Origin of the sequence: Leifsonia sp. 2MCAF36 (assembly GCF_052115525.1) — a bacterium.
GTDB lineage: Bacteria > Actinomycetota > Actinomycetes > Actinomycetales > Microbacteriaceae > Leifsonia.
On record NZ_JBFRGV010000004.1, the window covers coordinates 1 to 328,661 of the forward strand.

At 68.7% G+C, this 328,661-nt stretch carries 332 protein-coding genes, 4 tRNA genes and 3 pseudogenes; 120 read left to right on the plus strand and 219 right to left on the minus strand.

Annotated features, from left to right (window positions below; all coding sequences use genetic code 11):
• Window positions 1-100: 100 nt before the first annotated feature.
• The 4 genes from AB4079_RS07200 to AB4079_RS07215 form a co-directional block, all read right to left on the minus strand.
• Window positions 101-1,534 carry a glutamate decarboxylase gene (locus AB4079_RS07200; RefSeq protein WP_441786607.1) on the minus strand — a complete coding sequence of 478 codons (1,434 nt, stop codon included), beginning with the start codon at window positions 1,532-1,534 and terminating at the stop codon, window positions 101-103.
• 113 nt (window positions 1,535-1,647) lie between these two features.
• Window positions 1,648-2,025, minus strand: coding sequence for an META domain-containing protein (locus AB4079_RS07205; protein WP_441786608.1), 378 nt, complete (start codon window positions 2,023-2,025; stop codon window positions 1,648-1,650).
• Window positions 2,026-2,634: 609 nt separating this feature from the next.
• A complete protein-coding gene (locus AB4079_RS07210; protein ID WP_441786609.1) occupies window positions 2,635-3,321 on the minus strand; it encodes an esterase/lipase family protein in 687 nt (228 codons plus the stop codon).
• Window positions 3,318-4,082, minus strand: coding sequence for an alpha/beta fold hydrolase (locus tag AB4079_RS07215; RefSeq protein WP_441786610.1), 765 nt, complete (start codon window positions 4,080-4,082; stop codon window positions 3,318-3,320). The genes AB4079_RS07210 and AB4079_RS07215 overlap by 4 nt, the downstream gene beginning before the upstream one ends.
• 137 nt (window positions 4,083-4,219) lie before the next feature.
• Between AB4079_RS07215 and AB4079_RS07220 the strand changes: the two genes are divergently transcribed.
• From AB4079_RS07220 to AB4079_RS07235, 4 genes are read left to right on the plus strand one after another with little or no spacing between them, the layout of a single operon-like run.
• Window positions 4,220-4,621: a ChaB family protein gene (locus tag AB4079_RS07220; RefSeq protein ID WP_441786611.1), complete on the plus strand. Its 402-nt coding sequence runs from the start codon at window positions 4,220-4,222 to the stop codon at window positions 4,619-4,621.
• A 2-nt stretch (window positions 4,622-4,623) separates the two neighbouring features.
• Window positions 4,624-4,797, plus strand: coding sequence for a hypothetical protein (locus tag AB4079_RS07225; RefSeq protein ID WP_441786612.1), 174 nt, complete (start codon window positions 4,624-4,626; stop codon window positions 4,795-4,797).
• Between the two features lie 51 nt (window positions 4,798-4,848).
• Window positions 4,849-5,790, plus strand: coding sequence for a helix-turn-helix transcriptional regulator (locus tag AB4079_RS07230; protein WP_441786613.1), 942 nt, complete (start codon window positions 4,849-4,851; stop codon window positions 5,788-5,790).
• Between the two features lie 45 nt (window positions 5,791-5,835).
• The gene (locus AB4079_RS07235; RefSeq protein WP_441786614.1) at window positions 5,836-7,308 is read left to right on the plus strand and encodes an aminotransferase class I/II-fold pyridoxal phosphate-dependent enzyme; all 1,473 of its coding nucleotides are present in this window, start codon (window positions 5,836-5,838) and stop codon (window positions 7,306-7,308) included.
• Between the two features lie 161 nt (window positions 7,309-7,469).
• Here the strand turns inward: AB4079_RS07235 and AB4079_RS07240 are convergent, their stop codons facing one another.
• Window positions 7,470-8,039 carry a carboxymuconolactone decarboxylase family protein gene (locus tag AB4079_RS07240; protein ID WP_441786615.1) on the minus strand — a complete coding sequence of 190 codons (570 nt, stop codon included), beginning with the start codon at window positions 8,037-8,039 and terminating at the stop codon, window positions 7,470-7,472.
• 122 nt (window positions 8,040-8,161) lie between these two features.
• Here AB4079_RS07240 and AB4079_RS07245 point away from each other — a divergent pair, with 122 nt between their 5' ends.
• The 3 genes from AB4079_RS07245 (at window position 8,162) to AB4079_RS07255 (ending at window position 12,393) form a co-directional block, all read left to right on the plus strand.
• Window positions 8,162-9,154 (plus strand): LacI family DNA-binding transcriptional regulator, encoded by a 993-nt coding sequence (locus tag AB4079_RS07245; protein WP_441786616.1) that lies wholly within the window; start codon window positions 8,162-8,164, stop codon window positions 9,152-9,154.
• Window positions 9,155-9,283: 129 nt separating this feature from the next.
• Window positions 9,284-10,753: an APC family permease gene (locus tag AB4079_RS07250; protein WP_441786617.1), complete on the plus strand. Its 1,470-nt coding sequence runs from the start codon at window positions 9,284-9,286 to the stop codon at window positions 10,751-10,753.
• The gene (locus AB4079_RS07255) at window positions 10,750-12,393 is read left to right on the plus strand and encodes an amidohydrolase (RefSeq protein ID WP_441786618.1); all 1,644 of its coding nucleotides are present in this window, start codon (window positions 10,750-10,752) and stop codon (window positions 12,391-12,393) included. The genes AB4079_RS07250 and AB4079_RS07255 overlap by 4 nt, the downstream gene beginning before the upstream one ends.
• A 130-nt stretch (window positions 12,394-12,523) precedes the next feature.
• On the opposite strand, the gene AB4079_RS07260 is transcribed toward AB4079_RS07255, so the two are convergent.
• The 6 genes from AB4079_RS07260 to AB4079_RS07285 form a co-directional block, all read right to left on the minus strand.
• The gene (locus AB4079_RS07260) at window positions 12,524-13,360 is read right to left on the minus strand and encodes a carbohydrate ABC transporter permease (RefSeq protein ID WP_441786619.1); all 837 of its coding nucleotides are present in this window, start codon (window positions 13,358-13,360) and stop codon (window positions 12,524-12,526) included.
• Window positions 13,354-14,334, minus strand: coding sequence for a carbohydrate ABC transporter permease (locus tag AB4079_RS07265; protein ID WP_441786620.1), 981 nt, complete (start codon window positions 14,332-14,334; stop codon window positions 13,354-13,356). Before AB4079_RS07265 ends, AB4079_RS07260 begins: the two co-directional genes overlap by 7 nt.
• Complete coding sequence (locus tag AB4079_RS07270) at window positions 14,331-15,653, minus strand: ABC transporter substrate-binding protein (RefSeq protein WP_441786621.1); 1,323 nt, start codon at window positions 15,651-15,653, stop codon at window positions 14,331-14,333. The genes AB4079_RS07265 and AB4079_RS07270 overlap by 4 nt, the downstream gene beginning before the upstream one ends.
• A 342-nt stretch (window positions 15,654-15,995) precedes the next feature.
• Window positions 15,996-17,093 carry a LacI family DNA-binding transcriptional regulator gene (locus AB4079_RS07275; protein WP_441786622.1) on the minus strand — a complete coding sequence of 366 codons (1,098 nt, stop codon included), beginning with the start codon at window positions 17,091-17,093 and terminating at the stop codon, window positions 15,996-15,998.
• A 34-nt stretch (window positions 17,094-17,127) separates the two neighbouring features.
• On the minus strand, window positions 17,128-18,048 hold the full coding sequence (locus tag AB4079_RS07280) for a PfkB family carbohydrate kinase (RefSeq protein ID WP_441786623.1): 921 nt from the start codon (window positions 18,046-18,048) through the stop codon (window positions 17,128-17,130).
• A 10-nt stretch (window positions 18,049-18,058) separates the two neighbouring features.
• On the minus strand, window positions 18,059-19,060 hold the full coding sequence (locus tag AB4079_RS07285; protein ID WP_441786624.1) for an SIS domain-containing protein: 1,002 nt from the start codon (window positions 19,058-19,060) through the stop codon (window positions 18,059-18,061).
• Between the two features lie 241 nt (window positions 19,061-19,301).
• Here AB4079_RS07285 and AB4079_RS07290 point away from each other — a divergent pair.
• A pseudogene (locus AB4079_RS07290) lies at window positions 19,302-19,925 on the plus strand (SDR family NAD(P)-dependent oxidoreductase); the annotation flags it as partial.
• 252 nt (window positions 19,926-20,177) lie between these two features.
• On the opposite strand, the gene AB4079_RS07295 reads toward AB4079_RS07290, so the two are convergent.
• The 17 genes from AB4079_RS07295 to AB4079_RS07375 form a co-directional block, all read right to left on the minus strand.
• Window positions 20,178-20,414, minus strand: coding sequence for a DUF6457 domain-containing protein (locus tag AB4079_RS07295; RefSeq protein ID WP_441786625.1), 237 nt, complete (start codon window positions 20,412-20,414; stop codon window positions 20,178-20,180).
• On the minus strand, window positions 20,401-21,039 hold the full coding sequence (mobA, locus tag AB4079_RS07300; protein WP_441786626.1) for a molybdenum cofactor guanylyltransferase: 639 nt from the start codon (window positions 21,037-21,039) through the stop codon (window positions 20,401-20,403). The genes AB4079_RS07295 and mobA overlap by 14 nt, the downstream gene beginning before the upstream one ends.
• On the minus strand, window positions 21,036-21,572 hold the full coding sequence (locus tag AB4079_RS07305; protein ID WP_441786627.1) for an HPP family protein: 537 nt from the start codon (window positions 21,570-21,572) through the stop codon (window positions 21,036-21,038). Before AB4079_RS07305 ends, mobA begins: the two co-directional genes overlap by 4 nt.
• Window positions 21,573-21,582: 10 nt before the next feature.
• Window positions 21,583-22,044 (minus strand): hypothetical protein, encoded by a 462-nt coding sequence (locus AB4079_RS07310; RefSeq protein ID WP_441786628.1) that lies wholly within the window; start codon window positions 22,042-22,044, stop codon window positions 21,583-21,585.
• Window positions 22,041-24,410 carry a molybdopterin oxidoreductase family protein gene (locus tag AB4079_RS07315; protein WP_441786629.1) on the minus strand — a complete coding sequence of 790 codons (2,370 nt, stop codon included), beginning with the start codon at window positions 24,408-24,410 and terminating at the stop codon, window positions 22,041-22,043. The genes AB4079_RS07310 and AB4079_RS07315 overlap by 4 nt, the downstream gene beginning before the upstream one ends.
• Window positions 24,411-24,484: 74 nt before the next feature.
• Window positions 24,485-24,991 carry a DUF6328 family protein gene (locus AB4079_RS07320; protein ID WP_441786630.1) on the minus strand — a complete coding sequence of 169 codons (507 nt, stop codon included), beginning with the start codon at window positions 24,989-24,991 and terminating at the stop codon, window positions 24,485-24,487.
• A 166-nt stretch (window positions 24,992-25,157) separates the two neighbouring features.
• Window positions 25,158-25,364, minus strand: a complete 207-nt coding sequence (locus AB4079_RS07325; protein WP_441786631.1) for a CDGSH iron-sulfur domain-containing protein — start codon at window positions 25,362-25,364, stop codon at window positions 25,158-25,160.
• The gene (locus AB4079_RS07330; protein ID WP_441786632.1) at window positions 25,361-26,398 is read right to left on the minus strand and encodes an iron-containing redox enzyme family protein; all 1,038 of its coding nucleotides are present in this window, start codon (window positions 26,396-26,398) and stop codon (window positions 25,361-25,363) included. Before AB4079_RS07330 ends, AB4079_RS07325 begins: the two co-directional genes overlap by 4 nt.
• A 120-nt stretch (window positions 26,399-26,518) precedes the next feature.
• Window positions 26,519-27,532: a glycosyltransferase gene (locus AB4079_RS07335; RefSeq protein WP_441786633.1), complete on the minus strand. Its 1,014-nt coding sequence runs from the start codon at window positions 27,530-27,532 to the stop codon at window positions 26,519-26,521.
• Between the two features lie 7 nt (window positions 27,533-27,539).
• The gene (locus AB4079_RS07340) at window positions 27,540-28,034 is read right to left on the minus strand and encodes a DUF4383 domain-containing protein (protein ID WP_441786634.1); all 495 of its coding nucleotides are present in this window, start codon (window positions 28,032-28,034) and stop codon (window positions 27,540-27,542) included.
• A gap of 92 nt (window positions 28,035-28,126) precedes the next feature.
• Entirely contained in the window at window positions 28,127-28,471 is a 345-nt protein-coding gene (locus tag AB4079_RS07345; RefSeq protein ID WP_441786635.1) for a PRC-barrel domain-containing protein, read from the minus strand.
• Window positions 28,458-28,862 (minus strand): hypothetical protein, encoded by a 405-nt coding sequence (locus AB4079_RS07350; RefSeq protein ID WP_441786636.1) that lies wholly within the window; start codon window positions 28,860-28,862, stop codon window positions 28,458-28,460. The genes AB4079_RS07345 and AB4079_RS07350 overlap by 14 nt, the downstream gene beginning before the upstream one ends.
• Window positions 28,859-30,091 carry an NRAMP family divalent metal transporter gene (locus AB4079_RS07355; RefSeq protein WP_441786637.1) on the minus strand — a complete coding sequence of 411 codons (1,233 nt, stop codon included), beginning with the start codon at window positions 30,089-30,091 and terminating at the stop codon, window positions 28,859-28,861. Before AB4079_RS07355 ends, AB4079_RS07350 begins: the two co-directional genes overlap by 4 nt.
• A complete protein-coding gene (locus AB4079_RS07360; RefSeq protein WP_441786638.1) occupies window positions 30,088-30,561 on the minus strand; it encodes a hypothetical protein in 474 nt (157 codons plus the stop codon). The genes AB4079_RS07355 and AB4079_RS07360 overlap by 4 nt, the downstream gene beginning before the upstream one ends.
• A 74-nt stretch (window positions 30,562-30,635) precedes the next feature.
• The gene (locus AB4079_RS07365; protein WP_441786639.1) at window positions 30,636-30,941 is read right to left on the minus strand and encodes a hypothetical protein; all 306 of its coding nucleotides are present in this window, start codon (window positions 30,939-30,941) and stop codon (window positions 30,636-30,638) included.
• 170 nt (window positions 30,942-31,111) lie between these two features.
• Complete coding sequence (locus tag AB4079_RS07370; protein WP_441786640.1) at window positions 31,112-31,462, minus strand: hypothetical protein; 351 nt, start codon at window positions 31,460-31,462, stop codon at window positions 31,112-31,114.
• Complete coding sequence (locus AB4079_RS07375; protein WP_441786641.1) at window positions 31,459-34,077, minus strand: PAS domain-containing hybrid sensor histidine kinase/response regulator; 2,619 nt, start codon at window positions 34,075-34,077, stop codon at window positions 31,459-31,461. Before AB4079_RS07375 ends, AB4079_RS07370 begins: the two co-directional genes overlap by 4 nt.
• A 67-nt stretch (window positions 34,078-34,144) precedes the next feature.
• On the opposite strand from AB4079_RS07375, the gene AB4079_RS07380 reads away from it, so the two are divergent.
• The 4 genes and pseudogenes from AB4079_RS07380 to AB4079_RS07395 all read left to right on the plus strand — a co-directional run bounded on the left by AB4079_RS07380 (window position 34,145) and on the right by AB4079_RS07395 (window position 36,442).
• Complete coding sequence (locus AB4079_RS07380) at window positions 34,145-34,528, plus strand: response regulator (protein WP_441786642.1); 384 nt, start codon at window positions 34,145-34,147, stop codon at window positions 34,526-34,528.
• A gap of 21 nt (window positions 34,529-34,549) precedes the next feature.
• Window positions 34,550-35,197, plus strand: coding sequence for a response regulator (locus tag AB4079_RS07385; RefSeq protein WP_441786643.1), 648 nt, complete (start codon window positions 34,550-34,552; stop codon window positions 35,195-35,197).
• Window positions 35,198-35,294: 97 nt separating this feature from the next.
• Window positions 35,295-35,840, plus strand: a pseudogene (locus AB4079_RS07390) (AAA family ATPase); the annotation flags it as partial.
• Between the two features lie 71 nt (window positions 35,841-35,911).
• A complete protein-coding gene (locus tag AB4079_RS07395) occupies window positions 35,912-36,442 on the plus strand; it encodes a hypothetical protein (RefSeq protein WP_441786931.1) in 531 nt (176 codons plus the stop codon).
• Between the two features lie 13 nt (window positions 36,443-36,455).
• Here AB4079_RS07395 and AB4079_RS07400 read toward each other — a convergent pair whose 3' ends face one another.
• From AB4079_RS07400 to AB4079_RS07410, 3 genes are all read right to left on the minus strand, one after another.
• Window positions 36,456-36,677, minus strand: coding sequence for a hypothetical protein (locus AB4079_RS07400; protein WP_441786644.1), 222 nt, complete (start codon window positions 36,675-36,677; stop codon window positions 36,456-36,458).
• 233 nt (window positions 36,678-36,910) lie between these two features.
• On the minus strand, window positions 36,911-38,125 hold the full coding sequence (locus AB4079_RS07405; protein ID WP_441786645.1) for an alpha/beta hydrolase family protein: 1,215 nt from the start codon (window positions 38,123-38,125) through the stop codon (window positions 36,911-36,913).
• Window positions 38,126-38,194: 69 nt separating this feature from the next.
• Window positions 38,195-38,599, minus strand: a complete 405-nt coding sequence (locus AB4079_RS07410) for an NUDIX domain-containing protein (protein WP_441786646.1) — start codon at window positions 38,597-38,599, stop codon at window positions 38,195-38,197.
• 92 nt (window positions 38,600-38,691) lie between these two features.
• Between AB4079_RS07410 and AB4079_RS07415 the strand changes: the two genes are divergently transcribed.
• Window positions 38,692-39,615: a 5'-3' exonuclease gene (locus tag AB4079_RS07415; protein ID WP_441786647.1), complete on the plus strand. Its 924-nt coding sequence runs from the start codon at window positions 38,692-38,694 to the stop codon at window positions 39,613-39,615.
• Between the two features lie 27 nt (window positions 39,616-39,642).
• Here the strand turns inward: AB4079_RS07415 and AB4079_RS07420 are convergent, their stop codons facing one another.
• Together AB4079_RS07420 and AB4079_RS07425 are read right to left on the minus strand one after the other, a co-directional pair.
• Window positions 39,643-40,845, minus strand: a complete 1,203-nt coding sequence (locus AB4079_RS07420; RefSeq protein ID WP_441786648.1) for a GDSL-type esterase/lipase family protein — start codon at window positions 40,843-40,845, stop codon at window positions 39,643-39,645.
• A 354-nt stretch (window positions 40,846-41,199) separates the two neighbouring features.
• Window positions 41,200-42,129 carry an aldo/keto reductase gene (locus tag AB4079_RS07425; protein ID WP_441786649.1) on the minus strand — a complete coding sequence of 310 codons (930 nt, stop codon included), beginning with the start codon at window positions 42,127-42,129 and terminating at the stop codon, window positions 41,200-41,202.
• 83 nt (window positions 42,130-42,212) lie between these two features.
• Between AB4079_RS07425 and AB4079_RS07430 the strand changes: the two genes are divergently transcribed.
• Together AB4079_RS07430 and AB4079_RS07435 are read left to right on the plus strand one after the other, a co-directional pair.
• Complete coding sequence (locus AB4079_RS07430) at window positions 42,213-42,491, plus strand: TetR family transcriptional regulator (protein WP_441786650.1); 279 nt, start codon at window positions 42,213-42,215, stop codon at window positions 42,489-42,491.
• Between the two features lie 9 nt (window positions 42,492-42,500).
• A complete protein-coding gene (locus AB4079_RS07435; protein WP_441786651.1) occupies window positions 42,501-43,034 on the plus strand; it encodes a hypothetical protein in 534 nt (177 codons plus the stop codon).
• A 98-nt stretch (window positions 43,035-43,132) separates the two neighbouring features.
• Here AB4079_RS07435 and AB4079_RS07440 read toward each other — a convergent pair whose 3' ends face one another.
• On the minus strand, window positions 43,133-43,444 hold the full coding sequence (locus tag AB4079_RS07440) for a hypothetical protein (protein WP_441786652.1): 312 nt from the start codon (window positions 43,442-43,444) through the stop codon (window positions 43,133-43,135).
• A gap of 69 nt (window positions 43,445-43,513) precedes the next feature.
• Between AB4079_RS07440 and AB4079_RS07445 the strand changes: the two genes are divergently transcribed.
• Together AB4079_RS07445 and AB4079_RS07450 are read left to right on the plus strand one after the other, a co-directional pair.
• Window positions 43,514-44,050 carry a TOPRIM nucleotidyl transferase/hydrolase domain-containing protein gene (locus AB4079_RS07445; RefSeq protein ID WP_441786653.1) on the plus strand — a complete coding sequence of 179 codons (537 nt, stop codon included), beginning with the start codon at window positions 43,514-43,516 and terminating at the stop codon, window positions 44,048-44,050.
• A 9-nt stretch (window positions 44,051-44,059) separates the two neighbouring features.
• Complete coding sequence (locus AB4079_RS07450) at window positions 44,060-44,572, plus strand: tetratricopeptide repeat protein (protein WP_441786654.1); 513 nt, start codon at window positions 44,060-44,062, stop codon at window positions 44,570-44,572.
• Window positions 44,573-44,596: 24 nt separating this feature from the next.
• On the opposite strand, the gene AB4079_RS07455 is transcribed toward AB4079_RS07450, so the two are convergent.
• Genes AB4079_RS07455 through AB4079_RS07470 form a run of 4 tightly spaced genes read right to left on the minus strand, consistent with a single transcriptional unit; the run spans window position 44,597 to window position 47,838 of the window.
• Entirely contained in the window at window positions 44,597-45,520 is a 924-nt protein-coding gene (locus AB4079_RS07455) for an AEC family transporter (protein WP_441786655.1), read from the minus strand.
• A 29-nt stretch (window positions 45,521-45,549) separates the two neighbouring features.
• Window positions 45,550-46,365 carry a tryptophan-rich sensory protein gene (locus tag AB4079_RS07460; protein ID WP_441786656.1) on the minus strand — a complete coding sequence of 272 codons (816 nt, stop codon included), beginning with the start codon at window positions 46,363-46,365 and terminating at the stop codon, window positions 45,550-45,552.
• Between the two features lie 46 nt (window positions 46,366-46,411).
• A complete protein-coding gene (locus AB4079_RS07465) occupies window positions 46,412-47,200 on the minus strand; it encodes a putative protein N(5)-glutamine methyltransferase (protein ID WP_441786657.1) in 789 nt (262 codons plus the stop codon).
• Window positions 47,201-47,226: 26 nt separating this feature from the next.
• Window positions 47,227-47,838, minus strand: a complete 612-nt coding sequence (locus AB4079_RS07470; protein WP_441786658.1) for a flavodoxin family protein — start codon at window positions 47,836-47,838, stop codon at window positions 47,227-47,229.
• Window positions 47,839-47,925: 87 nt separating this feature from the next.
• Here AB4079_RS07470 and AB4079_RS07475 point away from each other — a divergent pair, with 87 nt between their 5' ends.
• From AB4079_RS07475 to AB4079_RS07495, 5 genes are all read left to right on the plus strand, one after another.
• On the plus strand, window positions 47,926-48,264 hold the full coding sequence (locus AB4079_RS07475; protein WP_441786659.1) for a hypothetical protein: 339 nt from the start codon (window positions 47,926-47,928) through the stop codon (window positions 48,262-48,264).
• 80 nt (window positions 48,265-48,344) lie between these two features.
• Window positions 48,345-48,626 carry a hypothetical protein gene (locus AB4079_RS07480; protein ID WP_441786660.1) on the plus strand — a complete coding sequence of 94 codons (282 nt, stop codon included), beginning with the start codon at window positions 48,345-48,347 and terminating at the stop codon, window positions 48,624-48,626.
• Between the two features lie 58 nt (window positions 48,627-48,684).
• Window positions 48,685-50,205: an FAD-dependent oxidoreductase gene (locus AB4079_RS07485; RefSeq protein WP_441786661.1), complete on the plus strand. Its 1,521-nt coding sequence runs from the start codon at window positions 48,685-48,687 to the stop codon at window positions 50,203-50,205.
• 81 nt (window positions 50,206-50,286) lie between these two features.
• Window positions 50,287-50,961 (plus strand): hypothetical protein, encoded by a 675-nt coding sequence (locus tag AB4079_RS07490; RefSeq protein ID WP_441786662.1) that lies wholly within the window; start codon window positions 50,287-50,289, stop codon window positions 50,959-50,961.
• Between the two features lie 92 nt (window positions 50,962-51,053).
• Window positions 51,054-51,929: a hypothetical protein gene (locus tag AB4079_RS07495; RefSeq protein ID WP_441786663.1), complete on the plus strand. Its 876-nt coding sequence runs from the start codon at window positions 51,054-51,056 to the stop codon at window positions 51,927-51,929.
• Between the two features lie 12 nt (window positions 51,930-51,941).
• On the opposite strand, the gene AB4079_RS07500 is transcribed toward AB4079_RS07495, so the two are convergent.
• From AB4079_RS07500 to AB4079_RS07530, 7 genes are all read right to left on the minus strand, one after another.
• Entirely contained in the window at window positions 51,942-52,907 is a 966-nt protein-coding gene (locus AB4079_RS07500) for a glycosyltransferase (protein WP_441786664.1), read from the minus strand.
• Entirely contained in the window at window positions 52,904-53,569 is a 666-nt protein-coding gene (locus tag AB4079_RS07505; RefSeq protein WP_441786665.1) for a hypothetical protein, read from the minus strand. The genes AB4079_RS07500 and AB4079_RS07505 overlap by 4 nt, the downstream gene beginning before the upstream one ends.
• Window positions 53,562-54,011 (minus strand): DUF6098 family protein, encoded by a 450-nt coding sequence (locus tag AB4079_RS07510; RefSeq protein ID WP_441786666.1) that lies wholly within the window; start codon window positions 54,009-54,011, stop codon window positions 53,562-53,564. Before AB4079_RS07510 ends, AB4079_RS07505 begins: the two co-directional genes overlap by 8 nt.
• Window positions 53,992-54,483 (minus strand): hypothetical protein, encoded by a 492-nt coding sequence (locus tag AB4079_RS07515; RefSeq protein ID WP_441786667.1) that lies wholly within the window; start codon window positions 54,481-54,483, stop codon window positions 53,992-53,994. Before AB4079_RS07515 ends, AB4079_RS07510 begins: the two co-directional genes overlap by 20 nt.
• Before the next feature lie 70 nt (window positions 54,484-54,553).
• On the minus strand, window positions 54,554-54,868 hold the full coding sequence (locus tag AB4079_RS07520) for a DUF7882 family protein (RefSeq protein WP_441786668.1): 315 nt from the start codon (window positions 54,866-54,868) through the stop codon (window positions 54,554-54,556).
• Between the two features lie 73 nt (window positions 54,869-54,941).
• Entirely contained in the window at window positions 54,942-56,495 is a 1,554-nt protein-coding gene (locus AB4079_RS07525) for an FAD-dependent oxidoreductase (RefSeq protein ID WP_441786669.1), read from the minus strand.
• 217 nt (window positions 56,496-56,712) lie between these two features.
• A complete protein-coding gene (locus AB4079_RS07530; RefSeq protein WP_441786670.1) occupies window positions 56,713-57,747 on the minus strand; it encodes a LacI family DNA-binding transcriptional regulator in 1,035 nt (344 codons plus the stop codon).
• Window positions 57,748-58,148: 401 nt separating this feature from the next.
• On the opposite strand from AB4079_RS07530, the gene AB4079_RS07535 reads away from it, so the two are divergent.
• The 3 genes from AB4079_RS07535 (at window position 58,149) to AB4079_RS07545 (ending at window position 61,497) form a co-directional block, all read left to right on the plus strand.
• Window positions 58,149-59,114: a carbohydrate ABC transporter permease gene (locus AB4079_RS07535; protein ID WP_441786671.1), complete on the plus strand. Its 966-nt coding sequence runs from the start codon at window positions 58,149-58,151 to the stop codon at window positions 59,112-59,114.
• On the plus strand, window positions 59,114-60,091 hold the full coding sequence (locus tag AB4079_RS07540) for a carbohydrate ABC transporter permease (protein WP_441786672.1): 978 nt from the start codon (window positions 59,114-59,116) through the stop codon (window positions 60,089-60,091). The genes AB4079_RS07535 and AB4079_RS07540 overlap by 1 nt, the downstream gene beginning before the upstream one ends.
• Before the next feature lie 131 nt (window positions 60,092-60,222).
• Window positions 60,223-61,497, plus strand: coding sequence for an MFS transporter (locus AB4079_RS07545; protein WP_441786673.1), 1,275 nt, complete (start codon window positions 60,223-60,225; stop codon window positions 61,495-61,497).
• Window positions 61,498-61,656: 159 nt separating this feature from the next.
• On the opposite strand, the gene AB4079_RS07550 is transcribed toward AB4079_RS07545, so the two are convergent.
• The gene (locus AB4079_RS07550) at window positions 61,657-63,027 is read right to left on the minus strand and encodes an ABC transporter substrate-binding protein (protein ID WP_441786674.1); all 1,371 of its coding nucleotides are present in this window, start codon (window positions 63,025-63,027) and stop codon (window positions 61,657-61,659) included.
• Between the two features lie 443 nt (window positions 63,028-63,470).
• Between AB4079_RS07550 and AB4079_RS07555 the strand changes: the two genes are divergently transcribed.
• The 3 genes from AB4079_RS07555 (at window position 63,471) to AB4079_RS07565 (ending at window position 66,507) form a co-directional block, all read left to right on the plus strand.
• The gene (locus AB4079_RS07555) at window positions 63,471-64,289 is read left to right on the plus strand and encodes an ABC transporter ATP-binding protein (protein WP_441786675.1); all 819 of its coding nucleotides are present in this window, start codon (window positions 63,471-63,473) and stop codon (window positions 64,287-64,289) included.
• A complete protein-coding gene (locus tag AB4079_RS07560) occupies window positions 64,271-65,842 on the plus strand; it encodes a transporter (protein ID WP_441786676.1) in 1,572 nt (523 codons plus the stop codon). The genes AB4079_RS07555 and AB4079_RS07560 overlap by 19 nt, the downstream gene beginning before the upstream one ends.
• Before the next feature lie 122 nt (window positions 65,843-65,964).
• Entirely contained in the window at window positions 65,965-66,507 is a 543-nt protein-coding gene (locus AB4079_RS07565; protein WP_441786677.1) for a DUF2087 domain-containing protein, read from the plus strand.
• Window positions 66,508-66,580: 73 nt separating this feature from the next.
• Here AB4079_RS07565 and AB4079_RS07570 read toward each other — a convergent pair whose 3' ends face one another.
• From AB4079_RS07570 to AB4079_RS07585, 4 genes are read right to left on the minus strand one after another with little or no spacing between them, the layout of a single operon-like run.
• Window positions 66,581-68,434 carry a hypothetical protein gene (locus AB4079_RS07570; RefSeq protein WP_441786678.1) on the minus strand — a complete coding sequence of 618 codons (1,854 nt, stop codon included), beginning with the start codon at window positions 68,432-68,434 and terminating at the stop codon, window positions 66,581-66,583.
• Complete coding sequence (locus AB4079_RS07575) at window positions 68,431-71,034, minus strand: alpha-mannosidase (protein WP_441786679.1); 2,604 nt, start codon at window positions 71,032-71,034, stop codon at window positions 68,431-68,433. The genes AB4079_RS07570 and AB4079_RS07575 overlap by 4 nt, the downstream gene beginning before the upstream one ends.
• Window positions 71,031-71,615: a D-sedoheptulose-7-phosphate isomerase gene (locus AB4079_RS07580; RefSeq protein ID WP_441786680.1), complete on the minus strand. Its 585-nt coding sequence runs from the start codon at window positions 71,613-71,615 to the stop codon at window positions 71,031-71,033. The genes AB4079_RS07575 and AB4079_RS07580 overlap by 4 nt, the downstream gene beginning before the upstream one ends.
• Window positions 71,608-72,645, minus strand: a complete 1,038-nt coding sequence (locus AB4079_RS07585; RefSeq protein WP_441786681.1) for an ROK family protein — start codon at window positions 72,643-72,645, stop codon at window positions 71,608-71,610. Before AB4079_RS07585 ends, AB4079_RS07580 begins: the two co-directional genes overlap by 8 nt.
• Before the next feature lie 235 nt (window positions 72,646-72,880).
• Between AB4079_RS07585 and AB4079_RS07590 the strand changes: the two genes are divergently transcribed.
• Both AB4079_RS07590 and AB4079_RS07595 read left to right on the plus strand, forming a co-directional pair.
• Complete coding sequence (locus tag AB4079_RS07590) at window positions 72,881-73,246, plus strand: ArsR/SmtB family transcription factor (RefSeq protein WP_441786682.1); 366 nt, start codon at window positions 72,881-72,883, stop codon at window positions 73,244-73,246.
• On the plus strand, window positions 73,243-73,737 hold the full coding sequence (locus tag AB4079_RS07595) for an SRPBCC family protein (protein ID WP_441786683.1): 495 nt from the start codon (window positions 73,243-73,245) through the stop codon (window positions 73,735-73,737). The genes AB4079_RS07590 and AB4079_RS07595 overlap by 4 nt, the downstream gene beginning before the upstream one ends.
• Before the next feature lie 113 nt (window positions 73,738-73,850).
• On the opposite strand, the gene AB4079_RS07600 is transcribed toward AB4079_RS07595, so the two are convergent.
• From AB4079_RS07600 to AB4079_RS07630, 7 genes are all read right to left on the minus strand, one after another.
• On the minus strand, window positions 73,851-74,612 hold the full coding sequence (locus AB4079_RS07600) for an alpha/beta fold hydrolase (protein WP_441786684.1): 762 nt from the start codon (window positions 74,610-74,612) through the stop codon (window positions 73,851-73,853).
• 103 nt (window positions 74,613-74,715) lie between these two features.
• Window positions 74,716-76,569, minus strand: coding sequence for an MBL fold metallo-hydrolase (locus AB4079_RS07605; protein ID WP_441786685.1), 1,854 nt, complete (start codon window positions 76,567-76,569; stop codon window positions 74,716-74,718).
• Entirely contained in the window at window positions 76,566-78,455 is a 1,890-nt protein-coding gene (locus AB4079_RS07610; protein WP_441786686.1) for a hypothetical protein, read from the minus strand. Before AB4079_RS07610 ends, AB4079_RS07605 begins: the two co-directional genes overlap by 4 nt.
• Before the next feature lie 44 nt (window positions 78,456-78,499).
• A complete protein-coding gene (gene gtfA / locus AB4079_RS07615) occupies window positions 78,500-79,972 on the minus strand; it encodes a sucrose phosphorylase (protein ID WP_441786687.1) in 1,473 nt (490 codons plus the stop codon).
• A complete protein-coding gene (locus AB4079_RS07620; protein WP_441786688.1) occupies window positions 79,969-80,739 on the minus strand; it encodes an aspartate/glutamate racemase family protein in 771 nt (256 codons plus the stop codon). The genes gtfA and AB4079_RS07620 overlap by 4 nt, the downstream gene beginning before the upstream one ends.
• Window positions 80,736-81,638, minus strand: coding sequence for a hypothetical protein (locus AB4079_RS07625; protein ID WP_441786689.1), 903 nt, complete (start codon window positions 81,636-81,638; stop codon window positions 80,736-80,738). Before AB4079_RS07625 ends, AB4079_RS07620 begins: the two co-directional genes overlap by 4 nt.
• Window positions 81,635-83,137, minus strand: coding sequence for an FGGY-family carbohydrate kinase (locus AB4079_RS07630; protein ID WP_441786690.1), 1,503 nt, complete (start codon window positions 83,135-83,137; stop codon window positions 81,635-81,637). Before AB4079_RS07630 ends, AB4079_RS07625 begins: the two co-directional genes overlap by 4 nt.
• A 70-nt stretch (window positions 83,138-83,207) precedes the next feature.
• On the opposite strand from AB4079_RS07630, the gene AB4079_RS07635 reads away from it, so the two are divergent.
• The 5 genes from AB4079_RS07635 to AB4079_RS07655 are packed head-to-tail and all read left to right on the plus strand — an operon-like array spanning window position 83,208 to window position 89,495.
• Complete coding sequence (locus AB4079_RS07635) at window positions 83,208-84,065, plus strand: DeoR/GlpR family DNA-binding transcription regulator (protein WP_441786691.1); 858 nt, start codon at window positions 83,208-83,210, stop codon at window positions 84,063-84,065.
• Complete coding sequence (gene otnK / locus AB4079_RS07640) at window positions 84,065-85,360, plus strand: 3-oxo-tetronate kinase (RefSeq protein WP_441786692.1); 1,296 nt, start codon at window positions 84,065-84,067, stop codon at window positions 85,358-85,360. Before AB4079_RS07635 ends, otnK begins: the two co-directional genes overlap by 1 nt.
• On the plus strand, window positions 85,357-86,007 hold the full coding sequence (locus tag AB4079_RS07645) for a class II aldolase/adducin family protein (protein ID WP_441786693.1): 651 nt from the start codon (window positions 85,357-85,359) through the stop codon (window positions 86,005-86,007). The genes otnK and AB4079_RS07645 overlap by 4 nt, the downstream gene beginning before the upstream one ends.
• Before the next feature lie 2 nt (window positions 86,008-86,009).
• Window positions 86,010-87,881 (plus strand): protein O-GlcNAcase, encoded by a 1,872-nt coding sequence (locus AB4079_RS07650; RefSeq protein WP_441786694.1) that lies wholly within the window; start codon window positions 86,010-86,012, stop codon window positions 87,879-87,881.
• A gap of 12 nt (window positions 87,882-87,893) precedes the next feature.
• A complete protein-coding gene (locus AB4079_RS07655) occupies window positions 87,894-89,495 on the plus strand; it encodes a stealth family protein (RefSeq protein WP_441786695.1) in 1,602 nt (533 codons plus the stop codon).
• A gap of 101 nt (window positions 89,496-89,596) precedes the next feature.
• Here the strand turns inward: AB4079_RS07655 and AB4079_RS07660 are convergent, their stop codons facing one another.
• Together AB4079_RS07660 and AB4079_RS07665 are read right to left on the minus strand one after the other, a co-directional pair.
• The gene (locus AB4079_RS07660) at window positions 89,597-90,520 is read right to left on the minus strand and encodes a phosphodiesterase (protein WP_441786696.1); all 924 of its coding nucleotides are present in this window, start codon (window positions 90,518-90,520) and stop codon (window positions 89,597-89,599) included.
• Between the two features lie 156 nt (window positions 90,521-90,676).
• Window positions 90,677-93,316 carry a glycosyl hydrolase 2 galactose-binding domain-containing protein gene (locus tag AB4079_RS07665; RefSeq protein WP_441786697.1) on the minus strand — a complete coding sequence of 880 codons (2,640 nt, stop codon included), beginning with the start codon at window positions 93,314-93,316 and terminating at the stop codon, window positions 90,677-90,679.
• 131 nt (window positions 93,317-93,447) lie between these two features.
• Here AB4079_RS07665 and AB4079_RS07670 point away from each other — a divergent pair, with 131 nt between their 5' ends.
• The 4 genes from AB4079_RS07670 to AB4079_RS07685 all read left to right on the plus strand — a co-directional run bounded on the left by AB4079_RS07670 (window position 93,448) and on the right by AB4079_RS07685 (window position 96,683).
• A complete protein-coding gene (locus tag AB4079_RS07670; protein WP_441786698.1) occupies window positions 93,448-94,452 on the plus strand; it encodes a Gfo/Idh/MocA family protein in 1,005 nt (334 codons plus the stop codon).
• A gap of 74 nt (window positions 94,453-94,526) precedes the next feature.
• Window positions 94,527-95,564 carry a Gfo/Idh/MocA family protein gene (locus AB4079_RS07675; protein ID WP_441786699.1) on the plus strand — a complete coding sequence of 346 codons (1,038 nt, stop codon included), beginning with the start codon at window positions 94,527-94,529 and terminating at the stop codon, window positions 95,562-95,564.
• Window positions 95,565-95,638: 74 nt separating this feature from the next.
• Window positions 95,639-95,887 (plus strand): hypothetical protein, encoded by a 249-nt coding sequence (locus AB4079_RS07680; RefSeq protein ID WP_441786700.1) that lies wholly within the window; start codon window positions 95,639-95,641, stop codon window positions 95,885-95,887.
• Between the two features lie 100 nt (window positions 95,888-95,987).
• Window positions 95,988-96,683: a hypothetical protein gene (locus AB4079_RS07685; RefSeq protein WP_441786701.1), complete on the plus strand. Its 696-nt coding sequence runs from the start codon at window positions 95,988-95,990 to the stop codon at window positions 96,681-96,683.
• A gap of 12 nt (window positions 96,684-96,695) precedes the next feature.
• On the opposite strand, the gene AB4079_RS07690 is transcribed toward AB4079_RS07685, so the two are convergent.
• The 5 genes from AB4079_RS07690 to AB4079_RS07710 all read right to left on the minus strand — a co-directional run bounded on the left by AB4079_RS07690 (window position 96,696) and on the right by AB4079_RS07710 (window position 101,950).
• The gene (locus tag AB4079_RS07690; protein WP_441786702.1) at window positions 96,696-97,049 is read right to left on the minus strand and encodes a hypothetical protein; all 354 of its coding nucleotides are present in this window, start codon (window positions 97,047-97,049) and stop codon (window positions 96,696-96,698) included.
• Entirely contained in the window at window positions 97,037-98,281 is a 1,245-nt protein-coding gene (lepB, locus tag AB4079_RS07695; RefSeq protein ID WP_441786703.1) for a signal peptidase I, read from the minus strand. Before lepB ends, AB4079_RS07690 begins: the two co-directional genes overlap by 13 nt.
• A gap of 77 nt (window positions 98,282-98,358) precedes the next feature.
• Window positions 98,359-99,210 carry a class C sortase gene (locus AB4079_RS07700; RefSeq protein ID WP_441786704.1) on the minus strand — a complete coding sequence of 284 codons (852 nt, stop codon included), beginning with the start codon at window positions 99,208-99,210 and terminating at the stop codon, window positions 98,359-98,361.
• Between the two features lie 160 nt (window positions 99,211-99,370).
• The gene (locus AB4079_RS07705) at window positions 99,371-100,960 is read right to left on the minus strand and encodes a SpaH/EbpB family LPXTG-anchored major pilin (RefSeq protein WP_441786705.1); all 1,590 of its coding nucleotides are present in this window, start codon (window positions 100,958-100,960) and stop codon (window positions 99,371-99,373) included.
• Window positions 100,961-101,131: 171 nt separating this feature from the next.
• Window positions 101,132-101,950 (minus strand): SDR family oxidoreductase, encoded by an 819-nt coding sequence (locus tag AB4079_RS07710; protein WP_441786706.1) that lies wholly within the window; start codon window positions 101,948-101,950, stop codon window positions 101,132-101,134.
• A gap of 56 nt (window positions 101,951-102,006) precedes the next feature.
• Between AB4079_RS07710 and AB4079_RS07715 the strand changes: the two genes are divergently transcribed.
• From AB4079_RS07715 to AB4079_RS07730, 4 genes are all read left to right on the plus strand, one after another.
• Window positions 102,007-102,675 carry an HAD family hydrolase gene (locus AB4079_RS07715; protein ID WP_441786707.1) on the plus strand — a complete coding sequence of 223 codons (669 nt, stop codon included), beginning with the start codon at window positions 102,007-102,009 and terminating at the stop codon, window positions 102,673-102,675.
• Between the two features lie 82 nt (window positions 102,676-102,757).
• A complete protein-coding gene (locus tag AB4079_RS07720) occupies window positions 102,758-103,057 on the plus strand; it encodes a hypothetical protein (RefSeq protein WP_441786708.1) in 300 nt (99 codons plus the stop codon).
• Entirely contained in the window at window positions 103,054-103,401 is a 348-nt protein-coding gene (locus tag AB4079_RS07725) for a hypothetical protein (protein ID WP_441786709.1), read from the plus strand. Before AB4079_RS07720 ends, AB4079_RS07725 begins: the two co-directional genes overlap by 4 nt.
• Window positions 103,402-103,423: 22 nt before the next feature.
• Entirely contained in the window at window positions 103,424-103,615 is a 192-nt protein-coding gene (locus AB4079_RS07730; protein ID WP_441786710.1) for a hypothetical protein, read from the plus strand.
• A gap of 90 nt (window positions 103,616-103,705) precedes the next feature.
• Here the strand turns inward: AB4079_RS07730 and AB4079_RS07735 are convergent, their stop codons facing one another.
• Both AB4079_RS07735 and AB4079_RS07740 read right to left on the minus strand, forming a co-directional pair.
• A complete protein-coding gene (locus AB4079_RS07735; RefSeq protein ID WP_441786711.1) occupies window positions 103,706-103,999 on the minus strand; it encodes a hypothetical protein in 294 nt (97 codons plus the stop codon).
• A 22-nt stretch (window positions 104,000-104,021) separates the two neighbouring features.
• Window positions 104,022-104,234, minus strand: a complete 213-nt coding sequence (locus AB4079_RS07740; protein WP_441786712.1) for a hypothetical protein — start codon at window positions 104,232-104,234, stop codon at window positions 104,022-104,024.
• Window positions 104,235-104,356: 122 nt separating this feature from the next.
• On the opposite strand from AB4079_RS07740, the gene AB4079_RS07745 reads away from it, so the two are divergent.
• Window positions 104,357-105,259, plus strand: a complete 903-nt coding sequence (locus AB4079_RS07745; RefSeq protein ID WP_441786713.1) for a DUF5996 family protein — start codon at window positions 104,357-104,359, stop codon at window positions 105,257-105,259.
• Window positions 105,256-105,963, plus strand: a complete 708-nt coding sequence (locus AB4079_RS07750; protein ID WP_441786714.1) for a hypothetical protein — start codon at window positions 105,256-105,258, stop codon at window positions 105,961-105,963. Before AB4079_RS07745 ends, AB4079_RS07750 begins: the two co-directional genes overlap by 4 nt.
• On the opposite strand, the gene AB4079_RS07755 is transcribed toward AB4079_RS07750, so the two are convergent.
• Complete coding sequence (locus AB4079_RS07755; protein ID WP_441786715.1) at window positions 105,933-108,803, minus strand: hypothetical protein; 2,871 nt, start codon at window positions 108,801-108,803, stop codon at window positions 105,933-105,935. The two genes, AB4079_RS07750 and AB4079_RS07755, sit on opposite strands and share 31 nt — an antisense overlap.
• 111 nt (window positions 108,804-108,914) lie before the next feature.
• Here AB4079_RS07755 and AB4079_RS07760 point away from each other — a divergent pair, with 111 nt between their 5' ends.
• Entirely contained in the window at window positions 108,915-109,157 is a 243-nt protein-coding gene (locus AB4079_RS07760) for a hypothetical protein (protein WP_441786716.1), read from the plus strand.
• A gap of 27 nt (window positions 109,158-109,184) precedes the next feature.
• Here the strand turns inward: AB4079_RS07760 and AB4079_RS07765 are convergent, their stop codons facing one another.
• From AB4079_RS07765 to fliO, 14 genes are all read right to left on the minus strand, one after another.
• Window positions 109,185-109,373 carry a hypothetical protein gene (locus AB4079_RS07765; RefSeq protein WP_441786717.1) on the minus strand — a complete coding sequence of 63 codons (189 nt, stop codon included), beginning with the start codon at window positions 109,371-109,373 and terminating at the stop codon, window positions 109,185-109,187.
• A gap of 16 nt (window positions 109,374-109,389) precedes the next feature.
• Window positions 109,390-110,019: a TMEM175 family protein gene (locus AB4079_RS07770; protein ID WP_441786718.1), complete on the minus strand. Its 630-nt coding sequence runs from the start codon at window positions 110,017-110,019 to the stop codon at window positions 109,390-109,392.
• 21 nt (window positions 110,020-110,040) lie between these two features.
• On the minus strand, window positions 110,041-110,664 hold the full coding sequence (locus tag AB4079_RS07775) for a response regulator (RefSeq protein ID WP_441786719.1): 624 nt from the start codon (window positions 110,662-110,664) through the stop codon (window positions 110,041-110,043).
• Complete coding sequence (locus AB4079_RS07780) at window positions 110,661-111,866, minus strand: sensor histidine kinase (protein WP_441786720.1); 1,206 nt, start codon at window positions 111,864-111,866, stop codon at window positions 110,661-110,663. Before AB4079_RS07780 ends, AB4079_RS07775 begins: the two co-directional genes overlap by 4 nt.
• Window positions 111,867-111,868: 2 nt before the next feature.
• A complete protein-coding gene (locus AB4079_RS07785; RefSeq protein WP_441786721.1) occupies window positions 111,869-113,458 on the minus strand; it encodes an MFS transporter in 1,590 nt (529 codons plus the stop codon).
• Window positions 113,459-113,586: 128 nt separating this feature from the next.
• Window positions 113,587-114,162 carry a cysteine hydrolase family protein gene (locus tag AB4079_RS07790; RefSeq protein ID WP_441786722.1) on the minus strand — a complete coding sequence of 192 codons (576 nt, stop codon included), beginning with the start codon at window positions 114,160-114,162 and terminating at the stop codon, window positions 113,587-113,589.
• A 34-nt stretch (window positions 114,163-114,196) separates the two neighbouring features.
• Window positions 114,197-114,433, minus strand: a complete 237-nt coding sequence (gene csrA / locus AB4079_RS07795) for a carbon storage regulator CsrA (protein WP_410783516.1) — start codon at window positions 114,431-114,433, stop codon at window positions 114,197-114,199.
• Window positions 114,434-114,442: 9 nt separating this feature from the next.
• The gene (locus AB4079_RS07800) at window positions 114,443-115,237 is read right to left on the minus strand and encodes a hypothetical protein (RefSeq protein WP_441786723.1); all 795 of its coding nucleotides are present in this window, start codon (window positions 115,235-115,237) and stop codon (window positions 114,443-114,445) included.
• Window positions 115,215-117,272, minus strand: a complete 2,058-nt coding sequence (gene flhA, locus AB4079_RS07805; protein WP_441786724.1) for a flagellar biosynthesis protein FlhA — start codon at window positions 117,270-117,272, stop codon at window positions 115,215-115,217. The genes AB4079_RS07800 and flhA overlap by 23 nt, the downstream gene beginning before the upstream one ends.
• The gene (locus tag AB4079_RS07810; protein ID WP_441786725.1) at window positions 117,269-118,363 is read right to left on the minus strand and encodes an EscU/YscU/HrcU family type III secretion system export apparatus switch protein; all 1,095 of its coding nucleotides are present in this window, start codon (window positions 118,361-118,363) and stop codon (window positions 117,269-117,271) included. Before AB4079_RS07810 ends, flhA begins: the two co-directional genes overlap by 4 nt.
• The gene (locus AB4079_RS07815; protein ID WP_441786726.1) at window positions 118,360-119,121 is read right to left on the minus strand and encodes a flagellar biosynthetic protein FliR; all 762 of its coding nucleotides are present in this window, start codon (window positions 119,119-119,121) and stop codon (window positions 118,360-118,362) included. The genes AB4079_RS07810 and AB4079_RS07815 overlap by 4 nt, the downstream gene beginning before the upstream one ends.
• Complete coding sequence (gene fliQ / locus AB4079_RS07820) at window positions 119,121-119,396, minus strand: flagellar biosynthesis protein FliQ (RefSeq protein ID WP_441786727.1); 276 nt, start codon at window positions 119,394-119,396, stop codon at window positions 119,121-119,123. The genes AB4079_RS07815 and fliQ overlap by 1 nt, the downstream gene beginning before the upstream one ends.
• Entirely contained in the window at window positions 119,393-120,229 is an 837-nt protein-coding gene (gene fliP / locus AB4079_RS07825; RefSeq protein WP_441786728.1) for a flagellar type III secretion system pore protein FliP, read from the minus strand. The genes fliQ and fliP overlap by 4 nt, the downstream gene beginning before the upstream one ends.
• Window positions 120,226-120,711, minus strand: coding sequence for a flagellar biosynthetic protein FliO (gene fliO, locus AB4079_RS07830; protein WP_441786729.1), 486 nt, complete (start codon window positions 120,709-120,711; stop codon window positions 120,226-120,228). The genes fliP and fliO overlap by 4 nt, the downstream gene beginning before the upstream one ends.
• 84 nt (window positions 120,712-120,795) lie before the next feature.
• Between fliO and AB4079_RS07835 the strand changes: the two genes are divergently transcribed.
• Complete coding sequence (locus AB4079_RS07835; RefSeq protein WP_441786730.1) at window positions 120,796-121,374, plus strand: formylglycine-generating enzyme family protein; 579 nt, start codon at window positions 120,796-120,798, stop codon at window positions 121,372-121,374.
• 115 nt (window positions 121,375-121,489) lie between these two features.
• The gene (locus AB4079_RS07840; RefSeq protein WP_441786731.1) at window positions 121,490-122,644 is read left to right on the plus strand and encodes a hypothetical protein; all 1,155 of its coding nucleotides are present in this window, start codon (window positions 121,490-121,492) and stop codon (window positions 122,642-122,644) included.
• 58 nt (window positions 122,645-122,702) lie between these two features.
• Here AB4079_RS07840 and fliN read toward each other — a convergent pair whose 3' ends face one another.
• Both fliN and AB4079_RS07850 read right to left on the minus strand, forming a co-directional pair.
• Window positions 122,703-123,413, minus strand: a complete 711-nt coding sequence (gene fliN / locus AB4079_RS07845; RefSeq protein ID WP_441786923.1) for a flagellar motor switch protein FliN — start codon at window positions 123,411-123,413, stop codon at window positions 122,703-122,705.
• 9 nt (window positions 123,414-123,422) lie between these two features.
• The gene (locus AB4079_RS07850) at window positions 123,423-124,307 is read right to left on the minus strand and encodes a flagellar motor switch protein FliM (protein ID WP_441786732.1); all 885 of its coding nucleotides are present in this window, start codon (window positions 124,305-124,307) and stop codon (window positions 123,423-123,425) included.
• A 136-nt stretch (window positions 124,308-124,443) separates the two neighbouring features.
• Between AB4079_RS07850 and AB4079_RS07855 the strand changes: the two genes are divergently transcribed.
• Genes AB4079_RS07855 through AB4079_RS07865 form a run of 3 tightly spaced genes read left to right on the plus strand, consistent with a single transcriptional unit; the run spans window position 124,444 to window position 126,408 of the window.
• A complete protein-coding gene (locus AB4079_RS07855) occupies window positions 124,444-124,770 on the plus strand; it encodes a flagellar FlbD family protein (RefSeq protein WP_441786733.1) in 327 nt (108 codons plus the stop codon).
• Complete coding sequence (locus AB4079_RS07860) at window positions 124,770-125,588, plus strand: motility protein A (RefSeq protein ID WP_441786734.1); 819 nt, start codon at window positions 124,770-124,772, stop codon at window positions 125,586-125,588. The genes AB4079_RS07855 and AB4079_RS07860 overlap by 1 nt, the downstream gene beginning before the upstream one ends.
• A 1-nt stretch (window position 125,589) precedes the next feature.
• On the plus strand, window positions 125,590-126,408 hold the full coding sequence (locus tag AB4079_RS07865) for a flagellar motor protein MotB (protein ID WP_441786735.1): 819 nt from the start codon (window positions 125,590-125,592) through the stop codon (window positions 126,406-126,408).
• Between the two features lie 11 nt (window positions 126,409-126,419).
• Here AB4079_RS07865 and AB4079_RS07870 read toward each other — a convergent pair whose 3' ends face one another.
• From AB4079_RS07870 to AB4079_RS07955, 18 genes are all read right to left on the minus strand, one after another.
• Window positions 126,420-127,169, minus strand: coding sequence for an ABC transporter permease (locus AB4079_RS07870; RefSeq protein WP_441786736.1), 750 nt, complete (start codon window positions 127,167-127,169; stop codon window positions 126,420-126,422).
• A gap of 122 nt (window positions 127,170-127,291) precedes the next feature.
• Window positions 127,292-128,464 (minus strand): flagellar hook protein FlgE, encoded by a 1,173-nt coding sequence (locus AB4079_RS07875; RefSeq protein WP_441786737.1) that lies wholly within the window; start codon window positions 128,462-128,464, stop codon window positions 127,292-127,294.
• A gap of 35 nt (window positions 128,465-128,499) precedes the next feature.
• Entirely contained in the window at window positions 128,500-128,973 is a 474-nt protein-coding gene (locus tag AB4079_RS07880) for a flagellar hook assembly protein FlgD (protein WP_441786738.1), read from the minus strand.
• A 12-nt stretch (window positions 128,974-128,985) separates the two neighbouring features.
• Window positions 128,986-130,476 (minus strand): flagellar hook-length control protein FliK, encoded by a 1,491-nt coding sequence (locus AB4079_RS07885; RefSeq protein ID WP_441786739.1) that lies wholly within the window; start codon window positions 130,474-130,476, stop codon window positions 128,986-128,988.
• The gene (locus AB4079_RS07890; protein ID WP_441786740.1) at window positions 130,473-131,168 is read right to left on the minus strand and encodes a C40 family peptidase; all 696 of its coding nucleotides are present in this window, start codon (window positions 131,166-131,168) and stop codon (window positions 130,473-130,475) included. The genes AB4079_RS07885 and AB4079_RS07890 overlap by 4 nt, the downstream gene beginning before the upstream one ends.
• Window positions 131,165-131,599, minus strand: a complete 435-nt coding sequence (locus AB4079_RS07895; RefSeq protein ID WP_441786741.1) for a hypothetical protein — start codon at window positions 131,597-131,599, stop codon at window positions 131,165-131,167. The genes AB4079_RS07890 and AB4079_RS07895 overlap by 4 nt, the downstream gene beginning before the upstream one ends.
• Complete coding sequence (locus AB4079_RS07900; protein WP_441786742.1) at window positions 131,599-132,912, minus strand: FliI/YscN family ATPase; 1,314 nt, start codon at window positions 132,910-132,912, stop codon at window positions 131,599-131,601. The genes AB4079_RS07895 and AB4079_RS07900 overlap by 1 nt, the downstream gene beginning before the upstream one ends.
• Window positions 132,909-133,514 carry a FliH/SctL family protein gene (locus AB4079_RS07905; protein WP_441786743.1) on the minus strand — a complete coding sequence of 202 codons (606 nt, stop codon included), beginning with the start codon at window positions 133,512-133,514 and terminating at the stop codon, window positions 132,909-132,911. Before AB4079_RS07905 ends, AB4079_RS07900 begins: the two co-directional genes overlap by 4 nt.
• A complete protein-coding gene (fliG, locus tag AB4079_RS07910; RefSeq protein WP_441786744.1) occupies window positions 133,504-134,514 on the minus strand; it encodes a flagellar motor switch protein FliG in 1,011 nt (336 codons plus the stop codon). Before fliG ends, AB4079_RS07905 begins: the two co-directional genes overlap by 11 nt.
• Window positions 134,511-136,115: a flagellar basal-body MS-ring/collar protein FliF gene (fliF, locus tag AB4079_RS07915; protein ID WP_441786745.1), complete on the minus strand. Its 1,605-nt coding sequence runs from the start codon at window positions 136,113-136,115 to the stop codon at window positions 134,511-134,513. The genes fliG and fliF overlap by 4 nt, the downstream gene beginning before the upstream one ends.
• Window positions 136,115-136,420: a flagellar hook-basal body complex protein FliE gene (gene fliE, locus AB4079_RS07920; RefSeq protein WP_441786746.1), complete on the minus strand. Its 306-nt coding sequence runs from the start codon at window positions 136,418-136,420 to the stop codon at window positions 136,115-136,117. Before fliE ends, fliF begins: the two co-directional genes overlap by 1 nt.
• Entirely contained in the window at window positions 136,420-136,812 is a 393-nt protein-coding gene (locus AB4079_RS07925; protein WP_441786747.1) for a flagellar basal body rod protein FlgC, read from the minus strand. Before AB4079_RS07925 ends, fliE begins: the two co-directional genes overlap by 1 nt.
• Window positions 136,813-136,841: 29 nt before the next feature.
• Complete coding sequence (locus AB4079_RS07930) at window positions 136,842-137,183, minus strand: flagellar basal body rod protein FlgB (RefSeq protein ID WP_441786748.1); 342 nt, start codon at window positions 137,181-137,183, stop codon at window positions 136,842-136,844.
• A 356-nt stretch (window positions 137,184-137,539) separates the two neighbouring features.
• A complete protein-coding gene (locus tag AB4079_RS07935) occupies window positions 137,540-137,842 on the minus strand; it encodes a hypothetical protein (protein WP_441786749.1) in 303 nt (100 codons plus the stop codon).
• A gap of 4 nt (window positions 137,843-137,846) precedes the next feature.
• Window positions 137,847-138,278: a flagellar export chaperone FliS gene (locus AB4079_RS07940; protein WP_441786750.1), complete on the minus strand. Its 432-nt coding sequence runs from the start codon at window positions 138,276-138,278 to the stop codon at window positions 137,847-137,849.
• Window positions 138,278-139,663, minus strand: coding sequence for a flagellar filament capping protein FliD (gene fliD / locus AB4079_RS07945; RefSeq protein WP_441786751.1), 1,386 nt, complete (start codon window positions 139,661-139,663; stop codon window positions 138,278-138,280). Before fliD ends, AB4079_RS07940 begins: the two co-directional genes overlap by 1 nt.
• Before the next feature lie 113 nt (window positions 139,664-139,776).
• Complete coding sequence (locus AB4079_RS07950) at window positions 139,777-140,613, minus strand: flagellin N-terminal helical domain-containing protein (RefSeq protein WP_441786752.1); 837 nt, start codon at window positions 140,611-140,613, stop codon at window positions 139,777-139,779.
• A 96-nt stretch (window positions 140,614-140,709) separates the two neighbouring features.
• A complete protein-coding gene (locus AB4079_RS07955; protein WP_441786753.1) occupies window positions 140,710-141,522 on the minus strand; it encodes a sigma-70 family RNA polymerase sigma factor in 813 nt (270 codons plus the stop codon).
• Window positions 141,523-141,911: 389 nt separating this feature from the next.
• Here AB4079_RS07955 and AB4079_RS07960 point away from each other — a divergent pair, with 389 nt between their 5' ends.
• From AB4079_RS07960 to AB4079_RS07985, 6 genes are all read left to right on the plus strand, one after another.
• Complete coding sequence (locus AB4079_RS07960) at window positions 141,912-142,403, plus strand: flagellar protein FlgN (RefSeq protein WP_441786924.1); 492 nt, start codon at window positions 141,912-141,914, stop codon at window positions 142,401-142,403.
• A gap of 4 nt (window positions 142,404-142,407) precedes the next feature.
• The gene (gene flgK, locus AB4079_RS07965; RefSeq protein ID WP_441786754.1) at window positions 142,408-143,832 is read left to right on the plus strand and encodes a flagellar hook-associated protein FlgK; all 1,425 of its coding nucleotides are present in this window, start codon (window positions 142,408-142,410) and stop codon (window positions 143,830-143,832) included.
• Window positions 143,833-143,846: 14 nt separating this feature from the next.
• Window positions 143,847-144,719 carry a flagellar hook-associated protein FlgL gene (flgL, locus tag AB4079_RS07970; RefSeq protein WP_441786755.1) on the plus strand — a complete coding sequence of 291 codons (873 nt, stop codon included), beginning with the start codon at window positions 143,847-143,849 and terminating at the stop codon, window positions 144,717-144,719.
• Window positions 144,716-145,099, plus strand: a complete 384-nt coding sequence (locus tag AB4079_RS07975; protein ID WP_441786756.1) for a flagellar assembly protein FliW — start codon at window positions 144,716-144,718, stop codon at window positions 145,097-145,099. The genes flgL and AB4079_RS07975 overlap by 4 nt, the downstream gene beginning before the upstream one ends.
• 71 nt (window positions 145,100-145,170) lie before the next feature.
• On the plus strand, window positions 145,171-146,034 hold the full coding sequence (locus AB4079_RS07980; RefSeq protein WP_441786925.1) for a recombinase family protein: 864 nt from the start codon (window positions 145,171-145,173) through the stop codon (window positions 146,032-146,034).
• Complete coding sequence (locus AB4079_RS07985) at window positions 146,034-146,144, plus strand: hypothetical protein (protein WP_441786757.1); 111 nt, start codon at window positions 146,034-146,036, stop codon at window positions 146,142-146,144. Before AB4079_RS07980 ends, AB4079_RS07985 begins: the two co-directional genes overlap by 1 nt.
• Window positions 146,145-146,739: 595 nt before the next feature.
• Here the strand turns inward: AB4079_RS07985 and AB4079_RS07990 are convergent.
• A complete protein-coding gene (locus AB4079_RS07990; protein ID WP_441786758.1) occupies window positions 146,740-147,156 on the minus strand; it encodes a hypothetical protein in 417 nt (138 codons plus the stop codon).
• A 722-nt stretch (window positions 147,157-147,878) separates the two neighbouring features.
• A complete protein-coding gene (locus AB4079_RS07995; protein WP_441786759.1) occupies window positions 147,879-148,307 on the minus strand; it encodes a hypothetical protein in 429 nt (142 codons plus the stop codon).
• Between the two features lie 265 nt (window positions 148,308-148,572).
• Here AB4079_RS07995 and AB4079_RS08000 point away from each other — a divergent pair, with 265 nt between their 5' ends.
• On the plus strand, window positions 148,573-149,157 hold the full coding sequence (locus AB4079_RS08000) for a hypothetical protein (RefSeq protein ID WP_441786760.1): 585 nt from the start codon (window positions 148,573-148,575) through the stop codon (window positions 149,155-149,157).
• Here the strand turns inward: AB4079_RS08000 and AB4079_RS08005 are convergent.
• The 5 genes from AB4079_RS08005 to AB4079_RS08025 all read right to left on the minus strand — a co-directional run bounded on the left by AB4079_RS08005 (window position 149,154) and on the right by AB4079_RS08025 (window position 153,277).
• The gene (locus AB4079_RS08005; protein ID WP_441786761.1) at window positions 149,154-149,885 is read right to left on the minus strand and encodes a TIGR02391 family protein; all 732 of its coding nucleotides are present in this window, start codon (window positions 149,883-149,885) and stop codon (window positions 149,154-149,156) included. The genes AB4079_RS08000 and AB4079_RS08005 overlap by 4 nt on opposite strands.
• A 48-nt stretch (window positions 149,886-149,933) precedes the next feature.
• The gene (locus tag AB4079_RS08010; RefSeq protein WP_441786762.1) at window positions 149,934-150,170 is read right to left on the minus strand and encodes a hypothetical protein; all 237 of its coding nucleotides are present in this window, start codon (window positions 150,168-150,170) and stop codon (window positions 149,934-149,936) included.
• Entirely contained in the window at window positions 150,170-150,397 is a 228-nt protein-coding gene (locus AB4079_RS08015; RefSeq protein ID WP_441786763.1) for a DUF2283 domain-containing protein, read from the minus strand. Before AB4079_RS08015 ends, AB4079_RS08010 begins: the two co-directional genes overlap by 1 nt.
• 771 nt (window positions 150,398-151,168) lie before the next feature.
• Window positions 151,169-151,615 carry a hypothetical protein gene (locus tag AB4079_RS08020; RefSeq protein WP_441786764.1) on the minus strand — a complete coding sequence of 149 codons (447 nt, stop codon included), beginning with the start codon at window positions 151,613-151,615 and terminating at the stop codon, window positions 151,169-151,171.
• Window positions 151,616-152,005: 390 nt separating this feature from the next.
• Window positions 152,006-153,277 carry a serine hydrolase domain-containing protein gene (locus AB4079_RS08025; protein ID WP_441786765.1) on the minus strand — a complete coding sequence of 424 codons (1,272 nt, stop codon included), beginning with the start codon at window positions 153,275-153,277 and terminating at the stop codon, window positions 152,006-152,008.
• 162 nt (window positions 153,278-153,439) lie between these two features.
• Here AB4079_RS08025 and AB4079_RS08030 point away from each other — a divergent pair, with 162 nt between their 5' ends.
• Window positions 153,440-153,853, plus strand: coding sequence for a DUF4383 domain-containing protein (locus AB4079_RS08030; RefSeq protein WP_441786766.1), 414 nt, complete (start codon window positions 153,440-153,442; stop codon window positions 153,851-153,853).
• 29 nt (window positions 153,854-153,882) lie between these two features.
• The gene (locus AB4079_RS08035) at window positions 153,883-154,428 is read left to right on the plus strand and encodes a hypothetical protein (RefSeq protein WP_441786767.1); all 546 of its coding nucleotides are present in this window, start codon (window positions 153,883-153,885) and stop codon (window positions 154,426-154,428) included.
• 35 nt (window positions 154,429-154,463) lie between these two features.
• Here the strand turns inward: AB4079_RS08035 and AB4079_RS08040 are convergent, their stop codons facing one another.
• Both AB4079_RS08040 and AB4079_RS08045 read right to left on the minus strand, forming a co-directional pair.
• Window positions 154,464-154,817: an FHA domain-containing protein gene (locus tag AB4079_RS08040; protein WP_441786768.1), complete on the minus strand. Its 354-nt coding sequence runs from the start codon at window positions 154,815-154,817 to the stop codon at window positions 154,464-154,466.
• 25 nt (window positions 154,818-154,842) lie between these two features.
• Window positions 154,843-156,156, minus strand: coding sequence for an ATP-dependent DNA helicase (locus tag AB4079_RS08045; protein ID WP_441786769.1), 1,314 nt, complete (start codon window positions 156,154-156,156; stop codon window positions 154,843-154,845).
• Window positions 156,157-156,249: 93 nt separating this feature from the next.
• Between AB4079_RS08045 and AB4079_RS08050 the strand changes: the two genes are divergently transcribed.
• The gene (locus tag AB4079_RS08050; RefSeq protein WP_441786770.1) at window positions 156,250-157,296 is read left to right on the plus strand and encodes a hypothetical protein; all 1,047 of its coding nucleotides are present in this window, start codon (window positions 156,250-156,252) and stop codon (window positions 157,294-157,296) included.
• On the opposite strand, the gene AB4079_RS08055 is transcribed toward AB4079_RS08050, so the two are convergent.
• The 14 genes from AB4079_RS08055 to AB4079_RS08120 all read right to left on the minus strand — a co-directional run bounded on the left by AB4079_RS08055 (window position 157,293) and on the right by AB4079_RS08120 (window position 170,208).
• Window positions 157,293-159,203, minus strand: a complete 1,911-nt coding sequence (locus tag AB4079_RS08055) for a cytochrome c oxidase assembly protein (protein WP_441786926.1) — start codon at window positions 159,201-159,203, stop codon at window positions 157,293-157,295. The genes AB4079_RS08050 and AB4079_RS08055 overlap by 4 nt on opposite strands.
• A 158-nt stretch (window positions 159,204-159,361) precedes the next feature.
• Window positions 159,362-159,646 carry an HU family DNA-binding protein gene (locus tag AB4079_RS08060; RefSeq protein WP_441786771.1) on the minus strand — a complete coding sequence of 95 codons (285 nt, stop codon included), beginning with the start codon at window positions 159,644-159,646 and terminating at the stop codon, window positions 159,362-159,364.
• A gap of 210 nt (window positions 159,647-159,856) precedes the next feature.
• Window positions 159,857-160,162, minus strand: coding sequence for a 30S ribosomal protein S14 (gene rpsN / locus AB4079_RS08065; protein WP_285114819.1), 306 nt, complete (start codon window positions 160,160-160,162; stop codon window positions 159,857-159,859).
• A gap of 2 nt (window positions 160,163-160,164) precedes the next feature.
• A complete protein-coding gene (gene rpmG / locus AB4079_RS08070; RefSeq protein ID WP_085367414.1) occupies window positions 160,165-160,332 on the minus strand; it encodes a 50S ribosomal protein L33 in 168 nt (55 codons plus the stop codon).
• Window positions 160,332-160,568 carry a 50S ribosomal protein L28 gene (rpmB, locus tag AB4079_RS08075; protein ID WP_018188988.1) on the minus strand — a complete coding sequence of 79 codons (237 nt, stop codon included), beginning with the start codon at window positions 160,566-160,568 and terminating at the stop codon, window positions 160,332-160,334. Before rpmB ends, rpmG begins: the two co-directional genes overlap by 1 nt.
• Window positions 160,569-160,705: 137 nt before the next feature.
• On the minus strand, window positions 160,706-161,122 hold the full coding sequence (locus AB4079_RS08080) for a Fur family transcriptional regulator (protein WP_441786772.1): 417 nt from the start codon (window positions 161,120-161,122) through the stop codon (window positions 160,706-160,708).
• A gap of 6 nt (window positions 161,123-161,128) precedes the next feature.
• Window positions 161,129-162,016 (minus strand): metal ABC transporter permease, encoded by an 888-nt coding sequence (locus tag AB4079_RS08085; protein ID WP_441786773.1) that lies wholly within the window; start codon window positions 162,014-162,016, stop codon window positions 161,129-161,131.
• On the minus strand, window positions 162,013-162,873 hold the full coding sequence (locus tag AB4079_RS08090) for a metal ABC transporter ATP-binding protein (protein WP_441786774.1): 861 nt from the start codon (window positions 162,871-162,873) through the stop codon (window positions 162,013-162,015). The genes AB4079_RS08085 and AB4079_RS08090 overlap by 4 nt, the downstream gene beginning before the upstream one ends.
• A complete protein-coding gene (locus tag AB4079_RS08095) occupies window positions 162,870-163,775 on the minus strand; it encodes a metal ABC transporter solute-binding protein, Zn/Mn family (RefSeq protein ID WP_441786775.1) in 906 nt (301 codons plus the stop codon). Before AB4079_RS08095 ends, AB4079_RS08090 begins: the two co-directional genes overlap by 4 nt.
• 95 nt (window positions 163,776-163,870) lie before the next feature.
• Window positions 163,871-165,067, minus strand: a complete 1,197-nt coding sequence (locus AB4079_RS08100; protein WP_441786776.1) for an MFS transporter — start codon at window positions 165,065-165,067, stop codon at window positions 163,871-163,873.
• Window positions 165,068-165,132: 65 nt separating this feature from the next.
• Complete coding sequence (locus AB4079_RS08105; protein WP_441786777.1) at window positions 165,133-166,560, minus strand: dihydrolipoamide acetyltransferase family protein; 1,428 nt, start codon at window positions 166,558-166,560, stop codon at window positions 165,133-165,135.
• Window positions 166,561-166,620: 60 nt separating this feature from the next.
• Window positions 166,621-167,580, minus strand: a complete 960-nt coding sequence (locus AB4079_RS08110; RefSeq protein ID WP_441786927.1) for an alpha-ketoacid dehydrogenase subunit beta — start codon at window positions 167,578-167,580, stop codon at window positions 166,621-166,623.
• Window positions 167,581-167,954: 374 nt separating this feature from the next.
• Window positions 167,955-169,094 carry a thiamine pyrophosphate-dependent dehydrogenase E1 component subunit alpha gene (locus AB4079_RS08115; RefSeq protein ID WP_441786778.1) on the minus strand — a complete coding sequence of 380 codons (1,140 nt, stop codon included), beginning with the start codon at window positions 169,092-169,094 and terminating at the stop codon, window positions 167,955-167,957.
• Between the two features lie 4 nt (window positions 169,095-169,098).
• Window positions 169,099-170,208 (minus strand): pyridoxal phosphate-dependent aminotransferase, encoded by a 1,110-nt coding sequence (locus AB4079_RS08120; RefSeq protein ID WP_441786779.1) that lies wholly within the window; start codon window positions 170,206-170,208, stop codon window positions 169,099-169,101.
• A 117-nt stretch (window positions 170,209-170,325) separates the two neighbouring features.
• On the opposite strand from AB4079_RS08120, the gene AB4079_RS08125 reads away from it, so the two are divergent.
• Both AB4079_RS08125 and purB read left to right on the plus strand, forming a co-directional pair.
• Window positions 170,326-170,712: a phage holin family protein gene (locus AB4079_RS08125; RefSeq protein ID WP_441786780.1), complete on the plus strand. Its 387-nt coding sequence runs from the start codon at window positions 170,326-170,328 to the stop codon at window positions 170,710-170,712.
• 99 nt (window positions 170,713-170,811) lie between these two features.
• Window positions 170,812-172,191: an adenylosuccinate lyase gene (gene purB, locus AB4079_RS08130; protein ID WP_441786781.1), complete on the plus strand. Its 1,380-nt coding sequence runs from the start codon at window positions 170,812-170,814 to the stop codon at window positions 172,189-172,191.
• Window positions 172,192-172,239: 48 nt separating this feature from the next.
• On the opposite strand, the gene AB4079_RS08135 is transcribed toward purB, so the two are convergent.
• The 4 genes from AB4079_RS08135 to AB4079_RS08150 form a co-directional block, all read right to left on the minus strand.
• On the minus strand, window positions 172,240-172,542 hold the full coding sequence (locus tag AB4079_RS08135) for a hypothetical protein (protein WP_441786782.1): 303 nt from the start codon (window positions 172,540-172,542) through the stop codon (window positions 172,240-172,242).
• Window positions 172,543-172,568: 26 nt separating this feature from the next.
• A complete protein-coding gene (locus AB4079_RS08140) occupies window positions 172,569-173,171 on the minus strand; it encodes an HdeD family acid-resistance protein (protein WP_441786783.1) in 603 nt (200 codons plus the stop codon).
• Window positions 173,172-173,235: 64 nt separating this feature from the next.
• Window positions 173,236-173,763 (minus strand): hypothetical protein, encoded by a 528-nt coding sequence (locus tag AB4079_RS08145; protein ID WP_441786784.1) that lies wholly within the window; start codon window positions 173,761-173,763, stop codon window positions 173,236-173,238.
• Between the two features lie 69 nt (window positions 173,764-173,832).
• Window positions 173,833-175,707, minus strand: a complete 1,875-nt coding sequence (locus AB4079_RS08150; RefSeq protein ID WP_441786785.1) for an adenylyl cyclase — start codon at window positions 175,705-175,707, stop codon at window positions 173,833-173,835.
• 204 nt (window positions 175,708-175,911) lie between these two features.
• Between AB4079_RS08150 and AB4079_RS08155 the strand changes: the two genes are divergently transcribed.
• Both AB4079_RS08155 and AB4079_RS08160 read left to right on the plus strand, forming a co-directional pair.
• Window positions 175,912-176,352: a MerR family transcriptional regulator gene (locus AB4079_RS08155; RefSeq protein WP_441786786.1), complete on the plus strand. Its 441-nt coding sequence runs from the start codon at window positions 175,912-175,914 to the stop codon at window positions 176,350-176,352.
• Entirely contained in the window at window positions 176,349-177,329 is a 981-nt protein-coding gene (locus AB4079_RS08160) for an NAD-dependent epimerase/dehydratase family protein (RefSeq protein ID WP_441786787.1), read from the plus strand. Before AB4079_RS08155 ends, AB4079_RS08160 begins: the two co-directional genes overlap by 4 nt.
• A 134-nt stretch (window positions 177,330-177,463) precedes the next feature.
• Here AB4079_RS08160 and AB4079_RS08165 read toward each other — a convergent pair whose 3' ends face one another.
• The 8 genes from AB4079_RS08165 to AB4079_RS08200 all read right to left on the minus strand — a co-directional run bounded on the left by AB4079_RS08165 (window position 177,464) and on the right by AB4079_RS08200 (window position 183,598).
• The gene (locus tag AB4079_RS08165) at window positions 177,464-178,189 is read right to left on the minus strand and encodes a Type 1 glutamine amidotransferase-like domain-containing protein (RefSeq protein ID WP_441786788.1); all 726 of its coding nucleotides are present in this window, start codon (window positions 178,187-178,189) and stop codon (window positions 177,464-177,466) included.
• On the minus strand, window positions 178,186-178,308 hold the full coding sequence (locus tag AB4079_RS08170; RefSeq protein WP_441786789.1) for a hypothetical protein: 123 nt from the start codon (window positions 178,306-178,308) through the stop codon (window positions 178,186-178,188). Before AB4079_RS08170 ends, AB4079_RS08165 begins: the two co-directional genes overlap by 4 nt.
• A 90-nt stretch (window positions 178,309-178,398) precedes the next feature.
• Entirely contained in the window at window positions 178,399-179,772 is a 1,374-nt protein-coding gene (dnaB, locus tag AB4079_RS08175) for a replicative DNA helicase (protein ID WP_441786790.1), read from the minus strand.
• A 463-nt stretch (window positions 179,773-180,235) separates the two neighbouring features.
• Window positions 180,236-180,688, minus strand: a complete 453-nt coding sequence (rplI, locus tag AB4079_RS08180) for a 50S ribosomal protein L9 (RefSeq protein WP_441786791.1) — start codon at window positions 180,686-180,688, stop codon at window positions 180,236-180,238.
• An 11-nt stretch (window positions 180,689-180,699) separates the two neighbouring features.
• Window positions 180,700-180,963 (minus strand): 30S ribosomal protein S18, encoded by a 264-nt coding sequence (gene rpsR / locus AB4079_RS08185; RefSeq protein ID WP_018189012.1) that lies wholly within the window; start codon window positions 180,961-180,963, stop codon window positions 180,700-180,702.
• Window positions 180,964-181,042: 79 nt separating this feature from the next.
• The gene (locus AB4079_RS08190; protein ID WP_441786792.1) at window positions 181,043-181,555 is read right to left on the minus strand and encodes a single-stranded DNA-binding protein; all 513 of its coding nucleotides are present in this window, start codon (window positions 181,553-181,555) and stop codon (window positions 181,043-181,045) included.
• Window positions 181,556-181,559: 4 nt separating this feature from the next.
• Window positions 181,560-181,931, minus strand: coding sequence for a 30S ribosomal protein S6 (rpsF, locus tag AB4079_RS08195; protein ID WP_441786793.1), 372 nt, complete (start codon window positions 181,929-181,931; stop codon window positions 181,560-181,562).
• Between the two features lie 242 nt (window positions 181,932-182,173).
• Window positions 182,174-183,598, minus strand: coding sequence for a CCA tRNA nucleotidyltransferase (locus AB4079_RS08200; protein WP_441786794.1), 1,425 nt, complete (start codon window positions 183,596-183,598; stop codon window positions 182,174-182,176).
• Window positions 183,599-183,693: 95 nt separating this feature from the next.
• Between AB4079_RS08200 and AB4079_RS08205 the strand changes: the two genes are divergently transcribed.
• The 6 genes from AB4079_RS08205 to AB4079_RS08230 all read left to right on the plus strand — a co-directional run bounded on the left by AB4079_RS08205 (window position 183,694) and on the right by AB4079_RS08230 (window position 191,437).
• Window positions 183,694-185,991: a DUF6049 family protein gene (locus AB4079_RS08205; protein WP_441786795.1), complete on the plus strand. Its 2,298-nt coding sequence runs from the start codon at window positions 183,694-183,696 to the stop codon at window positions 185,989-185,991.
• Window positions 185,984-187,591 carry a murein biosynthesis integral membrane protein MurJ gene (gene murJ, locus AB4079_RS08210; RefSeq protein ID WP_441786796.1) on the plus strand — a complete coding sequence of 536 codons (1,608 nt, stop codon included), beginning with the start codon at window positions 185,984-185,986 and terminating at the stop codon, window positions 187,589-187,591. Before AB4079_RS08205 ends, murJ begins: the two co-directional genes overlap by 8 nt.
• A gap of 83 nt (window positions 187,592-187,674) precedes the next feature.
• Entirely contained in the window at window positions 187,675-188,661 is a 987-nt protein-coding gene (trxB, locus tag AB4079_RS08215) for a thioredoxin-disulfide reductase (RefSeq protein WP_441786797.1), read from the plus strand.
• A gap of 14 nt (window positions 188,662-188,675) precedes the next feature.
• Window positions 188,676-189,002, plus strand: a complete 327-nt coding sequence (gene trxA, locus AB4079_RS08220; RefSeq protein WP_020076187.1) for a thioredoxin — start codon at window positions 188,676-188,678, stop codon at window positions 189,000-189,002.
• Window positions 189,003-189,140: 138 nt separating this feature from the next.
• Entirely contained in the window at window positions 189,141-190,463 is a 1,323-nt protein-coding gene (locus tag AB4079_RS08225) for an aminotransferase-like domain-containing protein (protein WP_441786798.1), read from the plus strand.
• 17 nt (window positions 190,464-190,480) lie between these two features.
• Window positions 190,481-191,437 carry a D-alanine--D-alanine ligase family protein gene (locus AB4079_RS08230; protein ID WP_441786799.1) on the plus strand — a complete coding sequence of 319 codons (957 nt, stop codon included), beginning with the start codon at window positions 190,481-190,483 and terminating at the stop codon, window positions 191,435-191,437.
• A gap of 42 nt (window positions 191,438-191,479) precedes the next feature.
• Here AB4079_RS08230 and AB4079_RS08235 read toward each other — a convergent pair whose 3' ends face one another.
• The 8 genes from AB4079_RS08235 to rpmH form a co-directional block, all read right to left on the minus strand.
• Window positions 191,480-192,445, minus strand: coding sequence for a ParB/RepB/Spo0J family partition protein (locus AB4079_RS08235; RefSeq protein ID WP_441786800.1), 966 nt, complete (start codon window positions 192,443-192,445; stop codon window positions 191,480-191,482).
• The gene (locus AB4079_RS08240) at window positions 192,445-193,341 is read right to left on the minus strand and encodes a ParA family protein (RefSeq protein WP_441786928.1); all 897 of its coding nucleotides are present in this window, start codon (window positions 193,339-193,341) and stop codon (window positions 192,445-192,447) included. Before AB4079_RS08240 ends, AB4079_RS08235 begins: the two co-directional genes overlap by 1 nt.
• Before the next feature lie 2,615 nt (window positions 193,342-195,956).
• On the minus strand, window positions 195,957-196,583 hold the full coding sequence (gene rsmG, locus AB4079_RS08245; RefSeq protein ID WP_441786801.1) for a 16S rRNA (guanine(527)-N(7))-methyltransferase RsmG: 627 nt from the start codon (window positions 196,581-196,583) through the stop codon (window positions 195,957-195,959).
• A 16-nt stretch (window positions 196,584-196,599) separates the two neighbouring features.
• Window positions 196,600-197,208 (minus strand): Jag family protein, encoded by a 609-nt coding sequence (locus tag AB4079_RS08250; protein WP_441786802.1) that lies wholly within the window; start codon window positions 197,206-197,208, stop codon window positions 196,600-196,602.
• Window positions 197,209-197,224: 16 nt separating this feature from the next.
• Complete coding sequence (gene yidC / locus AB4079_RS08255; RefSeq protein ID WP_441786803.1) at window positions 197,225-198,196, minus strand: membrane protein insertase YidC; 972 nt, start codon at window positions 198,194-198,196, stop codon at window positions 197,225-197,227.
• A gap of 9 nt (window positions 198,197-198,205) precedes the next feature.
• Complete coding sequence (yidD, locus tag AB4079_RS08260; protein WP_441786804.1) at window positions 198,206-198,553, minus strand: membrane protein insertion efficiency factor YidD; 348 nt, start codon at window positions 198,551-198,553, stop codon at window positions 198,206-198,208.
• The gene (gene rnpA, locus AB4079_RS08265) at window positions 198,550-198,945 is read right to left on the minus strand and encodes a ribonuclease P protein component (RefSeq protein ID WP_441786805.1); all 396 of its coding nucleotides are present in this window, start codon (window positions 198,943-198,945) and stop codon (window positions 198,550-198,552) included. The genes yidD and rnpA overlap by 4 nt, the downstream gene beginning before the upstream one ends.
• Window positions 198,946-198,970: 25 nt before the next feature.
• The gene (gene rpmH / locus AB4079_RS08270) at window positions 198,971-199,108 is read right to left on the minus strand and encodes a 50S ribosomal protein L34 (protein ID WP_064110460.1); all 138 of its coding nucleotides are present in this window, start codon (window positions 199,106-199,108) and stop codon (window positions 198,971-198,973) included.
• 459 nt (window positions 199,109-199,567) lie between these two features.
• On the opposite strand from rpmH, the gene dnaA reads away from it, so the two are divergent.
• The 10 genes from dnaA to AB4079_RS08320 all read left to right on the plus strand — a co-directional run bounded on the left by dnaA (window position 199,568) and on the right by AB4079_RS08320 (window position 210,496).
• Window positions 199,568-201,001, plus strand: a complete 1,434-nt coding sequence (gene dnaA, locus AB4079_RS08275; RefSeq protein WP_441786806.1) for a chromosomal replication initiator protein DnaA — start codon at window positions 199,568-199,570, stop codon at window positions 200,999-201,001.
• Window positions 201,002-201,413: 412 nt separating this feature from the next.
• The gene (gene dnaN, locus AB4079_RS08280; protein WP_441786807.1) at window positions 201,414-202,559 is read left to right on the plus strand and encodes a DNA polymerase III subunit beta; all 1,146 of its coding nucleotides are present in this window, start codon (window positions 201,414-201,416) and stop codon (window positions 202,557-202,559) included.
• 40 nt (window positions 202,560-202,599) lie between these two features.
• Entirely contained in the window at window positions 202,600-203,487 is an 888-nt protein-coding gene (gnd, locus tag AB4079_RS08285) for a phosphogluconate dehydrogenase (NAD(+)-dependent, decarboxylating) (protein WP_441786808.1), read from the plus strand.
• A gap of 22 nt (window positions 203,488-203,509) precedes the next feature.
• Window positions 203,510-204,676 (plus strand): DNA replication/repair protein RecF, encoded by a 1,167-nt coding sequence (recF, locus tag AB4079_RS08290; protein WP_441786809.1) that lies wholly within the window; start codon window positions 203,510-203,512, stop codon window positions 204,674-204,676.
• A complete protein-coding gene (locus AB4079_RS08295) occupies window positions 204,669-205,157 on the plus strand; it encodes a DUF721 domain-containing protein (RefSeq protein WP_441786810.1) in 489 nt (162 codons plus the stop codon). The genes recF and AB4079_RS08295 overlap by 8 nt, the downstream gene beginning before the upstream one ends.
• Before the next feature lie 123 nt (window positions 205,158-205,280).
• Window positions 205,281-207,284, plus strand: coding sequence for a DNA topoisomerase (ATP-hydrolyzing) subunit B (gene gyrB / locus AB4079_RS08300; RefSeq protein ID WP_441786811.1), 2,004 nt, complete (start codon window positions 205,281-205,283; stop codon window positions 207,282-207,284).
• Window positions 207,285-207,332: 48 nt separating this feature from the next.
• Window positions 207,333-209,882, plus strand: coding sequence for a DNA gyrase subunit A (gyrA, locus tag AB4079_RS08305; RefSeq protein WP_441786812.1), 2,550 nt, complete (start codon window positions 207,333-207,335; stop codon window positions 209,880-209,882).
• Window positions 209,872-210,285 (plus strand): DUF3566 domain-containing protein, encoded by a 414-nt coding sequence (locus AB4079_RS08310; protein ID WP_441786813.1) that lies wholly within the window; start codon window positions 209,872-209,874, stop codon window positions 210,283-210,285. The genes gyrA and AB4079_RS08310 overlap by 11 nt, the downstream gene beginning before the upstream one ends.
• Window positions 210,286-210,335: 50 nt before the next feature.
• A tRNA-Ile gene (locus AB4079_RS08315) sits at window positions 210,336-210,412 on the plus strand.
• Between the two features lie 11 nt (window positions 210,413-210,423).
• Window positions 210,424-210,496: transfer RNA gene (locus AB4079_RS08320), tRNA-Ala, on the plus strand.
• Window positions 210,497-210,523: 27 nt separating this feature from the next.
• Here the strand turns inward: AB4079_RS08320 and AB4079_RS08325 are convergent.
• Window positions 210,524-210,988: an Lrp/AsnC family transcriptional regulator gene (locus AB4079_RS08325; RefSeq protein WP_441786814.1), complete on the minus strand. Its 465-nt coding sequence runs from the start codon at window positions 210,986-210,988 to the stop codon at window positions 210,524-210,526.
• Between the two features lie 93 nt (window positions 210,989-211,081).
• On the opposite strand from AB4079_RS08325, the gene AB4079_RS08330 reads away from it, so the two are divergent.
• Window positions 211,082-211,516 (plus strand): rhodanese-like domain-containing protein, encoded by a 435-nt coding sequence (locus AB4079_RS08330; RefSeq protein WP_441786815.1) that lies wholly within the window; start codon window positions 211,082-211,084, stop codon window positions 211,514-211,516.
• A gap of 61 nt (window positions 211,517-211,577) precedes the next feature.
• On the opposite strand, the gene AB4079_RS08335 is transcribed toward AB4079_RS08330, so the two are convergent.
• Together AB4079_RS08335 and AB4079_RS08340 are read right to left on the minus strand one after the other, a co-directional pair.
• A complete protein-coding gene (locus tag AB4079_RS08335; RefSeq protein ID WP_441786816.1) occupies window positions 211,578-212,339 on the minus strand; it encodes a DUF3800 domain-containing protein in 762 nt (253 codons plus the stop codon).
• Window positions 212,340-212,388: 49 nt separating this feature from the next.
• Window positions 212,389-213,252 carry an Fpg/Nei family DNA glycosylase gene (locus tag AB4079_RS08340; protein WP_441786817.1) on the minus strand — a complete coding sequence of 288 codons (864 nt, stop codon included), beginning with the start codon at window positions 213,250-213,252 and terminating at the stop codon, window positions 212,389-212,391.
• Window positions 213,253-213,299: 47 nt separating this feature from the next.
• Here AB4079_RS08340 and AB4079_RS08345 point away from each other — a divergent pair, with 47 nt between their 5' ends.
• Window positions 213,300-213,725: an NUDIX hydrolase gene (locus AB4079_RS08345; protein WP_441786818.1), complete on the plus strand. Its 426-nt coding sequence runs from the start codon at window positions 213,300-213,302 to the stop codon at window positions 213,723-213,725.
• Here AB4079_RS08345 and AB4079_RS08350 read toward each other — a convergent pair.
• Window positions 213,722-214,063: a PspC domain-containing protein gene (locus AB4079_RS08350; RefSeq protein ID WP_441786819.1), complete on the minus strand. Its 342-nt coding sequence runs from the start codon at window positions 214,061-214,063 to the stop codon at window positions 213,722-213,724. The genes AB4079_RS08345 and AB4079_RS08350 overlap by 4 nt on opposite strands.
• Window positions 214,002-214,565 (minus strand): hypothetical protein, encoded by a 564-nt coding sequence (locus AB4079_RS08355; RefSeq protein WP_441786820.1) that lies wholly within the window; start codon window positions 214,563-214,565, stop codon window positions 214,002-214,004. Before AB4079_RS08355 ends, AB4079_RS08350 begins: the two co-directional genes overlap by 62 nt.
• 122 nt (window positions 214,566-214,687) lie before the next feature.
• Between AB4079_RS08355 and AB4079_RS08360 the strand changes: the two genes are divergently transcribed.
• Both AB4079_RS08360 and AB4079_RS08365 read left to right on the plus strand, forming a co-directional pair.
• Window positions 214,688-215,227, plus strand: a complete 540-nt coding sequence (locus tag AB4079_RS08360) for a peptidylprolyl isomerase (RefSeq protein ID WP_441786821.1) — start codon at window positions 214,688-214,690, stop codon at window positions 215,225-215,227.
• A 37-nt stretch (window positions 215,228-215,264) separates the two neighbouring features.
• On the plus strand, window positions 215,265-216,119 hold the full coding sequence (locus tag AB4079_RS08365; RefSeq protein WP_441786822.1) for a rhomboid family intramembrane serine protease: 855 nt from the start codon (window positions 215,265-215,267) through the stop codon (window positions 216,117-216,119).
• A gap of 220 nt (window positions 216,120-216,339) precedes the next feature.
• Here the strand turns inward: AB4079_RS08365 and AB4079_RS08370 are convergent, their stop codons facing one another.
• Window positions 216,340-216,600 carry a cell division protein CrgA gene (locus tag AB4079_RS08370; protein ID WP_441786823.1) on the minus strand — a complete coding sequence of 87 codons (261 nt, stop codon included), beginning with the start codon at window positions 216,598-216,600 and terminating at the stop codon, window positions 216,340-216,342.
• Window positions 216,601-216,710: 110 nt separating this feature from the next.
• Between AB4079_RS08370 and AB4079_RS08375 the strand changes: the two genes are divergently transcribed.
• Window positions 216,711-217,478: a class E sortase gene (locus tag AB4079_RS08375; RefSeq protein WP_441786824.1), complete on the plus strand. Its 768-nt coding sequence runs from the start codon at window positions 216,711-216,713 to the stop codon at window positions 217,476-217,478.
• Window positions 217,479-217,635: 157 nt separating this feature from the next.
• Window positions 217,636-218,274, plus strand: coding sequence for an anthranilate synthase component II (locus AB4079_RS08380; protein ID WP_441786825.1), 639 nt, complete (start codon window positions 217,636-217,638; stop codon window positions 218,272-218,274).
• Window positions 218,275-218,294: 20 nt separating this feature from the next.
• On the opposite strand, the gene pknB is transcribed toward AB4079_RS08380, so the two are convergent.
• The 7 genes from pknB to AB4079_RS08415 form a co-directional block, all read right to left on the minus strand.
• Complete coding sequence (pknB, locus tag AB4079_RS08385; RefSeq protein WP_441786826.1) at window positions 218,295-219,989, minus strand: Stk1 family PASTA domain-containing Ser/Thr kinase; 1,695 nt, start codon at window positions 219,987-219,989, stop codon at window positions 218,295-218,297.
• Between the two features lie 79 nt (window positions 219,990-220,068).
• The gene (locus tag AB4079_RS08390) at window positions 220,069-221,805 is read right to left on the minus strand and encodes a protein kinase domain-containing protein (RefSeq protein WP_441786827.1); all 1,737 of its coding nucleotides are present in this window, start codon (window positions 221,803-221,805) and stop codon (window positions 220,069-220,071) included.
• Complete coding sequence (locus AB4079_RS08395; protein WP_441786828.1) at window positions 221,802-223,256, minus strand: peptidoglycan D,D-transpeptidase FtsI family protein; 1,455 nt, start codon at window positions 223,254-223,256, stop codon at window positions 221,802-221,804. The genes AB4079_RS08390 and AB4079_RS08395 overlap by 4 nt, the downstream gene beginning before the upstream one ends.
• A gap of 1 nt (window position 223,257) precedes the next feature.
• Window positions 223,258-224,664, minus strand: coding sequence for an FtsW/RodA/SpoVE family cell cycle protein (locus AB4079_RS08400; protein ID WP_441786829.1), 1,407 nt, complete (start codon window positions 224,662-224,664; stop codon window positions 223,258-223,260).
• Entirely contained in the window at window positions 224,648-225,898 is a 1,251-nt protein-coding gene (locus AB4079_RS08405; RefSeq protein WP_441786830.1) for a PP2C family protein-serine/threonine phosphatase, read from the minus strand. Before AB4079_RS08405 ends, AB4079_RS08400 begins: the two co-directional genes overlap by 17 nt.
• A 3-nt stretch (window positions 225,899-225,901) precedes the next feature.
• The gene (locus AB4079_RS08410) at window positions 225,902-226,480 is read right to left on the minus strand and encodes an FHA domain-containing protein FhaB/FipA (protein ID WP_441786831.1); all 579 of its coding nucleotides are present in this window, start codon (window positions 226,478-226,480) and stop codon (window positions 225,902-225,904) included.
• Window positions 226,477-227,190, minus strand: a complete 714-nt coding sequence (locus AB4079_RS08415) for an FhaA domain-containing protein (RefSeq protein ID WP_441786832.1) — start codon at window positions 227,188-227,190, stop codon at window positions 226,477-226,479. The genes AB4079_RS08410 and AB4079_RS08415 overlap by 4 nt, the downstream gene beginning before the upstream one ends.
• A gap of 142 nt (window positions 227,191-227,332) precedes the next feature.
• Here AB4079_RS08415 and AB4079_RS08420 point away from each other — a divergent pair.
• Window positions 227,333-227,416: transfer RNA gene (locus tag AB4079_RS08420), tRNA-Leu, on the plus strand.
• 221 nt (window positions 227,417-227,637) lie between these two features.
• Here AB4079_RS08420 and AB4079_RS08425 read toward each other — a convergent pair.
• From AB4079_RS08425 to AB4079_RS08435, 3 genes are all read right to left on the minus strand, one after another.
• Window positions 227,638-229,350, minus strand: a complete 1,713-nt coding sequence (locus AB4079_RS08425) for a hypothetical protein (protein WP_441786833.1) — start codon at window positions 229,348-229,350, stop codon at window positions 227,638-227,640.
• A 41-nt stretch (window positions 229,351-229,391) separates the two neighbouring features.
• Complete coding sequence (locus AB4079_RS08430) at window positions 229,392-230,285, minus strand: site-specific integrase (RefSeq protein WP_441786834.1); 894 nt, start codon at window positions 230,283-230,285, stop codon at window positions 229,392-229,394.
• A 321-nt stretch (window positions 230,286-230,606) separates the two neighbouring features.
• Window positions 230,607-231,023, minus strand: a complete 417-nt coding sequence (locus tag AB4079_RS08435; RefSeq protein ID WP_441786835.1) for a hypothetical protein — start codon at window positions 231,021-231,023, stop codon at window positions 230,607-230,609.
• A 122-nt stretch (window positions 231,024-231,145) separates the two neighbouring features.
• On the opposite strand from AB4079_RS08435, the gene AB4079_RS08440 reads away from it, so the two are divergent.
• Complete coding sequence (locus AB4079_RS08440; RefSeq protein WP_441786836.1) at window positions 231,146-231,424, plus strand: helix-turn-helix domain-containing protein; 279 nt, start codon at window positions 231,146-231,148, stop codon at window positions 231,422-231,424.
• A gap of 2 nt (window positions 231,425-231,426) precedes the next feature.
• On the opposite strand, the gene AB4079_RS08445 is transcribed toward AB4079_RS08440, so the two are convergent.
• From AB4079_RS08445 to AB4079_RS08455, 3 genes are all read right to left on the minus strand, one after another.
• Window positions 231,427-231,717, minus strand: coding sequence for a hypothetical protein (locus AB4079_RS08445; RefSeq protein ID WP_441786837.1), 291 nt, complete (start codon window positions 231,715-231,717; stop codon window positions 231,427-231,429).
• 187 nt (window positions 231,718-231,904) lie between these two features.
• Window positions 231,905-232,609 (minus strand): hypothetical protein, encoded by a 705-nt coding sequence (locus AB4079_RS08450; protein WP_441786838.1) that lies wholly within the window; start codon window positions 232,607-232,609, stop codon window positions 231,905-231,907.
• A gap of 715 nt (window positions 232,610-233,324) precedes the next feature.
• The gene (locus tag AB4079_RS08455; protein WP_441786839.1) at window positions 233,325-233,564 is read right to left on the minus strand and encodes a hypothetical protein; all 240 of its coding nucleotides are present in this window, start codon (window positions 233,562-233,564) and stop codon (window positions 233,325-233,327) included.
• Between the two features lie 278 nt (window positions 233,565-233,842).
• On the opposite strand from AB4079_RS08455, the gene rmuC reads away from it, so the two are divergent.
• Window positions 233,843-235,426, plus strand: a complete 1,584-nt coding sequence (rmuC, locus tag AB4079_RS08460; protein ID WP_441786840.1) for a DNA recombination protein RmuC — start codon at window positions 233,843-233,845, stop codon at window positions 235,424-235,426.
• A gap of 41 nt (window positions 235,427-235,467) precedes the next feature.
• On the opposite strand, the gene AB4079_RS08465 is transcribed toward rmuC, so the two are convergent.
• The 5 genes from AB4079_RS08465 to AB4079_RS08485 form a co-directional block, all read right to left on the minus strand.
• Window positions 235,468-238,845 (minus strand): DEAD/DEAH box helicase family protein, encoded by a 3,378-nt coding sequence (locus tag AB4079_RS08465; protein WP_441786841.1) that lies wholly within the window; start codon window positions 238,843-238,845, stop codon window positions 235,468-235,470.
• Between the two features lie 2 nt (window positions 238,846-238,847).
• Window positions 238,848-240,014 carry a restriction endonuclease subunit S gene (locus AB4079_RS08470; protein ID WP_441786842.1) on the minus strand — a complete coding sequence of 389 codons (1,167 nt, stop codon included), beginning with the start codon at window positions 240,012-240,014 and terminating at the stop codon, window positions 238,848-238,850.
• Window positions 240,011-241,462 (minus strand): type I restriction-modification system subunit M, encoded by a 1,452-nt coding sequence (locus AB4079_RS08475; RefSeq protein ID WP_441786843.1) that lies wholly within the window; start codon window positions 241,460-241,462, stop codon window positions 240,011-240,013. Before AB4079_RS08475 ends, AB4079_RS08470 begins: the two co-directional genes overlap by 4 nt.
• Window positions 241,459-242,568, minus strand: a complete 1,110-nt coding sequence (locus AB4079_RS08480) for a GTPase (RefSeq protein WP_441786844.1) — start codon at window positions 242,566-242,568, stop codon at window positions 241,459-241,461. Before AB4079_RS08480 ends, AB4079_RS08475 begins: the two co-directional genes overlap by 4 nt.
• A 102-nt stretch (window positions 242,569-242,670) precedes the next feature.
• On the minus strand, window positions 242,671-243,399 hold the full coding sequence (locus AB4079_RS08485) for a TY-Chap2 family putative peptide chaperone (RefSeq protein ID WP_441786845.1): 729 nt from the start codon (window positions 243,397-243,399) through the stop codon (window positions 242,671-242,673).
• Window positions 243,400-243,556: 157 nt separating this feature from the next.
• On the opposite strand from AB4079_RS08485, the gene AB4079_RS08490 reads away from it, so the two are divergent.
• The gene (locus tag AB4079_RS08490; protein ID WP_441786846.1) at window positions 243,557-243,958 is read left to right on the plus strand and encodes a hypothetical protein; all 402 of its coding nucleotides are present in this window, start codon (window positions 243,557-243,559) and stop codon (window positions 243,956-243,958) included.
• An 18-nt stretch (window positions 243,959-243,976) separates the two neighbouring features.
• On the opposite strand, the gene AB4079_RS08495 is transcribed toward AB4079_RS08490, so the two are convergent.
• A complete protein-coding gene (locus AB4079_RS08495) occupies window positions 243,977-250,405 on the minus strand; it encodes a DUF3320 domain-containing protein (protein ID WP_441786847.1) in 6,429 nt (2,142 codons plus the stop codon).
• A gap of 229 nt (window positions 250,406-250,634) precedes the next feature.
• On the opposite strand from AB4079_RS08495, the gene AB4079_RS08500 reads away from it, so the two are divergent.
• A complete protein-coding gene (locus AB4079_RS08500; protein WP_441786848.1) occupies window positions 250,635-252,455 on the plus strand; it encodes a DUF262 domain-containing protein in 1,821 nt (606 codons plus the stop codon).
• A 171-nt stretch (window positions 252,456-252,626) separates the two neighbouring features.
• On the opposite strand, the gene AB4079_RS08505 is transcribed toward AB4079_RS08500, so the two are convergent.
• Window positions 252,627-253,070: a hypothetical protein gene (locus tag AB4079_RS08505; RefSeq protein ID WP_441786849.1), complete on the minus strand. Its 444-nt coding sequence runs from the start codon at window positions 253,068-253,070 to the stop codon at window positions 252,627-252,629.
• Between the two features lie 503 nt (window positions 253,071-253,573).
• Here AB4079_RS08505 and AB4079_RS08510 point away from each other — a divergent pair.
• Window positions 253,574-254,659: a tyrosine-type recombinase/integrase gene (locus AB4079_RS08510; RefSeq protein WP_441786850.1), complete on the plus strand. Its 1,086-nt coding sequence runs from the start codon at window positions 253,574-253,576 to the stop codon at window positions 254,657-254,659.
• Window positions 254,650-254,721 (plus strand) — tRNA-Arg (locus tag AB4079_RS08515). Before AB4079_RS08510 ends, AB4079_RS08515 begins: the two co-directional genes overlap by 10 nt.
• A gap of 53 nt (window positions 254,722-254,774) precedes the next feature.
• Here the strand turns inward: AB4079_RS08515 and AB4079_RS08520 are convergent.
• The gene (locus AB4079_RS08520) at window positions 254,775-258,158 is read right to left on the minus strand and encodes a hypothetical protein (protein WP_441786851.1); all 3,384 of its coding nucleotides are present in this window, start codon (window positions 258,156-258,158) and stop codon (window positions 254,775-254,777) included.
• Between the two features lie 1,606 nt (window positions 258,159-259,764).
• Between AB4079_RS08520 and AB4079_RS08525 the strand changes: the two genes are divergently transcribed.
• Together AB4079_RS08525 and AB4079_RS08530 are read left to right on the plus strand one after the other, a co-directional pair.
• Entirely contained in the window at window positions 259,765-260,052 is a 288-nt protein-coding gene (locus AB4079_RS08525) for a hypothetical protein (protein WP_441786852.1), read from the plus strand.
• A gap of 136 nt (window positions 260,053-260,188) precedes the next feature.
• Window positions 260,189-261,529, plus strand: a complete 1,341-nt coding sequence (locus AB4079_RS08530) for a hypothetical protein (protein WP_441786853.1) — start codon at window positions 260,189-260,191, stop codon at window positions 261,527-261,529.
• 232 nt (window positions 261,530-261,761) lie between these two features.
• On the opposite strand, the gene AB4079_RS08535 is transcribed toward AB4079_RS08530, so the two are convergent.
• Both AB4079_RS08535 and AB4079_RS08540 read right to left on the minus strand, forming a co-directional pair.
• A complete protein-coding gene (locus tag AB4079_RS08535) occupies window positions 261,762-263,672 on the minus strand; it encodes a S53 family peptidase (RefSeq protein WP_441786854.1) in 1,911 nt (636 codons plus the stop codon).
• Window positions 263,673-263,788: 116 nt separating this feature from the next.
• Window positions 263,789-267,406: a galactose oxidase-like domain-containing protein gene (locus AB4079_RS08540; protein WP_441786855.1), complete on the minus strand. Its 3,618-nt coding sequence runs from the start codon at window positions 267,404-267,406 to the stop codon at window positions 263,789-263,791.
• 119 nt (window positions 267,407-267,525) lie between these two features.
• On the opposite strand from AB4079_RS08540, the gene AB4079_RS08545 reads away from it, so the two are divergent.
• Entirely contained in the window at window positions 267,526-268,572 is a 1,047-nt protein-coding gene (locus AB4079_RS08545; protein WP_441786856.1) for a DNA topoisomerase IB, read from the plus strand.
• A gap of 89 nt (window positions 268,573-268,661) precedes the next feature.
• On the plus strand, window positions 268,662-270,935 hold the full coding sequence (locus AB4079_RS08550) for an FUSC family protein (RefSeq protein ID WP_441786857.1): 2,274 nt from the start codon (window positions 268,662-268,664) through the stop codon (window positions 270,933-270,935).
• 27 nt (window positions 270,936-270,962) lie between these two features.
• Here the strand turns inward: AB4079_RS08550 and AB4079_RS08555 are convergent, their stop codons facing one another.
• From AB4079_RS08555 to AB4079_RS08580, 6 genes are all read right to left on the minus strand, one after another.
• On the minus strand, window positions 270,963-272,177 hold the full coding sequence (locus AB4079_RS08555; RefSeq protein ID WP_441786858.1) for a sensor histidine kinase: 1,215 nt from the start codon (window positions 272,175-272,177) through the stop codon (window positions 270,963-270,965).
• Complete coding sequence (locus AB4079_RS08560) at window positions 272,174-272,842, minus strand: response regulator transcription factor (protein WP_441786859.1); 669 nt, start codon at window positions 272,840-272,842, stop codon at window positions 272,174-272,176. Before AB4079_RS08560 ends, AB4079_RS08555 begins: the two co-directional genes overlap by 4 nt.
• 50 nt (window positions 272,843-272,892) lie before the next feature.
• Window positions 272,893-273,642 carry an FAD:protein FMN transferase gene (locus tag AB4079_RS08565; RefSeq protein WP_441786860.1) on the minus strand — a complete coding sequence of 250 codons (750 nt, stop codon included), beginning with the start codon at window positions 273,640-273,642 and terminating at the stop codon, window positions 272,893-272,895.
• Window positions 273,639-274,169: an FMN-binding protein gene (locus tag AB4079_RS08570; protein WP_441786861.1), complete on the minus strand. Its 531-nt coding sequence runs from the start codon at window positions 274,167-274,169 to the stop codon at window positions 273,639-273,641. Before AB4079_RS08570 ends, AB4079_RS08565 begins: the two co-directional genes overlap by 4 nt.
• A complete protein-coding gene (locus AB4079_RS08575; protein ID WP_441786929.1) occupies window positions 274,166-275,545 on the minus strand; it encodes a ferredoxin reductase family protein in 1,380 nt (459 codons plus the stop codon). Before AB4079_RS08575 ends, AB4079_RS08570 begins: the two co-directional genes overlap by 4 nt.
• An 86-nt stretch (window positions 275,546-275,631) precedes the next feature.
• Window positions 275,632-276,321: an aspartate/glutamate racemase family protein gene (locus AB4079_RS08580; protein ID WP_441786862.1), complete on the minus strand. Its 690-nt coding sequence runs from the start codon at window positions 276,319-276,321 to the stop codon at window positions 275,632-275,634.
• Between the two features lie 155 nt (window positions 276,322-276,476).
• Here AB4079_RS08580 and AB4079_RS08585 point away from each other — a divergent pair, with 155 nt between their 5' ends.
• The 3 genes from AB4079_RS08585 (at window position 276,477) to AB4079_RS08595 (ending at window position 279,447) form a co-directional block, all read left to right on the plus strand.
• Entirely contained in the window at window positions 276,477-277,169 is a 693-nt protein-coding gene (locus tag AB4079_RS08585; protein ID WP_441786863.1) for a hypothetical protein, read from the plus strand.
• A 146-nt stretch (window positions 277,170-277,315) separates the two neighbouring features.
• Window positions 277,316-278,077 carry an EAL domain-containing protein gene (locus AB4079_RS08590; RefSeq protein ID WP_441786864.1) on the plus strand — a complete coding sequence of 254 codons (762 nt, stop codon included), beginning with the start codon at window positions 277,316-277,318 and terminating at the stop codon, window positions 278,075-278,077.
• A 53-nt stretch (window positions 278,078-278,130) separates the two neighbouring features.
• Entirely contained in the window at window positions 278,131-279,447 is a 1,317-nt protein-coding gene (locus tag AB4079_RS08595) for a diguanylate cyclase domain-containing protein (RefSeq protein ID WP_441786865.1), read from the plus strand.
• Window positions 279,448-279,465: 18 nt separating this feature from the next.
• Here AB4079_RS08595 and AB4079_RS08600 read toward each other — a convergent pair whose 3' ends face one another.
• The 4 genes from AB4079_RS08600 to AB4079_RS08615 form a co-directional block, all read right to left on the minus strand.
• Window positions 279,466-280,512: a YihY/virulence factor BrkB family protein gene (locus AB4079_RS08600; protein ID WP_441786866.1), complete on the minus strand. Its 1,047-nt coding sequence runs from the start codon at window positions 280,510-280,512 to the stop codon at window positions 279,466-279,468.
• A 108-nt stretch (window positions 280,513-280,620) separates the two neighbouring features.
• Window positions 280,621-281,199, minus strand: coding sequence for a DUF3618 domain-containing protein (locus tag AB4079_RS08605; protein ID WP_441786867.1), 579 nt, complete (start codon window positions 281,197-281,199; stop codon window positions 280,621-280,623).
• Window positions 281,196-281,612: a phage holin family protein gene (locus AB4079_RS08610; protein ID WP_441786868.1), complete on the minus strand. Its 417-nt coding sequence runs from the start codon at window positions 281,610-281,612 to the stop codon at window positions 281,196-281,198. Before AB4079_RS08610 ends, AB4079_RS08605 begins: the two co-directional genes overlap by 4 nt.
• Window positions 281,612-282,457: a hypothetical protein gene (locus AB4079_RS08615; protein WP_441786869.1), complete on the minus strand. Its 846-nt coding sequence runs from the start codon at window positions 282,455-282,457 to the stop codon at window positions 281,612-281,614. Before AB4079_RS08615 ends, AB4079_RS08610 begins: the two co-directional genes overlap by 1 nt.
• 157 nt (window positions 282,458-282,614) lie before the next feature.
• On the opposite strand from AB4079_RS08615, the gene AB4079_RS08620 reads away from it, so the two are divergent.
• The gene (locus AB4079_RS08620) at window positions 282,615-283,547 is read left to right on the plus strand and encodes a hypothetical protein (protein ID WP_441786870.1); all 933 of its coding nucleotides are present in this window, start codon (window positions 282,615-282,617) and stop codon (window positions 283,545-283,547) included.
• Between the two features lie 6 nt (window positions 283,548-283,553).
• Here the strand turns inward: AB4079_RS08620 and AB4079_RS08625 are convergent, their stop codons facing one another.
• The 6 genes from AB4079_RS08625 to AB4079_RS08650 all read right to left on the minus strand — a co-directional run bounded on the left by AB4079_RS08625 (window position 283,554) and on the right by AB4079_RS08650 (window position 286,918).
• Window positions 283,554-284,111: a dihydrofolate reductase family protein gene (locus AB4079_RS08625; protein WP_441786871.1), complete on the minus strand. Its 558-nt coding sequence runs from the start codon at window positions 284,109-284,111 to the stop codon at window positions 283,554-283,556.
• A 74-nt stretch (window positions 284,112-284,185) separates the two neighbouring features.
• Window positions 284,186-284,443, minus strand: coding sequence for a hypothetical protein (locus AB4079_RS08630; RefSeq protein ID WP_441786872.1), 258 nt, complete (start codon window positions 284,441-284,443; stop codon window positions 284,186-284,188).
• A 143-nt stretch (window positions 284,444-284,586) separates the two neighbouring features.
• Complete coding sequence (locus tag AB4079_RS08635; RefSeq protein ID WP_441786873.1) at window positions 284,587-285,009, minus strand: MerR family transcriptional regulator; 423 nt, start codon at window positions 285,007-285,009, stop codon at window positions 284,587-284,589.
• A 295-nt stretch (window positions 285,010-285,304) separates the two neighbouring features.
• Window positions 285,305-285,742: a MarR family winged helix-turn-helix transcriptional regulator gene (locus AB4079_RS08640; RefSeq protein ID WP_441786930.1), complete on the minus strand. Its 438-nt coding sequence runs from the start codon at window positions 285,740-285,742 to the stop codon at window positions 285,305-285,307.
• A gap of 22 nt (window positions 285,743-285,764) precedes the next feature.
• Entirely contained in the window at window positions 285,765-286,007 is a 243-nt protein-coding gene (locus AB4079_RS08645) for a DUF6458 family protein (RefSeq protein ID WP_441786874.1), read from the minus strand.
• A gap of 95 nt (window positions 286,008-286,102) precedes the next feature.
• On the minus strand, window positions 286,103-286,918 hold the full coding sequence (locus AB4079_RS08650) for a shikimate 5-dehydrogenase (RefSeq protein WP_441786875.1): 816 nt from the start codon (window positions 286,916-286,918) through the stop codon (window positions 286,103-286,105).
• A gap of 111 nt (window positions 286,919-287,029) precedes the next feature.
• On the opposite strand from AB4079_RS08650, the gene AB4079_RS08655 reads away from it, so the two are divergent.
• From AB4079_RS08655 to AB4079_RS08670, 4 genes are all read left to right on the plus strand, one after another.
• A complete protein-coding gene (locus AB4079_RS08655; RefSeq protein ID WP_441786876.1) occupies window positions 287,030-288,220 on the plus strand; it encodes an ROK family transcriptional regulator in 1,191 nt (396 codons plus the stop codon).
• A 97-nt stretch (window positions 288,221-288,317) separates the two neighbouring features.
• The gene (mmsA, locus tag AB4079_RS08660) at window positions 288,318-289,865 is read left to right on the plus strand and encodes a multiple monosaccharide ABC transporter ATP-binding protein (protein ID WP_441786877.1); all 1,548 of its coding nucleotides are present in this window, start codon (window positions 288,318-288,320) and stop codon (window positions 289,863-289,865) included.
• Between the two features lie 2 nt (window positions 289,866-289,867).
• On the plus strand, window positions 289,868-291,211 hold the full coding sequence (gene mmsB, locus AB4079_RS08665) for a multiple monosaccharide ABC transporter permease (RefSeq protein ID WP_441786878.1): 1,344 nt from the start codon (window positions 289,868-289,870) through the stop codon (window positions 291,209-291,211).
• A 52-nt stretch (window positions 291,212-291,263) separates the two neighbouring features.
• Window positions 291,264-292,358: a substrate-binding domain-containing protein gene (locus AB4079_RS08670; RefSeq protein WP_441786879.1), complete on the plus strand. Its 1,095-nt coding sequence runs from the start codon at window positions 291,264-291,266 to the stop codon at window positions 292,356-292,358.
• A 223-nt stretch (window positions 292,359-292,581) separates the two neighbouring features.
• Here AB4079_RS08670 and AB4079_RS08675 read toward each other — a convergent pair whose 3' ends face one another.
• The 3 genes from AB4079_RS08675 to AB4079_RS08685 are packed head-to-tail and all read right to left on the minus strand — an operon-like array spanning window position 292,582 to window position 294,201.
• Entirely contained in the window at window positions 292,582-292,887 is a 306-nt protein-coding gene (locus tag AB4079_RS08675) for an AzlD domain-containing protein (RefSeq protein ID WP_441786880.1), read from the minus strand.
• Window positions 292,884-293,624 carry an AzlC family ABC transporter permease gene (locus AB4079_RS08680; protein ID WP_441786881.1) on the minus strand — a complete coding sequence of 247 codons (741 nt, stop codon included), beginning with the start codon at window positions 293,622-293,624 and terminating at the stop codon, window positions 292,884-292,886. The genes AB4079_RS08675 and AB4079_RS08680 overlap by 4 nt, the downstream gene beginning before the upstream one ends.
• 31 nt (window positions 293,625-293,655) lie before the next feature.
• Complete coding sequence (locus AB4079_RS08685) at window positions 293,656-294,201, minus strand: TetR/AcrR family transcriptional regulator (RefSeq protein WP_441786882.1); 546 nt, start codon at window positions 294,199-294,201, stop codon at window positions 293,656-293,658.
• 88 nt (window positions 294,202-294,289) lie between these two features.
• Here AB4079_RS08685 and AB4079_RS08690 point away from each other — a divergent pair, with 88 nt between their 5' ends.
• Window positions 294,290-295,543 (plus strand): MFS transporter, encoded by a 1,254-nt coding sequence (locus AB4079_RS08690; RefSeq protein WP_441786883.1) that lies wholly within the window; start codon window positions 294,290-294,292, stop codon window positions 295,541-295,543.
• On the opposite strand, the gene AB4079_RS08695 is transcribed toward AB4079_RS08690, so the two are convergent.
• Window positions 295,527-296,546, minus strand: a complete 1,020-nt coding sequence (locus AB4079_RS08695) for an NADPH:quinone reductase (protein ID WP_441786884.1) — start codon at window positions 296,544-296,546, stop codon at window positions 295,527-295,529. The genes AB4079_RS08690 and AB4079_RS08695 overlap by 17 nt on opposite strands.
• A gap of 49 nt (window positions 296,547-296,595) precedes the next feature.
• Window positions 296,596-297,783 carry a MarP family serine protease gene (locus AB4079_RS08700; RefSeq protein WP_441786885.1) on the minus strand — a complete coding sequence of 396 codons (1,188 nt, stop codon included), beginning with the start codon at window positions 297,781-297,783 and terminating at the stop codon, window positions 296,596-296,598.
• A 154-nt stretch (window positions 297,784-297,937) separates the two neighbouring features.
• Between AB4079_RS08700 and AB4079_RS08705 the strand changes: the two genes are divergently transcribed.
• Window positions 297,938-298,093 (plus strand): hypothetical protein, encoded by a 156-nt coding sequence (locus AB4079_RS08705; protein ID WP_441786886.1) that lies wholly within the window; start codon window positions 297,938-297,940, stop codon window positions 298,091-298,093.
• Here AB4079_RS08705 and AB4079_RS08710 read toward each other — a convergent pair.
• From AB4079_RS08710 to AB4079_RS08725, 4 genes are all read right to left on the minus strand, one after another.
• On the minus strand, window positions 298,090-298,233 hold the full coding sequence (locus tag AB4079_RS08710; protein ID WP_441786887.1) for a hypothetical protein: 144 nt from the start codon (window positions 298,231-298,233) through the stop codon (window positions 298,090-298,092). The two genes, AB4079_RS08705 and AB4079_RS08710, sit on opposite strands and share 4 nt — an antisense overlap.
• 62 nt (window positions 298,234-298,295) lie before the next feature.
• Window positions 298,296-298,988 carry a copper resistance CopC family protein gene (locus AB4079_RS08715; RefSeq protein WP_441786888.1) on the minus strand — a complete coding sequence of 231 codons (693 nt, stop codon included), beginning with the start codon at window positions 298,986-298,988 and terminating at the stop codon, window positions 298,296-298,298.
• The gene (locus AB4079_RS08720) at window positions 298,985-299,722 is read right to left on the minus strand and encodes a YcnI family copper-binding membrane protein (protein ID WP_441786889.1); all 738 of its coding nucleotides are present in this window, start codon (window positions 299,720-299,722) and stop codon (window positions 298,985-298,987) included. Before AB4079_RS08720 ends, AB4079_RS08715 begins: the two co-directional genes overlap by 4 nt.
• A gap of 79 nt (window positions 299,723-299,801) precedes the next feature.
• Entirely contained in the window at window positions 299,802-300,434 is a 633-nt protein-coding gene (locus AB4079_RS08725; RefSeq protein WP_441786890.1) for a hypothetical protein, read from the minus strand.
• Window positions 300,435-300,572: 138 nt separating this feature from the next.
• On the opposite strand from AB4079_RS08725, the gene AB4079_RS08730 reads away from it, so the two are divergent.
• The 3 genes from AB4079_RS08730 to AB4079_RS08740 all read left to right on the plus strand — a co-directional run bounded on the left by AB4079_RS08730 (window position 300,573) and on the right by AB4079_RS08740 (window position 304,256).
• On the plus strand, window positions 300,573-301,232 hold the full coding sequence (locus tag AB4079_RS08730) for a response regulator (RefSeq protein WP_441786891.1): 660 nt from the start codon (window positions 300,573-300,575) through the stop codon (window positions 301,230-301,232).
• A gap of 3 nt (window positions 301,233-301,235) precedes the next feature.
• On the plus strand, window positions 301,236-302,915 hold the full coding sequence (locus AB4079_RS08735) for a hypothetical protein (protein WP_441786892.1): 1,680 nt from the start codon (window positions 301,236-301,238) through the stop codon (window positions 302,913-302,915).
• Window positions 302,916-303,239: 324 nt separating this feature from the next.
• Window positions 303,240-304,256, plus strand: a complete 1,017-nt coding sequence (locus AB4079_RS08740; protein WP_441786893.1) for a hypothetical protein — start codon at window positions 303,240-303,242, stop codon at window positions 304,254-304,256.
• A gap of 109 nt (window positions 304,257-304,365) precedes the next feature.
• Here AB4079_RS08740 and AB4079_RS08745 read toward each other — a convergent pair whose 3' ends face one another.
• The 4 genes from AB4079_RS08745 to AB4079_RS08760 are packed head-to-tail and all read right to left on the minus strand — an operon-like array spanning window position 304,366 to window position 306,780.
• Window positions 304,366-305,022, minus strand: coding sequence for an NUDIX domain-containing protein (locus AB4079_RS08745; RefSeq protein WP_441786894.1), 657 nt, complete (start codon window positions 305,020-305,022; stop codon window positions 304,366-304,368).
• A 9-nt stretch (window positions 305,023-305,031) separates the two neighbouring features.
• Window positions 305,032-306,087: a YihY/virulence factor BrkB family protein gene (locus AB4079_RS08750; RefSeq protein ID WP_441786895.1), complete on the minus strand. Its 1,056-nt coding sequence runs from the start codon at window positions 306,085-306,087 to the stop codon at window positions 305,032-305,034.
• The gene (locus tag AB4079_RS08755) at window positions 306,077-306,355 is read right to left on the minus strand and encodes a hypothetical protein (RefSeq protein WP_441786896.1); all 279 of its coding nucleotides are present in this window, start codon (window positions 306,353-306,355) and stop codon (window positions 306,077-306,079) included. Before AB4079_RS08755 ends, AB4079_RS08750 begins: the two co-directional genes overlap by 11 nt.
• The gene (locus tag AB4079_RS08760; RefSeq protein WP_441786897.1) at window positions 306,352-306,780 is read right to left on the minus strand and encodes a phage holin family protein; all 429 of its coding nucleotides are present in this window, start codon (window positions 306,778-306,780) and stop codon (window positions 306,352-306,354) included. Before AB4079_RS08760 ends, AB4079_RS08755 begins: the two co-directional genes overlap by 4 nt.
• Window positions 306,781-306,867: 87 nt before the next feature.
• Here AB4079_RS08760 and AB4079_RS08765 point away from each other — a divergent pair, with 87 nt between their 5' ends.
• The 3 genes from AB4079_RS08765 to crcB are packed head-to-tail and all read left to right on the plus strand — an operon-like array spanning window position 306,868 to window position 308,212.
• Window positions 306,868-307,392, plus strand: a complete 525-nt coding sequence (locus tag AB4079_RS08765; RefSeq protein ID WP_441786898.1) for a universal stress protein — start codon at window positions 306,868-306,870, stop codon at window positions 307,390-307,392.
• A gap of 50 nt (window positions 307,393-307,442) precedes the next feature.
• A complete protein-coding gene (locus AB4079_RS08770) occupies window positions 307,443-307,838 on the plus strand; it encodes a fluoride efflux transporter FluC (protein ID WP_441786899.1) in 396 nt (131 codons plus the stop codon).
• On the plus strand, window positions 307,835-308,212 hold the full coding sequence (gene crcB / locus AB4079_RS08775) for a fluoride efflux transporter CrcB (RefSeq protein WP_441786900.1): 378 nt from the start codon (window positions 307,835-307,837) through the stop codon (window positions 308,210-308,212). Before AB4079_RS08770 ends, crcB begins: the two co-directional genes overlap by 4 nt.
• A 9-nt stretch (window positions 308,213-308,221) precedes the next feature.
• Here the strand turns inward: crcB and AB4079_RS08780 are convergent, their stop codons facing one another.
• Window positions 308,222-308,584 carry a nuclear transport factor 2 family protein gene (locus AB4079_RS08780; RefSeq protein WP_441786901.1) on the minus strand — a complete coding sequence of 121 codons (363 nt, stop codon included), beginning with the start codon at window positions 308,582-308,584 and terminating at the stop codon, window positions 308,222-308,224.
• A gap of 47 nt (window positions 308,585-308,631) precedes the next feature.
• Here AB4079_RS08780 and AB4079_RS08785 point away from each other — a divergent pair, with 47 nt between their 5' ends.
• Window positions 308,632-309,135 (plus strand): hypothetical protein, encoded by a 504-nt coding sequence (locus AB4079_RS08785; RefSeq protein WP_441786902.1) that lies wholly within the window; start codon window positions 308,632-308,634, stop codon window positions 309,133-309,135.
• 17 nt (window positions 309,136-309,152) lie between these two features.
• Here the strand turns inward: AB4079_RS08785 and AB4079_RS08790 are convergent, their stop codons facing one another.
• Window positions 309,153-309,614, minus strand: a complete 462-nt coding sequence (locus tag AB4079_RS08790) for a MarR family winged helix-turn-helix transcriptional regulator (RefSeq protein ID WP_441786903.1) — start codon at window positions 309,612-309,614, stop codon at window positions 309,153-309,155.
• 138 nt (window positions 309,615-309,752) lie between these two features.
• On the opposite strand from AB4079_RS08790, the gene AB4079_RS08795 reads away from it, so the two are divergent.
• From AB4079_RS08795 to AB4079_RS08805, 3 genes are all read left to right on the plus strand, one after another.
• Window positions 309,753-310,955 (plus strand): MFS transporter, encoded by a 1,203-nt coding sequence (locus AB4079_RS08795; RefSeq protein WP_441786904.1) that lies wholly within the window; start codon window positions 309,753-309,755, stop codon window positions 310,953-310,955.
• A gap of 51 nt (window positions 310,956-311,006) precedes the next feature.
• Window positions 311,007-311,936 carry a hypothetical protein gene (locus AB4079_RS08800; RefSeq protein WP_441786905.1) on the plus strand — a complete coding sequence of 310 codons (930 nt, stop codon included), beginning with the start codon at window positions 311,007-311,009 and terminating at the stop codon, window positions 311,934-311,936.
• 89 nt (window positions 311,937-312,025) lie between these two features.
• Complete coding sequence (locus AB4079_RS08805) at window positions 312,026-313,831, plus strand: chaplin family protein (RefSeq protein ID WP_441786906.1); 1,806 nt, start codon at window positions 312,026-312,028, stop codon at window positions 313,829-313,831.
• Between the two features lie 110 nt (window positions 313,832-313,941).
• Here AB4079_RS08805 and AB4079_RS08810 read toward each other — a convergent pair whose 3' ends face one another.
• The 10 genes from AB4079_RS08810 to AB4079_RS08855 all read right to left on the minus strand — a co-directional run bounded on the left by AB4079_RS08810 (window position 313,942) and on the right by AB4079_RS08855 (window position 322,730).
• Complete coding sequence (locus tag AB4079_RS08810; protein ID WP_441786907.1) at window positions 313,942-314,271, minus strand: ParB family protein; 330 nt, start codon at window positions 314,269-314,271, stop codon at window positions 313,942-313,944.
• Window positions 314,272-314,414: 143 nt separating this feature from the next.
• On the minus strand, window positions 314,415-315,455 hold the full coding sequence (locus AB4079_RS08815) for an NAD(P)/FAD-dependent oxidoreductase (RefSeq protein ID WP_441786908.1): 1,041 nt from the start codon (window positions 315,453-315,455) through the stop codon (window positions 314,415-314,417).
• On the minus strand, window positions 315,452-315,979 hold the full coding sequence (locus AB4079_RS08820; protein WP_441786909.1) for an isoprenylcysteine carboxyl methyltransferase family protein: 528 nt from the start codon (window positions 315,977-315,979) through the stop codon (window positions 315,452-315,454). The genes AB4079_RS08815 and AB4079_RS08820 overlap by 4 nt, the downstream gene beginning before the upstream one ends.
• Before the next feature lie 46 nt (window positions 315,980-316,025).
• Window positions 316,026-317,138 (minus strand): type III polyketide synthase, encoded by a 1,113-nt coding sequence (locus tag AB4079_RS08825; RefSeq protein ID WP_441786910.1) that lies wholly within the window; start codon window positions 317,136-317,138, stop codon window positions 316,026-316,028.
• Window positions 317,139-317,248: 110 nt separating this feature from the next.
• Window positions 317,249-318,421, minus strand: coding sequence for a mannitol-1-phosphate 5-dehydrogenase (locus tag AB4079_RS08830; RefSeq protein ID WP_441786911.1), 1,173 nt, complete (start codon window positions 318,419-318,421; stop codon window positions 317,249-317,251).
• 10 nt (window positions 318,422-318,431) lie between these two features.
• Window positions 318,432-318,869, minus strand: coding sequence for a PTS sugar transporter subunit IIA (locus tag AB4079_RS08835; RefSeq protein WP_441786912.1), 438 nt, complete (start codon window positions 318,867-318,869; stop codon window positions 318,432-318,434).
• On the minus strand, window positions 318,866-320,383 hold the full coding sequence (locus AB4079_RS08840) for a PTS mannitol transporter subunit IICB (RefSeq protein WP_441786913.1): 1,518 nt from the start codon (window positions 320,381-320,383) through the stop codon (window positions 318,866-318,868). Before AB4079_RS08840 ends, AB4079_RS08835 begins: the two co-directional genes overlap by 4 nt.
• A complete protein-coding gene (gene ptsP, locus AB4079_RS08845; RefSeq protein ID WP_441786914.1) occupies window positions 320,380-322,104 on the minus strand; it encodes a phosphoenolpyruvate--protein phosphotransferase in 1,725 nt (574 codons plus the stop codon). Before ptsP ends, AB4079_RS08840 begins: the two co-directional genes overlap by 4 nt.
• Window positions 322,105-322,106: 2 nt before the next feature.
• Entirely contained in the window at window positions 322,107-322,373 is a 267-nt protein-coding gene (locus tag AB4079_RS08850; RefSeq protein WP_441786915.1) for an HPr family phosphocarrier protein, read from the minus strand.
• A gap of 48 nt (window positions 322,374-322,421) precedes the next feature.
• The gene (locus AB4079_RS08855) at window positions 322,422-322,730 is read right to left on the minus strand and encodes a PTS sugar transporter subunit IIB (protein WP_441786916.1); all 309 of its coding nucleotides are present in this window, start codon (window positions 322,728-322,730) and stop codon (window positions 322,422-322,424) included.
• A 169-nt stretch (window positions 322,731-322,899) separates the two neighbouring features.
• Between AB4079_RS08855 and AB4079_RS08860 the strand changes: the two genes are divergently transcribed.
• Window positions 322,900-324,804 carry a BglG family transcription antiterminator gene (locus tag AB4079_RS08860; protein ID WP_441786917.1) on the plus strand — a complete coding sequence of 635 codons (1,905 nt, stop codon included), beginning with the start codon at window positions 322,900-322,902 and terminating at the stop codon, window positions 324,802-324,804.
• A 146-nt stretch (window positions 324,805-324,950) separates the two neighbouring features.
• On the opposite strand, the gene AB4079_RS08865 is transcribed toward AB4079_RS08860, so the two are convergent.
• From AB4079_RS08865 to nucS, 4 genes are all read right to left on the minus strand, one after another.
• Entirely contained in the window at window positions 324,951-325,403 is a 453-nt protein-coding gene (locus AB4079_RS08865; protein WP_441786918.1) for a hypothetical protein, read from the minus strand.
• Between the two features lie 94 nt (window positions 325,404-325,497).
• The gene (locus AB4079_RS08870) at window positions 325,498-326,193 is read right to left on the minus strand and encodes an HAD hydrolase-like protein (RefSeq protein ID WP_441786919.1); all 696 of its coding nucleotides are present in this window, start codon (window positions 326,191-326,193) and stop codon (window positions 325,498-325,500) included.
• Window positions 326,194-326,231: 38 nt separating this feature from the next.
• The gene (locus tag AB4079_RS08875) at window positions 326,232-326,675 is read right to left on the minus strand and encodes an SseB family protein (RefSeq protein WP_441786920.1); all 444 of its coding nucleotides are present in this window, start codon (window positions 326,673-326,675) and stop codon (window positions 326,232-326,234) included.
• Window positions 326,675-327,370 (minus strand): endonuclease NucS, encoded by a 696-nt coding sequence (gene nucS / locus AB4079_RS08880; protein ID WP_441786921.1) that lies wholly within the window; start codon window positions 327,368-327,370, stop codon window positions 326,675-326,677. Before nucS ends, AB4079_RS08875 begins: the two co-directional genes overlap by 1 nt.
• Before the next feature lie 58 nt (window positions 327,371-327,428).
• On the opposite strand from nucS, the gene AB4079_RS08885 reads away from it, so the two are divergent.
• Complete coding sequence (locus AB4079_RS08885) at window positions 327,429-328,475, plus strand: lactonase family protein (RefSeq protein ID WP_441786922.1); 1,047 nt, start codon at window positions 327,429-327,431, stop codon at window positions 328,473-328,475.
• A 51-nt stretch (window positions 328,476-328,526) separates the two neighbouring features.
• Here AB4079_RS08885 and AB4079_RS08890 read toward each other — a convergent pair.
• Window positions 328,527-328,661: pseudogene (locus AB4079_RS08890) on the minus strand (IS30 family transposase); the annotation flags it as partial.

Here is a 328,661-nt window from a genome sequence, read left to right on the forward strand (position 1 = left end):
CAGCGGCAGCGGACCGGACGCGCCGCGCGGAGGGCGGGCGCGGCGGGCGGCGGGCGGAGGGCGGGCGCGGCGGGCGGCGAGCGGCGCGGCGCGCCGGGCGTCAGTGGGTGAACGAGCTGGCCTGCACCTCTCCCGGCATCGGGCTCTCCAGCCGGTCGAGGTAGTCGACGGCCTCCCGGATGTCCACCACGAGCGACTCGGCCAGGTTGCGGCTGAGGCCGTTGCGCACGACGATCCGTTGCACGGTCAGGTCGGCAAGGTTGTCCGGCATCGGGTACGCCGGGATGAGCCAGCCCTTGAGGCGGAGACGCTCGGACAGGTGGTACAGCGTCCAGTTGTCGGTGTGCCCCTTCTTCAGCTGCCAGGCGAAGACGGGGATGTCGGAGCCGTCGTTCCACAGTTCGAAAGCGGGCATCTTGGCGATCTCACTCGAGAGGTACAGCGCCACATCCTGAGACGCCTTCTGCACGCGGTAGTAGCCGTCCCATCCCAGCCGGAGGAACAGGTAGTATTGCAGCAGCACCTGGGCTCCGGGACGCGAGAAGTTGAGGGCGAAGCTCGGCATGTGGCCCCCGAGGTAGGTGACGTCGAAGACGAGGTCTGCCGGGAGGTCGGCCGCCGTCCGCCAGACCACCCAGCCGAGGCCGGGGTACACCAGGCCGTACTTGTGGGCAGAGGTGCTGATCGAGACGACGCGGTCGACCCGGAAGTCCCAGGCGAGGCTCTTCTGCAGGAAGGGCGCGATCATCCCACCTGAAGCGCCGTCGACGTGGATCTTCACGTCCAGCCCGGAGTCCGCCTGAATGCGGTCCAGCGCAGCGGAGATCTGCTCGACCGGCTCGTACATGCCGGTGTAGGTGACGCCCATGATCGCGACGACACCGATCGTGTTCTCGTCCACATACTTCTCGAGGTCGTGCCCGTCGAGCACCTTGTGCTCGTCACTGATGGGAACGTAGCGAGCCTCCACATCCCAGTAGTTGCAGAACTTCTCCCAGCACACCTGGACGGCGCTCGACATCACCAGGTTAGGCTTGTCGGTCGGCTTGCCCGCGGCCCGGCGGGCCTGCTGCCACCGGCGCTTCAGCGCGAGGCCGCCGAGCATGCACGCCTCCGAGGAGCCGATCGTCGAGGTGCCGATCGCGAGCTCCGGGTCGGGTGCGTTCCAGAGGCCGGCGACGATCTTCCAGCATCGTGTCTCGATCGCGGCGGTCTGCGGGTACTCGTCCTTGTCGACCATGTTCTTGTCGGCCGACTCGGCGTACAGGCGGGCGGCGTGGTCGTCCATCCAGGTGCCGACGAAGGTCGCCAGGTTGAGGCGCGCGTTCCCGTCGAGCATCGACTCGTCGTGCACGATCTGATACGCCGTCTCCGGAAGGGACTCGCCGTCCGGGATGCGGTCGATCGGAAAGTCGCTGTCCTCCCCCGGGCGGGCGAAGATCGGGTTGAGCTGGGTCCGGTCGCTGATTCCGGTGTATGCGTTGGTGGGCGGCTGGGCGGCCGACGACCGCTCCTTCGACTCTGCAGTGGTCATTGCTTCACTCCTCCGACGGCACGCGAATCCGCCGCGCCGGCCGTGCCGTGGCAGGGCGTGGCACGGCACACGCTAATGAGGCGACGATGCGCCGCACAAGACACCGAACCGGGTCAGGAGCCGGAGCGCTTCAGTGTCCCGATGGTGCTGCCCGCCTTGTCGAGGATGGTCATCGTGCTCCCGGAGGCCTTCCCCGTCGCGGCCTTGCTCAGCCACGTGTCCACGCCCTCGCACGCCATCAGGGTGGATGCGATCGCACCGAACGTGATCTGGTCGCCGTCGATCTGGCCCTGGCCGCTGAGGCGGTTGCAGCCGTCTGTGCCGGAGAACGTGCCGTCGTTCTGGATGTCGAGGTTCGGCTGGCCGGACGACGTGGAGCCCCAGCGGCCGACGACGGCCGCGCCGCTCGGGGTGCCCGCGCAGCCGGCGAGCAGAAGGGTCGCCGCCACGATGGCGACGGCGGCCAGGTGGATTCGGCGGTGCTGCAGCATGTGCCCTCCCGGTTGTTGGCTCGAAGGGTAGCGCCCGAGCGTGGCGCCGCGACAGAGGGTGCTTGCGTCGGAGATGCGGCCGCGCGGTCGGCGGGTGCTTGCGTCGGAGATGCGGCCGCGCGGTCGGCGGGTGCTTGCGTCGGAGATGCGGCCGCTCCGCGCGGAGAATCGGTCGCGAGAGGGACGGAATCTCCGACGTACCGCGGCGCGTCGGAAATTTGGAGCGCTCTCCGCCGACGCAAGCCCCTCCGCGCGCCGGCGGGTGCCTGCGCCGGAGATGCGGCCGCTCCCGGCGGAGAATCGGGCACGACGCGGGCGGAAACTCCGACGCACCGCGGTGCGTCGGAGTTAGGAGCGCTCTCCACCTACGCAGTGCTTGGGCAGGCAGCGGGACGCGCGGGAAACGGACGCGCGGTGGGCGGCAGCCGCCTCCACATGCCCCGCAATCGCAGGCACCGCCGTCACGGGCCCGCGGTCACAAGCCCCGCCGTCCACAGCCCCCGCAGTCACCGCGCCGCCGTCCACAGCCCCCGCAGTCACCGCGCCGCCGTCCACAGCCCCCGCAGTCACCGCGCCGCCGTCACCAGCCCCGCCGTCACACCACCGGCGTCACTCCGCCGGCGCCAGCACCTCGTCCACGATCGCCAGCAGCTCCGGCCGGGCCAGGATGCGGAAGTGACCGCCGACGTCGAGCTCGATGTTGCGCGCACCCTCGAGACGGCTGCCTTCCGGGATGTGCGGGTCGAACCATCCCCACACCGACACGATCTGCGCGTTGACGGCGCGGTTCAGCGCCAGGCGCACCAGCCCCGGCGTGTTCGGCACCAGTGGCCGGAGGCTCGGCAGCGGGACCAGCCTCGCCAGCGACGAACCCGCGTACGGCGTGCTCACCGTGACCGCGCTCCGGATGCGCGCGCCCGAGTCCGGCAGGCCCATCAGGTACTTGGCGACCAGGCCGCCCTTGCTGTGCGCGACGATGACCACACCGGTGAGGTCGTGCTCGTCGAGGTGCCGGGTGACGAGCCCAGCGGCCTCCGCCACTGACATCCGGTTGCGCTCCAGCGCCGTGACGACGTGCACCGGGTGACCGGACCCGTGGATGTGCTGGGCCAGCGGGCGGAGGAAACGCCAGGTCTCGAAGATTCCGGGGATCAGGACGACCGGCGCGCGGTCGCCTCCGCCGTCGACGAGCGTCTCCGGCGTGCTGCGGTCGAACGCCGCGCGCAGCTGGTGGCGGCCCGCGTAGAGGTAGTCGAGCACGACGACGCCGGCCCGCCTCAGCAGCGTCCGCCTCACCGACGGACCCTCGCCACGTCGGCGATCAGAGCGGCGGTCCGCCACGGCGCTCCGTGCATCACCAGGTGGGCGGCGCCGGGCACGACGGCCGCCTGGCCGCTGGAGCGTTCGCCGAGCTGCGCCACCCAGTCGTCGCGGGCGATCGGGTCGCGGCCGCCACGGACCACGACGACCGGGACGCGCGTCTCTTCGAGCTCCCGTTCGGTGCGGAAGGTCAGCATCGCGGGCAGCGTCGCCAGGTACCAGCGGACCCCACAGTGCAGGTAGTCGCCGATGACCAGGCGGTTGCCGCGCGCATCCTCGCGGAAGATGTCGATGCCGAGCAGGACACCGGCTTTGAGCGCGTTGCGGTCCTGCGGGGCCATGACCGGACCGAGCAGCGCGAGCCCGCGGACCAGGTCCGGCCGGCGAGCAGCGAGGCAGACGGCGATCTGGGTGCCCATCGAGTGGCCGACGATGACGGCGTCCGCGATGCCGAGCCGATCCAGCGTCCTGGCCACGGAGTCGGCGAACTCCTCGATCGAGAGGCCCAGCCGCGGCCGAATCGGCTTGGCGGTGCCGAAGCCGGGCAGGTCGACGGCGACCACGCGGCCCTCCTCGGCGAGCGCCGGCACCAGCCGCTCGAAGTACCGGGAGCTGACGCCGATGCCGTGCACCAGGACGAACACCGGCCGGGAGCCGGAGCCCGCTCCTGCGTCCGCTCCCGTGTCGACCGTCACGACGGCATCCAGCAGCGGCGAGGGCCTTCGGTCGTCGGTCACGCCCCCACGGTATCCCGGTTCACACCGAACCATCGAAGTCGGCCGCATCGACCGCCGGCCGGTTGAAAACGCGTCGGTAAGGGGTAGCTGTGGAGAAGTACTAGCCCCACCGGCAGCGGAAGGAGTACCACAGGATCATGCCCGCATCACAGGAGCTCCCCTCCACCCTCGAGCGGTCGGAGAAGCACGCACAGGCCCTCTGGTCGAAAGCCCACGATTCCGCGGTCAAAGAGTACGGCGAAGGCGAACGTGCCCACCGGACCGCGTTCTCGGCACTCAAGAACGAGTACGAGAAGGTCGGCGACCACTGGGAGCGCAAGGCGAAGAACGGCCCGTCGGACCGCAAGGCCGCGGGCGGCCGGGACACCGACGCGCCGACGGAGGAGGGGGTCGACGCGAACGCCTCGAAGGCGCACCTGCTCGACATCGCCAAGCGGCTCGACATCTCCGGCCGCACCCGCATGACCAAGGACGAACTGGTCGACGAGATCAAGCGTGCGAACCGCCGGGAGACGGCCGCCAAACGAAAGAAGAGCTGACCATGGGCGATGTGATCGCGTTCATCCTGTGCTTCCTGCTGTTCCTGGTCGGGATCTTCCTACTGGGCCTCGCCGATACGCTGCCGGCATTCCAGGGCCTGGTCTTCTTCGGCGGGATCCTCTGCATCGCGCTGTCGTTCGGCATCCCGGTCCACGTGCTGGGGCACGCGGAGTGACCCCAGCGCAGCGCACCGCCGATTGTCAGCAGCCCCGGATAGCGTGACGTGATGGCCGATTTCACGAGGCTGCGCAGTCGCACCTCCGATCCGGCTGAAGCAGATGCACTGCTCGCCGCTTCCGGCGGGCGTTTCGCGTTCGCGTCCGAACCGGACGCCGGCTTCGTGTTCGACGTCGATCAGATCGGCGACCCCTCGTTCTCGGTGGGACGCTATTCGATCGGCGGCGAGTGGGAGACCTCGGGCGAGTTCGACGACCTGTGCATCGTCAACGTCGTCAGCGGCTCCTACGGCTGGGAGATCGACGGCGAGCGCGGCAACGGCACCCGGGCGCCGTTCCTCATCCGGCCCGGCCACGACTTCGCCTGCGAGGCCGAGGGAACGGTCATCGTCAACGTGTTCCTCTCGCCGAGGGCGCTTCAGGATGTTGCGCGCATCACCTACGGGGACGAAGACCTGGCCGTGGTGTTCGATTCCCCCACCCCGATCGGCAAGCGCCACTCGGAGTACATGCTGACCGCGGCCACGGTGGCGGCGGAGTACATGGAGTCGGGCACGTTCCGGCATCCGCTGGTCCGGGCCAGCCTGTTCCACACGCTGTCGCTGGCCGCGTTGCAGTGCTTCCCGCTCTCCGCGGACCCGCAGGAGCGACGGCTCACCCCGGCGGGCCAGCTGGACCGGTTCCGGCGCGGCGTGCGCTTCATCGAAGACCACGCCTCGCTCGCCATCACCGTCGCGGACATCGTCGAGGCGGCGGGGGCAACGGCTGCACAGCTCGACGCGGCCTTCCGCACGCACGCGTCGACGACCGCGGGCGGGTACCTCCAGCGGGTGCGGCTGGCGGCCGCCCACACCGACCTCGCCGTCTCGGACCCCGCGACGACCGACCTCGCCGAGCTCGCTGCACGCTGGGGCTTCGCCGACCTCGACCGGTTCTCGCGCCGCTACCTCGACGCGTACGGAGAGTCGCCGGCCCGCACGCTGGCGCGCTGAGGCAACCCCTCCACGACATCCCGAAGCCGGTGTACCGCTGGGGGCATGGATCACAACGAAGCCCCCGTGCTGGATGCGTTGGCCGACTACCACCGCCTCGACCGTTACGGGTTCACGCCGCCGGGCCACCGCCAGGGGCGGGGCGCCGACGAGCGCGTCAACGCGGTGCTGGGCGGCGCTCTGCGGGAGGACGTACTCGCCACGGCCGGGCTGGACGACCGGAAGTCGTCCAATGGTTACCTGTCGAAGGCGGAGGCGCTGCTGGCGGATGCGGTCGGCGCCGACCGGGCCTTCTTCTCCACTTGCGGCAGCTCGCTATCCGTCAAGGCCGCCATTCTGGCCGTCACCCGCGGCAACGGCGATCTGATCATCGGTCGCGATGCGCACAAGTCCACCGTCGCCGGCCTCGTGCTGTCCGGCCTCCAGCCGCGCTGGGTGCCGCCGCGCTACGACGAGGACCAGCACATCGCTCACCCGCCGGGACCGGAGGAGTACGAGCGGATGTGGCAGCGCTATCCCGACGCCTCGGCCGCTGTTGTCACCAGTCCGACGCCGTACGGCACCTGCGCCGACCTGCAGGCCATCGTGGAGGTGTGCCATTCGCGCGGCAAGCCGATCATCGTGGACGAGGCCTGGGGCGCCCACCTGCCGTTCCACAACGACCTGCCGACCTGGGCGATGGATGCGGGCGCCGACATCTGCGTGGTCAGCGTCCACAAGATGGGGATCGGCTTCGAGCAGGGGTCGGTCTACCACCTGCAGGGCTCGCTGGTCGATCCGGTCCGCCTCACGCAGTGCGCCGACGTGCTGGCGACGACGAGCTCCAACGTGCTGCTCTACGCGGCGATCGACGGCTGGCGCCGGCAGATGGTGCAGAACGGCACGCAGCTGCTGGGGGATGCGCTGGCCCTGACCCAGCGCACCCGCGACGCGATCGAGGAGATCTCGGGGCTGCACGTGCTGAAGGACGAACTGATCTCCGAAGAGGCATCGCACGAACTCGACCCGATGCACATCCTGATCGACGTGAATGAGCTGGGCATCTCCGGTTACCAGGTCGCCGATTGGCTGCGCGCGGAGCACCGCCTCGACGTCGGGATCAACGACCACCGGCGCATCGAGGCGGTCATCTCGATCGCCGACGACGACGAGACGACCGCCCGGCTGCTGACGGCGCTGAAGAAGCTGCCCGCCGCGGCGAAGGGGATGCCGGAACCGACGCCGGTGTCGCTGCCGTCGAGTGCGGACCTCGAGCCGGTGATGGCCATGCTCCCGCGGGATGGGTTCTTCGGTCCGGTCGAGACGGTGCCCGCCGCCGAGGCCGCCGGCCGAGTCGCCGCCGAGCAGGTCACGCCCTACCCGCCCGGGATCCCGGCGCTGCTGCCCGGCGAGGTCATCAACGACGCGATCGTCGACTACCTGCGCAGCGGTCTCGCGGCCGGGATGGTCATCCCCGACGCGGCAGACCCGAGCCTCGAGACGTTCCGAGTGGCCCGCAGTCTGCCGCACGAGGGGTGACCGTCACTCCTTGTTGAGCGGGAGCTGCACGGATATGGATCGTCCTACGACTCTTGTTCGACCTGCTCGTGGATGGCTCGGAGGGCTTCAGCCGCATGCCGAGGGCGTCGCCCAGCGCCAGACCTGCGATGCGGCGAGTGACCTGATCCGTGCGGTGTCCCTCACAGCGGCGCCAGGAGCGCTCCGCGGAGGCGCTCGCTCAGGTCTGGCGGTACCTCCACGGCGACCGCCAGGGCCTGGATGGCGCGGCTGAAGTAGTTGCGAACCGCGGCGGCGAGCGTGATGTCCACGATCTCGCGGTCGCTGAACCCGAGCTCGCGGAGGCGCATGCTGTCGGCGTCGCTCATGTGCACGGAGTCCAGGCTCACCCGCTCGGCGTACTCCATCATCGCAACTTCCGCCTCGCTCAACTGGGCGTGATGGTAGTCGCGCGCGATGCGCTCCAGCTCGGTCTCGTCCATGAGTGCGAGGGTTTTGTGTCCGTGCGCCAGGCGGCAGTGCTCGGAGTGGAGCGCCTGGGCGGCCGCGAGCGTCACGAGCTCGTAGCGGCGCTTGCCGAGCTGCGCGACGATGGCCTTCACGAGGGCCTCGAATGCGCGGTACGCCTCCGGGTTCACGCTCATCACGCGCGTGTATTCGGCCGCGTAGCCGAGGTCGGCGATGTCCTTTGCGTAGATGTCGGCGATGTCGCCGGTCGCTTCGGACGGGTCAGGGGTCTGGATGATGGACACGGTTGTCTCCTCGCGTGCGGTGCTCCCCATTCTCGCGCTGCCTACGCTCCGCGGCCACGGGACCGTGGTCTCACGCGTCTCGACAGGGAGGGGAAGCAGTACCAGGACATAGGCTGGCTGGCATGGGACCTGAGCGCGCGACCACGCTTCAGGATGTCGCCGACCGCGCCGGTGTATCCCGCGCCACTGCCTCCCAGGCCCTCGCCGGGAAGGGCCGGATGTCGCCGGAGACCCGCCAGCGGGTGCGGGACGCCGCGGAGGAGCTCGCCTACACGGTCAACCGCGTCGCCCGAGGTCTGCGCACCTCACGCACGGGCGTCGTCGGGCTGTGCCTGCCGGACCAGACGCTGAGCTTCCGGTACTACATGGACGTCGCGTACGGCGCGGTCGAGCGGGCCCAGGAGTCGGGGATGCTCGTCACGCTGCTGCCGCCGGCCTTCGACGGCCCGGTCGCGACCGAACAGCTGGACGGCTACCTCACCATCGACCCGGTCGACGGCGACCCACTGGTGAGTCGGCTGCTGGCGGGCCGCAAGCCCGTCATCAGCGGCGAGCATGCGCCCGAAGGCCTGCCCGCGCCCTGGGCGGTCGTGCACGGCGACCACAACAGGGCGATGCGGTTGCTCCTCGACCACGTCCGGGAGCGCGGCAGCCGCCGGCCCGCGGTCATGCTGCCCGACCCGTCGATGGCTTGGGGGCGGGAGATGGCCGCCGGCTACCACGAGTGGTGCGCCGAGCACGGGGTCGAGCCGCAGGAACTGCTGGGCTGGTTCGACACATCCATCGATCGGGTGCGTGAGCTGCTCGACGAGCTCTTCGCGCAGCCGGAGCACCCGGACTCCGTCATCACGGCGCCCGAGGGGATGGCCATCGTCGCCATGGACGCGATCCGCGGAGCAGGACTGGTGCCGGGGGTGGATGTGCTGGTCGCCAGCTACGTGGACTCGGACGCGCTCGCCGTGCACCAGCCGACCGTGACCTCCCTCGACCTCCACCCGCGCGAGATGGGCCGCCGCTGCATGGACGAGCTGGTGCGTGCGCTGGACGGCGGCGCGGCCGGTCGCAGTGTCGAGGTCCCGATCGACCTCATCGTGCGGAGTTCGACCGCAGGCTGAGGGCGGACCGGTCCCATGAAAAAATCGATTAGGCATCTTGCTTTTCGCGTGCCTAATCGATTAGCCTCCCTCCAAGCAATCGTCCCGCCGGTCGGCAAGACGATGCGTTCTGCGAAGGAGCCGAGCACGATGGATGTCACGACCGACGACAAGAGTCAGCTACCACCGCGAGCGCCCGCAGACCGCGAGGCCTCGGCCACCGGCCTGCGCAAGAACGCCCTCGGCACGGGCAGCATCGTGTTCGTCGTCATCTCCGCGGCCGCACCGCTGACGATCGTGGCCGGGATCGCGCCGCTCGCCATCCTGATCGGCGGGATCGGCGCTCCGCTGATCTACACACTCGCGGGCGTGGTGCTCGGCATTTTCGCCATCGCCTTCATGGCGATGACCCGCTACGTCAAGGCGCTCGGCGGCTTCTACACCTACATCAGCGAGTCGCTGGGCAAGGCGGTGGGCCTCGGCTCCTCCTTCGTGGCGCTGTTCTCCTACAACGCTCTGCAGATCGGACTGTACGGACTGCTGGGCGCTCAAGGTCACGACCTGCTGAAGAACGAGTTCGGGATCGATGTGCCCTGGTGGGTCATCGCACTGGTCGGCATCCTCGCCGTCTTCGCCGTCGCGTACCGCGGCGTCGACGTGGGCGCGAAGGTGCTCGGCGTGCTGCTCTCCCTCGAAGCGCTGATCCTCGTCATCTTCGCCATCGCGGTGCTCGTGCGCGGCGGAGCGCAGGGCATCACCTTCGGAACGTTCAGCCCGGACGCCCTCCTCAACCCCGGCCTGTTCGCCGTCGTCGGTATCGGATTCGCCGCCTTCATGGGCTTCGAGTCGACCGCGCTGTACCGCGAGGAGGCCCGGCAGCCCGAGAAGACCATCCCGCGCGCCACCTACATCTCGGTCGCCTTCATGGCCGTGTTCTACGGCTTCATCGTCTGGGCCATCGTCGTGGCCCTCGGCGAGTCGCACGCGCAGGAGGCCGCGGCGAAGAACACGGCCGGGTTGGTGTTCCAGCTGGCCGGCCGCTACCTGGGGCCGTGGGCGGAGCTGACGATGTACCTGCTGATCATCACCAGCGTGTACGCCAGCCAGCTGGCCTTCCACAACGCGATCAACCGCTACACGTTCTCGCTCGCACGCGACGGCGTGCTCCCCGCCCGCCTGCACCGGGTCAACCGGTTCGGTTCGCCGGCGGTCTCCGGGGCGGTGCAGACGCTGCTCGCGCTCGTCGTCGTCGGGTTCTTCGCCGCGATCGGAGGCGACCCGTACCTGCAACTGCTGCTGTGGGTGAACAGCCCCGGTGTGCTCGGGATCATCGGCCTCCAGGTCATCACCTGCGCGGCTGTCGTCGTGTTCTTCGTGCGCAACCGGAGCCTGCCGCGACACTGGTACACCATCCCCGCGGCGGTCCTGTCGGGCCTCCTCATGCTCGGTGCCCTCTACCTCCTCTGCGTGAACCTCGACCTGCTCACCTCGGGCGGTCCGGTGGTGAACGCGCTGGTGCTCGCGTCGGTGTCCCTCGTCTTCGTCCTCGGTGTGGTGCTCGCCATCGTCTGGAAGCGCACCCGACCGTCCGTCTACCGCCGCATCGGAGGCGCAGAATGACCATCGACCTGCTGCTGGCCGCGGGCACCGTCCTGACACCGGAGGCGATCGCCGCAGGCGGATCCTCCGGACCGACTGCCGTCGCCATACGCGACGGCCGGATCGCGGGCGTCGCGCCCGCCGACAGCGCGACGGCGTCCGCATGGCAGGACGAAGCCGCCCTGGTGCTCGACCTGGGCGACGCCACGATCACCGCCGGATTCGTCGACGCGCACATCCACCCGGTCATGGGGCTGATCTTGACGCGGGGCCTCGACCTGTCCGGGATCACCACGGCGAGCGGGGTTCGGGATGCGCTCACCGAATACCTCACGACACGTCCGGACGACGAAGAGTGGACGCTCGCCTGGGGACTCGACCCGGTCGTCTTCGGCGACGGCGTCGTCGGCAACCACCTGCTCGACGGTGTGACCGGCGGACGCAAGGTGTTCATCACCCTGTTCGACGGGCACTCGGCTGTGGCTTCCCGTGCGGCGCTCGAGGCGGCAGGGGTGCGGGGCGACGAGACGTTCCCGGCCGGTTCGGCTGTCGGCGTGGATGCCGGCGGACGCCCGACGGGTCTGCTCAATGAGTTCGCCGCCCAGCAGCTCGTGCTCGCGCACATCCCGGACCCGACGTTCGACGACCGCGTCGAGCAGCTGGGCGCGCTGCTCGACGGGATGGCGGCCACCGGGATCGTCGCCGGCCAGATGCTCGACCTGATGGCGACCGACTCGTTCGACCTGCTGGACGAGCTGGAGAGGCGGCGGGACCTCCCCATCCGGCTCCGCATTTCGCCGTCGGTCTTCCCCGGGTTCACCGACGACGACCTGGAGCGGCAGCTGGCGTACCAGGAGCTCGCCGGGCGCCGCTGGTATGTCCGAGGCGTGAAGCTCATGATCGACGGGACCATCGACAACGGCACGGCCTGGCTGTTCGAGCCGGACAGCCACGGCGACTCCACGAAGTCGGTCTGGCTGAACACGGACGAGTACCGCCGGGCGGTGCGGTTCTTCCACGAGCACGGCATCCCGACGACCACGCACGCCATCGGCGACAAGGGCATCGCGTTCGTCGCGGAGACGCTCGGGGCCCTCGATCCCGGTCCGCAGCCGGTTCAGCACCGGATCGAGCACATCGAGACGCTGCCCGACGAGGTGCTCGACGCCATCGTCTCCGCAGGCGCGGCGGCCAGCATGCAGCCCACCCACTGCACGCTCTACACGCGCGCCGACCACACCGACAACTGGTCCCGGCGCCTCGGCGATGAGCGGGCCGACCGTGGATGGCGCACCCGCGACCTGAAAGACCGGGGCGTCATCCTCACCCTCGGCTCCGACTGGCCGATCGCCCCCTACGACCCTCGGGAGATCGTCGCGGCCGCACAGCTCCGGCGGCCGGCCGGCCAGGAGGCCGTCGAGCCGGTGCAGCCGCACCAGGGGCTCAGCGCCGTCGAGACCCTCCAGGGCTACACCACGGAGTACTGGCGCAGCGTCGGGGAGACGGGCGGGACGATCGAGGCAGGCGAGCCCGCGGACCTGACCGTCTGGTCGCTCAACCCCCTGAAAGCCGACCCGGACCGCTTCGCGACGGCGGACGTCGTGCTCACGGTCGTCGAGGGTCGCGTGCAGGCGGCCATCGGGGTCCCCGTCCGCTCCTGACGCCTCACGCCGTACCCCGGGTCGTGAGCCGTGAGTAGACGCTCCTATCCGCGCCGAGTCGCGACAAGATGTCGCTACTGGCGGCTTCCGGCGCCGGGGAGGCGGGGACGCTGCCGGGTCAGGGCGCTCGCTACTTGCCGACGCCGCCGGCAAGACCGCGCACGAAGTAGCGCTGGCACACGAAGAAGAGGATCACCATCGGCAGCGCCGCCATCACCATCCCGGCGAAGACGACCGGATACTGCGTGCCGTTCTTCGACATCATGTCGGCGAGGCCGACGGGGAGCGTCTGCACGCCCGAGCCGCTGGTGAAGATCATTGCGAACAGGTACTCGTTCCAGTTCTGCAGCACGTTCAGCACGATCGTGGTCGCGACGATCGGCATGCTCATCGGCAGGATGATCCGCCAGAACGTCGCGGCGCGGGAGGCGCCGTCGATCGAGGCCGCCTCATCCACCTCCCGCGGCAGGTCGAGCATGTACGCGCGCATCAGGAAGACCGTGAACGGGATGCGGAACGCCGTATACAGAATGAGCAGCCCGAAGAAGGTGTCGTACAGCCCCCACGCCTGTAAGAGCTTCACCAGCGGGATCAGCGCGACGGTCGGCGCCAGCATCAGGCCGGCCAGCACGATCACAGTGAAGGTGCGATTCAGCGGGATGTCGACCCTGGTCAGCCCGTAGGCCGCCCAGGCGCTGATCAGCTCCGTGATCAGGGTGGCGAGGACGGTCAGCGACACGCTCGTCAAGACGAAGTCGCCGACGCCCTGGTTCCAGGCCTTGCCGAAGTTCTGCCACAACCACTGGCTGGGCAGCGCGAAGGGGTTGCCGAACAGTTCGGCATTCGTCTTCAGGGCGTTGGTCACCATCCACAGCAGCGGATAGAGGACCAGGACCGCGAGCGCGAGCAGCAGTGCCCAGATGAGGGCGACGCGGATGCCTTGGCCGAGACGGGCGAGGATCACCATTCCACTCTCCTCTTGCGCGAGTAGCCCAGCTGGGCCGCGGCGAGCAGCAGGGTGATGACGAAGATGGCGACGCCGATCGCAGCCGCCGAGCCGAAGTCGTTGGTCACGAAGCCGGAGTGGTACAGCCACGTGCCGAGCACCTGACTGGAGTTGTTGGGTCCACCGCTCGTCATGACCATGACCTCGTTGAAGACCTGGAAGGCGCCCGAGATCGTGACGATCATCATGAGGCCGGTCATCTCGCGGACCAGCGGCAGCGAAACGCTGAAGAACCGACGGATCGGGCCGACGCCGTCCAGGTTCGCGGCCTCGTACAGCTCCTGCGGGATGCGTTGCAGCGCCACCGAGAACAGCAGCACGCTGTAGCCGAAGCCCTGCCACTGGCTCATCGCGATGATCGCGAAAATCGCGGTGCCCTCGTGGCCGAGCCATGCCTGCGAGAACTGTCCGAGGCCGAGGTTGTCGAGGAAGACGTTCAGCAGGCCGGTCTGAGGCTGGTAGATGAAGTAGAACAGCAGGCCGGCAACGGTCAGCGAGATCGCAGAGGGGATGAAGTAGATCGCCCGGAATGCCTTCCGCCAGCGGTCGTTGCGCAGGCTCTCCACGATCGCGGCCAGCACGAGGGCGCCGAAGACCTGGAACAGGATGGAGATGGCGGCGTACCAGGTGTTGTTGCCGAGGGCTCGCCAGAAGGTCGGGTCCTGGGCGAGCTGGGTGTAGTTGTCCACACCGACGAAGGTCTGCTCACCGCTGTAGATGTTCCACTTCAGGAAGCTGAAGACCAGGTTCTGGAGCAGCGGCCAGTAGACGAACACGGCCAGCACCGCGAGCGCCGGGATGAGCCAGACCAGCCCCGGCCAGCGCGCGGTGCCGCGCTTCACCGCCTTCGGGTCGACGTCGCCCGGGGTCGGGGCCGTACGGCCGCGGTCGAGCCGCGGCCGTACGGGAGCCTGAGGCGCCTGGGTGGTGGTCATTTCGCCTTCTCGGACGCCTGTCGCACGGCCTTCAGTGCAGCCTCGGGGGTGAGGCTGCCGGAGACGAGACCCTCGGAGGCGGAGACCCACGCGTCGCCGACGCTCGGGACGTTGGCCATGTCCAGCCAGACCACGGTCGACTTTGCGTCGTTCACCAGCTTGGTGCCCTCGGCGACCGCGGGCGTGGCGATCTGGTCGGTGACCACATCCTTCACCGCGCTCGGCTGACCGTAGGGCGGGGAGGACAACGTGGTCGCGTTCTTCGTGTTCATGACGAACTTCATGAAGTCGAGGGCGAGCGCGGCGTTCTTGCTCTTCTTGTTGATCATGTAGCCCTCGGGGGCCGCCTCGAGCGTCGAGGTGTCGCCCTTCGCATCCTGAGCCGCGGGCAGCGGGAAGATGCCGAAGCCGTCCTTGCTGAGCTGGCTGTCCTTGGTGTTCACCGAGTCGAACTCGATGAGCTCCTGGTAGTACATGGCCGCCTTGCCGGTCGCCTGCTGCTGCTGGGCGGTGGTGTACGTGACGCCGTTGGAGTTGCCCGCGTCGCCGGTGCACTGGGTGACCAGCTGCTGGAACTGCTTCATGCCCTGCAGGTACCCCGGATCGGTGTACTTCGCGGTCTTCGGGAGCAGGTCGGCGGTGAGCGTCTTCTGCGGCACGTCGTAGGCGAACAGCTGGCCCAGGTAGTGCAAGCCCGGCCAGCCGTCCTTGTTGCCGAAGGCGACAGGCACGTAGCCGGCGGACTTGATCGTCGAGCAGTCCGAGATCAGTTCATCGAGCGACTTCGGGACGCTGAGCCCCAGGTCGGAGAAGATCTTCTTGTTGTAGCCTATGAACTTGCCGTCGACGTACTGCGGGATTCCGTAGTACTTGCCGTCGTACTTGAAGGCGTTCAACGATCCCTCGCCGAAGGTGTCGCCCCACGTAGTGCCTGGCGCGATCACCGAGCTCAGGTCGACGGCGAGTCCGTTGGCGGCGAAGTTCTCGCCCCAGTTGCCGGCGTAGCTGAAGTAGATGTCGGGAAGCGACTGCGACCCGATCAGGACCTTCTCCTTGTCCTTGATCGCGTTGTCGTCGGTCTCCTGCGCCAGCGTGATCTTCACGCCGGGGTGGAGCTTCTTGTAGTCGTTCACCAGAGTCTCGAAGTACGAGCCCAGTGGGTCGCCTGGGGCAGCGGTCAGGATGCTGATGCTGCCCGAGTAGTCCGGCTTGGCCGTGATGTCGGCGGATGCTCCGCCTCCGGACGAGCATGCGGTGAGCGCGAGCGCCATGACACCCGCCGCCGCTGCCGTGATGGTCCTGCTCTTCTTCACGCTCATCTCCCGTCGTGCGGGTCGTGCGGTCGGGTTCGTCCGCTGACCCGTCTTTGGATCGTCTTCCGGCCATCCAGCGACCGGTTGCGATGACTATACGTGATTTTGGTACCGGTATCAACACTGTCCAATGTGCGATGTTCGCGGCACCGTTTTCGCGAGGTGCTCGCAGGTGCGGGGCCGGACGGCGTGTCGGGTGCGACTATGAGCACCTCGAGGGCGCGCCGGGAGCGGGAAGCGGTGAGGTGCTCGCAGGCGCGCAGGGCGGCCGGGGGGGGTCGCGAGGTGCTCGCAGGTGCGGGGCCGGACGGCGTGTCGAGTGCGACTACGAGCACCTCGGGCGAGGTACTAGCGCGCGGGCGGCGGGGCGACGGAGTCGCGCTCGATGAGGTCCGCCTCCAGGACGTGGGTCGCGACCGGTGCGTCGCTGCCGGCGACGCGCGCCAGCAGGCACTCCGCTGTCAGTTCGCCCAGCTGGTGCATCGGCTGGGCGACCACCGACATGGGCGGCGTCATGACGCTCGCCCAGGAGCTGTCGTCGAAGCCGATCAGCGAGACGTTCTCCGGGCAGTGCAGCCCGCGCTGCCGCAGGGCGCGCAGCGACCCGGTGAGCGCATCCGTCTCGGTCGCGAAGATCGCGGTCGGGGGGTCGGAGAGCGACAGCATCCCGAGCACCGCCCGGGTCGCTTGGGACTCGTTCTTCAGCACGTGCGTCACGAGGGACGTGTCGAAGGGGATGCCGGCGAGCTCGAGGGCCTCCAGGTACCCGAGCAGACGCTCGCCGTCGCTCCAGAGCGCGTGGTCGAGGATGCGGCGCAGATCGTCGGCGTCAGCGGCCGGCTCGTTCGTGACCGGCCCCCAGACGAACGCGATCCGGGTGTGGCCCTTCTCGATCAGCGACAGCACCGCCTGCCGGGACGACTCCCGGTTGTTGATGACGACCGCGTCGGCCTCGACGGTGTCCACCAGGCGGTCGAGGAGCACCAGCGGGATCTCCCGCTTCGCGACGATGTCGAGGTGCGACAGTTCGGCGCTGCGCCCGGCAGCCGGCGCCAGTGCGATCCCGTCGACCTGCTTGTCGACCAGCACCTCGATGGCGGCGGCCTCGCGCTGCAGATCCTCGTCGGTGCTCAGCACGAGCACGTCGTAGTCGGCCTTCCGGGCGGCGTCGCTGATCCCCCGCAGGACGCCCGCGAAGAACGGGTTGCCCACGTCCGCGAGCACCACCCCGAGGGTCCGCGTCTCGCCCGTCGTCATGCTCCGGGCGATGGAGTTGGGACGGTAGCCCAGCTCCTTGGCGACGGCGAGGATCCGATCGCGCGTCTTCGCGCTCACCGAGCCGTAGCCGCCGAGCGTCCGGGCGACGGTCGCTCGGCCGACGCCGGCGGCTGCCGCCACCTCGGAGATCGTCGGCGAGGGGATGCGGTGGTCCCGCTCCGTGGACATCGCAACCCCTTCCTGATCCGGGGCGGCCTCCGCCCTAGCTCGCGTCGCCCGCTGCCACCGGCGGCAGCGTGCCGACCCGCACCGACTCGTCGAGCGTGCGCCCGTGACCGAACGCGCCCTCGACCGTGCACTGCCGCGCGGCGAACTGTGCCGCCCGTCGCATCGACCGATGCAGTGCGGCGCCGCCGGCCCGCGCATTCCTGCGCCAGCCGGATCGGAGCAATTCAACCACGAACGCGCTCACGTACGCGTCGCCGCATCCCATCGTGTCGACGAACGGTCCGGGCACCGGCGCCGCGTCGGAGTAGTAGTACGCGTCGCCGTCGAACAGCACGGCTCCCTCATCCCCCAGTGTCCCCAGAACCAGCGAGGGGCCGTGAATGGCGACGCGGCGCAGTTCCGCCCAGGTGTCCGTGCGGGAGAGCCCGCCCAGCGAGACCAGCGCCAGGTCGATCCACGGGCCGACCGAGTCCAGGTACTCAGGGGTGCGGTACTCCGGCTCGGACGAGAAATCGTACGAGCGCAGCGCCCGTGTGGATGCCAGCTTCGGCAGCTCCGGGATGATGCCGGAGTACGCGCTGGAGTGCACCAGCGAGAAGCCGGAGGCGTAGCGCAGGTCCTCAGCGCTCAGCCGGACCGGATCGCTGAGGGTGACGCCGCCCTGGTTCCAGCCCAGGAAGCGGCGCTCCCCGTCCACCGTCTCGATCTCGGTCACCCCATTGGGGCCAGGGCGCACCGAGGACCGCGAGGTGTCGACCCCGCAGTCCTCGATGGCCTGCCGCACGAAGCGCCCCTGCTCATCGTCGCCGAAGACCCCCAGGTACGCCGCCTCGGCGCCAAGCTGCCGGGCGAACACCGCGACGTTCACGGCGTTCCCTCCCGGGTACTCGACCCCGCGGTCGACGAACCGGTCGACGATGTTGTCCCCGAGACCGAGGACGCGCACCGTGCTCATCGGTGGCCGCTCAGTACGCCACGACGCGGTAGTAGCGACGCAGGTCCAGCGAGTGGTCGCGCACCTGGGCCAGGTGCTTGCTGAAGCGGTCGACGACGGCATCCACGACGATCGGCGCCAGCACGCCGCGGAACTCGTCGCTCACGCCCGGGAGCGCGTAATCCTTGGTGTCGATGACCGTGACGTCCTCGCTGTACTCCTTGGAGAACGCGATGACGCGGTCGGTGAGCGGGCGGGTCTCATCCTCACCGGCGAACACGATGATGCTGGTGTCCTTCTCGATGAGCTCGAGCGAGCCGTGGAAGAACTCGGCGGCGTGCACGCGGGTGGTCTTCAGCCACTGCATCTCTTCCAGGATGCACATCGAGTACAGGTAGGTGAAGCCCCACAGCTGACCGGCTCCGGTGAGGAAGTGGTAGTCGTTGTCGGCGTGCTTCTCGGCGAAGGCCTTGCCGATCGGGTCGGCCTGCTCGGAGACCGCGATGAGCGCCTCCGGGAGCGCCTCGAGGTCCTTCACCAGGCGGTCGTAGCCCTCGAACTCGCCGCGCAGCGACAGGAACTTGGCCGCGAACGTGAGGAACTGCACGTCGAACGGCCACGCCTTCGGTGCCGAGAGCAGCACCTCCTCGACGGCGGACGCGATCGGGCTCTCCGGGTAGCCGGTGAAGCCGACGGTCAGTGCGCCCTTCTCGCGGGCGAACTCGACGCACTCCAGGATGTCCTCGGTCGTGCCCGAGACGGACGCGAAGATCGCGACCGAGTCCGGACCGAACTGCGGGTCGGGCGCGAGCAGGAACTCCTTGCCGATGACGGCGCGCACCGGGAACGCGGAATGCGTCTGGAAGAAGCGCTCGTACGGCAGCGCGGCGGCGTAGGTGCCGCCCGCTCCGATGAAGTAGATGTTCTTCCAGCGGCCGGCGCTGACGCGCTCCGCCAACTCCTCGATCTGCGGTCGGAGCGCGACGGTGCTCCGCACCTGCTCCAGGTATTCCTCTTCGTTGAAGCCCAGCATGTGTCTCCCTCCACCGATCCGTTTTGGTACCGGTATCAATTCGTCTCAATGCTGACACATGGTGCGGCCGGACGCAACATCGAGTCGCGAGTCGTTGCTCCTAATCGAGCCGAGTGGTGACGAGATGTCGCCACTCGGCGAGGGGTCGGCCTGGGGCGCGATGGGGGCGTGGCCGCCTACCCCGGGAGGGCGCGGGATGCATCCCCCTGGACGGGTCCGCGTGCGGTGATTGCGTGGAGGCATGCCAGAGAACCAGTTCACCTTCGACAACCCTGTCGACCGCTATCCGACCATCACGCCCGACGAGAAGCAGGTGCCCGAGCCTGGGCTCGAGAGCGACCTGCGGCCGGGCGCTGACCTCGGCGAGGAGAGCTACGTCGGCTCCGGCCGCCTCACCGGACGCAAGGCGATCGTGACCGGAGGCGACTCCGGCATCGGTGCGGCCACCGCGATCGCGTTCGCGCGCGAGGGCGCCGACGTCGCGATCGTCTACCTGCCCGACGAGGAGGAGGACGCCCAGCGCATCGCCGGCCTGATCCGCGCTGCGGGACGCACGGCCGTCACGATCCCCGGCGACCTGAAAGAGCGGGCCTTCAGCGACGAGATCATCAGGCGCGCCGTCGACGAGCTCGGCGGGATCGACATCCTCGTCAACAACGCCGGCAAGCAGATCGCCCAGGAGAGCCTGACCGACATCAACGACGAGCAGTTCGACCACACCATGAAGACGAACATCTACGCGATGTTCTGGCTGACGCGTGCGGCGCTGCCGCACCTGCCTGCCGGTGCGACGATCATCAACACCACGTCCATCCAGGCGTACCAGCCGGGCGAGCAGCTGGTCGACTACGCGACGACGAAGGCGCGGTAGGTCGGAGATTCGGACGCACACATGGCTAAATCTCCGACGGAGGCGTGCGCCAGCCTGCGGCCTCACTGGCCGGATCTCCGACGGAGGCGGGCGGCAGGCCGAGCCCTCGCCGGCCGGGGGAGACGGAGGAGAAGTGGGAGGAAAGTCGCTCGTGTGGGCAGGGGCGGAGGATGTCCGGGCAACTCAGGCGGGGGATCTCCTCCGTTAGCCGCCGGGCGCGCGGGCCTCGCGGCGGGCTGTGCCCGGCTACTGCGTCCGTCTCTCGATCGCCGCCGTGAGGGCGGCGGCGGCCTCGGCGAGCGACTGCCCACGGCCGACGGCGATGCCGGCGATGAACGTCGTCAGCGGCGCCGCCGGACGCGTGATGCCGTGCGCCGCATCCCGGGCCAGGTCCAGCACCGCGGCGACGTCACCCGGCTGGATGCTCACCCCCACCGCGGCGGCCGCCTCGGCGGCCCAGTCGTCGAGTTCAGACGGTTCCATGAGAGGACTCCTTCGCGTTCGCGGCGGATGAGGACGCCTCCAGGCGGGGCAGGTCGCCCGGGGTGTCGATGTCGGCGCACACGCTGTCGTCGACAGGATGCCGGCCCTCGACCACGGACAGTAGCGCGGAGGCGGACAGGCCGTCCAGCCCGGGGCGTTCTCGTCGCAGTTCTGCGATCCGAGAACGGAGCGCTTCGAGCGGCGCCCGCGCCAGCAGCCACTGCGGGTGACCGGTGCGGTCGACCAGCACACCGCTGTCGACCGCGAGCAGGGCGGATAGCGCGGCGACGGGATCGGCGAGGTCGGCGGGCAGGACCAGGATGTCCGTGCTCGCGGCATCGTCCCGGGCCAGCGCGTCCAGCCCCGCCACCGCATCCACCCCCGCGGCAATGGCCGCGCACGGGCCGCCCCACCGCGGGCTCTCGGATACCGCGGCGGCGAGCGCGGCCCCCGCCTCCGCCGGCACCTCGGCCCCCGTGACCAGCACCACCGGCCCGCAGCCGCGCACCGCATCCACCGTGCGCTCGAGCAGTGTGCGTCCGTCCACCCGGTGTGCGAGCTTGTCGGAGCCGAAGCGGCTCGACCGTCCGCCGGCGACGACGATCACGGCGGCCGGCGGCCTCATCGAACCGCTCCCGGCGGCCGCTCACCGAGGGCCCAGTTGATGCCCCAGCCGACGATGATCGTGAAGGCGAGGGCGGCCGCCATCGCCAGGATCCCTGGCGGGCTGGCGATGACGCCGAGGCTGACGATGAGCGTGGTCGCCCCGGCCGGTGGATGCTGCAGCTTCAGCAGGTGCAGCACGAGCGCGGTGAGGGCCACCGAAAGGGCGCCGGCGAGCACGTAGCCCGGCGTCAGCCCCGCGGACGGCGCGGACGGCTTGCCGTTCATGCCGAACAGGAACAGGCAGGCGACGCCCGCGACGAGGGCGACGGCGTGCCCCACCGCAGCGTTGACGGGACGGGCGGCGGGCTGGTCCGGGGTGCCGAAGATCATCATGACCGTCGGCCCGAGGCTCGGGAACAGCCACGGCGTGCTGAGAGCGAGCCCGATGGCACCCGAGGCGGCCAGCAGGACGAGGGACAGCACGCCGGTGTAGACGCCGGCACCCGCCTCCCCCGCCCGCGAGGTGACGCGCGACAGCAGCGACGGGTTCACGAGGGCGGCCTCACTTCGCCGCGATCAGGGCCTGCGGCGCGGCCTGCTTCATCCGGGTGAGCAGCCAGCGCAGCTGCACGGACGTCTCCTTCTGGCAGGCTTCGATGATCTCCAGCAGGTGCGCATCCATCAGGGCCTGAGCAGCCTGCTTGACCACCGTCCAGGTCACGTCGGTGAGGCTGGCCAGCAGGTAGAGGTCCTGCAGGTCGCGCAGCACGCCGAGCGGTCCCGTCCGCGGCTCCTCGATCGCGTCTGCGTGCAGTCGCTCGGGCTCGTCGTCGGCCGGTGCGCGTCCGATCCGCTCGATCACCTCGTCGAGCCGCTCACGGTGCTTCTCGCACTGCTGCGCCAGGGTCGTGCAGATGACGTGGATGTCCGGCTCGTCGCCGTGCGCGTCGGCCACCTGGCGGAAGGAGCGGGCGAGAGTGGACTCGGACTCGGCGAGCAGCGTCACGTACACCGGGAGTTTCACGACGCGACCCCTTCCTCGAGGCGCCGCACCTGCACGGCGCCGGACTTGAACAACGGCTGCTTGGAGACCGGGTCCCACTCTGTCACGGTCAGCTCGTTCGCCGCGGTCGGGCGGCGCTCCTCCGAGCCGGGGGGCGCATCCCAGTACCCGTAGTGGAACGGCGCGAACACGGTGCCCGGCCGGATGTCGCTCAGCCGCACCGGGGCGACGATGCGCCCGCGACGGGACACCACCTCGACCACGTCGCCCTCGGCGATGCCGCGCGACTCGGCGTCGGTGGTGGCCAGCTCGAGCCACACCTCAGGGGCCGCGGCGACCAGCTCGGGCGTGCGGCCGGTCTTGGTGCGGGTGTGGAAATGGTAGACGCTCCGGCCGGTGGTCAGCCGCAGCGGGTACTCGTCGTCCGGCGGCTCGTGCGGGCCGGTGAACGGCGCCGACTTCAGCATCGCGCGGCCGTCCGGCCGCATGGCCTTGTACGACTCCTGGCCGACGCTGGCTCCGGTGAGGTGGTCGTGGCCGTAGCTCTCGCAGTACTCCGGGTCGGACGGGAACTCGAAGTCGGTGTAGAGCCGCAGCTGACTCTCCGTCTCGCCCTCCCGGCGCGGCCAGTGGATGCCGGACTCGCGCCGCAGGTCGTCGTACGAGATCCCGGTGTAGTCGCACGGCCGTCCGCGCGACGCGTCCTGCCAGGCGCGGTACGCGTCCTCCGGGCCGGTCCACTCGAGGAGCGGCCGGCCATCGTTCCGGCGGAAGTCCATCCGCTTCGCATAGTCGAGGAAGATGTCGAGGTCGGCGCGCGCCTCCCCCGGCGGCTCGACCGCCTTCTCGGAGAGGTGGACGGTGCGGGTCGCGTTGGTGAAGGTGCCGGTCTTCTCGCCCCAGCCGGCGGCCGGCAGCACGACGTCGGCGAGCTCGGCGGTCTCGGTCAGGTAGAGGTCCTGCACGACCAGGAACAGATCCTCCTTGGCGAGCACCTCGCGGATGCGCGGCAGCTGCGGCAGCGACACCGCCGGGTTGGTGGCGGACACCCAGAGGAACGAGATGGAGCCCTGCTCCGCGTAGCGGAACAGCTGCATCGCGTGCGTCGGCGGCGCCCAGTGCGGGATCTTCAGCGAGTCGACGCCCCACAGGTCGGCCAGCTGCTGCACGTGGTCCGGGTTCTCCCAGTTGCGGAAACCGGGGAGGTCGCCGTCCGCGCCGCACTCCCGGTTGTTCTGGGCAGTCGGCTGCCCGTTCATCTGCAGGATGCCGCCGCCGGGCTTGCCGATCATCCCGCGCAGCAGGTGCAGGTTGTTGACCTGACAGGAGGACGCGGTGGCCTGGGGCGCCTGGTAGAAGCCCTGCAGCACGGTGGAGAGCACGCGCGGCGACTCGCCGAAGATCCGGGCGGCACGGCGGATGTCGTCAGCCTCGACGCCGCAGACCTCGGCGGCGTGCTCGGGCGTCCACTGGTCGACCTGGGCGCGCAGCTCCTCCAGGCCGATGGTGTGGGCTTCGACGAACGCATCGTCCACCCAGCCGTTGACCATCAACTCCCGCTCCAGGCACAGCAGAAGTGCGAGGTTCGTTCCCGGGCGGATCGCCAGGTGTACCTCCGCCTTCTGCGCGGTCGGTGTCGAGCGGGGGTCCACCACGACCAGCCGCGGCGGGTTGGGGCCCGCCAGCCGGTCGAGTACGCGCGACCAGGTCACGGTCTGCGTGGCCGCGAGGTTGTGTCCCCACAGGAACATAGCGTCGCACTCGTCGATGTCCTCGTAGCAGCCGGGCTGGCCGTCCGCGCCGAACGTCTCCTTCAGCGCGGTGGCAGCCGTCGCCGTGCAGAGCCGGGTGTTGCCGTCCATGTGGGGAGTCCCGACGCCGGCTTTGCCCAGGACGGCGAGCGCGTAGTACTCCTCGATGAACAGCTGGCCGGACGTGTAGAAGCCGTGACTGAGCGGCCCCACCTCGTCGAGGAGCTGCGTGCTGCGCCGGACGATCGCCTCCATCGCCTCGTCCCAGGTCGCCCGCACCAGCTCACCGTCGCGGCGGATGAGCGGATGCGTCAGGCGGTCGCGTCCGCGCATCCCCTGCCAGCTCGCGTACAGCCCCTTCGGCCCGAGCCGCCCCCGGTTGATCGGGTCGTCGGTGCGGCCGCGGATGCCGACCATCCGGCCGTCCTTGACCGCGATGTCGCAGCCGCAGCCGTTGCTGCACAGCACGCACGCGCTGCGCACCCAGGTGTCGACGTCGGCCTCGGTCAGGTCGGCCTCGAGGGCGTGATCGGCTCGTTCCGGCCAGTGCTCGCCGCGCGCGAAGGGGGTGCGCACTCCCCACACGTCCTCGATCCGGGAGGGGTCCCCGGCGGACGTCGTCGTTCGCTGATCCATACAGCAGAGACTGCGCCAGGAAGAGGCGCTGCTCAACCCCTTGCGTCGGTGCAAGGACAGGCGTTGTGGTCCGGTCAGCCGGCGACGACGTGCCGCCGGCGCTGGCTGCGGATGAACAGCGGCAGGACCACCCAGATCACCAGGAGCACCACGAAGACGCAGCCCGCCGCGACCATGCCGGCGGGCGGCGCGAGCAGGAAGTCGATGATGAACAGCACGATGCCGGTGAACAGCAGGGATGCGGCCGCCAGGCAGATGATCAAGAGCGTGCTGCTCAGCCCCACCAGCTCCGCCTTGGCGTGCTGCCGGAACAGGAGCCGATGCAGGCTCACCGGCGACAGGGCCAGCAGAGTCACCGTGACGGCCAGGAACACGAGCACCAGGTAGACGCCGACGTCGAAGGGGTCGAGTTTGGTGAACCGCTGCTGGAACGGCAGCGTCAGCAGGAACGCCGCGAGGATCTGCGTCCCCGTCTGGAGCACACGGAACTCCTGCAACAGCTCGTTCCAGTTGCGGTCAGCGCGCTGTGTGGGGGACTCGTTGCGGCCGTCGCCCGGGTCCACGTCGAGAGCATCCGTCATGCGGGAACTTTACCCGGCGTCGGAGTCGCCCTCGTCGCCTTCCGCCTGCGAGGGCTTGTCGATGATCTGCTGCTCGGCCGCGGTGTCGTCGTCGTGGCGGTCGCCTTCGGTGTTCTTGGGGTCGGACATGTGCGCTCCTTCGGTTGTCGGTGGCTCAGGCGTGTTCTCAGGTGTCGGTGCGGAAGTGGATCGCCTTGTGGCTGCCGTCGCAGAACGGCTTGATCGTCGAGATCCCGCACCGGCAGAGCGCGACCGTACGGCGGTGCTGCTCGATCGGGGTGCCATCCGGCGTGGTCAGGTCGATGTGCCCGCGCACCAGCAGGGGCCCGTCGGGGCAGGCGACGATCACCGGCTGCTCCTCGTGCCCGGTCATGCGGGCACCGCCGCGCGGTGACGCAACGAGCTGCGGCCCGCCTCGAAGCTCTCCAGCAGGTGCAGGGAGGCGAGGCCGTCCACGTAGAGGCAGGCGGCCGCGCCGAAGACGATGTCCGGGAGGAGCTCGGGATGCTCCTCGGCGAGCCCGCCGGCCAGGTCGCGCCCGGCGATCTGCTCGTGCACCGCATCCGCCTCGACGTGCTCGTCGTAGTACCAGGTGACGTCCTCGCCGTGGCCGAGCCGGCGGAAGGCGTTGCCATAAAAGCGGTTCGGGATGGACGATGTCATCTCGAATGCCGCGAGGTGCCCGGTGATGGCGCCGCGGAGGCTGCGGTTCAGGCCGAACATCGACATCATCGTGAACGACGCCAGCGTGATCGCCGGAACGTCGTCCGCGTAGGCGCCGTAGCTGTCGTCGAGGCCGAGGTTGCGCATCGTCCGGCCGAAGATCTCGGCGTGGATGCGCTCGGGCCGGCCGCCGCCGTACTCGTCGGCCTGGACCTCCACCAGCGCGGCCTTGGCGCGCCCGGTGAGTCGTGGGATGGCCCAGGAGTGCGGGTCGGCCTCTTTGCGCGTGTAGATGGAGCGGTGGATGACGAACTCGACCGACTGCTCCTCGGTCGCCTTCTTCGCGAGGAAGCGGGAGAGGCTCGGGCCGCCGTCCTCCGAGGTGAGGTCGAACAGGTACGCCGCGACAGCATCCGCGGTCGGCTCGGGCAGCTCGCCCACCGGGACCCGTTCGCGCAACTGCCGCTCGAAGACGCGCTCGATGCTGCGCCGGGTGCGCAGGAGGTCCGGGTTCCACTCCCACTCGTCGTCGGCGTCGACGGTGTCGCCGTAGTGGAGTCCGTAGAGCAGGAACAGGGTCAGCTGGAGGTCCTCGTCGGTGAGGAGGTCGGGCTCGGACCGGAGGCCTTCGTCAGCCCGGTCGGAGAAACGGTCGACGTGGTCGGAGGCGGCGGTCGGATCGGTCCGCAGCGCCTCCAGCAGCGCCTCGCTCACCGGCCCCCGCGGGGTGATGCGTGGTGTCATACCTCGACAGAACCGGCGTCTTTCCCCCCGGTCAAGTGGTTGCCACCGCGCCCGTTCGGTGCTCTCGGTGACCCGAGATGAGAGTGGATGTCGCTATCGCCGTCCAGTGGTGACGTGATGTCACGACTCGGCGGGCGGCTCGGCGGGCGGCTCGGCGGGCGGCTCGGCGCGCGGGACGCGACGGCGCAGGTCGCGGAGCGGCGTGGCGGCGCGCAGCAGGCGGCCGTCGGAGTAGCGCACCCCGCCGCGCAGTCGCACGCCGACGGCGAACCACACGCAGACGGCGCGTTCCGCCAGCCAGGCGGGCGCCCACAGCGCGGCCGTCGGCGGGAACAGGCGACGGCCGCCGCCTCGCCGACGTCCGACCTCGGCGAGCGCCACGACCGCGACCGCACCGGCGAGGACGCGCACCGGCCGGCGCAGTGACAGCAGGACGAGCGGAAGCACCGCCAGCTCGGCGACGAGGCGCACCGGCTGGGCGAAGTCGTCATACGCCTGCCGCACCCGCTGGCGCAGGAAGTGCCGGACGTCCGGCGGCTGACGGGCCACACCGATGCCATCCGCGGTGATCACCGTCCCGCCGGCGGCCTGCACCGTCCGGATGAGCTCCAGGTTCTCGAACAGCACGTCGCCGTCGTAGCCGCCCGCGTCGACCACCACTCGCCGCCGCACCGCGAGGGTGCCCGGATAGTCGTGCCCGAGTGCCCGGTTCAGGAGGCTGCGGCCGGTATCCCAGCGCGCATGCCACGGCGCCGGGACGAAGACGTTCTGCGGGCGCACCAGGTCGGCCGCGTCGAGCATCCCGAGCACCGCCCGCAGAGCGCCCTCGTCGTAGCGCACGTCGTCGTCCGCGATCACCACCCGCTCGTGGCGCGCGGTGTGGATGCCGGTCATGACGCCGGCGACCTTGCCGTTGCGGCCGGGCCGCGGCTGGACCGGCAGGTGCCGCACGCCGGCGGGGAGGGCACGTGCGTGCGCCGCGAAGAGGCCGGGCTCCGAACCGTCCACCACCGTGATGTCGACCAGACCACGTAAGCCGGTGAGGTAGTCGACCAGCTCGTCGAGCCCTGCGTCGTCGGCCCAGCGCAGCGGGAGGACGTACTCGGCGTCCACCGTGCGTAGGTCCCGCGCCATGCCTGGCTCAGGCCCGCGTCGCCGGCCGGTCGACGCCGGGGCTGCGCGGGCTCAGGAAGATGCCCAGCAGGATCATCGCAACGGCCAGGAACAGGTGCAGCCAGTTGTCCGCGCTGTTCACCGGCACGAAGTTCGCCGGGTGGTCACCGCTGAAGAACAGGCCGTACGCCCAGATGACGGCGTAGACGACGCCTCCGATGACGAGGTAGTTGCGCGAACCCGGGCGCGACCTGGCGAAGGCGATCCCGGCGACGCCGTACAGCAGATGCACCAGATTGTGCAGCACCGAGACCTGGAAGATGCCCAGCAGCATCGCCATCGAGCCGTGCCCGGCGAAGGACAAGTCGCCGTAGTTCGTCGTCAGCCCCGGGATGAAGCCGGCGAGCCCCACGACGAGGAAGACGATGCCGGCGATCAGCGCGGCCTTCTGGACTGCAGCTCCCGCATAGCGGTTATCGTCGCGGTCGGCGAACCTCCGGTCGGAGGGGTTTGCTGTGGTCATGATGGATCCTTTCGGTCACCCTGAACGCAACCAGCGCCAAGCGGATGGGGGCAGGGCTTGACAATTCGCCCGATCACAGCTGGAAACCAGGATCACACGTCGGCCCCTGCGAGCCGGGGCGAGTAGAGCGTTGCGCCGGCGCGCAGACGGATCACATCGTCGGTGAACGACTCGAGGTCGGTCCACAGCACCAGGAAGGAGCCGCGCGCCCGTCGACGCAGGAAGCGCGCGATCAGGGCCGGCGCATCTACGCCGGTCCGCTCGTAGCCGGCGAACGAGCTGTGCGCATGCGGGCTCACCACGAGACCGTGCAGCCGCGCCGCGGCGAGCATCCCGTCGGGCGGCCCGTCGAGGACGAACCGGGCGTCCACGACCTGACCCAGGCGCTGACCTGACGCGTCGAGCACCGGACTGCCGAGCAGATCACTCAGGATCATGACGGCCTCCCGGGATGCGGGCGATGACGTGGTCGCGCATCCAGCGCTCGGTCCAGCTGGCGTCGAGCGAGTCCGCGTCCACACCGAGTTTCACGACGACGCCGGGGTCGGCGACCACCCTCCAGGGGATGCGGATGAACCGCGAGTCGGGCAGCCGACCGCCGAAGACGCGGGTCATCAGGATCGGCCCGGTGAGCAGCGCCGAGATCACGGGCGGCTGCGCGGGGTCGAGGTGGGCCAGGTCGTCCGGCGTCGTCAGCTCGATGTCGTCGACGGTGCTGACCGGGACGCCCTCGGGGTCGAGCATCTGCCGGTCGAGGAGGTCGAGGCCGGCGTCGAGGACGAGCCCGGCGACCGTGGGCGGGGCGGGGAGGTCGCGGCGATCGGTCATGCTCCCGCTCCCGTCACGATCATGAGGGGGATGGCGGCGAGGGACGCCACCAGGATGATCCCGAGGTAGATGAGGCCGAAGAAGTTGGTCACCTTCCCGTTGACCCGGTCGCCCATGTACTTCGGATCGTTGGCGACGATCAGGATCGGCAGGTAGGTGAGGGGCAGGGCGATCGCCGAGAACACGACGGAGAACTCGGTCACCTGCACCGGATCGACACCGGTGAACAGGATGCCGAGCGCGACCACCAGCGACAGGATCATCACCACGTGGAACCGCGACGCCGACGCCGGACGCCGGAACTTGCCCCACGGCCAGCCGAAGAACTGGGCGAGCGTGTACCCGCTCGACAGCGTCACCTCGAGTGCCGCCCCGAACGTGGCCGCGACGAATCCGAGGATGGCGACGATCAGCCCGATCTTGCCGAGCGCCTGCGCCACCGGAAGGGCCGTCTCGAACAACGACGACACCGCGATCCCTTTCGGCAGCAGCACGACCGCTGCGCAGGCCGCGATCGACAGTGTCAGCAGGCCGCCGAGCGGGAACCCGACCAGCACGTTGATGCGCGACTGCGCGAGGTCCTTCGTCTTCCACTTCTCCTCGATCGCGCCCGAGGAGAAGAAGAACACCTCGTACGGCGTCATCGCGGCGCCGAACAGCGCCACCGCGTAGTACCAGTACGTCCCGGCCGACTCGTCGGTGTGCGGCGACGGCTGGAGCAGCACCTGCGAACCGAGCGACGACCAGTCCGGGTGCAGCAGGAACAGCGCGACGGCGAAGACGACGAGGGCGAGACCCAGCAGGCCGGTGACGTTCTCCATGATCGAGAACTTCAGGCGCCAGATCACGAGCCAGACAGCGAAGGCCGCGACCGGGAACCACAGCGCAGGCGCGATGCTCGAGGCGAGCTGGAGCGAGAGCGCGATGCCGCCGACCTCGGCTGCGAGGGTCAGCAGGTTGATCAGGAATGAAGCGGACAGGTTGGCGAGAGCCATCCGCGCCCCCAGCCGTTCGCGGATGATCTCGAAGGTCGCGCGCCCGCTCACGGCGGCGACCCGGCCGGACATCTGCGCGAACAGGCAGATGCCGATCACGCCGACCACGACCACCCAGGTCAGCGTCAGCCCGAACCGAGAACCGACCACACTGCTGGTGACGAGGTCGCCGATATCGACGAATCCGCCGATCGCGGTGAGGACGCCGAGGGCAACCGCAGCGATCGCCTTCATCCGCCCTCCAGCCGCTTCGACGTCGCATCGAGCTGTGTTGCCAGCCGGTCGAGCTGGCGACGTTGCCGGTCGAGCGCGTTGCCCGAGTCGCGGCCGGCCGCCACCGCCTTCTGCGCCGACGCCACCGCATCCTGCGCCGACCGGATGTCGGCGAGCACGCTGTCACGACGGGCTCCGATGCCTCCGAGAGCGGTCATGGTGGTGACGGTCTGCGCCTCCTGCGCGAGGCTGTCGGCGGCGTCGGAGAGCCCGGTGTCGAGGACGGGCCCCAGCAGCCGGTCATTCTCGTTCAGGCCCAGCACCAGCCCGGCGGAGCGAGCGGTGGCTGCCGCCGTCCCCGCCGACTGCGACAGGCTGCCACGCGCCGCGTCGTCGGCGGAGCAGCCGGCGAGCGCGCTGACGAGGCCACCGGCAAGAACCCCGGCGAGCAGCAGCGCCGCGCCGCGTTGCACCGGCGGTCTCTGGATCACGCCCGTGACTGTACGCCCGCTGGGAGTACGTCGAAAGTGCTGCTCCCGCCGAGGCCGGGTCGTTCCCAGGCGGCCTACAGGTGTGGGGCGGCGCCTGCCGGTTGGTCGCGGCTGAAGCCCGCTGTGGCCTCTTCGTAGCTGGTGTGCCGGCGAGCGGGATGCGAATCCGCCGGCGGGGGAACGTCCGTCTTGCTCAGGGCGTGCAGGACGAGTTGCTCGATGAGCGCTGCGGCGGTGGTCTCGCGCGAGCGGGCGATGCGCACCAGGGCAGCGTACTCGCGCTCCCCCAGACGGATGGTGAGGGGCATCCCGGCCGGTGCGCGGCCCGGCCCATGAACGGACGCCGGCTCCGCGATTTCGGGACCGTGAGATTCCTTCATGTCTGAAGCTTCGCACATGAGAGCGCTCTCGTCAGGTTTTTTCTTTGTTCGCATAGCGCACATGCACGAAACGACGCCGTTGCACACGGAATGAGGCGGCTTGGAAGATGAACCGTCGCCTGCCCAGCGCCGCCCGTTCCCCCCGGCCCCGGCCGCGCCTGGCGCGACATCTACTCGGCGGGATCCTGGTCTTCGGGTGATCGGGATCCCGCCGACAACAGCTGGCGGCCCTTGCGTAGTCTCCCGAGCACATCGGCCAGGGGCACGACGTCGTCGCCCAGCGACAGGGCCATCGCGGACGAGGCGGCGGAGCCGACGATGAGGTGGATGCGCGGGTCGCGCGCATGCTCGCCCAGCTCTCGCTGTGCCGCCTCCGCCGCGTCGGCGAGCAAGGAGGCCAGCCGCTCGCGCTCGTGCGCGTCCGGCGGACCGGCTTCGAGCACTCCGATCGCCTCGCGAAACGCGGGCCCGAGCAGACGCATCAGCGTCGCGTCCGGATCGACGCTTCCGGGGTCGGTCACTCGGGCTCCTCGGCGTCCTGTTCGGCGGCCGCCTGCGAGCGCCCGACGAGCGCGGAGTCCAACGTGGCCAGCAGTGCGGCCGGCGTGAACGGCTTCGCCAGGAAGTGCGCTCCGTTCCGCTCCACTGCCGCCCGCGGGCCCGGCCCCGGCAGCATCCCGCTCATCAACACGACCGCCGCGTGCGGCTGCTCCTCGGCCAGACGGCGGGCGATGGCGTCGCCCTGAACCCCCGGCATCATCACGTCGGTGAGCACCGCGTCGAAGCGGCGGCCCTGCGTGAGCAACTCCAGCGCCTCCCGTCCCTGTGCCACCTCGGTCACGAAGCCGCGCTGATCGAGTGTCTGCCGGACGAGCTCGCAGATCGCGGCTTCGTCGTCGACCACCAGCACACGCCGGCCGCGGCCGGGGCCCGGCGTTGGCGCGTCCTCCTGGTGCGGCCAGGCATCGGTCACCGTGACCGACGGGAGGTCGAACCCGATGGTCGTCCCGCCGCCGACAGCCGTCGCTACTTCCAGCTCTCCGCCGTGCGCTTTGACGATCGCAGCGGACGTCGGCAGGCCGAGCCCGGTGCCACTCTCCTTTGTGGTGAAGAACGGCTCGAGGATGTGCGCCGCCGTCGCCTCGTCCATCCCGCAGCCGGAGTCCCGCACCTCCAGCCGCACCGCGCCGTCCCGCTCCGACGCGCTGAGGCGGAGGACACCGCCCTCCGGCATGGCGTCACGGGCGTTGGTGACCAGGTTCACGAGCACCTGGAACAGCTCCGTCTCATCCCCCGACACCGACGGCAGGGTCTCCGGCGACTCGACCAGGAGCTCGATCGACCTCGGCAGGGTCTCGTGGCAGAATCGCCCGACCTCTCCGAGCAGAGCGACGACATCCAATGGTCCGCGAGTCCCCTGCGAGCCGCGCGCGAAGGAGAGCACCTGGCGGATCATCGCGGCACCGCGCTGGGCGGCCGCGTCGAGCGCGTCGAGCATGCCGCGGCGGCGCGCATCCTGCTCGTCCTCCCGGAGAAGCTGCACCGACATCAGGATGGGCGTCAGCACGTTGTTGAGGTCGTGGGCGATGCCGCCCGCGAGCGTCCCCAGGCTCTCCAGGCGCTGAGCGCGGATCCGCCGCTCCTCCTCCAGCCGGTGCTCGGTGATGTCCGAGTTGACCGCGAACACGGTCACCTGCCCATCCTCCCCACGGGACAGCTGCCAGCGGCAGTCCGCGACGATCAGCGAGCCGTCGGCGCGGCGCTGCCTCAGCTCGCCCACCCAGAAGCCGTCGCGCAGCAGTGCCGCCGCGGCGGCGTCGAACTCCTGCGGGTCGTCGTACACCAGATCACGCACCGAATGCCCGACCGCCTCCTCGGCCGGGATGCCGTAGATGGTCTCCGCACCGCCGTTCCAGTAGCGGACCACGCCCTGCAGGTCGCGGACGACGATCGCGTCGCGAGCGGCGTCGAGCAGCGCCGCCTGGGAGGCCACCCGACGGGTGTACTCCTCGAGCTTCTCCCGCGCCCGCTGGTCCTCCGTGACATCGCGGACGATGATCGCGATGCCCTCCTCCGTGGGATGCGCGTCCACCTCGAACCAGCAGCCCCAGTCGGGGACGAACGCGCGCGCCGTCCCGGCGACCCCGCGATCCATCGCGTCCCGGTAGATCGGCTCGAACGGACTGCCGAGCGTGGTGGGGAGCATCTCCCAGAGGGTGTGGTCGCGCAACCGCGCCTCATCGATGCCCGCCAACTGCAGCGCCCACGAGTTGGCGAACGTGAACCGCCACTCCCGATCGACGAAGCCGATCGCGTCGTGCACCTGGTCGAGGCTGCTGCGCAGCAGCCGCGCCATCGCCCGCTGCTCCTCGCGGTGCCGCACCAGCGCCGAGACGTCGTGGAAGGCGCCGTGGACGCGGACGATGCTGCCGTTCTCGTCCCGCTCCGCCTCGCCCACCAGGTGGGCGTGCATCCTGCGGCCGGAGACGTCGACGATGGTCGCGTGCAGGTCGAGCGGGTCGCCGTGCACGATCGTCCGCTCGAAGGCGTGCGATACCGCACTGCGGTCCTGCGGCTCGAACAGCGCAAGCGCCTCGGCGTCCACCGGGACGCGGCCCGGCTCCATGCCGAGCAGACGGAAGAGCCCCTCGCTCCACTCGATCCGGCCGGTCTCGACGTCGACGAACCAGCCGGCGAATCCGGCGATCCGGGCGGCCATACGCACCAGTGCCTCGTTGCCCGCCGCAGCGGCCGCCGAGCGCTCCACGTCGCCGATGTCGCGGGCGATGGCGAGCACCGCCGCCACCTCCGCGTGCTCGCCGCGCAGCGGGATGATTGTCACGTCGAGCACCCGGACCTCGCCGTCGGGGGTCACGATGCGGGTCACGTACCGCCGGGTCTCGCCGGCGACCGCCTCCCGGAATCGGGCCATGGTGGACTCGACGGCGTCGGGATGCAGGAGCCGGGAGAACGGCATGCCGTCCAGCTGGTCGGCCGGATACCCGGTCAGCGCGACCAGCGCGGTGTTGCACTCGACGAAGACGCCCGACACGTCGACCACGCAGACACCGTCCGGGTGCCCATGGAACAGCGCGTCAAGGCCGTTCAGGCGCAGCGCTTCGGAGGGGCTGGTCATGGCAGCATTCGTGTCGGGTGGGGCATGCAGGGATTGTAGGCGGACAGGGCGGCCTACACTGACCGCCATGAGCACGGGCGAGCGCGACATCAGCATCCTCGTCGTCGACGACGACCCGCTGATCCGTCTCACCCTGGACGCGGCGCTGACCCGACACGGCTACCGGGTGACGACGAGCGGCGACCCGCACGCTGCGGCCCGCGAGCAGGATCCGGACGCCGTTCTGCTGGATGCGATCATCCCCGGATGTTCGCTGAACGAATGCATCGAGCTCCTCGGTCGCCGGGGCGACGGGAACCGCCGACCGATACTGGTCATGAGCGGCTCCCTGACCCGACCGGACGAGCTCGCCGGAACCGGGATCGGCTACCTCACCAAGCCCATCCCCCTCACCGAACTCCTCGACGCCGTCGAGGGTCTCGTGGCGTCCACATCCGGGACGATGACCTAAGGGACAATGAGCCAGACACAAATGACCGACACTTCCGCGCGAACACGGACGTTGCGAGCCGTGGTGGCCGACGACGACGTCTTCACGGCCTCGATGGTCGCGTCCGCTCTTCGCTCCACCGGCATCGAGGCGTCGCAGGCAACCACCGCCGCCGAGGCCTGGAGCACGATCCTCCAGGTGGAGCCCAACGCCGTCGTCACCGACCTGGACTTCGGCGGCGGCGACTCCGGGGCGGAACTGCTGTGGCGCGTCCACCGTGAACTTCCCTGGGTCGGGCTCGTCGTCCTCACCTCGCACCTCTCCCCGCAGCTGGCGGTCGGCGACGATGCACTTCCACCCCCGGTCGTGTACCTGGTCAAGTCGCAGGTGAAGGATGTCGACGTACTCGTCGCAGCGGTCGACGCGGCGATCGTCGGCGGCGAGCACCACACGACCGAGCCCTCCGGGGATGTGCGCACGGTCACCCGCGCGCAGGCTGAGGTGCTCCGCCTGGTCGCGTCCGGCGCCTCCACCCGGCGGATCGCCGTCGAGCGCGGCACATCGGTGCGCGCGGTCGAGACGATGCTCGCGCGCCTCTACTCGGCGCTCGGCGTGGATGCGGACGAGCAGGCGAACCCGCGCGTGACGGCGGCGCGGATGTGGCAGCAGGGGCGCGTGCGGATCCGGTAGGGGCAGCCCCAGGCGCCATTGCGGTCACCCGTCGAATTCCTCGATATCGAGATGTATAGAGTCGCAAGACTATAAAGAACGATAAGGGGATGAAAAGGTGCAGCCGTCCCCGTACACGCCGGGTGAAACCGCGCGCCGAGTTCCCGGACGCACCCACCAATTGGCAGAGTTCGAGGAGCGGCTGTCCTACCTGGTGGACTTGCGCCGCTTCGTGGGGCGGATACACGTCGACCATGCGCCCCGGGGGTTCGGCAAGACGTCGCTGCTGCGCGAGTACGAGCGACGAGCCCGCGCGCGTGGCGTGACGACGGTCTGGGTGACGACCGGCGAGGGAAGGCTGATCGAGCAAATCGCGGAGCAGATCGCGAGCGCCACGGAGGCCTGGCGGAAAGACGCCCGATCCAGGGTGGGAACACATCTGGAATCGCTCACGGTTCGTGTCGGCGTCCCGGGTGTTCTCGGCGTGGATGTAACGGTTCGACCTGGGAACAGCGATACGGCGTCAGCCGCACTGAGCCGGGATCTCGAGAGAGTCGTTCGCGCCACCGCGTCCGGAGACGGGCACGCAGGGCTGCTGATCCTGATCGATGAGATCCAGTCGGCAGACGGCGACGGCTTGCGGACCCTCGCCTACGCGGTGCAGCACCTGCAAGCGGAGGGCGCTGATGTACCCGCCGCGGTGTTGCGGCGGGGCTGCCGAACGCTGCGGACACGGTGGCCCAAGCGGTCACGTTCAGTGAGCACTTCGCTTACCGGCGGCTTCTGCCGTTGCAGCCAGCCGATGAAGAACTTGCCCTCGCCGTCCCGGCACGGGAGCTCGGCGTCGAGTGGGAGCCCGATGCCCTGCACGAAGCAGTCTCCATCGCGCGCGGCTACCCCTACATCGTCCAGCTGATCGGTGAAGCCTCCTGGGTTGCCGCCGGAAGGCCGAACCCGGGCTCCCGCATTGCCGTCGCGCACGTTCGCGCAGGCGAGATCGCAATGGAAGCCGACCTCGATGCGCTGTTTCGATCACGGTGGGCGGTCGCCACGGATAAGGAGCGCCAGTTCATGGCTACCATGGCTCAGCTTGGCGACGGGCCCGTCCGTCGCGCCGACATCGCCGCCCGCCTGCGAGTGACGAGCGAAAGTCTTTCTATGCCCAGAGCTCGTCTCATCGACCGCGGATTCATCCAGCCCAGCGGCCGAGGCGCCCTCGAGTTCACGATCCCCGGCTTCAGCGAGTTCATCCGCGACTCGAACTGAGGCGGCGTGCAGCTCAGCGGCCGGTGAGGTGCCTGAGGACGCGTTGGAGCAGACCCTCGTCGGGGGCCGTTCGGTCCTGGGCGGCAGCATCCTGCTGCGAGTTCTCGGCGAAGCCCGCGAATCCGCATGCCTCGCACACCAGCAGGTCGGCGTGCACGGCCAGGCCGGCGCCGTAGTAGGGGTTGCGCACCAGCCGGGCGACGCCGCGGCACTGCGGGCAGGAAGCCTCGCGCATCGCACCCCCCTTCGACACCTCCATCATCCGCCCGCTGCGCCGGAAGCCCCGCCACGCCTGTTCGCGGCGCGAACGGCAGCGAACAGGGCGCTTCGGTCGGTGAATCGGGCCCAGATCTCCGACAGGCCGCTTCGGGTCGGAGGATTGAGCGCGTCCGGAGGGGAATCTCCTAAGCTGAGGGACAGATCTCCGACCGAAGCGCGGTGCGTACCGCAGCGCGGCAGCGCCAGCGGTCAGCGGTCGAGGCGCTCGTCGAGCCAGTCGAACATCCGCTGCTCGGTCAGTGCCCGCGCCAGCGGCTGGACATGGAAGTCCGCACCCTCCTCCTCGGTGAACCGCACGAGCGTCGAGACGCCGGGCGTGAGCGCCGCCAGCCGCTCGGACTGACCGCGCCAGAACTGTTCGTGCTCCGGGTCGGTGATGAGCAGCGGCGTCGTGATCTGGCCCGCCACCTTCTCGACGGTGTACTGCAGCACCGCGCGCATGGTCTCCGCGTACCCGGTGGTGCCGTAGGGGCGCGCGCGGAACTGCCAGGTGTAGGCCAGCTCGTGCGAGAACTTCGCGCCCATCGCCATGTCTCGATCGAACTTCTCGTCGTCGCCTTGGCTCAGCAGCTTCTTCATGTTCGACGGGAGGTGGTCGGTCCACGAGGTGGAGACGTCGACGACGCCCGGGTCCACGATCGCCGCGGCGAACCGGTGCTCGAAAGCGAGGGCTCGTGGCACCCAGTAGCCGGCCTGACTGATGCCGTAGACGGCGACGCGGTCCGCATCCACCCCCGGCCGCTCGAGCACGAAGTCGAGCACCGGAGTCAGCACAGCCTCCCAGTCCGGCCGGAACGGCACGCCGCGCTCGAAGAGCATCGACTGCTGCCCGGGGCCGTCGAAGACCAGGGCGTCGTAGCCGCGACGCAGAGCGCCGTGGACGGCGGAGGACCAGAGGCTCGTCAGCGCGCCGTCGCTGCCGTTCGCGACGACCAGCAGCGGGCGGGATGCGGCTGCCGCCCGCGGCGCACGGAACAGGTAACCCGGCATGGAGGTGTCTTGATACGGGATCTCGATCCGCTCGATGTCGAGGTCGACGAGGTCTACCCAGCGGTCCCAGGCCGCGCGATGCGTGCGGAAGGTCGGCAGCAACTCGTCGTCCGACGGCAAGGCGGCGGCGGCGTTCAGCGCTGTCGCGTAGTACGACGCCGCGCGCAGGAACGCACTCGCGGCACTGACGGAATGTCCGCTGGAGGCTGACTTTTCGCCCTGCGCTGCGATGCGGTCGCCGAGCCCCAGCCAGGCGCGGAACCACCCCTCATGGTCCTTGTCACCCACGCCCTGGACGGCCGCCAGCACCTCGCCGATGTCGGCGGCGCCGCTGAACGCCTGACCGATGGTGGCGCGGATCTCGAAGTCGACGTCAGGATTTCCGGAGAACGTGAACTCGTGCGTGCGTGCCATGGCGACAGCCTGCCGGGTCGACCCGGCAGGCGCTATCCCTCGTGCGGGGCAGACCTACGGCGGAGTGGCTCAGTCGATCAGGTCGAGATCGACGAGGCGGCGCAGCACCTCCACGCCGGCCGGCGGGCAGCGGACGGCATCCGCGCTGGTCGTCCAGTGCACCGCGCCGACCTCGCCGGACGGCACGGGGTTGTCGTCCGTCCACCCGCGGAAGACCCGCATGTGCACCTGGCGTCCCTCCGGCTCGCCGTGCGCCTGCGTCCGCACCTCGAACAGGTCCTCCAGGTCGTCCGGGGCGAACCGGAGCGCTACCTCTTCGAGCGCCTCCCTGGCGGCGGCCTCTGCGGCCGTCTCGCCCGGGTCGACCTTGCCGCCGGGCAGGTAGTAGACCTCGCGTTCGCGGGCCGTCACCATCAGCACCGTGCGGTCGCGCACAAGGGCTACGGCGGAGACGATCAGCGGAGCGGCGGTCACGACTCCACGCTAGTGCGCGACGCCGGACCTCTCCGCGCCGCGCCGCGCGGAGGGCGTTCCCGCACGGACTCCACAGTGGCAGGATCGGGGGCGTGACCCGCCGAACGATGCTGCTCGACAGCGCCTCCCTCTACTTCCGCGCGTTCTACGGCGTGCCCGACACGGTCAAGGCGCCCGACGGCTCCCCGATCAACGCGGTGCGCGGGTTCCTGGACATCATCGCCAAGCTGGTGACCGACTACGACCCGGACTCGCTGGTCGCCTGCTGGGACGACGACTGGCGGCCGCGGTGGCGGGTCGATCTCATCCCCAGCTACAAGGCCCACCGCGTCGCCAGGGTCATTCCGGGCGGGGTGGATGTGGAGGAGACGCCCGAGGCGCTGGTCGCGCAGGTCCCGGTGATCCGCGACGTGCTGGATGCGGTCGGCATTCCGATCGTCGGTGCGGCGGCGGCCGAGGCCGACGACGTGATCGGAACGCTGGCCACCCACATCGACGGACCGGTGGATGTGGTGACCGGCGACCGCGATCTGTTCCAGCTGGTCGACGACGAGCGAGACGTGCGCATCATCTATACCGCTCGCGGCATGAGCAACCTCGAGCTGGTCACCGGCGAGGTCGTGCTGCAGAAGTACGGCGTCCGCGGGGACCAGTACGCCGACTTCGCGGCGATGCGCGGGGACAGCTCCGACGGCCTCCCCGGCGTCGCCGGCATCGGCGAGAAGACCGCTGCGGCGCTGCTGGCCGACTACGGCGACCTGGGCGGGATCATCGCAGCCGCGGAAGATTCCGGTAGCGGCATGAAGCCTGCGGCTCGCGCGCGCTTCGCCGCCGCGCGCGACTACCTCGCCGTCGCGCCGCAGGTCATCGAGGTCCTCCGCGACCTCCCGCTGCCCGAGGTGGATGCCCGGCTCGCGGCGCCGACCGCCGAGCAGCGGGCCACGCTGCAGACCCTCTCCGAGCGCTGGGGCCTGGGCGGCTCGCTCGACCGGCTGCTCACCGCGCTCGACCGCTGATCGCCGACGGCAACCGGGCGCCGGCGTTCAGCCCTCGGGAGCCCAGCGCCACAGTTCGCGCTGTGCCAGGAGGGCGAGCTCGCGCAGGACGTCCAGGTCCGCTTCGCCGTCGGCGCGGTCCCGTGGCGAGCGGCCGAAAACGCAGAGGGCGCCGATGCGAGTGCCGTCTGGCGCTTCCACGGGAAACCCGGCGTAGTAGCGCAGGCCCGCCGGACCGGTCACCAGCACATTCGTCGCGAAGCGGTCATCCTCGGCGGCATCCGGCACGACCATCCCGTCCGGCGTCTGGATGGTGTGGATGCACGCGGACTGTTCGATCGGGATCCGCATGTCCGCGGCGGCCGTCGAGGAGAGCGGCCACTCGTTGCGGTCGTCGAGGACCGTGAACATGGCGATCTCCGTGCCGAGGGTGCGCTTCGCGGTCGCGACGATGCCGTCGAGGCGGGGGTCGCCGCCCCGTTGACTGAGCTTCAACCGCTCGATGGCACCCACCCGCCTGGCGCCGTCATCCGTGGTTGCGGGCTGCTGTGCGTTGCGCTCCTGGAGGGCCGGGGCGAGCGCGTCGCTGATCTGGCGCGCCCAGAACAGGTAGTCGGCGGGCGTCCGGTGCCGATGCGACTCCCTGCCGGAGAGCGCGCCGAGCCCGACGTAGACGGCGCCGGCCTCATGACACACCTGACGTGCGACGGCGTTCAGCCGGCGTGCATGAGCGTCGGCGACGCGCCCGGACGCCGAATTGTAGGGCTGGATCGAGCTGACCGGCTGCGCGCCGAGCCAGACGACCGGCCCGGCGCAGTGCGACTGAGCCTCCGCCAGCAACCGGCGCAGCTGTGCGGCCCACGCCTCCGGTCTCGCCAGGCGAATCGCATCCGCGACCGCGCCGCTGAGGACGACGGCGTCGTATCGTCCGGGTCCGGCGGAGGGAAGCAGCCTGCGGAGGCGCCGCACGCCCGCTGAAGGATGCGCCACCACGTCGACGACCGCGCCCCGGCCTGTGTCGGCTGCGAGCGCGCGGGCGACAGCCCCTGGCAGGGCGAGATCGTGGCTGCCGACGCCCCAGCCGACGGCCGGACCCGAGCCCACGATCAGCACATGCAGGGCGCGGCGACCGGCGGCGTAGGCCTGGCGTTCGCCGACCGGACGCACCAGGCGGGAGCGGATGCCCGACACGTGCGCGCGCCACGCCACCATCGCCACACGGCGAGGTATCGACAGCCGCTCGTCGTCCACCTTCCGACGGTATCCCGCCGATGGGGCCGTCTCGACCTCAGACGCGCCCGCGTGTTCGCTGGCGGAAGCGCTGCGGGAAGGGAGGAACCGCCACCGCATCTGGCGCGGTACTCCTCCGTTCCCCGGCATCCCGGGCGTCCCGCCGTCGAATCTCCTCCCTCTCCCAGGCCGGACACCGACGTGGAAATGGGAGGAGAACCCGGCCAGAGGACAACCGAAAGACGGCAAACGGAGGAGGGTGGGGCCGCTGGTGCCGCGTCCTCCTCCGATTGCCGAGCGCGGCGACGGCTACGGCTACGGCGACGGCTACGGCTACGGCTACGGCTACGGCGACGGCTACGGCTACGGCTACGGCTACGGGAGGGTGTGGCCTGCCGCCGTGAACAGGCCGTACCACTCCGGCCGGGTCAGCGGGATGTCGGAGCCGGCAGCGGAGTCGCGCACCCGCTGGTCGTTGGTGGTGCCGAGCACGACCTGCATCCCGGCCGGGTGGCGGGTGATCCACGCGACCGCGATGGCGGTCGGTGTCACGTCGTACTTCTCGGCGAGCTCATCCAGCCGATCGTTGAGGTCCGCATAGTTCTCTCTGTCGCCCAGGAAGACGCCGTCGAAGAACCCCTTCTGGAACGGCGACCAGGCCTGCAGCACGATGTCGTGGAGCCGGGCGTAGTCGAGGATGCCGTTGTCCCGCGAAATGGACTGGTCGAGCCCGGCCATGTTCGCCGCGACACCCTGGGCGATCAGCGGAGCGTGCGTGATGCTCAGCTGCACCTGGTTGGCGACCAGCGGCTGCGACAGCGACCGTTGGAGCAGCTCGATCTGACCCGGCGTCTGGTTGGACACGCCGAACGCGCGCACCTTGCCCGCGCTCTGCAGCTCGTCGAAGGCGAGGGCCACCTCGTCCGGCTCCACGAGGGTGTCCGGGCGGTGCAGCAGGAGGATGTCGAGGTAGTCGGTCCTGAGGGCGGCGAGGGACTCATCCACCGACCGCAGGATGTGCTCCCGCGAGAAGTCGAAGTAGCCGTCGCGGATTCCGACCTTGGACTGGATGACCACCTGGTCGCGCTCGGCGGCGGGGACGGCGCCGGCATCGCCGAAGCGGCGCTCGCAGCCGTGGGTCTCGTCGCCGTAGATGTCGGCATGGTCGAACATCGTGATGCCTTCGTCGCGGGCGGTGCGGACCAGGGTGCGGATCTGCTCGTCGTCGAGCGAGGAGATGCGCATCAGGCCGAGGACGATGTTGGATGCGGCGATGTCGGTCCTGGGGAAGGTGAAGGTCTTCATGTCGTCCATCTAACCCCGCGTCAACCCCCTGGCGGCGCGAGATTCCGCGACTACTGTCCGTGATGCTGAAGAAGGAGCACCGGATGACCATGACACCTGATTTTCATGTCGCTGTCGAAGACTTCGCGGAGGAGACGGGCCTCCGGGGTCGTCCGCCGGTGCTCTCGGGTTATGTCGTGAACGCTCTGGGTCGCGACTTCCGCGTCACGGACGAAATGGCCCGTATCTTCCTCAACCAGGTGGAGCGCGTCGCTTCGACCGACCCGTCCGCGCTGGTGGTGCTCCGCCACGAGACCGGCCTCGAACTCCTGCTGGTCACCGACGACAACTCGTTCTCGATCCGGACGGCAACCGCCTCGTAAGCTCGTCCCGTGGGCAGCGGGACGGATGAGGATGCGATCGCACTCATCGATGCGGCGCTGCGGGATGCGGTGAGCTGGTTGACCGCCGCCGGGGCGCGCCAGGAGGCGCTGGCCGAGTTCGTTCCGGCCCGGCGGACCTTCCTGATCCGGCGCGAACCCTTGCTGCGCCGCATCGGGACCGTGTGGCGACTGGGAGTCTTCCTGCTCGACGCCGAGGGGACGCTCCGCGCCACGGGGACCCTGGTCCGGGCGACGCCGCCCGGACGCCCGCAGGAACTGTCGTCGTCCGTCGAGTACCGCCGCTCGCTTCGTGCGGCGGCTCAGCGCGGGGGATTCCGGGACGGCGAGGCGGTGAACTTCGACGCGCCGCGCATCCACCTCGACGCTGCGGCTCTGCGCGAGAGCACAGGGCCGCTGTTCGTTCGGGACGGCACGCCACTGGTCCGCTGGAGCGCTACGGCCGCGGACTCGGACGCCCGCGACTTCGTCGGCTACATGGCGGAGCGGGTCGACCTCGTCGCCCACCCGCCCGAGGGCGCCTGACCAAACGCGTCGTCCACCGCTCGGCCGTCGTGCACGCCGACCATGAATGCGGGCCCAGCACGTGGGTGCCGGGCCCGCAGTACGGGTGAGTCGTCGGGTCAGACAGCGGGGGACGGGGTGGCGCTTCCCGTGTCGGAGACGCCGGTGTCGGAGCCGCCCTTGCCGGTGACCTGGTCGACCTTCGCTGAGGCCTTGCCGGTCACCTTGCTGACGGTCTCGCTGACCTTGCCCCCGACGTCGGACGCGGTGCGCCCGGCGAGGTCCTTCACATCGCCCTTCACGTGCTGCACGGTGTCGGACTCGGCGAAACCGCGCCACTTGCGGCGCAGATCCTCGTAAGCGCCGCGCCCTGCGCGCGTCCCGATGACGTACCCGACGGCCACTCCTGCGGCAAAGATGATGATCTTCATGGCGTGCACGGTACGCGTCGGGGCGCGACCGCGACAGTCCTCGCCTGCTGCTCGGAGCACAATGTCTTCGTGAGCGGACAGCGCAGAGGCGGCGGGGCGGCCATCCTCGTGGAGGGGGCCAGCGATCGCGCGGCCGTGCTCGCCGCCGCCGGGCTGCTCGGCGTGGACCTGGCGGGCGACGGGGTCGACGTCGTGCCGATGGGCGGGGCGATGAGCGTCCGCCGCTTCGTCGCCGAACTCGGCCCGCGGGGCGCGGGCCTGCGCCTGCGCGGGCTGTGCGACGCAGGCGAAGTCCGATTCTTCGAGCGGGCCGGCCTTCCGGTCGGCGCGGTGTTCGTCTGCCGGCCGGACCTCGAGGCCGAGCTGATCGGCGCCCTCGGCCACGCTCGAACGCAGGCGGTGCTGGAGGAGGAGGGCGACCTGCGCCTGTTCCGGATGTTCCAGCAGCAACCGGCCCAGCGGAACCGCACCCTGGACCAGCAGTTGCACCGCTTCCTCGGCACGACCTCGGGCCGGAAGGAGCACTACGGCGCCGCCCTCGCCTCCGCTCTGCCTGCGGACGAGTTGCCCGCGCCGCTCCGGGACGTCGTCCGGGCCCCGAACTAGGGTGAAGGGATGCCGACCACCGACCCTGCCCTGCTCGAACGCCTCGGCGCGCTGTTCGCCGCCCGCGACCGCAACGACATGGGCCCGACCGTCCGGGCGCTCCTCGCGGTGCTCGCCGAGCATCCCGACGACCCGCATGTGCTGTACGAGGTCGGTGGCGCCTACGACACCGCGGGTGAGGAGCAGACGGCAGCCGGATACTACGAGCGCGCTCTGCAGACCGGGCTCGAGGGCGACACGCTGCGCCGGTGCCTGCTGCAGTACGGCAGCACGCTCCGCAACCTGGCGCGGTTCGACGAGTCGCTGGCCGCACTCGACCGGGCGCTCGACCTCTTCCCTTCGTCCGAATCCGTCCGGGTCTGGCACGCGCTCTCGCTGCACGCCGCCGGGCGCAGCGATGCGGCTGTGGCGGAGCTGATGGAGGTCGCGGCCGACGGCATCCGTACACCCGACCTGCAGCGCTACGAAGCGGCGGTCCGAGCGAACGCCGAGTACCTGCGCTCGCTCGACGACGGCCGGTGACCACGGCCGGTCCGTGACATCCGGTCAGGGCGCCAGGAGCGCGGCGATGACCAGCAACGCCGGGACGGCGAACGCGGTCGTCAGCAGCACCACATCCCGTGCCAGCGGCATGCCGCGCTCGTAACGGGCGGCGAAGTTGAAGACGTTCTGCGCCGTCGGCAGGGCCGCCAGCGCGACCGCTGCGAACAGAGCCTGACCGCCCAGGCCGAACACGAAGCGCGCGACGAGGAAGGCGACCACCGGCATAACGGCGGACTTCAGGATCACGGCCGCCACGATCGGGGCGCGGCCTGTGCCTGCCCGCAGCGGCCGCGAGCCGACCAGCGACATCCCGAACGCCATCAGCACCAGCGGCACTGCAGCTCCGCCGAGCAGTTCGAAGGGCTTGAGGACGGCGGCCGGGAGCTTCAGCCCGCTCACGTCGACGAGGATGCCGATGACGGAGGCGATGATCATCGGGTTCCGGAACGGTTGGGTGAGGATCGATCGGACGGAGACCGCACCGCGGCTGGTGGTGTCGAGAACGGTGAGGGCGATCGGCGCGAAGACGATGAGCTGGAGGAGCAGCACCGGCGCGACGTAGGACGCGCTGCCGAGCACATACACCGCGACGGGAAGTCCGATGTTGTTGGCGTTGACGTACCCGGAACCCAGCGCCCCGAGCGTGGTCTCCGGCGCGGGCAGGCGGAAGAACGCACGCGACAACGCCACGAAGACCCCGGCCGACACGACCGCCGCGATCGCCGCGACGATCAGCTGCGTGGAGAAGACCACCCGCAGGTCGGCGCGGGCGAGCGTGACGAACAGCAGCGCCGGGTTGGTCACGAAGAAGGCGATCCGATTCAGCACGAATGGAGCGGTCGGCCCGCCGATTCCCAGCCGGCCCGCGAGGTAGCCCACCAGGATGACGAAGGCGATGATCCCGAACCCGGTCAGCACACCGCCCATCGCACCAGCCTACGGGCGCGGGCGAGACGCTAACGACGGCGTGGCCGGGACGGCCGCGCGACGCGCACGGCGAGCGCCACCAGCAGGATGAGCGCGGCCGCCGCGAACGCCGCGATCGCGACCGGCGCCGACGGGAGCGAACCGGTCAGCCGTGAGACGCCGATCCAGGCGAGGCCCCACGCCGAGGCGACCGCCGGGGCGAATCGGCCGCGATCCCAGACGGCGAGTGCGCAGCCGATCGCCGCGAACAGCGCGAGCATCCCGATCGCCCAGGCGTGCGGGCTCGCACCGAGCCCGTCGAATCCGGCCGCCGTGAGCCAGGACGCCACATTCGCGACCGTGGCGACCATCACCCAGCCGAGGTACAGCCCCACCACGCCGTCGAGCAGCACCGCGTCGGCGGTCGACTCCGCCGGGTGACGGCTGAGGACGACGAAGGCCACGATCAGGACGACCAGCAGAGCCACGATCGCCACGACGGACACGGCGAGCTGTCCGGCCTGCACCGAGAGGATCCACGCGGCGTTCAGCAGCAGCGAGCCGAGCACCCAGAAGCCGACCCGGCGCTGCCGGTCGCGGGCAGCCTGCGACGGAAGGGCCTGCCAGATCGCGTAGACCACCAGGCCCGCGTAGATGACGGACCAGATGGCGAACGCGGGGCCGGCCGGCGCCAGGAGGGTCGCATCCGCACTCAGAGCACCACCCGCGACCCGCGGAATGGGCGTGCCGCCCGCGAAGCCGGAACCCACGACCGCCCCGACCAGGGCGATCACCGCTCCGGCGACGACGAGGCTCTGGCGGACGCGGTCGGCCGGCATGGGCCGCGCGGCGGCGAGCGTGCTCATGGCGTGCAGGGTAGCCCTGCGCGCGCCCGCAGTGAAGGGTTGCCGCTCAGCCCGGGACGACCGCCAGCACGACCGTCGCGCCGATCTCGTCGTCCGATTCGATGCCCGTCGCCAGGCCGGCGGCGGCGAACAGGGCCGCGGAGGTCTGCGCCTGCTGTGCGCCGGCCTCTATCAGCAGCGTCCCTCCCGGGGCCAGCCAGGCGGCCGCCTCGGCAGCGATCCTGCGGTGGATGTCGAGGCCGTCGGCTCCGCCGTCGAGGGCGACACCGGGCTCGTGGTCGCGCGCTTCCGGCGGCATCAGGGAGATGGCGTCGGTCGGCACATACGGAGCGTTCACCGCGAGAACGTCCACCTGCCCCCGAAGGTCGGTCGGCAGCGCGGCGAAGAGATCACCCTCGAAGACGCGGCCCGAGGGGAGGTTGCTGCGAGCGCACCGGACGGCGACCGGATCGACGTCCGCGGCGTAGACGACGGCGTCCGGCACCGCATCCGCCACCACCGCTCCGATCGCCCCGACGCCGCAGCAGAGGTCGAGCACGACAGCCGTACCGGCGCGGTCGACCGCCGCATGGGCGAACCCGGCGGCGCGCCGGGCGAGCAGCTCGGTGCGGCGGCGCGGGACGAACACCCCCGGCTCGACCGTCAGCCGGAGTCCCCCGAACTCCGCCCAGCCGAGCAGCGGCTCCAACGGCTCGCCTGCGACGCGGCGGGAGAGAAGCTCCTCCAGCTGCGCCGGGGAGCCCGCCGCCTCGGTCAGCAGCCGCGCTTCGTCCTCGGCGAAGACGCATCCCGCAGCCCGCAGTCGCGCGACTATCTCGGGATGCTGTTCGGGCACGCTCGCAATGCTAGCCGGGCAACGGATCAGTACGGCTGTGCCGTCAGCAGCCGCGCGAGGTGCGCCGCGTTGTTCGCGACCGTCGCGTTCTGCGCTGCGACCGCCTCCGGCGTCTCCTCCAGGTCCTTGTAGTCGACCGAACCCATCGCCTCGCCGTTCCAATACGTCGAGCCCTGCGATGGGATGCTGAAGCCCACGTCGTTGAGGCCCTGGAAGAGATCGGCGATGATCGCGTGCGCACCGTCCTCGTTGCCCACGACGCCCACGATCGCGACCTTGCCCTCGACCAGCGGACGACCGTCCTCATCGGTCTCCGACAGCTCCGCGTCGAGGCGCTCCAGCGCGCGCTGAGCGACCGACGAGAGATGCCCCATCCACGTCGGCGTGACGATGACGAGGATGTTGGACGCGATGATCTGCTCGCGGATGTGCGGCCACTGGTCGCCGTCGCCCTCGTCGAGTTCGACCCCCGGCTTGATGTCGTAGTCGGCCAGTCGCACGGCCGTTCCCGTCACGTCGTGCATCGACAGCTCGTCGAGGAGCTGCCGCGCGAGAAGCTGACTGCTCGACTCGCCAGGGGACGGTTTCAGCGTGCAGACGAGGGCGAGCGCAGTCAGAGGACGGGTCGAATCGGTCATGCCGCGAGTGAACGCGTGGCACACCGGGACCGCAAGGGTTTCGCAGACGACCTTGACCTCTCGCCCAGGTGATCGTATGGATGGGGGATGAAGCGTATCCACTATGCAAGCGGGTCTCTCCTCACCGGGGACGACATCGCCGACGTCCTGGTGCGCTACGCGGCCGCCCTCGCGCACAACAACGACTCGGCCGAGGTCCACGCCCCGGCCATCATCGAGGGCGGTCTGACGGGCGAGGTGCTGATGCTTCTCGGGCCGGCCAGCCAGATCCTCGCCGAGAACGAGCCCTTCGTCGGCGAGGAACTCCGCGACGAGGCGTTCGTCGAGGAGCTCGAGGGCAGGATCGCCGTACTGGGCCCGCAACGGGCCACCTTCGTCGAGCACGGCACCGAGGAGCTGCCGGACGTCGACTTCGACCTGCTGTGACATCCATCGATACCCGGCTGCACTGGTGCAACCGCGTCCGCCGCGTACTATCAGGCGAGTAACGGGAAGCGGGAGAGGTAATGCAGGTGTTCCACGTCTATATCGACGACTTGAGGTTCACCTTCGTCGACCGCGCCCCGGTCGAGGAGTTGAAGAGCAACGTCGTTCGAGCGAGCCGGGACGACGGCGACTTCGTCTCGATCGCACAGTCGAGCCGGCCTCCCAGCGAGATCTTCGTGACCAGCCAGACGCGCGTGCGGATCGAGACGGCAACCATTCCGCGCGACCCGGTCTCCACCGGCACGGCGTCCGGCGAGGACGACGACGACGCCTTCTGGTTCGACTTCGATTCGCTCGCCTGACGAACGGAAGCCGACCCGACCGCTTCCCCCGATGAGCCCGGCGGGGGATGCTCGTCTCATGCCGACGACGTCCCTCTGGCTCGAGACCGCCCCGCCGATCGCCACCGACACGTTCGAGTGGGACGGACACTACGACACGATCGTCGTCGGCGCCGGCCTGACCGGACTCGCGACCGCCCTCATGCTGGCCCGCTCCGGGATGCGCGTGCTGGTGCTCGAGGCTCGCACCGTCGGCGCGGTCACCACCGGCAACACGACCGGAAAGGTGAGCCTGCTGCAGGGGACGACGTTGTCGTCCATCCGCCGCCACGCCTCCGACGCGGTGCTGTGCGCCTACGTCGACGGCAACACCGCCGGGCAGGGCTGGCTGCTCGACTTCCTCGAAGAGCAGCGGGTGCCGTTCCAGGTCCGCGACGCGGTCACGTATGCCACCACGCTCGACGGACTGGACAAGCTGGATGCGGAACTCGCCGCCGCCCGCACCGCCGGCCTCGACGCGGTCGAGGAGCGCACGACGGAGCTGCCCTTCGCCGTCGAAGGCGCTCTGACCCTCGCCGGCCAGGCCCAGGTGCACCCGCTGAAGGTGCTCGCAGCGCTCGCCGACGAGATCCGGCGTCTCGGCGGACGCATCGTCGAGGGCGAGCGGGTGACCGACGTCTCGGCCGCGAAGCCCGCGGTCGTGACGAGCACGTCCGGGACGTCCCGCGCCGACCAGGTCGTCCTCGCGACGGGTACGCCCATCCTCGACCGCGGGCTCTACTTCGCCAAGGTCGAGCCCACGCGGTCCTATGTCACCGCTTACCGGGTGCCGCGCGGCATCCCGCGCGGAATGCACCTGTCGGCCGACTCGCCCACCCGGTCGCTGCGCACGGCGACGGCAGCGGACGGCAGCGAGCTGCTCCTGGTGGGCGGCAACGGTCACCCGGCCGGGCGTGCGGACTCCCCCGCCGAGAAACTCGCCGACCTGACCGCCTGGGCGGAGCGGATGTTCCCGGGCGCCGAGCGCACCCACTGGTGGGCGGCGCAGGACTACCGCTCGGCGAACCGGGTGCCCTTCGTCGGCTGGCTGCCGCGCGGGCGCGGCCGTGTCTACCTGGCGACCGGCTACGACAAGTGGGGGATGACGAACGCGGTCGCCTCCGCCCTGAGCCTCACGGCCGACCTGACCGGCGAGACCCTGGAGTGGGCGCGCGTGCTGCACCACCGGGTCACCCGGCCGCGCGACATCGCATCCGGGGTCGCCCTCAACGCGGCCGTCGGCAAGGCGGCCCTGAGTAAATGGGCGGCCGCGCAGAACGCTCCCGAAATCGGCGACGACCCGGTCGCCGAAGGGACCGGAACGGTGGGACGCCGCGGTCGCGCGCCCGTCGCCGTCTCGACCGTCGACGGGACGACCTGTGCCCTCACCGCGGTGTGCAGCCACCTCGGCGGGGTGGTCCGCTGGAACGACGCGGAACTGTCCTGGGACTGTCCACTGCATGGCTCGCGGTTCGCCCCCGACGGGACGGTGCTGGAGGGGCCCGCGACGCAGCCGTTGGCGCCGGCGCCGCCGCTGCGGTCGGGGGACGCGCCCGGTTAGAGGCCGGCGGGATAGGGTCGCCGCCGGTGGCCCAGCCGTCGACCCTAGTCAGGGCGTTCCGCGCGGGAGTATCGTCGCGGCATGACGAACCCTGACGACGAGAGCACGCCGCGCCCCGCCGGACCCACCGAACCCGCGGGGGCGGGCGAGCCGGTCACCCCGCCGCCTGTGCCCTCCGCGCAGCCCGCGCAGCCCGCGCCGCCCGCATCGCCGGGCCCCGACCAGGGCTTCCCCGCCGCACCGCCGCCGCCGCCCGCCTACCCGGCGTACGGAGCGACGGACGCGACACCTGCGGTCGCGCCGAGCGCCCCGCCGCGGACCGTCGAGATCGCGTTCTGGCTCTTCGTCGCCGGCGCCGTGCTCAGCGTCATCAGCGGCATCATCACCCTCGCCACTATCGGTAACCAGCGCAACCAGATCGCCGATGCGCTGAAGAACTCCAGCCAGAGCGCCAAGATCGACGTGCAGAGCGCCACGGACGCGATCATCGCCGGTGCGACCGTCTGGGCCATCATCACGCTGATCTTCTGGGCTGTCACGTTCGTCCTCTTCGCCGTCTTCATGCGGCGCGGAGCGAACTGGGCCCGGATCGTGCTGACCGTCCTCACGGTGCTGTCGCTGCTCAACATCATCAACGGCTTCGGGACCGGGTTCCTCCAGTTCGCCGCGGCCGTCGTCGCCGTCGTCCTGATCTGGCTGCGGCCATCGAGCGAGTACTTCGCCGCCGTGAAGGCATCCAAGGCGCCGCGCGCCTGACAGCAGGCGACACGAGCCCACCGACAGCGGCCCGCGGACTCCGGTCCGTGGGCCGCTCCCATGATCCACATGCCCACGCGTACACTCGCGGCATGGACCTGCGGGATGTGGCCGGCGAGCTCTACGCCGCCGCTCCGGGCGACTTCATCGCCAGGCGGAACGCCGCAGCCGCCGAAGCGGACAAGCCGACGGCCAAGCAGATCAAGGCGCTGAGAAAACCGTCCGCCTCAGCCGCCGCCATCAACGCTCTCATGCGCGACCACCCGGACCTCGTCGGCGATGTCCTCGAAATCGGCACCAGGATGCGCGACGCGTTCGCCGCCAGGGACCGGGCCGAGATCCGCTCGCTCACCCAGGAGCGGCAGCGGCTGCTCCAGCGCGCCACGGAGGGACTCGACCTGAGCCCTGCCGTGCAGCGCGAGGTGGAGGAGACCCTCCAGGCGGCCGTGATCGACCCGGCGGCCGCCGCCGCGGTGCGCAGCGGGATGCTCCTCCGCGCCCTCGAGTCCACCGGGCTGGAGCAGGTCGACGTGTCTGAGGCGGTAGCCCTGCCCGTCGAGATCGAGGAATTCGCGGCGCCTGCGCCTCGGCGGCGGAAGGCGGCCGCCGCGGGTGGAGAGGCCGACGCGGCCACAGCGGCGGCCACGGGAGAGGCGGAGACACCCGCCGAGCCGGTCGAGTCGCCCAGCGAGCGCCGGGAACGGGAGCGCCGCATCCGCGCCGCCGAGAAGGCGCTGGAACGTGCGCGCGGCGACGCCGAAACGGTCGACGACGAGCTCGACGAGACGGTCGACCGCCGCGGCGACCTGGAGGCCGAACGCGAACGTCTGCAGCGCCGGCTGCAGCGCGTGATGGACGACCTTACGGAGGCGCGGTCGGCGGAACGCGATCTCCGGCACAGGCTCTCCGACGCGCAGCGGGCCGTCCGTGAAGCCGAGCGGGACGTCCGCGACGCACGCGACGGCTGACGCGCGCTCCGGTCAGCCCACCCAGCGGGCGAGCAGCTCGTCCCAGTCCGCCTGGTACCGGCCCAGCCCGAACCGTTCGAGCGCCCACTCGCGGGCCCGCTCCCCGGCCTCCGCTCCGCGTCCCGGGTCGTCGACGAAGGCACGGACCGCGTCGTGCAGCTCCCTCACGTCGGTCGAGACCACGCCGACACCCGGGACGACCGCGCGCCGCGCATCCGTCGCATCCAGAGCGACCACCGGCACGCCTGCGGTCATCGACTCGAGCAGGGACAACCCGAGAGAGGTCCAGCGGTTCGGGTGCACGTACACGCGCCGCCGGCCGATCTCCGAGAACAACCGCGGGGCCGCGATGTCGCCGGCGGCGACGACCCGGTCCGCGCCCACACCCAGTGCCTGTGCCAGCCCGTCCACCCGCATCCCGAAGACGTCGACCGGCGCCACGGCGCTGAAGCCGCCGAGCAGGTCGGACCCGGTCACCCGCCAGCGGCGCACCGGCTCGTTGATGACCGCGGCCGCCCGCGGAAGCTCGCCCGTGTAGAAGGTTCCGTAGTCGACGACACCGTGCTCGATCACCACCGTGCGAGTGGATCCGGTGTCCCAGTACAGCGCGTTGAAATGCGTGACGTGGGCGATGACGACGTCGTCGCGATCGGCGAGCGGATGCCGTGAGCTCGGGACGCCCTCCTGCGGCGTGTTGTGCTCGACGAACACCACGGGGACGTCGACGCCGGGCGTGCGCCCGGTCAGCCGTTCGACCAGGTCGAACTCCTCCAGCCGTTGCAGCACGACCGCATCGAACGGTGTGGCGGCGAGCTCCGCCTCCGGCACATCGACCACGTTCGCCGGCCAGTCGCGCGCGCCGACGCCTCCTTCGCCCGCCGAGTCCAGCGGCAGGAGGTAGGTGTGCCGTCCGCGGACGAAGGCGTCCATCCAGCCGCCGTGGACCTGCCAGACGAGCAGGCGCAGGGCACGGCTCACAGCTGCGACCCGGAACCGGGGTGGCCCAGCTCCAGTGGGCCGGTCAACGGCGGCGGCTCCTGCTCCTGCCCGGCGGCGACGCCGGCGTGGGTGTGCCCGGCGACGCCGTGCGCAGCGGTGTGCGGCTCCTTCTGCGCGCACAGCCTGCCGCAGTACGAGCAGATGTAGCCGTCGCCGAAGCGCGCCTCGCCGTGCAGGCGGTACTCCAAGACGTCTCCGTCGGACTCGAGGGCGAACTCCACGAACGCCGGGCGCTCCAGCGACGGGATGGGGATCCGCATCCGTTCGAACGGCCGGCGGTCGTCATCAAGCGGCACCCAGAGCTTCTCCGGTGAGGGGCCGAAGATCGATCCCGCCCTGTCCACGCGGGCGGGCCGGTGGTCATCGCGGACATGCAGGATGTGCCCGGCGCGGATCATGTCGCGCGGCAGCGCCTGGTACGACTCGGGCACCCCGTAGGCGATCGTGCCGCGGCGCAACCGGGAGAACCCCTCCTCGGAGTCGTCGCCCATGACCACGAAGGGCGGCGCCTCCGGTCGGCGCAGCACGATCGCGGTGCCGCCCGAGGGGCTGTCCGAGATGAGCTGAAGCACCGCCGTCGCATCCACTGTCGTCGCATCCACCCCGGGTGTCGCGGACCGGGCGTCGAAGCCGTCAGGCATGCGCCACCGACACCAGTTCCGTCTCGCGACGCCCGAGCTCCGCGTCGAACCGGGCACCCCAGACGCGGTCGGCCTGGTCGATCAGGCACTCCGCGAGGCGGCCCACCACCTCCACCTCGGCGACCAGCACCTCGCCGTCCGGAGCGTGGCCGACGCCGCGCCCGCGCAGCAGCCACGCGAAGCGCTCGGGCCGCGAGCCGTCCTGCGGCGCATGCCGTGGGGCGGGCAGGCGACTGAGCTGTCGGGCCACCCACTCGACGCGGGGCAGCGTCCACCACGCCTCCGGGTCGAGCGGATGCGCCGGCAGGCCGGGAAGGGCGAGGCCGGACTCGGCGTCGAACGAGCCCTCCTCCAGATCGGACGCGAAACCGGCCGAGTAGCGCACGAACAGACCGGCGCCCTCATCGAGCAGGTGATCCACCTCAGAGAGCTGATAGAGCACGGGAACCTCCGCTCGGGACGGCGTCGCTCGGGGTGGCGACGCGGTAGCGGCACTCCATGCGGGTGCGCGAAACCAGCTCGAACCGGTGCCACGACGGCCGGTCGAGCGACGGGATGGGGATGCTGACGCGCGGCGGCGCCTCGCCGTCGTCATCGAGCGGGACGAACACGACCACATCGGAGGCCCCGAACACCGAGGCGGAGCAGGCGAAGCGTCCCTGGGCGAAGCGGTCGGAGGTCACCACGACGGCGGGGTCGGACTCCACCGGGAAGTCGTCGCGCGACTGCTCCCGGTACGGCTCGCTCACCCCGTGCACGCCCGGCCCCCGGCGCATCCGTACGAACAGGTCGTGGCCGCCGAAGACATCCAGCCGGAGCGACGAGGGGACCGGCCCGTCCACCAGCACCGCGACGGGCGTCCTCGCACGACGCGGCAGCATCATCAACACAGCCGTCGCTGCCATATTGCCCATGCAAGCAAAGCTAAAGTCGATGCGCTCCGAAGTCAGGGGATTGACGAACCGCGGGGACGGTGCGGGGCGGTTACGGGATGTGCCGGCTGATCTCGTCCTCCGGCATGATCACCATGCCGCCGGTGCGCTGCGAGGTGTGCATCAGCGCCTCCAGCCACTGCGTGTTGATCGCGGGCGGACGGCTGCCACTGAACTGGAAGGCGAGCGGCACCTCGCGGCTGATCCACAACGAGACGCGCCCGGAGCCCTGCTCGACCGGCACATCCCAGTTCAGGAGGAAGCTCTCGTGACGGCGTAGCTTGGCGACGATGGCGAGCTTGACGTGGCTGAGGACGCGATCGTCGAGGTCGTACTCCTGTCCGGCGCCGTAGACGAGTTTTCCCATTCCTTCATAGTGCCTGAACACGGCACCGAAATCCTGTCGTGTCAGGGGGATTGACACGAGTGTCGCGCCGTGCTCAGGCCGGACTCAGTCGTTGGCCGCCGTCGCGCAGACGTTCGGTGAGCACGTCGAACGGAATATCGTGCACCGCGCGCCGGGTGGTCACAGCGAGCGCCGCCGCCGCACCCGCCGCCTGGCCGGTCATCAGGTACTGGGGCTCCATCCGCACGGACGCGAACGCCACCGCCGACGCGGACAGGCAGACGGGGACCAGGAGGTTCGACGCATCCTCGCGCCGCGGCAGCAGCGTGGCGTAGGGGATGCCGTACACCGGCACCGGAACCGACAGGTAGCCCTCCGTGAACACGGAGCCGATCGGCTCCGGATGCTCGTACACCCAGCGCCAGACGCGCTGCACCTCCCGGATGTCGATGTGGTACGAACCGAGTGCGATGGTGTCGGCCGGAATGGCGCCCGCGACCAGGTCGTGCTCGGTGAGCACACGCTCGCCGACCATCCGACGCGCCTCGCGCACGTACAGCTGGTGCGGGAGGTGGCCGGTGTCGGCGAACTCGCCGCGCGGAAGGCCCCAACACGACAGCTCCTGCCCGATCGCCGACGGGACGGCGTCGTCGTGCGACAGGAAGTAGAGGAAGCCGCGGGTGTGCGCGATGTGGTGGCGCCTCAACTCCTCCCGCCGCTCCGGCGCTGCGTCCGGGTACTCCCACGCGGAGCCGTCGAGCACACTCAACGAGAACGGACCGAGCGAATTGCCGTCGGCCATCCCGCCCGGGAGGTTCGGCTCCAGCCCCAGCATGCGTCCAGCGCTGCGTTCAACACCCTCCCGACGATCCCGCGCGAACAGGCGCCGCCCGAGCTCCCAGTACTCGTCGTCGTAGTCCGCCGGCCGGTCGAACGGGATGCGGTCCGCAGCCGTCGTCAGGCACACCCGGTAGCCGTACGACATCACACCGCCGTCGCCCTCGCCGAGCGCGGCGAGGGGGCGGTCGTGCAGCTGCGGCAGGATGCGTCCCTCCACCCGACCGGTCGGGTCGCCCGCGAAGGGAGAGACCCACGGCGGCATGTTGTGCATGCCCGGCAGGAGCTCCTGACGTCCGGCGAACCGTTCGCCGTAGAGGGAGCGGTCCTCGCGGCCCACCCGGTACGGGACGCCCGCCGCCGCCAGGAGGTCGCCCTCGTAGCTCGCGTCGATGAATGCGGCCGCCTCGATCCGCTCGCCGCTGGTCGTGATCAGCGCGCGCAGTTCACGGCCGTCGCGTCCCTCCGCCGTCTCCACTGCACGGACCCCGACCTCGAACTCCACCTCGACGCCGGCCCGGTCGAGCCAGCTGCGGAAGATCGCCTCCGCGACGTGCGGCTCCGGTCCCGCGTAGCGACCCGGTGCGGTGCCGTAGTGCTGGGCGATATCGGCTCGGAGGCGCGCGGCCGCACCGCCCAGTGCCCGCACGTCGCCGACGTCGGTGTATCCGAGGCCGCCGGACGTCATCCCGCCCAGGTGCCGGCCCGGCTCCAGCAGCAGCACGCGAGCGCCCCCTTCGGCGGCGGCGACCGCGGCCGCCACTCCCGCGGACGTGGCCGAGAAGACGAGAACGTCGACGGAGCGGGTCATGCGCCCCATCCTGCCGCAACTGTGGGATCGTTTCCACTCCGGCAGGCCCCCGAGGTGCTCGTAGTCGTCGTCGACACGCCGCGAGACACCGCAACTGCGAGCACCTCGCCTGCCGCAGGCGCCCGAGGCGCGAGTACTTGTCCCTATTCGTGGCGAGTTGCCGCATCATGTCGCAACTCGACCGCGTCGGCGGGGAGAGGTGCGCGGGGGGCGGCGGCTAGAGCGCGCGGGGCGCTGCGGTCGAGCCGCGCGGGAGCACCTGCGCCTCGAGGACCGTGGTCTGCGGCTCGCCACCGGGGTCCTTCAGTCGCTCCAGCAGGCGCCCCAGGGCCGTCTCGCCGAGTGAGACCGCGTCCTGGGCGACGGCCGTGATGCCGGGGCTGACCATGCTCATCCACTGGGAGTCGTCGAACGAGACGACGCTGACATCTTCCGGGATGCGCAGCCCGAGGTCGTTCGTCGCCCGCCAGACACCCTCGGCGAGGAGGTTGTTGGCCGCGAAGATGGCCGTCGGGTGGTCCCTGCGGGCGAGGATGTCGATCGCCGACTTGCGGGCGCCGTCGGCGTCCCAGCCGGTCGAGATCACGAGCGACGGGTCGGCGGCGATGCCGGAGCCCTGCAGAGAGTTGCGGTAGCCGGCGGCGCGCTCGCCTCCGGTGGTCCAGGTGGTCTCGTCGATGAACAGCGCGATGCGGCGGTGGCCGAGGTCGATCAGGTGGTCGGTCATCCGCTTGGCGACGCCCGCATTGTCGATGATGACGGCATCGCAGCGACCCGCCGAGAACTGGCGGTCCGCCTCGATGACGGGGATGTGCTGGCGCACCAGGTAGTCGGAGACGTCGCCCGACAGCGGGGTCACGATCACACCCGCGACCCGGGTTGCGACGAAGGCGCGGGCCGCATCCATCTCCGCCTCGGTGGAACCCTGGTCGTCGACCAGCATCATCGTGTAGCCCTCGCGGCGTGCCCGCGCGGCGATGCCCGCGGCAAGGTCGGCGTAGAAGGCGTTGCGCAGGTCGGAGACCAGCACGCCGATCGTCCTGCTGTCCTGCTTCCGTAGACTGCGGGCCATGGCGTGCGGCACATACCCGAGGGATTCCGCGGCCGCGACGACCCGCTCCCGGACGCCCGCTGCGACGTAGCCCTCGCCGCTCAGCGCACGGGATGTGGTCGACTGCGACACACCGGCCGCAAGCGCGACATCCTTCAGCGTGGCGCGGCGCGGGGCCCCCTCCGCGTCGTTCTCGATCATGGCACCCTTCCCACGGGCGCCGGAGCGCCGGACGCCCGGCGAAGTCCAGACTAATGGTCAGCGTCCGCCGCCACCGCCATCGTGGGCTGCAACGCTCACGGCCCACGCCTCATCCACCGCCCGCAAGGCCCCCTGACGACAGGGAAGCGCGGGTGTACCGTGCGCGTCACACAGGCAGTTCCCCCGCCGGCACCGCCCACATACTGGAGACGGGTTCGTATCCGCGCAGGCCGGTCCCCTCCCGGGAAACGGCTGGGCGCGGTTGCATGGCCCGCTCGCGAAGACTTATAGTCGCAGCTATGTGGTAACGATGCCACAACCGCCGATGGAGGCGAGGGACGGATCGAAAGGGTGGCGATGAGGATCACCGAACTCGAGGACGCGACGCAGGGAGGCCTGTGATGGCCGTCCTCGATACGCCACGCAACAAGACCCGGACCGGCGACCGCAAGCCGACCAAGAAGCGCGCGAGCAAGTACAACCGGCGCGAGACGCTCGCCGGCTACCTCTTCATCAGCCCGTGGATCGTCGGGTTCCTCGTGTTCACCCTCGGCGCGATGCTCTACAGCCTGTACATCTCGTTCAGCAACTACAACCTGGCTACCAACAGCGCCAGCCCGGCGGGATTCGACAACTACACCGAGCTGTTCAACGACCCGAAGGTCGGCCTGTCGCTCGGCAACACGCTGTTCTACGCGATCATGGCCGTTCCGCTCGAGATCATCTTCGCGCTAGGCCTCGCGCTCCTGCTGAACTGGATCGGACGGGGAGCCGGCGCGTTCCGCACCATCTACTACCTGCCGAAGATGACGCCGGCGGTCGCGACCGCATCCATCTTCCTGCTGCTGCTGAACGGCAACACGGGCGCGATCAACCGCTTCCTCGCGATCTTCGGCATCGAAGGCCCGCAGTGGCTCATCGACCCGAACTGGGTGAAGCCCTCGATCGTCCTGATGACGTTGTGGGGAGTCAGCGGCACGATGGTCATCTTCCTGGCGGCCCTCAAGAACGTGCCGCAGGAGCTCTACGAGGTGGCGTCGCTGGATGGCGCCGGACCTGTCCGGAAGTTCTTCCAGATCACCGTCCCGATGATCTCGCCGGCGATCTTCTTCAACGTGGTCGTGCTCACGATCGCCGCCCTGCAGGTCTTCGACCAGGCGTACCTGCTGTTCTGGCGAGATCAGACGAACGCGTCGCCCGACTCGTCCCTGTTCTACGGGGTCTACCTCTTCCAGCAGGCGTTCCGCCAGTTCAACTTCGGCTTTGCCGCGGCCATGGCCTGGCTGCTGTTCGTGATCATCCTCGCGATCACCCTCGTGCAGGTGAAGGTCAGCAACCGCCTCGTCTACTACGAAGGAGACAAGTGATGTCGTCCGCGACCCAGTCCACTGCTGCCGCGGCCCTCGCCCCGCTCGCCTCCGAGCTGGAGGGCGCTCAGATCGACACCGGCAGGGCCCCCAAGGGGCGAGGCGACCGGCCCGTCGGGAACCGCTGGTACAAGCCCAAGACGGTCATCGGCAAGACCGTGATGTGGATCGTCTCCATCGCCTTCGCGCTGCTCTTCCTCTACCCGTTCGCCTGGCTGCTGGCGGCGAGTCTGAAGCCGCGCGAGGAAGTCTTCGACAACTCCCTGTGGCCCAAGACGTTCACGCCGCAGAACTATGTCGAGGTCTGGCATCAGCTGCCGCTGCTGTCGTGGATCGGGAACAGCGTCGTCATCGCGATCCTCGCCGCCGGCCTGGTCGCGATCTCGAGCTCGGTCGTCGCTTTCGGTTTCGCCTACTTCAAGTTCCCGGGCCGCACGCTGCTGTTCGGCCTCGTGCTGGCCACGATGATGCTGCCGGGTGCAGTGACGATGGTGCCGCAGTACCTGATCTGGAAGAACCTCGGCCTGGTCGGCACGTGGATCCCGATGTTCGGCATGAACCTGTTCGGGTCGGCGTTCTACATCTTCCTGCAACGGCAGTTCTTCATGGCTCTCCCGCGCGAGCTCTTCGAGGCCGCACGCCTCGACGGCGCCAGCTACTGGAAGCTGTTCACCAAGATCGCGATGCCGCTCAGCATCCCCTCGTTCATCATCATCTTCCTGTTCGAGTTCCAGGCCAGCTGGAACAACCTGCAGGCGGCGCTGATCTACCTGAATGCGGGAGGCGTCGACGGCTTCACGGTCCCGCTCGGCATCTCGTATGCGATGACGACGTTCAGCCCGACCAACGGCGGGCACGGGGACTACCAGTTCGTGATGGTCGCTGCGCTGATCGTGACGCTGCCCATGCTGCTGCTGTTCGGCTTCGGCCAGCGGTACTTCATCGAAGGCGTAGCGACGCAGGGTCGCAAGGGCTGATCCTCACCCCGGATTCCGGGCGCGGTTGGACACCGTCCACCGCGCCCGGTAAAGTTTAACCCCCCTAGCGACGATTTCCGGATCGAGCCGGCGGGTGGGAGGTCCACCTGTTCCGGATTCGAAAGGCCGTCGTGACACCCTCTTCCCCCTCTCTGTTCGCCTCGCGCGACTTCCGTCTGCTCCTCGCCGGCCAGACCACCAGCCAGCTCGGCGCGCAGATCTCCGGCGTCGCTCTCCCCCTGCTCGCCGTCGTGACGCTGCAGGCGACCCCGTTCGAGGTTGGGATGCTGGGCGCGGCATCCACCATCGCTTTCGCCGTGCTGGGGCTGCCCGCCGGCGCCTGGGTCGACCGGGTACGGCGGCGGCCGGTGCTCATCGCGAGCGACCTGGTGCGTGCGCTCCTGCTGGCGACGATCCCGGCCGCGGCACTGCTCGGAGCCCTGACGATGTGGCAGCTGCTGCTGGTCTCACTGCTGGCGGGTGTCGCCCGCGTGTTCTTCGATGTCGGCTATCGCAGCTACCTCCCGTCCGTGATCGGGAGGGATCGGGTGCTCGCCGGAAACTCGTCGCTCGAGTTCGTCCGTGCCTCCGGGCAGGTGGCGGGTCCGGCGCTCGGGGGCATCCTGGTGTCGCTGATCGGCGCTGCGTCCGTCATCCTCGTGCAGGCCGGGTCGTTCGCGGTGTCGGCGCTGTGCCTCCTGGGCATCCGGGCGCCCGAGGCGGCGCCTCACGACACCTCGACGCGCCCCCGCCGGATGCGCACCGAGGTCGCCGAGGGCCTCGCCTTCGTCTTCGGTTCCCGCGTGCTGCGCGCGACCGCGCTGGCGAGCGCGCTCGGCAACTTCTCGTTCGCGATCGCATCGGCGGTCAACATGGTGTTCCTGTCGCGGACGCTTGGACTGCCACCCGCGTTGATCGGGCTCGCCATCGCCGCCGGCTCGATCACGGTGATGATCGGCGCGGCCTTCACCACCCGCCTGTCACGCGCTGTCGGCTCCGTGCGGATCGTGTGGCTGTCTCTCGCAGTGACCGCGCCGCTGTCGCTGCTGGGCGCGTTCGCCCAGCCGGGATGGTGGACGTTGCTCATCGTCGTCGGGATCGCCGCAGGCGAGTTCGGCCAGATCGTGTACGCGATCACCCAGGTGAGCGTGCGGCAGCAGGTCTGCCCGGACCGCATCCTGGGCCGCGTCAACGCCACCATGCAGGTGATCGTGATGGGGCTGTTCCCGCTCGGCGCCCTGATCGGCGGAGTGTTGGGCGATGCGATCGGCGCACGCTGGACGCTCATCGTCGCGGGAGGGCTGCTGCTGGTGTGCCCGGCGGTGCTGTGGACGGCGCTGCGTGGGGTGCGGGAGGTGTCCGACCTCCCCGAGGCGGCCGCGGTGACCCCTCCGGCGCCTGCCTGACCGGCGCGCCGCCGGCCGGCTGTCGCCCGACTCGTGAGTACACGCGCCTATTTCGCTCGAGTGGCGACATGAAGTCACCACTCGGGGCATGCCTTGGAGCCACATTGAACGCAGAAGGGGCGGTCTCCCGGAGGAGACCGCCCCTGCCTGCGAGCCGCGTTACTTGCTGCTCTTGGTGGACTGGTCGTAGGCCTTCATGGCCGAGGCCTGCGCAGCCTTCAGGGCCTCGCTGGCCGACGCATTGCCCAGCAGGAACTTCTGGACCGCGTTCTGCAGTTCGGTCTGGATCTGCTGACCGGCAGGGGACGCACCGAACGACTTGCCGCTTCCGACCACGTCGTAGTAGGTCGAGATGGCCTTGTCGAAGCCGGCGTTGCCCGACGGCTTGATGTACTTCGCGCGCAGCGTCTTGTCCGCTTCCGGGGACCCGGTGAAGAGACCGGTGTTGATGGCGCCCGGCGTCTTCGCCAGCGTCTTCGCACGTGCCGCGCCCGCAGCCTCCCACGCCTGCTCGCTGGTCAGGTCGAGGGCCCACGCACACGCGGCGTCCTTGTTCTTGGCGCCGGCGGGGATGACGAACGACGTACCAGAGGCGACGGCGAACGGCTGGCCCTGAGCGTTCTTGAACGGGACGGCTCCGATGTCGACCTTGTCGACGAACGGGGTCAGCACGTTCACGTACCACTGGGCGTCGACCTGGGCACCGACCTGGTCCTTGACGAACTGGTTGTTCTCGCCGAAGAAGTCGAAGGAGTCGGTGAAGCTCTTCATCTTGGCGTAGCCGCCCTGGGCGTCGGCGATCTGCTTGAGGACCTCCAGACCCTTCTCGTTCTTGGGATCGTCGAGCGTGGGCTTGCCGTCGGAGCCGATGATCTGGCCACCGTTGGCGAGGAGCCAGAGGCCCGCCTGACCGCTCGCCTGCGGGTCGAAGCCGAGGACGGACGGGTTGCTGCCGGATGCCTTGTACATCTTCTTGATCGCGGCGACGAGCGTGTCGGGCTTGGAGGTGTCGATCTCCGCGTCGGTCACGCCGGCCGCCTTCATCACGCGCTCGTTGGTGATGATCGCCGGCGGCTGATAGAACTGCGGAACCGCGTAGATCTTGCTCTTGTAGGTGATGTCGTCGACGACCGAGGAGTAGTACTGCTTCTTCGGGTCGACGTTGTGCACCGAGTAGCACTGGTCGAGCGGCTGAATGAGACCCTGCGCCGCGTAGGTACCCACGAACTGGCGGTCCATCTGCACGACATCGGGCACGTTGCCGCCGGCGACGCGGGTGGTGAACTTCTGCGCGTCGAACGGCGTCTGGTCGATCTTGATCGTGACGCCCTTGAGCTGGTCCTTCGCGTATGCAAGGCGGGAGGTGCCGACGTCGTCGGCGTTGTCGAAGCCCCAGGCGCTCAGGCTGCCCTTGGCGTCTTTCGTGAAGTTGCCGCCGGACGAGCTGCCGCCGCTGGAGCTGCAACCGGCGAGGAGCGCCACCGACGCGGTGACTGCCAGCGCGGCGAGGGCGGTGTGCCTCTTGTTCATCTGATTTCCCTTCAGTGGTGTCGCAGCGGGCGTCCTCGCCCGAGCGAAAGAGGTGCAGGCCCACTACTGCCGGGGTTGAGGGCGACAGTATGGAATCCTTCCCACATCGAACGCTAATGCAGCGGTTGACTCTTCACAAGGGGACCGCGTCTATGGAGCCGATTTTCGTTACTTGATCGTTTCTTACGCTCGATCCCGACGCTTCTCAAGCCCTCTCGCGCTATGGTAACGATGCCATACGTCAAGGAAATGCGAAGTCGGAGCTCTCTCCCCAATCCGGTTCGCCTCCGCCTCCGAATGACCTCTGTGGCGGGCTTCCCTCCCCCGCCGACCGAAGATGCGGCACGCTGACGGCGACAGGGGCGTCCGGCGTGCCGCATCCGACCGGGGACCCGCTGCCGCGCGACACCACGGCCCAGCGTCCGAGGCCGCCGATAGGGTGGATGCCAGGGGCCGCCCGAAGGACGAGCGCCCCGAGACGTGAGGGGGTGCGCGTGGCCGAGGACGACGGACTTGCGATCAGGATCCGTGGACTGCGTAAGCGGTTCGGCGAGAAGATCGCGGTCGATGGGATCGACCTGGACGTGCCGTCCGGCAGCTTCTACGGGCTCGTCGGTCCCAACGGAGCGGGCAAGACGACGACGCTCAGCATGGCGACCGGCCTGCTGCGTCCCGACGCCGGTCAGGTTTTCATCCACGGCGTCGACCTGTGGCAGCAGCCGCTGGTCGCAAAGGCCATGGTCGGCGTCCTCTCCGACGGCGTCCGCCTGTTCGACCGGCTGACCGGCCAGCAGTTGGTCGAGTACGCGGGTCTGCTCAGCGGGATGGACCGCCCGACGGCGCAGCAGCGTACGGCCGACCTCCTTCAGCTCCTCGACCTGGAGTCCGCCGGCGGCACGCTCGTCGTCGACTACTCGGCCGGCATGACGAAGAAGATCGCCCTGGCCGCCGCCATGGTGCACGCGCCGCGCGTGCTGGTGCTGGACGAGCCGTTCGAGTCGGTCGACCCGGTGTCGGCGGCGAATATCCGCGACATCCTGCGCACCTACGTCGATGGCGGCGGGACGGTCATCGTGTCGTCGCACGTCATGGACCTGGTCGAACGGATGTGCGACCACGTCGCCGTCATCACCGCCGGCCGCGTCGTGGCCGCCGGCTCGGTGGACGACGTCCGCGCGGGCTCCACACTGGAGGACCGGTTCGTCGAGCTCGTCGGCGGCCGTCGTGTCGGGGAGGGGCCGGAGTGGTTGCGACACTCGTAAGGCTGCGGCTGCTGGTTCTGCGCAACTCGTTCCGTCGCAGCACCAGCCAGCTCGTCGCCGTGATCATCGGCGCCCTCTACGGCACCGTTGGCCTGCTGGTCGTGCTGGGCGCCCTCGTCGGCCTGTCGTTCGCGCCCGCGGAGGTGGCGACGACCGCGGTCGTACTGGCCGGATCCGCCGCGGTGCTCGGCTGGGCCGTCTTCCCGCTGCTGCTGTCGGGCGTCGAGCAGACCCTCGACCCGGGACATCTGGCCGTCTATCCGATCGCCCTGCGCCCACTGATGATGGGGATGCTGCTCAGCGGCGCCGTCGGAGTCGCGGGTGCCGCGACCACCATCGCGTCGCTCGGGACGGCCCTGCCGTGGCTCCGCTCTCCGGGCATCGCTGCGATCGGCCTGGTGACCGGAGCGCTCGGCGCGGCAACGTGCATCGTGATCTCGCGGGCGGTGACGTCGATCGCCAGCGGGCTGGCGTCGGGGCGACGGTTCCGCGAGGCGAGCGGTCTGCTGATTCTGATCCCGCTCATCCTGGCCGGGCCCATCGTCATCGGCATCACCTCCGGTCTGCGCCGCTCGGCGGATGCCCTCCCGTCCGTGGCGTCCGGCCTCGGCTGGTCGCCGCTCGGAGCGGTGTGGGCCGTGCCGGGCGCCTTCGCCGCAGGGGACGTGGGCGGCGGTCTGCTCCGGCTGCTGATCGCGGTTGCGACGTTCGCGGTGCTGTGGGCGGTGTGGCGCTGGGGGCTGGCGCGGTCCCTCGTCACACCGGTTCGCGCCGCCTCGCGCGTGCGCGCCCCGGGCAAATCGGGCCTCTTCGGAGTGTTCCCGGGAACGGCCGCCGGCGCGATCGCGGCACGGTGCCTGACCTATTGGTTCCGCGACCCGCGCTACCTGCGGCAGCTGCTCGTCATCCCGCTGCTGCCGGCCGTCATGTGGTTCTACGCGAGCATCAACGACTCGATCGGCTACCTCTTCGCGGCTGCACCGGTCGTCGCGTTCTCTCTCGGCATCGGGATGATCGCCGACGTCTCGTACGACTCCACTGCGTTCGCGCTGCACGTGTCCAAAGCCGTTCCCGGCCGCGCCGATCGCTGGGGGCGCGCCGCCGCATTGCTGTGCTTCGCCCTCCCCGCCGTGGTGATCATCTCGGTGGGCACCGCGGCACTGGAAGGCGACTGGCTGCCCGCTCCGGGCATCCTCGGACTGTCGCTCGGGATGCTGCTGAGCGGCGTCGCGGTGTGCTCGGTGACCTCGGCGCGGTTCGTCTTCCCGGTGCCGGAGCCGGGCGACAACCCGTTCCGTTCGCGCCCTGGTTCCAACATCTCGCTGCTCGGTCCGACCTTCGCCGCTTGGGGTGTCATCGCGGTGCTGTGCCTGCCCGAGATCCTGCTGCTCGTCGTCTCGCTGGTGACCCGGGAGGCGGTGTGGGGTTGGCTTGGACTGCTGGCCGCGGTCGTCCTCGGCGCGATCCTCGTCGTCGTCGGGGTGCGGATCGGCGGCCGGGTGCTCGACTCCCGTGCGCCGGAGCTGCTGCTTCAGTTGCGCAAGGACGGCTGACCCGCCGCGTCCGCTCGCCTGCGATGCAGTTGACGAGACACGCCGCCGCTGCCGCCGGTGAGACGGCGTGTCGGGTCAGGTAGCGCGCGGCGTCTCGGCGGCGGTCGGCGCAGACTGGGAGCATGAGTGAGGCAGCGGACGCGTCCGGCCCAGCGGACGACTCGGCCGGCGGTGACTGGCGGCCCGTCGTCGCTGCGCTCGCGAACGCGGACGCACGCAGCGTCTGGGCGCAGCTCGTCGTGGGCGGGACACCCGCCGGAGCAGGGCTCGCCCCGGCGCGGAAGGCTCGGGCGCTGGCGCTGCTCGAGAGCGCGGGACTGGTCCGATCCGTCGACGGCTCGGACCAACCGGAGGAGGCGGTGTTCCGCCGCCTCCTCGCAGCGGCGTCCGCTGAACAACCGCGGCGACAGGGCGTGCAGCGCTTCCTGCGCGTCGACGGCCGGATCGACCGCTATCCGGCGGGCGCCGACGATCGGCGGGAGCTGCTCGCGCACGTGGCCGCGTCCATCCTGGAACCGGGCGAGACCGTCGCCGAGCGGGACCTCACCGAGCGGCTGGCGCGCTTCGGCGACGACCCTGTCGCGTTGCGGCGGTATCTGGTGGATGCGGGGCTGGTCCTCCGCACGCGCTCCGGATCCGAGTACGGACTCGCCGACGCGGACTAGTGGTCCCGACGTGCCGTCACGTGCGGGTCCGGTACGGCGTGTTGGAGCTATGGATGCGCCCGGCACACCGCCGTCAGTCGGCGAGCGTCTGCTCGCACGCGAGCAGCGTCACGCCGACGCTCCAGGCGTGCGACAGCGTCAGCAGCATCCCCTTCGGCTGGAAGCAGGCCGTCTGGTAGTAGCGCTCGCTGACCATCCCCCGGTACGCGTTGAAGTCGCCGTCCTCTCGGGCGATGAACTGCCGGAAGCAGGCGAGCGTCTCGTCGGCGCGCTCCGCGTAGTGCGGGTCGCCGAGCGCGGCGGAGAGCTCGCGGAGCTCCGCCGTGCAGACCAGGCCGTAGGCGTGCAGGTGCTGGTTCGAGGGGGATGCGTTGTCCGCGCCCCGGGTGCGGAAGTCGTACGCGCCCAGCAGCGTGCGCGCGGGGAACGAGACGTCGTAGCTGTACCGGAAGGTCAGCATCCAGTCGGCCGCGCGCCGTGCCACGTCGAGCCAGTGGGCGTCGCCCGTCGCCCGGTGCAGGGCGACGTAGGCCATCACTGCCGCGTAGCCGTCCTCCGAGGTCGGAGCGAGGTCGACGTCTTCCGGGGCGCCGTGGATGAACTCGCGGTCGACGAACCGCTCGTAGTAGCGTCCCGCCGCGAGAGCTGCCGGCAGGTACCGCTCGTCCCGGTCGGCGGCCTCGACGAGTGCGGCGATCCACGTCAGCCCGGACGCGCCGGACCAGGACAGCACCTCGCCGGTATCCGCATGGTGCACGGAGCCGAGGTTGCCGTCTGCCCGCTGCCGGCCGGTCACCACGTCCAGGTTGGAGCGGATGGCGTGCTCCCACTGGCCATGCGGGTCGAGCGCCTGGGCGCGCACCAGGAACAGCGTGGCCTCCGCGAGCGTCCGGGAGTGGAGGCCCCGCTTCAGCTCGGTCCAGCTCTGCGTCCAGCCGTGGTCGCGGTACCAGACTCCCCAGAACGTTCCCGACGGTGAGAGGGACGCGGTGATGAAGTCCACGACGCGGCGTGCCGCCTCCACCTGGTCCGGCCGGTCGGTCCGCAGGCCGTGCGCGAGCAGGGCGTACGCCCACGGGATGCCGCTCACCCAGCCCACATGCATCGCCTGGCGGTCGACGGTGAGGCCGTCCCGGCCGGTCAGCTCGCGGTCGAAGCCGACGGTCTCGAGCAGCACGCCGGGGTCCGGGTCGTAGTGCCAGGTCAGGAGGCCGTCGGCCGTCAGATCGGCGGCCGTGGCCACATCCACCCACGGGTTCTGCGGCGCACGCGGAGCGGCCTCGGCGCGCAGGGCCCGCAGGATGGGGGCATAGGCGTGGCGGGAGGGGTCGAGTGAGAACACCCGCAGGTCCACGACGACCGTCTCACCGGGGGTGAAGCGGTACGTCGCGACGTCGGCGGGCCGCGGACGCGCGTCGCCGTAGTACGTGACAGGGAACTCGCGATACGGGAAGCGGAGGCTGACCGTCGCATCACCCCACTCCGCATCGTGCGCGAGCCCGAGGCCGGTGAGTCCGAGCGCAGACGTCTCGCCCGCGGCAAGCGCCACCCCGCCCCGCCGGGGGCCTGCCCACGCGAAGACCGCCGGCGTCGCCGCCCGGTCGGCGCGGAACTCCCACGCGTCGCTGACCAGGGCGGCGTGCTGCTCCGGCGTGCCGGCGCCGATCTCGAACCGCGGGAAGGCGCGCGCGTTCCCGGCGGGACGGTTCTCGCCGTAGAAGGCGCCGGGGATGAGCCACCACGGGTCGTCGGCGCCGCGGACGTGCGCCTCCACCAGCACGGAGCCGTCGGCCGCTTCCTCGCCGGTGAACGTCACGTGGAGCGCGAGGCGCCAGCCGGGTTCGGCTTCGCTCCACTCCTCCCGCACCTCGACCGCAGCGGCGGCCGCGCCGACGACGCTGACGCGGACTTCGGGCCGCGCGCTCACGGCAGCGGGCGCTCGATCAGGTCGACCTCGCGCACGGGCTGCGCCGGGTCGGCCGGCACCACGAAAGTGCGCAGTTGCGACGGGCCGAAGTCCTCTGCGATCGTTCGTCCGAGCAGCGGGAGTTCGATGCGCGACCGACCGAACTCGCCACGCGTCTCCACCGCCCGCACCACCACGTCCGCTCCACCGGCCGCATCCGTCGCATCCTCGGTCCCCTTGAGCGCCGTCACCATGACGGCGTCGCCGCCGTCGCCGGCGAACGAGTTGACGGGAGGGAGCGGGCCGTCGTGGAACGACTCCTGCATCGCCCGCACCGGGTTGCCCAGCACGAGTGCGCGGCGGATCGGGTCGGCACTGCGCCAGTCACCGGCATGCGGGACGAGCTCGAAGCTGAACCGCTGGATGCCCTGATCCTGGAACGAGTAGATGCCCTCAGGGTCGAGCAGGCGCGGATCGTGCCACGAATAGACCGGGCTGCGGACCGCCGTGACGCCGATGCTCGGCTGCTCGCCGTTCTCCTCGGATGCAGGCGAGACGTCGTAGCCGTGCTTGTTCGTGGTGATGACGGTCAGACCGGCGGCCTCGCCGTCGACCGTTCCGGTCAGATCCACCCACGACTGCGCGGGCTCCTCTGCGCCGTCGACCGGCCGCTCCAGATGCCCGAACGGGATCTCGTAGGTCGCCGTCGGGTCCTCCAGCACGGTCGGGAAGCGCAGCTTGAGCAGGTGCGCCTGCTCGCGCCAGTCGAGCGTGACGTTGACGCGCAGGATGGGCGAGTCGTGGTCCAGGATGAGCTCCTCCACCAGAGTGGATGCGCCCCACTCGCGCTCCACCCGCACCCGCGAGCGCAGCGGACCGGCCTCGCGGACGACGATCCGCGTGACCGCCATCGTCGCACCGGGCCACGCGTAGGAGATGACGCGGTGACCCCAGGTGTCGGTCGGGTCGTCGTTGATCTGGGTGTGCTGGGTTCCGTCGACGCCGGCCATCACATCCACCCCGGTCGCTTTGACCAGGTAGGACGAGATCCAGCCGGTCTGCGGGTCGATGCGGATGCGGACGTGCTCGTTCTCGAGAGTGTCGGCGGTGACGGTCAGCGCCTGGGACGCGGCTCCGGGGCCCGCTCCCGGCCGCAGCCGGTACAGGCGGTAGCCCAGCGCGGGGACCTCGGCGCGGAAGACGACCGCGCCCCGCGAGACGTCGTCCGTCGTCGCGGTGGACTGCGAGTTCTGGAAGACGACCGGCTCGCCGTTCTCGTCGACCACATGCACGCCGGCGCGCTGCGCGCCGTACTGGAAGTCCACATCCACCGCCACCGGCCACGGGTGCGGGTTGAAGACCAGGACGGGTTGCGTGCCGTCCTCGCGGTCGATCTGCACCTGACGGGCGATCACGTTGTGGGAGCGGGTGATGATCCGCTTCGAGATGGAGACCGCCTCGCCGAGCTGGTCGCGCGCGTCGTCGTACGACGGCTCGATGGCGGAGCCGGGCAGGATGTCGTGGAACTGGTTGAACAGCACCTGCTTCCAGGCCGTCTCCAGCTGCTCCCGCGGGTAGGCCACGCCGTCAGTCGCCGCGACGACGGCGGCCCAGCGCTCGGCGTTCAGCACGGCGAACTGCGCACGGCGCTGCCAGGACTTGATGCCCGAATGCGCCGAGTAGCATCCCGGTGCATGGTGCTGCAGGTCGTCGCGGCGCACCGCGAGGCCGTCGAGGAACGCCTCCCCGCGGCCGAGCACCTCGTCGAAGTACGTGCGCGGTGAGGACATCGTCATCCTTCCGAAGGAACCCATCCGGTCGTAGCGGTGGATCGACTCGATGTTCGCGATGGTCGGGCCGCCGCCGTGGTTGCCGACGCCGTAGAAGACCATGGCAGCGGGGTTCTCGCTCGAACCGACGCTGCGGTCGAGTGCGGCAAGCGACTTCTCGGTCTGGCCGTCGACCGCGCCGGGCGGGCTCCCGTACTCGAACGGGATGCGGTAGGCGAGCACGCGGGAGCCGTCGGGCGCCTCCCACCAGAACAGGGACTGCCCGATGTCGGACTCGTGCGGGCCGGGACGCAGGAAGGTGTACGAGTCGAGACCCTGCCCCTTCAGGATCTGCGGAAGCATCGCGTTGTGGCCGAACGGGTCCACGTTCATCCCCACCGTCGCAGGGATGCCGAAGCGGGACTCGAGGTAGCGCTGACCGTACAGACCCTGCCGGACGAAGCTCTCGCCCATCGGCATGTTGTTGTCCGGCTCCACCCACCAGCCGCCGACGTTCACCCAGCGGCCCTCGGCGACGCGGCCCCTGATCTGCTCGAACAGCTCGGGGTCGGACTCCTCGACCCAGCTCAGCAGCACGATCTGGTCGCAGGTGAAGACGAAGTCGGGGTACTCCTCCATCCGGTGGATGGCCGACCAGAAGGTCGCGCGCGCCTCCTGGTAGCCCTCCTGCCACGGCCACAGCCACACCGGGTCGAGGTGGGCGTTGCCGATCATGTGGAGGGTGCGCTGCGGCGTCGCTGCCGGGCGCTTCGCGGGCGCGAGGTCCCGCGGCTGGGTTCCTGCGGGGGCGTTCGCGACGGGGGCGGTGCCGGTCGGGTCTGGCCTGGTCACAGTGCGTACTCCTCGTCGCCGTCGGCCCACGCATCCACGATCTCAGAAAGGACGTGAAGCATGAAGGTATGGAACTCCTGGATTCTCGGGGTGGACGTCGACGGGCTGAGCAGCGCGTAGTCCGCGAAGGCGCGCGCCGGGCCGCCGTCACCACCGCCGAACAGCACCGTCGTCGCGCCGGCCGACTTCGCGGCCTCGAGCGCTGAGACGATGTTCGCACTCCGCCCGCTCGTCGTGAAGGCGGCGACCACGTCGCCGGGACGGACGAGGCCGAGCACCTGGCGCGAGAAGACGTCGTCGTACGAGTAGTCGTTGGCGATGCAGGTCATCGTCGTCGGGTCGGTGCTCAGCGTCACCGCTCCCAGCGGCCGCCGGTCGCGCTTGTAATGGCCGATGATCTCGCCCGTGAAGTGCTGCGCGTCTGCGGCGCTGCCCCCGTTGCCGAAGGTGTACAGGATGCCCCGCTCGGCGAACGCGTCGCACAGCACCTTCCCGACCTCCCGAAGCGCCGGCAGCAGCTTCTCGCCCTGCTCGGCGACCTGGATGTGGGCCTCCAGCTGCTCGCGCATCCACTCAGACACGGTGAGCTCCCTTCGCGGGCGGTGCGGTCGGTGCAGTCGGTGCGGGCGCTGCGGTCGCTGCGCCCGTCGCGGCGAGCTGGTCGAGACGGTCGAACGCGACGGCGCCCGCGCCCACGACGCAGACGGCGTCGCCGAGGCCGGCCAGCACGACGGTGGACGCGGCGGCCGCGGGGGGCAGTGCGTCGGCGGCCACACGCTCGCGGACAGGCACCAGGAGGGCGTCCCCGGACCGGGTGACGCCGCCGCCGAGTACGACCAGGTCGGGCTCGAAGACGTTGACGAGGTCGGTCAGGGCGGTGGACAGGACGTCGAGCGTCTCGTCCCAGAGGTCGGCGGCGAGCGCGTCGCCGGCGGCGGCCGCGGCCACCACATCCTCGGCGCGGACCGTCGGAAGCTGCGCGAGCGACGACCCCTCGCCGCGCTCGGCCACGGCCTCGCGGGCGCGCAGCGCGATCGATGTGCCCGACGCGTAACCCTCCAGGCAGCCCCGACGTCCGCAGAGGCAGGGGCGTCCGCCGGTGCGGACCATGACGTGGCCGAACTCGCCGCCGTTGCCCGCCGCGCCGCGATGCAGCCGGCCGTCGATGACGGCGCCGCCGCCGATGCCCGTCGAGATGGTCAGGTAGACCATGGTGGCGGCGTCGCGGGCGGCGCCGTAGCGGAACTCGCCCAGCGCGCCAGCGGTCGCGTCGTTCGCGAGCACGGCGGGGACGCCGAACGCGCGCTCGGCGAGGTCGACGATCGGCAGGTCGACCCAGCCCGGGAGGTGGAGCGGGCCGGTGAGCACGCCGGTGGTCGCGTCCAGGGGGCCGCCGCAGGAGATACCGACCGCCTCGACGGCGAGACCCGATTCGGCGATCGCGCGCTGACCCATCCCGAACAGTCTGGGAACGATTACACCCGGACCCTCCTCGCGGCGGGTCGGCTCGACGCTGAGCGCGTGGGTTCGGCCATCCTCGGTCACAACACCGACGGCGAGCTTGGTGCCGCCGATGTCGAGAGAGAGGACGGCGCGGGGACCGTTTGCCATCATGTCCTTCCGGTGAACACGATCGCGCCTCACTCGACGGGATCATGTGGAATCGTTCCCACAAATCCTAAAGCCCTCTGGGCGGGCGGGTCAACATCGGAGGGTGCGCTGAGCGCGTCTCCGGTCGCCCGTGGGGTGCTCGTAGCGGCAGGGGACGACGGCGTGTTGGGTGCAACTACGAGCACCTCGACGAGGGGGTTGTACGGGAGCGCGCGCGGCAGTAACGTACAACCTAATGGTTGTAGATGAGATGACACAGGCAGAGGTCGACCGCGTGTTTCAGGCGCTGGCCGATCCGACGCGGCGAGACATCGTGGCGCGCTCGCTCCGCGCTGAGCACTCGGTGAGCGAGCTCGCGCAGCGGTACGAGATGAGCTTCGCCGCAGTACAGAAGCACGTGGCCGTGCTGGAGCGCGCGGGGCTGGTCCGCAAGCGGGCGCGTGGACGCGAGCGGGTCGTGTCCGGCGATCCCGAGACCATCCGCCGCGCATCCCGGCTGCTCGACGAGTACGAGCAGATCTGGCGGCTCCGCGTGGCCGCCATCGACGGACTCCTCGCCGAGGAGGCCGAGAGCACCGACGGAGAGAGGAACGATCGATGACCTTCATCGAGTCGAGCAAGGATGTGGACGCGCTGACGCTCACCATCGTCAGCGAGTACGACGCGCCGCTTGAGCGGATCTGGCAGCTGTTGTCCGACCCGCGGCAGCTGGAGCGCTGGTGGGGGCCTCCCGGATACCCGGCGACGTTCGAGGTGTTCGAGTTCGAGCCGGGCGGACGGGCGACGTACTACATGACTACGCCCGAGGGCACGAAGGCCTGGGGCTGGTGGCGGTTCGTCGAGATCGAGCCTCCGGTCAGGCTCGCCCTCGACGACGGCTTCGCCGAGGAGGGCGGAGCACCGGCACCGGGCGAGCCCGGACGTTTCATCACGACGCTCGAGGAGCACGACGGCCGCACGCGCATGACGCAGCTCAGCCGCTTCGCGAGCATCGGTCAGCTCGAGGAGCTGCTCGCCATGGGCCAGGAGCAGGGCATGATCGAGGCCCTCAGCCAGATCGAAGGCATCCTCTCGGCGGACGTCGCCCGCTGACTCTTTCCTCGCTCATCCATCGCGCCCCACCGTCGAGTACACAAAAACTGCACGCTCGAGCGGCCGAAAACGTGCAGTTTGTGTGTACTCGACGGTGGGGGGCGGGGCGCGGGTCAGGGGGCGTCGAGGAAGGCCAGGAGGTGAGGGAGGGTGCGGCGGAGAGCGGCGGGGTCTCCGGCGGCGGCGAGGCGCTCGCCCAGGTAGTCGCCGTGGGTGCCGGGGACGATGAGAAGGCGCGCGTCGGGGAGGAGCGCAGCGAGCTCCACGAAGTGCGAGGCGCGCACCACGTCGCGGTCGGCGCCCACGACGAGCGTGGGCGCGGCGATCGACGCGAGGAGTGCGTCCGGGAAGTCCTCGAAGCCGAGCATGAGTTCGCGGTCGAGGTCGAACATCCGCCGCGCGTGCTCCGGGTCGCGGCTGACGGCGAGGTCTGCGGCGCGGTACGGCTCGGGCAGGTCGCCGAACGTCCCGGCGGCCAGGCCGTCCCAGAAGCCGTCGATCATCGCCGAGCGGTGCACCGGGGCGGATGCGGCGATCAGACGGCGGACGGCGGAGGGATGTCGTGCCGCCAACTGCAACGCGACCTGGCCGCCGTTGCTGAAGCCGAGCACATCCACCGGCCCGACACCGAGAGCGGCCAGCACCGCGGCGACGTCGTCAGCGGAGCCCTCGAAGCTCGCCGGACGATCTCCCGGCACGGTCCGTCCGTGCCCCTGCAATTCGACGGCGAGCACGGAACGGGTCGGCGCGACGAGCGGGAGCAGCAGCCCCCAGTTCGTCTCGATCGTCGACCCGCCGCCGTGGATGAGCAGCAGCGGCGGGCGCGGCGAGTCCGGGTCGCCGTGCCATTCTCGGTGAAGCGGGATGCGGTCCACGCCCGCAGGCTACCCGACTCGACCCCTCCAACGCTTCCCCGATTAATCCGCTGACACGCCGACCGACCCCGGATTAAGTGAGGACGCGATGGAGGGGATGGGGTCAGTGGGTGTCGGCGACGGCGTCGCCGGCCTGGCCGAGGCGGGTCGGGCCGAGGGTCACGTCGGCGGCCAGGCGCTGCCGCTTGGCGGGCGTGGCGGAGGCGCGGACCGCGAACGGCAGGCGCACGGTCTCGCCCGCGGCTGCAACCACCGACGACGGCTCGGGATCGGTCCAGCCGTCCGGAGTCACCAGGCGGGCGACCACCTCCCGCGGCTCGTCGTACGGGTTGACGACGACGACCTCGTAGTCGAGAGCTTCGCCGGTCGCAACGCGCTGGTAGAACGGCTCGATGAGCACCAGGTTTCCGTCGGCCGGCGGCAGCATCCCGTCATCCGGCAGCAGTCCGTCGTGGATGGCCGCCAGCTCGTCGCCCTGTTCGGTGAGCAGCTGCAGGTAGTCCTCGTCGACTTCGCGGCCCTGCCAGTGGCCGGTGATCATCAGACCAGGGGCGACCCGGCGGTAGAGCGCCGCGCTCTGGATGAAGTCGTCGCGCCGGAACCGGTTGCGGTACTGGTAGTTGAGGATCTCCCGCTGCACGCCGAGCCGGCCTTCGGCGGTCTGCTGGTCGCCCGTCGCGAGCACGCGCACACCGTCCACCTCGAACTCGAAGGCCGCCGCATACAGGGTGTGCCCCGGCAGTTCGTGGGTCACGATGTCGTACTCCTGCCAGCGCACCGTCGAACCGAGCGGCAGCACCCGGTCGGCCGGGATGGGCTCGAACCACTGGCACGGAAGGTCGGTGCGCATCGGGTCGGCCATGATCGGCGCGACGTTCTCGGGCAGCCACACCTCGGTGCCCTCGACGTCGCGCAACAGGTTGAAGCCGGCGATGTGGTCGTCGTGGTAATGCGTGCCGAGAACGACCTCGACCGAGGTGACGCCGAAGTCGCGCTTCAGCGCGGGCAGCGAGGCGAGCCAGGGCCGGCGCGCGGCCCGGTCGGTACCGGCCGGCCAGCCGGTCGACATGTCGTAGCCGTAGTCGATGAAGAGCGCGGCACCGGAGTCGCTGAGCAGCACGTACACGCACGAGTTGGCGCTGCGGTTGAGCAGCAGGTGGTCGGTGAGCCGGACGAAGGGACGCTCCAGCCAGTCGCGCAGGTCCCACGGGTGGGTGCGCCGCGAGTCAACGTAGCCGCTCATCCGGTCGGCCAGCTGTTCGAGCGCGCCGACCGCATCCGGCATCGGCTCACCGTGCGACGGCAGCAGGATGCTCGGCTCCTCCTCCTGCAGCATCAGGCAGGAGAGCACGTTCATCGCCGGGCCCTCGTTCTCGGTGTAGGACCACTGGGTGGCGGCGAGCGACCACACCTTGCCGGGCGCGTAGATGAGGTCGCCGGTGAATGCGACCCGCGCACCCCCGCGGTCGACGAGGTAGCTGACCGAGCCCATCGTGTGTCCGGGCGTCGGGATCGTCTTCACCTCGATCCGGCCGAAGCGCGCAGTGCGGTACTCCGGCACGGTTCCGGCGACGGGCACGGGGTCGAGCAGGGAGAAGCGGTCCTGGCGGAGGTTGTAGTCGTTGTACAGCACACGCGCCGACCACATCTCGTCGACCCGTGTGAAGAGGTCCTGCTCCACCGGCGGCACGAAGATCGGGATGCCCGCGGCGACAGCGCGGGGGAGGCCCTGCCCCTGGTCGCGGTGGTGGTGGGTCATCAGGATCGCGTCCAGCGTCTCGAGGCCGAGCTCGGCGAGGTGGTCGAGCACGTCGCCCGATCCGAAGTCGATCGCGATGGCGCCGCGGCCGGTGCCGGTGCGGCCGTCGCCAGCCTCGTCCGCAGCTGTCACGACGTAGACGTTGCACGTGTCCGAGAACCGGTGGACGCCCGGGGCGACCTCGGTGAACGCGCTCATACCGCGGTCGGCTCCTTCTCGGTCCGTTCGGCGCGCGCCGCACGGTACGCCCGCCACAGGCCGGCGATCTCGTCGAGGTCCGCGTCGGTCACCTCCTCGCGGCTGTTGTCGATGGACTCGACGTAGTAGAGCGCCGGCACGCCGAGTTCCGGCTGGAGGCGCGAGTAGGCGAGCCATTCCTCACGGTTCGGCATCGGCCACTGGTCGGTGTCGATGGGGTGGCCGGGCAGCGCGGCCGCGGCGATGTCGTGCCGGAATCGCAGCTGGTCGCCGACGGGCACCGGTTCACCGTGGACCGAGTCCTCCAGCACGTCGTTGAGGCGGACCATGTCGGTGGCGTCCGAGAACGAGGGATGCACGGTGTGCGTGACGACCAGCGCATCCGGCTTCGCAGCCTTGGCCGCGTCGTGGATGGTGCGCACGATCGCGTGCAGGGCGCTGAGCCCCCACACGTCGTCGCCGTGCGTCCGGAGCGTCACGCCGGACGGTGCACGCTGGGTGAAGTCGACCTTGAAGCCGTCGGCGTCCAGTCCGTCGGGCGAGATCATCCGCGTCACTTGCTCGGCGAGGGCGGTCAGGTACGCGGGGTTGGACGGGTCGACGGCGACGGGACGCCCGCCCGCGTCGCGCACCGTCAGCTCCGGCGGCAGCCCGGCCGGGTCCCACGCCTTGAACCAGAGCAGGACGCGCTGGCCGGCGGCGTGGCGCTCGGCGATCCAGCCGCGCAGGTCCGGCCACTTCTCGGTGTCGACGGTGTTCGTGCCGTAGTCCCCCTGCCAGCGGTCGTCGATGACGACGGTGCCCGGGTGGATGTCGCGCTCGGCCAGGCGGCGCAGCCACCGGTCGTAGAGGTACTGGCGCGCGAGGTCCGGCGCGAAGGCGGCACCGGCCGGGAGGACGAAGCCCTCCGCGTTGTCGGTGGCGAGCGCCTCCCCCTCGTGGCTCATCCGCACGGCGAGCGCGCACTGTGCTCCCCAGCCGCAGAAGATGGGCTCCTGCCACCACGCGGCGGCCTCGGGTGCTGGCGCGGCCCAGCCGCGGGCGGCGAGGTCGTCGCGGTAGTCCCGGATGGCCGTGAGCGGCGCGCCGGCGGGCCGAAGGACGAACTCGGGGGACACCCATCCACCCGGCTGAACCCGCGTGTGGCCCTCGTAGGTGAGCCGGAACAGGAAGCCGCCGTCGATCGCGTCGTAGCGGAAGGTGGTGAAGCCGAGCTGGGCGATCGGGGCGACGACCGAGACGGCGAGCCAGTCGCCGACCGGCATGTCGGTCGGGCCGTGCGGCGCGGCGGGGGCGATGGAGGGGCGGCCGAGCGCGAAGACGAGCGGTGGCGGAGAGAAGATGCCGTGCAGTCGCCCGCGCTCCGCGTCCCCGACCACTCCGAGCTGCGCCTGGGTGTTGGAGGGCCGGACGACCTGGATGGGCTCGGTCGGCGTCGGCACGAAGACGGTCGGGAAGCGGATGCCCGAGCGGAACGTTCCTGCCGCGCCGGTCGGCAGGGCGGCCTGACCGCCGAACATGGTCAGGTCGGTGATCCGGGCATCGTCCTCCTCGGTGGTCACTTCGACCCGCGCGCGGACTTCACCCGGTGTGCAGCGCAACACGACGGCCTTGGTCGCCCAGGCGCTGGAGTCGGTGAGCACGGTGATCGTCACCGTGCCGTCCGGCTCCTCCTCGACCGTGACGGCGGTCGGCCCGCAGGACTCGTCGGGAACGCCGAGGCGGTCGACCGACGCCAGGAGGGAGAGGTCGCTCCAGATCTCGCCGTCCGGGCCGGCGAGGGTCGCGCGCGGCCGGGCGAGCGCGACGCCGAGCGTGTAGGCGGGGGCGACGAGCACGACCTCGGTCGCACGGCGGGTGACGGTGATGTCCTGGGTGGTCTGCATGATCCTCGGGGTCGGGAGGTTTCGGGGAGTGGAGGCGCTGATGATCAGCGCGCGGCGAGCGCTTCGACGGAGTCGGCGGTGAGGGAACCACCGGCGCCGGCGGTGCGGATGCGGAAGACGGGTTCGGACACGAACGACACGGCGAGTGCGGCGCGCTCCTCTCCGAGCGCCCATTCCAGCTCGAGCGTGCCGTCTGCCTCCACACGGTAGCGGAACTCGCCCGCGAAGGCCGGGTGCTGTGACCGCAAGCGGACCAGGGCGAGCTGCGCCCGCGTCACGTCGCTCGCGAGCGCCGCCTCCACCTCGTCGGGCGTGTAGACGTGCCGGTTGACGTCGCGGCCCTGGCCGGTGCGCTCGAACAGGGCCACGTCGTCCAGGCCGCCGAACAGCCCGACGTAGTAGAGCTGCGGTCGGCCGGGCAGCCACAGCTGCACGGCGCGGGCCAGCAGGTACCGCCGGGCGTCCGCGCCGAGGGCGGACAAGAAGGTCGCGTTGATCTGGTGCGGCAGGCTCATCCAGGCCGGGATGACGGACGCCCGGGTGGAATGACCGTGCGTGGCCTCCGCCGCGCGCGCGAAGATGGCGGCCATCTCCTCCTGATCGATGAGCCCGGGCCGGTCACCGGAGGGGCCCGCGTCGATGATGCCGATACCGTCGTGCGTGTCGAGCACCGTGATGGCGTTTTGGGGACGGATGCGCAGCCACTCGGCGAGGCGGTCGGAGGTCCCGGTGCCCAGGCTGTGCAGAAGGAGCGGCGCCAGCGCGAAGTCGTAGACGCAGTCGACCAGTGGAGCGATGGCGAGCTGCTGCGTGTAGTGCGCGTGCACCTCGACGAGCACCCGCAGGCCCTCGTCGCGGGCGATGGCGACGATCTCGCGGACGAACTCGAGCGTCTCCGGCGTCATGAAGCTGTCGGAGCCCGGCGTCTTGACGGCGTAGCCGACCGCATCCAGGCGGACGGTGGTCATGCCGCCCGAGCGCAGCGTCGCGAGGATGCGGCGGAGGTACGCGCGGGCACGCTCGTCGGCCACGTCGAGGTCGATCTGACTGGGCAGGAAGGTGGTCCAGACCAGGCGGCGACGGCCGTCGGCCATCCGGTAGGCCGTGAACGGCAGGCCGGGGCGCGGGCGGTAGAAGGCCGTGATGTCGGCTTCCGATGCGCCGTCGGGGAACACGGTGTCGAAGGTGAGGAACATGCCGTCGTGGACGGACTCCTCACCGCGCGCCAGCCAGTCCGCGAACTCGGCGGAGTCGCTGGAGACGTGGTTGACGATGAGGTCGGCGGTCACCTCGCGCCGTTCCGCGATCGCGCGGACGTCGTCCCAGGTGCCGAGGCGCGGGTCCACCGTTCCGTGGTCGACGGGGTCGAAGCCGGCGTCGGCGCCGTCGAAGGGCACGAAGAACGGCAGGATGTGCACCCCGGCGAAGTCGCGGAGCGGGCCGTCGAGCAGCGCACGGAGCCCCGGCAGGTCCCCGCCGAGGCGGTCCGCGTAGGCCAGGAGGTCGACGCCGGTCACGAGGTCGGGGCCTTCCCGCGGGAGGTTCCGTCGGACCCGGGAGACGCCCGCCGGTCCGCGCTGGCGGCAGGGGTTCCCGGGTCCGACGGGGTCAGGGCCTCCACGAGGCGGGCGACGCCGCCGGCCGGAGAGGTGAGCACGGGGATGTCGACGCCGGCCGACTCGGCCGCGTGGGCCATCGAGGCCTGCGCCAGGACGAGGACGACGGCGGGCTCTTCACCGCCGGAAGCTACCGCGGCCTTGCGCACCGCCTCCGCGATGAGCCGGTCGTGCGTGTCCTGGTCGCCTACGGCCCGTGCGCGTGCCGCCCCCTCGACGACGGTGGCTGTCACCACGGCGTCGACGCCCTGTGCGGCGGCCTCACGCTGAATCAGTCGCGTGGTCGGCCCGAGGGTCGCCGTGTTCGTGGCCAGAACCGCGATGCGGGCACGGTCCGTCCCCGCGCGGCCGGCCGCCCGTGCGGCCTCGGCGGCCATCGGCGCATCCACGCGGATGACCGGGATGTCGAGATCGGCGGCGGCGTCCTCGGCGGCCTCCCCGATGGACGAGCACGTCACCAGCACGGCGTCGGCGCCCGACTCGGCGAGGTGGCGGAGATGGGATGCGACCCGCTCGCGCACCGCGGAGGTGACACCTTCGGCGATGGCCGTCTCCAGCATCCAGGCATCCACGACGTGCTCGCGCTGGGCACTCGGGACGGCCTCGGCGACCAACGCGTCGAAGGTCGGCGCGAGGGCCGGGACGGTGTGCAGCAGCCCGGCGATCATCGGGCGTCCCGCCAGGGCCGCGCCTCGCGGTCGACAACCTCGATCAGGGCCCGCAGCCGTGGCACCGAGAGCTGGCGCAGCGCCGAGGCGACGTCGTCGCGGCCGACCACGTCGCTCCACAGGGCGCGTCCGGCGAGGAACCCGCTCGCTCCCGCCCGGCAGGCCGCCTCGACGGCGGGGAGGAACGCCGCGCGGTCGACGCCCTGCGACAGCACCACCCACGGGCCCGTGATGGACGCGTTCAGCCGCTCGCTCGCCTCCCGCTGCTCGGCAGCGTCGCCGGTGCCGGACATCGGCACCTGCACCTTGTAGAGGCTCTGGCCGGAGGGGGACAGCTCGGCCGCGGCCTCCCGGATGGCGACGTCGAGGTCCCACGTTCCCGCGTCCAGCTCCTGAGGCGTCGCGCGAACCACCGGCTCCAGCACCGAGAGGACGCCGCGGGCGCGGCACTCGGCGACGAACCGTTCGACGAGTCGGACGCGCTGCTCGCGCTTGGCGTCGCGGCGCCAGATGATGAGCAGCTTGAGGGCCGAGACGCCGGCGAGGTCGGTCTGCGTCAGCACGACCTCGTCCAGCGCCGTCTCCTCGACCGGACCGCCCGCCTCCTGTGTCAGGTCGTCGGCGGCGAGGATGAGCCCCGTTCGTGCGGGCAGCATGTCGCGGACCGCCTCGAAGCCGAAGTGCCGATCGATCAGGAAGCCGGACGCCAGCGGGCCGAGCGCCTGCGCGACGTCGACCTTGAACCGGATCAGGACGTCGTCTGCGGGGCGGCCGGCGCCGGCCAGGTCGAACATGTGGCGGAGGCTCTCGCGCTGGTCCATCGCGACCATCGCCAGACCGCCCAAAGGGCGGGCGATAGCGTCGAGGTCCAGCACGGGGCGGGAGGACGTGTCGGTCATGCGGATTCCTTGCTCTGGAGGGTCGCCGCCCGCACGAAGGCGTCCAGCAGCGCTGGATCGCCCACGGAGGCGACGCGGTCGGCGCTGCGCAGCGGCAGCGAGGTCGTCAGGCCGGCCACCCGCTGTGCGGCCAGCATGGCGGCGCCGGTCGCGACCGGTTCCGCGGCGTCGACACGGCGGAGGGCGCCCGGCATCAGGCGCTGCTTGAGTCGCCACCAGGCGCCGTTGGCGGCTCCGGGGCCGCCGAGGACGGCGAGTTCGTCGCGGCGCGGGCCGACCAGGGCGGTCTGGGCGGCGTCCATCCAGGCGAGGTGGAGGGTGAGACCGACCAGGACGGCGGTGAGCGTCGCGGCGGGGTCGGCCAGGCCGGCGGTGGCAGCCGACGCGGCGGAGCGCGCTCCGCTCCGGTCGTCTCCGTGGATGAGACGCAGGGCCTGCTCCGGATCGGGGTCCGGGCACTGCCGCCCGCGCAGGTACGGCAGGAGGAACGCCTCGACCGGGCCGTCTGCCAACGCCCGCGCTTGCTCGAGAGCGTCGCGCGGGTCGGCTCCGGGGAGCAGTTCGGCGAACGCCCACTCGACGAGTGCGCCGGCGGTCGGGTTGCCGGCCAGCAGCGTCTCGTAGCGGCCGTCGATGCTGCGGCCGAGGCTCATGCCCTGCCGCCGCGCGCCGTCACGGGGGACGTGCTCGGCGATGCGCAGCAGCGCCTCGGCGGTGCCGACCGAGTCGGCCGCGTCGCCCGGCTCGCGCACGCCGGCCGCCCAGGCACCGACGGCATGGTCGTGGCCGGCCGCGACGATCGGGAGGCCCGCCGGAAGTCCGACGGCAGCCCCGACAGCCGGGGTCAGCGTTCCGGCGGTCGCTCCCGGGAGGGCGACCCGCGGGAAGCGGTCCGGGGTGAGGCCGATCAGCCCGAGCAGTTCCGCGTCGAAGCGGTCGGCGAGCTGTTCGTCCGGCGCGGGCAGGCGGTACGCCATTGTGCGAGCCGCGAGCGTGTGGTCGGTGACCGCCTCGTCGGTGAGGCAGGCGATCAGGAGCGCGTCGACGCCGAGCCAACGCGAGTCGGCGAGGCGCGCATCCCCCTCATCGGCCAGCCGGAGCCAGTGCGCGAGCGGCGACTTGCGGGGCACGGGCACGCCGGTCGCCTCGTAGAGGGCTTCGGCGCCCGCCGCCGCGACCAGGCGGTCCGCGACCGCGGCGTCGCCGTCCGCCCAGCGCAGCAAGTCACCGCGGGGCTCGCCGTCCGGGCTGGCGAGCGCTCCGGTTTCCCCCATGGAAGCCACGCCGATGGCGGCGATCGGGTGCGGGCTGTCGGCGGCGACCTCCCGCATGGCACCGAGCACGACCGCCTGCAATGAAGAAGCGCCGGCCGGAGTCGGCACGGTCAGCGTGCGCTCCTCGCGTACGGCGTCGCCGAGCACGGCCAGGACCACCTTGGTGTTGGTGGTGCCGACGTCCACGCCGAGGGCGGCGAGAGGAGCGGAGGTCACATCCCCCATTCTGTTCACTTCTGAACATTCACGTCAAGATTTGTCCGGTTGTTGACAAGCGCGCTGAGATGCCGGTTGGATGGACGCCGTGCGCTACACCGACGCCCCCGCCCGCCGCGAGGAACTGCTCCGCCGGCTCTCCGCCGAGGGCTACGTGTCGTCGTCGCGCGTCGCGGAGGAGCTCGGCGTCTCGGAGATGACCATCCGGCGCGACCTCCGGCAGCTCGAGGCGGACGGCCTCGCCCGACGGGTGGTCGGCGGCGCGAGCCTGCCGAACCTGGGGCACGGGCGCCCGTTCGACGAGCGTGCCGTCACCGGCAGCGGCGAGAAGCGGTCCATCGCGGAGGCGTGCCTCGACCTGCTCGACGGCGCCGTCACCGTCGCCCTCGACGCCGGAACCACGGTCGCGCCGCTGGCCGGGATGCTGCACCCGGGCAGCACGATCATCAGCCACTCCGCTCCGGTCATCCAGGCCGCCATCGAGCGCGACGACGTCGAACTGGTCGCCGTCGGCGGCGTCTACCAGAGCGAGACGCGCAGCTTCGCGGGGGCGACCGCCCGGCGGACGATCGCCGACTACTCCGTGGATGTCGCCGTGCTCTCGGCGACCGCCGTCGACACCCGGGGCATCCTCTGCGCCAATGCGCTCGACGCCGAACTGAAGCAGGAGCTCGCCCGCGCCGCCCGCGTGACGGTCCTGCTGGTGGACCACTCCAAGCTGGGCGCGCGCGCCCCGATCCGGGTGGGCGGCCTCGACCTGGTGGATGTCATCCTCACCGACACCGGCGCCGACCCGGAAGACCTGCGTGCACTGCGCGAGGCGGGAGCGACGGTCGTCGTCGCCGGGGAGCATGCGAAGGCTCTGCCCACTCGTGGCGCCGCTCCCGCGGCTGTGGACGAGTCGATCGCCCGCGATCCGGGTGTCGGCGTCTCGTGATGCGACTCGGCGCCGTCGCCGACGACGTCACCGGCGCGTGCGACCTGGCGGGCCGGGTCGCCGAGGCGGGACTCCCCGCGAGCGTGCTGCTCGGGACCCCGGCTGCCGACGCGGCGGAGTCGGCAGCCGTCGACGCGTTCCCCGCAAACGGTTCGGGATGCGCGGTCGTCGCCCTCACCGTGCGCACCGCCCCGGTCGCCCAGGCCGTCGCAGAGTCCACCGCGGCCGCCCGCTTCCTCGTCGCCGCCGGTGCGACCCAGCTCTACCAGAAGTACTGCTCGACCTTCGACTCGACAGCGTCCGGCAACATCGGCCCGATCGCCGACGCGCTGGCGTCCGTCATCGGCGCGGCCGCGACCGTCGGCACCCCGGCGACCCCGGCTGCAGGGCGGGCGCAGTACCAGGGCGTGCTCTTCGTCGACGGCGTCCCGCTCGCCGAGTCCCCGATGCGCGACCACCCGCTCACCCCGATGCGGGACTCGAACCTGGCGCGCGTGCTCGCACCGCAGACTCCCGCACCTGTCGGGCTGGTCCGCTGGGAGGACGTGCGCTTGGGACCGGATGCCGTCGCTGCCCGCGTCCGCGACGGCCACACGCTCGTGGATGCGCTCAGCGAGGACGACCTCGACGTCATCGCCGGCGCCATCCTCCGCCTGGCGGCCGAAGGGCCCGTCCTCGCCGGTGGCGGGGCGGGCGTCGCGACGGCACTGGCTCGCGCGGAGGTGCGCGAGTCCGGCGCGGTCCGGACCGACGACACGGCCCTGCCGCCGGTCCCGGTGACCGGTCGGCTCATCCTCGCGGGCAGCGCCTCCGCCGCCACGCGCGGTCAGCTGGCGGCGTTCGGCGGTGAGCGCCACATCCTCGACCCCCGCTCACTCGGTCGCGACCCTCGCGCCCTCGACCGGATCCGGGATGCGCTCACGGTCCGCGAGGACCCCCGGGCGCCGGTCGTGGTGCACGCCTCGGCCGACGTCGCGGCGGCCCAGCGCGAACTCGGGGCCGACCGGGCAGCGGCCCTGCTCGACGAGGCCTTCGGCGACCTCGCCGCGTTCGCCGTCCACGAGCTCGGCTACAGCCACCTGCTGGTCGCCGGCGGGGAGACCTCCGGCGCGGTCACCCGCCGGCTGGGCATCAGGCGGTTGCAGGTCGGCGCGCAGGCCGCCCCGGGCGTGCCGTGGGCCGTCGCCGACAGCCGTGACGACACGGGCTCGCTGAGCAGGATCGCCGTGCTTCTGAAGTCGGGCAACTTCGGCGGCCCGGGCCTGTTCACCGACGCGTGGGAGGTGGCGCCATGACGCGCATCCGGATCGACGCCGAGGCGGAGGCGAGGGCCCGCAGTGCCATCGTCGGCGCCTGCCGGCACCTCTCGGCGGCAGGACTCTCGCCCGGAAGCTCCGGAAACGTGAGCATCCGCGTCGGCGCACGCATCATCGCCACACCCACGGGATCGTCGCTGCGAGCCGTCACGGAGGAGGAGCTGGCGGCCACCCCCGCCGACCAGGAGGGCGCCTCCCGGCCCACCAAAGAGCTCCCGCTGCACGCGGCGATGTACGCCGCGCATCCCGACGCCACCGCCGTCGTGCACCTGCACTCGCCGTACGCGACAGCGATCGCCTGCCTGCCGCCCGGCGACAGCGGGTACGCGCGGCTTCCGCCCCTCACGCCCTACCGGGTGATGCGACTGGGTGACGTGCCGGTGGTCCCGTATGCCTCGCCAGGCAGCGAAGAGCTGGCGGCCGGCGTCGCGTCAGCTGCACCCGGGCATCCCGTGCTGCTGCTGGCCAACCACGGGCCGATCGTCGCCGCCGCGAGCCTCGATGCCGCCATCGATCTCGTCGAAGAGCTGGAGACGGCGGCGCAGCTGACCCTCCTGCTGAAGCAGGCTCCGGCGGTCGCGCTCGACGCCGCAGCTGTCGCTGCGCTGACGCAGCCCGGGCGGTGAGGATGAAGGGCCTCGCATGGCGCGGCGTCGTCGAGGGCTTCTACGGCGAACCGTGGTCGCACAACGACCGGCTGGCCTGGTTCGAGCGCGGCGGCGCGCTCGGCCTCGACCGCTATCTGTACGCGCCGAAGGACGACCCGTGGCACCGAGACAGCTGGCGGGAGCCCTATCCCGAGCAGCGCCTCGCCGAACTCGCGGGCCTGAACGCCGCAGCCGCCGAACGAGGGGTGCGCTTCGTCTACGCGATCGCGCCGGGACTCTCGATGCGCTACGACGAGGATGCGGAGCACGAGGCGCTCGCGGCGAAGTGCCGCCAGCTGCTGGAGGCGGGCATCCGCTCGTTCGCGCTGCTGTTCGACGACGTCCCGATGGACGACCCCGAGCCGCTGGGGCGGGCGCACGGGGAGGTCGCGGCGCGGTTCCAGCGGTCGTTCCTGCTGCCCGCCGGCATCGACGAACCGCTCCTGCTGTGCCCGACCGACTACGCCGGGCTCGAGCGGACGCCGTACCGCGTCGGCCTCGACCAGACACTGCCCGCGGAAGCGTGCGTGCTGTGGACCGGCGCCGACATCGTGGTCGGGGAGGTCACTGCCGACGACATCGCCCAGGCGACGCGCGCCTTCGGGCGGGATCTGGTGCTCTGGGACAACTTCCCGGTCAACGACTTCGACCGCTCGCGCGTGTTCCTGGGGCCGCTCAGCGGTCGCTCGGCGGCGCCGGGACTCGTCGGCATCGCAGCCAATCCCATGGTCGAGGCCGCGCCGTCGCGGTTCGCGCTGACCACCGTCGCGGAGTGGGCCGCCGACCCCTCCGGGTACGACGCCGAGGCGGCCGCCGAACGGGCATACGTCGCGGTCGCCGGTGCCGACGACGGCCTGCGGGCCCTCGTGGAGGCGTGCAGCGCGTGGCCGCCCGCGGCGCCGCGCTGGCCGCAGCTCGATTCGCTGGTCGAAGCCGGCCGATGGGATGCGGTGGAGGCGCTGCTCGCCCGCCTCGCCGACACCGCGACCGCGCCCTCCACGCCGGCCGACCTCGCCGAGCAGCTGCGGCCCTGGATCGCCGCCGCCCGGGCGGCGGGGACCGCCGGTGTGCTCGCCAGCCGCGTGCTGCAGGGTGACGACAGCCGCACCGGGCTCGACGCCCTCCTCGACGCGCGCCGCGCCCTGGAAGCCGAGTTCGCCGACGTCGCCCGCACCGCTGTGCTCGCCGTGGTCGACGCAGCCCTCGAACGACTGGGAGTAACCCCCGCCCGCAGCCACGGCGACGGCGCTGTGGTCGCGGTCCTCAGCGGCGGCAACCCGGCGCCCGGCGACCGCGAGCTCGTCGAGTTCCTGGGCGGCGCCGGGATGCGCGCGCGACTCGGCGACACTGCCGACGCCGACCTGCTCATCGTCACACGCACCGCTCCCGAGGAGACCGCGCGGACGGCCGCGGCCCGTCCGGTCCCGCTGCTGGCGTGGGGCCACCTCGTGCCGCTCGGGATGGCGTCGGCTTCGGCCGTCCCGCTGTCGCTTGACCGCATCCACATCTCCGCCCCTGGCCACCCGGCCGCGGCGGGCCGGGAGGGCGAAGTGGTGGTCTATCGCGGCCGGTCAAAGCTCACCGTGGCCGACCTGCCGGCGCAGGCGACGGTCGTGGCGCACGACGCGGAGTCCGGCCGGGCGGTCATCGGCGTGACGCCCGCGGGCTCGCGCCTTGCCGACGGCAGCATCGCACCGGCGGCGCGGGCCACGTTCTTCTTGTCGACCGACGGGTTCGCGCCGTGGCTGGTGACGCCGGATGCGCGCGCCGTGCTGCTGGCAACCGTCCGGGAACTCCTCGCCGCCCCGCAGGGAGGAGTCGGCGCGGGAACCGCGGTCACAGGAGCGGCATAGAGTAATGAGGGTATGGCTGAGCTTCCACCCGCATCCCTCTCCGACCAGCCTGAGCCCGTCGTCGTCACCAGCGACACCGGCCTCGGCGTGCGCCGGTTCATCCGCGACGACATCGTGCAGCGCAAAGGCCTGTACACCCTGGTCTCCGGCCCGTTCACACCCCGGGAGTCGATGATCGAAGACCTCCTTGCGGTGCGCGACGCGCTCGACGACGCCGGACTGGAATACCTGCTCGTCCGCGACGACGACAACCGCCTAGTCGTGGCGCTCGACCGCCGCAAGCGCCAAGAGGTCCGTACGGCGCTGGCCGCCGCGTTCGCCGACGAGCCGTTCTACGCCCGCAGCATCGACCCCGGCGGGGACGCGTACGGCAACGACCTGCTCATCGCCGACGCCGGACTTTCCCGCCGCAAGGCCGACATCCTGCGCGTGTACCGCCCACGCCTCGAACCGATCGGACGGCTCCGGTACGGCGCCGACACCGCCTTCCAGCTCGAGTTCTGGAGGTTCGGCGACGACGAGATCACAGCGCCGCGCGAGAATGCGCTGATGCGACCGCGCCTCCCGCGCAGCGAGGCCGTCGAGGCCGAGGTGGAGCTGTACGGGCGGCGCTGGCGGACGCTGCAGCACATGTTCGACCCGCTGGCCAGCGACGTCGCGTTCGACGTCGACATCGTCTTCTCGTGGGTCGACGGCTCCGACGCCGAATACCAGCGGCAGCGGGCCGCGCGGATGTCGACGTACGTGGTCGGTGAGGGGGACGACAACGAAGCGCGCTACCGGCAGATCGACGAACTCAAGTACGCGATGCGCAGCATCCACATGTTCGCGCCGTGGATCCGCAACATCTACATCGCGACCGACTCGCCGGTGCCGTCGTGGCTGGATGCCGAGCATCCGCGCATCCACGTCATGCGGAGCGAGGGCTTCTTCCCCGACACCTCGGGGCTGCCCACCCACAACTCGCACGCTGTCGAGAGCCAGCTGCACCACATCCCTGGGCTGTCGGAGCACTTCCTCTACTCGAACGACGACATGTTCATCGGCCGACCGCTGTCGCCCGACATCTTCTTCTCGCCGGGAGGCGTCACGAAGTTCGTCGAGGCCGGCACGCGCATCGGCCTCGGCGAGACCAACGCTGCCCGCAGTGGCTTCGAGAACGCAGCGCGCGTGAACCGTCGGCTGCTCTGGGAGCGGTTCGGCACCGTCACCACCCGGCACCTGGAGCACTGCGCTGCGCCGCTGCGCGTCAGCGTGCTGCGGGAGATGGAGCGCGAGTTCGCGGAGGACTTCCGTCGCACCGCGGCCAGCCCGTTCCGGTCGGCGACCGACATCTCCGTGACCAATTCGCTGTACCACTACTACGCGCTGATGACCGGGCGCGCGGTCGCCCAGACCCAGGCGAAGGTGCTCTACGTCGAGACGACGCTCCGCCAGGCGCCCGACATGATGCGGCGCCTGCTGAAGAAGCGCGACCAGGACATGTTCTGCCTCAACGACGGCTCGAAGCCCGAGATCGACCCGGCCACGCGCACGCGCATCGTGACCGACTTCCTCGAGCGCTACTTCCCCTTCCCCGCCCCCTGGGAGCGCCCGCTCCCTCCCACCGCCTGACCCCGCGTCGCCCCACGCCCACGCCCCACAGTCGAGTCCACACTTTTTGCACGCCCGCGCGGCGTGTCGCGTGTAGGAAGTGTGGACTCGACGGTGGGGGGTCAGGCGAGGGTGCGGATGGGCTCGGTGGGGAGCTCGCGGCGGGGGGCCGGAGGGATGCGGATGCCGTCCGCGGCGAGGCGGCGCGCCGACTCCTCGGCGTCCACGTAGTCGAGGGTGGGGTAGTGACCGAGCGGCACGACGGAGTGCAGCACCGTGTTCGGGTAGACGTGCACCATGTTGAACGACAGTGCGCCGTCACGGCCGCGCGTCCCGCCGACGGGCACGTTGAGGTCCTGCGTGTAGCAGCTCGCCGACGCCACCGAGACGGGGATGCCGGCGAACGTCGCGGTCGACGAGTAGTGCAGATGCCCCGCGAGGATGCTGCGGACGTCGCTCCCGTCGAGCACCTCGCGCAGCTGCGACTGATCTCGCAGCTCGACCGACACGGCCAGGTCGAGCACGCTCGGGATGGGCGGGTGGTGCATCGCGAGCACGGTGCCCTCCGGCGCCGCGGTCGCCAGCTCCGCCGCCAGCCAGTCCAGCTGCGACTCGCTCACGTCGCCGTAGTGGTGGCCGGGAACCGTCGAGTCGAGCACGATCACCCGCAGGCCGCCGATCCAGTAGACGTCGTCGATCGGCGAGATGTCGCCCAGCTCGTCTCGGAGTCCCTGACGGAACGACGCCCGGTCGTCGTGGTTGCCCATGACCCAGATGACCTTCGCGCCCATCCGCTCGGCCGCCGGGTCGACGAGGGCACGCAGCCGGGCGTAGGCGTCGGGCTGGCCGCGGTCGGCGAGGTCGCCGGTGAAGACGATGGCGTCCGGCCGACCGCCGGACGCCTCCACCTCCTGCAGCAGGGCGCGGAGGTGCTGCTCGCTGTCGACGGAGCCGTACAGCCGCTCACCTCCGGCCAGCAGGTGCGTGTCGCTGATGTGGAGGAGGAAGTGGTCCGGCCGCGGATACTCCGCGATTCGCGTCTTCACGGGGCTATCACACCACCCCGAACTGAACACGCCGTGAACGTGCGCGGTGCGCCGCCTGCATCCGTTCGCCTTCGCATGGCGTCATGATCGACCCGCCGCACTGCTCCTGGCACCAGCGGAAAGCGGCGGAGAGCGGCGGAGGCGGCGGTACTGCGGTCACGGGAGGTCGACGGCTGCGCCGTTCCACACCTCGACCCGCACCGGCAGGCCGGGCGTCGACGCGAGGGTTCGCTCCTCCCCGGGCAGGAGGAGGCGCGGGTCGCCGCCGACGGAGAGGACGCCGGGATCGCCGACCGGTCGCCGGTCCACCAGTCGCACGGTCACCGCCGCGACGTCGCCGGTGTTGCGCAATCGGACGGAGCCGTCGTCCGCGCGCGACACCTCGAGGCCCGGTGCGGGCACGTCGAAGAGCGCGGCGAAGTCGGCGGTGCTCGTCGCGAGCATCCGCTCACGATCGATGACGCCGCCCGCGTCCCGCCACTCCGCCTCCCAGAGGAATACGCCCGGCAGGCCTGCGACCGGGAAGGTCAGCGACCCGATCGGCTCGGGATGCCCGACCTCCGGGGCGACGAACCCGCGCTCGGCCAGAACGGAGCCGTCGAGCGCCAGCGCGCGCAGCGTGACGGTGGACCCGTCCGCGACCGGATCCTCTGCCCAGAGCCACGCCTCGACGGATGCTGTCGCCTGGCCGCCCCACACCGCGCGATCCACCCGCAGCGTCGCCCGACGCCGCTCGAACGCGCGTGCCACCGCGAAGTACGCCGGCTTCGGGTCGCCGCGGAAGTCGACGGCGGCGGTGCACCAGGCATTCGGGAAGCTCTCGTTCAGCTGCCACGGCAGCACCATGCTGCACCGCGGGAACCGCCGCCGGTCCGCCTCCACCGCGTACTGCAGCCCGGTTGCCTGGAGCAGCTGGGATGCGCGGTTCAGGGTCTCCAGCGCGTCCGGCCGGCCGCCGAACAGCTCGACGACCTGGTCGGCGTTGTTCCACCACTCGCCGAGGTGCCGGTACACCGGGTTGGTCCGGTCGGCGGGCCACCGCTCGGCCTCGGGGATGAGCGCCTCCAGCGAGCGCAGGTTCGTCATCCCCTCGACGCCGAATTCGGTGTGCGCGAGGTTCGTACCGGCGTTGGCCAGCGTGTAGTGAGCGACCAGGCCCTGGTGCTCCCACGGGCCGTGGACGTCGTGCTGCCCGTCCGGGTCGGCCTGGATGCGGTCGAGCCGGTTGTGGAACTCCGGCCCGGTCGGCGAGGTCGGCAGCCATCCGCGGTCGGGGTCCAGGCGGGCGACCGTCTCGGAGAGCGCGGCCAGCACCGGCGACCGATCATCCGAGAGGGGCACACCGCCCTCGTCGAGCTCGTTGCCGCCACCCCACAGCAGCAGCGACGGATGGTGGACGCGCGTCGGCACCAGCGCCTCCGCCTCCGCCCGCATCAGCGCCACGAACTCCGGGTCGGTGCTCGGCGCGCTCTGCATCCCCGAACTCGACTGGGAGAACTCCTGCCACACCAGCAGGCCGAGGCGGTCACACGTCGCGTAGAAGTGCTCGGTCTCGATCAGGCCGCCACCCCACACGCGGACGAGTCGCGCGCCGGAATCCGCGGCCAGGCCGAGCAGGTGCTCGACCCGCGCCTCCTCGATGGAACCGAAGAGGGAGTCGGCCGGGGTCCAGTTCCAGCCGAGCAGCGGTACGGTCACGCCGTTCACCAGGGCGGTATAGGAGAGTGCTCCGTCGGGCGCGCCGACGTTGGGGACCAGCTGAGCGGTGCGGAAGCCGACCTCGCGTGCCACGCGGTCGGCTTCGCCGGTCGCATCGGCGAGAACGACGGTCACGTCGTACAGCGGCTGCAGCCCGACCGTGTTCGGCCACCACAGCTCGGGCTCCGGGAGGCGCACCTCGGCCGCACCGTCCGACGCGGCGACGGTGACCATGGCGAGTGGATGTCCCCCACGCGCGACGCTGACCGTGACGGTGAGCGCAGCGTCGCCCTCCCGCGCCGGCGCATCCCACGCCACCGCCACCACTCCGACGGCCTCCGCGAGTTGCGACGTGATGTCACCATTCGGCGCGGATTCACGCATCGACTCACGGCTCGGCGCCGACGCGAGGGCTGGCACGAGGGCCGGCACGAGGGCCGGCGCGAGTTGGGCGCGCACGACCACGTCGCCGAGGAGGGCCCGGCCGTACCGGATGCGCACCCCCTTCCACACCCCCTGGTGGCGGAGGCGCGGGGAGAAGTCCCAGCCGTAACCCAGCCGGGGCGTGTGGACCCGCACCCGCTCCGTGCGGCCGACCTGCGGTTCCGAGGCGGGCGCCGGATGCACGCGCAGCGCGAGCTTGTGCCGTCCGGCCGACCGCTGAGCGGCGCTGAGCGTCAACCGCGCCCGGTAGTAGAGGCCGCGGACCGAGCCCAGCAGTTCGCCGTCCCAGTACACGTCCGCACCCGGGTCCACGCCGTCGAGTTCGAGCACCGCAGGTCCGTCCGCCGCCGACGCGTCGAGGTCGACGCCGCGCCGGTACACCCACGACCGCTCCGCGACCCACTCGGCGGCGCGGCTGTTGCGCCCGACACGCGGGTCGGGCACCTCCCCGGACCGGCGCAGATCGTCGATCATCGCCCCCGGGACCCGCGCCGGGAGCCACCCGGGGGCCGCCGCGATCGCCGCTGACGCCTCGGCCACGTTGTTGCCGGCCTCGGGCAGCGGAGCGCCGAGGTACCACTCGGTCGTGTCGCCGAGGGCCTCGCGGATGGTCCAGTCGTCGCCATCGAGGCTGATCGTCGTCGCGGTGCTCATCCTCCGATCATGCCGAACATGGGAACGATTCCAGAAATCTTCGCCGAAAGGGTATCGACGGCCCCGGAGCAGAAGGTACGCTTTCGTGGTTCGCGCGCACCGAATCCACTGGCAAGGAGGCCTTCACAGGCATGTCCCACCCCCTCACCGTTGCAGCGATCGGCTTCTGGCACGTGCACGCGGGCGATTACGCGCGCAACGTCCAGCAGCATCCCGACACCACCCTCGTTGCCGTCTGGGACGACGACGCCGAGCGCGGCCGCGCGGCCGCCGACGAATTCGGCGTGGAGTTCGTCGCCGACCTGGACGAACTGCTCGCCCGCCCCGGACTCGACGCCGTCACCATCACCACGGCGACCGACCAGCACCGCGACGTGATCGGCCGCGCCATCACGGCCGGCAAGCACGTCTTCACGGAGAAGATCCTGGCCCCCACCGTCGCCGAAGCAGAAGAGCTGGTCGAACTCGCCCGCGAGGCACACGTCGCACTCGTCGTCTCGCTTCCCCGGCTGTACGACGACTACACCGGTGCGATCGAGCGCATCCTCGACGACGGGATGCTGGGTGAACTCACCTACTCTCGCGTGCGCCTGGCGCATGACGGCTGGGTGGCCGGCTGGCTGCCGGAGCAGTTCGCGGACCCCGCCGCGGCGATCGGCGGCGCCCTCACCGACCTGGGATGCCACCCCGCCTACCTCACCCGCCTCTTCCAGCGCTCGGAGCCTCTGGCGATCTCGGCGACCTACGGAAGCGTCACCGGACGCGCGGTCGAGGACAACGCGGTCGTCACGGCCGCGTTCCCCGGCGGACGCGTCGGCGTTTTCGAGGCCAGCGTCGTCACGACGCCCGGAGCCTTCACCATCGAGCTGCGCGGCACCGACGCATCACTGATGTTCGGCTTCGGTGGGGAACGACTCCTTGCCAAGGGCGGCGCATTCGGCGACGAGTGGCAGGAGCTGCCGCTGCCCGAACGCCGACCCGGCGCCTTCGCCCAGTGGGTGCAGCACATCCACGACGGGACGACGGCCGACGACAACCTGCGTCACGCCGTCGAGCTGACCCGGATGGTCATCGCTGCCAATGAGTCCGCCGCCACCGGGCGCACTGTCGCACTGGCAACGGCGCCCGTCGGCTGACCCGCTTCTCACCTACTTCTCACCGACTTCTCGGTGCGCGAGCACCGCATCCACTTCTGAAGGAGCACTTCCTCATGCCCAGCACCACCGTTCGCATCGGCCTCATCGGAGCCGGCGACATCGCCGGCGCTCACGTCGCCGGCTACCTGCGCAACCCCGAAACGGTCACCTTCGCGGCCGTCGCCGACCCGGTCCGCGAGTCGGCCGAGCGCCGGGCAGCCGACACCGGCGCGGCCATCTACAGCGACTATGCGAGCATGCTCGCCGAGGCCGACATCGACGCGGTCGACATCTGCCTCCCCCACCACCTGCACAAGGACGCGATCATCGCGGCCGCCCGCGCCGGCAAGCACATCCTCTGCGAGAAGCCGCTGTGCCTCACGCGCGAAGAAGCCGCCGAGGTGGATGCCGCGGTCGCCGAGGCCGGGGTGACGCTGATGTGCGCGCACAACCAGCTGTTCCTGCCCGCGGTCGCCCAGGCGAAGAAGCTCATCGAGTCGGGCGCCCTGGGACGCGTGTACGAGGTGCGGACCACCGACAGTTTCTACAACGACTTCGACCCGTCGAACATGGGATGGCGGGCTCACGCCGCAACGAGCGGCGGCGGCGAACTCATCGACACGGGTTACCACCCCACCTACCTGCTGCTGCACCTGGCGGGCGGCTCACCGGTCGAGGTGACCGCGATGCTGGCCACCCACCGGCTGTCCTTCATGGAGGGCGAGGACTCGGCGCAGCTGCTGGTCCGCTTCGACAACGGGGTCATCGGCAGCCTCGTCACCAGCTGGGCGTACCAGCCCGCAGACGGGACCGAGAAGTTCTCCGCCGTCGGCGAGCTCGGCAGCCTGACCAGCGACGGAACCTCCCTCACCTTCCGCGGCCGCGGGGACGCCGAGGCGACGGTGTACGAGCTCGAGCCGGTCGACGAGTTCGGCGCGGAAATCGGCCACTTCGCGCGCAGCGTCCTGGACGGGACACGCCCGCTCCACACGCAGAAGGAGGGGATCGAGGTCCTCGGCATCATCCTGGCCGCGTACGAGTCGGCGGCGCACCGGACGATCGCACCGGTCCAGCCGATCGGGGAGCTGACCGCGACGACACCCCGGGATTAACACCCTGGGGTGACTTCCCTCCCGGTGTTATTCGGGGTATATCCAGCGGACCGGCGGCGGAGTTACAGTGCAGCATGAGCACGCAGCGGACGGGGGCCCGCCACACCGTTCCGGAGCCCCATCGTCAGGATGATTTCGTCGCCGTCCCGTACCTGCGCCAGGGTCAGCTCGTTTCGCTGATCCGCTGGTCGCTGGTCGCCGGTGAGTGGAAGTACACGACGATCCTCGCGGAGTATCTTCATCGCGACGAAACGTCGTGGTATCTCGTGATCAACGGGAATCGCGCCTGCCTCGACCGCTCGGAGTGGGCGATCTTCAACTGAGGGATGCGGGCCGGGACCTCAGTCGCAGGCTCCTTCGGCGCTGGGGTCGCGGCACCGCTCCGCGCTGCCCCCAAGCTCCACCGCGGGTACTGTGCCCGGTGTGACCGACACCTCGAAGGATGCACGCCGCGCTCGGGCTGAGCACCGCTGGCCCGCCGTCATCGCCACCCTGATCGCGCTCGGCGCGTACGCGTTCCTGCCGAGCGTGGTTCCGGCGTTCGTGCGGTACGCCGTGGTGGGTGTCTGCCTGCTGATGGTGGTGGCCCTGGTCGCCTACAACCCGCACCACCTGACACGGGAGTCCGCCTGGTCGCGGCGTGCCGAGATCGCGCTCGCCCTGATCATCCTGGTGGCGAACCAGATCGCGTTCGCCGAGACGATCGTCCGGCTGCTGAACAAGCACGGCAACGGGTCGGAGCTGCTGCTGGCGTCGCTCCAGGTGTGGCTGACGAACGTCATCGCCTTCGCGCTGGTGTTCTGGGTGCTGGACCGGGGCGGCCCGGTCGCGCGGGCCCTGGTCCCGCGGCCGAAGCTCGAACTGGCTGACTTCCGGTTCCCGCAGGATGAGGACCACGATGCCGTTGATGAGGTCGCCCGCGGTTCCAGCCGGCAGGCGGACTGGGTCCCGAACTACATCGACTACTTCTACTTCTCCCTGTCGAACTCCATGGCGTTCAGCCCCACCGACACCATGCCGCTGAGCCACCGGGCGAAGCTCCTGATGTCGCTGGAGTCGTTCGCCGGTTTCGCGCTGCTCGCCCTCGTCATCGCGCGCGCGGTGTCCCTGATCGGGTGACTGCGGTTGTGCTCATCTCGCGTGAAGGAAGGCCGCGGCGGCGACGTTCAAACCGATGAGTGCGAGCAACAGGATGTTGAGGTAGCCCATCACGATGGCGGCGTGCGCAAGCGCCCCGCCTCGGCCGCCCTCGTGCTGGAGCGTGCGCGTGACCCTGTGCGCCAAGGGGATCGCGAGGAAGGGCATGAGGAATGCGAGGAGCGCAGCGACGACCGCAAGCGGGTGAACGCGTTTCGGTAGGACCGTGGGGAGTGCGTAGTCGGACGTGAACTCGACGGCCGTGTTCGGCGCGGGAACCCCGACGGCGGGCTCATCCAGCCCGTCGACTTCGTCCTCCTCCTGATCCCGGGCACTCAGATCGGGCATGTTTCATCGCGGATCGAGGCGAACGTTTCCCGCGCGGTCCCGATCGGTGCGGCCTCGGTCAGCGGCCAGAGCTTGAAGACGGCCTGCCCGACGACGTTCGCGATCGGGACGAAGCCCCGCCCGGCCATCACCTGGGTCTGGCTCGAGTCACGGGAGTTGTACCGATTGTCACCGAGGACCCAGAGATCTCCTGCCGGCACCGTCACATCGAACGGCGTTGCGGTCGACGGACTGCCGACCGGGATCACCGCGAACTGCTCGTCGAGCTCTGTTCCGTTCACCGTGACGCGGCCCGCTGTGCTGCAGCATGAGACGTGGTCGCCCGGTATGCCGATGACGCGCTTGACGAGGTAGTGATCGTTACCCGCTGCCTGACCGCTCTGCCTGTCCAGCCAGCCGCCGGGGTCGGTGAAGACGACGACGTCACCGCGATGAATCGGCGACGCCCCGTACGCGAACTTGTTCACCAGGATGCGGTCCCCGGAATGGAGCGTGTTCTCCATGGAGGCGGAGGGGACGTTGAACGGCGTGAAGATCGCGCCCTGGATGAGGACCGTTGCCCCGAACGCGACGATGACCAGGATCGCTCCGAGGATGACGCGTCGCCGGGTGCGCCGTCGGCGTAGCATCGCCCGCCGCGGATGGCTCGAAATGGTCGGCCGTGCGCGGGCGCTGCGGGTTGGGACCAGGGCGACGTGGCGGGATCGCCGTGCATGCCGTTTGTGCTCGGACTCGTCGGGCTCCCCAGGACGCCGCGCCTGCACGGGTGGTGCGAGGACCTCAGGAGCCGACCCGCCGAGTGTCCACACTGTCGGCTGGTCGAGCGGCGCCGACGGCGACGACGGCCACGACGGCGCGAGCGAGACGTGGTCGGAGATGGACGCCGGCACGAAGCTCGTCTGGATCGTGCCGTCGTCGTCGTCTTCTTCGCGGAAGGAACGTCTGTCCCACCAGACGACCCCGAGGTGCTGATTCCGGGCGGCCACGCCACCGAGCGGTTCGGCGGTCGCGAGGTCGATGAGTCCGTAGGGGCCGGCATCGATGACCATCCGGTCGAGCTGAGTGCGGCTTGCAGCGCTCCAGGCGGCCGGGCCCTTGGGCGCTGATGCGTTGTCGAGCTGCTGCCGCCAGGAGAGGGCGTCGGGAACAGCGTGGGTCCGCGTTACGGGAGCCACGAAAGACGATCGGCGCGGCTTGGGCTTCCGGGACGGGATGCGTGGCATCACGGTCATCTCGCCTGCCTTCCTCGTGCGACGCGCATAGGGGTACATGTACTTAGACGGGTGGGTGGGCGGATCGTGACGCGATTTCAGAACTTCCTTCGCGTTCTCCGTCTTGCGGCGACGTGAGCGGCCCTGGTCGGGTAGGTGAGCCCGGCCCGCCACACGTAGACGATGACAGCGACGAGCGCGCTGCCGTAGAGCACCGCCCACCACGGGAACTGCAGGGTCGCCGTGGCGTTCTTGGCCGCGTCGAGGTCTTCGGGCGGGGTGGGCAGGATGCGTCGGCCGGTGACCAGGATGCGGTGCGTGTTGATCCCGAGCGGCGTGCATGTCACGAGAGTGACCAGGTCGCGCCCGGCCTCCTGCCTGAGAGTGGCGGTGTCTCCCGGCTCGACGACGCGTGTGTCGAAGATCCGGTACGTGAACACCTGGCCGAATGTGGTCAGGATGAACGTGTCGCCCTGTGTGACCTTGTCGAGGTCGGTGAACATGGTCGCGTCGGCCAGGCCGCGATGCGCTGTGATGACGGAGTGGGTGCTGTGGCCGCCGACGGGGAGGGAGGTCCCTTGCAGGTGCCCGGCGCCCTCGAGCAGTGCCGCGTCACTGGTGCCGTGGTAGATGGGGAGGTCGACGCCGATTGCCGGGATCTGGATCCGGGACATCGCGCGGTTGGGCGTGTCGAGCAGTTTCCAGTAGTCGTAGGTCTTGTGGTCGCTCGTGCCGCTGCCGGTGGGGACGTGGCTGTTGGCTTCCAGGACGGCACCGGCGGAGAGGTCCTTGTTGTAGCGGTGGGCCTCGGCGAGTTGCTCGGACGCGGAGGGTTCGACCTTCTTGATGGCTTCGCTGTATCGACTGATCACCAAGGATTGGTTGTACGCCGAGAGCCAGCTCGCCGCCGACGAGTAGGTGAGCGTGGACGAGCCGAGCACGGCCAGCATCGCAATGAGGATCAGCAGGAAGCTAGGCCGCCACCGGCGTCGTGGCCGAGCGTGCCGAGAGGTCTCTCGTGGCATGGTGTCCAGGTTTCGGGTGGGAGGAACGCTCGGAGGAGAACCGGAGTGCCGGCCCTCCTCCGAGCGTCGTGCGAGGAGTCGCTTGTCAGGAGTTCTCCCGGCGAGCCGCCCGGCGACGGACGACCAGCACACCGCCGAGGGCGATGATCAGCAGCGCGATGCCGCCGATGGTCAGCGCAAGCTGAACGCTCGATCCCGTGAACGGCAGCTGGGGAACACCTTGTTGGGTGTTGTTGATCGTGACGAGCGGCACGACGCCGTTGGTGCCGGCTTTGACCATGACTGCGGTCAGGGCCGCAACACCGGTCGGGAGGACGAAGCCGTTCGGGGCGGCGATCTCCTTGAGGACGTAGCAGCGCTGCACCAGGTCGTGGCCGGCCACCGTCGTGTTGGAGACCGTACCGTCTGCGGCGACCGTCTTCTCGGTGTCACCGATCCAGAGGCCGGCGATTGTGATGGTGCCGGTCGCGCTGGAGGTGGCGACGAACGGGGCCCCTGAGCCGGGCACGGTGATCTGCTGCAGCCCCGTGATGTCGGCCGTGCAACCGGGGCTCTGATCGGTGGTGCCCATGTAGACCTCGAACGTGGCGCCGGAGAGCCCGTCGGCCATGTTGGCGGCGTTGACCTTCTGCACGGTCAGGTCGCCCCATCGCGTCGTGGCGGTGGTGGACGGCGAGCCGTCCGTGCCGTTCGGCGTGCCCGGCGTGAGAGTGAGGTCGTTGAGGTTCACGAAAACCTGGTTGTCGATCGATCCCGGCGCGTTCGCCGTGGCCTGGAAGCCGATCACGACGTTCTCGCCCCCCTGGAGCTTGCCGAGACCGGCCGGCGTGAGTGTGACCGTGAGGGACTGTCCGGACCACGTGGCGGTATACTCGGCGCCCGAGGTGAGAGTGGTCGAACCGGCCTTCACCGTCACGGGAGCGGTACCCGGCGTGAGCTTCGCGTCGAGCGTCTCCGTCATGATGAATTTCGTATAGGGCTGACCTGTCGCGAGGGCCGGGACGAGCTGCGTGACCTCGTACTGGACAGGGGCGCCGAGCAGGCCGCCGTTCGCCTCTTGCTTGACGACGTTCTTGACAGGGCCCTGAGCCGTGGTGTTCTTCGGGTAGACGTTCACGTCGTAGACCCAGTCGCCGGTGAGGCTCTTGGCATCCTGTGGGGTCGGCAGGGTGACGATGAACGGAGCGGCGAGGGTCGCCACGTTGGCCGGAGCGGAGATCTCACGGACGAAGTAGGCGCCCAATGGAAGCTTCGCCGTGGTTGACGTGCCGGCAGCGTCCGTCGCCGGCATGCTGGTGCACCCGGTCAGGGTGTGGCTGCCGAGCTGGGTCGTGCCCTGTGCCGCGGCGGCCTGCTTCGCCGTGGGCGTGATCGCGTTGACCGCGTCCCAGCCCGTATTGGTGTTGTCGAGCAGGTCGATGCCGGCGATGGCGCAGTACTCGAAGACGACGCCCGCGATCGGGGCCGTGTTCGGCTCCGTTCCCGTGCCCGACGCGTTCTGGTCGCCGTTGCCGGGGTTCGTGTACTTGTGGATGATGATCGAACCCTGCTGTGCGGTGTCGATCGAGGCGGCGTTCGCTGCCGTATTGGTCGCCAGAGTTCCCAGCACACCCAGCGACAGCATGGTTCCGACAGCGAGGGCAGTGCGCCCGCGCTGCCGTGTGTTCTTCGTCATTACGATGGTTTTCCTTTCCGTTCCACCGCGTGGTGCGATGCGAGGTCTCATAGATAGAGACGGAACGGTTGAGGAAAGGTGTTGGACGTTTGCTCTTTACCGGGACGGTATGACCTCTACGCATGCAATGACGGCATGGCAAGGCTGCGGCAAGCGCGGGAACGACTGCTCCTAGAGCCGGCGCCAGGCGTCCGACGTCAAGTGCGACCCGGCCTGCGGCCCCATCTGCAGCATCCCGCCGTCGACCGCCCAGGAGGCACCGGTGACGTACGAGGCCGCGGGTGAGGCGAGGAACGCGATGACCGCAGCGATCTCGCGGGCGTCGCCCGGCCGCCCGAGCGGAACCCCTGGGCGGTGCACCTCGCGCGGGTCCTCATCCTCGGCATTGTTCATCGGCGTCGAGATCTCGCCGGGCGCGACCGCGTTCGCCGTGATCCCGTACTCGCCGAGCTCCAGAGCGAGGGTCTTAAGGAGGCCGCCGAGCCCGTGCTTGGCGGCGTCATAGGCGGCGGAGCCGACCCGCGGCTGGTGCTCGTGGACGCTGGTGACGCCGATGATTCGGCCGCCGCGTCCCGCATCCACCATCCTCCGCGCCATGCGCTGGATGCACAGGAAGGCGCCGTCGAGGTCGGCACACACCGTCGCGCGCCACGTCTCCCAATCCGTCTCGAAGAAGGGCGTGCCGCCGTTCAGTCCGGCGTTGTTGACGAAGACGTCGCAGCCGCCGAGCTCGTCGGCGATGCGGTCGACGACGTCGCCGCAGGCGGGTGCGTCCGTCGTGTCGAGTTGCGCGACCACGGCACGGCGACCGGCCTCGCGGACGAGACGGGCGGTCTCCTCCGCACCCTCCTCGTCGGAGTGCCAGGTGATGCCGACGTCCATGCCGGCCCGCGCGAGCGCGACGGCGGTGGCGCGCCCGATGCCGGAGTCGGATCCGGTGACGATGGCGGTGCGCGGGTTCCGGAGTTCCGGGTAGGGGTGATCGGCCATGCCCGGCACGGTGCACCCCATCCCGGACCGACGCAAGGGGTGGTAGTCGTGGAGCCATGACCATTTCCGCTGTGCTCTTCGACGTCGACGGGACCCTCGTCGACTCCAACTTCCTGCACGTCGACGCGTGGAGCCGCTCCTTCGCCGAGCTGGGGTCGCCGGTGGACTCCTGGCGCATCCACCGCTCGATCGGTCAGGACTCGGCGCGCCTCCTGGAGGAGCTCGTGGGCGACCGGGAGGAGGACTGGATCCAGCGCGCAAAGGACCTGCACTCGCAGTACTACCGCGAGCAGTCCCACCGGTTGCGCGCGTTCGATCAGGCGGCGGACCTGCTGCGGGAGCTGTCGTCTCGCGGCATCCGGGTCGTGCTGGCCACCTCTGCACCCGAGGACGAGCTGAAGCTGCTCATGGAGACCCTGGATGCCGGGGATGCCATCCATGCGACGACGAACGCCGACGACGTGGAGACCGCCAAGCCGGAGCCCGGCCTCATCGAGGTCGCCCTGGAGCGTGCGGGAGCCGACCCGTCGGACGCGCTCTTCGTCGGCGACTCGGTGTGGGACATGATGGCGGCCGCGCGCGCCCACGTCCGCGCCGCCGCTGTGCTGTCCGGTGGCGTCGGTCCGTCCGAACTGCTGGAGGCGGGCGCCGTCTCGGTGTTCGACGATCCGGCCGATCTGCTCGCCCGGATCGAGGGCGTGCTGAGCGGCCGTCGATCGGCCTGAGCCGCCCGCAGCCAAGAAGCCTCTTGCCAAGCGGACGCGCGCAGCGTTCCATAGGGGACGACGGCCCAGGAGAGGAGTCGCCATGTCGGCGAGCGAACTCGAGATGTCCAGCGTGCGGTACCCGTACCGCGACCGCATCTTCCACGTGGAGAAGAAGTCACCGGGGGTGTGGGTGGTGCTGGACGCGTCGCACGCCGAGCTCGGGACGCTGGTCCGCATCGCGGTGGAGGGCGAGGAGCACGAGCCGGTGTTCGGCGCGGTTCCGCCCGGATACTCGGAGACCCTGCACGAGGGTTCGGACTGGCGGATGCTGGTCGCTTCGCTGATCAACGAGTCGCTGGACGCGGAGACTGCCGCGACCGGCAACCAGGGCGAGGCATGAGCATCCACCTGAACAAGAAGGCGCTCGAGCACGCGAGGAAGCTGGTCGAGCAGGGCAAGGTCGTGCGCGACCAGCGTGACGACTGGAGCGAGCACGCTCCGACCGCCGACGACGAGAATGACTTCATCGAGCAGAACGGCTGGGACGACTACGCGCTCTGGCACCTCGGTGAGGATCCGGACAAGAGCGAGCAGACCAAGGGCCGCTTCAGCTTCCCGTTCGGCGACTTCGCGAAGGTGCACCGCTGTGCGGTCATCTCGCTGGAGAGCCGCGCCTCCCAGAATGACCACGACGACATCGCCCGCGAGACGAAGCGCCTGCTCGAACTGATCGACGGTGAGTAGCCGCGGGGCTACGATACCCGGGATGAACTCGACGCTCCGCACGGCGCTCGGCTGGGTCGCCGCCGTGCTGCTGAACGTCGGCGCATTCCTCGTGGTGGTGGGGCTGCTCCTCCCCCGTTCCGGTGGCGATGTCCCTGTGCTGGGCGTCGGCGCCGGCGTGTGCCTGGTCGGCCTGGCGGCCGGCGCGGGGTGGCTCGCCGGGCGCCCGCGCTAACCGTTTGCGGACGGAGAACGGCCCCGCCCTGGGATGAGGAGAGCGGGGCCGTCCGGTACCGGCGCGCGGCCGGTGGTCGGTGAGAACCGATCAGTCCGGAGGCTCGCTGTGGCCGACGAGGTCGGGGTTCGACGGCTGGTCGGCCGGGTCGAAGTCCGCGGGGGGCGGGGCCGCCTGGTCGCCGCCGTTCTCGGCCTCCGTCACATCCTCTGCACCCTCCGGCGCGACGCCCGTCTCGTGCGGCTCCGAGACGCTTCCCTGTTGGCCTTTCTCCGTCACGGCCGGCTCGGCTGACTGGGCGTCCCGGTCCTCGAAACGCTCCGGCTCGTCCTCCGCGGGCACGCCCTCGGAGTCCGTGTTCGGCAGTCCGCTGGTGTCGCTCATGCTTCGCTCCTTCCCGGGCGCCTCACGGCTTGCCCTCTTCGCTGTAGGAGGTCGCGGAGTCCGCATCCTCGTTCCTGTCGCGGGCATCGTCGAGGTCCGGGATCACATCCTGGATCACGTTCTCGCCCGCTGTGGGCTGTGCGGCACCGCCGTCGTCGCCCTCGAGGTCGCCGGCCAGCCCGTTGGTCGGGTCGTTGCCGGTGACCGGCTCTTGTTCGTCACGCGAATCGGTCATGATGACCACGTAACGCCACCTGGCCGGGCAGCCCAAGGGGGTCGATTCTGTGGAGGGAGCGGGGTAGCGCACGGCCGGCGGTAGCCTGAAGTCGCCCCCCCACCCTGACCGGAAGGACCCTCATGCGGCCTGAGCTCCTCGTCGACTCCTGGCAGCCCACGCGTGACACCGTCCACATGTGGACGCAGATCGTGGGCAAGATCCGGATGGCCCTCACTCCTCCGATCAACCATTGGTGGCACGTGACGCTCTCGCTGAGCGCCCGCGGGCTCGCCACCGGGCCGATCCCCATCCCGATGGGTGTCCTCGACATCGAGTTCGACTTCGTCGAGCACCAACTCGTAGTTCGGACCAGCGACGGCGGGCGGCGCGCCTTCCCGCTGGCAGGTCAGTCGGTCGCGTCGTTCTACGAGCAGACGTTCCGCGCCCTGGGAGAGCTCGGTATCGCTGTCGAGATCCATCCCGTTCCGAATGAGGTCGCCGTCGCGATCCCGTTCGCCGACGACACCACGCACTGCACGTACGATCCCGAGCAGGCCGAGGCCTTCTGGCGCCAGCTGATCGACGCCGATCGGCAGCTCCGGGAGTTCCGGTCCGGCTTCGTCGGCAAGGCCAGCCCGGTGCACTACTTCTGGGGCGCGATGGATCTGGCGGTCACCCGGTTCTCGGGGCGCACGGCTCCGCGGCATCCGGGCGGAGCGCCGAACTGCCCGGACAGCGTGATGCTGGAGGGGTACTCGCACGAGCTGAGCAGTGCGGGCTTCTGGCCGGGCGGGGGCGCTGAGGGGGCGTACTACTCGTACGCCTACCCCGCGCCGGAGGGTTTCGCAGCGGCGGCGGTGCCGGAAGGAGCTTTCTTCAGCGAGGAGCTCGGCGAGTTCCTCCTGCCCTACGAGACGGTCCGCCGCTCCGCGGACCCCGACGCCCTCGTGCAGGAGTTCCTCCAGGCGACGTACCGGGCGGCGGCGGATCTCGGGGGCTGGCCCGGGTTGCTGGCGGCACCGGACACGGAAGCTGCGCGGTGACCAGCCCGGACCCGGGAGTCGGCGACCCCGCGGCAGGCGACCCCGCAGCTGGCGACCCCGCAGTCCTGCCGGATGCCGCAGACTCGGCGTCCGCGCTGGGCGACCGCCCGATGGCGTTCTACAACGCGCTGCTGACCGAGCACTTCGTGCTGGAGTCGGCTCGCGGCATCACTGTCAGCGAGTCGAGCAGCCGCGCATCCCTCTATCTGATGACCCTCTCCAGCGCGCTGGTCGCGTTCGGCTTCCTCGCGTCCACCCCGTTCGCCTTCGGCTTCCTCGGTGTCATCATCCCGGTCGTCGTCATCCTGGGCGTCTTCACCTACGAGCGGCTGGTGCAGACCTCGCTCGAGGATGTGGCCGCGCTCGCGTCCATCCAGCGCATCCGCCGCTACTACGGCACTCTGCTGCCGGGTGCCGAGTCGTTCTTCCCGGTCCCGGGAGGCAAGGCGCCAAACGAGCTGCTGGAGATCGGGCAGCGCGGCTACCGGCGGGGCGTGTTCTTCACCATCTCGTCCGCCATCGCGATCGTGAACTCGATGGTGGCGGGCGTGGGGGTCTCGTTGCTTCTCTATCTCGCCAGTCACAGCCTCCCCCTCTCCATCGCGGGCGGGGTGGCGGCGGCCGTCGTGTTCGTCCTGCTGCACGGCGCCTACCAGGAGACGCGGTACGGGCGTCAGCGCCGACTGCTCCCGCCGTCCGCCTGACCGGCCCGGATGCGCTCGATCACGTCGAGCAGTGCCACTCGGTATTGCGGCGCCGATTGGTAGTCGGGATGCGTCGCCACTTTCACCAGGTAGCGTGGCGGCCCGAATTCGTCGGCCCCGCGGTCGAGGTCGTCGGGGCGTCGGTCGTCGAGCCGGTAGCTGTTGATCGGGAAGCCCAGGTAGTCGGTACGGCGCCAGAGGTTGACCCAGGCCACGGAGCCGTCCGGCTGCGTGAGCAGTTGCACCAGGGACGGGTCGTCGGCATCCGAGCGGGCGACGACGACCGGGTCGCCGTCCTGGTCCTGCTCCACCTGGGTGAACCAGGGGTCGCCCTTGACGAGCAGGGGACGCCGCGCGCCGAGGGTGCCCAGCGCGTCCGGACCGAACAGTTCGGGGAAGAACCGCCCGAAGTAGACGCGCAGCTGTGCGCCGTAGGTGAGCAGGCCGACGTTGCGGAGCCGGTCGGTGTCGCCCGGGCGGAGGGTGAACAGCGTCGAGACCGCCAGCATGGCGCCGAGACTGTGGGCTGACAGCACCACGCTGAAGGGGCGATCCTCGGTGAGCGCCACCTCCTCCTGCTGGTCGTGCCAGCGCAGTCGTGCGGCGAGGTCGAGCCCCTCCGGCGGTTGCAGGTCGTGGGTGAGCCAGTCGGTGACGCGGTCGCGCAGCTCGGGGACGACGCGCTCCGCGTAGCACGGCGGACCGAAGGGGTGGCCCGCGCGGGGGAGGAAGCACATCAGGTCCCACAGCATGCTGATGGGCCGCTCCGTCGCCGTGAGGGCGTTCTCGGCGATCACGACGAGGATCGCCGCGGCGATGACGGCGAGCGCAGGGCCGATGAGGGCGTCGATCGCCCGGAACGCCGCCGAGTACGAGACCGCGAGGGCCACGACGAAGCCCACGGCGAGCAGTGCGGCCAGGATGCCGAAGATCGGTTCCCCGCGGTGGACGAGGGCGGCAAGCCGCCTCGCACGGAGGATCTTGAGCGCCAGCCGGTCGGCCGTCGTGCTGGCGGCGATGCGCCCGTCGCGGTACGCATCCACCTCCTCCAGCAGCGGGCGGCGGCCGTCGCGGGTCCGGGGAGTGGTGAGCATCGGCATCCACCGGAGGAGGGACAGCGCGATGCCGGCGACGACGACCCCGAGGATGAGGGCGACGAACGGGAGGACGTCGCCGAAGTTGTGGTAGACGATCGGTGCCCGGAGGACGCCGTGGGGAGGGGCGGCGCAGCCGCACGGGGCCGAGCCGCTCACCAGCCAACCCTGGACTCCGAGCACGAGCAGGGTCGAGAGGATCATCGCGGCGCCGAGCGCGAGCAGCATCATCACGCCCGGCCCCATCCCGGCCCAGCCTTCCGCGCGGAAGCGTTCCGGCGGTCCGGCACGGCGGCCGCTCCGGGATCGGGGCCACCACCAGACGAAGAACAGCTGCACGACGGTAAGGACGGCGGCGACAGCGAAGAGGGGCAGCCGCAGCGGCCCGGGGTCGCCGTCCTGCGTCGGAGGGTTCTGCGCGACGCCGGCCAGGAACGCGAGCCCCGCTCCCGTCATGAGCACGATCGAGAGCACGTGCGGCACGCCCCGCCGCCACCCCAGTGCGGAGACGCAGATCGCGAGCAGCACACCCAGTACGATGGATGGCGCGGTCGCCAGACCCAGGAACGCGCCGGTCCCCGGCGCTTCGTACTGACCGCCGAACCAGAGCGAGGCGCCGACGAAGACGTAGACGACCACGGCGCCGACCAGCACCCACGCCGTGACTGTGCCGGTGCGGCGGAGCCGGTCGCGCAGGAACTCGTCGACCGCCACCCGGCCGGGGTTCGTCGTCTCCGCGAGCACGCCCACCAGCGCGATCGCGACCACCAGGCCCGCCGCGGCGACGATCCCGCCGATCAGGATGGGCACATCGCCACCGCGCGCGGCGGCGCCGAGGCATTCGCCCGAGACGAACGTCTGCAGCTTCGCGCACGCCTCGGCGGCCGAGAACATCCGGTCCCAGGCCAGCAGCAGCGCGACCAGCAGGAACGCGGCCGCCAGGTGCAGGCGCTCGGTCGGCGAGCCCACGCGCGCGGTCCGCCAGAACCCCTCCGAGGCGAGCGGGCGAAGCCTGCCGGTGCGCAGGACGCCGCGTCCGCCCATCCGGTCGGCTGCGTCGAAGATGGCGGCCTCGTACCGGACGCGAGCCCGCCGCGAGACCAGGAACAGCAACAGCACACCGGCGATCGGGACCAGCGACAAGATGGCCAGCTGCGGCCCGCGCCAGCTGAGCGGCGCCGTGCTGAAGAACCCGGTGAACCCGCTCGGCAGTGCGGTGCAGGCGGTTCCGCTGACGCACTGGACGCCGAGGTCCAGGCTCACCGACCCCAGCGCGCACACGTAGAGCAGGGTCAGGCCGAGCGCGAAGATGCGAAGGGAGGCGCCGCCCACCCCCGACTCCCACTCGCCGCCCGGGCGCTGGGTCGGGATGCGGCGCGTCCAGTACGCCGCGTTCGCCAGTCCGAAGGGGGCGAGCAGCAGCCACGCGAGTTGCACGAAGAGCTGCCCGACGAAGAGCAGCGGACCGGAGCCGAATCGGGCGAGCTTGCCCCAGGAGTAGGCCTCGGTGCGGACGCCCGTCGGCGGCACCGCGGGGTCGACGGTACCGAGGACGTCATCCGGGTCGCGGTCAGGGTCGTCCTGCCTCGGCGCCCACCAGAATCCGCCGTTCTCGTCGCCCTGGGTCTGCCGCAACTCGGCCTGCTCGCGGCCGAGGATCTCCGTCGGCGGCGTGTTTTTGATGCCGTGGATGCGCAACTCGAGGACGCGATGGGGCCAGTCGCCCCCCGCTGCGTCATCGCTCATCGGTCCGCCGATCGTCCGTTCGACGGACGCAGACTACCGTGACGGGTGGGCGTGCGGCTACAGCGCTCCCACCTGTAGCAGTGGGGGGCCGCACGGCGTAATGTCCCTCGTATGAGCAACCCAGAGCAGCCGTTCAATGCAGAACAGCCGACCGGCGACGCACACGAGAACGTCGAGGGCAGCTACACCGAGGTCGACGGCGAGGCGCCGCACGAGCGCACCGTGCACGGTCAGTACACCGAGACCGACGGCGTCGGCCCGGAGGCCGTCACCGAGGGCACGTACACCGACGCCGAGGAGCCGGTCGACGCGCCGGAGGGCGAGTACACCGAAGGCGACTACAACGAGCCGTAGGCCCAGCGCACCCGCGGAGAGCGGGCGTCAGGCGTAGCGCTTACGCGCCTTCTCGGCCTGCGCCTTGGCCTTCTTGCGCGCCTTCTTCACGTCCGGCGCGTTCCAGAACGACGTGAAAGAGCTCGTGAGCTGCTCGTAGCGCTCGCGACCTGCGCGAGCGCCGAGGAGGTACGCGGCGGCGAGGACGACCAGGATGAGAAGAGTCTTTGGGCGCATGCCCCGACGCTAGCCCTCAGGCCGCCTTCTGTGAAGCGCCGTACACCAGGCGGCGCAGCAGCCCGTGCAGCGGGGCGGCGAGGAACAGCAGGAACAGCCACCACAGGTTGATGTCGGGGAAGACGATCGCGAGCACGAGTGCCAGCGCCATGAGCATGACCTCGGCCAGGCCGCGGGTACGGTCGACGTCCCGACGCGACTCGACCGTCGTCAGTTCGGGATTGCGGTACAGCACCTCGCCGATCAGTCGGGTCGCGAGGCTGGCGACCAACATGTCGCCGATGTACAGCGCGTAGACCTCCGGGCGCTGTCCGGCACCGGTCGACAGCAGGTTCGCGGTGAACGGGATGACGACGATGGCGAGCAGCCAGAGGAAGTTGAACCACACGACCCACTGGTTGTAATCGCGGACGGTCTCGAAGATGGCGTGGTGCACCACCCAGAACCGGGCGATCACGGCGAACGAGATGAGAAACGCGAACAGCTCCCAGAAGTTCGCATCGAGGAACTCGCCGAACGATTCGTGGCCGATGTGCGAGGCGGCGTCGACCAGCGGCAGGATCAGCAGTGTGATCGCGATCGCGACCGTCGCGTCGGAGAAGTTCACGAGCCGGTCGAGCCCGCGCTCCGTCCTGATCGGCGCCATGCGGTCATTCTGCCGTACCGATCAGTCCAACAGGCCGAGCTCCAGGGCGCGGCGGACGGCGGAGGTGCGGTCGGAGACGCCGAGCTTCTCGTACGCCCGGCTCAGATACGTCTTCACGGTCGCCTCGCCGATGAACAGCTGCGATCCGATCGCCGCGTTCGTCAGTCCGTCGGAGGCCAGCCGGAGCACTTTGACCTCCTGCGCGGAGAGCGCAGGAGCCGCCTGCTTTCCCTGCACCCGACCGAGCAGCGCGGTCGCGGCCGACGTCGCCAGCACCGTCTCGCCGGCCGCCGCCGAACGCACGGAGCGAGCCAGTTCCGCCGGAGCGATGTCCTTCAGCAGGTAGCCGCTCGCGCCGGCCTCGATCGCACGCAGGATGTCCTGGTCGGTCTCGTAGGTCGTCAGCACGACCACCCGGGTGGCGGGATGCGCGGCGGAGATCGTCCGCGTCGCCTCCACGCCGTCACCGCCGGGCATGCGTAGATCCATCAGTACCAGGTCCGGGTGCAGCTCCGCGACCAGCGCGACCGCCTCGGGTCCGCTTCCCGCCTGCCCGACGACTTCGATGTCGTCGTAGCCCTGCAGCATGCCGCGGATGCCCTCACGCACCACCGGGTGGTCGTCGGCCAACAGGATGCGGATCACGCGGTCACCTCGCTTGGGAGGTCGGGCGCCGCCGCCGGCAGGATGACGCTGAGCCGCGTCCCGTCGCCCGGCGAGGTCGCCAGATCGAAGGTGCCGCCCGCTTCCCGCACGCGCGCCTGCATGCCGTCGAGTCCGAATCCGTCGCGCGGTGCGGTGGGGTCGAAGCCGTGCCCGTCGTCGCGCACCGTGAGCGCGACCGCGTCCGGCCGGTAGTCGAGCACCGCCTCCACCGTCGCCGCTTCGGCATGCTTCCGAACGTTGGCCAGCGCCTCCTGGAACACCCGCAACGCCACGACTTCCACGGCAGGCGCTGCGGGACGCGGCTCTCCGGTGACGGCGAATGCCACCGGGACCCGAGTCTCCTCCTCGAAGCGCCCGGCGACCCGGCCCAGCGCCTGCTCCAGCGTCGACTCGGCCAGCCGGCCCGGGGTCAGCGCCGCGATGATGCGCCGCGACTCCTGGAGGTTCTCCTGCGCGGTCTCGGTCATCAGTTCGACGTGACGGCGGGCGGTCACCGGGTCGGTCTCCAGCTCGCCCTGCACCGCGTGACCGAGCGTGACGATGCTCGTGAACCCCTGCGCCAGCGTGTCGTGCATCTCGCGGGCGATCCGTTCGCGCTCGGCCGCTGCGCCCTGCTGCTCCGACAGCTCAGCGATCTCGCGCTGCTGCTCGCGCAGCCGGTCGATCAGCAGTCCGCGCTCCCGGCTCTGCTTGGTCACAGCGGTGATGCGGTTGCTGAAGTAGATGGAGACGGCGATGACCAGGACGGTCAGCCCGAGGGTCCCGGCGACATCCCCCTGATCGAGGTCGCCGACCGCCCAACGCACCGTCAGGCCGCCGAAATTGATCACGACGATCGCCAGAGCGGCCGGGACGGCGGACAGCACCAGGAAGAACTGCGGCGACAGGATGAACAGCGCGATGTTCGCCCAGTTGTTCAGCCCGTACGCCACGAAGTAGACGCCGGTCGCGATCCCGACGTACAGCCACGCGCGCCAGCTGTTGCCGCGGATGCCTGCCCGGCTGGGACGGGCGAGGAACCAGTAGATCGGGAAGAGCGCGAGGACGAGGCCGGCGGACGTGAGGGTCCGCGGGTACCCGCTGATCGGGTTGGCGAGGATGAGCACCACCGACGCGAAGGTCGCGGCGGCGGAGTACCCGATCCAGTCCCCGAACCAGCGGTCGTCCACGCGCTCTGCCACGGTCAGACTGTAGCGGGGTCGGTGGTCGGTTCGGCGGTCGCCCCGGTGGTCGGCTCATCGCGCTCGGGGAGCGACGTGCGGCCGGCCGGGTAGAAGACGCCGACCACCGCGACGATCGCCATCGCCGCGGCCATGCCCCAGAAGGCCCACTGCACAGCGCCGGCGTAGTCGGCGCGGACCGCGTGCATGATCTGCTCCTGGATCGCCGTCGGGAGGGCGGACAGCCCGCTGCCACTGCCGGAAGCGCCGCTGATGCGGTCCACCGCGCCCTGCGCATCCGCGGCCGAGCCCCCGAACTTCGCGAACGAGTCCGTGAGCAGGTCGGTCAGGCGCGACGTGACGATCGTGGTGAACACCGCCAGGCCGAGGGCGCCGCCAAAGTTCTTCATAGTCTGCGAGATGGCGCTCACCTCGCCGTAGCTGGCGCCGATCGCGCGGTTGACGGCGTCGGTCGAGACCGGGCTGAACATGAGCCCGATGCCTGCGCCGGCGACGACGATGGGCCACGTCTGCGGGTTGAAGAACGCATCGGCGTGAATGGACAGGTCGGTCGCCGTGCTCGCGAGCCAGCCGAAGCCGACCGCCCCGATGACGCCGCCGAACAGCACGACCGTCCGCGCTCCGTGCTTGTCGAAGCGCACGGATCCGATCCGGCTGGCGACGACGAAACCGATGAAGAACTTCAGGAACAGCAGCCCGGTCTCGGCCGCCGACAATTGCAGCGATACCTGCCCGTAGACGCTCAGGAAGAAGAACATGCTGATGAACGCGATCGATGCGAACAGGGTCGCCAGGGTGGACAGGGTGAATCCGCGGTCACGGAAGGCGGCGATGCGGATCAGCGGCTGACGGGAACGACGCTGCAGCATGACGAAGACCACCAGAAGGCCTGCGCCGACGACGAGGGATGCGATGACCGCCGGGCTGCCCCATCCCCACGGGCTCGCCTGCTGCAGACCGAAGACGACCAGGCCCATCCCGGCCGCCACCACGGCCGCGCCGAGCCAGTCGATGCGCTCGTGGCGGCGCTTCGAGGGCCTCGCGGCGAACAGGACGATGAGGAACGCCGCGACCGCGATCGGCACGTTGACCCAGAAGATGGCCCGCCAGGTCCAGATCGTGAGATAGCCCCCGGCGATCGGGCCAATGGCCGTCATCGCACCGGTGATAGCGAAGAAGATCGCCATCGCGCGGCCGCGGCTCTCGCGGGCGAAGCCCTCCACCACGATGCCGATGGCAGCGGGGAACATGATCGCGCCGCTGACCCCCTGCAACGCGCGGGCCGCGACCAGCCACGGCTCGGCGAGGTCACCGGTGGGCGCGAGCCCGCACAGCAGCGAGGTGAGGCCGAAGCCCGCGATGCCGACCAGCGCCATGGGCTTGTGGCCGATGACGTCGGCGACGCGGCCGCCGAGCAGGAAGAACGCGGCGGTGGTGAGCAGGTAGACGTTGACCGCCCACTGCATCCCATCGTGCGAGAGGCCGAGGTTCTGCTGGATGCTCGGCGCGGACAGAGCGACGATCGTCTGGTCGATGGTCGTCATCGAAACGGCGAGGATGAGGCCGCTCAGGGCCAGGTTGGACGACTTCATACCCACAGCCTGGCGGACGGCCGCAGCCCGCGGCACCGGCGTGCGGCTGTCATCCGTGTCCGCCGATCGGTGGACGCGGGGCTGAATGCGTGCGGTTCGGACGCGGACGGGTCACACCCGACCCACCGTCACACCAGCGACGCGATGAACTCGTCGATCGTCGCGACCGTCGCGCCGCTGCGCGGAAAGACCTTCTCGGTCAGGACGCGGTGCACCTCGGCGTCGGAGTCCCAGCAGCCGTCCTCGAGCACCACGAGCCGGTAGTCGCGGTCGGCCGCGTCACGGATCGTGGAGAGGACGACGCCCGCGGTGGCGATGCCGGTGAGGACGAGGGTGTCGATCCCGCGCTGGTCCAGCCGGGCTCCGAGGTCGGTGGTGCTGAAGGCGCCGACCCGCTGCTTGCGGACGACGATCTCGCCCAGGTCGGCCGTCAGGCGCTCGTCGAACTGCGTTGCCGGACCGTCGGCGTCGAGGCGCGCGGCCGAGCCGGCGAAGCGGGAGGTCGGCGGGATGCGCTCGGCCTCCTCCGCGGTGAGGGCGACGCGGACGTAGCCGACGGTCAGGCCCGCAGCGCGGGCGGCGGCGCGGGCGCCGACCAGTCCGGCGACGAACGCATCCCCGTCCGGGTGCCGGGCGAGGATGCCCTGCTGCACATCCATGATCAGCAGAGCGGTGCGAGCGGGGTCGAGGCTCAGATCGTTCACATACGTAAAGTATCGGCCCTTGCCGAGAGCCGGCTCAGAGACCGAGCGACTTCTTGATGAGCGCCTCAGCGTCCTCCGTGCCGGCGGCGCGCTCTGTGGCCTCCTGGTTGGCCTCGGTGACGGCCTTGACCACCTCGTCGCGCTGGATGCGGATACCGCGCGGCGCATCGATGCCGATCCGGACGCCGTCGCCGCGCGCGTCGAGGATCGTCACGACGATGTCGTCGCCGATGAGCACCCGCTCCCCCGCCTTGCGCGTCAATACCAGCATCGCCCCAGCCTATCCGCCGGGTGGTGCGTCCAGCCACAGCACGGGCAGCCCGAGCCGGTGGACGGACTCCGGCGAGGCGGTGAGGGATGCGCCGGTCGCGACCACCGCGTCCACCGCGAGCACCGCATCCACGGCCCGCACCCACTCCTCGGTGTCATCGTGCTTGCGCGTGACGTCGACGGCCACCCACACCTGATCGGGCGCGATGCCCGCCAGCTCCGCTGCGACCGCCGGGACGGCGCAGGGGCCGTCCAGCGCGAAGGCCGCGACGAGCGGGATCTCGCGGCGGACGCCGTCGGCGCGGGCCGCCAGTGCGTCGCGGCGGTCCGCGATGCGCTGCACCTCCGCGGCCGCGTCGGCGGAGGCGGCGAGCACGCGAGCGGCCTCCTGCGGCTGGTCGCCCAAGCCGACCACCAGGGTGAGGTCGCCGCGGCCGCGGAGCCGCGCAGGCGGCGGCCCGACCCCCGCGAGTCGCGACAAGACGTCGCCACTCGCCCCGAATTCGAGCAACGACTCACCCCTCGCCGCCGCACTGGACCCGGCGCTGGACCCGGCGCTGGACCCGGCGCTGGGCGGGGAGGGGCCGTCGAGTTGCGACGTCATGTCGCCACTCGCGACGGATTCGAGCAACGACTCACGAGTCGGCGCAGAGGCATGCGCGGGGGTGGGGACGGCGAGCTCGGGGGCGTCGACGGCGCGGACGAGGTCGTCGAGCACCGCCTGGAACGCGAGCGACGAGGTGGACACGGCGGGCAGCACGTCCTCCTCGCCGCCGACCCACTCAGGCCGCGATCGACTCCGCACCGCGGACCACCCCCACCGTCTCGATGGCGGCCTGGACGGCCGTCACTTCCTGGTACGACAGCACGGCCAGCCCCGAGATCTGCCCGGCGACCAGCCGCCGGATCGCCGGTCGCAGCGCTGGCGAGCACACCAGCACCGCCGAGATACCGGCGTCGTCCAGCCGGCCGGCCGTGTCCCGGAGAGAAGCGAGCACCGCCTCCAGCCGCACCGGGTCGAGCACGATCTGCATCCCGGATTCGGACGGACGCAGACCCTCCAGCATCGACTGCTCGAGCCCTGGGTCGATCATGATGACGCGCAAGGTCCCGCCGTCGATGTGCGGGGCGACGACCGCCGGTCCGAGCGCCGCGCGGGCCGCCTCCACCAGCCCTTCCGGGTCGTTCGACAGCTTGGCGCGCAGCGTGAGCGCCTCCAGGATGCGGGGCAGGTCGTTGATCGGGACCTGCTCCGCCAGCAACCCCTGCAGCACCCGCTGCACCTCGGCGAGGGACAGCAGCGCCGGGATGAGCTCCTCCACCGCCGGCGGGTTCACCTGCTTGACGCCCTCGGTGAGCAGGCGGACGTCCTCCCGGGTGAGCAGCCGCCCCGCGTTCGCCGTGATGATGGAGGACAGGTGCGTGATGAGCACCGACACACGGTCGATCACGGTCGCGCCGCCGAGTTCGGCGCTGTGCCGCATCTCGGACGGAATCCACTTCGCCGGCAGGCCGAACACCGGCTCCACCGTCGGGGTGCCCGGCAGGTTGTCGAGGGCGTCGCCCAGCGCGAGCACGCGGCCGGACGGCGCCTGCCCGCGCCCTGCCTCCACGCCGGCGATCTTGATGACGTACGTCGATGGCGGCAGCTCGGCGCTGTCGCGCGTCCGCACCGGCGGCACGATCACCCCGAGTTCGAGCGCGATCTTGCGCCGCAGGGCACGGACCCTGGCGAGGAGGTCGTCGGATGCTCCACTGACGATGTCGACCAGGTCGGGCGCAAGGGTGATCTCCAGCGCGTGCACCCGCATCTGCTCGATCAGGTCTTCGGTCGTCTCGGTCTTCGTCGCCGTGGCCACCGCGTTCTGCGCCGCCTGCGCCTTCTTCTGGGCGGCCTGCGACGTCTTGATCCGCTGCGACGCGAAGATCAGGAACGCCCCGACCAGCACGAAGGGGATCGGCGGCATCCCGGGGATCAGGGCCATCACGATGGCGGCGCATCCGGCGATCATCAGGGCGTTCCGCGACTGGCTGAGCTGGTTGCTGGCGGTCGTGCCCATGTCGGACTCGGCGTTCGACCGGGTCACGATCATGCCGGTGGACACGGCCATCAGCAGCGCGGGGATCTGCGAGACCAGCCCGTCCCCGATGGTCAGCAGCGTGTACGAGTTGACCGCGTCACCCAGCTGCATGCCGCGCTGGACCATGCCGATGGCGATGCCGCCGACCACATTGATGATGATGATCAGGATGCCCGCGATCGCGTCGCCCTTCACGAACTTCGAGGCGCCGTCCATCGCGCCGTAGAAGTCCGCCTCGGCCGAGACCTCCGCACGCCTGGCGCGGGCCTGCTCCTCGGTGATCAGTCCGGCGTTCAGGTCGGCGTCGATCGCCATCTGCTTGCCCGGCATCGCGTCGAGGGTGAAGCGCGCCCCGACCTCGGCCACGCGCTCTGCACCCTTCGTGACGACGATGAACTGGATGACGACGAGGATGAGGAACACCACCGCCCCGATGATGATCGACCCGCCGACCGCCACATGCCCGAAGGCCTGGATGACCTGCCCGGCGAACCCGTCGCCCAGCACCAGGCGGGTGGAGGCCACATTGAGCCCCAGCCGGAACAGCGTCGCGACGAGCAGCAGTGACGGGAAGACGGAGAAGTCGAGCGGCTTCTTGACGAACATCGTGGTGAGCAGCACCACCAGCGCCAGCATGATGTTGACGATGATGAGCAGGTCGAGCAGCCACGACGGCACCGGCACGACCAGCAGCATGATGATGCCGACCACGCCGATCGGCACGGCCACCTTCGCGGCGAGTCCCTTGTTCGGCTTCATGACAGCCCTCCCTGCAGTTGGGGTCGCATCGTGTGGATTCCGGACGCCGAGCCGCGCTGCTTCAGCGACATGACGAAGGCGAGGACGCGGGCGACCGCGTTGTACAGCTCGACGGGGATCTCGTCGCCGACCTGGCAGCCCGCGTGCAGCGCCCGGGCGAGCGGGATGTCCTTGACGATGGGCACGCGCTCCTCCTCGGCCTTCTCGCGGATGCGCAGCGCGATCTCTCCCGCGCCTTTGGCCACGATGCGGGGGGCGGATCTGCCCGGCTCGTACTTCACGGCGACGGCGATGTGCGTCGGGTTCACGAGCACCACATCCGCCCCTCCGATCGCCGCGATCATGCGGTTGCGGCTCATCGCCAGCTGACGGGAGCGCCGCTGCGAGCGCACAAGCGGGTCGCCTTCGCTGTTCTTGTTCTCGTCGCGGACTTCCTGCTTGCTCATGCGCGTGTGCTTGCGGTTGCGGCGCATCACCACGAGCACGTCCAGCCCGGCGAGGACGAGACCGGCGCCGACGGCCGCCTGGAGAAGCCCGGCCGTGCCGCCGGACGCCGCGGACAGCAGGGAGGCGAGCGGCATGGACCCGGAGCCGAGCAGCACCGGCATCAGCCCCTGCACGACGAGGAACAGCCCGATGGCGACCACCGCCGACTTCAGCAGGGTCTTCGCGCCCTCCCAGAGGGCGCGCATCCCGAACACCCGGCCGAGGCCCTGCACCACGTTGAACTGCTCGTACTTGCCCTGGAGCTTCTTGAAGTGGATGCCGCCCTGTACCGCCGCGGCGCCCACCACGGCGAGCGCCCCGACGGTCAGCAGCGGACCGATGGTCGCCATGATGCTGCCGAGCCCGGCGCCCAGGGCCGCGACGGCCCTGGCCGGATCGGGGCTCTCGATCACCGAGCGGACGGAGAACAGCTGGTCGATGGCGGCGGTCGTCCCGGTCTGCAGCGTGAACGGCAGCATCACCGCTGCGGCGCCGACACCGACCCACGCGGTCAGGTCCGTGGACTTGCTGAGGCGGCCCTTGGAGCGCGCCTCCTTCATCCGCTTGTCGGTCGCCTTCTCGGTGCGTTCCTGCGCGTCGCTCACCGGGCCACCCCCAGCATGGTCTTGACCGCCGTGTCGGTGAGGCCGGAGACGACGCCGGGCAGCGCGACGAAGACGATGGCCGACAGCACGACGGTCAGCATGATCTTCAGCGGGAAACCGAGCGAGAAGGCGTTGAGCGCGGGCGCGACGCGGGTGAGCAGCCCCAGGCCGACGTCGGCCAGGAACAGCACGACGATCAGCGGACCGGCGATCTGGAGGGCCGCGAGGAACATCTGGGTGACGCCGTTGACCATCTCCTTCGCCGGGTCCGCCATGTTCAGCCCGCCGGCGAGCGGGATGGCGTCGAACGAACGCACCAGGCCCCCGATGATGAGCTGGTAGCCGCCCGAAGCGAACAGCAGCGCCAGCGCGGTCAGCTGGAACATCCGGGTGAACTGCGCTCCGTTGATCATCGCCTGCGGGTCGAACGCCTGGGCCAACTGGAAACCGCCGAACAGGTCGATCAGGCTGCCCGCCGACTGGATGGCCGAGAAGACCAGGAAGACCAGGAACCCGAGCGTGGCCCCGACGGCCAGCTCGCGGACCATGTCGAGCAGGAAGGCACCGGTGTCACCCGAGCTGTAGCCGGCGCCCGCGCGCGGCGCCACGGCAACGGCGAGCCCGATCGCGAGCATCCCCTTCACCTGGGCCGGGAAGCCGTTGTACGAGAAGGGCGGGGCGATCACCAGGAACGCGACCATGCGCAGCGAGGCCAGTGCGATCGCCTCGATGGAGGCCAGGTCGATAGGGATGTTCATCAGCCGCCGCCCAGCAGCTGGGGAATCTTGTCGAACAGCACGTGGGTGAACGACACCAGCTCGGCGATCATCCACTGCCCGCAGATGATCAGCGCGATCGCGACCGCCGCCGCCTTCGGCACGAACGAGAGGGTGACCTCCTGGATCTGGGTGATCGACTGCACCAGCGAGATCGCGAAGCCGACGACGAGCGCCGTGATGACGATCGGGGCTGCCAGCTTCGCCGTCACCAGGAGGCCCTGCATGGCGATGTCCAGAACGGCGCTCGGGTTCATCCGCCGCCTCCGTAGCTCGTGATGAGGCTCGAGATGACGAGCCCCCAGCCGTCGACCAGGACGAACAGCAGGATCTTGAACGGCAGCGAGATCATCACCGGCGGAAGCATCATCATGCCCATCGACATGAGCGCGGCCGAGACGACCATGTCGATGACCAGGAACGGCACGAAGATGACGAAGCCGATGATGAACGCGGCCCGCAGCTCGGAGATCATGAAGGCCGGGATCAGCGTGAGCAGCGGGACCGAACCGATGTGCTCGGGGTTCGGGCGTCCGGCAGCGCGCGTCATCAGCGCGATGTCCTCCTCGCGGGTGTGCGCCGCCATGAAGCCGCGCAGGGGCGCCTCGGCGGCGTGCGCGGCGGCCGTGAAGTCGATGTGCCCGGCGAGGTAGGGCTGAACGGCGGAGTTGTTGATGTCGACCAGCACCGGGCTCATGATGAACAGGCTCAGGAAGAGTGCCAGTCCGGCCAGCACCTGGTTCGGCGGGATGGACGGCAGCGCGAGAGCGTTCCGGGTGATCGCCAGCACCACGAAGATCTTGGTGAACGACGACATCATCAGCAGCAGGGCGGGAGCCACCGAGAGCACGGTGATGCCGACGAGGGTCAGGATGGCCGCGTTCGGTGTGCCGTTCGGTCCGTTGATGTCGAGGGTGATGCCACCCGTGCCGCCGGAGCCAGCGGGTCCACCCGGGCCGGTCGGCGTGGGGACGGGCGTGGGGACGGCGTGCGCCGCGTTGGCGGTGAGCAGCACGATGGCGACGGCGACCAGCGCGACCAGGACGCCGGCCAGGGCGAGGCGAGGGAGTCGCCCGGCGCGCGCCGTCACTTCCTAGGCCGCACCGCCGAACTCGCCTGACGCCACGTTGCCGGGGACAGGATCGAGCCTTTGAGTGCCTCGTCGAAGAGCGAGGCGCGTCCCTGCGCCGTGAGGAAGTCGGCATCCTGCCTGGTGGTGCTAGAGGTGGTGCTAGTGGTGGTGCCGCTTCTGTCGGTGGTGCCGGTCGCGGCCTGCGCCTCGCGGACGGGTTTCAGGGGCGTGACGTCCGCATCCTGCGGACGGTCGGCGGTGTGGAGCACGGACACCTGACGCTCGGTCACACCGAGCACGAAACGGTTGCCGTCCACATCCACGACGACGACCGACGCCTTCGGCCCGATGCCCTGCCGCCCGACGACCGTGACCGCGTTGCCGCGACGCCGGCGGGCGGAGCTGCGACCCTTCGTCACGCGGCGCTGGACGAACCACAGCAGCGTCACGATCACGCCCAGCACGACGAGCACGCGCAGGGCGATGAACAGGGTCTCCACGGTGCGCACTATCGGCCGTCGGGCGCTCCCCGTTAGGTCGAGACGGTGAGGTGCTCGCAGTTGCGGCCAACACGCTGTTCCGAGGTGCAACTACGAGCACCTCGTCGACCGGGCTTCGAACTCGGCGTCTTCGCCGTGACGGAGGAGTGGGAGGGCCTCGACCCCGCGTACACGTTCGACGGTGAAGACGTCACCTGGCACGTGGATGCGGACGGCTACCGCCTCCCCACCGAAGCCGAGTGGGAGTTCGCCTGCCGTGCCGGCTCCGCCGCACCGCACTACGGTCCACTGCACGAGGTGGCCTGGACGAGCGCCGACGGGTTGTCCGCGCCCGCCGACGCCGGCCTACGCCTCCCCAACCTCGACGGCGTGTTCGACACGCTCGGCAACGTGTGGGAGTGGTGCTGGGATCTGCTCGACCCCGGACGCTACCGGGACTACCGGGTGTTCCGGGGAGGCGGCTTCGCCGACGACGCCTGGAGCGTACGGGCGTCGGTGCGCCGTGGCGGTCCGCCGCGCACGCAGCACGAGGACGTCGGGTTCCGGTTCGCACGCGGTGGCTTCGACGCGGCGGCCGCTGCTCAGGGCTGGTCCGCGGCCCAGGATGCGGAACGCGCGGGCCTCGACGGACCGCTCCCGCCGGGCTGGACTCCGCTCGGCTGACCGACGCATCCGGTTGCTCTGGTTGCACGCCTCTTATCTATAGGATCGGTTCGCGCCGACGTATGCGACCGCTCTGCGGTCGTGACCGGCGTGCGGGACCGATAGGGGACGAGCGGTGAGCGATACGCGGAAGCGGACGTGGCGACTCTGGGTGACGATTACGGCGTTCGTCGTGCTGGCAACGGGCGCCGGGATCGGCGCGGGCTGGGGCTGGCGTGCTCTCGCCGCCGACGCCGCCACGACAGCGGACCGACAGCTGGCCACCGCATCCCGGTCCCTGTCCGACGTGAGCGATCAGCGCGGCGAGGCGATCGACAAAGCACGCGCTTCGATCACGTCACTGGACGCGTTCACCGAGCACAATCGCCCGGACTACCTGTCCGAGGCGGCCGAGAAAGCACTCGTCGACGCACACGCTGCCCTGCAGGCCAAGAGCAAGGGCCTCACGCATGCGGCCTTCGATCCGCCCCGCGTGGCGCCGGTAGGGGCGGACCTCCTGCCGTGGACGGTCCTCCAGCACGTGCAGCGGGCGGAGCAGCTGGCCCGGCAGGAGCAGGCGGTCAGCAAGGCGCGGGCGGCCGACCTCCGGGCGCTCGAGACGGCGCAGAAGGCGATCACGCAGGCCGCCAGCACGGTGTACACGGAGCTCGCCGCCCACGGCGAACAGGTGCTGACCGCGGATACGTCCGCCACCTACGCGAGCAAGATCGAGCTCCGGCACGCGATCGACGACGGCAAAGCGGGCGTGATGTCGTCGCAGTTCGGCGGCTCCGGGCTGCTGCAGATCATGTCGACGATCGACGGGGTGAACGCCGCGGAGAGCGCGGGTGAGGCCGCGAAACAGGACCCGGCCTATCCCGTGCGCGCCCAGATCGAGGACTACGCCCGCTCGATCGCGCACGGGGTCACGCTCGACTTCGAGTGGCACAAGGAAGTCAGCGGTCTCGGCGACGGCTGGTACTCGGGCACGACCCAGTACCATGACGACGACGGCGGCTGGGCGACCATCGACCTGAACTTCACCCTTCAGGAGGGTTGGACGGACGGCGACGTCGACGCGAAGGCCTTGGTCACCCACGAGGTCGGTCATGCGCAGGTGGTCCGCCCCCAGTGCAAGCCGCTGTTCGAGGGGCCGACCTTCCAGAGCAATGACGAGATGTGGGCGACCGCCTGGGCCATCTCGATGGGGTTCGACGTCGGAGGCTCTGGGATCGAGGCGTACGGGCGTCCCTCGGACGCTCAGATCGCCGTCGCCGCTCAGTGCCGCTGAGGCGCCGCACGATTTGGCACAAATGTGCGGCGGCGGATGCGGGGGCGGTAGCGCCAGGTCAGTCGAGGTCTTCTGCGGTGTCCAGGATTTTGGTGATCCGCACCGCGTAGTCCTGGTCGACGACCACGATCTCGCCGTGGGCGATGAGCCGGCCGTTGAGGAGCACGTCGGCGGGTGATCCGGCCGACCGGTCCAGCTCGATGACGGCGCCGGGCTCCATGCCGAGGATGTCGCGGACGGCCATCCGCGTGCGGCCGATCTCGACCGTGAGCGCCATCTCGACATTGCTGATGCGAGCCAGCTTGCCGCCCAGCGCGCCCCCGCCGGAACGTTCGGCGATGGATGCGCGCCCGCGCACCGCAAACCACCCGGCGACGCCCGCGGGACCGGACAGCGCGAAAACCGTGGTCGCCGGGTCCGCGAAGAGTTCCGCGGCATCCTCCGCCCGGGCGTCATCCAGCACACCGGCGCCGAGCGTGTCGCTGGCCGCCTCGAGGGCCGGCTGCAGCACATCCTGAAGCGCGACGACCGGCGAGCCGTCCGCCCCCTCGTCCACCAGCCGCGGCGCCTCCAGCAGCACGACGGCGAAGTCGGCCGAGACGGCGCCGACGAACGTCGCGACGACGGCTTCCACGCCGGCCCGCACATCCGACCCGTTCGTCAGCAACGGGGTGAGCGGCGCGCCGGTCGGCAGGACCCGGGCGAGTGCGTCGGCGGCAGCCTGCGCCTGGCCGAGGGAGAGCCCGGAGGCGTTCGCGGTGCTGGTCATGCTCATAGTTCAGTCCTCTGTGTTGATGACCACGCAGGCGAGACGGGAGCCGCTTGAGCCGAGGCCGGCCGAGGCGACGGTGTGTCCGCCGACGGTGAGGTCGAAGGGTCGGTGCTGCGGATGCGGCAGCGGGAGCAGGTCGCCGACCGCCAGTCCCAGCACCACGCTCGGACGGACGGAGGCGGGGGTGAGCCGCAGCGCAACCTCCACCGGGACCTGGGCGAGCTGCGCGTCGATGAGTTCGCGTGCGTTGTCGGTGCTGTGGGTGGGGTTGGTCTCGCCGAGCTGAGGGAGCAGAGTGACGGCCGGAAGCGCAACGGTGGCCCGCGCGGTGTTCTCCCCGACCCGCAGCTCGAACCCGGCGACGATCATCAGCTCCGAGGTCGCCGCCGCCTGGGCGAACTGCGAGTTGTACTGGATGGCGTCCACCGCGATCGACGTCACCAGCAGCGAGCCGAGCGAGTAGCGGAGGTCCTCCAACGCGTCGTCCATCAGCCGGCGGACCAGCGCGTGCTCGATCTGCGTGAAGGTGCGCTCGTGATCCACCGGGGTGCCCTGACCGCCGAGCATCGCGTTCACCCAGGACAGCGCGGCCACGGTCGGGAACTGGATGACGGCCTTCGGCGCGACGTGCTCCAGCTCGCACAACACCATGGCGGTCGTGGCGGGCAGCGACGCCGCATACTCGTCGTACGTCTGCATCTGGACGTAGTCGCACTCCACCTGGCTGAGCACGCGGACCTTCGCGGTGAGCTGGGTGCCCCACTGCCGGGCGAACGTCTCGAACGCCAGCTCGAGCACACGCGAATGCTCGCGCGCGAGCGTCGTCGGCCTCCGGAAGTCGTAGACCGGCGCCTCGGGCGCATCCGGCGCCGGGGCCTGCAGAGTCGTCACGAAAGGGACTATCGGCCGGTGCGCCGCTCGCGTTAGCGGCCCGTCGGGAACCCGCGGTCCCCCTAACGACCGACCGGCCCGGGCCGATAGTGCACTGGTGACGGCTCACCCGGAGCCGAGACCAGGATTCGCGCCCATGATCGTCGTCACCCGACTGAACGACACCCAGTTTGCGGTCAATCCCGACCTGATCGAGCGCATCCACGCCAGTCCGGACACCACACTCGTCATGGTCGATGGGGCGAAGTTCATCATCACCGAGTCCATCAACGAGGTGATCGAGAAGATCGCCGCGTACCGGGCGCGCGTGATCGCCCTCGCCCACGACCTCCCCGCCGCCGGCCCGCGCCCCGTGCCCGCGCCCCAGCGCGGACTCGTGGCGCTGACCGGCCTGGAAGACGACGAAGCGGCGGTGGCTCACCCCGAGGCCCGCGCCGTCCCCCTCCGAGCAAGGAAGAAGTAATGGACCCGGCAACGATCATCGGCATCGTCCTCGCGTTCGGCGCCGTCGTCGCGATGGTGACGATGGAGGGCGCGCAGCTGAGTGCCTTGCTTCTCCCGGCCCCGATGGTGCTGGTCTTCGGGGCCACCATCGCGGTCGCCATCGCGAGCGGCACGGTCAGGGACTCCGTGGTGGCGGTGAAGGCGCTCCCCCGCGCGCTCCGCGGCAAGGTCGAGCCACCGCAGCAGGTGATCGACCAGGTGGTCGGGCTGGCCGAGAAGGCGCGCGCCAACGGGCTGCTCGCCATGGAGCAGGAGGCGGAGGGCGTCGAGGACCCGTTCCTGAAGCGCGCCCTGCAGAACATCGCCGACGGCACGGACGGCGACGAGCTGCGGGTGCTGCTGGAGGACGAGATCGCCACCCGGTCCAAGAAGGACCGCGTCGCGGCGAAGTTCTTCAGCGCGATGGGCGGCTACGCGCCCACGATCGGCATCATCGGCACGGTCGTCTCACTCACGCATGTTCTGGAGAACCTCGCGACGCCGGGCGAGCTCGGGCCGCTGATCGCCAGCGCCTTCGTGGCCACCCTCTGGGGTCTGCTCTCCGCAAACTTCCTGTGGCTGCCGCTCGGCGCCCGCCTGCGCCGGCTGTCCGAGCTGGACGTCGAACGGATGACGCTGCTGATGGAGGGCGTGCTGGCCGTGCAGTCCGGCAGCCAGCCGCGCCTCCTCGGCGAGCGCCTGCGCGCAATGGTGCCGGACGGCGACGCCGAGAAGCCGGCAGCGAAGAGCGCCAGGGCGGCCCGCGGCGCGAAGGATCCCGTCGAGGAAGCCGCCTGACATGTCCGCCCGCCGTCGCAAGAAGCACGAGGAGCCCGAGGAGCACGAGAACGAGGAGCGCTGGATGGCCTCCTACATGGACATGGTCACCGTGCTCATGTGCATGTTCATCGTGCTGTTCGCGATGTCGACGGTGGATGCGAAGAAGTTCGAGCAGCTGAAGGACTCGCTGGCGACCGGCTTCGGCCAGGTGAAGACGCAGAAGGTGGACACCGCATCCGGCATCGTGGTCCCGCCCAAGCACGTGGACGAGTCGGGCACGTCGACCGAGTTCGCGCTGGCCCAGCAGGAGGCGCAGAACCTGCAGCACCTGAAGGACCAGATCCAGGCGGCGCTGACCCGCGACGGGCTTCAGGATGCGGTGGAGCTGAAGATCGACGAACGCGGACTCACCATCGGGCTGGTGGGCAACTCCACCTTCTTCGACTCGAACCGTGCCGAGTTGAGCGCGCGCGCCGTCGCCGTCCTGAACGACATCGGCCCGGTGCTCGCACCCACCCCCTACTCCGTCTCGGTCGAGGGACACGCCGACCTGCGCCAGCCGGGCGCCCCCTACCCCACCAACTGGGAGCTCTCCTCCGGGCGCGCGACCAGCGTGCTGCGTCACCTCGTCGAGGCGAACGGCTTCCCGCAGGGGCGGATCGCGGCCGTCAGCTTCGGCTCGGCGCGCCCGGTCGACGGCTTCACGGGAACGACGGATGCCGACCTCGCGCAGAACCGCCGAGTGGATGTGGTGGTGCTGTCAGCGCAGGCGGAGGACGTCCGCAAGCTCATCCCGCAGGCGGCCCAGGCCGCGCCGACCGCCGTCGGCGCCGGCTGACCCTTCGCGGTTCAGCGCAGCGCAGCAGGGCGCACCCGGACGGGCGCGAGCCACGTCGAGACGATCACCGCCGTGATCGCGCCGGCCGCCATGATCGCGGCGAGCACCACGACCTGGAAGCGGCCGGCTTCGAGCGGTGACACTCCGCCGAAGATCGCGCCGACGAACGCTCCGGGCAGCGTGACCAGCCCGGTCGTCTTCGTCTGGTCGACGGAGGGGATGAGCGCCGAGTAGACCGCTCCCCGCGCCTGGTCGAGCGTGGACTGCCGCGGAGTGGCGCCGAGCGCGAGCCAGCCCTCCACCTCATCCCAGTGGTCGCCCACCGCCTCGGCGAACCGGCGCCCGGCGAGCGTGGCGATGCTCATCGAGTTGCCGATCACGATGCCGCCGATCGCCAGCGCATACCGTGCGCTGAACTGGATGGCGCCGGTGAGGAACACGACCGAGAACGACACGATGACACCGGTCGCCATTGCGGTGGCCATCATCAGCGCGTGCTGCCCGGACCAGCCGATCCGGTGCGTGGCGGTGGCCGCAGCCACCGAGAACATCACCAGGAGGGCCAGTGCCACCCAGACCGGGTTGGTGATGACGCCGGAGAGGACGACGCTGATGACCGCCAGCTGGGCCGCTCCCCGCAGAATCGCCAGGGCGGGAGCCCAGCGGTGCGGCACCCGGTAGGCGGCGAGCACCGCCACGGCGAGCAGCGCGAGCACCGCGACGCCGAGCACGGTCGGCGCCAGCTCCTGGAGGATGGGCACGGACCGAGCCTACGACGTGGACGCCGCCCCGGCCGTCCCCCGCCGAGCCGTGAGTGGATGTCGGAATCCGGCGCGAGTGGTGACGAGATGTCGCTACTCGACGACCCTGCGGGGGCGTGCGCTCAGCGCTTCAGGTTGGTCAGCTCCTGGAGCACCTCGTCGGACGTGGTGATGATGCGGGCGTTCGCCTGGAAGCCGCGCTGCGCGACGATCAGGTTGGTGAACTCCTGCGACAGGTCCACGTTCGACATCTCGAGCGAGCCGCCCTGCAGCTGGCCCAGGCCGTCCTCGCCGGGACCGCCCAGCTGGGCCGCGCCGGAGTTGACCGTCCCGCGGTACGTCGAGCCGCCCGCCTTCTCGAGGCCGCCCGGGTTGACGAACGTGGCGAGCGCGATGCGGCCGACCGCCTGCTTGTCGCCGTTCGAGAAGAGGCCGGTGATGGTGCCGTCCTTGTCCAGGGTGAAGGACTCCAAGGTGCCGGCGGCGCGGCCGTCCTGGTCCTTGAACGCGACCGTGGTGATGCCGGAGTAGCCGGTCACCGCTGCGAGGTTCACCGCGACCCCGCCGACCGTCAGGGCACCACCGCCGGTGAGCACGCCGTTGGTGAACGTGAGCGTTCCGGTGCCGGTGGCGCCGGCGGCATCCGCGCCCGCCACATCCCAGCCGGTCGCGTTTTTGGTGAAGGTCAGCGTCAGCTTGCGCGCGGTCCCGTTGGCGTCGAAGACGTTGATGTCGCGAACCAACTGGTCACCGTTCGTCGCATCGGACGGCAGGTTGCCGGTGACGTTCGCGCTGGTGGATGCGGCGGCCGGGGTGACCGCCTTCAGCGGGATGGTGATGTCGCTGAGCGCCCCGCCCTGCTGCACCACGCCGTTCACGGCGTTCCAGCCCTGCAGGATGGCCCCGCCGGGTCCGACGAGGCGCCCGAGCGCGTCCGGGTCGAGTGAGCCGGCGCGCGTGTACACGGTCTGGCCGCCGACCTTCATGACGAAGAATCCGTCGCCGTTGATCATCATGTCGGTGGAGCGGCCGGTGGCCTGGGCTGCGCCCTGGGTGAAGTTGGTGGAGATTCCGGCGACCAGCACGCCGAGGCCGATCTGCGCCGGGTTGGTGCCGCCGGTCTCGGCCTGAGCGCCGCCGGCGCCCTTCACGAGCTGCGAGAGGGTGTCCTGGAACTGCACGGCGGACGACTTGAACGCTGTGGTGTTGACGTTGGCGATGTTGTTGCCCGTGACGTCGAGCATGGCCTGGTGGGAGCGGAGGCCGGAGATTCCGGAGTAGAGCGAGCGGAGCATGGTGGTTCCTTTCGTGAGGAAGGTCGAAGGGGAGGTCAGGCGGTCGGCGCGGTCGTGGGGCCCGATGCGCCCGAGCCGGTGCCGGCCGGGCTGACCACGCCGAGGATGGAGTCCAGGGCGATCTTCTGGTCGCCGATGGTGACGATCGGGACGGACCCGGCGTACGAGACGGACGACGCGGTGCCGGTCTGCGCCGTCCCGCTCTTGTCGAGGTAGCTGACCGTGTGACCGATCAGCGCTGCCGCCGCCTGCCGCATCTGCAGGGCGAAGCCCTCCTGGGAGGTGGTGTCCATGCTGGTCAGTTTCTCCATGGTGGCCAGCTGGGTGGTCTGCGAGATCATCTGGTTGGTGTCCATCGGCGAGCTGGGGTCCTGGTTGCGGAGCTGGGTGACCAGCAGCTGCATGAACGCCTCGCTGTCGAGCGACTGCTTCGGCGCGCGCGTGGGGGTGCTGGAGTAGATGCCCCCGGTGGAGGCGGTGTCTGCTCCGGTGATGGGGTCGACGGCCACGGTGGCTCCCTTCTAGACGATCAGGTCGATGGTGTGCGTGGACCCGTCCGCGGTCGCGGCCGGGGTGGAGCGGGTGGATCCGGCGGGCGCCGTGTCCGGTCGGGGCTCGTCGCGTCGCTGGCCGAGTGCCTCGCGGCCGCCCGCGGGCGCGTCGTGCTGCGGCGAGGGCTGGTTCTGCGATGAGAGGTCCAGCGAGGCGGTCAATCCCGCCCCGGTCAGGTCGCGCCGGAGGTCGGGCAGGATCGCGCGCAGCGCATCCCGCCCCGCGTCGGTCGGTGCGAACAACTCGACCCGGACGCCCTCGCCACCGACGTGCGCCCGCACGGTCACCGGGCCCAGGGTGTCCGGGGTGACGTGCACGGTCATGACGTGTTCGCCGGCTCCTGCCGCCGCCAGGGTGAACACCGGGCGCGCGAGCTGAGTGGTGAGCGGCGGGGCGGTGGATGCGGCCGGTGCGGGCGGTTGGGCGGCCGGTGCGGCGAGGGCGCGGTCAGCGGGAGCCGTCGCGACAGGGCCAGGCGTGGCGGGCGCAGCGGTCGGACCGGGGGGCTCTGCGGTCGGCGCCTTAGGGCGAAGGGATGCGGTGGGTGCGACCGCTGCCGACGGACCGGTCGCCGCCGGCACTGTCGCCGAGGGCGCTGTCGCCGAGGCCGGCACCGCCGCCGGCGCAGCAGCGTTGGCGGGTCGAGAGTCCGTTCGGATGAGCCGGGTCGCCGCGCCGGGACCAGCAGGTGCGGCGTCGGTAGCGGAGGCGGCCGCTGCGGCCACGACGAGCGCGGGTGACGAGCCGCGGGCCGAAGCGTCGGTGGCGGGCGGTGTCGCCGCCACTCCTGCCGGGACGCGACTCGCCTGAGTCGAGGTCGGCTTCGGCCGAGCGGTACCGGGCACCACGGTCGGAACGTCTGCGGCGACCTCCGTCGCCAGCGAGGAAGCCGCCGCGGGGGCCGGAGACACGGCGGCGAGTGCGGTCGGCGCGGAAGTGTCCGCCGCGGCCGCTTGGACATGGGGCAAACCGCCTGCAGCGGTGGACTGCGACGAGGCGGCGGTGGCAACGCCGGCAGGGAGCGCTACAGCGGCCATCACCGCAGCGGGTGTGCAAGGGACGACGGCCGGCGGACTCGCGACGGCATCCGGGACCGGGATCACCGCGGGGCTTGCGGGAGTCGTATCGCTTGCCGTTGCCGTCGCGGCTGCCGCTGCCTCCCCCTTCGTCTCCGTCGCTGTATCGCTCGGCGTCGTCCCGACGTTCTGCCCCGCGTCGGCGCCGGCATCGGCACGCTGTGAGCGCGTCGTGTGGCCGTTGCGCACCCCGGGCCGGTCCGCGTGACGATGCGCCGCATCCGCTCGCTCGTCGTTGTGGCCGCCGCTCCGCGGGCTCGCGTCCACCGCTCCGCGCAGGAACGCGCCGAACGCGTCGGACGAGGCCTTCCCGGCGCCTGCCGTCGCCGGCCGGCCGGCCGGTGCAACCGCCGGCGGCCCCGCGGTCACTGCTGCCGGGTTCACTGCGATCCCCCCTGCGCCAGCGACGCGAACAGCGAGCGCAGCATGTCGGCCTGGGCGGATGACCCCGAGCCGTACGCCGAGGCGGCCGCCGCGGCCGCCGCGCTCGCCGCGGGAGCCGCCGGCGCCGCCTGCGGCACCAGCCGGCGGATGGTCACGATGTCGGAGTCGCTCATCCAGTTGTCCACCAGGCTGACGTTCCGTCCTTCGCTCGGGGCGTGGATCACCTTGCCGTCGCCCGCGTAGATGACGATGTGCTCGCCCCCATTGGTCACGATGATGTCGCCCGGTTTCGCCTGCGCCAGCGACGGCACCTCCGTTCCGACCTTCGACTGGCCGGAGACCAGGCGTGGAACGTCGATGCCGAGGTCCTTGAACACGCGCTGCACGAGGCCCGAGCAGTCGAGTCCGGAGGCGCTGGTGCCGCCGAACACGTAGGGGACGCCGAGGTACTTCTTGGCGTCGGCGACCACGTCGGCGCCCGTCACTCCGCCTGCCGGGGTGCCGTCGGTCGCGCCAAGCGCGCCGGAGAGGGCCGAGGCGAAGTCGGTGGCCGAGGTGGCCGAGGTCGACGCGCTCCCCGAACCCGCCGACGCCCCGGCCGCCGAGGTGGTCGGCGACTTCAGCCCGGTGTCCAGCTGGACCAGGGTCGCCTGGATCTGCGCGATCCGGCCGATCGCATCCGTCACAGTCATGCTTCTCCGCCCTCCCGGGCGCGCTGCCACGCGCCGGTCGCGACCTCGTCGATGGCGGCCTGCTCGGTGCGGAGGTCGCCCGCGACGACGCCATCGCGGTGGCGCGTCTCGAGCTTCTCCAGCCCGACCGCGCGCTTCTTCGCCTCCGTGAACGCCTGCTGCGCCGCCTCGGCCTGTGCTTCGGTCTGCGCGGTGAGGGCATTCAGGTCGGCGAGCATGCTGCGGCTGGAGGCCCGCGCCGCCGCCATCGCGAACAGTGTGCCCGAGTCGGTGGCGTCGGCCGGCACCGCGTGCAGCGCGGCGATGGCACGCGCCTGCCGCTCCCCCGCATCCCGCCGCAGTGCATTGGCCGCGGCGAGGTCGCTCGCCGCGTGCTCCTTCTCGATCTGCCGCAGCCGGAGCAGCCCGGCCAGTGCGAACGCTCGTGCCATCACGCGCCTCCCAGCATTCCGATGAGCGCCTCGAGGCGTGCCCACGATTCGCCTGCGTCGGCCGGCTCGGCGATGCCCTGCTGCAGGAACGCGTCGATCGCGTCTGCGTGGGCGACGGCGGCATCCACCTTGGGGTTCGTGCCCGGCTTGTAGGCGCCGACGTCCAGCAGGTCCTGCGCGGCCACCTTGGCGGCGAGGATGCTGCGCAACGCCACGGCTGCAGCCCGCTGCTGCTGCGTGGTCACCCGGGTCGCCAGCCGGGAGACCGAGCCGAGCACGTCCACGGACGGGAAGTGTCCGACCACCGAAAGCCGCCGGTCGAGCACGACGTGCCCGTCGAGGATGGAGCGGGCGGCGTCGGCGATCGGCTCGTTGTGGTCGTCGCCGTCGACCAGCACCGTGTACAGGCCGGTGATCGAACCGACCTCGCCGGTCCCCGCGCGCTCCAGCAGCTGCGCCAGCAGCGAGAACGTCGACGGCGGGTAGCCTCGGGTGGCCGGCGGTTCGCCCGCCGAGAGGCCGATCTCGCGCTGCGCCATGGCGACGCGGGTGAGCGAGTCCATCATGAGGACGACGTCGGCACCCTCGTCGCGGAAGGCCTCGGCGATCCTGGTCGCGGCGAACGCCGCACGGAGTCGCATCACGGCGGGCTCGTCGGAGGTGGCCACGACGACCACCGACCGCGCGAGGCCTGCCGGGCCGAGGTCGTCCTCGAGGAACTCGCGCACCTCGCGGCCGCGCTCCCCCACCAGCGCGATGACGGAGACCTGGGCGTCGGTCCCACGGGCGATCATCGACAGCAGCGATGACTTGCCGACCCCTGATCCGGCGAACAGCCCGAGGCGCTGCCCCCGCCCGGCGGTCACCATCGTGTCCAGCACGCGCACACCGAGGCCGAGGGGCTGCAGGATGCGCGCGCGGCGCATCGCGTCCGGCGCGCGGTTGCCGAGGGTGACGAAGCCGTCGGGCGCGATCGGTCCCTTGCCGTCGACCGGCCGGCCGAGGGCGTCGACGACGCGGCCGAGTATCCCGCGCCCGGTCGGCACGAGCAGCGGTGCACGCACCGCCCGCGCGGGCGCGCCTGCCGCGACGCCCGTCAGCGGCCCGTACGGCATGACGCGCACGCGCTCGGCGGTGGTGGCCACGACCTCGGCGTGGACGCCCGGGTTCTCGCCGATGACGACCACGTCGCCGATGGCTGCAGGCACACCTTCCAGCTCGGCGCCCAGGCCGACGACTCCGCTGACCCGGCCGACGCGCTCGACGCCCGCCGCTTCGACGGCGGTCCCCCAACGGCTCAGGACGGAGCTCACGAGAGCGCCCCCTTCGCCCGCGCGAGAGCCTCTTGGATGCGCGCATCCAGCCACCCGGTCGGCAGCTCGCCGATCGCATCCCCGCGAGACAGCGTCGGGTCGGCGATCAGGCGCACGTCCCCGTCGACGAGACCCGCCTGGCGGAGCGCCTCCACGTCGTCGGGGTGCAGGCGCACGGCCGGGACAGCGCCGGCGTCGACCGCCGACACCACGCGCTGAACGGCAGCGCGCGCCGCACTCAGTCGGTCCTCCAGCGCGACACCGACCACCGCGGTCGCCAGCTCGAAGGCCGCCGTCACGAGCGCCGACTCCGCCTCGGCCAGCACGGGCACGGTCGCCTCGCGCAGCTCGATCGCGGCACCGCGCAGGGCCGACGCCAGCACCGCGACCCGGTCGGCCGCCTCCGCGCTCTCCGCGGCGCGCGCGTCCTCCGCGGCCGCGAGCCAGCGCCTCTGTTCCTCGGCGGCCGCGCGCCCGCCCTCGGCGAAGCCCGCCGCGTAGCCACGCGAACGGGCGGCCGCCATCGCGGCACGCTCGTGCTCCGTCTCGGCCAGCACCGGGACGGCGTACGGCTCGAAGGCCGGCGCAGCGTCACTCGACATACGCGTCCTCGTCCCCACGCTGCACGGTGATCGCGCCCGTCGCCTCCAGGTCGCGGATGGCCCGCACGATCTCGGCGCGCGCGTCCTCGACCTGCGAGACGCGGACCGGGCCCAGGATGCGCACCTCGTCCTCGAGGATCTCGCGGTTGCGCTCCGACAGGTTCGTCGTGATGATCTCGGTGACCCCCGGCGTCGCGCCCTTCATCGCGACCGCCAGCACCGCGGCATCCACCCCGCGGAGCACCTGCTGCACGTCGCGCGCTTCCAGCCGGACGATGTCGTCGAACGTCAGCATGCGCGACCGCACCTCTTCGGCAAGCTGCGGGTCGCGCTGCTCCAGCGCCTCCAGCAGCGCCTTCTCGGTGGCCGCGTCGGCGCGGTTGATGATGTCGACGAGCGGCTGCACCCCCCCGACGGCGTCGGACGACGCGCGCGACGACACGACGGCGCTGGCGCGCTGCTTCAGCGTCTCGGCGACCACGCGGACGGCGTCCGGGCTGGGCGAGCCCATCGTTGCGATGGCGTGCGCCACCTCGGTGCGCGCGGCGTCGTCGAGCCCGGTCAGGATGCGGGACGCGTGGTCCGCGCGCAGGTGCGCGAGCACCAGTGCGCTGGTCTGCGGCAGCTCGCCGGCCAGCAGCATCTGCACGTGGGCCGGCTCCACCGAGTCCAGGAACTCGAACTGCTTGCCCGCCAGGTTCGACGCCACCCGGTTGAGCACGCCCGTCGCGCGCTCGGCGCCGAACGACGCCTCCAACAGCCCGACCGCGATGTCCCGGCCGCCACGCGCGGTCACCGTTCCGCGGGTCGCGAGGTCGTGGAACTCGCTCAGGGCCTTCTCGGCGACGCCGGGATCCACCCGCCGCAGGCGCAGGATCTCCGCGGTGATCTCGTCGGCCTCCTCGTCGGAGAACTGCTTCATCACCTGGGCCGCGCGCTGCTGATCCATGTTCATCAGCACCACGGCGACCTTCTGCGCGCCGCTCAGAGCCGTGCTCATACGCCCGCCCTGTCATCCATGAGGCTGCGGAGGAACTCCGCCGTGCGCTGTGGATCGCGCTCGGCGAGCGCCTCGATGTCAGCCTTGCGGCGGTCCGCCTCAAGTTCGGCCGGGTCGGGCGTCAGGTCGGGCAGCGGGTCCAGCTGCATGGGGACCGTGGGCGCCGCCTGTTCGAGCGCGATCGGGAACGTCCCCGCACCCAGCGCGAGCGTGTCGGCGTCCACGGCGAGGTCGGCCAGCTCGGTCGCACGCCGGCGGCTCCGGCGGAACAGGAGGAACGCGATGATCGCCGCGGCGACGATGGCGGCCGCGATGACGGAGGTGCGGATGAGGCTCGTCAGCTGGTCGGCGGCGGCCGCATCCTTCGTCTCCTGCAGCGCCTTCGCCGCTTCGGTCGCACCCGCCTTGCTGAACGGCACCATCTCGACGCTCACCGAGTCGCCGCGCTTCAGGTCGATGCCGGCGGCCGCGTTGACCAGGTTGCGCACCTCGTTCGCGCTGACCCCGTTGACGGCGTCCGAGTTGAGCGCGACCGAGACGGTCTGCCGGTTGATCGCACCGGCCGGGATGGTGCGCTGCTCGGTAACCTTGTCGACCGCGTTGTCCTTGGTGCTCGACTCCGAGTTGAAGGTTCCGTTGCCGGTGCCGCCGTTCGGGACGGCGATGTTGTCCGGCCCGAGCACGCCCGCGCTCGCACCGCTGCCTGAGCCGGTGTAGGTCTCCTTCTGCGTGGTCTCACTCAGCGACGGGGCCGCGGTGGGGGCCGCGTACGACTCCTCGGTGCGCTGGGCGCTCTCGGTGCTGACGTCCGCCGCCACGGCGACCGTCGCGTTGCCGACGCCGACCACCTTGTCGAGCATCTCCTGCACGGCCGCCTTCACACGGGTCTCGTAGTCGCCCGCCTGCTTGTCCGCTCCCCCGGTCGCGCCGCCGCCGACCGTGCTCAGTACAGTGCCGTCGGCATCCACCACCGCGACATCGGTCGGCTTCATGCCGGCAACAGCCGCGCTGGTCAGGTGGACGATGGCCTGCACCTGGTCGCCGTTGAGCGTGACGCCGTTCTGCGTCTCGACGAAGACCGAGGCCGTCGGGTCCTTCTTCTCGGCCGCGAACACGGTGTCCTCCGGGATCGCCAGGCGCACGGACGCCGTCTTGACGCCCTTCATGGCGGCGATGGTGTTGCCGAGCTCCCCCTCCATCGCCCGCTTGTATGTGACGTTCTGCTGGAACTCGGATGACGTGACGCCCATCTTGTCGAGGAGCGAATACCCACCCGTGGAGGTGGCGGGCAGCCCGGCCGACGCCGCCTTCAGGCGCTCGTCGTACACCTTCTCCTGAGGGACCAGGATGGTGGCGCCTCCGTCCGTCAGCTGGTACGGCACCCCATCGGTGCGCAGCTGGTCGACGATCGAGGAGGCGTCGGAGGCGGCGATCCCCGAGAACAGCGGCGTGTACGACGGCTGGGATGCCCACATCGCGATCCCGGTCGCACCGAGGACGACCACCGCAACGCCGATGAGAGCGATGACCCGCTGGGCCACGCTGAAGCCGCGGATCGCGTCACCGATCCGGCGGAAGAAGCTCGTCACCTGCTGGGGCATCAGGCCTGCATCCGCATGATCTCATTGAAGGCGTCGACCGCCTTGTTCCGGACGCCGGCGACGAGCTCCATCGTCACCTGGGCGCGGGTGGAGGCGAGGGTGGCGTTATGGATGTCGTCCAGGTTGCCGGTGACGGCCTGGATGGCCAGCTTGTCGCTGGTGCCCTGCAGCTGCTGCAGGTTGTCGACGGCGCCGGTGAGAGCGTTGCCGAAGTCCGCTCCCCCGGTTCCGTTCGTCGCAGGCGTCGCGGCCGCGCCGATGCTCGCGGTGACCCCGGAGAGGGCGCCGATGGCGGGGATGGGCATCAGTTCCTCCCGATCTGAAGGGCGGCCTGGTAGGTTTCCTTCGCACGGTCGACGACCCCGGCGTTGGCCTGGTAGCCGCGCTGCGCCATGATGAGCGCACCCATCTGCGACGCCAGGTCGATGTCCGGGTAGCGGACGTAGCCCTTCGCGTCGGCGATCGGGTTGTCCGGCTCGTACACCAGCCGGCCCTCGGCGCTGCCGTAGGCCGCCCCACCGACGTAGACGCCCGAGGTGCCCTCCCCCTCTTGCGCCACGATGTAGCGGGCTTGGAAGGCGGCGCCGTCGGTCGGCTTCGCGGTGTTGACGTTGGCGAGGTTGTCCGAAATGGCGTCCAGCCACTTGCGGTGCAGGGTCAGGCCGGTTCCGGCGATCCCGATGGCGTCGAAGGTCACGTCATGCTCCTTGAGGTCGAATCCCGGACTCAGCTGGTCTTCAGGGCGGCGCGGATGGCGGAGAACTGATTGCCGGCGGCCTGCGAGGCGAACTGGAAGCGCAGCACCGTGTCCACGTTGGAGAGGGTCTCGGTGTCGAGGTTCACGTTGTTGCCGTCGAGCCGCGTGGGTTCGAGCGACCGAGCGGTCGTCGCGCTGGCGTGCCCGTCGTGGCCGGCCACCGAGGCGGCGAGGGCGTCCTCGAACGACACGCGTTCCGCGGTGTAGCCCGGCGTGTTCACGTTGGCGATGTTGTTCGCGATGGCGCGCTGCCGCGCGGCGAGGCCGTCGAGGGCGCTCGCGAGGGCGGCACTGGTCACGGATTCGAGCACAGCTGCACTCCAGGGTCGAGGGGCGGCCCGTCCGTGGCCAGTCGATGAGCGATCCGTGCTCAGGAAGAGCTATCGGCCGCTCCCCCGCAACCGTTAGGCACCGCGTTGGGGGGACGTTCGGTGGACGATTCCCACAAGGTCATCCACAGCTTGTACCCCGGTGTGAATTACAACCGTGTGTTTTCGAAGAGACCTTCGAATGACCGTGTCGCGCAGCGAAACTGCTGGTCAGCTGCACTTTTCAAAACCTGAGAATCTGAGAGCCCACACATCCCGCGCGTGTCCTCCACACCAATAATGCATTCATCCACGTATTCTCAACAGGGTTATCCACAGGTGGACAACCTGCTAGGGAGTCAGCCGATCAGGTCGAAGTAGACGGGGTGCGGCCCGACCTCCGACCGGGGTACAGCCCGCACCGCCGCGAGGTGCCGCGCCGTCGTCTGACGCACGTCCTCCAGGTACCGGATGGTGTGCATCTGCGCCTCCAGCAGTCGCGTCGCGCGCTCCTGCAGCTCCGGCGGGATCGGGCCCAGTGCGATCGGCGGACGCCAGGGGACAGGGTCCACTGCGGCGAGCGCTCCGTGCAGTTCGTGCTCCATCCGGGTCAAGGCGTCCGACCACGCGAGGGTCTCGTCGCGCACGGCGCCGACCGGCACAGCCTCAGGCGACACCGAGGCCCCGATCCGCATCCATGCCGTCGGCGATCGCGGGCAGCAGGCGTGCCGCCTCGTGCCAGGTCTGGCGCAGCGGTTCGGCGAGTTCGATGGCTTCGCGCACCTTCGCGGGATCGCGCTCGATCATCCCGCCCACGATCAGGTCGGCGAGGTAGCCGTACAGCTGCAGCAGCCCCTCGGCGCCGTCCCACAGTTCGACCCGCAGCGTGCCCGCCAGCTCGGCGACGATCTGGTCGGCGTGACGCAGGTTCTCCCACGCGGTGGGCCACTGCGCCGCTTCGAGCGCCGACTCGCCCCGCGTCAGGTCGAGCAGCAGGCGGTCGTAGAGCATGGTGAGCAGGCGAGCCGGGCTGGCCGAGAGGACGCTGTCGCGGTTGTACGCGGAGAGCTTGGCAGCCGCGGAGGAGAGGACGTTCATCAGGCGCTCGCAGTGGGGAGGGAGGACAGCTGGCCGGTCAGCCAGGAGGACTGGGATTGCAGCTGCTGCAGCTGCACCTCGAGGTTCGCGTACGTCTTCTCGAGCGTGGACCGACGGTCGGTGAGGCGGGTGTCCCAGTCGGTGATCTGGTCGTTGAGGTCGGTGACGGTCGACTGCTCGCCCTTGATCCGAAGGGAGAGCGAGCCGGTGTACGTGTCGCTGGCGCCGGTCGCAGCGTCGGCGACCCGCTGCGCGATGGTCGTCAGCGCGCCCTTCACCGTGTCCGGGTCGGCGGCCATGGCCGCGCCGAACACCTTCTGGTCGAAGGTGACCGTGCCGTCGCGCTGGATGCTGATGCCGTAGGTCGAGGGGGAGACGCCGTTGACGGGGGAGCTGATCGCATCCACCAGTTGCTGGTTCACGTCGCGGGCGCTCGAGTCGCCGGTGAACGCCCCGCCGGTGACCACGGTGCCGCCGGCGGAGTCGGTCGAGGTGGCGACGGCCTGCTTCTGGCCGATGAAGGTCAGGATGTCGTTGACACTCGACACGAGCGAGCCCGCCGCGGCGGTGATGCTCGCGTCGTCGCGCGCGACGGTGAGCGTGACCGGCGTGGCGGATGCCGCGGTCACGGATACGGAGACGCCGGGCAGCACGCCGGCGAAGGTGTTGGTGGAGCTGGTGACGGTCTGTGCGGCACCAGTGCCCGCCCAGAGCGTCAGTTGCGCATCCTGGGCGGCCCGCACCTGCGCAGCGCCCGGATCGGACAGGAGATTCGTCGCCGTGCCTGCCGTGACATCGGCGGGCGTCCCGCGGTACGCGGTGAACGCGCCGGCGGCGCCGGACGTCGTCGAGCTCAGTTGCAGGCGGTACAGCGGCTGGCCCGTCGCCGGGTCGAGACCGGCCGCGACCTGGGTGGCACTCACCCCGACGCCGGCCTGATTGATGGCGGCGGCGACATCGGCGAGGGAGGAGCTGCCAGCGGTGACCTGCTTCACGGTCCCGTCGGCAGCGACGAACGTGAGCGTCGGCGGCTGGTCGGGCCACTGGGTCAGCGGTCCGGTGACCGTGACCTGGGACTGCGCCAGCTTGTCCACCGAGAAGTCGATGGTGCCGTCCACGGCCCCGGTGGCCGCAGTGGCGGTGACGGCGGTCGAGTTGGTGGACGCGGTGTGCAGGTCGGTGCCAGCGGGCTTCGCCAGCTTGCCGGCGGAGTCCGCCAGAGCGGCGACCTTCGAGTTGAGGGCCTGCATCGCCGTGATGTAGGTGGTGGAGTCGGCGAGCTTGTTCTTCAGCAGGGTCTGCGGAATCGCCTCCGCCTGCATCAGGCTGTTGATCAGGTCCGTCGTCTTCAGGCCGCTGATCAGCCCATCGATGGCCATGCTCATGCGGTGGTCTCCCTCCTGGCGACGATGCGACGGTGGTGCGCGGACGTGGGGTGAAGCAGGTGCTGCGGCGGCCGGGGCGCGCTTTGGGGACAGCGCCCCGGCCGCCGGGCTTACTAGCGGAGCAGCTGCAGCACGCCCTGGTTGGACTGGTTCGCCTGAGCGAGCATCGCCGTACCGGCCTGCGACAGGATGTTGGAGCGGGTGTACTTCACCATCTCCTCCGCCATGTCCGTGTCGGTGATGCGGCTGGACGCGGCCGACAGGTTCTCCTTGGAGACGTTCAGGCTGCGGATGGCCGACTCGAAACGGTTCTGCGAGGCGCCCAGCTCCGAACGCGCGGTCGAGATCTGGGTGATCGCGCCGTCGATCGCCGTGATCGTGGTGTTGGCCGCGGCGTTGGTGGTGACATCGAAGCCGGTCGCTCCGGCCGCGCCCGAGAGGGTGCCGACCGCAGTGGCGACGTCGGCGAGACCGACCTGGATGGTGTCGTTGGCCGTCGCACCGGCGCCGACCTGGAAGTTCAGGTTGCCGCCCTTCAGCAGGTCGATCCCGTTGAAGTTGGTGCCCTGCGTGATCCGGTCCAGCTCCTTGCCCAGCTCGTCGGCCTCCGTCTTGATGGCCGCGCGCGAGGTGGTGTTGTTCGAGTCGTTACCGCCCTGCACCGCGAGGTCGCGCATGCGCTGCAGGATGGAGTGGACCTCGGTCAGCGAACCTTCCGCGGTCTGCACGACGCTGATGCCGTCCTGAGCGTTGCGGGCGGCGACGGTGAGGCCGCCGACCTGCGACTTCAGGCCCTCGGAGATGGCGAGGCCCGCCGCGTCGTCCGCCGCACGGTTGATGCGGAGGCCGCTGGACAGCTTCTCGAGCGACTTCGAGAGGTCGCCCTGCGTGTTGTTCAGGTTGCGGTAGGCGTTGTTCGCCGCGATGTTGGTGTTGATCTGCATACCCATGATGTTTCCTCCATGATCGGGTGATGGTCCGCGGCCCTTCCGTGGTCCGCATCAGCCTCTATCGGCTGCCGCTGCCGTCCCGTTAGCGCTGCGTCGTCAGGACGCCCGCGCCGAGCTCGGCGACGTGGGGGAGAGGCGCGAGACTCCCGCGACCGCGTGCTGCGCGAGACGCGCCAGGTAGGCGCTGCGCCGGGCCTGGGAGGTCTTCGCCTCGATGATGACGGGGTCGCCGTCGTCGGTGTAGTGCGTCGCCATCCCCTCGCGCATGAGGCGGATGGCCTCCGAGCGCTGCTGGGAGACGGCGGAGTGCGTGATCCCCAGTTCCTCGGCGATCTCCGTCACGGTGCGGTCGTCGAAGTAGATGGCCTCGACGATGGACCGCATCCGGTCGGGCAGAGCGGCGACGGCGGCGCGGATGTACGCGGTCTGCTCGTCCGCAAGCAGCGACTCCTCGGGGCCGGTCGTGTCCGACACCAGCAGCGGCTCGATGGTCTCATCGAGCGCGGAGACGGTCCTGGCTGCGTCGGCGAGGCCGGCGGCGGCCGTCTCGCGGTCGACGCCCAGCGCGTTCGCGATCTCGTCGACGCTGGGTGCCCGGCCGAGGGACGAGCTCAGGCTCTCCTGCACCGCCAGCGTCTCCTTGATGCGCTTGCGGGCGCCGCGCGTGGCCCAGTCCGAGGCGCGCAGTTCGTCCGCGAGCGCACCGACGATACGCGTGCGGGCGTAGGCGCCGAACGGGACACCCGTGCTGGCGTCGTAGGCGTCAGCAGCCTGAACCAGCGCGACCGACCCGGCGGAGGCCAGGTCATCGCGTGACAGGTGCGTAGCGCGCGAGCACAGGTCGGAAACCAGGTAGCCGACAAGCGGCAGGTTCTCGACGACGAGCGCGTTGCGTTCGTTGCGGTTCACGCTGGGTGACCCCTCTTCATCGGACGGATACGTTCGGCGGCCTCGTTCGGGGAGGACGACTCTCAGTACTCGGGCGGTGCGGTGAACGCTCGGACTTACTCGGGTGCCGGGCGGGTGCTAGGGGTCTTTCGTTGTTCACCGTAACAATTCGAGAGTGCTCAGATTGCATGCTCTCTGCCCCCACTACGGGGCAGGCCGTACCCCCAGTAGGGGGAATACTGACATCTCCCTCGGAAGCGGTACGTCGAATCCACCTGCGGACCGCAGCGACGCCTAACATCGGGCGCAGGCGTGCCGATTGTGTGGAGAAGCGGGGGACAGCATCCACCGCCCTTCAGACCCGAGGAGACCAGGTGCGCACATCGACTCACGAGGAAGTTGGTAGCGACATGGCCGCGAGCGAGCTTTCAGCGCAGCTGTGGAAGGAGCGCGAGCTGCTGGAGTTCCTGCTGTTCAAGCTGGAGGAGGAGCAGCTGCTCCTGATCGCCGGCAAGTCCCGCTGGATCTCCCACGCGACCCGTGAAGTCGAGCAGGTCATCGAGCGGATGCGCGCGGTCGGGCTCGCCCGCACCGTCGAGGTCGCGGCGCTGGCGGACGAGTGGGGGCTCGGGCCGGACGTGACCCTTCGGGAGCTCGCCACCGCGGCGCCGAACGGCATCTGGTCGGACATCTTCGGCTCGCACCTGGCCGCCCTCACCGAATTGACGTCGCAGATCTCCGAGGTGCGCGACACCAACGAGCGCCTGCTGCGCGAGGCGGCACGGTCCACTCAGGAGACGCTCAGTTCCCTGTCCGGCGCCGGCGACGACCCGGGCGTGTACGGGGCAGGCGGCACGGGCAGCCTGGGTGACACCGCGCGCTTCTTCGACACGGAGGCGTGATCCGGTGAGCACCTTCAGCGGCCTCAATACCGCGTACACGGGGCTGGTCGCCGCAAAGGCGGGACTGGATGTGGTCGGCCAGAACCTCGTCAACGCCAACACTCCGGGCTACACGCGGCAGCGCGTGAGCACCTCCGGCGTGCCCGCGCTCAACGCGACCGGGCTCTTCAGCGGGGGAGTCCGACCCGGACAGGGCGTCAGTGTTGACGGCATCCAGCGCCTCGATGACGCCGCGATCGACGCGCGCGTCCGCAGCTCGACCGCCCTCTCCGGCTACACGAACACACGCGCCGACGCTCTGTCGAAGCTGGAGTCGTCGCTGAACGAGCCCGGGACGAACGGCCTGTCCACGCAGCTGCAGAAGTTCTGGTCCGCCTGGGGCGACGTCGCCAACCAGGCGGGGGAGCAGGCGCCGGCCGGCGTGCTGCTCGGGCAGGCCGGCAGCCTGGTCACCCAGCTGCAGGCCGGCTACCGGGCCGTCGATGACCAGTGGAGCCAGCTCCGCACCTCGGTCGACGGTATGGTCTCCGACCTGAACACGGCCGCTACCGAGGTCGCCGACCTGAACGGCCGCATCCGGTCGGCGCTCGCGGGCGGCCAGTCGGCGAACGAGCTGATGGACCGCCGCGACCTGCTGACCACCTCCATCGCCAAGCTGGCCGGGGGAGTGGTTCGGCCGAACGACGACGGCACGGTGGATGTGCTGGTCGGCGGGAACGCGCTCGTCTCGGGCACGACCGCCAACGTGGTGAAGGCGGCCGGCGCGTCACGCCTGGCCGACGCCGCGGCGGACCCGCCTCGGCTGGAGTGGGCATACCGCCCGGGAGCGCCCATCGCGATGGAGGGCGGCTCGATCGCGGGCGCCGTCTCCACACTGGCCCCCGCCGACGCCAACGGCACCGGTGGGGTGCTGGCGGAGGCCGCCGCAAGCTACAACGCGTTCGCCGTCACGCTCGCTCAGCGCGTGAACACCATCCACTCGACCGGGACGACGCCGACCGGCGCCACCGGCCTCGACTTCTTCGCCATCGACCTGGCCAAGCCGGCCGCGCTCGGACTCTCCGTCGTCCCGACCGCCGTCGGCCAGATCGCCACCGGCACCTCGGGCGCCGGGGGAGCAGACGGCAGCGTCGCCGACGCGATCAGCCAGCTGGGCACCGGCACGAGCGCCGTCGACAAGCAGTGGGCGGCCGTCGTGGTCCGCATCGGCGTCGCCAGCCGCACCGAGCAGCAGCAGTCCGACCTGGCGGACATGGCCACCAGCTCGGCGACCACCGCACAGCTCTCCGGAGCTTCCGTCGACCTCGACGAGGAGAACATGAACATGCTGTCCTTCCAGCACGCCTACCAGGGTGCCGCGCGCGTGATGACCGCCGTGGACGAAGCCCTCGACGTGCTCATCAACCACACCGGACTCGTCGGGAGATAGCCATGATCAGCCGCGTGACCAACTCCACCCAGACCCTCAACGCCCAGCGCAACCTGCAGCTGAGCCTGCAGCGCCAGGCACAGCTGTACGACCAGGCGACCAGCCGCCGCCTGCTGAACAAGCCCTCGGACGACCCGACCGCCACGGCGAGCGCCATGGGCGTGCGCTCCGACCAGGCGGCGACGTCGCAGTACCAGCGGAACGTCGGCAACGGCGACGCGTGGCTGACCACGGCCGACTCGGCCCTCACGTCCGTGGAGACGCTGATGCACCGCGTCCGCGACCTCACCGTGCAGGGCGCGAACGACGGCGCCATGTCGGCCGAGGCGAAGCAGTCGATCGCGACAGAGCTGGACGGCCTCAAGAAGAGCCTTCTGTCGCTGGCGAACACCACGTACCTGGGCCGCACGGTCTTCGCCGGCAACTCGGACGCCGGTGTGGCCTTCCAGCCGGACTACTCGTTCACCGGCACGGCGGGAAGTACAGTGGAGCGCAGGATCGGCCCCGACACCACTGTGCGGGTGGATGCGGACGGTGCGGCGGCTTTCGGAACCGGCGCTTCGTCGGTGTTCGCGCTGATCGACAACGTTGCGAACGACCTCCGCACCGGCGTGAACGTGACCCCGCGCCTGGCGGAGATCGACGACAGGATGAAGGCGATCGTGGGAGAGCACGCGGAGGTGGGCGGCCGCCAGACCCGCGTCGACAAGGCGAAGGACGCCCTCGCCGTCGGCGCGAACGCGCTGGAGGGCCAGCGCTCCTCGCTCGAGGATGTGGACCTCAGCAAGGTGATCCTCGACCTGAAGACGCAGGACGTGAACTACCAGACCGCGATCGCCGTCACGGCCCGCGTTCTCCAGCCGACTCTGATGGACTTCCTCCGTTGAGCGCGCTCCACTTCCTCACCCCGCCTCCCGGCCTGGAGCCGCTGGACGACTTCACACTGGAGCCGGTCGCCGGCGCCGACGGCCTGTACACGCTGGCGGCGACAGAACGACCGGAGATCCGCCTGTTCACTATCGACGCCTCCCGCCACCTCCCCGGCTACTCTCCCGAGCTGCCCGACGACCGTGCCACCGAACTCGGCATCGCGTCGGAGTCGGACGCGCTGCTGCTCGTGGTGGTGACGCCCTCGCACGCGGGCAGCACCGTGAACCTGCTCGCGCCCGTCATCGTCAACCGCGCGACCGGCGCGGCGCTGCAGCTGGTGCTGGAGGACGACGCGTTCCCGGTGCGGGCCGAGCTGGCGGCGCTGGCGGGGGCGTAGCTCTCGTCGTCTTGGGCTTTGCGAGGTTTATCCCCCGGACGCCGCCTTAGGCGCGTAGCGCTGTGACCAACATGAAACAGGTCGCCGCCGCGGCGATCTACGCCCGCATTTCTTCCGATCAGCTGGGCGAGCGGCTCGGAGTTCAACGCCATATTGAGGACTGTCGAAAACTCGCCGCCGAGCGCGGTTGGCCCATCGCCGCTGAATACGTAGACAACGACATTTCGGCGTTCGCCACCAAGCACCGTCCGGGTTACGAGCGCATGGTTGCCGATATCGCCGAGGGCCGCGTTGACGCCGTGCTCGTCTACCATTTTTATCGGCTGACTCGTCGCCCGGTCGAGCTTGAGCACTTCGTGGAGGCGTGCACGGTAGCCGGTGTGGACGTGACGACAGTCACCGGCGATGTGGGGCTCGGAAACGAGAGCGGGCTGTTTGTAGCGAGGATCATGAGTGCGGTGGCGGCAAACGAGTCCCGGCGGAAGTCTGAGCGCATTAAGCGCAAGACCCAGCAGAACGTGGAGATGGGCAAGCCGAACGGTGGCGCGCAACGTCCGTTTGGTTTCGAGCCGGACAAGGTGACAGTCCGGGAGTCGGAGGCTGCGATCATTCGCCAGGTTGCCGCCCGGTACATTGCGGGCGAGTCGCTTGTCTCACTGGCCACGTGGATGAATCACGAGGAAGTCCCGACTGCTGGCAAGGCCGCGGGATGGACTGTGCAGTCCCTGCGCTGGGGCCTTATGGGTGGCGTATTGCCGGTATCCGCGATCATCACGGCGAGCCGGCGGGGCCGGCGGCGTGGCCGGCGATCATCACCCCGCAGCAGCATGAGCAGCTTGTGGCGACGTTCAACTCGAAGCAGCGCACCGGGCGCAGGCCACCCCGCCGCTACGTACTCAGCGGATTGGTGCGCTGCAGCAGTTGCGGCACAGTGATGCTCAGTCACGCAAAGCAGGAGGTGCGCCGGTACACGTGTTCTTCGGCCCGGGACGCAGCGGGTGCGGCAAGCGCACAATCAACGCGCGCGCGCTCGAGGAATGGGTGACCGCCGCTGTGCTCCTGCGGCTTGATACCCCGGATATTGCTGACGTGCTCGCCGGTCGAGCCGCGGCGGACGAACGACACGCCGTGCTGGTCGGGGAAGTCACGAGCGCTCAGAACGCGATGAGGGAACTGGCGGAGATGTTCGGAGCGGGAGAACTGTCCCGAACCGAGTTAGTGGCTGCCCGAGCGTCCGCGGACAAGCGACGCGCGACAGCGCAGCGGCAGTTGGACCAGATCACCGGAACGCACGCTCTAGACGGCCTAGTGGGCAACGGTGCCGCTCTGGCAGCGTCCTGGGATCAGCTGAATCTTGGCCGGCAACATGCGATCGTACGCGCGGTGCTGGATCACGTGAGCATTCTGCCTGGCCGCCCAGGCCCCCGCCCGTTTGACTCCTCCCGCGTCGTTCCCACTTGGGCCTCCTAGGCCGGGTCCGGCGCAGCGTCGGGCACCCTCCGGGCGCCCTGCCCGCTGCCCCGCCCCACCTAGTAAGACCCCCAGTTGAGCAACGAGAGCCGGATCAGTCACATGAACCGGCACCCCCTGCGCCGCACAGGACGATTCCACCCACGCGCGCACCGCATCCCGGTCGATCATCACCGCCCCCACTGCGCCCACACAGCCGGAGGATCAGCCCAGTCCGTTGACTGCGACGAGGACCACTCAACGGACGGCAACTCCCCGACTAACAGGCCGGAGGCCTGTTCGAGCACATCCCCAGAGCTGCGCCCATCGAGTGCGACCACTCGGGGGCGGAAACCCTGCGCCACGTCATAGCGGTGAAGCCCCAACGCGCGCCCTTGGGTCTCCAGGAACGATTTCGCCACGTATTTAGAGAGGTACGAGGCAGCGATCCGCGATTCCCCGAGAGCGCCGGAACCGACCGGCGAGCCGATCAGTTTGATATGCACGAAGCCGCGGCCCCACGCCTCAACGATCAAGGACCGCTTGACGTACCGATCGACCGCGAAATGTGCATGCAAGCCGTGCCCGGACTTGTGCCACTCAGGCACCCACGCATAGGGAAGCGCCTCAACACCAAGCGAGTCCCGCAGCGCGCGGAAGAACTCCCCAGATGCTCACGCACGAGTAGCGGATCATGGTTCGCGTTGGCGTAGGTCAGCGTCCCCAGTCGGTTCAGCCGATTCGCGGCGCAATACCGGCGCAACGTCGCCCGCGCACGACGCCCAGCCTCCTGCGCTGCACGCTCCGGATCACGCGCAGCATCCGCGATCACATAGTCAGGCACGCGCCGAGAGGACGAGACGAAGACACCGGAGCCCTCGCCCGCGTCCGGGTACAGATTGAAACGCCAGCCAGCATCGGGCCGGGCAAGCTTACGAACGGATAGCTCGGACAAGAGACACTCCACCAAAGGCAGCTACAGGTAGCGCTGAGCGGCGGAGCGAATCACGCGCGCCCAACTCCCGGATTCACCGGGCTTGCCTCTACCTATTTGAGTGTTCTTTGGTTTCGTAATGGCCTTTTCTCAGCGCGGGCCAGGCGCAATGTCTCTTGTGTGTTTTCTTTAGTTTCCAGGCTGTTTCCACGCGAGGCGAGTGGAGCAGCAATCCATATCCAGCAGGCGACTCACACGCCTGTCATTCGTTCCCAGCAACTCTGCAGCTTGAGCGCGTCTGGCAAAGGCTTTGTGACCCGTCACACGGGATACCGCCGACTACAACAACCGCCACATAGTCAAGCGCCACTTCTGCCGATGCCCCAATCGAAGCGGTCAGGACTCATCGATGCCGACAAGGAAGCCCGGGCGATCCCAGGTATGGGTTTTGCCATCTCCCATTTGGGCGGGCACTCCCGCCTCCCACGGTCTTATCCCAAGTTGAAGAAAGTGGCCGTCCGCGGTGACGGACGCTCCGAAGTCGCCCTGCCCGTCCCATCCGTTCCGGACGGCAGCATCCACGATGGCCTGACCAGCAGACGCGTCGTCGGTCGCGACAAAGAATTCGACTCCGGGGCCGGGCCCATCCATGCGCTGCAACTTGCCGTAGTGATTCTCATACAGCACTGTGCCGACCTGAGCGATATGAAGTCGCTTAGCGGCCGCGTCGACGAGCTCGTACTCATGCGGGCCTGGCCCGCCGAAACAGCCGGTCAATGTCAGGGCAACCACCATGGCGACAGCTGCAATTGCTGGGATGCGCACCCCACGCCATGATTCCCGGGACATAAATACAAGGTACCGAGTCACCGTCATCGGCGGTCCCCCCAGCGCGAGGGCCGAAACACAACTACCAGCACCAGGAGAACCACCAGATCGCGAAGCGCGACGCCGACTAGAGAAAGCTGCCGCGGAATCGTCCGCCTCTGGCGACCGATCCCATGCCACCGGCGCTCTGCGAAGTTCCCGAGTTATGTTGCTTATTCAAGTAGAGCGGCGCGCTCCGCGCGCCACTCGTTAGCATGAGCGGATGCCGAACAAGGACGTTCCATCAAGAGCGATGCTCGCAGCAATCGGGCAGGTCGCGAATGAATGCTCAAACGTCGAGGAGACATTACGCGACCTTTACTGCCACCTGATCGACTCGCCCTGTGGTCACGTCATCCTCGCTGGTGAGTCTCTAAACGCGAGCATGACCGCTTGCCTGGGGGCCGCGCGATACAACGCATCTCTGTCTCGCAAGCAGCTCGATCAAATCATTGTGATCTTTCAATCTCTAAAGGAGGTCGGCAGCACGCGAAACTACATAGTGCACTCCCGATGGGTGAAGTTGAACAAGCCGGGGCTGCATTACGGAGTTCAAAGTAGGCGCGCAACAACGGGGCCAGAGAGCGCCCAGACGGTCCGGGGAGAAACCTGGTCCGTCCCTGACGTCGTCCTGATTGCAGAAGCATTCGAGCAGATTAACTCCGCACTTGGGCAACTAATAGATTCCCTTACAACCGGGCCGTACGCGTATCCCATGCGACGCAACATCGCAGATCGAATCGAACGCCTCTTCTCCGAAATGCTGGGGGAGAACTGGTCTGGCGCTGCAGCTAAGCAAGATTCCTAAGCAGGGGTTTCGCCGCTCGCCTGGTCGCTATCCAGGCATTCGACCTCGCATTGGTCGACCCAGCGAGCTACAACGGAGAATGCGGAGAGCAGCTCGAGAGCCTCGTGCTCCCCAAGATCGACCTCTCCATCATGCGCCAGCGGGTTGCGGATGGCCATAAACGCCCCGCGCGAGAAGGACATTGCCCCTTCCTGCCTGGATCTCCAGCTTTCTGAGTCACGCGCCCCTGGAAAACGAAGACGGCTCCGACCCGCTGCTGGCGGCGCTGCGTTGAAAACTTCAGTGCACAGACTGGCATCGCTGACATCTCGGCGCTGAACCTTGTTCTGTATCTCCGCATTCAACTTCTTCGCTGCTGTCTCAACCGCGTCTGCATGGTGACCGCTTTCCCACAAGGACTGCGCCGCCGACCATATCCAAGGATGCAGGCGATCCGCCCGCAGCCGAGGCGCCTCAGGCTGAAGGTTCTCGTCGATCTCCGCACGGAATAGAATTTCGCCGCGAATCATCTGTATCTGGCTCGTCAGGTAGGAGCCGCCATGAAACCCTCTCCAGTCCACGAATAGTTCCTCAGCGATGGCCCTAACAGGCACCTTGCGGAGATCAAGTTCGCGTTCGACCTCTCTGCGTCGATCAGCGAAAGGTGCGCCGAGCTTCCGCACCACGCGAAGCTCGTCCACCTTTGCTTGCAGATCATCGAGCTTGTGAAGGGCCCATTCTGAGTTCACGGAATCAGCCTAACGAGGCTGTCACGACGCGCTGGGCGGTTGGATGTATTAACGAGTTGTCCCATTGACCATGAGCGCGATCCCAATGAGGATCGCGGCCGCCCCGACCGGGACCATTCTGCCGGGGGTCGAGTGGTCTGCGAAACCCGGGAAAAGCTTCCCGAGTTTGGCTTCGATGTTCTCCTTGTTCTTGCGCGCGACTTGATCGCGAAACAGGATGATCGCAACGCCCCCGAGGAACGCAAGAGCGCCTGAAAGCAGCATCGCAATGGATTCGAGATCCATCAGGATACTGATTGCTCCGCCAGCGCGCTCGCAATGTCCTGCCCTCGCAGAAACTGGCTCGCGGGGATAAGTTCGATTCCCACCAAGTGCCCCTCGCTATCAAAATCGAGGTTGACCATCCCGCCATTCGCGTCAGGAACGAGCAATTGAGTTGTTGCCACTTGTCGACCTTCGCGCTTCGTAGAGAGGTACAGATAAGCCGCGTCAACGCTGGTGTCGACAACCATCTGAGGCATTGGAGCTCCGTTCCGCTTTCTTCTGGCGATTCTTTACGTTTTTGACGTGGGCGGACGACGCCTCATGGATAAGCGTTGCGACGTCCGTCGAGGGGTTGTGCCGACAAAGACCCCGCGACCGCATCCGAAAGCTGGGAAACCCGCATGGGCGCGATGCGTCCATCAGTGCGCGCGAGCGATCAGGAGAATCGCCCCAACGACGAAGAGACAGCCAACTACACCCATCATCCAAGGGGTGGAGTGCTTTCCCGCGCCCCCGTCATGGACCCCGAATCTCGCCTCGAGGTTTCGACGGTTCCATCGGGCGACTCGCGCGCGGAAGATCACAACGAGGACGCCGCTGATTCCGAGCACCACCCCGCTCACGATCATCGCTATTTGCTGGACCAATTCGTGCACCTCCATCGCGCTACTACGTCCGCTCGGGATCGAATAGCAGGCATCTGACGCCAAGCTGACAGCTGGCACGGCTCCAGCTGGAGGCGACTGAGCGGCGGCACATCCGGAAACAGAAGCGGCCACCGCAAGCAAAAGCGCAGAGCGCGAGCGTAGCGTCGCATGAAGAGTCGCACACCCTAAGGACGGACGAACGCGCCAAACGTGACGTGGATCAGTCCTCGGCGGTTCCGCTTCCTCCGGCCAACAGAGGACGATCCCCGGTCCGTCAATCCATGCACGGCACTCCTAGCGGCCCGAAACTGTCGCCTATCCTTCACAATCGAATGACATCGTCATCGGCCGGCCGGGCATGCACGCCACCCTTCACGCGTACTTTTCGAATAGCCGGAGGGCCCGCACTGCCGCAGGCCGCAGTTCGCGCGGCTGCGTCATCGCGAACGCCCTGAATTCGCTCAATGCATTCGACGGGTCCGGCTCGAAGATCCGCGCAAACTGTGGCGGTGCCGCTAACACGGAGAAGTCGTCTACCGTTGCCACCAGGCCCACGCTCGCTCGCTCACTGAAAAGCACAGCGTTGAGTCCGACCAAGGCGACGTTGCACTCCATGAGCTCAGCGACAGTCGGTTTCACGGAAAACACCAGTTCTGTTGGGTCAATGAAATGGTCATCGTTGACCACGGCCAGCAATCGCGAAACTCCACACTCCTTGGCCGCCCGCTCCAGCCGCACGGCATCATCTTCATCGATGAGGCGCGCCGATTCTTGCGCGACGACGCGACATCCGTGGTTGGCTACCCAAGCTTCAGACATTGTGTAGGGCCCATCGGCGACCCATCGGGCGGCCGCAACGGCACGCATTGCGGAGGAGCGCGAAGTTATCTGCCGCATTAGTACCGGACCTTCACGTCCGGCGCACCGGGGTGGCTGATCTGTAGCTCGAGAGTGACACGCCCGCGTCACCGTCCGCGTCGCACGACGACACCTCCTGCTGTGCAGGACACGGCTGGTGGGCCGGCGCGGCGGAGGCCGCCGCCGTCGGCATCAGCGCAAGGCCCACGGCAACGATTGCGGAAGCGACCATGGTCGCGAGGGTGAAGCGTTTTGTGGTTCCCGTCACACCCTGTAGGACGAGTGGACGGCAGGATCGTGACGCGAATCCGCAGAACCCGTCTCAGCGGTGGGTGCAGATGCAGTGGAGCGTCAGCCCGCCTTCTTCGCCGGGCAGGGCGCCGACGCCGTCATGGCGTCGACCGCCTGCTGCTCGGACCAGGGGAGGGATGCGACCCTCTTCGCGCCCTTCTGCTCCGCCGGGAGTTTGGACACGATCGAGGCGAGACGCTGGGCGAGCGACTGGGCGAAGGCCGGCCCCGGGGTGGAGTTGTTCAGAGCGACGACGATGGTCAGGCCGGAGGACGGGTCGGAGAACACCGCCGACAGGTAGCCGGGGACCGAGCCGCTGCTGCCGCGCAGCGGGCCGAGGAGCTGCACTCCGAGGCCGTAGCGCTGCCAGGTCTGGCCGTTGACGACAGCGTCGAGCTGCGCCTTTCGCGACTTCTCGCTCAGGAGGCTGCCACTGCCGAGCGCCTGGCCGAACGCCTTCAGGTCGGCCAGGTTCGACACCACGCCGCCCGACGTCCACGCCTGCGATGGGGACATCCGGCTCACGTCGCGCACCGGCTTGCACACGATCGCGCCGGTCGCATCCAGCCCCACCGAGTATCCGGTAGCGTGCGGTGCCGGCAACGTGTACTCGCCGTTCTCGGGCAGCGCGCTCGCCGTCATGCCCAGCTTGTCGAAGACGTAGTCCTTGTAGAGCTGCTGCCAGCTGCGGTTGGTCGCGTTCTGGAGCGCCATCCCGACCAGCACCGCGTTCGTCGCCGACCAGCCGAACTTCTCGCCCGGAGTGCCGTAGCGCTGCATCGCGATTCCGTCGCTGGCGATCTCGAGCGGCGGCCACTGACGGGTCGGGTTCATCAGCATTCTGTCGTTCAGCGGGCCGCGGTAGTCGTTGATGCCGGAGGTGTTCTGGCATAGTTCGCGTAGCGTGACGCCCTCGACCCCGACCAGGCCCGGAACCCACTTGGTGAGCGCGTCGTCAAGGCCGACACGGCCCTCGTCCACGAGTTCGAGGAGGACCGTGCACGTCATCGGAGTGGTGTTCTGCCCGATGCGGAAGGGCATGTCCTCGGTCACCGGCGTCGAGCCGCCCCGGGTCGTGGTCCCCTGCGCCGTCGTCCAGCTGCCGGACCACGGGGCCCAGACGCCCGCGAACCCGGCGGACGCGTCGGCCAGCGTCATGGCATCGGTGACCGCGGAGGTGAGGTGCTTCTCGACGTCTGCCGGGAAGCCGCCCGCCTGCTGCTGCGGCTGCCCCGCGCTTCCGGCGGCCGGGGTGCAGCCGGTCAGGACGAGTGCCACGAGTCCCGCGGTCGCGGCAAGCGCGAGACGCCCGAACTTCGTGTCTCGTCGCATCGATTCTCCCCCGGCGGTCACCCTGCGTGTCCAGCGATTGTAACCCGCGGCAGAAAGCGCGCCGTCGCGCAAGGGGCTGTGGCCGCAATCCGATACGGACGACGCTCCGAATGGGAGTGTGAGGCGCGCATCGGTGCGCCGTCCCACGGAAGGAACGAGACAATGCGCACATCACCGAACCGCCTGGTGGCCACCATCTTCGGAGCGGTCTACCTGCTGGTCGGCCTCCTCGGCTTCGCAGTCACCGCAGGCGTCGGCTTCGTCGCCACCAAGGGCGGCCTGCTGCTCGGCATCTTCGAGGTGAACCCGCTGCACAACATCGCCCACCTCCTCATCGGTGCAGCGCTGCTGATCGCCGGCCTGACCAGGGTCGCGGCCGCGAAGGCCGTGAACACCACGGTCGGAGCCGTCTACCTGCTGCTCGGCATCGTCGGCTTCTTCCTGGTCGGCACGGACGCCAACATCCTCGCCCTCAACACGCCCGACCACTTCCTCCACCTCGTGAGCGCGATCGTCCTCCTCGGCACCGGCCTCGGCGCCGACCGCGGGACGCGCGCCGCGACGGCCGCCGCCTGATCGGCGGGGCCACGGCTCCCATGAGCAGGATGACGGGGATGCTGCGGGTCGCCCCCGCCGCCTCGGCCGGTGCGGCCGTCGCGGTGGGCCCGGCGACTCGCGCGTTCCTCGCCGTGGCCGCGCTGGGGGCGGGGCTGCTTCACGCGGCGCTCGCTCCCAGCGCACCCCCTCCGCTCCTCGCCGCCTTCCTGCTGCTGGCGCTGGCGGAGCTCGTGTGGGCTGCCGCGACGCTGGCGCGCGACTGCCCGCCAGCGTTCCGGCTGATGCCTGCTCTCGCGCTCCTGCCGGTCGGGATGTGGGCGGCGCTTGCCGTCGCAGGCGCCACGGCGTCGGGTGGCACGGCCATCGCACTGCCGCTCATGCCGATGGGGGCCGCATCGCTGCTGGATGTGGCGGTCGCGGCCTCCGCCGCCGTCGTACTCCGGCGCGGCCGTCCGGTTCCCGGGCAGACCAGCGCCCTGCGTTTCGTGCTCTCGCTCCTGCTGAGCGCGTGCCTGGTCAGCGCCATCACCATCCCCGCCCTCGGGTACACCGATGCCGGCGTCGCCGCCGTGACGGTGCATCACCACCACTGAGCCCCAGGACCGCTCCAGGTCGACCGGCGCGGCGGTCAGCGCCGGGTCAGGGCGAACGACTCGCTCCCGAACCGCACCATCGACCCCGGATCCACCTCGTGCCGCGTGTTCGGGTCGCAGGCGAAGGTCCCCTCGCCCGGGTAGGTGATCGTCGTCCCGTTCGCCGAGCCCAGGTCCATCACCCAGAACACGCCGTCGTACTGGCCGAAGGCGAGGTGGGCGCGGGAGACCGACTTGGCGTCGTCCTGAACGGTGATCAGCTCGACGTGTCCCGGGTCATCCAGCTCGGTTCCCGGCGTGTGCACCGCGGGGTTGCGGCCGATCACGCCGTTGCCGCTCGTCTCCACCCGCTGCCCGTCGCTGAACTCCATCACGAAGGTCACCGCCACGTCCGTCCCCTCTCCATGGTCCCGCTCACCCGGCCGCCGCCCCGGCGACCGGCATCGTAACGGGACGCGCGTCCCTCATGAAACGCTCCACGTCCGCGTCCACCATGATGTCGCTCGGGCGGAGCGGACGCGTCAGGTAGAGGCCGTCGAGGGTGGTGATGCGGCTCAGCGCAACGTAGGTCTGGCCGGATGTGAACGCGCGCGTTCCCAGGTCGACGATCGCCGCGTCGTAGGTCTTCCCCTGAGACTTGTGGATGGTGACCGCCCACGCCAACCGCAGCGGGAACTGCGTGAACTCGGCAACGACATCCTTGGTCAGCTTCTTGGTCTCCGGCGACCAGTTGTACCGGAACTTCTCCCAGATCGCCGGCTCCACCTCGTGCACCTCGCCATCGACGTCGACGTACACGTTCGAGTCGATCTTCGTCACGGTGCCGATCGTGCCATTGACCCAACGGGGGCCGTCACCCTGCCCGACGTCGTTGCGGAGGAACATGACCTGCGCGCCCACCTTGAGCTCGAGCGTCTCGTCGGCGGGGAAGTTGCGCCCGCCGAAGTCTCCGCTGACCTCCGCCTTGGCGGTCAGCACCCGCCCGGGAAGGCGGCCGAGCGCCTGCGCGTTGATGCGATTGACGGTGTCGTTCCGTGTCGCCAGAGTGATGGTGCCGTCGTCGGGTGCCGGACGCGAACCCACCTCGTTCAGCCGGTCGGCGATCTCCTTCGTCACCTGCCCGTGGCGCACCGCGTTGAGCATGAACCGGAAGTCGGACTCGTGCTGGCGGTGCACCTGCAGCAGCTCGACGATGCGCAGGTCGACCTCCTGCCAGACCTTGGCGTCGAAGAACCACATCGACCGGTAGGTGTCGGCGAAGTAGGCGCGCTCCTCCCGGTCTCCCGGCACCGGCGCGAGCTGATACGGATCGCCGAACAGCACGACCTGCACTCCGCCGAACGGCTCGCCGGCGCGCTGCCGGGCCTGCCGGAGGCTGCGGTCGACCGCATCCATCAGGTCGGCGTTCACCATGGAGACTTCGTCGATGACCAGCGTGTCGATGCTGTTGAGAAGCTTGCGGAGCTCGGCGCTCTGGTCGATCGCGTGGTCGGCGATGACACCGATCGGCAGCCGGAACAGCGAGTGGATGGTCTGACCGCCCACGTTCAGCGCGGCCACCCCCGTGGGCGCCGAGACGACGAGCGACTTCTCGGTGCTCCACGAGAGGTGGTTCAGGAGGGTGGACTTGCCGGTGCCCGCGCGACCGGTGACGAAGACGTGCTCGCGCGTGTTCTCGATGAGATCGAACACCGCCTGCTGCTCCGGCGAGAGGGAAGGACGACCCATGACCTCCCCTTCCGTCTCGCCCGGCCTGCCGGACTACTCTAACGCTGGACGACGTCGGGCAGCCGTCTATCCACAGGACCCTAGGATGGCCTCATGGCTGTGGGGGACGCGCACTCGGTGAGGCGCGTCGTCCTGCTCTGGTCGGGGATCGGAATCCTTCTGCTCGCCGCGGTGGTCGCGGCCTTCGGTGCCGTGCAGCGTGCGTACTACAGCCCGAGCGGCTTCGTGGAGGCGTTCGCAACGTCGATCGCCGCCCACCACGTCCCTGACGCCCTCGCCATGCCGGGGGCCGCGCCCAGCTCGGCCGCGCTCCGGGCCGCGAAATTGCCGGCAGGCGCATCCCGCGAGCTGCTGCGGTCCGACATCCTCCCGACGATCCGGGATGTGGCGGTCGCCTCCGACACCACCGGGGCCGACGGCATCCACACCGTCGTCATCCACGCCCTCGCCGACGGGCAGCCCGTCTCGGCGGCGTTCCACGTGCGGCAGTCGGGTTCGGTGCTCGGCATCCTGCCGACCTGGACGTTCGCCTCCACGCCGCTCGGTGTGGCACGCATCACCGTCGCTCACGCGAACGACTTCCGCGTCGGCTCGCACACGGTCAGCCCACGTGCGACCTCACCGGATCAGCCGGCAGCCGCGTTCAACGTCTCGGCCGACTACCTGGTCGTCCCGCTGGCACCGCTCGGCCTCTCGCACAGTTCCCGGTATGTGCGCGCGGCGCCGGTGACCGCTCTCGCGCCACCTGGGCACGTGGCGGAGACCGTGGTGGATGCCCAGCCGACCGCTGACTTCACGACCGAGGTGCAGAAACAGGTCGACGGCTTCCTCGACCGCTGCGCGCAGCAGAAGGTTCTCCAGCCCGCCGGGTGCCCGTTCGGCGTCGAGATCGACGACCGCGTGCAGGGTGATCCGACCTGGTCGATGGTGACCTACCCGATCGTCCGGTTGACGGCCGGCGACGCCGGCTGGGTGGCGGAAAGGATGGTCGGTGTCGCCCACATCGACGTCACCGTGCAATCGCTCTTCGACGGCACGGTGAGCGCGCGAAGCGACGACGAGCCGTTCTCCATGGCTCTCAGCAGCGTCACCGTGCGAGCCGACGGCTCACTCGCGATCGTCGTCGCGCAGGGGTCCTAGCGGACTGCCCGGTCGCGGTCGGCCATCCGGGCCAGCCGCTCGTTGTATGCCTGCAACTCGGCGTCGCCGGTGCGGTCGGCGTTCCGGTCGCTCCGCTTCGTCTCCCGCTCGTCGCTGCGGCTCCACTGGATGGCCACCACGATGGCGAGGACGACCGTCGGGATCTCGCCGATGCTCCACGCGATCCCTCCAGCCGCCTGCTGGTCGATCAGCGGGGAGTCGCCCCAGGTGCGGCCCATCGCGCCGAACCAGTCGGCCAGCATGAGGCCATGCATCTGCATGATCGACAGACCGAAGAAGGCGTGGAACGCCATGGTGAGCAGGAGCAGCAGGAGGCGGAACGGGTACGGCAACCGGTACTTGACCGGATCGATGCCGATCAGCGACTGGACGAAGAGGTACCCGGTGATGAGGAAGTGCACGATCATCCACTCGTGCCCGATGTGGTCGGTGGTCGCCCAGCGGAAAAGGGGAGTGTAGTAGAACGCCCACAGCGAGCCGGCGAACAGGATCGCCGCGACGATGGGGTTGGAGATGATCGCGGCGAAACGCGAGTGCACCGCCAGCAGCATCCACTCGCGGCCGCCGCGTGAGCCGTCGCGCCGCTTGCGGATCGCGCGCGCCGCCAGCGTCACCGGCGCGCCGGGGACCAGGAGCAGAGGGACGGCCATGGTGAGCACCATGTGCGCCGACATGTGGGCCGAGAACAGGTACTTCTCGTAGACGTTCACACCGCCGTTGGTGATGTAGAACAGGAGTGCCAGGCCCAGCACCCACAGCACCGTGCGGTAGATCGGCCACGCGTCGCCGCGGCGACGGAGGCGCCACACCCCGGCGAGGTAGAAGAACAGCGCGAAGGCGCACGCGAGCACCCAGAGCAAGTCGAAGTTCCACGACGCGAACAGCCGCTCCAGGTCGAGCGCGGGCGGCAGCTTCTCGCCGGTCAGGATCTCGGCCGGGGTCGGCGTTGCCGCACGCGTCTCCGGGACCGGCGTGACCGTCCGGGCGAGGGCCGCAGCGACGCCGGACGCGATGCCCATGAACGCGAGCTCGGCCACGACGATCCACCAGAAGCTCCGCGGCTCTCCCGAGCTCTTCAATCGTCCGATCAGGTAGCGCCGCTGGGTGAGACCGAACAGACCGAGCACGACAAGCGCGGCCACCTTGACCAGCACCAGGATGCCGTAGGGCGTGGCCAACTCCGCCAGCGTCCCGACGCGCAGTTCGGCGTTCACATATCCGGACGCTGCAACGACCACGAAGCAGATGAGCGCGACGGTCGAGTAGCGCTCCAGTACCGTGACGAGTCGCCCCGTGCCGAAGGTCTGCTTGACGACGATCAGGGTGATCAGCCCACCGAGCCAGATCGCGGCGAACAGCACGTGCAGCCCGAACGACGTCACCGCGGCGTCGTGCCCAGCCGCTTCCGCACTGTGGCCCTGCTGCGCCATGGGAACCACCGTGGCCATCGCCAGAATCGCGACGAAGGCGACCGCGGTCTGGTTGCGCATCGCGAAGCAAAGAACTGTGACGGCGGCGGCGATCAGCGTGATCCCGAGCCAGGCCTGTCCCAGGGAGACGCTGGTCACGAACGAGCTGAGGCCGTTGCTGAAGGTCGCGTCGAACGACCAGGGGACGTTCGAGACGCTGACGAAGGTGAACAGGCCGGTCGCCGCGGAGGCGACGGTCAGCACTCCTGCACTACCGGCGGCGAAATCGAGCGCCTTGCCGTACTCGTCGCGGTCCGGTGCGAACGCGAAGCAGGCGAGCACGAGGGCGCCGACGGTTCCCGCAAGGCTGAGGTTGGCCACGAGCGTCGCGGCGGGCAGTCCCCAGCGCACCAGCGCGCCCGGATCGGCGAGCAGCGGAGCGGAGGCGCCACCACCGAACGCGAGCGCGAGGATCATGGCCGCCGCGGCTGCGAGCAGCAGCGTGGCAGGGCCGATCACGCGGAGTATTCGTGGCACCTGTTAAGCCTACGTCCACCCCGCTGGGCGGCCGCCCACAGAGACGACGAGGGCGGTGCCGCATGATGCGGCACCGCCCTCGGGCAAGCTGGGAAGGACTACTTGACGGCAGCCTTGAGCTTCGAGCCCGCGGTCAGCTTGACGCGGTGGCCGGCCGGGATGGAGATCTCGGCGCCGGTCTGCGGGTTGCGGCCGGTGCGGGCAGCGGTCTCGCTGCGCTCGGCGGCGAGCCAGCCCGGGATGGTGACCTTTCCGCCCTTGGCGACGGTGTCGCTGATGGTGCTGAAGAACGCGTCGACGACGCTCGAGACGGTGGCCTGGCTCTGACCCGACGCCGCAGCGACGGCAGCAACGAGCTCAGTCTTGTTCAGGTTGTCAGCCATTAAGTGTCCTCCTCGGACCTTGTGCTGGGTTACAGCTGTTTGTGGAACGGTTGAGGCCACGGTGGGCCATTACGTTTGGTCGGTCGACCGCCTCGAATGTATCAGAAACCCGCGGAAACACGCGGATTTCCGGGCTTTTTTCCGCCAATGGCACCACAAAGGGGCGCCCGGCCGAAGCCGGACGCCCCTCGAGTGCGTCGTCGCGCTGTCTTACCAGCTCGACTTGGTGATGCCGGGCAGCTCGCCGCGGTGCGCCATGTCGCGGAAACGGACACGGGAGATACCGAACTTGCTGAGGTTTCCGCGGGGACGGCCGTCGACGGCGTCGCGGTTGCGGACGCGGATCGGCGAGGCGTCACGGGGAAGCTTCTGGAGGCCGAGGCGCGCAGCCTCGCGGGACTCGTCGGAGCCGTTCGGGTCGACGAGGGCCTTCTTGAGCTCGGCACGCTTCGCGGCCCAGCGCTCGACGATGACCTTCCGCTGCTCGTTCTTGGCGATCTTTGACTTCTTGGCCATGTTTAGCGCTCCTCTCGGAAGTCGACGTGCTTGCGCACTACGGGGTCGTACTTCTTGAGCACGAGGCGGTCGGGGTTGTTGCGACGGTTCTTCTTGGTCACGTAGGTGTAACCGGTGCCCGCCGTCGAACGGAGCTTGATGATCGGACGTACGTCCTGCTGCTTCGCCATCAGATCTTCTCCCCACGGGCCAGGAGGTCCTTGACCACGGACTCGATGCCGCGGGCGTCGATGACCTTGATGCCCTTGGCACTCAGCGTCAGGGTGACGTTACGACGAAGAGACGGCACGTAGTACGTCTTCTTCTGGATGTTCGGGTCGAACCGGCGCTTCGTGCGACGGTGCGAGTGCGAGATGTTGTGACCAAAGCCGGGAACGGCTCCTGTCACCTGGCACACTGCTGCCATTGCTTTCTTCTCCAATACCGTGGCGCCGGACGGCACCACCCAAGGTCACTTGTCGGCACACGTCGTCCCCGACTCGTGAGGGTTGGGGGCTCGTGCACGATCCGAATGGGAGGAGCCCACTCGGCCAATCATCCATGCTACGGCATGGATGCAGTGCCGGCCAAATCATTCAGGGCCGTGCATGCGGCGCAGAGGCCGAAGACGTCGACCACGTGCTGCGCCTGGGTGAACCCGTGCACCGCGGCGGCCTGCCGCGCCCAGAGCTCGACCGCGTCCGCCTCGATCTCCACCGTCAGACCGCAGTTGCGGCAGATCAGGTGGTGATGGTGGCCGGTCGTGCACGCGCGGTAGAGGCTTTCGCCCTCCGGCGACTGAAGAGAGTCCGCGTCCCCCTCGGCGGCCAGGTCGGCCAGCGCGCGGTACACGGTCGCGAGCCCGATCGGGGAGCCCGCTTCGTGCAGGCTCAGGTGGAGTCCCTGCGCGCTGATGAAGCCCTCCCGGGAGGCCAGGGCCTCGCGGACAGCCTCCCGCTGCCAGGTGTTGCGCTTCACCATCCCAGGCTAGCCCGCCTGGCTCACGAGACGCCGAGAACTTGTGGCCGTGATGCGGCGGTCACGACGCCCACCGACGATGCGACAGACCACGTAGATGAGGAACGAGATCGTGGTGACGTACGGGCTGATCGGCAGTGCGCTGCCCAGCGCCAGCAGGATGCCGCCGACCACCGAGACCAGAGCGAAGAGGACGCTGATCACCGGCACCCCGAGCGGGGATGAGGAAATGCGCATCGCCGCCGCGGCGGGCGTCACCAGCAGTGACAGCACGAGCAGCGCGCCCACGATCTGCACCGACACGGCGACCGCCAGCCCGAGCAGCACCATGAACGCCAGCGCGACGAACCGGGTCGGGATGCCGCGCGCTGCGGCGACATCCGCATCCAGACTGTCGAAGGTCAGCGGGCGCCACATCAGCAGCAGCGCGACCAGCACGATCGCGCCGATGACCAGCAGTGAACCCAGCTGAGGGTCGTCGACCGAGACGATCTGCCCGGTCAGCAGGCCGAACTTGTTCGCGCTTCGCCCGGGATACAACGCGAGCGCCAGGATGCCGAGCCCCAGTCCGAACGGCATCAGCACAGCGATGATCGAGTTGCGATCCCGGGCCCTCGCGCCCAGCAGGCCGATCAGGATGGCGGCGATCAGCGAGCCGATGAGCGAGCCGGCCACCACATCCACCCCCAGAAGCAGAGCGATCGCCGCGCCCGCGAAGGACAACTCGCTGATGCCGTGCACCGCGAACGCCATGTCGCGCTGCATCACGAACACGCCGATCAGACCACCGACGATGCCCAGCACCGCGCCGGCGAAGATCGAGTTCTTGACCAGCATCAGCAACTCGCCGTAGTCGGTGAAGTCGAACAGCTGCGACCAGAGGTCCATGTGCGTCATACGGCCGGCTCCGGGTGCGTCTCGCGGGTGTGCGCGTGGTGGTCGTGGGTTTCGGCGTCGGGGATACCGACGACGACGATGCGGCCGCGGCTCCGGATGACGTCGACCGGCGTTCCGTAGAGGTCGGTCAGCACGTCGCTGCGGAGCACCTCGTCGGGCGTTCCTGTGCGGAAGCGACCGCCGGCGAGGTACAGGACCCGGTCCACCATCCCGAGCACGGGGTTCACGTCGTGCGTGACGAACACGACGGCACTGTCGTGCTCGCGCCTCCGTCGGTCGATCAGTTCGCTGACACCGCGCTGGTGCTGCAGGTCGAGCGAGAGCAGCGGTTCGTCGCACAGCAGGAGCGCCGGGTCTCCGGCGAGCGCCTGCGCCACCCGCAGCCGCTGCTGCTCGCCCCCGGAGAGCGAACCGACCGCAGTGTCCGCGTAGCGCCGTGCGCCGACGGCGTCGATGAGCCCCTCGACCTGCTCCCGGTCGGAGCGGCGCGGGAGGGGAAGGCCCCAGCGATGGCCGTTGACGCCGAGCGCGACCAGGTCGCGTGCACGCATCGGCGTGCCGCCCGGGATGAGCTTCTGCTGCGGGATGTAGCCGATCCGCCGGTCGCCGCGACGCACGATGTGCCCCTCGAACGAGATATCACCGGAGTCGAGTTGCTGCTGGCCGAGGATGGTGCGCAGCAGGCTGGTCTTGCCCGACCCGTTCGGGCCGAGCACGGCGACGAACTCGCCGGCGTGCACGTCCAGGTCGAGGCCACCCCACAGCGTCCTGTCCCCGAAGCCGAGGGACGCGTCCCTGAGTCGCAAGACCACGTCGCGGTCAGCGGGGGGTGTGACCCGGGTCAGCGGCTCACTCATTCGGCCAGGGCCTTTCCCACGGCGTCCAGGTTGGACTGCATCCAGGCGACATAGTGGCTGCCGGCCGGCAGGGTCTCGGTCACCGGCACGACGGGGATGCCGTTGTGCTTGGCTGCGGCCAGAACACGTTCGGTCTCGGCGCCGGTGGTCTGGGCGTTGTAGGCGAGCAGCTTCACTTGGTGCCCGCTGAACAGGGCCAGCGTGTCTCTGAGCACCACCGGTGAGACGTCGTTCTCCTCCTCGATCGCCGCGCTGAACCGCGCGGGGGTCTTATTCACGAGGCCGATCGCGTCGAGCAGATAGAGCGGGACGGGCTCCGTGATGGCGACGCCCTGACCGGCATACGAGGACTTCAGCCTCGCCTCGGTGCTCTCCAGGGCGGTCAGCTCCTGGCGGAATGCAGCGCCGTTCGCCTCGAAGACGGCCTTCTTCGAGGGGTCGGCCGCGGAGAGAGCGCGCACCAGCGCCTCGGTGAGGTTCTGCACCGTCGGGATGTCGTACCAGACGTGCTCGTTGAGCTGGCCGTCGACCGGCTTCTTGCCCGACAGGTCGACGACGTTCAGGACGGTCGCTCCGTCGTTCTTCGCGCCCTTCTCCAGGGCCCGCATGAACTCGTCGTAGCCGCCGCCGTTCTCGATGACCACGTCAGCCTTCGACACGGCCAGCTGGTTCTGTGCGCTGGCCTCGAACGAGTGGGGATCCTGGGCCGGCTCGGACATCAGCGAGGTGACGTGGACGGCGTCGCCGCCGATGGTGGCCGCGATGTCGCCGTACACATTGGTGCTGGCGACGACGCGGAGTGTGCCGTCGTCGGACGCCGCGGAGGAGGCGGAGCAGCCGGCCACAGCCAGTGCGATGCCGGCGCCGAGCGCGAGTGTGGAGACGAGGGAGCGCGTCTTCATGGGTGAGCCTGTCTAAGTCGCGAACGACACGAAGGGTGCGCCCGCAGTCGCGGGCACCGGCTCACATTACGTCTTGTTGATAATGATTGTCAAATTCAATCAAGCAGCAGTTCGTCTCGCGCCTCGTTTCGGACCGACGTCGGGGGAGTTGCTCCATGGCGCGATCGGATCCCGCTGGCCAATGCTATGCCGACGACCAGGCCGTACAGCAGGAGGCTGGGGGTGATTGCCGCCAGGGCAGAGTACCGATCCGCCAATGTGCCCACAGCGATGGCGGCCATCGCGGTCAGGCCCGACCCGAGGAGGGACACCACGGATGAGGCACCGGCGCGACGGTTATCCGGCACGACATGCTGGAACTGTGCCGAGCAGTAGACGCTGATCGCGACATGCGAGACGACATGGACCCCGAACCCGGCGATGATGACGGCCCACGTGTCACTTGCGGCGAAGGCGCACATCGCGGCCGCATTCACCCCGGCAAGGATGAAGAGCGTAGCGCGAGGGATACGTCGCCCGGCGATGAGCCGGCCGCCGAGCACTCCCGCGGCCTTCATCACGGCGAAGCCCAGGATGACTGCTCCGAGGGAGCCCGCCCCCAACCTGAGCTGCCAGAGAATCAGTGGCCCAACCAGGGCCGCATTGGCAAAAATGGACATCCAGGCTCGCGGATGAGTGGCAAGAGCACCCAGCCCCCGCACGTACGTCCGCAGCGGTTCGGTCGCCACATCGTGGCGTTGCTCGGATCGGGGGCGACCGATGAGGAACACTGCCCCCGCCGCGGCCATGCAGAGGGCCCCACCGAGCCAGATGGTGCGCGGGGCTACGGTGAATAGGAGCGCTCCCAGCAGTCCGCCCATGAGGGACGATGCCGACCCGAGCCACACGATCCGCGCCATCGCCCGCCGTTGTTCTGCCTGCCCTCCCGACCGCAAGCGATTGAGGACGTACGCGGTCGACGTTCCGCTCATGGCGGCCGCGCCAACTCCCGCGAGGGCCTCCGCCAGTATGTCGCCAGCCACCCCGAGCGAAAGGAAGAACAGGATGAGTGCCGCCGTACGTACCAGATTCCCAACCTGGATGGCCATCCAGTGCGAGCGCCGGTCGAAGACGATCGCCGCCGGAATCTCCGCAACGGCGACGGATATGTTGAAGACGGCAACCAGCCCACCGATGACAGCGGTCGAGTAGCCCTTCCCGTGGAAGTAGAGATTGTCGACGACCGAGAAGCAGCCGACGCCGACACCGGACAGTGCCAGGAAGATCCAAATCGCGGACCGGGAGTGTTTCATCGTCCAGAACAGTACTGGACTGGAATACCGGGTGTAAATGTTTGTATTCTATGTACCCTCAGTGCTCAATCGAGCAGCAGCGCCGGCTCCTCGATGATGGAGGCGACGTCCGCGAGGAAGCGGGACGCGACGTCCCCGTCGACCACGCGGTGGTCGAAAGAGGCTCCCAGGGTCGTGACGAAGCGCGGCCGGACCTCGCCGTCGACGACCCACGGCTTCTGCTTGATCGTGCCCAGGGCGACGATGCCGACCTCACCGGGGTTCAGGATGGGCGTTCCGGTGTCCATCCCGAAGACGCCGATGTTCGTGATGGTGATGGTGCCGCCGTTCATGTCGGCCGGGGGCGTCTTGCCGTCGCGCGCCGTCAGGGTGAGCTGCTCGAGCGCCCTCGCCAGCTCGAGCAGGGTCATGCCCTGCGCTTCCTTGATGTTGGGGACGATCAGGCCGCGCGGCGTGGCCGCGGCGATCCCGAGGTTGACGTAGTGGCGGACGATGATCTCCTCATCGGTCCACGACGAGTTCACCGTCGGGTTGCGGCGGACGGCCCAGATCATCGCCTTGGCCATGATCAGCAGCGGCGACACCTTGATGCCCGCGAAGTCGGGGGAGTTCTTGAGGCGCTTGACGAACTCCATGGTGCGCGTCGCGTCGACGTCGACGAAGAGGCTGACGTGCGGAGCGCTGAACGCGCTCGACGTCATCGCGTTGGCGATCGCCTTGCGAACGCCCTTGACCGGGATGCGGTCCTCGCGGTCGTCCGGCCACTGCGGCGTCTCGATGTTGCGGAAGACGCTCACCTGTGTCGCGTCACGGAGGACGTCATCCCGTGTGACGTCGCCGATCGGTCCGGTCGGCGTGACCAGGGCGAGGTCGACACCGAGGTCCTTGGCGAGCTTGCGGACCGGAGGCTTGGCGACAACGGGCCCGGCGGGCCGCGTCGGCGGCGCCGTTCGCGCCTGCGAGACACCTGCCGACTGCCGAGTGGGGGCACCGGCGGGCGCGCCGGGTGCCGCGGTGGCGACAGGAGAGGCGGGTGCGGCCGGGGCGATGCTCCCCGTGAACGTGATCGGAAGCGACGCGGTGCCGGGGTGCGACACCCGACGCCGGCGGCTGCTGCCGTGACCGGCCGAACCGTAGCCGACGAGCACAGCGCCGGGCTTCGGCTCCTCCTCGTGCGAGACAGTGGAGGCCGCGTCGGCGGCGATCTCCTCCGCGGGCTCCGGCTCCCGCTCGGGTGCCGGAGCGGCCTGAGCGCCCGAGGTGACCGTGAAGATCGGCGTGCCGACCTCGACGGTCTGGCCCTCCGTCACCAGGAGCTCGCCGACGGTGCCCTCGAACGGCGACGGCAGCTCGACCAGGGACTTGGCCGTCTCGATCTCGACGATGACCTGATTGACCGCGACCTGCTCGCCGGGCGCGACCTTCCAGGAGACGATCTCCGCCTCGGTCAGGCCCTCGCCTACGTCGGGCAGGAGGAACTGGGACTCGGTCATGTGCGACTTCTCTCTGTCAGTACGGCGCGCCCAGTGGGCGCGCGGCGGTGCCGGGGGCGATCAGTACGCCAGCGCCCGGTCGACGGCTTCGAGGATGCGGTCTGCGTCGGGGAGGTAGAGCTCCTCGAGCTTCGCCGGGGGGAAAGGGACGTCGAAGCCGGCGACACGCATCACGGGCGCCTCCAGCGAGTAGAACGCCTTCTCGGCGACCGTCGCGGCCACCTCCGACCCGACGGACACGTTGCCCGGCGCCTCCTGAGCGACGATCAGTCGTCCGGTCTTCTGCACCGACGCCACGACGGGGCCGTAGTCGATCGGGGAGAGCGACCGGAGATCGATGACCTCGAGGCTGCGGCCCTCCTCCGCGGCGAGCTCCGCGGCGCGCAGAGCGACGCTGACCATCCCGGCCCACGCGACGATCGTCACGTCGGTGCCGGTGCGGACGACGCGGCTGGAGTGCAGCGGCGTCTGGTTCTCGAGCAGGTCGACCTCGCCCTTGGGCCAGTAGCGGCTCATCGGCTCGAAGAAGACCACCGGGTCGTCGGACCGGATCGCCTCCTGGATCATCCAGTACGCATCGTGCGGGGTCGAGGGGGCCACGACGCGCAGGCCGGCAGTGTGCGCGAAGTACGCCTCCGGAGCCTCCTGGTGGTGCTCGACGGCACCGATGTGGCCGCCGTGCGGGATGCGGATGACCACGGGGAACGGCAGCCGGCCGTTGTGCCGGTTGGTCATCTTGGCCAGCTGCGTGGTGATTTGGTCGAAGCCGGGGAAGACGAAGCCGTTGAACTGGATCTCGACGACCGGGCGATAGCCGCGCATCGCCAGGCCGATCGCCGTGCCGATGATGCCGGCCTCGGCGAGAGGGGTGTCGACGACCCGCTGCGGACCGAATTCCTTCTGCAGCCCCTCCGTCACGCGGAAGACGCCGCCGAGCGGGCCGATGTCCTCACCCAGGAGCAGCACCTTGGGGTCGTCGGCGAGCGCGCGACGGAGGCCCGCGTTCAGCGCCTTCACCATCGGGAGCGACTGGATGCGCGGCTCAGGAGCGGTTGCGGCAGCCGCCTCAGCGGCCTCAGGTGCCACCTCCGCGCGGTCCGCGGCCGCAGCCTCCGGACCGACCTCGGCGGAGGACTGGGCGTCAGAGTGCGCGGTGTCGATCAGGGTGTCACTCTGCTCGTCGTCGATGACGAATTCGCGCGTCCACTCCTGCTCGGCCACGTGTTCTTCGAGCACTCGTGAATCGGGGTCGCTCTCGATGATCTCGACGACGTCGATGGCCTGTGTGTCGAGCGAGACACTGTCGGCGCTCTCGTCACCGCCTGGGCTCTCGACGTCTGGCTGTTCCTCGATCAATTCGGCCTCCACGTACTCGGCCTCGCTTCTCACGTCGCTCATACGTCCCCTCCGAACGACGCCTCGTAGTCCAGCAGCCAGCTCCGTTGCTCCGAGGTCAGTGGATGCGGCTCGCTGTAGACGTTGTCGAACATCGAGGCCGCGGTCGGCGAGGTGAGCTCGAGCGTGCGGCGGCGAATGTCGGCTGCGAGATCGGCGCCCTCTTCGTCCGCACTGTCGAAGAACGCCTGGCCCACTCCCTGCTGCTCCAGGAACACGCGGAAGCGAAGGATCGGGTCGCGCTCTGCCCAGTACGTCACTTCGTCGTCGCTGCGGTACTTGGTCGGGTCGTCGCTGGAGGTGTGAGCCCCCATTCGGTAGGTGAGTGCCTCGATCATGCTGGGACCCTCGCCGCTGCGCGCGTCGTCCAGGTGCTTCGCCGTGACCGCGTAGGCGGCCAGAACGTCGTTGCCGTCGATCTGCACGCCCGGAATGCCGAAACCGCTCGAACGCAGATAGAGCGGGGTGCGGGACTGGGTGCTCACCGGCACGGAGATCGCCCAGTGGTTGTTCTGGAGGAAGAACACCTGCGGGGTCTGGTAGCTCGCGGCGAAGACGTATGCCTCGCTGACGTCGCCCTGGCTGGTCGCCCCGTCACCGAAGTAGACGATGGCCGCCTCGTCCTGGCTGGGGTCGCCGGTGCCCACCTTGCCGTCGAACATCATGCCCATCGCGTACCCGGTCGCGTGCAGTGTCTGCGACCCGATGACCAGCGTGTAGAGGTGGAAGTTGCCGACGGCGGGGTCGGTCGGGTCCCATCCGCCATGAGTCGTGCCGCGCAGCAGGCCGATGATGCCGATCGGGTCGATCCCGCGGATCATGCCGACGACATGCTCCCGATAGGTCGGGAAGAGGTGATCCTGCGGCTTGGCGGCGTGCGCCGAGCCGACCTGGGCACCCTCCTGGCCCTGGCTCGGAACCCACAGTCCGAGCTGGCCCTGCTTCTGGAGGTTGGCCGCCTCGTTGTCGAACGCGCGGACGCGCACCATGTCGCGGTAGAAGCGGCGGTAGTCGTTCTCGTCGAGGCGCTCCAGATAGGGGAGGTACTCAGCGGATGTCTCGCTCGGCTGGAAACGGCCGTCTGCGGTGAGCAGCTGGACCGTGTTCGCCGGGCGCGGGATCTCGTTCGTCGCAACCACCGTTCTAACCTAACCGCTTGCCGGAGTGCCCATTTGGTAGGTTCTGCACAATATCACTGGCGACCTGCAGGAGTTTTTCCACAGACTCCTCCTCGCCCACACTGATGCGGATACCTTCCGGCGGGAAGGCCCGCACTGTCAACCCGGCATCGAAGAATGCGTCGTTCGCCTCGACCGTCTGCTCACCGGTCGCCAGCCAGACGAAGTTGCCCTGCGCCTGCGGGACCGCCCAGCCCTGCTCGAGGAGCGCGTCACGGAGCCGATCGCGCCGCATCGCGACGCGCGCCACCCGCTCCATGAGCTCGTCTTCGGCCTCGATGGAGGCGAGTGCGGCGACTCGGGAGGCGTCGGTGACCGAGAGCGGGATGGCGGCGGAGCGGGCCGCGTTCAGCACGGCAGTGGGCCCCACGGCGTAGCCGATGCGGAGCGCCGCCAGCCCGTAGGCCTTGGAGAACGTGCGCAGCACCACGAGATTGGGGTAGCGGTTCAGCAGTGGGATGCCGTCGACGGCCGAGTCGTCGGTGACGAACTCGAAGTACGCCTCGTCGAGAAGGACGAGGAGGTCGGAGGGAACCCGGGCCATGAACGCGTCGAAGTCGGCGGCCGTGACGATGGTGCCCGTCGGGTTGTTGGGCGTGCACACGATCACGACCCGCGTGCGCTCGGTGATCGCGTCGGCCATCGCATCCAGATCGTGGCTGCCGTCGGCGCGGTTCGGCACCTGGACGCTCGTCGCGCCGGTCACCGTCACGAGCCCCGGATACGCCTCGAACGAGCGCCAGGAGTACACGACCTCGTCGCCGACACCGGCCGCGGCCGTGATCAGCTGCGACAGCAGCGCGACGGATCCGCTGCCCAGGTGCACCTCGTCGATGCTCACACCGTGCCGCTCCGCCAGGCGCGCACGCAAGTCGCCGCCGCCGGCGTTGGGGTAGCGGTTCAGGTCGCGAAGCGTCGCGGCCACCGCATCCACCACCGAGGGGAGGGGCGGGAAGGGGTTCTCGTTGCTCGACAGCTTGAAGCCGTCCGCCGGCGCGGGCCGGCCCTGCCGGTAGGCGGGGACAGCGACGATCTCGGGGCGCAGTCTTACGCCGAAGGTGTCTTCCGAACTCACAGACCCAACTTAGTCGCGCCCGCATACCCCGTGAGGAATTACCTCGACCTGTGGATAAGTCATCCCCGACAGGCGCGGCCCCTGTACCCCGCACCCTCTCACTGAGAGGATGTGCCCATGCGATTCCTGCTCAGGCTGATCATCAACGCCTTCGCCCTCTGGCTCACGACGCTGATCGTGAGCGGCGTGACCGTGCACCCGTACGCACCGGACACGACCGCTCTGGTCCTGACCTACCTGCTCATCGCGCTGATCTTCGGCGTCGTGAACGCCATCGTCGGCACGGTGATCCGGATCGTCGCGTTCCCGCTCTACATCCTCACGCTCGGGCTCATCTCGCTGATCGTCAACGCGTTCCTCCTCTTCATCGTGTCCTGGATCAGCGACGCGATGGGCTTCGGGCTGCACATCGACGGCTTCTGGTCCGGTGTGTGGGGCGCCCTGGTGCTCGGCATCATCGCCTGGTTGTTCGGGCTCATCTTCCGGCCGGCCCGCCGCGACTGACAGCCACCAGCCCGTCGCGGGCGCAGCCGGCGTCGGCAGCCCGCGCGCGCGTGCGGGAGAATAGTGGGGTACCCGCCGCCTGATCCCGCGAGGAGCCCCATGACCGCCCTGCCTCCCCAGCCGCTCAGCCCCCTGGACGGTCGCTACCGGTCCGCTGTCGTGGGACTCGGCGACCACCTCTCCGAGGCCGGTCTGAATCGCGCGCGTGTGCAGGTCGAGGTCGAGTGGCTGATCTACCTGACCGAGCACCGGATGTTCGGCTCGTCGCCGCTGACGGACGACCAGAAGCGGGCGCTGCGGGCTCTGGCCGACGACTTCGGGCAGCCGGAGATCGACCGGCTGGCCGAGCTCGAAGCGACGACGAAGCACGACGTGAAGGCCGTCGAGTACCTGGTGCGCGAGCGGCTTCATGCGCTCGGACTCGACAACATCGCCGAACTGACGCACTTCGCGGCCACCAGCGAAGACATCAACAACCTCGCCTACGCGCTGACAGTGAGCGCGGCCGTGCGCGAGTCCTGGCTGCCGAAGTTCCGTGCCGTCGTCGCTGAGCTTCGTGCACAGGCCAAGCAGTACCGCGACGACGCGATGCTCGCCCGCACGCACGGCCAGCCAGCCACGCCGACGACCATGGGCAAGGAGCTGGCCGTCTTCGTGCACCGCTTGGAGCGGGTGCGCACCCAGATCGAGTCGGGTGTCCACCTGGGCAAGTTCAGCGGTGCGACCGGCACGTTCGCCGCCCACCTGATCGCCGATCCGGACGCCGACTGGCCCCGGATCTCGCGGGGGTTCGTCGAGAGTCTGGGCCTCGACTGGAACCCGCTGACCACGCAGATCGAGTCGCACGACTGGCAGGCGGAGCTGTATGCGCGCATCTCGCACGCGAACCGCATCCTCCACAACCTCTGCACCGACATCTGGACGTACATCTCTCTCGGCTACTTCCGCCAGGTTCCCGAGCCGGGGGCGACCGGGTCGTCGACGATGCCGCACAAGGTCAACCCCATCCGCTTCGAGAATGCGGAGGCCAACCTGGAACTCTCCAGCGCGGTGCTCGACTCGCTGGCCGCGACGCTCGTCACCAGCCGCCTGCAACGTGACCTCACCGACTCGACCACGCAGCGCAACATCGGCGTCGGCCTCGGCCACTCGCTCCTGGCGCTGGACAACATCGAGCGCGGGCTCGGCCAGATCACCCTGGACCGCCGGCTGCTCGCGGAGGACCTCGACGCCAACTGGGAGGTGCTCGCGGAGGCCATCCAGACGGTCATCCGCGCTGAGGTCACGGCCGGTCGCTCGACGATCTCGGACCCGTACGCGCTGCTCAAAGAGCTGACCAGGGGCAAGCGGGTGGACCACGCTGCGCTGACGGAGTTCGTCAACGGACTGGAGATCGGCCAGGCGGCGAAGAACCGCCTGCTCGCGCTGACGCCCGCCGGATACGTGGGGCTGGCGTCCGAGCTGGTCGACTACCTGTAAGGACGGGTCGCGGGGCGGCCGGCGTAGTGCCGCCGTCAGTGCCCGCCGTCAGTGCCCGTGCGGGCGGTCGTCGCCCTCGGCACGGGTACGAGCGGCCTTTGCGCGGGCTTCGGCATCCTGCTCGTGGATGTCTTCCACCTCGGCCTCGGTCGGTTTGAAGGCGAGCGCGAAGAGGGCAAGCAGCACCAGCGAGACGATGAACGTGATGCCCAGGGCGATGCCCGCGAGCACGAACTCGCGTGTCGCGATGAGGACGATCAGGCCGACGAAGACAGCCAGTCCGGCCGAGATTCCGAGGAGCTCGACGGGGAGGAAGCGGTCACGACGGCTGGGCTGGAGGTTCTGGGTCACTCGGGGGTCTTTCTTGTTGCGCGAGGTCACGATCCGCTCTCCGCTCCGCGGGTCGCCGTGCCGCTGCGTGAGGCGGTCCGCAGGGTGACAGCACCGATGCCCTGGAAGACGCCCACGATGACGGCCCAGGCGCCGAAGAGCCCGATCGCGAGGATGGCGTCGGCGGGGGCGAAGAGCAGCACGAGTGCGAGGACGGCCGTGATCGCTCCGGTGATGAGCCAGTCGCGGGCGGCCGCGTCACGGCTGCGCTCCCGCATGCCGCTGTAGAGCTCGAGGATTCCGGTCAGCGCAGCCCACACGGTCACGAGGTAGAGGAAGAGCCCGAGTCCAGCGCCCGTCAACGCGAGCGCGAGAATTCCGGCGATCACGCCGATGGCGCCCTGCGCGGCGAAGAGGCCGCGCGTCAGCCTGCGGCCCGCGAGCAACCAGCTGAGCACCCCGGTGGCGAGACCGTCGACCAGGGCGAAGATGCCGAAGACGACCAATCCGAACGTCGCCGTGTGCGCGTCCCGCGTGAACGTGATGATCGCGCCTGCGGCGAGGGCCACGACGGCGCGCACGGCGGGGACGACCCAATAGCGGGTGTGCGCGTGGATGCTGGGATTCTGGGCGGGGACGGCGGTAGCCACGAGGCGACCTCTTTCGTACGGATTCGCCCTCCAGTCTAGTCGGCGGGTTCCTGCGCGTTGACCGTCAGACGGTCGTCGCCCGCCGCGCGCGACGGGGCTGCTGCTCCGGCTCGTCGGCGCGCGCCCACAGGATGACGGCGGCCACCGCACCCACCGCCAACAGGAACCCACCCGTCGGCGTCACCGTGTCCACCGCGCCATGTTGCGTCAGGACCGCCGAGACCATCCCGGCGGCGGCTCCGCCGACAGCAACAACGGCGAACGCGTACGAGATGGCCCGCGGAGCGCCCCGGACGACGAGGCCACGCACCGCCAGAGCGACCGCGCCGACCATCCACAGGGCGCCGACCGGAACCGCCAGCAGCATCCCGAGCGGCCCGCGCAGCAGTACGCCCGGGGTCGCATAGACGAGCCCGGCCGCGAGCAGCAGGACGAGCCCCAGTCCGGCGAACGCGATGGCCCTGGCGCGGTCACTCCGCAGGCCTGTGATCGGGTTCAGGAGGGTCGGCCAGGTGAACGCCAGCGCGAACGCGACCAGAGCGAGCGCCACGCTGCCTGCGCCCTGCAACATGGGGAGGAGGATTCCCGTCATGTCTCCAGTGAAGCGGCGCCCGGTCGGCTCCGCGTCCTCCGCGAGGATGAATCGGCGTCGGTCGCTCGTCTAGAAGGCCGTCCCGTCTGTGTAGGTGGTCACGGTCTGCGGTTGGCCGCTGTTCGCGCCCGTGGCCGCCGAACCCTGCCCGTCGATGACGTGGTCGATGGTCCCGGCGTTCGTGTTCAGCGCGACCGTGGTCAGGTCATGCATCACCACGCCCGGTGTGTTCGGCACCTCGAACGACTGCGTCGCGTGGAGAGTCGGGTTCACGTTGGTGTAGATGTAGCTGCCCAGGCCCCACGCCTCGTGAGTCTGTACCTTGTCCGCCACCTTGTACGCGGCGTAGCCGTTGATGCCGTCATGCTGCCACGCCGCTTGGTCGGGAGCGTCGTAGGGGAGCTCGTTCTGGAAGAACACCGTCCGCCCGCGCTCGCCATTCCAGATGACGTTGTACTTCTGGTAGTGCTCCACGAACAGACCGGTCGCCGTCACGTCGTCGCCGTTGACCACGACTCCGGTGTCTGCGGTGTTCACGGTCCAGCCCACCGAACCGGGCACCCCGTGGTCGGCCCGCCACGCCCAGATGTCGTCGAGGATGGTGTGGTCGCTGTTGACGACGAGGCTGGTGGTCGCCTTGCCGACGTGCGGTCCGCCGATCCGGAAGAACACATCCTGCAGGGCGGTCGGGTCCTCCGCGGTGCCCTGGTGCTTGCCGCCCTTGTCGTGTCCGCTGCCGACGACGAGGAGCGCCGGCGAGTTCACTGGACCGGCGTCGAAGGTCAGACCCGAGATGTCGACGCCTTGGACGTCGGCCACTGTCATCGGGATGGCGCCGTCCTGGGCGGTCAGCGTGGCCATCCCGAGCCCGAGGACGACCGTGTCGGCACGCTTCACCGCGATGCTCTGCGCGACGTCGTAGACGCCTGGGGTGACCAGCAGGTTCCTGCCCTGCGCCAGCGCCGAATTGATCTTCGCGGTGGAGTCACCCGGATGCGCGATGAAGAAGCTGCTCAGGGGCAGCGAACGACCGGCGGTGTGTCCGCTCGCCCAGGTGGTGCCGGTTGAGGCGGTCTGCGCGCTGGGCAGGAAGACGTTGTAGGAGCCGCTCGCGTCCAGGTAGAGGTACGGCTTCTCGCGCGACACCGGCGTCGCCGCCAGCGTCGTGTACGGCGGGTTCGGGAAGGACTGTGCGGGGGCGTTGACGTCGCCCGAGAACACCTGGTTCCACACCGCGTTGGACCAGCCCGTGCCCAGGTCACTGTTGCGGACGTAGAACTGCTGCTGCGACCCGTTGATCGCGCCGCCTTCCAGCCGCGAGTCGGCGACGAACCCGCCGCTGGCGTAGTTCGGGGTCTCGCAGTACGGCATGAAGGTCGTGGTGTCCTTCACATCCACCCGGCGCATCGGCGCGGCCTGCGACACGGCCCACATCTCGTTGGCTGTGTGGCAGCCGTCGGCCGTCGGGACGACATGGATGGTCAGGTTCGACACGGAGCGCCAGAAGGTGTCGAGTGCCCCGCTGCCGTTGCGGCCGATGGCCGTGACCCCGCCGTTGATGGTGACAGCCGACGGGTCCTGGCCCAGGCCGTCGACCTCGGTGTAGTAGCCGACCCTGACGTCCAATGGGTTGGCGGCCGAGCCGTAGGTGCCGGGCGCGAACAGGAGGGCGTACCGCTGTGTGCCCATCTCGTTGTCCGCCTGCTGGTTGTAGATGGAATCCACTTTCGCCTGGATGTCGGCCTGGGGCATGTCGGGCGTGAAGACGATCACGTTCGGCCCGAGGTCCGGCGTGGCGGCTGGCTGCGCGGCGGCAGCCTGCCCGGCACCCGCCTGGCCGGAGGCGACGACGCCGAGCAGAGCGGCACTCACTGCGAGGGCGATCCCGAGGGGGCGTTGAACCGGACGCATCACGCGGTTGGGCGCTGATGAGAGTGAAGGCACCGTTGACCTGCTTCCATTCGAAGCGGTAGCCGTGGGTCCGTGCCGGGAGCGGATGCGCTCCCGGGTGGGCGTCATCGGCCACCTGAGGAGGGAACGTCGAAACCTTAACCGGTTAAGCTCTGGCCGTCAACGCTCCCTGTTCGGTCAGCGACACGTGCGTCCCGCGCTTGACTTCAAGCGCTTGAGGTCTGTTCTGATGGGGACATGATCACGTTGACCATCCAGGACGTGTCCCGGCAGAGCGGGCTCAGCGAGCCGACCCTGCGGTACTACGAAGACGTCGGCCTGCTCGGACCCATCGCGCGCGACGAGCGCAGCAGACATCGGCGGTACAGCTCCGGCGACCTCGACGAGGCGCAGGTGCTCGCCTGCCTGCGGGCGATGGGTGTGGGCATCGACGACATGCGCACCTACCAGGCCAATCGGCGGCGCGGTCACGAGAGGGCGGGGGAGCAGCGGGACATCCTGCTCCGGCATGCCGAGCGGGTCGAGGAGCAGCTGGCGACCCTCCGAGTGCATCTCGACTACCTGCGCGTGAAGGCGGCTCTCTGGGATGCGCGTGATCGCGACGACGCTGCTGCGGAAGCGCAGGCGCGCGTCGAGCTCGAATCCATCGTTCCCCGACTCGAGGAGACCTTCCGATGAACTCTCAGACCACCACTCTCATCACGGGCGGAACCGGCTACCTCGGCACCCGCCTCATCGCCGACGTCCTCGCGTCGGGCAGTGCCGTCCGTACGACGGTCCGTTCGCTGGACCGCGCGCCGGAGGTTCGCACAGCCGTCCGTCGTGCCGGTGTGGACGACGCCGGCCTGTCGTTCGTCGCCGCCTCCCTCACCGACGACGAGGGGTGGGATGCTGCGCTGTCCGGCATCACGGACGTGTACCACGTCGCCTCACCCATGATCCAGACGGCGAACCCGGACGAGGTCGTCTTGCCCGCGCGGGACGGCGCGCTGCGCGTGCTGCGGGCCGCCCGCGACAGCGGCGCCCGCCGTGTCGTCCTGACGTCGTCATTCGCTGCGGTGGGCTACTCGCCGAAGCCGGTGCGCGACTACGACGAATCGGACTGGACCGACCCGGCCACCCCCGGACTGCCTGCGTACCCGCTGTCCAAGGCGGTCGCCGAGCGCGCGGCCTGGGACTTCGTCGAGCGCGAGGGCGGCGACCTCGAACTCGTCACCCTCAACCCGACCTGGATCGCCGGGCCCACTCTCACCGCGGCAGCCCGATCGTCGCTGCAGTTCTTCACCGGCCTGCTGGAAGGCACCATGGCGGCTGTCCCGCGCCAACGCTTCGGCATCGCGGATGTGCGGGACGTGTCGTTGGCGCACATCGCCGCCATGTCGACGCCGTCGGCCGACGGGAAGCGGTACCTGCTGCTCACCGACGGCCCGACCATGACGTTCCTCGACGTCGCGAACGTCTTGCGCGCGGAGCTCGGCGAGCTCGCGGCGCGGGTGACGACGCAGGAGTTGCCGGGCGACGATCCGACACCGCTCGTCATCCACAACGACCGGGCGAAGGAAGAACTCGGTTTCCGGCCGCGACCGGCCGTCGAGACGATCGTGGAGACGGCGGAGAGCCTTCGCGACCTCGGGTTGCTCGCGCACGCGTCCTGAGGTCCCCTGCGCACGCTTCGGCGTGAGAGGTAGGTTCGTGCGGCAGCTGGCGACGCAGCCCCGATGAAGTCCTACAAGCGGTCGCACTCGCACGGACCGCGATTCTCAGCGAAGATGTCCAATGAGTTGGGGTCCTAAGTGCCGATCGTGGAGACCAGCACGCCGCCCTCGGTCGGCAGCACCCGCCAGACGCTGCCCTTGCCCACGACCCGGAGCTCGCCGTCGCTCACGATCAGGGCGGTGCGCTCGTCGATGCCGAGCCCGCCCGTGATAAGCCCGGATTCGACGGCGGCGACCAGTCGGGACAGCATGCCGCGCTGGGCCACGTGCACCTCGACGGCCACGTCCATGAGGCCGATGCCGGCCTCGATCAGCAGCTCGTCGCCCGCTTCGCCAGCGTCCTCAGGTGAGACGACCACGCCGCCGATGCGCGCGCCGCCTCCGAGCGAGCCCTCCGCCGCGATCATCGCGCCGGCCGAGACGCCGAGATAGGGCACACCGGCGGCGACCAGCCGGCGCAACTCGCCGAACACCGGCTCAAGCTCGGCGCGAACGTCCTCGACGACGCCGCCCCCCACCGCGATGCCGTCGACGTCGGCGATCGCCCCGAGCCCGATCGGCTCGCCGGGCCGCCCCGCGGTCAGGTGCACTTCAATCGCGGGTCCCGTTCCGGCCTCGGTCAGGAGGTCGCCTAGCGCCGCCGCCTTCTCCTCGGCCTCGGGGTGCAGTGAGATCACGGCTACGCGCGGCCGCGCGCGGCCCGCGTTGCCCGCTCGCAGCGCCGCTTCGGCGACGAACGGCGCGTAGAGCGGGGCATCCGCACCCGTGGTGGCGCCTCCGCCGATGAGGTGCAGGCTCACGCGGCGTCATCCCCTGCTGCGACGGCAAGCGATCGTGCCGCATTGCCGAGCTGGCTCCCAAGGAGCCCGCGGCAGGTCCCGTCGCCGCCGGAACCCGCGTCGTTCGCATCGAAGGTCATCCGAAGAGGCTACCGGGGTTGGGTGGGGTCTGGGTAGCGCCCGCGACGGTGCCCGAAAAATGGACGTCTCTCGCGAGAACCTATGCCGACCTAGACCGGCGCCATGTCCGTGAAGCGCGAGTAGTGGCCCTGGAAGGCGACCGTCACAGTCCGGGTCGGGCCGTTTCGGTGCTTGGCGACGATGAGGTCGGCCTCGCCGGCGCGCGGGTTGTCCTTCTCGTAGGCGGACTCTCGGTGCAGCAGGATGACGACGTCGGCGTCCTGCTCGATCGACCCGGACTCGCGCAGGTCGCTGAGGGCGGGGAGCTTGTCGGCGCGCTGCTCGGGACCACGGTTCAGCTGCGACAGGGCGATGACCGGCACCTGGAGCTCCTTCGCGAGCAGCTTGAGGGCACGCGAGAACTCGCTGACCTCCTGCTGGCGGCTCTCGACGCGCTTGCCGCTCGTCATCAGCTGCAGGTAGTCGATGATGACCATCTTGAGGCCGACCCGCTGCTTGAGGCGGCGGCACTTGGCACGGATCTCGACCAGGGTCATGTTGGGGCTGTCGTCGATGTAGAGCGGTGCGTCGTTGATGCGGCCGCGGGTGGATGCGATGGTCGTCCAGTCGCGGTTGTCGACCGTTCCCTTGCGCATGTTCTGCAGCGGGACGGACGCCTCGGCCGAGAGCAGACGCATCGCGATCTCGCTTCGGCCCATCTCGAGGGAGAAGAAGATGGTCGGCATGTCGTGCTTGATCGCGGCAGCTCGCGCGAAGTCGAGCGCGAGGGTCGACTTACCGAGCGCCGGACGCGCCGCGACGATGACCATCTGGCCCGGGTGGAGGCCGTTGGTCAGCTCGTCCAGTTCGGCGAAGCCGGTGGGGACGCCCGTCATCGAGCCGTCCTTGTGCTTCGCGGCCTCGATCTCATCGATCGCGACCGTCACGGCCTCGGTGAGCGGGACGTAGTCCTCGACCTCCTGCGTACCGGTGACGGAGTAGATCTCGGCCTGAGCGTTGTTGACCAGGTCGAGCACTTCACCCTCGGCCTTGTAGCCCATCTGTGTGATGCGTGTGCCCGCCTCGACCAGCCGCCGGAGCAGCGCCTTCTCACCGACGATGTTGGCGTAGTAGCCGGCGTTCGCGGCGGTGGGAACCAGGCTGGTGAGCGTGTGCAGGTACTCCGCGCCCCCGGCACGCGAGAGCTCGCCGATCTTCGTCAGCTCGTCGGTGACGGTGATGACGTCCGTCGGCTCGCCGTGCGAGTAGAGCGACAGGATCGCGTCGTAGATGATCTCGTGCTTGGGGATGTAGAAGTCGGTCCCGCGGATCACCTCGACGACGTCGGCCACCGCATCCTTGCTGAGCAGCATGCCGCCGAGCGCGCTCTGCTCGGCGAGGAGGTCGTGCGGGGGAGTGCGCTCGGGGGAGCGGGCGTCGCCGGTGTCACGTCCGTCGGCGAGACCGATATGGGCGATCGACACGTTCACTCCTTCACTACACGCAGGCGCTCGGGCACGACGGGATCGTCGTCGGGCGTGCGCTCGCGCTCGTCGCGCGGGTGTTTCCCTCTGCTCGATTGTCGGGACGACCTCTGACATCGCCGCTGTTCCGCGGCCGTCGTCCGTCGACGTCGGTCAACACTATGAACCCCCGATCCCTGGCACAACTCAGCCTGTGGATAAAAGTGGGGATAATCTGCGCGAAACGCCGTGAAGTGTGTGTAGAAGATGTGTGGAAACCTGTGGACAACAAATGAGCTTTGACGGTCTTATATGGCCTGACCAGGGATTACTCTGTCCACACCCTGTGTGCAAAAAGATCTTTGAACCCTGTGTTCAACCTTGTTCGGCTGGCGACGACGCCTGTGTACAAGACCGGGGACAATCCCCTTAACGAGAGGTAGCGGTGGGCCCCGGCCCACCGCTACACTTCCCGCGTATTCGCCTACTTGGCAGCAACCACCTGGAGCGAGATGACGGCCGAGAGGTCGTCGTGCAGACGCACGGTCGCCTCGTGGTCGCCGACGACCTTGATGGGGTTGGGGAGCTCGATCTTGCGCTTGTCGAGCTCGCCGATGCCGGCCGCCTTGACGGCGTCCGCGACATCGCCGGTCTTGACCGAACCGAACAGGCGGCCCTCGCGGCCCGCCTTGACGGTCAGCTTGACCTTGGTCGCCTCGAGCTTGGCCTTGAGGTCCTGGGCCTGCTCGACGGTGTGCAGCTCGCGAGCGGCGCGTGCCGCCTTGATCTGCTCGACCTGCTTCTCGCCGCCACGGCTCCACGAGATCGCGAAGCCCTGGGGGACGAGGTAGTTACGGGCGTAGCCGTTCTTGACGTCGACGACGTCACCGGCCGAGCCGAGGCCGGTGACCTCGTGCGTGAGAATAACCTTCGACATGTCGTTGCTCCTTAGCGGCCAGAGCCGGCGTAGGGGAGAAGCGCCATCTCGCGCGCGTTCTTGACCGCGCGTGCGATGAGGCGCTGCTCCTGAACGGAGACACCGGTGATACGGCGGGCGCGGATCTTTCCACGCTCCGAGATGAACTTCCGCAGGGTGGCGACGTCCTTGTAATCGATGACGCCCACGCGAACGGACTTCGCGGGAGCGGCGTTCTTGCCGTCCTTACCCTTGCGGATCGGCTTGCGGCGGTCGCCGCTCGACTTTCCAGCCATGGTTTCCTTTGCTTTCCGCCCTACCGGCTACGGCCGGCGGGCTGATGATGTGTGCCCCTCCATCGAGAGGCGAGTCTCGTTAGAAGGGGGTCTCGTCGTTGTAGGAGCCCGGAGTGTTCCAGACATCCGCACCGGCGGACGGATCCGCGGGGGCGGAAGCGGCCCACGGCTCCTCGACAGCAGGAGCACCGCCGCCGAAGCCACCCTGAGCGCGTCCCCCACCGGAGGACTGGGCACGCGTGACCTGAGCGGTGGCGTAGCGCAGCGAGGGGCCGATCTCATCGATCTCGAGCTCCATGCTGGTGCGCTTCTCGCCTTCCTTCGTCTCGTAGGAACGCTGCTTGAGGCGGCCCTGCGCGATGACGCGGGACCCCTTCGTCAGCGAACCGGCGACGTGCTCCGCGAACTCGCGCCAGACGCTGGCGCGGAGGAACAGAGCCTCACCGTCCTTCCACTCGTTCGCCTGACGGTCGAACGTGCGGGGAGTGGACGCGATGGTGAAGTTGGCGACTGCCAGCCCGTTCTGCGTGTACCGCAGTTCGGGGTCGGCCGTGAGGTTTCCCACCACGGTGATGACGGTCTCGCCGGCCATGGGACTAGGCGCCGGCCTTCTCGGAGGTGGCAGCCTTGCGGGCGGCCTTCTCGTCGGCGCGCTTCTGAGCGGCGGCGACCTGAGCGATCGCTTCCTCGGCGCGGAGGACCTTGGTGCGCATGACGGCCTCGCTGAGCTTCAGCTGGCGGTCGAGCTCCTTCGTGGTGTCGCCCTCAGCGGTGAGCTGGACGACGGCGTAGATGCCCTCGGTCTTCTTGTTGATCTCGTAAGCCAGGCGACGACGTCCCCAGATGTCGACGTTGTCGACCGTTCCACCGTCGTTACGGACGACGTTGAGGAACTTGTCAAGGCTCGGAGCCACGGTGCGCTCATCGATCTCTGGATCGAGGATGACCATCAACTCGTACTGATGCATGACTAACCCACCTCCTCTGGTCTCAGCGGCTGCAGACGTTCTGCAGCAGGAGGGTGTCATAGACGTGCCCAGCGCAGAACTGCGCCCGGGCAACTTATCTAGGGTAACGGATGCGGGTGCGGGGCGCCAGCCGGCGGTGATCTGGGTCATGGCTCAACTGTCGCGGAGGCGCCGCATCCATTCGGCCGAGCTGCCAGATCTGTGGAAAGTCGCGCGCCGCCCGACCCTGTGGACGAAGCCCCTCAGCGGTCTCCCCACCAGGCGAGGAGGCGGCGCGACGCCTCCTCCTCGCCGAGCGGACCTTCGTCGAGACGCAGCTCGAGGAGGAACCTCATCGCCTGACCGACCTCGCGCCCGGGTCGGATGCCCAGGATGCTCATGACCTGTTCGCCGTTCAGGTCGGGACGGACCGAGTCCAGCTCCTCCTGCTCCTGGAGCACGCGGATCCGCGCCTCCAGGTCGTCGTACGCGAAACCCAGGCGGTCGGCCTTGCGCCGGTTGCGTGTCGTGACGTCGGCGCGCGTCAGCATGTGCAGGCGCTCCAGCTCCGGGCCGGCGTCGCGGACGTACCGGCGGACGGCGGAGTCGGTCCACTGCGCGTCGGCGTAGCCGAAGAACCGCAGATGCAGCTCGATGAGGCGCGCGACGGAGTCGATGGTCGCCTTGTCGAAGCGGAGTGCCGTCAGGCGCTTCTTGGCCAGCTTCGCCCCGACGAGATCGTGGTGGTAGAAGCTCACAGCCCCGCCCGGCTCGAACCGCCTGGTCGCCGGCTTGCCGATGTCGTGGAGGATCGCGGCGAGTCGCAGCACCAGATCCGGTGCCTCCCCCGGGTGCCGCTCCTTCTCGTAGCCGATCGCCTGGTCCAGCACGGTGAGGCTGTGCTGGTAGACGTCCTTGTGGTGGTGGTGCTCGTCGGCCTCCAGCTGGAGCGCCGGGATCTCGGGGACGACGAGGTCGGCCAGCCCGCTGGCGACGAGCAGCTCCAGCCCGGGCCGTGGCTCGTCCGCCTGGAGCAGCTTGCTCAGTTCGTCCCGCACCCGCTCGGCGCTGATGATCTCGATGCGGTCGGCCATGTCAGCCATCGCGTCACGCGTCTCCTCGTCGACCGTGAAGCCGAGCTGGGCCGTGAACCGAGCGGCGCGCATCATGCGGAGGGGGTCGTCCCCGAACGAGATCTGCGGAGTGCTCGGCGTACGGAGCACACCCGCTATGAGGTCCTCCACCCCGCCGGACGGGTCGACCAACCGCACCTCCGGCAGGCGAAGTGCGAGAGCGTTCACGGTGAAGTCCCGGCGCAGGAGGTCGCCTTCGAGGCTGTCGCCGAACTCGACCTCCGGTTTGCGGGTGGTCCCGTCGTAGCTGTCGCTGCGGTAGGTGGTGATCTCGACGGTGTCGTCGCCGAGTCGCGCGCCGATGGTGCCGTACTGGCGCCCGACATCCCACACCGCGTCGGCGATGGGCGCGACGACGCTCAGGATGTCGTCCGGACGGGCGTCGGTGGTGAAGTCGAGATCGTGCACCGGGCGACCCAGGAGGGCGTCCCGCACCGGGCCGCCGACCAGCGCCAGTTCGTGTCCGGACGCCTGGAAGGCGTCGGCGAGGCGGGCGACCGACGGGGTGCGTGCGAGGTCGCCGAGGCGTTCGAGGGATTCGGCGACGCTCTGCATGGTGCCCCAGTTTAACGGCCCCGCTCGCCGGCCTCCCAGCGGGCGGCCTCTAGAATCGTCGACATGGAGGCCGAGTCGGGATCGCGCGTCGACGCATGAGCGCAGCCTCCCCCACCCTCCGTCGGGGTGCGACATTCCGTGCCCGCGTCCGGCTCATGGCGGCCGCTCTGGCAGTCGGCGCCCTCGCCACGGTGACCGCCGTAGCTGGTGCCCCCGCGCCCGCCCTGGCCGTTACACCGACCCCCTCACCCGCCCCGTCCGCCGATGCGTCCGCGCTGACCGCGTCGATCGCCGCGGACAACGGCGGGGTCGTCACCCCGGGCGTCGACCTCGGTGTCTCGGTCACGGTCTCCAACCCGACGGACACCGCCTACTCCTCGGGTTCGGTCGGCCTGTGGCTGGACCCGTCACCGCTCAGTGGACGCGCCGCACTCGCAACCTGGCTGACGTCGACCGGCAAGCCGTCGGATGCGGTCGCCCTGGGCCAAGCGCAGTTGAACACGCTCGAACCGGGCACCAGCACGGTGGTGAGGGTAACCGTTCCGGCCGCATCCCTGCCGTTCGCCGGTCGCACGACGTCGGCCGTGTTCGGGATGGGCGCCAGCGTTCACGCCGGCTCGGGCACAGCCGAGGCCCGCGGGTCGGTGGTGTGGAGCCCGGTCAGCGCCGCCCAGCAGGCGAGCGTCAATGTGGTGCTGCCCATCGTCACCCCTCCCGGGTCGGACGGTGTGATCGCCGCCGATGACCTGGCGACCTACACGGCGCCGAACGGCATCCTGACCCGCGAGCTCGACGGCCTGACCGGCCACACGACGGTGACGGTGGGGATCGACCCGATGATCATCGCGTCCATCCGCGTGCTGGGGAATGCTGCTCCGTCGAGCGCCGTGGACTGGCTGACCCGGCTCTCCGAGCTCCCAAACGAAACCTTCTCACTCGGTTACGGGGATGCGGATGCCGTCGGACAGCTCCAGGCCGGCCTGCCCGCTCCGCTGCCGCCCACCTCCCTCGCCTACGCGATCGACCCGAAGAACTTCACCCCGACACCCACCCCGGTGGGCGAACCGTTCACGGCGACGCCTGCGCCCACGCCGAAATCGAGCGCCACGCCGAGCCCGACTCCCACGGCGGCGCCCGGGCCCGTCCTCCCCGACCTCAAGACCCTTCTCGCGTGGGACTACACACTGACCGGCATCAGCTGGCCCGGAGACAAGACGGTTCGCCGAGCCGACCTCGCCCCGCTCGCGACTGCGGGACTCACCACCACGATCGTGTCGGGAAGCAACACCAACGCCGCCGACCTGAGCACGACACCCAACGCGCCCATCGTCTCCGGCAACGACCGGCTCGTCTCCACCGACCAGCGACTCAGCGACGCCCTCCGGCAAGCGGTCACCGCACCGAGCGACGTCGCCTGGAACGCAGCCATGTCGAAGGTCAACGCGCAGCTGGAACTGATCAGTCAGGAGTCGGGTGACGCGCGCAGACTGCTGATCGGACTGGACCGGTCCTGGCCCTCGAGCGGAACCCAGTTGGAGCGCACTCTCAACTCCCTGTTGTCGTCCCCCTGGTCCGCGCCGGCATCGTTCTCGACGGTGAAGGCCGCCGCGCCGTCCGCCGGCCTCGACCTCGTCGACGCACCGGAACCCGGCCAGCGGACCGCGGACATCCGCGGCCTGGTCCAGGACGAGGGGTCGCTGGGGCAGTTCGCCACCGTCCTGGACGACCCGACGCGACTGACGGGACGCGCGCGCGCGGACCTGCTCGCGCTGCTCGCCGTCTCCTGGCTCAACCCGCGAACGGATTGGACGGCGGCCGTCTCGAAGGTGCGCGCGACGACCGTCAAGACGCTGCACTCCATCCGGATCCTGCCGACCGAGAACGTGAACCTCGTGAGCGCGCAAGGCTCGATCCCGTTCACCGTGAGCAACGACCTTCCGGATGACGCGGCGACCATCGTGCTCACCGCATCGCCATCCAACAGTCGCCTCGAGATCGACCAGGCGACCACCAAACGCATCCTGCAGGACTCGCGAGCGACCGTCCTCGTTCCCGTCAAGGCGAAGGTCGGCAACGGCCAGGTGGTGCTGTCCTTGCACCTCTACAGCCCGACGGGGGTGCCGATCGGCGACCCGACCTCCGTGACAGTGGATGTGCACGCCGACTGGGAGGGCATCGGTGCGCTGATCTTCGGCATCCTGCTCGTGCTGCTGTTCGGGTTCGGCATCGTCCGCAACATCCTGCGCCGCCGGTCGAAGGGTGCGGCGGAGGCGGAGACCGAGGCGGACGCGAGCACCGACACCGAGGCCGGCCCACGCACTGACGTCCACACCGACACCGACGTAACCGAGTCAACAGGTTCCACTCCGCCCGTGGAGCGCTCCGGTGGCTAGCGTCGGCCGCGCCAGCGCCCTGCTCGCCTCGGGCACCCTGGTCTCCCGGCTCCTCGGTTTTGCGAAGGCGTGGCTCCTCGTCCAGGCGATCGGTGTCGTCTCGTTCGCGGCGAACGCCTACGGAACGGCGACCTTCCTGCCGAACACCCTCTACGCGCTCATCGCGCAGGGCATCCTGAACGCCATCCTGGTGCCGCAGATCGTCCGCGCGTCCGTCAATCCCGACGGCGGCCGGGCCTACATCAACAAGCTGGTGACGCTCGGAATCGTCGTCTTCGCCGGCGTTGCCCTGGTCGCGACCTTCCTGGCGCCGCTGCTCGTCGTCCTGTTCGGTGTGCCTGAGGCACAGCGGGAACTGGCGACGGCCTTCGCATACTGGTCACTCCCTCAGATCTTCTTCCTCGGCCTCTACACGCTGCTGGGTGAAGTGCTCAACGCGCGCAAGTCCTTCGGCCCATTCACCTGGGCGCCGGTCGTCAACAACATCGTCGCGATCGTCATGCTGGTGGTGTTCATCGCGGCCTTCGGCGCCTCGTCGAGAGGCAGCCAGCACACGCACTGGTCCTTCGGGATGATCGCGCTGCTGGCCGGTGGAGCAACGCTGGGCATCGCCATCCAGGCGCTCGTGCTCTTCGTGTTCTGGCGCCGCGTCGGCCTGCGCTTCCGTTTCGACTTCGGCTGGCGAGGGGTCGACCTCGGGAGCGCGGGCAAAGCGGCGGGATGGACCTTCGCCATGCTCGTCGCCACCCAGCTCGCCGGCCTGATCGAGACCAACGTCTCCAACTCGGCGGGCGCCGACTACGCCGGCCTGTTCGCGATGCAGAACGCGTGGCTGATCTTCATGCTGCCCCACGGCATCATCGCGGTGTCCATCGTCACCGCGTTCTACACGCGGATGGCGGAGCATGCCCACCGAGGCTCGATCACCGGGTTCCGCCAAGACTTCTCGGCGGCGGCGCGCTCGATCATGCTGCTCATCGTCTTCTCGTCCGCTGCGCTCATCGTCACGGCGTACCCGATCGCGCGTGTGTTCACGCCCGACTACCAGGCGCTGGGCCTCGTCCTGATCGCGTATCTGGTCGGACTCGTTCCGTTCTCGCTGGTGTTCATGGCCCAGCGCGCCTTCTACTCGCTCGGAGACACCCGGACGCCCTTCCTGTTCACTCTCGCGCAGGTCGCCGTCGTGGTCGTCGGTGTGCTGCTCTGCTTCCTGGCTCCGCCGGAGGTCCGGGCCGCCTCGGTCGCACTCGTCGTCTCGCTCGCGAGCGTGGTGCAGGCCGTCCTGGCGTTCGCCCTGCTGCGGCGACGGACCGGGGGAGTGGACGGCGGCCGCATCCTCGGCTCGCTGTGGCGCTTCGTCGTCGCCGGGCTCGCCTCGATCGCCGCAGGCGCAGGGTTCCTGGTGATCCTCGGCGGAGTCGGTTCCGGCGCGTTCCCGGTGAGCGGCCCGATCGCCGCCGTGGTCGCCACGGCGATCATCGGCGTCGTGATGCTGATCGTCTACACCGGCTTCCTCGTCGTCCTCCGGTCGCCCGACCTGGAGAACGGTCTCGCGCCCATTCTGAACCGCGCCGGAGGGCGTTCTCGCGCACCCAGGTGACACGGAATAGCATCCGCCTAGGATGTGTTCTACAGGTCGACGCCTCCAGACGAAGGTGTCGTGACAGGTCAAGGAGTTCCGCCGTGCGGCAGATCATCATCATCGGTTCCGGCCCAGCCGGTTACACCGCGGCCGTCTATGCGGCTCGCGCCAACCTCAAGCCGCTCCTGATCGCCTCCTCCGTCGAGGCCGGCGGCGAGCTGATGAACACGACCGAGGTCGAGAACTTCCCGGGATTCCCCGAGGCGGTCATGGGACCGGACCTCATGTTCAAGATGCAGGCGCAGGCCGAGAGGTTCGGTACCGAGATCGTCCTCGACGACGTCGTGTCGGTCGACCTGACCGGCGAGGTCAAGAAGGTCACGCTCGGCTCCGGCGCGGTGCACGAGGCGCTGGCCGTCATCTTCGCGACCGGCTCCGCCTACCGCAAGCTCGGTCTGGCCGACGAAGAGCGACTCTCCGGCCACGGCGTCTCCTGGTGCGCCACCTGTGATGGATTCTTCTTCCGCCAGCGCACGATCGCCGTCGTCGGCGGCGGCGACTCCGCGATGGAGGAGGCCACCTTCCTCACGCGCTTCGCGGACAAGGTGTACGTCATCCACCGCCGCGACTCGCTCCGCGCATCCAAGATCATGCAGGAGCGCGCCTTCGCGAACGAGAAGATCGAGTTCATCTGGAACTCGGAGGTCGTCGGGATCGGCGGGGACGAGCAGGTGCAGAACGTCCGGCTCCGCAACCTGGTCACCGGCGAGGAGAGCGAGCTGCAGTTGCACGGCCTCTTCGTCGCGATCGGCAACGACCCGCGCGTCCACCTCGTCCACCGGCAGCTCGACCTGACGACGGAGGGCACCATCGCCGTCGAGGGTCGCAGCTCGAAGACCAACCTCCCGGGCGTGTTCGCCGCCGGTGACGTCATCGACCCGACCTACCGCCAGGCGGTCACCGCTGCGGCGTCCGGAACGGTCGCCGCCCTCGACGCGGAGCACTACCTCGCCACACTCCCTAAGAACTTGCTCGACAGCGCAGCGGATGGCGCGCCGAGCGATCTCGAACTCACGACCACCGCATAAGGAGAAACAAGAAAATGTCAGCAGCACGTTCGGTCACGGACTCCAGCTTCGAGCAGGACGTCCTCAACAGCGAGAAGACCATCCTCGTGGACTTCTGGGCTGAGTGGTGCGGTCCGTGTCGCGCCGTCGGCCCGATCCTCGACCAGATCGCCTCCGAGCACGCCGACAAGATCGAGATCGTCAAGCTCAACGTCGACGAGAACCCGCAGACCGCTGCGAAGTACCAGATCACCTCCATCCCCGCGATGAAGGTCTACCAGGGTGGCGAGGTCGTCAAGACCGTCATCGGCGCGAAGCCGAAGCCCGCCCTCGAGGCCGACCTGGCCGCCTACCTGGCGTAGCGCGACCCGTCCTCTTCAGACCCGTCCGGCGCTCACCCGCCGGGCGGGTCTTTTTCGTACCCGGGATGCGTCACCGATTTTCACGGCGGTGCGCCGCCCCCATAGCATTGCTCAACGGCACAGAAACGGAACTCACACGTGATCGAACAGGGAACCCCGCAACAGCGGGGCAACAATCTGGACCCGTGGTATCACCACTACGCGCAGCGCACGAGCGGCCTGGCCGCCAGTGAGGTCCGAGCCCTGTTCGCCGTCGCCAGCCGCCCCGAGGTGGTCTCCCTGGCCGGCGGCATGCCGTTCGTGTCCGCCCTCCCGCAGGATCTCGTCGTGGGGGCGATGGATCGGGTCATGCGCGAGCAGGGCGCCGTCGCGCTGCAGTACGGGTCAGGGCAGGGCGTCCCTGCTCTTCGCGAGCAGATCCTCGAAGTGATGGCGCTCGAGGGCATCAGCGGAAGCGCGGACGATGTGGTCATCACCACCGGCTCGCAGCACGCGCTGGAGCTGTTCAGCAAGTTGTTCATCGATCCGGGGGATGTGGTCCTCGCCGAGGGCCCGAGCTACGTCACCGCCATGGTGATCTTCAAGTCGTACCAGGCCGAGGTGAATCACGTCCCGATGGACGAGCACGGCCTCATCCCGCAGGCGCTGCGCGAGCACATCGCCCGTCTGAAGGCAGCGGGCCGGCGGGTGAAGTTCCTCTACACGGTCCCCACGTTCCACAATCCGGCGGGTGTGACCCTCACCTGGGAGCGGCGACTCGAGATCCTCGAGATCGCGCGGCAGAACGACATCCTGGTGCTGGAGGACAACCCGTACGGGCTCCTGTACTTCGACGAGAAGCCCCCGGCTGCCATGCGTTCGGTCGAGAAGGACGGCGTGGTCTACCTCGGGACCTTCTCCAAGACCCTGGCGCCCGGCTTCCGGGTGGGCTGGGCGCTCGCGCCGCACGCCATTCGCGAGAAGCTCATCCTCGCCAACGAGGCGGCGGTGCTGAGCCCGAGCTCGTTCAGCCAGCTCGTGATCTCCGAGTACCTTCGCGACGCCGACTGGAAGGCGCAGATCGACACGTTCCGCGGCGTGTACCGGGAACGTAAGGAGGCGATGGTGTCCGCGCTCTCCGAGCACCTGCCCGAATTGACCTGGACCGATCCGACCGGCGGGTTCTATGTCTGGGTGACGCTCCCACCGCACCTGGATTCCAAGGCCATGCTGCCCCGCGCGGTTACGGAGTTGGTCGCCTACACGCCGGGGACCGCCTTCTACGCGGACGGCTCCGGCGCCCAGAACATCCGCCTCTCGTTCTGCTACCCGACGCCCGAGAACATCCGGGTCGGCGTCCGTCGCCTGGCCAACGTGATCGGTGGCGAGCAGGACCTTCTGGAGACGTTCGCCGGAACCGGCCTGCTCGACGCACCCCGCAGGAACCGGACGAGCGCAAACCCTCCCACCGACCTCCGCTAGACGAGAAAGACCTGATCATGGCGCAAAAAGAAGCACTGGACATCGTCGTTCTCGCTGGGGGGATCTCGCACGAGCGCGATGTCTCGTTGCGGAGCGGGCGACGCGTCGCCGACGGGCTCAACGCCCTGGGTCACCGTGTCGCGGTGCGGGATCCTGACTCCTCCCTGCTCGGGTTCCTCAACGACACCCGACCGGACGTCGTCTGGCCGGCGCTACACGGTGCGAGCGGGGAGGACGGCGCGCTGCGCGGGCTGCTCGAGCTGACCGGGGTGCCCTTCGTCGGGTCCCGCGCGGACGCGTCCCGCCTGGCCTGGTCGAAACCCACCGCGAAGACCGTCGTGGAGCGCGCCGGCGTCTCGACGCCGCGATCGGTGACGCTGCCGCAGGAGACTTTCCGCGAGCTCGGCGCGGGGAGCGTCCTCGAGACCGTGCTGAGCGGGTTCTCGTTGCCCGTCGTCGTGAAGCCCGCACAGGGTGGTTCTGCGCAGGGTGTGACGATCGTCGCCACCGCTGACGAGTTGCCACGGGCGATGGTGGACGCGTACACCTACTCGGACGTGGCTCTCATCGAGCAGAAGGTCGACGGAGTCGAGGTGTCCGTCGCCGTCGTCGACACCGGCGATGGTCCGTCCGCCCTCCCCGCCGTGGAGATCGAGCCCGTCGAGGGCGCGTACACGTTCGACGCGCGATACAACGCGGGGGAGACCCGGTTCTACGTGCCCGCTCGCTTGGACGAGCAGGTGACCGCGGCCGTCGCCGAGGCCGCTGTGACCGCCCACATCGCGCTGGGCCTGCGGCATCTCTCCCGAATCGACCTCATCGTCGACTCCGCCGGTACTCCGTGGTTCCTGGAGGCCAACGTGCTGCCGGGACTCACCGAGACGTCGATCATGCCGCAGGCGATCGCCGCATCCGGTCGTGAAACAGGCGACGTGTATGCCGCCCTCGCGCAGGCGGCGATCGCCGACGCCTGACCGGTTCCTCCGGCCGGTCAGTGATGGCCGCTCGCCTGCGGCTCAGCTGTAGCTCGGCTGGCCCAGCTCGTCGAGGATCCGGTTCAGGTCTTGAATTGTGGCAAAATCCACCACGATCTGGCCTTTTCTTGCACCGAGAGTGATCTTGACGCGTGTGTTCAGCCGGTCGCCGAGAGTGCCGGCGATCTCGTCGAGGTGACCGCGGTGCCGTCCAGCGGTGGCCTTGGTCCGCTGCGGTTTCGGTGTCTTGCTCGCTGCGGCCTCGGCCTGGCGCACCGAGAGGTCCTCGTTGACGATCTTGTCCGCGAGGCGGATCATCGCCTCCTGGTCGTCGCCGAGCGAGAGGATGGCGCGGGCATGTCCTGCGCTCAGAACGCCGGCCGCGACGCGGGACTGCACGACCGCCGGCAGCTTCAGCAAGCGGATCGTGTTGGTGATCTGCGGACGTGAACGGCCGATGCGGTTGGCGAGCTCCTCCTGGGTGATGCCGAAGTCGGCGAGCAGCTGCTGGTAAGCGGATGCTTCTTCGAGCGGGTTCAGCTGGCTGCGGTGCAGGTTCTCGAGCAGCGCGTCCCGCAGCATGTCTTCGTCCGCGGTGTCCTTGACGACCGCTGGGATCGAGTCGAGTCCCAGCTCCTTCGTCGCGCGCAACCGTCGCTCGCCCATGATCAGCTCGTAGCGACCAGGCTCATCCGCGAGTGGACGGACGACGACGGGCTGCAGGACACCGACCTCGCGGATGCTGGCCACCAGCTCGTCGAGCGCATCCCGGTCGAACTCCGTGCGCGGCTGGGCCCGGTTGGGGACGATGTCGTCGGGGGAGAGGCTCGCGAGCCGGGCTCCCGGCACCGCGATCAGGTCGTCTTCGCGTTCCGCGACCGCGACCGCCGTATCGGAGCGTGCTCCGAAGCTGTCGGGGAAGAACACATCCACCGGTCGACTGGTCAGGTCGCTGGTGGGGATGAGGGCGCCGATGCCTCGGCCCAGTCCGGTGCGCTTCGCTGCCATTAGCGGGGTACTCCTCTGCGTGCGATTTCGGCGGCCGCCTCCATGTAGGAGAGGGAACCGCTCGAGTTGGTGTCGTAGCTGATAACGCTCTGTCCGTAGCTGGGCGCTTCGGAGATGCGGACCGAACGGGGAATGATCGTTTCCAGCACCTCATTGGGGAAGTGTTCACGCACATCGGCAGCGACCTGGTGCGCCAGGTTGGTCCGGGAGTCGTACATCGTCAGCAGGATGGTCGAGACGCGAAGCTTCGGATTGAGGTGACGTTCGATCATCTGAATGTTCTTGAGCAACTGGCTCAAGCCCTCGAGTGCGTAGTACTCGCACTGAATCGGGATCAGAACCTCCGTGGCGGCCACGAACGCGTTGATGGTGAGGAGCCCCAGCGACGGCGGGCAGTCGATCAGCACGTAGTCGATGTCATATTCGGCCAGAAATCGGTCAAGCGCCCGCGACAGGCGCTGTTCGCGCGCCACCATCGATACGAGCTCGATCTCTGCGCCGGCCAGGTCGATTGTCGCCGGGATCACGAAAAGGCCGTCGAATTCGGGGCTCTTCTGGATTACATCCTCAAGTTCCCGATCGTTGACGACGACGTCGTAGACACTCGGGGTGCCTTCACGGTGCTCAACGCTGAGCGCGGTCGAGGCGTTGCCCTGCGGATCGAGGTCGATCACGAGGACACGCGCCCCGGACTTCGCGAGCGCCGCGCTGAGGTTCACAACAGTCGTGGTCTTGCCGACTCCACCCTTCTGGTTGGAGATCGTGAAGATCCGCGTCCTCGACGGGAGGGGGAGCGTTGCCGCGGCGATTGCTTGCCGACGCCGCGCAAGGTCCTGAAGCTCCTGGGCAAGGGGAGTGGTCCCATCGAAGGCGGAAGTCGGTGTCACAGACTCCATCTCGCTGTCGATCTCACCTACTCCGCCGCGCTCGTCCTCGTGGGGTTGTTTCACGTGAAACCTCGTCGCTCCTTGGTGCTTCGCACCGGCTCTTGGTCGGTCGTTTGGCACACCCGCAGCGCACCGGTTGTTCAACTCTAACTCGGATGTGTGGTGCATTCTGTCGCGCCGCGCGTGCCGTGGAGGGTGTCGGTGAACAGAATTTGTGGACGGGGGCTGGCCATGGGACTTGTGCCAGTCCGAAGGTCCTCTCGAGCGTTTCACGTGAAACGCTCGCGCGCCCTGACAGGATCGTCTCGGGAATTGCGAGTTACCGGGTCAGCGGATCGCGAGGCCGAGCTAAGGCAGGTCACGCGATCTCCTGGTGCGTGGCTCAGGTGGAACTAGCGATCGGCGTTCGCCTCTTCCGGCTGATCCACTGCCGTCCTTCGGCGCGCGTAGCCGCCGCCGTCCGTAGTACAAGTCGGGTCGGCAGCGGGTGAGTTCGTTGGCTCTGCCCGGGCTCTTCGCCCCGGATTTCATCGACTATCCCGCATGCCGACAAGGCCCGTCACCGTGACTGCGGGACACGCACTGATCGGCGGCGGGACAGTGGCACGGCGTTGGCCTGCCCGACCACCGAGAGCCGAAGTCTGGGGATGAACGCTCCTGATGGGGCTTGTGCCCAGTGAAGATGTGCCCAGTGGGGATGGAACGCACAAGATGTACGTACCCAGCACGATGCGGCGGCGACTGACCATGGGAGGCGGCGCAACGGTCGTCTCGTGGTTGCAGCCACGCCTCGGGGGATGACCTAGCGGACACGGAGCCGAATGGACGTCCGGGGTCCCTCATGAGGAAGGGTGCCTGATCGTCGAATGACCAAGGCGCGTCAATTCGTCCGGTCGGAGGTGGGTCGTAACGACTTCGAACGGCTCTGACCCTGACGCGACACCACGCCCTGGCTTCCGAGGCTGGCGTTTCACGTGAAATCAACGACCTGCAGGCACCGTTGCAATCACTGGGGGAGGGCAGTAACCAACCACCAACTACACGGGTCCGAACACAAGAACATGCCCACCCCGCTTAGCACCGAGCGTCGCGGCAAGCGAAGGCGCAGATAGGGGTCCCACTGACGCGACTTCCTGCCACCCCGGGCGACCACTGTTCGTGCAGTCAACAGCGCGAGTGCGCCCGGGCCGCTCGCTTTAGCCGACTTCCACGTATGCGCTGCCCGCGACTACGTGTCCTATTCAACATCACTCTTGCAACATCGCTCATGGGAATAGCCAGCCACGGAAGCGCAAGGGGTAGGGGAGTCCTCGAGCCCCCGGGAATGGTTCGGCTCACCGACCGGCCGCAGTTGAACACTGCAGCGTCACACGGTCACCAACCAGCGGCCCGTTGGCGCCGGGCCAATCCGGCTCAACGGCCCCACCGAGCACTCGGTCGGTGGCGCACGCTCCGTGGCACCCCACGCGGCGCCGCGCGTTGTGCGCGGTGAGCCAGGCCCTTTCACCAGGAGAGACCGAGATGCCGTCCTCCGAGTGCGCTGGGCTCCCCTCTGTCCCAAGCGCTCTGGCGTGCGACCGTTCGCTCGTTTCACGTGAAACGTCCGTGCGTGCGAACTGTTCGCTCGTTCACGTGAAACGTCACTGCTTGCGACCGCTCGCTCGCTCGCTTGAACATCCTGCCTGTCCTAGCGACGTCGCGGTCTAAGCCGACCCCGGGGTCTCGCGCAGGAGTCCGACAAGAGCGTCTACTTGAGTCCCGGTGATAGTCCGGACATCGGGATACCTTCATGTTGCGGATCGTGGGCGCTTGGTGCGCATCGTGCAGTAGATCCCTGCATCCTCCTGGCTGCTCGCCCCTTTCAGCAGCGAATGATAGCGGGCTCACTCGCGCAAACGGCAACTCCACAACGACCGCGAGGAGGACTGTCCTCCTCACTAAGCTGCATTGGTTCGCTCAGGCACGGGGCTGATCCGGTTCGATCGGTCTCACACCGATGAGAGAAGCAACTGCGACCTCCGCAGTTTCACGTGAAACCGCAATCATTCGAGCTGAGGCGAGCTGCTCGAACCTCCGGCCATCGTGAACACTCGCTCCAAACGTCCCATGGACGCGATTCCAAGTCGTGAAGCTGCGGTCGCGGCTGGTCACGCCGGCGACACGGCGACGGTTGCACCTCGTTACTCGCGGCCCACGACCACGCCGCCCTCCGATGAGCAACCGTCTGCATAACGGTCGCTCGTCCTTCGGAGGAGGGGCCGCTTCACTCGCGGTCCAGTGATGACGCACGACCGCTTCATATCCGCAGGCCAGCCATCCTCATTCATCCTGGGCACCCGGTGGACCGCGCCGCTTCAACAACACGCTCGCAGCGCGCGGCGCGCAGAACCAGGGCACCGCACTTCTTGCTCATGACGGCGCCACGACCTTCCGAATGGGCGCTGGGAGGTGCAAGGGCGAAGCCGAGCTCTGCGGGTTAGTACCGACCCAAATCGAGCCACCGGGAAGCGCTCACGCTTCGGATCGCAACTGTCACTTTTCGCGCTAAGGATGCCTCTGACACAACTGAAGCAAGCGCTTCGCGTGTGTGGGAGCCATCCTCCTGGCGAAAAGGAGCTTTCGGATCAGCGGACGGTGGCCCTGATGACGCGCGTTACCTCGCTCAAGACACCTTCGCCGAGGGTCAGCACCTCAATGTCGTGCACCTTGTAGGTACGGATCTGCTTCGCGGCCGCCTCGACCTCTGCCGGGGCGCCGGCGCCCTTCATCAGAACCAGTTCGCCACCGTCACGAAGCAGGGGAGCGGTCAGCGGCAGAAGCTTGCGGAACGCGCTGACCGCTCGCGCTGTCACTTGGTCGAGCGGGCCGTCGAGGCGCACATCCTCGGCGCGGTCCCGTACGACGTCGACGTTGTCCAGCTCCAGCGCAGCGACCTGCTCCGTCAGCCAAGCCACGCGTCGTTCCATCGGTTCGATCAGCACGAACGACACGTCGGGACGTGCGATTGCCAGGACGAGACCGGGCAGACCGGCTCCGCTCCCGACGTCTCCCACCAGTCCAGGACGAAGCAGCGGCGCAACGATCGCCGAGTTCAAGATGTGCCGAGACCACAGCCTCGGAAGCTCGAGCGGGCCGATCAGACCTCGCTCTTCCCCTTGGTCCGAGAGGTTCGCCGTGAAGCGACGGGCCAGCTCGATGCGGTCTCCGAAGAGAGCCGCTGCCGCTGAAGGTTCGATTTCGACGTCGCTCACGGGTTTCACGTGAAACTCAGGCGGCGGTGATGACCGTGTAGCGGTCGCGTCCCTCGCCGCGAGACGTGGAAACGTAGCCTCGCTCAGACACGAGGTCGTGAACGAGCTTGCGTTCGTACGATGACATCGGGGGGAGTGCCGCCTCAGCAGCGCCCTCGTCCAGTCGCGCAATGGCGCGATCGACCAGCTGCCCCAGCTCACCCTGCCGGGCTTCGCGGGAGCCGGCGATGTCCAAGATCAAGCGCGAGTACCCGCCCGTCTGGTTCTGCACGGCGAGGCGGGTCAGCTCCTGAAGCGCTGCGACGGTGTCCGCCTTGGCCAGAAGGGACAGATTCGATCCACCCTCGGCGTTCACCGAGATGTAGGCCCGGCCGTTGCGGGTGTCGATGTCGATGTCGCCGTCGATGTCGGCGATATCGAGCAGCTCCTCGATGTAGTCCGCCGCGATATCGCCTTCGCGATCGACGTCGGCCGGAGCGAGGCTCTCAGGACCAGCCTCTACGCCATCCGTCCCGGGGACGCTCGGCGACTGCCCATCCGTCGCCCGCACGTCAGCCGACTGGCTGACGTCTTCGGCCTCGGGCATATCGCTCGGCTCGGGGGAGGAGGTCTGCACGTCGGTCATCGGTTCGAAACCCTCACTACTTTCCTGCTTGCTTCTTGGCCCGCGTCTTGCTGACCGGCTGTACTCGCTGCGTCGGCTGCTGCTTCTTCGGCTGCTCTTCGACCGTCAGAACGGTGGAACCGTCCGCCTGGACGAGTTTGCCCTTCTTGGCGAGACGCGCCTCCCGAGCCTTGGCGGCGTCGGAGCCCGGCGTCGGCATGTTGCGGATGACGAGGAACTGCTGACCCATGGTCCACAAGTTCGAGGTCAGCCAGTAGAACATGACACCGAGCGGGAAGGCGAAACCGGAGAAGAGGAAGACGAAGGGGAGCAGGTAGAGCAGAATCCGCTGCTGCTTGAACTGCGGGCTCGCCTTGGTCTCCGGCGACATGTTCTTGGAGACGATCTGCAGCTGCGTAAGGAACTGCGAGCCGGTCATCAGAATAACCATAACAGCCGCGATGATCATGACCGCCACCTGCGGGGGATGAGAGTTCATCGCACCCTGGAAGCTCTGGTGCAGGGGAGCGACGCCGAAAAGCGTCGCGTTTCCGAACTGCAGGGCCAGCGTCTCGTTCAACGGACCAACGCCCGCCTTGCCGCTCTGCGCACCGTTCAGCACCTGGAACAGCGAAAAGAACACAGGCATCTGAAGAAGAAGGGGGAGGCATGAACTCAGCGGGTTGGTGCCCGTCTTCTTGTACAACTCCATCGTCTCGCGCGACATCGCCTCACGCGAGAACTGGTCCTTCTTGCCCTTGTACTTGTCCTGGATCTTCTTCAGCTGCGGCGCGATCTCCAGCATCCGTCGCTGATTCTTGATCTGCCGGACGAAGATCGGGATGAGCGCGGCACGCACGACGACCGTCAGACCCACGATGGCGAGCACCCACGTGATGCCGGCCGCCGGGTCCAGACCCATCTGCGTGAACAACCAGTGGAAGGCGACCAGGATCAGCTCCACGACCCATTTGATGGGCCAGAGGACGAGTCCGATGATGTCAGGCATGTCTTGTGGCTAGGCCTTTCCCTGGCTGATGAAGCCGTCCTGGCTGATGAAGCGGTGCTGGCTTGCGGCGACGACGAAACCGAAGGGCGTCACGCGGTACCGCGGCTTCCTCGCCGGCGGCACGTCGTCGACTCCGCCCGCTGCCCACGGATGACAGCGGAGGATGCGACGGATCCCGAGGTACGACCCCACGAGCACGCCGTGCTGCTGAATCGCCTGGAGCGCGTACGCGGAACACGACGGGTAGTACCGGCAGACGTCGCCGTACAGCGGTGAGATCACAGCGCGATATGCGCGCAACACCAGCACCGCGACGTTCCGCGGCGCGAGGAGCACTGCTGCGATCGCGGTGGTCATGGACGGATGCCCTTACTGGTGTGGCTTCGGCTGGTGTGACGATGGCTGCTGTACCGGAGCGACGCCCGGGACAGCTCTTCGTGCAGGCTAGCCCACGGCGCTTGTACGGAGGCTGGTAATGCGCGCACGACGACATCTGCCCCAGTGGCCGCCTCATCGCCGGCGAACCGGGGGAGAAGGTCGTACGCCGCTGCTTTGAGTCGACGACGCACGAGGTTTCGCGTCACCGCGTTTCCCACCGCTTTGCTGACGATGAAGCCGAATCGCACCACGTCGGAGTCGGGGTTCGAGCGAATGTACGTCAGGGTGTTCGTTCCGGAGAAACGAGTCCCTCGTCGTACCGTCGCCCGGTAGTCCGCCCCCCGCGTGATGCGATTGGCCTTCGCAAGCACCGGCCGGCCGTCTTTCGAAGAAGGGTCAGGCGGAGAGCTTGGTGCGGCCCTTGCTGCGGCGCGCCGAAAGAATGGCGCGGCCGGCGCGGGTGCGCATGCGAAGGCGGAAGCCGTGGGTCTTCGCGCGCTTGCGGTTGTTCGGCTGGAACGTTCTCTTGCTCATGTCTCTATCTCCGTGGTGGTCTCTTCACAGGCCCGTGCTGAGAAATGAAGGTCAGCGGGGAGCCCGGGAAAGTTTCAGGGCAGCCGTAACGGCTGCAAGTCAACTGATTAAAACTACGGCCTCGGTACGGACGAGGTCAAACCGATCGACTCAAATCCACTGATTATGCACGGTATTGGCAGGGAAGCGGCGGCCGACGCGCCGACGTATGCCGCCGAACGGATTTGATCGAGCTTCTGTGGACAAGTTACCGTGAGGTCAAAAGTTATCCCCAGGCCATCCCAATTCTGCCTGGAGATCGCTACGGTATTCCTCACACAGCGGTGGATAACTCTGTGAATACCCACCGGCGGCATCAGAGCCGCCAACCCGACGAGAGTCACCGGGGGTCGACTCGTCCCTTCGTCGGGCTGACGGCATCCGCAACACCGACGCAGACACAGACGAAAACGGGGAACGATGGCAGGCAGCGAAGAGCCGATAGCTGCGGCATGGCAGGACGTGCTCGGCAAGCTCGAGACGGACGACCGCATCACCCCCCAGCTATACGGGTTCCTCAGTCTCGTCGAGCCCAAGGGCATCATGGCCGGCACCTTCTACCTCGAGGTGCCCAACGAATTCACCAGGGGGATGATCGAGCAGCGCAGCCGCCTCCCCCTCCTGAACGCCATCGGCGGACTCGACGAGGCACTCGCGGTCAACACCTTCGCGATCGTCGTCAACCCGGAGATCCAGCAGGAGACGATGGCCGGTCCGGTCGGGGAGTCCGACACCGCGCCGACCTACATCGACCAGGCCGCGGCGCCCATGGTCAACGCGCCTGCCGAGATCACGGCGCCCCCACGCGGCGGCGACACCCGGCTCAACTCCAAGTACAGCTTCGACAACTTCGTCATCGGTCAGTCCAACCGTTTCGCCCACGCGGCCGCGGTCGCCGTGGCCGAGGCGCCGGCGAAGGCCTACAACCCGCTCTTCATCTATGGAGACTCAGGGCTGGGCAAGACCCACCTCCTCCACGCCATCGGGCACTACGCGATGAGCCTGTATCCCGGCATCCGGGTGCGGTACGTGTCGTCGGAGGAGTTCACGAACGACTTCATCAACTCGATCGCGAACAACCGGGGCTCGTCCTTCCAGGCCCGGTACCGCAACATCGACATCCTGCTGATCGACGACATCCAGTTCCTGCAGAGGGCCGTCGAGACGCAGGAGGCGTTCTTCCACACCTTCAATACGCTGCACGACCACAACAAGCAGGTGGTCATCACGTCCGACCTGCCGCCGAAGCATCTCACCGGCTTCGAGGACCGCATGCGGTCGCGCTTCGAGTGGGGCCTCATCACTGACGTCCAGGTGCCCGACCTGGAGACCCGCATAGCGATTCTGCGCAAGAAGGCGCAGAGCGAGAAGATCCAGGTCCCCGACGACATTCTCGAGTTCATGGCGTCCAAGGTGTCGAGCAACATCCGCGAGCTAGAAGGCACGCTGATCCGCGTTACCGCGTTCGCCAGCCTCAATCGCACGCCGGTCGACATGCCGCTCGTCCAGACGGTGCTCAAGGACCTGATCACCCTCGACGACGACAATGTGATCGCTCCGACGGACATCATCACGAACACTGCCGAGTACTTCAAGCTGAGCGTCGATGACCTGTACGGCTCGAGCCGTTCGCAGGCCGTCGCCACGGCGCGCCAGATCGCCATGTATCTCTGCCGCGAGCTCACCAACCTGTCACTCCCGAAGATCGGGCAACTGTTCGGCGGTCGCGATCACACCACTGTGATGTACGCGAACAAGAAGATCAGCGAGCTCATGAAGGAGCGTCGCTCGATCTACAACCAGGTGACCGAGTTGACGAGTCGGATCAAACAGAACCACCGCTACGGCAAGTAGCCACGCCGTCGATAACGCAGAACTTATCCACAAATCCATCCCCAGAGTGGGGACAATGCGTTATTAACACGTGTGGATAACTTGTGGAGAGCTTCCGGAGAACTACACCTTTAATGGGGACGGAGACCAACGTCCTGTGCAAACCGATCGGTCGGCGCCTCCCCCTCACACCCTTGTGAACAGGCGGATTCCTCAGCTCATCAACAACTCACCAGGGTGTAGTTCCCTGTGATCGTGCGGCCCCGACAGAGTTATCCACAGTTTCCACAGCGGTTAACACGATTACTTCTTAACTCTTCTCTATGGGGGCGGACGACAACCTCAGGGGGTCGGGCGCTCACCTCTTCAGCGTCACAGGCCAGGGGCTAGGATTTGTCACGTCCGTTATCCGTGAGCCGACAGAGGTGACTTCGTGAAGTTCCAAGCCAATCGGGATGTGTTCAGCGAGGCCGTCTCCTTCGCGGTGAAGCTCCTTCCGCAGCGGACGACCCTGCCGATCCTGAGCGGTGTGCTCATCGAGACGACGGAGAACGGACTTCAACTCTCGTCGTTCGACTACGAAGTGTCGGCGCAGACCCAGATCGCCGCGGATGTCGAAGAGCCGGGTCGCGTGCTCGTCTCCGGCCGGCTTCTGGCGGAGATCGCCTCGAAGCTCCCGAATGCCCCGGTGCGCTTCTCGACCGAGGACTCGAAGATCGTCGTCCGGGCAGGGTCGGCCAACTTCACTCTGCTGTCCATGCCGGTCGAGGAATACCCGAGCATCCCGCAGGTCGACGCAGCGGCCGGCCTCGTACCCGCCGAAGAGTTCGCGCAGGCTGTCGCGCAGGTGGGTGTCGCCGCCTCCCGGGATGATGTCACTCCGGTGATCACCGGTGTGCAGCTCGAAGTCGGAGACAACACTCTCGGCCTGGTCGCCACAGACCGCTACCGGGTGGCCGTGCGGGAGATCGACTGGGACAACGGCACCACGTCCGGTGAGTCGGTGACGGCGCTCGTCCCGGCGCGCACGCTGACCGAGATCGGCAAGACCTTCGGTCACAGCGGCAACGTCTCGATCTCGATCACCAACCGCGACGACCGCGAGCTGATCGCTTTCACCGCTGACCGCAAGACGGTCACCTCGCTGCTGATCAAGGGCAACTTCCCGCCGGTCCGGCGACTCTTCCCGGAGCAGGTGGACAACTACGCGGTGATGAACACCGCGGAGCTCATCGAGGCGACTCGCCGCGTCGCCCTCGTCCTCGAGCGCGAGGCCGCGCTCCGTTACACCTTCACCGCCGACGGATTGACGCTGGAAGCGATCGGTTCCGAGCAGGCGCAGGCATCCGAGAGCATCGACGCTCTTCTCACTGGCCAGGAGACGGTGGTTTCATTGAAGCCGCAGTTCCTGCTCGATGGTCTCGGGGCGGTGCACTCGGAGTTCGTGCGCATCTCGTTCACGAAGACCGAGAACCCCAACAAGCCGGGCCCTGTGCTCATCACGAGCCAGACGTCCAAGGATCAGGCAGGAGCGGATTCGTACAAGTATCTGCTCCAGCCGAACCTGCTCCTGCGCTAGCGCTCGGCCTCGGTAGAAGCAAGAGAAGAGAAGGACAATCATGCACATCGGCCTCATCGGTCTCGGACGCATGGGCAACAACATGCGTGCCCGGCTCGAGAAGAACGGCATCGACGTCACCGGTTACGACACCAACCCGGATGTCTCGGACGTCGCCACTGTGGCCGACCTGGTCGCAGCCCTCCCCGCGCCCCGCACGGTGTGGGTGATGGTTCCCGCCGGCCAGGTCACCGACTCGGTCATCCGCGAGCTCGAGCCGGTGCTCGAGAAGGGCGACCTCGTCATCGACGGTGGCAACTCCAAGTTCACCGAGGACTTCGCACACTCCGAGCTGCTCGCGCCGCGCGGCGTCGACTTCATGGACGTCGGCGTCTCCGGCGGCATCTGGGGCCTCGAGAACGGCTACGGCCTGATGGTGGGCGGCTCCGCCGAGCAGGTGCAGCGGGTGATGCCCGTCTTCGACGCGCTCCGCCCCGAGGGACCCCGCGACGAGGGATTCGTCCACGTCGGCGAGGTCGGCGCCGGGCACTACGCCAAGATGGTGCACAACGGCATCGAGTACGCACTCATGCAGGCGTATGCCGAGGGCTATGAGCTCCTTGACACGCGCAAGGACATCATCAAGGACGTCACCGGGACCTTCAAGGCGTGGCAGCGGGGAACCGTTGTGCGCTCCTGGCTGCTCGACCTCCTGGTCCGTGCCCTCGAGCAGGACCCCGAGTTCGAGCACATCGAGGGGTACGTTCAGGACTCCGGCGAGGGCCGCTGGACCGTGGAGGAGGCGCTCAACAACGCCGTCCCGGTCCCCACGATCAGCGCCTCGATCTTCGCTCGCTTCGTCTCCCGCCAGGAGGACTCGCCGGCCATGAAGGCCGTCGCCGCGCTGCGCAACCAGTTCGGTGGCCACGCGGTCAAGGCTGTGGACTGAGAATCCGCGACCGAAAACCTCTGTGCGTGTCACACATCTCTCCCTGACCGACTTCCGCAACTACCGCACTGCGGAGGTGCCGTTCGCGGCCGGCGCGAATCTTTTCGTCGGCCGCAACGGCCAGGGTAAGACCAACCTCGTCGAGTCGCTCGGCTACCTGAGCACCCTCGGGTCGCACCGGGTGTCAAGCGATCAGGCGATGATCCGAAAGGATGCGGACGCCGCCATCGTGCGGGCGCGCATCCAGCACGACGGCCGTGAGTTGCTGGTCGAGATGCAGCTCAACCGCAGTTCACCCAATCGGGCGCAGGTGAATCGGGGAGCGATCAAGCCGCGCGAGCTCCCACGGTACTTCTCGAGCGTTCTGTTCGCGCCGGAGGACCTGGCGCTGGTCCGCGGCGAGCCGGGGATCCGCCGGCGGTTCCTGGATCAGCTGCTCATTCAGCGCAACCCCCGATTCTCGGCCGTAATCGCCGACTACGAGCGCGTGGTGAAACAGCGAAATACCCTGCTGAAGTCGGCGCGTGCGTCGCGGGTCCGCGAGGACCAGCTCGGTACCCTCGACATCTGGGATGAGCGGCTCATCCAGCTGGGTTCCGAGTTGATGGATGCGCGGCTCGAGCTGGTCTCCCGGCTCAGCGACCCGCTGGTCGCGGCATACCGCTCGGTTGCTGGCGACGATCACCACCCGCGACTGGTCCCGCAGCTGACCATCTACGGCGCCCATGTCGAGGACGATGACGAAAGCGGAGGCGACGATGTAACGGGCTCAGCCGGTGTCGCTACGGCGGAGGCGTTCCGTCGTGCCCTGACCGCCGTCCGCCGGAAAGAGCTGGACCGGGGGCTCACGCTCGTCGGTCCGCACCGCGACGACGTTCTGTTCGAGCTGAATGGTCTGCCCGCGAAAGGTTACGCGAGTCATGGTGAGTCGTGGTCGTTCGCGCTCGCGCTCAAGCTGGCATCGGCCGAGTTGTTGCGTCTCGAGTCCACGACCGGTGACCCGGTTCTCATCCTCGACGACGTGTTCGCCGAGCTCGACCAGGCGCGGAGGCGGATGCTTGCAACCGCTGTAGCCGGTTACGAGCAGGTGCTCATCACGGCGGCGGTCTTCGACGATGTGCCCGACGAACTCACGGCGCACACCGTGCGGATCGACGCGGGTGCGATCGTGGAGGCCCCGGATGCCTGATCAGCTCAGCGAGGCTTCGGCCGTGTATCTCCGGCTGAAGTCGCTCTTCACCGGGACGCCGGCTCGACGGAAGCGCACGTCCGGCCGGGCGGAGGGCGAGTCCACCAGCCGGCCATTCGGTAGCGGACGTGACCCGCACGGGGTCGGCGACGTGATGGATGCGCTGGCCGCTCAGCTCGGCTGGACGTCGGCCCTCGCGCAGTCGGATCTGCTCGAGGGCTGGCGGGAACTCGCCGGCGAGGAGACCGCCAAACACGCCATCCCGGACCAGATCACCGACGGCGTTCTCGTCATCCGGTGCGAGTCGACAGCGTGGGCGACACAGCTCAGGATGATGCGCTCGGAACTCCTCGTGCGGATCGCCGAGAAGTTCCCACAGGCGGGCATCGAGTCAATCCGTTTTCAAGGGCCGGACGCCCCCTCCTGGAAAAGAGGCCCCAGGTCGATTCCAGGGCGTGGCCCGCGCGATACTTACGGCTGAGAGCACAAAAGAGGTCGACAGGGCGCAGAAAATGCGTCAGACGGCCGTTTTCCGGCATTTCGACCGCCAGGCCTTGGTAGACTCAACTGTCACGATTGAGTGCGGTCAGGAGCCTAATTTCATATGACGATGGAACCGAACACGGCCCGGGAAAAACACGAATACGGCGCGAATGAGATCCAGGTCCTCGAAGGTCTGGAAGCCGTCCGCAAGCGACCCGGAATGTACATCGGTTCGACCGGTCCCCGCGGTCTGCATCACTTGGTCTACGAGATCGTCGACAACTCGGTCGACGAGGCTCTCGCGGGCGAGGCGGACAACATCGAGGTGACCATCCTGTCCGACGGCGCTGTGCGGGTCGTGGACAACGGTCGCGGCATCCCCGTCGACATCCACCCGGTAGAGAAGAAGTCGACGGTCGAGGTCGTGCTCACCATCCTGCATGCCGGCGGAAAGTTCGGCGGCGGTGGATACGCGGTGTCCGGTGGTCTGCACGGCGTGGGCAGCTCTGTCGTCAACGCGCTCTCCGCCCGGCTGGACGTCGAAGTCCGCCGCCAGGGCAACGTGTACCGCCAGAGCTACCGCAACGGAGTGCCGGAAGCGCCGCTCGAAAAGGGCGAGGCGACGGAGCTGACCGGCACGACGATCACCTTCTGGCCGAGTTCCGAGACGTTCGAGACCGTCGAATTCGACTACGAGACCCTCCGTACCCGGTTCCAGCAGATGGCCTTCCTCAACAAAGGGCTGCGCATCGCCCTCACCGACGAGCGTCCGCCGGCGATCGAACCGGTCGAGGGTGAGGTCGACGACGACGAGTTCGCTCCTCGGAGCGACGTGTTCCTCTACGAGCGAGGCTTGATGGACTACGTCCACTACCTCAACTCGGTGAAGAAGGCGGAGGTCGTGCACGACGAGATCATCTCGTTCGAGTCGGAGGACACCGACCGGAAGATCGCGCTCGAGGTCGCCATGCAATGGACGACGAGCTACAACGAGAGCGTCTTCACCTACGCGAACACGATCAACACGCACGAGGGCGGCACCCACGAGGAGGGCTTCCGCGCGGCGCTGACGACACTCGTCAACCGGTACGCACGCGAGAAGGGCATCCTCAAGGAGAGGGACGAGAACCTCTCCGGCGACGATGTGCGCGAGGGACTGACCGCCGTGATCTCGATCAAGCTCGCGGAGCCGCAGTTCGAGGGACAGACCAAGACCAAGCTCGGCAACACCGAGGCGAAGGCCTTCGTGCAGAAGGTGGTCGGCGACCAGCTCGGCGACTGGTTCGATCGCAATCCCAACCAGGCCAGGGACATCATCCGTAAGGCGCTCCAGGCGGCGACCGCTCGCCTCGCCGCTCGTAAGGCGCGCGAGACCGCTCGCCGCAAGGGGCTGCTGGAGAGCGGCGGCATGCCCGGAAAGCTCAAGGACTGCCAGTCGAAGGACCCGACACTCTCCGAGATCTTCATCGTGGAGGGCGACTCGGCCGGCGGCTCCGCCGTGCAGGGCCGCAATCCGGAGACGCAGGCGATCCTGCCGCTACGAGGCAAGATCCTGAACGTCGAGAAGGCGCGGCTCGACCGCGCTCTGGGCAACAACGAGGTCCAGGCGATGATCACGGCGTTCGGTGCCGGCATCGGCGAGGACTTCAACCCCGAGAAGGCTCGGTACCACAAGATCGTGCTCATGGCCGACGCCGACGTCGACGGCCAGCACATCACGACGCTGCTGCTGACGCTGCTGTTCCGCTACATGCGCCCGATGATCGAGCTCGGCTACGTGTACCTCGCGCAGCCGCCGCTCTACCGCCTCAAGTGGTCGAACGCTGAGCACGAGTACGTGTACTCCGACCGCGAGCGCGACGCGTTGATGGCCGAGGGACTCGCCGCCGGCAAGCGCATCCCGAAGGACAACGGGGTGCAGCGCTACAAGGGTCTCGGCGAGATGGACTACTCGGAGCTGTGGGAGACGACGATGAACCCGGAGACGCGGACCCTGCTCCAGGTCACGCTCGATGACGCGGCGGTGGCCGACGAGGTCTTCGCCACCCTGATGGGCGAGGATGTCGAATCCCGACGCTCGTTCATCCAGAAGAACGCCAAGGACGTGCGGTTCCTCGACATCTGACGCTTCGGCGCCGATGAACTGCAGACGGACTACGAGGAAGAGAAGACTGTGACGGACGAAGAGAACGTGTCGGGCGACGGGGCCGGTTTCGGCATCCACGGGAGGATCGACCAGGTCGACCTCCAGTCGGAGATGCAGCGGTCGTACCTCGACTACGCCATGTCGGTCATCATCGGGCGCGCGCTGCCCGAGGTGCGCGACGGCCTGAAGCCGGTGCACCGACGCGTCATCTACGCGATGTTCGACGGGGGCTACCGACCTGACAAGGCGTTCTCCAAGTGCGCCCGCGTCGTCGGCGACGTGATGGGGCAGTTCCACCCGCACGGCGACACCGCCATCTACGACGCGTTGGTACGCCTCGTCCAGCCGTGGAGCCTCCGGTACCCGCTGGCCCTCGGCCAGGGCAACTTCGGCTCGCCCGGAAACGACGGCGCTGCCGCCCCGCGGTACACCGAGACCAAGATGGCTCCGCTTGCCCTCGAGATGGTCCGCGACATCGACGAGGACACCGTCGACTTCCAGGACAACTACGACGGTCGCACCCAGGAGCCGGCCGTTCTGCCCAGCCGCTTCCCGAACCTGCTGGTCAACGGCTCGGTCGGCATCGCGGTCGGCATGGCCACCAACATCCCGCCGCACAACCTGCGCGAGGTCGCCTCCGGAGCACTCTGGCACCTGGAGAACCCCGACGCGCCCCGCGAAGAGCTGCTCGAAGAGCTGATGAAGCGGATCAAGGGCCCGGACTTCCCGACCGGTGCGCAGATCCTGGGCGTCAAGGGCATCCACGATGCCTATCGCACGGGTCGCGGGTCGATCACGATGCGGGCCGTGGTCACCATCGAGGAGATCCAGGGACGCGTCTGCCTGGTGGTCACCGAGCTGCCGTACCAGGTGAACCCGGACAACCTGGCGATCAAGATCGCCGACCTGGTGAAGGAAGGGCGCATCGGCGGCATCGCCGACATCCGCGACGAAACCTCCGGACGTACCGGTCAGCGACTGGTCATCGTGCTCAAGAGGGATGCGGTCGCCAAGGTCGTCCTGAACAATCTGTACAAGCACACCCAGCTGCAGGAGAACTTCGGCGCGAACATGCTCGCGATCGTCGACAACGTGCCGCGCACGCTGTCGCTCGACGGGTTCATCACCGCGTGGGTCGACCACCAGATCGAAGTGATCGTCCGACGCACCCGCTACCGCCTGCGCAAGGCGGAGGAGCGAGCGCACATCCTGCGCGGCTACCTGAAGGCGCTCGACGCGCTCGACGAGGTGATCGCGCTCATCCGCCGTTCCGCCACGGTCGACGACGCACGCGTGGGCCTGAAGGGTCTGCTCGACGTCGATGACGTGCAGGCGGATGCGATCCTCGCGATGCAGCTGCGCCGCCTGGCCGCTCTGGAGCGCCAGAAGATCATCGAAGAGGCCGAGGCGATCGAGAAGCTGATCGCGGAGTTCCACGCCATCCTCGACGACCCGGCGCGCCAGCGGTCGATCGTGAGCGAGGAGCTCACCGAGATCGTCGACCGGTTCGGCGACGACCGCCGCACCGAGATCATGTTCGGCTACGACGGCGACATGAGCGTCGAAGACCTCATCCCCGAAGAGGAGATGGTCGTCACCGTCACCCGCGGCGGCTACATCAAGCGCACCCGAAGCGACAACTACCGCAGTCAGCACCGCGGCGGCAAGGGCGTCAAGGGCGCCCAGCTGCGCGGTGAGGATGTGGTCGACCACTTCTTCGTGACCACCACGCATCACTGGCTGCTGTTCTTCACCAACCAGGGACGCGTCTATCGCGCCAAGACCTACGAGGTGCAGGAGGCCGGCCGCGACACCAAGGGACAGCACATCGCCAACCTTCTCGCGCTGCAGCCGGACGAGCAGATCGCCGAGATCCTCGACATTCGCGACTACGAGGTGGCGAAGTACCTGGTGCTCGCTACCCGTGACGGTCTGATCAAGAAGACGGCGCTGTCCGAGTACGACACCAACCGCACCGGCGGCATCATCGCGATCAAGTTGCGCGAGGGCGACGAACTCGTCTCCGCACTGCTGGTCGAAGAGGACTCCGACCTGCTGCTGGTGTCGCGCAAGGGAATGTCGATCCGGTTCACGGCTTCCGATGAGGCGCTGCGACCGATGGGCCGCTCCACCTCAGGTGTGATCGGAATGCACTTCCGTGGTGAGGACAGCCTGCTCGATGCGTCGGTCGTCTCCGACGAGGGATACGTGTTCGTCGTCACCGAGGGCGGCTACGCGAAGCGGACCGCCGCCGACCAGTACCGGCTGCAGAACCGCGGCGGACTGGGCATCAAGGTCGCCAAGCTGAACGATGACCGGGGCGACCTGGTGGGTGCCCTCATCGTCGGCGAGGACGACGAGGTCCTTGTGGTTCTTGCCAGTGGCAAGGTGGTACGCTCTGCCGTGGCCGAGGTACCTGCCAAGGGCCGTGACACCATGGGTGTCGTCTTTGCACGTTTTGCCGAGTCGGACAAGATCATCGCTCTGGCCAAGAACACCGAACGCGACCTCGAGTCCTCCATTCCCGCGGAGGATGCTGAGGCGGTCGGGAAGGAAGAAACCGTAGATGAGCAGTAGCGTCGCCGACAAACTCGCCAAGAAGTCGACCCGTCGACCCGCATCCGCCAAGCAGGTGCGCCTGAAGCTGGTCTACATCGACTTCTGGTCCACCGTGAAGCTGTCGTTCCTCGCAGGCGTCTGCCTGGCGATCATCGCGGTCGTCGGCACCTTCCTGGTGTGGACGGTGCTCGACCGCACCGGCATCTTCGACCAGGTGAACAACCTGTTCAAGGACATCTCAGGAACCGGCGGCAACGACCTCCGCTCGATCCTGGGGCTCGGTCAGGTGATGGGCTTCTCGCTCATCGTGGCCATCCTCGACATCGTCGTGGTCACCGCGCTGGGAGCAGTTTTCGCGCTCCTGTACAACCTCTCGGTGAAGATCACAGGCGGTCTTCTGGTCGGTTTCACCAACAACTGACCGATTTCGCAATGCCTGGGCAGATCGGGTAGTCTCGTATCTGCCCATTCGGGGATATAGCTCAGGCGGTTAGAGCGCTTCGCTGATAACGAAGAGGTCCGAGGTTCAAGTCCTCGTATCCCCACCAACCTTGTCTTTGGGGCCTTAGCTCAGTTGGTAGAGCGCCTGCTTTGCAAGCAGGATGTCAGGAGTTCGAATCTCCTAGGCTCCACAATTTTTTGCATGTCACCGGTTTCGCTTAGTCGGCCGGGGGCACGATCGGCCGGGTCGGGAACGGACTCGAGTACGAGACGCTCGTCGTCACACTGCCGAGGGTTCCGACGCGACCACTCACCTGCTCGAGGTGCCGCATCGAGGTCGCGACGACCTTCAGGATGAAGCAGTCGTCGCCCGTGACATGGTGCGCCTCCACGACCTCCGGGATGTCCACGAGAAGGTCGTGCAGCGGCTTGTATTGGCTGCTCGGGTAGCGGAGGCGCAGGAACGCCAGCACTCCGTAGCCGAGGCGTTCCGGATCGACGACGGCCCGGTACCCGGCGACGACGCCGACCTCTTCTAGTCGGCGGACACGCTCGGCGACCGCACTGTTCGACATGTGGACGGTACGGGCGAGTTCGGCGATCGACTGCCGACCGTCGCGCTGCAGCTCAGCGAGGAGCGCCCGGTCGACGCTGTCCGCAACGAATGGAAGACTGACGGCCATTCGGCGATTCTGCCACGACATCGTCGGCGACGGGGCGTCAACGCCGTCGATCGTCTATTCAGGCGAGGGTCGGATGTCCGTAGCCTCGAAAGCATGACGACCATCCCTTCGGAAGCCACCAGACATTTCGCCGCCAAGCTGCGATTCGAGACCGACCCGTCGGACGTCAAGGCCGCCATGGACATGGGTGAAGACATGGTGCTGGTGGACAGCCGGGGGGAGTCCGCTTGGCGCCAAGGACGCATCGACGGCGCCATCCACCTGCCGACCGCCGAAATCGCCGCGCGGGCGGCGCAGCTGATCCCCGAGGGTGTTCCGGTGGTGGTGTACTGCTGGGGTCCGGGATGCAACGGTTCCACTCGTGCCGCGCTGGCCTTCAGCATCCTGGGCTACGAGGTGCGGGAGATGATCGGAGGCTTCGAATACTGGTCGCGCGAAGGGCTGCCCGTCGTGGACGACGGCGGCCCGGTCCTCCGTACGCCGGACGCCCTCACCGCGCCGGTCGGCGCGATCGACTGCGCCTGCTGACGGGTGTTCCGGGCGGAACCATGTGCCCGCCTCATGCGCTAATCTTGTTCCTGCAGGACGCTTAGGCCTCCCGCACCCTGCCAACGCCCCGCTGCCGCGGGGCGTTGTGTTTTGCGTCGGGGGACCATACGTACTCGCTCACGGTGATTGCCCGGACGTTGGAGACGATCTTCTGGACTGCTTTGGCAGCGCGCGCGTCCTTTTCGTCGACCGTGAGGTGCCGGTTGAGAAAGTAGGTCGCGACGTCGGCCGCCTGGAGCAGGCGGCTCTCGTGAGAGGGGCCGAAGTAGATGGTGTTCGCAATTCGGGCCAGCCTTCGAGAGGTGTACCCCGGGACGGCTGCCAGTTTGAAGTTCCGCAAGCTTCTGCGTGCGTTCGCGGCGGCATGGTGTTGGTCTGCAAGAACGAGACCCATGTCGCCCTCCTCTAGCCGATCGAGTCGCATGTGAATGTCCTCGAGGGTGTGAGCCAGCGCAAGGAGGTGAGCCGGAAACGGTCGCGAATAGCGAACCCGCTGCGCGGCTAAGTCGATTCCGCGGAAGAGGAACTTCGCGGACGAGCGAGCCAGGATCTTGGCGACGAGATCACAGGCCTCTATCCGCCAGGCGGTCGGGACGGCTGCCCAAGCGCCCTTGCCATGGACGATGTCGACTGCGTGGAACTCGGAATGCGGGTCGAATGACGACACGTTGCGGGCTAGCAGCGTCCCGACTCCGTTCATGCCGTCCTCGATCAGTCGAATTGCGCGCGCATCCGCGATCAGCGCGCCAAAGAAGTAGAAGCGATCGTCGCGGGCCGATTCATCGATGTAGACAAGGTGCACGATCCCAGATAATAGGGCTACGCGATCTTCGCTATTGCGACGGCGTCCGCTATTTGAGCAGGCGGGAGAGGACGCGGTCGGCGAGTGGTTTGCCGCCGGTCTGGCAGGTCGGGCAGTACTGGAACGTCGAGTCGTGGAAGATGACCTGGCGGATCGTGTCTCCGCAGACGGGGCACGGCTGACCGGTGCGCCCGTGCACCCGCAGGTTCGACTTCTTCTCGCTTTTCAGCTCCGAAGCGGCCAGGCCGTCGGCTCGAGCCAGCGCCTCCCGCAGCGTCGACTGCATCGCGAGGTAGAGACGGGACACGTCGTCCGCCGGCATGTTCGACGGCTTGTACGGCGACATCTTCGCGACGTGCAGGATCTCGTCCGAGTACGCGTTGCCGATGCCGGCGATCAGCGACTGGTTGCGCAGCACGCCCTTGATCTGCGCGCGGCCCTGCTCAGCCAGGATGGCGGCGAACGCATCCTCGGTGAATGAGGCATCGAGGGGATCGGGGCCGAGTCGAGCGATTCCGGGAACCTCGTCGGGGTCGTGGACCACATAGATGGCCAGGCTCTTCTTGGTTCCGGCCTCGGTGATGTCCAGGCCGGTGCCGTCGTCGAGCACCAGCCGAGCAGCGAGCGGCCCTTTGCCGAGTCTGCCTGTCGCAGGGGGTGGTGGGGTGGCGCGCCAGCGGATCCAGCCGGCTCGGGCCAGGTGCACCACCAGGTGCAGCTCGCCGGCCGTGATGTCGAGGAACTTGCCCCGGCGGCCCACGCCCGCGATGGTCAGCCCGCGGAGCGCATCGACGGGCGGGTCGAACGTCTTCAGGGCGGGGAAGGCGGTGATGCTCAACTTGTCGATGACGCGACCCTTCAACCGGCCATCGAGGTCGGCGGCGAGAGCGGTGACTTCCGGAAGTTCGGGCATCACCCCTAGTCTGCCCCCGTCCTCCGACATCGCAGTAGTGTGAGGCGGTGGATATCAGAGTCGCGGCCTACGGCGTCATCACCGACGGCGATCGTATCCTGCTGGCCCACTGGAACGAGAGCGGTCGTTCCGGCTGGACGCTCCCGGGCGGCGGCATCGATCCGGGGGAGGACCCGGTGGAGGCGGTCGTCCGCGAGATCGCCGAGGAGACCGGCTACTCAGCTGAGGCCGGACCTCTGCTGGGGATCGACTCGAAGGTGATCCCGGCCGAGCACCGGTTCGTGCCGAAGGCAGGCCCGTTGCACGCCCTCAGAATCGTCTACCGCGCCAGCCTCGTCGGCGGCAGCCTCACGAACGAACGTGAAGGCACCACCGACGAGGCGGCTTGGTTTCCGCTGGCCAGCATCCCGAAGCGACGGGTCGAACTCGTCGACATCGCGCTCGGAATGGCCGGGCTGCGCGCCGCGGATTAGACGGTCGTCGGCCGACGCTGCTCGCCCGGCATGATGATCCACATCACGATGTAGGCGATGAACTGCGGACCCGGGAGCAGGCAGGACAGCAGGAAGAGCACGCGCACAGTCCATGGCCGCAATCCGAAACGGAGAGCGAGACCAGCACAGACGCCCGCGAGGACGCGACCTTCGGTGGGACGATAAAGAGTGTTCATGCTCTCCAGCGTCTCAGCACGGAGGTCGCCCCACCATCGGGGAAACCCCCGAAAACACACTCGGGGTCGCTGCCCTCGGCTACGGCAGGGGCTCGGTTGCCGGAGTCGTCGGCTCCTCGTCGGCGACCCACAGCTCGTCATCGGCGCGGAAGGTCTGCCAGACCGCGTAGAGCAGTCCGACTGCCGCGATGACGCCGAGGCCGACGGCGATGACGGTTCCGGCGCCGGGGCCCGACTTCTGAGTGGCCGCCTGCGTCTTTTTCGTCAGTTCTTTGCCGGCCTTCTTGAACTCGCCTGCCATCGCGGCCGCACGAGCCGCACGCGCGTGGTCGACGACGGAGAGCGCCGTTCCGACCGCGGTGCCGACCGCCGGGATGACGTCGCGTACGACACGCTCCCGCGCCTGACCCGCATAACGGCCGGCAGTGGCCTTCGCGCTGTCCGTCGGAACGCGCACGTACTGGTCGTACCCGTCGCGGACCTTGGGTGCGATCTCCTCGCGCGTGTAGTACGCCGCCTGCTTCCGGGCCTCCGCCGCGAGAGCGTTGGCGTTGGCCAGCACCTCCTGCTGCTGGGTCCACAGGTCCTCGGCTCCGCTGCGCAGTCGCTTGAGCTCCTTCGTGCGCTTCCGTGTCAGGCTCATCTGTTCCTCCGTCGAGTCGGGGTGGCGACTGACTCCATCTTGCCACCGAAAGGGCTGGGGATGGCCCGAGAGCTCCCGAGCCCGCCCAAGTCCTCTATACGCCCTGTGCAAGAATTGGTGGCATGTCTAAGCACACCGCTGTCGCCACGCTCCACACTAACTATGGAGACATCAAGGTCAACCTCTTCGGCAATCACGCTCCGAAGACGGTGCGGAACTTCGTCGGCCTGGCGACGGGTGAGATCGAGTGGACGCATCCCGCCACGGGCGAGAAGTCCACGGCGCCGCTCTACGACGGTGTGATCTTCCACCGCATCATTCCGGGCTTCATGATCCAGAGCGGCGACCCGCTGGGTCAGGGCGTCGGCGGTCCCGGCTACCAGTTCGACGACGAGATCAACCCGGAGCTCGACTTCACCCAGCCGTACATCCTGGCGATGGCGAACGCGGGCATTCAGGGCGGGCGCGGGACGAACGGCTCGCAGTTCTTCATCACGGTGGCGCCGACCACCTGGCTGCAGGGGAAGCACAGCATCTTCGGTGAGGTCGCGGACGACGCGTCCCGCAAGATCGTCGACAAGCTCGCCGAAGTGCCGACCGACGCACGCGACCGGCCGCTCGACGACGTCGTCATCGAGTCGATCGACATCGAGCAGGTCTGAGACCAGGCGGGGGAGCGAAGACGGGCGAGCGCACCAGATGACTCAGCCCGTCGACGCGCACGCGAACCACTGCTACCGTCACCCAGACCGCGAGAGCTACGTGCTCTGTCAGCGGTGCGGCCGCACCATCTGCCCCCAGTGCCAGACGCCGGGAGCCGTCGGAGTGGTGTGCCCGGAGTGCATGGCCGAACAGCGGGCGACGCATCCCCGCACCAAGCCGGCGTGGCTGACACGCTTCACCGGAGCCGGCGCGCCGGTTGTCACGTACGCCATCATCGCGCTCTGCGTGGTGGTCTTCATCATTCAGACACTGGGTGACCTGCTCGGCCTCCAGGTGACGAACGCGCTGCGCTACGCCGGTGCCTACTCGTATCCGGCAGCCGTCTCGGGTGCGTTCGAACCGTGGCGGATGTTCACGAGCATCTTCGCGCATGCCAACGTCATCCACCTCGCGCTCAACATGTACACGTTGTGGGTGTTCGGGATGGCGCTCGAGCCGGTCCTCGGCCGGGCGCGCTATCTCGCCCTCTTCCTGATCAGTGGTTTCGCCGGATCGGTCGGCGTGCTGCTGCTCGCGTCGCCGGTCGTGCCCGTCGTCGGTGCATCGGGGGCGATCTTCGGCCTGTTCGGCGCGTTCTTCATCATCCAGCGTCGCCTGGGCGGCAACGGCACGCAGATGCTGATCCTGCTCGCCCTGAACCTGGGGATCGGTTTCCTCCCGGGGTTCAACATCGCGTGGCAGGCCCATGTCGGTGGCCTGATCGGCGGCTTTCTGGTCGGCCTCATCTTCGTCGAGACGCGTCAAGTGCGGCGACGCGGCTGGCAGGTACCGCTCCTGGTGGTGTTCTGCCTCATCCTGATCGCGTTGAGCCTGGTGCACTTCTTCGTGTAGCGGGTCGGGACTTCCCACAAGGCGTGGATAAGTTATCCACAGGCTTATTAACAATGTGGGTAATTACACGACTGTAACTCTCCACAGGCTTATTAACACTGGGGAAACCGGAGTCGAACGCGCGGCAACTGTTCACAGGGCACCTGTGGAGAACTGTGGAAAACATCGAGCCCGGGCCGGCGAGTGCCGACCCGGGCTCGAGGCACGGGAAAGGTGGGTGCTACCGCCAGCGCGTCGTCATCAGGAAGCCGATGAACGCGATACCGAAGCCCACGAGGATGTTCCAGGCCCCGAGCGCAGGGATCGGGTACTGATTCTGGCTCACGTAGAAGACGATGATCCAGATGAGGCCGAGCAGCATGAAGCCGAACATCACCGGCTTGAACCACACCGGGTTGGGAGCGTCTTCTCCGGATGCCGCGGCCGGTCGCTCGGCGCGGGCGGGTCGCTCGGGTTTCGTCTTCGAATTGCTGCGTGCCATAGCACCACAGTGTAGCGGGGAAGGTGCCGAGCTTCCTGAGCCCCCCGTACAGGGGAGGCGCCGGATCCGCGCGCTGTCGATTCACAGCGACGCTCCCTAGAATCTGACACATGACCGAGGACACCCGTGTGCGCCGGCGCCGCCGACCGCACCGGCGACCCACGGTGGTCGGGGTGCTCGGTGAACTGCTCATCACTGCGGGCGTACTGGTCCTGCTCTTTCTGGGCTGGCAGATCTGGTGGAACAACCTGGTTCTGGCCGGCCAGCAGACGACCGCTGCCGCCGAGCAGAGCAAGAAGTGGGTGGACGACGCGCTGAAGGCCCCGAAGCCTGCTCCAGACACGGAGGCCGCCCAGGTCGAACCGCCGGTGATGGCGGCGCCGGAGGCGTACCAGCCGTTTGCTGTCCTCTATATCCCCCGGCTCGGCGCGGACTGGAAGCGCGTCATCCGTCAAACGGTCGACACCGAGCGCGTGCTCAACAGCTACACCGCTGGGGTCGGCCATTACGTCGATACCCAGATGCCCGGTCAGGTCGGCAACTTCGCCGTCGCGGGCCACGACTCGGGGTGGGGCAACACCTTCATCGACCTCTCGAAGCTGCACATCGGCGACCCCATTTACGTGCAGACCCCGGATGGCTGGTACACCTACACCTTCCGCAACTTCGAATACGTCCAGCCGTCGGCGGTCGGCGTCCTGCTGCCCGTGCCACGACAGCCCGCGGCGACCCCGGTGGAGCGTTTCATGACCATCACGACGTGCAATCCGCCATTCCACGCGGGTGAGCGGCTCATCGCATACAGCGTGTTCCAGGCGTTCGCTCCTCCACAGGACGTCCCGACAGAGATCGCCGCCGCGGTCGGGCAGGGAGGCTGACCGTGTACGGAGCTCTGTGGAGGGTGCTGCCCGGGCCCTGGTGGGTCCGCCTCTTCATCGTTCTCGTCCTCGTCGCCGTGGTGTTGTTTGCACTCGTGACCTGGGTGTTTCCCTGGGTGGATTCGCTCCTCGGCCCCCAGGAAGGTACCGTGGGCACGTGACTCGCGTACTCGTCATCGACAACTACGACAGCTTCGTCTACACGCTGAACGGCTACCTGCTGGAGCTGGGCGCTGAAACTGACGTGGTGCGCAACGACGACATCCCCGTGGAGGAGCTGCCGGCGAGGCTCGCTGCGTACGACGCGGTGCTCATCTCGCCCGGCCCGGGGAAGCCCGCGGATGCAGGCGTGTCGATCTCGGTCGTCGAGCTCGCCCTGGCCACCGGTCAGCCACTGCTCGGGGTGTGCCTCGGCCATCAAGCGATCGCGGAGGCTTTCGGCGGTGTGGTCACCAACGCCGAGGAGCTCATGCACGGCAAGACGTCGCAGGTCGGCCACGACGACAGCCCACTGTTCGACGGCGTCGCGCAGCCGTTCACGGCGACCCGGTACCACTCCCTCGCCGTCGTCGACGGGACGCTTCCGGACGAGATCAACGTGACGGCGCGGACGCCCGGTGGCGTGATCATGGCACTGCAGCACCGGGAGGCGCCCATCTACGGCGTCCAGTTCCATCCGGAGTCCGTGCTCACAGAGGGCGGCTACCGGATGCTGGGCAACTGGCTCGAGATCGCCGGCCTGGAGGGTGCCGCGGCTGCATCCCGGTCGCTCAATCCGCTGGTGAAGCTGGGCTGATTTCCGACGTTCGGGCGGGCTCAGCCCGAGCAGTACGTCAGATCGACCGTCGACCCCTGGGGAACATCCCCGGGCACGACGGACTGCGTGTGCACCATGGTCGCGCCCTTCTGCTGCGGGCAGGTCGGGTCTGGCTTGGGATTCGCCGTCAGGCCCAGCTGGGACAGGATGCCCGTGGCGGCCTGGATGGTCTGACCCGTCAGATCTGTGAGTGTGACCTTGCCACTGGAGACGTGCAGACCGATCGCATCGCCCTCGTGGGCCGAGGCGTTCGGTGCAGGATCGGTCGAGATCACGACGTTGGCGGGAACACTGGCAGAGTTCTCGGACGTCGTAGGCCCGACCGTCAAGCCGGCCTGCTGGAGCGCTTGCGTGGCGGCATCCACCGTCATGTTGTGCACGTCCGGCACGGATACCGCCTTCTTGCCGGTCGAGACATAGACGGTGATGGTGTCGCCCGTGGCCACGACGATCCCGGCACCCGGATCGGTACGGATGACCTGGCCCTGCGCATAGGTGGGACTGGATTCAGTGGTCTGCGCCCACTTGAGCTTCATTTCGTTGAGCTGGGCGGTGGCCTTGTCGAGCGTCTGCCCGGAGAGGTTCGGCACCTTGCGTGACGTGTCGGGCATCGTGGTGCTCGGCGCGATCCGGAGCACCCAGCCGAGAACGGCGATGATGACGACGGCCATGATGGCGATGCCGGCCCAGATCCAGATGACCGGTGGGCGACGTTGCGTGCGCGTCATCGTCTGGTCTTCGGCCAGCTGGCGGAACGCGGCCTCCGGGCCGGAGACCGAGCTGGGCGGTGCGCCGAACAGCGTCTCGGCGAGTTCGTCCTCGTGCTTGCGCTTCGGAACGCGGCCCGCGGCCGCTTCCTCCAGATCGGCACGGAACTCGGCGACAGTCTGGTAGCGCTCGAAGCGGTCCTTGGTCATCGCGCGGGCGACCACGACATCCATCGCCGGTGAGATCTTGGGGTTGACGGTGCTCGGGGCGACCGCGGTCTCGCTGACGTGCTGGTAGGCGATCGCAACCGGGGTGTCGCCACGGAACGGCGGCCGCCCGGTGAGCATCTCGAAGAGAACCACACCGGTCGAATAGAGGTCGGTCCGGGCGTCGACGGACTCGCCCTTCGCCTGCTCGGGCGAGAAGTAGCTGGCGGTTCCGAGAACCGCGGTCGTCTGCGCGACCGTCGCGGACGAGTCGCTGATCGCCCGCGCGATGCCGAAGTCCATCACCTTGACCTGACCGGTCTTGGTGATCATGACGTTGCCTGGCTTGATGTCGCGGTGCACCACGCCTGCGCGGTGCGAGTACTCGAGGGCCGTCAGAATGCCCTCGGTGATGCGCACGGCCTCGTGAACGTCGAGCGGGCCCTTCTTGATGAGATCTTTCAGAAGGACGCCGTCGACGTGCTCCATCACGATGAAGGGCAGCTGCGCCTCGTGACCGTTCGGCTCACGGATGGTCTCTTCACCGGCGTCGAAGACGCGCACGATCGTGGGGTGCGTCATACGCGCGGCGGCCTGCGCCTCCTGCCGGAAGCGGGTGCGGAAGGCGGGATCCGTCGCGAGCGACGGCTTGAGCAGCTTGATCGCGACGGTACGGCCCAACCGGCTGTCGGTGCCGCGATGAACATCGGACATTCCGCCCCGGCCGATGAGTTCGCCCACCTGATATCGGCCTGCGAGCAGGCGGCTATCTGGGCTCAATGCGGACTCCTTCTGGGTGCTGACTCCGGTTAGTGTAGCGGGGCTCGGCTGGGGAAATCCCAGACGGTTCCCAGCAGGGTCACTTCCCGGTGCCGCCTCCTCCGCCGCCTCCTCCACCGGCTCCGCCAGCGGGGGGCGTCGGCGACGAAGACGCCACCTCGTAGGCCAGGGCGGGCGACTGGCCGGACTCGACCGATTCGCCGCAGAAGATGGTGTAGGTCAGCTGGTAGGTGTTGGCCGCGTTCGGCGTCCACGTCGTCTTCGTGTCGTTCACCGGGGTCTGTTGGGCCCCGTTGACGTACAGACTCCGGCCGACGAGGTTCTGCCCTGCCGGGCAGGTCGCCGAGCCGAAGGTGACGGTGATCGGGGTGTTCGGCGCGCCCTGACCGGACGGCGGGGTCGCCGTGACGGAGTCGGTCGGAGTGGAGACCGGGGCGACCGCGCCGTAGACCTTCACAGTGATGGTCGAGCCCTTCGGCACCGGGCCGGTCGGGTTGACGGAGTAGACCTTGTTGGCCTGATCCTTCGTCGTCGCGGCGTTGCCCTGCGAGACGTCCGCGACCATCCCGAGCCCCTGCAGCTTGTCGCGTGCCTGGTCTGCCGTGAGGCCGAGGAAATCGCTCTCCGTGATCTGAACGGTGTTACTCGTCGGCGTCGGCTTCGGAGAGGGCGAGGACGGCTGGGACGACGGCGTGGACGACGGTGAGGAGCTGGGCGGCGCGGCCTTCGGCTGTGCGAGCAGCGAGATGACCGTGCCGATCAGGATGAGCGCGAGCAGGGCGATCAGCGCGATGAGCGGCCACGTCCAGCGGCTGCGCTTGCGCTCCTCCACGGGGGCGATCTCCTCCTCTTCGACGACGGGAGCGACCGCGGTCGACGGGAGGACGGTCGTGGCCTGCGTCGGCGCCTGGGAGGGCGACTGCATGAGTACGGTGGCTGCGTCGGTGGCGACCGCACCCCCCAGGATGGCCGGGACGGATGCTGCTGCAGCGCGCACGTCGCCGCGCCGCAGTGCCTGCGCAGCACGCGCAAGGTGCGCCGCCGACACCGGACGGTCCGCCGGGTTCTTGGCGATGCAGGCGAAGACCAGGTTGCGGACAGGCTCGGCGACCGTGGCCGGGAGCTGCGGCGGCGCCTCGTTGATCTGCGCCATGGCGATCGCGACCTGCGACTCGCCCGTGAAGGGACGGCGGCCGGCCAGGCACTCGTACGCGACGATGCCGAGCGAATAGATGTCCGTCGTCGGCGATGCCGGGTGGCCGGACGCCTGCTCCGGAGACAGGTACTGCACGGTGCCCATCACCTGGCCGGTGGCCGTGAGCGGCACCTGGTCGGCGATGCGGGCGATGCCGAAGTCGGTGATCTTGACGCGACCATCCGGAGTGATCAGCAGGTTGCCGGGCTTGATGTCGCGGTGGACCAGGCCGGCGGCGTGGGCGGCGTGGAGCGCAGCGGCGGTCTGGGCGACGATGTCGAGTGTCCGGTCGGTGCTGAGGACGTGCTCCCGCTCCAGGATGCTCGACAGGGCCTCGCCGGGGACGAGCTCCATCACGAGGTAGGCACTGCCGTCCTCCTCGCCGTAGTCGTAGACGTTGGCGATGCCCTCGTGGTTGACGAGGGCGGCGTGGCGGGCCTCGGCGCGGAAGCGCTCGAGGAAGCCGGGGTCGCCGAGGTACTCGTCCTTCAGGATCTTGATGGCGACCGTGCGACCGATGACCAGATCGGTCGCCTGCCACACCTCGCCCATCCCGCCGATTGCGATCCGCGACTGCAGCTCGTAACGTCCCCCGAAGGTGAGCCCTGCTGTGGGTCTCATTTATTCAGCACCGCCTCTAGTACTTTCCTCGCGATCGGAGCAGCGAGGGAGTTACCCGTGCCGCTCTGACCCTGTCCACCGCCATTTTCGACAACTACAGCCACAGCGAACTTCGGGTCGTTCGCCGGCGCGAAACCGGTGAACCACAGCGTGTAGGGATCGCCCTCCCCGTTCTGCGCCGTGCCCGTCTTACCGCCGACCTGAACGCCACCTATTCTTGCATTGCTCGCCACGCCGTGATCGACGCCGTCCACCATCATCTGCTTGATGGTGTCGGCGTTCTGCTGGTTCAACGGCTGCGAGAACTCTTTGGCCTGGAAGCTCTCCTCGGTCCGCAGATCGGCTGACCGGATGGAGTCCACAAGGGTGGGCGTCATCAGCGTCCCACCGTTCGCGATCGCTGCCGACACCATCGCCATCTGCAGCGGGGTCGCCCGGTCGTCCAGCTGCCCGAACGAGCCCTGCGCGCGTTCCGCCGGGTCGGGGTAGAGGGGGTACACGCTCTTCTCGACCGGGATGGGGATGCTCAGCGGCTGGTTGAAGCCGAACTTGTCCGCCTGGTCCTTGATGACCTCGGGCTTCAGCTGCATCCCCAGTTCTGCGAAGGGGATGTTGCACGAGAGGATCTGGGCGGTCGCGATGGAGACCGTGTCTCCGGGGCCGCAGGTGGTCAGCGAGTCGTTCTTCACGACCGTTCCGGAGCCGGGGAGCGGGAGCGACGCCAGGTTCGGGAGCTGGCTGTCCTTCGTGTACTGGCCGGTGCCGAACGCGGACGCGCTCATCACCGGCTTGAAGGTCGACCCGGGGGGATTGAGGTTGCCGCCGATGCTGCGGTCGATCAGGGGGTCGCCGGGGGCCGCGAGAAGCTGCTGGTACGCGGCCTCGACAGCCTTGCCGTCGTGCGAGGCGAGCACGTTGGGGTCGTAGGTGGGCTTGGACACCATCGCGAGGATCTTGCCCGTCTTCGGCTCCAGCAGCACCACAGCGCCCTGCTTGTCGCCGAGCGCATCCCACGCCGCCTGCTGCGCAACCGGGTCGATGGTCGTCTGGACGGCGGCACCCTGCGGGTTCTTGCCGGTCAGGATGGCGTTGATGCGGTCGAAGAACTGCGAGTTCGCCGAGCCGCTGAGTTTGCCGTTGAGTGCGCCCTCGAGCCCGGTCGGCTCGCCGTTGATGGGGAAGAAGCCGGTCACCGCCGAATACAGGGGACCGTTGCTGTAGACGCGCTGCCACTTGTAGACGTCGTTGGAGGGCACCGACTGAGCGATCGGCTGCCCGGCGACGAGGATGGCCCCGCGTTGCGCCAGGTAGCTGTTGTTCAGGGCGCGGGTGTTGCGCGCGTCGGCATTCAGCGTGTCCGCCTGGAACACCTGCAGGATCGTCGTCGACACGAGGAGTGCCAGGAACATCCCGAGCACGATCATGCTCACCCGTTTGATCTCGCGGTTCATGTCAGCTCACCACCAGCCGGGGTTGATTGCGGACAGTGTCGGAGAGGCGCAGCAGGAGGGCCACGATGATCCAGTTGGCGACGAGCGACGAGCCGCCGGCCGCGAGGAACGGCGTGGTCAGGCCGGTCAGCGGGATGACCCGTGTCACGCCGCCGATCACGATGAAGCACTGCAGGGCGACCGTGAACGAGAGCCCGACGGCGAGCAGCTTGCCGAAGTCGTCCTGGCCCGCGAAGCCGATGCGCAGCCCGCGCGACACGAAGACGATGTAGAGGGCGAGGATGGCGAACAGGCCGGCGAGACCGAGCTCCTCACCGAGGCTGGCGATGATGTAGTCGCTCTGCGAGACCGGCGTGACCCAGGGCTGCCCCTGGCCGAGGCCGGTGCCGATGAGCCCTCCCTGCGCCAGACCGAACAGGCCCTGCACCAGCTGGAAGCTGCCGCCCTGCGCGTTGTACACGCCCTGAGAGAACGGGGAGAGCCAGTTCGCGAACCGGTCGTGCACGTACGGCAGCAGCTGGCTGGCGACGACGGCACCGCCGACGATGAGGAGCAGGCCCAGGATCACCCAGCTGATACGCGCCGTCGCGACGTACAGCATCACGAGGAAGAGGCCGAAGATCAGCAGACCGGTGCCGAGGTCGCGCTGGAAGACGATGACGGCCATGGCCATCAACCAGACGACGAGCAGGGGTCCCAGGTCACGGGCACGGGGGAAGCGGATCCCGAGGAACTTCTTGCCGACGGCGGACAGCGAGTCGCGGGCCTGCACCAGGTATCCGGCGAAGAAGACGGCGAGGCACAGCTTGGCGATCTCGCCGGGCTGGAAACTGAACGGTCCGATCCCGATCCAGACGCGAGCGCCGTAGATCTCCTTGCCGATCCCCGGGAGCATCGGCAGCAGCAGCAGCACCAGGGCCGCGAACCCGAACAGGTAGGTGTAGCGCTGCAGGATGCGGTGGTTGCGGATGAGCACCACCACGAGGATCGCGCAGATGATCGCGATGGCGCTCCACACGATCTGCTTGACGCCCGCGCTGTCCCAACCGGAGTCCTTGTAGTGGATGTCGATGCGGTAGATCTCGGCGATGCCGATCCCGGTGAGCAACGTGGCGATCGGAAGCAGGAACGGGTCGGCCTGTGGCGCGACGAACCGCAGCGCGATGTGCATCCCGATCACGAGCGCGGAGAGTCCCGCACCGAGGTAGACCAGGGTCAGGTCGACGTGGCCGAGGGCGCCCAGCTGCACGAGCACGACGGCCGCGGCGTTGATGGCGCAGGCGATGACGAGGAGGAACAGCTCACGGTTGCGCAGCTTCTGGGGCAGGCGCAGCCGTTTCACCGGCCCGGTGGCGTTCCGGGGCGTCTTGGTCTGCTGCCGCGCCGCTGTCCTATTGTCGGTGGGCATCGTTCAGCTGCTCCACGATCGTCTTGGCTGCCGTCAGGTCGTCGGCGTTGATGGTCTGCTCGACCTGCTGCTTGTCGTACTCGGGCAGGTCGTCCACCGTCACGTTCGACTCCTGGTAGAGGTGCGAGAGGCTGATCGGCCCGATGCCCTGCTGCACACCCTGGTAGATGGCGACCTTGCCGTCCGGCGACATTCCGACGTAGTAGCGGGACTGCGTCCACTGGTACCCGAAGAAGATGGCCAGCACGATGGCGACGACCAGGGCGATGAGTCCGGCCATCCAGGTGATGCGCCGCCGGCGGGCGCGGCGGGCGTCCTCCTCGATGAGCTCGTCGAGGTAGTCCTCGGACTGCGGCTCGAAGTGGGTCGGGCCGGTGGCCGGGCGGATGGGGTGCAGGCGCAGGCCTGGAAGGCGGGTCGCTCGGGTGCTCGGCTTCGGTTCCGTGCCGAACTCGAGGGGCGACGCGGCGGATCCGACGGTCACCGGCTCCTTCACGATCTCACCGCGTGCGGTGTCTGCGATGTCGAGGACAACCGCGGTGACGTTGTCAGGGGCGCCGGCGTCGAGGCTCTGCTTCAGCAGGCGTTCGGCCACCTGTCGCGGACCGTCCTTCGAGGCGAGGGCGGCCAGCATGTCGTCGTGCTTCACGACACCGCTGAGACCGTCGGAGCAGATGAGCCAGCGGTCGCCGGGCTGCGTGTCGAGTGTCCAGGTGTCGATCTCGGGGGAGGCGTCCACATCCCCGAGCACCCGCATCAGCACCGACCGGCGGGGGTGGACCATCGCCTCCTCTTCGGTGATGCGCCCGCTGTCCACGAGACGCTGCACGAAGGTGTGGTCGGTCGTGACCTGCTTGAGCTCGCCGTCGCGGAACAGGTAGATGCGCGAGTCGCCGATGTGGGCGAACGCGATCTGGTCGCCCACGCGCACCATGGCGCTGACGGTGGTGCCCATGCCGGTCAGCTCCGGGTGCTCGAACACCGTCTCGGCGAGCAGCGAGTTGGCGGCGATCAGTGCGGACTGCAGCGCGAACTCGGCTTCGGCGGCGGACTGGTACTCGCGGTCGGCCTCGCGGATGCGGGTCACCGCGATGGCGGACGCGACGTCTCCGCCCGCGTGGCCGCCCATCCCGTCGGCGACGACGAACAGCTCGCGACCGGCGTAGCCCGAGTCCTGGTTGTTGGAGCGGATCTTCCCGACGTGGGAGACGGCCGCCGCTTTGTTCGCCGCCACCGGTTACCGCCGCAGCTCGAACGTGGTCGTGCCGATCTTGATCGGCGTGTCGAGTGGGACCTGGGTCGGGACCGTCACCCGGCGGCCGTCGAGGAACGTGCCGTTCGTGGAGTCGAGATCCTGGATCATCCACTCGTCGTTCCAGAGGAGCAGGCGGGCGTGGTGGGTGGAGGTGTAGTCGTCCCGGATGACGAGGTTGGACTCGCTGGAGCGGCCGATGGTGATCGGGTCGCGACCGAGGGGGAGCTCGGTCCCGGCCCGGGGTCCGGAGGTGATGACGAGGCGGCGGGCGGTCTGCACGCTCGCATTGGTGCCACCGGCGCGGTTCGCTCCGGACGGCAGCGACGAGACGGGGGCCGCCTTCATCACCGGCTCGGTGGGGCCGGCCGGCGCTGCGGCGGCGGGGGCGGCGGCTCTCGGGAACGGGGAGGCGGCAGCCGCCGGCTGCGATTCGGGCAGTTTGCGGACGCGCTGACCGAACAGGTCGGTGCGCAGGGCGTACACGATCCCGAACACGAACAGCCACAGGAGGAGGAGGAAGCCGAACCGCAGCACCAGCAGGGTCAGCTCGCTGGGGTTCACGAGGGACCCCAGAAGTCGCCGGCGTCGCGACCGCGCGGGGCCGCTGTGGCCTGCGGCAGCACGCGGAAGACGATGCGGGTGCGGCCCAGGGTGATCACCGAGTCCGGCTCCAGGATGGCCTTGCGCAGCGGCTGCCCGTCGAGCTTCGTGCCGTTGGTGGAGCCGAGGTCTTCGACCTGGGCGCGGTTCCCGTCCCACGTGATCATGACGTGGCGACGCGAGATGCCGGTGTCGTCCACGGTGATGTCGGCCTCCGCTCCGCGGCCGACGACGGTACGCGAGTGCGTGAGTGCGTAGTGCCGTCCGTCGATGTCGAGCACCGGGGTCCAGGCGACGTCGCCTTTCACGTTCTCGGACTCGACCTGCAGCATCCCGACCGTCAGCTCGGGGTCCTCCTCCAACTCGACCGAGATGCCGCCCGCGAACTGGTAGTGCTGCGCGGCGGCGTGCTTCTGGATGAAGTCGATCAGCTCATCGGTGAGCGCGGCCCCCATAGAACGCATGCGGGTGTAGTCGTCTCCGGCCATGCGCAGAACGAACCGGTTGGGCGCCAGGACCCTGTCGCGTGCGACGACCGCCGCCTTGGTGTCGAGCTCCTTCCGGAGCGCGCTGGACAGCTCGACCGGCTGCAGCCCGGAGCGGAAGGTCTTCGCGAACGCGCCATTGACCGCGCGCTCGAGCCCACGCTCGAAGTTGTCCAGAATGCCCACAGTCTCCCGCTCCCGGCTCGATGACTACATGCATGTTAGTCGGAACCCTTGGAAAGGCACTGGCTATCCGGTGAAGATCAGTCGTCGGGACGATGCCCGGATTCGTGAAGGGTCCGAGCGTCGTGTTAGAGTTCCTGGGTTCGCGCGAGTGGCGGAATTGGCAGACGCGCTGGCTTCAGGTGCCAGTGCCCGCAAGGGCGTGGGGGTTCAAGTCCCCCCTCGCGCACGGAGGGTGGATTTCAGAATCTCTGAACAGGGATTTCGAAATCCGCTCGGACGAACGAAGAAGGGCCGGATCGACCGGAGATGTCGATCCGGCCCTTCGCTTTCGGGGATGATTTGGCCCGATGACGTAGTTCGGGTCAGCGCGAAATGGCTGGATTCTGTTTTTCAGGCAGGCTGAAGCGCTCTTTCTTGCGGGTGAGAAGTGTGTTGGCGTGCCGGCTGCTAAGCGGGCGGCGCTGTCGCCGTCGTCGCGGTTCGTATGAGCGTCGTGCCGGTCAGGGTCTTTCGACGTCGGATGCGGTGCTTCGGCTCGACGCTGCGTTCGTATTCCTGAACGAAGAAGGACTCAATCTTGCGGAGGTTGGTAGACGCAGCTGCGAGAGCTGCTGCGAGGTAGTGGAAGGCGTACCCCCGCCCCGAGCGCTTGCGCTTGTTGGCGATGTCTTCGCGCCCGGCCTCCTTCAGCATCTTGTGGGATGACTCGACGAGGCTGCGCATGCCGTAGAAGGCCTGGTGTTCGGGCGACATGTACGGGAACTCCTGCAGGTACTTGACCGCCGGCGGATTCTCCTTCCGCTTCTTGCCCTTCGGAGGTGTTCCCGCGTCGATCGGAATCGTGATCGTTCCTGGCGTCGTTGGGGTGACCATCTTTTTCGAGCCACGGTCGTAAGCGATATAGGTGCCCGGACGTGGGTAGCTGTAGCGCTGGTACCCGTCGGCGTCAGGTCGACCTTTCGGCGTCATGCGGTACGGCTTGCGGTTCTTGAGCAGCGTCTTCAGGGCCTCCTCGTCAATGACAGTCCGCTTTTCGCCGGTGTCAGGATCCTCGACCTCCGCTCGGATGGCCTTCATTCCTTCGATGAGGGTTTCAGGCATGGTGGCGACATACCAAGTTCCTTCCACGAGGATGAGGTCCTTGTACTCGCTCTGGATGCCGAGGTCGTCCTTCTTGTAGTCGATCGCGAGCTTCCAGCCCTTCAGGCGTACTGGTATCTGGAAGTTTTTTGCCTGCTCGCCGTTGTATGCGCGGTCCGCCATGATCATCCCGGCCCTGACGCCGAGTCTCTCGACGGATTCCACGAGGCGAAGTCCGTGTCCGACGAGGCGTCCTGGCTGGTGGAACGTCACAGCCAGCGTCAGTGACGGGAAGAGGTGCCGCTCACCGGGGCTGTTCCAGACCATGACTGCGTTCTCGAGTTCATAGGCGGCGACGTCGGTCTTCGCGCCCTCGCCGTTGTGGTTGCCTTCTCGGCGGTAGCGCTCAGCAAAGGGGTCTGCGTTCGTTCGTTTACGTCGATCATCCGGAGAGTTAGGGCGCCCCGCGATCTCGAGCTTGGTGGCGTCGATCGCGATGTTGCCGTTGTAGCGCGCCCAGATGTCCGCGGGAAGCATTCGCACCGTTGCGTGTACGAGTTGTTCGCACATCCAGTCCAGTTTCGCCATCGCGATCTTGGTAGCGATGCGTCCTTCGGTGCTGTCCCACTTCTTGCGCTGTGCGGCGAATTCGGCTTGGTCGAGGCGCTTGTTCCTGCGCGAGGGGTAGGGGTCCATGAGGTTGAGCAGGTTGACGGTCGACCGTCGCATCCGCTGATACCAGCCGCCACGCGAGGTGGCCGCATCCTTGATGCCGAGCATCGATCGGTGCTCCGCGTCGAACCGGTACTGGAGCGTGTTGGCGATTTCCTGGTAGTTGGCGCCGAGACCCATCTGGATGTGGATCAGCAGGAGAATGAGGACCGCGCGGTACGGGATGGCGGGCTTTCGGCCGGCGCCGCTCTTGCGCTTTGCGGAGTCCCACTCGTCGAGTCGGGCCACCACACCGGAGTTGTCGACAATGCGTGCAACGAGCCCGAGGTACGCCTTGGACATGGGGCCGTACTTGATGCGCTCTCTGGTCAACTCTTCACTGCTTGCGACGCCGAAGGTCTCCAGCATGCGTCGGGTGAGCAGCTTCTCGGGGTCCTCAGTGTTTGCGATCACTTGGCACCGTCGCTGTCACGGATCGCGGCCCGGTACGAAGCGACATCCATCTCTTGGACGAACGCGAGATAGCGCGGCAGGTTTTCGAACTTCTCGAACCCAAGGGCTCGGAACAGCTCCTTGATGGAAACGCCCGCCTGCAGCCTTCCAACGATCCAGGTAGAACGCAGCCGTTCGCTCCGCGGGTGCTCTCCGATTGTGTACTGGGTGAAGCTGCTGAAGAGGTTGCCACCGTCGCTACGGTTTGGTGGTCCCCAGAGAGGCATCTCAGGCTCCGCGTCTTCGAGCAGAGCGACGCACCAGTCCTCCCATTCCGCGAGGAGCGGGACGAATCGCGGGTGAGTTCCCCCGCGGACGTTGATGAAGACACCGTTCTCGTCGACGAGGACGTCTTCCGGTGTGACGTCGATGACTTCCACCGGCCGCAGCGCAGCCCCCGCGGCCAGGATGAGCATCAGCATCGCCCTGCGGCGCTTGGCTTCGGTTTTCTGCCCGAGCGCCCAGAACCTGAAGTTTGCCATCTCGTTCGGGCTGTAAGGATGGGCGACGCCCTTTCGGCTTAGCGGCGTCATTGTGGCGCCCTGCTCCGTCGGCAGGAGCACTTCCGAGATTCGGAGGAGCATCGAACGGTAGTTGCGGCGCGTGCCTTCGCTTCGTCCGCTGTTCTCCTCGGTGGCGTAGACGTCGATGACCTGCCGGCTGAAGATGACGTCCGTCTGGAGTGGGAGTCCACGCTCGACCACAGCCCACGTCACGAAGGCGGTCGTGATTGTGATGAGGAGCTTTGCTGAGTAGGCGGTCTGCGGTGCGGCGATTGAACAGGCGTCCTTGACGAACTCGGCGATCTTTGGCCACGTCTCGGTGTCGCGGCGGGGCTTGTACGACGTCATTGCTTCGCGGGCTTCGAGGGGCAGGGCGTTGTGACCGACGCGGGTCAGGAGCGCAGCGGCCGTTCCGGTTTGTCGGGAGAAGGCGCCGACGGCGTCACCGAGTTCGGACGCATGGCTACGCGCCCAGGTGGTGTTCCCGAAGGCAAGCCGTTCGTCCAGTCGTACCTGCGCCGGGGTTCGGGCTGGGGTGGCAGGGCTCGGTGCGTTGGTGCGAGAGGCCGTGGTCTGGACGGCAGTTCTTGAGGTAGAGCGGGTCACACCGCCAGCTATGCTGCGGTGCGGTCAGGCGGGTGGGACTTTGCGCCCCGTGCTCGTCCTCGCCTAGAAGTACCGGGAGGTCCACGACCAGTCTTCATTCCGAGCGAGTTCGATGATTCGCGTTGGATGCTCCTCGGCGATCTCGATAGGCGGGCAGCCTTTGTGTTTCGGGTTCCACCCGCTCAGCCAAAGTGCCCACAGCCAGGGTTCGGGGCACGATCGACCCAGGGCGTTCAGGATCGAACGAAGCACCGGAACGCGTTTGATGTCCTGACCCCCACCGACAAGCGCGAAGAGTGGGTAGAGGGGCCGCCTGTCGGAGTCCCGCACCTCGAGGAGTTCGCGGCGCCCGGCGAGAGCAAAGACATCATTGCGCGTGGCGCGCAAGCTCTGGGCAACATCGCTGGGTGAGAGATAGGGGCCGAGTTCGATTTGCCAGGTCTGGAGAAGGTGCGCTGAAGGCGCGCGGAAGGTTGTCATCGGGACTCCCATGCGCAATAATTGCTGTAGATACAGCAGGTCGAGTGTCGCGAGATAAGGGGAAGGTGACCAATGCCCTTGCGGTCACGCGATGTGGCGCGCTCATCGTCTAGCGTGGTGGCATGGCCCGTCCGCTGCGCATCAGTCCCAACCTGGGACTCGACGAGTGGTTGGTTGCGCCCATGACGGATCATGCGCACGAAGCTGCCCGTCGTTTCGTGACGAACCTCAAAGTGGCCATGGGTACCGACAGTGTGCTCTCGACTGCGAAGCGGGCCGGCGTCGACCGGAACTCGTTGCGGATGGTTCTGGAAGGGCACACGTGGCCGGATGGGCGCCTGGTCGCCAAGCTCGAGGCGGCCTTCGAGCGCACCCTCTGGCCCGGGTACTTCAAGGACTGACATCAATCGCCATCGATCCGCTCGATGGCGACGATCGGCGAAGTCACCTGCCAGAGATACTCCAACACCGCGGCGACCTCGGGCTCGGGCTGCATGGTCCAGAATCCGGAGACGCCCACCTGGCCCTGGATGATCCGCAGCAACAGGTGTTGACCGTCGGTGAAGTCAGGATGGGAGTCAGGGCCGGGCGTCCTCGTCACGGTCCGATCGACCATATCGAAGACGTAGATAGAACCGGAGGTGGTCGTCACTCGGTACCGACCCGGCGCATCGGGGATGTGGTCCAGCGTCATAGTGCGCCACCAGGGTGTACCTGGCGTCTGATCAGGCGCGCGATTGCCCCGCTCGGCGTCCCCGTCGAGCTTTCTCCAGCACCGCGAGGTGCGTGACGACCTACCAACTTAAGCATGAGCACTACCGCTGTATCTACGGCAGCAGTAACAATAGCAAAAGAGGCAGGAGGCGGCAAGATGTTTCGGCTTAGGCAGCAGCCCGGAGCGAGTGAGTCGACTGGCCGTTCTCACGCAGTGGCACGAAGGGCAGGTACCTGGTGAAGGCCTCGAGCGAATCGACTCCGGCGGCGGCTACGAGCTCCCGCAGTGGCGAACACGCGGCCATGTGGGTCACGATCCAGGTACTGCGCAGCCGCTGGGTCTGCACATGAATCACACCACCCCCGCGAGCGACGAAGTTCGAGATGAGGTTCTTCCCTGCCCCGGTGCGCGCCGGGATGAAGAGGTAGGCATCGGGAGCCAATTCACCGGCACGCCTTAGCAGCAGACGCTCCCATCGCCGAAGGACAGGGATGCCTCGGACGCGACCGTCAGTGACGTGCACGATCGTCGCGCCACTGTCACACGCGGTCACATCGCCGGCACGCAGGTTAGTGATCTCCTGGGCCGAGAGGCCCGCACCCAGGCCTAGCGCGACGAGGATCTCGGCGTCGGCTCGCCGGCTCTTGTTCTGCTTGCGCGCCCACTCACGCAGCGCCGCCTGCTCTGTCGACGTGTAGGGGACGCTGGGGTCGGACGGGGCTAGTGCTGCGAGCGGCCGAGGAGCGAGCGACTCGTCGAGGAGAGCCTCCGCGATCCGGAGCAGCTGGGAGCGGTAGTTACCACGGCTGCCGGCAGAGAGTTGCGGCACACCCCGCTCGATGAACGCGGCGACGTTGCTGCGCTTGAACACGCACGACCGTTCGAGTGGGACGCTGTTCTCGATAGACCACCTGGCAAGCGACGTTACGGCAGGCGCGAGCTTGGCGGGATCGTAAGAAGCGAGATGGGCGTCGGTGATGGCGGAGCTGATGAAGTCGTCGACTGGGTTCACACAACAGTTATGCGCGGACCGAGCGTGTGAGCTGTAGAACACGGCCAGGCGGCAGTCTGGGACTCGGGCTGGGCGATGTTAGCGCGTTGCCTCAGAGGTCGGTGGGTAACGCTTCGTTCAAGGCTGAACAAGCGAAGACCCCGACGCCGAGGCGCCGGGGTCTTGCGGGGGTCGCGCACGCTGGCCCGCAGGTTATGCGGGGAGGTGCAGCGCGTGCAGCACGTGCCTCTTCAGCCCAGCGCCGCGCCAACGGATGGGTGAGTCGGGCTCGATCATGCAGTTCCAGACGGTCTCCAGGAGGTGGGTCATCCGAGCGGGCGGCGCGCTCGAGGTCCTGGTCGGTGATCTCGTCGTCCCACCCGTGTCCGTAGTAGCGGCTCATCTGCTCGCGGTCGATGACGGCCTCCGCGTCGTCGTCATCGTCGAACTCAGCGATCTGGTGGTTGAGGCGCATGAGGGTCAGGTAGTCGCCGCGGAGCTCGAGGTTGTTCCAGGCACGGTCGGGGTCCAGCTTCTCGATCGACTGGAGGTAAACCGCCTCCTCGGCGAGCTCAGCTTCCTTGCTCCAGGAGAGCTAGTCGAGGTCGGATGCCTGGCGTGCCCAGTCCTCGAAGCACTCGACGCAGGGCTCTTCGCCCCACTTGGACTTGAACTCCACTCGGTACAGCGGCTCTGAGCGCAGCCGGATGAAGTCGTCGACGATGTGAAACGGCACACGGTAGTGGTCGACGATTCGCATCCAGTCGGAGCGGTCGAGCTCCAGGTAGTCGGCGATGTCCTCGTAGACGGGTTTGGCGGTGCTCTCAGTGGTCACGTTATGTGCTCCTTGGTTGGACGAACCGACACCTGTTCATGCCGGCACTCCAGATATGCGCCGGCCACTACGGTCCGGTGTGACTTTTGGATCGTCCTGTCCGTCTATGAGGCCGCCTTCGTAGCGGAGATCGAACCCAGCAGAAGACGCGGGCCACGCGCTTTCGGATCCCGCGGAATCTGAGGGCGCCCCTCGTCCGGGTCGCCGGCTCGCAATGTCGGAGGTTACCCATAGGCTGATCCACTGCTCAAATCGGGCGGTCGCGATTGGAGTGTCTGATGGAAGTACTTGTAGCCACGTTCGGCATTGTGAACGTCCTGTTGCTCATCGTTTTGGGGGTGTTTGTCATCGCTTTCCGCTCTCGGCGGACCGAGGCGGCTGATCTCACTCCACTCCGCCAGGACACGCAGGCGCTCAGGAGCGAGTTGCGCGGCGACCTCACAGCACAGCGGCAAGAGCTTCGTGACAGCATCGTCGGCGGTCAGCAACAACTCGACCAACGGCTCTCGAACTCGTCCCGAGCGCAGTCAGAGGAACTCGCTCGCGACCGACTCGAGCGGGCGGAGGCGCAGAAGCATTCGGACTCGATTCTCACCACCGGGCTGGCAGAGATAGGCGTTCGAATCGACTCTCATTCGCGCTCGATGAGCACATCGACCACAGAGTTCCGGACTTCGCTTGAGGCGCGTCTTGATGCCGAGCGTAAGGACATCGATGAAAAGTTGGAACTGATCCGGGGAACGGTGGACGAGAAGCTCCAGGGCACCCTCGCCGAGTCCCTTCGGGAAAACGCCGTCAAGATCCAGGAGCTGACCTCTGCGCACGCAGCCAAGCACATCGAGATACAGACGCTGCTTCGTGATGAGCTTGAGAAGATGCGGATGGGCAACGAGGCCAAGCTCGAGAAGATGCGCGAAACGGTCGACGAGAAGCTCCAAGGGACGTTGGAAAAGCGCCTCGGTGACTCGTTCGCGCTGGTGAGCGAGCGACTCGAACAGGTGCAGAAAGGGCTCGGCGAGATGCAGAATCTTGCGTCGGATGTCGGCGGCCTCAAGCGCGTCCTCACTAACGTCAAGAACCGCGGAAGCTGGGGCGAAGTGCAGCTATCGCGCCAACTCGAGGACATCCTGGCTCCCGGCCAGTACGAGCAGAACGTCGTCATCAAGTCGGGCACGCAGGAGAGCGTGGAGTTCGCCGTCAGGCTTCCTGGACGCGATGAGAATGACGTACCGGTCTATCTCCCGATCGACTCCAAGTTCCCACAGGAGGACTACGAGCGGCTTCTAGAAGCTCAGGAGCGTGGCGAAAAGGCAGAGATAGACGCAGCGACGAAGGCTCTCGAGCGCGCCGTGCTCACCCAGGCGAAGGTCATCGCATCGAAGTACATCGACCCGCCGCGCAGCACCGACTTCGCGATCATGTACCTGCCCACCGAAGGTCTCTTCGCCGAGGTGGTGCGCCAGCCCGGACTGGCCAGCAGGCTTCAGAGTGAGTTGCGCATCCTCATCACCGGGCCCACGACATTGATGTCGCTGCTCAACAGCCTCCAGATGGGATTCCGCTCCCTGGCCATCGAGAAGCGGAGTTCTGAGGTGTGGCAGGTGCTGAGCGCCGCGAAGACCGAGTTCCAGAAGTACGGTCAGGTCTGGGACAAGCTGAGTAAGCAGCTCCAGACAGCTCAGAAGACTGTGCAAGAGGCAGGCGTGCGAACTCGGGCAGTGGAGCGGAGGCTACGCGACGTTGAGGTCACGGAGATCGAGGCGGCCGACGAGGTACTCTCCGCTGCGCTGATGCCGGCGGCGGACGATCTGGGCATGGCGCAGATCGATCAGCTCGATGCGGACCTAGCGGGGATGCCGTGATCGTGCCCAAGATGCCAGCGAACCCGAGGTAACGGCGGCACTCAAGCCACTTCGGTTTCGCCGTTCCCGTTCATGCGGCGGAGGATGCTTACGATCTCGTCTACGTCGAGCGCAGGGAATAGAGAATCGGGGCCAGCTGGCGCGTTGTCGGTGTACGGCGACTCGTACAGGCGGCCCGGATCCATCCGGCCGTTCCGGGTGAGTTCATCGACGATCAGTGCAACGAAGCGGATCTGCTCGGCAGTAAAGGCGGTGCCGTCGAGGTAGCGCTCGAAGGCGCTGCGAACGTAGTCGCGGTCGAGGCCGATCAGCGAGCGGATGAACGCGGCAAGGCCACCGGTTTCGGCCTCCGCGCGCGAGATGTCGGCTTCGTTCCCGCCTGCGTCGGCGAGCATTGTCTGGAGGGCGAGCAGATCCGTTTCAGTCAACGGACGTCCGCGGCGAAGACGCTGCAGGGCTACGTGGTCCTCATGCGCACGAAGATAGGCCTGCGCCTTTGATCGGAAGCGATCGAAGTCCATACCGGGCGTCACACCCGGCAGGGCGATTTCCGTGGCCTCACCGAGTACGTCCTCCAAGTCGACGTACACCGGGTCCCGCCTGCTCGGTTCGAGGAAGCGCATGAGACCTCGGAGGCGCAGCCGGGCGAGCTCAAGCATGCCGACTGTGACATCCACCCACCACTCGTCACCAGCGACCTCTTCGAGCAGAACGGCCTGCTCGAGAACCGACGGGATGGCCGTCTTCGTGAGTAGCCGCGCGGCGATGTCCTGGACAGTCAGGCGCAAGCGGTCGGCGTGGCTCTGATCGCCCTCGAGCTGCGCCAGTTGTCGACGCAGGATCAGAAGGTCAAGCCGCTTCGCCATTTCGTCGCTGTCACGTACCGAACTGGGCAGGCCCGCCAGCGACGCCGCGAGTTCGGCGTCGTCCCCGGATAGGCCGTCCCACGCGTCGACACTGGCGAATCGCTCGACCGCCATCCGATGCGGCCGCACGATGAAGTTGTCGAGGTTCATTCCCGCGATCGTCTTGCTCAAGCCGGAGGCGGTGGCAGCCTGGAGTTGGGCGTCCACATTTCCGACTACGCCGACGAGCGCGACACGGGCCTCGAAGATTCGCTGCGAGAGGGACGCCTGCACCTGCCCCTCCGCGCCGGGAAGATTCTGGCTGAAGAACTCGAGGTTGCCGCAGAAATCGAAGACGAGGAAGTCCTGTTTGTCCTGGCCGGGGCCGAAGACATCAGGTGCGAGTCGCGTGCCCCTACCGATCATCTGCCAGAACTTGGCCTTCGACCGCACCGCCTTGAAGAAGACGAGGTTGAGTACTTCCGGGACGTCGATGCCGGTGTCCAGCATGTCCACGCTGATGGCGATGTCCGGGTGCTTGCTGGGCTGTGAGAAGTCGTCGATGAGCGATTGCGCGTATGAGGACTGGTAGGTGATGATTCGCGCCGACTTGCCAGCCGCTTCCGGATAGGCGAGATCGAAACGCTCTTGGATCCGCTCCGCGTGTCGCTGGTTGGCGGCGAAGATGATCGTCTTTCCGAGCCGGTCGCCGCCTTCCACGCGGTACCCGCGGGTCATCAGTGTTTCCAGCACCTTGTCGATGGTGTCGTCGTTGTAGAGGAAGCTGTTCAGCTCGGCCGCGCCGATCTCCGAAGGGATCAGGCCATCGTCGCCCCAGTCGGCGCTGTCCCACTGGTCCTTCTCGTCCTCGGTGAGGTCGTCGTAGCGGATGCCCTGGCGCATGAACTTCGTGGGAACGGCGATCGCGCGAGGCGGCATGAGGTAGCCGTCTCGGACGGCTTCGTCGAGGCCGTACGCGTCGGTCGGCACGCCGTTCTCGAGGTGGAAGAGGCGGTAGGTGTTGTGGTCGACTTCGTCCTTCGGGGTGGCGGTGAGACCGACCAGCATCGCGTCGAAGTAGCGGAATATCGCGCCGTACTTCGCATAGATCGAACGGTGTGCCTCGTCCACGACGATGAGGTCGAAGTAGCCAGGGCCGAATCTTCGCCCGCGGTCGTCTACCTCATCGATGAGGTTCATCATCGTCGGGTACGTGGAGACATACACGCGGCCCTCGGCGGTCCGCTCCGTGACGAGGTCGACTGTGGTCGATCCGGGGAGGTGCTCCCTGAAAGCGCGAGCCGCCTGCTTCACCAGAGCGGTGCGATCGGCAAGGAACAGCGCCCGCTTCACCCAGCCCCGCTCCTGGAGCTGCTTGACCAGTGCGATCACCGTGCGGGTCTTGCCGGAGCCTGTCGCCATGACGAGCAGAGCGGATCGCTCTCGCGCGTCAAAGGCGCCACCAACGGCCTTGATGGCTCGAACCTGGTACGGCCGCTCGACGATCGCGTGATCGACTGTTGCGGACGAGAGCGCCAGGCGCGTCCGTCGACGCTGCACCGTGAGCTCGAGTTCGTCACGGGTCATGAAGCCAGAGACCGCGCGCGGCGGATAGCCGGCCGCGTCATCCCAGAGCCAGTGCTCGTAGCCGTTCGTGTAGTAGATCACGGGCCGGCGCCCGGTCATCGCCTCAAGGGCATCGGCGTAGAGTTCGGCTTGTCGCTGACCGGCCTGCGCTGACTTGCGCGTCCGCTTCGCCTCGACGACCGCCAGAGGAAGGCCATCCGCGCCCCACACCACGTAGTCGGCGAAACCGAACCCTTGTGGATTTGGCATCGGTATCACCTGGTACTCGACGGAGACGGCGTCGCTGAACGGACCCGGCACCTCCGGCCCGAGGACTCGCCAGCCGGCCTCGCGAAGCAGCAGGTCGATGAAAAGGTCGCGTGTCGCGGCCTCGTCATAATCGTGGTCGTCGGGCTTCGCAGCGGCCTGGGCGGCCGTGATCTGCGCCTTGAGCGCTTCAATCTCCGCATCCTTGCCGGCTGCCAGTTCGTCACGCTGTGCCAGAGCTTTCGCGTGAGCCTCATCCTGCTGACGGAATTTGGCGGCGAGCTGCCGCACCTGATCACGCGTGAGCGGGGCGGCCTTCGCTGCAAGCTCCGGATCGAACTGGGCGCCGGTGGGCACAGTGTCCGGGTGCGCCGAGTAGTGGAGGCCGGCCCAGACCATGAGGTGGAAGACCTCACGGAGAGCGCCGAGCGCGTCGCGGGCGGAAGGCGGAGCTGCCTTATGCACAGCGTCATTGCCAAGCCGTCGGACAAGGTTGAGCTTGCTGACGATGCCCAGCCCAGCCTTTGCCTTGAAGGCCGGGTCGTTGGTCTTAGCCGCCAGGTCGTCGCGGTACGGGAGGTTGAGCCCCATCACGTCGTAGAGATAGTCGACCAACTGCTCGACCGCCCGCCGGCTGTAGAAGCAGGCCGACCGCGGATCGGTGGTGAGGTAGGACTCCGCGTGCGCGCACTCGGCATGGAGCTCAGGTAGCGTCTCCCGGACGAACGCAAAGTTGCTCACGGTCAGAGCTTCCCAGAGAACGCCCGTGATTGCAGAGAAGCGGACAGCTGTTCATCCGCGGCCAAGGCGCGCTGGACGGCGGTGCGCTGGGCATCGATCGCATCGAGCCCGCGGCTGAACCGCTCGAGGGCCGCCCCATCGGGCAAGGCGATTCGGATACCTCTCAACTCTTTCGCGTTGATATTTGCCTGATTCACCGCGGCTTTGGCGAGGCTCCGGCGAACCGCCCTTCCGAAAGTTCCATTCAGGTATGCCGAAACGAAATCGGCAAAACCAGCGTTGTCAAAGCGAACGCGCACCAAATACCCCGCGTAGGCGAGACGTTCGTCTGTCTTCACAACTGCCGATTTGCCGACCTTCTCGACGCTATTGGTGCGATTGAACAGCAGGTCTCCTCGGCGGACGGAGTACTTAGCCTCCTCCCTGTCGGACAGGTCAAGGTACTTCAGATCGGTTAGGTCGAGACGTCCGTCATCGGTGATGTTGCCCATGCGCAAGACCGGCCAATCTCCGACCGCGCCAGCTTTCGTCGAGGTGCCGTAGTCCGCTGAAAGAGCGCGGTCACCGATAGTACCCATCGGCCAGCGACCTGACCACGCGGGCGGAGGACCGAACGTTGCGGCAAAGTGTGCCTGGACGAGGGTGTCGAGGTGGGCGACGGTCGCCTTGCGCTTAGAGCGGATCGCCTCGGCAGCGTGGAGAATCGCGGCAATGCGGCGCTGCTCTCTCATCGGCGGAAGCGGAACAAGAATCCGCTCCACAGTGCGCTTCGAGATTTCTGCGAAAGTCGCGCCATTGCCCAGGGCCTTCAGGTCATTGGTCTTCCATCGGAGCCAGTGATACAAGTACCCTGCGTCGAGCTCCGGCCCCGGAACCAGACTCTTGAAGCCCTGGTTCGTCGCCATCGGGATCGCGTTCATGGCGACGTAGCCGATCGGTGCGCGCGAACTCAGCAACACTGATCCGACGGGTAAGACTGTCGCACCTGAACCGGCGAGGCCTGCCGCGGTTATCGTCCTCGCGGTGTCGGCGATCTGAGGACCATTCAAACGGCTCAGGTCTGTCGGGGTCGCCCACGGAATATCGCCATCCCAATACTCAGCGACGCTGGTCTTGGGCGTGCCTCCAGACACGACGCGTGCAACCTCTCCGAGCGGAAGCACTCTCACGCCAGCAAGTCCTTCAGCTCCGCGATCCCCGCATCGATCTCGGCGTTCAATGCCTCGATGTCGGCCAGGATGTCCGCGGGATCGCGGTGCTCAGTCTCGTCGTGCACTAGCTCCTTGTAGCGGTTGATCGACAGGTCGTAGTCGTGCGCAACGATGTCCGCCTTCGGTACTGTGAACGACTGATCGGTGCGAGCACGGTCTCGCTCGTTTCTGACGCGCTCGGACCAGCGGGCTCGCACGTCGGGCAGATCGCTCACGTCGACGGGGCTGCGCCTGTCGTCAAGGGAGAAGCCGTCCGCGTGCACGTCGTAGAACCACACATCGTCGGTGCCGCCGGAGTCAGTTTTGGTGAAGCAGAGGATCGCCGTTGACACTCCCGCATAGGGGCGGAACACACCGCTCGGCAGCTTGATGATCGCGTCGAGCTTCTGGTCCTCGACTAGCGCCTGCCGCAGGGCCTTGTGCGCCTTCGTGGAACCGAACAACACACCATCCGGGACGATGACAGCCGCACGACCACCAGGCTGCAGAACCTTCAAGAACAGTGCGAGAAATAGCAGCTCGGTCTTCTTGGTGTTCGCGGTCCGGGTCAGATCTTTCGCGATGCCCTCAGCATCCACACTTCCAGCGAAGGGCGGGTTCGCGAGGATCAGACTGAACTTCGCCACATCGGCCCCTCCGGAGAGCGAATCCTGATACCGGATGTCGGGCGCCTCCACCCCGTGCATCAGCATGTTCATCGACCCGATGCGGAGCATGGTCTGGTCGAAGTCGTAGCCGTGGAACATTGACTCGTGGAAGTGCTTACGCTGCGTTGCGTCCAGCAACGCCTCGGCGTGATGTTGGCGCACGTATTCGCTTGCCGCGACAAGAAACCCTGCCGTCCCGCACGCCGGATCGACAATCTCGTCGCCGGGTTGCGGAGCCATCAGGTCGACCATGAGCTGGATGATGTGGCGCGGGGTGCGGAACTGCCCGTTGGTGCCGGCAGAGGCGATCTTCGACAGCAGGTACTCGTAGAGGTCGCCGTTGGTGTCGCGGTCATCCATCGGGATCTCTGCGACCATGTCCACGACGCGGCTCAGCAGCGCGGGCGTGGGGATGGTGAACCGGGCGTCCCTCATGTGCTCCGAGTAGGTAGAGCCGTCGCCGCCCAACCGGCGCAGGAATGGGAACACCTCGCCGCCTATGATTTCGAACATCCGGTCAGCGCCCATGTTCTTGAAGTTGCTCCACCGCAGGTCCTGCTGGTCCGGTCCGAAGATGGTCCGCTCCAGGGTTCCGGTGACGCGCGCCTTCTTGTCGGCGAGGGTTTGCAGGTCATCGAGGCGCCGGATGAACAGCAGATAGGTGATCTGCTCGATCACTTCTAGCGGATTGCTGATGCCGCCTGCCCAGAAGGCGTCCCAGACGCGGTTTACCCTGCTCTTCAGTTCGCCCGTGATCACGCTTCATTCTCCACCAGTGGCGACGGCGCACCCGTCCCGCTCTTGACGTTCTCGGCGAACGACTTAGCGAGGTTCACGAGGCTGTCGACGTTGTCCAGGTCAATGTGGCCCTTGAAGACCTTCTCCGTGGTCAGCCTCCAGCTTTCGCCGAGAACCCCGGTGATGCCGGCGGCGACGCCGGCCGAGACCATCAGACCGACACCCGGGACGAGCTTGATGAGGCTCGCGGCCGCGAGCTTTCCGCCCGCTGCCGCCGCAACCGGGGTGGCGGCTAGCAGCTTGGCTGCCTTCTCCTTCGGGATGTCGTAGATGCCGGCAATCTTCGCCATCAGAGCGGCCTGAGCCGGAACGAGCAAAGCCGCGTCGGCCAGCGGGATCGGCGTCATCCCAACACCACCTGCGAATGCGATGGCACCGGCGATCCAAGAACGCGCGTATCGAGCCTTGATGGATAGGTCGATCTTCTGGGCGGAAGCGAGCGCGATGCGCTGCGCTTCGGGGACGACGCTGTACGTGACGTCCAGCAGGTTCTCGAGGCCAAAGCGGGCGGTGCCGTTGAACTCGTCGTCGACGGCAGCCGTCATCACAGGGCGGCCGGTCACTATCGGGAGGCCCATCTTCTCGATTGCGTCAGCCAGGCGGACGGCGGCCGGATCCACCTCGCCGTCGCGGACGTTCACCTTGGTGAGCGCGAGGACGACGGGGATCCCTTGGGACGCGATCTTCTGGATGACCTGCTGCTGTCCGGGCTCGAGGCGGTCGGTCTTGCTGTTGACGCAGTACCAGGCGACATGGATGAGCTTCGCCATCTCTCCCTTCCGGTTGCGTCCCAGACGCCTCGCGATGTCGCGGATCGGAGATTTGTCCCCGATCTCCAAGCCGGCACCGTCGTAGATGGCGAGCGATCCGGCGGCGTTGACGAAGAGTTCGGTCTGGTCGGTCACAGGCTCGCCCACACCGGTTTCTGCGACGTGCTCGCCGAAGATTGCGTTCAGCAACGTGGATTTTCCCGCGCCGGTTGCGCCATAGAGCGCGACGTTCGCGCGGTCGGTCGTCGCTTCCGCTTCCTCGGTCAGTGCGGCCTCGAAGTCATCGTCTTCTCGCATAACAGCAATCATGCCGGGGCGAACGGCGATCGATCGACAGGACCCCCGGAATTGGGGAAGGCTTGAATCGCGAGTCCGACGTTCGGTCGGCTCGACGACGAGCTAGGGAAGGATGTCTGCGAGCGCCGTCGCCATGGTCTGAGTGATGTTGCGACCCGTGCGCGCATACAAGGGTTTCAAGGTTATGCGAGCGTGCTCGGTGTGCACCAACCCTTGAGTGTCGAACACCGCAACGACGTCGTCATCGCGTTTGAGGGCCCAGAACCGACCCGGAACGAATGGCTCTGCGAACCGAGAGCCCATCAGGAAGGCGCGGAAATCGGCTGGATTGGGAAACACGACAGGCAGCGGTGACTGCTCGTCGTCTGCGAAAAGCGACTCGAGAACCGGAATGGCGTAGCCGGAGGCGTCCGGAGCCAACATCCGGAGGTCCCAGCGCGCCCGATCGTTGACAAGGAAATTCATGAGCGCCGCCATCACCCGCAGAGTGACCACCCGAGCGCTACTCGTCGGAGCCTTGATCGCAGGCGTTAGCCCAGCAACTCCCTCGATCCGCTTGATCGCGTCATGCGGATTCTCCCGAGACACCAGCTCACTGATCTCCATGAAGTGGATGTGGTCCGGGTGCACGTGGACGCTTCCTAGGCGGTTGAAGTCGATGTGCACCGGGCCGCGAGAGCCATCCCCAAACAACGACAGGCAGTCGTAGAACCCGTCCATCGGATACGTTTCCCGCAACTCCAGCTTGGGATTGCGGCGAACCAACTCACTCGCCAACCACCAGTACGAGGCGAGCTTGTATCGACTGGCGACTTCGGGGAGACCATTCATGGTCTGAGCATCCCAGTGCCGGGCGAGTCGGAAGCGGTCGCATCGCCGTTGCGTCGGGACTGGAGCGCGTCTCGAGGCAATCCGCTCAATCGGGAAGCGAAGGGCCAAAGCGATCGGAGAGCGTGACTAGGGGCTCACGTGATGTAACAATAGCACGGTGATGCCGCGCGGGAAGGACAAGGAGGTCATCTGGTACGCCCAGGTGCTCTTGGACAGTATTGGCGCTCGCATCCTGTCAAGGCTTTCTGGTGCCGACGGGCCCCTCGGGTCCTACACCTGGCCCGAACCAGGGGACCAGGGGCCGGATGCTCAGCAGACTGCTCGGGTACGAATCGCCTATCAGATCTACCGCATGCTTGCGTCTCGCCATCCCGACGACTTTGTCACCGACTGGCTCATGACGATCAACGTGTTCGTGGGTCAGCGCCCGGCTGATGCGATCGCCGCGGATGAGTTCGCCTCGGTGCTCCAGGCCGCGCAGCTGGTACGCGAGAGCGACATGCTCGGTGACCCAGGCGAGGACGAGGAGGACGACGAGGAGGTTGGGGATGATCTCTAACCGGCAGCCGCTCCGGGATCACACCGCTCGAATCAGCCCTCGATCGTCGCGTTCGATCCTGCCGGTGTCGAGCCCTCGCTGGAGGCCCGCAGCCAGACGCGATGCGACGCCTTCCGTGAGTCGCTTGGCTCCAAACACGGCAAGCGCCTGTCGCTTCAGCTCATCCTCGCTCATACCGCCACCGAGTTCGGCGACCACGGCCATCGCGTTCGCGATTTCCTCGAGCGGCACGTGATCGACGTTCCGCACGTCCCCGGGTTGGCTCCGCCGGACGTCCCGCCAGGTTGCAGGGTCCACGTCGGTCGGCCACGCGCAGGACGTGTCCGTGGTGCGCTGGAATTCGTGAGGGAGGCAGCGAAGAATGGCGTCCGCCCGCGCTGCGGCGACACGATGGAGGCCAAATGATTCCGCAGCCAGTCGGGCCAGTCTCATTTTGTGGATGGGGCCCTCCTTCTGGACGATTTCACGCAGTACGCCGCGTACCTTTTCGGCGGCGGCGCTGCTGGGCAGGCGATCAAGGGTGTCGATCGTGCCCGACCGTTTCGGCTGCCACTCGCTGTACATGCGAACGTGGGGATGCCGGAGTTCCGACGACGGTGGGGCAGAGCGGAGCATGGTGGGAACTTCGGACGGATGTGGCAGGGAGGGGGTCGTCGGCGCGGCCGCTAGGGGCGTCTCCGGAAGTTCGGCCGTGTGCTGGTCTAGACGTTCGCGTACATCCTCGACGGCTCCTGCGAGCCGATCCAGTGTTTGCTCGCGTTGCTGAAGCCATTCGGGCAGCCACACCCGCTGGACGTCCGGCCACTTCATCAGGCCTTTCAGCACGTCGACAGGCAGCCCGTCCCGGTCCGCCACCGTGCGACGCGCGCGCCAGCTCTCGCCGTCGAGCAAGACCGCGACGAGAGGCCGGCCGGGCTCGTCCGCATCCGCGATGGAGATGTCCACCCGGAAGTCCGAGAGGCCGATGTCGGTCTGCACCGCATATCCGCGGAACCGCAGTTCGTCAGCGATCTCGTCCCTGTGTCGATCGATGAGCCGCTCACGTTGCGCGCTGTCCGTGACGGATTCCGCTCCTGAAGCGGCGAGTTCGAGATAGCCCTTCAGGTGCTTGATGCCGATTGAGGACGTCTCCTCGGCACGCAACTCCGAAGGGTCGAAGCTGACGAACAGGATCACTTGCCGTCGAGCGCGGGTGATGGCGACATTGAGCCTTCGCTCACCACCGGCACGCGACAGCGGCCCGAAGTTGAGTGGGATCGTGCCACGTTCGTTCGCGCTGAAGGCCACGGAGAACAGGATGGTGTCACGTTCGTCGCCCTGCACGTTCTCAAGGTTCTTCACGAACAGGCCGTCGCGCACATCGAGGGCGCGGGCGATCCTGTCGTCAGGCACTTCGCGCAGCAGCGTCTCGATCAGCGTGCGCTGCTGCGCGTTGAAGGTGATGATGCCCAGCGACGGCGTAGCCACCGGGGAGAGTTGGAATCGCTGGACGACTTCCCTGACAATCGCTTCCGCCTCCACGGCGTTGGTCCGGAGATCTCGGCCGCGGCCCGACCGGTTGTAGTGACCAGCAACCCTCACGAGGGAGACGCCATGATCGTGCCCGATCCCCGTTTCGTTGGCCTGCCAGGGGGCCGGGAACGATGAGAGCCGGCTGTCGTAGTAGGCGTGATTGCTGAAGGAGATCAGCGCCTCGTCCTGACTGCGGTAATGCCAGGAGAGCCACTTACGCGGAACGCGCGCCTGCACACACTCCGTGAGAATCGACTCCTCATCGGCCACGGCGGTGGCGGCGGGCGATGCGTCCGATTCGACATCGTTGATGACCTCGGCGAAACTCGTCGGCGGCATCTGCTTGCTGTCTCCCACGACGATGACAGAGGCGGCACGACCCATCGCCCCCACCGCGTCCGCGACACGAATCTGCGACGCCTCGTCGAACACGACGATGTCGAAGAGCTTTGCCTTGGCGGGGAGGAAGCGAGCCACCGATTCGGGGCCCATCAGGACGCAGGGCGCAATCTGGGTGATGAGCTCGCCATAGTTCTCGAACAGCGCGCGGACGCTCATTCCGCCCCGCTGCCTGGCGAGTTGTCGCTTGAGCTCGCCCATCATGCCTCCCGCGTAGGAGGGGTCGACGCGCCGCTTGGCGATGATCTCAGCCGGGATCCATCGGGGCAGTTCGTTACGGATGGCGGCGGCGCTCGACGTGAACCGCTCGATTGTGCGGTTGTGCGCTGAGACGTCGAAGGCCGACATGGCCTGTGAATCGGCGCGCTCCTGGATCGATACCTGCGCGATGCCCTTGTCGAAGGCGATTGAAGCCAGGTCTGCCGGGGTCGCCCCGGTCAGGAGCGCCTCGTGAGCGGCCGTCATGTCGAACCGGGTGAGCGGTTCGAGATGCCGACGGAAGGAGACCCACCGATCGAGCGTGACAGGCTCCGGCGTCCCAAGGTTGCGGCCACCGGAGGTCGACCTCCAAGCCGACAGGAACCCGTCGCCCGAGGCCCACCCCTTCATGGAGTCCGCGCCATCCCCACTCGGTTCGGCCACTCCGCTTGACGACGCGAGCGCACGCCACGCACTCGCGAGTCGGGTGAGCGCGCCAGCAAGCTCGGCGTCCGGCATGCTCGTCGCGTAGTAGGTGCGGAGGGCCGACCGCAGGGTCGGGTCGTTGTCGGTCGACGACAGCGACGAACCCAACCACACCCCCCAGGCCAGGCGGCGCTTGACCGGCTCCACGCCATCACGGAGATACGGGTTCCAGTCGGCGGGCGCGAGATCGAGCGGGAGGCTGCGAAGCTCTGACCGGAGAGCAGCGATCTCCTCGGATGCTCGCACCACCTCGGCGGCCAGAGGCGTCACCTCCCGGACAGGGAAGGAACGGGGTTCGACACGCAAGGCCGGCCCGAATGAGGCAAGCGCGGCACGCTGCCGCTTCCGACGACCAAAGAACCCCGACGCATCGGCTTGGATCGCGGAGCGATGCACGGCTTGGACGTCGCCGTCCAGAACCTCGGGCCCCAGCGTCGCGAACCACGGACGATCCACGTTGCTGGCGTTCAGTCGCTCCTGCAGGGCCGGCACCTCACCGGACAGGGCGCGCGCGTGGACCGCGTCGACCGCGTCCAGGGAATGCCGTGGCGCTGTCGCGATCGTCGCCCACTGATCGAGCCGAGCCGGTGAGGACATCAGGGCGAGAGGATTCGGATCGGCCGCACGACTGACCACATCGGTGAGGGCGGAGTCGAATTCGCGGGCGGCCGAGTGGATCGCACGGGTGTCGAGCTCGGCGCCCGCTGGGACGGCCACGAAACCCCACGGATGCGTCGGAGTGGGGTGGGCGAGGTCAGCGGTCTCCGGCAGACTCCGGAGCAGGTTGCGCAGGTAATGGAAGTCGTCTTCCGTCCCCGTAGTAACGAGACTCTGCGGGATGGCGAGCGCTTCGACGTCCTCGGCGGAAGCGAGCAGCTGTACCCGAGCTGAATAGAGCGATAGTCCAGCGGCGTTCGGCTCGTGCAGCCGCTGTGCGTACCGCTTGAGCGACCCGCGGCTGACTGCCGCGGTCTCGGTGTCAGCTTTGAGCGCGGCGGCATCCGGACGTGCGGCCGCGTCGATCGCGGTGCGGATCTGTGCACGGACAGCGGTTGGTCGCGCACCCTTGTCATGCAGGTCGAGGGCGAATGGCCCCAATCCCACCGAGGCCAGACGATCCTTTACGACGTCGAGAGCGGCGCGCTTCTCCGCCACGAACAGCACACGCTTACCTTCCGCGACGGCGTGTGCCAGCAGGTTGGTGATGGTCTGGGATTTGCCTGTACCGGGTGGCCCTTCGAGAACGAATGTCCGCCGGCCGTCTGCCTCGGCTACCGCCTCCAGTTGAGATGAGTCGGCCGGCACAGGCACCGCATTGTTGAGCGCGTCCAGGTCGATGTCGGTGGGTGCAGGGAACGGGTCGACGAACTCGGCGGACGGCGTGTGGATCAGGTGGTTGACCAGAGAGTTGCTCGCCAGTTCTTCCCAGTTCTCGTCGAGATCCTTCCAGAGGCGGTATTTCGCGAATTGCAGGATCGAGAGGTCGACGGTGTCCTCGACCGTGAAGGGGAGATGTGCCGAGGCGAGCGCGCGACGCGTCGCTGTGAACGCTGCGTCGAGATCAATTCCGGATTCATCCCGTGCAGGGTTGGCGAGGCCCGGAATGTCGAGCCCGAAGCTGAGCCGTAACTTCTCCAAGAGGCAGTAGTTGGGTGTCGATTCTCCCGCTTCGTCGATGCTGAAGCGGAACGTCTTGCCGCCGCCCGCAGCCTCCAACGACACCGGGACCAGGACGAGCGGAGAGCGCAATTCGCGGTCGTTGAAGGTCCACCGGAGCATCCCGAACGCCAGATAGAGGTTGTTGGCGCCCGTCTCCTCCGTGATCGTCCGGGCCTTGAAGGCCAGTGCCCGCAGCCGGGCTGTGTAGGTGGCCTCCGTGACTCCGACGAAGACCTGTTTGCGTTCGGAAAGCATTCCGGCGCGCACGGCCTCGGGTAGGTCTTGGCCCGACCGGACACCCCGGGTGCTTTCGATGGTCGGGATGCGATCGTTCGGCACGAGGGTGATTGTCGTTCCGTTGTTGACCATGTCTTCGAACGCTGCCAGGGACGGCTGCGGGACGGCGATCGGGTAACCGGATTTGTCGCCGTAGTTGATGAGCCGGTTCCTCAGGCTCAAGTCCAGCAGAGCGTTCTTCCATAGCGCGACACGAGGCGGCAGATTGCGAGTTACGCCCCCGGCGACGGCCGTGTCAGACGGTGCGTAGTGAAGTGCTTCCGGGGTCGGCGCCACGGCATACTCGACGATCTTCACTTCACCCGAGTCGGTGACCGTACGACTCGGGAGGGGGTAGATGCGCGCCAAGCGCGCTTGCATGATGTCGGTGATTCCTACGACGCCCGAGACATCGGCCGCGAGCGTTGAGAGGTGGTGGTGACGGCGCGCGTGCGAAAAGGGCTTCGAGTCGCCGCCCCCGGTGAGGAAAGTGGTTTCGACGACTTCGATCTGACCCATGCCGACGTAGTTGACCGCCTCGGCCGCATCCAACTCGGCTGGCCCATCAAGGCTCGCATCCTCTCGCCAATACCCGAGGAAGATGTGGCTCTTGAGGAGCCACAGCGTCGAGTTGATCCCCGCCTCCTCGAGAGCGGCCGCCAGGGTCAACGCGGTGTCGAGGCAGGTGCCCAGTCGCCCGTCAAGCACTTCAGCGGGCGTGCGAACTTTCTGGCCCTCGAGGCCCCAGCTGGCCGGAGGCTCCGTGTAGCGGATGTCGCGCGCCCTCATGCTTTCGTAGATTGCCTCGACGATGGCATCCACCCGCTCGCGGCTGCCCTGCTGGTAGCCATCGAGCGCCGGGTTTCCCGTCGTGCCCTGCAGCCGCTCCGACGCCTCGACCAGCAGTGGTGCAATGGCTGCGGAGTTCGGTTGCACGAAGGAGGCGAGTAGTTCGAGGCTGAGCTGCAGAGGGTTGGAACGCCATTCGCTTGCGGCGAGGACGGTCACGTCGGTGTCGCAGGAGGCGATCACCGTACCGTCTGCGTCACGGAGAGTCACTTGCACTATGCCCTGCGTCGGGTGCTCGATCGCCAGCATGCGTGCGGGGTCGAGCAGGAGGTCGGCGTTGCGAAGCGAGGTGGGGGTGACCCCGTCAAGGTCGACGATGATGACCCGCGGGTCGCCGAGCGGTCCGATGTCGCAGATCGCAGCGACTTCGACCGATGCGCCACGCAGCTCCGTGCCCTGGTAGTCGATCAGTACTTCATCCACGACTGGTATCGCGTTGCGCGCGTGGGCATAACTCAAGTCGGGAAGAACGCTGACCGTAATCGACGCTGTGCCAGATTCGGAGCGGTCCGCCTCCCCGAAGGAGGGCGCTGCGGTCGGGTTTTTTTCGGCGGTATCGCCCGGACCCGAACCGGCCGCCGTCACGGAGAGCGCGGCAGAGGGAACGAGAGTGCCGGAGTCGGCTGCCATCTCCGCGAGTATGGGCAGCTTGAGGCTATGGATGCGGTCGGCGAGGGGATCGGCGGCAAGAGCCCGCAAGAGCATTTCGGCCGAGTCGAGCGCCCGATACGTCTCAGCGACGGTGAAGTCTTCGCGATGCGCCCATTTGTTGCGGACGGTGCGCAGTTCGCTCGCCCAGTTTTGCGCCTGGCGGTCGAGCCGGCCCGCGAACGGGTAACCGAGAGATCCGAATGGCTCGGTGAAGACACGGAGGATCAGCGAAAGGTCTCGGCGGTTGTACCGCTCGTACGTTCGACCGGCCTGCCGATCTTTGTGCGCGACGATGTCCGTCCAGTCCGCGATGGTGGGCTCGAGCTCCTGTAACCGCACGGCCACCACGGGCTCCAAGCCGTCCGCCAAGGCGCTCAGGGCCTCCTCGATGTGGCCTCGCGCGTCAAACTCCGGCATCGCACTCCTCACTTCGGAAGCCAATCACATCCGGCAGGGATATTGCGCTTCTCGGCGGCGAGCTTATCGTCGCCGGCGTTCGGTGAACTGGAGCGCAAGAGTCGCTTGTTCTGTGCCGACTGGGTGGGTCGGTCGGCGTCTGCTTCGTTGACCGCTGCATTTGGAACATGGGACGCGCCCCTGCGCTGCTTGGTGCTCCGGCGGTGAACTCGCCGTTAGGGTCGGCATCATGGGGTATCAACCGCCGACCACAATCGCCGAAAGCCTTCGCCGCATCCAGCGGGGAGAGCTCATCCTTCCTGCCATCCAGCGTGAATACGTGTGGAAACCAGAGCAGGTCGTTGCGCTCTTCGACTCGATCATGCGCGGCTACCCCATTGGGGGCTTTCTCTCGTGGAAAGTCGACCCAGGTACAGTCCAGAAGTTCCGGTTCTACGGATTCTTGAAGGACTACAACGAACTGAGTCACCGCCACAATCCCGCTCTTGATGTCGACCCAAGCCGTCCGGTCATCGCCGTACTCGACGGCCAGCAGCGACTCACCTCGCTGAACGTCGGGTTGCGTGGGTCGTATGCATGGAAGAAGCCGCGTGCCTGGGCAAACCTGAGTGAGAACTATCCGCGTCGCACGCTTCATCTCAACGTGTTGTCGGAGGCCGATAGCAACGAGGCCGGCTTGCGCTACGACTTCCGGTTTCTCACCGACGAGCAAGCCAGCGCCGGGAAGGAAGAAGGCAAATTCTGGTTCCCGGTCCGCCAGGTATTCGAGGCAGAGAAGATGGTGCAGCTGTGGGCTGCCGCGGCGAAACTCGACCTCGCAAACGACGAACAAGCCACTGAAATCCTTGGTCGGCTCTGGGAGGCCGTACACACGAACCAGGGTCTTCACTTCTACGAGGAGACAGACCAAGACGTCGAGCGTGTTCTGGACATCTTCATCCGCGTGAACTCGGCCGGAACAGTCTTGTCGTACAGTGACCTGCTCCTCTCGATCGCGACTGCGCAGTGGAAAGAGCGCGACGCGCGTGAAGCAATTCACGGTCTCGTGGACAACCTCAACTCCACCGGGCAAGGCTTCCGGTTCTCGCAAGATGTCGTTCTCAAGTCGGGTCTTGTTCTGGCGGGCGTTCCCGACATTGCCTTCAAGGTCAGAAACTTCACGGCCGCCAACATGGCCACCTTGGACCGGAACTGGGATGTCATCAGCAGTTCGCTCCAACTTGCGGCGGGCTTGCTGAGCGACTTCGGCCTGTCGGCGGCGACGCTATCCGCAAGCAGCGTGCTGATCCCGATCGCGTACTACGTCCATAGGCGCGGGTTGACCCAGAACTATCGCGAGTCTGTCAGGGAGGCCAAAGACCGGGAACTGTTGCGCTCGTGGACCCTTCGGTCGTTGATCATGCCAGGGGTTTGGGGTTCGGGGCTCGACACGTTGCTCCGTGATCTCCGACAGGTGATTCTCGACTATGGCAAATCGGGCTTTCCGGCTGCGGAGATCGAGAAGCGGATGACCCTGCGCGGTAAGTCGCTTGTTATCAGCGACGCGCAAGTCGAGGAAATCCTTGATCTCTCGTATGGCTCGGCTCGTACTTTCGCGGTCCTTGCGACGCTGTTTCCGCATGTCAATACGCGCAACCTGCACCACGTCGACCACATTTTCCCGCAATCCCTCCTCTCAACGTCAAAGTTGAAGGAGGCGGGGCTCGATTCGGCAGCTATCGGCGAGCTACAGGACAAGCGCGATCGCCTAGCTAACCTCCAGCTCCTCGAGGGTCTGGAGAACGTCGCTAAGTCTGACGTTCTGCCAGCTGTTTGGGCTGAAGCGGCATACCCAACAGAGGACGCCTTGCGCGCCTACCAAGATCGGAACGTCATCGTTTCGCTCCCAAGCGCGCTAACGGACTTTGACCCCTTTTACGAAGCGCGACGGGTTGCGCTCGCACGGCGTATTTCGTCGGTACTTGGGGGGACGGGAGCGGGTGGCAACACGGCTACGGCTCCCCAGATCAGCCAGGAAGCCGGTGATCTTCAGCTCGACCGCGCGGAATGAGATCCGAGTCAGACCCCATATCGGGACCTTCAGGTTCCGTTAGGTTCACCAGTTCTGCCGCATTCGCGAGTGCGTTGGCGGCAGTTCGGAGGTCTGCCTCCTCGTTGAAGTCTCGGGCGTCGGCATCGCCGAAGACGTCGGACGGCGACCGCTCAATAGCTGCGTGGCCGCCTAATCCGCTTCATCCAGTGCTTCGAGCCGGTGCCGAAGGGCAAGCATGAGGGGAGTCGTTTCAAGCCACGCCTGTATGTCGCCGCCTTCAGGACCCAGGTCGTACCAGTCAGGCGCGCGTGCCTGCAAGAAGGCGATGACCGCGGACACGTATTCGCCTGGCATGGTCGAAATTGTGTGGCTTGTACGGAAGGTGTCGATCCAGATGGCGTCATTGAATACGATGCGTTTGTCGAGGGTCCCGGGCGGGAGCGCGTCCAGTTCGGTAAGCGGAGCGTTCGCGCTCCCTTCGATTCCGTGAATTCGCATATACGCGAAGGTGCGGGTGAATCCGGCGATGATGTCCCGAGGGGAGACGGCTCGGATGTGCGCCTCTTTCACCAGGCCAGCGGAATCGAGGTCGAACATGTAACAGAGCTCCGCGACGAGCGCCCAGTCATCCATCGCCCCACCTCTTGATGGAGGCGCGCGGTGTCAGGCCGACCCAAGTCCAGTGCTGCCGGAGCGGCGCCAACTCAGGGAGACGAAGCTGCCCATACCCGGCACGGTAAGGGTCCACCTCGTGGAGGACACCTAGGTCGGTTTGAATCCTCCGCCTGTTCGAAGCGTGAGCTTTCAGCTCCATCTCCATCTCCACCTCCGCCTAACGTTGACGGCTCGCATAGTAGCTGTAGATACAGCAGTCCGGGTAGTCTTACCTTTTGAACCGAAAGCTGTGGGGCGGTAGGACGTGAGAACCGTTTCGGGATGCTGCGTTGTATCAAGCGGACCAGGGGAGGTGAGTTGTGGGGACGGTTACGGGTTACGAAACGTCACGCGGTCGTCGGTATCGAGCTCGCTGGAGAGATGGGACTGGTCGCCAACGGGAGCGGCGAGGCTTCCTAAGGAAACGTGAGGCGGTCGCGTTCGTTGCTTCTGTTGAAGAGACCCACGTTCCGCGTGCCCACATGCTCGTCGAAGCTCGAATTAGCGTTGGAGAGCTTGCAGACACCTGGCTGGCGAACAAGGCCGTGGCACTGAAGCCCTCGAGCTTTTCACCGCTCCGCACCGCATGGCGTGTATACGTGGAACCGCGGTGGGCCACGACGTCGATAGGCGCGATTGTTCCATCACAGGTCGAATCTTGGATTCGCGAGCTGTGCCTCGGCACGGCTCCGACCGCTCGCGTGCGTCCTGTCCAACCGGAGAAGCGCCCATCAGCGAGCGTTGTGATCCGAGCGGTAGGCGTCCTGGCGGGAGTACTTGACATGGCGGTGCGGGACGGCCGAATGGATCGCAATCCCGCTCGTGGAGTTGCAAACCTGCCTCACAAACCGTGGGTGCCGCGACGGCGGTATCTCAGCAACGAGGAGGTGTTCCGCCTCGCGCGTTGCGCTCCGGACACACTCAAGCAAACACTCATTCTTACCCTCGCGTATACCGGCTTGCGATGGGGAGAGGCGATCGCCCTCACACCAGACGACGTCGACCTAGCCAAGCGCCGGCTCGCGGTCCGCCGCACTGCTACCGAAGTCGAGGGCGTGGTTCATGTCGGGCCGCCCAAGAGCTGGGCCGCGCGATTGGTACCCTTTCCCGCTTTCTTGGACCAATCGCTTGGTGCGCTGATAGATGGAAAATTGGGCAGCGCGTTGGTGTTCGAAGCGTTGACTGGCGGCTACATCCTGAGGCCGGATACTGCACGTGGCCGCGGCTCATGGTGGACCGCCGGCGTGCGAAAGGCGAGGCTTGAGCACCTGACGCCCCATGATCTTCGTCACACGGCTGCGAGCCTCGGAGTCAGTGCGGGAGCAAACGTGAAGGTGCTTCAACGCATGCTCGGTCACAAGTCGGCCGCGATGACTCTCGACACCTACGCGGACTTGTTCGAGGACGACCTCGCCGGGGTCGCCGACCGATTGAATGAGCGCGTTCTCGCTGAGAGCCGGGGCGACTTGTGGGCTCGCAGCCCGACCGCGCAACCAGTCGTCGACGCAGCCGTAAACGATCGGCCGATCGGGCGGGTGTCGTTAGACAGACTGCGTCCGCCTTTGTAGCTCAGCGGAAGAGCGAGTGCGTCCTAAGCACCAGGTCGGGGGTTCGAATCCCTCCAGGGGCACCTCGCTTTCGACGTCCGGGTGTGACCTGGCCGCCCGGACCTGTTCTAGCCGCCTACTGGTGCTTCGAGGGGTCTTCAAGAAGATCGAGCAGCTTCGCAACCGTTGCGAATCGGTGGTTGCCACCTGCGTATGCGGCAGGCGCTTCTCGGCGCGTAACGAAGGTCGCCTTGATCGAATAAGACTTGCTGGCAGGGAGGCCAAGTGCCTCAGCCACGCGAAGTGGCTCTGCGCTCACCTCCGAAAGTTTGCGCGAGAGAAGCGCCGAATAGGACTTCGGTCCATCGTGGAATCTACCTATGTGGCGCCGGATGTCTGAGGGTGCATAAGCAGGCCCGGGATCCTTAACTTCCAATACCCAGATCGACGCTGATGAGGGGTGGGCCGCCACAATGTCGATTTCTGAAGTCAGGATGCTAACGCCAATACGGTTGCCCTTGCCGGGCTTAACGCGTGAGCGGGTGATCCAGCCGTGTTCGTTGAGCATTTGCTCGACTTGAGTCTCCAACTCCAAATTCCGATGATTCCGCACTCGCTCAAGTGCGGCATCCAGCTGGGGAGAGCCAGTCTGCGTCCAGGGAAGCATTCCGTAGTTCCAGTACCCCATGTATACGCGAGCGACCGCCTCGCAGTAATGCGGGGCCACGAGAATACGAGAGTCGGAAAGTGCGACGAGTGGCTTGGTCAATAGGCGGACTGGGCGCGATCGTAACCGCCAAGGTACCCAGTCGCTTGAGATGTACTCGCGTTGGGTGGAGCGAAGGAACCGTACGGTCGCCGCGATCCGATTTCGGTTGAGGCCCGTCGTGCCTTCGCCGATGGACTCCAAAACGAAGGCGATCAAGCTGTCTTCAGAGACTGCGACAGCATCGGGATCACCTGACGTGAGAGGCCAAGTGGCGAGGGTGAACAGCACGATGGCGATGTCCGAGATCTTCGTGCCATATCGGACCAATGCGAGCGCATCCGCTTCGTCCATCAGGGCTTCCCGGTCCGGGGTGTCGCTTGCCTCAGGCCAAGATTGAGTGAGATTCTCCTCGGCTACGGCCCGAGCGAACGCCGCGTAGTCCAATGTGTTCTGGGGGCCCCTGGGACTGGCTGGTGCGAGTTTCAATTCGAAGAGCTCGCTAACCTCGAGGCCAGTGCTTGCGACCTGATAATGAAGACCCTCGCTGCGTGTTGTCGCTTCCAAGTACGAGGCGGCTGCCGCAAGTACCTCGGCCCACCCGCGAGCGTCGATGTGCCGTTGTCCCTGCGGGTCGATTAGGAGGGTAGCTTCGACCACTAGCTCCGCTGCTCGACGTAGCCGGAGAGCGTCTGCTTCCATCGCACGCTGTCGTTCGATTGGATCCGACGTGAGCGTCAAGTCTTCGGACGATTGCTGAAGATCGCGAGCATGCCTGGCGCGGCGAGTCAGAATTCTCTCGAGTTCTTGCATACCTGCCATGAGGAGATCGTCGGCAGGGAAGTCGGCGATTCGCGCTTCAAGCGTCTGCAGGGCAGCCGGAGCAAGAGTGACTCGATCGAGTTCCTTTGCCTGCTCAGGTGAGTACGTTCCAGGAAGAACACCGGTCTCCCGTACTCGCTCAGCGAGCTGGCGGTCCATTTGCGCGGCGAGGGGGCCTTCGACTTCGACCGGTTCCGCCATCTGGTTGCGGGCGAAGAATCCATTGTACTGCTTGACGGTCAGAGTGGGAGGCGAGGAAAGCCATGCTGTTCTGAGGTTCACGCGTGCCTCTTCTGGCGCCCCGAGTTTCTCAAGGATGGTGACGAACGAGGAACACAACAGCTCTTGAGTCCTCTGCGCGTCCTTGTCTCCTAAACGGGCAAGCTCGTCGAATCCAACGGTCATCTGCACGCTCGCCCGACCCTTTTCACATGCTGTGACTTCAATGGCAAAGGGGTCGGATTCCTCTCCTTCCGAGGCCGGCTCGCTGAGCTGCATGTTCACCCGTAGCGCGGTAATACCGGCGGTCCGTGCGGTGCTGATCCAAGCTGCGTCGATTGCGTCAAGGGAGAACGCGAAGGCACCCGCAAGGTCAAACCCGGGCTCGGCGAGTTCGTCGGTTGCCATGTTTCGCGCGGGAAGGACGATGGCAACGGGGATGTCTGATTTGTGAATTGTCGCCAAGGTTATCGGCGGCCGGTGATGGTATCCGGCGGTGTCTCCGGAGCTTTCAACCTGCCGCCACGCGGCAAGCACAACGGGCGCATTCTCCTGGTCTTCGATGATGTCCCAGTCGCGTATCGGTGGAAGGTCGAGCTTGAGCAGCGCTTCTTCATAGCCTGAAAGGCGACGCGCCCGTTCCCATTCGACTGCGCCGCGGTGGGCTTCAAAGTACATGACGGCGGGGAATTGACCTCCTCGGTGTAGGGCGCCGCCGTTGTTGAGCCACCAATCCCAGACGTTGATGGTTTCGAGTCCGAAGATTCGTGATGGGTCCTGCAGGCGCATCTCTTCAGCAAAATGACGAAGATCGCTCTCGCTGCCGGCTGACAGAGCCATCCAGTCCAAGTCCTCCATTGTGGTGTTGAAGCAGCCCGGTGGACCCATGTAGATCAAGTGGTTGGTTCCGGCCGCCACCAATATCGGGATCACTTGTTGGCCAGGCTCCACCAACACCTCGCCACCAACCAAAGGCAACGAGAGGCCGTCTTCGTCTGCGCGGTCGGCCAATGCGGCGTCTAGTACTGCTGGTGGACCGTCCCCGATGCCATCGTCGAAAAAGGGGCTCACAATTTGAAGGGCGAGGAGGTCGCGGTTTCCCGAAGGGACCGCCCATTGGGCCGTGTTCTTCTGCGCGACGACGGGACGCCCCTCGTGATCCGGGGGCCCAATGATGACGGGCGAGAAGCGCCAAAGGCGTCGTCTCGCTCGTGCTGCTGAGAGCTGCGCGAAGCGCTTGCGCACGTGGCTGTCCTTGATGGCGGCAGCCTCCGCGAGTTCTGATGCAGCGGATGCAAGAGCCTCTGGTAGCAGTTCCAATGGCATCCACCGGGGGGTATCCTCGCCAGTCAGAACGACCCGCATCGCGGATCCGAATGTGCTTTCGCCGGACGCAGGTCGATATCGGAGCGCTGATGCTGCGACCGTGATCCACGACAGAGCCCTCTTGTGCCTGCCGTGCCATTGCGGTTCGCGTTCCTCTTCGAGTATCTCGCCGGCAGACAAGGCCACATCAGAATCTCCAGGGTGAAACGAGCGCTCTGACTCAACGAACGAGGCTCTTTCAAGCTCAGCATCGACGTGGGTGAGAACAACTTCTGCGAGGTCCTGCATCCCAAAGCCGATGGTTGGGATCAACACTTCGTCCGCGGCTGCTGCAAGAGTAAGGAGTCGCTCGAGGTTTGCGATGGGCCTTTCGACATTCCCCCCGGCTAGCCGGTATGTGCGGTCGCCGAGCGTGAACCGCACTATGTCTCGAGGGTCCTCCGGCATGAAGTCTTCGATTGTACGCAGCCGCGGTTCGTCCTGATGTGCAAGATCCAACAGATGAGGCAGAGCGGAAGCCTCGACCCCTAGAGAGCCGTCGCGAGTGAGTGTGGTTGTGACTGCGACTAGGTGAGTGACGCTCGCCCATCGGTGTCGGACGCCCGGGGACCGTCCGGCCGCCAACAGCAGTCGCCACAAAGAATCTCGGGTGTAGCGCGCAAGCTCCTTTTGCAGAGGCGACGGTTCCCAGGCTCGTCGCTTACGAGGTTTGTGCTTCTTGGCCCGACCCATCACGCCCCCTGATTACCGTCAAGAGTGACACTAGTAAGAGCGGGCGACATGACACGTCAATTGCCCGTTGGCTAGGTGCGACGTCAGTTCATTGAGGTAAGCCGCTCACCGAGAGACGTGCTGGCGCGCAGACCAAGGCGGACCTGTCTTGCGAGTGCGAAGAGTCGCGCGCCGGAATACACCTGCTTTGGAGTGTGAGGCTGGATGTTCGCGCTCAGTAGCCTGAGAGCATCCCATGCCCGTTGCTGCCCTGATCGCGCCGGGACAAGATTACGAGGGTCAGCTCAGGGAGGAGCAACCGGTGGGTAGAAAGCCGCGAGTGCATGAGGTCGCAGCGGAACTTCAAGTGGACTCCAAGTTTGTACTGGCCGCCTTGAAGGTGCTCGCTGAACCCGTCAAGGGTCCATCGAGCTCGATTGAGCCGCCGGTGGCGCGGAAGGTTCGTGCGCTGGTCGCGTCCGGTTGGGTCCCGGGGGAGAGAGCTCCGTCACCGGCTGAACCGCTCAACGCGCGGCCCAAGAAGGTTGCACCACACCCGCCAGCCTCCAGTCCCGTCGATGCTGGCTTACGCATCGGGCTGCAATTCCAGGAATGTCATGTGTGTAAGACGGATCGGGCCTTGATGAGAAACGGCCAAGTCTCGATTCACTTCGTGGCGCGGGAGAGATGCCCGGGATCCGGAACACCCACGCCGGATCGTGGTGCTCGTCGCGTAGCTCGGCCGACGGCTCAGGTCGCTGGCAAGTCGTCAAATGCCCCGCTCAAGAGCAGCCGCTCGTCGACGGTCGAACCAGTGCCAACGACTCAAACCAGCCGGGCGGCCGGACGTGCGCACGGGCGGCAACAGCTGTCGCGTTCGGTCGGGACCACGACTGTCGCCGCGTTGGTGAAGCAGATTGGGGTATCTCCGGAGTACCTCATCCGCATAGCGCGGACGATTCTGCCCGGGACCTTAGTAACGGACAAGGATTCGACGTTACGACCGGAAGCCGTCTGGGACCTGCGCGAATACGCAGCCGCCAACATCGCCCCGAAACGGCCCGGCGGCGCTTCCGCCGCGTCCCCTAACGCAGATCAGAGTGCCGCAACGAAATCGCGCCGTCGGAAGCAATCCGGATTTACGCCGAAAAGGTCTAAGGTGCGGCCACAGAAGCGCGATGCGGCGCCGGGGAAGAAGGGAGCTTCGAAGGCACCAGCGGCAAGCGTCGCGCGGCTTACACCCCAATGCCCGCGTTGCGCGGCTACCGTTTCCATCGGCTTAGTCACGCGGAGAGTTCTCAGTCACCTGGCCAAGGACGGAGTGGAATGCCCTGGGACCGGGTTGGCAGAGTCGGCCGCCCTCGATTTTGCGATGCAGACTCAATCCGCAAGGAGCGCCGCCGGCGACAAGAAGGCCAAAATGCAGGCGGTCGCCAAGAAAGGCAAGTCGAGCTCCAGAAAAAAAGAAAAGAAGGCGAAGAGGGCTTCAGCTGCATCGACCCGCGCGCGTTACAGGAGTATCGATGAGGAGCGCGCGGTGCGTAAGGCTCGCTACGAGGATGAGGATGGTGGCGAGAACAGCGTCCGCACTGTGAGGGGCGGCTTGCCGGGACTCGGTCGGCGTTCGTAGAGGTGGAGCGCGGCAACAGAAGACCGTCCACCACAAGCTCGGTTCCGAGGTGCTTTGTGACCTCGGGGTCGTTGGGAATCGCGAGTGGGCCGGCCTCCCAAGCTCTCTATGTTGAGAGTTGTGCCAGTATCCGTTTGTGGAATCGAGCGACGGAGCGGCACATGGCGAGCGAGCGGAGGACGACACCCCCTCCTACGAAACTGGGGCGGTCGATGCACTCGAAGCGCAGCTAAGCGACAGTAGTGCCGCGTTGGCGCAAGCGTTGAGCGCCACGAACTCGTGGTCCCAGGCAACGAAGCTCTACCCGAGCCTGTTCCCGCGGGTCTCCGACGCCCTGAAGGGCTTCGATTCGCTCGTCGCGGGCCAGAACTTCCTGCGTGGTGTCGACCTGTCCAAGTCCGCGCAATTCGCGCTGGGAAGTGAGCTATCGAAGTCGCTTCGAGTTCCCACAGCCCTATGGGCGGCTCGCATGAACGAGCTCCTTCCCAGGGCCGACTTCTCGCAGCTAGTGCCGAACCTTCCGAATTTGCTGTCGAGCTATCGGCTCATCGAGCGGCAACTCAGCCAGCTGAACACACCGACCTACGCTGACGCGACGCAGGCGTTCTTAGCTCAGTCGGGGCAGGTTCGATACCGGGGCCGCCAACGGGTGTGGCACTACACGGGCGCGCATGCTCTCATGCAAATCCTGTCAAAGCATGAACTCTGGGCATCCAGCCCCCATCACTTGAACGATACGAGCGAACTTACTCATGGCGTGGGAATCATTCGCCAGGCGATCGAGCGCGCCCGCGACGAAGGCATATCCGGCATCCGCGAGGACGGTGCGCTGCGCGAGCTGGTTGCTCCAGCCTTCGTCGAGGACGCAATGCACGAGATCTACTTCATCTCTGCGTCGACGGCTAACGACAGCCTGACACTGTGGCGGAACTACTCGACGACCGACGGTTTCGCCATTGGGCTATCGCCAGCGGAAAGGCTCGCTGCCGATGGCCTTGTTCCTGGTGATGGGAGTCCCGGGGAGGACGTATCAGGTTGGTACAAGGTCCACTACATCGACGCTGATAAGGCCAGGTTGGCCTACACCTTCGTCGAGAGCGCGCTTCATGACCTGCGGGCCACATCCGAATCGGATTGGCCGGCCGCGATCTTGGAGCTTCGCAAGCATCTCGTGATTTTGGCATCAACGATGAAGCACCGCTCGTTCATGGACGAACGAGAAGTGAGGTGGATCACTACGCTGTGGGCGCCGTTGGACGTTGTCCACTACGAGGTGACACAGCGAGGAATTGTTCCCATCATTCATGCGAGAACCATCGCCTCGGAAGACACTTCCCACCTTCCGATCCGGGGGGTGCGTTGCTCGCCTCGTACGGCTCCGACCATCGTTCATACGATCAAGGGACTCCTGGAGAAGCGCAAGTACGAGCTGGCCGCTAGGGATGTCGTGCGATCGGAACTGCCGTTTAGGGGCTGACCCACATCCAGTCCGCGACTAGAAGTCCTTGAGCAAGATCCGCGCCAGCACTGGGATCGCGAGAAGTCCTGGAATTTTCGAACGCTTAGCCTGGAATACCGTGCAGTAGGTTCTCCAAAAGCCCAGTCGCCGCGTGGGTCTCCAGATTATGAAAACCACCCACGGACGAAGAAGGGCCGGTCTGATACCTCAGACCGGCCCTTCTCCTTTTCTCACAGCAAGAGCGCGATGCTTACGGCAGCGGAGCGAGCCACCCGGCGCGAGCGCTGCCCCAGCCGGTCTCCGTGTCCCAGCCGGGTCCGACGGTGAGCGTCGTGTTCGTCGTGTTGAACGAGCGCACCGAGTAGGTGTAGCCGGCTGTGCTGTCCAGCCCGTTCACGAAGTCGACGCGGATGTTGCCCGCATCGATTCCGGCGCCGGTCACATCGTGGAATCCGGAGTGGTCGGCGTAGATGGCGGGGTTCAGCAGGCCGAGACCGTGGCCGCTGGCCTGGACCTTGAGCGCCGTCATGCCGGCGAACAGCGGGGACGCCAGGCTCGTGCCACCGATCCGGTAGGTGTCGTAGGCGGCTCCGCCCGGGAAGGACTGCGTCTGGCCGACGAGCATGCCCGTGGTCGGGTCGCCATCCATCGACACGTCCGGAAGCGCTCGGCCGCCGTTAGGCGAGTGGATGCCGGCCGCGATCTGGTAGTCGGGCTCCGGGATGTTCGACGAGTATCCGCCGCCCCCGCCGTACAGGAACGGGACACTCACAGTCCAGGCGCCGCCGGTGAGGGCGTACTTGGTCGTCTGCCAGCCCGTCTCACCCGTCACGCCGGCGCGAGTGATCGCGGTCGACGTGCCGCCGACACCGGTCACGTACGGGTCGGAAGCCGGGTAGTCGGTCTGCGGCGAACCCACAGCACTGGCCTCGTCTCCGGCGTCTCCGGTCGAGAACAAGTAGCTGATGCCCTCCACCGCGCCCTGCAGGAATGCGGTCTCGTACGCCTGCAGGAGTGTCGGCTTCACGACGTCGCCCACCCCGCCCCACGAGTTCGTCACGATGTCGGCCACGCCTTCATCGTTGATGCGGGTGAAGGTGTCCAGCAGGTCGCTGTCCTGGCAGCTCTTGCCCGCGTAGTAGCGGATGTTCGCCGCCGGAGCCATCGCGTGCACGGCTTCGACGTCGAGCGTCTGCTCGCCGTACCATCCGGAGGCGTCGCACTGCTTCGGCGACTTGTTGCTGTTCACCTGGGTGTACGAGCCCGGCAGGCTCTCCGTGTACTGCCCTGCGGTCAACACCGGGTCGCCGGTATCGGTGGCGTAGCGGTTCGCGTCGGCGACAACGGTCGGCGACGCGTAGGCGTCGGTGATCGCGACGGTCACTCCGCGGCCGTCGAGACCGGCCGCCTTACCCGCCTCATACGCGTTGCGCAGCTGGGGGCCGGTGTATCCGCACGGCGAGTACGGCAGGACCGCTCCGTTGAACGGCGGGAGGGCCGTCCCGTCGGGAGCCGGCGTGTTGGTGGGGTTCTTGTCGCCGTACCACGTCGAGCAGACCGGCGCGTTGCGGAATCCGGCGCTGGGCGGAGACGGCTTCTGGGTCAGCGGCTTGACGGTCGACACGGTGGTGTCGAGTCCGGCGACGGCGATCACGTCGGCCGCCACGGAGTCGGGAACGCTCGCCGCTCCGGTCGGGGCCTGCACGCTGACGCCGTCGTGCGTGAAGTTCGCGATCGAGACGCCGAACGCTGCGTTCGCATCCCCGACCTTCCCGGAGACGTCCAGGTACCGATGCGCCGCGTCCGCGCTGACATGGAGACCGGAACCGGTCAGCCAGGCGCTCACCGCGCTGACCGTAGCGGCCGTCGCGTCGAACTTCGCGTGATACTGCGCCGGCGTGAGGAACTGATGGCTGCTCGACGCCGCAGTGGCCGCCGCCTTCAGTGCGTCGAGCCCGCCGTTCGGCGCAAGGTACACGCGCGCTGTGACGGGGGCGTTCGGGGAGGCGGCGCCCAGGTTCTTTCCGTGGGTGAGCCATCCGGGGGTGGAGTTCGGAATGGGTTTGGAGGCGGGGGCAGCCGAGGCTGCGCCTGCTCCGGTGAGCGACGCGGCGACCGCCGCGATCGCCACCATAGACACTCCGAGAGCACGTTTGCGCATCGAGGATCTCCTGACATGTCGCGTGGACCGGCAGACGGGTCGTCGGCCGACCATCATCTGGCAAAGCTATGACCGCAGCGATCCTCGAGCAAGAGTCGGTTTCGTCCGGCGTTCGCTTATGGCGCCGGAAGCACCTCGATCAGCGCCAGATCCCACATGTCGTTCGTGGGCGCCGTGTCGTTGACCGTGACGGCGGTCCCTGCGGCGGTGGTCTGGGCGTTCGTCCGTTGCAGCCAGTAGGTGTCGCCGGAGGGGGAGAGGTACTGGTCGACGAGTGTCTGGCCGGCGCCGACCGTCCGTGCGCGCGCGGAGCTCCAGTCGGTTCCGACGCCCCAGATCCACGAGCCGGCGCGCGTCGTGGTGAGCGTGGCGCTCGGCGCCCCGCTGGGGCCGTTCGCGGCGAGAACCGCTCCCGTCGTGGTGTAGGCGCCGAGGAACCCGGCGACGGTGAGCGACGACTGCCAGGACCCGGACTTCTCGGTGGCCGTGATGGTCACGTTCGAGAGCGGCGCCGGCGCCACAGCCTGCCAGATCTCCGCGGTGCCGGGTTGGCCGTCGGAGCGCTGGCGCAGCGTCCACGTCAGACCGCCTCCGGTCACCGAGCCGATCTGGGCCGCGCTCGAACCGTCAGAGCTGACGAAGGCGAGGAGGAGCTCGTTCGTGCCGGTGGTCGTGAGTCCGCCCACAGCGACCTTCGTCGCAGCCGTGCCCTGATGTTTCGTCACCAGCCCGTCGACGGTGATCGTCCGGAACCCGGAGACGGCGGTGACCGTAGCGCTGTTGGATGCAGCGCTGACGTTCCCCGCCGCATCCTGCGCGGTCACCGTATAGGTGTAGGAGGTGCCGCCCACGACCGCGCCGTCGGTGTAGTTCGTTCCGGTGCTCGTCGTGAGCGGCGAACCGTTTCGACTGATGTTGTACCGGGTCACGCCCACGTCATCGGTGCTCGCGTTCCAGGTCAGCGCGACGCCGCCCGCGCCGGCGGAGGCGACGAGATTGCCGGGAGCAGAGGGTGCGGTCGTGTCGGCGAGTGCGGTCGCCGAGACCTCGCCGGAGGGTGGGCTCACGTTTCCGGCGGCATCCACCGCCTTGATCCGGTAGTAGTACGTGGCGGGCGCGAGCCCCGCATCCGTGTAGGAGGTCGTGGTGCCGCCGACCTGCTTCACCAGGTTCGCCGCGCTCGCCGTGAAGCCCGCGGTGGTGGACCGATAGACGTTGTACGCCGTCACTCCCACGTTGTCGGTGGAGGCGGTCCAGCCCACGGTGACGCTTCCGATCGCCCCCGTCGCCGTCGGGGCGGTGGGCGCGGTCGGCGCGACGGCGTCTTCATAGGGCGCGGGGAATCGCACCATCGCCGCCGTGGAGGGCACGCCCTTGCTGTTCACGATCGTGAGCATGTAGTAGCCGGGAGGCGCCCAGTTGCCGTTGGGCGGGAGCTGAACGTTCAGCCCTCCGGCGGCCTGCGTGAAGGACAGCTGCATCCCGCGGGTGTTCTGGTCGAACGCGTGGGTGTCAGAGCCGGTGCGGATCAGCGACACCGAGGTGATATTCGTCGCATCCGGCGTCTGGATGAACGCGCTCCCGCCGTACTGAACGGTCGAAGGGGCCGACGTGATCGTCGGCCGCACACCCTTGAACAGGTAGGGAGGCGAGTAGATCTGGTAGCTCAGCTGGTCGTCCACGCCGGTGTCGCCGCCGCCGCCGGAGACGAACACGCGACCATCGGGCAGGAGGACCGCGACCGAGTGGTACAGCCGCGGGGTGGTCAGGGAGGCGACGGTGGACCAGGTGCCGGTGGCCGGGTTCCAGATCTCGGCCGGCTTCACGGCCTTGGAGACATCTTGGCCGGACTTGTCGGTTCCACCTCCGGTGGCGAGCACGGTGCCGTCCGGGAGGTTCGTGAGGTCGACGAAGCTGCGCGCGTAGGCCATCGGAGCGGTCGGCTGCCACGTCGGGTTCGGCTGGTTCATATCGAGGGTGTAGGCGGTCTTCGCCGACTGACCGCTGAACCCGCCGTCGGATGCGGTGCCGGCTTTCAGGAACTTTCCGGGGGCGTAGTTGGTGATGGATGCGCCGTCGAGCACCCGGCTGTCGATCGTGGTCCACTGCTGCGTCGCGACGTCCAACGCCTGGGTCAGGGTGCCCTGCTCGGAGGCACCGGCCTGCAGCACACGGCCGTCCGGCAACTGGAACATGAACGGGTAATAGGGGATGTCCTTGCTGGCGGCGGTGAGGTCGGTCCACGTGTTCGTGGGCGGGTTGTACACCTCCGGGATGCGGACGATGTCGGTCGACGTGGTGTTCGATCCGGAGGTGACGAGGACGCGGCCATCGCCCAGCGTCGTGCCCGTCGGGTACCACCGCGGGTGGTTCATCGACGTCAGGGCCTGCCAGGTCTCGGTGCTCGGATCGAAGGCGTTGACCGCCGTGACTCCGAGCCCGCCGCTCGTCGCGGTGCCGCCGACCACGGCGATGCGTCCGTCGGCGAGCACGGCCTGGCCCGCGCAGAACAGGTCGACGGCGCCGTTCGGGACCTGGATGTAACTGCCGCTCACCGGGTCGAGCAGGTACTGCTGACCGTTCTTGGAGAAGTCGCCCTGCCAGGTGAGGATCTTGCCGGTGTCGGTGAGAGCCGCGTGGATCGAAACCTCGGGCCACGGAACGACCGGACCCCACGATCCGACGACGGAGGGGTCGTTCGCGGCGTTGTTGTTCACGGTTACCGCGACGGACGACGCGGTGCCCTGGTTGCCTGCGCCGTCACGGGCCACCGCGGACAGAGCGTGGCTCCCGTCGGCGACCGAGGTGCTGTCCCACTGGATCGAGTACGGCGCGCTTGTGACCGCCGCCGCGAGGGGAGCGCCGTCGAGCAGGAACTGGACAGAGGCGACCCCGACGTCGTCCGTGGCGGTCGCCGACACTGTGACGGTGCCGCTGACGGTGCTGCCGGCCGTGGGACTGGTCACGCTGACGCTCGGCGGAACCGTGTCCTGCCCACTCGTGGGCACGACCTCGATGGCGGCGATGTTCCACCGATCGGTGGTGGGGGCGGTGTCGTTGATGGTGACGCTCGCCGGTGCGGGCGCAGCGGTCGGCGCCGTCTGGCGTTGCGTCCAGAACGTGTCTCCGGATGACGCGAGGTCTTCGTCGACCTTGGTCTGGCCGGGTCCGACCGTTCGTGTTGTCGCTGTGCTCCAATCGTCGCCGACTCCCCACACCCAGGAGCCTGACCGTGTCGTCGTGAGTGTGGTGGAGGGCGCGCCGGTCGCACCGCTTGCGCCCGAGACGGCCCCTGCAGCGACCGTGTCGGCGCCGGTGAAGCTGACGACGGTGATGGCTGCGAGGCCCGTACCTGCGTGCGTCCCCGTGACCGTGGCGTTGGTGATCTTGCCGCTCGAGACGGCCTGCCAGATCTCGGCGGTCCCGTACTGGGCGTTGGTCCGTTTGCGCAGCTGCCAGGTGACACCGGCGCCCGTGACGGCCGAGAACGATTCGCTCCCCGCCGTCGCGGGGCCGTCGGCGGTGAGGAAGGCGACGAGGAGCTCCCCGCTCTGCGCCGTGCTGAACACTGGTGAGTTCACCGTGGAGGAGGCGCCGGTCTGGTGCCCGCTGACCACCACATCGGTGGCGATGGCGGATGCGGCCGTCGCGGCGGGGAGGGGCGCCAGGGCGAGCGCGATCAGGGCACTGAGGGCGGCGAGGGCGACGAACCGGCTCCGATACGCGACAGACATGAGCGAACCTCATTCAATTGATATGTGCGAGGTTCCTCTAAACGCGGCGCGATGTAAAGAGAAGGATCAGATGGGCCTCTTTCGTGCCGCCCGCGCGCCGATCGGGCAGAGTGAGCGATATGGAACCGGACACGCGCTCGACCGCGCGGCACGTCGTGCGGCCGCCGGGGCTTCACCGGATCGGTGTGCGGCCCGCCGGCTGGGTCGACGACGACGGGGTAGAGGTGCGCGACGGCGAGACGCTCGCGCGGCTCGCGGCACTCAGGGTGCCGCCGGCCTGGACGCACGTGTGGGCCGCGTCCACGGGCGAGGCCGCTCTGCAGGCGACCGGTGTGGATGCGCGCGGGCGGACCCAATACCTCTACTCGGCCGAGGCGGTCGCCCTGGCCGAGGGGCGGAAGTTCGGGTCGCTGATGGAGTTCGCGCTCGCGCTTCCCCGGCTGCGGGAGCGGGTGGCGGCCGACCTGTCGGCGGAGGACGCGGTGGGGCCCGTGGTTCCGCTCACGGCGGCGGCGGTGCGGTTGCTCGATCAGGGGCTGTTCCGGGTGGGCTCGACCCGGTACGCGCGCGACAACCACACTTTCGGGCTCACCACGCTCACCCGTGCGCATGTGAGCGTCGACAGTGACGCGCTCTCGTTCGACTTCGTCGGCAAAGAGCACATCGCGCACCACATCACCGTGCGGGACGCGGCCGCGGCCGGGGTGATCCGCCGTCGCCTGGAGCGCGACGATGGCGACGGCAGCCCGCTCTTCTCGACGGCCGAGCATCCGACGCCGCGACGCATCGACAGCGTGACGGTCAATTCCTATATCCACGCGCACTCCGGTGCGGCCGCGAGCGCGAAGACCTTCCGCACCTGGGGCGCCACGGTCGCAGCGGCGGCGGTCGCGGGCGGGGCGCGCTTCGAAGGCGGCATGGGGACGCGCACCCACGACGAGCTGGCGCCCTACCACGCGGCCGCCAGCCTGCTGGGTGACAGCCTCGCCGTCGCACGCCGGTCGTACGTGCACCCGTCCGCGATCAGTGTCGGCTCGACGGCGCCGGTTCGGGATGCGGTGGCGGTCGCCTCGACGGAGGCCGGGTCGGACACCGTCGAGGCCATCCTGCGCGCCGAGGTGTTGCGGAAGGCTGTGTACGACGGGCTGTTGTCCACAGAATCGTGAGCGCCTCCCCCTCGTGGCAGAGGGGGAGTTAGTGTGTGGCTGAACGACGCCCCTACCGACGGGCGTCGCGCGATCACACGGGAGGCTCAGTGCGTGCGAGGCAGTGGCTGAGTCGTCACGACCCGGGCTTCAGCGCGCTGCGGCGCGCCGGGCGAGCGGCGATCGTCATGCCGTTGCTGTTCGCGTTGGCCGGCGGAGTGCTGCGCAACCCCGACGTCGCGATCTTCTCGGCGTTCGGGTCGTTCGCGATGCTGCTGTTCGTCGATTTCGGTGGTCCGCTGCGGGAGCGGGTGCAGGCGATGGTGGCGCTCGCCGTGGTCGGCGCGGTGTTCGTGGCCGTCGGGACACTCGCATCGCAACCGGTGTGGCTGTCCGCGGTCGCGATGGCGGCCGTCGCACTGCTCGTGCTGTTCGCCGGATCGGTCAGCTCGGTGAGCGCGTCGGCCAGCACGGCGCTGCTGCTCACGTTCATCCTTCCGGTGACGCTGCCGGGCACGGTCGCATCCATCGGCCCGCGGTTGCTCGGCTGGGGCATCGCGGCGGTGGTCTCCATCGTCGCGGCGACGGTGCTGTGGCCGGCCCCCACGCGCGAGCCGCTGCGCGGCCCCGCGGTCGTGGCCATCCGTGCGCTCGCCGGCCGGCTCCGGGCGGACACCGCCTACCTGCTCGGCGACGACGATCCGGCGCTCACCGCCGACCGCGACCGGACCATCGCCGAATCGGATGCCGACGTCACCGCCCTCCACGAGGCCTTCCTCGCGGCGCCGTACCGGCCGACCGGGCTGAGTACGCCCGCGCGGACCATCGTCCGCCTGGTCGACGAGCTCAGCTGGCTCGAATCCGTGATGAGCCAGTTCGAGCGGTACGCGATCAAGCCTTCCGGACCGGTCGGCCCGACGCACGCGGCCGCCCGGACCGCCAAGAGCGCGGCCGCGGACGTGCTCGACGAAGGAGCCGTGGTGCTCGCACAGCACGGCGGTGACCCGTCCGCACTGGAGGCGGCGCTGCATCGTCTCGCCCAGGCGCGATCGGAGGTGGAGACCGCGATGCTCGCGGAGCCGATGTCGGCCGCGGCTGCGGGGGGAGTTGCGGAGGCGCTCGTCACGACGCTGGACCCCGGGTTCCGCGCGCAAGAACTCGCCTACGCGGTCTCGACGGTCGGCACCACCATCTCGCTGACGGCCCGGGCCGAGCGACGGACCTGGTGGCAGCGGATGCTCGGCCGTCAGCCGGGAGGTCTCAGCGGACCTGTCGCGGCAGCGGCCGAGCGTGCCAGCGGCTACGTGGGGTGGAGCTCGGTGTGGCTGCGCAACAGCATCCGTGGTGCCATCGCCCTCGGCCTCGCGGTCCTGCTCGCGAACGTGACGGGCGTCGAGCACTCGTTCTGGGTGGTGCTTGGCACGCTCTCGGTGCTCCGCTCCAACGCCCTGAGCACGGGGCAGACGGTGCTCCGCGGCGTGCTCGGCACGGTGATCGGGGTCGTCCTCGGGGCGGCGGTGCTCTTCGTGATCGGCGCGAATCAGGTGGTGCTGTGGATCGTGCTGCCGCTCGCGATCCTGGTGGCGGGAGTGGCCCCCGCCGCGATCTCTTTCGCGGCGGGCCAGGCAGCATTCACCGTCGTGCTCGTCCTCCTCTTCAACATCATCGCGCCGACCGGGTGGACGGTCGGCCTGATCCGGATCGAGGACATCGCGCTCGGCTGTGCGGTCAGCCTGGCCGTAGGCGCGCTGTTCTGGCCGCGGGGGGCCGCGGCCTCCCTCCGGCGTGCCCTCTCCGACGCCTACCGGGAGAGCATCCGCTACCTGGAGGCGGCCGTCACCTACGGGGTGGGGGAGCGCGATGCTGAGGGGTCGTACGGCGGCGAGCTCCGAGCGCAGTCCACGCGTGCGGCGGCCGCGTCCCGACGGCTCGACGACGCCTTCCGCACCTACCTGGCGGAGCGCGGGACGAAACGGCGACCGCTGGCGGAGGTCTCGGCGTCAGTGACCGGTGTCGCGGGGGTGCGGCAGGCCAGCGACGCGATCGCCGAACTGTGGCGCGGCCAGCCGCCGGGGGACCGTCACACGGCGGAGGCGCGGGGTGCGCTGAACGACGCACTCCTCGGGCTCGAAGCCTGGTACCGGGAGCTGGCCGCACAGCTCGTCGCGCGAGGACCGCTTCCCGAACCGGTGCCGTCGGACCCGACCATGGTGGGACGGCTGGCGGGAGCGGTGCTCGAGAGCCAAGCGGCGTCGCCCGACATGCACGACGTGTCGACGGCGGTGCGGATCATCTGGACGGCCGACTACCTCCAGGTGGTGAGCCGGCTCGAAACCGTCATCGTCGCTCCCGTTGGCGTGCTCCGGGACGAGGTCGGGCGCTGAGCCTGCCGGTTCACGGTCGGTCGGGGCTCACGGCCGTCGGGGCAGCCGCACGGTGACGATGGCGCCCCCCTCGGGGCGGTTGGCTGCGTTCACGTCGCCGCGGTGGCGGCCGGCGACCTCCGCAACCAGCGCGAGCCCGAGGCCGTAATGTCGGGCGCGCTCGTCGCCGGGCTGGGCATCCCGCGCGGTGGCGAAACGCTCGAACGCCCGGGTGTCCACGCCGGGCGAGAACCCGGGCCCGTCATCCTCGACCGTCAGGATGACACGGTCACGCGAGGCGGACACCGCGAGGCGGACCTCCGTGCGGGCGTGGTCGAGAGCGTTGTCCAACAAGGCGACGACCATCCGTCGGAGGGAGACCGGCGCGCCGGTGACGAGGGCTGCTGGATCCGCATGGACCGACACCTCCAGCCCGCGCTCGGCCGCACGGCCCTCCGCGGAACGTGCGACGGTGCCGGCCAGCTCACCCAGGTCGACGCCCTCGGTCTCGGCCGTCTGGCGGGGGTCGGCGGCGGTGAGGAGGTCCTGGACGATCTCGGTGAGCGCTCGGCTGTCGTCGACGATCTCATCCAGACCGGACCGCACCTCGTCGTCCGACGCGTCCGCTGCATTGGCCGCCACGTGCCGGCGCAGCAGTTGGGCGCGGGTACTGAGCAGCGTCAGCGGCGTGCGCAACTCGTGGCCGGCGTCCGCGACGAACCTGCGCTGCAGCGCCAGCGCATCCGCGAGCGGCCGGATGGACCGACGCGCCAGCACCAGGCCGATTCCGGCCGCAGCGATGGTCGCGATCAGCCCGGTGGCGACGAGGGCGACGACGAGCCGGTTCAGCTCCTCCTGCTGCTCGGCGAGCCCATAGGCGACCTGAACGACCTTGCCCCGCCGCACGTCGGTCTCGGTGAGGTACCGTTGGCCGCCCGCCTCCACCACCCGGGACACCGACCCGCCCTCTGCCTCCACCTGCTTCAGCGCGGCCTCATCGGGAAGGCCCTCCGGGAGGTTCGGGGACTGGTCGAGGCCGTCCGGCCCGACGACGGTGATGAGGAGGTTGCGGGGAGCGTCGTGCACCGAATCCACCATCGACGCGTCTGACAGCGCGCGCTGCGCCGACTCCGCCTGGCCGGCGGAGACCACGGAGTAGACGACGACGCCGAGCGCGAGGAAGAGCCCGACGATGATGAGTGCGAACTGCGCGGCCAGCTTCAGGGAGGCGGAGCGCAGCTCGCGCTCGTCGGCGTGGCTCACGAGAGCGACCCCAGGCGGTACCCCACTCCGCGGACGGTCTCGATGAGTGTCCGGCCGAACTTGCGGCGCAGGTGGTGAACGTACGTGTCGACCACCCCGGGGTCGTCGGCGGCGGCGAAGACCTCCTCGAGGAGGAGTCCGCGGGAGAAGACCTGGGTCGGCCGGCGCGCGAGCAGCTCCAGGAGGGCGGACTCGCGCTCCGAGAGCACGGTCCGGCTGCCGTCGTCCAGCGTCACCGTCCGGCTGTCGACGTCGAGGCGCCCGCCGGGGAAGCGGACGGTGGGGACGACCGAGGAGGCTCGCCGGGTGAGTGCGCGGACGCGGGCGACCAGCTCGTCGATGTCGAACGGTTTGGCGAGGTAGTCCTCGGCTCCCGCATTGAGGCCGTCGACCCGGTCGGGCGCCGTGCCGAGGGCCGAGAGCACCAGCACCGGCGTCGTGACGCCGCTCTCGCGGAGGCGCCGCAGCACGTCCAGGCCTTCGACGGCGGGCAGCCCGCGATCCAGCACGATCACCGAGAAGGCGGCGGTCAGGCCGCGGTGGAGGGCGCGCTGGCCGTCCCTGGCGACCTCGACGTCGAACCCCTCCGAGCGAAGGAGGGCGTCGAGCATCCCCGCCAGGCGGCCGTCGTCCTCGGCGATCAGCACCCTCGCCCTGTCGCTCACATCCGCAGTATAGGAGTCCACTGTCGGCGCACCCGGCGGGCGCAGGGCCGTCATCCGGCGGTCGCGGGCTGTGGGAACGTCAGCTCGCCGACGCCCAGGATGCGGTCGGCGGCATCCACGGCGAGCACGCCCCGCGCCCCGGCACCGAGCGCCCAGCGGATGCCGTCGACTCCGAGCGCGAAGACGGCTGTCGCCAGCACATCCGCGGTGGTGAGGTCGTCGGCGATCACGGTGGCGCTGAGCAGCCCGGTGGCGACCGAGCCGTCGCGGCCGTCGACGATGTGCGCGCCCCGCTCGTAGGCTCCGGAGGTCGCCACTGCGCCGTCGGCGACCTCCAGCACCGCCAGCATGCTGGCCGGGTCGTGCGGCGAACGGACGCCGACGCTCCACGGGCGGCCGTCGCCGGGACTGCCGGAGACGGCGACGTCGCCGCCGGCGTTGATGCAGTAGTGGCGGAAGCCTTCGGCGTCGAGGATGCCGGCGGCCCGGGCGGCCGCCCATCCCTTGACCACACCGTCGAGGTCCCAGGTTCCGTCGGGGCGGCGGACGCGGAAGGCTCCGCCGGAAGCGCGGCCCGCAGCCTCGCCGATTGCGACGACCTCGCGGAAGTCGTCGCTGAGAGCCGTGTCGGCGCCGGCCGCGTTCACTCGGCTGAGTTCGCTTTCTGGCCGGTAGGCGCTGAACCGGCGGTCCGCCGCGCGCAGGGCCTCGAACGCACGCTCGGCGGCCGGAGCCGCATCCCGTTGGTCCCGGATGTCGATCGACATCGGGATGCCCATAACGGTCTCGAGGAACCTCATAGCTGGTCGATCGCCGACTGGACCGACTGGATGTAGCCTTCCGAGGTGTAGGTGGCGCCCGACACGGTGTCGATCTTCGCCGACTGCGAGGAAAGCACTTCGTGCTGCAGGATCGGCAGCGCCTGGTCGTTGATCTCGATGTCGCGGCCATCCCGGCTCGGCGACTGGACGGTGTCGACCGCCGTGATCGTGCTGCCGGAGAAGGTGACCTTGACCTGAACCGCGCCGTAGCGGGTCTGGACGGCGGACCCGGTGATCACGGTGGTGGCGGACGACTGCGAAGGCGTCGACTGAGGTTCCGACGATGACGACTGAGACGCCGACGACGACTGCGAGGGCGTAGGTGTCGCGGACGGCGTCGATGCGCCCGTGCCAGCCGAACCGGCAGCTGGCGAGGTGGCGGTGGCCGCGGTCGGCGCTGCGGTGACATCTTCACCCAGTCCGTACAACTTCAGCCCGACCGTCGCACCCATGGTGACCAGGATGACGGTGAAGAGGACGGTTCCCCGCCAGGACGAGTTGCTCATGACATGCTCAGTTCTTCTCGGTGGATGAATCGCTTCGGCATCCGGAGCGCGCGCAGGGAGGCCTCGGCCCGCTCGCCCATCCCCTCCGGCCCGCAGATGAAAGCCTCCCAGTTGTGGAGGTCCGGAATGAGGTGGCGAAGCGGCTCGACGTCGAGCGGGTCGTAGCCCAGCTCGGAGCGGCGCCCGACCAGCGGCACGACGGTCACGCCGGGCATGGCCTGCAGCTCGCCCAGCAGCGCCAGGTGTCGCGGAGAGCGGGCGCGGTAGAGGACGACAGGCTGCGCACCGCGGCGGACCAGCTCTTCGGCCAGCGCGCGGATCGGGCCGATGCCTGCACCGCCCGCAATGAGGACGACATGGGGTCGGCTCGCGCGGTCGGCGGTGAAGCGGCCGAACGGACCCTCGGCGAAGACCAACGAGCCAGGCTTGAGCGCCGGCAGGCGACGGGAGTGGTCGCCGATTTCGCCCACCGTGATGCGGAGGTACCCGTCGGCCGGTACGGCGGAGACCGAGTAGGGATGCGCCGTGCCGAGGTGGCCCCAGGCCAGGAAGCGGAAGAGCAGGAAGTTGCCCGCCCGCACGCCGAGCTCCTGCACGCGCGGTCCGGTCAGCCAGACGCTGTTGACCCCGTCGCTCTCCGGCACGACGGCCGCCACACGCATCCGCCCGCGCCACGCGTCGAGCGTCGGCAGGATGAATCGCCAGGTGAGCACGGCCGCCGCGGTTCCGAGGTAGAGCGCGATCCAGATCACGCGGTTGATCGGCTGGGCCACGAAGTGCGCGCCGCCGCTCAGCTGGTGGAGGAAGGTCAGGAAGATCGAGACGTAGGTCGTGACGTGCAACCAGTACCAGACCTCGTAGGACAGCTTCGTCCGGATCAGCCGGGCGCTGCTGAGGCCCACGACCAGGAAGGCGATGGTGCCGACCAGTGCGGTGAGCATGTCCGGGTACGACTGGAGGATCGAGATGAACTCGTCCCACGGCGGGTTCTTGTCCGCGAGCTCGCCGCCGAAGACGAGGAACAGCACGTGCACGATGATCAGGAACAGGACGGATGCGCCGAGCGACCGGTGCCACGACACCAGCCTGTCGAGGCCCACGGCGTTCTCGAACCAGGGCACACGGGCGATCAGCAGCACCTGCACGCAGACGAGGAAGCCGCCGACCATGCCGCTGAGCTCGCCCACCGAGGTGAGGGCGTTGGCGGGGGTGGCAGCGAATCCGGCAGGGACGGTGAGCCACCACATCCCGAGCACGACCACCACTCCGAGCACGAGAGCCGCGCGCACGGCACGCGACCCTGTGCCCGGGCGCGTCGCGCGGCTGCGGACGCGGGCTCGCCGAGCCGGCGCCGTCATGCTCACCGTCTGTTCCATGTCATCCACGATGCAGGCGCATTCTTGGTGAATTCTTACGTGGGCTGTGAGCGAGCTAGGGGGAAGGTATGGGTTGGTGCGGTCCGTCAGTCGAGAGCGAACGCGACTGCTGCCGCCGCGTGCAGGGTCGTCGTCGGAAAGGTGGGGACTGCCGAGTCGTCCGGCCCCACCAACAGCTCGATCTCGGTACAGCCCAGAATGACGCCCGCCGCACCCTCGGAGACCAGATCGGCGATCGCCTGCCGATAGATGGCGCGTGACCGTTCGAGCACGGCACCGAGCACGAGCTCGTCGTAAATGATCCGGTCGAGCACAGCCTGCACGCCGGGAGGTGGAACCATCACCCGAAGCCCGTGCGAGGTGAGGCGTTCGCGATAGAACGGCTCGCGCATGGTGAAGCGGGTCCCGAGCAGAGCCACCGAAGTGATCCCTGCGTCCAGGACCGCCGCCGCGGTGACGTCGGCCAGGTGTATCAGCGGGACACCGATGGCGCGCTGGATGCGTTCGGCCACCTTGTGCATCGTGTTGGTGCAGAGGACGACGCAGTCGGCACCGGCCCGTTCGAGACGAGTTGCCTCAGCAGCCAGAAGGTCTCCCGCCCGCTCCCAGTCCCCGCTTGCCTGCAACCGCTCGATCTCGGCGAAATCGACCGAGATGAGCACCAGGTCAGCCGAGTGGAGGCCGCCCAGTCGCTCGCGTACACCCTCGTTGATGGCCTCATAGTAGAGCGCGGAACTCTCCCAGCTCATTCCGCCGAGCAGGCCGATCCGTTTCATGCTGCCCTCTCCTCCATGTCAGACGACATGGTTGAATCCTGTCAGCGGTTGCGTCGCGGAACGACGCGATGGCCGGATTGGGGTTCTCCGATCGCCGTTCCGTCGTCTCGCCCTGGCTGGGCCTACGATGCTGAAGACGTCGAAGGGAGACGCCAGTGGACGACAACGCGTTCTTCGAGCGATCGATCCTCGCCTCTGCCGCCGGGTCCGACGACGAGGATGCCGTGCGCCAGCTGCGCGCGCTCTTCTCGGCGGACGAGTTCGCGGTGTGGCAGGCTTCCCGCGCTGCGCCCCTGCGGGTTGCGGTCGCCGTCGAGCACGACGACGAGGGCGATCGGTACGTCGCCGAGTGGGGCGAGTTCGGCATCCAGGGCGCGTCGCCGCAGTCGTACGACGCGGCCGTCGACGACCTCGCCCCGCACGTGCGCGCATGGGCGGCGGACTTGCGCGACGCGACCGCTCGGCTGGGCACGACCGCCGAGCTCGGTGCTCTGGTCACCGAGTTGGATGGGCTGGGCGACGACGAACTGCGCACCTACCTGCTCGTTCGTGTCTCGTTCGACCGCGGCGCCCTGACCTTCGGCCTGGCCGAGTTCGTAGAGGAGGACGGCTCGACGACTCAGCGCGCCGTGCCGTTCGCCGACGGACGCCCTCCCGCCGAGATGGACCTGCCGGTGGACGGCCGGATGAAGACCTACCAGTCGAGCACGCGCGGGGACCGCGTCGCATTCTCGCCGGTCGGCTCCGGCCCGAGCATCATCGCCACCCTGCGCCAGGAGGACCCGACCGGCGACTTCGACTTCGAGTTCCCCGCCCACGATCTGCCACCCGGCGACGGGAAGTCCTGACCGCCGCGGCCCGATCGCATCCCGAGCCGAGCGTCGTGGCCGGCGACGTCCGGCCGACATTCGGGTGACCGGGGCCGCTGTCGACCCCGTTGACATGAGGCGTCCGCCCGGGGAGTATCGCGGGGGGCCGAAGAGTAGAGGTGCGAGTGGCGACGTGTGACCTGGATGCGCGGGAGCTGTCCCACGCGATCGCGAGCAACGAGCTCCAAGTGTACGTCCAACCGCAGATCGACCTGAACACGGCGGACGTCGTGGCCGTCGAGGGCTTGTCCCGATGGACGCATCCGACCCTGGGGCCCATCCCGCCCACCGAGTTCGTCGCGCTCGCCGAGGCGAGCGGCCTCATCCACGAGTTGGGCCTCTTCGCACTCCGCGAGTGCTGCCGCATCGGCAGGAGCTGGCGCGAGCGCGGCTATGAGCTCGCCGTCGCCGTCAACGTCTCGCCCCTGCAGCTGGAGACGGACCTGTTCTTCGACGAGCTGGAACGTCAGCTGGCCGAATCGGGCCTTCCGCCCGCCGACCTCATCGTCGAGGTGACCGAAGCCGAGCGGATCGCCGACTACGGCGTGGTGGCCGGGCGGCTCGACATCATCCAGCGGTGGGGCGTCACCGTGTCGATCGACGACTTCGGTTCGGGGCATTCTTCGATCGAGCGGGCGGCCGCCGTGCACGCACGCGAGCTGAAGATCGACCGCAGTCTCATCGCCGCCGGCGACTGGGGGGCCGTCCGCGAGGCCGTGGCGGCGGCTCAGGAGGGCGGGATGCGGGTGGTCGCCGAAGGCATCGAAACCCGGGAGCAGTTGCAGCAGGTCAAGACCGCCGGATGCGACCGAGCGCAGGGCTACTACATCGCACGGCCGAGTCAACCGGACGACTTCGAAGACTGGCTACATTCATTCGTACGATAAATTTGCCTCGTCAGCCCCGCCGACCGGCGGCCCCAGCCCGAAGGAGATGAGCAGTGCGCCCCAGCGAAGCGGACGACCTGCCCTGCGCCCTTGTGGAGCTGGATGCGGAGGGTCGGATCGTCGACGCGAATGACGTCTTCGTGGAGTGGACCGGCCTGACGCTGACCGAATTGACGGGTCGTCCGTATGCGTCGCTGAGGCGGCGGATCACGGCGATCGGCGGTCGGTCCGATCGCCTTGTTCGGCTGGCGAACATCGACGGCACGGAGCGCGCGGTCATCGTCGACTCCCGCGACATCGTCGGCGGCCAGCGCCTTGCGCTCGTGGATGCAACCGAGCGGGCGGAGCGCGAGGAGGCGCTGATGCGCACGCAGGCGCTCCAAGAACGTACGAGGAACCGCCTCCAGCTCATCATCGACTCCTCGATCGCCTTCTCGGGTGCCACGACCGAGCAGGAACTGGTCGACATCCTGCCGACGACGGTCGCCAAGGCGTACCAGGCGGAGCAGGCAGCTGTCTTCCTGCTCGACGAGTTCGGCGGCTTCGCCCAGGTCTCGGGGAGCAACCCGCTGCGCTCCGTCACCGAGGCGAGTCCTCTCGTCGCGGCGGCTTCCGGTCTCCGCCATGTGCTCACCGTCAGCGGCGCCGCCGCGGGCGACGACGTGACGCCTGTCCTGGGCCACGCGATGCGGGATTCGGGTGTGGATGCGGTGCTGGTGGCGCCCATCCAGCACGACGATGTGCTCTACGGCGTCTTCGTCGCGTTCTTCCTCCACCCCCGGCAGTTCGACTCGGAGGCCGCTCCGCTGGCCGACGCGCTCGCCGGCCAGGCCGCGCAGGCGATCACCACCCTGCGGCTGCAGCGCAAGCTGGAGCACGCGGCGATGCACGACGAGACCACCGGTCTCCCGAACCGTCGCCGGCTGGAGACACAGCTCCTGGAGTACGAGCGCTCCGAGGCCGCGCTGGTCGCGACCCTCTTCATCGACCTCGACGGCTTCAAGCGGGTCAACGACGGCCTCGGGCATCACGTCGGAGACCTGCTGCTCCGCGAGGTCGGCGAGCGTCTCCAGGTGGCCGTGCGCGCCGAAGATCTCGTGGCACGCTACGGCGGAGACGAATTCGTCGTCGTCTGCGAGGTCCCGGAGGTGGAGGCGGCACAGGAGGTCGCTGACCGCATCCGACGCTCCATCGAGCAGCCGTTCACCGGCCTCCCCGACGGCTTCCCGATCAGCGCGAGCATCGGCATGTCGTTGGCACGCACCGAGGATCCGGGCTGGAATCCCGACCGGCTGATCCGCGAAGCCGACCACGCGATGTACTCGGCGAAGAACGCCGGCGGCAACCGCGTGGTCGGCTCGGCCGCCTGAGAGCGGCGGGGCCCGGCGCTAGTCCGCGTCCTCGCGGATCGTGCGTGCCTCGTCGACGAGCTTCTGCTCCTTCTTCTCCGACTTCTCGCTGAGTCTGGTGTCGCGCGGGGGCAACTGGATGGTCTCCTCCGCTTCCATGCCGGCCTGCAGTTCCCGGCCGCGCTCGGTCTCGGCATCGAACTCGGCGCCGAACAGCAATGCCAGGTTGGCGATCCACACCCAGAGCAGGAACACGATCACCCCGGCGAGCGGGCCGTACGTCTTCTCGTAGTTCGCGAAGGTCGCCACGTAGAGCCCGAACAGGAAGGTGGCGACGGCGAGCACGACGATCGCGATCAGAGCGCCCATGCTGATCCAGCGGAACTTGGACTGCTTCGCGTTCGGCGAGGCGTAGTAGAGCACGGCGATGATCAGCACGACGATGATCAGCAGCACCGGCCACTTGGCGATCTCCCACGCGACCTGGACCCCTGAGCCGAGACCCAACGCGCCGCCGACCGCCTTGGTCACCGGGCCCGTCACGACCAGGATGAGCGTCACCAGCGTGACGAGCACGAGGGTGATGACCGTCACGAGCAACTGCTGCGGCTTGAGCTTCCAGAACGGGCGGCCTTCGTCGATCTCGTAGATGCGGTTCATCGCCCGCGAGAAGGCGCCGACGTAGCCGGACGCCGACCAGATGGCCAGCACGATGCCCAGGACGAGGGCGAGACCGGAGGCGGGCGAGTCGACCGCGTTCTGGATCGGGCCCTGAAGGAGCTGAGCGGTCGAGCCCGGCGCGACCTGCTTGATGATGCCCATCAGAGCGGTCGTCGCCGACTTGCCCTTGCCGACGACACCGAGCAGGGACACCAGGGCGAGCAGCCCGGGGAACAGGGACAGGATGGCGAAGTAGGTTAGCGAGGCCGCGATGTCGGTGCACTTGTCGGTGCTGAACTCGCGCATGGTGCGCTTGAACACCAGCTTCCAGGACGGCTTGTCGAGGTGGTGAGGACTGTCCGGCTTGCGGTCATCCTCGGGGGAGGGGGCATCGGCCAGCCGCTTGCTGGCCCCGACGTCACTCATCGTGTCGTCCTCTCGGTGCGTGGGGGAGGGCGTTCTCGGCCCGGGAAAAGGAGAACGCGGCGGAAGGTCCGGGGGATGGCCTTCCGCCGCGCGGTTCGGGGGACGGGGTTACGAGTTGGACTGCAGTCGCTGTCCCGATTCCTTGGCGTCGTCGGCGACGTCGCTTGCACGGTCGGTGGCCTCCTCCTTGACGGTGGTCACCCCATCCTGTGCGGTCTCCTTCACCGACTGGACGGCCTCCTGGGCGGGCTCCTTCAGGTTGCCGGCGATCTGCTTGCCGGCCTCCGCGGCCTCCTGGAGGAGGGGCTGAGCGGCGTCCTTCGCGGATGCTGCAAGCTCCTGCTCCTTGTTGCTCGCCGGAATCAGCGAGGCGACGAGTGCTCCGACGCCGAAGGCGATGAGGCCAACGGCGAGCGGGTTGCCCTGCGCCTTGTTGACGACGGTCCGTCCGGCGTCGGCGACAGCGTCACCTGCGCCGGAGACGGCTCCACCGGCAGAACCGGCCACGTCTCCTGCAGAGCCCATCACCCTGTCGCTGATGGAGTGGAAGGCGCCCTTCACTTTGCGCGTCTGGCGCTCGGCGATCTTGCTGGGCGTGACCTTGTCGGCCAGTGCGTCCACGTCGCCGCTCAGGTTGCGGCGGGTGGCCTCGATGTCGGCGCGGATCGCGTCGGGGTCGTCGCTCATCGGTTCTCCTCGTTTCGCTTCAGTGTTTCGGGGAATTCTTTGACCGTCTCCACGGTCTGGGGCGCACCTTGGACGGTCTCGAGCTGCTTCCGGCCGCGCAGGTACAGGATCAGTGCGACGATGCCCCAGATGATGGCGACGATCACCGCAGACCAGGCGTTGCCCACCAGGTAGCCGAGCGCCCACCAGAGGGCGATCGACAGGAAGAACACGGCCATGAGGCCCGCGTAACCCGCGCCGCCGAGCAGACCAGCGCCCTTTCCGGCACGCGTGACGGTCTGCTTGATCTCGGCTTTGGCGAGTTCCATCTCCTGGCGGATCAGGGTGGAGAGGTCACGACTGACCTCCCCGAGCAGCTCGCCGAGCGAATTGTTCGCGGCGCGCTCCTCCGAAGGGGTGGGCTGATCGGTCATCACCGGCCTCCGGTGTAGCCGGCTCCGGGGAGCTCGGGCAGGTCGTTCACGTCGTCGCCGTACGGGTCGCCCACGACGCCGGTACCGCCCACGACCCCGGCTCCGCCGATGCCGGTACCGCCGCCGACGCCTGTGCCGGTCGCGGTGTAGCTGGGCGCCTCGGGGATGCCCCCGGCCGCCAGGCCCGTGGTGTCGGTGCCGGTGCTGCGGCTGCTACCCGAGCCGCTGCCCGAGTCGTTCCCGCCGCTGGCGAGCGCGCGGGTCAGGCGACCGGCGAGCGCGCCGGCGATGGCCGCGGCTGCGATGAACGTGCCGGGGCTGCGGCGTGCGTACGCCTTCACCTCGTCGAGAAGCGAGCCAGGGTCGCGGTCGCCGATCCAGCCGGCGATCGAGTGGGTGCGCTCGGCCGCCTGGCGCACCAGGTCGGTGGCGAGGCCGTTCTGCTCGGAGGAGGACGCCATCTGCTCGAGCTCGTCGCCGACCGAGTGGAGGCCGCTGGCCACCCGCTCCTGCTGCTGGGCAGCCTGGTCGCGCAGCTCGCGCTGGGTCTGGTGGTACAGGTCCTTCGCCTGGGACTTCGCCTCGCCGGCGACGTTCATGGCCTGCTCCTTGGCGGTGCCGGCGACGTCCTTGCCGGCCTGTGCGGCCGATCCTGCGACGCGGCCCGCTTCGTCCTTGACGCCGCCCTGGCTGCTCTCGGAGGAACTGCCGGCGGTGGGGCCACCGGTGGTCTCGTAGGTGCCGTCCGGCAGCACTGTCACGGGCACGCCCGCCTCCGGCTCGAACGCGTCGCGCCTGCTGTCGAAGATCGGTGTGTCCGCGGACTGGTCGTCTGACATGGTCATGACTGACGTTTCCTTTCGATGGATGTGTCCGGTTGGGATGTGCCGCCCACTGAAGACACCTGAGGGAGGCGGGTCCAGCGATTGACACGACCCGCTCCAGGGGGGTACCTGTACGCGTAGGTGTGCGCCCAACCCGTGCTGGGCTACCGTGGCGCCCATGGACGTCGTCGACTGGCTGCTCGATTCCGACCCTGCGATCCGCTGGCAGGTGCTGGCCGATCTGAAGGACGCACCCGCGGAGGAGGTGGCCACCGAACGGGCCCGGATCGCCCACGAGGGCTGGGGAGCGACCCTCCTGGCGGAGCAGGCGGAGGACGGCCTCTGGGACGGCGGGACGTACCGGCCCGGCTGGATCCCGCCCGAGCGCGACGGGTTCGACGCCTGGAGCGCGACGCACTTCACTCTTCAGCAGCTGGTCGACTTCGGCCTCGACCCGGAGAGCCCGGAGGCCAGGAAGGCGATCGGACGCGTCCGCGAAAATGTTCGCTGGGAGCACGCCGGCGAACCGTACTTCGACGGCGAGACCGAGCCGTGCATCAACGGAGTGACCCTGACGATCGCCTCCTACTTCGGTCAGCGGGGCGACACGATCGCCGAGACGCTGACCGGATCGCGGCTGAACGACGGCGGCTGGAACTGCTGGGCCGAGTACGGAGCGCGCGTCTCGTCCTTCCATTCGACGATCTGCGCGGTAGAGGGCTTGCGGTCGTGGCAGGGCGCGGGCGGCTCCGACCCCCGGGTGGACGAGGTCGCCGACGCGGGCGAGGAGTACCTCCTGGAGCGTGGGCTGTTCCGTCGCCGCACGGACGGCGCGGTCGCCGACCCGCGGATGGCGATGCTCTCGTACCCGGTGCGCTGGTACCACGACATCCTCCGCGGCCTGGAGCACTTCCGGTTGCAGAACCGGCGCGATCCCCGGCTCGCCGAGGCGATCGAGCTGGTCCGCGGCAAGGCGGACGCGGACGGCCGCTGGGTGCTGGGGAACCTGCACGAAGGCTCGGTGATCATCGAGTTCGAGATGGAGGGTTTCCCGAGCCGCTGGATCACGCTGCGGGCGTTGCGGGTGCTCCGCTGGTGGGACGCCGCCTGAGCCGGCTCAGTGCTGCACGGCGTAGTGCAGCGCGATGGTCCCGCCGGTGAAGCGTCGCTCATCCAGCAGCTCGAGCTGCAGCCGTTGCCCGGCGGGAAGAGCCGGGGTGCCTCCTCCGACGGAGACCGGCACGGCGATCAACCGGACCTCGTCCACAAGTCCGGCCGCGAAGGCCGCCGCGGCGAGCGTCGGGCCGCCGATCGACAGGTCCCGGTCGCTGCTCCGGATGAGGCTGCGCACCTCATCAGCGTCGAAGCGCGGCTGCACGCTGGTGCGCGGAGTGCTCGCCTCGGTCAGCGTGGATGAGTACACGATCTTGTCGGCGTTCCGCCAGATCGCGGCGTAGTCGGCCGTCACCGGGTGATCCTCCGCGCCCGGGAAGTCCTGCCAGACCCGCATCGTTTCGTACATGCGCCGCCCGTAGAGGTAGGTGCCGACCCCGCGCTCGAGGTCGTTGACGAACGCGTGCACCTCGGCATCGGGGGCGGCCCAGTCGAAGGAGCCGGAGGCATCCACCGTGTACCCGTCGACCGACGTGATGGCCGCGAAGATGAGTCGTCCCATGCCGCGACTCTAGAGCCCCGAACGACCGGACGGCCAGTGGCCCGCTCCCGAACCGCCGATCTCCGGAGCGCTGATCAGCCGAGCTGCGGCAGCAGGTCTTTGAGGGCACGCAGCTCGTTGTCGAACACCAGCGGCACGGTGAGGTTGAGCACCAGTCCGATGCCGAGTGTCAGCAGCGCCAGACCGGCCGCGACCAGCACCAGGGTCACGGCCAGTTGCAGGTAGGGGTTGCCGGTGACGGCGGCGAGCAACCCCCGCGCCCGCCGCCGTACCGGTACCGACGATGATCCGAGCGTCGGTGCGGTTCGCAGTCCGTGGCCCAGCGTCGTCATCGGTCTCCCCCTGTGCGTCGAGGCTGCGGGCCGAGTGCCCGAGCCGACACGAACGAGTCAACCGCTGGGACGTCGTGCGGACATCGACCGCAGGTGGGGGGAGGGTCATCCCTGGGGATGATCTGCGGGGGACGCTCCTCGAGTCAGATGGTCAGCGCTTCGACTGCCACCGCGCCCGGGACCGTGCACCCGCAGCCATGCGCGGCCTCGGGGATGCGGTGCTCGGCTCCGCTGAGACGGCGGGCGAGCAGTTCGCGCCGCCGCTCCAGCTGGGCGATCGCCGCATCCAGTTCTGCCAGCCCGTCGCGGTAGGCGTCGCGCGAGGCGGGACACTCGTCACTGTGTGCGTGACCGGAGCCGAGGCAGTCGATGAAGGGGCGGGCCTTGCCCGGCGGGATGCCGGTCGCGGCCAGCTCCCGGATCTCGCGCACAACGCGCACATGATCGTCGCCGTACTCCCGGTAGCCGTTCCCGAGCCGCGCCGGGGAGACCAGCCCGAGCCGTTCGTAGTAGCGCACGGCCTTAACCGTCACCCCCACCTGCTCGGCGAGTTCGCTGATGCGCATGTCATCCTCCGACGCCAGCGTAGACCTTGACCCGCGGGTCAGGGTCAAGCACTTCGTGCTCGGCTCGTCCTCCCTCGTCGTCTCGTGCGCGGAAACGGAGGACTTTTCGCTGCCGCACTGCCGGTTCTCCTCCGTTCCCGGCGCACCCGCGGCGTGTCGTGTGCCGACTCCTCCGTTTCCGACATCGCGGGCGGCTGCGGAAAGGGAGGACTCACCTCTCGACTCGCCGACGAATGCCGGGTGAAGGAGGTGTTTTCGGGAGCGGAAGGGCGGCGGTTCCTCCGTGGGCTGGTGGCTACTTCGTGCGGATGGCCGCGCCGATGATGGCCTGCAGGTTCTCGCGCAGCTTCGCCAGTTCCGACACGGGCAGGCCGAGACGCTCGACGATGCGCGGCGGGATCTTCTCCGCCTCCGCGCGCAGGGCGCGGCCGCTCTCGGTGAGTCGCACCTCCAGGGCGCGCTCGTCGGCCACGCTGCGGCGACGCTCGACGTAGCCGGTCACCTCCAGTCGCTTGAGCAGGGGGGACAGGGTGGCCGGCTCGAGCGCGAGCGCATCGCTCAGGTTCTTCACCGACCGCGGCTCCTGCTCCCACAGGGCGAGCATCACCAGGTACTGCGGATGCGTCAGCGACAGCGGTTCCAGCACCGGCCGGTACAGGGCGATGACGCTGCGGGCTGCGACCGCGAGGCCGAAGCACACCTGGTTCTCGAGCGCGAGGACGTCGTCCGACATCCGGCCGGTGAAGGGCGGGGACTCAGTACTCATCGGTCCGGCGCTCGATCCGCTCGCCCGTGGCCGGGTCGACGCCCTCCCGGCGGACCACGGTCCGCGGCCGGCGGCGCAGCGCGAACGCCAGCGAGATCACGAAGACGACGAGGCCCGCCCCCATCAGGATGTATCCGGTCGTCTTCAGGTCGATCCAGCTCACCTGCACCTGAAGTGCGAAGGCGAGGATGAGCCCGACGACGAAGATGAAGATGCCGCTTCCGATGCCCATTTCGCCACGCTCCCTCACGTCCGTGGGCTCAAGCTACTCCCCGGATGCGGCAGCGCGCATCCCACAGAGCCCGCGTCCACGGCTGTCAGCGAGCGTCATTCGGCGCGCGAGAACTCCGAGGCCCGCGCGACCTGCTCGGGCGTCAGCGCGACCCCGGTATACCGCTCGAACTGGCGGGCCGCCTGCAGAGCGATGACCTCGGCCCCGGTGATGACCGCGGTTCCGGTTGCGCGCGCCGCGCTGATCAGCGGCGTCTCCGACGGGAAGGCGACGACATCGAAAACCGTCGAGGCGCGCTCGATGAAGGGTTCGCCGAAGGCCAGAACCGACTCGGCGTCTCCGCGCATCCCGAGCGGGGTGACGTTGACGATCACGTCGAAGTCGGGCTCCGGATCCTCCTGCGCCCAGCGGTAGTCGTAGCGCTCGGCCAGCGCCGAGCCGGCCTCCGCGTTGCGTGCCAGCACGGTGAGGTCGTCGAAGCCGGCGCCGCGGAAGGCGGCGACCACGGCCTTCGCCATGCCGCCCGACCCGCGCACCAGCACCCGCTGCGCCGGGTCGACCGCGTGCTCCGCGAGCAGCTGGGCCACCGCTTCGTAGTCGGTGTTGGAGGCCGTGAGCAGTCCATCCTCGTTGACCACGGTGTTGACCGACTCGATGGCCACCGCCGACGCCTCGAGGTTGTCGACGAGGGGGATGATCGCCTCCTTGAACGGCATCGACACGGAACAGCCGCGGATGCCGAGCGCCCGGATGCCGCGCACGGCGCCCTCCAGGTCGTCCGTGGTGAAGGCCTTGTAGACGAAGTTGAGGCCGAGTTCGTCGTACAGGAAGTTGTGGAAGCGGGTGCCGATGTTGCTGGGACGACCGGCCAGCGAGATGCAGACCTGCATGTCCTTGTTCAGGATGGGCATGGTCCCATCATCCCAGCCCGAGCGTCGTGCGGGACGGTGTCACCCGACCGCGGGGTGGACTATTGCGTTTACAACTTGACTCCAACACGTTGATCGTTCACGCTTATCGTCATGACCGCCACTCAGGGGCTGATCCCCCGTGGCGCACGCAATCCGGGGTCGCAGGGCGCACTGAGGCATCTGAACCAGGAGCGACTCGTCGAGTTCCTCCTGGCCAATGGACCGTCCACCCAGGCTGAGCTGGCGCGCGGGACCGGCCTGTCGACCGCCACCGTGTCCAACATCGTCCGCGACATGGCGACGAAGGGTGTCGTCGCGACCAGTCCGGTGACGTCCAGCGGACGGCGCGCGCTGCTCGTGCAGCTCACCGACACCGGCGACATCGCCGTCGGCGTCGACTTCGGCCGCCGGCACGTCCGCATCGTGCTGACGACCCTCGGCTACGACGTCCTCGCGGAGGAGCAGGTCGCCCTCGAGCCGGGGTACGACGTGGTCGGCGCGGTGCAGGAGGCGTCCGCACTGCTCGACCGGATGCTGGCGGACGGCGGCCACGACCGGGAGTCCGTCCTCGCCGTGGGCGTCGGCATCCCCGGCCCCATCGACCGCCGGACCGGAACCGTGCTGCAGGGCGCCATCCTTCCCGAGTGGGTGGGCATCAGCCGGCGCGAGCTCGAGGACGTCTTCGGCTTCCCGGTGGTCGTCGACAACGACGCGAACCTGGGCGCGCTCGCCGAGGTGACCTGGGGTGCGAACCGCGGGGAGCGGAACCTCATCTTCGTGAAGATCGGCACCGGGATCGGCGCAGGTCTCATCCTGAACGGCCTGCCGTACTACGGGTTCCTCGGCATCACGGGCGAGCTCGGTCACACTCCTGTCGCAGAGCACGGCGTGATCTGCCGCTGCGGCAACCGCGGCTGCCTGGAGACGGTGGCCTCCACCAGCGTGATGCTGGACTCGCTGAGTCGCGGCACCGGCCCCGCCGGGTCGACCTCCGACATCCTCCGCCGCGGCCTCGCTCAGGATCCGGCCGTGCTGCGCGTCGTCAGGGACGCGGGCACCGCGATCGGCCAGGCCATCGGCAACATCGCGAACGTCATCAATCCCGAGCTGATCCTGATCGGCGGTCCGCTGGTGGGGCTGGGGGATGCGCTGCTCGATCCCATCCGGCGCGGCATCCAGCACAATGCCCTGCCGATCATCGCCGGGACGACCACCGTGCGGGTCTCGTCTCTCGGAGACCGCGCGGAGTCGCTGGGAGCGGCGGCAATCGTCATCAAGGGCGCCCTGGCCGGGAACGACTGAGCGTTATCGCATCGTTGTCTTCACTATTTGACGACAAGTGTGAGAATAGCGTTTACTACTTAGGCACATCCATTCCCGAGCACCGCAAGGAGCGACGATGCCGTCGAACGCAGTCATCCTCGAGATGCGCGCGATCACCAAGGAGTTCCCTGGGGTCAAAGCGCTCGCGGATGTCTCCCTCACCGTGCACGCCGACGAGATCCACGCGATCTGCGGCGAGAACGGCGCGGGGAAGTCCACCCTCATGAAGGTCCTGTCCGGCGTCTACCCGTACGGCACCTACTCCGGCGACATCGTCTACCAGGGTGAGGTGATGCGCTTCAAGGACATCAAGTCCAGCGAGCAGCAGGGCATCGTCATCATCCACCAGGAACTGGCGCTGATCCCCGAGCTGTCGATCACCGAGAACATCTTCCTCGGCAACGAGCCCGCCCGTGGTGGCGTCATCAACTGGCAGGAAGCCAAGACCCGTGCGGTCGAGCTGCTCGCCCGCGTCGGCCTCACCGACGACCCCGACACCCAGATCAAGAACATCGGCGTCGGCAAGCAGCAGCTGGTCGAGATCGCCAAGGCGCTCAACAAGCAGGTGAAGCTGCTCATCCTCGACGAGCCGACGGCCGCGCTGAACGAGGCCGAGTCCGCCCACCTCCTCGACCTCATCGTCGGGCTGAAGGGCAAGGGCGTCAGCTCGATCATCATCAGCCACAAGCTCAACGAGATCGAGCAGGTGGCCGACCAGATCACCATCATCCGCGACGGCCGCGCCATCGAGACCCTCGACGTCAAGGCGGACGGCGTCGACGAGGACCGCATCATCCGCGGAATGGTCGGCCGCACGCTGGAGAGCCGCTTCCCCGAGCGCACGCCGAACATCGGCGAGACCATCTTCGAGGTGCGCGACTGGGTCGTCCAGCACCCGCAGGTCCCCGACCGGCTGGTCGTCAAGAACTCCAGCTTCTCCGTCCGCCGCGGCGAGATCGTCGGCTTCGCGGGCCTCATGGGCGCCGGCCGCACGGAGCTCGCGATGAGCGTCTTCGGTCGCTCCTACGGCAACTGGGTCTCCGGTGAGATCTACAAGGACGGCAAGGAGATCCAGGTCCGCAACGTCTCCGAGGCCATCGACAACGGCATGGCCTACGTGAGCGAGGACCGCAAGGTGCTCGGCCTCAACCTCCTCGACGACATCAAACAGTCCGTCGTCGCCGCGAAGCTCTCGAAGATCGCCAAGCGCGGCGTCGTCGACGACCTGCAGGAGTACGCGGTCGCCGACGAGTACCGCAAGCTGCTCCGCATCCGCACACCGGATGTCGACCGTGGCGTCTCGACGCTCTCCGGCGGCAACCAGCAGAAAGTCGTCCTGGCGAAGTGGATGTTCACGGACCCGGACATCCTCATCCTGGACGAGCCCACGCGCGGTATCGACGTCGGCGCCAAGTTCGAGATCTACGGAATCATCAACGCCCTCGCCGCGCAGGGGAAGGGCGTCATCGTCATCTCCTCCGAGCTGCCCGAGCTGCTCGGCATCTCGGACCGCATCTACACGATCTTCGAGGGTCAGATCACCGATGAGCTTCCCATCGCGGAGGCGACCCCCGAAACCCTCCTGAAAAGCATGACATCCGCCAAGAAGAGGATTGCCCGATAGCCATGACCACACAGATTCCCGAGAAGAAGAAGTCCGGCGGTCTCCGCGACCTCGGCAAGATGTTCGGTGGCGGCCAGTCGACCGGTCGCAAGTTCGGCATCCTCGGCGCCCTCGTCATCATCATCCTGCTGTTCGAGGTGCTGACCGGCGGCAAGACGCTGGAGCCGGTGAACCTGATCAATCTGGTCAATCAGAACGTGTACGTCCTGATCCTGGCCATCGGCATGGTGATGGTCATCATCGCGGGCCACATCGACCTGTCGGTCGGTTCGGTGGCCGCCCTCGTCGGCATCGTCGTCGCAGAGTCCATGACCAATTGGCACGTCCCTTGGCCGCTTGCGATCATCCTGGGCCTGCTCGTCGGCGTCGTCATCGGCGCCTGGCAGGGCTGGTGGGTCGCCTACGTCGGCGTCCCCGCGTTCATCGTCACCCTGGCGGGCATGCTCATCTTCCGCGGCCTGAACCAGCTGATCGGTAACGCGAACACCATTCCGGTGCCGGACGGCTACACCTTCATCGGCGGCGGCTTCCTCCCCGAGTGGGGCCCCAACACCGGCTTCAACAACTCCACCCTGCTGCTCGGAATCATCATCGCCGTCGTGATCGCGCTGGCGGAGGCCCGCACCCGCCGGAAGCAGACGAAGATGGGCTCCGACAAGGCACCGCTGTGGGTCAGCGTCTTCAAGGTGGTCATCCTCGACGCCGTCGTGATCTACGCCGCGGTGCTCTTCGGCAGCGGTCGTGTCGGAACGTCGTTCCCGGTCGCCGGTGTCATCCTCGGCGTGCTGATCATCCTGTACTCGTTCATCACCCGGAGCACCATCTTCGGTCGCCACATCTACGCGGTCGGCGGGAACTGGCACGCGGCTGAGCTGTCGGGCGTGAAGATCAAGCGGATCAACTTCTTCGTCATGATGAACATGTCGGTGCTCGCCGCACTGGCCGGCATGATCGCGGTCGCCCGCTCCGTCTCCTCCGGCCCGCAGGACGGCCTCGGCTGGGAGCTCGACGCGATCGCCGCCGTGTTCATCGGTGGTGCTGCGGTCTCCGGCGGTATCGGAACCGTGGCCGGCTCCATCATCGGTGGTCTGGTCATCGCCGTCCTGAACAACGGCCTCCAGCTTCTCGGCGTCACCAGTGACAAGGTCCAGATCATCAAGGGCCTCGTGCTGCTGATCGCGGTCGGTGTCGACGTCTACTCGAAGCGTCGCGGCGGCCCGTCCTTGATAGGCAGGATGTTCAACCGCGACAAGACGCAGCAGGCCGACGCCGCCGGCGCCGAACAGCCCGCCGTGGTCCCGACCGGTGACTCCGCCGAGGACTCCTCGCGGTCGCTGACCTCCTGAGTACCTGAGCTTCACCTCCCCTGCACCATCCACACACAGAGAAAGAGAAACAATGCGCAAAATCGCACTCGCGACAGTGGCTGTCGCAGCTGCCGCCGCGCTCGCCCTGACCGGCTGCTCGTCGAGCCGCTCGGGTTCCGACAGCAGCTCCGGGTCCGGCTTCGCCAAGGACTCCACCATCGGTGTCGCCCTCCCGACCAAGACGTCGGAGAACTGGGTTCTCGCCGGTGGCCTGTTCACCGACGGCCTCAAGTCGGCCGGCTTCAAGAGCGACGTGCAGTACGCCGGTGCCTCGGGCGCCGTCGCGGACCAGCAGTCGCAGATCCAGTCGATGATCACCAACGGCGCCAAGGTCGTCATCATCGGCGCCGTCGACGGTGGCCAGCTCGCCGCGCAGGCCAAGGCCGCGCACGATGCCGGCGCGACCGTCATCGCGTACGACCGCCTCATCCTCAACACCAAGGACGTCGACTACTACGTCGCGTACGACAACGAGAAGGTCGGCGAGCTGCAGGGTCAGGCCCTGCTCGACGGCATGAAGGCCAAGTTCCCGGACAAGAAGAACTTCAACATCGAGCTCTTCTCCGGCTCGCCGGACGACGCCAACTCGGCTGTGTTCTTCAACGGTGCGATGAAGATCCTCAAGCCGAAGATCGACGACGGCACGCTCAAGGTCGTCTCCGGTCAGACCGACATCAAGCAGACGGCCACCCAGGGCTGGCTGCCGGCGAACGCGCAGACCCGCATGGACAACCTGCTCGCCGCCAACTACGGTTCGACCGAGCTCGACGGCGTCCTGTCGCCGAACGACACCCTGGCCCGCGCCATCATCACCTCAGTGAAGGGTGCAGGCAAGCCGATCCCGACCGTCACCGGTCAGGACTCCGAGGCCGAGTCGGTCAAGTCCATCATGGCGGGCGAGCAGTACTCGACCATCAACAAGGACACCCGCAACCTGGTCAAGCAGGCCATCGCGATGGTCAAGGACCTGCAGGCGGGCAAGAAGCCGGCCACGAACGACGACAAGTCGTACAACAACGGCACCAAGGTCGTCCCGGCCTTCCTGCTGAAGCCGGTCATCGTCACCAAGGAGAACGCGGCGCAGGCGTACGCCAACGACCCGACCCTCGAGCCGCTGACCAAGTAACTCCCGTTCGCACCCCGTGTGAACAATGAAAGGGGCCGGAGCGCTGTGCGCTCCGGCCCCTTTCCCGATCCGTCCCCCGACGGGATCGGTTCCCCCTGGCCGAGACAGCAATAGGCTAGAACGGCTGGACTACCCGGGGCATCAGGGATAGCACGGATAATGCAGTCGGTGCATGCTCCGTCGGCGATGTGCGTCCCGTCCTCCGACGCTGGGGGCCGGCCCCTCAGGTGAAGAGCCGGATGAGTGCGGCAACCACGGCCGCCGCAGGCACCACGACGATGAACGGCACCCGCAGTGCGTAGAGGCCGGCGGCGATCGCCACCGCGGGAAGACGCGCGTCCAGCTCCAGTGACTGGCCGGCGCCGAAGGTCTGTACGCAGATCAGGGCCGCGAGCAGCGCAGCGGTCAACAGGTCGCTGACCCGCGCGACGGTGGGATGGTCGAGCGCCTTGGGCGGGACCATCCAGCCGACCGCTTTCAGGGCCAGCACCGCGATCGATCCGAGCAGGATGACGTGCCAGGTGGTCACGGCTCCACCTCCCGCTCCATCGGGATCGCCTCGGGGTGCGGGGGATCGTCACGCCTGCCGAACAGGTTGAGCACGCCGAGCACGACGGCGACGACCGCTGCGGCCAGCACCGGCAGTCCCGGCATCAGGAACGGCGTGAGGAGGGTCGCGACGAAGCCGCCCGCGACGGCGACCGCCTGCGTCTGGCGCGCCTTGAGCCGGGGCCAGAGCAGGCCGAGGAACGCCGCGGCGGCAGCCGCATCCAGCCCGTACGCCTTGACGTCGCCGATCAGGTTGCCGAGCAGGGCGCCGGCCAGCGTCATCAGGTTCCATCCCACGTAGACCACCAGGCCGGTGACCCAGAAGCCGATGCGCTGAGCCCGCGGCTCTCGCTGCGCGACGGCGACGGCGGTGGATTCGTCGATCGTCAGCTGCACCGCGCCGGCGCGCCTCCAGAAACCAGGACCGATCACCCGCGACAGTCGCAGCGCGTAGAAGGAGTTGCGCACGCCCAGCAGCGCCGCGCTCGCAATCGCGGTACCTCCGGCGGCCACACCGCCGGACGCGAGCACGCCGATCAGGGCGAACTGCGACCCGCCGCTGAACATGACAAGGCTGAGGACGCACGCCTGCCAGACATCGAGGCCGGATGCCGTGGCGAGCGCGCCGAACGAGATCCCATACAGTGCGGTCGCGATCCCGACGGCCCAGCCGGAGCGGGCCGCGGCGCGTTCCTCGCTGGTCCGTTCCTGGCGCATCGCCTCCCGACACTACCGCCTGGTGGGTCAGTCAGCGGAACAGGCGACCGACCAGGTGTTCGGCGGTGCTGTCGTCCAGCGTCCAGGGCAGGAAGATCACCCGGTAGATGATGGGGGCGATCACGATGTCGAGGATGTCGTCGGCCGTGACGGCGGCGTCCGGGTAGCGCTGCAGCAGCACGTCCGCCTCGATGCGTCGGTTGCGCAGGCAGTACGACTGCCGCTCGCCCGCGGCGGAGGCGCCGCCGCGCAGGAGGGCGGCGTTGACCGGGTTGCGGTAGTGGTCGACGATCTCGCGCGCCCAGGTGGTGAGGTCGCTGCGCAGGTCGCCGTTCGCGGGCAGCGGGCGGTCGGGGTCGAGCTGGTAGGTCGCGATGTCGTTGATGAGGGTCGAAAGGTCGCCCCAGCGTCGGTAGATGCTGGTCGGATTGACCCCGGCGCGCTCGGCGATCATCGGGACGGTGACCCTGTCCTGGCCCTTCTCTTCGACGAGCTCTTCGACCGCCGTCCGCACGTTGTGGATGACCGCCGCGCTGCGGCCGCCCGTTCGTTTGGACGATGTGGTGGTGGTGTCCATGGGAATAGCTTAAAGCAAATCTTGTTGCTTTTTAACACCTGCCGCCCTATAGTCGCAAAAGCAATCGAATTTGCTTTAAGGAGTCGACATGACCACAGCCGAAGAGACCCGAACCGGCGGGATGCTCGCCGTGCGACCCGTCCCCGCCGTGCGCCGAGGAGGCTCGTTCCGGCTTCGCCCGGTCGCCGCTTTCGCCGGCACCGCGCTCGCCTTCGTCGCGGTCGCGCTGGCCGTTGGCGCCCCGAGCCCGCTCTTCGTGCTCTACCAGCAGGAGTGGGGCTTCCAGCCGTGGCTGCTCACGGTGGCCTTCGCCATCTACGCGGTGACCCTGCTGATCACGCTCCTGATCGCCGGCTCGCTGTCGGACCACATCGGCCGCCGGCCCGTGCTGATCGGCGCGCTCGCCCTCCAGATCGTGGCGATGCTGGTCTTCCTCTTCGCGCCGGACATCGGCTGGATCATCGGCGCCCGCTCCGTTCAGGGCGTGGCGACGGGAGCGGCGATGAGCACCTTCACCGCGGCGCTCGTCGAGCTTGCGCCCGAGAAGCAGAAGAAGCTCGGTGCGACGATCGGCAGCACCGCGCCGGTCGGCGGCATCGCGATCGGCGCGTTCCTCACCGGCCTCGCGGTGCAATTCGTCCCGCAGCCGACGACCCTGGTGTTCGTCGCCCTCGTCGTGCTGTTCGCCGCCGGCATCCTGGTGATCGTGGCATCGCCCGAGACCGTCGTGCGTCGCCCGGGAGCCGCACGATCGCTCATCCCACGCCTGCTCATCCCGGCTGCCGCTCGGAGCGAGTTCGTCGGTGCGATCCCGCTTTTCCTCGCGACGTGGATGCTCGCGGGACTGTTCATCGGTCTGTCGCCGTCCATCCTGCACGGGGTCTTCCACCTCGACAGCGGACTGCTGAATGGCGCGATCGTCGCCGTCCCACCGGCCGTCGGCGCCGTGGCCGCCCTCCTGCTGACCCGCGCGGTCGCCCGCACCACCGTCGTGTGGTCGATGCTGGCGATCCTGGTCGGCGTCGCCGTGGCCGCGGTCGGCATCGGCGCGGCCCTGCTGCCCCTGCTGTTCCTCGGGGCGACAGTCGCGGGCGGTGGTTTCGGCGCCGGCTTCTCAGGGATGTTGCGCATCCTCGCACCGCTGGCTCCGAACGACCAGCGCGCCGAACTCTTCGCCGGGATCTTCCTGGTCAGCTACCTCGCGTACGGGCTCCCGGCCCTCGCGGCGGGCGAACTGATCGGCGTCATCGGACTGCTCCCGACGGCGCTCGGCTACTCTGCGGCGATCGCTGTCGCCTCGGTCGCCGCCCTCGTGGTGCAGGTGCTCAAGACACCTCGATGAGCACCTTGCCCACGACGCCGCTCTCGACGGCGTCGTGGGCCGCCGCGGTCTGCTCGAGCGGGAAGCGCGTGATCGGGAGGCCGTGCTCGGCACCCACCCGCAACGCACCGTCTGCGGCCGCTGCGGACACGGCCCGCACCGCCGCCTCCTTGGTCTCGGGGGCCACCGTGTAGGTGAGCAGGAACTGCCAGCGCAGGTTCTTGGCCATGCTCGGCCGCACCGGTATCGTCACGGTTTCGGCGCCCGGAGCGTCGGCGTAGCTCGCGATCGTCGCGTTCGCGCCCGTCACCTTCACGTCGAGTTCCGCGTTGGCCGACGCGTTCACCTCGACCACGATGTCGACGCCGCGCGGCGCCAGGGCGCCGATCGCCTCGGTCGTCTCAGGCTCCGTGTAATTGACGACGTGGTGAGCACCAGCCGCGCGCGCCAGCTCGGCCTTGTCATGGTTGCTGACCGTGGCGATCACCGTCGCTCCAGCCCAGACCGCGAGCTGGATGGCCGCGTGCCCCACCGCGCCCGCGCCTCCGGCGACGAGCACCGTGCGGCGGTCCAGCGATCCGGGGGCCAGCTGGGCCGGAGCGAACTCGTACGACGTCAGCGCGCGGTGGGCGGTCAGCGCCGGGATGCCGAACGACGCGCCCTCGTCGAAGGTCACGCCCTCCGGCAGCCGGACCACCAGGCGTTCCGGCAGCACGACGAGCTCCTGGGCCGTGCCGTCCGGGCGCTGGTAGGCCGCATCCCACACCCAGACCCGGTCGCCTGCGGCGAGGGAGGTCACACCGTCACCCACCTCGTCGACGACCCCCGCGCCATCCTGGTTCGGCACCTGCGGCCGGAGCAGCTGAGTCGATCCGCCCCCGCGCCGCGCCTTCCAGTCGGTCGGGTTCACCCCTGAGACGTGGATGCGGACGCGCACCTCGCCCGGGCCGGCGTGCGGCTCATCGCGCTCGCTGAGGGTGAGGACGTCGGAGTCGCCGGTGGTGGAGTAGCTGACAGCCTTCATGGCACCAGCCAACCACGCAAGGAGCCGTCCCGCGAACGTGCCCGCATCGTCAACCCGCCGAGCAGGCTCCCGAGCTGATCGGGGCCGGGCCGACCGACGACAGCACCGGCCGCAGCTCGGTCAGGCTCAGCGCATAGCCGGTGTCCGGGTCGGTGGCGCTGCGGGCGAACACGACGCCGGCGACCTCTCCGTTCGCATCCAGGAGCGGGCCGCCCGAGTTGCCGGGCCGCACGACGCCGCGCAGCGAGTAGATGTCGCGGTCGACGCTGCCGCTCTGGTAGATATCCGTCCCGCGGGCGGTCACCCGGTCGCGGATGCGCTGCGGCGACACGGTGAACGGGCCGTCCCCCGGATAGCCGGCGGCGTAGGCGGGAGCCCCTGCGGTCAGGTCGGGCCCGATGTCGAGGGCGGGGGCGGTGAGGTCGGTCACATCGAGCACGGCAAGGTCACGGGACGGGTCGAAGGCGACGAGGGTCGCGCGCTCCACATTCGCGCTCCCGGACTGCCGGACGACCACGGAGGACGCTCCCGCGACGACGTGCGCGTTGGTCACGACACGGCCGCGCTGCACGACCCATCCGCTGCCCTCCGAGTCGACACCGCACGCGGGCTTGGACGCCAGCACGGTGACCACGGACTGCTGGGACTGCGCGACCGTGGCGGGGACGGACGGGTCGGGTTCCGGCACCGCACGGATCGTTTCGGCGCCCTCGAAGACCTTCGGCAGGCCGGCGCCCGCCAGGGCGTCGTCCACCGCGCCGAGGACGGTCGAGGAGGGCAGCGGGGCGATGCTGTTCAGGGTGGAGACGACGCGCGACGAGTTGGCCGCCTGCACGACGGTGGCCAGGCTGGTGGCCATGGCGAAGCCGGCGAGCAGCCAGACGACGACACCCCAGGTGAGGAGGCCGAGGGCCGCACCGACGAGCGAGTCCAGCCAGCGGACGGGCCCATGGCGCAGCAGCTTGCCGATGATTCCGGCGAGCGCGGCCGCGAGGGCGTAGACCAGGCCGGCGCAGACCAGGATCACGACACCCGCCACCACCGAGCGCTGGGTGACGCCGCTGAAACCCGTCGCGGCGAACCAGGCGACGACGATCGGGGCCAGAGTCAGCCCGAGCCACAGCCCGAGACCGAGCCCGACGAGCGTCCCGCCGGAGCGGATGGCGCCCTTGCTCCAGCCCGCCGCGATCGCGAGGATGCCGAGCACCACGAGCACGACGTCGACCACGATCTCCACAAGGCATACCCTGCCGTACGAGACTGGGCGACTGCTCAACCCCGGGTAGGCGCCGGCTGGGCGAACGCCCTGTCGATCCGCGCGGGTGAGGGCTACCGTCCGTGGCTGATCCCACTGAAGGCGATCACCGCATCCACACACCATGGAGGACACCATGTCGGACCTTCGGGCCAACGGCGACGACGAGCGCGAAGACCTCGAGCCGGGCGAGCGGCAGTACACGAGCGCGGACCTGACGGCCCACGACGCGGAAGAGGGACAGCTTCCCGAGTCGGACGCGGTGGGCGAGCCGGACGACAGCGACGACTAGAGCCGGCCGTCTTCCTCGTCGCCGTCGTCGACGGAGTCGGGTTCAGGCTGAGGGACGGGCACGATGTCCGGGTCCATCTGCTCCTCGGGGACGATGTCCGGGAACTCCTCGGTCTGCTGGTCGCTACTCTGTCTGGCCATGCGCGAACGCTACGCCCGCGATCGGGGTGTCGGTAGCCCCAATCGCCCGCTCCGGTTGGGCGTCAGTCCTCGCGCTCGCCCGTCCCGGCCGCCTCGCTCGCGGTCGGCGGTCGGCGTCGTGCCGTGAGGAGAACGATCACCACGCCGATCACCGCCAGCACCACGATCGCGATCGCGATGCCGATCACCAGGCCGAGGTCGGCGCCGTTCGACGCCGCCGTAGTCGGCTGGGGGGTGGATGCGGTTGCCGCCGGCGGTGCGCTCGCCGCGCCTCCCGAGCCGGTCGCAGTCGCGGCGGAGGTGGCGCTCGCCTGCGCCCCGCAGGGACTCTTCTCGGTTCCACCCGCAGCGGCGGCACCGGCGGGCGCCTGATACGTGAACGGGTAGGACGACGACACGGTGTGGCCGTCCGCCGACACGATCTGGTAGGTGACCGTGTAGGTGCCGGACGGCCCGAGCGCGACCGGCGCGCTGAGCTTCGCGTCGGCGACTTTCGCGCATCCGGTCTCGAAGTGCCGGGTGGCCGAACCCGGGCCGGTGACCGTGAGCAGGTTGGTCGAGCCGTTGCCGGAGAGGTCGAGCACTCGATCGTTGAACGTGAGGGTCACGGACGTGAGTGCGGTCGTCACCGTGGAGTCGGCGGACGGGTCGCTCCCCACGAGGTAGTCGTGCGCGTCCGCGGCGGCCACGGGGGCCAAGGCGAGGGCGGTGGCCGCGACGATGCCTGCGGCAGCGGCGATCAGCCTGTTCCTCATCCCTGCACCTTACGCTCGCGGCCGCCGCTCACCCGGGTGAGGGCGAACACGGCGACCACCAGCGCGATCGCGCCCAGCGCGAGGCCGCCGACCCCCACGGTCAGGGAGACGACGGTCGCCGTGGTCCCGGGTGCCGCGGGCTGCGGCTGCGGAGCCGAGGTGGCGACAAGCGACCGCGCACCGCCCGTTGAGGGCGCCGGGTCGTCGATGTAGAGGGTCGGTGCGGGATGCTCGGGTTCGGCACCGGAGGCGGGCGTGCGCTGGTCCCAGTCCACGACCGAACCGTCGGAGTAGTACTGGTGCGTCGCGAACAGGACCGAGCCGGTGTCCGGGACCGCACCCGCCGACACCGTGAACTGCTGGAACTGCCCGGGCGCGACCTGCACACCGCTGTCTGCCGTCCAGGTCACACGGATGGGCGCCTCGGTGATGGTGCCGTCGTCGGTCTTCACCGGCTTGGCGAGCTTCTCGGTGTCGACGGTGGTGGTCCATCCCACGAGCGGAAGGTAGCTGACCGAGGTGAACGGGGTCGCGGTCGGCAGGTCAACGACCAGCTTGACCGTGCCGGCGGTCGCCGACTCGGTCGGAACCCGGAAGGTGAGGGTGGTGTAGCTGCCCGGCGTCGCGGTGCCGGGGTCGACCCGGACGTGGGCGGTCGCCGCGAGCGGCGACGCGAGCAGGAGTAGAGCGGCGGAGGTCGTCGCGATGGACGCGGCGAACGTGGTCTTCTTCATGGGGTCCTTTGAGGTGATCGGATCGTCGGTGAGCGCGTGCGCGCGTACAGCGACGATCCGGGGAGCCCCTGGGTCGCTGTCAGAACGCGCAGACGAGCGCCGGCGGTCCGCGGTGCCGCAACCGGGCGAGCGGGAGCCCGAGGTCGCGCAGGCGCGTGGGCTCGTCGGCGGCCGGTGGGGTGACCGACGGAGCGACGGCGACGGGAACGACGACGAGGCGGTCAACGGCGCCGGCGATCCGCACGCGCGCGGTGTCGAACAGGCCCCAGAAGGCCCGCTCGCCGAAGCGCAGCGCCACCACGGTGATCAGCACGGCTGTCGCGTGCGTCATCCACATGGACGGGCTCAGCGCGGTGCCGTGAGCGGCCGGCATCGCGCCAGCAGGCATCGCGCCGGCCACCAGGGTGAGGTGGGCGCCCACGTGCAGGTGTGCCATCCCCTCGGGAGCGGCGAACCGCGCGCCGCCCTGGCCGAGCGAGAACAGCGCGTGGAAGAGGAACTGGCTGAGCCCCACGGTCGCCGTCAGCCGCCACAGCGAGAGGCGCCGGGCGGTGAGCACCACCGACCCGAGCGTGGCGAAGGCCATGCTGAGCGCGAGCGCGATCGGCCCCGGAGCAGCCCCGCCGCCGGCGACGTGGAACAGAGCGGCGACGAAGATCGCGACTCCCGAGGCGAGCATCCCGCGCGTCAGGCGAGCCCACCTCGATCCCATGCGCATCCTCCGTGTCGTCGGTCTTCCCCAGCCAGTCTAGGGATACGGATCGGCCCCCGTTAATAAGGAACGCAAGGGACCACAACGGGGGTCGGCGACCGACCGGGTGCGCCGCACGCGCGGCGTTATCCTGTGCGAATGGGGGAGCTCGCATGGCGGCGCAGGGTGCTGGTGGTGGAGGACCACGCCCTGATGCGCTCGCTCGTGGCTGACGCCTTCGGGCAGCGAGGCTTCGACGCCACGTCGGCCGGTTCCGCCGCCGAGGCGCTGAGCCGCGCCGAGGAGGTCGACCCGGACCTGCTGGTCACCGACATCGACCTGGGTCAGCGACCTAACGGCCTCGAGCTCGCCACCATCCTTCGGCAGCGTGCCCCGCACATCGCCGTGATGTTCCTCAGCAACCTTTCCCGGGCCGCCGCGGCCGCTCAGGCACGGAGCACCGTCGCCGGCGCGTCGTTCGTCAACAAGGCCGGGGTGGAGACGGTGGACGAGTTGGTGGATGCGGCGGAGGCCGTCCTCGCGGACCGCCCCGTCCTGCGGGAACAGCAGAGCACGGAGGCCCGGTCCCGTCTGCTCGGCCTGACCGCCGCGCAGCTGGAGACGACGCGACTGCTCGCGGCCGGTCTCTCCAACGCAGAGATCGCCCGTCGCAGAAAGGTGACGGTGCGCGCTGTCGAGAAGAGTGTCGAGCGCGTGTTCTCCGCGCTGGGCGTCGCGAGCGGTGAGCGGACGACTCCCCGTGTCGCGGTGGCGACCTTGTACACGTCGACTTTCGGCGACCCCAGCACAGGGCTCTGATCGATGTCGCCGTCGTTCCGTCGCGCGCTGGCACGCGCCGCGGGCCGGTCGGCGATCACCTGGTGGACGTGGCTGCTCACCCTGCCGTTCGCGCTCACCGTGATGTCCGGCATGCAGTACGTGACCGGAGGTGTCGGCGCTGTGCTGGCCGTCGCCGCCCTCCAGCACGCGATCGTCGGCGGCCTGCTGCTCGTCGGTGTCGCGGTGCTGAGGGTCGTGCGTGGCCGCTGGCGCCCCGTCGCGGTCTTCGCGACGTTCGCCCTGATCGGCGCGGCTCGTCCGCTGCTCTTCCTCGAGGCGGGCGGCCTGCTCGGCGTCCCGGTGGCGCCCGGCGACCTGGTGGGGCGGATGGCGGTCAACGTGGTTGTGGTCGTCGTCACGTTCTCGATCATCGCGGTGGGCGTCGATCTGGTCCGCGAGCATCGGGGGGTGTTCCGGCGTCTCCGCTCCGCGCAGCGGGCGGCCGAGCTCGACCTCGAGGACGCCACCGAGAGACGGGCACGGCTGCGAAGCACCGCGGTCGACGAGGTGGTCTCGGCACTCGAGGAAGCGGCGACGACCGCCACGGCTCACGCGCTTGAGCCGGCGGAGGCGGCGCGCATCCTGCGCACCCTCGCCGAGGATGTGGTGCGCCCGGCCAGCCACCGGGTCTACGACGATGAGGCGGGCGAGTGGCCTCCGCAGGGTGAGCCGCTCAACCCGGGGGAGTGGTCCAAGTCGGTCATCGGGGGGATGCGCGCGGCGCCGCCGATCGCCGCCGCAATGCTGTTCACAGCGCTCGTGGTTCCGTTCGCCCTCATTCTCGCCGGCGTCGTCAGCCTGCTGCCGGTGCTCACCGGGTTGCTGGTGCTGCTGGTCGCCGGGTCGGCGGTCGCCGCCGTTCCACTGCCGCGGTCGCCCGTTCCCCGGCTGCTTCTCCTCGTCGGGCTCTACGTCATCGTCGGCGTGCTCCTGGCCCTGACCGGTTTCCTGGGGCTCACGCTCCTGGGTGCGGATCCGTCGTCGGCGTGGTTCGAGGCGCTCACGTACCCGCCCATCACGCTGGCCCTCGCCTTCGTCGCGTCGCTGGCGGCGCGCGTCAGGCGCGACCAGACGGAGCTGGAGCGGACACTGCAGGCCAACGTCGGCGCGGCCGCTCGCATCCGTGCGGACGTCGACAGGGAGCGCGCCACCCTGGCCCGTCTGCTGCACGCCGGAGTCCAGTCCGAGTTGATAGCCGGCGCACTCGCCCTGGCGTCGGCGCCACCGGCCGGTCCCGGTGCGGCCGCTGCCCGGTTCGGGGAGGTCGTCGACCGAGCTCGAGCGGCGCTGAGCGGTCAGCACCAGGAGTCGCACGCCGCCGACGATGTGCGCACCCTCATCGAGAGCTGGTCGTCGGCCGTCGACCTTCGGGCGCGGATCGCGGAGGGGGTCTGGGACCGCCTCGCCGTTCCCGTTCGGACTTCAGCCGTCGTCGACGCCGTCTCCGAAGGGTTCGCGAACGCTGTCCGTCACGGCGACGGATCGCGGGTGGAGCTGGAGCTCCTCCCGTTCGGAGCAGGCGGTGTCGAGGTCGTGATCCGTTCCGGCGGAGCGCTCAGGGATGCTCGGTCCGGCATCGGCCTGCAACAACTCTCAGAGAGCGGGACGGTCGCCCTGCGGGAAGTCGCCGGGCGTGTCGAACTGACTGTCGCCATTCCCTGACCGAGCTCCCGAACCGTGGTCGTATCAGCCGTACCCGCGGGCCCTCGACGGGCCTCCAGGCCATAGATTCACTGGGACGGAGCCTGTGTCCGTCCCGGTCCCGGAGGGGGCCCCCGCGCGACCCGAACGCGCGGGATGCGCCCCCGACCGGGATCTATTCGTCTGCATTGATGGAACATCCAGGGGAAATCGGGTAGAAAGGATCGGTACGCTTTCGCGCCTGACCCGGTGCGATGCCCCCGTCCGACCCCCCTAGGAAGACCCAGCAGCTTGCCCCATTCCACTCCTTCAGTGCGGCCTCGCCGGACTCTCAGGGCACCCGTCGTGGTGGATGTGGATCAGCAGCCGGAGCTCTCGGACGACCCGGTCACGGCGTTCACGACGCCGGAAGAGCTCACGATCGCGCAGCCTTTCCCCAGCCGTCGAGCCGCCCTCGAGGCCGAGCGCAACCGCCCCCGCACCCGCGAGCGCATCGTGGTCAAGCCGGCGCGTGCCCAGCGCAGTCCGAAGGCGGAGCGCAGCGCGAAGGCGGAGCGCAGCGCGAAAGTGGAGCGGACCGCGCGTCCGGTCCGTGCGCCTCGCGTCGCGCCCGCCCGCCCCGAGCGTCGTCGCTGGGGTGTCCACGCCGTGGTCATGCTCGCCCTGGCCGCCTTCGTCGGCACGGCGGCACTGCCCGCCTACGCGACGACCGGTGAGGGCTCGACCGTCGGCGCCGCGCGCACTGCGCTCGCCGTCCAGACGCTCACCGGCGGAGGCGTGACGCAGGTTGTCTCGCGTGACGGCCTCGCCATCCAGGAGAGCCCGCAAGCGCTCGACTCGACCACGAACTCCAGCGTGTCACCGACCGTGCAGGCGCTCGCCGTCCAGATCATGGGTGCCGTCGCATCCGGTCGCCTGGTTGGATCGACGCCGAACCACATCCCCGAGATCGCCGACCTCGCCGAGGGCCATGCCGTGCCGAACTGCGGCGTCGACTATCGCGTCCTCCAGGCCATCTCGATCGCTCTGGACAACTTCAACCAGGTGGGGGTCAGCGACATCAACCGCCGCTGCACCGGCCAGATCGAGGGCGCCGGCACCGATTCCGCGCACTACGCGAGCGGCGGCGGCCACGCGGTCGACTTCTTCCTGCTCAACGGATCACCGCTGACCGGCGGCGACGCGAAGTCGGTCGAGCTGATCAAGATCCTCGACCCGCTGGTTCCGGACGGCACGGGTCTCGGCCAGATCGGCTGCCGCGCGTCGATGGACCTGACCAACTTCAAGCCGTTCGACGACACGTGCAACCACCTGCACATCGACTTCCTCAAGTCGAGCGGCGCCACGCTGCGCTACGGCTGACCTGCCGCGGCTCTGCCGCGGACCCTGCCCGCCGACCGTCGAGTCGCGAGTAGACGTCTGAATTCACGACGAGTCGCGACATGATGACGCGACTCGTCGGCTACTGCCCTCAGCCGAAGAGGGTGAGGGCCGCCCACTGCACCAGGATGACGGTCTTGCCATCGGCGATGCGGCCGTCCGCGACCCAGGCGAGGGCGTCGTCGTAGGGCACGACGACCGGCTCGATCTCCTCGCCCTCCTCCTCCAGACCGCCGCCGCCCACGACCTCACCGGGGGTGTACGGCGCGGCGTAGAAGTGGACGCGCTCGGTGACGGAACCCGGGCTCATGTACAGGTCGAACAGGTGCGTCAGCTCGCCGATGCGGACGCCCAGCTCCTCTGCTGCCTCCCGGCGGATCGCCTCCTCGGCGCTGTCGCCCTCGAGCAGACCGCCGGCAGACTCCACCAGCATCCCGTCCGGGTGGCCGTTGACGTACGCGGGGAAACGGAACTGCCGCGACAGCAGGAGCGTGCGGCCGATCGGGTCGTACAGCAGCACCGTCGCTCCGTTGCCGCGGTCATACGTCTCGCGAGCCTGCGTCGTCCACTCGCCGTCGCGGCCGCGATAGTCGTAGGTCGTGCGGCGCAGCACGTGCCAGCCGTCGGAGGTGACCTCCACGTCACGGACGTGGACGGCACGGTTGCCGGTGAGGTCGCGTCCGGTCAGGTGCAGGCCGGTGCGGCCGCGGCCGTCGGGGAGGTCGTGGCCGGGTCGCTCGTCGCTCATGGGGCGAGCTTAGTGTTCGACCCTTTCGCGGTACCTGCGGCGGATCGCCCGGGCGGCGAGGACGTCGCCGGCCTGCGCCTCCCGCGCCTTCAGCAGCGCCTTGTCGGACTTGAGCGGCAGCCGGATCGCCTGGGACGCGTCGATGCCGGCCACGAGCTCGCGGGCACGCTCGGTCTCGGAGTCGAGCTCCGCGCCGAAGAGGAGGGCGTTGTTGGCGATCCAGATCCACAGCAGGAAGACGATGATGCCCGCCAGGGCGCCGTAGGTCCTGTCGTAGTTCCCGAAGTTGCCGACGTAGAAGGCGAACAGGGCGGATGCGATGCCGAGCACGAGGATGGCCGCGACAGACCCGGGGGTGAGCCACCGCACCTTCGGGTGCTTCACGTTGGGCGTCGAGGCGTACAGCACCGCGACCAGTGCCACGACCACCACCACCACGATCGGCCAGCGGATGATCGACCAGGCGACCTGGAACGCGTCGCTCAACCCGATCAGTCCGCCGAGGAACTGCGCCACCGGGCCGGAGATCACGAGGAGCAGCGCCAGCAGCGAGATCAGCACGAGCGCGAGCAGAGTCACGCCGAGCTGCACCGGGCGGAGCATGATGAACGTCCGGCCCTCCCGCACCCCGTAGACGCGGTTGAGCGCGCGCCCGAACGCGCCGACGTATCCCGACGCCGACCACACGGCGCCGACGATTCCGATTGCGAGGGCCCAGCCGGTCGCGGGCGAGGAGGCGAGATCTCGGATGGGTCCCTTGAGTATGTTCGTCATCCCGGGAGCGAGGTCGTTCGCCATCCCGAACAGCGCGTCGACTCCGGTCTTGCTCTGGCCCACGATGCCCAGGATGCTGACCAGCGCCAGCAGAGCCGGGAACAGTGACAGGACCGCGAAGTAGGTGAGTCCCGCCGCGAGGTCGGTGCACTGGTCGATCGAGAAGCTGCGCATGGTGCGTTTGAGGATGAAGCCCCACGGCAGGCGGTACCAGGGGAGGCTGTAGCGGTCCTCGATCCGCCGCATCGCTTTGGCGCGGTCGCCGCCGACGCCTCCCCGGTCAGTCGGCACGCCCGCGCCTCCGCAGGAGCATGGTCGTGATGGCTGCCGCAGCGCCGGTCAGCGTGAGGAAGAGCCCCGTGAAGAAGACGGGGTGCGACCGGATCTGCACGCGGATGTTGAAGGTGGCGAAGAGGTCGTCCAGCGTGCTCGCCAATTCCTCCCGCGTCACCTCGAGGTCCAGTTTGAGCGAGTTGATCCCGGAGCCCTTCGGCAGCGGCGGACGCCCGGCGGGGCGCTGGCCCTCGCGGTGAATGGCGGGGATGGTCTCGGAGGTCACAGCTGCTCTCCTTTCAGTGCCTTCACGTCCGCGCTCAACTCGCTGCCCAGGTCGTCGGGGATCGGCGGCATGCCCTTCTTGAGGCTGCGCATCCCGATCAGACCGAGGACGACGGCGATGATGATGAGGATGACGCCCACGATGATGGCGGAGAGCCAGGCGGGCAGGATGAGGGCGAACCCGAGCACCGCTGCCGTGATCAGCGCGGCGAACGCGAAGAAAAGGAAGAGCAGCGCACCCGCGAGCAGACCCGCGCCGATGCCGGCCGCTTTCGCCTTCGCGCTCATCTCGGCCTTGAACAGCGCGAGCTCCGCGGCGACCAGCCGTCGGAGCTGTGCCGCGAGGTCCTTGGTCAACTCGGGCAGCGGGCGGAGTCCACGGGTGGTGCGGCGGCGCTCCCGGGGGAGCGGTGGCGTGTCGGCCATCGGATCGGGCTCCTCTCAGACACTGGTAGGGCGAACGTACCCCACGGCTCCGCACGAGTGAACCCGTGGATGGTGCACACTAGGGGCATGAACGGCAACGAGATCGCCGGGCGGGGCGGCATCCTCGCCGCTGTGGTCCCCGGTCAGCCGCTCGCGGTTCTGGAGCAGGCCGCGCGCCTTGCCGACGACCTCGACCTTCCGCTGGTGTGCGCCAACGTCGACCCCGACCGCTACGTCGTGTCGAGTTACGTCGACGGCACGGTCGTCGCCCTGCCGTACGACCCCGACCTTCCGGAGGCGGGGGAGGAGCGCTTCGATCCCGACCTCGAGGCGCACATCCGCAACGCGCTCGACGGCCGCGGCATCCCGTACTCGCTGCAGCAGCTGGCGGGCGACCCCGCCTGGGCGCTCGCCCGGCTGGCGGAAGACCTGGACGCCCGCTACATCGTGGTCGGCTCGCGGGAGGCCGGGCTGCGCGGCAGCGTGCGCGAGTTCTTCAACGGCTCGGTCGCCGTGCATCTGGCCCACCGGCAGCACCGTCCCGTCATCGTCGTGCCGCTGAACCCCCAGCCGGGCGCTCAGCGGCTCCCGTGGGAAGACCCGCCGGTCTAGTGCCGGCGGATCGTTCTCGAGCGCCCCTGCACCTGCGGCCGCGCTCGATCGTGTTCGTCTTCCTCGGAGGCGCACTGGGCACAGCGGTGCGGTATCTGCTCACACTGTCCGTGCCTCCGGTGGCCGGCGTTCCGCTGATCACCTTCCTGATCAACGTGACCGGCGCTTTCGTGCTCGGCTGGCTGCTGCAGACGCTCGCCCTGCACGGGCCGGATGAAGGCCCACGTCGGGACCTGCGCCTGTTCGCCGGGACCGGCATCCTCGGCGGCTACACCACCTACAGCTCGCTGGCGGTGGACACCGACGGTCTGATCGCCGCGCAGAGCGTCGGACTCAGCATCCTGTACGCCGCCGCCACGATCGTCGTGGGTGCTGTCGCCTCGGTGGCGGGCATCGCGCTGGCGTCGGCGATCGCCCGGCGGCAGGCCGCTCGGGGGCGCGGGTGACCGCGCTGCTGGTGGTCGCGGTCGCTGCGGCGGGAGGCGTCGGGGCGGTGACCCGGCTCGTGTTCGACGGCGCCCTGCGCTCCTGGCTGCGTGCCGGTTTCCCGATCGGCACGACCATCATCAACGTGACGGGGTCGTTCCTGCTGGGCCTGGTGACCGGGCTGGCGCTCGTGCACGGGCTGCCGCCGGAGTGGCGCGCGGTGCTCGGGACCGGCTTCCTGGGCGGGTACACCACGTTCAGCACCGCCAGCTACGAGACCGTCCGGCTGGCGCAGCAGCGCCGGTACCGTGCCGCGCTGGTCAACGGCGTCGGGATGCTCGCGCTCGCGCTCGCCGCTGCCGGGCTCGGCCTGTGGCTGGGCCAGCTGGCCTAGGTCGCCGGGTCAGCCCTGGTCGGGCTCCTGCTCCATCCACCATTCGGTGAACTCCTCTGCGCGGCCGTCGGAGGCCAGGCGGATGATCCACAGATTGCTGTAGATGGGGCCGTCGCGGTAGTCGGTGACGCCCTCCACGAAGTACACCGGGCCGTCCTGGCCGACCAGCCGCCACTCGAACGTGACGGTGCCGGGGTCGTCCTGCGCATCCAGCCAGCCCTCCACGATCTCGAGGTGGCCGTCCCACGGCTCGGCGAACGGTTCCGTGCGGTAGCTTGCGTCTTCGGTGAACAGCGCCCGGATGTCGTCGGGTTCGTTGCTCTCCCATGCGCGCCGGTAGAGCTCGATCCAGTTGGTGATCGCGTCCGCCATTCACCCGTTATACGCCCTGGCCGACACGCACCGCTACGCTGGGCCGCATGCTGGAGCCGTTCGCTTCGTGGTCGGAGTTCAACGTCGCCGTGGCGGGCGCGGGCGCGGCCCTCGGCGGCCTACTGATCGTTGCGCTGTCCGTCAACATCCGGACGATCGCCGAGTCGCGCGGCCTCGCGGCGCGGGCGGCCGCCTCGATCGCCGCCCTCATCCTGGGCGTGGCCTTGTGCTCCGCGGCGCTGATTCCCGGTCAGGTCCCGCTCGGGTTCGGCATCCAAGTGCTGCTCGGGACGGCGCTGTGCTCCCTCGTGGTCGTCCGTTCGGCGCTTGCCGTGCAACGGGATGGGGTACAGACCGGATTCCGCAGGTACACGGCGGAGCGCATCCTCCTGTTCTCGGCTGCTCCTGCCGTCTACGCCGTCGGCGGCATTCTCCTGGTCGCGCTACCAGGGTCGACGGCTGGTCTGGTGTTCGTCGCGGGCGCCACCATCCTGGCCATCGTCACCACCGTGCTGTTCTCGTGGATCGCGCTCGTCGAGGTGCTCCGCTAGCTCGTCGAAGTACTCCGCTAGGAGGAGATCAGGTCGCCGGCGCCCAGTTGCGGCAGTGCGTCCACCAGTGGCGCGAGCTCGGGCACCTGACGTGCGCCGTCGAGTGCGCGGGCAAGGGCTGCGTCGTGCACCGGACGGGCGGTGTCGAGCAGGGCGTGACCCGGCGCTGTGAGCTCCGTGTAGATGCCCCGGCGGTCGTCGTCGCACAGGATACGGGCGAGCAGACCGCGCTCTTCCAGCCGGTTCACGAGGCGCGTTGTGGCGCTGGGGCTGAGCGCGCTCGCGCGGGCCAGCTGCTGCATCCGCATGTGCCAGCCGTCCTGGCGGGCGAGCGCGTCGAGAACCGTGAACTCGACGACGGACAGCTGAACCGTTCGGCTGAGTTCGCGCTCCAGTTCGGCCTCGATGTAGCCGTGCAGTGCGGCGAGGGTGCGCCAACCGTGCGCGCGCACCTCGACGGCGTCGTCGGCGATGCCCATGGGTGCCTCCTCGGGAATTCGTTCGTGCGGTCGGTCAGACGGCGGGGTTGCGCCAAATAGTTGCGCGTGCAACTATTTATAGCGCGTCTGCAACTAACAGAGTAGCGCACCGACCCATGCATCCAGAAGGAGACATCCATGCCCGCTGGCCTGATCGCCCTCGCCCTCGGAGGGTTCGGCATCGGCCTGACCGAATTCGTCCTCGCCGGGCTTCTGCCCGAGGTGGCTGCCGACTTCCACGTCGATGAGGCCGCTGCGGGATGGCTGATCTCGGGCTATGCCCTGGCCGTCGTGGTCGGCGCCCTCGGCCTGACCGCCGCGGCGACCCGCATACCGCGCAAGGCGGCGCTGCTCGGCCTCATGGTGTTGTTCATCGGCGGCAACCTGCTCTCGGCGGTGGCACCCGACTACACGGTCATGCTCGGCGGCCGGGTGCTCGCCGCTCTCTGCCACGGAGCGTTCTTCGGCATCGGCTCGGTGGTCGCCGCGAGCCTCGTGGCTCCTGAGAAGCGGGCCCGTGCCATCGCCGTCATGTTCACCGGTCTGACAGCGGCCAACGTGCTCGGCGTGCCGTTCGGAACCCTCATCGGTCAAGCGCTCGGGTGGCGCTCCACGTTCTGGGCGATCACCGTCATCGGCGTGTTCGCACTGATCGGCGTCGCGATCCTGGTGCCCTCTGGTACGGGAGAGCGGCCTGCCGCCGGACTGCGCGGTGAGTTGTCGGCCTTCCGCTCGGGCCAGGTCTGGCTGTCGCTCGGCGCGACCGTGCTCGGCTTCGGCGGGATGTTCGGCGCGTTCACCTACATCGCCTACACGCTGACCGGTGTGGCCGGTTTCGCCCCAGGAGCCGTTCCGTGGCTGCTCGTTCTCTTCGGCCTCGGGCTCTTCGCGGGCAACTGGGTCGGCGGGCGCCTGGCGGATCGCTCCATCGACCGGACGCTGCTGTGGCTCCTGGGCGCCCTGGCGGTGGTGCTCGCCGGTTTCGCCCTGGTCGCCGGCCTGCCCGTCGGAGCCGTCATCGCGCTGGTGCTCATGGGTGCGTTCGGCTTCGCCACGGTGCCCGCCTTGCAGCTGCGCGTGCTGTCGTACGCTTCGCACGCGCCGACGCTCGCATCCGGAGCGAACATCGCCGCGTTCAATCTCGGGAACGCCGTCGGCGCCTGGATCGGCGGCCTCACGATCGCCGCGGGATTGGGGTACACCTCCCCGCTGTGGGTGGGCGCGTCGATGACGTTCGGCGCGGTCGTCGTGGTGGCTGCCGCAGCCGTCGCCGCCCGGCGCGGATCGTCGAAAGCCGGCCGCAGCTCGGCAGCCTCCGAAAAATCCGCGCTTCCTGTCTAGTAGAAGGAGGAGTACAGTCTCGCTCAACTCGAACGATCAGGGGGTGATCGTATGCCGGAGCGGGTCAGAGAGCCGCGCCGCAGCATCCTCTCCCCTGCGCGTGTTCTGCTCTCGTCGCTGATCGCCGGCGCCGGGCTGACGGTCCTCGGCTTCCTGGCGGGCGGGCCGGCCGCTTCCGCGGCAGACGCGCCACCACCCGGACCGGTCGGCGCGCTCGTGTCGAGCGCGACAGCCGGCGTCGGTGAGGCGCTGGGCTCGGTCACCTCGGCCGTTGCGCCGGCAGTGCCCGCTCCCGTGCAGAGTGTGGTCTCGGCTGTCGTCACTCCGGTCACCGAAACAGTCGATCAGGTAGCCGACCAGGCTCCTGTCGGCAGTGCGGTCGACCCGGTGGCCGCGGCGGTCGATCAGGTCGTCGCCGCTGTTCCGGTGGTCCGGGATGCGCTTCCGCCCGTGCCTGTCTCCTCCGCTACGCAGCCGGTCACCGGCACGGTGGACCAGGCGGTGTCGGATGTGGCGGGCGCGGTCGACACGGCCGTTTCGCCCCTCTTGCCGGTCGTCGGGCCGACGCCGGGATCTCCTGCGTCCGCACCCTCGCTCTCCGGCGCGGCAGCCGTCGGGCTGACCGAATCTGCTGCCGTTTCGGCCCTGATCGTGGTCGCCACAGCCGCTCACACCAGCACGCTCACGGCCCTCACCGCCGCGCCTCTGGCGCTGGGCAGCGCGTCCTCGTCGGCGCCCGCCGGCCCCCTGGGCGGCGAGCCGTTCGCTCCCGGCCGCGAAATTCCGGGCGGTCTGCCCGGAGGCGGTGCCGCCGGCTCGACCGGTGGTCCCGGCGGCCCGGGCGGAGCTGCGCCTTCCGCCGGGGTGATCTCCGATTCTCTCTTCGTACCCGCCTCCGTTCGGAGCGGGCTCAGCGGTCCGTCCGCGGACGATCACATCCCCGCGGGCCCCGTCGCCGACCACGACATCAGCCCCGACTGAGTGGGTCACGGCTGCCCTTCCGGCAGCACGCGACCAAGACCCGGCATCTGCATGCCCGGGCACCCTTCACTCATTCGAAAGGCTGACTCATGAATAAGTACGTATCCAGGGGGATGTGGTTGACCCTCTGTGTCGGCGGCCTGTGGCTCGCCGGAGCGACCGCCGCGAACGCGGCTGAGACCTCCGGTAGCGACGGTGTCGCAAGCGGCGACCAGGCTGTCGTCGGCGCCGCGGTCCCGGTGTCGCTCTCCGGCACCGCCGTCTCGGTGCTCGGCGACGCGTCGAGCGCCGACTCCACCGCGGCGGCCCCCGCCGCTCCCGCGGCACCCTCCGTGTCCGTCTCGCCCGATTCGGTCAGCGGTGTGCTGACCGGCGACCAGGCGGTGGCCGACGTCAGCGTCCCCGTTCAGGTTGCGGGCAATGCTGTCAGCGTCCTCGGCGACGCCGGCTCCTCGGGTTCCGATGCGTCCGCTCCGGCGGCGGGTTCGGGGTCGGGCACGAGCGCGACGTCCGCCGGTTCGGACGGCGTCGCCTCGGGCATCCAGGCCCCGGTGGCCGCGGAGGTTCCTGTCACCGCCGGCGGCAACGCCGTCTCGGTGTTGGGCGACGCGACCTCGTCGGGTTCCACGGCGACCTCGCCGGCGAACGGGTCTGGCGCGACAGCGACCTCGACCGGAACGGGAACCGGCAGCGACCTGCTGTCCGGCATCCAGGCTCCGGTGGGTGCGGCTGCGCCGGTGACGGCCGGCGGTAACGCGGTGTCGGTGCTGGGTGACGCTTCGTCGATGGGCGCGACGGCCGCGGCTCCGGCCGCGGGGAGCGGTAGCACGGCGACCGGCGGTGCCGGTTCTGGCGGCACCTTGTCGGGTGTTCAGGCTCCGGTGAATGCGGCTGCGCCGGTGACGGCGGGCGGCAACGCGGTGTCGGTGCTCGGTGACGCTTCGTCGACGGGCGCGACAGCCACGGCTCCGGCCGCGGGTGGCGGTAGCACGGCGACCGGCGGCACTGGTTCTGGCGGCACCTTGTCGGGTGTTCAGGCTCCGGTGAATGCGGCTGCGCCGGTGACGGCGGGCGGCAACGCGGTGTCAGTGCTCGGTGACGCTTCGTCGACGGGCGCGACGACCGCGGCTCCGGCGGCGGGCAGCGGCAGCACGGCGACCGGCGGTGCCGGTTCTGGCGGCATCCTGCCGGGTGTTCAGGCTCCGGTGGGTGCTGCTGCGCCGGTGACGGCGGGCGGCAACGCGGTGTCAGTGCTGGGTGACGCTTCGTCGACGGGTGCGACGACCGCGGCTCCGGCGGCGGGCAGCGGCAATGCGGCGACCGGCGGTGCCGGTTCTGGCGGCATCCTGCCGGGTGTTCAGGCTCCGGTGGGTGCTGCTGCGCCGGTGACGGCGCGCGGTAACGCCATCGCGGTCGTCGGCGACGCTTCGTCTGCCGGTTCGTCCGCCACAGGCCCGGCGACCGGCGGCTCCACGGCCGGCGGAATCACCGGCGGCACCGGCGGTGGCCTCCTCGGCGGCATCGGGCTCCCGATCGGTGTCGACGCCCCGGCGACTGTGGGCGGGAACGCCATCAGCGTGATCGGCGACAGCCAGACCACGGGCTCCACGACGACGCCGACTACTCCCACGACGCCGACGACGCCGACTACTCCAACGACGCCGACCACGCCGACCACGCCGACCACTGCGGTGACCGTGGCCACTGGTGGCACGGTGACGGCGTCTACGGGCGACGTCGCGCTGCTCGCCTCCGGCCGGATGTCCGCCGCCGCCCTTGCCTCCACCGGCTCGGACGACCTGGGTCTGGGTGCCCTGGGCGCGCTTCTGGCGCTCCTCGGCGTGATGCTCGCGTTCGGTTCTGCGAACCGGACGCGTCGCCACCACACCCGGTGAGCGCATCCACCCGCTGACTGCGGGTGAACGATTCCCGGCCGCGGGCAGCTCAACCGCCCGCGTGCCGGGATTCGTCGCGCCCAGGAGGCGGCGGCCGGGGCGTGGCGACCTCAGAACCCGATCGGTCGCCCGGGGGTGAGCGGGTCGTCGTTGCCCACGAACATCTTGCCGTCGTTGTACACGATCTCGCGGCGCTGGACCTCGGCCAGGAGCGCCTTGTTGATCATCTCCGACCAGCTGGTATCCCGCTCATTGAACGACGTCTGCCGGTATGCAGCTCGAGCACGGTTGCGCATGGCATCGGTCAGATAGAAGGTGATCGTCGTTCGTTTCTTGACGGGCTTGGACTGCGCGATGGGCCCATTGACGGCCACTCGGTATTCCGAGCTGCTCGCGGGGACAGGGGACTCCTCGGAGGGGCTGGATGCTGAGCCGTCCATGTCTCACCTTTCTGCATATCGGATGTCGATCCTCGATGTGAGATACACACTAATCGTTCCACCCCCGGAAGGGCCAGAATCGGCGGATCGTAAGCATGCTTTTAAGCCCTATGAATTCCTCCCTTGCCCAGGGTGGAGGGCGGTCAGTGCGAGAGCCGCTCCACGATGGAGCCGAACAGTTCAGGACGGCGGGCGGCGGTCGGCACGATCCGCGCGCGGAAGCGCGAACGCGAGGCCGCGACCAGTGCTGAGGTCAGCATGCGGAAATCCCTGGTCGTCGAACGCCACGCCCGCTCGTACTGCTCGGTGTTGCCGGTGCGGACGGCCGCGACCGCCGCGCGTGCCTGCGCGAAGCCCACGCGCATCCCCTCACCGGTGAGCGCGTCCACGTAGCCGGAGGCGTCTCCGGCCAGCAGCACCCGGCCGGAGGACCGCGCCCGCGCCCGCTGCAGCAGCGGGCCGGCGCCGCGGGGATCGCTCACCGCGTCGACACCGCGGAGGCGGTCCGCCAACTCCGGGATGCCGGCGATGACCTCGTCGATGTCCAACGGCCGGGGCCCGAGCACCGCGACGCCGACCGTGTGCTCGTCGACCGGCGTCACGTAGGCTTCCGCCCCCTCCGACCAGTGGACCTCGACGAGTGACGTCCACGGCTCCACCGCAAAGTGCTTCCGCAGCCCGAACCGGCGTCGCGTCCCCGGCTGGCCACGCCCGTCCAGACCCACCATCCGGCGGACAGGGGAGTGGAGGCCGTCTGCGGCGATCACCCACGGCGCATCGACGGTCTGGCCGTCGCTCAGGGTCAGGATCGCACCGGCGGCCTGCTTCGACACCGCGGTGACCTTCGCGTGGATGCGCTCGGCGCCGAGCTCGGCGGCGCGCTCGGCGAGGGCCTGATGCAGCACGGTGCGCCGCACGCCGCGGCCGGGACGGTCCGCGAAGCGGTGCTCGACGCGGGACTGCCCATCCACGTAGGCGATGCCGTCCAGCCGTCGGCCGGCCGGGTCGACGCCGATGCGGTGCAGTGCGGCCAGCGCGCCCGGCATCAGCCCCTCCCCGCACGCTTTGTCGATCGGGCCGACCCGCGGCTCGACGAGCAGCACATCCAGGCCGTCGATTCGTGCTTCGATCGCACACGCCAGGCCGATCGGGCCGCCGCCCACCACGACGACCTGCGGGTTCATGCGCTCGCCCGCGCCGGGAAGACGGTGGCGAGAACGCGGTTCTCGCAGCGGATCCGGACCACCAGCAGCCACGCGTTCAGCACGGTGAAGGCGACGGCCGTGATCCAGGCGGTGTGCACGAGCGGCAGGGCGAAACCCTCCACGACGACCGCCACGTAGTTGGGATGCGTGAACCAGCGGTACGGGCCGCGGGTCACCAGCGGCAGGTCCCGGACGACGATGACCCGGGTGTTCCAGCGGGGGCCGAGCGTGGCGATGCACCACCAACGGAGCGCCTGGCTCGCCAGTACCAGGGCCAGCATCGGCCAGCCGAGCCAGGGGATGAATGGACGTCCCGCGAACCACACTTCCGCCAGGCAGGCGAGCAGCAAGCCGGTGTGGAGGGCAACCATGGCCGGGAAGTGCCCGCGCCCGAACTCCACGCCGCCGCGGGCGAACGACCACTTCGCGTTCCGGGTGGAGACCACCAGCTCGGCGATGCGCTCCGCGCCGGTCGCGAGAACGAGAACTGTGTACCAGATCATCAGGAGGTCCAGCTTACGAGAGGGTCGAGGTCACGCAACGGCCGGTTCACGACGCGGGTTCGATGGCCACGATCGCGGGCGCAGCGCGCTTCGCGCCGTCCGCCCAGCGCAGTAGGACCAGTTCGCTGGTCACGCCCGGGCCGAGCGCGAAGAGCAGTCCGATGGTGCCCGGCGGGTGCTGGTCGAGCTGCTCGGCGAGCACATGCAGCACGGCGGCGGACGACAGGTTCCCGACGTTCGCGAGCGAGCGCCAGCTGGCGTCCAGCGCTCCCTCCGGCAGGTCGAGCGCCTCCGAGAAGGCCTCAAGAACCTTCGGGCCGCCGGGATGCGCGGCCCACGCGCCCACATCGGCCACCTCCAAGCCGTGTGCCGCGAGGATGCCGCGGGCGTCGCCGGCGAAGTTGCGTTCGATGACCTCGGGGACGCCGGCGCTCAGGACGATGCGGAAGCCCGTCCCGCCGATGTCCCAGCCGATCACGTCTGCGGTGTCGGGGTAGATGTGGCTGCGGGTGTCGACGACCTCGGGCCCCGCGAGCCCCAGCTTCTCCGCACGCGTCTCGCCGACCATCACCACCGCCGCGGCACCGTCGCCGAACAGCCCGCTGGCGACGATGTTCGCCATCGAGTCGTCGCTGGCCTGCACCGTCAGCGAGCACAGCTCGACCGAGAGCAGCACGGCCACTTCGTCGGGGTGCCCGGCCAGGTAGTCGTTGACCCGTGCGATCCCGGCGGCGCCGGCGACACATCCCAGCCCGAAGCTCGGGAGTCGCTTCACGTCGGGCCGGAGCCCCAGGCGGGCGACGAGCTGAGCGTCGATGGACGGCGCGGCGATGCCGGTCACCGAGGTGAACAGCAGGAAGTCGACCTCGGCGGGCTCGAGCCCGGCGGAGTCGAGCGCGGCGGTCAGGGCGCGTTCGGCGAGCGACGTGCCCTCCGCGATGAAGTAGTCGTTCGACTCCTGGAAGGAGGCCAGCGAGCTGTACTGTTCCAGGGGCATCACCAGGCTGCGCGTCTGCACTCCGGATGAGGCGTGGATGCGGCGCATCACCTGCTGCCTGGCCGGGTCGGAGGTGATCATCGCGAGCAGTGCGGCCGTGATCTCCCCCTGGCTGTAGCTCCGGGCGGGGAGCACCGGAGCGACCGACACGATTCGACTCACATGCGAAACGTACCACCGGCTCCTGCCGCCGACACCGGCGGTCGGCGGATACCCAGCGGCCGGGGCGGTGGTCTGCTCAGAGCCCCGGTCCAGCTGGTCCGGAAGGGTTTCTACAGTGCTTCGTCGCGGCGGTCCTGCTGGGCGTCCGAGACCGCGCGGACCAGCGGGTCGTGCAGCGGGTGGGCCGGCTCGACATCCATCACCTCTTCGACGATCGCGGCCGGTTCGGCCTCGTCGAGCAGTCGCTGGAGCTCGACACTCTGGCTGTCCTCCGGCACGTCGAAGCGCAGGGCAGCTCCGACCGCGGCGATGAGGGCGTTCGGGATCCCGCCGACGTACTCCGCGTAGTCCGCTGCAGGTCCGATGAAGCGGTCGTTGCGGCCGAGCTTGCGGATCGGTTCGCGGCCCACGCGGCTGACGTCGTCGACCAGGTACGGGTTGCTGAACCGGCCGAGGATCTTCGCCCGGTACGCGGCCAGTTCCTCCTCCGGCAGCCCGTGCTTCGCCGAGAGCGCCGCCGACGTCTCGCGCAGCGCGGCCTCGGCGGCTTCGCGTACCGCGGGGATCGCGATGGCTTCGCTGATCGTGGTCGCGCCCTGCAGGAACCCGGTGTAGGCCACCGTCGCGTGCCCGGTGTTCACCGTGAACAGCTTGCGCTCGATGTACGGGCCGAGCGAGTCGACGAAGTGGGCTCCCGGGATGTGCGGCTCGTGTCCCGCGAACGGCGTGCGGTCCACCACCCACTCGTAGAACGTCTCGACCGTGACGTCGATGCCCGCGTCCGGCGCCTGCAGGGGGACGATCCGGTCGACGGCCGTGTTCGCGAAGACGGCGCGGGCGCCGAGCTCCTCGCGCGTGTCGTCGTCCGGCAGACCGTCCATCAGCTCCGCGGCCAGCAGGTCGGATGCGCCGATGGCGTTCTCGCAGGCCATGACCGCGAGCCGCGCGGCGTCGTCAGCGCGCGCGGCGAGACCGCGGGCGATCACCGGGGCGACGAAGCGGAGGATGCGCGGGCCGACCGCGGTCGTGACGACGTCAGCCGTCGCGATCTCGGCGACCAGCGCCTCCTCGTCCGTCGCGCTGTTGATGGCGCGGAAGCCGGTGACCGTCTTCGTCTCCGACTCCTCGCCCACCAGGTGGACGCGGTACGAGTCGGCTGCGGCGAGGGCGTCGATCAGCTCCGCGTTGACGTCGGCGAACACGACCTCGTACCCGGCTTCGTGGAGCAGGAGCCCCACGAAGCCGCGCCCGATGTTACCTGCGCCGAAGTGGACGGCCTTCACGCTGCGCTCCTCACTCGTTCACGTCTCCCAGCAGCGCGAACAGGCCGTCTGCGTCCGGGGCGTCGAGCAGCTTCTGCACGTCGTCCTCCTCCGAGAAGAGGATCGCGATCTTCGACAGGATCTCCAGGTGCTCGTTGTTCTGGCCGGCGATGCCGACCACGAACCGCACCTCCTCGCCGCCCCAGTCGAGCGGCGAGGAGTAGCGGATGAAGGAGAGCGCGGACCGCTTGATCTCGTCCTTGGACTCGTTGGTGCCGTGCGGGATGGCGAGCCCGTTCCCCATGAAGGTGGAGACGGTGTCCTCGCGGTCCTGCATCGAGTCGACGTAGCCCGGCTCGACGGCGCCCGCCGCCACCAGCAGCGCACCCGCCTCCCGGATCGCGTCCTCCCGCGTGGTCGCGGAGCCCGCGGCCACGACGTTCGCCCGGTCGAGAATGGTGTCGGTCATTTGGTGGCGTCCTCCGTGGCGTGCTGGTTCTTGACGAGGTCGACGACCTCGTCGTACTTGGGGCTGTTCATGAAGTTGTCGACCGAGACGTGGAGCGAGTCCGGCGACTGCCCCTTCGCCCTGTCGGTCAGCTGCTGCTGGGTGATGACCAGGTCGGCCGTTCCGTCGAGGTTGCTGATGGCCTGGTTGGTCACCGTGACCCCTTCGACTCCGGCCTTCTTCATCTTGTTGCGGAGCACCGAGGCGCCCATGGCGCTCGAGCCCATGCCAGCGTCGCACGCGAAGACGATGTTGCGCACCAGTCGATCCGTGGCGTCGCCCTGGGCGTCACCGGTGTCGTGCTCGCCCTCCTGGACGAGACCCCCGAGCACCGAGGAGGACTTGCCCTTGTTGGCCTCGGTCTGTGCGACGGCCGCGGACAGGTCTCCCGCGTTGCCTGCCAGCAGGTCGCGCTTGCGGCTCGACCGCAGGACGATCGCCGTGAAGGCGAACGAGACGGCGGCTGCGGAGATGATTGCCAGCGCGATACCGAGCATGTTCGGAACCGGCGCCTGGGCGAAGATCGCGAACACCGATCCTGGTGCCGCCGGTGCCCGGAGACCCGTCTGGAAGGCCACGTTCACCGCGACGCCGGTCATGCCGCCGAGGATGGCGCCGATGATCAGGATGGGCTTCATCAGCACATACGGGAAGTAGATCTCGTGGATGCCGCCGAAGAACTGGATGATGAACGCGCCGGGAGCGGCCGCACGCGCGGCACCCAGGCCGAAGATCGCCCAGGCCAGGAGGATGCCGGCACCGGGGCCGGGGTTCGTCTCGATGAGGAACAGGATGGACTTGCCGGCCTGCTGCGACTCGAGCGTTCCGATCGGCGTGAAGACACCGTGGTTGATCGCGTTGTTCAGGAACAGCACTTTGCCCGGCTCGACGAGGATGCTGACGAGGGGGAGCAGGTGCACCGACACCAGCCAGTCGACGCCCGCCTCCAGAGCCTTGCTCAGTCCCTGGACCAGCGGCGCGATTCCGAAGAATGCGCCGATCGCCAGAAGGAAGCCGAGGATGCCGGCGGAGAAGTTGTTGACGAGCATCTCGAAGCCCGCCTTGATCTTCCCCTCCCAGATGCGGTCGATGAGCTTCATCAGGTAGCCGCCGAGCGGTCCCATGATCATCGCTCCGATGAACATCGGGATGTCGGTGCCCACGATCACGCCCATGGCCGCGATCGTGCCGACCACGCCGCCGCGGACGCCGTAGACCAGGCGGCCGCCGGTGTTGGCGAGCAGCAACGGAAGCAGGTAGGTGATCATCGGGCCGACGAGGCTGGCGATGTCCTTATTCGGGAAGGGCCCCTGCGCGATGAACAGCGCGGTGACGATGCCCCAGGCGATGAAGGCGGCGATGTTGGGCATCACCATGTTGGAGAGGAACGTGCCGAACCGCTGCACGTGCACGCGTGCGCTGGTGGGCTTCCTGGGGGCCGACGCTGTCGTCGACGTCTGTGTCGCCGATGTCATTGTGGTGTCTCGTTTCTGTTCTCGGGGGCTGGTGCAGGGAATCGGGCGGCGGCCGCGCGGACCGCCTCCCGGGCCTCGGCCGCGCCATCGGCGGCCAGGGCGGTCTCGGCCAGCGAACGTGCCTGGTCGAGGGTGTAGCGCTTCAGGGAGAGCCGCACATCGGCGAGAGCCGACGGCGACATTGAGAGGGTGGTCGCGCCGAGTCCGACGAGCACCACGGCGAGCAGAGGATCCGCCGCCGCCTCACCGCAGATGCCCACCGGCTTGCCGCTCGACGTGCCGGCTGCGCCCACCTCGCGGATCAGGCGGAGGACGGCGGGATGCCACGGGTCCTGGAAGCCGGAGACCGAGCCGAGCAGGCGGTCCGCCGCGAGCGTGTACTGGGTGAGATCGTTGGTGCCGATGGATGCGAAGTCGGCCACCTGCAGCACGCGGTCGGCGAGCAGCGCGGCCGAGGGGACCTCGACCATCACGCCGACCGTCTTGAGCCCGTATTCGCGGCCCAATTCGGTGAAGTAGCGGGTCTCCTCGACGGTGGCGACCATGGGCGCCATCACCCAGAGGTCGGCGTCGGTCTGCGCGTCCGCTTCGGCGAGCGCCGTGAGCTGCTCGCGCAGGATGTCCTCGTTGGCGCGCAGCGAGCGGAGGCCGCGGAGGCCGAGGGCCGGGTTGTCCTCGTGGGCGTCGTTCAGGAACTCGAGCGGCTTGTCGGCGCCCGCGTCGAGCACGCGGACCACGACCTTCCGGCCGCCGCCGAACGCGCTGAGCAGTTTGATGTATTGCTCGCGCTGCTGCTCCACGGTCGGCGCCAACCGCTGGTCGAGGAAGAGGAACTCGGTGCGGAACAGCCCGACGCCCTCGGCTCCCGCCGCGACAGCGCCCTCCGCCCCCTCGGCCGAGCCCAGGTTGGCGAGCAGCGGAATGGCTGTGCCGTCGGCGAGGGCACCCGGCTCCACGCCGCCCGCCAGGGCGGCGGCGCGCTCGTCGATGCCGTGCTGCGCGTCGGCCCGCTGTTCTGCGGTCGGCGAGACGGTGACCGTGCCGGCCGCGGCATCCACGACGACCACGTCGCCGTCGAGCAGCCCGTCGGCCTCGCTGGCGCCGACGACCGCGACGATCGCCTTCTCGCGGGCCAGGATGGCGGTGTGCGAGGTCGGTCCGCCCTCCTTCGTCACGAGGCCGAGAACCTTGGTCAGGTCGAGCAGCGCCGTGTCTGCGGGGGCAAGGTCGTGGGCGACCAGCACGAACGGCTGGTCGGAGTGCGGGACGCCGGGGGCGGGCTTGCCTTCGAGGGCGGCCACGACCCGCTGCGAGACATCGTCGAGGTCGCCGGCCCGCTCTCCCATGTAGCCGCCGAGATCCTTCAGCATGTCGCGGAATACGGCGAAGCCCTCGAACACGGCCCGCTCGGCGGTCGTGCCGCCGTCGATCCGGGAGGAGACGTCATCGGCGAGGGTGGAGTCCTCCGCCATCATCGACTGGGCTTCGAGCACGTCCGCTGCAGTGCCCTGGACGGTGGAGGCGCGTTCGCGCAGGTCGGCGGCCACCGCGGCGACCGCCTCCTGGACCCGCGCCTTCTCCTCGTCAGGGGTGCGAGTGCTGGCAGTGTCCGCCGGCTCCGGCAGCGGAGCCGACATGCGCAGGACGGGCCCGATGGCGACGCCCTGGCCGATGCCGGCGCCGCTCAGCGTGCGGCTGGTTTCGTTCCGTTCGGCGGCCATGATCAGGCGTCGTGGTCCGTGGCCAGGATCTCGGCCAGGTCGTCGAGCACGGACTCGCCGTCGTCGGCTTCGGTGGTGAGCACGATCTTGTCGCCGTGGTCGATGCCCAGCGAGATCACGCCCAGGATGCTGCCGGCGTCGACGGTCTTGCCGCCCTCCTTGGTCAGCTTCACCTTCGCGCCAGAGCCGTTGACCGCCTCGACGAAGAGCTTCGCGGGGCGGGCGTGCAGCCCGTGCGCCGATCCGACGGTGATGATCCGTTCAGCCATGGTTCCGATCTCCTTCACTCCGTGCCGGGCGGGTGGCCCGTTCGGTTCTCATAGTGCCGCCGCTTTCGCGTTGAGGGCCAGGTCCAGCGCTGTGTCGCCGTCGAGGGCGGCCGGAGAGACCGCAGGAAGCAGAGCGACGGCGGTACCGGTCGCAGCCGCACGCTGGCGCAGAGCAGGGACCGCCGCTTCGAGGTGGCCGCCGACGAGGAGCACGTCGATGCCGGCGAGGGACTCCAGTTCGCTGGCGCTGCCCGGCTCGACCACGACATCCTCACCGCGCATCCGGGCGGCACTGCGCAGCTTGACGGCGACGAAGGTGCTCGACGCACCGGCGCCGCAGACGACCATGATCCTCATCGATCCTTGCCTTTCGCGCAGTGCTGATGGAACGGATGGAACGTCTCACATGCTCGCCCCGGACACCGAAGCGCTTCCAGCAGCGTTTCTTCCGGGGGTGCGGAAACATCGCCGGAACTCCCGGCAGCCGGGCCGCGGGGTGGTTGACTCGTGGCGGAAGGTGGTCCCGGTGGCGCTCTCGGCGAAGCAGACGAGGATGCTCGACATCCTCGCGCGTCGTGCTGCCTGGGTGACGGCCGGCGAGCTGGCGCACGACCTGGGCGTGACGACGCGCAGCATCCGCAGCTACGCCGCCGCGCTGGGCGAGGTCATCGAATCGGGACCGAGCGGCTATCGGGTGAAACCCGACGCCTACGCCGCCTACCTGGCGGGCGACGGAACCTCTGAGGCCGGCACGGCCGGTTCGCCGCAGGAACGGCTGGTCTTCCTGGTGCGACGGCTGCTCGACGAGCCGGACGGTGTCGACGTGTACGAGACCGCGGAGAGCCTGTTCGTCTCCGACTCGACCATCGAGTCCGACCTCACCCGGATGCGCGGGCTGCTCTCCGGCACGGAGCTGTCGCTCGAACGCCGTGGCGGCACGGTGACCCTGCTGGGGCCGGAGATCGCCCGGCGGAAGCTGCTCAGCCGGCTGTTCCGCGACGAGATGCGGCAGAGCGTCGTCGATGTCGCGCGCATCCAGGAGGCGTTCGGCTCGCAGGGTCTGGCCGAGTTCAAGTCCGCCCTGGTGGCGATGCTGGATGCGCGCGGCTTCTTCGTCAACGAGTACGGGATCAACGATGTGCTGCTACACATGGCCGTGGCGCTCGACCGGGTCGCGAAGGACCGGGTGCTGCCGGCCGTGGAGGAGCCGGAGACCAGCGAGACCATCCGCTCGCTGGCGCACGACCTGGGGCAGCTCATCGAGCAGCACTTCGGCACCGCCCTGGATGTCACCGAACTCCGGTACCTCGCCATCCTGATGCGGACGCGGGTGATCGCACCGGGCGCCGGACAGGACACGGTGGAGGAGTTCGTGAGCCCGGCCGACCTCGACGTGGTCCGCGGGATCGTCGACCGCGCCTCCACGGAGTACCTCGTCGACCTGCACGACGAGAACTTCATCGTCCGGCTCACGCTGCACGTGCAGAACCTGGTCGCCCGCGCCCACGAGAACACGTTCTCGCGCAACCCGCTCACCCGCTCCATCAAGAGCTCGTACCCGATGATCTACGAGCTGGCCGTGTACATCGCGAGCCGTTTGCAGGCCGCAGAAGGCATCGCGGTCAACGACGACGAGATCGCCTACATCGCCATGCACGTCGGCGCGTACCTGGAGCAGCAGTCCCGCCGCCGGGATGCGGTCACCTGTGCCGTCGTCTGCCCCAACTACTACGACATGCACATCCTGCTGCGGGACCGGCTGGAGAGCACGCTCGGCGACGAGCTCGACATCACCAGCGTCATCACCTCGACCGACGCCGACTGGGAGACGATCGAAGCGGACCTGGTGCTCACCACGATCGACCCGCGAGGGCGGCGGGAGAACACCGTCATCGTGCAGCCGTTCCTGACGGAGACCGATGTGGAGCACATCCGTCAGGCCGCGTCGCGCATCCGGCGCCAGCGTCACCGCGCACGCATCAAGAGCGAGCTGCTGGAGTACTTCGACGAGAGCCTGTTCCTGCGCAACTTCTACGCGCGCGACCCGATCACGATGATCCGGGCGCTGGGGGACCGGATGATCGCGGCCGGCGCCATCGACCAGGAGTACGTCGACCAGTCGGTGGAGCGCGAGCAGATGTCATCCACTGCGTTCACCGACTCCCTCGCCGTGCCGCACGCTATGACGATGAGCGCCCGGCGGACCGCGATCGCGATCGTCGTCAACGACACCGCGATCGACTGGGGGGATGCGCGGGTCAACGTGATCGCGTTCATCGCGTTCTCGGCGGCGGGGCGGTCGTCGTTCCAGACGGTCTTCGACCAGTTCGTGGAGGTCTTCTCCGACCGTGAGGCCGTGCTCGCCCTGATCCGTCGGGCCGATACCTTCACGGCGTTCATCGACGAGCTGGTCCGCATCATCGACGCCTGACCCGCTCCGCCCTCGCCCCTGCCGCCCGCGCCCCTCCCGCCCCACCGTCGAGTACACAAAAACTGCACGCTCAGAACGTGCTGAGCGCGCAGAATTCGTGTACTCGACGGTGGGACGGATGGGTGGATGGGGTGGTGCAGCGGGTGCTACTGGGTGGCGGTGACGACGTAGGACACGGAGACGCCGGGAGTGCCGAGGGCAACCGTGTACGTGCCGTTGGTGAAGACCGCCTTGCTGTCCGTGGCACCGGGCTGCTCGGTGAAGCCCTTGGCCTTGAGCGCGGACTGGGCGTCGGCGAAGCCGGTCTTGCCCGAGGGCTGCACGGTCACCGCCCAGCCGTTGTCCTTGTCCCCACGGGCGACCAACACGGTTCCGTCGATGAGCGGGATGTCGCTCTTCGGGAAGTCGGAGGGCAGCTCCTCGGACTTCTTCGCCTCGGAGCCCGAGCCGGAGCCCGAGTTCGCCGTAGCGGAGGACGACGACCCCGGTGTCTGCGGGGTGACGTAGTTGGAGTTCCCGGCGGTGGAGCAGCCTGCGAGGGAACCGATGGTCAGGGCCGCCACGATGGCGGCCGGAACGAACGGGTTACGTGAGCGCATAGTTATCCCTAGTGCTGTATGGGTGCGGTTGTGCAACCACCTAGGTTACTCGTGCGGGGCCGGGAGCGCGTCCCCTGATCTGTCCGCTCTCTGCTCAGCCCAGCAGAAGCGCGCTGAGCTGGTCCGCCGAGTGGACCACTGCGATCGCGCCGCTCGCCTCGGCGGGCGAGCCGTAGCCCCACTCGACGAGGATGGTCGGCAGGCCGTGTGCGCCCGCTCCCTCGACGTCGTACTGGCGGTCGCCCACCATGACGGTGTGCTCCAGATCGACACCGCGCTCGCCGAGGCGGCGCAGGGCTTCTGCCACCACATCCGCCTTGGCGCTGCGGCTCTCGTCCTCGGTCGCTCCCGTGATGACGTCGAAGTACTGGGCGAGGCCGAAGTGCTCCAGGATGTGCGTGGCCTGGATCTCGGGCTTGCTCGTCGCGAGGGCGAGCGGGATGCCGGCGGCGTGCACACGCTCGAGGAGTCCCCGGATGCCGGGGAAGACGGCGGAGTCGAGGGCGCCGGTCTTCGCGTAGTCGGCGCGGTACACGGCGAGGGCCTCGCGTGAGGCAGGCTCGGTCATTCCACCGAACTTCTGCAGAGACTCGAGCAGCGGCGGGCCGACGTACTCGAGCAGCTGGGCGGGGGAGGGCACCGGCAGGCCGAGCGTCGCGAACATGCGGGCGAGGGAAGACGTGATGCCGGGGGCGGAGTCGGTGAGGGTGCCGTCGAGGTCGAACAGGACGCAGGTCCAGGTCCGGGTGACGGTGACACTGGGGGTCGGGGCGGGGGTCGGGTTGGTCATAGCGGTCCTAAGCGTATGTCAGGTATCTGAGTCTGGTGTCAACGCTCGCTGAGGGCGGATTCGATGTGCGAGCGGGCGACGACCATCGTGTGCTCCGCGCCCGGGTCGAACTGGACGGCGACGAAGTCGGCGGTGCGGATGAATCCCAGCGCCTCGAGGGCCGGGACGATCACCGCCTGCACCCGGGTGCCGTCGCCCTCTGCGGTCTGTGCGATCGCGGCGCGGAGGGCCTTCATCGACGTGAACAGCGGCAGCACCGCCTCTCCGGTGGTGGAGCTGATGGTGCGGAGGCGGGTCTCCTCCGGGGTCGAGCCCGTCACATCCACGACCAGGCCGCCCTTCGCCGCTGCAGCGAGCAGCGCATCCAGGTTTCCCCGGGACGGCTCGCTGGCGATGGCCGCGAGCGCCGTGCGCACCGGCGCGTTCTCGTAGCTCTGCGGAAATCGCCCCCCGGGAATGTTGGCTGGCTTCGGTCGTGCCATCAGAACAGCCTGCTGTCGCTGTCGTCGAGCCCGCGCATCGCGTCGTAGTCGAGGACCAGGCAGCGGATGCCGCGGTCCTCGGCGAGCGTGCGGGCCTGCGGTTTGATCTCCTGCGCGGCGAAGATCCCGGTCACCGGAGCCAGGTGCGGGTCACGGTTCATCAGCTCCAGGTAGCGCGTGAGCTGCTCCACGCCGTCGATGTCGCCCCTGCGCTTCAACTCGACCGCGACAGCCGCGCCGCCCGCATCCCGGGCGAGGATGTCGACCGGGCCGATCGCTGTCATGAACTCCCGGCGCACCAGCACGTGGCCGTCGCCCAGCAGGTGGATCTGCTCGGCCAACAGCTTCTGCAGGTGGGCCTCCACGCCGTCCTTCTGCAGGCCGGGGTCGATCCCGAGCTCATGCGCGGTGTCGCTGAGGATCTCGTGGATCGACACCACGAGCATGTCGGCGGTCTTCGCCTGGGAGACGCGCCACACCTCCCGGATGCCCGCCGCCAGCTGCAGTTCGTCCGGCTCATCGACGGTGAGGGTGCAGGGCGGGCTCATCCAGTTGAGGGGCTTGTACGAGCCGCCGTCGGAGTGGACCAGGACGCTGCCGTCCGCCTTCAGCATCAGCAGCCGGGTGGCCAGCGGCAGGTGCGCGCTCAGCCGGCCGGCATAGTCGACGGAGCAGTTGGCAATGACGAGACGCACCGGAACATCCTAAGTGCAACCCGGCGGACCGCGCCCGCCGCGCTGGCAGGATGGGCGCATGGTCAGCGAACTCCTCATCGGCACCTACACCGAGACACTCCCGCACGTCGACGGTCACGCCGAGGGCGTGCTCTCCGCCCGGTTCGACGGCACGGCCGTGATGGATGCGGTGGTCGCTGCGCGCGTGACGAACCCGTCCTGGGTGAGTGTCGCGCCGGGTGCCGACGCGGTCTACGCGGTGAGCGAGACCGAGCCGGATGGACGGATCGTCGCCTTCGCACGAGCTGCCGACGGGACGCTCACCGAGCTCGGATCCGTGTCGAGCGGGGGAGCGTCGCCTGCGCACCTGGTCGTGCATCCGACCCTCCCGTTGCTCGTGGCCGGGACCTACGGGAGCGGCACGTTCTCGGTCTTCTCCCTCGAGCGGGACGGCTCGATCGGCGAGCGCACCGCCTTCGTCCAGCACGAAGGCCGTGGGCCGGACCCCGACCGCCAAGAAAGCCCGCACGTCCACCAGTTGAGCATCGACCCGGTGACCGGGGATGTCGTGGTCGTCGACCTCGGGCTCGGCGAAGTGCAGTGGTACGCCCTCTCCGTGGACGGCACGGTCGCGCTGCGACCGGAGGCGACGGTGGTGCTCGGCTCGGCCGGACCGCGGCACCTGGACTTCCACCCTGACGGCAGGCACGCTCTGCTCGTCAACGAGCTCGATTCCAGCGTCGACGTCCTCCGTCGCGAGGGCGAGCGCTTCGTGCGGGTGCAGAGCACGACGACCCGGGCGGATGACGCCACCGGCGACAACGCGCCGGCCGCGGTGTGCGTCGCCGCATCGGGGACGACGGTGCTGGTGAGCAACCGCGGCGACGACACGATCGCGGTGTTCGCCTTCGACCCGTCCGCGTCGCGGGTCACGCTCGTGTCGTCGGTGTCGGTCGGCGGCAAATCACCGCGCGACCTGGTGATCGCCCCCGAGGGGGATCGCGTGCTCGCCGCCTGCCAGGACAGCGACGAGGTCACCGTCTTCGCGTTCGACGACGCCGAGCGGACCCTCCGCGCGCTCGGCGCATCCCCCATCCCGACCCCCGTGCGCCTCGCCTTCGTCTAACCCTCCCGCCCGGCCGAGCCGTGACTCGCTGCGCCTATTCCGCGGGCGGTTTCAGGTGGTGGATGCAACGAGGAGTTGGTTTAACCTGTTGGCTGGATTATGCCAGCCGAGGGTTTGCCGGGGGCGTCCGTTGAGTTGGCGGGCGATTTCGTCGAGGTCTTCCTGGGTGTAGTCGCGGAAGTTGGT

Bases quoted from the DNA above. Each gene is read 5' to 3' on its own strand.
- AB4079_RS07725 (WP_441786709.1), top strand. From the start codon at position 103,054: ATGAGCATCCACCTGAACAAGAAGGCGCTCGAGCACGCGAGGAAGCTG.
- AB4079_RS08670 (WP_441786879.1), top strand. From the start codon at position 291,264: ATGCGCAAAATCGCACTCGCGACAGTGGCTGTCGCAGCTGCCGCCGCG.
- AB4079_RS07585 (WP_441786681.1), bottom strand. From the start codon at position 72,645: ATGGCAAACGGTCCCCGCGCCGTCCTCTCTCTCGACATCGGCGGCACC.
- AB4079_RS07530 (WP_441786670.1), bottom strand. From the start codon at position 57,747: ATGATCGAGAACGACGCGGAGGGGGCCCCGCGCCGCGCCACGCTGAAG.
- AB4079_RS07345 (WP_441786635.1), bottom strand. From the start codon at position 28,471: ATGATCCTGAGTGATCTGCTCGGCAGTCCGGTGCTCGACGCGTCAGGT.
- AB4079_RS08325 (WP_441786814.1), bottom strand. From the start codon at position 210,988: ATGGCCGTCAGTCTTCCATTCGTTGCGGACAGCGTCGACCGGGCGCTC.
- ptsP (WP_441786914.1), bottom strand. From the start codon at position 322,104: ATGGCCGCCGAACGGAACGAAACCAGCCGCACGCTGAGCGGCGCCGGC.
- AB4079_RS08330 (WP_441786815.1), top strand. From the start codon at position 211,082: ATGACGACCATCCCTTCGGAAGCCACCAGACATTTCGCCGCCAAGCTG.
- AB4079_RS08850 (WP_441786915.1), bottom strand. From the start codon at position 322,373: ATGGCTGAACGGATCATCACCGTCGGATCGGCGCACGGGCTGCACGCC.
- yidC (WP_441786803.1), bottom strand. From the start codon at position 198,196: ATGCCTGACATCATCGGACTCGTCCTCTGGCCCATCAAATGGGTCGTG.
- AB4079_RS08835 (WP_441786912.1), bottom strand. From the start codon at position 318,869: ATGACCGACACCATTCTCGACCGGGCGAACGTCGTGGCCGCGGGCTCC.
- AB4079_RS07245 (WP_441786616.1), top strand. From the start codon at position 8,162: ATGGGACCTGAGCGCGCGACCACGCTTCAGGATGTCGCCGACCGCGCC.
- AB4079_RS07715 (WP_441786707.1), top strand. From the start codon at position 102,007: ATGACCATTTCCGCTGTGCTCTTCGACGTCGACGGGACCCTCGTCGAC.
- AB4079_RS07950 (WP_441786752.1), bottom strand. From the start codon at position 140,613: ATGGGTATGCAGATCAACACCAACATCGCGGCGAACAACGCCTACCGC.
- AB4079_RS07355 (WP_441786637.1), bottom strand. From the start codon at position 30,091: ATGAAGGCGATCGCTGCGGTTGCCCTCGGCGTCCTCACCGCGATCGGC.
- AB4079_RS08625 (WP_441786871.1), bottom strand. From the start codon at position 284,111: ATGGGACGACTCATCTTCGCGGCCATCACGTCGGTCGACGGGTACACG.
- AB4079_RS07550 (WP_441786674.1), bottom strand. From the start codon at position 63,027: ATGAACAAGAGGCACACCGCCCTCGCCGCGCTGGCAGTCACCGCGTCG.
- AB4079_RS08250 (WP_441786802.1), bottom strand. From the start codon at position 197,208: ATGACCGACGTGCAGACCTCCTCCCCCGAGCCGAGCGATATGCCCGAG.
- AB4079_RS08365 (WP_441786822.1), top strand. From the start codon at position 215,265: ATGACTCAGCCCGTCGACGCGCACGCGAACCACTGCTACCGTCACCCA.
- AB4079_RS08640 (WP_441786930.1), bottom strand. From the start codon at position 285,742: ATGTCGGACGACGTCCTCGCGCTCGAGAACCAGGTGTGCTTCGGCCTC.
- AB4079_RS08790 (WP_441786903.1), bottom strand. From the start codon at position 309,614: ATGGGCATCGCCGACGACGCCGTCGAGGTGCGCGCGCACGGTTGGCGC.
- AB4079_RS07630 (WP_441786690.1), bottom strand. From the start codon at position 83,137: ATGGGGGATGTGACCTCCGCTCCTCTCGCCGCCCTCGGCGTGGACGTC.
- AB4079_RS07755 (WP_441786715.1), bottom strand. From the start codon at position 108,803: ATGAGCGATGACGCAGCGGGGGGCGACTGGCCCCATCGCGTCCTCGAG.
- AB4079_RS08855 (WP_441786916.1), bottom strand. From the start codon at position 322,730: ATGAGGATCATGGTCGTCTGCGGCGCCGGTGCGTCGAGCACCTTCGTC.
- AB4079_RS08545 (WP_441786856.1), top strand. From the start codon at position 267,526: ATGGAACCGGACACGCGCTCGACCGCGCGGCACGTCGTGCGGCCGCCG.
- AB4079_RS07430 (WP_441786650.1), top strand. From the start codon at position 42,213: ATGACCATGACACCTGATTTTCATGTCGCTGTCGAAGACTTCGCGGAG.
- AB4079_RS07475 (WP_441786659.1), top strand. From the start codon at position 47,926: ATGAAGCGTATCCACTATGCAAGCGGGTCTCTCCTCACCGGGGACGAC.
- AB4079_RS07480 (WP_441786660.1), top strand. From the start codon at position 48,345: ATGCAGGTGTTCCACGTCTATATCGACGACTTGAGGTTCACCTTCGTC.
- AB4079_RS08160 (WP_441786787.1), top strand. From the start codon at position 176,349: ATGAACTCTCAGACCACCACTCTCATCACGGGCGGAACCGGCTACCTC.
- AB4079_RS08170 (WP_441786789.1), bottom strand. From the start codon at position 178,308: ATGACCTTCGATGCGAACGACGCGGGTTCCGGCGGCGACGGGACCTGC.
- AB4079_RS08620 (WP_441786870.1), top strand. From the start codon at position 282,615: ATGGACGTCGTCGACTGGCTGCTCGATTCCGACCCTGCGATCCGCTGG.
- AB4079_RS08205 (WP_441786795.1), top strand. From the start codon at position 183,694: ATGAGCGCAGCCTCCCCCACCCTCCGTCGGGGTGCGACATTCCGTGCC.
- AB4079_RS07985 (WP_441786757.1), top strand. From the start codon at position 146,034: ATGCTCAGTCACGCAAAGCAGGAGGTGCGCCGGTACACGTGTTCTTCG.
- AB4079_RS08520 (WP_441786851.1), bottom strand. From the start codon at position 258,158: ATGCCGGAGGACCCTCGAGACATAGTGCGGTTCACGCTCGGCGACCGC.
- AB4079_RS08780 (WP_441786901.1), bottom strand. From the start codon at position 308,584: ATGGCGGACGCGATCACCAACTGGATCGAGCTCTACCGGCGCGCATGG.
- AB4079_RS07785 (WP_441786721.1), bottom strand. From the start codon at position 113,458: ATGAAGTCGTCCAACCTGGCCCTGAGCGGCCTCATCCTCGCCGTTTCG.
- rpsF (WP_441786793.1), bottom strand. From the start codon at position 181,931: ATGCATCAGTACGAGTTGATGGTCATCCTCGATCCAGAGATCGATGAG.
- AB4079_RS07380 (WP_441786642.1), top strand. From the start codon at position 34,145: ATGAGCACGGGCGAGCGCGACATCAGCATCCTCGTCGTCGACGACGAC.
- AB4079_RS08565 (WP_441786860.1), bottom strand. From the start codon at position 273,642: ATGAGGTTCCTCGAGACCGTTATGGGCATCCCGATGTCGATCGACATC.
- AB4079_RS07730 (WP_441786710.1), top strand. From the start codon at position 103,424: ATGAACTCGACGCTCCGCACGGCGCTCGGCTGGGTCGCCGCCGTGCTG.
- AB4079_RS07590 (WP_441786682.1), top strand. From the start codon at position 72,881: ATGGTTGTAGATGAGATGACACAGGCAGAGGTCGACCGCGTGTTTCAG.
- AB4079_RS07905 (WP_441786743.1), bottom strand. From the start codon at position 133,514: ATGTCGAGTGACGCTGCGCCGGCCTTCGAGCCGTACGCCGTCCCGGTG.
- AB4079_RS07250 (WP_441786617.1), top strand. From the start codon at position 9,284: ATGGATGTCACGACCGACGACAAGAGTCAGCTACCACCGCGAGCGCCC.
- fliD (WP_441786751.1), bottom strand. From the start codon at position 139,663: ATGAGCATGGCCATCGATGGGCTGATCAGCGGCCTGAAGACGACGGAC.
- AB4079_RS08090 (WP_441786774.1), bottom strand. From the start codon at position 162,873: ATGAGTGAGCCGCTGACCCGGGTCACACCCCCCGCTGACCGCGACGTG.
- AB4079_RS08400 (WP_441786829.1), bottom strand. From the start codon at position 224,664: ATGCCCACCGACAATAGGACAGCGGCGCGGCAGCAGACCAAGACGCCC.
- AB4079_RS08510 (WP_441786850.1), top strand. From the start codon at position 253,574: ATGCTCGTCGAAGCTCGAATTAGCGTTGGAGAGCTTGCAGACACCTGG.
- AB4079_RS08125 (WP_441786780.1), top strand. From the start codon at position 170,326: ATGCGATTCCTGCTCAGGCTGATCATCAACGCCTTCGCCCTCTGGCTC.
- AB4079_RS08690 (WP_441786883.1), top strand. From the start codon at position 294,290: ATGACCACAGCCGAAGAGACCCGAACCGGCGGGATGCTCGCCGTGCGA.
- AB4079_RS08575 (WP_441786929.1), bottom strand. From the start codon at position 275,545: ATGGAACAGACGGTGAGCATGACGGCGCCGGCTCGGCGAGCCCGCGTC.
- AB4079_RS07605 (WP_441786685.1), bottom strand. From the start codon at position 76,569: ATGAGCGCGTTCACCGAGGTCGCCCCGGGCGTCCACCGGTTCTCGGAC.
- AB4079_RS07450 (WP_441786654.1), top strand. From the start codon at position 44,060: ATGCCGACCACCGACCCTGCCCTGCTCGAACGCCTCGGCGCGCTGTTC.
- AB4079_RS08505 (WP_441786849.1), bottom strand. From the start codon at position 253,070: ATGGATGACTGGGCGCTCGTCGCGGAGCTCTGTTACATGTTCGACCTC.
- AB4079_RS08440 (WP_441786836.1), top strand. From the start codon at position 231,146: ATGGCCCGTCCGCTGCGCATCAGTCCCAACCTGGGACTCGACGAGTGG.
- AB4079_RS08485 (WP_441786845.1), bottom strand. From the start codon at position 243,399: ATGAATGGTCTCCCCGAAGTCGCCAGTCGATACAAGCTCGCCTCGTAC.
- AB4079_RS08035 (WP_441786767.1), top strand. From the start codon at position 153,883: ATGACGGGGATGCTGCGGGTCGCCCCCGCCGCCTCGGCCGGTGCGGCC.
- AB4079_RS07980 (WP_441786925.1), top strand. From the start codon at position 145,171: ATGAAACAGGTCGCCGCCGCGGCGATCTACGCCCGCATTTCTTCCGAT.
- AB4079_RS08435 (WP_441786835.1), bottom strand. From the start codon at position 231,023: ATGACAACCTTCCGCGCGCCTTCAGCGCACCTTCTCCAGACCTGGCAA.
- AB4079_RS07515 (WP_441786667.1), bottom strand. From the start codon at position 54,483: ATGGGCAATATGGCAGCGACGGCTGTGTTGATGATGCTGCCGCGTCGT.
- AB4079_RS07320 (WP_441786630.1), bottom strand. From the start codon at position 24,991: ATGACGGATGCTCTCGACGTGGACCCGGGCGACGGCCGCAACGAGTCC.
- AB4079_RS07565 (WP_441786677.1), top strand. From the start codon at position 65,965: ATGAGTGAGGCAGCGGACGCGTCCGGCCCAGCGGACGACTCGGCCGGC.
- AB4079_RS07275 (WP_441786622.1), bottom strand. From the start codon at position 17,093: ATGTCCACGGAGCGGGACCACCGCATCCCCTCGCCGACGATCTCCGAG.
- AB4079_RS08710 (WP_441786887.1), bottom strand. From the start codon at position 298,233: ATGGCCAGACAGAGTAGCGACCAGCAGACCGAGGAGTTCCCGGACATC.
- AB4079_RS08350 (WP_441786819.1), bottom strand. From the start codon at position 214,063: ATGACGAGCTGTGGGTCGCCGACGAGGAGCCGACGACTCCGGCAACCG.
- AB4079_RS08760 (WP_441786897.1), bottom strand. From the start codon at position 306,780: ATGGCCGACACGCCACCGCTCCCCCGGGAGCGCCGCCGCACCACCCGT.
- AB4079_RS08200 (WP_441786794.1), bottom strand. From the start codon at position 183,598: ATGCAGAGCGTCGCCGAATCCCTCGAACGCCTCGGCGACCTCGCACGC.
- mobA (WP_441786626.1), bottom strand. From the start codon at position 21,039: ATGAGGCCGCCGGCCGCCGTGATCGTCGTCGCCGGCGGACGGTCGAGC.
- AB4079_RS08735 (WP_441786892.1), top strand. From the start codon at position 301,236: ATGTCGCCGTCGTTCCGTCGCGCGCTGGCACGCGCCGCGGGCCGGTCG.
- AB4079_RS07940 (WP_441786750.1), bottom strand. From the start codon at position 138,278: ATGAACGTCCTCTCCTCCGCGGCTGCCAAGCTCTCCGCGTACAACCGC.
- rmuC (WP_441786840.1), top strand. From the start codon at position 233,843: ATGGAAGTACTTGTAGCCACGTTCGGCATTGTGAACGTCCTGTTGCTC.
- AB4079_RS08050 (WP_441786770.1), top strand. From the start codon at position 156,250: ATGGCTGTGGGGGACGCGCACTCGGTGAGGCGCGTCGTCCTGCTCTGG.
- AB4079_RS07710 (WP_441786706.1), bottom strand. From the start codon at position 101,950: ATGGCCGATCACCCCTACCCGGAACTCCGGAACCCGCGCACCGCCATC.
- AB4079_RS08635 (WP_441786873.1), bottom strand. From the start codon at position 285,009: ATGCGCATCAGCGAACTCGCCGAGCAGGTGGGGGTGACGGTTAAGGCC.
- AB4079_RS07815 (WP_441786726.1), bottom strand. From the start codon at position 119,121: ATGAACATCCCTATCGACCTGGCCTCCATCGAGGCGATCGCACTGGCC.
- AB4079_RS07665 (WP_441786697.1), bottom strand. From the start codon at position 93,316: ATGAGCACCGCGACGACGATCAGCCTCGATGGCGACGACTGGACCATC.
- AB4079_RS07650 (WP_441786694.1), top strand. From the start codon at position 86,010: ATGAAGGGCCTCGCATGGCGCGGCGTCGTCGAGGGCTTCTACGGCGAA.
- rpmH (WP_064110460.1), bottom strand. From the start codon at position 199,108: ATGAGCAAGAGAACGTTCCAGCCGAACAACCGCAAGCGCGCGAAGACC.
- AB4079_RS08095 (WP_441786775.1), bottom strand. From the start codon at position 163,775: ATGAAGACGCGCTCCCTCGTCTCCACACTCGCGCTCGGCGCCGGCATC.
- AB4079_RS07675 (WP_441786699.1), top strand. From the start codon at position 94,527: ATGCCCAGCACCACCGTTCGCATCGGCCTCATCGGAGCCGGCGACATC.
- AB4079_RS07485 (WP_441786661.1), top strand. From the start codon at position 48,685: ATGCCGACGACGTCCCTCTGGCTCGAGACCGCCCCGCCGATCGCCACC.
- AB4079_RS08725 (WP_441786890.1), bottom strand. From the start codon at position 300,434: ATGGGATCGAGGTGGGCTCGCCTGACGCGCGGGATGCTCGCCTCGGGA.
- AB4079_RS08540 (WP_441786855.1), bottom strand. From the start codon at position 267,406: ATGTCTGTCGCGTATCGGAGCCGGTTCGTCGCCCTCGCCGCCCTCAGT.
- AB4079_RS08020 (WP_441786764.1), bottom strand. From the start codon at position 151,615: ATGTCTGAAGCTTGGGTAGCCAACCACGGATGTCGCGTCGTCGCGCAA.
- AB4079_RS07315 (WP_441786629.1), bottom strand. From the start codon at position 24,410: ATGGATCAGCGAACGACGACGTCCGCCGGGGACCCCTCCCGGATCGAG.
- AB4079_RS07200 (WP_441786607.1), bottom strand. From the start codon at position 1,534: ATGACCACTGCAGAGTCGAAGGAGCGGTCGTCGGCCGCCCAGCCGCCC.
- AB4079_RS07285 (WP_441786624.1), bottom strand. From the start codon at position 19,060: ATGCTGGGCTTCAACGAAGAGGAATACCTGGAGCAGGTGCGGAGCACC.
- csrA (WP_410783516.1), bottom strand. From the start codon at position 114,433: ATGCTGGTATTGACGCGCAAGGCGGGGGAGCGGGTGCTCATCGGCGAC.
- AB4079_RS07270 (WP_441786621.1), bottom strand. From the start codon at position 15,653: ATGAGCGTGAAGAAGAGCAGGACCATCACGGCAGCGGCGGCGGGTGTC.
- AB4079_RS08045 (WP_441786769.1), bottom strand. From the start codon at position 156,156: ATGGGTCGTCCTTCCCTCTCGCCGGAGCAGCAGGCGGTGTTCGATCTC.
- AB4079_RS08720 (WP_441786889.1), bottom strand. From the start codon at position 299,722: ATGAAGAAGACCACGTTCGCCGCGTCCATCGCGACGACCTCCGCCGCT.
- AB4079_RS07335 (WP_441786633.1), bottom strand. From the start codon at position 27,532: ATGGCGCGGGACCTACGCACGGTGGACGCCGAGTACGTCCTCCCGCTG.
- AB4079_RS08605 (WP_441786867.1), bottom strand. From the start codon at position 281,199: ATGAGCGACGACCCCGACGCGATCCGCGCCGACATCGAGGCCACCCGC.
- AB4079_RS08745 (WP_441786894.1), bottom strand. From the start codon at position 305,022: ATGAGCGACGAGCGACCCGGCCACGACCTCCCCGACGGCCGCGGCCGC.
- AB4079_RS07505 (WP_441786665.1), bottom strand. From the start codon at position 53,569: ATGCCTGACGGCTTCGACGCCCGGTCCGCGACACCCGGGGTGGATGCG.
- AB4079_RS07350 (WP_441786636.1), bottom strand. From the start codon at position 28,862: ATGACCGATCGCCGCGACCTCCCCGCCCCGCCCACGGTCGCCGGGCTC.
- AB4079_RS08615 (WP_441786869.1), bottom strand. From the start codon at position 282,457: ATGACCATGTCAGACGACCAGTCCGCGGACACACCGATCTTCGACAGC.
- AB4079_RS07230 (WP_441786613.1), top strand. From the start codon at position 4,849: ATGGCCGATTTCACGAGGCTGCGCAGTCGCACCTCCGATCCGGCTGAA.
- AB4079_RS08390 (WP_441786827.1), bottom strand. From the start codon at position 221,805: ATGAGACCCACAGCAGGGCTCACCTTCGGGGGACGTTACGAGCTGCAG.
- fliQ (WP_441786727.1), bottom strand. From the start codon at position 119,396: ATGAACCCGAGCGCCGTTCTGGACATCGCCATGCAGGGCCTCCTGGTG.
- rpmB (WP_018188988.1), bottom strand. From the start codon at position 160,568: ATGGCAGCAGTGTGCCAGGTGACAGGAGCCGTTCCCGGCTTTGGTCAC.
- AB4079_RS08655 (WP_441786876.1), top strand. From the start codon at position 287,030: ATGACCGCCACTCAGGGGCTGATCCCCCGTGGCGCACGCAATCCGGGG.
- AB4079_RS08145 (WP_441786784.1), bottom strand. From the start codon at position 173,763: ATGACGGGAATCCTCCTCCCCATGTTGCAGGGCGCAGGCAGCGTGGCG.
- AB4079_RS07520 (WP_441786668.1), bottom strand. From the start codon at position 54,868: ATGGGAAAACTCGTCTACGGCGCCGGACAGGAGTACGACCTCGACGAT.
- AB4079_RS08685 (WP_441786882.1), bottom strand. From the start codon at position 294,201: ATGGACACCACCACCACATCGTCCAAACGAACGGGCGGCCGCAGCGCG.
- rplI (WP_441786791.1), bottom strand. From the start codon at position 180,688: ATGTCGAAGGTTATTCTCACGCACGAGGTCACCGGCCTCGGCTCGGCC.
- AB4079_RS07265 (WP_441786620.1), bottom strand. From the start codon at position 14,334: ATGACCACCACCCAGGCGCCTCAGGCTCCCGTACGGCCGCGGCTCGAC.
- AB4079_RS07875 (WP_441786737.1), bottom strand. From the start codon at position 128,464: ATGCTCCGCTCGCTCTACTCCGGAATCTCCGGCCTCCGCTCCCACCAG.
- AB4079_RS08570 (WP_441786861.1), bottom strand. From the start codon at position 274,169: ATGAGCAACTCGTCCTGGCGGGGAACCGTCCTCTTCACCGTCATCCTG.
- AB4079_RS07765 (WP_441786717.1), bottom strand. From the start codon at position 109,373: ATGCGCCCAAAGACTCTTCTCATCCTGGTCGTCCTCGCCGCCGCGTAC.
- AB4079_RS08610 (WP_441786868.1), bottom strand. From the start codon at position 281,612: ATGACCGATCAGCCCACCCCTTCGGAGGAGCGCGCCGCGAACAATTCG.
- AB4079_RS08015 (WP_441786763.1), bottom strand. From the start codon at position 150,397: ATGGTTGTCGACACCAGCGTTGACGCGGCTTATCTGTACCTCTCTACG.
- AB4079_RS07400 (WP_441786644.1), bottom strand. From the start codon at position 36,677: ATGCGCGAGGCTTCCTGCCCGCAGTGCCGCGGCGTCGCCCGGCTGGTG.
- AB4079_RS07625 (WP_441786689.1), bottom strand. From the start codon at position 81,638: ATGACCGACACGTCCTCCCGCCCCGTGCTGGACCTCGACGCTATCGCC.
- AB4079_RS08645 (WP_441786874.1), bottom strand. From the start codon at position 286,007: ATGGGCATCGGAAGCGGCATCTTCATCTTCGTCGTCGGGCTCATCCTC.
- AB4079_RS07670 (WP_441786698.1), top strand. From the start codon at position 93,448: ATGTCCCACCCCCTCACCGTTGCAGCGATCGGCTTCTGGCACGTGCAC.
- AB4079_RS07720 (WP_441786708.1), top strand. From the start codon at position 102,758: ATGTCGGCGAGCGAACTCGAGATGTCCAGCGTGCGGTACCCGTACCGC.
- AB4079_RS07455 (WP_441786655.1), bottom strand. From the start codon at position 45,520: ATGGGCGGTGTGCTGACCGGGTTCGGGATCATCGCCTTCGTCATCCTG.
- AB4079_RS07655 (WP_441786695.1), top strand. From the start codon at position 87,894: ATGGCTGAGCTTCCACCCGCATCCCTCTCCGACCAGCCTGAGCCCGTC.
- fliG (WP_441786744.1), bottom strand. From the start codon at position 134,514: ATGAGCACGGCTCTGAGCGGCGCGCAGAAGGTCGCCGTGGTGCTGATG.
- AB4079_RS08055 (WP_441786926.1), bottom strand. From the start codon at position 159,203: ATGATCCTCGCGCTCGCGTTCGGTGGTGGCGCCTCCGCTCCGCTGCTC.
- fliE (WP_441786746.1), bottom strand. From the start codon at position 136,420: ATGCCCATCCCCGCCATCGGCGCCCTCTCCGGGGTCACCGCGAGCATC.
- AB4079_RS07690 (WP_441786702.1), bottom strand. From the start codon at position 97,049: ATGCCCGATCTGAGTGCCCGGGATCAGGAGGAGGACGAAGTCGACGGG.
- AB4079_RS07495 (WP_441786663.1), top strand. From the start codon at position 51,054: ATGGACCTGCGGGATGTGGCCGGCGAGCTCTACGCCGCCGCTCCGGGC.
- AB4079_RS07855 (WP_441786733.1), top strand. From the start codon at position 124,444: ATGATCGTCGTCACCCGACTGAACGACACCCAGTTTGCGGTCAATCCC.
- AB4079_RS07225 (WP_441786612.1), top strand. From the start codon at position 4,624: ATGGGCGATGTGATCGCGTTCATCCTGTGCTTCCTGCTGTTCCTGGTC.
- AB4079_RS08800 (WP_441786905.1), top strand. From the start codon at position 311,007: ATGCCGGAGCGGGTCAGAGAGCCGCGCCGCAGCATCCTCTCCCCTGCG.
- AB4079_RS08805 (WP_441786906.1), top strand. From the start codon at position 312,026: ATGAATAAGTACGTATCCAGGGGGATGTGGTTGACCCTCTGTGTCGGC.
- AB4079_RS07860 (WP_441786734.1), top strand. From the start codon at position 124,770: ATGGACCCGGCAACGATCATCGGCATCGTCCTCGCGTTCGGCGCCGTC.
- AB4079_RS08870 (WP_441786919.1), bottom strand. From the start codon at position 326,193: ATGACCAACCCGACCCCCGCCCCGACCCCCAGTGTCACCGTCACCCGG.
- AB4079_RS08715 (WP_441786888.1), bottom strand. From the start codon at position 298,988: ATGAGGAACAGGCTGATCGCCGCTGCCGCAGGCATCGTCGCGGCCACC.
- AB4079_RS07260 (WP_441786619.1), bottom strand. From the start codon at position 13,360: ATGGTGATCCTCGCCCGTCTCGGCCAAGGCATCCGCGTCGCCCTCATC.
- AB4079_RS07255 (WP_441786618.1), top strand. From the start codon at position 10,750: ATGACCATCGACCTGCTGCTGGCCGCGGGCACCGTCCTGACACCGGAG.
- purB (WP_441786781.1), top strand. From the start codon at position 170,812: ATGACCGCCCTGCCTCCCCAGCCGCTCAGCCCCCTGGACGGTCGCTAC.
- dnaA (WP_441786806.1), top strand. From the start codon at position 199,568: ATGGCAGGCAGCGAAGAGCCGATAGCTGCGGCATGGCAGGACGTGCTC.
- AB4079_RS07490 (WP_441786662.1), top strand. From the start codon at position 50,287: ATGACGAACCCTGACGACGAGAGCACGCCGCGCCCCGCCGGACCCACC.
- AB4079_RS08785 (WP_441786902.1), top strand. From the start codon at position 308,632: ATGCTGGAGCCGTTCGCTTCGTGGTCGGAGTTCAACGTCGCCGTGGCG.
- AB4079_RS08865 (WP_441786918.1), bottom strand. From the start codon at position 325,403: ATGCGCTCACGTAACCCGTTCGTTCCGGCCGCCATCGTGGCGGCCCTG.
- AB4079_RS07890 (WP_441786740.1), bottom strand. From the start codon at position 131,168: ATGACTGTGACGGATGCGATCGGCCGGATCGCGCAGATCCAGGCGACC.
- otnK (WP_441786692.1), top strand. From the start codon at position 84,065: ATGCGACTCGGCGCCGTCGCCGACGACGTCACCGGCGCGTGCGACCTG.
- gyrB (WP_441786811.1), top strand. From the start codon at position 205,281: ATGACGATGGAACCGAACACGGCCCGGGAAAAACACGAATACGGCGCG.
- AB4079_RS07760 (WP_441786716.1), top strand. From the start codon at position 108,915: ATGAGCAACCCAGAGCAGCCGTTCAATGCAGAACAGCCGACCGGCGAC.
- AB4079_RS08025 (WP_441786765.1), bottom strand. From the start codon at position 153,277: ATGCGACGAGACACGAAGTTCGGGCGTCTCGCGCTTGCCGCGACCGCG.
- AB4079_RS07295 (WP_441786625.1), bottom strand. From the start codon at position 20,414: ATGGAACCGTCTGAACTCGACGACTGGGCCGCCGAGGCGGCCGCCGCG.
- AB4079_RS07385 (WP_441786643.1), top strand. From the start codon at position 34,550: ATGACCGACACTTCCGCGCGAACACGGACGTTGCGAGCCGTGGTGGCC.
- AB4079_RS07325 (WP_441786631.1), bottom strand. From the start codon at position 25,364: ATGACCGGGCACGAGGAGCAGCCGGTGATCGTCGCCTGCCCCGACGGG.
- AB4079_RS08495 (WP_441786847.1), bottom strand. From the start codon at position 250,405: ATGCCGGAGTTTGACGCGCGAGGCCACATCGAGGAGGCCCTGAGCGCC.
- AB4079_RS08395 (WP_441786828.1), bottom strand. From the start codon at position 223,256: ATGAACCGCGAGATCAAACGGGTGAGCATGATCGTGCTCGGGATGTTC.
- AB4079_RS08445 (WP_441786837.1), bottom strand. From the start codon at position 231,717: ATGACGCTGGACCACATCCCCGATGCGCCGGGTCGGTACCGAGTGACG.
- AB4079_RS07735 (WP_441786711.1), bottom strand. From the start codon at position 103,999: ATGAGCGACACCAGCGGACTGCCGAACACGGACTCCGAGGGCGTGCCC.
- AB4079_RS07220 (WP_441786611.1), top strand. From the start codon at position 4,220: ATGCCCGCATCACAGGAGCTCCCCTCCACCCTCGAGCGGTCGGAGAAG.
- AB4079_RS08600 (WP_441786866.1), bottom strand. From the start codon at position 280,512: ATGAGTGACGTCGGGGCCAGCAAGCGGCTGGCCGATGCCCCCTCCCCC.
- AB4079_RS07680 (WP_441786700.1), top strand. From the start codon at position 95,639: ATGAGCACGCAGCGGACGGGGGCCCGCCACACCGTTCCGGAGCCCCAT.
- AB4079_RS07440 (WP_441786652.1), bottom strand. From the start codon at position 43,444: ATGAAGATCATCATCTTTGCCGCAGGAGTGGCCGTCGGGTACGTCATC.
- AB4079_RS07330 (WP_441786632.1), bottom strand. From the start codon at position 26,398: ATGACACCACGCATCACCCCGCGGGGGCCGGTGAGCGAGGCGCTGCTG.
- AB4079_RS08190 (WP_441786792.1), bottom strand. From the start codon at position 181,555: ATGGCCGGCGAGACCGTCATCACCGTGGTGGGAAACCTCACGGCCGAC.
- mmsA (WP_441786877.1), top strand. From the start codon at position 288,318: ATGCCGTCGAACGCAGTCATCCTCGAGATGCGCGCGATCACCAAGGAG.
- AB4079_RS08840 (WP_441786913.1), bottom strand. From the start codon at position 320,383: ATGACATCGGCGACACAGACGTCGACGACAGCGTCGGCCCCCAGGAAG.
- AB4079_RS07895 (WP_441786741.1), bottom strand. From the start codon at position 131,599: ATGGCACGAGCGTTCGCACTGGCCGGGCTGCTCCGGCTGCGGCAGATC.
- AB4079_RS07610 (WP_441786686.1), bottom strand. From the start codon at position 78,455: ATGCAGACCACCCAGGACATCACCGTCACCCGCCGTGCGACCGAGGTC.
- AB4079_RS08010 (WP_441786762.1), bottom strand. From the start codon at position 150,170: ATGGATCTCGAATCCATTGCGATGCTGCTTTCAGGCGCTCTTGCGTTC.
- fliN (WP_441786923.1), bottom strand. From the start codon at position 123,413: ATGACCAGCACCGCGAACGCCTCCGGGCTCTCCCTCGGCCAGGCGCAG.
- AB4079_RS08695 (WP_441786884.1), bottom strand. From the start codon at position 296,546: ATGAAGGCTGTCAGCTACTCCACCACCGGCGACTCCGACGTCCTCACC.
- mmsB (WP_441786878.1), top strand. From the start codon at position 289,868: ATGACCACACAGATTCCCGAGAAGAAGAAGTCCGGCGGTCTCCGCGAC.
- AB4079_RS08810 (WP_441786907.1), bottom strand. From the start codon at position 314,271: ATGGACGGCTCAGCATCCAGCCCCTCCGAGGAGTCCCCTGTCCCCGCG.
- AB4079_RS08060 (WP_441786771.1), bottom strand. From the start codon at position 159,646: ATGGCTGACAACCTGAACAAGACTGAGCTCGTTGCTGCCGTCGCTGCG.
- AB4079_RS08430 (WP_441786834.1), bottom strand. From the start codon at position 230,285: ATGACGTCGTACAAGCCCCGCCGCGACACCGAGACGTGGCCAAAGATC.
- AB4079_RS08340 (WP_441786817.1), bottom strand. From the start codon at position 213,252: ATGCCCGAACTTCCGGAAGTCACCGCTCTCGCCGCCGACCTCGATGGC.
- flhA (WP_441786724.1), bottom strand. From the start codon at position 117,272: ATGAAGCCGAACAAGGGACTCGCCGCGAAGGTGGCCGTGCCGATCGGC.
- AB4079_RS08000 (WP_441786760.1), top strand. From the start codon at position 148,573: ATGCCGAACAAGGACGTTCCATCAAGAGCGATGCTCGCAGCAATCGGG.
- AB4079_RS08295 (WP_441786810.1), top strand. From the start codon at position 204,669: ATGCCTGATCAGCTCAGCGAGGCTTCGGCCGTGTATCTCCGGCTGAAG.
- AB4079_RS07620 (WP_441786688.1), bottom strand. From the start codon at position 80,739: ATGATCGCCGGGCTGCTGCACACCGTCCCGGCCCTCGCGCCGACCTTC.
- AB4079_RS07340 (WP_441786634.1), bottom strand. From the start codon at position 28,034: ATGACCACAGCAAACCCCTCCGACCGGAGGTTCGCCGACCGCGACGAT.
- AB4079_RS08080 (WP_441786772.1), bottom strand. From the start codon at position 161,122: ATGGTGAAGCGCAACACCTGGCAGCGGGAGGCTGTCCGCGAGGCCCTG.
- AB4079_RS08360 (WP_441786821.1), top strand. From the start codon at position 214,688: ATGTCTAAGCACACCGCTGTCGCCACGCTCCACACTAACTATGGAGAC.
- AB4079_RS08705 (WP_441786886.1), top strand. From the start codon at position 297,938: ATGTCGGACCTTCGGGCCAACGGCGACGACGAGCGCGAAGACCTCGAG.
- AB4079_RS07645 (WP_441786693.1), top strand. From the start codon at position 85,357: ATGACGCGCATCCGGATCGACGCCGAGGCGGAGGCGAGGGCCCGCAGT.
- AB4079_RS08680 (WP_441786881.1), bottom strand. From the start codon at position 293,624: ATGCGCCAGGAACGGACCAGCGAGGAACGCGCCGCGGCCCGCTCCGGC.
- AB4079_RS07235 (WP_441786614.1), top strand. From the start codon at position 5,836: ATGGATCACAACGAAGCCCCCGTGCTGGATGCGTTGGCCGACTACCAC.
- trxA (WP_020076187.1), top strand. From the start codon at position 188,676: ATGTCAGCAGCACGTTCGGTCACGGACTCCAGCTTCGAGCAGGACGTC.
- AB4079_RS08425 (WP_441786833.1), bottom strand. From the start codon at position 229,350: ATGCTGGAGACCTTCGGCGTCGCAAGCAGTGAAGAGTTGACCAGAGAG.
- AB4079_RS08820 (WP_441786909.1), bottom strand. From the start codon at position 315,979: ATGATCTGGTACACAGTTCTCGTTCTCGCGACCGGCGCGGAGCGCATC.
- lepB (WP_441786703.1), bottom strand. From the start codon at position 98,281: ATGACCGTGATGCCACGCATCCCGTCCCGGAAGCCCAAGCCGCGCCGA.
- AB4079_RS08100 (WP_441786776.1), bottom strand. From the start codon at position 165,067: ATGAAACACTCCCGGTCCGCGATTTGGATCTTCCTGGCACTGTCCGGT.
- AB4079_RS08765 (WP_441786898.1), top strand. From the start codon at position 306,868: ATGAACGGCAACGAGATCGCCGGGCGGGGCGGCATCCTCGCCGCTGTG.
- AB4079_RS08630 (WP_441786872.1), bottom strand. From the start codon at position 284,443: ATGACGACGCTGGGCCACGGACTGCGAACCGCACCGACGCTCGGATCA.
- AB4079_RS08240 (WP_441786928.1), bottom strand. From the start codon at position 193,341: ATGGAGTCTGTGACACCGACTTCCGCCTTCGATGGGACCACTCCCCTT.
- AB4079_RS08230 (WP_441786799.1), top strand. From the start codon at position 190,481: ATGGCGCAAAAAGAAGCACTGGACATCGTCGTTCTCGCTGGGGGGATC.
- AB4079_RS08795 (WP_441786904.1), top strand. From the start codon at position 309,753: ATGCCCGCTGGCCTGATCGCCCTCGCCCTCGGAGGGTTCGGCATCGGC.
- AB4079_RS08730 (WP_441786891.1), top strand. From the start codon at position 300,573: ATGGGGGAGCTCGCATGGCGGCGCAGGGTGCTGGTGGTGGAGGACCAC.
- AB4079_RS08500 (WP_441786848.1), top strand. From the start codon at position 250,635: ATGGGGTATCAACCGCCGACCACAATCGCCGAAAGCCTTCGCCGCATC.
- yidD (WP_441786804.1), bottom strand. From the start codon at position 198,553: ATGACCACCGCGATCGCAGCAGTGCTCCTCGCGCCGCGGAACGTCGCG.
- AB4079_RS08885 (WP_441786922.1), top strand. From the start codon at position 327,429: ATGGTCAGCGAACTCCTCATCGGCACCTACACCGAGACACTCCCGCAC.
- AB4079_RS08650 (WP_441786875.1), bottom strand. From the start codon at position 286,918: ATGCCCATCCTGAACAAGGACATGCAGGTCTGCATCTCGCTGGCCGGT.
- AB4079_RS08105 (WP_441786777.1), bottom strand. From the start codon at position 166,560: ATGACCGAGTCCCAGTTCCTCCTGCCCGACGTAGGCGAGGGCCTGACC.
- AB4079_RS07375 (WP_441786641.1), bottom strand. From the start codon at position 34,077: ATGACCAGCCCCTCCGAAGCGCTGCGCCTGAACGGCCTTGACGCGCTG.
- AB4079_RS07635 (WP_441786691.1), top strand. From the start codon at position 83,208: ATGGACGCCGTGCGCTACACCGACGCCCCCGCCCGCCGCGAGGAACTG.
- rpmG (WP_085367414.1), bottom strand. From the start codon at position 160,332: ATGGCGAAGCAGCAGGACGTACGTCCGATCATCAAGCTCCGTTCGACG.
- AB4079_RS07745 (WP_441786713.1), top strand. From the start codon at position 104,357: ATGCGGCCTGAGCTCCTCGTCGACTCCTGGCAGCCCACGCGTGACACC.
- rpsR (WP_018189012.1), bottom strand. From the start codon at position 180,963: ATGGCTGGAAAGTCGAGCGGCGACCGCCGCAAGCCGATCCGCAAGGGT.
- AB4079_RS07365 (WP_441786639.1), bottom strand. From the start codon at position 30,941: ATGAAGGAATCTCACGGTCCCGAAATCGCGGAGCCGGCGTCCGTTCAT.
- AB4079_RS07470 (WP_441786658.1), bottom strand. From the start codon at position 47,838: ATGACCGATTCGACCCGTCCTCTGACTGCGCTCGCCCTCGTCTGCACG.
- AB4079_RS07555 (WP_441786675.1), top strand. From the start codon at position 63,471: ATGCCAGGGGCCGCCCGAAGGACGAGCGCCCCGAGACGTGAGGGGGTG.
- AB4079_RS07280 (WP_441786623.1), bottom strand. From the start codon at position 18,048: ATGAGCACGGTGCGCGTCCTCGGTCTCGGGGACAACATCGTCGACCGG.
- AB4079_RS08155 (WP_441786786.1), top strand. From the start codon at position 175,912: ATGATCACGTTGACCATCCAGGACGTGTCCCGGCAGAGCGGGCTCAGC.
- AB4079_RS08110 (WP_441786927.1), bottom strand. From the start codon at position 167,580: ATGGTGAAGGCGCTGAACGCGGGCCTCCGTCGCGCGCTCGCCGACGAC.
- AB4079_RS08480 (WP_441786844.1), bottom strand. From the start codon at position 242,568: ATGCGAGAAGACGATGACTTCGAGGCCGCACTGACCGAGGAAGCGGAA.
- AB4079_RS07460 (WP_441786656.1), bottom strand. From the start codon at position 46,365: ATGAGCACGCTCGCCGCCGCGCGGCCCATGCCGGCCGACCGCGTCCGC.
- AB4079_RS07865 (WP_441786735.1), top strand. From the start codon at position 125,590: ATGTCCGCCCGCCGTCGCAAGAAGCACGAGGAGCCCGAGGAGCACGAG.
- AB4079_RS08815 (WP_441786908.1), bottom strand. From the start codon at position 315,455: ATGAACCCGCAGGTCGTCGTGGTGGGCGGCGGCCCGATCGGCCTGGCG.
- AB4079_RS08085 (WP_441786773.1), bottom strand. From the start codon at position 162,016: ATGACGCACATGGACCTCTGGTCGCAGCTGTTCGACTTCACCGACTAC.
- AB4079_RS08535 (WP_441786854.1), bottom strand. From the start codon at position 263,672: ATGCGCAAACGTGCTCTCGGAGTGTCTATGGTGGCGATCGCGGCGGTC.
- gnd (WP_441786808.1), top strand. From the start codon at position 202,600: ATGCACATCGGCCTCATCGGTCTCGGACGCATGGGCAACAACATGCGT.
- AB4079_RS08310 (WP_441786813.1), top strand. From the start codon at position 209,872: ATGAGCAGTAGCGTCGCCGACAAACTCGCCAAGAAGTCGACCCGTCGA.
- AB4079_RS07700 (WP_441786704.1), bottom strand. From the start codon at position 99,210: ATGCTGGCCGTGCTCGGCTCGTCCACGCTCACCTACTCGTCGGCGGCG.
- AB4079_RS08875 (WP_441786920.1), bottom strand. From the start codon at position 326,675: ATGGCACGACCGAAGCCAGCCAACATTCCCGGGGGGCGATTTCCGCAG.
- AB4079_RS08370 (WP_441786823.1), bottom strand. From the start codon at position 216,600: ATGGCACGCAGCAATTCGAAGACGAAACCCGAGCGACCCGCCCGCGCC.
- AB4079_RS08030 (WP_441786766.1), top strand. From the start codon at position 153,440: ATGCGCACATCACCGAACCGCCTGGTGGCCACCATCTTCGGAGCGGTC.
- AB4079_RS07525 (WP_441786669.1), bottom strand. From the start codon at position 56,495: ATGACCCGCTCCGTCGACGTTCTCGTCTTCTCGGCCACGTCCGCGGGA.
- AB4079_RS07205 (WP_441786608.1), bottom strand. From the start codon at position 2,025: ATGCTGCAGCACCGCCGAATCCACCTGGCCGCCGTCGCCATCGTGGCG.
- AB4079_RS07770 (WP_441786718.1), bottom strand. From the start codon at position 110,019: ATGGCGCCGATCAGGACGGAGCGCGGGCTCGACCGGCTCGTGAACTTC.
- AB4079_RS08580 (WP_441786862.1), bottom strand. From the start codon at position 276,321: ATGAAACGGATCGGCCTGCTCGGCGGAATGAGCTGGGAGAGTTCCGCG.
- AB4079_RS07705 (WP_441786705.1), bottom strand. From the start codon at position 100,960: ATGACGAAGAACACACGGCAGCGCGGGCGCACTGCCCTCGCTGTCGGA.
- AB4079_RS07960 (WP_441786924.1), top strand. From the start codon at position 141,912: ATGGCCGCGAGCGAGCTTTCAGCGCAGCTGTGGAAGGAGCGCGAGCTG.
- AB4079_RS08235 (WP_441786800.1), bottom strand. From the start codon at position 192,445: ATGGCAGCGAAGCGCACCGGACTGGGCCGAGGCATCGGCGCCCTCATC.
- AB4079_RS07425 (WP_441786649.1), bottom strand. From the start codon at position 42,129: ATGAAGACCTTCACCTTCCCCAGGACCGACATCGCCGCATCCAACATC.
- AB4079_RS08375 (WP_441786824.1), top strand. From the start codon at position 216,711: ATGACCGAGGACACCCGTGTGCGCCGGCGCCGCCGACCGCACCGGCGA.
- rpsN (WP_285114819.1), bottom strand. From the start codon at position 160,162: ATGGCCAAGAAGTCAAAGATCGCCAAGAACGAGCAGCGGAAGGTCATC.
- AB4079_RS07740 (WP_441786712.1), bottom strand. From the start codon at position 104,234: ATGACCGATTCGCGTGACGAACAAGAGCCGGTCACCGGCAACGACCCG.
- fliF (WP_441786745.1), bottom strand. From the start codon at position 136,115: ATGCCCCAGCAGGTGACGAGCTTCTTCCGCCGGATCGGTGACGCGATC.
- AB4079_RS07540 (WP_441786672.1), top strand. From the start codon at position 59,114: ATGTCGTCCGCGACCCAGTCCACTGCTGCCGCGGCCCTCGCCCCGCTC.
- AB4079_RS07595 (WP_441786683.1), top strand. From the start codon at position 73,243: ATGACCTTCATCGAGTCGAGCAAGGATGTGGACGCGCTGACGCTCACC.
- AB4079_RS07405 (WP_441786645.1), bottom strand. From the start codon at position 38,125: ATGGCACGCACGCACGAGTTCACGTTCTCCGGAAATCCTGACGTCGAC.
- AB4079_RS08355 (WP_441786820.1), bottom strand. From the start codon at position 214,565: ATGAGCCTGACACGGAAGCGCACGAAGGAGCTCAAGCGACTGCGCAGC.
- AB4079_RS07535 (WP_441786671.1), top strand. From the start codon at position 58,149: ATGGCCGTCCTCGATACGCCACGCAACAAGACCCGGACCGGCGACCGC.